Source organism: Bacillus sp. NPDC077027 (genome assembly GCF_050269555.1).
Taxonomy (GTDB): domain Bacteria; phylum Bacillota; class Bacilli; order Bacillales; family Bacillaceae; genus Bacillus.
Genome location: NZ_JBNNIO010000003.1, coordinates 57,555 through 440,696, shown reverse-complemented (window position 1 = coordinate 440,696; position 383,142 = coordinate 57,555). Strand labels below are relative to the sequence as shown.

At 38.7% G+C, this 383,142-nt stretch carries 386 protein-coding genes, 1 tRNA gene, 7 pseudogenes, 10 riboswitches and 2 other annotated features; of the genes and pseudogenes, 127 read left to right on the top strand and 267 right to left on the bottom strand.

Annotated features, from left to right (window positions below):
- A pseudogene (locus tag ACQKEZ_RS12695) lies at positions 1–555 on the bottom strand (exosporium glycoprotein BclB-related protein); the annotation flags it as partial.
- 821 nt (positions 556–1,376) lie between these two features.
- Between ACQKEZ_RS12695 and ACQKEZ_RS12690 the strand changes: the two are divergent.
- Positions 1,377–1,838 carry a YkyB family protein gene (locus ACQKEZ_RS12690; RefSeq protein WP_427301278.1) on the top strand — a complete coding sequence of 154 codons (462 nt, stop codon included), beginning with the start codon at positions 1,377–1,379 and terminating at the stop codon, positions 1,836–1,838.
- 46 nt (positions 1,839–1,884) lie between these two features.
- Here the strand turns inward: ACQKEZ_RS12690 and ACQKEZ_RS12685 are convergent, their stop codons facing one another.
- From ACQKEZ_RS12685 to ACQKEZ_RS12675, 3 genes are all read right to left on the bottom strand, one after another.
- Positions 1,885–2,793 (bottom strand): chemotaxis protein, encoded by a 909-nt coding sequence (locus ACQKEZ_RS12685; RefSeq protein WP_427301276.1) that lies wholly within the window; start codon positions 2,791–2,793, stop codon positions 1,885–1,887.
- Positions 2,794–2,866: 73 nt separating this feature from the next.
- Entirely contained in the window at positions 2,867–4,177 is a 1,311-nt protein-coding gene (locus ACQKEZ_RS12680; RefSeq protein WP_427301274.1) for an MFS transporter, read from the bottom strand.
- A 126-nt stretch (positions 4,178–4,303) separates the two neighbouring features.
- Positions 4,304–4,837, bottom strand: coding sequence for an RDD family protein (locus tag ACQKEZ_RS12675; protein ID WP_427301272.1), 534 nt, complete (start codon positions 4,835–4,837; stop codon positions 4,304–4,306).
- 298 nt (positions 4,838–5,135) lie between these two features.
- Between ACQKEZ_RS12675 and ACQKEZ_RS12670 the strand changes: the two genes are divergently transcribed.
- Positions 5,136–5,291: a hypothetical protein gene (locus ACQKEZ_RS12670; protein WP_427301270.1), complete on the top strand. Its 156-nt coding sequence runs from the start codon at positions 5,136–5,138 to the stop codon at positions 5,289–5,291.
- 39 nt (positions 5,292–5,330) lie between these two features.
- Here the strand turns inward: ACQKEZ_RS12670 and ACQKEZ_RS12665 are convergent, their stop codons facing one another.
- Positions 5,331–6,224 carry a cation diffusion facilitator family transporter gene (locus tag ACQKEZ_RS12665; protein WP_427301268.1) on the bottom strand — a complete coding sequence of 298 codons (894 nt, stop codon included), beginning with the start codon at positions 6,222–6,224 and terminating at the stop codon, positions 5,331–5,333.
- Positions 6,225–6,516: 292 nt separating this feature from the next.
- Here ACQKEZ_RS12665 and ACQKEZ_RS12660 point away from each other — a divergent pair, with 292 nt between their 5' ends.
- Positions 6,517–7,683, top strand: a complete 1,167-nt coding sequence (locus ACQKEZ_RS12660; RefSeq protein WP_427301266.1) for an aminotransferase A — start codon at positions 6,517–6,519, stop codon at positions 7,681–7,683.
- Between the two features lie 31 nt (positions 7,684–7,714).
- Here the strand turns inward: ACQKEZ_RS12660 and ACQKEZ_RS12655 are convergent, their stop codons facing one another.
- Both ACQKEZ_RS12655 and ACQKEZ_RS12650 read right to left on the bottom strand, forming a co-directional pair.
- Entirely contained in the window at positions 7,715–9,541 is a 1,827-nt protein-coding gene (locus tag ACQKEZ_RS12655; RefSeq protein WP_427301265.1) for a PAS domain S-box protein, read from the bottom strand.
- Between the two features lie 154 nt (positions 9,542–9,695).
- Positions 9,696–11,825 carry a peptidoglycan D,D-transpeptidase FtsI family protein gene (locus tag ACQKEZ_RS12650; protein ID WP_427301263.1) on the bottom strand — a complete coding sequence of 710 codons (2,130 nt, stop codon included), beginning with the start codon at positions 11,823–11,825 and terminating at the stop codon, positions 9,696–9,698.
- Between the two features lie 335 nt (positions 11,826–12,160).
- Between ACQKEZ_RS12650 and ACQKEZ_RS12645 the strand changes: the two genes are divergently transcribed.
- Positions 12,161–12,943 carry a CAP domain-containing protein gene (locus tag ACQKEZ_RS12645; RefSeq protein ID WP_427301261.1) on the top strand — a complete coding sequence of 261 codons (783 nt, stop codon included), beginning with the start codon at positions 12,161–12,163 and terminating at the stop codon, positions 12,941–12,943.
- Positions 12,944–13,063: 120 nt separating this feature from the next.
- Positions 13,064–14,181 (top strand): IS3 family transposase gene (locus tag ACQKEZ_RS12640; RefSeq protein ID WP_427301259.1). Its coding sequence is split into 2 segments (ribosomal slippage): positions 13,064–13,337 and positions 13,337–14,181, totalling 1,119 coding nucleotides; the frame shifts between segments, so codons are not numbered across the junction.
- A gap of 88 nt (positions 14,182–14,269) precedes the next feature.
- Here the strand turns inward: ACQKEZ_RS12640 and ACQKEZ_RS12635 are convergent.
- The 11 genes and pseudogenes from ACQKEZ_RS12635 to ACQKEZ_RS12585 form a co-directional block, all read right to left on the bottom strand.
- Entirely contained in the window at positions 14,270–15,142 is an 873-nt protein-coding gene (locus tag ACQKEZ_RS12635; protein ID WP_427301257.1) for an NAD(P)-dependent oxidoreductase, read from the bottom strand.
- A 13-nt stretch (positions 15,143–15,155) separates the two neighbouring features.
- Complete coding sequence (locus ACQKEZ_RS12630; RefSeq protein ID WP_427301255.1) at positions 15,156–15,941, bottom strand: SDR family oxidoreductase; 786 nt, start codon at positions 15,939–15,941, stop codon at positions 15,156–15,158.
- A 73-nt stretch (positions 15,942–16,014) separates the two neighbouring features.
- Positions 16,015–16,962: a methyl-accepting chemotaxis protein gene (locus ACQKEZ_RS12625; protein ID WP_427301938.1), complete on the bottom strand. Its 948-nt coding sequence runs from the start codon at positions 16,960–16,962 to the stop codon at positions 16,015–16,017.
- A pseudogene (locus tag ACQKEZ_RS12620) lies at positions 16,957–17,976 on the bottom strand (HAMP domain-containing protein); the annotation flags it as partial. The pseudogene ACQKEZ_RS12620 and the gene ACQKEZ_RS12625, both read right to left, overlap by 6 nt.
- Positions 17,977–18,088: 112 nt before the next feature.
- Positions 18,089–19,117: a spore photoproduct lyase gene (gene splB, locus ACQKEZ_RS12615; RefSeq protein WP_427301254.1), complete on the bottom strand. Its 1,029-nt coding sequence runs from the start codon at positions 19,115–19,117 to the stop codon at positions 18,089–18,091.
- Positions 19,118–19,197: 80 nt separating this feature from the next.
- On the bottom strand, positions 19,198–19,425 hold the full coding sequence (locus tag ACQKEZ_RS12610; RefSeq protein ID WP_427301252.1) for a transcriptional regulator SplA domain-containing protein: 228 nt from the start codon (positions 19,423–19,425) through the stop codon (positions 19,198–19,200).
- Between the two features lie 114 nt (positions 19,426–19,539).
- On the bottom strand, positions 19,540–21,258 hold the full coding sequence (gene ptsP / locus ACQKEZ_RS12605) for a phosphoenolpyruvate--protein phosphotransferase (protein WP_427301250.1): 1,719 nt from the start codon (positions 21,256–21,258) through the stop codon (positions 19,540–19,542).
- A complete protein-coding gene (locus ACQKEZ_RS12600) occupies positions 21,258–21,524 on the bottom strand; it encodes a phosphocarrier protein HPr (RefSeq protein ID WP_427301248.1) in 267 nt (88 codons plus the stop codon). Before ACQKEZ_RS12600 ends, ptsP begins: the two co-directional genes overlap by 1 nt.
- Before the next feature lie 93 nt (positions 21,525–21,617).
- Complete coding sequence (gene ptsG / locus ACQKEZ_RS12595; RefSeq protein WP_427301246.1) at positions 21,618–23,717, bottom strand: glucose-specific PTS transporter subunit IIBC; 2,100 nt, start codon at positions 23,715–23,717, stop codon at positions 21,618–21,620.
- 197 nt (positions 23,718–23,914) lie between these two features.
- Entirely contained in the window at positions 23,915–24,763 is an 849-nt protein-coding gene (glcT, locus tag ACQKEZ_RS12590) for a glucose PTS transporter transcription antiterminator GlcT (RefSeq protein ID WP_427301245.1), read from the bottom strand.
- 63 nt (positions 24,764–24,826) lie between these two features.
- Positions 24,827–25,816, bottom strand: coding sequence for a LacI family DNA-binding transcriptional regulator (locus tag ACQKEZ_RS12585; protein WP_427301243.1), 990 nt, complete (start codon positions 25,814–25,816; stop codon positions 24,827–24,829).
- Between the two features lie 90 nt (positions 25,817–25,906).
- Here ACQKEZ_RS12585 and ACQKEZ_RS12580 point away from each other — a divergent pair, with 90 nt between their 5' ends.
- Positions 25,907–26,047, top strand: coding sequence for a hypothetical protein (locus tag ACQKEZ_RS12580; protein ID WP_427301241.1), 141 nt, complete (start codon positions 25,907–25,909; stop codon positions 26,045–26,047).
- 73 nt (positions 26,048–26,120) lie between these two features.
- On the opposite strand, the gene ACQKEZ_RS12575 is transcribed toward ACQKEZ_RS12580, so the two are convergent.
- The 6 genes from ACQKEZ_RS12575 to ACQKEZ_RS12550 form a co-directional block, all read right to left on the bottom strand.
- Complete coding sequence (locus ACQKEZ_RS12575; RefSeq protein WP_427301239.1) at positions 26,121–27,215, bottom strand: M24 family metallopeptidase; 1,095 nt, start codon at positions 27,213–27,215, stop codon at positions 26,121–26,123.
- A gap of 101 nt (positions 27,216–27,316) precedes the next feature.
- Positions 27,317–29,236: a heavy metal translocating P-type ATPase gene (locus ACQKEZ_RS12570; protein WP_427301237.1), complete on the bottom strand. Its 1,920-nt coding sequence runs from the start codon at positions 29,234–29,236 to the stop codon at positions 27,317–27,319.
- A gap of 294 nt (positions 29,237–29,530) precedes the next feature.
- A complete protein-coding gene (gene stoA / locus ACQKEZ_RS12565) occupies positions 29,531–30,019 on the bottom strand; it encodes an endospore biogenesis thiol-disulfide oxidoreductase StoA (RefSeq protein WP_427301235.1) in 489 nt (162 codons plus the stop codon).
- A 53-nt stretch (positions 30,020–30,072) separates the two neighbouring features.
- Entirely contained in the window at positions 30,073–31,389 is a 1,317-nt protein-coding gene (locus ACQKEZ_RS12560) for a polysaccharide biosynthesis protein (protein ID WP_427301234.1), read from the bottom strand.
- A gap of 119 nt (positions 31,390–31,508) precedes the next feature.
- The gene (locus ACQKEZ_RS12555; protein WP_427301233.1) at positions 31,509–32,162 is read right to left on the bottom strand and encodes a cell wall hydrolase; all 654 of its coding nucleotides are present in this window, start codon (positions 32,160–32,162) and stop codon (positions 31,509–31,511) included.
- A gap of 307 nt (positions 32,163–32,469) precedes the next feature.
- Positions 32,470–32,664: a hypothetical protein gene (locus ACQKEZ_RS12550; RefSeq protein WP_427301231.1), complete on the bottom strand. Its 195-nt coding sequence runs from the start codon at positions 32,662–32,664 to the stop codon at positions 32,470–32,472.
- Between the two features lie 167 nt (positions 32,665–32,831).
- Here ACQKEZ_RS12550 and ACQKEZ_RS12545 point away from each other — a divergent pair, with 167 nt between their 5' ends.
- Positions 32,832–33,020, top strand: a complete 189-nt coding sequence (locus ACQKEZ_RS12545) for a YkvS family protein (RefSeq protein ID WP_427301229.1) — start codon at positions 32,832–32,834, stop codon at positions 33,018–33,020.
- A gap of 140 nt (positions 33,021–33,160) precedes the next feature.
- Here the strand turns inward: ACQKEZ_RS12545 and ACQKEZ_RS12540 are convergent, their stop codons facing one another.
- From ACQKEZ_RS12540 to ACQKEZ_RS12515, 6 genes are all read right to left on the bottom strand, one after another.
- Positions 33,161–33,367, bottom strand: coding sequence for a hypothetical protein (locus ACQKEZ_RS12540; RefSeq protein ID WP_427301227.1), 207 nt, complete (start codon positions 33,365–33,367; stop codon positions 33,161–33,163).
- Positions 33,368–33,713: 346 nt separating this feature from the next.
- Positions 33,714–34,211: a preQ(1) synthase gene (gene queF, locus ACQKEZ_RS12535; RefSeq protein ID WP_427301225.1), complete on the bottom strand. Its 498-nt coding sequence runs from the start codon at positions 34,209–34,211 to the stop codon at positions 33,714–33,716.
- Between the two features lie 17 nt (positions 34,212–34,228).
- On the bottom strand, positions 34,229–34,960 hold the full coding sequence (gene queE / locus ACQKEZ_RS12530) for a 7-carboxy-7-deazaguanine synthase QueE (protein WP_427301223.1): 732 nt from the start codon (positions 34,958–34,960) through the stop codon (positions 34,229–34,231).
- Complete coding sequence (gene queD, locus ACQKEZ_RS12525; RefSeq protein ID WP_427301221.1) at positions 34,953–35,393, bottom strand: 6-carboxytetrahydropterin synthase QueD; 441 nt, start codon at positions 35,391–35,393, stop codon at positions 34,953–34,955. Before queD ends, queE begins: the two co-directional genes overlap by 8 nt.
- A 1-nt stretch (position 35,394) precedes the next feature.
- Positions 35,395–36,072, bottom strand: a complete 678-nt coding sequence (queC, locus tag ACQKEZ_RS12520) for a 7-cyano-7-deazaguanine synthase QueC (RefSeq protein WP_427301936.1) — start codon at positions 36,070–36,072, stop codon at positions 35,395–35,397.
- Positions 36,073–36,211: 139 nt separating this feature from the next.
- A riboswitch (PreQ1 riboswitch) is annotated at positions 36,212–36,256 on the bottom strand.
- A gap of 83 nt (positions 36,257–36,339) precedes the next feature.
- Positions 36,340–37,380 carry a YkvI family membrane protein gene (locus ACQKEZ_RS12515; RefSeq protein WP_427301219.1) on the bottom strand — a complete coding sequence of 347 codons (1,041 nt, stop codon included), beginning with the start codon at positions 37,378–37,380 and terminating at the stop codon, positions 36,340–36,342.
- A 242-nt stretch (positions 37,381–37,622) separates the two neighbouring features.
- On the opposite strand from ACQKEZ_RS12515, the gene ACQKEZ_RS12510 reads away from it, so the two are divergent.
- From ACQKEZ_RS12510 to motB, 3 genes are all read left to right on the top strand, one after another.
- Entirely contained in the window at positions 37,623–39,725 is a 2,103-nt protein-coding gene (locus tag ACQKEZ_RS12510; RefSeq protein WP_427301217.1) for an AAA family ATPase, read from the top strand.
- 378 nt (positions 39,726–40,103) lie between these two features.
- Positions 40,104–40,898, top strand: coding sequence for a flagellar motor stator protein MotA (gene motA, locus ACQKEZ_RS12505; RefSeq protein ID WP_427301216.1), 795 nt, complete (start codon positions 40,104–40,106; stop codon positions 40,896–40,898).
- A complete protein-coding gene (gene motB, locus ACQKEZ_RS12500) occupies positions 40,891–41,658 on the top strand; it encodes a flagellar motor protein MotB (protein ID WP_427301215.1) in 768 nt (255 codons plus the stop codon). The genes motA and motB overlap by 8 nt, the downstream gene beginning before the upstream one ends.
- A 33-nt stretch (positions 41,659–41,691) precedes the next feature.
- Here motB and ACQKEZ_RS12495 read toward each other — a convergent pair whose 3' ends face one another.
- Entirely contained in the window at positions 41,692–42,147 is a 456-nt protein-coding gene (locus ACQKEZ_RS12495; RefSeq protein WP_427301213.1) for a MarR family winged helix-turn-helix transcriptional regulator, read from the bottom strand.
- A gap of 206 nt (positions 42,148–42,353) precedes the next feature.
- On the opposite strand from ACQKEZ_RS12495, the gene ACQKEZ_RS12490 reads away from it, so the two are divergent.
- Positions 42,354–43,859, top strand: coding sequence for an ATP-binding protein (locus ACQKEZ_RS12490; RefSeq protein ID WP_427301934.1), 1,506 nt, complete (start codon positions 42,354–42,356; stop codon positions 43,857–43,859).
- 51 nt (positions 43,860–43,910) lie between these two features.
- Here the strand turns inward: ACQKEZ_RS12490 and ACQKEZ_RS12485 are convergent, their stop codons facing one another.
- The 6 genes from ACQKEZ_RS12485 to ACQKEZ_RS12460 form a co-directional block, all read right to left on the bottom strand.
- Positions 43,911–44,153, bottom strand: a complete 243-nt coding sequence (locus tag ACQKEZ_RS12485) for an aspartyl-phosphate phosphatase Spo0E family protein (protein ID WP_427301211.1) — start codon at positions 44,151–44,153, stop codon at positions 43,911–43,913.
- Between the two features lie 299 nt (positions 44,154–44,452).
- Positions 44,453–44,983 carry a 1,2-dihydroxy-3-keto-5-methylthiopentene dioxygenase gene (locus ACQKEZ_RS12480; RefSeq protein ID WP_427301209.1) on the bottom strand — a complete coding sequence of 177 codons (531 nt, stop codon included), beginning with the start codon at positions 44,981–44,983 and terminating at the stop codon, positions 44,453–44,455.
- Positions 44,984–44,999: 16 nt separating this feature from the next.
- Entirely contained in the window at positions 45,000–45,638 is a 639-nt protein-coding gene (locus ACQKEZ_RS12475) for a methylthioribulose 1-phosphate dehydratase (protein WP_427301207.1), read from the bottom strand.
- A complete protein-coding gene (locus ACQKEZ_RS12470; RefSeq protein WP_427301205.1) occupies positions 45,602–46,297 on the bottom strand; it encodes a 2-hydroxy-3-keto-5-methylthiopentenyl-1-phosphate phosphatase in 696 nt (231 codons plus the stop codon). Before ACQKEZ_RS12470 ends, ACQKEZ_RS12475 begins: the two co-directional genes overlap by 37 nt.
- On the bottom strand, positions 46,298–47,518 hold the full coding sequence (mtnW, locus tag ACQKEZ_RS12465) for a 2,3-diketo-5-methylthiopentyl-1-phosphate enolase (protein WP_427301203.1): 1,221 nt from the start codon (positions 47,516–47,518) through the stop codon (positions 46,298–46,300).
- Between the two features lie 100 nt (positions 47,519–47,618).
- A riboswitch (SAM riboswitch) is annotated at positions 47,619–47,720 on the bottom strand.
- Positions 47,721–47,772: 52 nt separating this feature from the next.
- A complete protein-coding gene (locus ACQKEZ_RS12460; RefSeq protein WP_427301201.1) occupies positions 47,773–48,954 on the bottom strand; it encodes a pyridoxal phosphate-dependent aminotransferase in 1,182 nt (393 codons plus the stop codon).
- Positions 48,955–49,117: 163 nt separating this feature from the next.
- Positions 49,118–49,276: riboswitch (SAM riboswitch) on the top strand.
- A gap of 76 nt (positions 49,277–49,352) precedes the next feature.
- On the opposite strand from ACQKEZ_RS12460, the gene mtnK reads away from it, so the two are divergent.
- Together mtnK and mtnA are read left to right on the top strand one after the other, a co-directional pair.
- On the top strand, positions 49,353–50,546 hold the full coding sequence (gene mtnK, locus ACQKEZ_RS12455) for an S-methyl-5-thioribose kinase (protein ID WP_427301199.1): 1,194 nt from the start codon (positions 49,353–49,355) through the stop codon (positions 50,544–50,546).
- A gap of 6 nt (positions 50,547–50,552) precedes the next feature.
- Positions 50,553–51,614 (top strand): S-methyl-5-thioribose-1-phosphate isomerase, encoded by a 1,062-nt coding sequence (mtnA, locus tag ACQKEZ_RS12450; RefSeq protein WP_427301197.1) that lies wholly within the window; start codon positions 50,553–50,555, stop codon positions 51,612–51,614.
- Between the two features lie 245 nt (positions 51,615–51,859).
- Here mtnA and ACQKEZ_RS12445 read toward each other — a convergent pair whose 3' ends face one another.
- Positions 51,860–52,351, bottom strand: coding sequence for a methylated-DNA--[protein]-cysteine S-methyltransferase (locus ACQKEZ_RS12445; RefSeq protein ID WP_427301195.1), 492 nt, complete (start codon positions 52,349–52,351; stop codon positions 51,860–51,862).
- 1 nt (position 52,352) lies between these two features.
- Entirely contained in the window at positions 52,353–54,563 is a 2,211-nt protein-coding gene (locus ACQKEZ_RS12440) for a PAS domain S-box protein (RefSeq protein ID WP_427301193.1), read from the bottom strand.
- Between the two features lie 290 nt (positions 54,564–54,853).
- Here ACQKEZ_RS12440 and ACQKEZ_RS12435 point away from each other — a divergent pair, with 290 nt between their 5' ends.
- Positions 54,854–55,873, top strand: a complete 1,020-nt coding sequence (locus tag ACQKEZ_RS12435; RefSeq protein ID WP_427301932.1) for an acyltransferase family protein — start codon at positions 54,854–54,856, stop codon at positions 55,871–55,873.
- 28 nt (positions 55,874–55,901) lie between these two features.
- On the opposite strand, the gene ACQKEZ_RS12430 is transcribed toward ACQKEZ_RS12435, so the two are convergent.
- The 5 genes from ACQKEZ_RS12430 to htpX all read right to left on the bottom strand — a co-directional run bounded on the left by ACQKEZ_RS12430 (position 55,902) and on the right by htpX (position 59,251).
- The gene (locus tag ACQKEZ_RS12430; protein WP_427301192.1) at positions 55,902–56,081 is read right to left on the bottom strand and encodes a hypothetical protein; all 180 of its coding nucleotides are present in this window, start codon (positions 56,079–56,081) and stop codon (positions 55,902–55,904) included.
- A complete protein-coding gene (locus ACQKEZ_RS12425) occupies positions 56,074–56,238 on the bottom strand; it encodes a hypothetical protein (protein ID WP_427301190.1) in 165 nt (54 codons plus the stop codon). Before ACQKEZ_RS12425 ends, ACQKEZ_RS12430 begins: the two co-directional genes overlap by 8 nt.
- A 5-nt stretch (positions 56,239–56,243) precedes the next feature.
- Positions 56,244–56,762, bottom strand: coding sequence for a DUF421 domain-containing protein (locus tag ACQKEZ_RS12420; RefSeq protein WP_427301188.1), 519 nt, complete (start codon positions 56,760–56,762; stop codon positions 56,244–56,246).
- Positions 56,763–56,860: 98 nt separating this feature from the next.
- The gene (locus ACQKEZ_RS12415; RefSeq protein ID WP_427301186.1) at positions 56,861–58,207 is read right to left on the bottom strand and encodes a TrkH family potassium uptake protein; all 1,347 of its coding nucleotides are present in this window, start codon (positions 58,205–58,207) and stop codon (positions 56,861–56,863) included.
- Positions 58,208–58,351: 144 nt separating this feature from the next.
- A complete protein-coding gene (gene htpX, locus ACQKEZ_RS12410; protein WP_427301184.1) occupies positions 58,352–59,251 on the bottom strand; it encodes a protease HtpX in 900 nt (299 codons plus the stop codon).
- A 279-nt stretch (positions 59,252–59,530) separates the two neighbouring features.
- On the opposite strand from htpX, the gene ACQKEZ_RS12405 reads away from it, so the two are divergent.
- Both ACQKEZ_RS12405 and ACQKEZ_RS12400 read left to right on the top strand, forming a co-directional pair.
- Positions 59,531–60,247: a DUF1836 domain-containing protein gene (locus tag ACQKEZ_RS12405; protein WP_427301182.1), complete on the top strand. Its 717-nt coding sequence runs from the start codon at positions 59,531–59,533 to the stop codon at positions 60,245–60,247.
- A 123-nt stretch (positions 60,248–60,370) separates the two neighbouring features.
- Positions 60,371–60,565 (top strand): small, acid-soluble spore protein, alpha/beta type, encoded by a 195-nt coding sequence (locus tag ACQKEZ_RS12400; RefSeq protein WP_427301180.1) that lies wholly within the window; start codon positions 60,371–60,373, stop codon positions 60,563–60,565.
- 38 nt (positions 60,566–60,603) lie between these two features.
- On the opposite strand, the gene ACQKEZ_RS12395 is transcribed toward ACQKEZ_RS12400, so the two are convergent.
- From ACQKEZ_RS12395 to ACQKEZ_RS12380, 4 genes are all read right to left on the bottom strand, one after another.
- Positions 60,604–61,758: an anti-sigma-I factor RsgI family protein gene (locus ACQKEZ_RS12395; protein ID WP_427301178.1), complete on the bottom strand. Its 1,155-nt coding sequence runs from the start codon at positions 61,756–61,758 to the stop codon at positions 60,604–60,606.
- The gene (gene sigI, locus ACQKEZ_RS12390; protein WP_427301176.1) at positions 61,755–62,510 is read right to left on the bottom strand and encodes an RNA polymerase sigma factor SigI; all 756 of its coding nucleotides are present in this window, start codon (positions 62,508–62,510) and stop codon (positions 61,755–61,757) included. The genes ACQKEZ_RS12395 and sigI overlap by 4 nt, the downstream gene beginning before the upstream one ends.
- Before the next feature lie 224 nt (positions 62,511–62,734).
- Positions 62,735–63,529, bottom strand: coding sequence for a TerC family protein (locus tag ACQKEZ_RS12385; protein ID WP_427301175.1), 795 nt, complete (start codon positions 63,527–63,529; stop codon positions 62,735–62,737).
- Positions 63,530–63,561: 32 nt separating this feature from the next.
- Positions 63,562–63,730, bottom strand: a riboswitch (yybP-ykoY riboswitch).
- 47 nt (positions 63,731–63,777) lie between these two features.
- Positions 63,778–64,422, bottom strand: coding sequence for a DedA family protein (locus tag ACQKEZ_RS12380; protein ID WP_427301173.1), 645 nt, complete (start codon positions 64,420–64,422; stop codon positions 63,778–63,780).
- 257 nt (positions 64,423–64,679) lie between these two features.
- Between ACQKEZ_RS12380 and ACQKEZ_RS12375 the strand changes: the two genes are divergently transcribed.
- Positions 64,680–67,103 carry a bifunctional diguanylate cyclase/phosphodiesterase gene (locus tag ACQKEZ_RS12375; RefSeq protein ID WP_427301170.1) on the top strand — a complete coding sequence of 808 codons (2,424 nt, stop codon included), beginning with the start codon at positions 64,680–64,682 and terminating at the stop codon, positions 67,101–67,103.
- A gap of 38 nt (positions 67,104–67,141) precedes the next feature.
- Here the strand turns inward: ACQKEZ_RS12375 and ACQKEZ_RS12370 are convergent, their stop codons facing one another.
- Entirely contained in the window at positions 67,142–67,606 is a 465-nt protein-coding gene (locus tag ACQKEZ_RS12370) for a MarR family winged helix-turn-helix transcriptional regulator (protein WP_427301168.1), read from the bottom strand.
- Between the two features lie 363 nt (positions 67,607–67,969).
- Positions 67,970–68,188: a hypothetical protein gene (locus tag ACQKEZ_RS12365; RefSeq protein ID WP_427301166.1), complete on the bottom strand. Its 219-nt coding sequence runs from the start codon at positions 68,186–68,188 to the stop codon at positions 67,970–67,972.
- A gap of 192 nt (positions 68,189–68,380) precedes the next feature.
- On the opposite strand from ACQKEZ_RS12365, the gene ACQKEZ_RS12360 reads away from it, so the two are divergent.
- Entirely contained in the window at positions 68,381–68,710 is a 330-nt protein-coding gene (locus ACQKEZ_RS12360; RefSeq protein ID WP_427301164.1) for a MerR family transcriptional regulator, read from the top strand.
- Positions 68,711–68,750: 40 nt separating this feature from the next.
- Here the strand turns inward: ACQKEZ_RS12360 and ACQKEZ_RS12355 are convergent, their stop codons facing one another.
- The 7 genes from ACQKEZ_RS12355 to ACQKEZ_RS12325 form a co-directional block, all read right to left on the bottom strand.
- Positions 68,751–69,137, bottom strand: coding sequence for a hypothetical protein (locus ACQKEZ_RS12355; protein WP_427301162.1), 387 nt, complete (start codon positions 69,135–69,137; stop codon positions 68,751–68,753).
- A 126-nt stretch (positions 69,138–69,263) separates the two neighbouring features.
- The gene (gene mgtE / locus ACQKEZ_RS12350) at positions 69,264–70,622 is read right to left on the bottom strand and encodes a magnesium transporter (RefSeq protein WP_427301160.1); all 1,359 of its coding nucleotides are present in this window, start codon (positions 70,620–70,622) and stop codon (positions 69,264–69,266) included.
- Positions 70,623–70,831: 209 nt separating this feature from the next.
- Positions 70,832–70,995, bottom strand: a riboswitch (M-box (ykoK) riboswitch).
- 129 nt (positions 70,996–71,124) lie between these two features.
- Positions 71,125–71,262, bottom strand: a complete 138-nt coding sequence (locus ACQKEZ_RS12345; protein WP_427301158.1) for a transcriptional regulator SplA domain-containing protein — start codon at positions 71,260–71,262, stop codon at positions 71,125–71,127.
- Positions 71,263–71,340: 78 nt separating this feature from the next.
- Positions 71,341–71,859 (bottom strand): PepSY domain-containing protein, encoded by a 519-nt coding sequence (locus tag ACQKEZ_RS12340; RefSeq protein WP_427301156.1) that lies wholly within the window; start codon positions 71,857–71,859, stop codon positions 71,341–71,343.
- Positions 71,860–71,953: 94 nt separating this feature from the next.
- Positions 71,954–72,643, bottom strand: coding sequence for a PepSY domain-containing protein (locus ACQKEZ_RS12335; RefSeq protein WP_427301154.1), 690 nt, complete (start codon positions 72,641–72,643; stop codon positions 71,954–71,956).
- Between the two features lie 67 nt (positions 72,644–72,710).
- On the bottom strand, positions 72,711–74,069 hold the full coding sequence (locus tag ACQKEZ_RS12330) for a sensor histidine kinase (protein ID WP_427301153.1): 1,359 nt from the start codon (positions 74,067–74,069) through the stop codon (positions 72,711–72,713).
- Positions 74,070–74,072: 3 nt separating this feature from the next.
- A complete protein-coding gene (locus ACQKEZ_RS12325; RefSeq protein ID WP_427301151.1) occupies positions 74,073–74,762 on the bottom strand; it encodes a response regulator transcription factor in 690 nt (229 codons plus the stop codon).
- Between the two features lie 434 nt (positions 74,763–75,196).
- On the opposite strand from ACQKEZ_RS12325, the gene ACQKEZ_RS12320 reads away from it, so the two are divergent.
- The 3 genes from ACQKEZ_RS12320 to ACQKEZ_RS12310 all read left to right on the top strand — a co-directional run bounded on the left by ACQKEZ_RS12320 (position 75,197) and on the right by ACQKEZ_RS12310 (position 79,507).
- Complete coding sequence (locus ACQKEZ_RS12320; RefSeq protein WP_427301149.1) at positions 75,197–76,156, top strand: S8 family peptidase; 960 nt, start codon at positions 75,197–75,199, stop codon at positions 76,154–76,156.
- Between the two features lie 109 nt (positions 76,157–76,265).
- A riboswitch (cobalamin riboswitch) is annotated at positions 76,266–76,453 on the top strand.
- A gap of 152 nt (positions 76,454–76,605) precedes the next feature.
- A complete protein-coding gene (gene metE / locus ACQKEZ_RS12315; protein ID WP_427301147.1) occupies positions 76,606–78,894 on the top strand; it encodes a 5-methyltetrahydropteroyltriglutamate--homocysteine S-methyltransferase in 2,289 nt (762 codons plus the stop codon).
- Between the two features lie 142 nt (positions 78,895–79,036).
- Positions 79,037–79,507: a nucleoside deaminase gene (locus ACQKEZ_RS12310; RefSeq protein WP_427301145.1), complete on the top strand. Its 471-nt coding sequence runs from the start codon at positions 79,037–79,039 to the stop codon at positions 79,505–79,507.
- Between the two features lie 41 nt (positions 79,508–79,548).
- Here the strand turns inward: ACQKEZ_RS12310 and ACQKEZ_RS12305 are convergent, their stop codons facing one another.
- A complete protein-coding gene (locus ACQKEZ_RS12305; protein ID WP_427301143.1) occupies positions 79,549–79,965 on the bottom strand; it encodes an organic hydroperoxide resistance protein in 417 nt (138 codons plus the stop codon).
- Between the two features lie 168 nt (positions 79,966–80,133).
- Between ACQKEZ_RS12305 and ACQKEZ_RS12300 the strand changes: the two genes are divergently transcribed.
- A complete protein-coding gene (locus tag ACQKEZ_RS12300) occupies positions 80,134–80,571 on the top strand; it encodes a MarR family winged helix-turn-helix transcriptional regulator (protein ID WP_427301141.1) in 438 nt (145 codons plus the stop codon).
- Between the two features lie 37 nt (positions 80,572–80,608).
- Here ACQKEZ_RS12300 and ACQKEZ_RS12295 read toward each other — a convergent pair whose 3' ends face one another.
- The 6 genes from ACQKEZ_RS12295 to purU form a co-directional block, all read right to left on the bottom strand.
- On the bottom strand, positions 80,609–81,037 hold the full coding sequence (locus tag ACQKEZ_RS12295; RefSeq protein WP_427301139.1) for an organic hydroperoxide resistance protein: 429 nt from the start codon (positions 81,035–81,037) through the stop codon (positions 80,609–80,611).
- 263 nt (positions 81,038–81,300) lie between these two features.
- On the bottom strand, positions 81,301–81,432 hold the full coding sequence (locus ACQKEZ_RS12290) for a phosphatase (protein WP_427301137.1): 132 nt from the start codon (positions 81,430–81,432) through the stop codon (positions 81,301–81,303).
- Positions 81,422–82,558 (bottom strand): tetratricopeptide repeat protein, encoded by a 1,137-nt coding sequence (locus ACQKEZ_RS12285; RefSeq protein ID WP_427301135.1) that lies wholly within the window; start codon positions 82,556–82,558, stop codon positions 81,422–81,424. The genes ACQKEZ_RS12290 and ACQKEZ_RS12285 overlap by 11 nt, the downstream gene beginning before the upstream one ends.
- A gap of 124 nt (positions 82,559–82,682) precedes the next feature.
- Positions 82,683–83,933, bottom strand: coding sequence for a glutamate-5-semialdehyde dehydrogenase (locus tag ACQKEZ_RS12280; protein WP_427301133.1), 1,251 nt, complete (start codon positions 83,931–83,933; stop codon positions 82,683–82,685).
- A complete protein-coding gene (gene proB, locus ACQKEZ_RS12275) occupies positions 83,930–85,045 on the bottom strand; it encodes a glutamate 5-kinase (protein ID WP_427301131.1) in 1,116 nt (371 codons plus the stop codon). The genes ACQKEZ_RS12280 and proB overlap by 4 nt, the downstream gene beginning before the upstream one ends.
- Before the next feature lie 54 nt (positions 85,046–85,099).
- Positions 85,100–85,319: a binding site (T-box leader), on the bottom strand.
- Positions 85,320–85,362: 43 nt separating this feature from the next.
- Positions 85,363–86,265 carry a formyltetrahydrofolate deformylase gene (purU, locus tag ACQKEZ_RS12270; RefSeq protein ID WP_427301129.1) on the bottom strand — a complete coding sequence of 301 codons (903 nt, stop codon included), beginning with the start codon at positions 86,263–86,265 and terminating at the stop codon, positions 85,363–85,365.
- Positions 86,266–86,427: 162 nt separating this feature from the next.
- Here purU and ACQKEZ_RS12265 point away from each other — a divergent pair, with 162 nt between their 5' ends.
- Both ACQKEZ_RS12265 and ACQKEZ_RS12260 read left to right on the top strand, forming a co-directional pair.
- Positions 86,428–86,619: a hypothetical protein gene (locus ACQKEZ_RS12265; RefSeq protein ID WP_427301930.1), complete on the top strand. Its 192-nt coding sequence runs from the start codon at positions 86,428–86,430 to the stop codon at positions 86,617–86,619.
- 257 nt (positions 86,620–86,876) lie between these two features.
- On the top strand, positions 86,877–87,926 hold the full coding sequence (locus ACQKEZ_RS12260; protein WP_427301127.1) for an alpha/beta fold hydrolase: 1,050 nt from the start codon (positions 86,877–86,879) through the stop codon (positions 87,924–87,926).
- A gap of 118 nt (positions 87,927–88,044) precedes the next feature.
- Here ACQKEZ_RS12260 and ACQKEZ_RS12255 read toward each other — a convergent pair whose 3' ends face one another.
- From ACQKEZ_RS12255 to ACQKEZ_RS12220, 8 genes are all read right to left on the bottom strand, one after another.
- Positions 88,045–88,359: a DMT family transporter gene (locus ACQKEZ_RS12255; protein WP_427301125.1), complete on the bottom strand. Its 315-nt coding sequence runs from the start codon at positions 88,357–88,359 to the stop codon at positions 88,045–88,047.
- A complete protein-coding gene (locus ACQKEZ_RS12250) occupies positions 88,356–88,685 on the bottom strand; it encodes a DMT family transporter (protein WP_427301123.1) in 330 nt (109 codons plus the stop codon). The genes ACQKEZ_RS12255 and ACQKEZ_RS12250 overlap by 4 nt, the downstream gene beginning before the upstream one ends.
- Positions 88,686–88,753: 68 nt before the next feature.
- Positions 88,754–88,859: riboswitch (guanidine-I (ykkC/yxkD leader) on the bottom strand.
- A 430-nt stretch (positions 88,860–89,289) separates the two neighbouring features.
- Positions 89,290–89,808, bottom strand: a complete 519-nt coding sequence (locus tag ACQKEZ_RS12245) for a GNAT family N-acetyltransferase (RefSeq protein ID WP_427301928.1) — start codon at positions 89,806–89,808, stop codon at positions 89,290–89,292.
- A gap of 28 nt (positions 89,809–89,836) precedes the next feature.
- Positions 89,837–90,325 carry a small multi-drug export protein gene (locus tag ACQKEZ_RS12240; RefSeq protein WP_427301121.1) on the bottom strand — a complete coding sequence of 163 codons (489 nt, stop codon included), beginning with the start codon at positions 90,323–90,325 and terminating at the stop codon, positions 89,837–89,839.
- A gap of 145 nt (positions 90,326–90,470) precedes the next feature.
- Positions 90,471–90,803: a DCC1-like thiol-disulfide oxidoreductase family protein gene (locus ACQKEZ_RS12235; RefSeq protein ID WP_427301119.1), complete on the bottom strand. Its 333-nt coding sequence runs from the start codon at positions 90,801–90,803 to the stop codon at positions 90,471–90,473.
- A 22-nt stretch (positions 90,804–90,825) separates the two neighbouring features.
- On the bottom strand, positions 90,826–91,572 hold the full coding sequence (locus tag ACQKEZ_RS12230) for an HAAS domain-containing protein (RefSeq protein WP_427301117.1): 747 nt from the start codon (positions 91,570–91,572) through the stop codon (positions 90,826–90,828).
- 5 nt (positions 91,573–91,577) lie between these two features.
- A complete protein-coding gene (locus ACQKEZ_RS12225) occupies positions 91,578–91,901 on the bottom strand; it encodes a PadR family transcriptional regulator (protein WP_427301926.1) in 324 nt (107 codons plus the stop codon).
- A 116-nt stretch (positions 91,902–92,017) separates the two neighbouring features.
- On the bottom strand, positions 92,018–92,545 hold the full coding sequence (locus tag ACQKEZ_RS12220; RefSeq protein ID WP_427301115.1) for an acyl-CoA thioesterase: 528 nt from the start codon (positions 92,543–92,545) through the stop codon (positions 92,018–92,020).
- 181 nt (positions 92,546–92,726) lie between these two features.
- On the opposite strand from ACQKEZ_RS12220, the gene ACQKEZ_RS12215 reads away from it, so the two are divergent.
- Positions 92,727–93,587 carry a dimethylarginine dimethylaminohydrolase family protein gene (locus ACQKEZ_RS12215; protein WP_427301114.1) on the top strand — a complete coding sequence of 287 codons (861 nt, stop codon included), beginning with the start codon at positions 92,727–92,729 and terminating at the stop codon, positions 93,585–93,587.
- Positions 93,588–93,686: 99 nt separating this feature from the next.
- Here the strand turns inward: ACQKEZ_RS12215 and ACQKEZ_RS12210 are convergent, their stop codons facing one another.
- The 10 genes from ACQKEZ_RS12210 to proG form a co-directional block, all read right to left on the bottom strand.
- Positions 93,687–94,691, bottom strand: coding sequence for an ABC transporter ATP-binding protein (locus ACQKEZ_RS12210; protein WP_427301113.1), 1,005 nt, complete (start codon positions 94,689–94,691; stop codon positions 93,687–93,689).
- Between the two features lie 14 nt (positions 94,692–94,705).
- Complete coding sequence (locus tag ACQKEZ_RS12205; protein ID WP_427301111.1) at positions 94,706–95,599, bottom strand: NlpC/P60 family protein; 894 nt, start codon at positions 95,597–95,599, stop codon at positions 94,706–94,708.
- Complete coding sequence (locus ACQKEZ_RS12200) at positions 95,596–96,681, bottom strand: dipeptide epimerase (protein WP_427301109.1); 1,086 nt, start codon at positions 96,679–96,681, stop codon at positions 95,596–95,598. The genes ACQKEZ_RS12205 and ACQKEZ_RS12200 overlap by 4 nt, the downstream gene beginning before the upstream one ends.
- A complete protein-coding gene (locus ACQKEZ_RS12195; RefSeq protein ID WP_427301107.1) occupies positions 96,678–97,619 on the bottom strand; it encodes a S66 peptidase family protein in 942 nt (313 codons plus the stop codon). Before ACQKEZ_RS12195 ends, ACQKEZ_RS12200 begins: the two co-directional genes overlap by 4 nt.
- 117 nt (positions 97,620–97,736) lie before the next feature.
- Positions 97,737–99,353 carry a peptide ABC transporter substrate-binding protein gene (locus ACQKEZ_RS12190; RefSeq protein WP_427301106.1) on the bottom strand — a complete coding sequence of 539 codons (1,617 nt, stop codon included), beginning with the start codon at positions 99,351–99,353 and terminating at the stop codon, positions 97,737–97,739.
- An 18-nt stretch (positions 99,354–99,371) separates the two neighbouring features.
- Positions 99,372–100,364: an ABC transporter ATP-binding protein gene (locus ACQKEZ_RS12185; protein WP_427301105.1), complete on the bottom strand. Its 993-nt coding sequence runs from the start codon at positions 100,362–100,364 to the stop codon at positions 99,372–99,374.
- 5 nt (positions 100,365–100,369) lie between these two features.
- A complete protein-coding gene (locus ACQKEZ_RS12180; protein ID WP_427301104.1) occupies positions 100,370–101,326 on the bottom strand; it encodes an ABC transporter permease in 957 nt (318 codons plus the stop codon).
- Positions 101,323–102,258, bottom strand: coding sequence for an ABC transporter permease (locus ACQKEZ_RS12175; protein WP_427301103.1), 936 nt, complete (start codon positions 102,256–102,258; stop codon positions 101,323–101,325). Before ACQKEZ_RS12175 ends, ACQKEZ_RS12180 begins: the two co-directional genes overlap by 4 nt.
- 18 nt (positions 102,259–102,276) lie before the next feature.
- Complete coding sequence (locus ACQKEZ_RS12170) at positions 102,277–103,101, bottom strand: M55 family metallopeptidase (protein WP_427301102.1); 825 nt, start codon at positions 103,099–103,101, stop codon at positions 102,277–102,279.
- A gap of 189 nt (positions 103,102–103,290) precedes the next feature.
- Positions 103,291–104,115 (bottom strand): pyrroline-5-carboxylate reductase ProG, encoded by an 825-nt coding sequence (gene proG, locus ACQKEZ_RS12165; protein WP_427301100.1) that lies wholly within the window; start codon positions 104,113–104,115, stop codon positions 103,291–103,293.
- Between the two features lie 169 nt (positions 104,116–104,284).
- Here proG and ACQKEZ_RS12160 point away from each other — a divergent pair, with 169 nt between their 5' ends.
- The gene (locus tag ACQKEZ_RS12160) at positions 104,285–105,628 is read left to right on the top strand and encodes a S1C family serine protease (protein ID WP_427301099.1); all 1,344 of its coding nucleotides are present in this window, start codon (positions 104,285–104,287) and stop codon (positions 105,626–105,628) included.
- A 48-nt stretch (positions 105,629–105,676) separates the two neighbouring features.
- On the opposite strand, the gene ACQKEZ_RS12155 is transcribed toward ACQKEZ_RS12160, so the two are convergent.
- Complete coding sequence (locus tag ACQKEZ_RS12155) at positions 105,677–106,627, bottom strand: ring-cleaving dioxygenase (RefSeq protein ID WP_427301098.1); 951 nt, start codon at positions 106,625–106,627, stop codon at positions 105,677–105,679.
- Positions 106,628–106,952: 325 nt separating this feature from the next.
- Between ACQKEZ_RS12155 and ACQKEZ_RS12150 the strand changes: the two genes are divergently transcribed.
- Positions 106,953–108,275: an APC family permease gene (locus ACQKEZ_RS12150; RefSeq protein WP_427301096.1), complete on the top strand. Its 1,323-nt coding sequence runs from the start codon at positions 106,953–106,955 to the stop codon at positions 108,273–108,275.
- Between the two features lie 35 nt (positions 108,276–108,310).
- Here the strand turns inward: ACQKEZ_RS12150 and ACQKEZ_RS12145 are convergent, their stop codons facing one another.
- From ACQKEZ_RS12145 to ggt, 18 genes are all read right to left on the bottom strand, one after another.
- Complete coding sequence (locus ACQKEZ_RS12145; protein WP_427301095.1) at positions 108,311–108,640, bottom strand: bh protein; 330 nt, start codon at positions 108,638–108,640, stop codon at positions 108,311–108,313.
- A 64-nt stretch (positions 108,641–108,704) separates the two neighbouring features.
- Entirely contained in the window at positions 108,705–109,661 is a 957-nt protein-coding gene (locus tag ACQKEZ_RS12140) for a sugar-binding transcriptional regulator (RefSeq protein ID WP_427301093.1), read from the bottom strand.
- Between the two features lie 118 nt (positions 109,662–109,779).
- Positions 109,780–110,547 (bottom strand): SDR family NAD(P)-dependent oxidoreductase, encoded by a 768-nt coding sequence (locus ACQKEZ_RS12135; protein ID WP_427301924.1) that lies wholly within the window; start codon positions 110,545–110,547, stop codon positions 109,780–109,782.
- Positions 110,525–111,226, bottom strand: a complete 702-nt coding sequence (locus tag ACQKEZ_RS12130; protein WP_427301092.1) for an SDR family NAD(P)-dependent oxidoreductase — start codon at positions 111,224–111,226, stop codon at positions 110,525–110,527. Before ACQKEZ_RS12130 ends, ACQKEZ_RS12135 begins: the two co-directional genes overlap by 23 nt.
- A gap of 16 nt (positions 111,227–111,242) precedes the next feature.
- Entirely contained in the window at positions 111,243–112,634 is a 1,392-nt protein-coding gene (gene lpdA, locus ACQKEZ_RS12125) for a dihydrolipoyl dehydrogenase (RefSeq protein ID WP_427301090.1), read from the bottom strand.
- A gap of 13 nt (positions 112,635–112,647) precedes the next feature.
- On the bottom strand, positions 112,648–113,982 hold the full coding sequence (locus ACQKEZ_RS12120) for a dihydrolipoamide acetyltransferase family protein (RefSeq protein ID WP_427301088.1): 1,335 nt from the start codon (positions 113,980–113,982) through the stop codon (positions 112,648–112,650).
- Positions 113,983–113,999: 17 nt separating this feature from the next.
- The gene (locus ACQKEZ_RS12115) at positions 114,000–114,995 is read right to left on the bottom strand and encodes an alpha-ketoacid dehydrogenase subunit beta (protein WP_427301086.1); all 996 of its coding nucleotides are present in this window, start codon (positions 114,993–114,995) and stop codon (positions 114,000–114,002) included.
- 17 nt (positions 114,996–115,012) lie between these two features.
- Positions 115,013–115,996, bottom strand: coding sequence for a pyruvate dehydrogenase (acetyl-transferring) E1 component subunit alpha (gene pdhA / locus ACQKEZ_RS12110; protein WP_427301085.1), 984 nt, complete (start codon positions 115,994–115,996; stop codon positions 115,013–115,015).
- Between the two features lie 188 nt (positions 115,997–116,184).
- Complete coding sequence (locus tag ACQKEZ_RS12105; protein WP_427301083.1) at positions 116,185–117,216, bottom strand: zinc-dependent dehydrogenase; 1,032 nt, start codon at positions 117,214–117,216, stop codon at positions 116,185–116,187.
- A complete protein-coding gene (locus ACQKEZ_RS12100) occupies positions 117,216–117,659 on the bottom strand; it encodes a hypothetical protein (protein WP_427301081.1) in 444 nt (147 codons plus the stop codon). Before ACQKEZ_RS12100 ends, ACQKEZ_RS12105 begins: the two co-directional genes overlap by 1 nt.
- Before the next feature lie 62 nt (positions 117,660–117,721).
- The gene (locus ACQKEZ_RS12095) at positions 117,722–118,000 is read right to left on the bottom strand and encodes a PTS sugar transporter subunit IIB (RefSeq protein WP_427301080.1); all 279 of its coding nucleotides are present in this window, start codon (positions 117,998–118,000) and stop codon (positions 117,722–117,724) included.
- Positions 118,001–118,018: 18 nt separating this feature from the next.
- Positions 118,019–119,395, bottom strand: coding sequence for a PTS galactitol transporter subunit IIC (locus tag ACQKEZ_RS12090; protein WP_427301078.1), 1,377 nt, complete (start codon positions 119,393–119,395; stop codon positions 118,019–118,021).
- 56 nt (positions 119,396–119,451) lie between these two features.
- Positions 119,452–119,916: a PTS sugar transporter subunit IIA gene (locus ACQKEZ_RS12085; RefSeq protein WP_427301076.1), complete on the bottom strand. Its 465-nt coding sequence runs from the start codon at positions 119,914–119,916 to the stop codon at positions 119,452–119,454.
- Between the two features lie 234 nt (positions 119,917–120,150).
- Entirely contained in the window at positions 120,151–120,888 is a 738-nt protein-coding gene (locus ACQKEZ_RS12080; RefSeq protein WP_427301075.1) for a sulfate/molybdate ABC transporter ATP-binding protein, read from the bottom strand.
- A gap of 8 nt (positions 120,889–120,896) precedes the next feature.
- Entirely contained in the window at positions 120,897–121,775 is an 879-nt protein-coding gene (gene cysW, locus ACQKEZ_RS12075) for a sulfate ABC transporter permease subunit CysW (protein WP_427301073.1), read from the bottom strand.
- A gap of 5 nt (positions 121,776–121,780) precedes the next feature.
- Positions 121,781–122,626, bottom strand: coding sequence for a sulfate ABC transporter permease subunit CysT (gene cysT / locus ACQKEZ_RS12070; RefSeq protein ID WP_427301071.1), 846 nt, complete (start codon positions 122,624–122,626; stop codon positions 121,781–121,783).
- Positions 122,627–122,637: 11 nt separating this feature from the next.
- Positions 122,638–123,675 (bottom strand): sulfate ABC transporter substrate-binding protein, encoded by a 1,038-nt coding sequence (locus tag ACQKEZ_RS12065; protein ID WP_427301069.1) that lies wholly within the window; start codon positions 123,673–123,675, stop codon positions 122,638–122,640.
- A gap of 326 nt (positions 123,676–124,001) precedes the next feature.
- On the bottom strand, positions 124,002–125,753 hold the full coding sequence (gene ggt / locus ACQKEZ_RS12060; RefSeq protein WP_427301068.1) for a gamma-glutamyltransferase: 1,752 nt from the start codon (positions 125,751–125,753) through the stop codon (positions 124,002–124,004).
- Between the two features lie 228 nt (positions 125,754–125,981).
- Between ggt and ACQKEZ_RS12055 the strand changes: the two genes are divergently transcribed.
- The 5 genes from ACQKEZ_RS12055 to ACQKEZ_RS12035 all read left to right on the top strand — a co-directional run bounded on the left by ACQKEZ_RS12055 (position 125,982) and on the right by ACQKEZ_RS12035 (position 129,301).
- Positions 125,982–126,443 carry an ASCH domain-containing protein gene (locus ACQKEZ_RS12055; protein ID WP_427301066.1) on the top strand — a complete coding sequence of 154 codons (462 nt, stop codon included), beginning with the start codon at positions 125,982–125,984 and terminating at the stop codon, positions 126,441–126,443.
- 202 nt (positions 126,444–126,645) lie between these two features.
- The gene (locus tag ACQKEZ_RS12050) at positions 126,646–127,263 is read left to right on the top strand and encodes a DUF47 domain-containing protein (protein ID WP_427301064.1); all 618 of its coding nucleotides are present in this window, start codon (positions 126,646–126,648) and stop codon (positions 127,261–127,263) included.
- Between the two features lie 15 nt (positions 127,264–127,278).
- On the top strand, positions 127,279–128,277 hold the full coding sequence (locus tag ACQKEZ_RS12045) for an inorganic phosphate transporter (protein WP_427301062.1): 999 nt from the start codon (positions 127,279–127,281) through the stop codon (positions 128,275–128,277).
- Positions 128,278–128,382: 105 nt separating this feature from the next.
- Complete coding sequence (locus ACQKEZ_RS12040) at positions 128,383–129,126, top strand: type II toxin-antitoxin system SpoIISA family toxin (RefSeq protein WP_427301060.1); 744 nt, start codon at positions 128,383–128,385, stop codon at positions 129,124–129,126.
- Position 129,127: 1 nt separating this feature from the next.
- A complete protein-coding gene (locus ACQKEZ_RS12035) occupies positions 129,128–129,301 on the top strand; it encodes a type II toxin-antitoxin system SpoIISB family antitoxin (RefSeq protein ID WP_427301059.1) in 174 nt (57 codons plus the stop codon).
- Between the two features lie 221 nt (positions 129,302–129,522).
- On the opposite strand, the gene ACQKEZ_RS12030 is transcribed toward ACQKEZ_RS12035, so the two are convergent.
- Positions 129,523–130,419: an N-acetylmuramoyl-L-alanine amidase gene (locus ACQKEZ_RS12030; protein WP_427301057.1), complete on the bottom strand. Its 897-nt coding sequence runs from the start codon at positions 130,417–130,419 to the stop codon at positions 129,523–129,525.
- A 408-nt stretch (positions 130,420–130,827) separates the two neighbouring features.
- Here ACQKEZ_RS12030 and ACQKEZ_RS12025 point away from each other — a divergent pair, with 408 nt between their 5' ends.
- Positions 130,828–131,424, top strand: coding sequence for an ImmA/IrrE family metallo-endopeptidase (locus ACQKEZ_RS12025; RefSeq protein WP_427301055.1), 597 nt, complete (start codon positions 130,828–130,830; stop codon positions 131,422–131,424).
- On the opposite strand, the gene ACQKEZ_RS12020 is transcribed toward ACQKEZ_RS12025, so the two are convergent.
- Positions 131,415–132,038, bottom strand: a complete 624-nt coding sequence (locus ACQKEZ_RS12020) for a poly-gamma-glutamate hydrolase family protein (RefSeq protein ID WP_427301054.1) — start codon at positions 132,036–132,038, stop codon at positions 131,415–131,417. The genes ACQKEZ_RS12025 and ACQKEZ_RS12020 overlap by 10 nt on opposite strands.
- A 252-nt stretch (positions 132,039–132,290) precedes the next feature.
- Between ACQKEZ_RS12020 and ACQKEZ_RS12015 the strand changes: the two genes are divergently transcribed.
- A complete protein-coding gene (locus ACQKEZ_RS12015; RefSeq protein ID WP_427301052.1) occupies positions 132,291–132,662 on the top strand; it encodes a DUF5412 domain-containing protein in 372 nt (123 codons plus the stop codon).
- A 302-nt stretch (positions 132,663–132,964) separates the two neighbouring features.
- Positions 132,965–134,440: an FAD-dependent oxidoreductase gene (locus tag ACQKEZ_RS12010; RefSeq protein WP_427301050.1), complete on the top strand. Its 1,476-nt coding sequence runs from the start codon at positions 132,965–132,967 to the stop codon at positions 134,438–134,440.
- 58 nt (positions 134,441–134,498) lie between these two features.
- Here ACQKEZ_RS12010 and hag (ACQKEZ_RS12005) read toward each other — a convergent pair whose 3' ends face one another.
- From hag (ACQKEZ_RS12005) to ACQKEZ_RS11995, 3 genes are all read right to left on the bottom strand, one after another.
- On the bottom strand, positions 134,499–135,320 hold the full coding sequence (gene hag / locus ACQKEZ_RS12005; protein ID WP_427301048.1) for a flagellin Hag: 822 nt from the start codon (positions 135,318–135,320) through the stop codon (positions 134,499–134,501).
- 404 nt (positions 135,321–135,724) lie between these two features.
- Entirely contained in the window at positions 135,725–136,606 is an 882-nt protein-coding gene (hag, locus tag ACQKEZ_RS12000) for a flagellin Hag (RefSeq protein WP_427301046.1), read from the bottom strand.
- Between the two features lie 338 nt (positions 136,607–136,944).
- Positions 136,945–137,559: a TetR/AcrR family transcriptional regulator gene (locus ACQKEZ_RS11995; protein ID WP_427301044.1), complete on the bottom strand. Its 615-nt coding sequence runs from the start codon at positions 137,557–137,559 to the stop codon at positions 136,945–136,947.
- 214 nt (positions 137,560–137,773) lie between these two features.
- Between ACQKEZ_RS11995 and ACQKEZ_RS11990 the strand changes: the two genes are divergently transcribed.
- Positions 137,774–138,886, top strand: a complete 1,113-nt coding sequence (locus ACQKEZ_RS11990; protein ID WP_427301043.1) for an NAD(P)-dependent alcohol dehydrogenase — start codon at positions 137,774–137,776, stop codon at positions 138,884–138,886.
- A gap of 362 nt (positions 138,887–139,248) precedes the next feature.
- Here the strand turns inward: ACQKEZ_RS11990 and alr are convergent, their stop codons facing one another.
- On the bottom strand, positions 139,249–140,430 hold the full coding sequence (gene alr, locus ACQKEZ_RS11985; RefSeq protein ID WP_427301041.1) for an alanine racemase: 1,182 nt from the start codon (positions 140,428–140,430) through the stop codon (positions 139,249–139,251).
- Positions 140,431–140,751: 321 nt separating this feature from the next.
- Here alr and ACQKEZ_RS11980 point away from each other — a divergent pair, with 321 nt between their 5' ends.
- On the top strand, positions 140,752–141,018 hold the full coding sequence (locus ACQKEZ_RS11980; RefSeq protein ID WP_427301039.1) for a LacI family transcriptional regulator: 267 nt from the start codon (positions 140,752–140,754) through the stop codon (positions 141,016–141,018).
- Between the two features lie 139 nt (positions 141,019–141,157).
- Here ACQKEZ_RS11980 and ACQKEZ_RS11975 read toward each other — a convergent pair whose 3' ends face one another.
- The 4 genes from ACQKEZ_RS11975 to ACQKEZ_RS11960 all read right to left on the bottom strand — a co-directional run bounded on the left by ACQKEZ_RS11975 (position 141,158) and on the right by ACQKEZ_RS11960 (position 144,677).
- Positions 141,158–141,853, bottom strand: coding sequence for a hypothetical protein (locus ACQKEZ_RS11975; protein ID WP_427301038.1), 696 nt, complete (start codon positions 141,851–141,853; stop codon positions 141,158–141,160).
- 161 nt (positions 141,854–142,014) lie between these two features.
- On the bottom strand, positions 142,015–142,596 hold the full coding sequence (locus ACQKEZ_RS11970; protein ID WP_427301037.1) for an undecaprenyl-diphosphatase: 582 nt from the start codon (positions 142,594–142,596) through the stop codon (positions 142,015–142,017).
- A 437-nt stretch (positions 142,597–143,033) separates the two neighbouring features.
- The gene (locus ACQKEZ_RS11965) at positions 143,034–143,477 is read right to left on the bottom strand and encodes a GNAT family N-acetyltransferase (protein ID WP_427301035.1); all 444 of its coding nucleotides are present in this window, start codon (positions 143,475–143,477) and stop codon (positions 143,034–143,036) included.
- 801 nt (positions 143,478–144,278) lie between these two features.
- Positions 144,279–144,677 (bottom strand): hypothetical protein, encoded by a 399-nt coding sequence (locus ACQKEZ_RS11960; protein ID WP_427301033.1) that lies wholly within the window; start codon positions 144,675–144,677, stop codon positions 144,279–144,281.
- Between the two features lie 93 nt (positions 144,678–144,770).
- Here ACQKEZ_RS11960 and ACQKEZ_RS11955 point away from each other — a divergent pair, with 93 nt between their 5' ends.
- The 3 genes from ACQKEZ_RS11955 (at position 144,771) to ACQKEZ_RS11945 (ending at position 145,936) form a co-directional block, all read left to right on the top strand.
- Positions 144,771–144,941, top strand: coding sequence for a hypothetical protein (locus tag ACQKEZ_RS11955; RefSeq protein WP_234710333.1), 171 nt, complete (start codon positions 144,771–144,773; stop codon positions 144,939–144,941).
- Between the two features lie 80 nt (positions 144,942–145,021).
- Positions 145,022–145,345: a hypothetical protein gene (locus tag ACQKEZ_RS11950; protein WP_427301031.1), complete on the top strand. Its 324-nt coding sequence runs from the start codon at positions 145,022–145,024 to the stop codon at positions 145,343–145,345.
- A gap of 318 nt (positions 145,346–145,663) precedes the next feature.
- On the top strand, positions 145,664–145,936 hold the full coding sequence (locus ACQKEZ_RS11945; RefSeq protein ID WP_427301029.1) for a tyrosine-type recombinase/integrase: 273 nt from the start codon (positions 145,664–145,666) through the stop codon (positions 145,934–145,936).
- Between the two features lie 451 nt (positions 145,937–146,387).
- On the opposite strand, the gene ACQKEZ_RS11940 is transcribed toward ACQKEZ_RS11945, so the two are convergent.
- The 3 genes from ACQKEZ_RS11940 to ACQKEZ_RS11930 form a co-directional block, all read right to left on the bottom strand.
- Positions 146,388–146,460, bottom strand: a tRNA-Val gene (locus ACQKEZ_RS11940).
- Positions 146,461–146,578: 118 nt separating this feature from the next.
- Positions 146,579–147,760: a cystathionine beta-lyase gene (gene metC, locus ACQKEZ_RS11935; protein ID WP_427301027.1), complete on the bottom strand. Its 1,182-nt coding sequence runs from the start codon at positions 147,758–147,760 to the stop codon at positions 146,579–146,581.
- Positions 147,757–148,875: a methionine biosynthesis PLP-dependent protein gene (locus ACQKEZ_RS11930; protein WP_427301025.1), complete on the bottom strand. Its 1,119-nt coding sequence runs from the start codon at positions 148,873–148,875 to the stop codon at positions 147,757–147,759. Before ACQKEZ_RS11930 ends, metC begins: the two co-directional genes overlap by 4 nt.
- A gap of 76 nt (positions 148,876–148,951) precedes the next feature.
- Positions 148,952–149,071, bottom strand: a riboswitch (SAM riboswitch).
- Positions 149,072–149,300: 229 nt separating this feature from the next.
- On the opposite strand from ACQKEZ_RS11930, the gene ACQKEZ_RS11925 reads away from it, so the two are divergent.
- The 3 genes from ACQKEZ_RS11925 to ACQKEZ_RS11915 are packed head-to-tail and all read left to right on the top strand — an operon-like array spanning position 149,301 to position 151,051.
- Positions 149,301–150,041 carry an esterase family protein gene (locus ACQKEZ_RS11925; RefSeq protein ID WP_427301023.1) on the top strand — a complete coding sequence of 247 codons (741 nt, stop codon included), beginning with the start codon at positions 149,301–149,303 and terminating at the stop codon, positions 150,039–150,041.
- A 52-nt stretch (positions 150,042–150,093) separates the two neighbouring features.
- Positions 150,094–150,609 (top strand): YjcG family protein, encoded by a 516-nt coding sequence (locus ACQKEZ_RS11920; protein ID WP_427301021.1) that lies wholly within the window; start codon positions 150,094–150,096, stop codon positions 150,607–150,609.
- A gap of 7 nt (positions 150,610–150,616) precedes the next feature.
- Positions 150,617–151,051, top strand: coding sequence for a GNAT family N-acetyltransferase (locus ACQKEZ_RS11915; RefSeq protein WP_427301019.1), 435 nt, complete (start codon positions 150,617–150,619; stop codon positions 151,049–151,051).
- A gap of 120 nt (positions 151,052–151,171) precedes the next feature.
- On the opposite strand, the gene ACQKEZ_RS11910 is transcribed toward ACQKEZ_RS11915, so the two are convergent.
- Positions 151,172–151,429 (bottom strand): hypothetical protein, encoded by a 258-nt coding sequence (locus ACQKEZ_RS11910; RefSeq protein WP_427301018.1) that lies wholly within the window; start codon positions 151,427–151,429, stop codon positions 151,172–151,174.
- Positions 151,430–151,556: 127 nt separating this feature from the next.
- Between ACQKEZ_RS11910 and ACQKEZ_RS11905 the strand changes: the two genes are divergently transcribed.
- Positions 151,557–153,848 carry a UvrD-helicase domain-containing protein gene (locus tag ACQKEZ_RS11905; RefSeq protein WP_427301017.1) on the top strand — a complete coding sequence of 764 codons (2,292 nt, stop codon included), beginning with the start codon at positions 151,557–151,559 and terminating at the stop codon, positions 153,846–153,848.
- 27 nt (positions 153,849–153,875) lie between these two features.
- Here ACQKEZ_RS11905 and ACQKEZ_RS11900 read toward each other — a convergent pair whose 3' ends face one another.
- The 5 genes from ACQKEZ_RS11900 to ACQKEZ_RS11880 all read right to left on the bottom strand — a co-directional run bounded on the left by ACQKEZ_RS11900 (position 153,876) and on the right by ACQKEZ_RS11880 (position 155,340).
- Positions 153,876–154,133 carry a stage VI sporulation protein F gene (locus tag ACQKEZ_RS11900; protein WP_427301016.1) on the bottom strand — a complete coding sequence of 86 codons (258 nt, stop codon included), beginning with the start codon at positions 154,131–154,133 and terminating at the stop codon, positions 153,876–153,878.
- 140 nt (positions 154,134–154,273) lie between these two features.
- On the bottom strand, positions 154,274–154,399 hold the full coding sequence (locus ACQKEZ_RS11895; protein ID WP_427301014.1) for a YjcZ family sporulation protein: 126 nt from the start codon (positions 154,397–154,399) through the stop codon (positions 154,274–154,276).
- A gap of 83 nt (positions 154,400–154,482) precedes the next feature.
- Entirely contained in the window at positions 154,483–154,704 is a 222-nt protein-coding gene (locus ACQKEZ_RS11890; protein WP_427301013.1) for a hypothetical protein, read from the bottom strand.
- An 85-nt stretch (positions 154,705–154,789) separates the two neighbouring features.
- Positions 154,790–154,918: a hypothetical protein gene (locus tag ACQKEZ_RS11885; RefSeq protein WP_427301011.1), complete on the bottom strand. Its 129-nt coding sequence runs from the start codon at positions 154,916–154,918 to the stop codon at positions 154,790–154,792.
- A gap of 71 nt (positions 154,919–154,989) precedes the next feature.
- Positions 154,990–155,340: a DUF1360 domain-containing protein gene (locus ACQKEZ_RS11880; protein WP_427301009.1), complete on the bottom strand. Its 351-nt coding sequence runs from the start codon at positions 155,338–155,340 to the stop codon at positions 154,990–154,992.
- A gap of 157 nt (positions 155,341–155,497) precedes the next feature.
- Here ACQKEZ_RS11880 and ACQKEZ_RS11875 point away from each other — a divergent pair, with 157 nt between their 5' ends.
- From ACQKEZ_RS11875 to ACQKEZ_RS11855, 5 genes are all read left to right on the top strand, one after another.
- Positions 155,498–155,893, top strand: a complete 396-nt coding sequence (locus ACQKEZ_RS11875; RefSeq protein ID WP_427301008.1) for a spore coat protein — start codon at positions 155,498–155,500, stop codon at positions 155,891–155,893.
- Positions 155,894–155,938: 45 nt separating this feature from the next.
- Complete coding sequence (locus tag ACQKEZ_RS11870; RefSeq protein ID WP_427301006.1) at positions 155,939–156,274, top strand: spore coat protein; 336 nt, start codon at positions 155,939–155,941, stop codon at positions 156,272–156,274.
- Between the two features lie 100 nt (positions 156,275–156,374).
- Positions 156,375–156,857, top strand: coding sequence for a spore coat protein (locus tag ACQKEZ_RS11865; protein ID WP_427301004.1), 483 nt, complete (start codon positions 156,375–156,377; stop codon positions 156,855–156,857).
- Between the two features lie 135 nt (positions 156,858–156,992).
- Positions 156,993–157,484 (top strand): CotY/CotZ family spore coat protein, encoded by a 492-nt coding sequence (locus ACQKEZ_RS11860; protein ID WP_427301003.1) that lies wholly within the window; start codon positions 156,993–156,995, stop codon positions 157,482–157,484.
- A 235-nt stretch (positions 157,485–157,719) separates the two neighbouring features.
- Positions 157,720–158,163: a CotY/CotZ family spore coat protein gene (locus ACQKEZ_RS11855; protein WP_427301002.1), complete on the top strand. Its 444-nt coding sequence runs from the start codon at positions 157,720–157,722 to the stop codon at positions 158,161–158,163.
- Between the two features lie 42 nt (positions 158,164–158,205).
- Here the strand turns inward: ACQKEZ_RS11855 and ACQKEZ_RS11850 are convergent, their stop codons facing one another.
- The 10 genes from ACQKEZ_RS11850 to ACQKEZ_RS11805 all read right to left on the bottom strand — a co-directional run bounded on the left by ACQKEZ_RS11850 (position 158,206) and on the right by ACQKEZ_RS11805 (position 167,082).
- The gene (locus ACQKEZ_RS11850) at positions 158,206–158,748 is read right to left on the bottom strand and encodes a CotO family spore coat protein (protein WP_427301000.1); all 543 of its coding nucleotides are present in this window, start codon (positions 158,746–158,748) and stop codon (positions 158,206–158,208) included.
- Positions 158,749–158,857: 109 nt separating this feature from the next.
- Positions 158,858–159,634 (bottom strand): enoyl-ACP reductase FabI, encoded by a 777-nt coding sequence (fabI, locus tag ACQKEZ_RS11845; protein WP_427300999.1) that lies wholly within the window; start codon positions 159,632–159,634, stop codon positions 158,858–158,860.
- 151 nt (positions 159,635–159,785) lie between these two features.
- Positions 159,786–160,589: a bifunctional hydroxymethylpyrimidine kinase/phosphomethylpyrimidine kinase gene (gene thiD, locus ACQKEZ_RS11840; protein ID WP_427300997.1), complete on the bottom strand. Its 804-nt coding sequence runs from the start codon at positions 160,587–160,589 to the stop codon at positions 159,786–159,788.
- Positions 160,590–160,609: 20 nt separating this feature from the next.
- The gene (locus ACQKEZ_RS11835) at positions 160,610–161,623 is read right to left on the bottom strand and encodes a thiazole biosynthesis adenylyltransferase ThiF (RefSeq protein ID WP_427300996.1); all 1,014 of its coding nucleotides are present in this window, start codon (positions 161,621–161,623) and stop codon (positions 160,610–160,612) included.
- Positions 161,620–162,387 carry a thiazole synthase gene (locus ACQKEZ_RS11830; protein WP_427300994.1) on the bottom strand — a complete coding sequence of 256 codons (768 nt, stop codon included), beginning with the start codon at positions 162,385–162,387 and terminating at the stop codon, positions 161,620–161,622. The genes ACQKEZ_RS11835 and ACQKEZ_RS11830 overlap by 4 nt, the downstream gene beginning before the upstream one ends.
- Positions 162,388–162,390: 3 nt before the next feature.
- Positions 162,391–162,594, bottom strand: a complete 204-nt coding sequence (gene thiS, locus ACQKEZ_RS11825) for a sulfur carrier protein ThiS (protein ID WP_427300993.1) — start codon at positions 162,592–162,594, stop codon at positions 162,391–162,393.
- Positions 162,591–163,703 carry a glycine oxidase ThiO gene (thiO, locus tag ACQKEZ_RS11820; protein WP_427300992.1) on the bottom strand — a complete coding sequence of 371 codons (1,113 nt, stop codon included), beginning with the start codon at positions 163,701–163,703 and terminating at the stop codon, positions 162,591–162,593. Before thiO ends, thiS begins: the two co-directional genes overlap by 4 nt.
- Positions 163,687–164,304, bottom strand: a complete 618-nt coding sequence (gene tenI, locus ACQKEZ_RS11815) for a thiazole tautomerase TenI (protein ID WP_427300991.1) — start codon at positions 164,302–164,304, stop codon at positions 163,687–163,689. The genes thiO and tenI overlap by 17 nt, the downstream gene beginning before the upstream one ends.
- Complete coding sequence (gene tenA / locus ACQKEZ_RS11810) at positions 164,279–164,989, bottom strand: thiaminase II (RefSeq protein ID WP_427300989.1); 711 nt, start codon at positions 164,987–164,989, stop codon at positions 164,279–164,281. The genes tenI and tenA overlap by 26 nt, the downstream gene beginning before the upstream one ends.
- 80 nt (positions 164,990–165,069) lie before the next feature.
- A riboswitch (TPP riboswitch) is annotated at positions 165,070–165,179 on the bottom strand.
- A 58-nt stretch (positions 165,180–165,237) separates the two neighbouring features.
- Positions 165,238–167,082, bottom strand: coding sequence for a cation:proton antiporter (locus tag ACQKEZ_RS11805; protein ID WP_427300988.1), 1,845 nt, complete (start codon positions 167,080–167,082; stop codon positions 165,238–165,240).
- A 149-nt stretch (positions 167,083–167,231) separates the two neighbouring features.
- On the opposite strand from ACQKEZ_RS11805, the gene prpE reads away from it, so the two are divergent.
- Complete coding sequence (gene prpE / locus ACQKEZ_RS11800; RefSeq protein ID WP_427300986.1) at positions 167,232–167,975, top strand: bis(5'-nucleosyl)-tetraphosphatase PrpE; 744 nt, start codon at positions 167,232–167,234, stop codon at positions 167,973–167,975.
- A gap of 32 nt (positions 167,976–168,007) precedes the next feature.
- On the opposite strand, the gene ACQKEZ_RS11795 is transcribed toward prpE, so the two are convergent.
- From ACQKEZ_RS11795 to ACQKEZ_RS11780, 4 genes are read right to left on the bottom strand one after another with little or no spacing between them, the layout of a single operon-like run.
- A complete protein-coding gene (locus ACQKEZ_RS11795; protein WP_427301923.1) occupies positions 168,008–168,913 on the bottom strand; it encodes an RluA family pseudouridine synthase in 906 nt (301 codons plus the stop codon).
- Between the two features lie 17 nt (positions 168,914–168,930).
- Positions 168,931–169,731: an NAD kinase gene (locus tag ACQKEZ_RS11790; protein WP_427300985.1), complete on the bottom strand. Its 801-nt coding sequence runs from the start codon at positions 169,729–169,731 to the stop codon at positions 168,931–168,933.
- A gap of 55 nt (positions 169,732–169,786) precedes the next feature.
- Positions 169,787–170,422, bottom strand: coding sequence for a GTP pyrophosphokinase (locus ACQKEZ_RS11785; protein ID WP_427300984.1), 636 nt, complete (start codon positions 170,420–170,422; stop codon positions 169,787–169,789).
- 33 nt (positions 170,423–170,455) lie between these two features.
- Positions 170,456–170,827 carry a hypothetical protein gene (locus tag ACQKEZ_RS11780; RefSeq protein ID WP_427301921.1) on the bottom strand — a complete coding sequence of 124 codons (372 nt, stop codon included), beginning with the start codon at positions 170,825–170,827 and terminating at the stop codon, positions 170,456–170,458.
- Positions 170,828–171,127: 300 nt separating this feature from the next.
- Here ACQKEZ_RS11780 and ACQKEZ_RS11775 point away from each other — a divergent pair, with 300 nt between their 5' ends.
- The 5 genes from ACQKEZ_RS11775 (at position 171,128) to ACQKEZ_RS11755 (ending at position 174,539) form a co-directional block, all read left to right on the top strand.
- Complete coding sequence (locus tag ACQKEZ_RS11775) at positions 171,128–171,709, top strand: CYTH domain-containing protein (RefSeq protein WP_427300983.1); 582 nt, start codon at positions 171,128–171,130, stop codon at positions 171,707–171,709.
- Positions 171,710–171,730: 21 nt separating this feature from the next.
- Entirely contained in the window at positions 171,731–172,495 is a 765-nt protein-coding gene (locus tag ACQKEZ_RS11770; RefSeq protein ID WP_427300982.1) for a lytic transglycosylase domain-containing protein, read from the top strand.
- A 275-nt stretch (positions 172,496–172,770) separates the two neighbouring features.
- The gene (locus ACQKEZ_RS11765; RefSeq protein WP_427300980.1) at positions 172,771–173,169 is read left to right on the top strand and encodes a thiol management oxidoreductase; all 399 of its coding nucleotides are present in this window, start codon (positions 172,771–172,773) and stop codon (positions 173,167–173,169) included.
- On the top strand, positions 173,166–174,077 hold the full coding sequence (locus tag ACQKEZ_RS11760) for a ClpXP adapter SpxH family protein (protein WP_427300979.1): 912 nt from the start codon (positions 173,166–173,168) through the stop codon (positions 174,075–174,077). Before ACQKEZ_RS11765 ends, ACQKEZ_RS11760 begins: the two co-directional genes overlap by 4 nt.
- Positions 174,078–174,371: 294 nt before the next feature.
- Positions 174,372–174,539 (top strand): hypothetical protein, encoded by a 168-nt coding sequence (locus ACQKEZ_RS11755; RefSeq protein WP_427300978.1) that lies wholly within the window; start codon positions 174,372–174,374, stop codon positions 174,537–174,539.
- Positions 174,540–174,801: 262 nt separating this feature from the next.
- Here ACQKEZ_RS11755 and pepF read toward each other — a convergent pair whose 3' ends face one another.
- The 5 genes and pseudogenes from pepF to ACQKEZ_RS11730 all read right to left on the bottom strand — a co-directional run.
- On the bottom strand, positions 174,802–176,628 hold the full coding sequence (pepF, locus tag ACQKEZ_RS11750) for an oligoendopeptidase F (RefSeq protein WP_427300976.1): 1,827 nt from the start codon (positions 176,626–176,628) through the stop codon (positions 174,802–174,804).
- A 193-nt stretch (positions 176,629–176,821) separates the two neighbouring features.
- Positions 176,822–178,003 carry a competence protein CoiA gene (locus ACQKEZ_RS11745; RefSeq protein ID WP_427300974.1) on the bottom strand — a complete coding sequence of 394 codons (1,182 nt, stop codon included), beginning with the start codon at positions 178,001–178,003 and terminating at the stop codon, positions 176,822–176,824.
- Positions 178,004–178,164: 161 nt separating this feature from the next.
- A complete protein-coding gene (cls, locus tag ACQKEZ_RS11740) occupies positions 178,165–179,685 on the bottom strand; it encodes a cardiolipin synthase (protein ID WP_427300972.1) in 1,521 nt (506 codons plus the stop codon).
- An 85-nt stretch (positions 179,686–179,770) separates the two neighbouring features.
- Positions 179,771–180,436: an adaptor protein MecA gene (gene mecA / locus ACQKEZ_RS11735; protein WP_427300970.1), complete on the bottom strand. Its 666-nt coding sequence runs from the start codon at positions 180,434–180,436 to the stop codon at positions 179,771–179,773.
- Positions 180,406–180,523, bottom strand: a pseudogene (locus ACQKEZ_RS11730) (hypothetical protein); the annotation flags it as partial. The pseudogene ACQKEZ_RS11730 and the gene mecA, both read right to left, overlap by 31 nt.
- A gap of 173 nt (positions 180,524–180,696) precedes the next feature.
- On the opposite strand from ACQKEZ_RS11730, the gene ACQKEZ_RS11725 reads away from it, so the two are divergent.
- Positions 180,697–181,359 carry a TerC family protein gene (locus tag ACQKEZ_RS11725; protein ID WP_427300968.1) on the top strand — a complete coding sequence of 221 codons (663 nt, stop codon included), beginning with the start codon at positions 180,697–180,699 and terminating at the stop codon, positions 181,357–181,359.
- 36 nt (positions 181,360–181,395) lie between these two features.
- Here the strand turns inward: ACQKEZ_RS11725 and spxA are convergent, their stop codons facing one another.
- From spxA to ACQKEZ_RS11690, 7 genes are all read right to left on the bottom strand, one after another.
- Positions 181,396–181,791 carry a transcriptional regulator SpxA gene (gene spxA, locus ACQKEZ_RS11720; RefSeq protein WP_427300966.1) on the bottom strand — a complete coding sequence of 132 codons (396 nt, stop codon included), beginning with the start codon at positions 181,789–181,791 and terminating at the stop codon, positions 181,396–181,398.
- Between the two features lie 191 nt (positions 181,792–181,982).
- Positions 181,983–182,561: a GNAT family N-acetyltransferase gene (locus ACQKEZ_RS11715; RefSeq protein WP_427300964.1), complete on the bottom strand. Its 579-nt coding sequence runs from the start codon at positions 182,559–182,561 to the stop codon at positions 181,983–181,985.
- 526 nt (positions 182,562–183,087) lie between these two features.
- The gene (locus ACQKEZ_RS11710; protein WP_427300962.1) at positions 183,088–184,005 is read right to left on the bottom strand and encodes an ABC transporter ATP-binding protein; all 918 of its coding nucleotides are present in this window, start codon (positions 184,003–184,005) and stop codon (positions 183,088–183,090) included.
- A 1-nt stretch (position 184,006) separates the two neighbouring features.
- The gene (locus ACQKEZ_RS11705) at positions 184,007–185,086 is read right to left on the bottom strand and encodes an ABC transporter ATP-binding protein (protein WP_427300960.1); all 1,080 of its coding nucleotides are present in this window, start codon (positions 185,084–185,086) and stop codon (positions 184,007–184,009) included.
- Positions 185,087–185,098: 12 nt separating this feature from the next.
- Positions 185,099–186,016 carry an ABC transporter permease gene (locus ACQKEZ_RS11700; RefSeq protein WP_427300958.1) on the bottom strand — a complete coding sequence of 306 codons (918 nt, stop codon included), beginning with the start codon at positions 186,014–186,016 and terminating at the stop codon, positions 185,099–185,101.
- 3 nt (positions 186,017–186,019) lie between these two features.
- Positions 186,020–186,964, bottom strand: a complete 945-nt coding sequence (locus ACQKEZ_RS11695; protein WP_427300956.1) for an ABC transporter permease — start codon at positions 186,962–186,964, stop codon at positions 186,020–186,022.
- A 116-nt stretch (positions 186,965–187,080) separates the two neighbouring features.
- Complete coding sequence (locus ACQKEZ_RS11690; protein ID WP_427300954.1) at positions 187,081–188,718, bottom strand: peptide ABC transporter substrate-binding protein; 1,638 nt, start codon at positions 188,716–188,718, stop codon at positions 187,081–187,083.
- Positions 188,719–189,195: 477 nt separating this feature from the next.
- Positions 189,196–189,414, top strand: a binding site (T-box leader).
- A gap of 53 nt (positions 189,415–189,467) precedes the next feature.
- On the opposite strand from ACQKEZ_RS11690, the gene trpS reads away from it, so the two are divergent.
- Positions 189,468–190,463 (top strand): tryptophan--tRNA ligase, encoded by a 996-nt coding sequence (trpS, locus tag ACQKEZ_RS11685; RefSeq protein WP_427300952.1) that lies wholly within the window; start codon positions 189,468–189,470, stop codon positions 190,461–190,463.
- 37 nt (positions 190,464–190,500) lie between these two features.
- Here the strand turns inward: trpS and ACQKEZ_RS11680 are convergent, their stop codons facing one another.
- The 9 genes from ACQKEZ_RS11680 to ACQKEZ_RS11640 form a co-directional block, all read right to left on the bottom strand.
- Positions 190,501–191,253, bottom strand: a complete 753-nt coding sequence (locus ACQKEZ_RS11680; RefSeq protein WP_427300950.1) for a YjbA family protein — start codon at positions 191,251–191,253, stop codon at positions 190,501–190,503.
- A 195-nt stretch (positions 191,254–191,448) separates the two neighbouring features.
- Entirely contained in the window at positions 191,449–192,288 is an 840-nt protein-coding gene (gene opp4C, locus ACQKEZ_RS11675; protein WP_427301919.1) for an oligopeptide ABC transporter permease, read from the bottom strand.
- Positions 192,289–192,380: 92 nt separating this feature from the next.
- On the bottom strand, positions 192,381–193,331 hold the full coding sequence (locus tag ACQKEZ_RS11670; RefSeq protein ID WP_427300948.1) for an ABC transporter permease: 951 nt from the start codon (positions 193,329–193,331) through the stop codon (positions 192,381–192,383).
- A 78-nt stretch (positions 193,332–193,409) separates the two neighbouring features.
- Positions 193,410–195,044, bottom strand: coding sequence for a peptide-binding protein (locus ACQKEZ_RS11665; RefSeq protein WP_427300946.1), 1,635 nt, complete (start codon positions 195,042–195,044; stop codon positions 193,410–193,412).
- Positions 195,045–195,131: 87 nt separating this feature from the next.
- A complete protein-coding gene (locus ACQKEZ_RS11660) occupies positions 195,132–196,154 on the bottom strand; it encodes an ABC transporter ATP-binding protein (RefSeq protein ID WP_427300944.1) in 1,023 nt (340 codons plus the stop codon).
- On the bottom strand, positions 196,141–197,136 hold the full coding sequence (locus ACQKEZ_RS11655; protein WP_427300942.1) for an ABC transporter ATP-binding protein: 996 nt from the start codon (positions 197,134–197,136) through the stop codon (positions 196,141–196,143). Before ACQKEZ_RS11655 ends, ACQKEZ_RS11660 begins: the two co-directional genes overlap by 14 nt.
- 175 nt (positions 197,137–197,311) lie before the next feature.
- Positions 197,312–198,103 (bottom strand): DUF2268 domain-containing protein, encoded by a 792-nt coding sequence (locus tag ACQKEZ_RS11650; protein WP_427300940.1) that lies wholly within the window; start codon positions 198,101–198,103, stop codon positions 197,312–197,314.
- A 75-nt stretch (positions 198,104–198,178) separates the two neighbouring features.
- The gene (gene fabF, locus ACQKEZ_RS11645; RefSeq protein ID WP_427300938.1) at positions 198,179–199,420 is read right to left on the bottom strand and encodes a beta-ketoacyl-ACP synthase II; all 1,242 of its coding nucleotides are present in this window, start codon (positions 199,418–199,420) and stop codon (positions 198,179–198,181) included.
- Positions 199,421–199,441: 21 nt separating this feature from the next.
- Entirely contained in the window at positions 199,442–200,380 is a 939-nt protein-coding gene (locus tag ACQKEZ_RS11640) for a beta-ketoacyl-ACP synthase III (RefSeq protein ID WP_427300936.1), read from the bottom strand.
- Between the two features lie 169 nt (positions 200,381–200,549).
- Between ACQKEZ_RS11640 and ACQKEZ_RS11635 the strand changes: the two genes are divergently transcribed.
- Positions 200,550–200,780: a hypothetical protein gene (locus ACQKEZ_RS11635; protein WP_427300934.1), complete on the top strand. Its 231-nt coding sequence runs from the start codon at positions 200,550–200,552 to the stop codon at positions 200,778–200,780.
- A gap of 10 nt (positions 200,781–200,790) precedes the next feature.
- Here the strand turns inward: ACQKEZ_RS11635 and ACQKEZ_RS11630 are convergent, their stop codons facing one another.
- The 4 genes from ACQKEZ_RS11630 to ACQKEZ_RS11615 form a co-directional block, all read right to left on the bottom strand.
- A complete protein-coding gene (locus ACQKEZ_RS11630) occupies positions 200,791–200,985 on the bottom strand; it encodes a ComZ family protein (RefSeq protein WP_427300932.1) in 195 nt (64 codons plus the stop codon).
- A 10-nt stretch (positions 200,986–200,995) separates the two neighbouring features.
- Complete coding sequence (locus tag ACQKEZ_RS11625) at positions 200,996–201,958, bottom strand: BMP family ABC transporter substrate-binding protein (protein WP_427300930.1); 963 nt, start codon at positions 201,956–201,958, stop codon at positions 200,996–200,998.
- 82 nt (positions 201,959–202,040) lie between these two features.
- Entirely contained in the window at positions 202,041–202,631 is a 591-nt protein-coding gene (locus ACQKEZ_RS11620; protein ID WP_427300928.1) for a nad binding enzyme, read from the bottom strand.
- Positions 202,632–202,709: 78 nt separating this feature from the next.
- Positions 202,710–203,453, bottom strand: coding sequence for a hypothetical protein (locus ACQKEZ_RS11615; protein WP_427300926.1), 744 nt, complete (start codon positions 203,451–203,453; stop codon positions 202,710–202,712).
- A gap of 211 nt (positions 203,454–203,664) precedes the next feature.
- Here ACQKEZ_RS11615 and ACQKEZ_RS11610 point away from each other — a divergent pair, with 211 nt between their 5' ends.
- Entirely contained in the window at positions 203,665–203,859 is a 195-nt protein-coding gene (locus tag ACQKEZ_RS11610) for a YjzD family protein (protein ID WP_427301917.1), read from the top strand.
- A gap of 43 nt (positions 203,860–203,902) precedes the next feature.
- Here ACQKEZ_RS11610 and ACQKEZ_RS11605 read toward each other — a convergent pair whose 3' ends face one another.
- The 13 genes from ACQKEZ_RS11605 to ACQKEZ_RS11545 all read right to left on the bottom strand — a co-directional run bounded on the left by ACQKEZ_RS11605 (position 203,903) and on the right by ACQKEZ_RS11545 (position 218,376).
- Positions 203,903–205,168 (bottom strand): MFS transporter, encoded by a 1,266-nt coding sequence (locus ACQKEZ_RS11605; RefSeq protein ID WP_427300924.1) that lies wholly within the window; start codon positions 205,166–205,168, stop codon positions 203,903–203,905.
- A 167-nt stretch (positions 205,169–205,335) separates the two neighbouring features.
- The gene (locus ACQKEZ_RS11600; protein ID WP_336493790.1) at positions 205,336–205,515 is read right to left on the bottom strand and encodes a YjzC family protein; all 180 of its coding nucleotides are present in this window, start codon (positions 205,513–205,515) and stop codon (positions 205,336–205,338) included.
- Positions 205,516–205,610: 95 nt separating this feature from the next.
- Positions 205,611–206,558 (bottom strand): ornithine carbamoyltransferase, encoded by a 948-nt coding sequence (gene argF / locus ACQKEZ_RS11595; RefSeq protein ID WP_427300922.1) that lies wholly within the window; start codon positions 206,556–206,558, stop codon positions 205,611–205,613.
- Positions 206,555–209,635, bottom strand: coding sequence for a carbamoyl phosphate synthase large subunit (locus tag ACQKEZ_RS11590; RefSeq protein ID WP_427300920.1), 3,081 nt, complete (start codon positions 209,633–209,635; stop codon positions 206,555–206,557). The genes argF and ACQKEZ_RS11590 overlap by 4 nt, the downstream gene beginning before the upstream one ends.
- Positions 209,628–210,689: a carbamoyl phosphate synthase small subunit gene (locus tag ACQKEZ_RS11585; protein WP_427300919.1), complete on the bottom strand. Its 1,062-nt coding sequence runs from the start codon at positions 210,687–210,689 to the stop codon at positions 209,628–209,630. Before ACQKEZ_RS11585 ends, ACQKEZ_RS11590 begins: the two co-directional genes overlap by 8 nt.
- A gap of 68 nt (positions 210,690–210,757) precedes the next feature.
- The gene (locus ACQKEZ_RS11580) at positions 210,758–211,912 is read right to left on the bottom strand and encodes an acetylornithine transaminase (protein WP_427300918.1); all 1,155 of its coding nucleotides are present in this window, start codon (positions 211,910–211,912) and stop codon (positions 210,758–210,760) included.
- Positions 211,909–212,685, bottom strand: a complete 777-nt coding sequence (argB, locus tag ACQKEZ_RS11575; protein WP_427300917.1) for an acetylglutamate kinase — start codon at positions 212,683–212,685, stop codon at positions 211,909–211,911. The genes ACQKEZ_RS11580 and argB overlap by 4 nt, the downstream gene beginning before the upstream one ends.
- A 14-nt stretch (positions 212,686–212,699) precedes the next feature.
- A complete protein-coding gene (argJ, locus tag ACQKEZ_RS11570) occupies positions 212,700–213,920 on the bottom strand; it encodes a bifunctional ornithine acetyltransferase/N-acetylglutamate synthase (protein ID WP_427300915.1) in 1,221 nt (406 codons plus the stop codon).
- Between the two features lie 20 nt (positions 213,921–213,940).
- Positions 213,941–214,978: an N-acetyl-gamma-glutamyl-phosphate reductase gene (gene argC / locus ACQKEZ_RS11565; protein WP_427300913.1), complete on the bottom strand. Its 1,038-nt coding sequence runs from the start codon at positions 214,976–214,978 to the stop codon at positions 213,941–213,943.
- 137 nt (positions 214,979–215,115) lie between these two features.
- On the bottom strand, positions 215,116–215,664 hold the full coding sequence (locus ACQKEZ_RS11560) for an MFS transporter (RefSeq protein WP_427300912.1): 549 nt from the start codon (positions 215,662–215,664) through the stop codon (positions 215,116–215,118).
- A complete protein-coding gene (locus ACQKEZ_RS11555) occupies positions 215,661–217,106 on the bottom strand; it encodes an FAD-binding oxidoreductase (RefSeq protein ID WP_427300911.1) in 1,446 nt (481 codons plus the stop codon). The genes ACQKEZ_RS11560 and ACQKEZ_RS11555 overlap by 4 nt, the downstream gene beginning before the upstream one ends.
- Positions 217,107–217,235: 129 nt before the next feature.
- On the bottom strand, positions 217,236–217,544 hold the full coding sequence (locus tag ACQKEZ_RS11550; RefSeq protein WP_427300910.1) for a metal-sulfur cluster assembly factor: 309 nt from the start codon (positions 217,542–217,544) through the stop codon (positions 217,236–217,238).
- Positions 217,545–217,590: 46 nt separating this feature from the next.
- Positions 217,591–218,376 (bottom strand): alpha/beta fold hydrolase, encoded by a 786-nt coding sequence (locus ACQKEZ_RS11545; protein WP_427300909.1) that lies wholly within the window; start codon positions 218,374–218,376, stop codon positions 217,591–217,593.
- Between the two features lie 137 nt (positions 218,377–218,513).
- Here ACQKEZ_RS11545 and ACQKEZ_RS11540 point away from each other — a divergent pair, with 137 nt between their 5' ends.
- The 3 genes from ACQKEZ_RS11540 (at position 218,514) to ACQKEZ_RS11530 (ending at position 219,750) form a co-directional block, all read left to right on the top strand.
- Positions 218,514–219,326 carry a Cof-type HAD-IIB family hydrolase gene (locus ACQKEZ_RS11540; RefSeq protein ID WP_427300908.1) on the top strand — a complete coding sequence of 271 codons (813 nt, stop codon included), beginning with the start codon at positions 218,514–218,516 and terminating at the stop codon, positions 219,324–219,326.
- A gap of 89 nt (positions 219,327–219,415) precedes the next feature.
- On the top strand, positions 219,416–219,565 hold the full coding sequence (locus ACQKEZ_RS11535; protein ID WP_427300906.1) for a competence protein: 150 nt from the start codon (positions 219,416–219,418) through the stop codon (positions 219,563–219,565).
- Complete coding sequence (locus tag ACQKEZ_RS11530) at positions 219,562–219,750, top strand: DUF3813 domain-containing protein (protein ID WP_427300905.1); 189 nt, start codon at positions 219,562–219,564, stop codon at positions 219,748–219,750. The genes ACQKEZ_RS11535 and ACQKEZ_RS11530 overlap by 4 nt, the downstream gene beginning before the upstream one ends.
- Positions 219,751–219,913: 163 nt before the next feature.
- Here ACQKEZ_RS11530 and ACQKEZ_RS11525 read toward each other — a convergent pair whose 3' ends face one another.
- Together ACQKEZ_RS11525 and ACQKEZ_RS11520 are read right to left on the bottom strand one after the other, a co-directional pair.
- On the bottom strand, positions 219,914–220,369 hold the full coding sequence (locus ACQKEZ_RS11525; RefSeq protein ID WP_427301915.1) for a BsuPI-related putative proteinase inhibitor: 456 nt from the start codon (positions 220,367–220,369) through the stop codon (positions 219,914–219,916).
- A 17-nt stretch (positions 220,370–220,386) separates the two neighbouring features.
- A complete protein-coding gene (locus ACQKEZ_RS11520; RefSeq protein WP_427300904.1) occupies positions 220,387–221,229 on the bottom strand; it encodes a YitT family protein in 843 nt (280 codons plus the stop codon).
- Positions 221,230–221,371: 142 nt separating this feature from the next.
- On the opposite strand from ACQKEZ_RS11520, the gene ACQKEZ_RS11515 reads away from it, so the two are divergent.
- Positions 221,372–222,226 (top strand): DegV family protein, encoded by an 855-nt coding sequence (locus tag ACQKEZ_RS11515; RefSeq protein ID WP_427300902.1) that lies wholly within the window; start codon positions 221,372–221,374, stop codon positions 222,224–222,226.
- Positions 222,227–222,271: 45 nt separating this feature from the next.
- On the opposite strand, the gene ACQKEZ_RS11510 is transcribed toward ACQKEZ_RS11515, so the two are convergent.
- The 3 genes from ACQKEZ_RS11510 to ACQKEZ_RS11500 all read right to left on the bottom strand — a co-directional run bounded on the left by ACQKEZ_RS11510 (position 222,272) and on the right by ACQKEZ_RS11500 (position 225,930).
- Positions 222,272–223,921, bottom strand: coding sequence for a methyl-accepting chemotaxis protein (locus tag ACQKEZ_RS11510; protein ID WP_427300901.1), 1,650 nt, complete (start codon positions 223,919–223,921; stop codon positions 222,272–222,274).
- Complete coding sequence (locus ACQKEZ_RS11505; RefSeq protein ID WP_427300900.1) at positions 223,918–224,898, bottom strand: BMP family lipoprotein; 981 nt, start codon at positions 224,896–224,898, stop codon at positions 223,918–223,920. Before ACQKEZ_RS11505 ends, ACQKEZ_RS11510 begins: the two co-directional genes overlap by 4 nt.
- Positions 224,899–225,081: 183 nt before the next feature.
- Positions 225,082–225,930, bottom strand: a complete 849-nt coding sequence (locus ACQKEZ_RS11500) for a CvfB family protein (protein WP_427300899.1) — start codon at positions 225,928–225,930, stop codon at positions 225,082–225,084.
- Positions 225,931–226,172: 242 nt separating this feature from the next.
- Here ACQKEZ_RS11500 and ACQKEZ_RS11495 point away from each other — a divergent pair, with 242 nt between their 5' ends.
- The 4 genes from ACQKEZ_RS11495 (at position 226,173) to ACQKEZ_RS11480 (ending at position 233,222) form a co-directional block, all read left to right on the top strand.
- The gene (locus ACQKEZ_RS11495; protein WP_427300898.1) at positions 226,173–226,664 is read left to right on the top strand and encodes a YajQ family cyclic di-GMP-binding protein; all 492 of its coding nucleotides are present in this window, start codon (positions 226,173–226,175) and stop codon (positions 226,662–226,664) included.
- Between the two features lie 80 nt (positions 226,665–226,744).
- A riboswitch (SAM riboswitch) is annotated at positions 226,745–226,860 on the top strand.
- 77 nt (positions 226,861–226,937) lie between these two features.
- On the top strand, positions 226,938–228,776 hold the full coding sequence (locus ACQKEZ_RS11490; RefSeq protein WP_427301913.1) for a bifunctional homocysteine S-methyltransferase/methylenetetrahydrofolate reductase: 1,839 nt from the start codon (positions 226,938–226,940) through the stop codon (positions 228,774–228,776).
- On the top strand, positions 228,760–232,188 hold the full coding sequence (gene metH, locus ACQKEZ_RS11485; RefSeq protein ID WP_427300897.1) for a methionine synthase: 3,429 nt from the start codon (positions 228,760–228,762) through the stop codon (positions 232,186–232,188). Before ACQKEZ_RS11490 ends, metH begins: the two co-directional genes overlap by 17 nt.
- Before the next feature lie 173 nt (positions 232,189–232,361).
- Positions 232,362–233,222: a GNAT family N-acetyltransferase gene (locus ACQKEZ_RS11480; protein ID WP_427300896.1), complete on the top strand. Its 861-nt coding sequence runs from the start codon at positions 232,362–232,364 to the stop codon at positions 233,220–233,222.
- Between the two features lie 65 nt (positions 233,223–233,287).
- Here ACQKEZ_RS11480 and ACQKEZ_RS11475 read toward each other — a convergent pair whose 3' ends face one another.
- Genes ACQKEZ_RS11475 through ACQKEZ_RS11450 form a run of 6 tightly spaced genes read right to left on the bottom strand, consistent with a single transcriptional unit; the run spans position 233,288 to position 241,606 of the window.
- Positions 233,288–235,102 (bottom strand): IucA/IucC family protein, encoded by a 1,815-nt coding sequence (locus ACQKEZ_RS11475; protein WP_427300895.1) that lies wholly within the window; start codon positions 235,100–235,102, stop codon positions 233,288–233,290.
- Between the two features lie 12 nt (positions 235,103–235,114).
- Complete coding sequence (locus ACQKEZ_RS11470; RefSeq protein WP_427300894.1) at positions 235,115–236,464, bottom strand: lysine N(6)-hydroxylase/L-ornithine N(5)-oxygenase family protein; 1,350 nt, start codon at positions 236,462–236,464, stop codon at positions 235,115–235,117.
- Complete coding sequence (locus ACQKEZ_RS11465; RefSeq protein ID WP_427300893.1) at positions 236,439–236,993, bottom strand: GNAT family N-acetyltransferase; 555 nt, start codon at positions 236,991–236,993, stop codon at positions 236,439–236,441. Before ACQKEZ_RS11465 ends, ACQKEZ_RS11470 begins: the two co-directional genes overlap by 26 nt.
- On the bottom strand, positions 236,990–238,771 hold the full coding sequence (locus ACQKEZ_RS11460) for an IucA/IucC family protein (protein WP_427300892.1): 1,782 nt from the start codon (positions 238,769–238,771) through the stop codon (positions 236,990–236,992). Before ACQKEZ_RS11460 ends, ACQKEZ_RS11465 begins: the two co-directional genes overlap by 4 nt.
- The gene (locus ACQKEZ_RS11455; protein WP_427300890.1) at positions 238,768–240,273 is read right to left on the bottom strand and encodes a pyridoxal phosphate-dependent decarboxylase family protein; all 1,506 of its coding nucleotides are present in this window, start codon (positions 240,271–240,273) and stop codon (positions 238,768–238,770) included. Before ACQKEZ_RS11455 ends, ACQKEZ_RS11460 begins: the two co-directional genes overlap by 4 nt.
- On the bottom strand, positions 240,257–241,606 hold the full coding sequence (locus ACQKEZ_RS11450; protein ID WP_427300888.1) for an aspartate aminotransferase family protein: 1,350 nt from the start codon (positions 241,604–241,606) through the stop codon (positions 240,257–240,259). The genes ACQKEZ_RS11455 and ACQKEZ_RS11450 overlap by 17 nt, the downstream gene beginning before the upstream one ends.
- 395 nt (positions 241,607–242,001) lie before the next feature.
- On the opposite strand from ACQKEZ_RS11450, the gene ACQKEZ_RS11445 reads away from it, so the two are divergent.
- Positions 242,002–242,535, top strand: coding sequence for a serine O-acetyltransferase (locus ACQKEZ_RS11445; protein ID WP_427300886.1), 534 nt, complete (start codon positions 242,002–242,004; stop codon positions 242,533–242,535).
- Between the two features lie 5 nt (positions 242,536–242,540).
- Here ACQKEZ_RS11445 and ACQKEZ_RS11440 read toward each other — a convergent pair whose 3' ends face one another.
- From ACQKEZ_RS11440 to ACQKEZ_RS11425, 4 genes are all read right to left on the bottom strand, one after another.
- Positions 242,541–242,807, bottom strand: coding sequence for a hypothetical protein (locus tag ACQKEZ_RS11440; protein WP_427300885.1), 267 nt, complete (start codon positions 242,805–242,807; stop codon positions 242,541–242,543).
- A gap of 130 nt (positions 242,808–242,937) precedes the next feature.
- Positions 242,938–243,204: a hypothetical protein gene (locus ACQKEZ_RS11435; RefSeq protein ID WP_427301912.1), complete on the bottom strand. Its 267-nt coding sequence runs from the start codon at positions 243,202–243,204 to the stop codon at positions 242,938–242,940.
- A gap of 91 nt (positions 243,205–243,295) precedes the next feature.
- On the bottom strand, positions 243,296–243,847 hold the full coding sequence (locus ACQKEZ_RS11430) for a GNAT family N-acetyltransferase (RefSeq protein ID WP_427300883.1): 552 nt from the start codon (positions 243,845–243,847) through the stop codon (positions 243,296–243,298).
- A 15-nt stretch (positions 243,848–243,862) separates the two neighbouring features.
- On the bottom strand, positions 243,863–244,729 hold the full coding sequence (locus ACQKEZ_RS11425) for an AraC family transcriptional regulator (RefSeq protein ID WP_427300881.1): 867 nt from the start codon (positions 244,727–244,729) through the stop codon (positions 243,863–243,865).
- A gap of 114 nt (positions 244,730–244,843) precedes the next feature.
- Between ACQKEZ_RS11425 and ACQKEZ_RS11420 the strand changes: the two genes are divergently transcribed.
- A complete protein-coding gene (locus ACQKEZ_RS11420) occupies positions 244,844–246,220 on the top strand; it encodes an MATE family efflux transporter (RefSeq protein WP_427300879.1) in 1,377 nt (458 codons plus the stop codon).
- Between the two features lie 78 nt (positions 246,221–246,298).
- Here ACQKEZ_RS11420 and ACQKEZ_RS11415 read toward each other — a convergent pair whose 3' ends face one another.
- The 3 genes from ACQKEZ_RS11415 to asnB all read right to left on the bottom strand — a co-directional run bounded on the left by ACQKEZ_RS11415 (position 246,299) and on the right by asnB (position 249,459).
- Positions 246,299–247,138: a phytoene/squalene synthase family protein gene (locus ACQKEZ_RS11415; RefSeq protein ID WP_427300877.1), complete on the bottom strand. Its 840-nt coding sequence runs from the start codon at positions 247,136–247,138 to the stop codon at positions 246,299–246,301.
- Between the two features lie 171 nt (positions 247,139–247,309).
- Positions 247,310–247,534, bottom strand: coding sequence for an NAD(P)-binding protein (locus ACQKEZ_RS11410; protein ID WP_427300875.1), 225 nt, complete (start codon positions 247,532–247,534; stop codon positions 247,310–247,312).
- Between the two features lie 83 nt (positions 247,535–247,617).
- Positions 247,618–249,459: an asparagine synthase (glutamine-hydrolyzing) gene (gene asnB / locus ACQKEZ_RS11405; RefSeq protein WP_427301910.1), complete on the bottom strand. Its 1,842-nt coding sequence runs from the start codon at positions 249,457–249,459 to the stop codon at positions 247,618–247,620.
- A 173-nt stretch (positions 249,460–249,632) separates the two neighbouring features.
- On the opposite strand from asnB, the gene ACQKEZ_RS11400 reads away from it, so the two are divergent.
- Positions 249,633–250,163: a DUF2777 family protein gene (locus tag ACQKEZ_RS11400; RefSeq protein ID WP_427300873.1), complete on the top strand. Its 531-nt coding sequence runs from the start codon at positions 249,633–249,635 to the stop codon at positions 250,161–250,163.
- A gap of 38 nt (positions 250,164–250,201) precedes the next feature.
- Here ACQKEZ_RS11400 and ACQKEZ_RS11395 read toward each other — a convergent pair whose 3' ends face one another.
- From ACQKEZ_RS11395 to ACQKEZ_RS11385, 3 genes are all read right to left on the bottom strand, one after another.
- The gene (locus ACQKEZ_RS11395; RefSeq protein WP_427300871.1) at positions 250,202–250,570 is read right to left on the bottom strand and encodes a YisL family protein; all 369 of its coding nucleotides are present in this window, start codon (positions 250,568–250,570) and stop codon (positions 250,202–250,204) included.
- A gap of 92 nt (positions 250,571–250,662) precedes the next feature.
- Positions 250,663–251,568, bottom strand: a complete 906-nt coding sequence (locus tag ACQKEZ_RS11390) for a fumarylacetoacetate hydrolase family protein (RefSeq protein WP_427300869.1) — start codon at positions 251,566–251,568, stop codon at positions 250,663–250,665.
- Positions 251,569–251,613: 45 nt separating this feature from the next.
- The gene (locus tag ACQKEZ_RS11385; protein ID WP_427300867.1) at positions 251,614–252,222 is read right to left on the bottom strand and encodes a hypothetical protein; all 609 of its coding nucleotides are present in this window, start codon (positions 252,220–252,222) and stop codon (positions 251,614–251,616) included.
- 283 nt (positions 252,223–252,505) lie between these two features.
- On the opposite strand from ACQKEZ_RS11385, the gene ACQKEZ_RS11380 reads away from it, so the two are divergent.
- From ACQKEZ_RS11380 to ACQKEZ_RS11345, 8 genes are all read left to right on the top strand, one after another.
- Positions 252,506–253,594 (top strand): CotH kinase family protein, encoded by a 1,089-nt coding sequence (locus ACQKEZ_RS11380; protein ID WP_427300865.1) that lies wholly within the window; start codon positions 252,506–252,508, stop codon positions 253,592–253,594.
- Positions 253,595–253,722: 128 nt separating this feature from the next.
- Positions 253,723–253,884, top strand: a complete 162-nt coding sequence (locus tag ACQKEZ_RS11375) for an aspartyl-phosphate phosphatase Spo0E family protein (RefSeq protein WP_427300863.1) — start codon at positions 253,723–253,725, stop codon at positions 253,882–253,884.
- A gap of 126 nt (positions 253,885–254,010) precedes the next feature.
- A complete protein-coding gene (locus ACQKEZ_RS11370; RefSeq protein ID WP_427300862.1) occupies positions 254,011–254,232 on the top strand; it encodes a spore germination protein in 222 nt (73 codons plus the stop codon).
- Positions 254,233–254,246: 14 nt separating this feature from the next.
- On the top strand, positions 254,247–254,480 hold the full coding sequence (locus tag ACQKEZ_RS11365; RefSeq protein WP_427300860.1) for a spore germination protein GerPB: 234 nt from the start codon (positions 254,247–254,249) through the stop codon (positions 254,478–254,480).
- A gap of 29 nt (positions 254,481–254,509) precedes the next feature.
- Positions 254,510–255,121 carry a spore germination protein GerPC gene (gene gerPC / locus ACQKEZ_RS11360; protein WP_427300859.1) on the top strand — a complete coding sequence of 204 codons (612 nt, stop codon included), beginning with the start codon at positions 254,510–254,512 and terminating at the stop codon, positions 255,119–255,121.
- Complete coding sequence (locus ACQKEZ_RS11355; protein WP_003210893.1) at positions 255,118–255,294, top strand: germination protein GerPD; 177 nt, start codon at positions 255,118–255,120, stop codon at positions 255,292–255,294. The genes gerPC and ACQKEZ_RS11355 overlap by 4 nt, the downstream gene beginning before the upstream one ends.
- Positions 255,294–255,722: a spore germination protein GerPE gene (locus tag ACQKEZ_RS11350; RefSeq protein ID WP_427300857.1), complete on the top strand. Its 429-nt coding sequence runs from the start codon at positions 255,294–255,296 to the stop codon at positions 255,720–255,722. Before ACQKEZ_RS11355 ends, ACQKEZ_RS11350 begins: the two co-directional genes overlap by 1 nt.
- Before the next feature lie 22 nt (positions 255,723–255,744).
- Positions 255,745–255,963, top strand: a complete 219-nt coding sequence (locus ACQKEZ_RS11345; RefSeq protein ID WP_003211468.1) for a spore germination protein — start codon at positions 255,745–255,747, stop codon at positions 255,961–255,963.
- A gap of 49 nt (positions 255,964–256,012) precedes the next feature.
- On the opposite strand, the gene ACQKEZ_RS11340 is transcribed toward ACQKEZ_RS11345, so the two are convergent.
- From ACQKEZ_RS11340 to addB, 5 genes are read right to left on the bottom strand one after another with little or no spacing between them, the layout of a single operon-like run.
- The gene (locus ACQKEZ_RS11340; RefSeq protein ID WP_427300855.1) at positions 256,013–256,312 is read right to left on the bottom strand and encodes an HNH endonuclease; all 300 of its coding nucleotides are present in this window, start codon (positions 256,310–256,312) and stop codon (positions 256,013–256,015) included.
- A gap of 17 nt (positions 256,313–256,329) precedes the next feature.
- A complete protein-coding gene (sbcC, locus tag ACQKEZ_RS11335) occupies positions 256,330–259,725 on the bottom strand; it encodes an exonuclease subunit SbcC (protein ID WP_427300853.1) in 3,396 nt (1,131 codons plus the stop codon).
- Positions 259,722–260,897, bottom strand: coding sequence for an exonuclease subunit SbcD (sbcD, locus tag ACQKEZ_RS11330; protein WP_427300851.1), 1,176 nt, complete (start codon positions 260,895–260,897; stop codon positions 259,722–259,724). The genes sbcC and sbcD overlap by 4 nt, the downstream gene beginning before the upstream one ends.
- Before the next feature lie 26 nt (positions 260,898–260,923).
- The gene (gene addA, locus ACQKEZ_RS11325; RefSeq protein WP_427300849.1) at positions 260,924–264,637 is read right to left on the bottom strand and encodes a helicase-exonuclease AddAB subunit AddA; all 3,714 of its coding nucleotides are present in this window, start codon (positions 264,635–264,637) and stop codon (positions 260,924–260,926) included.
- Entirely contained in the window at positions 264,615–268,124 is a 3,510-nt protein-coding gene (addB, locus tag ACQKEZ_RS11320; protein ID WP_427300847.1) for a helicase-exonuclease AddAB subunit AddB, read from the bottom strand. The genes addA and addB overlap by 23 nt, the downstream gene beginning before the upstream one ends.
- A gap of 175 nt (positions 268,125–268,299) precedes the next feature.
- Here addB and ACQKEZ_RS11315 point away from each other — a divergent pair, with 175 nt between their 5' ends.
- Positions 268,300–268,743 carry a ferritin family protein gene (locus ACQKEZ_RS11315; protein ID WP_427300845.1) on the top strand — a complete coding sequence of 148 codons (444 nt, stop codon included), beginning with the start codon at positions 268,300–268,302 and terminating at the stop codon, positions 268,741–268,743.
- Positions 268,744–268,874: 131 nt separating this feature from the next.
- On the opposite strand, the gene ACQKEZ_RS11310 is transcribed toward ACQKEZ_RS11315, so the two are convergent.
- From ACQKEZ_RS11310 to ACQKEZ_RS11295, 4 genes are all read right to left on the bottom strand, one after another.
- Positions 268,875–269,285 carry a DoxX family protein gene (locus tag ACQKEZ_RS11310; RefSeq protein ID WP_427300843.1) on the bottom strand — a complete coding sequence of 137 codons (411 nt, stop codon included), beginning with the start codon at positions 269,283–269,285 and terminating at the stop codon, positions 268,875–268,877.
- 57 nt (positions 269,286–269,342) lie between these two features.
- Entirely contained in the window at positions 269,343–270,182 is an 840-nt protein-coding gene (locus tag ACQKEZ_RS11305) for a M56 family metallopeptidase (protein WP_427300842.1), read from the bottom strand.
- Entirely contained in the window at positions 270,175–270,597 is a 423-nt protein-coding gene (locus tag ACQKEZ_RS11300) for a BlaI/MecI/CopY family transcriptional regulator (RefSeq protein WP_427300840.1), read from the bottom strand. Before ACQKEZ_RS11300 ends, ACQKEZ_RS11305 begins: the two co-directional genes overlap by 8 nt.
- Before the next feature lie 130 nt (positions 270,598–270,727).
- Entirely contained in the window at positions 270,728–271,666 is a 939-nt protein-coding gene (locus ACQKEZ_RS11295) for an MBL fold metallo-hydrolase (protein WP_427300838.1), read from the bottom strand.
- A gap of 595 nt (positions 271,667–272,261) precedes the next feature.
- Between ACQKEZ_RS11295 and ACQKEZ_RS11290 the strand changes: the two genes are divergently transcribed.
- Complete coding sequence (locus tag ACQKEZ_RS11290; RefSeq protein WP_427300836.1) at positions 272,262–273,404, top strand: AbrB family transcriptional regulator; 1,143 nt, start codon at positions 272,262–272,264, stop codon at positions 273,402–273,404.
- A 43-nt stretch (positions 273,405–273,447) separates the two neighbouring features.
- On the opposite strand, the gene lepB is transcribed toward ACQKEZ_RS11290, so the two are convergent.
- Together lepB and ACQKEZ_RS11280 are read right to left on the bottom strand one after the other, a co-directional pair.
- On the bottom strand, positions 273,448–273,954 hold the full coding sequence (gene lepB, locus ACQKEZ_RS11285; protein ID WP_427300834.1) for a signal peptidase I: 507 nt from the start codon (positions 273,952–273,954) through the stop codon (positions 273,448–273,450).
- Positions 273,954–274,571 carry a TVP38/TMEM64 family protein gene (locus ACQKEZ_RS11280; protein ID WP_427300832.1) on the bottom strand — a complete coding sequence of 206 codons (618 nt, stop codon included), beginning with the start codon at positions 274,569–274,571 and terminating at the stop codon, positions 273,954–273,956. Before ACQKEZ_RS11280 ends, lepB begins: the two co-directional genes overlap by 1 nt.
- Positions 274,572–274,718: 147 nt before the next feature.
- On the opposite strand from ACQKEZ_RS11280, the gene ACQKEZ_RS11275 reads away from it, so the two are divergent.
- Entirely contained in the window at positions 274,719–275,081 is a 363-nt protein-coding gene (locus ACQKEZ_RS11275; protein ID WP_427300830.1) for a hypothetical protein, read from the top strand.
- A 91-nt stretch (positions 275,082–275,172) separates the two neighbouring features.
- Positions 275,173–275,610: an enoyl-CoA hydratase gene (locus ACQKEZ_RS11270; RefSeq protein ID WP_427300828.1), complete on the top strand. Its 438-nt coding sequence runs from the start codon at positions 275,173–275,175 to the stop codon at positions 275,608–275,610.
- Between the two features lie 43 nt (positions 275,611–275,653).
- Here the strand turns inward: ACQKEZ_RS11270 and ACQKEZ_RS11265 are convergent, their stop codons facing one another.
- The 12 genes and pseudogenes from ACQKEZ_RS11265 to ACQKEZ_RS11210 form a co-directional block, all read right to left on the bottom strand.
- A complete protein-coding gene (locus ACQKEZ_RS11265) occupies positions 275,654–276,607 on the bottom strand; it encodes an LCP family protein (RefSeq protein WP_427300827.1) in 954 nt (317 codons plus the stop codon).
- A 230-nt stretch (positions 276,608–276,837) separates the two neighbouring features.
- On the bottom strand, positions 276,838–277,113 hold the full coding sequence (locus ACQKEZ_RS11260; RefSeq protein ID WP_427301908.1) for a barstar family protein: 276 nt from the start codon (positions 277,111–277,113) through the stop codon (positions 276,838–276,840).
- Between the two features lie 144 nt (positions 277,114–277,257).
- Positions 277,258–277,464, bottom strand: a complete 207-nt coding sequence (locus ACQKEZ_RS11255; protein WP_427300825.1) for a hypothetical protein — start codon at positions 277,462–277,464, stop codon at positions 277,258–277,260.
- Positions 277,465–277,537: 73 nt separating this feature from the next.
- Positions 277,538–278,020, bottom strand: a complete 483-nt coding sequence (locus ACQKEZ_RS11250; protein ID WP_427300824.1) for a hypothetical protein — start codon at positions 278,018–278,020, stop codon at positions 277,538–277,540.
- 330 nt (positions 278,021–278,350) lie between these two features.
- Entirely contained in the window at positions 278,351–278,716 is a 366-nt protein-coding gene (locus ACQKEZ_RS11245; protein WP_427300822.1) for a cupin domain-containing protein, read from the bottom strand.
- A 40-nt stretch (positions 278,717–278,756) separates the two neighbouring features.
- Positions 278,757–279,866 carry a pyridoxal-phosphate dependent enzyme gene (locus ACQKEZ_RS11240; RefSeq protein ID WP_427301906.1) on the bottom strand — a complete coding sequence of 370 codons (1,110 nt, stop codon included), beginning with the start codon at positions 279,864–279,866 and terminating at the stop codon, positions 278,757–278,759.
- A gap of 26 nt (positions 279,867–279,892) precedes the next feature.
- Positions 279,893–280,273, bottom strand: coding sequence for a RidA family protein (locus ACQKEZ_RS11235; protein ID WP_427300820.1), 381 nt, complete (start codon positions 280,271–280,273; stop codon positions 279,893–279,895).
- Positions 280,270–280,950, bottom strand: coding sequence for a helix-turn-helix transcriptional regulator (locus tag ACQKEZ_RS11230; RefSeq protein WP_427301904.1), 681 nt, complete (start codon positions 280,948–280,950; stop codon positions 280,270–280,272). Before ACQKEZ_RS11230 ends, ACQKEZ_RS11235 begins: the two co-directional genes overlap by 4 nt.
- A gap of 80 nt (positions 280,951–281,030) precedes the next feature.
- Positions 281,031–281,476 (bottom strand): annotated as a pseudogene (locus tag ACQKEZ_RS11225) (alanine racemase); the annotation flags it as partial.
- Complete coding sequence (locus ACQKEZ_RS11220; protein WP_427300818.1) at positions 281,477–281,863, bottom strand: RidA family protein; 387 nt, start codon at positions 281,861–281,863, stop codon at positions 281,477–281,479.
- A gap of 607 nt (positions 281,864–282,470) precedes the next feature.
- Positions 282,471–283,118: a type A chloramphenicol O-acetyltransferase gene (catA, locus tag ACQKEZ_RS11215; protein WP_427300817.1), complete on the bottom strand. Its 648-nt coding sequence runs from the start codon at positions 283,116–283,118 to the stop codon at positions 282,471–282,473.
- Positions 283,119–283,668: 550 nt separating this feature from the next.
- Positions 283,669–284,247, bottom strand: a complete 579-nt coding sequence (locus tag ACQKEZ_RS11210; RefSeq protein WP_427300815.1) for a competence protein ComK — start codon at positions 284,245–284,247, stop codon at positions 283,669–283,671.
- A 286-nt stretch (positions 284,248–284,533) separates the two neighbouring features.
- Here ACQKEZ_RS11210 and ACQKEZ_RS11205 point away from each other — a divergent pair, with 286 nt between their 5' ends.
- Complete coding sequence (locus ACQKEZ_RS11205; protein WP_427300813.1) at positions 284,534–284,767, top strand: IDEAL domain-containing protein; 234 nt, start codon at positions 284,534–284,536, stop codon at positions 284,765–284,767.
- Positions 284,768–284,831: 64 nt separating this feature from the next.
- Here ACQKEZ_RS11205 and ACQKEZ_RS11200 read toward each other — a convergent pair whose 3' ends face one another.
- Positions 284,832–285,692: an SDR family oxidoreductase gene (locus tag ACQKEZ_RS11200; RefSeq protein ID WP_427300811.1), complete on the bottom strand. Its 861-nt coding sequence runs from the start codon at positions 285,690–285,692 to the stop codon at positions 284,832–284,834.
- A gap of 145 nt (positions 285,693–285,837) precedes the next feature.
- Between ACQKEZ_RS11200 and ACQKEZ_RS11195 the strand changes: the two genes are divergently transcribed.
- The 4 genes and pseudogenes from ACQKEZ_RS11195 to ACQKEZ_RS11180 all read left to right on the top strand — a co-directional run bounded on the left by ACQKEZ_RS11195 (position 285,838) and on the right by ACQKEZ_RS11180 (position 290,932).
- Positions 285,838–287,370, top strand: coding sequence for an FAD-dependent oxidoreductase (locus ACQKEZ_RS11195; RefSeq protein ID WP_427300810.1), 1,533 nt, complete (start codon positions 285,838–285,840; stop codon positions 287,368–287,370).
- 88 nt (positions 287,371–287,458) lie between these two features.
- Positions 287,459–288,754: pseudogene (locus ACQKEZ_RS11190) on the top strand (globin-coupled sensor protein); the annotation flags it as partial.
- A 60-nt stretch (positions 288,755–288,814) separates the two neighbouring features.
- Positions 288,815–289,384 (top strand): histidine phosphatase family protein, encoded by a 570-nt coding sequence (locus ACQKEZ_RS11185; RefSeq protein WP_427300808.1) that lies wholly within the window; start codon positions 288,815–288,817, stop codon positions 289,382–289,384.
- A gap of 402 nt (positions 289,385–289,786) precedes the next feature.
- Entirely contained in the window at positions 289,787–290,932 is a 1,146-nt protein-coding gene (locus ACQKEZ_RS11180) for a S8 family serine peptidase (protein ID WP_427300807.1), read from the top strand.
- Between the two features lie 49 nt (positions 290,933–290,981).
- Here the strand turns inward: ACQKEZ_RS11180 and ACQKEZ_RS11175 are convergent, their stop codons facing one another.
- Positions 290,982–292,253 (bottom strand): M48 family metallopeptidase, encoded by a 1,272-nt coding sequence (locus ACQKEZ_RS11175; protein ID WP_427300805.1) that lies wholly within the window; start codon positions 292,251–292,253, stop codon positions 290,982–290,984.
- 178 nt (positions 292,254–292,431) lie between these two features.
- Here ACQKEZ_RS11175 and ACQKEZ_RS11170 point away from each other — a divergent pair, with 178 nt between their 5' ends.
- Positions 292,432–292,848, top strand: a complete 417-nt coding sequence (locus ACQKEZ_RS11170) for a sporulation protein (RefSeq protein WP_427300803.1) — start codon at positions 292,432–292,434, stop codon at positions 292,846–292,848.
- A gap of 14 nt (positions 292,849–292,862) precedes the next feature.
- Here the strand turns inward: ACQKEZ_RS11170 and ACQKEZ_RS11165 are convergent, their stop codons facing one another.
- The 3 genes from ACQKEZ_RS11165 to ACQKEZ_RS11155 all read right to left on the bottom strand — a co-directional run bounded on the left by ACQKEZ_RS11165 (position 292,863) and on the right by ACQKEZ_RS11155 (position 296,332).
- Positions 292,863–294,416 carry a fatty acid--CoA ligase family protein gene (locus tag ACQKEZ_RS11165; RefSeq protein ID WP_427300801.1) on the bottom strand — a complete coding sequence of 518 codons (1,554 nt, stop codon included), beginning with the start codon at positions 294,414–294,416 and terminating at the stop codon, positions 292,863–292,865.
- 180 nt (positions 294,417–294,596) lie between these two features.
- On the bottom strand, positions 294,597–295,586 hold the full coding sequence (locus tag ACQKEZ_RS11160) for a lipoate--protein ligase (RefSeq protein WP_427300800.1): 990 nt from the start codon (positions 295,584–295,586) through the stop codon (positions 294,597–294,599).
- A gap of 2 nt (positions 295,587–295,588) precedes the next feature.
- Entirely contained in the window at positions 295,589–296,332 is a 744-nt protein-coding gene (locus ACQKEZ_RS11155) for an MBL fold metallo-hydrolase (RefSeq protein ID WP_427300799.1), read from the bottom strand.
- A 156-nt stretch (positions 296,333–296,488) separates the two neighbouring features.
- Here ACQKEZ_RS11155 and yhfH point away from each other — a divergent pair, with 156 nt between their 5' ends.
- Positions 296,489–296,626 (top strand): protein YhfH, encoded by a 138-nt coding sequence (yhfH, locus tag ACQKEZ_RS11150; protein WP_427300797.1) that lies wholly within the window; start codon positions 296,489–296,491, stop codon positions 296,624–296,626.
- A gap of 338 nt (positions 296,627–296,964) precedes the next feature.
- The gene (locus ACQKEZ_RS11145; RefSeq protein WP_427300796.1) at positions 296,965–298,254 is read left to right on the top strand and encodes a cation:dicarboxylate symporter family transporter; all 1,290 of its coding nucleotides are present in this window, start codon (positions 296,965–296,967) and stop codon (positions 298,252–298,254) included.
- 35 nt (positions 298,255–298,289) lie between these two features.
- On the opposite strand, the gene ACQKEZ_RS11140 is transcribed toward ACQKEZ_RS11145, so the two are convergent.
- The 7 genes from ACQKEZ_RS11140 to ACQKEZ_RS11110 form a co-directional block, all read right to left on the bottom strand.
- Positions 298,290–299,336, bottom strand: coding sequence for a M42 family metallopeptidase (locus ACQKEZ_RS11140; RefSeq protein WP_427300794.1), 1,047 nt, complete (start codon positions 299,334–299,336; stop codon positions 298,290–298,292).
- A gap of 140 nt (positions 299,337–299,476) precedes the next feature.
- Positions 299,477–301,783, bottom strand: coding sequence for a YhgE/Pip family protein (locus ACQKEZ_RS11135; protein ID WP_427300793.1), 2,307 nt, complete (start codon positions 301,781–301,783; stop codon positions 299,477–299,479).
- 62 nt (positions 301,784–301,845) lie between these two features.
- Positions 301,846–302,424: a TetR/AcrR family transcriptional regulator gene (locus ACQKEZ_RS11130; protein ID WP_427301902.1), complete on the bottom strand. Its 579-nt coding sequence runs from the start codon at positions 302,422–302,424 to the stop codon at positions 301,846–301,848.
- A 168-nt stretch (positions 302,425–302,592) separates the two neighbouring features.
- Positions 302,593–304,005, bottom strand: coding sequence for a protoporphyrinogen oxidase (gene hemY / locus ACQKEZ_RS11125; protein WP_427300791.1), 1,413 nt, complete (start codon positions 304,003–304,005; stop codon positions 302,593–302,595).
- A gap of 26 nt (positions 304,006–304,031) precedes the next feature.
- Positions 304,032–304,967 carry a ferrochelatase gene (gene hemH / locus ACQKEZ_RS11120; protein WP_427300789.1) on the bottom strand — a complete coding sequence of 312 codons (936 nt, stop codon included), beginning with the start codon at positions 304,965–304,967 and terminating at the stop codon, positions 304,032–304,034.
- 32 nt (positions 304,968–304,999) lie between these two features.
- Positions 305,000–306,058 (bottom strand): uroporphyrinogen decarboxylase, encoded by a 1,059-nt coding sequence (gene hemE / locus ACQKEZ_RS11115; protein WP_427300787.1) that lies wholly within the window; start codon positions 306,056–306,058, stop codon positions 305,000–305,002.
- A 123-nt stretch (positions 306,059–306,181) separates the two neighbouring features.
- Positions 306,182–308,317, bottom strand: coding sequence for a transglycosylase domain-containing protein (locus ACQKEZ_RS11110; RefSeq protein ID WP_427300785.1), 2,136 nt, complete (start codon positions 308,315–308,317; stop codon positions 306,182–306,184).
- A 127-nt stretch (positions 308,318–308,444) separates the two neighbouring features.
- Between ACQKEZ_RS11110 and ACQKEZ_RS11105 the strand changes: the two genes are divergently transcribed.
- Positions 308,445–308,930, top strand: a complete 486-nt coding sequence (locus ACQKEZ_RS11105) for an antibiotic biosynthesis monooxygenase family protein (protein WP_427300783.1) — start codon at positions 308,445–308,447, stop codon at positions 308,928–308,930.
- Positions 308,931–309,466: 536 nt separating this feature from the next.
- Positions 309,467–310,654 (top strand): M20 family metallopeptidase, encoded by a 1,188-nt coding sequence (locus ACQKEZ_RS11100; protein WP_427300781.1) that lies wholly within the window; start codon positions 309,467–309,469, stop codon positions 310,652–310,654.
- A gap of 18 nt (positions 310,655–310,672) precedes the next feature.
- Here the strand turns inward: ACQKEZ_RS11100 and ACQKEZ_RS11095 are convergent, their stop codons facing one another.
- Genes ACQKEZ_RS11095 through ACQKEZ_RS11085 form a run of 3 tightly spaced genes read right to left on the bottom strand, consistent with a single transcriptional unit; the run spans position 310,673 to position 313,400 of the window.
- Entirely contained in the window at positions 310,673–311,389 is a 717-nt protein-coding gene (locus ACQKEZ_RS11095) for an EcsC family protein (RefSeq protein WP_427300780.1), read from the bottom strand.
- Between the two features lie 60 nt (positions 311,390–311,449).
- Entirely contained in the window at positions 311,450–312,667 is a 1,218-nt protein-coding gene (locus ACQKEZ_RS11090) for an ABC transporter permease (RefSeq protein WP_427300778.1), read from the bottom strand.
- Positions 312,660–313,400: an ABC transporter ATP-binding protein gene (locus ACQKEZ_RS11085; protein WP_427300776.1), complete on the bottom strand. Its 741-nt coding sequence runs from the start codon at positions 313,398–313,400 to the stop codon at positions 312,660–312,662. Before ACQKEZ_RS11085 ends, ACQKEZ_RS11090 begins: the two co-directional genes overlap by 8 nt.
- 486 nt (positions 313,401–313,886) lie before the next feature.
- On the opposite strand from ACQKEZ_RS11085, the gene ACQKEZ_RS11080 reads away from it, so the two are divergent.
- The 3 genes from ACQKEZ_RS11080 to ACQKEZ_RS11070 all read left to right on the top strand — a co-directional run bounded on the left by ACQKEZ_RS11080 (position 313,887) and on the right by ACQKEZ_RS11070 (position 316,235).
- On the top strand, positions 313,887–314,315 hold the full coding sequence (locus tag ACQKEZ_RS11080; protein WP_427300774.1) for an HIT family protein: 429 nt from the start codon (positions 313,887–313,889) through the stop codon (positions 314,313–314,315).
- 193 nt (positions 314,316–314,508) lie between these two features.
- The gene (gene serC, locus ACQKEZ_RS11075; RefSeq protein ID WP_427300772.1) at positions 314,509–315,588 is read left to right on the top strand and encodes a 3-phosphoserine/phosphohydroxythreonine transaminase; all 1,080 of its coding nucleotides are present in this window, start codon (positions 314,509–314,511) and stop codon (positions 315,586–315,588) included.
- A 128-nt stretch (positions 315,589–315,716) separates the two neighbouring features.
- Positions 315,717–316,235, top strand: coding sequence for a tryptophan transporter (locus tag ACQKEZ_RS11070; protein ID WP_427300771.1), 519 nt, complete (start codon positions 315,717–315,719; stop codon positions 316,233–316,235).
- Between the two features lie 46 nt (positions 316,236–316,281).
- On the opposite strand, the gene ACQKEZ_RS11065 is transcribed toward ACQKEZ_RS11070, so the two are convergent.
- Positions 316,282–316,473 carry a hypothetical protein gene (locus ACQKEZ_RS11065; RefSeq protein WP_427300770.1) on the bottom strand — a complete coding sequence of 64 codons (192 nt, stop codon included), beginning with the start codon at positions 316,471–316,473 and terminating at the stop codon, positions 316,282–316,284.
- Positions 316,474–316,602: 129 nt separating this feature from the next.
- On the opposite strand from ACQKEZ_RS11065, the gene ACQKEZ_RS11060 reads away from it, so the two are divergent.
- Positions 316,603–316,959, top strand: a complete 357-nt coding sequence (locus ACQKEZ_RS11060; protein ID WP_427300769.1) for a YtxH domain-containing protein — start codon at positions 316,603–316,605, stop codon at positions 316,957–316,959.
- A gap of 176 nt (positions 316,960–317,135) precedes the next feature.
- Positions 317,136–317,756: an HTH-type transcriptional regulator Hpr gene (locus ACQKEZ_RS11055; protein WP_427300767.1), complete on the top strand. Its 621-nt coding sequence runs from the start codon at positions 317,136–317,138 to the stop codon at positions 317,754–317,756.
- Here ACQKEZ_RS11055 and ACQKEZ_RS11050 read toward each other — a convergent pair.
- A complete protein-coding gene (locus ACQKEZ_RS11050) occupies positions 317,734–318,078 on the bottom strand; it encodes a YhaI family protein (RefSeq protein ID WP_427300765.1) in 345 nt (114 codons plus the stop codon). The genes ACQKEZ_RS11055 and ACQKEZ_RS11050 overlap by 23 nt on opposite strands.
- Before the next feature lie 229 nt (positions 318,079–318,307).
- On the opposite strand from ACQKEZ_RS11050, the gene ACQKEZ_RS11045 reads away from it, so the two are divergent.
- A complete protein-coding gene (locus ACQKEZ_RS11045) occupies positions 318,308–318,823 on the top strand; it encodes a DUF3267 domain-containing protein (RefSeq protein ID WP_427300763.1) in 516 nt (171 codons plus the stop codon).
- 87 nt (positions 318,824–318,910) lie between these two features.
- Positions 318,911–319,093, top strand: coding sequence for a hypothetical protein (locus ACQKEZ_RS11040; protein ID WP_427301901.1), 183 nt, complete (start codon positions 318,911–318,913; stop codon positions 319,091–319,093).
- 50 nt (positions 319,094–319,143) lie between these two features.
- Here the strand turns inward: ACQKEZ_RS11040 and ACQKEZ_RS11035 are convergent, their stop codons facing one another.
- Entirely contained in the window at positions 319,144–319,233 is a 90-nt protein-coding gene (locus ACQKEZ_RS11035; RefSeq protein WP_034647786.1) for a YjcZ family sporulation protein, read from the bottom strand.
- Positions 319,234–319,379: 146 nt separating this feature from the next.
- Positions 319,380–319,466 (bottom strand): YjcZ family sporulation protein, encoded by an 87-nt coding sequence (locus ACQKEZ_RS11030; protein WP_008361129.1) that lies wholly within the window; start codon positions 319,464–319,466, stop codon positions 319,380–319,382.
- A 156-nt stretch (positions 319,467–319,622) separates the two neighbouring features.
- On the opposite strand from ACQKEZ_RS11030, the gene ACQKEZ_RS11025 reads away from it, so the two are divergent.
- Positions 319,623–320,498: a peptidylprolyl isomerase gene (locus ACQKEZ_RS11025; protein ID WP_427300761.1), complete on the top strand. Its 876-nt coding sequence runs from the start codon at positions 319,623–319,625 to the stop codon at positions 320,496–320,498.
- A 105-nt stretch (positions 320,499–320,603) separates the two neighbouring features.
- Here the strand turns inward: ACQKEZ_RS11025 and ACQKEZ_RS11020 are convergent, their stop codons facing one another.
- The 4 genes from ACQKEZ_RS11020 to ACQKEZ_RS11005 form a co-directional block, all read right to left on the bottom strand.
- Positions 320,604–320,831 carry a sporulation YhaL family protein gene (locus ACQKEZ_RS11020; protein WP_427301899.1) on the bottom strand — a complete coding sequence of 76 codons (228 nt, stop codon included), beginning with the start codon at positions 320,829–320,831 and terminating at the stop codon, positions 320,604–320,606.
- 123 nt (positions 320,832–320,954) lie between these two features.
- Positions 320,955–321,899, bottom strand: coding sequence for a 3'-5' exoribonuclease YhaM (gene yhaM, locus ACQKEZ_RS11015; RefSeq protein WP_427300759.1), 945 nt, complete (start codon positions 321,897–321,899; stop codon positions 320,955–320,957).
- 67 nt (positions 321,900–321,966) lie between these two features.
- Entirely contained in the window at positions 321,967–324,762 is a 2,796-nt protein-coding gene (locus tag ACQKEZ_RS11010; protein ID WP_427300758.1) for an AAA family ATPase, read from the bottom strand.
- Positions 324,763–324,778: 16 nt separating this feature from the next.
- Complete coding sequence (locus tag ACQKEZ_RS11005; protein ID WP_427300756.1) at positions 324,779–325,993, bottom strand: metallophosphoesterase family protein; 1,215 nt, start codon at positions 325,991–325,993, stop codon at positions 324,779–324,781.
- A gap of 181 nt (positions 325,994–326,174) precedes the next feature.
- Between ACQKEZ_RS11005 and ACQKEZ_RS11000 the strand changes: the two genes are divergently transcribed.
- Positions 326,175–326,363 carry a YhzD family protein gene (locus ACQKEZ_RS11000; protein ID WP_427300754.1) on the top strand — a complete coding sequence of 63 codons (189 nt, stop codon included), beginning with the start codon at positions 326,175–326,177 and terminating at the stop codon, positions 326,361–326,363.
- 34 nt (positions 326,364–326,397) lie between these two features.
- Here the strand turns inward: ACQKEZ_RS11000 and ACQKEZ_RS10995 are convergent, their stop codons facing one another.
- Positions 326,398–327,171, bottom strand: coding sequence for an enoyl-CoA hydratase (locus tag ACQKEZ_RS10995; protein ID WP_427300752.1), 774 nt, complete (start codon positions 327,169–327,171; stop codon positions 326,398–326,400).
- Between the two features lie 180 nt (positions 327,172–327,351).
- Between ACQKEZ_RS10995 and ACQKEZ_RS10990 the strand changes: the two genes are divergently transcribed.
- From ACQKEZ_RS10990 to ACQKEZ_RS10980, 3 genes are all read left to right on the top strand, one after another.
- Positions 327,352–327,678 carry a potassium:proton antiporter gene (locus ACQKEZ_RS10990; protein WP_427300750.1) on the top strand — a complete coding sequence of 109 codons (327 nt, stop codon included), beginning with the start codon at positions 327,352–327,354 and terminating at the stop codon, positions 327,676–327,678.
- 74 nt (positions 327,679–327,752) lie between these two features.
- Positions 327,753–328,250 (top strand): cation:proton antiporter regulatory subunit, encoded by a 498-nt coding sequence (locus ACQKEZ_RS10985; protein WP_427300749.1) that lies wholly within the window; start codon positions 327,753–327,755, stop codon positions 328,248–328,250.
- Positions 328,251–328,257: 7 nt separating this feature from the next.
- Positions 328,258–329,484: a cation:proton antiporter gene (locus ACQKEZ_RS10980; RefSeq protein ID WP_427300748.1), complete on the top strand. Its 1,227-nt coding sequence runs from the start codon at positions 328,258–328,260 to the stop codon at positions 329,482–329,484.
- A 44-nt stretch (positions 329,485–329,528) separates the two neighbouring features.
- On the opposite strand, the pseudogene ACQKEZ_RS10975 reads toward ACQKEZ_RS10980, so the two are convergent.
- The 5 genes and pseudogenes from ACQKEZ_RS10975 to ACQKEZ_RS10955 form a co-directional block, all read right to left on the bottom strand.
- Positions 329,529–329,782, bottom strand: a pseudogene (locus ACQKEZ_RS10975) (ornithine monooxygenase); the annotation flags it as partial.
- 71 nt (positions 329,783–329,853) lie between these two features.
- Positions 329,854–331,350: a coproporphyrinogen III oxidase gene (locus tag ACQKEZ_RS10970; protein ID WP_427300746.1), complete on the bottom strand. Its 1,497-nt coding sequence runs from the start codon at positions 331,348–331,350 to the stop codon at positions 329,854–329,856.
- Positions 331,351–331,466: 116 nt separating this feature from the next.
- Positions 331,467–332,333: a Cof-type HAD-IIB family hydrolase gene (locus tag ACQKEZ_RS10965; protein WP_427300744.1), complete on the bottom strand. Its 867-nt coding sequence runs from the start codon at positions 332,331–332,333 to the stop codon at positions 331,467–331,469.
- Between the two features lie 664 nt (positions 332,334–332,997).
- Positions 332,998–333,354, bottom strand: coding sequence for a YlbF family regulator (locus ACQKEZ_RS10960; protein ID WP_427300743.1), 357 nt, complete (start codon positions 333,352–333,354; stop codon positions 332,998–333,000).
- 123 nt (positions 333,355–333,477) lie between these two features.
- Positions 333,478–334,611 carry a DUF445 domain-containing protein gene (locus ACQKEZ_RS10955; RefSeq protein WP_427300741.1) on the bottom strand — a complete coding sequence of 378 codons (1,134 nt, stop codon included), beginning with the start codon at positions 334,609–334,611 and terminating at the stop codon, positions 333,478–333,480.
- Between the two features lie 220 nt (positions 334,612–334,831).
- On the opposite strand from ACQKEZ_RS10955, the gene ACQKEZ_RS10950 reads away from it, so the two are divergent.
- The 7 genes from ACQKEZ_RS10950 (at position 334,832) to ACQKEZ_RS10920 (ending at position 341,145) form a co-directional block, all read left to right on the top strand.
- Positions 334,832–335,950, top strand: coding sequence for a YheC/YheD family protein (locus ACQKEZ_RS10950; RefSeq protein WP_427300739.1), 1,119 nt, complete (start codon positions 334,832–334,834; stop codon positions 335,948–335,950).
- Positions 335,907–337,280 carry a YheC/YheD family protein gene (locus ACQKEZ_RS10945; RefSeq protein WP_427300737.1) on the top strand — a complete coding sequence of 458 codons (1,374 nt, stop codon included), beginning with the start codon at positions 335,907–335,909 and terminating at the stop codon, positions 337,278–337,280. Before ACQKEZ_RS10950 ends, ACQKEZ_RS10945 begins: the two co-directional genes overlap by 44 nt.
- 152 nt (positions 337,281–337,432) lie before the next feature.
- Positions 337,433–337,642 (top strand): YheE family protein, encoded by a 210-nt coding sequence (locus tag ACQKEZ_RS10940; RefSeq protein ID WP_427300735.1) that lies wholly within the window; start codon positions 337,433–337,435, stop codon positions 337,640–337,642.
- 20 nt (positions 337,643–337,662) lie between these two features.
- Complete coding sequence (locus ACQKEZ_RS10935) at positions 337,663–338,535, top strand: helix-turn-helix domain-containing protein (protein WP_427300733.1); 873 nt, start codon at positions 337,663–337,665, stop codon at positions 338,533–338,535.
- Between the two features lie 169 nt (positions 338,536–338,704).
- Positions 338,705–339,811 (top strand): ABC transporter ATP-binding protein, encoded by a 1,107-nt coding sequence (locus ACQKEZ_RS10930; RefSeq protein WP_427300731.1) that lies wholly within the window; start codon positions 338,705–338,707, stop codon positions 339,809–339,811.
- A gap of 226 nt (positions 339,812–340,037) precedes the next feature.
- Positions 340,038–340,241 carry a small, acid-soluble spore protein, alpha/beta type gene (locus ACQKEZ_RS10925; RefSeq protein ID WP_427300729.1) on the top strand — a complete coding sequence of 68 codons (204 nt, stop codon included), beginning with the start codon at positions 340,038–340,040 and terminating at the stop codon, positions 340,239–340,241.
- 286 nt (positions 340,242–340,527) lie between these two features.
- Positions 340,528–341,145 (top strand): NAD(P)-dependent oxidoreductase, encoded by a 618-nt coding sequence (locus tag ACQKEZ_RS10920; RefSeq protein ID WP_427300727.1) that lies wholly within the window; start codon positions 340,528–340,530, stop codon positions 341,143–341,145.
- A gap of 67 nt (positions 341,146–341,212) precedes the next feature.
- Here ACQKEZ_RS10920 and ACQKEZ_RS10915 read toward each other — a convergent pair whose 3' ends face one another.
- Complete coding sequence (locus ACQKEZ_RS10915; RefSeq protein WP_427300726.1) at positions 341,213–343,228, bottom strand: ABC transporter ATP-binding protein; 2,016 nt, start codon at positions 343,226–343,228, stop codon at positions 341,213–341,215.
- Positions 343,225–344,982, bottom strand: a complete 1,758-nt coding sequence (locus ACQKEZ_RS10910) for an ABC transporter ATP-binding protein (protein ID WP_427300724.1) — start codon at positions 344,980–344,982, stop codon at positions 343,225–343,227. Before ACQKEZ_RS10910 ends, ACQKEZ_RS10915 begins: the two co-directional genes overlap by 4 nt.
- 589 nt (positions 344,983–345,571) lie before the next feature.
- Here ACQKEZ_RS10910 and ACQKEZ_RS10905 point away from each other — a divergent pair.
- Positions 345,572–345,919: a universal stress protein gene (locus tag ACQKEZ_RS10905; protein ID WP_427300722.1), complete on the top strand. Its 348-nt coding sequence runs from the start codon at positions 345,572–345,574 to the stop codon at positions 345,917–345,919.
- 1,070 nt (positions 345,920–346,989) lie between these two features.
- The gene (locus ACQKEZ_RS10900) at positions 346,990–348,405 is read left to right on the top strand and encodes a type I restriction enzyme HsdR N-terminal domain-containing protein (protein WP_427300720.1); all 1,416 of its coding nucleotides are present in this window, start codon (positions 346,990–346,992) and stop codon (positions 348,403–348,405) included.
- A 271-nt stretch (positions 348,406–348,676) separates the two neighbouring features.
- Here the strand turns inward: ACQKEZ_RS10900 and ACQKEZ_RS10895 are convergent, their stop codons facing one another.
- The gene (locus ACQKEZ_RS10895; RefSeq protein ID WP_427300718.1) at positions 348,677–349,870 is read right to left on the bottom strand and encodes a protein kinase domain-containing protein; all 1,194 of its coding nucleotides are present in this window, start codon (positions 349,868–349,870) and stop codon (positions 348,677–348,679) included.
- A gap of 881 nt (positions 349,871–350,751) precedes the next feature.
- Between ACQKEZ_RS10895 and ACQKEZ_RS10890 the strand changes: the two are divergent.
- Positions 350,752–350,928, top strand: a pseudogene (locus ACQKEZ_RS10890) (universal stress protein); the annotation flags it as partial.
- Between the two features lie 76 nt (positions 350,929–351,004).
- Here ACQKEZ_RS10890 and dat read toward each other — a convergent pair.
- Positions 351,005–351,862, bottom strand: a complete 858-nt coding sequence (gene dat / locus ACQKEZ_RS10885) for a D-amino-acid transaminase (protein WP_427300716.1) — start codon at positions 351,860–351,862, stop codon at positions 351,005–351,007.
- 289 nt (positions 351,863–352,151) lie between these two features.
- Between dat and ACQKEZ_RS10880 the strand changes: the two genes are divergently transcribed.
- Positions 352,152–353,006 carry a polysaccharide deacetylase family protein gene (locus ACQKEZ_RS10880; protein ID WP_427300714.1) on the top strand — a complete coding sequence of 285 codons (855 nt, stop codon included), beginning with the start codon at positions 352,152–352,154 and terminating at the stop codon, positions 353,004–353,006.
- A 43-nt stretch (positions 353,007–353,049) separates the two neighbouring features.
- On the opposite strand, the gene ACQKEZ_RS10875 is transcribed toward ACQKEZ_RS10880, so the two are convergent.
- From ACQKEZ_RS10875 to ACQKEZ_RS10865, 3 genes are all read right to left on the bottom strand, one after another.
- Positions 353,050–353,802: an NAD-dependent protein deacylase gene (locus tag ACQKEZ_RS10875; protein ID WP_427300712.1), complete on the bottom strand. Its 753-nt coding sequence runs from the start codon at positions 353,800–353,802 to the stop codon at positions 353,050–353,052.
- 15 nt (positions 353,803–353,817) lie between these two features.
- Positions 353,818–354,906 carry a mechanosensitive ion channel family protein gene (locus tag ACQKEZ_RS10870; protein WP_427300711.1) on the bottom strand — a complete coding sequence of 363 codons (1,089 nt, stop codon included), beginning with the start codon at positions 354,904–354,906 and terminating at the stop codon, positions 353,818–353,820.
- A gap of 168 nt (positions 354,907–355,074) precedes the next feature.
- A complete protein-coding gene (locus ACQKEZ_RS10865) occupies positions 355,075–355,176 on the bottom strand; it encodes a YhdX family protein (RefSeq protein ID WP_427300709.1) in 102 nt (33 codons plus the stop codon).
- 296 nt (positions 355,177–355,472) lie between these two features.
- Here ACQKEZ_RS10865 and ACQKEZ_RS10860 point away from each other — a divergent pair, with 296 nt between their 5' ends.
- The 3 genes from ACQKEZ_RS10860 to crcB (ACQKEZ_RS10850) are packed head-to-tail and all read left to right on the top strand — an operon-like array spanning position 355,473 to position 356,955.
- Positions 355,473–356,198 (top strand): glycerophosphodiester phosphodiesterase, encoded by a 726-nt coding sequence (locus ACQKEZ_RS10860; protein WP_427300708.1) that lies wholly within the window; start codon positions 355,473–355,475, stop codon positions 356,196–356,198.
- Complete coding sequence (gene crcB, locus ACQKEZ_RS10855; RefSeq protein ID WP_427300707.1) at positions 356,195–356,593, top strand: fluoride efflux transporter CrcB; 399 nt, start codon at positions 356,195–356,197, stop codon at positions 356,591–356,593. The genes ACQKEZ_RS10860 and crcB (ACQKEZ_RS10855) overlap by 4 nt, the downstream gene beginning before the upstream one ends.
- Entirely contained in the window at positions 356,590–356,955 is a 366-nt protein-coding gene (crcB, locus tag ACQKEZ_RS10850) for a fluoride efflux transporter CrcB (protein WP_427300705.1), read from the top strand. Before crcB (ACQKEZ_RS10855) ends, crcB (ACQKEZ_RS10850) begins: the two co-directional genes overlap by 4 nt.
- Positions 356,956–357,043: 88 nt before the next feature.
- On the opposite strand, the gene ACQKEZ_RS10845 is transcribed toward crcB (ACQKEZ_RS10850), so the two are convergent.
- Positions 357,044–358,423, bottom strand: a complete 1,380-nt coding sequence (locus ACQKEZ_RS10845; RefSeq protein ID WP_427300703.1) for a hemolysin family protein — start codon at positions 358,421–358,423, stop codon at positions 357,044–357,046.
- A 334-nt stretch (positions 358,424–358,757) separates the two neighbouring features.
- Between ACQKEZ_RS10845 and ACQKEZ_RS10840 the strand changes: the two genes are divergently transcribed.
- Together ACQKEZ_RS10840 and ACQKEZ_RS10835 are read left to right on the top strand one after the other, a co-directional pair.
- On the top strand, positions 358,758–359,198 hold the full coding sequence (locus ACQKEZ_RS10840; RefSeq protein WP_427300701.1) for a MerR family transcriptional regulator: 441 nt from the start codon (positions 358,758–358,760) through the stop codon (positions 359,196–359,198).
- 60 nt (positions 359,199–359,258) lie between these two features.
- A complete protein-coding gene (locus ACQKEZ_RS10835) occupies positions 359,259–360,590 on the top strand; it encodes a hemolysin family protein (protein ID WP_427300699.1) in 1,332 nt (443 codons plus the stop codon).
- A gap of 48 nt (positions 360,591–360,638) precedes the next feature.
- Here ACQKEZ_RS10835 and ACQKEZ_RS10830 read toward each other — a convergent pair whose 3' ends face one another.
- On the bottom strand, positions 360,639–361,241 hold the full coding sequence (locus ACQKEZ_RS10830) for a lysophospholipid acyltransferase family protein (protein ID WP_427300697.1): 603 nt from the start codon (positions 361,239–361,241) through the stop codon (positions 360,639–360,641).
- Positions 361,242–361,636: 395 nt separating this feature from the next.
- Here ACQKEZ_RS10830 and ACQKEZ_RS10825 point away from each other — a divergent pair, with 395 nt between their 5' ends.
- Genes ACQKEZ_RS10825 through ACQKEZ_RS10815 form a run of 3 tightly spaced genes read left to right on the top strand, consistent with a single transcriptional unit; the run spans position 361,637 to position 363,457 of the window.
- The gene (locus ACQKEZ_RS10825; protein ID WP_427300696.1) at positions 361,637–362,128 is read left to right on the top strand and encodes a sigma-70 family RNA polymerase sigma factor; all 492 of its coding nucleotides are present in this window, start codon (positions 361,637–361,639) and stop codon (positions 362,126–362,128) included.
- A complete protein-coding gene (locus tag ACQKEZ_RS10820) occupies positions 362,121–363,179 on the top strand; it encodes an anti-sigma factor (RefSeq protein WP_427301897.1) in 1,059 nt (352 codons plus the stop codon). The genes ACQKEZ_RS10825 and ACQKEZ_RS10820 overlap by 8 nt, the downstream gene beginning before the upstream one ends.
- On the top strand, positions 363,167–363,457 hold the full coding sequence (locus ACQKEZ_RS10815; protein WP_427300694.1) for an anti-sigma factor: 291 nt from the start codon (positions 363,167–363,169) through the stop codon (positions 363,455–363,457). Before ACQKEZ_RS10820 ends, ACQKEZ_RS10815 begins: the two co-directional genes overlap by 13 nt.
- Positions 363,458–363,545: 88 nt before the next feature.
- Here the strand turns inward: ACQKEZ_RS10815 and ACQKEZ_RS10810 are convergent, their stop codons facing one another.
- Positions 363,546–365,006 carry a CoA-acylating methylmalonate-semialdehyde dehydrogenase gene (locus tag ACQKEZ_RS10810; RefSeq protein WP_427300692.1) on the bottom strand — a complete coding sequence of 487 codons (1,461 nt, stop codon included), beginning with the start codon at positions 365,004–365,006 and terminating at the stop codon, positions 363,546–363,548.
- Between the two features lie 368 nt (positions 365,007–365,374).
- Entirely contained in the window at positions 365,375–366,178 is an 804-nt protein-coding gene (locus ACQKEZ_RS10805; RefSeq protein ID WP_427300690.1) for an NlpC/P60 family protein, read from the bottom strand.
- 365 nt (positions 366,179–366,543) lie between these two features.
- Between ACQKEZ_RS10805 and ACQKEZ_RS10800 the strand changes: the two genes are divergently transcribed.
- Positions 366,544–367,908, top strand: coding sequence for an alkaline phosphatase (locus ACQKEZ_RS10800; protein WP_427300688.1), 1,365 nt, complete (start codon positions 366,544–366,546; stop codon positions 367,906–367,908).
- A 168-nt stretch (positions 367,909–368,076) separates the two neighbouring features.
- Here ACQKEZ_RS10800 and ACQKEZ_RS10795 read toward each other — a convergent pair whose 3' ends face one another.
- A complete protein-coding gene (locus tag ACQKEZ_RS10795; RefSeq protein ID WP_427300687.1) occupies positions 368,077–369,495 on the bottom strand; it encodes a SpoVR family protein in 1,419 nt (472 codons plus the stop codon).
- A 64-nt stretch (positions 369,496–369,559) separates the two neighbouring features.
- Positions 369,560–370,873, bottom strand: coding sequence for an FAD-binding oxidoreductase (locus tag ACQKEZ_RS10790; protein ID WP_427300685.1), 1,314 nt, complete (start codon positions 370,871–370,873; stop codon positions 369,560–369,562).
- 80 nt (positions 370,874–370,953) lie between these two features.
- On the opposite strand from ACQKEZ_RS10790, the gene ACQKEZ_RS10785 reads away from it, so the two are divergent.
- Complete coding sequence (locus tag ACQKEZ_RS10785; RefSeq protein WP_427300683.1) at positions 370,954–371,385, top strand: Rrf2 family transcriptional regulator; 432 nt, start codon at positions 370,954–370,956, stop codon at positions 371,383–371,385.
- A 151-nt stretch (positions 371,386–371,536) separates the two neighbouring features.
- A complete protein-coding gene (locus tag ACQKEZ_RS10780) occupies positions 371,537–373,015 on the top strand; it encodes a catalase (protein ID WP_427300681.1) in 1,479 nt (492 codons plus the stop codon).
- A 50-nt stretch (positions 373,016–373,065) separates the two neighbouring features.
- Here the strand turns inward: ACQKEZ_RS10780 and ACQKEZ_RS10775 are convergent, their stop codons facing one another.
- On the bottom strand, positions 373,066–373,389 hold the full coding sequence (locus ACQKEZ_RS10775; RefSeq protein ID WP_427300679.1) for a YqzG/YhdC family protein: 324 nt from the start codon (positions 373,387–373,389) through the stop codon (positions 373,066–373,068).
- Between the two features lie 189 nt (positions 373,390–373,578).
- Here ACQKEZ_RS10775 and ACQKEZ_RS10770 point away from each other — a divergent pair, with 189 nt between their 5' ends.
- Positions 373,579–373,827, top strand: coding sequence for a YhdB family protein (locus tag ACQKEZ_RS10770; protein ID WP_427300678.1), 249 nt, complete (start codon positions 373,579–373,581; stop codon positions 373,825–373,827).
- An 18-nt stretch (positions 373,828–373,845) separates the two neighbouring features.
- Here ACQKEZ_RS10770 and ACQKEZ_RS10765 read toward each other — a convergent pair whose 3' ends face one another.
- The 8 genes from ACQKEZ_RS10765 to ACQKEZ_RS10730 all read right to left on the bottom strand — a co-directional run bounded on the left by ACQKEZ_RS10765 (position 373,846) and on the right by ACQKEZ_RS10730 (position 383,125).
- Positions 373,846–374,355, bottom strand: a complete 510-nt coding sequence (locus tag ACQKEZ_RS10765) for an NADPH-dependent FMN reductase (protein WP_427300676.1) — start codon at positions 374,353–374,355, stop codon at positions 373,846–373,848.
- 1 nt (position 374,356) lies between these two features.
- Positions 374,357–375,007 (bottom strand): response regulator, encoded by a 651-nt coding sequence (locus ACQKEZ_RS10760; RefSeq protein WP_427300675.1) that lies wholly within the window; start codon positions 375,005–375,007, stop codon positions 374,357–374,359.
- Complete coding sequence (locus ACQKEZ_RS10755; protein ID WP_427301895.1) at positions 375,004–376,149, bottom strand: GAF domain-containing sensor histidine kinase; 1,146 nt, start codon at positions 376,147–376,149, stop codon at positions 375,004–375,006. The genes ACQKEZ_RS10760 and ACQKEZ_RS10755 overlap by 4 nt, the downstream gene beginning before the upstream one ends.
- Positions 376,150–376,300: 151 nt before the next feature.
- Positions 376,301–378,046 (bottom strand): phospho-sugar mutase, encoded by a 1,746-nt coding sequence (locus ACQKEZ_RS10750; protein ID WP_427300673.1) that lies wholly within the window; start codon positions 378,044–378,046, stop codon positions 376,301–376,303.
- 171 nt (positions 378,047–378,217) lie between these two features.
- Positions 378,218–379,885: a glycerol-3-phosphate dehydrogenase gene (gene glpD, locus ACQKEZ_RS10745; protein ID WP_427300672.1), complete on the bottom strand. Its 1,668-nt coding sequence runs from the start codon at positions 379,883–379,885 to the stop codon at positions 378,218–378,220.
- 140 nt (positions 379,886–380,025) lie between these two features.
- The gene (gene glpK, locus ACQKEZ_RS10740; protein WP_427300670.1) at positions 380,026–381,522 is read right to left on the bottom strand and encodes a glycerol kinase GlpK; all 1,497 of its coding nucleotides are present in this window, start codon (positions 381,520–381,522) and stop codon (positions 380,026–380,028) included.
- A 15-nt stretch (positions 381,523–381,537) separates the two neighbouring features.
- Positions 381,538–382,353 carry an MIP/aquaporin family protein gene (locus tag ACQKEZ_RS10735; protein WP_427300668.1) on the bottom strand — a complete coding sequence of 272 codons (816 nt, stop codon included), beginning with the start codon at positions 382,351–382,353 and terminating at the stop codon, positions 381,538–381,540.
- A gap of 211 nt (positions 382,354–382,564) precedes the next feature.
- Positions 382,565–383,125, bottom strand: a complete 561-nt coding sequence (locus ACQKEZ_RS10730; protein ID WP_427300666.1) for a glycerol-3-phosphate responsive antiterminator — start codon at positions 383,123–383,125, stop codon at positions 382,565–382,567.
- Positions 383,126–383,142 lie beyond the last annotated feature (17 nt).

Below are 383,142 nucleotides of genomic sequence, written 5' to 3'. Positions count from 1 at the left end.
TGTAGCTCCCGTATCACCTGTAGCTCCGGTAGCACCCGTGGCTCCGGTGGCTCCCGTATCACCTGTTGCTCCTGTTGCTCCGGTGGCTCCCGTTACACCTGTTGCACCTGTTGAACCTGTTGGACCGGTAGCTCCGATGGCTCCCGTTGAGCCTGTTGGACCTGTGGCTCCTGTAGCTCCCGTATCACCTGTTGCTCCGGTCGCACCTGTTGAACCTGTTGGACCGGTAGCTCCGATGGCTCCCGTTGAGCCTGTTGGACCTGTGGCTCCTGTAGCTCCCGTATCACCTGTGGCTCCGGTTGGACCTGTGGCTCCGGTAGCTCCTGTTAGACCTGTGGCTCCCGTTGCACCTGTTGGACCGGTGGCTCCTGTGGCGCCAGTTCCTGCGCCTGTAGGCCCCGTGGCTCCGGTTGCACCGGTGGTTCCTTGAATTCCTCTTAACCCTCGTAATCCTCGTCGTCCTACGATAACTTTTGTCTTACAGATAATACAACAGTTTGATTTTGATAGTTTTTGTTTGCAATTAGGGCATTTTTTATACTTATCACAACTCATCAGTTGCTCATCTCCTTTATTATTATGAATATGTTAAATCTATAAATAAGTGTCGCTAAATTCGATTTCCTAGAGCATGCTATAAGCCTATTGTTGTAAAATTTGATTGATTCACAAGTAATCACTAGACTTTGAATCTTCTGTACCAACCCTAAAATACAAGTTATCTATTTCTTGATACTTTTATCCTTATTTATCAAGTCTCCATAAGATGGTCTATTTTATCTAAACAGTTCAATCTAGAAATGATATATTCTATTTCTGTGCTTTCATCACTATTTTTTCAGACCTTTCACTTGCTTTGTTAGACGGCAGACTTCAACAACATAGGTAAACGTTCCATCAAGATTTGCAACCATTCCTATTACTTCTCGTTCTACTTGCAAATTGCAATTCAACTACATGACTTAATCGCTGACGGCACGCCACCTGTATATATCTTGCCTCTCCTGTTTGAGCATCATGAATCTAGAATAACCAGGTAAATAAAATCACCTGGTTATCTGATGACACTATTTTTTTAGTAATGGTAACTAACACGATACCTTAACTCCCAATTTCATTAAGCTACACAATACAATTGCAGAAGAAATGAACCTTTAAAGGTCATTGGATTGTTTACTCCGATCATGATTTTGAAATTGACGCTTTAAAAAAGTAATAAATCTATCATTTGAGGAGTTTTTTGGGGAAACTTATAAACATGTCTTTGTTCTTTATATCAATGATTTTTCGTTTGTATTAATAGTATTTGCATTTTACCAATAAAAAAGTATAATTTATACTAAGCACAGGAAGACGAAAGACAAAGGAGAGAAAAAATGGACGATTATGCTCATACTAAAGACATAGAACTAACAGCAGCAAATATCGCAAAAGCCATTTATACTGTTAACCGCCATGCAAAAACCGCACCAAATCCCAAATTTCTTTATCTTTTAAAAAAGCGTGCGCTGCAAAAATTGCTACAAGAAGGTAAAGGAAGAAAAGTGGGCCTACACTTCTCAAACAATCCCAAATACAGTAAACAACAGTCCGATGTGCTGATCGAAATTGGAGATTATTATTTTCACCTGCCACCAACTAAAGAAGACTTCGAACTCTTGCCACACTTAGGAAATTTAAATCAATCGTATCGCAACCCAAAGGCGAATATGTCGCTGAATCGTGCAAAACAACTTCTACAAACATATGTCGGTTTAAAAGAAAAACCTGTCGTCACTAGACAAAAACCACATTATGCCAAACCAGTCTTTAAAAGACTAGGGGAGAGTTATTTTTAAATAATTCAAAAAAGCCACCCTTTTCGTTGAGGAGTGGCTTTTTTGATTAAATTATAAATTGGTCGACCTTTTCAATGAGCTGATGGATTTCTGGTTTGCTAATTTGATCATCGGCTCCAATTGTCTCTCCTTTGTGACGTAGATCCTCAGTGATGAGAGAAGAGAAGATTAAGATTGGGATGGCTTGCGTTAAGGGATTCTCTTTCAGTAATTTTGTTAAGCGATGACCATCCATTTTCGGCATTTCAATATCTGTAATCACCATATCGATTTCTTCTGTCACACTAATGCCTTTGCTAACCAAATCCATGATATGATCATATGCCTGCTTTCCATTTTCAAAAGAGACAATGTTTTTATAGCCTGCTCCTGTTAATTCATTAGTCAAAAGTTGCATGAGCAATGGTGAATCTTCTACAACATAAAGCTTCTTCCCTGTTCGTCTTTCATCAGCTTCACCTTCAAACATATGATACGTCTCTACTCCTGATGCAGACTCAATGTCATAAATGATTTTCTCATAGTCAGGAAGGAACATCATCTTTCCATCGAGCTTGATAATTCCTGTTAAATGACGATCCATCCCTTGGTTCAGAGCAGTCGGTTTTTCAATCTCTTCCCAACTTACTCGGTGAATTTGTGACACAGTCCCAGTATGGAAAACAAATTTCCGTTGGTTGAACTCAGTCACAATATATTTTTCTTGTTCTGACTGATCTGACTCGACATTAAAAAAGGAAAATAGATTAATGACAGGCAAAATTTCGCCTCTTAACGTGATCATCCCTTCCACATCATTGTGAGAGTGCGGTACAGTTGTCACTTCAACAGGTTGAATAATTTCTCTTACCTTCATAACGTTAATGCCAAATTGATTCGGACCAATTTCAAATTTAACAATTTCCAATTCATTTGTACCAGAGTCAAGTAAAATTTCTTGTTTGTTTAAAGCCACGGAAATCCCTCTATTCTTCAATATAAGATTGTACTTTATATATCGGCAGACCCGCTAAAAAGTTGACGTTTCTTTACGCTTTCTCTCGAACGAATTGATGAATCACTAAACCGATCACCGCAAGTACAATTAATGAAGCAAGGGCAAGACGACTGGCAAGGTTTCCATACTGAGAAAAAAAGAGCGTGACCGATCCATAAATGATTGGCCCAACGATAGAAGAGACTTTCCCAGAGAAGGCAAACAATCCAAAAAATTGTCCTCTTTTCTCCTTTGGAGTCAGTTCAATAATCAAAATGCGTGAAGAGCCCCAACTCGCACCAAGCGAGATACCAAACAAACTGCCAGCTACCCAGAACATCCATTCGCTTGAGGCTGTGACAGCCAGAATGAGCGCAACAATTAAAATCAAATAGACGACGGTAATCGATCGTTTTGCCCCAATTCCTTTTGTGATATATCCAAATAAAAACGAACCAATGATGCTGGTTACAGTCGAAACCAAATAAAGCAATATAAACTGTCCTGCGGTGAATCCAACGATGATTTTTGCATAAACAGCCATCATGGCAATCGCCGTTTGCAGTGCGTCATTCATAAAGAAAAATGCAATCATAAACGTAAAAGCCGATTTGTAATGTTTCATCTCTTTAAAGGTTTGTACAATATCGTGATACCCACTAAAAAAAGATTTTCTTACCCTATCATGATTGATCTCCTGAGGATCTTTCACAAACAATAAGAAAGGAATAAAAAAGAGAAAGAATAGAAGAGCGGTTGGAATAAACGCCTCATGAAATTGATCATTCCCGACAAGCAAATAGACGGACAATCCGACAATGGTTCCTACATACCCCACTGCAATACCGAATCCAGAAATCAGTGGGATCTCTTCCTTTGTCCCAAGGTCCGGCAAGATCGTATCGTAAAACACAAGGCTAGAGTGATAGAAAAACTTGGCGATGACAAACATTAGTACAACAAGCATTAAAGAAACCGGCATTCCAAACACTTCACCAGAAAAATCAATACCAGCAAAAATCCCCATGAAAAGCGTACATATAATACAAATAAGAGTGAAAATGGTGATATATTTTTTCTTTTTTCCTGTTCGATCAATGAGAACCCCATAAAGTGGTGTAAACACGACAAGAAAAATGCTGGCAAGCGCATTTGCATAGGAGATAAATGTACTTGCGATCTGATCCATCCTTGCACTATTCCCTATGACTTCCTGCAAATAAAACGGAAAAAAAATCGTGATCATATTTGATGAAAAAATGGTATTTGCAAAATCGTACAATGCCCAAGCAAGAACAGGTGCTGTAAAAAACAACCCGAACCCTGCTCCTTTTTTCCCCAGTGCCTGCCTATCTGAATTCACTCATATGATTCTCCCTTCTATTCATGGATTCTTAACTATCATTCTATTTTATGAACCTTTTTCCTTTTCCATACGGATCTGAATGTAAAAAAGAGCACCTCTTTTTAAACTGAGGTACTCTTTCCATTATTTATTGACAACGATTGTGCTTGCGATTAAATCATGAAGTGCCTGTTTCTTCTCTGTGAAAAACGTAATGATATATCCAATATATAAAATTGGTGACAGGAGCGCTTTCGAGAAATAACGTCCTGATGCTCTGGCAAATGTCAATCTTTCACCTGACACTTTTGTTACCTTGATGCCTACTGCCATTTTCCCAAGCGTTCCTTGACATTTTGACGATTCCATTAAAGCATAGTAAAGCCACATGATGACAATGCTAATCACAAAAATAATCAAATAGAAAAATAGTAAGCCAATGATGGCAGCGACTTCATCTTCTGCCACATATGTCGCAGAATAACTGTCTTCTGCCATCATGATCATCGATTCAGGACTAGCTATAAAAAAGATGGACATGAAGAAAAATCCCATGATACTTAGTGGTATCCCCATGATCATTCCATCAAGGAGATTTGCCAGAAAGCGGTATCCTATTCCTGCTAGCTCAGGTCTTTTTGTTTCTGGAATGTGTGGTTCTGAAATGTTTGTTTCCATCCTATTTCTCCTTTATTATGTATGCCTTCTATAAATTGCTTATAATCATTCGTTATTATATCCCATGAAATATAGGAGATCAATGTTTGTTAAGACTTTTACATATATTTTAGATTAGATTGAATCTTTAATTTACATGAAAAAGTGCTGATCATTTCCATAAAATGAGCATTTTTTAGTACTTTATCGGTCTTTATTTTTGACTATTTTGTGATGAGTTTGTCATTCTATCATTTTTCTGTTGACAATCCATCTTCACATGGTACAATATTCAAGGATTTTTCAAAGAAAGGTGTTCATGATGGGAACTGTTGTACTATTAAAAAACACAGAAATGACTGTTATTGAGGAAATAAGCGAAACAGATTTTCTCGATCTGAAAAAGGGCATGACAGAGGAAGAAGCGCCTTATATTTCTTGGTATGAAGACTACGATATCGCTTATGGATATTGATTTTTACATTGTCTTATAGAAAAGGCGATCAATCCTATTTTAGGGTTGATCGCCTTTTTTATGAATTGTTGTTTTTTCACTTTCTGGTTCAACATGAATAAAAATGTGTGCATGTGGGAATTCTTGCTGAATCTTCGCTTCAATTTTGTCACACAGTTGATGAACGTCCTCAATCGTTGTTTTTCCCTCTACAATCAGGTGGAAATCGATGTACTCTTCTGCACCAGATCGCCGTGTACGAAAGTCATGATACTCAATGAATTCTTTTTCAAATCCTCGGATCATCTGCTGAATGGCCTGCTCTTCATTAGGGATTAGCCTTGCATCGACAAGTGGTGGGAATGCTTCTTTCATCAGCTTGAATGCCTCTATCATAATAAATATGGCGAGTACCATTCCAATAATCGGATCAAGAATATACCAGTCTGTTAAAGCGACAAGCAGTAAACTGAATGCAACCCCAATTGAAGTATACACATCTGTCAGTAGATGAAGTGCGTTTGATTTCATTGCCACAGAGTGAACTTTTTTTGCTTCCTTGCTCACAATTCTAGAAACAAAAAAATTGGTGATGGCACCAACTAGCATGACCGCGATTCCTAGTACCGGCAAATGGACTGGCTCAGGATGCAATAGCTTGTGAACACATTCATATATAATCCAAATACCCGCAACAAAAATGAGGATTGTTTCAATCGTACCAGAGATATTCTCTACCTTACCATGTCCATATGGGTGCTTTGAATCTGCTGGTTTTCTTGAAATTCGAACTGAAATAAACGCAATAAAGGCTGCCATTAAATCTAGAAAGGAATGAATGGCTTCTGATAACACAGCAACTGACCCCGTTAAAATACCTACGATGATTTTTAATGTGACGACAAATGTATTGCTGATCACAGATAAAAATGCAATTTTAGATGTCTTCCCCATGATGCCCTCCTTAAGGAGATTGTATGACCGTACATGCGGTTCAAATGACTTGATCTTCTGTTTTTAAAGTTTGCACCGATTGTATCAATCCTAAACATCGTTTAGAGTAGCCTGTATTTTCCTCGTCGGTTACGCTATAATAAATGATGCTCTCTTGCAACCGATGAGACATGATTGGGTGGGGAAGAGAATAAACTACATATAGTTGTTTTCCATTTGTCTTTTAACAGTGACAATTAAGAAGTGAATGGTAAAATAGGATAAAATCATAATTTTTTTAAGGTGATGAAAAATGGAACATTTGCTGAACTCAAGAGTAAAAGATATTGAAATTTCGGGAATACGAACATTTTCAAATCTTGTATCGTCGTATGAGGATGTTGTTTCTCTGACCATTGGTCAGCCTGATTTTTATACCCCACATCACGTGAAAACAGCTGCTAAAACGGCAATTGATGAAAATTTCACCTCTTATACGCATAATGCAGGATTTTTAGAGCTTAGACAGGCTATCCATCTTTATATGAAGAAAAAAGTCAACCTAAACTATGCGGCGGAAACTGAAATCATTGTGACAACAGGTGCGAGTCAAGCCATTGATGCAGCTTTTCGTACGATTTTAACCGAAGGTGATGAGGTCATTTTACCTGGACCTGTGTATCCTGGCTACGAACCGATTATCCGCATGTGTGGTGCAAAGCCTGTTCACATTGACACAACCAATTTCGGGTTTAAATTATCAGCTAAATTAATTGAAGAAGCTTTAACGGAGAAAACAAAATGTGTCGTTCTACCATATCCATCCAATCCGACAGGTGTTACGCTATCAGAAGAAGAATTGCGTGAGATTGCCCACGTATTGGAAGGAAAAGATGTCTTTATTTTATCCGATGAAATCTATAGTGAACTGACTTTTGATCGGCCTCATCAGTCGATTGCCTCATTCTTAAGGAACCAAACCATTGTCATTAACGGTCTATCAAAATCACATAGTATGACAGGCTGGCGAATTGGCTTTTTATTTGCCCCTGAACCCATAGCTAAACATATATTGAAAGTACATCAATATAACGTCTCTTGTGCCTCTGCTATCTCACAAAAGGCGGCACTCGAAGCTGTGACAAATGGTGTGGATGATGCACTTATTATGCGAGAGCAGTATAAGAAAAGACTCGATTATGTATATGATCGCCTCATTTCAATGGGATTGCCTGTCATTAAACCTTCAGGCGCATTTTATATTTTTCCTTCCATCGAAACATTTGGCATGAGTTCATTTGATTTTTGTATGGAGTTGTTAGAAAAAACGCGTTTAGCTGTCGTGCCTGGCTCCGCTTTCTCAACATATGGGGAAGGCTATGTTAGACTTTCCTATGCCTACTCATTTGATACGCTCAAGGAAGGTCTTGATCGACTCGAACAATTTGTTTTTGAAAAACGTACGGTACAACCTTCATGACTATTGGAACAACGGCGAAATGCCGTTGTTTTTATTTTGCAGGAAAGACGATGTGAAACACAGTTCCCTTCTCAGGCTGACTGTCCACTCTGATCGTGCCATTGTGATTTTCTAAAATATTAAAGGTGACCATCAAGCCAAGACCTGTTCCCTTTTCTTTTGTTGTGAGAAATGGTTCACCAATTCGCTTCATTACAGATTCAGGAATACCTACTCCTTCATCTTTAATCGTGACGATAATTTCATCTTCTTGTTCCCTTGCAGCAATGTCAACCTTGCCACCATTAGGCATTGATTCAACAGCATTTTTGATCAAGTTAATAAAAACTTGTTTTAATTGGTTTTGATCCCCGTTGATCATTAAATTCTCTTCAAAATAGCTTGTATTCATTAAAACACCATTGAGGTTTGCCTGTGTTTCAAGTAATGCGGTCACTTCACCGATCAGTTTTTTCAGATCAAGTATCTGCATTGAAGCAGTTTGTTGCGGTTTAGCGAGCATCAATAGTTCACTTAAAATAATCTCAATTCGACTCAGCTCAGAAAAAACAATGTCAAAGTATTGATCTTTATCGACTGTTTTCGGTTTAATGAGCTGAAGAAAACCTTTGATCGCTGTAAGCGGATTCCGAATTTCATGCGCGATTCCAGCTGCTAGCTGCCCAGCAATGGTTAACTTTTCAGAACGAAGCATGAGCTCTTCTGTTTGTTTTCTTTCTGATATATCTCTTAGGATGATCTGAACGGCTGTTTCTCCAAAAAATGTCGTTGGAATACAGACCATTTCCGTATAAATTAGCCGATGTTTAAAAGTATGACAGCTCATTGTAACAATCTCTGAATCTGATTGTCTCTCAATGACTCGCTGTAAACTCTTCTTTACATTCTGCTGATCACATGAATGGATTTGGTGAAAGATATCTTTTCCAATTAGTTTATCGTAATGTTCTGCCTCGAACAGCTTAATTCCCGACTCATTCATAAATACCCATTTGTTATCATGAATGACTGCGATTGTATCAATTGAATTTTGAATCAAAAGCTGGTAGCGCTCTCTGCTTTTTTGAAGGACGGTTTGAAATTTTTTCCGTGAAGAAATATCAACAAGTAGTAGCAGCTCTGCTCGTTGGTTTTGGTAAAAAGTCGGCGACGATTTCACTTCAATATGGATGTTACTTCCATCTTTTCGTTTCCATATTTGTTCAATCATTCCGACAGGCAAACCTTGCTGAATCCTAGCAATTCGACTTCTGACTATATCATGATAATCTTCCTCAATAAAATCAAAAGCTGATTTCCCAATCATCTCATCTCTGCGACATACACCCATTAAATTCAGCATGGCATCATTGGCATAGACGATCTTTCCTAAAATACTGATGCAAAGCGGATTTGGTAGCATAGCGATGAGCTTTTCAGCTTCATCAAGATTTTGGAAAGCCGGTAGACTCCTTGTTTGATGTAGAGATGACGTGTTTTTTTGACTCATGTGTGATTGTGACTCTGATTCTACTACCCTCATTTTTAAAACCATTTCTCTATCTAAATCCATATCCGTCATATCGCAAGCGACAAAATCAATGGTGGCTTCTACCCAAACAGCAGTCAAATCCTTTCTAAGCAGTCTAAAGTTACAAATCTCTAGCATATGCTGATTGTAAAAATAGCTCTCGACGAGAAATTGATCCTCTGTATGAACAAAGTCTTTTAAGTGACACCCTAGTAAATCCTTTTGTTCATATAGCAAAAGCTGCTTACAATTAGGAGAAATATAGAGAAAGCGGCCATTAGAAGAAAGAACGGCATGTAAATCTGCATTCGAATGCAATTGATCCGAATCTTTCGTTTTTTGTTCCATCGTCGTCCGACCCTCCTTTTATCTTTTTTAGGTTGCCCTTAAACTGATGTATAAGAAGGATTCGCTAGAAAAAGCTTATTTTCCTTCCGATCTCATGCGAAACGTCCATATTTTAAAGAAAAAAGGAGCACGTGATCAAGTGTGCTCCTCCTTTTTATTGTTTATTATATTTCTCTTGTAATTCTACATATTTATCAACAATTCGTCTTGGAATATTGTGAATGACTTTGTCTTTATCCGATACATACGGTGTCACAACACTAAATGCAACTTCTGGATTTGAAGACGGGTAATATCCTGCGAATGTCAAGTTGTAGGTTGCATTGCCCCACCAATTTCGGTTTGCTCCATAATAGAAGGTTTGGGCAGTACCTGTTTTGCCAGCGACATCATGTTTTCCGAAACGACCAGCAGCCGTTCCACCTGTTGATGTGACCATTTTCAGTCCCATTTTCACACGGTCAATATCGGCCGTTGAATTGTTAATTCTATTTAATATCTTTGGTTCATTTTTCTTAATGACGGGGCCGATTTCATCTTTGTTTGTCGGCATATGAATACCTTGAACAACGCGCGGCTGTACACGGTTTCCGCCATTTGCAATCGTGGACATATACTGCGCGACCTGAAGCGGTGTATATGTGTCATACTGACCAATGACTTCATCAAGTAGTAGTCCTCCAACCGTTTTCGGATGTGTCTGCATGCCGCTTGATTCTTGCGGAAGGTCAATGCCTGTTTTAACCCCTAGCCCAAATTGCGCATAATAATTTCTTAACTTTTGCAAATCCTCAGTATCTGCTGGTAAAGAACCGTTCTTTTGATACGTGATATTAGCAATTCTCATAGCGACCTGGAACATATAAACATTTGAGCTTTTTTGAAGTGCTCTTAAATCATTCACCCATCCAAGATCCATATATGATTTTTTCGGCTTTCCATTCCCTGCAAAGTAAAGTGGTGTATCGACATACCCTTGACCATGAGACATACCATCCTGATAACCAGCTAGAACGGTTGCCCCCTTCACAACTGAACCGACCTCATATTGCGTAGTAAACGTACCGATGGCATAGTCTGTTACATCTCTACCTTCCATTTTCTTCCCTGACATGGCCAAAATGTCACCTGTATTTGGATTCATCATGACAACAAAGGCACGATCCATCATATAGTTTCTTGCACTTGCTGCTTTGAGTTCAGATTCAACAATCTCATCTACTTCTTTTTGCAGCTCCATATCAAACGTCAAAGCTAAATCTAACCCTCTTCGTCCTTCAGTGCGCTTGACTTCATCTAACAATTTCCCGCCCATTTGTGTGTATTGCACTGTAGCTTTTTCTGAATTCAAGAAATCTTCATATTGATATTCCAAGTAGCTTTTTCCTACTCTATCGTTTCGTGAATAGCCTCTCGCTAAGTAATAATCTTCCCGCTCCTTGATAATTCCCTGCTCAGGAGTTGTCACCCCACCTAGTACATTGTAGAGCGTATTTTTATACGGATATTTTCTCGTCCAGTCATTAATGACATTGACACCAGGAAGTTCATCAAGATGCTCTGACACGAGCGAAATTTCATCATAGGTTAAGCTGACAGCTGATGTTTGCTTCGATTCTTTCGTCTCATCAAGTAACGCAACCTTGTCGTCACCTTTTTTCTCTTCATTCGGATTCATTGCTTTGACGATTTGCGGTTCAAATGCATAGCCGCCTGTAAATCTTCTATAGATCGCCGCCACTGCTTTTTCCGTTGCATCGTTTTCAATGGCTTTAATTTCTTCATCTGGTACACGTTCTACTTGAAGTGCATAAATTTCACTTGCACCCAATTTCTGATTTTTTATCTCTGTTTTTGTCACTAGCTTATCCGCTTGTTTCGTGTTGTTAGCTAGCCAGTAATCTCGAATATCACGCTCTCTTAAAAAGTCTGTATCCATTTTAATATACGTTGCAAGCTGTCTCGCTACTTTTATCTTATCCTTCGCTTTTACACCACTCTCTGATGTATAGACGATTGCAGGAACACTCTCATTGTCAACAACGACTCTTCCTCGTGAGTCATACATTTTTCCTCTTGGTGACGGATACGAAGCCGTTTTGATTTCTGTTCGGTTCGCTTGTTTTTTATAATCCTCACCATTGACAATTTGCAAAATACCGAGTTTGATAACTAGTCCGGCAAATAAACTAAATACAGCGAAGAAAAAGAGATTAATTCTCCAGGCTCTTCTACGGTTTATTTTCTTCTTTTCTGAAGAGCCTTGATGTTGTTTCTCTCCCACTTACGTATCTCCTCTCATCCTATCAAACTTTTACAATTACCATTCATTATTGTAACATTTTTGTAATAGTTGTTACAGCATAAACGGTAAAAAAAAGCTGTCAATCTCTTTATCAAAAAAAAATATACTAATGCATAAAAATATTGGAACATATATGTCGATTTCATTAAATAACATAATGAGCTACACCTTGAGCTAGAGGGGATTTTTCAGTCACTATAACAAAGATGACAACCTATGTTTGTCAATGGATGATGTTGGAACGTTTTTAACAAAAAAGCCATGTTATGATTTTTGGTGAGAGAAAAAACAAAGATTTTAGGAGGAATTAGACAATGAAGAAGAAATCATTCTTTTTATCTGCGGTAACAGCTGCTGCGCTTATCACATTCACTGGTGGGCATCAAGCAGACGCAAAGGAAGTCAACCTGCAACAAATCATTCAAGTAAAACATCAAGCAATTAATCTGAACGCACTTGCAGCAAAATTACATATCACATCAGATGTAAAACAGCTAAGTGCATCTGATAAGAAAGAAATTGAGGCTATTTTAAACAAATGCTTAAAAAACGGACAACCCGTTACTGGCACTAAAGTAGTCAAAGAAGTAAACAAAGTAAAAAATGAACAAAAACAAAAAACAGCTAAAAAACCAGCTGCATCTAAACCTAGCACATCTACAAACTCAAACAATAAAACAGATCAAAAAGACACAACGGCTACAAACGCTGATTCTAGCCTAAATGCTGTTGAAAAAGAAGTCGTAGATTTAACGAACAAAGAACGTACAAAACAGGGCTTAAAAGCACTTGCAGTTGATTCAAAGTTAAGCAAATCTGCTCGTGCAAAATCTCAAGATATGAAAGATAAAAACTATTTCTCTCATACAAGTCCAACTTACGGTTCTCCATTTGACCAAATGAAGAAATTCGGGATCACTTACAAAACAGCAGGTGAAAACATCGCACAAGGTCAAAGATCAGCTAAAGAAGTAGTCATTGCTTGGATGAACAGCGAAGGTCACAGAGCAAACATCTTAAACAAAAATTATACACACATTGGTGTAGGTTATGTGAAAGACGGTAACTACTGGACACAACAATTCATTGGTAAATAAGTAACCAAAAAAGCTTGTCCCTAAGGGGACTGACCCCATAAGATGAGACAAATAAAAAACACCTTCAAGTTTGAAAACGGATAGTTGTTATCCGAAATAAAACGTGGAGGTGTTTTTTCTATGGGGACAAGAGTGAGTTATCCGGTTGAAGTCAAACGGAAGGCTGTAGAAATGAGATTGGCAGGCGTACCTATGAAAGAGATCATGCAGGAATTGAATATCAAGAATAAGACGCAGGTTCAGACATGGGTGAGGTGGTATAAGGCTGGGGATACACACCGATTCGAACAGCCTGTTGGAAAACAATATACCTACGGAAAGGGTCCCGAGTACTCTTCCGAATTAGAGAAACTACAGGCAGAAAATCGCTATCTGAGACAACAGAATGAAGTTTTAAAAAAGTACAACGAATTGGAAAGGAAGTTGATAAGGAAACGTCAATTGAACTGGTAGAAGAATTGCGCAAAACGATGACGGTACAGGAAATCTGTGTCCCTTTAGGCATCTCACGCACTTCGTATTATAGATGGAAAAAGGATCTGACTCAGAATAATTCTAAGAGACAACTAGAGAAACAAGTCGGCACGTTGTGCCGACAGCACAAGTATCGATATGGATATCGAAAAATCACAGCCATACTAAAAATGAGAATGCGTATTAACCATAAAACTGTTCAACGTATTATGCAGAAAAACCAGTGGCAGTGCCGGGTTAAAATGAAAAAGCGTAAGAAGAATGGGCAGCCTTATGCCGTGGTCGATAATATACTGAATCGGAACTTTCAGTCTGATCGCCCTCTTGAAAAACTAGTAACGGACATCACGTATTTGCCTTATGGACAGAAACAATTGTACCTTTCCAGTATATTGGATTTATATAATGGAGAAGTGATTGCTTTTACAATTGGTGATAAGCAGGACACAGACTTTGTCTTAAACACACTTCATCAGCTCCCAGCACTTCCTGAGAACTGCGTGTTACATAGCGACCAAGGTTCTGTGTATACATCTTATGAGTATCAGAAAGCTGTTCATGTAAAAGGCATTACCATGAGCATGTCCCGCAAAGGGACGCCCGCTGATAATGCCTCCATCGAATCGTTTCATTCTTCACTAAAGTCTGAAACGTTCTATCTTAACAGTATTGATCGAACTACGACCACCATCGTAGAACGCACTGTCAAAGAATACATTCACTATTATAACAACATTCGTATTCAAACGAAACTAAACAACTAATCACCGATAAACTATCGGCAATTGGCTGTATAAAGGTGTTTTGATCCCTGTCTCAAAAACGGGGGTCAGTCCCAAGGGACAGGCTTTTTTATTTAACCCACAGTTTATAAAGACTTTGCGTTCCACTATTTTCTTCCCCTTGCTCTTTTAGCTTTTCATATAATGATTTGGCTAAGGCAAGACCTGGCATCTCTTCGTCCATCAGCGCTGCTTCTTCTAGTGCAATGCCCATGTCTTTGATAAAGTGCTTCACATAAAAACCTGGCTCAAAATCTCCTTTTAACATTCTTGGTGCTAGATTAGAAAGCGACCAACTACCTGCTGCTCCAGTCGTAATACTTTTTAGCACATGCTCCGGATCTAGTCCTGATTTTTCCGCATATGCCATTGCCTCTGCCACACCAATCATGCCAGAAGCTATCGCAATTTGATTACACATTTTCGTATGTTGCCCGCTCCCAGCTGGACCTTGATACTGAATGTTTTCCCCCATTTGTTGAAATAAAGGGAGACAATCCTCATATGCCTCCTTCGCGCCGCCAACCATAATGGCAAGTGTTCCGTTCTTTGCCCCAACATCTCCACCAGATACAGGCGCATCTAATGCAAATAGCCCTCTTTCTTTCGCCTTCTCTTCAATTTCTTTTGCAAGTTTTGGTTTTGATGTGGTCATATCAATTAAACAGGCCCCATCCTTCGCATGTACCACTAGCCCATTTTCCCCTAAGTATATACGCTCGACATCTGATGGATACCCTACCATTGTGATCACGACATCTGCTTCTTCAGCTAACTGTTTCACTGAATCCTTCCAAACGGCTCCTTTTTGCAAAAGTGCCTCTGCTTTCATTTTTGTTCTCGTGTACACAAAAACATCGTACCCTGCATCTAGTAAATGTCCTGCCATACTGTTTCCCATGACACCAATCCCAATAAACCCAACCGTTTTTAGCTGTGTCATACTCTTGTCCTCCTCAAATCGACTTCGTCAATCCACCATCAATGAGCAGTGTTTGACCCGTCATATATGTATTTGCTTCTGATAAAAGAAATGCCGCATACTTGGCAAACTCATCTGGCTGTCCATAACGCCCTAATGGTATATCCTGTTCTGCCTGTGCTTTTACTTTCTCTACTGTCATTTTCTCTGCTCTTGCCCGTTGTTTGTCCAGCTCCATTACTCGATCTGTCGCAATTTTTCCTGGGGCGAGGGTATTCATCAAAATACCGTCTTTTGCAAGTTCTTGAGCGGTAGCTTTGGTCCATCCAGCAATAGCAGGTCTGAATGTGTTTGAGAGCATCAAATTTGGAATAGGTTCTTTAACAGAAATAGAAGCAATATTGAGGACTCTTCCTCCGTTTTTCTTTAAATAAGGGAGTGCTCCTTTTAATAATCGAATGTAACTAAGTAGATGTAACTCAAATGACTCGAGCCAATCTTGATCCGTAAGGGTTTCTAGCGTTCCCGTTTTAGGACCACCTGTATTATTCACAAGGATATCAATCTGCTGTTCGTCGCCAATAGCTGCTTTAATGAGTGCTTTGATCTGATTTGCATCTGATACATCACACACTTGATACGCGATATTTCCTTTTACATGAGGTCTCAATGATCCGACTGTGTCTTTTAATGTGTTTTCATTTCTCCCTGATAGTGTCACATCAGCTCCTTCTTTTGCTAAGGCAAAAGCAATTGCTCTGCCAATCCCTTGACTACTTGCTGTGACTAAGGCCTTTTTATTAAATAGCTTTAAATCCATGTGAACACCTCCATTTTTTATTTTAGCATACAAAAAGAACCTTGCTACGTTTGCAAGGTTCTCCAAATTAATTTTAGATTTTAAATCGATCGATAGCTTGTCTTAGTGCTTGACTTGATTCATTTAGTATCTCAGTTGAAGATTTTGCTCTTTCAAGTGCCTGTACTTGTTCATCAGTTGAAGCATGTACTTCCTCTGCTGAAGCCGCTGATTCTTCTGAAATAGCTGCAATGCTTTGAATGGAGTCGTTCATTTTTTGCTGTTCTTCTGTCATTTGGTTAATCTCTTTGTGAATGCTATCAATTGAACCGACAAGTGCCTGCATTTCCATCGTAATACTGCTAAGCGCTTCGCCTGTCGCATTGATCGCTTCCCCTTGCTCCTCATTCATTTTGCTTGCTGCTGTCATCGCTTCAGCTGCATGTTTCGATTCGTCCTGTATCTGCTTTACCGTCTCACTAATATGTTTTGTTGATTGCGCAGACTGCTCAGCAAGTTTTCTAACCTCTTCCGCTACAACAGCAAAACCGCGTCCGCTTTCTCCAGCTCTTGCTGCCTCAATACTCGCATTGAGTGCAAGTAAATTTGTTTGATCTGAGATATCTGATATAGCAGTAACAACATTTTCAATATTCTTCGTTTTATTCTCAAGGTCAAGCAACATTTGCTCTACCTTTTTTGACTCATCACTTGCCTGTGTTGATTTTTGCACTAACACTCCCAGTGCATCCAGCCCTTTATAGCTTGCATCCTCTGAAGATTTTGAGTTACTTTGCATCTGAGAGGCAATCTCACCCATTTGGCGGACTTTCTCATATAATTGCTCTGATTTTTCATTGATTGATTCTGCTTCCGTTGCTTGTTTAGAAGCACCAGTTGCCACCTCTTGTATAGCTGTTGCAATTTGTTCACTTGATAGCAACGTTTCGTTTGATACTTGCGTCACTTCACCAGTAGATGACACCACTTGGTCTGACGCTGTTTTTACTTTGTCAATTAGATCTTTAATTCCTTCTGTCATCTGATTCAAACTCTTTGTGAGGAAGCCAATTTCGTCTTGTGATTTTGCCTCTAGTGTATCTCTCAAATCACCTTCAGACACTTTTCTCACATGCTCAATGAGCCGTTTGATTGGTGTTGTAACGGTTTTTGCTAGCAGGTAGCTTAAAATAATAGCCACCACAATCGCAATGACTGAAATAATGATACTCGTTTTGTTCATTTGATTTGTAATCCACAATAGCTCATCTTTTTCAAAGCTTATGCCTACTGTCCAGTTTGCTTCCTTCACCTTTGAAGTCACCGTTAATTCTTTATGATTGTCTACACCTGAATTTTCAATGGCTTTTTTCACTGAAGCGACTTTAGAGATATTTTTCCCCTGCTGTGTTGGGTGTGCCAGAATCATACCTGTGCCATCAACCAAAAATGCTGTACCCTTATAAGGTATTTTTTTACCATTAATAAATGATTGAATGGCGGATAGCTTTAAGTCAAGTGCTGCAACACCAATAACTTTTCCCTTATCTGTAATAGCTTTTGTTGCAGATATGACCATATCTCCTGTTGCTTGGTCAATGTAAGGATCTGTCCATAATACTTCATCTTGTTTTTTAGCAGAATTGATATACCAATCCCGTTTTGAAGGGTCATAACCTTTACCAAAATCAGATTTTGGAAAAGCAAACATCTTCCCATCACTTGTTCCTATGTATGCTAATGAAATTAATTCATCCTGTTTTTGTAAAACTTTCAATTGATCATTCTCAAAAGCTGCCGTTTGTTTTGTTTGTTTTTGGGCAAACTCTTTTGCGAGCGAGCTTGTCGCTAGTTTATTGATAGTTTCGCTATATCCCTGAAGTTTAAGCGATATAACCTCTTCCATATTTTCTGCTGTTGCCGTTGTTGTTATCTTTGCGTCTTGTTCTATGAGCGGCTTTAAAACAAGATTTGAACCGACCTGTACTGCGACAACGGTCAAAATTAAAATAATCGAGATAAAAGTAGCTATTTTTATCTGTAGTTTCTTAAACATCTCATCACCCCTACCTACTTTCGTATCATATTCTATTTATCGGTCACTTTGGTAACGTATTCAATAGTTGTGTGAAAATTTAAATAGAAAAACAAGCTAAAATAAGCTTGTCTCAAGTGAAATATTCAATTTTTGCAGACGGAAAGTATTGATCTATATATGATTCTAATGTCTGTCTTAATTCTTTTTCTTCATCCTTTTGATAAATATATTTGCCAATCCCATACCTGCCCCATTTATATCTTCTTTTATCCTCATCTAACTCAAGCTTGGTTTTCGGATAATTTTTTTGAATGACACGCTTTGCAGGTTTCGTAAATCTATGTTGGATCATTTCAAAGGTAATATCACCTCTTACATCCTGGGGAAGAGCAGCATTTAACTTTTCAAACAGCTCTCGATATCCTTCTTGCCAGCCCTCGTGAATATAAATAGGGGCAACAATAAACCCAAGTGGATAGCCAGCTTTTGCTACTTTAACAGCCGCTTCAATCCGTTTATCTAGGGGGGATGTCCCTGGTTCAAAATATTTAATAACATAATCAGCATTAATGCTAAATCGAAATCTTGTCCGACCATTATGCTTTGCGTCTAAAAGGTGATCGACATGATGAAATTTTGTCACAAAGCGTAATTTTCCAAGGTCAGTCTGTCCAAAATATTCAATCGCTCTTTTCAGTGTATGAGTCAAATGGTCTATTCCGACGATATCAGACGTACAGGAAGCTTCAAAGCGAGTTATTTCAGGTGCTCTTTCATTCATGTACTGTTCAGCCTGATCAAGAATTTCTTCCACATTTACATAAGTTCGAATGTATGGTTTGCTCCCCATTGTCGTTTGCAGGTAACAGTAATGACAGTGTCCCATACAGCCTGTTGCAAAAGGGATGGCATATTCTGCTGAAGGTTTTGATGTATCAAATTTCAGTGTTTTTCTTACACCAATGACCAAAGTTGATTTTGCATTTCGATATTTTTGCAAGTCATTTTTACCAGGGATATTACGAACCTGATTATGCGAGGTTGTTTCTCTTATTTCTAATCCCATACCTTCAAATTTCTCTTTTAGTTCTTGACCTAGAGGATATTCTAGCGCCTTTGGCTCAATATAGACAAGTTGCGGGACAAAAGGTTTTATCATAAAAGCACATCCTTACCTGAAAGGTTTACATACGATTACTTTAACCGACCTTTATTGCTTTTATCCTTTGTAATATCTCCCTAATCAAACATCTCTTTATAAAGTGATTCGGCTTCATCATACGTTGAAAAGATAGCATCGTCCTCTGCTAACGTATGGTATGTTTCAAGCAAAAATAAAGCCAGCTCTTGCTCGTTGTATGGATGTGATACAACTTCTGCTTCTTTTATTTGTGCAACATTTGCTGCATGCGGATTGCGATAAATGACATACACTTTATCACCTAGTTGATAATCTGAGTTAGACATAGCATGACCTCCACTTTCCTTTTTCTTTAGATTGCCCCTCCCATCCCATCAATATGACCTTATTTGATAAAATTCGACAAAAAAACCAGACAGTTATCCTGTCTGGTTTTAAAATCAGTTCGTTTTGAATGTTTTCTTCACAAAGTCAACCACTTCTTCTGTTGTGCTAAGTGAAAGAATATGCTCTTTGAATGATTGAGCTTCTTTCTTAGAAAGCTTGCTGATCTGTGTTCTAGCTGGAAGAATGGACGTAGCACTCATAGAGAATTCATCAAGTCCAAGACCTAATAGAATTGGAATTGCAATTTCATCTCCTGCCATCTCACCGCACATTCCTACCCATTTGCCTTCTTTATGAGCCGCTTCAATAACAAGCGTGATCAAACGAAGAATTGCTGGGTTATATGGTTGGTAGAGGTAAGCGACACGTTCATTCATACGGTCAGCAGCCATTGTGTATTGAATTAAATCATTTGTTCCAATACTGAAGAAATCAACTTCTTTTGCGAATTGGTCTGCAATGACAGCCGTTGATGGAATTTCCACCATAATCCCAATTTCAATTGAATCGGAAACAGGCGTCCCATTTGCAACCAATGCTTCTTTTTCTTCAAGTAAAATAGCTTTTGCTTCTCTAAACTCGGTCAACGTAGCGATCATAGGGAACATGATTTTCAAGTTTCCATATGTACTTGCACGAAGTAATGCGCGTAATTGAGTTCTGAAAATCTCCTGCTCTTCGAGGCAAAGGCGAATCGCTCTATAGCCGAGGAACGGGTTCATTTCTTTTGGAAGTTTCAAGTAAGGAAGCTCTTTATCGCCGCCAATATCTAATGTGCGGACAACCACTGACTTGCCTTCCATTTTTTCTAAAACAGCTTTGTAAGCATCGAATTGCTCTTCCTCTGTAGGAAGTTGATCTCTACCCATGTACAAAAATTCTGTGCGGTATAGCCCAACAGCTTCACCACCGTTCTCAAGTACACCTTTTACATCTTCAGGTGTTCCAATGTTTGCTGCAAGCTCTACATGGATCCCATCTTTAGATATAGTAGGTTGATCAACAAGCTTTGCCCATTCAACTTTTTGTGCTAAATAGTCTTCATGCTTTTTTTGATACGCTTTCACTTCATCCTGAGAAGGCTGAATGATCACGTCTCCGCTTATACCATCTACAATAATGAGGTCATCATTTTTGATTGTTTTTGTTGCTTCTTTTGTTCCAACAACAGCCGGAATTTCCATTGATCTTGCCATGATAGCAGAGTGGGATGTACGTCCACCTATATCAGTTGCAAAACCTTTGACATATTGACGGTTTAACTGTGCTGTATCAGACGGTGTCAAGTCTTCTGCAATAATGACAACCTCTTCCGAAATTAAACTCGGATTTGGAATATCAACGCCAAGCAAATGTCCAATAACACGTTTTGTTACATCGCGAATATCAGCTGCGCGTTCTTTCATGTATTCATTGTCCATTGCCTCAAACATTGTAATAAACATAGTCGCTGTTTCTTTTAAAGCAAACTCTGCATTTACTTTATCAGAATTGATTTTATCCTTTACTGGGTTTAACAGCTCAGGATCACTTAGTACAAGAAGGTGAGCAGAAAAAATATCTGCTTTATCCTGTCCAAGTTCTTTTAGCGCATGTTCTTTAATGACTTCAAGTTCTTTTTTCGAAAGGTTAATTGCTTCTTCAAAGCGGCTAACTTCTGTCTCTGGATCAGTGATGTCTTTTTTATTAACTGTTAAATCAGGTTCTTCTAGCCGATAAGCCTTTGCAATTGCAATTCCAGCTGAAGCCCCGATTCCTTTCAGTTGTTGCATTAGTCGCCTAGGCCTTCACTTTTCATTGTATCTTTTAGAGCAGCAAGTGCATCGTTTTCATCAGAACCAGAAGCAGAAATTGTAATTGTAGCACCTTTGGCAATTCCTAGAGACATTACACCCATAATAGATTTAAGGTTCACTGTTTTACCATTATATTCTAAGTTGATATCAGCATCATATTTACTAGCAGTTTGTACAAGTACTGTTGCAGGACGTGCGTGAATTCCAGAATCTGCAGTTACTTTGAATGTTTGTTGAGCCATTTTTATCAATCTCCTTTTTATACAATTAGTACATCCACAATATTATATCATACTGCCGCGCTTGTCATCTAACAAGAACGGCAGAAGTGGAAATTATTTTTTAATGTTGATGATATTTTCTTGCCCTGCTTTGATTTCACCAGTTGCCTCAAGGTTAATTGCTTGCCCTTCGCTTAAGTTTGTAAATATGATCGGCGTCATCAAAGATGGTACTTCAGACTTAATTTTATCAATATCAACCTCTAGTAGCTTTTGACCGAGTTCTACTTTATCTCCCTCTGATACAAATACTTCAAAGCCTTCTCCTTTAAGAGTGACAGTATCAATTCCGAAGTGAATGAGAATTTCTTTTCCACCTTCAGATTGAAGACCAATCGCATGTTTTGTCGGGAAAACATTTAAGATTTTCCCTCTAACTGGCGATATGACAGTGCCATCTTTAGGTAAGATGGCAAATCCGTCACCCATCATTTTACCTGAGAACACTTGGTCAGGAACATCTGTAATTGGATGAATCTCCCCTGTGATCGGTGCAACGAACACTTCTTCTCCTTGTTCGTTTTGCAATGGTTCCGCAATGACTTCTTCCACCTGTTGGCTCACTTCTTCTTTTGCAGAAGGGTCTTGAGCTGGACGTGGTGTTCGTCCTACGATGATATCCTGCATCTGTGTTTTTAAGTTGTCAGAGCGAGGACCAAAAATGGCTTGAATGTTATTCCCCACCTCAAGCACACCTGACGCACCGAGCTTTTTCAAACGGTCTTTATCAACTTTTTTCTGATCATTGACCGTCACACGTAGACGTGTAATACATGCATCAAGGTGTTTAATGTTCTCTTGGTTACCCATTGCTTCTAAAATGTTATACGGCAAATCATCGCCTTTTCCAGCACTTGGGGATTCGGCATCATCTGCCGCCTCATCTTCACGACCTGGTGTTTTCAAATTGAACTTGCGGATCGCAAATCTAAAGCCGAAGTAGTAAATGGCTGCGAGTACAAGACCAACTGGTATCACAAGCCACCATGCTGTTCTATTCGGTAGGATACCAAATAGGAAGAAATCAATTAAACCGCCTGAGAAGGTCATTCCAATTTTCACATTTAGAATATCCATTATCATGAAGGATAATCCGGCAAAAACACAGTGAATAGCAAACAATATTGGTGCTACGAATAAAAATGAGAATTCAAGTGGTTCGGTTATCCCTGTTAAAAATGATGTTAGCGCCGCAGATCCCATAATTCCAGCGACTAGCTTTTTACTCGCTGGTTTTGCTTCGTGATAAATCGCAAGCGCTGCCGCTGGAAGACCAAACATCATAAACGGGTATTTCCCTGTCATGAATGTACCAGCTGTAAGCTGAACACCATCTTTGATTTGTGCCATGAAAATACGCTGATCACCGCGAACAAGCTCTCCTGATAAACTTTTATAACTAAAGAACTCATACCAGAACGGTGAGTAGAAAATATGATGAAGTCCGAATGGAATAAGTGAACGTTCAATCACACCAAAGACAAAAGCAGCAAGCGGTTCATTTGCCGCAAGTAGGCCTGTTGAGAACGAGTTTAGCGCACTTTGAATTGGCGGCCAAATGAGCAGCATCACAAGTCCTAAGATAAGCGCTGAAATGGATGTTACAATCGGAACAAAGCGCTTACCTGCAAAGAAGCCAAGGTATTGTGGCAACTCAATTTTGTAAAATTTGTTATACATGTAAGCGGCAAGTACCCCAACGATGATTCCACCAAATACTCCTGTGGAAAGCGTTGGAATACCAAGCATATTAATATACTCCGGATGGCTTTCTTTAAAGAACTTCGCCAGTTTAACTGAATCTGATGGAATAGAGCCGTTTGCCACTAGGACTGCACTCATCGCAACATTCATCACGAGATAACCGATGATCGCTGCAATTCCTGCGACACCATCTCCGTTGGCAAGGCCGATGGCAACCCCTACAGCAAATAAAAGCGGCAAGTTAGAGAAGACAACATTCCCTGAATTTTCCATAACGCTAGCAACTAACTGAATCGTATCATTGCTTAAAAATTGAGCAACATCAATAAGTTGCGGATTTTGCATTGCATTTCCTAACGCTAGTAATATACCGGCAGCTGGCAAAATAGCAACTGGAAGCATAAGCGCTCGGCCAATTTTTTGCAATACACCAAAAAGTGATTTAAACACTCTTCATGAACCTCCTTTTGTTTTCGCTTACAACACGCAATTACCAATGGCAATTTTTCATAATTAACCGTTTACAATTCACTTTCATACGCAAAAAAAGGCATGGTGATATAAGGTTGCGCAAATAGCAGGATCTTATCCTGTATTCACCTTAAGTCACTCATGCCTGATCGAATCAGTTACACGTATCAAGTAAATTATGAAATTTTATTCGTGAGTCTGTACAAATGAAGTGTCAAGTAGACTGCTTCAGCTTCATGTACAGGTTTTTTTAATGCATGTTGCAAGATTTTAATCATTTTCCAAGCTGTATTGTAGCATAAAGGATATTCATTTTTCAATAGATGAAGTAATTTTTCTGGTTCCTCTAAGGGCTCGTCTCGTTTTATTCGCTCAATTGTAAAAGTGATATGGCGTATGAGCCGCAAATAATGAATACTCTCTCTATCTACTTTCATACGAAAAGCATCCTCAATGACTTGAACCATTTGAGATATAAGCTGAGAATGACGATTGACCTCAGACAAAGGTCGATTCGTCAATGCGGAATGGATATGAAGGGCGATAAATCCAATCTCCCCTTCTGGTAGCTTCGTCTCCATGTCTGGGCGTTTATTAATAAGCTCAACCACTTCTTTTGCCACTTCGTATTCTTTCGGATACAGTGATTTAGTTTCTAGCATAAATGGATTTTTAATATCATAGCCCTGTTGTACTCGTTTAATGCTAAAAGCGATATGGTCTGTAAGTGCAATATGAATGTGTTCATTTAAACCGTGTCCTATTTTCTCACGTATATGATAGATGACATCATTGGCGATCTCGATCATCTTCTCATCAATATGAAGAAGGAGCTGCTTATATTCTGTTTGCTCTTTTGTATCTTTGAGAACAAACATCTTCTCAAATGCGGCTTGATCAAGGACATCACCCGTTTTTTTTCCAAAGCCGATCCCTTTTCCGATTAAAACGACTTCATCGTAAGAAGGATGTGTTGCAATGATGACATTGTTATTTAATGCTTTACTAACGGTGAAGGATTTCATATGAAGCTCCCCACCTCCTTCTTGTTCAATCTATCTTATCGTACATAACAGTTGAAACTTGCGTCAACGATTGTTTTTGAATGATGTTGTCATTCGCTCGATGAGCCGGTAGGGCAATACCTTTTTTTCAGGCAGACTTCCATTCATCGCTTGATTTAGTAACTCAAACGCTTCATGCCCCATTTGTTTGATTGGAATCTCAATTGTTGAAATACCAAGCATTTCACTTATTTGTTGATTATCAAAGCTTAAAACAGCTGGGTACTGACCGACTTTTACACGATGACGGTCTGCTTCTAACACAAAACCAGCAGACACTTGATCGTTCGATACTAGTAATGCACTCGGCTGATTCACCATAGAACGCCATTCAGCAAATAATTTCCTTCCATCAAACAGTGTTAATTTTCCATCAATGATCCATTCATATTTGATTTCCTGTCCGATTGTTTTCATCATTTTTTTGTAGGCTTTCATCCTTACTTGACTGTTGATTCCTTCTTTTCTTGCGAGGACAATTGCTAATTTCTCATGCCCACAAGATACTAAGTGTTCTAGTCCATCTTGAAATGCTTGTTCATGGGCTATACTGACTGAGGAAAAATCATTATCTTGCGTGTCATGGCAAAAAACGATAGGCCCAGCTGCTTTCCATTTAACAAGTTCTTGATCGCTTAATGCTTTTGAACAAAAAATTAAGCCATCGACTTGTCTTTCTTTTAGCTTCATGAGTGCCTCTTCTTCTTTTTTATGGTCGTAATTTGTTTGAAACAGAGCAAAATGGATTCCTTGATTTTGCGCTTTTTCTGCAATTCCATTTACAAGTTCACTGAAATACGAATGATTAATTGTTGGTAAGACAATACCAATCATATTGGAAAAACCTTTTGCCAAATGGACAGCATGAATGTTTCTTGTATATTCAAGCGCTTTGATCGCATCAAGCACACGCTTTCGTTTCTCTTCTTTGACATAAGGATGATGATTCAATACACGCGAGACTGTTGTAATGGACACCCCGGCTCTTTTAGCAATTTCCCTTATGTTTGACATTTTTTCTCCTTCTTTCTCTTGATATGGTAAGCGTTTCATACTTTAAGATGTAAGTGAAGCAGCTCTAATCATAAGAAAGGGGATAACAAAGTGGGATTTGTATTTCTTATTGTTTTATGTATGATTGTGCTTTTATCTGCACACACCGCATTAAAGCCATTAGGAAAAAAGCATAAAGTGAAGTCATTTCAGTCAATTGAGGACTTTTTTATTGATAAGGACAATTCTTAATGTGAAGCAAGAAAAGATCACGATGGGTATTCCTCTTTTAGAGGTTCATCGTGATCCCTTTTAGATCAATTGGTTATTTTATGATTGTTAGTTCCTTTGGATAGTTTGTTAGTGTAATGGCACCATTTTCTGTCACTAATACATCATCCTCTATTCTCACACCGCCGATCCCCGGAACATAAATGCCTGGTTCGATCGTGTAGACCATTCCTACTTTTAAAAGGTCATCATTGGCTTGACTCATTGATGGAAATTCATGTACTGACACACCGAGTCCATGTCCGAGTCGATGTGGGAAGTATTCTCCATATCCTGCTTCTGTAATAAGTCCGCGCGCTTTCAAATCTAAATCACCAATTCTCACACCTGGCTCACTCATCTCAAGCGCAGCTGTTTCAGCCTTCAGTACCGTCTCATAAATTTCTTTTTGTTTCTCACTTGCTTCTTGGAAAATGAATGTTCTCGTAATATCGGAACAATAGCCTTCTACAATGACACCTAGGTCAAATAAAACAAAATCGCCTTTTTTCAATTTTGCCTGTCCAGGATTTCCATGAGGTTCACCCGATTTTTCTCCAAAGAGAACCATTGTTGAAAACGACATACCTTGAATGCCTTTTTTCTTCAGTTCATACTCAATGATAGCTAGTACTTCTGTTTCTGTTATGCCTTCTTTTAATGCATTTACGCCAATCTTTACACCTTCATCGGCAAGCATTGCTGCTTTTTGTAATATCGCAATTTCTGCGTCATCTTTAATAAGACGTAGCTGATTCATCTGCTCTTCTGCTTCAGCAAATTCCTTCGCACCAGTTGTGGCTTTCAGCTGTTCTGCTCTATGTAAGGGAATTTTTTCCTTTTCAACAGCAAGTCGGTTGACCTTTATGTCTCTTTGGTTAAGCGTTGCTTTCATAAAATCAAATGGATTCTCATGATCTTCATAACCAATGACATCATATGTCCACCCTGCATTCTTTGCTTGATCGACCTCCATTTTTGGTAAAATAAAAAACGGTTCGGCATCTTGAAACACAAATAGCCCCATTAACCGTTCATGTGGCTCAGTGAAATAACCTGATAAATAAAAGACATTTTCCTTTGTATGTATAAAAGCACCTTGAATATCCTTTTCCTTCAGCCAAGAAGAAAGCTTATCTAATCGGTTCATTTATATCCTCCTCACACGATCTTCCTTCAACTTATTGTATCAGTTTTTTGTGACTTTGGCACAAAAGCGCACCGAAGGATCGGTGCGCTTTTGACCTCATATTAAGATGCTCTTAGCAAACGCAATCCATTTAAGATGACCAAAATGGTGCTACCTTCATGACCAATGACTCCAAACGGTAAATCAAGCACCTGCAAGAAGTTTGCGCAAATCAATAAACAAATAACAGAAAGAGAGAAAATAATGTTCTGTTTAATGATTCGGTTCATTTTTCTTGATAGTCGAATCATTTTTGTTAAATTATTTAAATTATTCTTCATCAAAATTAAATCAGCTGTTTCTAAAGCAACATCTGTCCCTCCGCCCATAGCTACTCCAACATCAGCAGTCGCAAGTGCAGGTGCATCATTGATGCCATCCCCCACCATAATGATGGAGCCAAAGCGATTCTTCAACCGACTGACTTCATTTACTTTCTGATCAGGCAAACATTCTGCTACTACAGTTTGAATACCAGCTTCTTTTGCAATAATTTCAGCCGTTTTTTGCTGATCACCTGTCAACATAACGGTTTGAATGCCTAATCCATTTAGCTCCTGAATCATCTTTTTCGCTTCAGGTCTTATTTGATCCTTCAGTCCGAGACAACCAACAACTTGATCATCTTTTTGAACATAGACTACTGTATAACCTGCATGCAGTAGCTCTTCACCCTTCTGCGCCATGTCGTGATCAATCGCCGCATGACCTGCAAAGTCTTTTTTACCGATGCGCCATGTTTCACCATTCATTTGTGCCTTCACGCCAAAACCTGAGGCTTCCTCAATCATTACACCAGAAATGAAAGCTGCATCATGCTTTTTAGCAAAATCACTAATCGCCTGTGCTAACGGATGATTCGATTGACTTTCAATTTGATAAAGAGCACTGTAGAATTCCTTCTCATCTTGATTGCTAGATACCATGATTTTTTCTACTGCTGGCTTTCCACTTGTAATCGTACCTGTTTTATCAAATGCAATGATATTGCTTGTGCCTAATTTCTCTAAGAAGATACTCCCTTTGACAAGCATCCCGTTTCTCGCACCATTAGAAATAAGTGAAAGTGCTGCTGGCATGATTGATGCAACTAAAGCACAAGGTGATGCAACTACCATAAATACCATTGCGCGATAAAAGGTTTCATTCATACTCCAGCCGAGAACAAAATAAGGAAGAATCATTAAAATAGCGACTGTTATAAGTACACCTTTGACATACACACCCTCAAATTTTTCAATGAATGCTTGGCTTGGTGAGACACTCTCTTGTGCGGATTCTACTAGCTTCACAATTTTACGAAAGAGTGTTTCTTCATTATGTTTAGACACTTCAACGGTCAATGATCCATTTAAATTAACAGTTCCCGCAAATACGTCTGCTCCTTTAGATTTTTCCTGCGGGATTGATTCACCTGTAAGAGCAGATTCATCAATACTTGTTTTTCCGCTGATAATGACACCATCAGCAGCAATTCGTTCTCCTGCTTTGATCATAATTCGATCACCTGGTGTAAGCTTTGAAGCAGCAATTATCATCGTTGACCCATCATCCTCAATTAATGTAGCTTCATCTGGTGCAATACTCATAAGTGCGGTTAAATCTTTTTTACTCTTATTAGATGTGTATGTTTCAAGAGCACCGCTTAATGAAAAAATGAAGATTAAAATAGCTCCTTCTGCCCAGTAGCCAATGATGGCAGATCCAATTGCTGCAAAAATCATCAAAAGCTCAACATTGAGTGTTTTTGAAGAGATGGTTTCCTCGATTCCTTCTTTTGCTTTAGCGTAGCCCCCAATGATAAAGGCAAGGATAAATAACGGAATGCTCCACATACTATCGTCGTTTAGTATCCATCCAATTAAAATAAGGATACCTGATACACCTGCTGCAATCAGTTCTCCATGGCCCGCCCATTTTTCAAAAAATCGTTTGGACTCTTTTTGATGTGTTGTTTGATATAACGCTGTATTCTCAGCCATTGTTTATTTCCCCCTTCTAATTGATAATGGTTTTCGCATTATCAATACTGGAACTATCTTTTTTTCGATTATAATCATCTATAAATCCAGTGTTTTCTTGATCTGTTACTCATTATAGCATGTTCTGATTAATTTTCAATTAATAATTATTATAATTTCTTTTTGATAATAATTATCATTATTGAAAGTGATTTATTTAGTGTATTCCTGAGTCCTATTAGTGAACACAAAATAACCAGAAGAATCATTCTTCTGGTTATTAAGAAACAGTAGTGGCTATGTCAGCACATCCAATTATGATGCTGCCCACTCTTTTATTTGTTTTTTCGTTAGAGGACCGACATGATTTTTTTCCACCTCTCCTTTTTCATTTATAAGAAAGGTCGTCGGAATGGTGATAATTTGAAAAGTCTTCATTAATTCTCCCCGCTCATCTAGGACAATCGGAAACGTGAATTTACGGTCTTTTATAAATTGACTCACTGCTGATTTACTCTGCTCTGCACTCAATAAGTTGACGGTAATGATCTCGACTTCTTCTGTTTTTTCCTTCGTCATCTGTTGAAAAATGGGCAATTCCATCTTGCAAGAAGGACACCACGTTGTCCAAAAATGAAGAATCGTTCGTTTGCCAGGGATAGGGATCACTTGTTTCCCCCCTGATAATGTGGGCATTTCTGCTCTTTTGACGACTGGTTTCTCATTAGCCATTGCAGGTAAATGAATCAGAGATGACAACAACATCAATACGAGCATGACGGTTGATAGACGCTTTATGTTCATATCATCTTCCTTCCCAGTTTTCTTATAACTTGCCCGTATCTCTTATAAAGCATTCAAGCTTTTTTCAGCTGCAGAAAAACGGAGACACCCAATTCCTTACAGATCGTCACATAATGAAGGGTTGTTAATAGAAGCATCCCTGTGTTCATCCCTAAAATAACCCCCATCATATTTAAGCTCTCGATGGACCCTAAGAAGTACACCATTGAAAATGAAACAACGTGCACCCATATATTATGAAGAAATACGTCTTTAATTAGCCCCATTCCAATTAAACATGCTTGAAAAGGCATCACAAACAGGTGACATAAAAAATAAGGCCAAAGAAGCTGTAAATAAACGGCCGCTTGAGGAGAATCAAAAAATAGCTGAGTGAGAGGATGCGCAAAATAATACATCACCATGACTGCCGGCACGCCATATCCAAATGTAATCAATATAGCCTGTCTAATGCGCTTTTTAACGACTTCATATTGTCCCAATGCGTATGCCTCTGACACAGTTGGGATCATCACAATCATGATAGAATGTGCAATAAAAGCTGGGAAGAAGCCAATCGACATTGCTACCCCAGCAAGCATTCCATAATGATCAACTGCTATTGTTCCCGAGATTCCCGCGGCAATCAGTGCTCCTTTAATTAAAAAAGGTTCTACAGCGTTTGCAATGGCATGAAATATCCGCATGCCTGTCGTGGGAATAGACACAGCAAGGAGACGCTTTCTTACATCGCTCCCTCTTAGTTCAACTGATTTTACATAAACCGCATTTTTTGCCATCACATATTGAGAATATAGATAGATAAACACCACGAGATCGCTGGCAACAATCACACCAATTGAGATAAGCACAGCCATTTCAATATCAAAGGAATACCAATGAAAAAATAAAAACAGGCAAACGAGCTGGATCATTTTTTTGAGCATATTGGCGATTGCGATCCTTCCCATTTGCTGCATGCCCATAAAATAACCACGAGCAATTGAAGTAAAAGCAATAATCGGAATAAGCAATATCACTAGAAATTTAATCAGTGGGTGATATGCTTGAAATACTGGGATAAACGGCAGGATCATGGCTGCAATTGCAGTCGAGATACTCGTCACGATCGCTGTCATCTTAAAGGCGTGACGTAGCATGCTTTGATGAAGACGCTCATGTGACTCTGCAATAAATTTTGAAATGGACACAGGTAGTTCAAGACTAGCAATGACCAGTACAAGCATGATAATGGGTAAAATGCTCATATAAAGGCCCATTCCGTGTTCTCCAAGCTCTCTTGCCAAAATCATATTTACTAAAAATTCAATGCATTCCGCAAAGAAAGCCGCAATCGATAGCAGAATGACTCCTTTTACAAATCGGTTCATGTAGCCTCCCCTTGTCTTAAATCAAATTCTTTTCACATTCTATGAGACAAGTTCAGAAATTATTTTCATAAAAAAGAACATAAAAAAAGCAACGACATTTCATTCGCTGCTTTCTGAGGCTATACGGCAAACACGTGACGACCAATTCGCTCAACAATTTTTCGCGACCTGATCCAATTATCTGTTGCTGTTTTTGGATTGTAAAAATAAATGGCTTTTGTTGTTCTTTTCTGATCGCCTACCACTTGCTTAACTGCTTTAATTGAATCCTGATCTGCTTGATCATGTATACTTCCATTAGATACAGGCTCAAATGCATTTCTTTGATAAATGACCCCTTTAATACTATCAGGGAAAGAACCATGCTCAACACGATTTAACACAACGCTTGCCACTGCTTTTTTTCCAGCAAATGACTCACCTTTTGCTTCAGCATGTACAAGACGGGATAATAGCTCCATTTCCCCTTTTGAATATTTATTTTGCTTAGAAGCAGGCTGCTTTTCTTCTGATTTTACTTTTTTCTCTTTCTTTGGAGAAGCGGGCTTTTCCTGTGTAGTGCTTAGCATTCTCACATTCGGATGATTCTTCTTTTCCGAAAAGTCCGGAATCACCGTGTGATTATTTTCTTTATCTATATATGAAAGCTGCTGCTCTGCAGATGTTGGTGCAATTTGTTTACTTAATGAACCTTGTTTTTGCTGCAAGTTGTCCACCTTTACCACTGAGATGAGCATAAGGATGACAAAAAGAGCTGTATGAATTTTCATCATTCATCTAGTTCCTCCTTTTATACAAGTAGGCCGTAAGATACTTGTCCACTCTAACAAGTCATGTGGACATTTTCACGCACAAACATTTACATGCTTGTCCATTATCCGTCATTAAATGGCATGTCTTAGTCTAAGTTCACAAAAATTAGTAATGTTAGCGCTTCATATCGTTAAAAATTGACCTATATTCATCCTTATGCACCTAATTATGGCTTATTACATTTTCTTTTCGAATATATCATCTGGTTTCAAAGTGTGACAAAAGCACTAAAATAAAAAAGCTTCCTCTCAAAATAGAGAGAAAACTTTAGCTTCTAGCCTCTGTAAGATATTCAAAAATAACATCTCCACCCTGCTTGGCAATGCCACGAAAATGTTTGAAATCATCCTGCTTCACTAAAATTGAGCGAAAAAACAAGAAATCATCTTTTTGAATCGTCACTTGTTTTTCTTCACCAGTACGCAAGCTGTCTAGTACCTTCATGATCTGTTCTTCTGTCACAGAAATCTCTTCCTTTCTGCCATTTTCGAATATTAAATATAACATTTGCTTCACATGCGTACAATGAAAAACAAACAAAAACGTCTTTATGCTTTACATTGGTATGAAAATATTGCAAAATACTTTTTAATAGGGATTGAATTCTGGTTTTAAAGGAGAGGGAGACAGTGAAGATTGCAAAGATTGGGAATGTAATTGAATTTAGAAATGGTTTGACGGGTGTTGTCGAAAAAGTGAATGAGAATTCAGTTATTGTCGACGTAACCATAATGGATAATTATAGAGATTTGGAACTTGACTCACTCACAGTTGTGAATCATAAAAATTATAAAATCATTCGAGACTCCGTTCATTAATTTGCAATCCTCAAGGTTTATTCAATCGATACATACTGAAGCAACACATTCGGAAGCTGTCTTTAAAGACAGCTTTTTCTCCATAACGAGTTGCCTTCCTCTCATCACATATTCGCAAAAAAGACTGATGCTTTCATGAATCAGTCTTTTTGTTGAAATGTTTGAATCTCTGCTTTTTCTTTATAAAACTCCATCTCCTCAGGTGTAATCACTCCTTTATCAATTAATAGCGCTATTAACCCTAATAATGTGGAGGCGCTCCACTTATAACGGTCTCTGTTTTGTTGCTCCGTCATTTGAAGCTCATCTTTTAATTCATTTAATAACTGCGTCAATTTTTCATCCATCTCACACACACCCTTTCCTTTTTTAGCACCTTTATTTGTAGAATCATCTTAATAACAAACCACACACATATTCAAAAATAGAAAATATGTCGTATGACACCATTTACAAACATATGTTCTGTGTTATATAATGAAGATACGAGCTGGCAGCCCCCAGCCGTCCTAGTAAATTCTATTCCTATTTGTATGAGAAGAGTGACATGACTCTTCTCATTTTTTTTAGCCATGATGTGTATTGTCCTTATGAAGGTTTTAGGGAGTAAGATAAGTTCTCTAACAAATCGCAACACTGACGATCTCATACTCAGCCATTCAAAAAAGACATGCCGAAGACATGTCTTTTTTATTATCGATTATCAATCGTTTCAGGGTACATATCGTGGTTCATCATACGATATTCTGCCATTTTCTCATATTTTGTCCCTGGCTTGCCGTAGTTTGTGTAGGGATCAATTGAGATACCGCCTCGTGGCGTAAATTTACCCCAAACTTCAATATAGCGAGGGTCCATGAGAGCAATCAGATCATTCATGATGATATTCATACAATCCTCATGGAAGTCACCGTGGTTACGGAAGCTAAAAAGATACAGCTTTAAAGATTTGCTTTCGACCATGATCTCATGAGGTATATAGCTAATATAAATCGTCGCAAAATCAGGCTGTCCAGTTTGCGGGCAAAGGGATGTAAATTCCGGACAGTTAAATTTCACAAAATAGTCGCGGTTCGTGTGCTTATTAGGAAAAGTTTCTAACACATGTGGTGCGTATTCGAATAAATAATTTGTTCCTTGATTCCCCAATAAAGTGACACCTTCAAGCTCTTCTGGTTTTCTTGTCGTCATCGTTCATCTCTTCCTTTCTATACGCCTCGTTTATTGCCCCATAATAATGTGTGCAACTGCGGTAAAACTCTGACACGATTAAGGGTCGGGTCCTTTGCTACTTGATCAACAAGTGCTTCGTATTTCTTCAATAAATGCGTCAGTAGGTAAGTGTCATCTGTTGTGACAGTATCATCATTTCCAACCTGTAAATAAAACGGTATATCTGGATAGCGAGCATGTACGTCTTTTGCATACGCTAAATCGAGTTCATCAAAAATCACGACCTTCAAACTTGCATGGTGCAGACGGTTATGCTGCCTCAACTCCTCAATGATGCGAGTTAACTTCGTAAAATCTGTTTTCATGTTTGAACTTGGCGGCTTAGGTGAGAGCGTTAAATCATCAATTTTCAAGAACCACTCTTGATACATCGTTCCTTGTGTTTCGAGTGCCGTTTCAATGCCATGATCGTTTAATACTTCAATAAGTGAAACCATTTGTTTTAAAAGGGCAGGATTTCCACCTGAAATGGTCACGTGAGAAAATGCGTCTCCGCCGATTTCTTTTAATTGTTCAAAAATCTCTTCTGCTTGTAACCACTGAATATCGTTCTTTGCTGAGCCATCCCAAGTAAAGGAAGAATCACACCAGCTACATGAATAATCACATCCAGCCGTTCTGACAAACATTGTTTTTTGCCCGATGACCATCCCTTCTCCTTGAATGGTTGGACCGAAAATTTCCAGTACTGGAATACCTTTAGCCATTTGATTCCACTCGTTTCGGACGATAGACACAATAGCTCGTCGGTGTTTCTCTAACAAAAACTTGGACACATGTTGGCTTGTTTTTTAATTTTTTTAAATACGTCTCTACTTTGTCATAAACCGTTTTCGCCACAACCTCTGTTGTCGGTATAGAATAAGAATCCTTCGAAGAAAATTCTTCGTGATCATTTAACAAGGTGTGATCATATTGACCATGTATAAGTTTCTTAATTGTACTAAAGTTCACAAGAAAACCTGACTCATCAAGTTGATCTCCAGCAATGGTTACATTGATTGTATATGTGTGACCGTGAACACGGCTGCATGCGCCCGCATCCTCTCTCGGTATAAAATGAGCCGCAGACATGTGCATATCTTTGTTTAACTCGAATGCATAAGGATGCTGGGTTTGTGGATAAATTTGAGACAGCATGTTAGTTTGCCTCCTTCATTTTCATGTACGTATCATATCCGTTTTGCCGTAATTTACATGCAGGACATTCACCGCATCCATCAGAAATGATACCGTTATAGCAAGTAAGTGTTTCATTTTTAACAAAATCAAGTGCACCTAAATCATCAGCCATTTTCCATGTCTCTGCTTTATTCAGCCACATCAGAGGCGTATGAATGACAAACGGTTTCTCCATTGCCAAATTGACAGTGACATTGCAGGACTTTACAAATTCATCTCTGCAATCAGGATATCCACTAAAATCTGTTTCACAAACACCTGTAATAATGTGTCGTGCGCCTATTTGGTATGCAAGGATAGACGCAAACGATAAAAAAACAAGATTTCTTCCAGGTACAAAGGTCGAAGGAAGCTCTCCCTCTTTTTCTTCTATTTGAATGTCATCTCTTGTTAATGCGTTCGGTGCAAGCTGGTTGAGTAATGACATATCTAACAGGTGGTTTTTCACCCCAAGCTGTTCAGCAATACGTTTTGCCACATCAATCTCTTCTTGGTGACGCTGATTATAATGAAAGGTGACTGTTTCTACCTCTTTAAAGTTTTCACGTGCCCATAGTAGACATGTCGTACTATCCTGTCCCCCGCTAAAGACAACAACGGCTTTTTCGTTTTTCATTTTACTTCCTCCTTTTTGCAGGCAAGTGTCAATGCCTTGCTTGCATTTGAAAGGCTCTTCATCCCATTCTTTTTTCATATTCAAAAGAAAAGACACCTTCACTTGTTCATGAGGTGCCCCAGCCATAAAAAATAAAAAATGCCACATCCAAGGATACGGCAAGTCCTTAGTTTTTTATAGAGGGTTTTGCTAGAACCTCTCCCGTTATCTAACGGAATTTTGTTCAATTTTCACAAAGGATAGTGTACCATATTTTTTGATCACAGGCTATCATTTCTTTGTTTCACATTATTTCATTGATCGTGGCACCTTCTTGAGCAATAAAAAGAAGATAAATATGATGCTCATATAACCAAAAATCGGGTAAATGGTTGAAATCAGTGTTCCATAGCCGATTTTACTGATGACATAACAACAAAGAAGAATGCAGGAAATCGTGTACATACTCCTTATCTTCACATACGATCTGATCTGTCTTTCTAAGCCATACAAATTCCCAATGACAGAAGTAAATACCTCACCAAAAATCACAAATAAGTAAACACGATGAATGGAGTTTGCTACCTGATAAACAACCTGAGCCATAGGGATGTCAAACGTCACCAACTCTTTTAATGAAGAAAGTGATAAAAAGGAGGCTGCTAAAATCAAAGTGAGCATTACACCGCCAATCATCGCCCCTTTTTTAATGAGCAGTTCAGATTCCATTTCATTTGCAAGAGGCACAAGTACTGCTTGTGAGAGTGCTAAGTTAAAAGCACCATAAGCTACAGCCGATAAAATCCATTCCCCTTCTCCAAACCTAAAAGCAGGCATTGGGCTTTCTTGCACACTAAACACAAAGGAATCAACAAATACAATAAAAGAAAACAATATTAACATTGGGACGACTAAAACATTAACACTAAACAACCCTTTCGTGCCTTTATAAAGAACGACTAGGCTTAAAACGATTGTCAGCAAGATTCCATAATGCTTAGAAATCCCAAGCTGTTCTTCAAAAAGTGCTCCAGCTCCTGACAGCATGACAGATGTGACACCAAGCAAAATGAAAAACATGACGATATTAATATATCTACTCACCGTTACTCCAAATAAAAATCGGTTCATTTCCTGATAAGACTCCGCGTCAATCCGCTTGGATATTAGCATCATTTTCGCTCCAAGAAATGTAAAGATACAGCCACTTATTAAAATGCCCGCTAACCCAATCCAGCCAAAGCGCACAAAAAATTCAACTATCTCTTTACCAGTGGCAAATCCAGCCCCAACCACTGTTCCTACATATACAAACGCTAGCTGAAAAGCGGATTCATTCGCATGTTTCATATGTCCCCTCCGCACACCATCACTTTCGATTGTTCTTCTCTTTTATCCTATGAGACAAGTTTCTTGAAAAGAAGAACAAAGCATGTTTTAATGCCAAAAAGGTCCTTTAAGGGCTCCTAAGCAAAACAGTTGAAAGTCAAAAAAGGTCAGAGTATACTATAGTCAAAGATGGTCAAATAAAGTGACCATTTTATAAAATCTCATTGGTCAAAGAAGATCAAACTTTAAAGGAGGTATGGCAAATGCATTGTCAACATTGCCAAGAAAATGAAGCAACTATTCGCCTGAATTTGCAAGTCAATTCATCCCGTAGCCAAATGGTTTTATGTGAAGACTGCTACACCTCTTTAATGGAGCAGTCAAAAATGAAAATGGGACCAAATCTATTCGGAGGAAACTCATTCTTTTCAAATCAAGCTGAAAAAGCCCCATTCCAGGAGCGGCCACAGCAAAAAGGTTTATTAGATGAGCTTGGACGAAATGTAACAGATGGAGCAAACGCAGGACTCATTGATCCTGTCATCGGCCGAGTTGAAGAAGTTGCAAGAGTCATTGAAATTTTAAATAGAAGAAATAAAAACAATCCTGTTCTCATTGGTGAGCCAGGTGTTGGGAAAACAGCGATTGCTGAAGGACTCGCACTGAAAATTGCCAATGGTGATGTACCAAATAAATTGAAAAACAAACAAATATATTTATTAGATGTCTCCTCACTTGTTGCAAATACGGGAGTGCGCGGACAATTTGAAGAACGTATGAAACAACTCATAAAAGAACTTCAAAGTCGCAAAAATGTTATTTTATTTGTTGACGAAATCCACCTGCTTGTCGGCGCTGGATCAGCAGAAGGTTCAATGGATGCCGGCAACATATTAAAACCGGCATTAGCAAGAGGTGAACTTCAATTAGTTGGTGCAACTACCTTAAAAGAATATCGTCAAATCGAAAAAGATGCAGCGCTTGAACGACGCTTCCAACCAGTGATGGTTCATGAACCAACTGCCGATCAGGCCGTTGATATCTTAAAAGGCATTCAAGATAAATATGAAGCTTATCACGGTATCACTTATTCTGATGAAGCGATTCGTGCTTGTGTCAGCTTATCAGCACGCTATATACAAGACCGCCACTTACCAGATAAAGCGATTGATCTGATGGATGAAGCCGGTTCAAGAGCGAACTTAACCCTTGATGCTGCAAGTAAAGATGAATTAACTCATCGCCTAGCAGAAATCGCAGCAGAAAAACAAGCCGCATTAAAAGAAGAACAGTATGAAAAAGCGGCAAAACTGCGTGATGAGGAAGAAGCCATTGAAGCTCGTCTCGACAAACAAATTGAAGAAAAAACAGTCACTGTGACAGCCGAAGACATTCAAGAAATCGTCGAACAAAAAACTGGCATCCCAGTTGGTAAACTTCAAAAAGACGAGCAAAGCAAAATGAAGGAAATTGAACTACGCCTAAAAGCACGAGTGATTGGGCAAGAACAGGCAGTTCAAAAGGTGGCGAAATCTGTTAAACGAAGCAGAGCTGGGTTGAAATCAAAAAATAGACCAACTGGGTCATTCCTTTTTGTTGGTCCAACAGGTGTCGGCAAAACAGAGCTTTCAAAGACGTTAGCTGAAGAATTATTCGGCTCAAGAGACGCCATGATTCGTCTTGATATGAGTGAATACATGGAAAAACACGCTGTATCTAAAATTATCGGTTCACCTCCTGGTTATATTGGACATGAAGAGGCAGGACAGTTAACGGAAAAAGTTCGCAGAAAACCATACAGCATTATTTTACTTGATGAAATTGAAAAAGCACATCCAGATGTGCAACACATGTTCCTGCAAATCATGGAAGATGGCCGTTTAACGGATAGCCAAGGTAGAACCGTTAACTTCAAAGATACAGTTCTGATCATGACAAGCAACGCTGGAAGTACAGATAAAACGGTCAAAGTCGGTTTTCAATCTGATCAATCAGAAGCCATTGAAGAGCAATCACTCATTGATTCTCTCAGTGCTTACTTTAAACCAGAATTTCTAAACCGTTTTGACAGCATCATTCAGTTTGCATCTTTAACCAAAGAAGACCTTGTGCAAATTGTTGATCTTCTGATAGCAGAACTTGGCGAAACGCTAAAAGAGCAAGAATTAACTGTTCAGGTTACAAATGAAGCAAAAGAAAAAATAGCTAATCTTGGCTATCACCCTGCATTTGGTGCCCGTCCATTAAGAAGAACAATCCAAGAACATGTCGAGGACCAAATGACAGAGCTTCTTCTTGAAGAGCAAAACATCTCTGGTTTTACAGTTGATGTCAAAGATGATCAGCTTATTGTCAACAAAATATAACTCATCCATCAGTTTGATAAAAAAATCCATCTTCATATAGGATAACTCTCCGACTCTTCGCTGATGTGGTCGACTCTTTTTTCTTTTACCATAAAAGAAAAAGAGGTGGATATCATGATGGAATGGAACGAAGATTTGCTGAAGTTATTATATGAAGAAAAACTGAAGGAACTGCTTGAAACAAATTCAACAAACTGCACGGACGACGATTAATTCCCTTCCTTTTTGGAGGGGATTTTCTTTTTTCACCTTATTCGCAACCACTTTCGACAAAATTTATTCACAGAATATACGTTAATTTTACATTCTGACTAAAAGACTTACTGATCAAACCGATATTAACTATAGAAAAAGATAGTTAAAGGATTTGGTGAGAAAATGGACAAAACATCATTAATTGGTATGATTTTAGCATTTATTGCACTTGGCGTTGGAATGGTAATGAAGGGTGTCAGTCTAACCGCTCTTGCCAACCCAGCAGCTATTTTAATTATTATTGTTGGAACTTTGGCAGCCGTTGTGATTGCTTTTCCATCAAGTGAAATTAAAAAAGCACCCAAATTGTTTGTTAAGCTTTTTCAAGACAACAATCTGCTCTCGATTGAAGAATTGATTCCCCTTTTCTCGAACTGGGCACAAGTCGCTCGCCGTGAAGGTCTTTTAGCACTTGAAGCAAGCCTTGAGGAAGTCGATGATGAATTCTTAAAGAACGGATTAAGCATGGCAGTTGATGGTCAAAGCGCTGAATTCATTCGCGATATCCTAACTGAGGAAGTTGACGCAATGGAAGAACGTCACCAGTCTGGAGCTTTAATTTTCACACAAGCTGGTACATACGCTCCAACTCTTGGGGTATTAGGTGCCGTCGTCGGCTTGATTGCGGCTCTTGCGAATATGGGTGACATTGATAAGCTAGGACATGCTATCAGTGCAGCATTCGTGGCAACACTTCTAGGAATCTTTACGGGCTATGTTTTATGGCATCCAATTGCAAACAAATTAAAGCGTAAATCAAAAGAAGAAGTGAAACTTCGTTTAATCATGATTGAAGGAATCCTTTCTGTTCTTGAAGGACAATCACCTAAAGTGATTGAGCAAAAGCTACTCATGTACTTACCTGCAAAAGAGCGTGCTAACATCGTCATTGAAGAAGGAGAAAAACAGAATGGCTAGGAAACGTAAAAAACATGATCACGACGAACATGTAGATGAGTCTTGGCTAATTCCTTACGCTGATCTCCTCACTCTTCTTCTTGCCCTCTTTATCGTTTTGTTTGCGTCAAGTTCGGTTGATGCAGCAAAATACGAACAAATGGCTAAATCGTTTAATGTTGTTTTTACTGGAGGTACTGGTGTCTTGGATAATACAAGTTTACAAAGTACGGAAGAGACAGAAAACAGTAACCAAACAAAAAAATCCACTGAAGACAAAGATGATGAAGAAGCTGCAAAAGCGAAAGATCATGCTGTTCTGACAAAGGTAAAACAGCAGGTCGATTCCTTTATTGAAAAGAAAAACCTTGGATCCAAACTGCAGACAAAACTGACAGACGAGGGCTTATTGATTACAATTGAAGACAGTATTTTCTTTGATTCTGGAAAAGCCATTATCAGATCACAGGATGTTTCACTAGCAAAAGAAATATCCAAGCTCCTTGTCATCAATCCTGCACGTGATATTGTGATTAGTGGTCATACAGATAATGTACCGATCCGAAATTCCGAATTTGAATCCAACTGGTATTTGAGTGCTATCCGTGCGGTTAACTTTTTAAATATTCTTCTTGAGAACAACAAACTCAATCAAGAGAATTTCAGTACAAAGGGATTTGGAGAATTTAAACCAATTGCTTCAAATGATACAGCTAAAGGAAGAAGTCAGAATAGACGTGTCGAATTACTAATATTACCGATTGAAAAAAAATCCAAATAAAAAAGGAGGCCGAATCGGCTTCCTTTTTATGTTTTATTCTTTGTGATCATATAAATGCTTCGCGCGGAGACCCACATTTTTCAACATATCAATACAAACATCCTTCTCTTCTTCACCTAACACGCTAATCATTTCATGAATTTCTTTTGCATGGTCAGGAAAGATGTCATCAAGTAATGCCTTACCTTTGTCTGTAATATGAGCAAATGTCACCCTGCGATCCTCTGCGCAACCTTTACGCGATAGCAGTTCTTTTTTCTCCAATTTATCCACCACATATGTAATGCTTCCACTTGCAAGAAGGATTTTATCACCAATTTGCTGAAGCGGTTGATCTCCTTTGTGATAAAGAAGTTCTAGCACTGCAAATTCAGTTGGATTGAGCCCATGCTTAATAATATGTTTATTCATGTGGTGATTAATTGAGCGATATGCGCGAGATAATACAATAAATAATTTCAAAGATTTCTCAACATTGTTATTCGTCATTTTTTATCATCCTTTATGAAATGCAACCCACTAATGTGACATTAATAAACAATAAGTAAAATGTCAACATCCTATTCAATAAACAGCATGAAAAAAAGACCATAACGAATCACCCAATTTTTCTTAAATTTCAATAACTATACGTAATGAAGATAGGTTCAATGCTATAATAAGTCTATTAGGTAATATGTTGGAGCGATGAAATGATGAGTACACTTAATGGGATATGGAAGAAGATCAGGCTATACCTTATTTTGGTTTTGATTCCAACCCTAATCATTAGTTATTTTATCTATGATAAAGAAACAGAAAAAATTGATCTAAAAAACAAACAAACGGCTTCACTTATGTTAAATATTCACAAAAATCAAATGAACTATTTAATCAGTGAGACAGAAGCTAGGCTTACTTCTCTAGCAATGGGATTCGATCAGCCCCTTGATACAGAGAGAGTGCAAACCATTTTAGAGAAGATTTTCAAGAAAGAACCGCGATTTTCAGGTCTGTATTTATTGGATAAAGACGGGGATGTCACAGCGAGTACAACACCCTTAAAAGAAAAAATCAATCTATCCCACCGAGACTATTTTAAACGTATCAAGGTGTCCAAACAGACAATGATTACAGACAACTACATTAGCAAAATTACAAAGCAGCGTATTCTTTCTATTTGTGTACCTGTATTAGACAAGAATGAGAATGTCACCAATGTACTTGTAGCGGCCATTCAGATTGATTATTTAAAAAACATTATGAATGTCTTAAACCCAGAACTTCATTTTAAAATCTTAAACCAACATGGCAACGTTGTGTTTACAAGCGGTCCACCATTAGTATCAAAGGACGCGGAATCTGTTGTGACATATTTAGATGAAAACAGTTGGAAACTTGAGGTATATCCACAGCGTGCGACAACAAGTGATGTTTTATCTGTGATGCTCTTTCCTTTATCAAGTGTATTCATTTTATTAAATATTTTATTCACACTCGTTCAATATACGATCTTGAGAAGGCAAACACAGCTAGAACGTCATCAGAATGAAGCACAAAAGCTTGAATTAATCGGTACACTTGCAGCAAGTACAGCACATGAAATTCGTAATCCTCTGACAGGTATTAGCGGCTTTATACAACTCTTGCAAAAGAAATATCATTCAGAGGAAGATCAGCTTTATTTTTCTGTGATCGAAGAAGAGATTAAACGAATCAATCAAATTGTCAGTGAATTTCTTGTATTGGGTAAACCTACAGCGGAGAAATGGCAATTAAACTCGGTTAAAGAGATTGTCGGAGAAATCATGCCCATCGTTTTTTCAGAAGCGAACTTATATAATGTAGAGGTTGACTTACAAATCAATACGATCCAAGATGTCGGGGTCTATTGTACAAAAGATCATATTAAACAAGTTGTCCTCAATGTTGCCAAAAACTCTTTAGAAGCGATGCCAAATGGCGGGAAGTTAACGATCATGATTGAAGCTGAAAAAGAAAATGTTGTCATTAAGGTGAAAGATACAGGCGAAGGAATTACCGAAGAAATGCTCAAACATATTTTTCTACCTTTTATAACATCGAAGGAAAAAGGCACAGGTCTTGGGCTTGTGGTGTGCAAACGCATCATTTCCATGTATGGTGGTACGATTGATATTGACAGCCATCTAAATAAAGGGACCACTGTTACCATCATGCTCCCGTCTGCCCATTCTATTTAATGGCTTCTCACCAGCCGGTTTTGCATACGCAAGACCGGTTTTTAAATTAAGCTAATAAGATGGACGATTAACAGATAGAAGCCTCACTTGATATACAATCTCATGAAAGGACGCAACAGACTGATCTTCATGGAAGAGGAGATGCTGATACTCATTCATTAGGTTGTCCAGTTCTTGACTGTACTTAATCGTTGTTTTACCTGTATATCCTTCTACTTGAGCAGCTTCTACCATCTGCTTTCTCTTCTCATCAATTGACACCATTAGTTGTTCTTTTATTAGGTGAATATTCATGACCTCAGCTCCCGCATTGAATTCGTCTGTATACGCTCAAAATGAACCGACATCAAAATTATACTTTATTTGTAAATTAAATAAAATAAGCTTATTTTATTTAATTTTTTACAGTCTAAAGGCCTTTTCCCCACTCATTTCTGGTGGCAAACTTCAAATTTAAACAGGACTGTCTATTGCGTTAAACAGAATTTTATCCTATCTAGAATGACAAAATCAACTAAAATCTCTCTTTTTCCACATCTTTTCACCCACAAAAAAACTAGTCATCCGTCATGACGGATTGACCAGCTCTATGTTTATACCGTTTCCTTTTCGTAAATCGGTACCCAACCTTCAGTTGTGACAAAAATACGAACTGCAACCACCTTACGATCTTCTTGTAAAGTAAAGTAGTGACGAATATTTGGTGGGACAGAAATTAAATCACCTGGGTTCAGTCTTACATCAAAAAATACATCGTCTTTTCCTTGAATCGCAAAAATACCATGACCACTAACGATAAAACGAACTTCATCATCTGTATGGTGGTGCTCACGCTTGAAATTTTGCAAAAGTTCATCTAGGTTTGGTGTGGAATCAGATAATGAAATCACATCTTGTGCTTTGTAGCCTCTTCGTTCTGAAATGCTCTGAATTTCATCTTTAAACGTTGTCAGAATATCTTCTTTTTCTTCAACAGTCAGATCGAATTTTTCAGATAGATGGCTTGGCAATTTCTCAATATTCCAATGCTCGTAAATGACACCTTGCTCCTCAAGATACGCTGCAACCTCTTGTTCATTCTCTATTACCGTTTTTTTATTATCATGAATTAAAATAGTGGCCATGTGCCTCTCCTCCTTTTTATCTCACAAGCTGTGCTTGGTAAAACTTTAGTTTCAAATGATAGCTAAACAAAAATTCATAAGCCTCTAAAACACGTTTTGCTTCAAACGCAGTTTTTCCCCATGCTGTGATGCCATGATTTCGAATGAGGACAGCACCTGAAGTGGATTGTTCCGTTAAGTGATGCGCAAACAGAGCGGCAAGATCCGGGATATGTGCAGGATTCTCAATAATAGGAATCGTGACCTCTGCATCCTCATCCCAAAACCCTAGTGCTTTAATGAGCTCATTTCCTTTAAAGCGAAGCCCACCTTGGTCACCGTACAACTCAGAAATGACGTTATTATCTACTGTATGAACATGAAGACAGCAGCCAGCTTGCGTCTGGTTGTATAGATAGGTGTGAAGCAATGTTTCTGCTGAAGGCTTTAAATGTTGATTTTGTTCTGCTGGGCGACCGTTTGCATCAACTAAGAGAAAATCTTCATCTGTCTCTTTTCTCTTATCCTTTCCGCTTGCCGTCACCAAAAAAGTCATTGGATCATCCGACACCTTAATTGATAAATTACCACTTGTGCCAAAAAACCAATCTCGGGCTGCCAGCTCACGTTTGACATCGGCTAACTCCTGCCAGCGTTTGCTTTTTGCGTCATCCATTCCTTCACCTCCTCGATTTGAACAAACTGTTCTTTGATATCATCAAACGTCTCGTACTCATGATAAGAAAGCTTCAGTTCCTTGCATTCGTTTAGTAAGTAGTCACGGGCAAATGTCACATCTGCGCACTTTGCCGCTTCAATATCTGTGACCGAATCACCAATCATCACTAAGAAGTCATTCTCATGTGAGAGCTTTCGAATGATGGACGGCTTGCAGCAGCCGCAATCATTTTTACACCATTTGTCACAGGTATGCGGCCATTCAATGATGATCTGCTCTTCGAGAAACGAGGCATGATTACAATAAATTTGCTCCCTTTCCACAATACCTTCGAGCACAGGATAAACGAAAAAGTCCATCCCACCACTTAGCACGTAAAATGGCACATCTTCTTTCTTTAAAAACTGAACAAAACGTTCAAAGCCATCTCGAATTTCAGTATCGTTTAAGATGAATGATTGGATCGCTTCTTTCTGTTCAGTCTTTAATAAACGAAACATACGACCAACGCCTTCTTTAATACCGATCTCCTTAGACAACACACCGTCTTTCAGCTTCGTCCATTCACTTGGTGCAAACTCTTTCATAATGCTGATAATGTTATCATTTTTGGTGATCGTACCATCAAAATCACATAAAACTATTGGTCTACTCATTTAAAACGCTACCCTTCCCCATTTTTCAAGTGCGGCTTTTAAATCTTGACAAGCTGCGGCTCTTTCTTCAATCGGTTCACCGTTCATCACAGCATCAATGATTGAGCGAAATGCCTTTCCTCCACCAATTGCCCCACGTGGGTGGCCATGAATTCCTCCGCCAGCATTTATGATATGGTCAAGCCCAAAATCTCTTAATAACAATGGTACCATGCCTGGGTGTATACCTGCGGATGGGACAGGGAATGTTTTGTGAAAGTCGTCATCTGTTGTACAAGCTTCAAAGATCCCTAGTGCATCCTCTTTTGGAAGTGCAACAGAGCCGTATGGCGAAGGAAATAAACTAAAGTCTGCACCGGCATAACGGTTTAATTTCCCTAAAATGAGCGCGTGAGAAAAGCCATAATCAGGGGATGATGTAAACGCACCACTTACAGCTGGATGAGCCATTATTGGCAAACGAATCTCTTGATCTTCTGCAAGGCTTTGCATCACATCAAGTCCGTACGCAAAAACATTGAACAGAAGTACATCTGCGCCAAGCTCTGCTGCCTTTCGTGCCTTGTCCTTCAATTGATCTGTTCTTCCAGTTAAGTTCACTGCATATAACGTTCGATGACCTGTCTCTTCATAGGTTTCTTTTAAAATTTGTTTTCCTGCTTTGATCCTCTCGTCAAAAGGGGCAAGCGCTGTTTCAAACAAAATTTCGTCATCTTTAATCAAGTCAACGCCACCTAACGCCTGCGCTCGAAGCTGTTCTTTTAGATCAGCCATATCTCTTCCAATAACTCCTTTGAAAATACTCATCAACAAAGGACGCTCAAATTCCCCAAGCCTCTTGCGAATGCCTTCAATCCCAAAAGCAGGACCTGGCAGGTTGCGCTTAAACGCCGATGAGAACGATAGGTCAACGAGCTTGACCTTGCCATCCAGTGAAAGCTTACCAAAAACGGTCGTTAAAACAGCTGGTAAATCGGCTGAAAAGTTCGCTTCAGGATAACCAATGGTCACCTCTGATTGCACAAGACCATCGCGAGGCATTGTCTTCTTTTCCTTCGTGCATATCACTCTGCCTTTATGTTGTTGAAGCTGCTTCTGCTTTAACTGAGGTAAGTCCGTCCACGAGCCAACTGTAAGCCCGAGTGCAATTTGTTCTGCTTTTTTTTCAATCTGTTCACCCTCTGGGTGTGTGATGACATAAGTCGCCTGTAATTCACTCACTGGTAAACCCCTTTCTATATCCAGTTAAGTTCATAAACCATATAAAAAAACCTCTCCAAATGCTTTTCGCGCCTTGAAGAGGTTTCGTCTGTTCATCCGAATCTTATCTCTCAGCGCTTGCTGCAAGAATTAGCACCGTGCTTCATTGAAGTCGGTTGCCGGGCTTCATCGGGCTAGTCCCTCTGCCTACTCTTGATAAGAATATTCACTTTTCTGAAATGATGCCTGAATTATCCCACCGTTTTTTTACGTTGTCAATGGCTTTTTGAAAAAAGATGCAATGAGCCAATTCGTTCTGCTGCTTCTTTCAAGCGATCTTCGCTTGTCAAAAGACCTACTCTGACATAGCCTTCCCCGTATGATCCAAAGCCGCTTCCTGGTGCAACAACGACACTTGCCTTTTCTAATAGCAAATCTGAAAAAGCTACAGACGTATACCCTTCTGGCACTTTCAGCCAAGCAAAAAATGATCCTTTTGGAGCTGTTACTTCCCAGCCAATCTCACGGCATGCCTTAATCCAAGCATTCCTTCTTTTTTCATAGCGGTCATTTTGCGTTCTAACACACTCTTGACTACCTAAAAGAGCTACTGCCGCTGCATCTTGAGTTGCTTTAAACAGAGAAACAAACATATGATCCTGATACAGTTGAATGGCTTCAATCACAGATGCGTTTCCAGCTGCAAAGCCGACTCTCCAGCCTGCCATATTGTATGTTTTGGACAATGTATAAATTTCAATTCCGGTCTCCTTTGCGCCTTCCGTTTGCAAAAAGCTTACTGGCTTCTCTCCATCAAATCCGATGCCTCCATAAGCAAAATCATGCACTACACAAATACCGTTTTCTTTGGCAAGCGTAATTGTTTTTTCAAAAAAATCAGCTGTTGCCACTGCTCCCGTCGGATTATTCGGATAATTTAAGTACATGAGCTTCGCCTTTTCTTTCAGTTCAACTGAGAGCTTATCATAGTCTGGTAGAAAAGCATTCTCTTCAAGAAGTGGCATAAATGCCATGTCAGCCCCGGCTAATACAACACCTGACCAGTAATCAGGATAACCTGGATCTGGAACAAGCACCGTATCGCCTGGATTCAGAAGGCATTGTGGCAATTCAACTAACCCTGCTTTGCCTCCAAATAATATGGCGATCTCTTCTACTGGGTCAAGCTGAACCCCATATTCTCTATGATAAAACTCAGCAGCAGCAGCTTTTAGCTTAGCCGTTCCTCTAAAAGAAGAATATTGATGGTTTTCTGGTTTTTCGACTGCTTCCTGCATAGCACTTACAATATGTGCCGGTGTCGGCTGATCAGGATTTCCTTGTCCTAAATTGATCACATCATGGCCTGCCTTCACCTTTGCCTGTACTTTTTGAACCAATGACGCAAAAAATTGTTCTGGTAATTTTTTTAATATGTCTGATTGTTGAAATTCCATTTATTCACCTTCTATTCAAGTTACATCATGATACATTCACTGTAATGGATTCATTGATTCATTGTAAAGGTATTTTGAAAAATGATTGACAGCAGAAGATATGCTCTGATAATATCATGTATTAAGAAATGCGTTTATTTTTTGAAAACTTCATTTGATTTTTCTCTTATCGAGAGTTGGGCGAGGGAATTGGCCTTTTGACCCCAACAGCAACCGACCATTAATACCACTGCAAAGTGGGGCGCAGCTATATCAGCGCCAAGACAACAGTCTTGTAAGGCACGGTGCTAATTCCATCAGATTCATATCTGAGAGATAGGAGAGGCTTAAGCATACACATAAAAGCCTCTTTCTCTCAGGAGAAAGAGGCTTTTTTATATGATTTGGAGGGAAAACAATTGGCAACACTAACAGCATCCTATGAAGAATTAACTGAAAGCTCGGCGGTTGCTCTCGCCATAAAACTTGGATTACTGCAGGGTAGCAGCAAGCTTACATGTACTGAAATTGGAGACGGAAACTTAAACTATGTCTTTCATCTTTATGATCATGATCACCAAAAAGGATTAATCATTAAACAAGCTTTACCATATGCAAAAGTCGTTGGAGAAAGCTGGCCTCTAGCACTGGATCGGGCGCGAATTGAAAGTTCAGCTTTAATCAAACAATCTGAATATGTAGCACACCTCGTTCCAGAAGTATATTACTCTGATACAACACTTGCGGTGACAGCGATGGAAGATCTATCACACCTTGAAATCGTCAGAAAAGGGCTAATTGTCGGAAAAAATTATCCGAAACTTTCTGATCATATTGGCGAATTTTTAGGAAAAACCCTGTTTTACTCATCGGATTTTGCTACTGATCCTAAATTAAAAAAACAGTTTGTCAAACAATTCACCAACCCTGATCTTTGTGATATCACAGAAAAGCTTGTCTTTACAGATCCTTTTTTTGATAGTAACACAAATGATTTTGAAGAAGAACTAAGAGAAGAAGCAGAAAAACTGTGGGCTGATTTAGAGCTACTGGCAAAGGCTGCTGAGCTCAAGCGAATTTTCCTCACATCTGCCGAAACACTCGTTCATGGTGATCTCCATACAGGTAGTATTTTTGCAAATGAACATGAAACAAAAGTAATTGATCCAGAATTTGCGTTTTATGGTCCTTTTGGATTTGATATCGGGCACTTTATTGCAAACTTATTCATTAGTGCTTTATCACGCGAGAACGAGGATGAGCAAAAGCCACTTTTGGATCACGTCGAAAATGTGTGGACAACGTTTATAGAAGTATTTACGAAAGCTTGGAAAGAGGATAGCATTGAAGCCTTTAGCATCTCAGACAGCTTTTTACAAAAAACATTTGACCGCATTTTGAAAGAAGCGACAGGTTTTGCTGGCTGTGAATTGGTTCGCCGCACAATCGGCCTTGCCCATGCTGCCGATCTTGATACCATCGAGCCGCAAAATAAGCGCATTGCACAAAAGAAAGTAGCTCTCTCATTAGGAAAAACATTTATCAAACAATACGAAACAGTGGAAAGAGCGTCTGACCTCGTCGCATTATTCCAACAATCTGTAAAGGAGTGACGGGTTTTGTCTGAATCATTTGAAGTCCCCCGTTCAGTAGAGTGGGAAGAAAACGCCATTAAAATATTAAATCAACAAAAATTACCTAAGGTAACAGAGTATGAGTATTTAAACACAAAAGAGGATGTATATGACGCCATCGTGACATTGAAGGTTCGCGGGGCTCCAGCCATTGGAATCACAGCCGCTTTTGGGCTGGCACTCAGTGCACAACAGATTGACACAGAAGATATGGATGTATTCAAAAATGAGGTTTTGCACATCAAAAAATACTTAAATAGCTCTCGTCCAACAGCAGTGAATCTAGCCTGGGCGTTAGAACGTCTTGCACAGCGCATTACACGCGCTGCTTCAGTGAATGCTGCCAAAACAGACCTTGTGCACGAAGCCATTCAAATCCAAATTGAAGATGAGGAGACATGCCGTCAAATTGGGCAAAATGCTCTCCAGCTATTTAAATCTGGTGATAGGATCATGACCATTTGCAATGCAGGTTCTATTGCAACAAGTCGTTATGGGACAGCACTTGCTCCGTTTTATTTAGCAAAGAAGAAAAATCTCGACCTCCACATTTATGCTTGCGAAACACGTCCTGTCCTGCAAGGTGCTCGCCTCACAGCTTGGGAGCTAATGCAAGGCGGAGTGGATGTCACATTAATTACAGATAACATGGCATCTCATACGATGAAAGAAAAACAAATATCAGCAGTGATCGTTGGGGCAGATCGCATTGCCAAAAATGGTGATACCGCTAATAAAATCGGAACATTAGGACTTGCTATTTTAGCGAAACATTTCAATATTCCATTTTTTGTAGCTGCACCCTTATCAACGTTTGATGTCTCAATCGAAAATGGAGATGAAATTCCAATTGAAGAAAGGGATCCTGAAGAGGTCAGACAATTAAACGGTATACAAATCGCACCGGAAAATGTGCAGGTGTTTAACCCAGCCTTCGATGTCACGCCACATCATCTCATTTCAGGTATTATTACGGAAAAAGGCATTATCACATCAAATTACACGGAAGAAATTGATGGGCTCTTCTCAAAGACACTTACACATTAAACAAAAAGCGCCGTTCTCTTAAGGTTTAAGAGCACCGCGCTTTTTTGCATTCTCAGAAGCTATGAATATTTCGTTCTTTTGTTCTTCCGTCATCACATGAATTTTGACAAAGAAAGAGGTAAAAGCAAAGATTTTTTCTTTCTGTCCCCAGAACATCAAAACGACCTCCTTTTTTCCTTCAACCAACTTTTTTTACTTAATAAAAGGATATGTCGCATGTGAAAATTTGGAACAGGTCAATCGGTTTATTTTTTGACAAAGGGTATTCCTTCTAAATCAAGCAGAATGGCTTTTGTGTCTGTTCTCGTCCCAGCATATCCTGTCAGTGACCGATCTTTTCCAATGACACGATGACAAGGAATAAAGACGGGCAGTGCATTGCGACGATTGGCTTGTCCGATTGCTCTTACTGCTTTCGGGTTACCAATTGCACGTGCGATATCTACATAGCTTCTTGATTGTCCATAAGGAATCGATGCGAGCGCCTCCCACACTTGTTCTTGAAAGATTGTACCTGACTGTTTAAGCGGTAAAGAAAAGGTCTTACGCTGACCTGCAAAGTATTCTTTCAGCTGTTTTTTCGCCTCTATTAAAAGGGGTGTTTCTTCTGCGATCATCTCCGCTTGAGACAATTGCTGTGAAAAGTGATCATCATCAAGAAAGACGTGCGTGATATTTCCCTCGTGCTCTACTATGTATAAATCTCCAATCGGTGCATTAAAAACGGTATAGTACAAGTTAATGATCTCCCTCTTGTTTTTGTTGTCTCAAAGGCAAGGTTAAGTGAAAAATGGTGCCAATTCCTTCCTCACTCTCAACTTCTATCGTACCTTGATGCTCTTCAATAATTTTATAGCTAACCATTAGCCCAAGTCCAGTTCCTCTTTCTTTTGTTGTATAAAAAGGCTCACCTAAACGCCTTAACTTATCCTCTGTCATCCCGCAGCCTTCATCTCGAAGAGAAATGATAATATGTTCCTTCCCCTTTCGTCTAATGTTGACGTATACATTTCCTTTCCTTGGCATCACTTCAATCGCATTTTTTAAAATGTTGATGAATACTTGTTTTAATTGATTCGGTTCACAGTAAATAGGCGGGATCGCATCCATGACGGTTAAATGCATTTGCACATTACCAAGATTTGCCTGAGCATGTAATAAATCCATCGTATCTTTCATAATCTGGACTACATTTTTCTCCTCGTAAACAATCGCTTGTGGCTTGGCCAAGATCAAAAATTCTGTAATAATCGACTCAATTCTTTTCAATTCAGATGTAATGACATTAAAGTAGAGAGAATATTCTCCTTCTACACTTCCTTTTAAAAGCTGAATGAAACCTTTTAAAGCAGTCATCGGATTTCTAATCTCATGTGCGATTCCTGCCGCAAGCTCACCAACAACATGAAGCGTATCAGATTTCCTGACTCGTTCCTCTAATTCTTTTCTTTCAGTGACATCTCTAAATATGGCAAGATTCATATTGTGGATAATGTTTCGTTTAAACGAAAACTCTAAAATGCGCTGGTCTGGGTGATTAAGGACAAAAGGAACTTCGTTATCCATTTCATCTAATGTCATTTCTTGTGCAGGCTGAGCCATGTTTTCAATCTGAAATGGGGATAGAATATGAAGAAGGTTGGTTTCGGTTAGATCATCCTGTGTAAGCCCAAGCAACTCTCCTGCTGAAGGGTTCACATCTATGATATTGTATTGATTATTAAAAAGGACGATTCCATCCATTGAGCCATTAAATACTTTTCGAAATTTGAGTTCACTTTCACGCAATTCCTGCTCCATGCGCTTTCGATCACTCACATTACGTAATATAGTCAAATGCTGACCTTCTAAAACCGCATGCTTTGATGTAAATTCAAGCTCTTTAAACTGACCATTTGCCATTCTGAATAGTAATTCTTCACGTATTTCATGATGTCTCGCATATCTTTTTCTAGTGGGTCTATACCGTTTATCTGATTGAACGAGAAAATCCGTGAGCTTACGACCGATCAGTTTGTCCATCGAAAGCTCAAAAATCCGACAAGCTGATTCATTTGCCCTCACAATCTCGCCATGATCAGTCCAAATAATAATCGCATCCATCGCATTTTCAAAAATTTCTCGAAAACGCTCTTCACTTTTTAAAAGCTTTTCTTCCATTGACCTTTTCTCTGTAATGTCTCGCATGATCGACATAAAAAAACCATTCATCACGTTAGACGTAATCGTCAGCTCAAATAATTTGTGCTTACCAGATTGGAGTGCAACAGGGAGTTCACCTTTTGCTTTTCCTGTCTCCTTTAATGAACAGAGTAATTGATGTAAAGCAGGCTGGTTTTTATCTTCAACAAATTCATGCAAATAGCGTTCAGCAAGATGATCCTTATCGAGTTCAAAGCTTTGACAAAAAGAATGGTTGGCATCTATTATACAGCCATCTTGATCAAATATGACGATTCCATCGAGTGCTCGATCGAACAGCTCTTTCAATAATTGCTCATTCTTAGAGCGTTCTCGCTCTAAGATTTTTTTTGAAGACACATCCCTCATCACCACAATACACTGATCATTCACTTTATCATGCTCTGCGAAAAACTCAATATATTTGGTCTCTCCACTCTCAAGTTGGATTGAAATTTCTTTTTTCAGTCTCCCTTTTTTGAAAAATGTATCTAACGAACATTCGATTCTATTTTTAGGAATGCCATAAAGGAAATCAAGAACGGATTTATTGAGGAGGTTTTCTTTCGATGTTTCAACAAGCCTGCATGTTGCTTCGTTGGCTTGGATGATCTTGAGTTGCTTATCAAATATAAAAATGGCATCTAATGTCTTATTAAAGATCATATTCTGCTGCATTAATTCATTCCGCAAATGCTCATTTTCTTTTTCTAATTTTCTGAATTCTTTAGTGGTCACGATTTGATTTGTATCGAGCGTTTCAGCCATTCACTTACACTCCTTTTCCCAACCTGATTCCTCTACAGTATTTCTACAATATTTTCATTGTTCCTTCATTTGACTCATAAAAAAAGAGCACTTTTTCAGATACTACATTTTAAATATTTCAATCAGATGACAGGAATGTTGAAGCATTCTCTTTTCTTACCCTTTTTTCACAACCATTCTACAATTTCAAATCAAATCACCAATTGACCAAAAAAGTATTTTAGAATGGGGAAAATGAGGGAATGTTGCTCATAGTTTATGAATTGAAATCAAGTGAAAAAGGTGATGTTATGACAGTTTCACGAGATAGTTATTTTGACAACGCAAAATTTCTTCTGATTTTTCTAGTCGTTTTCGGGCATTTGCTTCGGTCTTTTATTCATGATAATGATTGGATACTTTATTTGTACAAGTTTATTTATACATTTCATATGCCTGCTTTTATTTTAGTATCTGGTTTTTTTGCAAAAGGCTTTAGAAAGCCTGGTTTTATTAAAAAAGTCGCTGTAAAGTTGATCATACCTTATCTCATTTTTCAAGGTATTTACTCAGTGTATTATTACTTTCTTCAGGATGAGAGCATGTCGAATCTAAATCCTATCGATCCCCAGTGGTCACTATGGTTTTTAATCAGTTTGTTTTTTTGGAATGTGCTTTTATTTCCTTTCTCAAAACTTCCTTTCAAATGGGCGATGGTGGTCAGTTTATCGATTGCCTTACTCGTCGGGTATGTTGATATCATTAGTGATACACTTAGCTTATCACGTACATTTGTCTTTCTACCGATGTTCCTTGCCGGCTTCTATTTAAAAAAGGAGCATTTTGATTTCATTCGTTCACATGTAGGAAGAGTAACAGCGCTCATCATATTAGCAGGGGTGTTCTTATTCTGTTTCTTCTACGAGTTTGATTATTCTTTCCTGTTCGGTTCTCAGCCATATTCTTCTCTTGGTGATGAAGGGATCATCGCCGCTTTAAAACGGATGTGCTGGTACTTACTTGCTTTTACAGCGTCATTTAGCTTTTTAGCACTTGTCCCGAAGCGTCGTTTTTTCTTTACGAAATGGGGAACACGAACATTCTACGTGTATTTACTGCATGGGTTTATTATCAAATTTTTAAGGTTTACATGGTTTGATGATTGGATAATAAATACAGCAAGTCTGATCATCCTTCTATTGCTGACGATTATTTTAACCTTTACGCTTTCTAGCACATTTGTGAAGACAGTTGCTCAGCCTTTTATAGAATTAAAAATGACCAATCTGATGCGTATGGTTACAGGAAGACAGAGTAGTTACATTAAATAAAAAACGATCCATTTGGATCGTTTTTTATTTAATGGTCTTGCGATTCTTTTTTACACGAATGGTCTTTTTTTGGTTTCATCAGGGTTTCAATCCATTTACTACTATTGACGTCACCGAATTCACTGCCAAATTCCTCTTCTAAAATGTCCGGATTCATCGGTTTTTTATGTTGTTCACTGTCTTTGCTTTTCACATGTTTTTTAGTCATGTTTAGGCGCTCCATGTATGCCGTGTTTTGAATTTCGGTTCGCTGCACGATCTACCTTTTGGTCATCAAGCTGCGATCGTCCGCTTTCCTTTGACATACTCTCAGTCGGCGTCATATTATTTGTCGTTGCTTCGAGTTTTGCCGCTTTTCGTTTCAATAGAATCAGTCCTTTTTTAATATATTTAGTTCATCCTTAAATTCATTGAGCATTTCTTTCATCTGTCTGACTGTCACTGGTTTTTCTTCTTCTTTGAATTCAAAACCGATTTGACCATTGGCTTCAAGTGTTGCATTTTTAAGGCTACTGAGTTCAGATATTCCTTGCTGCTTTAATCGCATTTTAAATTGATCTCTCGTCAGTCTTGTTTTTTTTAGTTCTTTTTCAAGCATTTCACCATCCTGTAAAATCACAACAGATTTCCCTGAAACAAGCTTTTCAAAAAAATCAAATTCAATTGAGAGCTTTTCCATAATGACAAGTGCAATGATGAAAATACTTGCTGCATAGATCGTTTCAAGCAAGTTATGTTCAATAAATGGCTGGATGATGATCGACCCAATCGAAATCATAATGACCGTTTGCTGTACAGTTAATTGACCAATGGATTTAGGTCCCGCTATTCTTAGTAGCAAAGTTCCGACTAACAGCATGACAATGGCTTTCCATAATACATCAAGCACGTCTCGCTCACCTCTTATGTATAGATTGTGAACTTCATGATCAAATTAGACAGTTATATAATGGAAATAAAAAAAGTGGCACTCATTTAAAGTGCCACTTATCCAATGATTACACGCTCTTTTGGATAATGATAATTCGCTTCAATTTCTCGACGTCCAATCAAATAAAGGAAACTAGGAAGCCCAATTCTTCCGATAAACATGACGACCATGATGACACATTTTCCAAAGATAGATAAATCTGCTGTGATACCTAATGATAACCCTGTTGTTCCGAACGCAGAGCATACTTCAAATAAATTTTCTAGCAGCGTGTTATGCTCTGACAACGATAATAGGAATGTGGACCCAAACACTAAAATAAATGCCATCATTGTCACCACAAGAGACTTTGTCACATCTGCTTGATGAAGCTCTCTTCTGAAAATTTTGATCGACTTATTCCCTCTTGCAAAATGAAAAAGGGCGAGTAAGTTAAGGGCAAAAGTGGTTGTCCGAATTCCGCCCCCTACTGAACTTGGAGACGCCCCTATAAACATAAGCAGACACATAAATAATAGCGTTGGCTCTGTCAGCTGAGTAATATCAAGCGTTGCCAAGCCCCCACTTCTTGTAGCAGTAGATTGAAATAACGAATAAAACAAGACTTCATGCCAGCTTTTCCCTAAAAAAGTAAAGCGAGCTTCAAGGGCAAAAATCCCGAGAGCACCTACAACAACGAGTGCACCAAACGTGATGGTCGTGATTTTAGTAAACAATGAAAATGAGGCATGTTCTCTATCCTTGTTAAATAAGTAGTCCTTTACCTCCACTAAAACAGGGAACCCGATTGCTCCAAAGATAATCAGCAGCATCGTAATAAATTGGACGAAATAGTCGTCTTTATATGGAATAAGTGAGTTTCCTGTTATATCAAATCCACCATTTGTTGTTGCACTAACACTGGAGAAAAAGCCGTGTAAAAAGGCTTCTTGCACACCATAATATTTTAAGAAATAAATACTTAAGATCAAACCGCCTAAAAATTCAATGAACAAGATTAAAAATAGTACTTGCTTCATCAATTTGACAATTCCTGATAAACTACTTTGGTTTTGATCAGCCATGATAAGCTTTCTTTCTTTAATACCAATTCTTTTTCGCATCACAAGCCAAACAAATGTCCCAAGCGTCATAATACCAATTCCACCTATTTGTAAAACAAATGCTAGAATCCACATACCTGCCACACTAAACGTTTGCGACGTATCAACGACAGTGAGTCCAGTGACACTCACTGCGCTTACAGCTGTAAAAAGGGCATCGATAAATGACCATTTCACTCCAGCTTGATGAGCAACAGGAAGACTGAGCAAGATAAGAGAAACCGTGACAGCAAGAAAATAATATAGCGCAAGCAGTTGGAATGCCGAGAGCCGGTCGATCAGTTTTTTTATTGGATTCATTGTCATTCCTTCTTTAATCTTTCTTTTTAAATACCCTTATCATTTTAATGAAAAGAGAAAGGATTTTAAAGCTATTTTGCGCTTTATTTTTCATTTCATCAAAAAGAAAAAGACATTCCTTCGCAGAATGTCTTTTCACTTTCATTATTTTGCTTCAAGTCTTCTAATTCTTTCATTTAAATCAGGATGTGTAGAGAAAAGAGACGCTTTGCGTTTCCCGCTAATTTTCAGTGTGGCAACCGCCGTTTGATCATCATTTTTAATTCTTGACGTGTAAGCCTCCAGCGAGCGTAATGCATGCACCATTTTATCTTTACCAGCAAGATCAGCACCACCACGATCTGCATGGTACTCACGATGTCTAGAATATGCAAAGACGACAAGGCTTCCAAGAATCGAGAAGATAATTTGGAAGACAATGACTGCGATAAAATGAACAATTGGGACAAGCTCTTCACGTGAAACAAAGCGACTTGCAATCCATGCAGCAATCCTTGAAAGGAACACAACGAATGTGTTGACAATTCCTTGTAATAGCGTCATTGTCACCATATCACCGTTCGCAATGTGTGCAACCTCATGTGCTAATACGCCTTCTACAGCTGCATCGTCCATTTCTTGAATTAAACCTGTTGAAACAGCAACAAGAGATCTTCTTTTAGAAGGACCCGTTGCAAACGCATTGACTTCATTCGATTGATAAATACCGACTTCTGGCATTTTTGAAAGTCCTGCAGCTCTGGATAATCTGTGTACACGATCCACCAACTGTTGCTCATCATAAGACAGATTGTCTTTATCAGGATTAAGGACACGGACACCCATCATCATTTTAGCCATCCAGCGTGACATAGCAAGTGACATAAAGGAACCAACAAAACCAACTACAGCACTGAATACAAGTAGTGCTCCAAAACTAATTCCGCCATCCGCTTGTATATAAGAACCAACGCCAGTCGCTGTACTGATAATCGAGAGCACAATTCCAATTGTGGTGATGACCAGAACGTTCGTTAATATAAATAGAAAAATTCTTTTACCCATACATAACCTCCACTATCATATTAAGTTCAAGTGAACTTATTAATAAAATTATAAAAATAAACTGATGAAATTGCAAGAAGAAAGGAATCGTTTTCCTTTCTTTATCATAACGGCTTAATCCCTGTTGTTTCAACGTATTCACCTGCACCTATCAATAAAAAGTGAACAATGTGTGACATCCATTCCATTTCAAAGTATATTTTGCTTTTTAAGCGGAAAGAGATTATGATGTTGAGTTAGATTTATAAAGCATTTTTTGACTTTCAAATGAGGTGGAACATGGATACTTTTAAATTAACGAGAATGGATATGACAAAACTTCTTTATTCTCTAAAAGGAGAGGGAGAGCTGTCCCCGCTTCAGTTAATAAACCAGTCAGTCAAAATTGACCATGATAACCAAAATGAATCAATTAATATCCCTACTTTTTTTGAAAAATTAGAACGAAAAAAACAAAAATCGATACATGGTCTCTCAACGAATGAAATTGTTGAACTAGGCAACTTATGTGAGCTCACTTCTCTTAAATCAACTGCAATTCAAAACTGGATTAAGCGTGATATTAAAGACATGATTGGACATCCTGAACTTGGTAAAAAATACTCCATTGATCAAGTCGTTATTTTACTCATTGTGAGAGATTTAAAATCTGTTTTTGACTTTGATGCGATTCGAATGATTTTAGCAGCATTGTTTAATACGATCACTGATCGCTCTGATGACATCATTAGTCCAATTCGTTTTTATGAAGCATATGCGCACGTGCTTGATTTTATTTATCACCATACAAATTTCCCGCTCAGAGAAACAAATTTGCGGGCAATGACAGAAGAACAATCAGACAAATTACATGAACAATTTACGGAACTTTCAAAAGATCAATGGAAAACAGTAAAAGGTATCATCAGCTCTACTGTATTTTCTGTTTTCACCTCACACTTGCAAAGCACAGCACAGGAAATGATGTTTAATACCCTACAATGTAAAAAAGCGTAGCGTCCCGATGGTTTTAAAGCCTTCCGGGGCTTTTTTGTGTACAGCAATTGCCAGCATAAATAAAGGCTGAAATTTTCAAACTAAGGAGGCGAATCAATAATGAATGAAAGGAGGTACATCACAATGTCAAACAGAAATAAACTTCTTGTTCCTGGAGTGGAGCAAGCATTAGATCAATTTAAGTACGAGATCGCTCAAGAATTTGGCGTAACTCTCGGTTCAGATACAGTCGCACGTTCTAACGGCTCAGTTGGTGGTGAGATAACAAAAAGGCTCGTTCAGCAAGCTCAATCACAAATGGGAAATCAATCAAAATAAAGACATGGTTAAATACGCCGGAGTCCTTCTGGCGTTTTTCACTTTTCATATGAATGATTTGAACGATCTGAGCGTTTCGGTGATTCCTTCTTATAACCATGCTTTTTTTGACGTTCATCCTGTCGTTTTAGGTCAGAATCGTTTTTTTTTGCTTGTTTTTCGGCATGTTCTCTCGCTTTATCCACTTTTTCTTTTCCTGGTGCTGAATAAGGGGACTTATCTTTTTGGTCATCACCTTTTTTAGATTCCTTTGTTTCTCCTTTTGGTTTCGTTTGATCACTATCCGTTATTTTTTGTTTTGATTGTGGTTCTTCCTTCGTTAATTCTTTCTGCTCTTTTTCTCCATTCTTTGACTCTGGCAGCTCTTTGTCCTGATCTGTTTGAGGTTCACTCGTCTTTTCTTCCTTTTGATCCTCTCCGTCTACACGGTCCTCTTTGTTTTCATCTTGATCAGACTTCTCTTCTGTTAATGCATCATCATTTACTGTTTCTTCATCCTGCATGATATCTTCTTTTTCATGACTTTGTTTATTTCGAAGATAAGTTCCTGTAGACATGCCTTCTTTTTGCGCTTTTTCTCTTGTTTCAAGGTCGCTCTCGACGGTTTCAAGATCGTAATTCCGCTCTTTATATTCAACGGAAATATTGTCTAATTTACTTTTCACTTCTGTTTTATATGTATGATCTTGTTTGTTTTCATAAACTGTTGAAATCAAGATGTTTTTAGAGCTTTTTATGTATCCTTTTTGATCACAATCTTCAATGATCTCATGGACAACGTTTGTCACGTCGCTTTTTTTCCAATCCTTTATACTGGCGAGAACTTTTTTTGCATCTTCATTAAGCGGTGTCACACCAATCACCTGATAGCGATGATCAAGCTTTAATTCAAAGCTTGGGTTAATGTCAATTGTCATATAAGCATACGCCTTATGATCTGAGAAGGACGGCATAATAGTAAAAATAACGACAATAATCGCTGCTATGGATAAAATCCCCGCTTTCAGCGGGCGCAAACGAAGCAGATCAAAAAAACCGGCTCTTTTTCTTCCCATGCGCGTTTCGTTTGGAAATGCAACTTCTTGACCGATTTTATAATCTTGCTGTTCATACTTCGTTTTTAGAAATTGTCCATCAGGGGTCAGCAGTGTGACATATTTTTTGTTTTTTTCTACTATAATGCCTCTTCTCATGAATTAAGCACCCCTTTAAGGTAATCTTTCAAATACACATAATCACCAGTAATGATAATTGCCATTGCGATAATGTATTTTCTATTTCTTTCAATCGTTTTTCGGCTGACCTCAACAAGTTTTTCTAGCTGTTTGACTGGTAATTGTTTTTTCTGAAAAAGGATATTTCTCAGGTCATCGTGTTGTACGAGTGTATAAGCCACCTTGATCGCGTTTTGCCTGGCATCTGCATGTTTAGGTGAATGCTCAAGCAATTCATTAAAGGTCAGGCCATATACCTTGAGTCTTTCTTTAAAATGCTGTATTTCTTCTCTTCGTTGTTCTTGTTCAATTAGCAGACGATATTCATCTACAGAAAGCTCTGCTTCAATCATGCTTTGAGAGTACTCTCCATTTTCACTCTCCTGCAAATCCATATTAATCGTTTGTGCATTTCTTGCTTCTTTTCGGATATAATCAATCACTTTTCTTTTAATAATCAGTTCAGCAAAGGCAAGCAGTGAATTTCCCTTTTCGGAAGAATATTTTTCTATCGCTTCATTAAAGGCAATTAAGCCTATGCTGAATTCATCGTCTTTTTCATCTATATATCGTTTACAAACGGATGAAACCGTCTTAGCGACAAATGGTTTGTATTGCTCTATTAATGCATTTTGCAGTTCTGTGTTGCCTTGTTGAATGCTTTCAACAGACTGCTCAAGTGTTTGCTTTTTCTTTCCTTTTTTAAACAAAAGGCTAAGCAATGGTTTCACCTCAGTTCTCCCTATATTACTCATTTATGATAGCTAATTTACGAGAGAAGCGCAAAGGAAGAAAAGAGGAATTGATTCCCTGTTTCTCAAATATGACAGGTGTTTTATCATCTTCTTTACAAATTTTCGTTTAAAAGCAAAGAAATAAGGGGGTATCTCCCCCTTTTTTGTAATATACGTGTTATGAAAATGAAATGATATTTCTTTCATAGGAAATTTTGCGTCTATTCTTCCGCAGGACTTTTTGACTCTTCTAGTTGGTCCTTTTTGGCTCGATTCCTTGATGGATTGGATAGAAACCAGCCTGCAGCGGCAATACCAATCAGAACGGTCCAAAAGATGATTTTCCATGTTGTTGAATGTATAAAATGTGAAGAGACAACCCCGATTGCAGGATGTGAAAGTGTGTAAAGTGTTAGCTTCACTCCAACCCAGCCAACGATAACAAATGCTGCTGTTTCTAGGCTCGGTCTAGTTTGTAGCAACTTGACAAAAACAGTGGCTGCAAATCGCATAATCACAAGACCAATTAAACCTCCTAATAAAATGACAATAAACTGTCCACCATCAAGGCCCCCAATTGATGGAAGTGTCGTTTTTGGAAGGGTCACAGCAAGTGCTACAGCCGCCAAAATCGAATCAACTGCAAAGGCAATATCTGCAAGCTCTACTTTGACAACTGTCGCCCAAAAACCACTTTGCTTCAAATTTGTTTCATTTTTATTCTTTTTAAAAAAGTGAGATTTTAAAATATGATGAATCGAAATATAGAGAAGATAAATTGCGCCAATCGCCTGAACTTGCCATACATCGACTAAAAACGAAATGAGGAATAACGAACCAAACCTCATAATAAAAGCGCCCGCAAGCCCATAAAACAGTGCTCTCTTTCTTTGCTGTTCTGGAAGGTGTTTCACCATGACAGCCATGACAAGTGCATTATCAGCCGCTAAAATCCCTTCGAGTCCAATCAATACGAGAAGAACCCACCCGTATTCTAAAATTATTGTTGCATCCATCAATCATTCCTCCTTATGTGTCTTTATTCTCCCACAACAGACAAAGGCTTATGAATGCAAAAAAGACCTTTGCCCGTTAGTGGCAAAGGTCTTGCTAGACATGTGATATGTAAATCATGCCAACAAAGCCGATGGATCAAGTCCATGTAATGACGACTTTGTTTCCGGTTAAACCGGACGCTACTCCCCTTTGATGGGATATGAGAATATTTAGATTAATTATATCTTAATAAACAGACAAAAGATTGTCAACGTTTATCTTTACTCATAAAAGAAGAAATACTTTCAGTTGATATCGTCTTTTTCTTTCTTTTTTTCAGCAATAAATAGAGAACAAATAAAACAACGATCCCTATTCCAACCGGAAGTAAATATGGTTCTAATATGGAGCCAACCTCTTTCCAATTCTTTCCGAGCATGACACCTAGATACACATAAACGAACGTAATAGGTGTAATCGCTAAAAATGTGTATAAGCTAAATATCCATACATTCATTTTTGCAACACCACATGGAATGGAAATGAGCGTACGAACACCTGGGATAAAACGCCCACTAAAGGCAACAAATCCGCCATGTTTCTTAAAAAAATCGTCCGACTTATCGAGTGACTCTGGTTTAATGAAAAAGTATTTCCCATATTTATTTAAAAATGGTCTCCCTCCATAGCGGCCTAGCCAATACAACGTAAGTGGTCCAGCAACACCACCAAGTGAACCGGCTACTACGACACCAATTAAACCCATATCTCCTTCAGAAACCCAGTACCCCGCTAGAGGCAATACCACTTCAGCAGGAACAAATTCAATGCAAAGCGCTAAAAATATGCCGAAATACGACAAACTTTTAAAAGCGTCTGCTAAAGAAATAATTAAATCCTCGATCTCTATCAATCCCTTTCAAACATAATGAAATTTGGCGATAATACACATTTGCATGCCACATACATATTAAACGAAGCAGCACCTTAAAATGATTCGCACAAACACCACTTTTTCACACTAATTTTGATTCTACTATAAAAAACTTGTCTTTGTCCGCTTTTTCATCGTGTATGAAAAATGAAATCAAGTCATTCAATCTGTTCAAACTGTTTTTTTCAAGCCGATATAAATGGTGTATGAACAGTATGACACAGGAGGTTTTAAACATGACACTATTAACAGGAAGTTACAATGGATGGCTTGTCTTTCTGTCCGTCACTGTTGCCGTTGTCGCCTCCTATTCAGCACTTAATTTAGCTAGTCGAGTTATCATGTCAAGCGGTGCGAAAAAAATAGCGTGGCTTTTGATCGGCGCAATGATGATGGCAATTGGCATTTGGTCTATGCATTTCATAGGCATGATGTCACTTCATTTACATATAGCAGTCTCCTATGAACCGTTTCTTTTAGCATTATCTTTCATAGCTGCTTTTATCGGTTCATTCATCGCATTTTCAATTTGCACAAGAAGTACAATCTCTACAAGACGTTTACTTCTCAGTTCTATTACAATGGGAACGGCAATCTGTAGTATGCATTATCTCGGAATGGAATCAATGGAAAAGATCACGATCCATTACAATCTCCCTTTATTTTTGTTATCTTTTTTCATTGCCGTCATTGCATCCTTTATTTCTATGAAGTTCTTTTTCCAGCTACATCATTCAAATAAGAAAATCCATCGTCAATTATCGAAAACTCTCGGTTCTCTCATTATGGGTGGAGCGATTGCTGGCATACATTACACAGTAATATCTGCCTCCAACATGTATCACAATACAGATGGCACAAACAAGTTTGACAGTCCTTTCGAGATGACCTCATTTAGCCTATCAATCTTTATTGGTATCATGACATTAATTGTGCAATTGCTCATGATCTTTGGTTCCTTTATTGATCATAGAATCAATAAACAAGCGGAAAAGATGCGCGAAAATGAGCAACGTTTTCAATCATTGATTAAGCACAATATTGACGGTATTATCGTCTTATCTGTGGATCGAAAAATCCTTTCAACCAATGATGCAGGTAAACGGATTTTAAATATTTGTCAATTATCGCTGGGTGATACCTTATCTAATCATTTAATGTCAGATGATGAGTGGCATCATTTCCTTCATTATTCGAAAAAAGCAATCACACACGATGCAGAGATTAAAGCGGCTGACCGATTTTATTATTTCCATGTGACTTACATTCCTATCCATGTCAACAAGCATCTCGATAGCATTTATCTCATCTGTAAGAACCTAACGAAACAACGCATTGCTGAAAAGGAAATTCATGTTATGGCTCATTACGATGAATTAACAGAGTTACCGAATAGGCGTCATGGGATCAACCATTTAAAGGATGTACTCACGCATCAACAAGAGACAGGCAAATCAACTGCAGTGCTTTTCCTCGATTTAAATCGTTTTAAGGTGATTAACGACGCACTAGGACACAACATTGGGGATTTATTGCTAAAAGCTGCCGCAAATCGACTGACACAATGCTTACCAGATAACGGCTTTATCGCTAGACTTGGCGGAGATGAATTTTTAATGATTTTTTCTGATATTGGTTCAAATTTAGAAGAGATAAATCGAATTTCCAAAAAAATCATTCGACATTTTGAACGACCATTTCTTATTCAACATCATCAGCTCAATACGTCTATCAGTATTGGGATCGCCATCTCTCCTCATAATGGGGTTGATGGTATGGAGCTGATGAGGAAAGCAGATATGGCGATGTATTTATCGAAAAAATATAAACAAAGTCGCTTTGAATTCTTCACAGAATCAATGGAAAAACAAAGTGAAGACCGTTTAAATAAAGAACTTGAGCTACGGGATGCCATCCAAAGAGAGCAATTTGTTCTTCATTATCAGCCTCAAGTCAGTGCAAAAACAAGGAAAATGACAGGAACGGAAGCCCTTCTAAGAATGAAAGCACCTGATGGTTCCTTAAAATCCCCAGATGAGTTCATTGACCTTGCGGAAGAGTCAGGGCTGATCATTGATATAGGCAAGTGGGTCATTGATACAGCTTGTCGACAAGCAAAAATATGGCAAGATAAAGGGCTTTTGATCCCAGTCGCAGTCAATTTATCGGCAAAGCAATTTCATTCGGAAGATTTGATTGATTTAATTAAGGGCACGTTAAAAAAATATGATCTAAAACCGCATTTACTCGAACTGGAAGTCACTGAAAGTATGACGATGGATAACATTAAACAATCTAAACAAATTCTGACATCCCTTAAGCATATCGGTGTTCGTATTAGTATCGATGATTTTGGTACAGGTCACAGCTCTCTTAGCTATTTAAAGGACCTACCCCTTCACAGACTGAAAATTGATAAATCATTTATTGAAGATATTCAACACGATTCAAAATCAGAACGGATTACTGGAGCGATTATCGCAATGGGACATCAGCTATCCTTAGAAGTCATTGCTGAAGGTGTTGAAACCTTTGAACAAGCTCAGCTTCTATCGGCACAGGGATGTGACGATCTGCAAGGTTTTTATTACTCAAGACCAATTCCCTCTGAAGAGGTGGAAAAGTTTATTGCTTATCCACTTGAACAGATTGAAACGTAAAAAAAGGTGCCTGTTTGGCACCTTTCTGTTTAAAAACTTTATCTAAATAATAAATGCTGGCTGTGAATGCCTGCTTTTTTCAACAAGCTAATCAACTGCTCCTGTTCTTCTCTTGTCAAACCAGAAAAAGCTCTTGCAATTCGGAGAGAATGGATGGGATAAATTTTATCAAGATAGCTACGCCCTTTTTCGGTTAAATGCGCATAAACAGAGCGCTTATCCTTCGGATCTTGCTCCCTTTCAATAAAGCCATTTCGTTCTAACTTGTCAATGACATACGTCACATTGCCACTTACAAGTAAGAGACGTGACCCGATTTGTTGCAATTTTTGAGCGCCTCTTGTGTAAAGCAATTCAAGAACCGCAAACTCAGTAGGGTTAAACCCATGCTCCTTGCTATCTCTAATACTGTGTTCTGAAACGCTTTTAAAAGCTCTTGCAAAAACCTTGTACAACGACATTGAACGCTCAACTTCTTCTTCATTAAACGATAGTCTCATCACATATCTACCTCTTATAAGATTTTTTTAACTTCAAGGCTATCTTGCGGTGCAGTTGGAGCCTTTCGTAAAAAATAGAAGTACGTCTTTTGAAAACCCTTTCATCCAACTGAGTGACTCCATTCGTGTTATGTATAGTTTTCGCTATAAACTTTTAAAATCCTTCTTATTTTTCATATCCACCCTGAAAAAATACTTTTCCAGCAAACCTTCATAATACGACATTTTTTAACATAATCTGTAAAGACTCTATACTTTACTACAATTATTTCGTCACCATTCTACAATTTCTAATATTACTATAATATTGTGGACGACAAAAAAAGAAACCCTTATGTGATTTTTTCTTGAAGTCACATAGGATTCTCAGACTTGTGGCGTGATTTGTTGAAAAAGGACAAATACTCTTTTTTTAATTCCGGCACCGTCATGAACACATCTTTTGAGGACTTCATTTTGTACAGCTCTGAGAAGAACATACGCCTCTTTGCCCGCAGCTTTCATGAAATGCTCCATCATCTCCTCTCTCTTCACATCCAATGCAGTTATTTCTTTTGCCATACGTATGATCTGTGCTTGATCCATCACTTGGTCCCCCCTCACGATTGATATAGTTAAAGCATAATCGTCATTGTTTTTAAATGCATCTCATTTGTTAAGTTTTCTCTCATATAACTTCATTTCCTTTCATAAGTATGTTATATTTTCTAACAAACGTTAGGTTTTTTCACTTTGTATTCTATATAATATGAAGAAAAGACCTGCAGGGGTGAGAACATGACGCAAGAAGATCTATCTTATAAAGACAAAAAAGTCATTTCTATAGGGATTGTCAGTGAGTTGACAGGACTCTCTGTCAGACAAATCCGTTATTATGAGGAACGTAAACTCATCTACCCCCAGCGATCAACAAGAGGCACAAGGAAATATTCCTTTTCTGATGTAGAGCGATTGATGGATATCGCCAATAAACGGGAAGATGGTGTACAAACAGCAGAAATTTTAAAGGACATGAGAAAGAAAGAACAAGCATTAAAAAGTGGACAGTATAAGAAAAAAATGCTGGAAGGTCAGATTAATGCACATTTCCGATATAAAAACCGATAAAGCATCAAAAAAAGAATCGTTCTTTCATGAACGATTCTTTTTACTTTGAACCCCTATCGACGACTCCGACAAAATCAATCAAAGATCCCCTGTTTGGATCTTCTTTGATTCGAAAAGCGAGCGCTTTTTCCTGTTCTTTTTTTTCATCTATATAGATAGCATGGAACACATGTATACTTGCCTCTTCTAATCGAAAATCGTCATATGAAAGCGAACTGATCCCCCACTCCGCTTTCAGTTTTAATAGATCTTTTGGTGTTGGCTTAGCCCCTTCTACATATACTTGTTTCATTTTTCTTATATTTCCTTCTGTAATTGCCTCCAACATATGTTCCGCTGCAACAAGTCGCCTATCCTTCCCCGCATCTTCATTTTGGCATGCACTTAAAATGAGGACACAAACAAATAACAATAATAGCCTTTTCATTCTATCTCCCACCTTCTCCTTAAAATGTAAAGGATGAAAGCGCTATATGCAATCATTACGAATGAAAGACACAAAAAAGACTGTAAACTTGTTCTATATGAGAACAGTTTACAGCTTTTCGTCTCTTTACATTAACGTATGAAGAAATGCAGTTGCGATACCAAAATAAATGAGTAACGATAAGATATCGTTTAACGTCGTGATTAGTGGACCAGATGCAATGGCTGGATCGACATTACATCTGTGCAAAATAATCGGAACAACTGTACCAGCCATCGTTCCAATAATCAATGTCGCAAGCAGTGAAGATCCAACAACAAAGCCTAAAATCACATTTCCCTGCCACACCATCGCAACGACAGTAATAATGATGGAGCAAACGATCCCAATATAAATACTCGTTTGCAGTTCTCTAAAGATCAAGCGCATGATCGTTTTTTTCGTTAATTCCTCTTTTGACAAACCTCTGATCACAACCGCTAATGATTGTGTCCCAGTATTTCCTGTCATCCCTGCGATCATTGGCATGAAAAAGGCAAGTGCTACGACTTGTTGCAGTGTATCTTCGAAAAAGTTCAGAATACTGCCCGAAATCAATCCAATAAATAGAAGCAAAATGAGCCACGGGAGCCGACGGTATGCGGCAACAAAAGCTGGTGTTTCAAAAGTGATGTCTTTACCAGAAGCCGCAAACTTTTCATAGTCTTCTCCTGCCTCTTGAATGACAACGTCGATGATATCGTCAACGGTCACGATTCCAACGAGCACATTGTTCTCTTCCACAACAGGAATGGCAAGAAAGTCGTAACGCTCAATCAGCTTTGCAATCTCTTCCTGATCTTGAAATGCACCAACTGCAATGACCCTTGTAAACATCAGATCTTGCACTTTCTCATCTGGTTCTCCTAAAATTAAATCCCGATAAGAAAGGACCCCAACAAGCTGTTTTTGATCATTGATGACATATAAATAGTTGATGGATTCAGCAATTTCAGCAAAGCTTTTCAGCTTTACAACCGCATCTTGAACTGTATAATGCTGTGGAATCCACACGAAGCGGTTTGTCATAATCCGTCCCGCTGTTTCAGCTGGGTAATTCATGAGAAGTTGAACCGCTTTAGATTCTTCTACTTCCATACTTGATAGCAATTGATCTTTTAGTTCATCATCTATCTCGTCGAATAAGTTTGCTAAGTCATCATTGTCCATCTTATTTGTGATTAAGGCCGCTTTTTCTTTTCCAACCTTTTCGAGCACAATCTCTTGGAATTCGCGTTCAAGCTCTCCCATCAGCTCTGTGATGTCGTCTACTGTGATAAAGGTGAGAAAACGACTTCGATGTTTTTCTGGAAGCTCTTTGAACAAATATGCCATATCATATGGCTGGAGCTCCTCCATAATTGCTTTAAATTCTTTTCGTTTTCCGTCTCTTAATAAAATGATGATTCGTAGAATAAGTTCATCATATGTGATGTTTTGTATCATAAGTTGTTACCTCCCCAAAATCAGGAGATGCCTGAAACCCTTAGAATGTGCGGGGGTCAGGATCTCCCCTTTCTGATGTCTCTACCTGCTCTTTTGATCTACTTTCAAATCGTCTCGAATCGGGATGATCCATCCCCACACCTCCTTTTCTAATAAAAAAGCACCCTCAGACAAATGAAGGCGCTTTGTAAGCATGACAAAATAAACCCTTGCTCCTTCAATCGTAGAGCTTTAGCACTGTATGGCATAGGATCATACCAGCTGCGTTAAAAATCACCTTATGTCGATGATTTCTGTTGACCCATTGGCGTCTTTGGACATTTTTGGGCAGCAGCGTATCTCCATACAGGAGCCTCACCTAACGAAGTCTCATATTTGTTAACACACTGAGATTACAGAAAAAGCTGGATGATGTCAATATGTAAGATGCATGTTGATAGTTGAATTCGCTTACTTTTTTAAAAAAGAAGCGACAGCACAAAAACTTTCGCTTCTTCTCTTTTTATTCTTCTTCTGGCTGGAGGGCATCTTCTTGGGAAAGAAGATGAAATGAGTCATGTAAGAAAAGCGCATAGCCTTCCCCATCTGGATGAGGTACATATTCTGCTTGGTCCATACTTTGTTCTTCTTTCTTCTTCATGTTATTCTCGCCTCCTTTTTTGTAGTTTGTCCCATAATAAAAACCTTACACATAAATGTGTAAGGTTCAGCATTTCTCTTAGTCATCCCATTCCTGCTTTAAGATTTTTCCTGTTTTTGCAGAAATCTCAAAGTCAACCTCGTCACCACTTGGAGTCACGATTTCTATTTCATAAATGTAGACACCATTCTCTTTATCTAAATCTGAGTCTGTAACAGTTCCTTTCACTTTCTTCAAGGCAATCTGTTCAGCTTGTTTTTTTGTGATTTTGACATTCTTTTTCTTTTCTTTCACAGGATCATTTAATGCTTTTCCTGTTTTAGCATCTACATATACTTTATATTCAAAGCCGCCTTTTTTAATTTCAACTTCATATACCCATTTGCCTTTTTTGCGTTCTAAATCCACGTCATCAACATAGCCTTTGACAACCTTAAGTGCTGCCTTTTCAGCTTGTTTTTTTGAAACAAACGATGATTTCTTTTGAACCGTCTGCTCTGCATTTGCTGTATTCTCAGGTGTTTGTGACTGAAGCGTAAAACCTCCTGCAACAAGAACACCGGTTAACACTGTAGTTACTAGTACTTTTTTCATCATTTTTGAATTCCTCCTCTTTGTGATTTCTCCTTTATCTTATAGAAGCAAGATGAGAAAGGAAGGAAAAGAAAATGAGAAAAGCATGAGAATTAGATTAGTTTTCATAAGTAATGCCCTCGATTTCCCCTGTATAAGCATTGACAAGTACTTCTGCCTCTCGTCCATCAGGTAAATCGAGCTCGACTTCAAAAACAAGCATCCCACTGAAGGTTTCAAGATCGGCATCATCCACGGCGCCTCCGACTTCATTTACAGCAATTTTTATTGCCTGCTCTACTGTGATTTTTGTCAACTTCTTTTCAGCAGATGAGGTCTTTTTCTTTTCAGCCTTAATCACTTTTAGCGTTTGTTTATCAACTTCTACTCGGTACAGTTCTTTTTGAAATTGAATGGTGAATACGTAACGATTTGACTTCTCTTTTTTCTGGACAACAGTTCCTTTCACCTCATTTGTCGCCGCTTCTTCCGCCTTAAGCTCTTCATTTTTTTCGTTTGGCTTTTGATAGCTTTTTAATTGTTTCATCTCAATCATCTTGCCACTTGTGGCAGAAGCAATCACTTGATAGATCCCATTCGAATTTTCAAGAGTCAGTGTATATTCTTTTTTATTATTCATTAAAGATACATTTGACAGTTCTCCATTGTAGTCTTTTGAAATGATCTTTTTAATGTCAGATTCACTTAATATTTTTTGATCAATGGTTTGGATGATAAGCATCGTCAGAACGACAGCAACTGCCAGAAAACTGACGATTGCTACGATCATTTTCATTTTTCTAGACATGAAGCGCCTCCTTCCTATTTCCTATTTTATAAGGAAGAAATGAGAAATTGATGAGAAAGACCTATTTTTAATTCATTTTTCGAAAAAGAATTGTCATAGTGGTTCCTTCTCCAACTTGGCTTTCCACCTTCAGTTCCGCCTCATGTTCATCTGCAATTTGCTTCGCTATAGAAAGACCTAAACCTGTTCCACCAGTTTCGCTATTTCTCGCTTCATCCACTCTGAAAAAGCGATCGAAAATTTTCGGCTGATCCACTTGTCCAATCCCGATTCCTTTATCACTGACTGAAATAAATGGTCTGTCCTCATCTAGCCCACATGTCACATCAACCGGCTGATCACTATATTTTACGGCATTATCGATTAAAATCGTAATGAGCTGCTTAATTTTTTCCTCGTCGCCAATTGTAAATAACTCCCGATCTGTTCCTTGATGATGAATACGTATTGTGCGATTTGTCGCTACTTCAAGCGTATTGATCACCTGTTTACAGACCTCAGTTAACATGACTTTCTGAATATCTAAATAAATTGGTTGACCGTTTTTAGCTAACGTCAGAAGCTGATCGGTGAGCCTTTTCATTTTTTTGGCTTCTTCATGAATCGCCTGAGAGGATTCCTCAAGTACTTCTGGACGCTTTTGTCCCCATCGTCTAAGTAAATTGCTGTAGCTCATAATGACTGTAATCGGTGTTTTCAATTCATGAGAAGCATCATGTAAAAACTGCTGTTCTTTTTCATAGTGCTTTTCCAGAATTTCTGCCATTTGGTTAAATGTCTGTCCCATTTGATACAGTTCATCCTTTGAATCACTCTTTAATTCAATTCGTTTAAAGGCTTTTTCGTTCATACTATCTTTCATTGTATTTGTCATTCTGCTGATCGGACGGACAATTTGCTTTGTTAAAAAATGGCCCGCAAAATACGAGAGCACAATAAACGATAATCCGGCTGAAATTAAAATAATCTTTAACAGTGCCAGATTTTCTTCGGTGTTTTCGATCTCTTCATATACTTGTAGAGAAACAATATCACCGTTTGTCCAAATGACCGGAATCGCCGCATACGCAACCATATGCTGCTGGTACTCCTTAATATCAACAATTTGACCTGATTCATATGTGAACGGCAACGAACTGAAAGAAGAATCCTTTGTTATCGTCAGGCTTGATTTATTCTCCACTGTCACAATCCGAATCATGCCATTTTGCGGAAGATATGCTCTAAGTAGCTCTGATGATGGCAATCCTTCTTCTTCAGATTTTTTTAATGCAATGGCAATATTTTCTGCCACCTCAGACAAACGTGACATATCCTTTTGGGTCAACGTAAATGAAAATATAAAATAAATCGCTGTATGAATGAACAAAATCATCAAAAACAAAGACAATGAGGTATACAGTTGGATCTTATTTTTTAATCTCATTCTCTATCCTTTCATGACATAACCCACACCTCTGACTGTGTGAATGAATTGTTTTTCAAATGGGTAATCGACCTTTTTTCTTAAATAACGTATATAAACATCCACAACATTTGTATCACCATAGTAATCAAATCCCCACACTGCGGTTAACAGTTGATCACGTGTTAATACTTGCTGCTGATGCTTGAGGAGATGAACAAGTAAATCATATTCCCGAGGCGTTAGCTCTAGACTTTGACCCGCTCTTACGATTTCTCTCGTTTTCTCATTGACGGTCAAATCTTCCAGACTTAGTTCTTCATTTTCATCCTCTTGTTTTTTACCAATGTTTAAACGAAGCTGTGCTCTGATTCTGGCTAATAACTCCTCTATATCAAACGGTTTTGTAATATAATCATTTGCGCCAAGGTCAAGACCGCTCACCTTATCTGGCACACTATCTCGAGCTGTAATTAAAATAATGGGCGTATCTGTATTCGTCTTTCTCACTCGTCTCAGTACTTCAAGACCGCTCAGTTCAGGCATCATCACATCTAGAAGAACAAGATCATATACCTGTTCTTCGAGGGCTTTAAGCCCTTCCATCCCTGTTTCTTTGACTGTGACATCATATCCTTCATATTCTAGTTCAAGTGAAAGTACCCTTGCAATTTTCTTTTCATCTTCAACAACAAGTATCTTCCCTTTTATCACATCTATCTCTCCTATCTCTTCAGCCACGTCTCTTCATTTATTATATGTTGCCTTCCACGTTTGGAACAGTCAACAATTTGCATCTCTTATTTTATCTCTAATTGTTTAAAATATTTTTTAACAAAAACTTTGAACGCCACTATTATGATCTTGTTTTGAAAAAGAGACATAAACAACTTAGTTCTTTAAGCCTATTTCATTATTTGAATAAGCAAAATCACTACGCAATTCTTCTTCTGTTTTCATATGATATCAAGAGTTTTCCTCAAATTATGACCACTTTCGTCACCTGCTGAGAAAAACTGCATAATTAATAATAGTTTGATTATTTGAAAAATTATTACAATTTACCCTTTCTGTTCAAAAGGTTTTTTTATACAATAATATTTAGCAACCTGAATCTACTTTGAAAACAAAATAAGGAGGGCTTTCTTATGAAAGGTGAAATTCGCTTAATCCCGTACGAAGTAAAAGCCAATGTGATGGAAGCGAAAGAAACGCCTAAAAGTATTCAGGAGATTAAGGCACCCGAACTTTGGTCAAATGGATTCAAAGGAAAAGGCATCACTATCGCTGTCCTTGATACAGGTTGTGACGCTCAACATCCCGATTTGAAAGATCAAATTATCGGTGGTAAAAATTTTACCGATGATGACAACGGGGATGACGATGTTTTCAAAGATTATAATGGCCACGGAACTCATGTTGCCGGTACCATTGCCGCTACTGATCAAAATGGAGGTATTTTAGGCGTAGCACCCGAAGCAAAGTTGTTGATTGTGAAAGTGCTTGGTGGTGAAAACGGCAGCGGAAAGTACGAATGGATCATTGATGGCATCAACTATGCAGTTGAACAAAAAGTAGATATTATTTCAATGTCTCTCGGTGGTCCAAGCAATGAGCCTGCACTGGAAAAGGCCATTCAAGAAGCGGTAAAAAGCGGTGTGCTCGTCGTATGTGCTGCTGGTAACGAAGGAGATGGCGATGAGCGTACAGAAGAGTTCTCCTATCCTGCTGCCTATAATGAAGTCATTGCAGTTGGCTCCGTCTCACTTGCAAGAGAATCCTCTAAATTCTCCAATGCCAATAAAGAAATCGATCTTGTTGCCCCAGGAGAAGACATTTTATCCACACTCCCTAATAACAAATACGGCAGATTAACTGGAACATCAATGGCTGCACCTCACGTTAGTGGTGCTTTAGCGATCATTAAAAATGCCGAAGAAGATGCTTTCCAAAGAAAACTAACTGAACCAGAAGTATATGCCCAGCTTGTCAGAAGAACACTTCCACTCAAACAAGCAAAAACGTTGGTTGGTAATGGATTCTTATATTTAACAGCACCAGATGTGCTTTTAGAAAAAACAGAAGAAGCAGATCTTTTATCGATCTAGCTTGTGAACGGTCCTGAGAAGATAGAATTTTCTCAGGATTATTTTAATTAAAATAATTCAAAATTTACTTTGACGAAATGAAGTGGACGTTATATAATCGAACACAATAAATTCATAGTTTGAGAGTCGGTAATTCGACTGAGTCGAATTTTAATTGGGAAGATCGGTGAAAATCCGACGCGGTCCCGCCACTGTATATGAGGAGAGTTTTTCAGCATGTCCACTGTCTTTTGATGGGAAGGACGAAGAACTCAACGATCCACAAGCCAGGATACCAGCCACTCTAACACATTAAACACCTACGGTTGATAGGGAATGTCGGAAAAGCGTTAGCAAGCCTTACGCTTCATTTCGCACACACATTTTGTCTTTTTAAACCAGACATTTGCCCTCATCAATATTCAACACGAGAGCAGATGTCTTTTTTATTTTTAGAGGAGGAATTGGAATTGACAATTGTTAAAACAAGTAATTTAGGTTTTCCGAGAATTGGTTTAAACAGAGAATGGAAAAAGGCGCTTGAAGCTTATTGGAAAGGTCAGACTGATCGCGAAACTCTTTTAAGCACACTTGACGAACAATTTTTAACAGCAGTCAAAACACAGATTGATCAAAAGATTGATGTTGTCCCTGTTGCTGACTTCACATTCTACGATCACGTACTGGATACAGCTGCCATGTTCAATTGGATTCCAGAACGTTTCCATAGCCTCAACGATCCGCTAGATACATATTTTGCGATGGCAAGAGGAACTAAAGACGCTGTCTCTAGCGAAATGACAAAATGGTTTAACACGAACTATCATTACATCGTACCTGAATATGAAAAGAGCACAGAATTCCGTCTGACACACAACAAACCACTTGAAGCCTATCAAAAAGTGAAAAAAGCGTTCGGTGTAGAAACAAAGCCTGTCGTTCTTGGCCTATTCACATTCGTTTCACTGTCTAAAGGCTATGAAGCAAGTGAAGTGAAAGACATTCAGGAACGTTTAATCCCTCTATATACACAATTGCTAAAAGAACTTGATGAAGCTGGCGTAAAGTGGGTTCAAATCGATGAACCATCGCTTGTCACAGCTTCAAGTGAAGAAGTAATAGCGGTTAAGAATATCTACAAAACCATTAAGCAAGCTGTCCCTAACTTAAACATTTTGCTACAAACTTATTTTGATTCTGTTGACGCTTATGAAGAACTTATCTCGTATCCAGTCGAAGCCATTGGTCTTGATTTTGTACATGATAAAGGACGCAATCTCGAACAAGTGAAAAAACACGGCTTCCCGAAAGATAAAATTTTGGCTGCTGGTATTATAGACGGACGTAACATTTGGAGAGCTGACCTTGGGGAACGCCTTGATTTTGTTTCAGAACTAATCAGTGAATTGCAGCTTGAAGAGGTTTGGGTACAACCATCGAGCAGTCTTCTTCATGTCCCTGTTGCAAAACATCCAAATGAACAGTTAGAAGACAAATTGTTAAATGGCCTATCATACGCAGGTGAAAAGCTTTCTGAACTAACGTTTCTAAAAGAAGGCTTAGCAAACGGCAAAGCAGCCATTGAAGCAGAAATCAATCAAGCGGCTGATGCGCTTAGCACATTAAAAGAATTTGCTAAAGGTACAAACGCAGATTTAACAGCAGAGCGTAACAGCCTATCTTCTAAAGACTTTAAACGTCCTGTTCCATTTGAAGAGCGTCTAAAAATTCAAAATGATTCATTGAAGCTGCCGTTACTTCCTACAACAACCATCGGAAGTTTCCCGCAGTCTTCTGAAGTACGTAGCGCCCGTCAAAAATGGCGTAAAAACGAGTGGACAGACAGTCAATATGATGCATTTATAGAAGAAGAAACGAAAAGATGGATTGATATCCAAGAAGAAATTGGCTTAGACGTTCTTGTGCATGGCGAGTTTGAACGTACAGACATGGTAGAATACTTTGGTGAGAAACTTGCGGGCTTTGCCTTTACAAAATATGCTTGGGTTCAATCTTACGGCTCTCGTTGCGTAAAGCCACCAATCATTTATGGAGATGTTGAATTTACTGGCGCAATGACTGTAAAAGAAACAGTATATGCGCAAAGCTTAACTGAGAAAAAAGTGAAAGGAATGCTCACTGGTCCAGTTACGATCTTAAACTGGTCATTCCCAAGAACAGATATTTCTCGTAAAGAGATCGCCTTCCAAATTGCATTCGCACTTCGCAAAGAGGTAGAAGCGCTAGAAGAAGCCGGCATTCAAGTCATTCAAGTGGATGAGCCTGCTTTAAGAGAAGGGTTACCTCTAAAAGAAAGCGATTGGAGTGAATATTTGAACTGGGCAGCTGAATCATTCCGACTATCTACATCTTCTGTTCAAAACGAAACGCAAATTCATACACATATGTGTTACAGTAACTTTGAAGATATTGTGGATACGATCGAGGATCTTGATGCAGATGTCATTACAATTGAACATTCACGAAGCCACGGCGAGTTCCTTGATTATCTTGAAAAACATCCATATCTTAAAGGTCTTGGACTTGGCGTTTATGACATCCACAGCCCACGTGTACCGTCTGTTGATGAGATGAGCGAAATTATCGATGATGCATTGAAGGTATGTCCTACCGATCGTTTCTGGGTAAACCCAGACTGTGGTCTGAAAACAAGACAAGAGCCTGAAACAGTGGCAGCATTGAAAAACATGGTCACAGCTACTCAAGTAGCACGTAAAAAACGATCACAACATGCATAATTAATTTCCCTCCCCTGCTTTCATCGCAGGGTTTTTTTCTTATATCAGCATTTTCTCCTGTTCGAATTTATACATATGTAATTTATTTTCTATCATGATTCGTATATACTAGAGAAGTCAGTCGAACAAAGGGAGGATAACGATGAATCACGAAGCTTTTTTACAGCGTGCAATTGATCTTGCCGTAGATGGTGTAAACAATGGTACTGGTGGTCCTTTTGGTGCAGTCATTGTTAAAGACGGTAGCATCATTGCAGAGGGGAAAAATAATGTCACAACAAGCAACGATCCGACAGCACATGCTGAGGTAACCGCTATTCGAAATGCGTGTCAGCTACTAGGTACATATCAATTAGAGGGCTGTATTTTATATACGAGCTGCGAACCATGCCCAATGTGTCTTGGTGCAATCTATTGGGCAAGACCCAAAGCCGTGTATTTTGCAGCCGGACATGAGGATGCTGCTACTTCTGGCTTTGACGATTCATTTATATATGAGGAAATCAATAAAGAATACGAAAGAAGAAATATACCGTTTTATCAGCTTACACTAAAAAAACCCCTCGCTCCTTTTGAAGCATGGGATGCATACGAAGAAAAAAAAGAATATTAAGTTTAGAAGACACCTGTATTTTGGGACAGGTGTCTTTTTCATCAGGTTGTTACGTCAAGTTCTACATCAATATTCCCTCTTGTTGCTTTTGAATATGGACAGAACTCATGTGCCGCGTCGACGAGCTCTTTTGCTTGTTGATGATCGAGTCCTTGAGCAGAAACAATGAGTTTTACCCCTATTTTAAATCCACCATCACTCTCGTCTTTTAAAAGACTAACATGTCCTTCTACTTCTGAATTCATTTCAATTCCTTGTTTTTTTGCAACATGTTCAAGTGCTCCACCAAAACAAGATGCATATCCGGCCGCAAATAATTGTTCTGGGTTTGTTCCTGTTTCTTCCTCTTTTTTTACGTTTGGCATGACAATGTCATAATCAATGACACCATCTGCTGATTTTACATGGCCTGCTCTGCCACCTTTTGCCGTTACTTTTGCGGTAAATATTGGTTTCATGTAAATTCCCTCCTTGCATGCTATATGTATTTCTTTCACTTTTGATAGAGATTTCAAACATTTCTAGCACATCGAAGAAAGATTTTTCTTTTTCATGATGTATTTATTTTAAAAATAGAGAAAATCTTATACAATGTTAAGTATGACAAAATATAGTTGGTGACTTAGATGACAAATGAATTTGAACATATGAAGCTTGAGAATCAGCTTTGCTTCTTACTTTATGCAAGCTCAAGGGAAATGACAAAGCAATATAAGCCTTTGTTAGATGAACTTCAAATAACGTATCCACAGTACCTAACATTACTTTTACTTTGGGAACACGGTACATTAAATGTGAAAAAAATAGGTGAGCTTCTCTATTTAGATTCAGGTACACTTACACCGATGCTGAAGCGAATGGAACAAAACGGAATCATTAGTCGAGAGCGGTCTAAAGAGGATGAACGTTCAGTACAAGTCAAGTTAACTGAATATGGTGCCGAGCTCAAAGAAAAAGCAACATCCATTCCATTTAAAATGTTATCTGGAACTGGAAAATCAGAAGAGGAATTAAAAGAATTACGATCCACCTTGCACCAACTATTACAAAATCTCACAAAATAAAAAGCTGAGGGAATGATCCCTCAGCTTTTTAAGCATGCTATTCAGCTACTGCGACAAGCTCTACTTCAATATTGCCATTCGTTGCTTTTGAATAAGGACAAACACCATGCGCTTTATGAACAAGCTCTTCTAATAACGACTGGTCAATTCCTGTCCCCTTCACTTCTAATTTCACACCTAATTTAAATCCACCATCTGCACTATCTTTTAACAAACTAACATTTGCAGTGACTTCACTATCAAAACGAATACGTTCTTGTCTTGCAACCATTTGAAGGGCGGAGTCAAAACAGGCAGAATACCCTGCTGCAAATAATTGTTCTGGGTTTGTCGCCGCTTCGAGTTTCTTTGCTCTTGGTGTACCTGGCATTGCTACATCATGTTCAAGAACACCATCTGCTGAAACAACCTTACCTTCTCTTCCTCCTACAGCTGAAACCGTTGCAGTAAATAATACATCTGACATCTATGATACCCTCTTCCTTATTTATATTTATCACAATTAAATTGTACACAATCTATATGTTCCTGTCAATTTAAACACTCTTTTTAGGATAATCCTGTTGACGATTTTTAAACAGGTTGTTTCATTTTGAACTAAAAATTCACGGTAGCTCAATACTTTCATTTATGAAGGACTTTGACAATGTGTGATTGTCATCACTTTTTCATGAAAAAAGACCGTAAATAAATCCTCCTTCTTCAGAGTTTATTTACGGTCCCATGCGTTTAAATGGCTTCTATTTGATGTGGTTTTTCTAACGTATGGTTTCTATTGTCAGGAGCTAAACTTGCTGTAAACATAAATGCGGCAAGTACATAAGTGGCTAAACATACGACTGTCCATTTTTTAAAATTCATATAAACAATCCCCTCTCTGAATATAGATACGCGCATGCTCTGCTTCTTGATAGAACATGGAAGATTTTTCATAATCTTCTATTTCATTATAATACTTCGCTGTATCTAATGCCAGCTCCTCTATATCAGGATAGGAATAGGCTGATTCTAAAAAGTGGAAGATGCGTTTCATTTGTTCAGCATCTTGCCTGTCGTAAAGCGCCTCTAAGAACAGACACTTTTGCATGTTGATTTCATCTTGTAGAATTTCGGCTCTTTTCATACATTCTTGCTGATAAGCTGAGGCTTCTTCATTCTTACCTCGCTTATATAAGATTTGTGCGGCAGTATAAAGAGGGTCAATGGAGCGCCTAAGATGATCAGACTTATTTTGATCGAATAATGATATCGATTCTTTCATTAAATCAAGCGCACGATCTAAGTCTCCCATTTTGTAATAGCTGTTTCCCATATTAAATAAGGAAGAGGCGATAAAGCGGGCATTATCAAAGTTTTTTGATCTTGCCAGTGCTCGTTCAAGATGTGGTAGTGCCTTTTCGTGCCTTCGCATATCATCATAATTTCCCGCTACAATAAACTCACACTGGATGGTGCGTAATCCATATAGTTCATGCTGAACATATACATCGAGAGCTAATTTAGCGTGATGCATGGAGATATGCGTTTGTTTCATGTGGTAATATATTTCTGACATTTTAAAATGATATTCCGCTCTTTCAATATCATCAGATACAAATGACAGCTTATGCTCTGCCTTTTGATAAGACGAAATGGCTGCGATATATTGTCTGCGGCCAAATTCGTGCATTCCACGAAAGAAATGATAATAGTATTCGAGCATTCCAGTCACATGCGTTTGGTGCTCATCTATTTCTTTTGAAAGCTCAGAAAAGTTGGCGCGAAGCTTTCCTTCCTTTAATGGTTTTAAATAGTCCAACATCACTTCATGTCTAAATTCCATCAAAGAAAAATAGAGAAGCAAGTTCTGGTCTTCTTCCATTGAATCAAGGGAGCTACGGATTTCTTGTTTGAGCTGTTCTGCTTTATCTGAGTCAAATCTGCGGATCAGTTCATACCATTGATTGATTTTCACTCCTATGTCGGAAGAGGGGATGATTTTCGCCATGCGTGCCTTCTCCAATCTACTCAAAATATGAAACATTACCATATTTTATCATACATGTTGTAAGAAATACAAAATTACGATACAAAAAGAGAGTCTTCTGATGATAGACTCTCTTTTTAGGAAATTATGATTCACGTATTTGGCCATTGCCACGAATGACAAATTTTTCAGATGTTAAAGCTGGAAGACCCATTGGACCTCGGACATGAAGCTTTTGTGTACTAATTCCGATTTCAGCACCATAACCAAACTCAAAACCATCTGTAAAACGAGTCGATGCATTATGATAGACAGCCGCTGCATCCACAGCTGTTAAAAAGAAGGTTGCGTGCTGATCAGTTTCAGTAATGATTGCTTCAGAATGTTTTGAACCAAATCGATGAATATGATCGACCGCTTCCTGCACGTTTTGAACCATTTTGATACTGACAATCGGCGCAAGAAATTCTGTTTCAAAATCGGCCTCTGTTGCCATTTTCGCATTTGAATCAAGAGCACACACCGCTTCATCCCCTCTAATTTCTACACCCGCATCTGTTAATGCGTGAAATAGGGAAGCACCATAATTGTTTGCCCATTGCTCATGGATCAGAATGTTTTCAATTGCATTACATACGGATGGGCGTTGCGTTTTCGCATTTAACACAATCGTTTCTGCCATATCCTTTTTGGCAGTCTCATCAATAAAGATGTGACAGTTCCCGGCACCTGTTTCTAATACTGGAACTGTTGATTCTTTTACAACAAGATCAATTAAACTTTTTCCACCACGTGGAATTAACACATCCAAATACTCATTTAATGTGAAAAGTATTTTTGCTGTTTCTCTTCCCGTATCCTCGATCAATTGTACACTGTCTTTTGGAAGGTCTGATGTTTCAAGCGCTTGGTGAATGACCTTTACAAGTGCTTTATTACTATGGATGGCAGATGAGCTCCCCCGTAAAATAACGGCATTCCCTGTTTTTAAACAAAGTGTCACCGCATCCACCGTGACGTTTGGTCTTGCTTCGTAGATCATCCCTACTGTCCCAAGTGGCACACGTACTTTTTCAATCAAAAGACCATTGTCCTTTTGAATGGTTTCAAGCGTTTCGCCTATTGGATCATTTAGGTGAACCAGTTCAAGTGTCGCATCTGCAATCGCATCAATTCGGTCTTTTGTTAACGTAATTCGGTCAATAACAGATGATGTGAATTGCTTTTCTTTAGCGTGTTGAACGTCTTTGGCATTTTCCTCAATTAAAAATGCTGCCTCTTCTTTTAAAGCTTTAGCAATCGCTTGAAGTGCTTGATTTTTTTGCTCCGTTGTCTTTAACAACAATTGATCTTTCGCAACACTTGCTTTTTTTGCTTTATCAAGAACTTCATTCATTTCTTTTCCCTCCTATGTTCATTCATATTTTGAACCCAATGATCACGATGAATGACTTCAGTCTTCTCCATGTTGAGCTCGTCACTGCGCATACCTTTGACTTGATGAAGCTCATCGGCTGTGTATAACGTCTGTCCTTTGCCGACTAGGCCATTCGGACCTACAACCTCAACTACTTCTCCTTTTGAAAAATTGCCTGCTACATCAATGACTCCAGCGGGGAGAAGACTCCGTCCTTTGTGTAAGATTGCTGCCTCTGCCCCTGCATCAATCATAATCTTTCCAGATACAGGAGAGTGAAATTTAATCCACTGCCGACGGTTATTCACTGATGATAGCTCATTTTCACCAATATACGTGCCATCGCCTGTTCCAGCCAGAATATCAGTCAGCTTGTCTTCTCCAGCTCCTGTTCCAATAAAAACTTTCACCCCGAGAGAAAGTGCAGTCTGTGCGGCGGAGAGCTTTGATTTCATTCCGCCTGTTCCCACTTTAGAGCCAGTGCTTTCTGCATAGGAGAATAGTTCATCTGTAATATGTGTTAATGTATCAAATCGTTTGGCATCTGGATGATCGTTTGGATTTGCATCATAGATTCCGTTAATATCCGTTAAAATAATCAATTGGTCTGCATGAATTAAGCCGCTGACTAACGCTGAAAGCATGTCATTATCGCCAAAAGTCAGCTCTTCAACAGATACTGAATCGTTTTCATTAATGATCGGCAGAATTCGTCTTTCTAGTAATTCCATCATTGTTGCATACGCATTTCGATATCTTGTGCGATCAGAAAAGTCGTTTCTCGTTAAAAGCATTTGTGCAGGTATCATGTCAAATTGTGAAAACAGCTCCGTATATTTTTGCATCAATAACCCTTGTCCTACAGCTGCAGCTGCTTGTTTCCCCTTTAAAGTAACCGGTCTTGATGGGTAACCAAGACTGCCAAAGCCTGCAGCAACAGCACCAGATGAAATTAAAATGATCTCATGTCCAGCCTCTTTCAACTTTGCAATCGCTCTAACATGATCGAACATTTTTTGTTCATCAATTGCGCCTTTTAGCTCGGTTAGTGAGCTGCTTCCAATTTTGATGACGATCCTTTGTTTTTTCATGTTTATTCCCTCCACTATGCCTTTCACCATAAAAAAATCCCTTCTCCTCCTTATGTAAAGGACGAAAAGGGATTTCCGTGGTACCACCTTCATTGAATAAGCACAAACCAATCTGCTTATTCCACTCAAGTCCTGTAACGCCAGGATTGCGCTTAGATTTTCCCTCTAAGACTCCGAGGTAGGTTCAGCAGCTATTTGCGACGAATGTTTCAGCTTTTCATTCGCTCTCTATACGCAACAGTTCCTGCTTACTATTCCTCTTCAACGCTCACTAATTTTTTTATATTATGACCAATCAGCTTCATATTGTCAAGCCATCAATTGAACACAATCGTTTTATTTTCATGGACGATGATTCGATCCTCTAAATGCCATTTCACTGCTCTTGCAAGCACACTTCGTTCAATCGTACGACCTATATTTTTTAATGCTTCTGCATCATCTCTGTGATCCACACGCTCGATGTCTTGTTCAATGATTGGGCCTTCATCAAGATCATTTGTGACATAGTGTGATGTCGCACCAATTAATTTTACGCCACGCTCATAAGCTCGTTTGTATGGATTGGCGCCAATAAACGCTGGCAAAAAGGAATGATGGATATTAATGATTTTGTGTGGATGTTGGGCGATGAATGTCGGCGTTAGAATCTGCATGTAACGTGCCAATACAATCACATCAACATCATATTTTTTTAAAAGGGCTAGCTGTTTTTCTTCAGCTTCTTGTCTGATATCTTTGTTTGCTTTGACATATTGGAATGGAATACCAAGTGCTTCTACCGTTTCCTTTGCCGTTTCATGGTTACTAACAACAACAGCTATTTCTGCCATGAGATTGCCACTTTGCCATTCCCAAATGAGCTCATACAAGCAGTGAAGCTCCTTTGAAACAAAAATCGCTAGCTTCTTCAATTCACTCGCTCTAGCCATACTCCAAGTCATATTGAATTGGTCGGCTATTGGTTGAAAATCGCTTTTAAGCTTATCAATATTCGTTAAAATATCTGTTAATTCAAATTCAATTCTTAAAAAGAAGCGCCCACCTTCAGGGTCTGTTGTATATTGGCTCGATTCAATAATGTTTGCGCCACTCTCAAAAAGACATGAGGATACCGCAGCAACAATTCCCGGTTGATCGGGACAGCTCACAAGTAACCTTGCTTTTTGCTCATTTTTTTGACGGTGTAATTCGAGTTTTTCTGTAATAAATGTTCTCATTCATATTACCTCTTTTTCGAATTCATTCTAATGAGTCATTATACTTGATGTAAAAGAGAAAAAGCAATTGGAAGTCTATTTTTCTTGGTGCTTCATTAAGTATCACTCTTTTGATGATATAATACAGATACACCTTACAAGGGAGTGATTCGAGTGAAGAACATGACTTGGTTTGGAAAACTAACCTTTTGGCTTGGGATCGTTTTTCTTGTCATTGGCACCTATTTGTTTATCATTGGAGAACGACTCATTCCGCTGCTCACTATAGGGGTGTGCTTCCTACTTGCCTGTCAGCTATACCGCAAAAATGAAAACGATCCCAATCATTTTTCGGACTGTTCAAAGAAACCATGACCAATTTTAAAAATAGTGAGTTAGATAATTTTAGAGAAAAAGATGTGACGAAATGTAAGACCGTACAAGAAGCAAAACAATACTTCAGAAAACGTTACGTCAACAGTTATCTTGAAGGAGATCATGAACAATTAGGCGAAAATCATTTTTATTCATTTGATAGATTTATTAAGATACAAAAGATACTTGAGATGATTTTTCACAAAGTGTTCGGCAAACGTGCCATCTAATGAAAAAATGCAGGGATAAAAAATTATATGAAGCATAAAAAGAAAACAATAAAATACATTTTTTACATAGTCCTCGTTGTTTTAGCATTACTTGCAATAGCACTCTTATTTCCCACATGGACATCTAATATAAAAGGTGATAATAGTATTAGTACATTAGAACAAGTAAAGATCAATGGTACTAATCATGAAATTATGATACGCGGAGCTAATAGAAATAACCCTATCATAATTGTTGTACATGGAGGGCCAGGATCTCCGGAAACACCGTACGCTGCTAAATACCAAGATTTATTGGAATCCAATTTTACGGTTGTTAATTACGATCAAAGAGCTAGTGGGAAGTCATATCACTTTTTTGAAGAATATTCTAATCTATCAACGAATTTATTGGTCGATGACTTATTGGCGTTGACAGACTATATATCCGAACGTCTTGGGAAAGAAAAGGTTATTCTTATGGCTCATTCATCAGGTACATACATTGGCATGCAAGCGGCTAATAAATCCCCTGAGAAGTATGAGGCGTATGTGGGGATTGGACAGATGAGCGATACAATAGAAAGTGAGAAAGAAAGTTTAAATTACTGCATTATCCAAGCTGAAAAGGCAGGTAATACTGAGGATATAGACTATTTAAAAGGATTAACTGAACAGGTTGGAAACGGTGATATAGTTACCCCGAGGGAATACGTGATGAAATACGGCGGATCTACTAGAAGCATCGATAACCCCGATGGTGATATCATAGGGACTCTATTTAGCAACGAGTATAATTTGTTAGATGTCATTCGCTATAACTATGGGATGGGATACTCGCAAGAGAAGCTGGTAAATCATATACTAGAAAATCCATTGCCAGAAATTGTATCAAATCTTGACATTCCTTTATATTTTGTTATGGGTAAATACGATTTTATGACTTCATCTTTTACAGCAAAAAAATATTTCGATACGATTGCAGCTGAAGATAAGCACTTTATTACTTTCGAGAAGTCAGCTCATTATCCGCAATTTGAAGAGAAAGAAAAATTTAATGAATGGATGTCTGATACATTTATTAATGAAAGTAAATAAGATGGGCTATTCAGTTAACGGACGCGAATGTTAAATTCGTGAGCACCAGTGTGCAGTCGTGACAACGAATGTGGGGTTTGTCTACACGCTGAAAGGCTGGCAAAAGCGCCAGCCTTTTTTATTCCATAAATTTTAGACCAACAGCCGCAGATAGGATGAGTGCAATGAAGAAAATACGTTTTGCATCCTTCGACTCTTCGTAAAATAGCATGCCAATCAAAGCTCCACCTGCCGCGCCAATTCCTGTCCATATAGCATAAGCAGTTCCCATTGGAAGTGTGTTCATTGAAATGGACAGCATGAAAAAGGAGAGCGAAAAACCGATGGTAATCAAGACAATCCATTTTATTTGATGATCTTTTTGAAATTGATTCATCATGGTCACGCACAGCATCTCTAAAATACCAGCACCTATTAGTAATAGCCAAATCACGATTCAGTCGCTCCTTTCTCGTCACCTGTTGTGAGTTTTAATCCAAGTACACCACATAATAAAAGTGCAATTAGCACAATTTTCGATAGATGCAGTGGTTCTCCAAGTAGCATGCCAACAATGACAGTCCCAGCTGTTCCAAGCCCAGTAAATACGGCATAGGCAGATCCGACCGGAAGCAGACTTGTCGCTCTAATAAGCAAATAAAAACTTACGACGATACAAACAATCGTGGCTCCCCACTCTGTGTAAGAGTTTGCATATTTTAGCCCCATCACCCAACCAATTTCAAAGACGGCCGCCATTAGAACAATTCCCCATTTCATTTATCATCTTTCCTCTCTTTGTTGGTTCTAGGCAAACAAAAAAGCCTGGAAATCGATCAATAGATCAAATCTCCCGGGCTTTTATCCCTCCGTGTACATATGGAAGACCACATGTGTTTCCTCTCGGACCAGACTACATAGCGGCACATGTACGGAACCCTAGAAAACCATTTATGTTATTTTAGTTTATTTTAAGACCTGTTCTTTGTATATTTTGGGGCACTTTTATGCTAACAAGAGCTTTTACTTATATCTATCTTTTTCATTACAAAAAATATTTCGTATCCCCAATTTTCAATAGAACAATTCCGTTACAAAAAAATTGTACCATAATACCACTCTAGTGACCTGGATTTTGTCTCGAGTTGAACAAAACATCAGAAAACAGTTATTTAATATACATGAAAATACTTGTTCGAGCAACGAACATTAGCAAAAAACGAGAGCAACAAATCACTTTATATTTCTCAAAATCTAAACAGATGGAACGCCGTCCCAAATGCAAGAGGAGTTGAACGACAACAATATTTATTGAACCTAGAAAAAACGACATGAAAATATAGAAAAACGGTTTACTTATGGAAGCAGACCGCTCTTTTATTGATCAACATAATGAATTGATGCTATATACATCTATTGTTTGATTCCATTTAGAAATCGTCTTTTCTTTTTTCATTCCAAGCTTTGCCGCCACCTGAATAGAACGTTCATTTGCTGGATTGATCAGACTAATCAATCGTCTTACTTTCATGTATTCAAAACCGTATGATATACAGCCTTTGGCCGCTTCGAATGCATAACCTCGTCCCCATGCATCTCTTTTCAACATGTAGCCAATTTCAAGTTCCGTTTTCTCTTCAACTTTTTGTAAGATGATGCCACTTTGCCCTAATGCTTCACCTGTACGTTTATCTTCTATGATCCAAAGAGATGTATCGAACCTCTGATCATTTTTTTGATTCCACTTGATCCATTCCTCGGTCTGTTCTTCATCTTTTAACGAAGGATAATACTTCATCACCTCTTCATTTTGAAACATCGAGAATAAAAATTCTTTATCACCCTCATCCATTGTTCTTAGCTTAAGCCGATCTGTTTCAAGTACGTTCCGTCTCTGTCTCATGTTCACCTTAAGCCCTTCTTTCTTCCATTTAATTCTTAAAGAAATCACCGAACAAACCGTTTGAATCTGGCGCAAAATATTGAAAGCCGGCACTCGTTAATCCAGCAGCGAGAGCTGTCCACATGATCAGGCTGACAGTCATCCAGCTTGCCACAAGTTTCTTTTTTGTCCCGAAGCCCATACACATGAGTGCCGCTAAGTGGCTGCCAATGATAAAAGGACCGATAAGAGCAAGTCCTGGAAGCCCATATTTCCCCCATATTTTTTTCGCTCTTTCTTGCTTCTTATTCTCCCCACTATCATCCATTTGCTGTCTTCGTTTCTGACGCCACGCTTTGATTCGATCAACCAGTACAATAAGCAAAATGATTGTAAGAAAGTTACCGAGAAAACCTATAATGGCTGATGTCACTGGATGTAGTCCACTAATAATCGCAAGTGGCACCACTCCAATCACTTCAAATAACGGCAGCGCCGCTAACACAAAAACAAGTACATATCCCCATAGCATATCCATCACGTTAATCCCCTTTTTCTTTATGACCTCTTACCATTGTAATGAACCTTTCTTTCCTTTTTCCACATTTTTTAGAAAAAAGAAAAAAACACATCATTGACATGATGTGCAGTTATACCGTTTCAGACAACCGACCGAACCATTCTTAGCGATGCTTTGATAGATAAGAATAGACAGGCTGAACAATTGATTCGATAAACGGCAAGTAAAACAAATAACCTAGAGGTTTTTTCACAGGAAGTATCGTTAAAATCTTTCTAATCGTTTGAAAGCCGGAAAGCAACTCAGTTTGTGTTGTGAACATATGTATTTGCTCATCAACATCACGATAGTCGAGCACTCTGCTATAAAGGGATTGATGGATTTCTTGAACTGGATACCACTCAATTCGATTCATCCAATCAAGATGACCTACGATTTTCTTCACCCTTTTATATAAAAGACACTTGGCATCATAAAATACGATATGCCGAAACATACAAAGCGGCTCAACTTTTGGCTTATGAGGCTTTCTCTTTGTTTGATTGTCGCGTTTTAAAAAACATGAAAAGCACAATGATTAAACAAGAAATGACATTTTGACTAAGCAGAACAACAGGAGTTGTCCAACCAAACCATTCTAAAAGTAATTGTGGACCAAAAAAGATGATAGGTAACAATGAGATAAAATGAGCCTTCATGATCGTATTTATCACAACAATGAATAAAAACATGAGGATGATTGCTGCCCACCTTTGATCAGGCGTTAAAATAAGGACAGGTATACCTAGTTTGTTATTCAATAAGCTGACAGTAAAAATTGCCGTAAACTGAAAAGTACCGATGAGACAACAATAAAGTAACGAATTGGCCTTTGATTGAAATGCGGTAGCTCTAAACATAACAACAGTTGTGATCAAATTTACTAGTAGGATCAACGGATAACCAATGAGTGCATACCAAGAATATGCTAAGCTTTGATTGATTGCATCTGCTAAAATGATATAAAAAAGCGAACCGAGCAAAAAGGTACTGACTAATTGGAATGTTTCTCTTCGATTGCCAGCTAACTCACTGGCAAGTTCATCAGCAAATGCTTTCGGATCCTCACCAAAAATATCTTTTCCTAACTTCCCTTCTTTTTCTGCCTCTACGGCGTGTGTTGCTAATTCATCCAGCAATTCATTTACTTCTTTTTCATCTTTTCCTTTTGCAAGTAAATATCCGTTTAAATCTATGAGGATATCTTTTGTTTCTCTCGATAACACACAGATCACTTCCTTTTGGTCAATAGATTTTGTACATTTGTTGATAATGTTATCCAGCGTTCGGTAAATTCAGTGAGTGCTTGTTCTCCTTTGGGGGTAAGCGTGTAGTACTTTCGTTTTGGTCCGCTCACAGATACTTTCATTTCTGTTTGGACAAGCTGATCCTTCTGCATTCTTAAAAGAATAGGATAAATGCTCCCCTCGCTGATTTGTTCAAAACCGTAGGTATCTAGTTTCTTTGTCATTTCGTATCCATAAATCTGCCCTTCTGAAATAATCGAGAGCAAACATCCTTCTAAAATACCTTTTAACATCTGTGTAGATGGTATCATCGTTTTTCCCTCCACCTCCAGTATCTTGTCATGCAAGATACTGTCATCTTATCATTCACTAACTTGTTATGCAATATAGTGACACAAAAAAAATCACCGCATATTCGGTGATTTTATGCCCATGGCTTATCTGTGCCAAGTGCATCAGCAAGCGCTTTACTATGTTCTCTACGGCTTTTTCTTTCTTCAGCCCGATGCTTCGCTGTGTGATGAAGCATGATTTCTTCTTCGGTTTCAGGGACTACTTGAGGGACACGTTTAGGTTTTCCGTTTTCATCTAGTGAAACAAACGTTAAAAATGAAGTAGCTGCTAGTCTGCGTTCCCCTGACATTAAATTTTCTTTAATAACTTTGACGAATACTTCCATTGATGAAGTCCCCACCCATGTCACATAAGATTCTAAACAAACGGACTCTTTTTGACCGATAGGCTCCAAAAAGTCGACTGAATCCATTGATGCGGTAACAGTTTCACTTCGGCTATGTCTTGCTGCAGAAATCGAGGCAATGTCATCTATATAGCTCATTAATTTCCCGCCAAATAGCGTTTGGTGATTGTTTATATCCAGTGGAAATACCCTGCTCGTTTTCACGACCTTCGATTCTTTGCAGTATTTAAAGTTATTTTCATTTTCGCCCATGGTAATAGCTCCTTCTAGCTGTTTTCTATGATGCAGAACGTCTTTTATTAAACACTATTCTTTTAGGTTTGTCTAAATTTTTCGCTTTAGTCTGATTTGAGAGATTTTCTCACTAAAATGTTTCAACTTTTACTAGAAGGAGGAATAATATAATCATTGATCACCCGAGGGAGGTCCTTATATGGATTCTATTAGATCATCTGAACAGCACTTCGCCCCATTATGTATGAGTGAATTTGGCAAACTGCATGACGTCATCTTATGCAGCCCACTTCATATGGAAATTAAACATATCATTAATGAAACACAAAAGCATTTTGCAAAGGATAACATTTCACAAATCAAAGCAATTGCCCAACATACACAGTTTGTTCAAGCATTAATAGACCACAAGGTTCAGCCTATTTTACTTCCATCAATTGAACACTTTCCAGAACAAGTCTTTACAAGAGATATTGGATTTACGATTGGGCGTACCGTCTTTATTTCAAACATGGCCGCCTCTATTCGCCAAGGGGAAGAACAGCTATTGAAGGAATGGATCAAAAGTAAAGGATGGGGCTACACTGAGCTGAAAGACACCTCTATTGAAGGCGGAGATGTTCTAATTGATCAACATCGGGTGTATGTTGGTATTAGCAGTAGAACGAGTCGTGCCGCTTTGATCCAGCTGAAACAAGCACTCCCGCAATATGAAATGATTCCTCTTCTGCTAAATCCATCTATACTACATCTTGATTGTGTATTTAATATTATCTCAGGAGACGAGGCACTCATTTATTCACCAGCATTCTTAAAAGAAGATCTACACATGCTAAGCCAGCAGTACAATTTAATTGAGGTCACAGAACAGGAACAATTTACACTTGGTACCAATGTTCTATCCATTGGTCAGAAGAACATTTTTACTCTACCTATAAATAAGAAAGTAAATAAAGCACTCTCAAAAAGAGGGTACAATGTCATTGAAGTTGATTTCTCGGAAATCATTAAATCAGGCGGCTCTTTTAGGTGTTGTACGATGCCTATTAGCCGCACATAAAAAAGAACCTGCTTCTAAAAGCAGGTAGATGCCGTTGTAATGGGTTACCCTTATTCCAACGGCTTTTTTCATTTGAATCGAGGATTTTCCGATCACCATTTAATTGTGCAACAATTGTTGACCTTCTTGATCTTGTAGCCGAAGCTCATAAAGATGACATGCGACTTCATGCCCTTCTTCCACTACTTGTAGCTCTGGCCTTTTATGTGCACAAATCTCCATAGCTGCTGGACACCTTGTCCGAAACACACAGCCGCTTGGAGGATCAATTGGACTTGGAATCTCTCCTTTTAAAATAAAACGTTTTCGTTTATCTTCTATATCTGGATCAGGTATAGGTATAGCTGATAATAGTGCTTGCGTGTATGGATGAAGCGGCTTTTCATATAAGGTATCACTACTTGTCATTTCGACCATATGCCCAAGATACATCACACCAATTCTATCACTAATATGCTTGACCATAGATAAATCATGGGCAATAAACAAAAATGTCAATCCTTCTTCCTTCTGTAATCTCTTCATCAGATTGACGACTTGGGCTTGAACAGATACATCAAGAGCTGAAATCGGCTCATCAGCGACGATGAATTCTGGCTCTAATGCCAGCGCACGTGCAATCCCAATTCGTTGCCTTTGTCCCCCGCTAAATTCATGCGGATACCTACTTGCAAAATCATTGCTCAGTCCAACAGCTTCCAGTAATTCCTTGACGCGCTGAATTCTTTTTTCATGACTGCCATGCATTCGATGAATCTCCATTGGCTCAAGAATAATATCTCTTACTGACAGCCGGGGATTTAACGAAGAATAAGGATCTTGAAAAACCATTTGAATCTGCCTGTTCAATATGAACTCTTCTTCCTTTAATAATTGATGAATATTTGATCCGCGGTAATTGACCTGTCCCTCCGTTGGATCATAAAGCCTCATCAATACTCTGCCAAGTGTCGATTTTCCGCATCCAGATTCACCTACAAGACCAAACGTTTCTCCTTGTTTTAGCTGAAATGAAATGCCGTCAAGTGCTTTTAACGTCTTTCCTTTGGAAACATGAAAATACTTTTTTAGTCCTTTTACCTCTAAAAGCGGATCATGTGACATGAAAAGTTCCCCCTTTATGCATGTAAGTAGCGGCGGGCTCCTGTGAATTCTTCTTCATAGGATGTACCGGCAAATGAAATAAGTTCAATCTCTTTCCCCGTTTTTGGTGAATGTAGCATCATCCCCTCGCCTGCATAAATCCCAACATGACGAACGGCTCCTTGTCCCTTTTGATCAGCAAAAAACATTAAATCTCCTGGCTCCATCTCTTGAAAGAGAATGTTTTTCCCTACTTGTGCTTGATCACTTGCATCCCTTGGCAAAAGGTGTCCACATGCTTTGTACATGTTGTATGCAAAACCTGAACAATCATATCCGAAACCACTCATTCCTCCCCACAAATAGGCAAGGCCAAGAAATTGCATCCCTGTATTCACTACTTTCATACCACAAGCAGAAGCGGATAATGTAGATTCATAGATGACACCTTCTTTTTTGATCTCTCTTTGTCCAATCGGTGTGTCTACAATGAGCAAATCTGTTTCCTCTTTTATCAGAGCAAGTTTTGTTAAAAAACTAATCTCTACATCTGCTACACCATTTTTGAACAGTGTTGTCGTTCGCTTTGAAACAATGACTCTCTTTTTCCTGCCAGTCGCTTGATAACGCTTCAATTGACTGGATGGAATATACCCTGGGTAGCCTCTGTCATTTTTTCGGCTCGGTTGCTCTGGAAGAACCACTTTCATCCAGTCGTTTTTTTCTTCTAATACGATCACTCGCTCTCCTAATAACACTTGTGTTTGAACAAGGTTTTGTTCACATAATGCTAATTTTTGTTCATAGGTTTGCAAGTCTATCCATTTTTGAAGATCAAAGTCTTTGCCAAGGATATTGTGATCCAGTTTTCTTGGTGATGTCTCTAGTGTCCAGATATTTGCCACAGGCACAATGGTTTCATAGATCATACACGAACTCCTTTCACACGATTTATCCCTAAGCCGTTTTGAGGAGAAAAGGTGATGTCTTTGCCGTTATAAATAATTCCGCCATCTATCAAATCCTCTGTTAACATGAGCGGAGCATCAAAATCATAACGAGTGATGTTGGGCTGACTTGCCGCAAAGTGAGCTGCCGCTGAGATTCCGAGCTTTGTTTCAATCATACTGCCGACCATGCACTGTATCCCAAACGCTTCTGCAAGGCTATTGATTCTCAGCGCTTCTTTCATCCCTCCTGATTTCATTAATTTAATATTGATTAAATCACAGCTTCTTGATTGAAGTACCTTGATCGCATCGTTTGCTCGAAAAACACTTTCATCCGCCATGATAAGCGTGTCTGTTGCATCCGTTACCCGCTTTAACCCTTCAATATCTTCCTTAGGTACAGGCTGTTCGACTAGCTCAATATCAAGACCCTCTGCTTCCATTTTGCGAATGGCATAGATTGCTTCCTTCGAAGACCAACCTTGGTTCGCATCCAGCCTAATCTTAATGTCAGAGCCAATTTTTTCTCTTATTCTTTTGATTCGGTTGATATCCGTTTCAACATCTTTTCCTACTTTGATTTTCAATATACGAAAACCTTCTGATACATATTGCTTTGCATCTTCTGCCATTTCCAGTGGACGGTTCACACTTACCGTAAAATCTGTCTCAAGTTGAGCTCGATACCCGCCAAGAAATTGATAAAGTGGAAGCCTCGCTTGCTTCGCTAATCCATCATATATCGCCATATCAACTGCTGCTTTCGCACTTGTATTGCCAACAAGCACACGTTCCATATGCATAAAAAGCTGTTCATACTGCGAGAGATCGGCACCTAAAAGAACTGGTTTTAGCACACCATTGACCGCTTGTTCGATGCTCTCTAATGTTTCGCCCGTAATGACAGTCGTTGGTACTGCCTCCCCATAGCTTTTCTCACCTTGATCATATTGCAAGACTACGATCACCGATTCTGCTTCATACACGGTACGTAGTGCTGTTTTAAATGGCTTCTTTAATGGAACCGACGTACGGAAAGTGTGAACATCTATGATTTTCATTTTATCGCCTCTTTCGCTGTCACCCCAGGTGAAATATGCAGTTGTTTTCCCGTTGCATCAAGGACTGCATTCGTTCCAATCGGGATGCCGATGTTTGGAGAAGAATGACCTATTTGAAAGCCACTAAGCGCCGGTTTTTTCTCTGAAAGGATGTAGGATTCCCACAATTGTTCAAGCGTCAATGAGTGCTCTCTTTTTTTAGGCTCACATTGATGAAAATCACCTATCATAAACCCAGCAGCATCCTGAAGCTTCCCAGACGATTTTAGATGCTGCAACATTCGGTCGATTTTATATGGCTCTTCATCAATGTCTTCAATCAGTAGTAATTTCCCCTTCGTATCAATTTCAAAAGGCGTGCCAAGTGTGGTGACAATCAGAGCAAGATTACCTCCAATGATTTCACCAGATGCAGTTCCATCATGAACAGTTGTTAGCTCTGATAGTTGCTCTGTATATGTGAAGGAATCAGGTGAAAAAAGCTGTAAAAATGTTTCCTTCGTAATTGAGTGAACATCTTTTTTTCCAACATCTGATGAGAGCATTGGCCCATGAAAGGTGATCAGTCCCGTTTGTTGATGAATGGCTGTATGTAAAAATGTAATATCACTATATCCCCAAAAAATTTTAGGGTGCTGACGAATGATGTCATAATTTATTTTTTCAGCAAGCCGCCCTGTCCCATATCCTCCACAGGCACAAAGGATGGCTTTCACTTCATGATCTTGGAACATCGTATGCAAATCTTCTAATCTTTCATGATCTCGCCCTGCTAAATATCCATAGCGACTGTCTACATATTTCCCCTTTTTCACCTTTAATCCTAGACTTTCAATGAAATCAACGCCTCTTGCTAACTTCTCTTCATCAGGCGGGCTCGCTGGTGCAATCACCCCTACCGTGTCTCCTTTTTGAAGTGCCGCTGGCTTATGGTTCATGTCGATCCCTTCCTTTTCTGTTTTGTTTCTTTCAATCTATGGGAATCCTAGACATAACATGAACGAATAAATGAACAGACGCTTCCTTCAAAAGCGTCCGCTCCATGACTTTTCGTCTTATTTGACTTCTGCCCATTTCAATTCGATATAGCCAACTGGATGACGAACGATACCTTTCACGCCTTCTTTTTGCATGTGAACTTGGTTATAAAAATGAATTGGGATGATAGGCGCTTCATCCATCAGCAATTGTTCAGCTTCATGTAAAATGTCATTTCGTTTCTGTTCATCTGCTTCTTGACTTGCCTTTTTGATCATCTGATCATACGATTTGTTTGACCATCCTGTTCTGTTCATCGCATTGCCTGTTTGGAAGCTCTCTAGGAAGTTGATTGGGTCCGCATAATCTGCTAAAAACGAACTTTGCGAGAATTGGAACTTGAGCGCCTTTTGATCTTCGGCAAACACATTCGCTTCCATGTTCGCTAGCTTTACATCAACACCAAGTGTTTCTTTTAGTTTTTGCTGAATTGCCTCTGCTTTTTTCTTATTTTCAGGCTTTGTACTGTATGTTAATGTGACGGGTGGCAGCTTTGAATAGTTTTCTTCCTTTAGTCCTTTTTCTAACAGCTTGGCTGCTTCATCTGGCGCATACGAAACGAGGTCGCCCCCTTCTTCTCTAAAGTCCTTGCCGCTTGAATCAAAAATGCCTGGTGAGACAAAAGCTTTTGCGGGCTTTTCACCATTTTTGGTAACATAATCGACGATGTCTTGCTGATTAATTGCCATTTGAAATGCTTTGCGAATGTTTTGATTTTGAAAAGGCTCCATATTGACATTTAACCGGTAAAAGAACAAGCCAGCTTGATCCTCTACTTGAACGTCCTCTTTTTTGAGCAGTTCTTCACTTAGCTCAGCAGGAACAAACGCTGTATCCAATTCTCCAGATTGGAACATTTGATAGTCCGTGTTTCTGTCACTGACCATCGCCCATGTGACCTTGTCGAGCTTGACATTTTTCCTATCCCAATACGTATCGCTTTTCTCCATCGTAAAGCTCTCATCATGCTTCCACTCCGTTAGCTTAAATGGCCCATTCCCAACAAACGTTTTTGCATTTTTTGCCCAGTTCGGATCTTTTTCAACGACCTTTTGGTTGACTGGGAAAAAGGCAGGGTTTGCTACAATATTTAAAAAGGATTTTTGCGGTGCTACCAATTGAACTTCCAGTGTTTGATCATTGACCGCTTTGACTGCAACATCCGCTTCCTTCCCTTTGCCGCTATTGTAATCCTCTCCACCTTCAATCATATAAGCCAAAAAGGAGGCTGATGATCCTGTTTTTGGATTCAGGAGACGTTTCCAAGCATATTCAAAATCACTGGCAAGCACAGGATCACCATTTGACCACTTGATCCCGTCTCTTAAATGAAATGTATAGGTTTTCCCATCATCAGAGATATCCCACTTCTCTGCCATAGCACCCGAAGGCTCATGCTTGTCATTAAGCCTTGTTAACCCCTCCATCAGATTGTTTAATCCTTGCCAAGATACATTATTAAATCCAATGGGTGGGTCAAACGATGTTGGTTCACTTTCATTATTTAACCGCAGTACCTTTTCTTTTGCAGAACTACTTGAAGAACCTTTACCCGTCTGTTCATTTGCTGTACAGCCAAATAATAGAAACACTAACATTAGTAATACACCAAATAACCAACCTTTTTTCAACATGATAAAATCCCCCTTTGTTTATGATGAAAAGACGACTTGATTTGCCCGTTCATCTTGAAGCCAACAATGGACAAGATGTGTGGCGGAGCGCTCGGTCACATGAGGCATGATTCGATCGCAGACATTCATGGCATATGGACACCTGTCTGTATAGGGACACCCTTTAGGTGGAGAAAATAAATCTGGAGGACTTCCCTCAATTGGCATAAGCTCATCTTTCATATCAAGTCTTGGCACAGATTGTAAAAGCCCCTTTGTATAAGGATGCTGTGGTCTGTAGAAAATGTCTTGCCTTGTCCCAATCTCAGCCATTTTCCCTCCATACATCACCGCAACTCTATCCGCCACTTGCGCAACGACGCCTAAGTCGTGCGTAATTAAAATGATCGTGACACCTGTTTTTTCCTGAATCTCTTTAAATAGCTCGAGAATCTGTGCTTGGATGGTGACATCAAGTGCTGTTGTCGGCTCATCTGCAATCAATACCTTCGGCTCACATATCAAAGCCATGGCAATCATCAGCCTTTGTCGCATTCCACCACTGAATTGATGCGGATACTGCTTTAATCGCTCCTTCGGGTGAGGAATACCGACTAAGTTAAGCATATGTACAGCAGCTTGTTCCACTTCTTTTTTCGTCATCCGCTTATGCTGCCTAGCTGCCTCCATTAACTGGTCACCAATCGTAAGAGTAGGATTTAATGCTGTCATCGGGTCTTGAAATATCATAGAGATATCAACACCTCGAATAGACCTCATTTGCTTTTCTGACAGAGTCAGTAAGTTTCTTTCCTCAAACCATATTTCTCCTTTATCGATTGTCGCAGAGTAGTTTGGCAATAGGCGCATGATACTCTGGGATGTCACACTTTTTCCGCAGCCAGACTCGCCTACAATGGCAAGCGTCTCTTTTTCATACACATCAAAACTCACACCACGCACGGCTTGTACAGACCCTCCATATGTACGAAAGGATACGGTTAAATCTAAGACTTGAAGAACTTTCTTCATTGTGTTTACCTCCTCATCTTCGGATCAAGTGCGTCTTGCAAGCCATCCCCTAAATTATTAAAACAAAACATGGTCAAAGAGATAAAAAAGGCTGGAAAGAACAGCCGCCACCAATGGCCTGACAATATTGTCGGCAATGCATCATTTGCCATTACACCCCAGCTCGCAAACGGCGCCTGAATACCGAGTCCGAGAAAGCTAAGGAAGGCTTCGGCAAAAATAGCGGTCGGTACAGTTAACGTCATTTGGACGATAATAGGTCCCATCGTATTTGGCAGCAAACCCTTGCGAATAATATGCAGACTGCTTGCTCCAAATGTTTTGGACGCTAACACATATTCTTGTTCTTTTAGCTGAAGAACCTGTCCCCTTACAATCCTCGCCATCCCAATCCATCCTGTTACAGTTAAAGCAACGATGATTGTTAATAGTCCTGGTCCCATGAGAACCATTAGTAATATGACAACAAGCAAGTAAGGCAAACCATATAACACCTCAATGATTCGCATCATCACATGATCGTATTTGCCACCTTTATAACCAGCAACACCGCCATAAATCACTCCAATAGCAAAGTCGATAAAAGCTGCCATCACACCAACAAAAAGAGAAATACGCGCCCCATACCAAGTACGTGTAAACACATCTCGTCCAAGCTCATCCGTTCCAAACCAATGCATAGCTGACGGCGGTAAGTTTTGCATGGATAAATGCTGTGCTGTCACACTATTCGGCGCAAGTAGTGGGCCGATAAGAGCCATAAAAAAAAGAAAGATTAATACAGATAGGCTGAACATGGCCAATTTATTTTTCTTGAGCCTTCTCCAAGCGTCTGCCCAATAAGATAGTGAAGGTCTTTTGATGACATGTGTTTCATGCTTTCTCTTCTCTTTCTGAGCGAACCATTCATCAGGAACATGAGAGGATCTGCTTGTTTCATCACGCCGAACGTATAAACTCATGCCCTCCCTCCTTTTTTATGAAGCTGAATACGTGGATCAAGCAAGCTGTAAGCTACATCAACAATGAAGAGTAAAACAATTAATATAAGACTATAAAAAACGGTCGTACCCATAATGACAGGATAATCCCGATTATTAATACTTTCGACAAAGTACTTCCCCATGCCCGGAATGGCAAATATCTTTTCAATGACAAAGCTCCCAGTTAAAATACTGGCAACGAGCGTGCCAAGAATCGTAATGACTGGTAAAAGGGCATTTCTTAATGCGTGTTTCACAATAATTTTAAATGGCGCAAGTCCCTTCGCCTTTGCGGTTCGAATATAATCCTGCGTGAGCACCTCAATCATGCTTGATCTAGTCAGCCTCGCAATGATCGCCATTGGGCCAACTGCAAGAGCAACGGTTGGAAGTACCATATGCAAAGGGCTTGTCCAAGTAGCAGTCGGAAACATGTGTAGATTCACAGCAAATTGTTGAATCAGTAAGGTTGCAAAAATAAAGTTTGGAATGGATATACCGAAGACAGCAATGGTCATGGCGATGTAATCTATAAAACCATTATGGCGAAGAGCAGCGACCACCCCTAAAATAATGCCGGAAAGGACTGCGATCGTAATAGAAATAAGACCAAGTTCTAATGAGACAGGAAATCCTCTGGCAAGCAAGTCATTGACGCTCTCAGAGGGTTTTTTGATAGAAGGACCAAAATCAAACGTCACAATCGATTTTAAATAGATCATATATTGAACGAATAGTGGTTCGTCTAAGTGATAGTAGCTTTCGAGGTTTTGTTGGACGGTTTCATTTGTATTTCTCTCTTCATTGAAAGGTGATCCGGGGATGACCTTCATTAAGATAAAGGTTAATGTTGTGATTGTTAAAATGGTGGCAAGCATGGCAATGAAGCGTTTGAGCAAAAAGCTAGTCATCTCTTGTCTCCCCCTTATTTAACTAAATGTCGTTCGTTGGGCAAGCTCCGTCATGACGAGCATCGCTTGATAGGCTTCTAATATATGTTTCGCTTCAAACCTGACGATGGTCGATCCATTTTCGATCTCTGTACCTGGCATCAAATTTGCCCATTCCGCTTGTCCATAGTTGGCAAATTCAATACGGAGGATTGGTTTATCAGGGGGTGTTAAAGGTTTTATTTTGGCCATATCCGCTATTGCCCTTTCGGTTGCTTCCGCAATTCGCTTTTGTGCTTTTGTGGGAGTCAAGCACTTCACCGCTGACCTTGAGATGGTCTCCTTTACAACAGCCGTTTTCACTCCATCAATGAGTCCCTCAGCTTCAAGTGCTGCTTGATCATCGCCAGCTACAAGAATCACCGGAACTCCGTAATATCCAGCGACATACGCATTAAATCCCATCTCACCAATCGGATGATCATTTATGTAAAAATGTCTCACACCAAATATCATGCTGTGCGACATGACCCCTCTCATAGATGCTCTCGCATGATACCCTAAAAACACAGCCGCATCGTACGATTGATCAAGGCTCTGTACCATTGAAAAGGGTTTAACATCTCCGGAAATGAGTGTGGCTTCTTCATGAAGCTCCTCAATGAGTAGATTATTCATTTTTGAATGACTATCATTGACTAGAATATCTTCCGCCCCGTTTTTCACCATAGCCTCCACACAAGCATTTACTTCCCCAGTCATGATTTTTCTGCCACGTTCATAGTTGTGCTTACTCGAATCTACAAATGTATGATCAGCAAGACCAGTAATTCCTTCCATATCAACGGATAAATAGAGCTTCATCCTCATCCCCCTCAAATTAAATTTAAAATTTGTTTTTATTTTTCTGAATTTTCTAAGAAATTATATGAGAACTTGATCGATTTTTCAATACAATTTGCGAAAATAAGGAGTTTAGTCTCATGTAATATAGGAAAAAAGAGGTTAAAAAAGAGGATATTTTTGACAAATAAAACACCACTAACTATGTCTTTAGTGGTGTTCATGTGGATCATTTATTTGTGATTTCAACTGTTCATACTTCCGCAATGTTTGCTTGAATAACTCATCAAACATCGCTGGGGCTTGTTGTTGGATGACTGCTGCACCTTCACCGGTAATGCCTCCCTTTGTTGCGACCCTTTCAACGGTTTCAGCGAACGTCATTCCTCTTTCAATGAGCACTTGTCCTGTTCCAAGTAAAGCATATGTAAGAAACTCATACGCTTCTTCAAGTGAAAGACTGCTGTTTCTTGCGGCGGCTTGTGACATCTCCTCAAAAATCGCTGCAATAAAACCTGGAGAGGAGCTTGTTAAGTTACTTGCTGCATCAAACTTGTCCTCACTCATCTCTCGAACGATACTAAACACAGAAAGCAACAGGTGCATCGACTCCTTTTCTTCTCGTTGCACCCCTTCACCATGAGCCACAAGTGACACGCCAGTTCCAACTGCCGAGGTAAGTGTAGGAATATAGCGAGATACTGGCTGATCCGTCCACTTCTCAAGGTTTTCTAATGTAACAGCCGCTGCAATTGAAACGAAATGAATTCGTTTATCTGAACGACGCGTTTGACCTAGCACCTGTTGGACAGTCAGTGGCGGTACACAAATAAAAATAAGATCACAATTTGTCACCAGATCCGTTATCGAACAGACGGATACTTCCTGATAGATATTCCTTAGCTTTTCTAATCGTTCATTTTCACTTCTTGTATGGATCATCAGCTGTTTTGCATCTAAAGTGCCGGCTTCAAGCCATTTTTGCACCATCATATCAGCCATACTACCATAACCTATGATTCCGATTGTATTCACAACAAAACTCCTCTGTCTTCTATTCATTCTCCTGTTCATTTTAACAATTTCCCACAATGTTTTCATTTTTATCCCACATTTTTTCTTTACGATAACACCAAGCGAAACAAACATGACATCTTCATTCAACATAGATACTTAAAATTTGATTTGAAAGAGAGTGATCTTAATGACAAACAACTACAATGATGACCACCAACAAACAGGCGAATTACAAAAAACCGAAACACCTGCTACACAAACTGTAGAGAAGCTCCAACCAAAAAGACGGAAAAACTTCGGCTGGTTTAAACCTATTATAAGCGGTGTTGCCGGCGGTACACTAGCGCTTGGCGTTTATATTTTAACGCCCTATGCGCAAAGCGCAAGCGAATCCACGCAGAACAGCACGACTGCCAAAACAGAAGCCGTATCGACCAGTAACTCTGACTCAAATACAACTAAAACAACATCAACAGTTCAAACTGGGACTTCTTCTTCAGATATATCGAATATGGTAGAAGACGTATCTCCTTCTATTGTAGGAATCACAAACTATCAAAAGCAATCACAGTCTACGAATTTTGACGATTCAAGTATACCAAATGATCAATCCAGCCAGGATCAAAGCAGTAGCAGTCAAGAAGAAGAAAGCGGTACTGGATCAGGTGTTATTTTTAAAAAATCAGGAAATAAAGCATATATTATCACAAATAATCACGTCATCGAGGGAGCAAATAAACTGACTGTCTCCTTACATGACGGTTCTACCATAGAAGGAACTATTGTTGGTTCTGATCCTCTTACTGACTTGGCTGTCGTTGAAATCAGTAGTGCAAAGGTTACAAAGGTTGCTTCACTAGGCGATTCTTCTTCACTTCGTGCTGGTGAAACAGTCATTGCCATCGGAAATCCGCTTGGTGAAGATTTATCAAGAACTGTCACACAAGGGATTGTCAGTGGCGTTGATCGAACTGTATCCATGACGACCTCTGCTGGAGAAAGCAGCATCAATGTCATTCAAACAGACGCAGCCATTAATCCCGGAAATAGTGGCGGGCCTCTTTTAACGACAGATGGAAAGGTGGTTGGCATCACAAGCATGAAAATTTCTGAAACAGGTGTTGAAGGAATTGGCTTTGCACTCCCGATGAATGATGTAAAACCAATTGCTGAACAACTATTATCTAAAGGGAAAATTGAACGTCCTTATATTGGAATCAGCATGCTTGATCTTGAACAAGTTCCAGATGCCTACCAAAAGGATACACTCGGGCTTTCTAATAATCAGCTTGATCAAGGTGTCTATGTGAAGGAAGTGGCTTCTGGCTCACCAGCATCTCAAGCAGGCTTAAAAGCAGAAGATATCATTGTTGCCATCAATGGTAAAAAAGTGGAAACAGGAAGTGGATTACGCAACGCTCTTTACACAAACGCTAAAATTGGTGAAACTGTCAAAATCACTTTAGTAAGGAATGGAAAAGAAATGACGAAAACAGTGGCATTAACAAAATCTCAGCAAGTCACTTCATAAATAAAAAAAAGAGCAGTTCAAGTTTTACTGAGCTGCTCTTTTTGTCAATTAGTGAAGCGGTACAAGGCGCTTTTCGATCTCCTCACGCTTGTGCTCTAAAAACGGCGGGAGTGCCAGCGTTTTCCCTAGGTGCTCTACTTCTTCATCCACAGTAAAACCAGGACCATCTGTCGAAATTTCAAATAAGATTCCATTTGGCTCTCTAAAGTAGAGAGCTTTGAAGTAATAACGTTCCACTACTCCTGAATTGGTAAAACCAGCATTTGTTATTTTTTGATGCCATTTCGCTAACTCATCTGCATTCTCTACTCGAAATGCAACGTGATGAACGCTTCCTCTGCCAGATCTTTCATTAGGCCCTTCAGCTTGTTCAATTAAGTGAACCTCGGTTCCCGCTCCTCCATCACCTGATTCCAATATATAAAGAGACATATTCCCTTTCATCTTCTCACTTGTTTTTTCCTGAAAACCAAGTATTTCCGTTAACACTTGATGTGTCCTCTCTAGGCGAGATACAGTCAATTCAATTGGCCCAAGTCCTTTAATTGCAAATTCAGCCGGAATCTCATGATGATGAGGTGATTCACTTTGTGTTTCATGATGCGCCTCTACTGTAAGAAATAGCTGTTGCCCTTCGTGATCTTCAAAACGCAAGGTTGGTCTTCCACCTCTGATCGTCTGCTCACCGCTCGTTACACCTTTCTCTTCAAAACGCGCTTTCCAAAAAGCTAACGCGTCACTTGACGAAACGATAAGTCCTGTTGCTGATATTGCGTTCGTCCCGTTCAAACGGCGTGCCAGCATAGGAATTTCAAAAAAGGTTAATTCCGTACCAGGTGAAGCCACCTCATCTCCATAAAATAAATGATACATTGAAGGGTCATCCTGATTCACTGTTTTTTTCACTAATTTTAAGCCGAGCACTTGACGATAAAAATTCAGATTCTTTTGCGCATCTGCTGTAAGTGCAGACACATGATGGATTCCATTAATTCTCATGTTTATCACTCCCGTTTTGATTATCTCGAATTCAAGATAATATCTTTATGAATAAAATAGGTTATTTTTCAAAAAAAGTCAACCTTTCTGGCTCGTTCTATGGTTGTTCGGCTTTCACCATTTATATTAATGTTTAATGTCTATAAAACGTTTAATGTTCGTTTATTAGTAGATTATCATATGTGAAAATGGACTAAATGATCACTTTCATTGGAAAAATAAGAAAATCAGAAAATTTTTTTAATTCTTGTTTTCCTAAAATCGTATTACAATGATGAAAATACATTCAATTAACGTGTTATTGTGGTGCAGGAGGCGTGTGAAAATGAACAATGAACAACCAGCATTAAAAAAAGAAATCGGCTTATTCTTTGCCCTCTCTCTCGTCATCGGAACGATCATTGGCTCAGGTGTATTTATGAAACCAGGCAATGTTCTCTCTTATTCAGGTAGCTCTGACATCGCACTATTTGCTTGGCTCCTAGGAGGGATATTAACACTTGCTGGTGGTTTAACAGTCGCTGAGATCGGCACACAAATCCCTAGAACTGGTGGGCTTTATGCATACCTTGAAGAAGTATATGGCGAGTTCTGGGGCTACTTATGTGGCTGGGTACAGATTATCATTTATGGTCCTGCTATCATTGGAGCACTTGGCCTATATTTTGGTTCTTTATTAGCAAATTTATTTTCGTTTTCTCAACATTGGTCTGTTGCCATTGGTATCATAGCTGTGATCTTTTTATGTCTCATTAATATTATCGGAACAAAATACGGTGGGTTCGTACAAGCAGTGACGACAATCGGAAAGCTTGTCCCAATTGCCGCCATCATTGTGTTTGGGCTTTGGAAAGGCAATGAGCACATTTTCACCGCGGTCAACGAAAGTATTTCTCAGATGAATTTTGGCGCGGCAATCCTTGCGACTCTTTTTGCTTATGATGGCTGGATTTTACTCGCAGCACTCGGTGGAGAAATGAAGAATCCTGAAAAACTGCTACCGCGAGCAATGGCGGGTGGAATTCTCATCGTTACCGCAAGCTACTTATTTATTAATTTAGCATTGCTTCATGTACTGCCAGCAAATCAAATTGTTCAGCTTGGCGAGAATGCGACAAGCACTGCTGCTACTATGCTGTTCGGTCCAATTGGTGGGAAGTTAATTAGTATCGGCATTATCATTAGTATCTTTGGGTGTTTAAATGGAAAAATCTTATCATTCCCACGCGTCATTTTTGCAATGGCTGAGAGAAATCAAATTCCATTCGCTCATATGATTTCACGTATTCATCCTACATTTAAGACACCTTGGATGGCTGTGACGGTCCAAATCTTCATTGCCATTGTTTTCATGATTGTAAGCAATCCAGAAAAGCTGTCTGAAATCTCTATTTTCATGATTTATATTTTCTATGTTATGGCGTTTTTCGCTGTTTTCAAATTAAGAAAGCAAAACAAAGGAATAGAACGCACTTACAGTGTACCTCTCTATCCTTTTACACCGATTTTAGCGATTATCGGCTCACTGTTTGTTTTAATTAGTACAATGATGACGGATTTTCTTAGCTGTCTATTATCCATGCTCATCGGCATTGCCGGACTTCCCGTTTACTATTTCTTGAAACGAAGCCAAAATCAAAAAGCATAATCAAAAAGCAGAGACCACAACAAAGGGGCTCTGCTTTATTTTTTGTATTGTTTAATGACTTTATAGGATTCGTTGAGATATCTCATCAGCCTGTATGGCTTGCTAAGGACTCTGATCGGCAGTCTTGAGATAAATCCATTTAAGTTCGCCTTATATTCCTGCGTAATTCGCTTTGGTTTTGTAGAAATTTTTTCATATACTTCCTTGTAAAATTCTTTCATGACATCTACTTGAATGTTGATCTTTTGCTGACATTCCGTACACTCTACACTTTTCATTTTGTCATTTACATAAACGATGGTGTGGAGGGTCTCTTCTTGGCACCGAGTACAGTGAAGATTTGCTTCCATTTCGGTCTGCTTCAAGATACACAACTCCTTTCTCGTTTGATGTTGTTCTCCCTTTATTATACTACAAGCAAATCAATTTTTATTTCAGTGATGCTTCTTTTAAAATGGCCGACGCTGTCAATTCATCTGTCACAAGTACATTGATGAATCCACCATTTAATGCACCAAGGGTACTTTCAGCTTTATGAGTTCCTTCGACAACCGCTATCACTTTGTTGACTTTTTTTAACTGATCTAAGGAGAGACCGATGACTTTTTGATTCAGCTCTTCTTGAACCGGATTCCCTTCTCCATCAAAAAACCTAAAGCCAATATCGCCAACCGCTCCTGATTGACGAAGACCAGATAGATCCTCATCCTTTAAATAGCCAACCGTTTTTAATGTAGAGCCTTTGTGGGGATTTCCGATTCCAATGAGGGCAATATCGACATTTTTGCCTTCTTCTAAAACAGCTTCAATATCCTGCATTGCCATGAGTCGTTCTTTCAATTCTTCTGTTTCCAAAATCGCTGGTGCGTATAAATAAGAGCACGTACCATTCATTTTCTTCGCTAGCTCATACGCCAACTGGTTCGCATGAATATCCACAGCCTGTCTACCCATCCCACCTTCAAGAGGAATGACTTTCACATTGCTTCTTCGTTCAAATGGATATTCCTTCACTAGTTCTGCAAGTGTTGTGCCCCAAGAGATGCCAATTTGATCTGCATCTTTCATATTTTTTGAGAGATAATAAGCGCCTGCTTGACCGACAGCTCGCTTGACCATTTCAGACATTGTACCTACACTTGGCACAACGACCGCATCAGTCAATTGAAAAGTCTTTTCAAGCTGTTGTTCCAGTTCAACTGTATGGATACTTTCGTCTTTAATATACACTTCGACAATCCCTACATCTTTCGCTTTTTGCAAAAGTTTTGAAATGACTGGTCGAGAAACACTTAACTTTTTCGCAATCTGTTGCTGTGTCCAGCCGTCTGTATAATATAGATGAGCAACCTTGACGAGCTGTCTTCTTTCTTCCCAATTCAACATTGTGACATCATCCTTTTAATATACTATGATTCCCAGTATACCAAACATTCGTTTCCAATTGGAACAATTGTTATAGAAATAACAAGAAAAGAGCGATCATTTCTTCGCTCTTTTTCCTTTAATGCTCATATTTCGGCTGATATGTTCTCCCGCCGTCTAATAAAAGAATCTGCCCATGAATATAGCTAGCTGCATCACTACTTAAAAATGTCGTCAGTTCGGAAATATCCTCTGGCTTTCCTAGCCTTCCAATTGGGATCAAATCCATCAGCTTCTCTTTATCCTGTTTCGTTGGATATAGAACATCGAGCATTTGAGATTCAATCACACGTGGAGCGATGACATTCATACGAATCTGATGTCTTCCAAGTTCTTTGACGAGTGATCGCATCAGTCCAAAGGCGCCAGCTTTCGAGGCGTAATATTGAATTCCGCCCCCTGATCCTGTGATCGCAGAGCCTGATCCAATGATGATCATACTGCCTTCCTTGCGTTTAAACAGATAAGGTGTCAGTGCTTTGATTGAATAAAAAAGACCGTGCAAATTCACAGCCAGCGTTTTTTTCCAAAGAGAGAAATCGACATCCAAAAAAGGTAAGGATCTTGTCATTCCCGCAGAATAGACAAGTGTATGAATACCACCTGATTCGAGCTCTGCAGACGCGATCATCTGACTGACACTTTCCCATGATGAGACATCCACTTGAAAGGTGAGAAGACTCGGGTGTTTTTCTTTAAAAGAAGAAAGCCCCTTTTCATCAATATCTGCCACTGCAACACAGTGACCATCTCTTAGAAAACGCTCGGCAATTTCTCTGCCTATCCCTTGAGCGCCGCCAACAATGAGGACTGGTTTTTTTAAATTACCCAGCACTTTCACCCCCATCAAGCATAATCGTTTCTCCGTCAGTAAACGCACCATATGCTGAGCTTAAAAAGACTGTCATATGGGCGACACTTCCTAAAATTTGCTTGTTATTATTCTGAAGATGAAGAGGCGGTGGAGCAAGCCCTAGAACCCGAATTCCTTGTCCTTTAAGCTCACGCGACAGCCCTTTCGTCATTGCATTCAACATACTTTTCGATGTTGCGTATGCAATCCCACCATCTCCTGTTACACTTGCAGATGAGGACACGTTAATCACACAGCCTTCTTTTTGTTCTAGCATGTGCCTAGCTGCTGCCTGACATGAAAGGAAGGCTGAATTCACTGTCGCTTCAACAGCATCTATCCATGTCAAATCACTCAATTCTTCAAGGCTAGCATCACTTGCTTTTTCTGCTTGATTCACTAATATGTGTAGTGCACCACATGTATCAATCACTTGTTTGACCATTACATTTGCATCATTCGGCATCGTTAACGGACTCACAATCACACTTGCCTTTCCGCCTTCTTTCCGCACAGCATCACAGATTGCCTCAGCCTTTACTTGATCATCAAATGTGTGTGCAAAAACATGTGCACCTGCTCGGCCAAGTGCCAAGCAGATGTCTTCTCCAAATCCATCGGTGCTACCTGTTACAAGTGCCACTTTCTGATGAAGCTGGACATGCACATGCATCTCCTCCCATTCCTTTTTATCCCTGTTGTTTTCTTAATTTGCTGACGATATTGAGTGCACCTTCATAAAATCCTTCTGAGATTGTCGGGTGCGGGTGAATCATTTTCGCCATTTCTTCTGCTGTACCTTCCAAATACATAAAGGACGACGCTTCTGTAATCATTTCAGTCACATGCGGACCGACCATGGTTGCCCCAATGATTTCACCATATTGCTGATCATATACAATTTTGATAAAGCCTGATGTCTCGCCAGCTGCCAATGCTTTACCGCTTGCTGCAAGGTCAAACCGCTCCGTTTTGACTGAAAGTCCTTGTGATTCAGCATCTTTTGCAGTCATCCCTACACTCGCAACCTCGGGCAATGTATAAATACAACGTGGAACGACTTTTGAATTCATTTTTTCATGGCCACCATTTACATTTTCTGCTGCAACTGTTGCTTCTGCCATCGCTGCATGTGCTAGCTGATATCCACCTGCAACATCACCTACTGCATATACACCTTTTACGCTGGTTTCCATCCGTTCATCTACTTTAATAAAAGGTCCGTCCTTCTCAAGTGCAAGTTCACTCACAGCTGATAGATTCGGCTTACGTCCTACGCAAACTAGCAATCTTTCAGCGGTGAAAATCTGAGCTTCTCCTTTATCATCTGAAGCGTGAACCGCTTTTACACCTTCACTTTCTGTCACTTCTGTTACAGTTGTTTTTTTCGCAATATGAATTCCCTTTTTCTTCAGTTCTTTTTCTAGCAGCTTAGATGCTTCTTCATCTTCTTGTGGAATAATGGAAGGAGCTGCCTCTATAATCGTGACCTTTGACTTTAAACTGTTAAATATACAGGCAAGTTCCAGTCCGATTACACCGCCCCCAATAATGACAACAGATGCCGGGATATCAGCGATGTCAAAAATGGTATCACTTGTATCAAAATTGACATCCTTTAAACCTTGAATCGGCGGGATGGCAGGTGATGAGCCCGTCGCGATGAGTAAATGCTTCGTTTCGATTGATTCAGTACCATCTGCTTTCACGATATCTATCCGGTGTTTCGATACAGCTGTGCCTCTGCCTTCGTACACATCAATTTTTCCTTGCTTTAGTAGAAAAGCAACGCCAGCCCTTAGCTTCTCGATGACATCGTCTTTTCGTTTTTTCATTTTTTCAAAAGAGAAAGCAAGCTCACCCGTTTCAATTCCCCAGCTTTTTGCCTTTTCAATTGATTCAATGACTTCTGCATGCTTTAATAATGTCTTTGAAGGAATACAGCCTCTATTCAGGCACGTACCGCCTAAAAAGCTCTCTTCAATCAGTGCTACCTTTTGTCCAAGCTCAGCCGCATGGAGCGCAGCGGTATATCCGCCTGGCCCCCCACCGATTACAGCAAGATCATAGTTTTTTGTCATGCCTATTCATCTCCTACATTAGCAATTCAAATGGCTGTTCTAGCACATTTTTTAAATCGGTTAAAAATGCAGCTGCTGGCGCACCATCGACAGCTCGGTGATCAAAGGATAAACTCACGCCCATCATCGGTCTGACATGAATCTCTCCACCTACAACAACTGGTTTTTCTTGAATTCTACCAACACCTAAAATGGCCACCTCTGGTTGATTGATAATTGGTGTAAAAGTATCAATGGCATACATTCCTAAATTACTAATGGTAAAAGTTGAGCCCTTCAACTGATCTGGTAATAGTTTTTGTTCACGTGCATTTTTCCCGATCTCTTTTGCTTCTACAGTCAGTTGTTTCAAGCCTTTTTTATTAGCATGAGGGATTACTGGTACCATCAGTCCATCTGGAACGGCGACTGCCAAGCCAATATGAACCGCTTCGTGGAAAGTAAGCTCATTCTTTTCAAATGTCATGTTCATGTGCGGGTGACGTGAAAGCACTTTACTTACTGCATGAATGATGATTTCTGTAAATGACAATCTGTATCCGGTCTCTTTTTCAATCGAAGGTAATAATTGAGCACGAATCTCTTTTGCTTTTGTCATATCAATTTCACTTGTTAAGGTCACGTGAGGAGCTGTAAATGCACTTTGTGACATACGATCTGCGATCACTTTTCTCATGCCGGCAAGCTTACGTTTTTCCAGTGGTGCTTCTTGATTCGTCACTTTTTGTTTGCCTGCTGATGCTTGTAAATCATCCTTCATGATCTTGCCATGCGCGCCCGTTCCTGTCACATTTGCTAAATCAATTCCTTCACTTTTTGCCATTTTTTCAGCAAGTGGTGAAATACGCTGACCTTCTGGGACTTCGATGACGAATGCTTGCACATCTCGTTTTTGTACCCTGCCCTTAGGTCCAGTACCAGACACTTCTTGAAGAACGACTTCATGATCCTTTGCTGTCTTTCTAGCAGCAGGTGTTGCACGAACTTTCTCACTCTCTGATCTCTGATCTGTGCTAGTCTCTAATGCAGCACTACCTGTTCCAGTTGCTTCAGCATCTGTCTCTGTGGTTTCATCAGATGAGGCTGGCGCTACATCTGGCACCTTTTCTCCAGCTTCTCCAATGTAACCAATCACAGCGTTTACCGGTATTTCATCGTCAGCTTCATAATACTTTTTAATCAAAATACCGTCATCATAAGCTTCAACCTCAATATTGATCTTATCTGTCATAATTTCAAAAAGAGGCTCACCAACTTCAACCGAATCTCCTTCTTCTTTCAACCATTGAAGTAAGGTACCAACTTCCATCGTACTACTTAGCTTCGGCATAAAAATCTCATTTGGCATGGTATTCCCCCCTTTATTTAAGAGCGTACGAGCTCTTTTGCTGCTTCAATAATATCCGGCACTTGTGGAATCACGGCTTTTTCAAGTGTTGGGTTATAAGGGACTGGCACTGGTAGTCCGCCAAGTCGTTTAATCGGTGCATCTAAGTAGTCAAAGGCTTCGCTCTCAGCAATCATACTAGCAATCTCTCCGCCATAGCCTCCACGTTTGACAGCCTCATGGACAACAATGAGTTTTCCTGTCTTTTTCACCGATTCCACAATTGTTTCCTCATCAAGTGGGACTAGCGTTCTTGGATCAATAATTTCTACGTCAATTCCTTCTGCCTCTAATTCCTTTGCTGCTTCTAAAGCTTTATGCACCATGATCGCTGTTGCCACAATCGTGACATCTTTACCGCTTCGCTTCACATCTGCTTTTCCAAGAGGGATAGAGTAAGACTCTTCAGGTACTTCACCAGATGTTTTATAAAGAAGCTTGTGCTCATAAAAAATGACGGGGTTGTCATCATCTATTGCAGCTTTTAAAAGCCCTTTCGCATCATAAGCAGTTGAAGGTTGAACGACTTTCAATCCTGGAATATGAGCCATCCATGCTTCAAGACTTTGGGAATGCTGAGCAGCCGCTCCTGTACCAGATCCAGCAGGTGTTCTTACGACTAATGGCACCTTTCCTTTTCCACCAAACATGTAACGCGTTTTTGCCGCTTGGTTCACAAGCTGATCCATTGCGATTGTGATAAAATCAGAGAACTGTAACTCTAGGATTGGGCGCATTCCCGTAAGAGCTGCTCCAACAGCTCCACCAGCAATTGCCGCTTCAGAAATCGGTGTATTCCGAACTCGTTCTGGTCCAAACTCTTCAATCATCCCACGAGTGACACCAAACGCTCCTCCATACACACCAATGTCTTCGCCTAAAATAAACACATCCTGATTTGCACGCATTTCTTGACTCATTGCTTCTCTTACCGCTTCTAAATAAGAAATTTCTCTAGTCGTTGTTTTTGTCACGTGAATTCCCTCCCGAATTAGGCGTATACATCCTCTAATAACGTATCAATTGATGGTTCTTTACTGTTTTTTGCAAATTCAACGGAATCTTCAATTTCTTTCTTTGCCTCTTCTTGAAGCTGATTTGCCTCATCTTCTGTTAAAACGTTCATATCGATCAACAAAGCTTTAAAACGTTTTATGCAATCTCTTTGTCTCCACTCAGTTTCTTCTTCACGTGTACGATATTTTTTCGCATCACTCTTTGAGTGCCCTTTCCAGCGATACGTTTTCATTTCAATTAATGAAGGACCTTCTCCAGCTCTCGCCCGTACAACTGCTTCATCTACAGTATTCATAATGTCGATCATGTCATTCCCATCAACTGTTTTACCAGGAATTCCGTAGCTTTGCGCTCTCTCAGCAATATGTTCAATCTTCATCATTTCTTTGACTGATCCAGACATTCCGTATTGGTTATTTTCACAAATAAACACAACTGGTAAATCCCAAATGGATGCAAGGTTGATTGCCTCATGAAAACTACCTTCATTTGTAGCACCGTCTCCGAAGAAGCAAAGAACAACGTAGCCTTCTTTTTTCATCTTAGAAGTAAGAGCGGCACCAGTTGCAAGCGGGATACCGCCTCCAACAATTCCGTTAGCTCCTAGATTTCCTTTTTCTAAGTCGGCAATGTGCATTGATCCACCCTTCCCTTTACAATATCCGGTTTCACGACCGAATAGCTCGGCCATCATTTTATTGACCTCGGCTCCTTTAGCAATACAATGTCCATGACCACGGTGGGTACTGATAATCTTATCTTCTTCCTTTAATACTGCAATTGAACCGACTGCTGTTGCTTCCTGTCCAACACAAAGGTGTGTTGTACCATGAATCAATCCTTTTGCAAAAAACTGATCTACTTTTTCATCAAAATATCTAACTAACCACATTTGTTTGTATAGTTCTGACAACTTCTCATGACTAATCTGTCCAGGCAGAGTTAATTGTTTTTGCATCTTTTTTCTCCCCTTTACATTTGTTCTCAATAGTTACATTTGTAATAATCATACGTTTATCTCCTTTTGAAGTCAAGCATTTCACAACATTTTTTAAGCGGTTTCATATAGAACGAAAAAAAGAGAAAGGCAAAGCCCTTTTTCTGTAAAGAACTTCTCTTTCTCTTTTCTACATACACACTCACCCGTTACTCATCAGGGGACATCATGATTTTTACACTCTGACCCTTCGGATGCTTAGCACACTCAATTGCCCCAAGAAGTTTACTTAAAGGAAAGCGATGTGTTACCATTTGCTCCGTATTCACAACTTCTTGTTTTAATAATTGAAGCGCTTCTTCATAATGATAAGGATGTGAAGAATAAGCGCCAACGACTTTTACTTCATCATTGAAAAAGCGATCCGCTGGAATCGGCACATCTCCCTTCGGGAAGTGCGCAAAGACTAAAATTGTTCCACCTCTAGAAACTACTTGAAATGCTTCTTTTAACAGAGCGCTACTCCCAACAGAAATAATGACCAGGTCCGCTCCCTTTCCATTTGTTTCATCTAATACTCTGCTGACGATTTGCTCAGAAGATGGATTTAAGACAGCATCTGCTCCTAATTCTTTCGCTTTTAATAACCGATTTTCATTCACGTCCGTTATCATCACTTTTTTAGCTAAATAATGTTTGGCAAGCTGTAGCTGAATACAGCCGATTTGACCTGCTCCCATAATGAGAACCACATCCCCTGGGTGTACAGGGGCTCTTTCAAAACCATGAAGACAACAAGCAACTGGTTCAACCATCGCTCCCTGCTCATAGGACACATCATTTGGAAGTTTGCCCATCGTATGCTTCACATGAAGTGCGGGAACGCGAATGTATTCTGAAAAACCGCCAGGCTCTACATTTGTCGCTGAGAACTGCGAACACATTGTGTAAAATCCCCTTTGACAAAAGTCACATGTAAAGCAAGGAACATGGTGAGCAACATAAACGCGGTCCCCTTTTTGAAAGCCAGTTACCTTGTCGCCTACTTCTACAATATCCCCAGATATTTCATGCCCTAATACAGTGCCAGATGGAACGGTTTGGTGTGTCGCTTTATAAATATCAGTTCCACATAATCCACATGCACGCAGGCGAAGGAGCACTTCCTCCTCGCCAATCTGCGGAACAGTGCGCTCTTCATAACGAATATCTTCCGGCGTATAATATACGGCTGCTTTCACTAAGCGTCAGCCTCCTTTTCATCACCTAAAGCCAATTCATAAAGTGTTTGAACAAGCACTTTGTAATCACTCATTTCACTCGAAATCCAATACCTTCCGCCAAAAATACGAGTAGGTCCTACTCTGACATATAGTTTTCCGATATGAGGATATGCTTTAAGAAACAATTTCCCTTTTATATCCTTTAGTGCGTAATTATGTTCTCTACCAAAGGCACCAATTTTCAACTCATGCTGAGTGATGGTGATAGAAGTCGGTTGATTAAGACCAGATATGCTGGATAGGATTAGAATTGGCAATGTATAAACCCCTAACACTGCTATAGGCTGCGGACCAGCAGTGAGTAACATATAAATCGACCAAAAAAAGAATATAAAAATCAAACAGGCTGGAAGAAAAATTGAGAACATGGCAGAAGTTCGGCTATAAGCATGTTGCTGCATGATATCCCTCCTTTTCTGACATCTGAAGGAGCAAATGATCTAGCTCCCTCAGATGTACAAGTTCAACTAATATGTTGAATAATTTTTTCTATATCTTCCTCAATACCAAAACCAGTTAAAAAGGATAACGTTTGTATAACAGGTGTTCCACCAGTATCACTCACAGGTGTTGTTGTTACAATTAAGTCCGCACCTTCTGCTTTTCGAGGAACTTCTGAAGCCTTACATTGCTCAACCACAACATCGTATCCCATTTCTTTTAATGTTTCTTCTACTTTTTTGGCCACTACAGTTGATGTTGCAACAGCCGTTCCGCATGATACTAAAATTTTTTTCGCCATTCTAATCCCCTCCGTCAATTATGATTGGTTTTTCTGATCTAGACCCATCTCTTTTGCATATTGCTTTTTAATATCGTTTCGCACCCAGTACCAAAGAAGGCCGTATAGAACTGCACAGGCAATTGCTGCGATAAAATAAGGATTGCTAGGATCAAGCAGTCTTACAATAATCCAAGGAATCACATGGGAACCAAGGTCAATTCCAGAAATCATCGTAGCGCCCTCTGGGAAGTCAAATCCAACTGCTTTCCCCATAGTCGTTGCAAGCGGTGCAAGGTTTGTCGCAATAAAGAACACGATCATTAATGTAAAAACACTGTTGATAAGTCCACGAATAATATTTCCACGCGCAGCAGCTACTGCCCAGACGACAGTGAACGGAAGAACAGATAGATCAGCAAATGGCAGCATACCATTATAAGGAAGAACCACTGCTAACAAAATGGTGATCGGCACCATCAGTAAAGCAACAGCCATATTTGCTGGGTGACCGATGACGATTGCTGTATCAAGTCCAATATAAACTTCTTTTCCTGGGAAACGCTTTTGAATAAAAGAGCGTGCTCCCTCCGAAATAGGAATGAGTCCCTCCATTAATAGGGCAACCATTCTTGGCATCAATATAAGAACTGCTGCCATTTGAATCCCAAGTGTCATGACACCTTTTGCATCGTAACCACCAAGTAATCCAATAATGATACCAAGAATCAAGCCCATCATTAGTGGTTCACCAAAGATACCAAAACGCTTTTTCAATGTCTCAGGATCTGCATGAATTTTGTTCAGACCAGGAATTTTGTCAATTACTCTGTTTGATGCGTACATGATTGGTGCAAAGTTAACAGTTTCAGCGTGTGCCATTGACACCCCTTTTAAACCAAAGTGGTGTTCAATCGTTGGTGCTGTCCAGTCTGCCAGTTTGAGTGTAATCGCAGAGACAATCAGTCCAACAGCAAGTGCTAAAAACATATTATTGTAAGCATAGTAAGTAACTGAGGCAGCAAAAATCAAATGCCAGAAATTCCAAATATCCACGTTTAACGTTTTCGTAAAGTTAACTGAGAGCAAGATGACATTTAGTAAAAGGACAAGAGGAATCATCAATGGAGCAACAGGTGTACCAAAGGAAATAGCAGCACCAATTGGCCAGCCAACATCCAAAATATCTAGCTTTAATCCAAGGGAGTTCACCATTGCTTGTGCAGCAGGTCCAAGCCCACTAACAAGTAAGTTAATGACGAGATTGACTCCGACAAATCCGATACCGATCGTTATACCCGCACGAAACGATTTTTTAAAACCCTGTCGTAAAATCATTCCGAAAAGCGTCATAATGATCGGTAGCATAATCGTTGGTCCAAGGTCTAATATAAAATCAACTGCTTGCTTGATCATAGATCCACCTCCTAATTTCCCAAAAGTAAAACGCTTACATTGATTGGATAATCATATTATTTCAATTCACGATTTATTAAATTTGCTGCTTCGGATGGAGAAGTCATATTGGCTAATTGGAGCATAACCTCTTCTTTTCTAAAGAGCTGCATCAATCTCTCTAGCATCACAAGCTGTTTATCAGGCTCAGAGATCGCTAGTACAAAAACAACCTTTGCTTGAACCATTTCATTTGGATTACCCATCATGCGAAATATCACTGGCTCTTTTAATGTCGCAACACCAATCGCTGGTTGATTCACATGCTCTGGGTCAGTGTGCGGAATGGCAACCCCAAATGAAGCGAGTGGTAAACCAGTTGGATATGTTTTTTCCCTTTCCAGCACTGCTGGTAAAAAAGATGACTTAATGTATCCATTTAACTTCAATTGATCTGCTACGTACGTTGTCACCTCCTCACTTGAAGATTTCTCAAGCTGTAGTGCAACAAGCTTCTCATCTAATTCAAACAAATCGTTCAAATAACCACCCCTTTCATTAGATATAATTCAGAACAGATGTCAAAAAAAGCAAAGAATCTCATAATCTCCTCCTTTTTCGAAGCGCTTTCAAAAGGATGTTGTTAAAAATGTTCAACACTGTTACCTTTGTAATGATATTATAATATTCGAAATTATAAGTCAATATCCCTAGTAAACTTTTTTAAATAAAAAAGATGTAGCCATAGGCTACATGAGAAGTCCATTTCATCTTTGTTAAATACCACTACCCATTTCTAAAAATTCAGAAATAAAGTGGTTGTCTTTTTCCTCATACATTTCTTGTTTTGTCCCGATTTTCTCAATTTTCCCTTCATTCATCACAACGACTCGGTCCGAAATCTCAAAAGCTTCATCTTGGTCATGTGTCACAAAGATTGTCGTCATTTGAAACTCTTGATGAATTTTTCTAAGCCAATGGCGCAATTCCTTTCTTACTTTAGCATCTAAAGCACCAAAAGGTTCATCAAGTAAAAGTGCCTTCGGCTTCACTGCAAGTGCTCGTGCTAAAGCCACACGCTGTTTTTGGCCACCTGATAACTGCTCTGGATAACGATCTTTATAATTTTCAAGTTGTATGACTTCAAGTAACTCATGAACTCGTGTCTCTATCTCCTGTTTTGAAGGTCTTTCGGTTCTTGGTTTTACTTTGAGTCCATAGGCAATATTATCGAACACCGTCATATTCTGAAAGAGTGCATATTGTTGAAACACAAAACCGATTTGGCGCTTCCTAACTGGAATGTCCGTGTAATCCTTGTCTTCAAACAATATACGACCCTCATTGGCATACTCAAGTCCTGCAATTATGCGAAGCAAGGTGGTTTTCCCAGACCCAGAAGGACCAAGCAAGGAAATGAGTTCTCCATTTCTTATTGTCAAGTCAACATGATCTAATACGTTCGTTTGACCAAAACGCTTCGAAATGTTTTTTGCTGTAATACCCAAGTTCATTCCTCCTTTCAGCCATTCCGTGTGCCAAGCCGCTTATCAAAGCGCTGTATGACTGCCTTTAAAATCAATGTGATGACAGCAACAAACGCCATGAGTGATGCAACAGCAAAAGCAGCTTGAAATTGATACTCGTTATATAAAATTTCTATGTGAAGTGGCATCGTGTTTGTCACTCCACGAATGTGTCCTGACACAACAGATACCGCACCAAATTCTCCTATAGTTCTGGCTCCCGCTAAAATGATCCCATAAAAGAGTGCCCACTTGATGTTCGGAAGCGTCACAAGAAAAAATGTTTTCCAACCGCTTGCCCCAAGGGTAAGAGATGCTTCTTCCTCATGAGTTCCCTCATTTTGCATAAACGGAATAAGTTCTCTTACGATAAAGGGAAACGTCACAAATAATGTTGCCAGCACCATCCCTGGCAAGGAATAGATGATCTTAAACCCATGCGCCATCAACCACGATCCGAAAAGACCTGTTGAGCCAAATAATAAGACAAAGACCAATCCGGCAATTACAGGTGATACGGCAAAGGGAATATCAATCAATGTCGTCAATAGACTTTTTCCACGAAATTCGAACTTTGTGATCAACCATGCCGCACTCATACCAAATATCGCATTAACAGGGATTGTGATCATCAGGATCAGTAAGGTTAGTTTAATTGCTGACAAGGTGTCAGGCTGTGCAATCGCTTGAAAATACGAATATAGCCCTTTTTCAAAAGCTTTAGCAAACACCGCAATCAATGGAATAAGTAAAAAGAAAGTCAAAAACAAATAAACGATGGTAACGAGTATGACTTTTACACTCTTTGACTCTGTAACCGGACTTTCAAAGACTGCTTCCCTCTCGTTATATGATTCTCTGATGATACCAGACATTGATCTCACCCCTCTCTAGAACGCTTCTTTTGCTGAACATACCACTGAAACAAATGGATGATCAATAAGATTAAAAACGAGAGCAGCAGCATCATGCAAGCAACTGCTGACGCTCCTTTATAATCATATTGCTCCAGTTTTGTCATGATAATGAGTGGCGTAATCTCCGTTTTAAAAGGAATATTCCCAGCAATAAACACAACAGATCCGTATTCCCCAAGAGACCTAGCAAAGGCAAGTGAAAAACCTGTCATCGTTGCTGGAAACAAGGTGGGCAAAAGCACCTTAAAGAACGTTTGCCCTCTTGTTGCGCCTAAAACAGCCGATGCCTCCTCCACCTCTCGCTCAAGACCTTCAATCACTGGCTGTACAGTTCTAATAACAAACGGGATACCAATAAAAACAAGGGCTAGCACAATACCGATTGGTGTATATGCCACTTTAAAATAAAGAAATTGACCAATCCAACCATTTGGTGAATACAACGTTGTTAATGCAATCCCCGCAACAGCTGTTGGCAATGCAAAAGGTAGATCAATGAGCGCATCTACAACCCTTTGACCAGGAAAAGCATATCGGACCAGCACCCATGCAATTAAAACACCAAACACCACATTCGTTATAGCGGCAAAAAAGGAAGTACTAATGGTCAGTTGTAATGATTTGACTACTCTTGGATCTGAAAAGACATTCCATATCCCCTCTCCGCCAAGGGAAGCCGTCCATATGAATACCATCGATAATGGAATGATGACAATCGCACTTAAATAAACAAGTGTGATCCCTAGACTCATACCAAAACCTGGAATAAATCGTGTTTTCTTATTGGCAGCTACATGTCCTTTCTTCATGTTCTTGCCTCCTATTTTTGACCACTGTAAATTTGATCAAATAAACCACCGTCATCAAAAAATCTTTTTTGTGCTTTACGCCAGCCGCCAAAGGGATCATCTATTGTGACCATATCAATATCCTCGAATTGGTCTTTGTATTTGTTCAGCACTTCCTTGTTTCTTGGTCTATAGTAGTTTTCAGCAGCAATTTCCTGTCCTTTTTCAGAATACAGATAGTCTAAATATGCTTTTGCGACCTTCTCTGTCCCCTTCCGTTTCGTATTTTGGTCAACAACTGCTACTGGCGGCTCTGCTAAAATACTAATGGAAGGAGATACAATCTCAAATTTGTCTTTACCTAATTCATTCAATGTTAAGTATGCTTCATTTTCCCAAGCAATTAGAACATCCCCTATACCACGTTCTACAAATGTTGTCGTTGCACCACGTGCACCAGAATCAAGGACCTCTACATTTTCATAAAGCTTTTTCACAAAATGTTTTGTTCTTTCTTCATTACCGTGATATTTTTTATCTGCATATGCCCATGCCGCAAGATAATTCCATCTCGCACCACCAGACGTTTTTGGATTTGGCGTAATAATGGATACATCTGATTTCAACAAATCATCCCAATCCTGTATGTTCTTCGGATTTCCTTTTTTCACAAGAAAAACAATTGTCGATGTATATGGTGTTGATTGATCTGGGAATTCTTTTTGCCACTCTTTCGCCAAGAGTCCACTATCAGCAATCGCATCAATATCATAGCCAAGTGCAAGCGTGGCAACATCTGCTTCTAAACCATCAATAATGGAACGCCCTTGCTTTCCTGATCCTCCATGAGATTGTTTAATCGTCACATCTTCTCCTGTTTTACCTTTCCAATATTGTTGAAATTTCTTGTTATATTCTTGATAAAGTTCACGTGTTGGATCGTAAGAAACGTTTAATAATTCAACCTTACCCTTTTCACTTGACGTATTATTCGCATTTGAGCATGCCACTCCCGTTAAGACAATCGTTGATATGGCCGATGCCACCATTGCCCATTTCCATTTTTTCATGATTATCTCCCCGCTCCCCTTTCTCACAACATGTAGTGTGCAGCTTTTTCAAACAAAAAACATTCTCCGCAGGTAAAGGCAGAGTACAGATGAAATGTGTACTTCCGTGCCAAGAGCCATCGGTTGTCCGATCAGCTACATATGATTGATGATAGCCTCTATAATATTTCAAAGTATTCTTAGGTGTCAACTATGTTTTAAAAAATTCCACTTCTTTTCTTTCTATTGAAAGAACTATACTCTAGATCGAAAGCTTGTTAAGGCGAGCCTGTTTAAATGTAAAAGAAGCGCCCTGAATTGAGCGCTTCTTTCCCGGGAAATTTTCTTTAGTTCGCTGACACTTTTAAATTTATACCGACAGCGGTTCCGTTTCTAGTTGAGTCAGCCACACCAGTAAAAGTTCCTGTTTCTCGATCAATGAGCAGCGCTTGAACATTCCCAATGTTAATTGGTGAGGCGCCAAATTGATGACCAAGATCATTTAATTTTGTTCTTACATCGAGCGGTACACCTACCTCATATCGGTAGGAAGTCAGACTATTCGTGTATATTCTCGGCTCCTCAACTGCATCCTGAAGTTCCATTTCATATTCAAATAAATTTAAAATGGTTTGGAAAACAGAAGCAATAATTGTTGTCCCACCAGGAGAACCAACTGTCATAATTGGTTTATCATCTTTAAAAATAATGGTCGGAGTCATACTTGATAGTGGACGTTTATTCGGCTGTACTTCATTAGCACCACCAGGAATCGCATCAAAATCCGTCAATTCATTATTTAAGAAGAATCCGTATTCAGGTACAAGAATCCCTGTGCCAAATAACTGCTCAATGGTTGTGGTATATGAGACAACATTGCCCCATTGGTCTGCTACTGTAAAATGGGTCGTTTCGCCAATGGTTTTATCGTCTCGCTGTGGGACAATAGGTGATTGATTATTTTCATCCTCATATTGCCATGGATCACCTGCTTGAGGGTTTCGATTTACTCGATCTAATTGAATGAGTGAGGCTCTTTCAGAAATGTAATCTTCATTTAATAGGCCTTTAAGTGGAACATCTACAAATTCGGGGTCGCCGGCATATGCGGCTCTATCTGCATAGGAGAGATGCATCGTTTCTGCGAGTAAATGATATTTCTCGAATGATTTGGCATCGTATTGTGATAGATTAAAGTGGTCAAGCGTTTTGAGTATTTGAAGCATGAATACACCGCCAGAGCTAGGAGGAGGCATACTTGCAAGTTGATATCCTTTATAATCGCCCCAGATCGGCTTGTCAGTCGTCACTTCGTAGTTCTTTATGTCTTGGCTAGTCATGGAACCACCAAAATCTTGTACAGTATCCGCAAGTGCTTTTGCTACCTTTCCTTCATAAAATGCCTTGCTACCTTTTTCAGCAATTAACTTAAACATTTTTGCAAGATCTGGCTGAACGAGAAGTTCTCCCTCTAGTAGTGGTTTATCGTCTGGAAGGAAAATAGAAGCGGCAGCAGTTCTTTTCAGTTTATCCTGATGATCATCAATCGCTTCGGCAAGAACTGAATCAATCGGAAAACCTTCTTTCGCTAGCTTAATGGAAGGTTTGATCAGTTCCTTCATGGAACGTGTACCCCATTTGTCTAAAGCAGCCTCAAGACCTTTGACCGTTCCAGGTACACCAACTGCATTTCCATGAGTCGACCTTTCTGCAAATGGAATGACCTTTCCCGCATCTGTTAAGAACATATCAGGCGTTGCCCCAAGCGGTGCTCGTTCTCTACTATTGATGATAGATGTCTCTTTTGTCTTACCATCATAGACCATCATAAAACCGCCCCCACCGATTCCAGACATCATCGGTTCTGTCACATTCAGTGCATATTGAATGGCTACAGCGGCATCAATTGCATTTCCGCCCTTTTTTAATACTTCAGCCCCAATGTCAGACGCTAATGGATGAGCAGTAGCGACCATTCCATCTCTACCAACAGAGACTTTGTTACCTGTACTTTCTTTCGCTTTTGTTTGACTGATTGGTAAGAAAAAAGAGGAAACAAACAGACATGTGATCAAAACAGCTAGAGAAATGCGTTTCATCAACAACACCCCTTCCATATTCTTACTTTCACCTTACTTACTTCCTAACCAGATATCAATAGATTATTCAAAAATTTCAAATTTTTTAATCCTATCATCCTATTTATCACTACCAAAAATACCTTTTTGGGTTCATATGACTCATTCTTAAATGAGGATTAAAGTCACGTCATTCCCTTAATTTCTTTTTAAAGGTATAATGAAAGAATGAATAGGAGGACGTGCGACATGAATGAAAAAAGCAGAGCATATTGGCAGGCTTTTTGGGGAGAAAAGAAAGCACCAAATCAGGTGACTGCCTGGCAATTTGGAGCAAATCCAGATCACTTGCTTCACCTTGTCCAAATGGGAATTAAAACAGCGACATGTTCTGGCCATGTTTTTTATGAAATAGAGAAAGAACCGCTTCCACAGGTAGGCGATTATAGTATCATTCTGAATAGTAAGGATGAACCTAAAGCCATCATCCAAACGACACATATTGACATTGTGCCGATGAACGAAGTCCCTGAATCCTTTGCACGTGCTGAAGGTGAAGGAGATTTATCATATGAATATTGGCGAAGAGAACATATAAACTTTTTTACTAAAGCATTAAAAGAATTTCACCGAGAATTTCAGGAAAATATGTTGGTCGTTTGTGAGCGCTTTCAATTAGTTCACTCACTTTCCGAAGACGTAGTGGAGTAGGATTACTCCTCTTTTTTTATGTTTTCTATGCCTTTTTGAAAAAGGTGTTTTATATTTTGTCTTTAGGTCAAAATAAGATTGGAATATGAGATATCGTGAAAATTGAAGAATTTTTTTCGACTACACCTGTTTTTTTTCGACAAAAGAATATATAATTATTTGATGTGTGCATTGTCTCATTTATACAATGGAGGGTTTTTACATGTTAAAAAGAAAAAAAGACAAGTTTTCCGTATTATTAATGGAAATTGCTAAAAATTTAGATGAAACTGCTGAGTATTTTGTTAGCTATAAAGTAACAAATCAAACCACTCTAAAAGAATTTTCTGACACATTGAAGGAATATGAGACAAAAGGTGACAATCATGTTCATACAATGATTAAAGAGCTGAACAAAGCCTTTATTACACCGATTGAACGCGAGGACATTCTTCAACTGACGAATAGTCTTGATGATGTTTTAGATGGGATCGAACAATTTTCAGCAACAATGGAGATCTACTCCATTACAACTTCTGATGAACATATTGATAAATTCAGTCATTATATCAGAGAATGTGCAAAAGAAATTTTAACAACAATTGAATTACTTGCTGATAATCGCTTAAAAGATATTCATCCGCACGCAATTAAGATTAAGGAAATTGAGCATAACTGTGATAATCTTCACCGTAAATCACTTAAAAACTTGTTCGCCAAAGAAACAGATCCGATCAAGGTCATTCAATACAAAGAAATTTATGAAACACTTGAAGAAATCGCTGATTCCTGTCAAAGTGTTGCCAACAATTTAGAAACAATTATTATGAAGAATGCGTAACGGGGTTAGTATAAAATGGACACATTAGTTATCCTTACCATACTCATTGTAGTTTGTGCACTGGCTTTTGATTTCATTAACGGATTTCACGATACAGCAAATGCAATTGCGACATCAGTTTCAACAAAAGCGTTGAAACCAAGACATGCCATCATTATGGCTGCCCTTATGAACTTTGTAGGGGCGATGACATTCACGGGTGTGGCAAAATCAATTACAAAAGACATTGCTGATCCCTTTACACTTCAAAATGGTTCTGTCGTCATTTTAGCGGCGCTTCTCGCAGCAATTTTTTGGAACTTGCTTACTTGGTATTACGGGATTCCGAGCAGTTCATCCCATGCATTGATTGGTTCTATTGCTGGATCAGTAGTTGCATCTGCCGGGTTTGGCGCTTTGAACTATTCGGGGTTCATTAAAATCATTCAAGCACTATTGATTTCACCTGTCCTTGCATTTGTTGTCGGTTATATTGTATATACGATTATTAAAATTATTTTCAGAGACAACAATCTCGCAAAAACGAACAAACAGTTCCGCCGTGTTCAAATTTTGACAGCGGCTCTACAATCATATACTCATGGTACAAACGATGCTCAAAAAGCCATGGGGATTATTACGATGGCACTCATCGCAGGGAACTTGCACACAACAGATGATATTCCATTTTGGGTACAATTCTCTTGTGCATTAGCGATGGGACTTGGAACATCTGTTGGTGGTTGGAAAATCATCAAAACTGTCGGTGGAAAAATTATGAAAATCCGCCCGGTAAATGGGGTTTCTGCCGACTTAACAGGTGCTGCAATTATTTTCGGTGCCACGTTTATTCACCTACCAGTTAGTACAACTCACGTGATCTCTTCTTCTATCCTTGGAGTAGGTTCAGCTCATAGAGTAAAAGGTGTTAACTGGGGAACAGCAAAACGTATGTTAGTGACATGGGTTATCACGTTACCGATTTCTGGGACGCTAGGTGCTCTTATCTACCTCGTTTTAAATACATTTCTTTAATCCAAACTGCCTGATTCGCTCAGGCAGTTTTTTTCATGCAGCAGGGTTTCCAAACATATCCATAGAAGTAAAGAGTTATTCACTTGTCTATGGGAGAGAGCGTTCATGCTATTATTTTTTCAATTCACCGTCTGGTTTTTATTATTTGCACTTGCTGTATATGTTTATGCCGTTTGGCGTTTTGAGCAAAAGGTGAAAGAAAAGATGTTTGCGATTCGCAAAACGTGGTATCTGATTTATGTAGTAGGTGCCGTCGTTTATTGGACTCAGTATCCAGAATCTATTTTTACAGACTGGATGCATTACTTGATTATCGCCATCTTTTTTGCACTGACCGATGCCTTTATTTTTCTTAGTTCTTATATTAAAAAGCTTGGTCACCACGAATTAGAAACCGATACACATGAACTTCTTGAAGAAAACAACGATTTATTACATTCCTACCTAAATAAATTAAAAACGTATCAGTACCTATTGAAAAATGAACCGATTCATGTATATTATGGAAGTATAGAAGCTTATGTAGAAGGCATTGAGAGGTTAATCCGTACATTTGCTGAGAAGATGAACATTCAGGCTGTGCTTTGTCAATACGGAACTCAGGAACAAAAAGACGACCTGCTCCGGACACTTGAACAACCATTTTCTATTCAGGCAAAACTTGAACGGCAAGAAGTGTTTTATGATGATTTTGGCAAGCTTGTCCTCATTCCTTTTTCAGTTTCAGATGTACACTTTGTCATTAAACTCACATCAGATGACATTGTCACAGAGTTTGACTACCTGCTGATCACTTCATTAACTAGTATTTATGACCTAATCTTGCCTGACGAAGAGGAAGGTGAATGAGATGGAGCACGCACTCCAAGGAGATAAAAATAATAGCTCACGTAAAAATCCATTTAAAATTTTAAAGAAACAAACACACATTAGCATGGCAGATTATAAAGTAAGTCCACATACAGAACGTCTCTTCAAAAAAAATGAACAGCTAATAGATGTGTATAAAAATAAAAAAGCATGATCACACTAAAGGACGCGGAACGAATCCGCGTCCTTATTCCATTTTTTCATATGACTGCATATCATATCACAACATGTTGCAAAAAAAATTAGGGTGATGACGTGAAAAAGAAAATCAAAAAAATAAAATATGTGAACTTTGCTGCGTTTCAGTTTTCCCCCTATTTTCTTAAAATGAATGAAAAAAGCGAGCAAGTCATGAAACAATATAAACAAAAAAACTCACTTATTTAACTGTTCTAAAAGCTTTACCTTCGTTTGCGGACCATAAATACCATCACTGACAAGTCCATTCATTAGCTGAAAACGTGAGACAGCATTCGCCGTTTTTTCTCCGTAAACCCCGTCTACTCCAAAATTTTCAGCTGCTTTATCTGGATAGAAATAAACAGCAACGAGTGCTTTTTGTACCATACGTACATGGTCCCCTTTTGTCAAAGGGTTCGTTACCTTCAAGATGCCGTCTGGTAAAAGGATGGTTTCTTTTATATTTTGGTAAATTTTCAACACTTGTCCTACTTGAATGAAATCTTGATTGGTAATATTGTTCCATTTTTGCAAGTCGCTAACCGTCACGTTATAAGCTTTAGCTATACTTGTCAATGTATCGCCTTTTTTCACCACATAAGTCACTACTGTCCCTGGATTTTCATCAGATCCAATACCCGCTTTAAATTCAGCCCAGCTCGCTAGTAACTTACGAGGACAGTCTTTCCCAGACCAATGTTGATGTGTAACCACATTTGAAAGCGGAATATTATGCTCTATCATCAACTTTTGAATCAACCACTGTGCATTTTTCACCGCCTGTTTGAAGTCCCCATCCTCATTTTCGCAAATCTCTATTCCAATCGATTTACGGTTACCATCCCCATGACCATCTCCCGCATGCCAACCATTCTCATTTAAAGGCAAATGTTGAAAAATTTCATGGTCATCCACTGTAAAATGCCAGCTAACCGCTGTATTTGCGCGCTTAACATAAGCGGCATGATTCTTAGCATCAGCCCCCTTTGAGGTATTCGCCGTATTGTGAACGGTCAAGTAAATTGGTGTCATTCTATACCCCGGTCTATTTCCATTTCCGACAGGGATAAAATCTTGATAAATTTGGACCATGTCCTCCACTCCCCTATTTCCGATTTCCGATACATTTTGTATCTATCATTTTCACTTATAGGTGGCAAGTGTAAGACAAGGAATTTACTGAAACAAATTGTATCAATATTGCTTTTGTGATACAATTTGTTGCACTAGATCCAATCTGTTCCTTCAATAAAGAAGACATAGATTCAGATAACGGAGAGATTAAAGATGCTTGTTAACCGTCTTATCGTGTAAACGAGTTTTCTCAGAATAGACTAAAAAAAACAGGAACTAATTCCAAAATTACTCTGTTTTTATGTTAAAATTGTAAAAAATATACCGATATACATATTATGAGATTGATTTATTTAACCACGTAGTCCAGTTCGGACTTTTCTTTTAGAATAAAAATAGAACATACGTTTGCTTGGAGGTTTTAAAATGACTAGATTTTTAACCCATTTAGAAGAGGACATCAAGCGGCTTTACACACGACTTCAATTAGACGGCCCAGCATATATGAATATGCATAAGATCGCTACCGAATTAAACATTTGGATTCACTACGAGGAAACAGGGAGCATGATGATTAAACATCAAGGTGTGTATAGCATTGTCTTGAATAGATATGCTTCTTCAGAGGAACAATGGGAGGATTTTGCACATGAGCTTTGTCATGTACTAAAACATACAGGCAATCATTTTGAAATGAACAAGCAATTTCGAGATTTACAGGAATTTCAAGCGAAGCAGTTTATGTATCATTTTTGTGTACCTACGTATCAGTTACTTCAAATGAAACTCCCGTACCTTCGGCAACAAGCCGTCCAGAATATTGCTCAAAGATTTCATGTCACACTAGCATTTGCTGAAAAACGACTGACATTATTCGAACAACGAAAAATTGGCATTCAATTTCAACAAAAGCTTGCCTTATATTTTTCACGCAAGCAGTGTAAAACAGCTGATAAAGTAGCAGAAAAAGAAGCGGTCTATCAGACAATGAGAGAAGAACGAGAAGCTGATACTTATTCATAAAGTGTAAATATCTGCTTTAACACACCTGTATAACGATAGAATAAGTCATTTTGTGTGTTACGTCTGTAGCTTCGTCTAAAATCATCAAAAAATGCCCTTCTTTGTGCTTGGCTAATTTCTAATTGTACACTTAGACCGGTGAGACATTTGTTATTAATATTGTTTGGATGTGTGCCCGAATAACGATCAGACTCCAATAATAGCAGTGCTTGGAATCCATTCTCAGTAAGCAATCGCGCTGTCTCTGCTGCCTTTTGGCGGTCTGTTCCTCCAACTAGCGTTTGTCTAACACTTGTTTCTCCATAACCATGAAGAGCAAACGTATATTGGTGTGATTGCACCATACTTAAACAGGTCGGCTCATTAAAATTTGTGCTCGTAATATGTAGCACATGATTTCCCGTTACCTTTATTCCTTCAAACAAATACATAGAATGCAGCTCAGCTAATTCAATCACCAGCTCACTTACACCGGACTCAATACCTCCAGCATGAGGTGATAATATGAGCAACTGATTATTTTTGCATTCATGAAGAATTTGATAATCAATCCCTTCTACTTCATGAACGGAAAGCTCTTCAAAATTTCGATACGTATCAACCAATTGCTCCATTTCACCCGCTCCTTTTCTCATATGAGCATTAGTCTACTTGATATCAATTTGATTTGTAAAGATTTATTTAAAAACCATGTTTTTCTTCCATTTTTTGATTCATTTATATAAGAACATGTTAAAATATAATATGTATTTAATTCCTGAAAAAGTCATCCGACCCATCATATAATTGGAACTTTTTTACCATATGAATCTTTTTAATTGCACTTTCATATGATAAGAGAATGCAAGGTAGAATCGGAGGAATCCATGATTAAAAAGAAAACCATGATCACACTTTTCATTTTACTGATTAGCTTCACTGGCATTATTTATTGGAAATGCTTTTCCCTTCAAGGTGTTTCAAACGGCACATATATTCGCTCCGTTTCCTCGCCCGACGGAGCATACATTGTGAATACTTACAAACATAATGGAGGCAAATTAAAAGACAACGCAGTACGAGCAGAAATTGAAAACCAAAAAACCCACAAAAAGAAAACCATTTATTGGAATTATCCTGATTTAGATCCTCATATTAGATGGTCAAATGATGATACAGTACGGATTGGCAATCAGGCGCTTAATATTGAAAAAGGGGAAACTTATGATTATCGTTTCGATAAAAAGCGAAAGGACTAATCTTATGAAAAACGGATCATATAGTTGATTCGTTTTTTCTCTTTTCTCTCATAACATGTTTTTTTGTACAAAGTCTTTCGTTTCTTTGACTGACAAAGGTGTTCATTTCTCAATGACTTCACACGTTCCAGAAAGCTTTTAAGAATGAGTTGCTATAATATAGACCTTCTCCTTTACGGTATTTATTCAAAAAGCAAAAAATTTTTCATTTATTTGATTGATTTGATATAATAAGCGAATCAATACATGATGAAATGACCATATAAACATGTGAGTGATACTTATAAATGGAGGAACATGTCATGACAAACATGATGAAAAGACACAGAGCAATTGTCATCGGCGCTGGAATTGCAGGAATGTTTACTGCAAAAGTATTATCAAATTTTTATCAAGAAATTTACATCATTGAACGAGATGAACTACCTGCTCATCCAAGTAATCGAGCGGGGACACCTCAAGCCTTTCACCCTCATCGGGTTCTACCACTTGGGAAAAAAATAATAGAACAACTTTTCCCTGGTTATACTGAGGAACTTCTTAAGATGGGTGGATTTAACACGAAGCACCAAACATCTCGGTTCATTACAAAAGATGGCGAGCTTCATATGACCGACACTGAGGAAACAGCTGTAACAAGACGTGCATTACTGGAATGGGTCATCTCACAGCGACTTCTTGCACTACCTCATGTTCAATTTCTCACAAAACACGAGGCTGTATCACTTCTTTTTGGAGAAGATGACTTGAGAGTAAATGGACTGCTAGTCAAAGACCGTCACCATCAACCAGCAAAACTCAAAACATTAAAAGCCGATCTTGTCGTTGATACAAGTGGGCGTATGTCAAAATTACAAAAGTGGTTATTAGAAAGAGGGCTGGAGCTACCCAAACCTGAAATACTAAAGGTTTCTCTTGGCTATAGTACCCGCTACTATCAAATCCCACCTAATGCGCGAAAAACACAAGCAATGGTTGTATTGGGACAGCCTGATAAACAAATTCCAACTGGACTCTTTGAATTGATTGATCACAATATGGCAGTTGTTCTCCTCTCTGCTGCCGGCGGCACACACTATCCAACGACAGAGGATGACAAATTCGAACAAGAAATAGCAACACTTTCCCATCCAGCTATCGCAGAAGCTATTTCACACTTGATTCCTTGTACACCACCTAAAGGATTTCGAGTGCAGTTTTGCATGAGACAGCATTATGAGCAAATGCCAAAATGGCCGAGTGGACTGTTAGTCATGGGTGACGCCTTTTGTACGCTTGATCCGATTCATGGTCAGGGCATGACAAAAGCGGCACTCGAAGCCCATACACTTGAACAAATGTTAAAAAAATCACTAAAAGAACCAATTGAAAACTTTGAACCAACCGTCATGCGGCACATGCAAAAAGCCATTGAACCTGGCTGGTGGCTTTGTGCTATTGCAGACCTTCAATGGAATGGAGTTGAATTAACAGCCCATCACCCTATTCCACATATAGAGTTCGTACAAGAATATTTAAATCGGTATGTACAGCACGCCATTCTAACAAACCAACCGAAGCTGCTTGAAGCCTATCACAGTATGCACTCTTTCTTAAAAGAACCGAAGGAAATCATCAACCTTGAACATTTGCATGACATGATTAAAAGAGATGAGACTGGAGATACAAAGCAATGGTGGGAAGCGTGGAAACAAAAAAGCAAAAAAACAGAAGAAGAGCTCATAGACGAGGCTGTTCCTGACTTTCAACTTAAAAAAATCATCAAAACGTACACTTGATTTGTGTACGTTTTTTTTGTATGAACATAAAAAAGCCCCATAAAAGGGGCCTCCTGAATTAACGTAGCAATTGAAGTACGTTTTGTGGCTGTTGGTTCGCTTGAGCAAGCATCGCTTGAGAAGCTTGAGAAAGAATGTTGTTCTTCGTGAACTCACTCATTTCTTTCGCCATGTCAACATCACGGATACGAGATTCAGCAGCTGTCAAGTTCTCAGCAGAAGCGCCAAGGTTGTTGATTGTGTGCTCTAAACGGTTTTGGACCGCACCAAGTGCTGAACGTTGTGTAGATACTTCACCGATTGCTGCATCAATTTTTGCTACTTCAGTATCGAAGTTGAATGCATCATCATCTACTTTAATGTCTCTTACTGTTAAAGTTTCTGCATCCATTTTCCCAATTTTAACATTAATATTTTGATCAATGTTCGCACCAATTTGGAATTGGAAACCATCTTCAACACTTCCATCTAAAAGGTTCTTACCGTTAAATGCAGTACGATTAGAGATACCATCAATTTCATCTAGAAGTGCTGTAATTTCTTCTTGAATCGCTGACAAATCCTCTGTTTGCTGAGTTCCAACGTTACCAGCTTGAACAGTCAATTCACGCATACGTTGAAGAATTGCATGCGTTTCAGTTAATGCACCTTCTGCTGTTTGAATAAGAGAAATACCATCTTGTGCGTTTTTAGAAGCCATTTCTAATCCGCGGATTTGTCCTCTCATTTTTTCAGAGATCGCAAGTCCTGCTGCGTCATCTCCTGCACGGTTGATACGAAGACCAGAAGAAAGTTTCTCCATGTTCTTTTGACTTGCGCCGTTGTTTGCAGACAAACGGTTCAATGTGTTAAGTGCTGCGATATTGTGGTTAATTCTCATTTCCTATTACCTCCATGTGTTTGAACCTAATAGACATCCTTGTCCAAAAGTTCTAAATTAGAATTTTTTTGTAAGCCTTACAATCTATTTATCGAACCATCATGGAATTTGTTTAACAAAAAAGGAATAAATAAGGAAATATACTTATTTTATATGGTCGTTTCGCTAGAGTATGGAAAACTTAAGAGTCTTTATTCATCCATTAGAAAGAGTCTTTTAGAATCATAAAAATTGGAAATAGCATTTTATGAATGACATAGCATGTTGTGGAATATTGCGTTACATACGTGAATTTTTGTTTTAGTAGGAGCATGATTGATTAAATATGAGAGGAAGAACAATTTATTCAGTAGAAACACTATTTCATTGCATAAAAAAAAGCCCCATAAAAGGGGCCTCCTGAATTAACGTAGCAATTGAAGTACGTTTTGTGGCTGTTGGTTCGCTTGAGCAAGCATTGCTTGAGAAGCTTGAGAAAGAATGTTGTTCTTCGTGAACTCACTCATTTCTTTCGCCATGTCAACGTCACGGATACGAGACTCAGCAGCTGTTAAGTTTTCAGAAGAAGCACTTAAGTTGTTGATTGTGTGCTCTAGACGGTTTTGAACTGCACCAAGTTTAGCACGTTGAGAAGATACTTGATTGATTGCATCGTCAACAATTTTTAATTGAGCATCATAGCCAACAGCTGCGGTATCAGGTGCATTAGTAGCAAATTCAGTTACATCTAATGTTTTAACATTTAAAGCAGCGCTTGTTCCAAGTGCAGTAGATGACATTTCTTCGATGTTTACTTTAATTTGCTGCGTAGCATTTGCACCAATTTGGAATATTAGATCCGTTGCAGGAGTAGCACCAGCTTTAAAGTCACCAGTAAGTAATTTCTTACCATTAAACTCAGTACGGTTAGAGATACCATCGATCTCTTCGATTAACGCATCCATCTCATCTTTAATTGCTGTTAAATCTTCCGTTTGCTGTGTTCCAGTATTACCTGCTTGAACAGTTAGTTCACGCATACGTTGAAGGATTGAGTGAGTTTCAGTCAATGCGCCTTCAGCTGTTTGAATAAGAGAGATACCATCTTGTGAGTTTTTAGAAGCCATTTCTAAACCACGGATTTGTCCTCTCATTTTTTCAGAGATAGCAAGACCTGCTGCGTCATCCCCTGCACGGTTGATTCGTAGACCTGAAGAAAGTTTCTCCATGTTCTTTTGGCTTGCACCGTTGTTAGAAGAAAGACGGTTCAATGTGTTAAGTGCTGCGATATTGTGGTTAATTCTCATTTCCTATTACCTCCATGTGTTTGGGACCTAACAGACATCCTTGTCTGAAAATAGTCCTTCCTTCTAGGGCTTATCAACCCTGACAATTATATTATCGGAGGCATTTATCGAAAGTTTAGCACTTAAATGCAAAATTATGATTTTTTTCACATACTTTTTTAAGGTAATTTAAGGGGAATCATTCTTATTCACAACTAAAAGATCAAATAACTCAACAACTTAAGTCTCTGATTAAATAATCTAAATGAGCTCTACTATCAATTGCATGACTTTCAAACATCTTATAAAAATTTTCATCACGTTTTACAGATGTCTGTTTGCAATCTATGAAATAAGGATTAGGTTTTCATGATGGTTCTCTCGTCTTTTAACTGAATCATGAGTGAGGATTGAATATATAATAAATTAATAATGCGACGTGCCATTTCAGAAGGTGAAGCATTGTACTCATTTCTGATCCATTCAAGAATCAATCCAAAGATGCCATATGAACGATATTGAATAAAATAACTGTCGTTGATTTCTTCATATTGATCACTGACAAACGACATTCTATTCTGGAAAATGTATTGCAACTTCTCCAGTAAAATTTCTTGAATTTGAGGTACACGGTCTTTCATCACTAATAAATCATAATAGTCACGATTTCCGACGATATATTGAAATACATTAGTGCCTTCTGGTTTCATTCTAGTTAAATCCAAAAGTGGATTTTCACGAGTTGGCTTGCAAAATTCATATTCAAAATCAACCATTTCACGATGGATAAAATCCGTTGCAAGTTCATCTTTACTGTCGTAATGCACATAAAACGTCGTGCGATTGTAGTTCGCTTTTTCAACAATATCTTTCACTTTTACATGAGAGTACCCTTTTTCTTTCACAAGCAGTTTGAAAGTTTGACGCAGTGTTTCTTTTGTTCGCTCAACACGTCGATCCTCTTTTTTAATCATTTGCACCCTCCTTTTAGACACTTTTAAAAAAATGTTGAATAGAGATACAAAAATTCTATTGTGTTGAAAACCCATACATAAATGTTTTTTTGCTGATTGATATGAACAACCTTTCATCTTACAATCAACTTAAGTCACATACAAATGAAAATTATGTGACATTTTAACTATCTTTAATAGAATACCATAATATACGAAAAGTGAGGCACATGATATGGAATTTCAAGCAATGGTCACAACAAATGAAAAAGATTTCGAGAAACAAACTTTATTACTAGATGACCCAAAAGCAGATGAAGTGCTTGTCAAAGTAGTTGCATCCGGCGTCTGTCATACTGATGCCACAGTATTAGATGGCACGCTCCCTGTACCACGTCCAGCTTTATTAGGACATGAAGGCTCTGGCATTGTAGTAAAAGTAGGTTCTAATGTAACCACCGTTCAAGAAGGAGACCACGTTGTATTGGGATTCGCTTATTGCGGTCACTGCCATAACTGCTTAGATGGGAACGCAGGCGCATGTGAGAACATGATTCCATTAAATTTCTCAGGTCGAAATAAGCATAATGAAACGCCTATTCATACACATGATCATCAAGATGTATCTCAATTTTTTGGACAATCATCATTTGGCACATATTCAACAGTTGATGAGAAAAACGTTGTAAAAGTAGACAAAGATATTGATTTACGTTACTTAGGTCCATTCGGTTGTGGCTTAATGACGGGAAGCGGTACTGTCTTAAATTCTCTCGCTCCAGCACCAGGTACAAGTTTAGTTGTATTCGGTACAGGTGCTGTTGGTTTAAGCGGATTAATGGCAGCAAAAATCGCAGGCTGTGATCCAATTATTGCAGTTGATATCCATGATAGCCGGCTTGAACTAGCAAAAGAATTAGGTGCAACACATGTCATCAACAGTAAACATGAGAATCCAGCTGAAAAAATCAAGGAAATAACAGAAGGCAAAGGTGCACATTTCTCATTTGAAACAACTGGTGTACCAGAAGTAACACTAGCTGCACTCCACTGCCTACGTGTCAAAGGGACTTGTGCAACAGTAGCGGTAGGTAAACGTGATTTAACATTTAACGTGACTAATGATTTAATGCTGAACGCTCTCACATTAAAAGGTGTGATTGAAGGGGATGCCGTTCCACAATTATTCATTCCTAAACTAGTGAAGTTCTTTAAAAACGGACAATTCCCAGTTGAGAAACTAGCAAAATTCTACGAATTAGAGAACATTGAACAAGCTTTTGAAGATTCTAAAAACGGCTCAACGATTAAGCCAATCCTTATTTTAGATAAAGAGTATCAAGCATAAACAAGTATCCTAATTGATTAAAGTCCTTATCTTGAAAACACTTAATATACAAGTTTTGTGGTTTAGGTGAGGAAAATATCAAAGGTATTTTAGGATTTTTAAGCAGTTTTTAACCCCCTTGCTATGCAAGGGGGTTAAGGTCCATGAACACGTTGAAGAATTGACTGATTTTCAGTCAATTCACCTTCAGCGATTTGGATAAGAGAGATACCACACTGTGTGTTTTCAGAAGCCGTTTCTAAAGCATGGATTTATCCACTCGTTTTTCAAAAATGGAAATATATTCCGAACGATTGATGCGAAATCTTTAAGAAAACTTATGTTATTTTGGCTTTAACTGTTGTTATTTGCTCTTAATCCCTTTACACATACAGCACCGGACTTGATACCTTAAATATCTCACCATCTCTTCTATAATAACGAGGGACTCGCCTGCTTAATGTGGATATGACTTCATAATTAATCGTATTTAGCATCGCAGCCACTTCATCCACGGTTATCTCAGCTCCCTTTTGCTGTCCGTAAATCACAACTTCTTCTCCTTGTTTCCCTTCACTTTCACCTAAGCTGACCATGAACATATCCATTGTGACTCTTCCTACCACAGAGACTCGCCTTCCGCGATAAAGAACATACCCGCGATTGGATAAAGCACGAGAATAACCATCCGCATAGCCGATCGGAAGTGTCGCAATTATTTCCCCAGGTTTTGCGATGTATGTCGCACCATAGCTTATGGTTCGGGGTTCTGTTACCATCGTTTTTACATATGCGATTCGGGCCTTTAAACTTAATGCTGGTTCAAGCTGTACTAGGTTCAATTGTTTGATATATGCTGAAGGGTATAATCCATACATACCAATACCTAAACGAATCATATCCGCACTAAATTCTGGGAAGGCGATCGCTGCAGCCGTGTTGTTCATATGTACAGTTGGTAATGAAATGTCTTGTTTTTTCAGAAAGCGGAGAAAGCTCAAAAATTTATCGTGCTGCAATATCGTTAGCTCAGTATCTTGTTCATCCGCTGTTGAAAAATGTGTAAATATCCCATCCCACCTTAAATATTCGCTTTCCTCTAATGCATGTACTACGTCTAAAAGCTCTTCTTTTGTGCGTAAGCCTAACCGGCCCATTCCAGTATCTACATTAATATGGATTCCCAGTCGCTTCGAGCTTTCTTCCTTTGCTAAAATGTGATTCGCTTTTTTTATCCAATCTGTTTGAAAGCCCGATAAATCAATGTTCCAGACAGCCGCCTTCTCGACACATGTAAGCGGTGTAAAACCAAGCACAAGAATCGGTGCCTTTATCTTTGCTTTACGTAACACGATTCCTTCCTCCAAGCTTGCAACAGCTAGCTCACTTGCCCCGTTCTCAAGTGCATGTCGCGCCACTTCTACAGATCCATGACCATAGGCATTTGCTTTAACAACAGCCATAATTTTACTCTTGCGCGGAATGTGCTGGCGAATCGCTCGCAAATTATGTTTAATTGCATCAAGGTCAACCTCAATCCATACTTCCCGGCACAGTTTTTTCATTCATACTCCCTTCCTCCTAATGAAATCATTAATTCATTCCGCTTTACAGCGGTCGTCTATCTTTATTCATATTTAATGGAAAACATTCAACAACATATATTGAAATACTAGGATGTGCCTGGAAACTGGACCTTATTTCAGGCTTTCCAAAAGAGTTTTTAAGCCCAATCCCACTATTAATCAACTAAATATGGATATATTTTGAATTTTTAAATAATAAGACATTTTATGACATTTTTTTCACATTTGAAGTGTTATCATCTAATTATCTATTAAACATTGATTTAATAGAAAAACAAAATAGAAAGAGGAGATGTTTTTATGATGAAGGGAAAAATCAAAAAAATAGTGGGAGCAGTTGTATTCACTGGAGCTTTATTATTTTCTTCTGGATTACCTGCAGATGCAGCACCGAATTTAATTCCTATTAGGGACAAGCATAAAACAGGCTATCAATTTGATTGGAATGGATATGAAAATGGTGTGGGTAAAGTAACTGTTTGGTTTAGAGATTCAAATGGTAAATCTTACCACGAAGTATATTATTGTGTCACTGTCATAAATAGTACTTGCTACGTTTACGAATAATTAAAAAGATATTTTTGATTCTGCCTCAATTGAATTTTGGGGCAGAATTTTCATTTCTGCTTCGATTGACCAATTACACAAGAAAAACAGAAAGAAGAATCACATAAATCTGTGACTCTTCATTTATATGACTCCAATGTTAAAAGTCCTCCTTACTGGCTAGCGTAACGAGATCGTCGGTCTGTCCTCTTTCTTCTATATGATGAATCTTTAAAAATTCTTCAATATAATCGTAAGCTTCTTGAACTCTTTCCCTTATGACTAGATATTCATCATTGTCTTTACTTACAGGTGATTCAAATTGTATAAAGGTTAATGTAAGACTTGATTTATGTTTGTCATCCACTACCACTCTTAGTTGAAGCTTTGAAACCTTATTTGTAGATTCACCGTCATAAGCTAAACTGTCCTCAGATGACTTTCTAATGGGTACATCGTCTTCTAATACTTCGACTTGAAGGATGTCTTTGAATAGGCGATCCGTTATTTGAAATGTATATTTGCGAAATAAGTTACCTCGATCTCCAGATTGATTTTCCAAAAAGCGTATTTTCTTTGATTCTTCGTCAATCGCAAATGCTTTGTCAAAAGTTTGTGTAATAAAATACTGAGATGACTCAAATCCATCTTGATTCAAAATTGTCATTATCTTGTTTAACCTTTCATTTGAATCGTTCTGTTCTCTCTTTCTTTGTAATCGTCCAGTTATCACTAAAGTTGCAATTCCAGCAATGATACAGAGGACAGGCCCCCAACCATTACCTACATCTATAAAAACAATGAACCCTAAGAAAGCAATGAAAAAAGCTATCACCAGTCCTAAAACCATAAACACGACAATCCCCCTATCAGCCATTATAATCCGGTTGCATTTTGATCTATTCAAAGTATAGCATGAGGAATTTTTATTCATTTAAAAAACGGCAGGAGTGTCGATAAATCAACATCTTCCTACCGTGTGATGATCCGGTTCGAACCAGTGCGCCCAAGAATCATTCATTTATATCTCTGACCTAAACATTTCTTTTCAATGAATTCATAAAAGGATAAAATTTTTATGACACAATTTTTAAACAGTGGGAACTTGAACACAACGATTGCAGTGATGGAAGCAATCGCCGCACCAGCTAGAACATCAAAAGGATAATGTACACCTACCCAAATTCTTGACACTCCCACCGCACTGGCAATGACTAGCCAAAACAAGTTTCGTTTATTATTTAACCAAAACATAACACAAATAGAAAAAATGAATATCGTATGATCACTCGGAAAGGAATTATTGACTTCTTTTTCAATTAAAAGATTCACGTTACTCATTTCTGCGAAAGGTTGCTGATTTGCATATAGCATTCCAACCATTTTCCCGAGTAATTCCGCAATGATAAATGTTACCCCAGCTGAAATGATCATGACTCGATTTTCATAGCTCCTGTTTTTAAACCACATAAAAAGAAGGATGATTGCTAAAATTTGAACTGTCCATTCAGCTAGTCCTATCAATATAAAATTAATCCCTTCATAGTTTATACTGAGGTTGTTGATGATTCTAAAGACCCTTTCGTTAAATTCCTGCATTCGTTTAACTCCTTTTTTTGCTTTTATTAAAGAAGTATAAATGAGCAAATAGTTTCCCAAAATCGATTAAACGAACAAATCTTATGTGTATGGTGACATTGTTGTCACCACTTTGTCATATCACAAACAAACTAAATTGTTTCAATCTGAAAAAAATTTCACAACATCAAGATTAAATCATTCTTTAAAAAAGAAAAAAACCCTTGCTACGAAAGGGTTTCAGTGATGATACCAACTGAGTGCGAGCTAAAAAGTGGTTCCTTTTTAGCTATATAAAATCCCAAACTTCCCCATTGGTAATATACTTTACTAACACTATTACTCCTTACATACAAAGCGCAGCAATTAAACCATTTACCGAACCAGAACTCCCGACAACAATAATCATAGCCATTTTAAATATGCCTTTGCTCTTCATGAACATATCATACTGAACATTAAGTTAAATTTAATTCATAATGATAAAACTGTGTATCTTGTTCATATCCATTTTTTTTATACAGTCTTTGTGCAGAAAAATTATCTGGTGCTGTGCTCAGACTTATGCTCTTGGCACCTGTTTCAATAGCATAATCTTTCGCCTTATGTAAAAGCATTTCTCCTATTCCTTTTTTTCTGGCTTCTGGATCGACAAACAAATCATTTAATATCCATGCTTTTTTCATCGAGATTGATGAAAAAGTAGGATAAAGTTGTGTAAATCCTACGTACCTTTGATTGTTTTTAACAACAAATATGACAGAGTCTTCGTTTTCTAAACGTTCTTTTATGTAATCCTTCGCACCTTCTAAATCTGATGTTTGTTCATAAAACATGCGATATAAATTAAATAATTTTGATACCCCTTCTAAATCTTCATTGGTCGCTTGATATATTTCCATTTGAAATCCCTCCCTGTTAGATTTTAATTATACATCAAACAAAGTTAATGTTCTTACAGCATCTGTGATTTTCCCCCTCTTTCTATCGTCAATAGTTAGACTGTCGAAATTTAACGATGATTGCTGGATATGAGTCAGCAAATCCGTACCGACATCTATTTGCGAAATATTACAGGGAAAAGAAAAAGAGGCGTCACATTAAATAGTGTCTCCTCTTTTTTGTAACTTCTATGTGACTCCGATAGTCAAGTCACATCTCACAAATAGAAGCTCTTTTATGAAAGCAGTTTTAATTTTGTCTTTACGTTATTAATGTCTTCTTTTTCTCCACAAACGTTGTTTTTCGGTCGATCATCGTGTGTTTTAACCAGTTTTTTGTGGTACTACCGTTGTATGACGATCAGTTGCTACTTTTGAGAAATTAATTGAGTTCATTGAAACAATACCTATTAATAAAGCAGAATGAGGGCTTTGAAACTGTCAATAAACGCTTAGACAAGATTGTGGAATCTTTAGCACGAATTGAAGAGAAAACAAAATAAAAACAAGCGAGTTATTTCTCGCTTGTTTGAGCATACTTTACAGATAAATTTCTTTAAAAACAGTTTGCGACAATACCTGTCAAACTAAAGAAGTCTAAAAAGGCAGCCTTAACATCTTTATTCAAACCTTTTGATGCATCATTTAAAGCCTTATCCATAACTTTATATCTTGAAAAACCACCATAGCGATACTCATCATAGTGTTTTTTTATCTTTTTTACAGCTTTAGCAGTCCCACCAAGTACCTTAAGAGCAGACTTTATTTTAGTAATTTTAGTGAATGAACATTGTTTACCAATGCAATGCCAACTGCTGTAACACAACCTGCAACATTAGAAGTTCTAATGTTATTAGGGTCCAGTCCCCCAAACTTTAAAAAACCTTCTCCATCCTCATAATAAATAGACACAAACAAATCTGTTTCTTTCTTAAACCATTCAGCGCTTGCTTCTATTCCTTTATCTAATACTTCATTAGGAACATTCTCAATTGCTTTAAGAACTTTTTCGGATTGATCAAACATCTCAACGTCAGCTAAACGTTCATTTTTTGTGGGAGGTGAAACACCAGTATCAATGGCACTTGCAAAACTTGGCGCAAGAACTGAAAATAAAAAAACGGACACTATTATGTAGACGCAATTTCTTAGTTTTTTCATTCTATTCCTCCTATTAAATTAAGAATGATATAGTTTTACCATTCATGTAAATATATCTCTATAATATAATAGGTTCTAGAAAGGAGAATTTTTATGAAGAATAATTTATCCTTATTAGGCGCATTAGCCATTTTAATCATTACTATTGTAAACTTCGCTACAAAAGATGAAGTAATCACAGGTATAATTGGAGGCATATTGTTTATATTATTGCTTGTTTTAAACATCGTTTCTAGAAAACGAGCAAACAATGACTCTACTTAATGGGATTGAAGTGAATACTTTTAGGTAGTTTCACAAATGACCACTTACATTAATGTGAGACAAAAGGATGGTGACTACATATGTCACAAAATCAATTCATTCAGTTCCAAAAAGCCAATGGTTTAGACGATGAAGACGTTCAATTCCTAATCACTCTCTCAGGAGCATTTTGCACCTGTGAAGAAGAAAACAAAAAGGCATATGACATAACAAGGACAGCGTTCATTAGACATTTTGGCGAAGAATTAAACCTTTCAGATATTGAAGGAAACACTAGAGAAGAATATGAAAATATCATCAATCAATTTCTAAGCAAGAAGGATAAGAAAATCAATGTAGATGAGCTTTTACAATCCTTTTATGCTGCGGATATGATGGATGGATTAAAGAAGAAATTTAATTAATGGCCTTCATTTGAAGGTCTTTTTTATTACCATCATTTACATATATACACCTCTCCCCTTTCTGGACATACTTGTTTATTGTGAATGAAAGAAAAAAGAAATTGGAATTTTCTAAAGCATTATTAGCCCCTTTTTCATCAGCGACCATTTTATCGATGTGCATATTCACTAGGGAAAATAGGTTATGCCCCAGAAACGATAGACAAAGCTTTTGATGTTATTAGCGGATGTTTTAATTATGCAATTGATCATGAATTAATTAAAAAGAACCCATGTGACAAAGCAACACTCCCGAAGATGAAAAAAGGTGAGACAAATGTGCGGACTGAAGCTGAAGCCAAAACATTCTTGGATGGCGATAAAGATCATCGACTATACTGTTTGTTTTATATAGCTTTACACACTAGAATGAGACAAGGAGAGCTTTTAGGACTGCGCTGGAAGGATATAGACTTTAAGCACAAACACTTATCAGTTAAACAAGTGATGTCCCATGATGCTAAAGAGATGTTTCTTGGAGCTAAAACCGAAGCTGGTAATAGAAGTATCGATCTAGGGGATAAAGCTCTTAAAATATTAAAAGAGCACTAAGCTAAATTAGACGAAGAAAAAGAAAAATACGCTGACATATATAAAGATTAGGATTTGGTCTTCTGTACACAATACGGAACACCAGTGAACCCATCAAATATCCGAAACAGGATAATGAACCCTGCAATATAGGAAACAAGCGTTTCCAAAATACGATTCCATGATCTAAGACACACATGTGCAACGATTTTATTGTTAATTGGCGCACCTGTCAAAGCAGTTAGCGAAAGGTGAGGACATAGAAATAAAAAAGTAACACTTCAAACATATGCTCATGTACTACCTTCAACAAGCCAACAGATAGCTGATCAAATGGATGGCATCTTAAATTGACCACACTGTATTTTTTCAGTGTGGTTTTTAATTTGCTTATGTTACCTTTTTGTTTTTAGAAATACAAAAGCCACTCTCGATTATCTCAAGAATGGCTCTGTATCAACGTCTTTTTATATGATTCCGACTGGGCTCGAACCAGCGACCTCTACCCTGTCAAGGTAGCGCTCTCCCAGCTGAGCTACGGAATCTTGTTATGTATCAGTGCTGGGCTTTCTCTTACTGACATCTTCTATTATATAAATTAACTGCACAGTCGTCAATACTTTTCATATAAAAAAGAAGCCGACGATTTTGCCGGCTTCTTTGCTAGATGGATTCACTGACAAGTGCGGGCTCCAGTTGGTCTAGTGCTTGTTTGAAGTCACGCTTTAAGTCTTCTGCATTTTCGACACCGACGCTTAAGCGTAGTAAGCCATCTGTGATGCCGCGCTTTGCTCTTTCTTCTTTTGGCATGGCGGCGTGTGACATTTTTGCAGGGTAGGATAGAATGGATTCAACTGCACCAAGGCTCACTGCAAAAACAGGCAATGTGACTTGATCGACCAGTTGTTTCACTGCTTCTTGGTGTTCTAGTTCAAATGATAGGACCGCGCCTGCACCGTTTGCCTGCTCTCTTTGAATATGTGCACCTGGGTGATCTTCTAATCCAGGGTAATACACTTTTTTCACAGCAGGGTGCTCTTTTAAGAAATGTGCTAGTTCTAGTGCGGTTTGACTTGCTTTGTCTAAACGAACTTGGAGTGTTTTTAATCCGCGTAGGACAAGCCAGCAATCCTGCACACCTAGCACAGCTCCAAATGAATTTTGTAATTTGTATAATTCATTTCCAAGCGTTTCATCTTTGACAACCGCAAGTCCAGAAAGGACATCACTATGGCCGCTTAGAAATTTTGTTGCACTGTGTAGAACAATATCTACCCCAAGATCGAGCGGACGTTGAAGTGCAGGTGTTAAGAACGTATTGTCTAAGAACGTTAAACAGTCATGTTTTTTTGCTAGTTTCACGACACCTTTAATATCCGTTATACCGAGCGTAGGGTTTGATGGTGTTTCCATGTAAATGACCTTTGTATTAGACTGAATGCTTTTTTCCACTTCATTCAAATTCGTCATATCGACAAAGGTATGTTCAATCCCAAATCGGCTGAGCACCTCTGTAATCATCCGAAATGTACCGCCATATACATCTTTTGTGATTAACACATGATCACCTTGAGACAGTAAGAGAAAAGCCGTTGAAATAGCTGCCATGCCTGAAGCAAATGCGAAGCCTCTTGTTCCTCCTTCAAGAGAGGCGATCGTGTCCTCTAGTGCCTGTCTTGTTGGTGTGCCCGATCTAGAATAATCATATTTGCCAAAATCGTCAAAGTCACTTTGATGAAATGTCGATGCATGTTGAATTGGCACGCTCACGGCTCCTGTTGTGCCATCTGTTTTAAACGGATTGTGTACGAGCTGTGTTTCTAACGTCCATTCGTGCTTTGTCATTTTACTTTCGCCTCCTCTTGCACTTGTGATAATGCCTGTTTGAGATCCTTTTTTAAATCTTCAACGTGTTCAATTCCTACAGAAAAACGTAGTAATTTATTACAGACACCATTTGCAATCCGAATTTCTTCTGGAATGTCCATGTGGGTTTGTGTTGCTGGATAGGTAATGAAGCTTTCAACCCCGCCAAGGCTTTCTGCAAAACAGATCGTTTGCAATTGCTTTAAGAATGGATTAACCCATTCTTCCTTCGCCAACCTGAACGATAACATTCCGCCTTTTTTAGGATAAAGAACATCTTGAATTTCTGGCTGATCCTTTAAAAATACGGCAAGCTCCTTCGCATTTGCTTCATGTTGCCGCATTCTCAGTGCAAGTGTTTTCATCCCTCTCATAAGTAGCCAAGAATCAAATGGGGATAAAACGGCACCGATTGCATTTTGATGTTGAAACATAGCTTCCGATAATTCTTCTCCCTTTGTCACCACTAGTCCAGAGAGAACATCGTTGTGACCTCCTAAATACTTGGTCGCACTATGAATGACAATGTCGGCACCAAGTGTGATCGGCTTTTGCAAGACGGGTGTGTAGAACGTATTATCTACAATAACAAGAATGCCGTATTCTTTTGCAATTGTAGCGACTTTTTGAATATCTGCTTCTTGCATAAGTGGGTTTGTTGGCGTTTCAATAAAGATGGCTTTGGTCTCTTTATTTATTTTTGAGCGGAAACAGGCTTCGTCTGTAAAATCATCGTAAAGGAAACGAAGGCCGTATTTTTTCCATTCGTTTTCAAATAGGCGATATGTACCGCCATATAAATCAGACGATACAATTAATTCATCTCCGCTTTGAAAAAGAGCCATAATGGTTTGAATTGCTGCCATTCCAGAGCTAAAGGCAAAACCAGCTGTGCCTTCTTCGAGCGTCGCTATGGCATCTTCTACAAGCTGTCTTGTCGGATTTTTCGTTCGAATGTAATCAAAACCTGTTGATTCTCCAATTCCTCTATGTCTATATGCAGTCGAAAAATAAACGGGCGGATTCACAGTTCCAGTTACTACTTCACTACGGTTTCCAATTTGAGCTAATTTCGTTTCTACATGTTCCGTCATTTGACACCATCCTAATGTAAAAATCTTTTAAAAACAGAAAACCCTTCTTCATAAGAAGAAGGGTTTTAGTCGCTTCTTCTTATCTTCCAAGCAAAAAAAATGCTTGCTGGATTTAGCACCTTGGTACACCGCACGGCGGTGCATACCGGTTGCTGAGGTTTCAAAGGGCCAGTCCCTCCACCTCTCACGATAAGAATGTTTTTGTAAGTTTGTTCTAATTCTTAATACTGTAACGCATACAACAACATTTTTCAAGGGTAAATCGGTGCTTTTCCAGACGATTATTTAAATTTTCTGCATTTTTAAAAAGGGCGAGATGACTGCCATTGGATTGTACGTTTCAAATAGAAAGATCCTCGTTTTTCATGATACAATGGATGGAAACGCTTCACATGTTTTAACTTGGATAGTTGGAGGAATGGATTGTGGTGAAGAAAACAGGAATGATACAAGAAGAAATGTTACATTCAACTGAACTTGGGGAAGATATGACTGTACTCATCTATTTACCAGTCAATTATTCACCCTTGTATAAATATCATGTCATTATTGCACAAGATGGACATGATTACTTTCGATTAGGAAAAATCGGCAGACAAGCAGAGGAATTGATGCAAAACAAAAAAATGGAACGTTCCATCATTATTGGAATTCCATATAAAAACGTCACAGAAAGAAGAAATACGTACCACCCTGAAGGGAGTAAATTCGAAGCCTATAAACGATTCTTGGCAAATGAACTTGTTCCATATATTGACGACCATTTTCCAACCTATCAAATTGGAGCGGGTCGCACATTCATTGGTGATTCATTGGGCGCAACGATTTCGCTTATGACAGCAATTGACTATCCTTATTTATTTGGGGGTCTTGTCCTTCAGTCTCCGTATGTTGATCACGCAGTCCTTCAAGCCGTAAAAGAAGCAAGTACACTGACTCATTATGCGATCATTCACCAGATCGGCTTACAAGAAACTGCCGTTAAAACAACAGATGGACAAATACTTGATTTTATCGAGCCAAATCAAAAGCTCAAAGAATTACTTGAAACATCAGGTGCTGATTATATATTTGAAACATTTGAAGGAGATCATAAATGGACGTATTGGCAGCCGCTCATCTCTCCTTCGCTAAAAAGAATTTTGCCCCATTCGTTAATCGACTGAATTTTGTTATAATAACTTGTAGCACACATTTTCTTTATCAGGAGGGAAAACTATGAAATACGGAGTTGTTTTATTTCCATCAAAAAAATTGCAAGATATTGCGAACTCTTATCGGAAACGTTATGATCCGAACTACGCACTGATCCCGCCTCACCTGACACTCAGAACACCGTTTGAATTAACGGATCATGAAGCAGCTGAGGTTGTGACAACACTGCGTGAGTATGCAAAGCATGCATCTCCTATCACACTAAGAATTAAAAAATTCAGTTCATTCGCTCCTGTAAACAATGTTATTTATATGAAAGTAGAACAAAATGAGGAATTAACTGCCCTCAATGAAAGGCTTTATGCTGATCCTATAGACGGTACACCAGAATATGCTTTTGTACCACATGTGACTGTGGCTCAAAAATTATCAGATGATGAACTTTCTGATGTACTAGGTTCATTAAAACTAAGAAGTATTGATCACGAAGAAACCGTTGATCGATTTCACCTTTTATATCAATTGGAAAACGGTTCTTGGACAGTATACGAAACATTTCTATTAGGAGAAGGGGTTTAATCACAGTTTGGAGACAGTCATTGTAAGAACAAAACAACAACTAGAAGATGCATATCATGTTAGAAAAGAAGTTTTTGTTAAAGAACAGCAAGTGCCTATTGAAATAGAAATTGATGAATTAGAAGATGTCGCTACTCATATTGTCATATACAATGACGATCATGCACCACAAGCGGCTGCAAGGTTGCGAATCCTCGACGCTCAAAAAGCGAAACTTGAACGGATTTGCGTGTTGAAAGAAGCTCGTTCATTCGGGCTTGGGTACAAGCTTTTGGAAGCACTAGAAGAAGAAGCGCTTAAAAACGGGGCAAAAGAAGCCATTATGCATGCTCAGGTTCAAGCTTTGCCCTTCTATGAAAAAAAAGGCTATCGAGTGATTTCAGAGCCATTTGAAGAAGCAGACATTCTACACGTTAAAATGTCAAAGCCTCTTTCCGCTTAATATACAGTTATTCTACCATGTTTCCTTTTAAAAAAAGATCAGTATGTCAGATGATATACTGATCTTTTTTTAATGAGAAAAACCCTTCAATCACGAAGGGTTTTTAGAAAGCGTATCCATTTAAACATACACATTAATGTTTAATCCTTTGCCTTCCTCCATAAACATGTCTCTCACAAAACGTTCTCTCTTTTTTTGTTGCACTTTTGTTTCTGCTTCTGTGAGAAAGTCTTCTTTTTTCTCTATCTCTTGATATACTTTGTCATGAAAAGTGCGCGCGACCTTTGTCACTTTTGCATAATCTTCTTTATCCTGAGGAGCAGGACGATTCATATATTGAAAATACAGATCCGGCTGAATCGGTGCTATATATCCCATCAAGAACGCCTCCTTCGCTACTCTTATATTCTATTATTCCCTAATAAAGACTGTTTGAAACACGATACATTTGATATGATTAGTTTTGTTTCTTTTTTCGATTTTCACATATACTGGAGGACTAGCTTTGAAATGCGCACGACTCAATGATCGAACGATTTCATTACATACATATTCGAGAGAACACTATCAATTCCTTCATGAGGAAGGGAAAAAAGGACATTTATTTTGTCCACATTGCGGAAACCCCATATTTTTCAGATTAACGATTCATGAAGCTCCTGCCTTCGTTCACAAACAAGCATCACATCTAAATGATGAATGTGAGAAGGCTTGTGAACATGCCGAAAGCTTACAAAAGGAACAAACACCTTCTTATCAAGAACATGGAGGATTTCGTTTTCCTACAGGAAAGCAAATCATTACACAATCAAATCAAGTGCAAGAATGGCAAATGCCGAAGCCTATTAAAACAAATGAAGAATTTCGTGCGCTAGCGGAACAAACACATTCAATCGAACCCTTTACACACGTGTCATTCAGTACACCTCAGTTAGAGGCAGTCACACATACAGATGGACCAATGCTTGTGTTAGCAGGTGCCGGAAGCGGCAAAACACGCGTTCTTACTGCGAGAGCCGCGTATATGATCTCGGGGCAAAACATTCCTGCTCATCACATTTTACTTGTGACGTTTACAACAAAAGCAAGTGCTGAGATGAAAGAACGATTAAGAACCCAATATGGGCTAAAACCATCACAAGCAAGTCAAGTCATCACCGGAACCTTCCATAGTCTTTTTTATAAAATGCTACTACATGACAATTCAAAGAGATGGCACGGACAACAATTAATCAAGTTCGATTGGCAAAAGGAACAGTACATTCGAAAAGCTTTAATTGAGGAAGGACTTGATGAAAAGGAATACCCGATGGATCAGATTCTTCAGCTCATTGGTTATTGGAAAAATGCTTTTTTACCGAATGAAACACCAGATTTAGAAGATACAAAAGAAAAACAGATGTGGTCAATTTATCGGCATTATGAGCGTCAAAAGCAAGAAAATAACCAATTTGATTTTGACGATATGGCCATCTCCTGTCTACATATGCTAATGGCAAAACCCGCACTCTTAAAAAGCTATCAAGACAGGTTTCAATATATCTTAGTTGATGAATTTCAAGACATTAATCCTGTCCAATATCGGATTATCCAGCTTTTAGCTGCTGAATCTAAGCAGCTCTTCTGTGTCGGTGATGATGATCAAGCGATTTATGCGTTTAGAGGGAGTAATCCATCATTTATTCTTGATTTTCCAAAGGATTATCCATCAGCAAAAATTGTCCATCTCCATGCCAACTATCGTTCTCATCATACAATTGTCGCTAGTGCTGATGCAATTATTCAAAAAAACCAACATCGTTTCAAAAAAACATTACGAGCCGTTCGAATTGAACAAACAAGTCCCATCCTCTTTTATCCACATGATGAAGAAGAGGAAGCGACAATGATTGTATCAGATATTCAAGATAAAATTGCAAATGGTGCAAATCCGAATGATTTTTGTGTTTTGTTTCGTACAAATACTGGCGGTAGAGCTATTTATGAGCGACTACATCAATCAGCCATCCCTTATCAGGCAGATACTGGCGTGAAATCTTTCTACAGTCGTAGGATTGTCCGGATGATTCTTGCATTTCTTTCACTGAGCCAGAATGAAGATGATGTCACGGCGATGAAGCTATTATTGCCTGTCTTCTTTTTAAAACAGCAGGCACTCAACACATTAAAAGCTTTGACCATTACAGAAGACTGTTCTATGGTTGAAGCACTTGCGAAACTGACAGACATTAAACCTTTTCAACAAAAGAAATTAAGATCCATTGCACCTCTATTTCAAACACTTCGGAAACTAAAGCCAACTGAAGCCATTTCATTTATTGAACAAAAATTGGGTCTTGGTGATTATTTAAAAAAGCGTGGAAATGATTTGAGCATCCTTGAAAAAGGGGCAGATGATGTGCGTGATGTGAAAACAGCCGCTAAACGCTTTGAAACAATCGAGGAATTCCTAGCACACGCTGATCATATGAAATCAGCAGAAAAGGAAAAAACGGATCATTCAGGTGTACAACTCATGACGATGCACCGAGCTAAGGGGCTTGAATTTAAAACAGTCTATATTACCTGTGCCGTAGATGGTGCTCTCCCACATGACTTTGCACTTGATGAACTGAGAAACGGAAATGAAGAAGCAATTGAAGAAGAACGACGCCTGCTCTATGTGGCAATGACAAGAGCCGAGGAATCACTTTACTTGTCCATTCCATCCTTTCGAAGAGGGAAAACAGCACATCGTTCAAGGTTTTTGTATCCTGTTCTTGCTCAAAAGCGTGAAGAGGTGCACATAAAACAGTAGGCCCTCCTTAAATGGAGAGCCTACTGTTTATTTTTTATTGTTCATCATTTTCGAAATTGTATTAAAGTCAAGCTTCTCTTTTCCGCTAGTAATCGACTGAACAATTTTATCTTCTAGCTCTTTTGGTACGCGTTTATTCGCCATCTGCGCCACTTTTTTAATCACACCACGAACAGTTGCTTCATCTTTAAAGTTAGCGTTTTGCAATGATCCAGCTAATTTAAACACGTCATTCATATTGACACCTGTTTTGTTTTCTACGCTTTTAAAAAATTTATTATCCATTCATTTGCCTCCTTTTTGTGGAGTAATCACCTTACTATATGAAAATAGGCGGGATATGTGCCTATCCTAAAGCCACTTTTGACCAAATAGAAAGGAAAGCAAGGGTCATTATCCCATTGCTCCCCTCACTTCTTGCCTGATTAGTTGAAGAAAGAAGCACCAACAATGATTAGAAGAATGAACAACACGACGACAAGAACAAATGTTGAACCATATCCACCGCCGTAACCGCCGCCGTAGCCGCCACCGTAACCGCAACAACTCATATTTAAGCACCTCCTCTACTCAATTACAAAATATGAAAAAAATCCTTTTTTGTTTGGACGATCACCTTAAAAAGTGCGGAAATTTATTTCGGTTGTTTAAAAAGATAAGCTACATCCCCATATTTACTAAAAGTATCTTCTGTCTCTTTAGCAAATACATCCATTTTTTCACCGAAATCTTTTAAGTATTGTTCAAGGTCTTTTGCTTTTTCTGTTATTTCCTTTTCTTTCTTCTCATGCCCTTGTTCATTTTCATCATGAGGCTGGCTAAATAAAGAACCGATTAATTGTTCGAATGCATCCATTTTGGTCACCCCTTCTCTTTTTCATATGCAAAGATGGGAAAAAGGGCAACAAAAAAACCGGATCAATCCGGCTTTTGTTATCCTTCTATTGAATTTTCTTTTTCTTCCCGCATCCGCAGCCAGATTTTTTGATTTTCTTCGTATAAATTGATTGTTGATTTGACTGCGCTGGATAACCTTGGAGCAAATGAGCCGGCGTTTCATTCGGTTTCATCGCAACCCTTCCTTTCCTTTTCTTTGTTAGTATATGCTCATTTTTAATGTGTGTCTGATCAGAATGCCTGTTTATTTCACAAGCTTCGACACAACTGCTTCAATGATACCCGCTGCTGCCGCAATGGCTAACAGTAAATTAAGCCACATGCTGACGCTTGGGGAAAGTATGTAAATTCCGATTAAAGCGGCGGTACACCATACACCTGTGCACCAATAACAGCTAATTAATTCACCTATCCACGCTCTCAGACCCTTTCCCTTTATAACGATATACGTTTCTATTTCACCTTGTGCATTGGTTTCTTCATGCTCTTCATGAAAGTTTCGCCGAAAAGGGGCAGTGATCGTATCAAACACAATGAGTCTCGTCAGCCTAAATGCCGCGAGTGAAAATACAATAAAAGAAAGAAAGCCGCTCATCACATGCACCTCCCCGCTTCCCGTACATTTACTTATATGCCGAAACCGAAGCAAGCATGATAAAAGGGAAGAAAATAAAATTGGGTTGTATTTTTCGCATTTTATGATTCCGTCCTGCGCCATAGCTGCATTAAATAATGTATAGATTAAGAAAGGAGTGAAAGTATTGTCTATTGAAGAAAGTGCCGATCTATTATATACACAATTGCTCAACGAATTAATCAGTAACTATGATGCTTACATCGAAATTAAGGATTCAGAAAACATCATCATTAACAAATCAGATATAACAGCTGCACTCTCCCTTCAAGCGTCTGTTACGACAATCATTACTCTTTTGATTCAATTCGCTTTCACAGCTGATGAAGTGGCTGATGAGATCTTACAACAATTATTCTCTTTTCACCAATCTGTTGTTCAAAAAAACACAGTGATCCAAATCATTCATTGTCATAACATCACCATAACACTATCTCATACATCCATACTCAGCTCTGTCCAACTCTTATTCCAAGCACTTAATACGTTACTAGTTGCAACTGACATTCTTTAACCCTTTCTTTTTCTAAAACTTATTTGCCAAAAGAGGTGAGATGATATGACTGAAGAAAATGAAAGAAATCCAAAATTTAAGATTGATACAAACGTAGACCCGCTGACAAACTTACTTGTCAATGACATTATGACCAAATACAACGTCACTGATGATAAAAAACGAAAGCTGACAGAAGAACAAAAAGAGATGATATTAAAGTTGGTTGAAGATGTGCAAAAAAAAGCCAATGATTTCGTTGAAGAACAAAAAGAAAAAAAACGCTTAGAAGAAACCGCAATGACAGAAGATGTCAAACCAGAAGCAGATACAAAAACGAGACGTATAAGACGGAACGGTTCACTTAGAGACCGTATTCAACAGAGAAAAGAAGGACAATGAACTACCCAAACTGAAAAATGGGAGTTTGCCTCAGGTTATCTGCCTCAGACAAAACATGAGATGTACGCATTTAATAAAGTAAACGGAAGGAGGAAAAAATATGGAATCCAAACCTTATTCTTGGGTAGCCCTTGATCGCAACTCTCATCACCAAAGCGAGTACGGTCATTACGAAAGACACTCAGTTTGTAATGATTACTGTGACGAAGATGAAAATATTCTCCAAGCAGGCGACCAAATTTCATTGACAAAACAAGTATCCGAAGAAGTGATTATTGTAAGAGATTCTTGTGATATTGATATAACTTCTATCGATGCTCAAGTAGCCGTTTCTGTACAAACAGCCATCCAACTTGCATTAGTAGCAATTGTCAACATTTCCATCGCTGATGGTGACCTAGCTGACCAAGTTGCACAAGATCTTGTTCAATTAACAGCCACTAAGCAAGCAAATCGTCAAAAACTGGTGATCGAAAATTCTAGAGATGTAAAAGTTTCCACGATTGATGCAGATGTCACTGTTGCTGTTCAAACATTAATACAAATTCTAGCTGCTTTAATTATTGCAATCGGTATCCTCTAATCTCTAAAAGCAGAGCCAAAAGCTCTGCTTTTCCTTTTATCGAAAATAATAGACATTTACCCACACCAACTAGAGGGCGCATACATATGTTGTTAAGGACTAAAGTCAAATACCTTGTTAAAGGAGCTGAAATCCATGAGCTGCGGAAAACACCATGGCCGATATGATGAAAACTGTGTATGCGATGCGGTTGATAAGATTTTAGCAGAGCAGGAAGCTGTAGAAGATAAATGTCCAACTAGCTGCTACAGCAATTTATTAAGCCCAACAGTTTCTGGAAAAGATACAATTCCGTTTTTACTTTTTGATAAGAAAGGCGGATTGTTTTCCACATTCGGAAACATCGGAGGATTTGTAGATGATTGCCAGTGCTTTGAATCTATTTTCTTCCGGGTTGAAAAATTAACTGACTGCTGTGCAACCTTATCTGTACTAAGACCTGTTGATGTACATGGACATACGCTAAGTGTATGTCACCCTTGTGACCCAGACTTCTTCGGTTTAGAAAAAACAGATTTTTGTATTGAAGTTGATTTGAACTGCTTCTGTGCTATTCAATGTTTGAATCCAGAACTTGTAGACAGAGTACTGCCAAAAAAAGATAAAAAACATCATCACCACGGCTAAACCCGATCACATGTTGACCTGAGTCGTCATTAGCAAAAGAGCATTCCCTTCCTAGCTGATGACAATGAGATCATTTGGAGCAGCCTTCTTCCGAAGTGGCTAGCTCCATATTGATTTCAAAAGGAAGAGGCTAATATCGACATTTACCTCTCTCCCCTAATTGAACCAGGATAACATCTATAAGATGATCACAGTGCTCAAGTCAGACAAAATTCCTTGTATAGGAGGGTTGAATATGAGCCGCAAACATTCATGGAACTGTGTAGCAGAGGCTGTTGAAAATATTAACGACTTGCAAAATGCTGTTGAAGAAGAATGCCCAACAAGTTGTTACAGCAATCTCCTTTCTCCTTCACACTCATTAGGTGATACTGTCCCGTTTGTCTTATTCACTTCAAAATCAAAACCATTCGTCGCATTTGGCAATGTCGGAGAAGTAGATGAAGGTCCTTGCTTCAGCACTGCATTTTTCAGAGTCGAACATATCTCTGATCACTGCGCAACACTCAGCTTGCTTATTGCATTTGACAAAGATCGTCATATTTTAGATTTTACAGATAAAGATACTGTCTGTGATGTGTTCCGTTTAGAGAAATCAAAGTATTGCATTGAAGTCGATCTCCATTGCTTCTGTGCGATCGAGTGCTTAAACCCACGACTCCTCAACCGCAACTGCTAATAAAAAAAGTCCCGCCTTGGGACTTTTTTTATGTGACTGCTATTAGAATCCAAGCGGATGAATCGAGGTGATGGTTTCGATTGGAAGCTCAACTGGATTTCCTCCACCTGTTGTTCGAACGATCACTATACCTTCTTTTCTTTCTACTACAATCCCGCGATATGTTTTCTCTTCAGCTTCAATAAGACAAAGAGCCCTTGGCATATTAAGTGGTAATCGTGTTAAAAAATCGACCTTCTCTTCAATCGTCATCTGACTTAATGGTTTTTTCACTCTTTTTCTATTTGGCTCTTCTTTTTTTGCATTTAATACAGCTTCTGGATATTTCTCTATTTTTCGCTCAACGTCCGGTTGGTTGCTTAATTGAGGTGAAGTCTCTTGCTGTTTATGCTCATCTACAACTTGAGAAGCAGGTTCTTCTTTCATTGCCTCAGCGCCTACTCCGTTGCTTGGAGAATGACTGGAGGTTTTCTCAGATTTCTTTCGTTTTCTCACAATATTTTGCATGGCCGGCTGTGTATCTTCATAGCTTGGCTGAACAATGTACATGAGCGGTTTTTGATTCTCATCATCTTTCTTTGGCATGCTGATCCCTCCCGAATGATTCATTCCTTATATATATGACAGCATGAATCAAATCAGAAGAAAAATAAAAAAACAGCATATCCTTTTACAGATATGCTGAAAATGTTCTTTATCGAGCAATGATATGGAAGCCGGAATCAACATGCAGGTTTTCACCAGTCATGCCTCTTGATAGATCACTGAATAAGAATAAAGCAGTGTCACCAACTTCTTCTGGCGTTGTTGTACGACGAAGAGGTGCGCGATCTTCAATATCCTTTAAAATGGTATTAAATCCGCTAATTCCCTTTGCAGACAATGTACGAATTGGCCCAGCAGAAATGCTGTTCACACGAATTCCTTCCGCTCCTAAATCAGCAGCTAAATATTTGACGCTTGCTTCAAGTGACGCTTTCGCTACACCCATAACATTGTAGTTAGATACAACACGTTCCCCGCCTAAGTAAGTCAAGGTCACTATGCTTCCACCCTCTGTCATTAAAGGACGGGCTACTTTGGCTACAGCTGTCAAAGAGTATGCGCTAATATTATGTGCTAAAAGGAAACCTTCACGATTCGTATTTAAGTATTCACCGACAAGCTCCTCTTTATTTGCAAAGGCGATCGCATGTGCCACACCGTGAATGACTTGTACTTTTTCTTTAATCGTTGCAAAGCATTTTTCGATTTCTTCATCACTTGTCACATCACATGGAAGGATGATTGAATCATCACGCTCTAATGTACCTGCAAGTTCTTTTACAGATTCAGCAAGGCGGTCTCCTACATAAGTAAAGATTAAACGTGCACCCGCTTCGTGAAGCGAACGAGCAATCCCCCAAGCAATGCTACGCTTATTGGCAACGCCCATTACAACAATATTGCGGCCTTCTAAAGAAAATTTCATATGTATTAAAGCCTCCTATTTTTTAAAGACATAGTATTAGTACCTGATCATAATATTATCACATAAGTCGAGTTATTGACACTTTTCCTTGAAATAAAGTTTCTTTTGACATAGAAAAAACTACCTCGCCTAAAGACGGGGCAGCTTTGATTTACGTTCTCCGATTTTGTTGATAGGCAAAATGATTGGTTGGACCATGACCTCCGCCAATATTCAAATGATTTTTAATGGCTTCATGTACAAAGGTTTCTGCTGTCTCAAACGCTTCTCTCATATGAATGCCCTTCGCTATTTCCGCAGTGAGTGCCGCAGCAAACGTACAGCCTGTTCCATGTGTATGCTTCGTTTTAATGTGTTCATTTGTCACCTCGATGAACACATTCCCATCAAACAGTAAATCTGTAATTAAACCGTTTTTCGGATCATGCCCTCCTTTGATGACCACATGCTGTACACCAAGTTGATGAAGAATTTCAGCTGCTTTTTTCCGATCATCCTGTGAACCTATGGACATACCAGTTAGCGCTTCAGCTTCTGGTAAATTGGGTGTTACCACATAACTGAGCGGAAGTAAGAATTTTTTCATAGCAAGCATTGCATCTTCATTCAGTAAAGAAGCACCGCCTTTTGCAATCATTACTGGATCTACGATGATTTTCAAGCGATGTTGTGCCGTTTTTTCGGCGACTGCTTCAATCATTTCCGCACTCCATAACATGCCTGTTTTCACAGCATCAGGAGGTAAGTCATCCACTACTGCATCAATTTGAGCTGTCAATGCCTCAACTGTTAATGGGTAAATTCCATGAACCCCAAGTGTGTTCTGAGCAGTAATCGCTGTAATGGCTGACATGCCAAAAACACCGAGCTCTTGAAAGGTTTTCAAATCTGCCTGAATGCCAGCACCGCCACCCGAATCTGAACCTGCTATAGTTAACGCTTTATGAATTGTCATCTCATCACATCCTTTCGTTCCTACCCAATCCACTTATGATAGATCGTTCGGGCTCTGACGATATCATTTGTTCCATGCACCAATGCTCTACCATCCTTAAATAAAACAAGCTTCACCTCATCATGTTGACAAGAAAGAAGATACGGATTTTCAAGAACATCCATCCCTGCCTCTTTGAGTTGCTTTGCGACCTTTTTTAAACTAGGTGGTGTTTGCAATGCGCTCCGAATCTGCACAGTGTTGCGACCACACAAAACATCCGCTTTTGCTTGCTGATCAAATGAAAGGAATGGATATGTCTTTAAGCCACAGCTTGGACATTGTTCTTTTTTTAAAGAAGAAACAGCCCTAATGTCTGACCGTTCATTTGTCCATAAATCGAATGACCTTAAAATAGGGGTCACTTCATGCCCAGTTAACCATTTGAGTGCATCTGCAACTTGATATGAAGCGACCTGCTGTACAACAGGACTAATGATTCCAGCAGTATCACAAGTCATCCCTTGTGCTGGTAAATGCTCAAGTAAGCAATGCAGGCACGGCGTTTGACCCGGCAGGACGGAAAAGCTAATGCCGTAACTCGCGACACATGCACCATAAAAAAAGGGAATGTTTTTTTTCAATGCCGCATCGTTTCCAATCATTCGAACCTCAAAATTATCGGCTGCATCAATGACGATGGAGGCATTTTTGATGAGCTCCTCTACGTTTTGAGCCGTCACATCCATGACAATTCCTTTTATATCAATCTGACTATTTACTTGCTTTAATCTTGCTTCAGCTGCAACCGCCTTTGGAAGCTTATCCATCACATCCTGCTCTGTATACAACTGCTGGCGCTGAAGGTTGCTCCATTCAATATAGTCCCTGTCCGCAATGATCACAGAGCCTACTCCAGCACGCACAAGCATTTCAGCACTTGCTGTTCCAAGCGCTCCAGCTCCAATAATAACTGCTTGTGCAGACAAAAGGCGTTTCTGACCTTCTTTTCCAATCGGAGCAAAGAGCTCTTGTCTTGAGTAGCGTGTACTCAAAATGCAGGCATTCCTTCCACTGGACTGCTTGTGGTTCCATAATTTTTCACAGGAATACGCCCTGACTCAAAGCCAAGCCTTCCTGCTTCAATGGCTAGCTTCATTGCCTGTGCCATCTTCACTGGATCGGCTGCTCCTGATACGGCTGTATTTAAAAGCACTGCGTCTGCCCCTAATTCCATCGCAAATGCCGCATCCTTCGGTGAACCTACCCCCGCATCAATGATGACTGGGACTTTTGACTGTTCAATAATAAATGAGAGATTCAGTGGATTTAATAATCCTTGACCTGATCCAATAGGAGATGCTCCCGGCATAATGGCGTGAACACCAAGCTCTTCTAATCTTCTAGCTAATACCACATCATCTGAAGTGTATGGCAGGACGATAAACCCTTCTTCAAGTAGCATTTCTGATGCTTTCAACGTTTCCACTGGGTCAGGGAGCAAGGACCGTGAACAACCAATAACCTCTACTTTGATCATATCGCAAAGGCCAGATGCTTTTGCTAAACGGGCAATGCGTACTGCTTCCTCAGCGGTACTTGCTCCAGCTGTATTTGGAAGCAACGTATATTTTGACAGATCAAGCTGTTCTAAAAAGTTCGGCTGTGATTCCTCAAAAATATTCATACGTCTTACAGCGAATGTCAAAATCTCCGCTTCCGACACTGCTACTGCTTCCTTTTGAATATCAAATGACGGATATTTCCCAGTTCCAAGTAACAGTCTTGAAGTAAATGATTTCTCTCCGATGTGTAACATGTTTCATCCTCCTCCAACAAAATGAACAATTTCAATGATGTCATTCGGCTTTATTTCTGTTGCTCGAAAGGCTTGCTTATCAATTATCTCGTGGTTTTTTTCAACGATGACCACCCGATCCTCTAACTTATAAGTTGCAAGAAGGTCATAGATTGTCCCATTTTCCTGTTCAAAATCAATCATGCGACCATTCAATTGTATTTTCATACGAGTGATGCCTCCTTACGATCAATGCGAAATGCATCAATCCATTCCTTTTTCACCTGCCGTCCAAGGATCAAGTCCCGAACGATTTCTCCTGTGATAGGAGCGAGCAAAATGCCATTTCGATAATGACCGGCTGCAAAAATAATCCGCTCATCACCTGGATGCTTCCCAATGTACGGATGTCCGTCATGAGTAGCGGGTCTCAGCCCTGCCCAAAAACGGTCAACTTTCATCTGTTTAATCGTCGGCATCAGTTGAGCCGCTTTTTGGATAACGGCTTCTATTCCGCCAAGAGTAGGAGATGTACTCCAATCATGTGGCTTCATGGTGGCGCCAATAACCAGTCTACCGCTATCTCTTTGAACGATATAGCAGTGATCATGATATAACGTGTGGTCAAGCTTTGGTCCATCGTTCCACACCGACACACATTCTCCTTTTACTGGATATAGAGAATGAGATAATCCGAGCTCTTCAAAAAAACGTCCTGTCCATACGCCACTTGCAATGGATAATTGATCACATGTGTAAGTTTCTTGAGATGTTTTCACTGTAAGCCGATCTCTTTCACGCTTTACCTCTAATACAGTCGTATGCTCTAATACATCTACTCCATAGTGCACGGCAGCCTGATAAAAGCCGCGACAAACTGAATACGGTTCAACATGAACATCATCCTCAATCAGTCCAGCACCAACAATATCGTCAGACACTTGTGGCATGAGCTGCTTTGTTGCACGCACATTTAGCCATTTAAATGAGGTCAAATGCTTCATACGACAAAGCATTTCTTTTTCTTTTTCACTGAATGCAAGCTTGGCAATTCCACCATCTGATCTACGAATATCAATACCTGATTCCTTTTTTAAATCAATGTTTAACCGTTCATAGGATGCTTGACTTGCTCTACCAACCTCAAAGAATATATCCTGTCTTCCTTCCCCTTCGGCATGAGCACCGAGCATCCCTGCCGCAGCACTTGTTGTACTTTTCCCAATTTCGTTTGCCTCTATAACAAGCACACTTTTTCCTGCTTTTACAAGGTGGTAAGCAATCGACATTCCTATAATACCGCCACCAATAACGGCTGTATCATAATGCTTTTTCATAAGGATGCTCCTTTAGCTTTTTTGAGAATGCATGCGCTGCAGCTTTTGAATTGGTTTGCCCAAATAAGCCTGACATGACAGCAATACCACTTACTCCAACCGCTTTCAGCTCACTCACTCGCTCAGGAGTCATCCCACCAATCGCTAGGACTGGAATTGATAAAGTTGACACCATTTCAGATAGAACTTGAATCCCTCTAGGCTTTAGGTTTGGTTTACATGATGTATCATACACATGACCAAATATCACATATTCCGCCCCTTCCTTTTCAGCCTGGCAGGCTTCTTCTAACGAATGAACAGACACACCTGCATGAAGATGAGGAAACTTTTGTCTTAGTTCTTTCGGTGAAAAGCTATGTCCTGGTAAATGAACACGATGAATGTTTGTTAAAAGTGCAACATCCACTCGGTCATTGATGACGATTTTCTCCTTCGTAACACCAATCGCTAGTAGCTGCTCTATGAGATAGACAAGTTCTTTTGCCTTTTTCGAACGCTCACGAATATGAATAAAATCGACTTCTTGTTCAATGTCCTTGATTTTACCGATTAATTGATCGACTGGAAGTGTATCACTTGTAATTGCGTGGAGTTCCACTTGAATCAACTCCATCTAATAAAGCTGTCTGCCATTTTTCCTTTTCATATGCCATGTTCCAAAAGTGGTATTCATAATAGCTAGAAATCACAAAATTTTCTTTCATATTTGCTCGAACTTGTTCTGTCGCCTGCTCTGCAAGTTCATCAAATCGATTGACTTGTTCAAAGACTAGCTCTTTAAACCAATCTCCTCCATATGTTAAAATCCATTCTTGATAGATTGGATGATCAGGTGTTGTCTTCTTCAGTTGTTCGCCAACATCGTAATATAGCCAGTAACAAGGCAAAAGTGCAGCTAGGATCTCTTCAAAACGTCCACTTTTCACAGAACGATACATATGAGATGTATATGCATACGCAGTGGGCGAAGGCTTAAAGCTTGCCTGCTCTTCCTCAGAAATTTCTAGTAATGTCGTAAACTTTCGATGAAGGGATAGCTCCGCTTCGTAAGTCCCTTGCGCATGAGAAGCCATTCTGCCAGTTGTATGTAAATCCTCAACAATGGCAGCACCAAACGATTGTACTTTTGCAAAATGGGTTAAATAATAGGAATCTTGCATCACATAATATTTAAAACGATCAAGTGAAAGCGTCCCATCACCAATTCCTTTCACAAATGGGTGCTCAAAGCTTCCATTCCACCATGTTGAAGCCGCCTGTTTACATTCTTCAGAAAATGTCATTTGTCTTCTCCTCCTGTCAATGTACATAAAAAAGCCACTTTCCGGATGGGAAAGTGGCTTGGAATTTGTCGAAAACACATTCAAATACCGCACCACTTCCCTACGCAGGTTTGAACCTGTTCAGGTGATGAGGGTCTAAAAGTCAGTACTTTTATCTCAGCCCTTATAAAGGACTCCCCTAGTGGATCATTCTTATGATGTTATGTACATCTATCTTAATCATGATTCAGTCATTGGTCAAGCGTTCATTACGATTCTAATCGTTTTCTGAGTCCTGCGACATATTCACGCGAACCAGAAACTAGTATCCGATCCCCTGTCTTTAGCGTTGTATCGCCATGTGGAACAAGACTGTCTATTCCTCTAAAAATACGTACGAACACCAAATCTCCCGTAAATGGAAATTCTCTAAGCATCACTTTGTGGTATCGGTTATTTTTCATTTGTATTTGATAAAGAGACGAATCTTCATTTGTTAAAAGACGAATCGCATCTGGCGCTTCAATTAAAGCGCGCAGAACCGTTTTGGACGAAAGAAATGTGGAGAATGTATCTATACCAGCTTCTTTTAATGTCATTTCTGCTTCTGCTTTGTTCACACTTGCAATGACTTGTTTCGTCCCTTCTTCTTTCGCAAATAAGGCAATTTGCTTGTTTCTTTTTTCATTTCCGGTTGCAACCACAAGCACGTCTTCTTGTCCAATTCCTACCATTCTTAATGTCTCTTCTTGATAATTATCAATTGCCTCGACTTCAAATAACGAATCGGATAAAAGCTCCTCTTGATTCTCTTGAAACACATGGAGAATACGTACTTTATATTCATCCTGATGGAGATCCAGTGTTACAGGTAATGTCAGTTGATTTGCTCCAATGAAGGTGACCTGTTTTTTATTTGTTGCTTCATTTTCTCTTTTAAACAACGCTTTAAACCATACAGGGGTCAATATACTTGTTAAAACAGCGACGAGTATGAGTGCACCAGACATTTTATGGTCAATTACACCTAACCTTTCACCAATGGTCGCAGCGGCAATAACAAGTGAAAGCGTTGAGGTTAACAAAAATCCCGAACCGAGCACTTTTTTCATGTCATACCACTTTTTTAAATACAGGATCGGAATCAGCTTACTTAACAATAAAGCCAAAAATAATAATGGAATCATGATTATGATATTCATATCTTTAAAAAGCGACCAAATATCAAGATCAACGCCAACCATCACAAAGAAAATAGGGATTAAAAACCCGTAACCAAATGAATCTAACTGCTGAACCAATTCCTTGTTTGGCGAAAGTAGCGATACAAGAACCCCTGCCAAAAAAGCACCAAGAATTTTTTCTGCTCCCAATGATTCAGATAACGCAACTAAGACAATAATGAGAGTAAAGATTGCCCTTGTCCCAATTTGCACCGTGCCTTTTGACATGACTTGAAAAATTGATCTAGTCTTAAACATTCGCCCAAAGAAATAAAGAAGAATACCTGCGGCAAATAATATGAGCAGTAGCCACATATTCCCTGTTCCATCTCCATAGATAGAGGAAAATACCGCAAGTAAAATCATCGTGACCAAATCCGCAATGACAGCTACTAAAAGAATGATCTGTCCGATATTGGTTTGCATCAATTTTTCCTCTTTTAAAGTAGGCACAACGACACCCAATGAGATGGTAGAAATAATAAGTGTCATCAAAAAGGCATTCTGAATAAAACCCGCCAGCACAAAGGCATATGACAGGATAAAAGAGAGTAAGAAAACACCAACAAAAATCACAAAAGCAGCACCAAATGTATTCGGTTCTTTTAACCCATTCGGCAATAATTTTACTTTTTTCTTTGATTCAAAAGAAGAAAAATCTATTTCAAGACCACTTAAAAACATGAGAAAAATAAATCCAAGCATTGATAGTGTATCGAGCCACGCATCATGTTCTACGACAAGCTGAAGCCCACTTTTGCCAATGATAAGCCCCATGATGATTTCAGCTACTACGACTGGAATAGTGAGCTTAAATCTATGCAATAATATAGGTGTAAAAAAGGCAATCATAATAACAACGACTAGTGATGAAATGGATGTATGTCCCACTGGCTGAAGCCTCCTAACTTTTTCATTTCATGGTATGATTCTTTCGTTAAAGCATTGATTCTAACAACTCGGCGAATGAAATGAAAGTAATTCATCATATTTCTAAAATTCAATTTTCTTTTACAATGATTTCGTTAGGAGGATGTGAAATGAAATTTGACATCATTGGTGATATACACGGCTGTTATGAAGAGCTAATAGATCTGCTGACAAAACTCGGATATGAACTTAAAAACGGTTTGCCTATCCATCCTGAAGGGAGAACCGTAGCTTTAGTAGGTGATTTGACTGATCGCGGACCACAATCAGTTGAAGTGATGCGCTTTGTCATTCATGCTTGGAGGAATAAAGCAATCCGGTATGTACCAGGCAATCATTGCTTTAAGTTATATCGTTATTTAAAAGGAAATCCAGTCAAATTACTGCATGGCATTGAAACGACTGTAAATGAAATCAAGCAACTCCAACCACAGGAACAACATACATTGTCGGCTGATTTTAAAAATCTTTTTGAACAGGCTCCTCTCTATGAGCTACTAGATGATGGGAAACTCATTATCACACATGCTGCAATGAAAGAAAAAGACATTGGGAAAACACCAAATAAAGAAATGCGTTCATATATACTGTTTGGGGATGTGACCGGAGAAATATTGCCTAATGGCAGGCCAGTTCGTAAAGATTGGGCAAAAAATTACAAAGGGAACCCATGGATTGTATATGGTCATACCCCTGTCAAAACACCGAGAATTGTCGGGCGAACTGTCAACATTGATACTGGCTGTGTCTTTGGAAATCAGCTCTCTGCTTTACGTTATCCTGAGTTTCATATTGTTTCCGTGCCTTCTTCAATGCCTTATGATGAATCTCGATTTCAATATTTCACACAATAAAACCCGGACCTGTCTAAACAGGATACCGGGTTTTAATTTGATGTGAAAGGAAGCAACGATTGCATATCTACAGGCAAAGGAGCTGTAAATGTCATGTATTCATCTGTCATCGGATGGCGAAATACGAGTGTTTCACTATGTAGCGCTTGTCTGTCGATCAACTCTCTTGTTCCCCCATACAATGTATCTCCAATGAGAGGATGTCCTGCAAATTGCATATGGACACGAATTTGATGAGTTCTTCCGGTTTCAAGTATTAAAGAAACATCCGATATTTCATTCGCAATGTCGACCGATTGAACTTCATAATGAGTAATTGCACGTTGACCATCCTTTGCCACCATCCGCTCGATGATACTATCACTTTTTCTCGCAATAGGTGCGTCAATTGTTCCTTTCTCATCCAAAAAGATTCCGTGAGTGAACGCTCTATATGATCGTTTAACCTCACCTTTTTTTTGTGCTTTCGAAAGTAAACTGTGAGCAAAACGGTGCTTGGCTACAAGCATCACACCTGAGGTATCTCGATCTAATCGATTGACTAAATGAACAGTCGCTTGCAAAGATTGCTGTTCATAATGAAACAACAAGCCATTGGCGATGCTAACATGTGGATGTTCACGAGATGGAATGGATGAAATATTTGGCTGTTTATTGAGCACCAATACGTGCTCATCCTCGTATAAAATACGAAGAGGGACAGGCGTAGCCTTTAAGCCTTCACTCACTTTTTCCTCTGGAAATAAAACAGTGAGCGTGTCCCCTTCCTTCAACTCATATCGAACAGTCACATGGTCACCATTGATGAGGAGATCACCACCACGAAACTTGATATCTGTCAGCATTCTTTTCGATATCCCAAGCTCCGTCAAATAGTCTTTTAACAACAAGCCACTCTCTTTTTTTGAAGCCGTTTTTTTTAATTTAAAATATTCCAGGGAGAACAACCTCTTTCTTATTCACCTTTTCCGATAAAGGAGTCCTGCACCCTTTTCCAAAACGGAAACGGTCTAAAACGAGCAAAACGGACATTCTCATCAGCCACTCGACATTGAATAGATTTGACGTCTTTATGAAGCAGTGTCAAATGATCAATCGTCACTTGGAAATCTACATCATTGATCGGTTTGATCACACATGTGTGATGATCCGGTAAAATGAGCGGCGAACCAACTGTGCGAAATACTCTGTTATTGATAGATGCCATCTCAGCTAATTGAATCGCACGGATCGAAGGATGGATAATCGCTCCCCCAAGCGCCTTATTATAAGCGGTACTACCAGATGGTGTTGATAAGCAAAGACCATCTCCTCTAAAGGTTTCAAAAAGCTGACCTCTAATTTCAACATCTGCCACAAGAGTGCCTTCAATGCTTTTAATCGTACACTCATTCATGGCTAAATATTTCGCCTCACGTCCGCCGTCATTGTAACGGACAATCACTTCAAGAATCGGGTATTCCACGATATGATAAGGCGTTTTTGCAATCGCAAGCACAAGCTTTTCAATTTCACTAGGGACCCAATCGGCATAAAAACCAAGATGCCCTGTGTGTACACCAACAAATGCCGTTTCATTCAAACGACTACTATAACGATGGAACGCATATAACAGCGTACCATCACCACCAACAGAGATGACAATATCCGGTTCATCTTCGTCTAATTCCATGCCAAAATCTAATAAATATGTCTGAATTTTATTTTTGAGTGCGTCAGATACAGAATCCCCTTTTGAAGATATCGCAAATTTCATGAATTCTTCTCCTTTTAGCTTTGCCGCTTCAGCAGCTTCATATTTTGATCAAGCATCAGCTAAGCCCATCTGTTTTCTTTTTTCGAGAGAACGCAACCTGAGCCTCTTGAATTTCTTCTCTAATTTCAGACATTTCATCATCAAGAAGAGAAGCAGCTTCTGAGGCTCTTTGCAATCTAAGCTTGACCTTTTCAGGGATATTACCACTGTATTTATAATTGAGAGAATGTTCGATTGTTGCCCAAAAATTCATTGCGAGCGTACGAATTTGAATCTCAACGAGAAGCTGTTTCTCCCCATTTATCGTCTGAAGCGGATAAAGAACGACGAGATGGTAAGAACGGTATCCGCTTTCTTTATGTTCTGCAATATAGTCACGTTTATCAACGACCACAAAATCTTTGCGTGCCTGGAGCATCTTTTTGACAACTTGAATATCTTCAACAAATTGACACATGATGCGGAGGCCAGCAATATCCTGCATCGTTTCAATCTCATGCATGGGAATGTTTTTCCGTTTTGCTTTTTCCAATATACTAGCAACTGGCTTTACTCTGCCTGTTACAAATTCAACAGGTGAATGGTCATCCTCAAATTCATAAAGCTTCCGAATGCCCTTTAGCTTCACCTTCAATTCATCGACTGCTTGTTTGTATGGTGCGAGGAATTGATCCCATTGTTTTTCTTCCATGAAACTTCCCCCAATTCCAAATACCTAATTATTTCAGAGGAATGCTCTTTTCACTTTCTCTTCCATATCTCCGTAATTGGCATTGTCTTTTATATTGTCAACTAAATAGCTTAATTCTAGATGAATATCTACGAGCTCGAGCTCAATTTCTTCATCTTTCGTTGTCACATAGACAGGAATTTCCTTGCTCATTGCTTCTTTCATTTGAGCCCAAATGGTCTCTCCTAAAATAAGATATGTAAACGACTCATCTGTCTCAAGTATGTAAACGAACGCAAAGTGATCAGAATCAACGAGCATTTGCCCTGTTGCCTTCGCCTTTTCAATATGCTCTCCCGACAGTACAGTGAGGATTAGCTTATTTTCTTTTAAGGTTGCTTCTTTGATTTCAATTCTGTTTTGCATCATGATCTCCTTTACAAAAAAGTACAACTTTATTTTATCATATCAAGTTCAATATTGATAAACCGAACTTTCAAAGAAACAGCAAGTATTTATACAAAAGAACAAATTGATCCTCTACAATCCTATATAACCAACTTAAAACAATTAAAACGATGTTGGATATGACTTTTAAAAGTGATATTTTATCTTTTTAAGCCATTTACGTCTATTTAATTGAAATGATCTCATAAACACCTCATGATGACAGGATACATCATGTACAATATACTTATTTAATCAAAATGAAAGGTTTGATGAAACATGTCACAAGAAATCGAAATTGAATTTAAACAACTGCTCAATCTAAATGAATTTGAGCGATTGAAACAGCACTTTCATCTAAAAGGTGAGGATTTTCACACTCAGACAAATTATTATTTTGATACCCCTCATTTTGATATAAAAGAACGTTTTGCTGCACTTAGAATTAGAGAGAAAAATGGCAAGTGGGTGCTAACCTTAAAAGAACCGAATGATGTTGGGCTCATTGAAACGCATCAAACATTAAGCAGCGTCAGTCATATAGAGTGCTTTACTCTTCCAGAAGGGGAAGTAGCTGAGCGACTGAAGCAATGGAATATAGACACCACACAGATTGTATTTTTCGGTACACTTGTGACATCAAGAGCAGAAAAAAAGATCGCTGAAGGCTTAATAGTTCTAGATCATAGCCGATATTTAAAAGTAGAAGACTATGAATTGGAATTTGAAGTCAGTGATGCTCAAAAAGGCCAGCAGGCTTTTGAACAACTGCTCAAACAATTCCATATCCCTGCCCGACAAACGAAAAACAAAGTCGTCCGTTTTTATGAAGAAAAAATGCGCCAAAACACAAATAGATGAATTCCTTTAAGGAGGAACACGATGAACGTCAATCAATTGCAATCGTTTGTACAGCTGCAAGCGCTAAAATCATTACAGACTGAAAATAGCCAAGAAACAGCTCAAAATGAAACAAGTGCACAAACATCTTTTCAAGCAGTACTCAGTGAATTTTTAGGTGGGACAGATTTCACACGACTCCCCCTTTCGATTTCCGCGCTGACTGGACAGGCATCATCATCATTAACAAACACAAATTATGCGAGAATGAATCCTTATTTAGCGGCAACTGAGAGTAGCAGTCCGCTTGCAACAGACTCTTTATACGGTAACGCTAGTGTCTCAAATTTAAATACGGCTAATGGCATCGGTAATGTCGTGAATACAACATATACTTCACCACTTAGCCAAAAGGTCTCTAGCGCTTCTACAAAAGAAATCAACAGTATCGTGACACAGATGGCACAGAAATATGGTGTAGAAGAAAAATTAATCCACGCAGTCATTCAGCAAGAATCTGGTTATCGTACAAGTGCAGTAAGTCATGCTGGTGCTTTAGGTTTAATGCAACTTATGCCTTCTACTGCTCAATCACTCGGTGTCAAAAACGCCCTCGATCCCGCCCAAAATATTGAAGGTGGGACAAAGTATTTAAAACAAATGCTCAATAAATATAATGGAAATGTATCTCTTGCACTAGCTGCATACAACGCAGGTTCGGGAAATGTAGATAAGTACGGAGGAATACCACCATTTAAAGAAACGCAAAACTACGTGAAAAAAATAACAGCACAATATTTCGCATAAACCGAAGAGAATAACCTCTTCGGTTTTTTGTATGTCTCGTTTCACCCTTTTTTGATTGAATGTGTTATGATATGGACAATTGATTAGCGCATCAAAAATCTCACTCTTTTGTAAGGTACAAAGCGGTTTGTTTGTGGAATTGAGTAGAGGTTGTTAAAATAAGTATACAAGATCAGAAATAGCAAAAAAGAACTAAGCTTAAACCATTCGTTTAAATAAATGATGACCCGCAATAGGAGTGATCCTATTAGCTATTATTAAAAGGAGTAGTCAACATGGTACAATCGTTTAACGCACCTTACGAAGCGGTTGGAGAGGAACTTCTATCGCAACTTGTTGATACTTTTTATGAACGTGTAAAGTGTCATCCTTTGCTGCATCCTATCTTTCCGGATGACTTAAAAGAAACAGCAAGAAAACAAAAACAATTTTTAACTCAATATTTAGGCGGCCCACCACTTTATACAGAGGAGCATGGACACCCGATGTTAAGGGCAAGACATCTTCCCTTTCCGATTACTGAGGAAAGGGCTGACGCATGGCTTGAATGCATGGAGGATGCAATGGATCACGTTGGTTTAAATGGTGATATTCGTGACTTTTTATTTGAACGACTTTCTTTAACAGCACGCCATATGGTGAATCAAACAGCTGAAAAGGATGGACGATCTTGAGCTGCAATCAGCATGATCTGTATTTTTCACATTGTCACGGACATCCTCAAAAACCAATTGAAATTTATGTATTCATCGATCCTCTCAGCCCAGATTGCTGGTTATTAGAGCCGGCAATTAAAAAGTTAAAGATTAAGTATGGTCGTTTTTTTACATTACGTATCATTACGAGTTCAAGTATTAATGCACTCAATCGTAAACGAAAGAAGCATCTTCTGACAGAAGCTTGGGGCAAATTCTCCAATAAACAGCAAGACAAAAAAGAACAAATGCTTTCAGAACAAATTGTGGCTTCACCGTATTTGGCATCACTTGCGCTAAAGGCAGCAGAATTGCAAGGTAGAAAGTGTGGCATGAAATTTTTACGCTTAATTCAAGAAGCATTGTTTTGCCATCAGCAGGATGTGACAAATGAACATGTGTTACTAGAGAATGCCAAAAATGCTGGACTAGATGTTGAAGAATTTCAAAAAGATGTTCATTCACAAAGTGCTGTAAAAGCCCTTAAATGTGATATGAAAATTGCAGCGGAAATGGACGTGTCTGAACTCCCTACTTTCGCCTTTTTTAATACGTTAGAAGGTGATGAAGGGTTAAAGATTTCGGGTGCACATTCATACGATGTATATGAAGAAGTCCTTTTTGAAATGATTGGTGAAAAACCAACACCTTCGGAACATCCGCCACTTGAATGGTTCATTGCTTACTTCCAGTTTGTCGCAGCAAAAGAAATTGCCGTTGTGTATGACCTCACACTGGATCAAGTCGAACGAGAAATGAAAAAGCTTGTGTTCGCTAGAAAAGCAGAGCGTGTGCAAGTACATCAAGAAATGTTCTGGCGATATAAAGAAAATAACGATCAACATCATACAAATTTATATTGTTGTGAAAATGAACATGGGTCCTAACCCATGTTTTTTCACATCCAAAAAGGAACATTTGTTCTATTTCAAGATACGAAGAAACCGCGCCGGGATAAGCGCGGTTTCACTATGTCTTAACGACAACAAAGGGGATGGGAGAAATTTTTCACGGTCAAACAAAGGGGTAATGTTTGTATGTGATTAATTTCACATCTGTAGTATATCAAATTTTGTCGACTTATGACAACCAATATCCTATATGTTCATATTTTTGTCACAAAACATAAGAGGAGTCATTCGTACATATGCTAATAGTAGTGAAGAAATGGAGGTCTATTTATGCGTAGTACATACATTGGACTTACGGCGATAATCTTTTGCTTCTTTCTAAATATACTCGGTTTAATGAAAATGGTTCCGCTCTACCTCACTGCTCCACTATTGTTTGCATCCATTCTGTTCACAGTATATCGGCTGAATCATCGAAAGACCTTCAAAGGTTTTTAAATAGGAGTTGAGTAACAGGAGTTTTCAGTATTGATAAGTAACATCACAAACTGCCTCAGCTCGTCTCATCGGACACCATATGGCTTTCTATTTAAACAGGACTTCTCTTATAGGAGACGTTTTTTTGAATTGAGCTTCAATTGAAGAAAAAACGTTGCACACATCCCTACCCCTAGTCATTCTGAACCATTAAAAAAACAGAAAAACTTCTGCACCTGCATTGAGATCGAAATTATTTGCAGGGCAGAAGTTTACATGACATTTATTCATTCGTTTTGGAAATCAGTTCTTCCATTTCATTGAGCTTTTCTTCAAACAATTTGCAAGCAGCTTCAATCGGTTCTTTGGATGCCATATCGACACCTGCTTTTTTCAGCACATTGATTGGATAGTCAGAGCTACCTGCTTTTAAGAAATCAGTATATCTTTCAACAGCAGGCTTTCCTTCTTCTAATATTTGTTTACTGAGCGCTTGAGCTGCACTATAGCCTGTCGCATATTGGTAAACATAATAATTGTAATAGAAATGAGGAATACGAGACCATTCTAAGCCGATTTCCTTATCAACCACCATACCATCGCCAAAATACTTTTTGTTCAAATCATAGTAAAGGTTAGACATAAATTCTGGGGTTAATGCCTCACCCTCCTGTGCTTTTACATGGATTAAGTGTTCAAATTCAGCAAACATGGTTTGTCTAAACACTGTACCTCTAAAGCCCTCAAGTAAATGATTGAGTACATATAGGCGTTGTTTTTTATCCTCTAGATTGTTTAATAAGTATTCCCCAAGTAAAGCTTCATTTGTTGTAGAAGCTACCTCAGCGACAAAAATACTATAGTTCCCATATGGATATGGTTGATGCTTCCTCGTATAGTAGCTGTGAACTGAGTGCCCAAACTCATGAACAAGTGTAAATAAATTATCAATATTATTCTGCCAGTTCATTAAGATATAAGGATTCGTACCATAACTCCCAGATGAATATGCACCACTTCGTTTTCCTTTATTTTCATACACATCTACCCAGCGGTTTTCTAAACCTTCTTGAAGAATCGATACATATTCCTCTCCTAAAGGAGCCAGCCCTTTTAACATATATTCCTTTGCTTCATCGTACGTTAATTTCATACCAGCATCTTTTACAAGCGGTGTGTACAGATCATAACTGTGAACTTCATCAAGCTGTAAAACCTTTTTACGTAGCTCAATATAGCGATGTAATAAAGGCAAGTATTGATGAACTGTATCAATGAGATTGTCATACACTTCTTCTGGAATACTGTTTCTAGAAAGTGCTGATTCTCTTGCTGATTGATATTTACGTACTTTTGCATAGAAGTTGTCTTTCTTAATTGAACCACTTAACGTAGAAGCAAGCGTATTTTTGTATTGATCGTACGTTTGATAGACAGCTTTGAATGCATGCTTTCTCACATCACGATCATCACTATTTAAAAATGTGATGAAATTGCCATGCGTGATTTTCTTTTCTTCACCATTTTCATCTTTTACAGTAGGGAAAGAAATATCTGCATTGTTAAACATACTAAACGTTGTTGATGCAGATGAGAGCGGTTCAGAAGCTTCTGCTAATAATGCCTCTTGCTCTTCACTTAAGATATGGGGGCGCTCTTTGTTTATTTCTTCAAGAGCATGAGAGTATAGTTTTAACTCTTCTTTCTCAAGAATGAATTGCTGTAGCTTATCCTCTTGAATGGAAAGGATTTCGGGAACAATATAAGCTGACGCACTAGAAAGCTGTGTGAACAAATTTGATGCTTTGTCATTTAGTGCCTGGAATGATGAGTTTGTCGTGTCTTCATCATATTTCATATGGGCATATGTATAAAGCTTACCCAGCTTTTCGGATAATTGATCCTGATATTTTAGGGCTTCATACAATACATCTGCCGAGTGAGCTAACCTGCCTTTGTATTGAGCAAGCTTTGGAATTTGCTTTCTCACGTCCTCAAATTCCTGATTCCATGTCTCGATGCTTTCAAAGATATCTTCAAGACGCCATTTGTTTTCCTCTTTTACTTCATTTCTGTCAGGTAAATGGTTGTTTTTGTTTTGTGAAGTCATATGAATCCCCCTTGCTCTAGATATTTTGGGCCAATCTTTAGGAAAGTGAAATAAATTGGCGTTGTACTTATCTTCTTTGTTTTGAACTATATTTGTCAAATCATATGCAGAAATAATGACCATACAGACTAAAAAAATAAGAAAAAGACGTTTATTTCTTTTCAACAACATCACCACCTTTTTCTTATGATGATCAAAGGGGCGCTGAATCATGCTTGTTAAATAAGAAAGAATCCAATTTCATCACTTCATCTAATGTCAGAATGGGCTTTGTTTTCATTTGTAATCTATACTTACCCGCTTCAGAACACGCTAAAAACCCTTGTTGCACTAATAATGAGACATATACATACAACACTTCCTCAATTTGCTCAGAAGTGATGCATGCATATCGCAGCTTGATTTCACGGTTCATGATACGTTTTTTTATCTCTGTTGTAAGCATTTTGATCGTGAACGAAGAATGCGCCATCTTTCTGACGATAAAATCATATATAAATCCCTGCCACACATAAACAGGACTTGCAAAGATATAGGAGGACGTGATTGGAACAAATACTTCTGGTGGTAAAAAAGAAAATGCAGTGTGGTGATGTGTATAGAAAAGCTGCTGAAGTTTTTTACTTTCATTTGTCAAAATACGAGGTGGTTTGCGCCTAAATTGGCGAACACAAAGGCTCCAATGTTTATGTGTCTGTTTTGGTTTAGGGAGCTGTAGCAAGTCAATGATGCCCTTAAAATGCCGAAGTGAAACAACCCGAATATCGGCACATGTTTTGGTGGACTGAAAAGGAATGATGTGATCAAGATAAATAACAGCTTGAGTGACTGGACAAAAAAACAGTAAGCGCTGCTCTTTAGACAGACGTAACATATGCCAATGAAGCGCAGAAAAAGAAAATAACTGTGATGTCTTTCTTTTTAGACGATTGGCACCAATGAGCCACACTGGAATTGTCTTCTCTTTATGTAACCCAGCAGTTCTTTTTTTAAGCACTTGATAAGATAAGTTTGCGCATTGAAATTCAATCGCATACCTTTTCCCCTGCTCTGTGACTATAACATCCGGTCTTTGTTTAATTGATTGGAAATAAGGCTCAAGTTGAGGCAATTTCCCATTCGTTTTAAGCCAATCATATAATGTCTTTTTGCCTAAATGGTGATAATCTGTTTCGCCTTCACTAGCATGTGGGCATTGATGTTGCTGAATATGCGAGAAATGGTACATTCGATGATCGCCTAATTTCAATCGCACCTCTTTTTTGCACACAGGACAGTAAAATTTGCATGTTCTTCTTGCACGTTCTAGACTTCTCTTAGAATAACGACTTGATAAGTGGATGATCTCCCCATTTTCCGTTAATGCAGTGTACACGAGGCCTCTCTCCTGTCTCTTTGATGACTGCATTATATATTGTTTCATCATCGCTGGCGAACAGTGAAAAAGCCACTTTGTCTTTTGAAAATCAGAAATCAGACCTCGAGTTATGTATAAAAACAGAAAATCCCCCTCCTATTGAGGGGGAAAACAACATGTTATAGAAGTGGTGACAATAGCCTCGCTGTTGATTCAAAAAGCCGAATTCTTAGAGGTCTCTTTGCAAAGTCATCAGGCACAATTTCATGTGAGTGCTCTAAATCTTCTAAGAAATCATTCACTAATTTTTCCGTGCTTTTTGTTTTATATAGAAATGCATTAACTTCGAAATTCAAATGGAAGCTTCTCATATCCATGTTTGCTGTTCCAATTGAGGCAAGTTGATTATCAACAATAATAAATTTGCTATGCATAAACCCTTGATCATATTCATAAATTTTCACATCTGCTTCAAGCAGCTCTGGAAAATACGAGCGCGAAGCATGAAACACAATTCGTTTATCTGGATTTTTTGGTGCAATAATTCTCACATCAACACCACTTAAAGATGCGTTTTTTAACGCTGACAAAATATCGTCATCAGGAACGAAATAAGGTGAGGCAATCCAGATTGACTTCTTCGCAGATATAATCATTGAGAAAAATAGATTTTTAATGACTTCCCACTGTTTGTCCGGACCGCCAGCAATCATTTGTACTCCCTCTGTTGTACTTTCAAGGCTACTGAAATCCTTGAAATACTCAGGACCCGAACATGTTTCATTGGTCATGTAATACCAATCCTGCATAAAAATTTGCTGCAAGTCTCTTACAGCCTCTCCTTTTATCATAAGATGCGTATCACGCCAGAAGCCGTACTGTCTGCTCCTTCCCATGTATTCATCACCAATGTTGAGTCCGCCCACAAAACCAACTTCACCATCAATGACGACAATTTTTCGATGATTACGGAAATTGATTTTATTATTTAGAAGCGGTAGTCTAACAGGTAGGAATGGTACAATTTGCACGCCAGCCTTTTGCAGATCTGCTACATACTGGCGCGAAAGCTTTAAACTACCTACATCATCATACAGAAATCGAACAATAACGCCTTTTTTTGCTTTTTCAATTAAGATATCCTTTAATTCATTGCCAAGCTGATCATGACGCAGGATATAATATTCTAAGTGAATATGGTGTTTTGCCTTTTTGATTTCTTCAAAGATATGAGAAAAAGTTTCCTCTCCATTCGTTAAGACCTTGGAAGAAGTTCGGTACGTGATCGGCGTATGACCAAGGCGGTGAGCCAGTTTAAATAAAAGCTGTTGATGGTCACCCATATGTGTCATTTTTTCAATTGCTTCTCTATGCACATGTTCATCTTCTTGGACAAGTTGTTCATCAAGTATCGCTTTCTTTTCAAATAGTCTGCGTTTTTTAATATTGCGTCCAAAAAAGATATAGAAAAGGAATCCGAATAACGGGAAACTTCCGAGAAGGACAAGCCAAGTAAGCGTTTGAGAGGGATTTCGATTCTCTAGGAAGATGACAAACCCGATAAAAATAATTGATAATGTGAACAGAATACTGATCAAGCTTAAAGCACTTACTGCCAAATCGCCAGCAAATAGCTGAACAATAAAGTAGGCGCCAATCGTAATGATAAGAAAGAATAGAACTTTGACTAAATTTCTCATTTGGTTTCTCCTTGCCGATCTCTTTATATGGCTTTATTGCCGGATGAAAAAAGCCGATTCCTCTATAGAAATCGACTTTTGTTGTTTACGAGAAATGCTGTTGAATCGTTTCAAGGGCATTGTCATTAACAATCAGATGACCATACTCTTGCAGTCTGTGAATGCTGACCACTGATTCTTGTGCATATTCAAGCAGAATACTGAGCTTATTCTCAACTTGCTCATCCGACAAATCCTCGTGAAAGTCAACATATAGATAATAACGGTTTTCAAACGAATATAAACTTGTGGTATATTCCTGCATATTTAATTGAGAAAGGGCAATTAAATCTTCAAAATCATCCAATTTTAATACAAATTGAAGCTGAAGTTTTTTATCCTTCTCATTCATTTCCGCTTCATCCTGCTCTTCTTTATGAAAATCATCGAGCAGTGCGTCCAGACTTTCTTCGTCTGATTGTTGCTTTTTATCTTCTGGTATCGGCAATTCGAGCTTCTGTCCATCTTTAGAAAGTTGGGCTTTTGTCACGACAATCTCCAGACCTTTATCAAGTGCCTGCACTTGAATCCAAAGCGGTCCCTCTACTGCAAATTCTTCTTCTTCGTGCACTTCGTCCATTACTTCCCAGAACAGTTCTTCACTGCGCTCACGATTATACCAAATCTCTTCTCGGTCAAAACCGCGATCTTCGATATCACCGTAGGAAATATAAAATTTAACTGTATGTTCATTAATTCTTTCGATTTCCATTTTGCCAACCTTCCCTTCTATATAAGATGTTGAAGGGACATATAAGCTCCCAATTAATAGTACTTTACTACACTTTACCCGTTCCGTCTATATGTTAACCACCTAAAAGACTGAAGGTATTGCTCTGTACTGTCTATTTTATGATAAAACAGAAATAAAAGAAATAAAAACGCATTTTTTGCAGAGGAAAGTTCAATAAACATATATTTGAATTGTCTTCATATATTGGTTGTACAAGCTTTATATGTGAGGTGAATTGGGTGGCAACTGAGTGGATCGTTTCCTTTTTAATGATTATTGGCATTGATCTAATTTTAGGTGGAGATAACGCTCTTATTATCGCCATGGCGAGTAGACACCTGCCGGATGCAAAGCGAAACAAAGCTATATGGATTGGTACATTTTTAGCAATAGTGATGAGAATCACACTGACTGGTGCTGCTGTTTATTTATTAACCATTCCCTATTTACAATTTATCGGTGGTCTTTTCCTTCTTTATATAGGGTATAACTTGCTCATTGAACAAAAAAAAGAATCTCTCCGTATGAAAAGTAGTAACTCACTGTGGCGAGCTGTTCAAACCATCATCATTGCAGATCTCTTCATGTCATTGGATAATGTGATCGCTGTAGCTGGTGCCGCAAAAGGAAATATGATTCTCACTGCTTGCGGTTTAGCCATATCAGTCCCTATTATTATTTGGGGAAGTAAACTGATTCATACAGCATTGACAAGATTTCCAATTCTTTTATATGGAGGAAGTGCACTACTTGCCTATACAGGAGGAGAAATGATTGTGCGCGATGTAAAATTGAATTCTTTCATGGCACAGCACTCAACTCTAGAGCTTCTTCTTCCTTTTTTAACTGTGGCAACTGTAATTCTTGCGAGTTTGTTTTATGAACAGACAGCTGAAAAGTAAAAAAAGCTACCGAATGATCGGCAGCTTTTCATAATATTAGTTAGCAAGTCTCTGTGCTTCTCTAAGCTGGAATGTACGAACTGTTCTTGGAAGGAAACGTCTAATTTCATCTTCGTTATAGCCAACTTGTAGACGTTTTTCATCTAAGATAATCGGACGTCTTAGAAGACCCGGATGTTCGTTAATCAACTGATACAATTGCTGAAGCGGCATTGACTCAACATTCACATTCAGCTTTTGGAATACTTTAGAACGAGTTGAAATAATTTCATCTGTTCCATCTTCCGTCATACGAAGAATTTCTTTAATTTCATCGATTGAAAGCGGCTCAGAGAAAATATTTCTTTCTTGATAAGGGATATTATGCTCTTCTAACCACGCTCTTGCTTTTCTGCATGATGTACAGCTAGGTGATGTGTATAATGTTACCATAAATCTTCACTCCTCAATTGTTGTAGAATGAAATGATCTGTATTCTCAATTTAAAATTGTTCTAAATAAGTAATCTTTATAGTGATTATACTATAAAAAAGTAAGTGTGAACAGTTTTTCTTGCATTTTTTGTGACAAAAACGAAACAATTTCATTCACATTGATCATTTTTGGTTCTTCGTCATTCTCATTTAGTCCAAATGATCGAAAATGTTTTTCTGTTTTTTGTGTTCGATAACCTCTAACACGTCATCTACATCTTCATACGATGTACCATACCATTTTTCATCTTTATAGGTATGAATTCGTTCGTATGTCTTTCTCATCGCTTCCATCATCTCCGATTCATCATTAGAAGTCGGTGACCAAAAGAGAATTTCCATTTTATTCACTTCGTTTGTTGCGAGTGATCTTCGCTTATATCCAATGGACTCCGCATGTTTAAAATGTTCTCTTTGATAAAACTTTAGGCGTTTTGCAGTATCTTGATTGTCTTCATCAACAGGCTCGACCTCAAGCAAAATCGGTTTGTTTTTCTTTTTTAATTTATGAATGAGCTTTGAGCCGAGACCTTGGCCTCTTGCATCTTTGGAAACAAATAAATAATCAATAAAGATGAAGGAATCAAATTCGGCAAACATCAACACATGATGCGAACCTTCCTCCTTGTGATATATTTCACTTCTTTCCTTTAACAAAGCTTCCATATGCTCTTTTGACTTCATTTCTTCTATCGGGAAATATTCACTGAGCTTTTCATACCAATTCATGGATCTGCTCCTTTTGATAAATTCAAGAAACCACTTCCTTAGATATTCCCGATTTCCTGCTATTTAAACGCCTGTACTAGTAAGACGTGAGAAAAGTCGATGTGGTTTCACTTTTTTTAAAACATCTCTAAAAAAAGGGACTTCACCTTTCTTAAGAAAGCATATTAAATTGTAAAAACCAAAATCATCAATGCTATAAACACTTGAAACATAACAAAAGAAGATCCCTTCTGTTCCTGATTTTTTTTGTGCTGAACGAGAGAATCCCTAGAAAACATGTCTTTATGAAAAATGTATCTCACTGCGGTAGCCGGTCTACATAGCTAATTTCTCCAATTGATTTCCACTAAAAAATACTTGTTTATTTTTCGAAAGAAAGTATTTTAAAGCAGCAGCATACTAAGTCTTAACACATCAGAAAAGAGGGACACATTTTTTGTTTATTTTATAGAACATAAATGCGTTAAACATAAAAAAGCTTGTAGAAAAACATGAGTTTCTCTACAAGCTGATCTTGTCAGACTATTTATTGACCTGCTTTAAGTGCCGCAAATTCTTCATCTGTACAGCTCACAAAGTGTCCTGGTTTGATTTCACGGAACTCTGTGTTCTGACCTTTATGCATAGCTGGATCATATTTAATCCGTTTGCGGGTACGCTCATAATCTGGATCTGGAAGTGGAATCGCAGAAAGCAGCGATTTTGTATACGGATGAAGCGGATTCTCATATAATTCGTTTGCAGGTGCTAGTTCAACTAATTTCCCAAAATACATAACGCCGATACGATCGCTAATATATTTCACCATTGACAAGTCATGTGCAATGAATAAATACGTTAATCCTTTTTCCTTTTGCAAGTCCTTCATTAAGTTAACAACCTGTGCTTGAATTGATACATCAAGGGCTGAAATCGGTTCATCTGCAATGATGAAATCCGGTTCAACCGCTAATGCACGCGCGATTCCAATCCGTTGTCTTTGACCACCAGAAAACTCGTGCGGGTATCTGTTCGCATGCTCTTTGTTTAGACCTACTGTCTCAAGCAATTCGAACACGCGCTGTTTACGTGCCTGTTTTGATTTAGCTAGTGCATGGATATCAATACCTTCAGCAATTATATCAAGCACTGTCATTCTTGGGTTTAATGAAGCATATGGATCTTGGAAGATCATTTGCATTTGGCGATTGAATTCTAGCAGTTTCTGTCTTGACTTCTTGCCATGGACATTCTCTCCCTTATACAAGACTTCACCGTCTGTCGCATCGTATAGCCTGATGATGGAACGTCCTGTAGTAGACTTACCACAACCAGATTCACCTACTAAACCAAGTGTTTCACCTTTATAAATATCAAACGATATTCCGTCCACAGCTTTTACAGTTCCTCTCGCTGTTGGGAAGTGCTGTTTTAAGTTTTTAATTTCTAAAAGTTTCTCTGCCATGCTATTCACCCTCTTTTACTAATACAGGTTTTTCATAGCTACCTTCGAGTTCACGCATTCTCGCCTTGACTGAAGCCGGCGGTTCAACTTTAGGTGCATTTGGATGAAGTAGCCATGATTTTACATAATGCGTATCTGATACTTTAAACATTGGCGGTTCTTGTTCAAAGTCTATTTTCATTGCATATTCGCTTCGGAGTGCAAATGCATCTCCTTTCGGCGGGTTTGTCAAATCTGGAGGTGTACCTGGGATAGCTGTCAGCTTCCCTTCAGCTCCGCCATCTGTATCTAAACTCGGCATTGATGCTAAAAGTCCCCATGTATATGGATGTTTCGGATTGTAGAAAATTTCATCGACAGTACCTGTTTCAACAATTTGCCCTGCATACATGACGGCTACACGATCAGCAACATTGGCGACAACACCTAGATCGTGGGTAATAAAGATAATCGATGTTTCAATCTTTTGCTGAATTTCTTTCATTAATTCTAATATTTGTGCCTGGATCGTTACATCAAGTGCAGTTGTTGGTTCATCAGCAATCAACAGCTTTGGATCTGCCGCTAGTGCCATAGCGATGACAACTCTCTGTCTCATCCCACCACTAAATTCGTGAGGATATTGCTTAATTCTTTTTTCAGGCATTGGAATCCCAACAAGCTCTAATAATTCAATGGCTCTTTTTTCAGCCGCTTCTTTTGAAATTTGTTCGTGCTTAAATAGTACTTCTGTAATTTGCTTCCCGACCTTCATGGTTGGGTTCAGAGAAGTCATTGGATCCTGGAAGATCATAGCAATGTCTTTTCCTCGAATGGTTTGCATTTGTTTTTCCGTTTTCTTGACAATATCTTGTCCATTAAACAGGATCTCTCCGCGCTTGAAATAACCTGGCGGCATCGGAATTAATCTCATGATAGCCTGTGATGTGACACTTTTACCAGAGCCAGACTCACCTACAATAGCAAGTGTCTCGCCTTTATTTAAGTGGAAGTTCACACCACGAATGGCTTGAACCTCTCCACCATATGTTTTAAATGAGATTGCAAGGTCTTTCACCTCAAGAATACGTTCACGTTCCATCCTAATCACTCCTTATTTACGCAATTTCGGATCTAAAGCGTCTCTTAGTCCGTCTCCAACCACGTTAAAACCAAACATTGTTATACAAATAAATGCGGCTGGGAACCATAATCTCCACGGATAGTACGTCATGGCCGGAATCCCGTCAGACGCCATTGTTCCCCAACTTGCTAAAGGCTGAGGTACACCAAGCCCTAGATAGCTTAAGAATGCCTCTGTGAAAATGGCAGAAGGAATCGTTAGCGTCATCGTCACAAGAATTGGCCCCATTGAGTTTGGAATCAAGTGTTTAAATAAAAGTCTAGATGTTTTCGCACCTAATGTTTGTGCTGCAAGAACGTATTCTTGGCTTTTCAATTGCAAAACTTGTCCCCGTACAATACGTGCCATGTTAATCCAACCTACGACTGTCATGGCGAGGATAATCGTTAATAATCCTTTTGGCAGAACAACCATCATTAAGATGACCATTAGTAATGTTGGAATTGCCCATAAAACGTCTGCGATACGCATCATTACTTCATCAGTACGACCGCCTTTGAATGCAGCAATACTTCCCCAGATAATCCCGATGATCACATCCAAAATGGCTGCAGCAAGACCGATGAAGATCGAAATTCTTGCACCTACCCATGTACGAACAAACATGTCTCGACCTAAATCATCCGTACCGAACCAGTGCTCTTTTGATGGTGGCTGGTCTGCATTAAGCAAATTTGTAGTAGAGTAATCATATTTAGAAAACATCGGAACGAAAATCGCCAGCATCACAACAATGAAAATAATTGTAAGCCCAACCATTGCAAGTTTATTTGCACGGAAGCGAAGCATGGCATCTTTCCATAAAGATAGACTAGGTTTAGAAATTTTTTCAGATTCTGCTGCGTCAGCCGTCGCCGGCACAAATAAGTCTTTTCTCATCTCTTCCATGTGTTAGACCCCTTTCTTCGCCTTCGTCAGTTTAATTCTTGGATCGATGATGCCGTATAGGACGTCAACGACTAGAATACTGATTAATAGAATAATACTATAGAAGACTGTGACACCCATGATGACGGTGTAATCACGGTTTGTAATGCTTGTGACAAAGTGAGAGCCTAATCCAGGAATACCAAAAATCTTCTCAACGACAAAACTACCTGTTAAAACCGAAGCTGCCATTGGTCCCATGTATGTAATAACTGGTAACAATGCGTTTCGAATCGCGTGTTTGATCGTAACAGCTGATTTTGTTAATCCTTTCGCCCTAGCCGTTCTAATGTAGTCACTGTTTAGTACTTCAAGCATACTTGACCGTGCAAGTCTAGCGATAAATGCCATTGGCATGAAGGAAAGTGCAATAGAAGGTAGTACGGTGCTTGCCCAAGACTCCCATCCTGCAACTGGGAAAATCGCTAAAAAGCTTGCCTCAGATGCAAATACATATTGTAGTAGCGCCGCTAAAATGAAACTCGGAATCGAGATTCCAAAGATCGTTAAAATGGCAATCGTATAATCTTGCCACTTATTATGATAGAGCGCTGCAAGGACCCCAAACAATACACCAAATGCTAATGCGAGGAGAATTGCCTCAATTCCGAGGGTAAAGGAAACGGGGAATCCAGAACTGATTAAGTCATTTACGGTTTGTCCTTTATATTTAAATGAGGGACCAAAATCTAATTTTGCAACAGAACCTAAGTAGCTTAAATATTGAACAAATAAGGGCTTGTCCAACCCGTAGTGCTCGTTTAGGTTTGCTTCAATTTCAGCAGGAAGTTTCTTCTCTCCAGAGAATGGGCCACCAGGTGCTGCCTGCATGAGAAAGAAAGTTGCAGTTACAATAACAAACAGTGTGATTAAAATATATATTAATCGCTTACCGATATATTTAAGCAACGGAATTGCACCTCCATGATTTTACAACAATTTCTCTAATCAGCAAGAAAGGTATATGGAGAGACATCCTCCATATACCTTAAGATCCTTGCCATAGATCTCTTACATTATGATGCTTACTTTTCGAAATATGCCCATTTATATTGAGCATCACCAAGACCAGATACAACTACACCTTTTAGTTTTGGATCTTTAACCCAAAGTTCAGTATAAAAGTAAATTGGTGCGATTGGCATATCATTTATCAGAATTTTTTCTGCTTTCTTAAGCATTTCTTCACGCTTCGAAGCATCTGTTTCTTTTGCAGAATCATTCAATAATGTTTGATACTCTTTGTTTTCCCATCCAGTATCATTGTTTCCACCGTCTTTATCTTTGTAAAGCTCAAGGAAGTTGACTGGATCGTTAAAATCACCTAACCAGCCCATACGTCCGATTTGGTAATCTCCACTGTGTAGTTTATCAATGTAAACGTTCCACTCAGAGTTATCAAGTTCAACTTTAACACCTAGATTTTTCTTCCACATTTCTTGGACTGCTTGTGCAATCTTCTGATGTGCTTCATCTGTGTTATAGGACAATTTTAATGCTGGAAGATCAGCTGCAGACTTATAACCTAATTCTTTTGCACCTTTTTCAAGAAGTTCTTTAGCAGTTTTTACATCATTATCTTTAAAGTAACCAGTTTTGTTATCAGTAAATCCTTTCATTGTTGGAGGAACGATTGCCATTGCTGGAACCTGTTCACCTTGCGTAATTTTGTCAACAATCGCTTGACGATTGATTGAGTATGCAAGTGCCTTACGGATGTTGGCATTGTTTAAAGGCTTTACTTCTGTGTTGAATTTGTAGTTATAGACACCAGCGATTGTTTGAATTATAAGATCGCCATCTTTTTTCAATGTTTGTAAAGATTCAGTTGGAAGGTTTCCAGTTGGAGAACCCGCCCAATCAAGTTCACCTTTTTTGAACATGCTAAGCTCAGTGTTTGTATCTTTGATCATAGACATGTTAATCTTTTTCAGTTTTACAGTGTCTTTATCCCAGTAATTATCATTCTTTTCAAGCGTGATAGAACCACCATGTTTCCATTTAGAAAGAACGAACGGTCCGTTAGATACGTAGTTTTCACCAGCATTTGTGTACCAGTTTTTGTTCTTTTCAGCCACTTTTTGATTGACTGGCATATAAGTGTAGAATGCAGTAAGTTCAGTAAAGTATGGTGTTGGGTTCTCAAGCTCAACAACAAGCGTTTTATCGTCTTTCGCTTTCACACCAACATCAGCAACTTTTGCTTCACCCTTATTTGCTGCTTCAGCGCCTTTGATATAGTAGAGCTGATAAGCATATTGAGATTCATTTTTAGGATCTAATGCCCATTTCCAAGCATATTCAAAATCTTTCGCTGTAACGGCATCACCATTAGACCATTTTGAATCACGAATTGTAAATGTATATGTTTTACCGTCTTTACTCACTTTAATATCAGAAGCCATTGCATTTTCAGGCTTACCTTCAGCATTGATTCTTGTTAACCCTTCAAAAGTCTGACGAATTACGCCTCCTGAAGTTGAATCATTTGCTAATCCCGGATGTAGAGAAAAAGGCTCGGTTGAGATATTGACATTGAATGTTGTCTTAGCCTTTCCAGAATTGCTCGAGCTGTCGCCTGATTTGTTTCCATTGAAACCACAAGCACTTAATACAAGTGTGAAAATAAGCATTAAACTTATAACAGACCAACGCTTTTTCAACTGTATTCCCCCTTATAATATTATTTTTAGTCCAAAGGTCTCGATAGAAGGTTGGATTCAGAAATAAGAAATAGTATAAAAAAGTCCTAAATTGATTTACTTTCTATTTCTTTTGTTTTTTCTGAATTTTCACTATGTAAGGAGCCTAGCACAAACGTGTGAACAAATTAATTATAATGAATAGAATAATTTATTGCAATATCATTTTCATATATTTTAAAAAAACGTAAATGGGAATAAAGATTGATTTTTATAAACTAAAGTCTCGATTACTTCAACAAATTAAAGCGTAAATACGTTAATATGAATATCCTTCTAATGGGCAAATAATGTTTTATACATATAATTAATCCTTCTTATTTAAAAAAATCTGACAAAAAATTAAAATTTTATATGAAATTTTAATTTCTCACAACATGATGAGAAGGTCACGGCTTCGTGACTTTGCTGCCAAAATCCTTTATAATAGGATAGAATATATTTGCGATGAAGAAGAAGAGTACATATTCTGACCATTTTTCAAGAGAGTCTGCGGTTGGTGTGAGCAGATAGTGGCTAATATGGAATGGGCTTTGGAGCAGCTGACCGAACGCAAACAGTTAGTAGGCTTAGACGGAGCAGACTCCGATATCAACGTCAATGAGTGATTTCTATGTGAAATAACGAGGGTGGTACCACGGTTCATTCGTCCCTTTTCTGATGAAAAGAGACGAGTGGGCCTTTTTATATTGAAGAAAAGAGGTTTTAACATGACGAAGAAAACAATTTTTTCAGGTATTCAGCCTAGTGGTTCCATAACATTAGGAAATTATATTGGTGCCATGAAGCAATTTGTCGACTTACAGCATGATTATAATGGATACTTTTGTGTCGTCGATCAGCATGCAATCACTGTTAATCAGGATCGATTAACGCTTCGTAAAAATATTCGGAGTCTCGCTGCTCTTTACCTGGCAGTTGGTCTTGATCCGGAGAAAGCCACATTATTTATTCAATCAGAAGTTCCTGCCCATGCCCAAGCAGGATGGATGCTGCAATGTGTTGCTTATATTGGTGAACTTGAGAGAATGACACAATTTAAGGATAAGTCTGCTGGGAAAGAAGCTGTGGTGTCAGGCCTATTGACCTATCCTCCTTTGATGGCTGGAGATATCCTACTTTACAGCACTGATTTGGTCCCTGTCGGTGAGGATCAAAAACAGCATCTCGAGTTAACAAGAACGTTGGCTGAACGTTTTAATAAAAAGTATAATGACATCTTTACCGTTCCTGAGGTAAAAATACCGAAGGAAGGTGCTCGGATTATGTCTCTGGCAGATCCAACGAAAAAAATGAGTAAATCTGATCCAAATCTAAAATCATTTATTACATTATTAGATGAACCAAAACTGCTTGAGAAAAAAATTAAAAGTGCCGTCACTGATTCTGAAGGGATCGTCAAATACGATAAAGAAAACAAACCAGGTGTTTCTAATCTCTTAACGATCTATTCTGTCTTAAGTAACACATCCATTGAAAGCCTTGAACAAAAATATGAAGGTAAAGGCTACGGAGAATTTAAAGGCGATTTAGCACAGGTTGTCATTGATGCTTTAAAGCCTCTTCAAGATCGTTATGATGAGCTTATTGAATCAGAAGAGCTAGACCATATTCTAGACGAAGGTGCTGAGAAAGCAAACCATGTAGCGAGTAAAATGCTAAAGAAAATGGAAAATGCAATGGGTCTCGGTCGAAAACGCAAATAAAACAAGCTTGCAGCATTTGCTGCAAGCTCTTCTTATATTAATTAACCTTCGATTCATTTTCCAGTTCCCATAGCTTTTCAAAGAATGGCTGTCCCTTGATCATTTTTTCGCAAAATGCCAAATGATTCTCTGACCAACCATCAAGTGTTTCGTTATAAAGCATATCCCATATTTCTTCAAATGACATCCGCTTGATTTGCTTATACATACGTGGATTCCATTCTGTGTACCAATAAGCAATTTCCGCACGGTTTTTCAGCCCCTTTAATTGATCTAGGGCCATAAACATCAGTTGTTTTAGCTGTCTTTCTTTTCTCGTTAAACCACTAATATGTTTTGGTGATAAAGATAAAATGTGATATTCCTTAGAAGACGCTAATTCCTCTGGTGTAAAATCAAACTCTTCTGCTTTCACATCTTTCACCATCTCATACACAAGCTGCTCCTGCCTCGGAATGAGGCGACTCTTTCTTACAGGTATCGAGTAACCGATCGTATCAATGGCTATAATACGCATTCCATCAGTAACGACAAAACAATATTCTAACTTTTTTCTTTCATGATTTTTACGAATATATGCCTTTTCAAAAACTGCTTCCAAAAGCGCCTTCGGTAGCTCTGATAAATCATTTTCTATGTACTCAAATAGAGTGTTCTGTATTTTCAACAGTGGAACCTGATCTAATAACTCAACACTATCCTCTTTGCGCCATTCATGAAAATGACAAACATTGTACCCGTTCTCTTCCCCTTCAAACCAATTCACCCATACGTCATGAAGAAATAACATAACCAATCCCTCACTTTTTAAAAACTGTTGTCCACAGTATGGGCAAGGGATAGAGAAATTATTCCAACTTTATTAAACTTCAAGCTGAGTGGCTGACGGTTTGCTTTTATTTTTTTTCGTCACAGTTAATAGTGCGGAAAAACCTTTCATCCGTATTGACAATAAACTGATCTATTGTTACTTAAGCAATGCAGATTACTTTAACTTTTTAGGATCAAGAGCATCTCTTAGCCCATCTCCTAGAAAATTGAAGCATAATACGGTTAGCAGGATCAATAGGCCTGGGAACAGTGGATACCACCATGCCTGCACCATAATTGAAAAATTTTGCGCATCTTGTAGCATATTTCCCCAGCTTGGTGTCGGAGGTTGGATACCAAACCCTAAATAGCTTAACGTAGACTCAGCAAGAATGACTGTACCTATTTTAAGCGTTGCCGATACAATGATCGGTCCAAGACAATTAGGTAAGATATGCGAAAAGATAATGACATGGTTTTTTGTACCTATCGTTCGTGCTGCTAATACAAACTCTCTTGTTCTGAGTGATAAAAATTCACTTCGAATTAGACGTGCTGTTGTTGTCCATCCTGTTAGTGCAAAGATCAGAATAAGCTTATCAACCCCTGGTCTAAAAATGGTGACAAGTGTAATCAATAGAAAGATATCAGGAATGGATAACACGACATCGACTAATCGCATGAGTATAGAATCGACCCATCCTTTAAAATACCCTGCGATTGCCCCAACTACTGTTCCAATCGTTATCGCACCAAGGACAGATACAAAACCGACTAAAAGAGAAATTCTTGCCCCATATAACACTCTTGAGTAAATATCTCTGCCAAATTTATCTGTTCCCATTAAATGTTCTGAACTTGGGGGCATCAATTTTTTAAGCAAATCCTGTTGCTCCGGAGAATATGGTGCGATAACCGGTGCGAAGATGGCAGAAAAAATAATCACGAACAGGATAAATGTCCCTACAACGGCAAGTTTATTTTTAAAAAACTTCTCACAAAATAGACGTAGCATCGTTTCCGGTTTGCTAGGCAGGCTTTCCTTTAATTTGATGTCAGCAGGAGGTGGTCCGATATTTGGTTGCGCCAAGTCCGTTCAGCTCCTTTCTAATACTCGATTCGTGGATCAACCATTGCATATAAAACATCCGCTATTAGATTTCCGACCACAACGAGCACCGCAGAGATAACGGTCATGGCCATGATGACAGGATAGTCTCTCGAAAAGGCTGAATCAATAAACAATTTTCCAAGGCCAGGCCATGTGAAAATTTGCTCAACAACAACCGCACCGCCAATAAAAGAGGGAATCATCAGACCAAAGATTGTAATAACTGGCATAAGTCCATTTCTTAATCCATGCTTATAGATGACCCTATTTTCTCTAAAGCCCTTCGCTCTTGCTGTACGGATATAATCCTGTTGCATCACATCTAACATGCTTGATCTCGTATATCTCGTTAACCCCGCCATATCAGCTGTGGCAAGCACAAATGCTGGCAAAATCAAATGGTGGATTCGATCAAACAGGCTAAAATCTGTGTTGAGCGTCGCAACCCCGCCTGTTGGAAACCAGCCTAAGTTGACAGAAAGAATCATAATGAGAATAAGACCAAACCAAAAATTCGGAATAGCCAGTCCAAGGAAGGATGTAAAGGTAATTCCGTAGTCGAGCTTTGTATACGGACGTTTCGCAGAAAGAACACCAAATGGAATCGCAATAATGAGCGCAACAATTGTGGAAAAAATCATGAGGATGAGGGTATTAGGTAGCCTTGAAAAAATTAAATCGGCCACTGGGGTTCCCTTTTTGACGATGGATGTACCAAAATCGCCTTGCAACATATTGCCAAGCCACTTCATGTACTGCACGTATTCAGGATCATTCAGACCATATTTTTCAATAAATGCTTCACGATCTGCCGCACTAATGGTTGGGTCCATCATGAGTGACATCGGATCACCTGGTGCTGCCTTCATAATCGCAAAGGATAAAATGGTGATACCAAAAAGGATCGGTATTGAGAGCAAAGTCCTTCTGATGATATATGTAATCATTTGCACGACTCCTTTTTTCAACGTATTGCCAACCTCGTGTTAAAAAAGGGGAGAGAACTCCCCTTCTTCACTGCATTTCTACTTTTCAATCCACCATTTTTCAATTTTGTAATACTCATCTTTCGGGTGGTAAGAGTAGCCTTGGAGATTAGTAGGCATCGCACGATGAGAGTTCGCATAGTAAAGGAACGTGTATGGCTGATCTTCAGCAATCAGCTCATAGATTTTTTCATAAGCTTTTGAATACTCCTTACGATCACTAATTGATTTTGCTTCGACTAGCAATTTATCAACCTCTTCGTTTTTATACCAAACATTGTTCAAACCTTTTTCAGACTGACTTGAGTGAAAGATCGTATTTTGATCAGGGAAAGTGGCTAGGCTCCATCCTAGAAGCAATGCGTCAAAGTCCCACTTCGGAGGTGTTGTTTGTTCAATAAGTGCACTAAATTCAACAATTTGCGGCTTTGCTTCTACTCCTATTTCTTTTAGCTGTTGCTGAACAACAACCGCGATGTCCTCACGTACTTTGTTTCCTTGATTTGTTTTGATCACGAAGGAGAATTTTTTTCCGTCTTTATCAAGGTAACCATCTCCGTCAGTATCTTCCCAGCCCTCTTCTTTTAAAATCTTTTTTGCTTTTTCTTTGTCATATTCAAACACTGGTACATTTTCATTTTTAGGGTAGTTCCAAGAAAGTGGACTTTCCGGAATATTCGCTACTTTTCCGTCTCCATTTAATACTTGGTCTACAATGGTTTGGCGGTCAATTGCATGCGTAAGTGCTTGGCGCACTTTTTTACTTTTAAATAATTCATTCTTTTGGTTCCAGCCAATATAAGAATAGTTCAAACCAAGATCAGATTCGATCTTCACTTGACTATTTTTTTCAGCAGTTGCTAGTTCAGCACCCGGTACTGCAAAGAAATCAATATCACCTGCTGATAGCTGTGCAATGGCAGCATTTTGATCAGGGATCGTTTTAATCGTGACGGTATCAATGTATGGGCGACCATCCCAATAGTCATCAAATGCTTCAAGCTTTACATAATCGCCCTCTTTCCACTCTGCAAACTTGAAAGGACCTGATCCGATAGGATTCTTTCGGTTAAATTCATTCTCACCTAAATCCTTAATCGGGACCTCACCTAAAATATGCTTAGGCAAAATACCGTAGCTTCCGAGTGTTACATTATAAAAATAGGGATCTTGTTTATTTAATTTGAATTGAACTGAATAATCGCCAGTCTTTTTTACTGATTCTAACACTTCAAAGCCTGAACCGCGTTCACCATTGTAATTTTTATCAATTGGAATGCTGTATGTAAACACAACATCATCTGCGGTCAATTCTTTACCATCGTGGAATTTGACTCCTTTTCGAATGGTCACATCATACTGCTTGCCATCATCAGATTCCTTAATATCCTCTGCTAAGGCAAACTGCGGGTTTAATTTCCCATCCGTTTCAAGCAAAAAGCTGTAGAGCCTATTTTCTATATCTGCACTTGCTACATCAGTAGAGTATAAAGAGTTAAATAAAGTGGGTTCACTAATTGATCCGATAACAAGATCACCGCCTTGGACTGGCTTTCCAGTCGATTCTTTGGCATTGTCTCCCGATGTTTTATTTCCCCCTGAGCAAGCTGCTAGTATCAGTGTAAAGATCAGCAATAGACTGACCAAAAATGTGTGCTGATTTGAAACTTTCATTTGAATTCCCCCTCATCGTTCATTTTTTAATAAAATCTGTTTCACTAGTCGCTTGCATCCCCCCTCTCACATTGAGGTTATCCGTCATTATGCGTTGTAGAGGTGGCAGGCAACAAAGTGATTCGTTTTCAATTCTTGAAACGTTGGTACGCTTTCTTTACATATGCTTTTCGCTTGTGGGCATCTTGTATGGAAGACACATCCTTTAGGCGGATTTGCTGGACTCGGTAAATCCCCTTGCAAGATAATGCGTTCTCTTTTGACTTGGCCCTTTTTCCTTGTGACTGGAACTGAAGAAAGAAGTGCTTTTGTATATGGATGGAGAGGGTCATCATAGAGACTATGTTTATCTGCAAGCTCCATCATCTTGCCTAAATACATGACACCTACTCGGTCACTAATATGCCGAACAACACTTAAGTCATGAGAAATAAATAAATATGTGAGCTGAAATTCATTCTGAAGCTCTTGCATGAGATTGATGACTTGAGCTTGAATCGACACATCCAATGCAGATACTGGCTCATCTGCAATGATCATCTCTGGATTCATCGCAAGTGCTCGGGCAATACCGATTCGTTGTCTCTGCCCTCCAGAAAATTCATGTGGATAGCGGTTTGCATAGCTTGGATGAAGACCCACTTTTGCTAGTAAGTGTTCTACTTTTTCATTTCGTTCTTTGAAAGTATATAGGTTGTGAGTTTTGTAGGGTTCTTTGATGATACTGCGAAGTGTTTTTCTAGGATTGAGTGAAGCATAGGGATCTTGAAAGACCATTTGAATGTTTTTTCTTGTGGATTGTCTTAATTTCGACTCAGATAGTTCGGAAATATCTTGCCCTTTAAATAAAATTTGTCCATCTGTTGGTTTGTACAAGCGGATCATCGTTCGGCCTAAAGTAGATTTTCCACAGCCTGATTCGCCGACAATTCCCAGTGTCTCACCCCTATGGATCTTGAGGTCAATTCCATCAACTGCTTTGACAGCACCTACTGTGCGCTGGAGAATGCCTGCTTTGATTGGAAAGTGCTTTTTCACATTTTTGATTTCCAGAATGATCTCTTTTGGAACTGGCTCAATGAGATTGTGTTGATTCTCAGCTAGCGTCATCTTGACTTACACCCTCCTCCTCATGTAAAAAACATCTGACCGCTCTTCCATTTTCAAATGTTTTCAGCTTGGGCAAATCGTTCATGCATTTTTCCATAGCCTTTGGACATCTTGGGGCAAAGCGGCACCCTGGTGGAAGCTGATCGGGAGCAGGTACATTTCCTTCTATCGCCATTAATTGATGAATTTCACCGTCTATGACAGGAATCGAATTGAGCAGCCCTTCGGTATACGGGTGAAGCGGATGGTCAAATAGTTCTTCCACTGTACCGTTTTCAACGACCTGCCCAGAGTACATGACAATGACACGATCACACACTTCAGAAACAACACCTAAATCATGTGTAATTAATAAGATAGACGTACCTAGCTTGGTGCATAAATCTTTCATAAGAGCGAGCACTTGAGCCTGTATGGTTACATCAAGTGCAGTCGTTGGCTCATCTGCAATGAGAAGCTTCGAATCACAGCTTAGAGCAATCGCAATCATCACACGCTGACGCATCCCACCAGATAGTCGATGTGGATAATCCTTCATCAATTGTTCTGCTCGTGAAAAACCAACAAGCTTTAACAATTCAACTGCTTTTCGATTTGCTTCTTTTTTTGAAAGGTTTTTATGATAAATGAGGATTTCAGTCATTTGTTCGCCTATGGTTAACACTGGATTTAATGAGGTCATCGGCTCTTGGAAGATCATCGATACTTCATTCCCACGGATTTTGCATAATTCTTTTTCAGCATATGTAACAAGATCTCTGCCCTCAAGTTTAATCGATCCATCTATAATTTTGCCTCCTGAGCCTTTAATCAGGCCCATAATTGACAAGGATGTAATACTTTTTCCCGATCCAGACTCACCGACAAGTGCTACCGTTTCTCCTTTTTTTATCGTAAAATCTACACCATCAACAGCGGGTATAGGTTCTTTTTTTCTGAAGAAATATGTTTTTAAGTTCTGCACTTCAAGTAGCGTGCTCATTCATTCGCTCCTTTCTCATTAGATAAAAAGAACTGAATAAAAAATTCCATCTTTTTAGAATAAAGTGAATTATCATAAAATTTTATATTTGTATATTATTACATTGTCATTACAAAATCAAGAAGTATTTAGTAAAATTGTAATATGGATCTTTTTATGTTATTTATTAACTACTCTAAAGCACTACCTCTAAAAAGGACTCAGATGGCTCTGAAATAAAGGCTTTTTCTGTTGCTCGGTGCTGCTCGAAATATTTTTTCACAATATTGAAGCCAACCGTATACCCCAGCATTTTTGGATAATTCCCTTTTCCATAAAGCAAGTTCTGTATCAGCCTTTCGTCCGTATGGACCTTTGTGTGCAAATGACCGTATACCCATTTTTTGTACATGCGTTTAATCTGACTTTCATCATACAGTGTTGTCCATTTAGCGGTATAGTCTTCTCCATACCTATGATAAACAGCATATTCGGCCAAACCTTCCATGATGATTGTATCAAGGAATGTAAAATCTTTTTCTTCTTTCGTTAGAAAATGCAACCGGCAAACATGGTGATACTCATGTGTTAGTAATGCGCCTACTCGTTTTTTCGGTGTGTTTGGAGATAAAAACAAAAACGTTTTATCCTTAAATGCGAGACCTGACTGATAAAAAAATTGTTCTCTTATCTCTTTACTTTTTTCATCAACAGGTAGGATGAATATAGGAATATTTGGACCATACCAGCGTTTTTGTAGGATCTTATATTCCTTTAACACCAAATGAAAAAAGCCTTTTTCTTTTAGTTCATCCATCATGCGTTTTGAACTTGCCCATGATTTTGTCATACCATGTCCTTGTAGATGTGACAGGAGAGATGACCAATCTTTTTCTTCCATCCCTTCAAAATATGGCACCATTTGTGTCATCAGCTCTTGAAACGAAGCTGACTTTTTCACGAGATGTTGTGTATTGATGAGCCCCATTCTATCTGCACCTCCTTTTCTAACATATGCAAAAAAGCGGCTATCCGTTTATGGATAACCGCCTTGTCTTTTCGTTTATGCTTCATATTTTTTAAAGATGATCGTTGCGTTGTGCCCTCCAAAGCCTAAGGAGTTGCTAAGGGCAACTTGCACTTCTTGCTCACGTGATTCATTTGCCACATAATCAAGATCACATTCTTCATCAGGTGTTTCAAGGTTAATCGTTGGTGGAATAAGCCCCTCTTTAATAGCAAGAACAGAGAAGATCGCCTCCACTCCACCAGCAGCACCTAGTAAGTGACCTGTCATGGATTTAGTTGAGCTAATTGCCAGTTTATTTGCATGCTCACCAAACACTTCTTTAATAGCGATCGTTTCGAATTTATCATTATACGGCGTGCTTGTACCATGTGCGTTAATATAATCGATCTCTTCTGGTGTTAGACCAGCATCTCTAATCGCTTCTCTCATTGCACGTACACCACCCTCTCCATTTGGAGCTGGAGCTGTAATGTGGTATGCATCTCCTGTCGAGCCATAACCAACGATTTCAGCATAAATCGTCGCGCCACGTTTTAGGGCATGCTCTAACTCTTCTAGTACAACAATCCCTGCACCTTCACCCATGACAAAGCCATCCCGATTTTTATCAAACGGGCGACTTGCTGTTTTTGGATCTGGGTTCGTTGAAAGTGCTTTGTTTGCACAGAAACCTGCAAAAGACATTTTTGTAAGTGGTGCTTCTGTTCCCCCTGTAACCATCGCGTCAGCATCACCACGTTGAATGACTTTAAATGCATCTCCAATTGAGTTTGTCCCTGTTGCACACGCAGTCACTGTACAAGAGTTCACCCCTTTTGCACCAAGTGCAATCGAGATTTGTCCAGTTGCCATATCAGGAATCATCATTGGAACGAAGAATGGACTGACACGTCTTGCACCTTTGTTTGAATACACTTCAAATTGCTCTTCGAACGTTTCAAGTCCGCCAATTCCAGAACCAACCCATACACCAACACGTGGTGCGATTTCCTCTGTAATTTCAAGACCTGAATGTTCCAAAGCCTTTTGAGCTGCAACAACTGCATATTGTGTGAAGCGAGCCATTTTTCTCGCCTCTTTTTTATCCAAATAATCTTCAATGTTAAAGTCTTTGAGCTCTGCAGCTACTTTTGCTGTGTATTGACTAGAATCCACGCGTGTAATCGGCCCAACACCCGATACACCTGCTAAAGCATTTTTCCATGTTGTTTCTACATCGTTGCCAAGAGGTGTCAAAGCACCTAATCCTGTAACAACTACTCGTTTTTTACTCATCTATTTGTGCACCCCTCTTTTTTATCGGCCCCATCGCATAGCGATTGCGCCCCACGTTAAGCCGCCGCCGAATCCAACCATCACGATGACATCGCCATCTTTAATTTTACCAGCTTCGATTTCTTCACATAAGGAAATTGGAATAGACGCTGCTGATGTGTTTCCATACTTATGAACAGTCTTAGACATTTTTTCAACTGGAAGCTCCAGGCGCTCGCGAGCCGCTTCCATAATACGAATGTTTGCTTGGTGTGGAATCAAGAAATCGACGTCTTCTTTTGAAAGCCCTGCTTTTTCAATTACATTGACACTTGATTCACCCATTTGTCTGACAGCAAATTTAAACACTTCTCGTCCATTCATGATTGTATGATCTTTTTCATCTAAGTACAAGTGCTTACCGCCTCTTCCGTCAGCTCCAAGTTCAAATGAAAGAATTCCTTTGCCTTCACTTACAGGTCCAACAACCGCAGCTCCAGCCCCATCTCCGAAAAGAACGGCTGTATTACGGTCATCCCAATCTGTGATACGTGAAAGCTTCTCAACACCTACAACTAGCACATGTTTATACGTCCCTGCTTCAATAAATTGTTTTCCAGTCACAAGACCATACATAAAACCAGCACAAGCAGCACTAATATCCATTGCACATGCATTGTGTGCCCCAAGCTGTTCTTGAATCATGCAAGAAACTGTTGGAAATGCTTGATCAGGGGTAACTGTCGCGACAAGAATCATGTCAAGCTCCTCTGCAGAAACATTCGCATCAGCAAGGGCTTTCTTCGCTGCAGCGAGTGCCATGTCGGAGGTATTGACATCATCAGATGCAATCCTTCTTTCTTCTATACCTGTTCTAGTACGAATCCATTCGTCAGAAGTTTCAACCATTTTTTCTAAATCAAGATTTGTTAATATGTTTTCAGGTATATAGCGGCCAAGGCCAATAATTCCAGCATTCATTGAATAAGACTCCTTTTACTCATAAGAGCATGTGATATTGTGATCTTATATTAGTATCTGGTACTAATCCTACCTTATTTTTTTCACCTTGGCAATACAAACGTCTAACCTTTCATCTCACTTTTTTCATAGAGTAATCATATATTGTAAGAAGAAAGGAAGATGAGAGATGGCACAAAAAGATTTTTTTTCAACGATGATGTTTGGAAAACCAAGTGAACCAGAAAAGAAAAAGAAAGAGGCAAAAAGTGATGATGAGTCGTCGTCTAATGAAGAATCTATTGATTATATGCATGTGATGAATCAAATCGGTACTATCATGAATTCAATTGATGAATTAAAGCCAGTATTCAAAGATGTGGGCCCATTGATCAGTGCATTTAAGAAAAAAATATCATGAAAAAAAGCCACTATTTTGTGGCTTTTTCTAATGCATCTGCTTTTCCGAGTTCATATGCTTCTTGCATGACTGATGTAAATAAAGTAAGCAGTGGCTGAAGGGCTTCAGGATCAAGCTGAATGCCTGCTTTATCAAGCTCTTCTTTTGCTTGTGGAAAGTACTTCATGGCAATTTGCAAAAACTCCATAGATTTTTCATGTTGCACGTTTAACACCTCACTTTTCATTTGGTAGTTTTCCAGTCTTTTTATAGGTCGCAATATCGTGCTCAACTTTCTTGACGAATGAAGCATCGACTGTGGAGCTGAATTTCCCCATTTCAATGACCCCTTCTTTAAAATCAAAGGAGTATTCGCTCTTTTCTTTTAACGTTCCGTCATTAAATTCCTTTGCAATAATACCGTATGCTTTATCGACATGCTGGACAGTACTTGTTAAGACGGTATGGCTACCAAGATTCGATTGATCAGTAACATATCCGATCGCTGACAAGTTATCAGATTTGATTTGTTCAATAACAGGAATATTATAACCATCCCCGGCCGGGTAGACAACATCTGCTCCTTGTTTTTTAAGCTTTTTATATAACTTGACCGCTCTATTGGTATCATCCCAATTTTCGACAAATTCCGCAAGTACCTGAACGTGTGCATCCTGATATTTTGCCCCTTTGATAAATCCATCTACTTCTCCTTGCCAGTCATAGGTAGCAAGTATGCCTATCTTGTGTGTTTTAGACATATGTGCCGCAGTCATTCCTCCAAAGAAGCCCATAGCCTCCCCTTTAAATGTCACGTTCGTTACATTGTCCGCTTGAGGCTTTTCTCCATTGACCGTGATAAATTGAATATCTGGATAATCTTCGCTAATGATATTAAAAATATCGCTGTATTCACTACCATGCCCAATCATAAGGTTGACTCCTTTATTGTGGAATTCCTCAATGGCATCAACAATTTCGCTCTTGTCAATCATTCCTTCCTTATAATAAACGTCTACGTTGTATTTTGATTGAATGTTTAACAAGCCTTTATAACCTTTCGTTCCCCAGACTTGATCATTAATCGTATCGGGGACGAGTAAACCCACCTTCTCAATATGCCCTTTTAAGGGTGCCTGCGAACAGGCAGTTAATATAAGAAGGAACGAAAAGATCATGACAAGCCGCTGGTACTTCATGCCATGTCAACTCCCTTTGCAGTATAGAACCTGTATGTTAAATATAGGTTTATTTTATACTGAATAAAGATAAGATGGAAGATCATTCTTGATTTTTGTCGAAAATTGTTGAGTTTTGTCTTTCCCAACTCAGAATTTTTTCTTTTGCTTCGGCTGGTTCCGTTTTTCTCTGTGGCATTAACATATGAATCCCCTCCTGCCTGTGATTATCAGTCAAGGACCATTGAAAAAGAGCTTCGGCAACATCTTCTACATAATACGCCCCGTCATTGACATACCGCTTATCCTCTTCAAGCGTCCATGGACCATACATTGCAGGAAGAAGAATTGATTGTCCTTTTCGTTGATTCTCCTGTTTACTCGTACTCGTATGGTCGGATGGATAGAGCAAACGAAACATGCCTATATTCGCCTTTATCCCCTCTTGTATCTCGTTATCTTTCTCTTTTTGAATATAAATGAGATCATATACATCTTCTCTCATCGTTGGATTGACCACTCGAACTAAATCGTTTCGTCCGAGCCACATCATCCGCTCTTCCCTTAGTTGCTTCTTTTGCTCAGTGTCATCCTCCATAAATGTCAAATCCACTTGTAAGCCTTCTTTTATCATATATTCACAAAGCGCGAGGCCAAAAAATTCATCTGCACCCATAATCAATACACTTTCCATCACCATTTCCCCTTTTTCATCAGTTCGAATATAAAAAGAAGAGCCCTTTCAATTGAAGGGCTGATATCATTCTATTCACTACAATTCTCTTTCATGCGATTTATAAAATTTGCGAACGGATTGAAAAATTCTGCTTGGGTGATCAAACATATGCATGGTTAGGTCTACGTTTTGTTTAGAATCTATATTTAGATTTTGCTGCTTTATAAAAGGCTTGGCATGTAGTTCAAATGAGTAAGGTGCTCCACTTATTCGTTGCCATATATGAATTGGTACCTCTACAGAAGCAGTAGGAAGTGGTAATAGTGTGTGAGCTTCTGCTTCTTTTTCGGACAAATCGTAGCTTTGAGATAGCTCTTTTATGAATTGTTTATAAAAAAATTTATGCTCCTTTTCTCTATTTCGATGTGCTTCGAGGTTTAGGCATGGATTAAGCATCGCAATCGACCTTAGCACGTCTGGCATTTCTGCTGCAAGCTTCATGGCAATGAGAGCACCCATTCCATCTGCAAGTACGTGGATTTCTCTGTTTAAAATTTCTTGTTTTAAGGTGTAATGAATGAGTTGTTTTGCATCAAAAACAGCTTTTTCACACCCCCAATGGTTGCCATGGAGATGGCTGTTAAACAATGTATACCCATCATCCCTCAAACCAGTTAAAAGTTGGCTTCTTCCATAATGCTGAAGCCAGAATGAAGTGTCTTCCCGCACGAAGTGATTTCGGTCACCGAGTATAAGAATGCCAAAGCCATTTGGTTTTTGAGGAAGGTGAATGACGTTCCACTGGGAACCTAATTGTAAAAATCGTTCGTTGATACCCATATGGCCAGCCCCCTTTCAGTGATTCTGCTTTCTATGATATGAATGATCACTCTTCTAGGAATAAGGAAATCCCCTAATTATCAAAGAAATCTTTTTCTTTTAGTAGCAGAAGGTCGAAAAATGGTCACATAAGGGCTGAAAACAGTCTTTCCCCGAGAACATGATATATGGTATGATAATCACTAGATTGTACATAAAGGACGGTGGAATGATGCGCTTTATTATCACCCTCATTTGGATATTTTTATTAACTCATATGGCAGGATACATCGTTGCTTCCATGAATAAAGCAGCCTATGACTTTACTTTTACCTCCATACTTGCAGTAGTGTTTACGGTTATCTTATTCATTTTTGCAGAAGTAAGTCCATTAAAAGATGCTGAAGGTACAAGTAAACATTCTTAACAGACATCAAACCCCCTGTGTAAAAACAGGGGGTTTCTTGTGATTATACTTGGACTGTTTTTGAATTTTGTTTATCTGTATCCAGATGGCTTTTTGCAAGCCCTGTGAATAAGAAGATAGCGACTCCAGATAGGATTTCAAGTAATCCCCCACCTGCAATGACTGGTCCTGCACCAAATTTCTCAGCAAGTACACCTGATATGACCGCAGCAAGCGGCAGAAAGAAATTTGATGTGGAGTTAATGACCGCATATACTTGCGGCTGATCCTCCTGTTCTACTGATGTTTGAATAATGACCATTTCTGGCACATTGATTGCACTAACAGCAGCACCAAAAACAAAGGAAGCAAGCAATACAATTGGTAACCATGTACTCATTCCTGTCATAAAGAAGGCGAACCCTTCAATCATACCTGCGACGATAAAAAACAAACCAAATCTTTTGATTTTCACCTTTGCCAGTGCAAAGCCCATGATAAACGCACCCACTGCAGCGACTCCTCTTAAAATGGAATAGACCATTGAATCACTTTGTAGCGCTTCTGCTACATATACAGCAGATAATGCTTGCCACGGTGCAGCAGCAACATTCATACAAATACAATAAATCGTCAGCGCAAATAAAATATGATGATTTTTGACAATAAGAAAGCCACGCTTCAAGTTATATATGTATCTACTTCTCGCTTGTTTAATGCCAGTTACTCCGCTTTCTTCCGTTTTCTTTAGTTTAACTCCTACAATAAAAAGTCCTGAGATGATAAATAGAGCCGTTGTAATGAACAGTGTATCTGCCGGTCCAATCAATTTAACGAGTAGCCCTGCTACCATGACAGCAGCCAGTGCCACGATTTCAAAAGAAGATTGCAAAATCGCATTTGCTTTTTGGATCAAATGTCTCGGTACGATTTGAGGTAAAATTGCGACAGAAGCAGGATTGTACGCTGCACCAGTTGCCGATTGAATCACCATTAACGAGATCAATAACCATAGTGGCAATACATGCGAAAAATGTAAAAGTGGAATGATGAGTACAATAGTTGCGCGAACAACGTCCGAACCGAACATCCATCTAGACAAATGATGTTTTTTCATTAGAGGTCCAAGAATTGGGGCTAACAATGATGAAGGAAGCACTGTCACTGCAAGAAGAAGTCCTGTACCTAACGCACCGTCACCTCTTAAAATGAGTAGCCAAAGGACAGATGTAAAGGCAAAGCTTTCTCCCGTATTTTTTATTAATCTTGAAATGAATAAAGACGTAAAGCGTTTGTTCCAAACACTTTCAGTGAGATTCATATTTTCCATAACACAAATCCTTTCGCAAAATATGTCCAATTACATATTTTACCTTATATTTCCTCATTTTCATACGGTTGTTAGAAAATTAAAACTTAATTGTATTTTATTATAAAGAAAAAAGAGGCACGATACATGCCTCTAAAGACTTATTCATCGTACCTGTAGTCAATTGATTAAGGCTTTCTTTGATACGTCCAAACGCGATTATGGTTTGAATTATCAGGAAAGACATCGCCCGCTTTCAACTTGATTTTCAAAGGATCTTTTACCATGCTACCTGTTTCACCAATTTCAACGTAAACACCGTTATTAGGTGCTTTATTCCCTGATTTGAATTGATGCTGTTGACCCATTTTATCCCTCCTTTCTCGAATGATGTTATTATGTCCCACCTCCACTCGCACATGCAAAAAGTCCCTACTCAAAGAAAGTAGGGACTTACAGTTGATTATTTTTTTACATAAAGCAATTCTTTCAGTAGTGCTTTTTGAACATGCAGACGATTTTCTGCCTGCTGAAAAACTTTTGAGTGTGGACCATCAATAATGTCAGTTGTCACTTCTTCCTCCCGATGAGCGGGTAAACAATGAAGAAAAATATAATCATCGGCTGCATGGCTGACAAGCTCTGCATTTACTTGATATCCTTTGAATTCTGCAAGTCGTTTTTCTGTTTCAGTTTCTTGGCCCATGCTTGTAAAAACATCTGAGTAAATGACATCCGCATCTTTTACTGCCGCGACTGGATCTGTTGTCACAAGTACAGTTGAACCAGACTCTTTTGCAAATTTGTTTGCTGTGTCAACCACTTCTTGAAGTGGTTCGTAGCCTTTTGGAGATGCAACAGCAATCTCACAGCCAAGCTGTGCCGCGCCTACCATTAAGGAGTGGGCCACATTGTTTCCATCTCCGATATAAGCGATTTTGATGCCTTTCAATGTTCCCTTTGTTTCTTTAATCGTTAACAAATCAGCAAGAGCCTGACATGGATGTGAGTAATCGGTTAAACCATTAATGACTGGAATGGATGCATATTTTGCTAGCTCTTCTACCTTTTCGTGTTCAAAAGTACGAATCATGATGCCATCTACATATCCAGATAATACTTGCGCTGTATCACTGATCGATTCACCTCTACCAATTTGTAAATCATTTGAGCTTAAAAACAGTGCGTGACCGCCTAGCTGTGTCATCCCCGCTTCAAACGAAACCCGCGTTCTCGTTGATGATTTTTCAAAGATCATCGCAAGTGTTCTTCCTTTGAATAGATCTTGGTATGGGTTTTTCTTCATTTCTTCTGCTTTTTCAATTAAATAAGCAATGTCTTCTTTTGTGAAATCTTTTAAAGACAAAAAGTCTTTTCCGTATAATGTTGTTTGCACGTCCACTTGGCTCATGCTGTCACTTCCTTTTTATATAATTCACTTAGAGATACTGGCCCAATATCTCCCTCTTTTCCTTTCAGGAATGCCTGAACAGTTTCATATTCTGTTAATACTTGAACACCATGAGTTAAGGCCTTAAATCGTTGTTCTTTGGCAATTTCATCATGTCCAAGGTGAATATGAAGGGCTTTATTTTCTTCTTTTAACCAGCTATCAAAGCTTCCAGACCATACTTCAAAACCTGCTTGTTTTGCCTCGTCAATTAATTGCTCGCTTCCCTGAATAAATAGACTTCCGTCCCTTTTCCAAATCGATGAGAACACCTTTTTCAAGGCACTTTCTACATTCTTGCCTACACACATTCCCTCACCGGTCGCCTTCATTTCAGGTGTTAGTTTTAAATCAATATCCTGAATTGCATGTGAAGAAAACACAGGGAATTTAACGGCTGTTCCACCTTTGTTTTTGGTCGAAGGTTTCAGCTCATCTATCGTTGCACCCGCAAGTAGTTTCGTTGCCATTGGAATCATGTCAATACCCATGACCTTGCTCACGACCGGCACTGTCCGACTTGCTCTTGGATTTACCTCTAACACTAGCGCTTCATCATTTTTAATCACAAATTGAATGTTCATAATGCCTTTAAATTGTAATTTCTTCGCAATCTGTTCAGCCGCTAAGTACACCTGTTGCTTCACCTTTTCACTGACGGTCACACTAGGTAAAATTGCAAAGCTATCACCTGAGTGAACACCTGCTTTTTCAATATGTTCAATAATGGTTGGAATGAAGACTTTTTCTCCGTCTGCTATTAAATCTACTTCTACTTCTTTCCCAGTCACGTATTCGTCAATTAAAATGGGATAAGGTAGATGATCTGGCTGATCAAGCAGGTCAGTCAATTGCTCTTCGGATTGGACAATCATCATGCCCATTCCACCAATCACGTATGACGGACGGATCAACACCGGATATCCAATCTTTGTCGCATGCCCGATCGCCTCTTCTTTTGAATGTGCGATTTCCCCTTTAGCATGAGAAATCTTAAGCTCATCAAGAAGTTGATAGAAAAGATCGCGATCCTCCAGTGCATCTAGCGTTTCAAACGAAGTACCAAGAAGTGGTATCCCTGCTTTTTCAAGACCTTCTGCGACATTAATGGCTGTCTGCCCTCCAAATTGAACAATTACAAAGTCAATGTGTTCAGCCTCAACAACATTTAGAATATGTTCAAGCGTAATTGGTTCAAAATATAAGCGATCAGCAATTTCATAATCTGTGCTGACCGTTTCTGGGTTGTTATTCATCATAATTGTCTCAAAGCCGAGTTTTTGTAGTGTAAGTACACCATGTACAGCACTATAATCAAACTCTACACCTTGCCCAATTCTGATAGGACCAGATCCAATGATGAGTGCACGCTGCTTTGTTTTTTGCGCATGATCGCCGTCGCTCTTTCCGAAATAAGTAGAATAAAAGTAATTCGTTTTTGCATCGAATTCAGCCGCACATGTGTCCACAATTTTAAACGAGGCTTTCAAACCATATTGCTTGCGGAGCTGTCTGATGGCTTTCTCACTATTTCCTGTAAGAAATGCGATTGTTTCATCAAGAAACCCTTTTTCCTTCACTTTTTGCAGTAGTTCTTTAGAGAGTGTGCCTTCATGAGCCAACAGTTCATTTTCAAGCGAAATCATATGAGCGAATAAATGCAGGAAGAACGGGTCAATCTTTGTTGCTCTATGAAGGTCTGCAATCGTTTCGTTTCTAGATAAAAGCTCCATGACTGCGAAGAAGCGTCGATCATCAGGATTTTGAATCAGCTGATATAAATCATTCGTTGAGGCATCACCGAACTCTGGTAAATGTGTGCCATTTATTTTGATTTCAAGAGATGCAACAGCCTTGTGAATAGCCGCCTCAAGGTTACGGTCGATGGCCATCACTTCGCCTGTTGCTTTCATTTTTGTGCCTAGTTTACGATCTGCTAGCTTAAATTTATCAAACGGCCAGCGTGGAAACTTGACCACAACATAATCAAGAGCAGGTTCGAAGCTTGCATATGTCGTACCTGTGAGCGGATTTTTCAATTCATCTAATGTGTAACCAACCGCTAGCTTCGCTGCCATTTTCGCAATTGGGTAGCCTGTTGCTTTAGATGCTAAGGCTGATGATCGGCTCACTCGCGGATTCACCTCAATGACGAAGTATTCTTTGCTTAATGGGTCAAGTGCAAACTGAATGTTACATCCCCCAACTACGTCAAGTGCAGAGATGATCTTTAAGCTTGCTGAACGCAACATTTGGTAATCCTGATCTGTTAAGGTTTGTGACGGAGCAACGACAATCGAATCACCTGTGTGAACACCAACCGGATCAATATTTTCCATATTACACACGGTAATACATGTATTTTGACGATCACGCATGACCTCATATTCAATTTCTTTAAATCCGGCAATGCTTCTTTCAATCAAACATTGATGGATTGGGCTTGCTAAAAGTGCGCCTTCAATTAATGGCTTAAATTCTTCCTCTGTTGAGGCAATGCCGCCTCCCTTTCCACCTAGTGTATAGGCAGGTCGTATAATGACTGGAAAGCCGACTATTCTTGCAAAATCAAGCGCATCTTTGGCATTATCAACAATTTCACTTTCTGGGACTGGTTCGTTTAAATGATTCATTAAAGTACGAAATTTTTCTCGATCCTCACCATTTTCAATCGTCTCAACAGAAGTGCCGAGCAATTTGACTCCATGCTTTTTTAATACCCCAGCTTTTTCTAGCTCTACCGCAAGATTCAGTGCAGTCTGTCCTCCTAGATTGGCAAGCAGTCCATCTGGCTTTTCTTTTTCAATGATGTTTGCAATGGAATCTACTGATAGCGGTTCAAAGTAGATTTCATCAGCAAATGACTCGTCTGTCATAATGGTGGCAGGGTTGTTATTCACAAGTATGACTTTATATCCTTCTTCCTTTAATGCCATACAGCCTTGTGTTCCTGAATAATCAAATTCCGCTGCCTGACCTATGATGATTGGACCAGAGCCGATGACAAGAATGGTTTGGATGCTTTGATCTTTAGGCATGTGCTACTTCTCTCCTTGCTTGTTTCACTTTCTCAATAAAATCGTCAAATACCCATTCACTTTCAGCAGGTCCAGGGTGTGCTTCAGGATGAAATTGAACAGACATGATTAATTTCTCTTTATGCATGAGTCCTTCGACAGAACCATCATTTACATGTAAGAATTTCACATCAACTTCATCATAGTTGATACTTTGCTCATTTACGACGTAGCTATGGTTTTGACTTGTCATAAATACTCGTTTTGAATCAGTATCTTGAACAGGGTGGTTTGCGCCTCGATGACCAAAAGGTAGTTTATACGTATCACCGCCAAGTGCAAGTGCAATTAATTGATGGCCAAGACAAATGCCAAGTGTCGGAAAGCTCGTCATGATTTCATGGATTGTATCAAGATAAGGTTTCATCGCTTTGGGGTCACCAGGTCCGTTCGATAACAGCACGGCATCTGGATGTAGCTCGAACACTTCTTTCATTTGCTTAAAAGGAATAACCGTTACCTTACAACCTCTTGCGACTAACGAATCAGCGATTGATTTTTTATATCCGAAATCAATTAATGCCACATGTTCTTTACCGTCACCGTGTATATCAATCATATCCCCTACAACTTGTTCAATGACGTTTACTTTCTCGATTGTAGAGGGAGGCTCGTTTTCTTTTGCGCTTAAGATCGCATTCATTGTCCCGCTTGCCCTAATTTTCTGCACAATGGCACGCGTATCCGTATGGGAAAGAAGTGGAATTTCCCATTTTTCTAAATAATCCTTCAAGCTGACAGTTGCTTGGTGATGTGAATAATGTTCAGTTGCTTCATATACCACAACAGCTTTGACTTGTGGTTTCTTACTTTCAAAGTCCTCACGGTTGATTCCGTAATTCCCGATAAGCGGGTATGTGAATACAATGATCTGCCCTTTGTAAGAAGGATCTGTGAGGACCTCTTGGTACCCTGTCATTCCCGTGAAAAATACAACCTCTCCAGTTATACCAGCTTCTCCCGTTAGATCTCCTTCAAAAGAGGCTCCATCTTCTAAATTCAAATAACCTTTCATGCTTGTGTCACCTCTGATTGAATAATTAATAATAAAATTGTATTTTTATACGTTTTATTGTAAGAAAATTAATGTGTGACGATCGTTTCGTTCGATAAGACATGATGAATTTTTTCGACTGCTTGATCGATCTCCTGTTTTTCAACATTTAATGGCGGTAATAATCGGATGACATGAGGTCCAGCTGGCAGGACAAGTAAGCCATTTTCTCTTAGTAGTGTAATGAACGCTGCTACTGGCTGATCACATTCAATTCCAGCCATTAACCCTTTGCCACGAACTTCCTTCACGATAGGGAGCTGTTTCATTTCTTGTAACTTTTGCAGTAAATAATCGCCTTTTTCTTGTACTTCAGCTAAAAAGTCATCCTGAAAAATGAGATCAAGTGTGGCATTTGCTGCTGCCATTGCCAGCATATTTCCACCAAAAGTTGTTCCATGTGAACCCGGTGAGAAAGCTTCTGACAACGATTTTTTCCCGATGACTGCACCGACTGGAAAACCACTTCCGAGTGCCTTTGCTACGGAAATAATATCAGGATCTAATTCTGCATGCTCGTAAGCAAATGCTTTTCCTGTGCGCCCAATCCCCGTTTGAATTTCATCGACTATGAGTAATGCATTGTGCTGCTTACAAAACTGTTCAACAGCTTTTAGGAAGTTATCTGTTGCAGGATTCACACCGCCTTCACCTTGAACAACTTCAAGCATAACGGCTGCTACATCGTTTACTTCACATGAAGAAATGGCTTCTGCGTCATTAAAAGGCAAATAGTGAAAACCTTCTAGCATTGGACCAAATCCTGTTTTAATTTTGTCTTGACCAGTTGCCGCCATACCAGCATAAGTACGGCCATGAAAAGAGTGTAAAAATGTGATGATATTCGTTTTACCCGTAGCTTTACGTGCTAGTTTAATAGCCCCTTCATTTGCCTCTGCACCACTATTGCAGAAGAACACGAGATCTCCTGAACTGTGTGAAGCTAATGTCTCTGCTGCTTTTTCTTGCAGGCTATTTTCAAATAAGTTAGACACATGCCAGACTTGATCTAGTTGAGTCTTAATGGCTTGATTCACCTGTGGATGATTATGACCAAGGTTCGTGACGGCAATTCCTTGAATAAAGTCTAAGTATTTTTTACCATTTGCATCTGTCGCCCATGTGCCTTTTGCTTCTTTGATTTCCACATTCCAACGACCGTATGTTTGAAAAAGATGACTCATATTATTGCCTCCTTCTGCTTTACAATCCGCGTTCCTTTAAAGGATTCTCCTGTAAAAATAGTACCCTTTCCATTCACGATCATGACTTCATCAACATCACCTGATAATGCGGTTAAAGCTGATTGTACTTTTGGAATCATTCCCCCGGAAATAATGCCTTGATCAATCAAAGAAAGCGCCTCTTCTTCCGTTACGACATCAAGAAGTTCTCCATCTTTTAAGATGCCTTCTACATCTGTTACAAACATTAATTTCTCAGCCTTCATTGCACCTGCAACAGCTGATGCGGCCAAATCTGCATTGACGTTTAATGTTTGACATTCCTTTGTCATTGAAAGTGGGGCAATAACAGGTATGAATTGTTTTTCCATTAAGGCTTCTGCCATTTCTGGGTTCACTTGCTTGATTTCTCCTACAAATCCATATACATCTTGATTAAGAAAATCAGCGACTAGTAGCTCCCCATCTTTTCCTGATACACCTACCGAACGAATATCATGCTTCGCTAATTCAGATACGAAAAATTTATTCACCGTACCAGACAAGACCATTTCAGCCACTTCTAAAACAGGTTGGGTTGTTTTTCGCTGTCCATTCACAAACTCAGTTTCTACTTTTAGCTTTTGAAGCATATTTGTGATTTCTGGACCTCCGCCATGCACAATAGCGAGTTTAAAGCCTGCGTCTTGAAGTGTGCGTACATTTTCGAAAAACGTATCTGAAAGCTCTCTGATGACACTACCTCCACATTTGAACACAATGGTTTTATTCATTTAAATCCCCTTCATTATGTGCGATAGCTCGCGTTAATTTTGACATAATCATAGGTTAAATCACAACCCCATGCTGTCCCTTTCCCTTCACCTTCATTCATTTGAATAGAGATCGTGATTTCATCCTGCTCTAAGTATTCTTTCGCTTTTTCCTCTGAAAACGGCTGAGGTTCATTGTTTTTGAAGAGACATTGTCCTCCAAGAATAACTTCGACTCCTTCTGGTGTAACCGACGCAGCACTATGACCAATTGCACCAATAATCCGTCCCCAGTTGGCATCCGTACCGTAAACAGCAGTTTTCACAAGACTTGAACCAACAATTTTTTTCGCAATAACTCCTGCTTCAAGATTGTTTTTGGCACCCGATACTTTCGCTTCTATGAGTTTCGTAGCACCCTCTCCATCTCTAGCAATATCTTTTGCTAAATCTTCACAGGCAAGCTGTAATCCTTTTTTAAACAATGGCCATTCTGGATGGTTCTCATTGAGGACATTGTTTTCTGCCATTCCATTTGCCATGACAAGTACCATATCGTTCGTTGATGTTTCGCCGTCAACTGTAATTTGATTAAACGTAATATCTGTGATTTCCCGAAGTGCCTGTTGCAAAGACTCTTGTTCGACTTTCGCATCTGTTGTCACAAAACCAAGCATCGTTGCCATGTTTGGGTGAATCATTCCGGAGCCTTTTGCTGCTCCAGAGATGATGACTTCTTTATCATTTATCGTAAAGGTGTATGTTGTATTTTTAATGACTGTATCTGTTGTAAGGATGGCTTCTTCAAAGTGACCGTTCTCTGCTTTGGCTTCTTTCAGCTGTTCAATTCCTTTTTTCATTTTGTCCATATCCAGGCATTCTCCAATCACACCTGTGGACGATACTGCAATATATTCTGGGGCTATACCGAGCATGTCAGCACACGCTACTTGTGTGTCATAGGCATCTTTTAGCCCTTGTTCCCCCGTACAAGCATTGGCAATTGCGCTGTTGACAATCACACCTTTTAACAGTCCTGACTTCTTCAGGCTTTCTTGTGTGACTTTAAGCGGTGCAGCTTGGAAGTGGCTTTGGGTATAGACTGCCGCACTTACTGCTGGTACCTCACTTATGATGAGTCCTAAATCTTTTTTCGCATAGCGCAGCCCGATATGGATACCTTTCGCTTCAAAGCCTTTTGGTGATGAAATATCACCATCTATTTTGACAATGCTTTTTTGACCCAATTCAATCATGTTTATTTTCTCCCCTGTTCTTATGGATAAAGAGGTGTCATCGTAAGTCCCGCCTCTTCTTTTAAACCTTTCAATATATTAAAGTTTTGAACCGCTTGACCGGCTGCACCTTTCATTAAGTTATCAATGACTGAAACGATGGTCAGTCTGCCTGTTCGTTCGTCTACATGGAAGCCAATATCGCAGAAATTGCTGCCATAGACCTCTTTTGTTTGTGGGAAAACGCCAGCTTCTCTTACTCTGACAAAATAAGAATCTTCATAAAAAGCTTTAACCTTTTGGCTTAACATCTCAGGTGATAGATCTGTTTTGAGATTCGTATAGATGGTTGCCATAATTCCCCTTGTCATTGGAGCCTGATGTGTGGAAAACGTAATATTTGCAGTATTTGGATTCCACTGACGTAATATTTGCTCTATTTCAGGTGTATGCTGGTGCTCATTTACTTTATAAATTTTAAAATTATCGTTTAGTTCTGAATAATGAGTGCCCAATGATGCCGATCTTCCCGCACCAGAAACGCCCGTTTTCGCATCAACAATAATCATTGATTCGTCGATGAGATCTTGTTTGAAAAATGGCGCTAGGCCAAGTAGCACAGCTGTAGGAAAACAGCCTGGATTTGCAATGAGTTCTGCCTTTTTAATCTCTTCCTCATTTAACTCTGATAATCCGTAGACCGCACCTTGAACGGTGTCTTTCGTAGCAGCACTTCGTTTATACCACTGTTCGTATACTGCTGTGTCTTGAATACGTAAGTCCCCAGATAAATCAATAACGGGTACCCCTTGATTCATCAGCTTTGGTGTTAATTCACTTGATACTCCTGCTGGCGTAGCTAGAAAAATAGCGTCCGTCTCTTCTACAATTGCAGCAGGATCAATGGCTTTTAATTTTTGATCTGCGATGTTTGTTAGGTGTGGATAAGAGTGACTGTAGGATTGACCATTACCACTCGATGAATACAATATACATTCTTCTACATGCGGATGATGATTTAATATACGAACTAACTCCGCACCTCCGTACCCTGTAGCACCTAGAATACCTATTTTCAACGTCAATACACCCTCTTGATCTTTGTGAAATTATTTAACATTATAACATGTATAAAAATTAATTCAATTGTATAATTAATATTAATTTGTGGTTTTTTTCATAAAAAAAGCCGTATTTTATGAATAAACATACGACTCTAGTGCATATTTGATAATTTTAATACGATGAGTCCACTGCATAAATACAAAAATGAACTTGCATAAAAAATCAAATGAACTGTAAAGAAATCAGCAAAAAATCCACCAAGCATAATGGCTATTGAAGAGAATAGAGCTGTCCAAAAATGATAGCGCCCCACTTCTTTTCCACGCATTTTTTCATTTGTGAGGTCTGTAATCAATAACTTCTCACCATGTTTCTGAAAACCACCAAGTATACCAAGCACTAGTTGAATCACATATACCTGCTCCACCTGCGTGATATGTGGAAATAACAATAAAAGAAAGGCCATTCCAATTGAATGAATCATTAAAAAACTTCGCCTATCCGTTTTTTCAGGTAATTTGCCTAAGATGATATGAATAAAAGCACCGCTCAAACCAAACAGCCCATATGCAAGACCGAACTCAGAATAGTTTGACCCTACATTTTTAATAAATAGAATATAGAATGGGAAAATTAGACTGCTTGCAAAAAACAACATACTTTGTGAGTAAACGAACCAATTGAGTTTTGAAGTGTTCATTGCTTGTACCTCTCATAAAAATAGTTCACAAAACGCTCAGCAGGATCAGCTTGTCTCTTCTTCTCCAAAAACAAATCTGTTTTTGGATATGCTCTTCTCATTTGCCCTTTTGTTTGATACGGCATATAAGGCAGATAATAACTCCCATCATGTTCAAGCGTCACATCTGTCATTTGTCGAATGATTTTCTCCGCTTTTACTTGTTCCTCTTTTTGAAAACCGAAGTTGATTAAAAGAACGAGGGCAAACATATCATCCTTGGCGTATGAAAGATCTGCCTTCTCATTTTTTTGAACATAACGGATCGTAATGTTCATTAAATTCAGGTTTTCTTTTTCAAGAAGATTTCTCAGATCATCAATGTAATCATTAAATTTCTTAACAGGAACAAAGTATTCTTGTAGCACATCTGTATCTGACTCACTTTTGTATTCTAAAAAGGCTGATTCAGAGCGCATCACATTGTTTCTTGTAATGAGTTCTTGATTTTGGCTGTTGAAATATTGTTTTTGAAGACTCCAAAGCATTTCTTTTCCTACTTCAAAACGTCTTGATAACCCTAGCATAAATTTCATTGGCCCAGCCATTTCATCTTTCTTCAATTGATTGTATTCATTAATACGTTCATCTGCTGAGACAAGATAATTCGTGACATACATGTCCCTTAAAAAATGACTTTTCGCTGTTGAAATACGTGCTAGGTGCATCCGAACTTGATCGTTATATTTCACGTGATTGTTAAAATAAGTAGCGTATTCTTGATAGTCTAGTTCTTTTGTTTCCATTTGATATAGCTCATCATTTGTTAAACTAAGTTCGACATCTAATATGACACCAAATAGCCCGTATCCACCAATAACAGCAGAGAATAAATCGTCATTTGGCTTCACAGTTACGACCTCACCATTCGCTTTCAATAACCGAAAGGAACGAACAGTATCAATTAAAGAACCGTAGCGGATGTCACGTCCATGAGCATTTGCACTCAATGATCCGCCAATTGTAAATATATTTTGGGATTGCATGACCTTGACAGCAAGACCATGAGGATTGACATATTTCTGCACATCATCCCATGTGGCACCACTCTCTACCCGAATGATCTTCTTTTTTTCATCAAATGACAAAATGCGTCGATACTGCGTCATATCGAGGACAATGCCATTCTCGTAATATGTATGTCCACCCATGCTATGCTGCATCCCTGCTATTGAAACAGGCATTTGCTTCTCCTCTGCTTCTTTTAAAACAGACTTCAGCGTATCAATTTTTTTCCCTTGGACAACCTTTTTTATTTTTACTGGCATGAGTTTACTTACATCTGTAAATTGAGCCAAGTCTTTCTCTATCGGTTTGTTTTTTTGACCAAAATCAAGTGAGAGAATAAGAAACACGGTATAAAGTATGATCAACAAACCAAAAATTAACCATTTCTGTTTCATCACACGACTCCTATCCTCTTTGTTTGATCCATTATACCAATCAACAGACTCAGTTTCCTTTAACTTTGCATTAAAAAAAAGCCTATAGAGAAGTACACTTCACTTCAATACAGGCTCTTTTTTAATATTTTATTGAATACCTAGTGCGATTTTTGCATATCTTGACATTTTATCACGAGTCCACGGTGGATTCCAAACGATGTGAACCTCTGTCTCTTTTACGTCAGGCAGATCACTTAATGCCTTTTTGACTTCATCAACGATAACCGGTGCAAGCGGACAACCCATTGATGTTAATGTCATCGTAATATCAGCTTTTCCATTCTCATCAAGATCGACATCATAGACAAGTCCAAGATTGACGATATCTACATTCAATTCAGGGTCAATCACCTGTTCCAACGCGCCATAAATATTTTCTTTCATTGCTTCATCCATGATAGACACTCCTTTTTTAACTAGTATAACGTACTTTCTCTCTGTACTAAACGTTTGTGCTTTTCAGATGTGTAACAAACCAATCAATCGTTTCAAACATTGCTTGTCTTGTCACTTTATGTCCTGCCTTTTGATCGGTAATAAACTTGACTAAGCTGGGTTCATCACAGTAATGTGTTGCCGCAATCTCATCAAAAAATTCTTTCGCATGACGATACGGAACCACCGGATCATTCTCCGCATGCCAAAACAGAAGTGGTCTATTGTTCAAGCGATCTGTTCGGAGTGTTAAATCATACGGTCTTAATGCGTCTAACTGCTTGTCCATCACCTCGTCTGTGATGTCCTTCATCAATCCTTTTTTACGCAATTCCACCATTTGTGCTTCTAAAAATGTCGTATATTTTGGACTGCCCATTAAGCTGACAGCTGCTTTAATCCAATCATATTGAGCTAAGGCACCAAAGGTTGTAATACCTCCCATTGATGTACCAGCTAGACCAATGTTGTCTCCTTCAATCAATTGCTGTTCTTGAAAATGCGATTTTAGAATGTCTAACTCGCGAATTTCATTTATGACAATTTCCCAAAATTTAGATGCTAGTGTCTCTAGGCTTATATTCTTAGCCCTTACACCATGATAAGCACAGTCAGGTAGGATGACTCGCATCCCTTTTTCGGCTAGATGGAATGCAAAATGCAGATTATGTTCGCGTGCACTTGTAAAGCCATGAATAAAAAATACGAGCGGTAGCGGTTCCTCTTTATGTTCATTTTTTACGATATGTAAAAATGGAATATCGTGTTCAATTTGCTCTTCAATGGTGATCACAGACTATAAATCCTCCTTTATCATTCCCCTCTTTGTTTATTTTAACATGTAGACAATGAAGATGTGATAAAGATACACTATGTGTAGAGGCGTTTAACAATCAAGCCTCATATCACTTACAGATCAAAGGAGATTTTATGGAGACGAAACCTTATTTAATCGCACTTGACCTGGATGGCACATTATTGAAAGATGATAAAACCATTTCCACGCACACACTAGACGTCATTCAAAAAGTGAGAGACGCAGGACATCATGTTTGTATTTCTACTGGTCGTCCTTATCGATCCAGCTCTCCTTATTATCAACAAATGCGGCTCGATTCACCCATTGTGAACTTTAATGGCGCTTTTGTTCATCATCCTCTTGATGAAAAATGGGGCAGATTTCATACATCGCTTGATCTTCAAGTTGTCAAACAGCTTGTCGACATAAGCGAACAATATGACGTGCACAATGTACTAGCAGAGGTACTAGATGATTTATACTTCCATTATCATGATGAAAAACTGATTGATGTCTTCAATTTGAACGCGAATAAAGTTACAGTCGGAGATCTTAGAGACAAGCTTGGAGAAAATGTCACCAGTGTTTTGATCCATGCAAAAGAAGAAAGTGTCGATGAGATTCGCTCTTATTTATCTGATGTTCATGCAGAAGTCATTGATCATAGAAGATGGGCTGCTCCTTGGCATGTGATTGAAATCATTAAAACTGGTATGAACAAGGCAGTCGGATTACAAAAAATTAGTGATTATTACGGTGTTCCTTCAGAGCGAATCATTGCTTTTGGAGACGAGGACAATGATCTTGAAATGCTAAAATTTGCAGGCTGTGGTGTAGCAATGGGAAATGGTATTGACGCTGTGAAACAAGTATCAAACGAAATCACAGGCACGAACGAAGAAGATGGAATTGCACGCTTTTTAACTCGTTATTTTGCACTTTAATTTTTTCCACTCATACATAGACGAGCAGGACGGGTATACTACCGTTAGACAGGGTGACCTGTCAGCTTGTTTGGAAGGGGCGGATCCGAATGGGTAAGAGAAGCAAATCGAAACGCTTTATACAGCAGGGGAAAGATTCAGTCAGTCTTCATGATGAACGTTTTCCTTATCGTTCAACTCTTGAAGAAGCATCGGAAAGAGAAAACATGAAGACCGATGCTTCTGGAGGTTCATTGTGAGAAACGAACTTTTTGATCAAGCCAAATCTTTTACAGAAGAGGCACTTACTTCATCACTAAATGGATTAGAGCATCAAAAAGCTGTGGATAAAGCGAAAAATGCGGTTTCATCTGCATTTGCAAATTCAACAGATGCAGAAAGAAAACAGCTTCGCACATTCCAAAATCAGCTTGATCAATTTTAATCCAGCAAAAGCTGTCTGTTTGTAGGACAGCTTTTTTAATATCCTCTCTGATCCATCTTCTCTTCGAGTGAACACCTTCTTGTATAAATGCCTAAAAATGAGTTGCGAAAGATAAATACAAATAAAAAAGCCCGCAGAAAATATCTGCAAGCCACACGACTACTTATTTTATTTGAAAGGTTTTTTTCTCTGTAATCTGTTTTAACCCTTCCGCTTTTCCTTTAAATGTGACAACAACTTCGTACGTCCCGGGTCTTACATCATTGGACCAAGTGTCTTGAAAATCATAAGCTTCCCCGGCTTTTAATACAAAGGATTGTATCGCTTGTGTAAACATACGATCTTTTGAGTATCGGTATTTTTCAGTACCATTTTCATCGTATACGCTTAACTCAAACTTCTGACTCGTATTAAAAGTAAATTCGATATCACGATCAGAATCATTTTTAAGAGACATATCAAATTGGACGGAACGGTCTTTTTGGACTGGTTTAATTGTTAATTGTACAGTTTTTTCTCCCATGCCAAGGGATACCTCCTTGTCAGGTATATCGTCTTTTTTTGTTCCACAAGCTGCTAAAATCAAAGGAACTAAAAGAAGTACCAAAAGTTTCTTCATCATTCATTCCCACCTTTTTAATCTCGTCTGAAAAATCCAAGGATATTGGTTGTTTGGACAATATTCGTGAAGGCTTTCGGGTCCACTTCGTTTATTATTTGTTCAAGATCATACAGCTCATACCTTGTAATGACAATCACCATCATTTCTTTATTTTCATTCGTGAATGCCCCTTTGGCAGGAACGGTGGTAATTCCTCTGACCATTCTTCCATAAATGGCTTCTTTGATCTCGTCAGCTTTTTTCGTGACAATCATAGCAGTTAATTTTTCATGCCTTGTATGGATGGCATCAATTACCCTTGTTGTGACATATAACGTAACGAGGGTATATAATGCCTTCTCCCAACCTTGTAATAATCCTGCCGTAAAGATGATGATCCCATTTAAGATAAAGAAATATGTACCTACAGGCTTATCCTTCCATTTTGCCAAAATCATGGCGATAATATCAAGTCCACCTGTGGATGCACCGTATTTCAATGTCATCCCAATTCCAAGTGCAGAAATGACACCACCGAAGACTGCATTCAGTAATATATCCTCTGACAATCTCATCTCAGGCAAAATACCGAGGAAAATCGTTGTTAGTGCCACACTGATAATACTGTACAGCGTAAACGAGCGTCCGACTTTCATCCAGCCTAAAATACCAACCGGAATGTTTAAAATAAACAGGAGTGTCCCTGTTGATAAATAAAATGGGGCGTACTGATCGATTAAACTGGATAATAGCTGAGCAACGCCAGTAAATCCACTTGCGTATACATCTGCTGGTATTAAAAATAAATTTAGACCGATGGCATTCAGCAACGCACCTAAGATGACGACGATTATTTTTTTTGCTTCTCCAATGAACATGATGTCATTCCTCCACTTACCGTTCTCTCTATGGTTTTCCCTAAAATTTAGAATTTGAACACGAAAAGATGATTTCTGTGATATAGTTGACCTAAAAAGATGTAAAAATTTGCTGATTTACTTGCAGAAAGAAGGGATACTTATGACTGTTCACATTTTAGCAGACAGTGCTGCTGATCTGCCTCAATCATATTTTGATCATGAAAACATTACACTCATCCCGCTTCGCGTTTTGCTTGGCGATAAGGAACATGAAGACTTAATCACAATTAACCCAAAGCAAGTATTTGATGCGATGAGACAAGGAGAAATCCCTAAGACCTCTCAGGCTTCACCAAATCGAATCAAGGAAGCTTTTGTTTCTGTTGCTAAAAAACATGATTCTGCCATCTATGTTGCCTTTTCTTCAGAGCTATCCGGGACTTGCCAAACAGCTATGATGATGGCAAATGAAGTAAAAGAGGAGTATCCAGATTTCGATTTAAGAGTGATCGACTCCAAATGTGCTTCACTCGGCTGTGGACTGGCAGTAAAACACGCACAGACACTTGCCATTAACGGGAATACAATACAAGAAATCGAAACGTCTGTAAAGCATTTTTGTGAATCTTTAGAGCATATTTTTACTGTAGACGATTTAACGTACTTGGCAAGAGGCGGAAGAATCAGTAAAGCCTCTGCTTTTGTCGGAGGACTTTTAAGTATTAAGCCTATTTTACATGTAGAAGACGGAAAACTCATCCCCCTTGAAAAAATACGTGGTCGCAAAAAATTGCTTAAACGTATTATTGAGCTAATGAAAGAACGCGGAACCGATTGGGAAAATCAAATCGTCGGTATAAGCCATGGTGATGACCTTGCGTTTGCTGAAGAGATGAAACAGCTGATCGAGGATGAATTCCACCCTCAAGAAGTCATCATCAATATGATTGGGGCTGCTGTTGGCTCTCATTCAGGCCCAGGTACGCTTGCGATCTTTTTTCTCGGCAAATCTTAATCAAAAAACTCCTTCCCCAGCCTAGCAAGCGGGAAAGGAGTTTTTTTATGTGAGTTTAAAACGATTGACCGTTTCATTTAATCTTGCTGTCATGTTCATTAACTCTTCCACCTGATCGCTCATGTGATTGAACGATGTCAGCTGTTCGTTGGCTGATGCGGAAATTTCCTGGCTGCCAGCTGCCGTTTCCTCAACAACTGCACTAATGTTTTCAATGCTGTGTAATACCTGGCCACCAAGTGCCGTAGATTGCACAATTTGCTCATTAAGCAGTGCCATTTCATCTTTAATATACTTTGCTTTCTCTTCGATATCTTCAAAGGAGTTGGATGTGTTGTCCATTGCTTCTTGTTGATATATGGACAGCTTTACACCTTCTTGTACTGTTTGGCTAATGGACTGAATGCCCTTTTCAATATGTGCGACCATATCAAAAATTTGTCTAGTGGCACGTGATGACTCATCTGCAAGTTTGCGAATTTCGTCTGCTACGACAGCAAATCCTTTGCCTGCTTCCCCTGCTCTTGCTGCTTCAATTGCTGCATTTAATGATAGGAGGTTTGTTTGATCTGCAATGTCAGATACGGTTTTTGCCATCGTGGTAATTTGATTGGCATACTGCGCAAATTCACCTGCTGATTGTTCAATCTGTCTAGTGGCTCTTGTATTTTTTTCAATGGCTTCTTTTGTTTCTGTTAACGTGTGCTTTCCACGATTAACAGCTTCTATTGTTTGCTCTGTGTTACCAATGACCGTTTTTGAACGCTCAGAATTTCTTTGTCCATGTTGATCCATTTTCTCAATGAGGCTAACGCCTTGTTGAAGATCTTCTGAAATCGCTTGTGATCCATTTGCCATTTCATCCGTTGACACAGAAACTTGATTCGCCGATTCCATCAATTTTTTATTCTCATCATCCAGTTCTTTAGAGAACCCTTCCACCCGACCAGATACTTGACTAATTTCTTGAATGAGATTAATGAGTTGGTCTGTCATTTGGTTAAATGAGTCATTTAACCCACCAATTTCATCACTTCCTTTATAGCTCATACGCTCAACAGCAAGGTTTCCTTCTGCAATTTGTTTTGCTCGATTTGATAAGGTTTTAATCGGTGTCACAATTGATTTGGTTAGACCGATATTTAAAATGACCGAAATAATGATAAGTGTGAGAGCGGCTACAACAGCGCTTGTGATAATCCAGTTCAGGCTATTCGCAGCATCCTCTTGATTGCGCTCATATGCTTCTTTTGCCCTTAAATTCATTGTATGTACATCATTTAATATCCCAACAATTCGGGCAGCCACACGTCTTGTATCTGACGCATTTTTCTCTGCAATGGCACTATTTGCTTCTTTTGTCCATGTTTCATACTTTGAATTCAGTCTAGCAAGGGCTTCTTTGTTCATTTTTCCCGCGTTTTTGTTTAACGTTTGCAATTCCTTTTTTGCAGTAGCCATCTTGCTTTGCACAGTTTCAAGCTGCTCATCTGCAAGTGTCACGGAATAGTTGGTCATTGATTGCTCAATGGATTCTAAACTTGCCTTTGTTGTCTGGACACTTAGTAATGTCTGAACTTCTGTTTCGCTTGAAGACTGGACTTTTGTCATACTGATAATGATATAGGCAATCACACCGACTGCTAAAAGAAGTGAGACAATTGAGTTCAGAAGAATTTTGACCTTTAGGCTCATGATGCAGCAGCCTCCTCTTCTTTTATTAGCATTTGTTTCATCTTTTCAAGCTTTTCCGTCAGTTTTTCTGAATTCTTTAAAATTCGAATCCTTGACAGATCAAGCCCGTTGTTCGATAGATCATACACCACTTGATCGCTTTTAATTTTGTTGTTTTTTACTAGCTGTTCACTAAATTGATAAACGACTTCATCTACTTTTTTGACCATTGATGAAATAACCGCTTTTTCCGCTGTATAGTATTGATCACTATCAACACCAATTGCGTATTTCCCTTCTGTTTGTGCCTGCTTTAATACACCCACGCCTGTGTAACCAGCCGCAGCATATAATACGTCTGCTTTCTTTTTCATCATATCTTTGGCAATGCTACTTCCACGTGCTGCATCGCTAAATGTGCCCGCATTTTTCGTTAAGACCTTGATATTCGGATTGACGGATTTCGCTCCTTCTTTAAATCCTTTTTCAAAGCGATGGATGACTTCAGCATCCATTCCTCCAATAAAACCAAGGACATCACTTTTTGTTGTCATGGCCGCAAGTGCGCCAGCTAAATAGCTTCCCTGCTCTTCTTTAAAGGTGACAGATGTGACGTTGTTTAACTCAGATGTTGCATCTATAAGCAAAAATTGCTTTTTTGGATATTTTTTAGCTACTTTTTCCAAATCCTCTTGTACACTAAAACCAAGTCCGATAATGAGATCATTGCCATCTTTCACAAGTTCAGTAAGCCCTTTTTCATAGGTTTCTGTTTCAGCAATTTCTCTATAATCAAATTCAATGCCAAGACCATCACGCGCTCTCTGTAATCCTTTAAATGAAGAATCATTAAACGATTGATCGCCAAGTCCATCATCTGTCAACATGACACCAATCCGTTTGACAGTTGATTTGGGCGGCCCTGCCTGTTCATTACTACATGAGGCAAGTACAATAAGCATTGCTGCCATCAGAAGAAATGAGATCTTCACTTTCATCCAAAAACACTCCTTTTATCATTACTATCACTCACTCCTTTTTTATCGGTTTTGATAGACTGAGTTTCAATGACAAAAGGAAGTATTTTCAGCTTTTTCATGACTTTTTCATCTTAAAAATCCCATTAATTTTCAAACAATTCTTTTAATAGGTATTTTGAAACTAAAAAAAGTGAGCTCAGCTCACTTTTTCTCATATGTCCAACCTTCTTCTTGGTAAACTTTATCATTTTTCAACAAATGACCAAGTGCACGTTTAAAGGCGGCTTTGCTCATTTGAAATCTTTCTTTAATATCGTCTGGATCACTTTTATCACCATATGGCATTGCACCATTACGGTTTTTCAGATATGTCAAAATTTGTTCTGCATCTACTGACAGTGCATCTTGTTTTCTAGGTAATAGAGATAGATTGACGGTACCATCTTCTTTAACTGCAATCACACGTCCTGTCACAGTTGAACCTAGTCGTGGTTCTTCTTTTCGTTCCGTATGATGAATAAATGCTCTCACGCCTGCATCCGTGATCATAAATGAACCTGTTGCAATCAATCTGTAAATGGTTCCTGTCAATTCCTTGTTCATTAATGTTTGCGGCGCTTCTGTAAATAGTTCGCTTATCACATCTTCTGTTGCTGGCTTTGCAAACATTCTGCCATAACTCGTTACTTTCAGCATACAGTAAAGAATATCTCCTTTTTGAGGCCAAACCTCTTCATAAGGCGGGAGATGTTCAGTTGCAACAAGTGCATCCTTGGACAATCCAACATCAACAAACACACCCATATCTTGCACCGAATCTACGACCTCAACCCAGCCATATGTATGTGCGTTAATCACAGGCTTTTTCATGGTTGCAGCAAGTCGTTCTTCATGGTCTACATAAAGGTAAACCTCTACTTCATCTTTGTCTTCAATCTCTTCCGTAATCTCACTATGATGCAAAAGAACGGATTCTTCACCATCTGTTAAGAAATAACCATACTCCATCTGCTTATCTATTTGTAAGGTCAACTGCTCACCTGGTCTCATGTTCTCTTCCTTCCTATCTGCCCTTTACTTCCACGGGCGTTCGTTCAACTTTTGGATACACTTTATTTTACTATACTTCGTCAAACATGAACATCACTGTTTCCTTCAATAAAATGAACAAACAACAACCTATTTATGCAGAGGGTTCCCACTTCCTTCTCATACATGACGTTATAAGGTTTCTTCCAGACCCATTGCATGTTAAGATAGACGCAATATCTGATTGATGGAGGTCATATGCCATGGCAAAAGAAAGTTCTTTTGATATCGTATCTAAGGTCGAACTACCAGAGGTACAAAACGCCATTCAAGCGGCATTAAAAGAAATTAAAACCCGCTATGATTTTAAAGGAAGTAAAAGTGATATCTCATTAGAGAAAGAAGAGCTCGTTCTCGTATCTGACGACGATTTTAAGATGGAACAGTTGAAGGATGTACTCGTCTCGAAGCTGATTAAACGAAATGTGCCAACAAAAAATATCGACTACGGAAAAAAGGAACATGCATTAGGCGGAACTGTTCGCCAACGCGGAAAGCTGATCAGTGGCATAGACAAAGACAATGCAAAAAAGATCAATTTGTTAATTAAACAATCAGGGATTAAAGTGAAATCCCAGGTTCAAGATGATCAAGTACGAGTAATAGGCAAAAACAAAGATGATCTTCAAGAAATCATCTCACTCATTCGCAAAGCTGATTTGCCTATAGATGTCCAATTTATAAATTTTCGATAAATTTCAAATTTCCCATTGATTAATCCCCATTTTTCCGATAAAGTAGATGAAAGTTCACTATTTGAAAATCCAATATTACTTTCTTATCAAGAGAGGCAGAGGGACTGGCCCTGTGAAGCCTCAGCAACCGGTGAAGTAGAACAAATTCTATGACCAAGGTGCTAAATCCAGCAAGCGACTGCTTGGAAGATAAGAAGAAGAGCTACGATAATAACAAAGTCTTCTTCTTATAAGAAGGCTTTTTTTGTTACATAGAAATAAAGGAGGAATATGATGGGGCTGTTAGATGATTTGCAGAAAAAAGTGTTGATTGCAGATGGTGCAATGGGAACACTCCTATATTCTTATGGCATTGACCGATGTTTTGAAGAATTAAATTTGTCAAAAGAAGAGGATGTGAAACGTGTCCACGAAGCGTATGTGCAAGCAGGTGCTGATATTATTCAAACCAACACATATGGAGCCAACTTTATTAAACTATCTCGTTATGGTTTAGAAGAAGAAACGAAGCGTATTAATGCGAAGGCTGTTCAAATTGCTCGTGAAGCGGCAGGCTCTGCATATGTCCTAGGAACAATCGGCGGTATTCGGACATTTAACAAAAATGCGTATTCACTTGATGAAATTAAAAGAAATTTTAGAGAGCAGCTATATCTCTTATTAAATGAAAAACCGGACGGACTTCTGCTTGAAACCTACTATGACCTTGAAGAAGCAAAGGCAGTCCTAGAAATTGCACGAAAGGAAACGAACTTGCCACTAGTAATGAACGTTTCCATGCATGAGCAAGGCGTGCTTCAGGATGGAACCCCGCTAAGTGATGGACTTGAAGCTCTTTCTTCCCTTGGAGCGGATGTGGTTGGCATCAACTGTAGGCTTGGCCCATATCATATGATCGAAGCGCTTGAAAGTGTCCCACTTTTAAAAGACACTCATTTATCAGTCTATCCAAATAGCAGTCTTCCTTCACTTGAAGAAGGACGCCTTGTCTATGATACAGATAATGATTACTTTAGAAAGAGTGCGCTTGAATTTAGAAATCAAGGGGCTAGAATTATTGGTGGTTGTTGCGGTACAACACCACAGCATATTCGAGCAATGGCAGAAGCGGTCAAAGATCTAGCACCGATCACTGAAAAAGAGGTAAAAGTCTTAAAAGAGGAAATCATCACTGTGCAGGATCAGCGTACAGAGCCAGGACTTGATGAGCTCGCAACTCAAAGGCGTTCGATTATTGTAGAGCTTGATCCACCTAAAAAACTGAATTTTGACAAATTTCTTGTCGCTGCAAAAGAGTTGAAAAATGCAGGAATTGATGCACTGACACTTGCTGATAATTCACTAGCTACACCACGGATTAGTAATGTTGCCTGCGGTGCGTTACTTAAACAACAATTAGATATGAGATCACTTGTCCATATTACATGTCGAGATCGGAATTTAATTGGGCTTCAGTCTCATTTAATGGGGCTAGATACACTTGGATTAACGGATATTCTAGCAATTACAGGTGATCCATCAAAAATTGGCGACTTCCCTGGGGCAACATCTGTCTATGATTTAACTTCCTTTGACTTAATCCGCTTAATTAAACAATTCAATGAAGGGCTTTCGTTCTCAGGAAAACCGTTAGGGAAAAAGACCAATTTTTCAGTTGCTGGCGCTTTTAACCCAAACATTCGTCACGTGGACAAAGCAGTTAAACGACTAGAACGAAAAATTGAGTATGGGGCAGATTATTTCATTTCACAGCCTGTTTATTCAGAGGAGCAGCTTGTGAAGATTCATGAAGAAACGCGTCATCTCACCAAACCAATTTATATCGGCATCATGCCACTTACGAGCAGCCGTAATGCTGAATTTATCCACCATGAAATTCCAGGTATTAAGCTATCTGATTCGATTCGCGAAATTATGGCTCAGGCTGGTGACGACAAAGTCAAACAGCGAGAAGAAGGGCTTGCGATCGCTCGTTCCTTACTTGATACAGCGTGCGAACTGTTTCACGGTATTTACTTAATTACACCATTCCTTCGTTCAGATTTGACGGCTGAACTGACAACTTATATTCACCAGAAAGAAAAGGAGCAACCACATGTCAACTATCACTGAACAACTGCAGAAGCGAATCCTTATACTTGATGGTGCAATGGGAACGATGATCCAAAGTGCTCATCTGACAGCAGACGACTTCGGCGGAGAAGAATATGACGGCTGTAATGAGTACCTGACCATGACAGCCCCTCACGTCATTACAAACATTCACCGAGATTATTTAGAAGCACATGCCGACCTCATTGAAACGAATACATTCGGCGCGACTAAACTCGTCCTTGATGAATACGGTCTTGGTCACCTTGCCTATGAGCTCAATTATCAATCCGCACAGCTAGCAAAGGCTGAGGCGGATCGCTTTTCTACACCAGAATGGCCACGTTTTGTTGTCGGTGCAATGGGACCAACAACAAAAACGTTATCTGTGACAGGTGGAACAACCTTTGAAGAGCTTGTTGCCAATTACGAAGAGCAAGCACGCGCGCTCATTGACGGCAAATGTGACCTCCTTCTTCTTGAAACAAGCCAAGACATGCTGAACGTTAAGGCTGGCTTTAAAGGGATTCAAGAAGCATTTGAAGCGACAGGAATCGAATTACCGCTCATGGTTTCTGGCACAATTGAACCGATGGGTACAACACTTGCAGGGCAAGATATTGAGGCCTTTTATATCTCTCTTGAGCATATGAAGCCGATTAGTGTGGGATTGAACTGTGCGACAGGTCCAGAATTTATGACAGACCATATCCGTACACTGTCATCTCTTGCGAAATCGGCTGTTAGCTGTTATCCGAATGCAGGGCTTCCCGATGAAGAAGGGCAATATCATGAATCCCCTTCTTCCCTAGCGAGAAAAATAGGTGCATTTGCAGAGCAGGGCTGGCTGAATATTGTTGGTGGCTGTTGCGGTACAACCCCTGCACATATCAAGGCACTATATGACGAAGTTCAAACGCTGAAACCAAGAAGCCTTTCAAACGAACCCGCTCCTCATACTGTATCTGGAATTGATGCACTCATCTATGAAGATTCGATGCGCCCGCTTTTTGTTGGTGAGCGAACCAATGTCATTGGATCTAAAAAATTCAAGCGACTCATTGCAGAGCAAAAATTTGAAGAAGCCTCAGAAATTGCGCGTGCTCAAGTTAAAAATGGAGCACATGTCGTAGATATTTGTTTAGCAGACCCTGACCGTGATGAAATTTCCGATATGGAAGGCTTTTTAAAGGAAGCGATGAAAAAGGTAAAAGCACCTTTTGTCATTGATTCAACTGATAAAGATGTGATTGAAAAAGCGCTCACCTATTCACAGGGCAAAGCCATTATTAACTCCATTAACCTAGAGGATGGCGAGGAGCGTTTTGAAGAAATTCTACCTCTTGTTAAATTATACGGCGGCGCAGTCGTCGTTGGGACAATTGATGAAATAGGTATGGCTGTATCAGCAGAGCGAAAACTCGAAATCGCAATCCGCTCACATGATCTTTTAACGAAGAAATATGGTATTCCTGCAAGTGATATCATCTTTGATCCACTCGTCTTCCCAGTAGGTACAGGAGATGAACAATATATCGGCTCTGCTGAGGAAACAATGAAGGGAATCCGTCTTATTAAAGAAAGACTGCCTGCGTGTTTAACCATTCTCGGCGTTAGTAATGTCTCCTTTGGCTTGCCTCCTGTTGGACGTGAAATATTAAATGCCGTCTTTCTATACCACTGCGTCCAGGCGGGTCTTGATTACGCTATTGTGAACACAGAGAAACTAGAACGATTCGCATTGATTCCTAAGGAAGAGATCACGCTCGCAGAAGAACTGCTATATGATACAAATGACCAGACTCTTGCGACATTCACACAATTTTATCGTGGCAAAAAGAAAACAGAGAAGAAACCAAAGGTATCATTATCTCTTGAAGAACGTTTATCAGCGTATGTCATTGAAGGTACAAAAGAAGGCTTGATTGATGATCTCTCACTTGCTCTTCAGAAGTTTGATACACCTCTCGAAATCATTAACGGGCCTCTTATGGCAGGCATGGCTGAGGTTGGTAGACTTTTTAATCACAATGAATTAATCGTAGCTGAAGTTCTTCAATCAGCAGAGGTCATGAAGGCATCCGTCACCTACTTAGAACAATATATGGAGAAGAAGAATGCAAGCGGTAAGGGGAAAATCATTTTAGCCACTGTAAAAGGCGATGTGCACGATATTGGTAAAAATCTTGTTGATATTATTTTAAGTAATAACGGCTATCAAGTGGTTGATCTCGGGATCAAAGTAACACCTCAAACCTTAATTGAAGCTGTACGCAAAGAAAAACCTGATATGATCGGTTTATCCGGGCTACTTGTTAAATCTGCACAACAAATGGTCATCACTGCACAGGATTTACAGGAAGCAAACATATCTGTTCCAATGATGGTTGGTGGCGCAGCACTCTCCCGTAAGTTTACTAACACAAAGATCTCGCCTAACTATAAAGGCCCCGTTCTTTATGCAAAGGATGCAATGGACGGTCTCGCACTTGCAAATGAATTAAGAACTGCCCCCGAACAATTTCAAGTAAAAAAACAAGAGGAGCAGCATACATCAGTCATTGTGAAGGAGAAAAAACAACATCAAGCGGTCATCGAGTTACTTGAAAAGCGAGCTAATTTAGTACAAGCACCTATTTTCACTCCTGAAAATACAAAACGACATTACGTGCGAAATATTGATTTAAACAATATTTCTCCCTATGTGAATGAGCAAATGCTCATCGGCCATCACCTCGGCTTAAAAGGGAAAGTAAAGAAATTGTTGGCTGAGAAACACCCAAAAGCATTAGAGCTAAAACAGCTTGTGACTAATTTATTGAAGGAAGGAAGAGAAAAAGGCTGGTTTGAGCCATCACTTGTCTATCAATTTTTCCCTGCTTCTGCAAATGGCAATGATCTTCATATTTATCACCCTGAAGTGCCTGAGACAATTCTCGAAACGTTTCATTTCCCAAGACAAGAAAAACTTCCTTATCGCTGTATTTCAGATTATGTACGTAGGGATGATCAAAAGGAAAAAGACTATGTGGCCTTTTTTGCCGTAACGGCCGGAGCCCGTATTAGAGAGGTGGCCCATCAGTTTAAGCTTGAGGGTGATTATTTAAAAATGCATGCTGTACAAGCATTGGCACTTGAGCTTGCTGAAGGATTAGCTGAGCAGACTCATCAAATGATTCGTGATAAATGGGGCTTCCCCGATCCAGTTGATTTTACAATGGAACAACGATTTCAAGCGAAATACCAAGGTCAGCGCTACTCCTTTGGATATCCTGCCTGTCCAGACCTTGAAGATCAGGAAAAACTCTTTCGACTCCTTCAGCCTGAGAACATTGGCATCCATTTAACGGATGGGTGGATGATGGAACCCGAAGCCTCCGTCTCTGCTATCGTCGTTTCACACCCTGAAGCTCGTTATTTTAATGTTCATTAAGTGCTAGGACCTCCGTGTGAACGGAGGTCCTTGTTTTTCGTATGACTTGTCTATTAGTTAAAAGCAACTTTTTTCATTCTAAACTGAATAAGACAACCTCATCTTCTCCATCTTACTTATGTTACGATGAGGATAGGTCCATTTCAATGACACATCTGCTAAGGAGTTGCTCCATGATGACGAACGTAATGCAAACGACATTAACACTCGACGATATTCCCGATTTGTTGACATTGTCCAAAGAGGTACAATGGCCAGACTACAGTACTGCCGAACTAACTTTTCTCTTATCTAATGGGCAATTTACTGGCTTCAAAACTGCAAAAGGACAGGTCATTGCATGTGCAGGGCTTTTTCAATATGATCAGATGGCATCCATCGGTGCCGTGATTGTTTCTGAAACGTATCGAGGTCTTGGATTAGCTAGAAAAATGATTGAAACCTTGCTTGAGCAAAGTGATCAACACTGCCCAGTTGTCCTGACTGCCACAGCATTAGGACAGCCTGTCTATGAAAAGCTCGGTTTTCAAACAGTAAGCCATATTCATACATATCAATCACAGCAACCAATCCCCTCAGCGATAGAACAAGCTGAACGGATTCATGTATCTCCTTATCATGAAAACGAGTTCTCAGCGATTGTTGCCATCGATCAACAAAGCGTCGGTGCAAACCGTTCTTCTTTTTTAAAAAGTCGAATAGACAGGGCAACCTTTGCAAAGATCGCCAAAGAAAACACTCAGGAAACTATAGGCTTCGGTCTTGGCATTGAGACACCTGCTAATTTAATCATCGGTCCGCTTACTGCGAAAAACAAACAGACAGCTCTGGCACTCGTCCACACGATGATTTCTTCATTTTCTGGCGCTGTTCGTCTTGATATGCATGAGCATACTGCCAATCTATTGCATGATACACTTTTAGCAGCAGGCTTTGTGAAAACAAGTATCTCGCACTTTATGATGCTAAGAGGAAATGAAAAACGAAACAACGAAAATCTACTTTATTTCCTTGCATCACAGGCCTTTGCCTAAAGAACTCAAACAGACTGTAGACACATGTTGTCTACAGTCTGTTCTTTCTATAATGGTGGGTGCTTTTACCTTTCATTCACCGACGACAAGACCTGTGCAAGCGCATTTGTCACCTTTCCATATTCTGAAGCATGTGGTCTATCATCTCCATCACCATAACCATAATCTATCATTCGGTTACGATTTAAACAGAGTTTTGTCAGTTCAGGTTTGAAAAGATCGAACAAATCAAAACGCTCCTTTAGTTCAGGAAATTGCTGTTGATAGTGTTGAATCTCTTCTGCGAGCAGGCGCCACAATTTCGTTTCATTTAATAATTTATGATTTTCTAAAACATTTGAAACATACCGCAAGTTACAAATGAAAAGACCTGTGAATATAAATTGAACAAGCCCTTCAGGCGGTTCACTTCGAAGGACTAACTTTAAATCCTCATCAAGTGATGAAAGCTCTGGAAACGGCTGATCACTAATATTCACATCATCTACAAAATCCTTTATTGCCAAACGATGTGGTTTGTGATCCTTTAAAACAAGTATCGTATTTTGTCCATGCGGAGAAAAAACGGTTCCGTACTGGTACATAAAATGTAACAATGGTGGCATGACAACACGGAAGAACGTTTTCATCCATTCCTCAGGTGTTAGACCTGATTTCTCAATCAGCTTCTTTACATACGGTTCCCCACCTTGATCTTCATACGTAAGTGCGGCTAGTGTGACAGGTGCCTCCCCTTCATCTAAATACGTATAAATGCTCTCTCTAAAAATAACACCAAGCATTTCAAGGTACTGATAAGGTGCACCTGTGAGCTTGCTATAGTATGGGTGGTCTACATTTAAACTAGCATTCTCACCAGGTAAAATGACGCGACATACCTCCGATAAAAATGGGTCGCGATCAGCAATACCTTTAATATGCTCTGTAATTCGCGGTGCAATGACCGTCCGTTCAGAAGGAAGCCCTCTATAAACAAGTGTGTTTAAGATACTCATTGGTAATTTAATATGATGCTTGCCTTTATTTGAGATATTTGTAAAGGTTCTAATCGACTGTTGCGGCACATATTGATCTAGCCCTGTGCCAAGGAACACAATACGGCGCATCGCAAGCTCTTCTGGAAAATGTTGAATAATCATGTGTGTCCATTGCCATTGATGAACAGGCATCATGTAATAACCCTCTAGATTCAAGTCTTCATCCTTTAATACACGCTGAAACTGACGGATGGTTACTTCATCTAGCTCTTTTTGAATGATCGCCTCATAGCTTTCATGCGGAACCGTATGGAATGTGGCAAGGTCTCTATGAACAGCGATCCATAAGAGTTGAACACTTTCCTGCCTTTCAGGTGCAAAGGCGAGATAATCATCATAGCTAAAACCAATTCGACCTTTGTTATAGACAATCCAAGGATGCCCAGTCATTTCCCCTTCAATCCAAGCGTAGTCAGTATCTGTTAGCTCTTCTGACGTAAGTGCTTTTTTTGATAGCAAATGAACATCTGCTAAAAGTGTATGATGAAGCTCCTTGATTAAATGTCCTGTCGTTTCAGAAGACATTGGAATAAGTGGTTGGATATCAAGTAGAAAAACAATTGCACTTACATCCTTTTTCCACTCTCCATTATCAAAGTATTCAATGGATTCAACCACAGTATCATAGCTATCAAACAAACGCGGTTTGGTAAGATAGCGGTATTTTTTTTCGTCATTGATGATCAATTCATATTGTTCAATGCCAGATCCGCTGTCTAATTTTATTGGATGAAGCATGTCCTCGTACATATACTCGGACAGCATTTTTGCCACCATTTTCTGATTGGCTTTTTTCCAAGCGGATGGATTCACCGCTTTTTTTAGTTCCTCTTGAACAATCATCGCTCATCCTCCTTAACCTTTGATTTTCTCAAATGTGTGTGCCTTCTTGCGAGTGCCAAATGTTTGGAAGACGTGCTTATCATAAAGTGGGTAGATTGTTTTTCCAGTCAGTTCATTGATAATCACAGAGCTTCGATATGCGCCGAGTCCTAAGTCTGGTGCACCAACACCATGTGTATGAAGCTCACCATTTTGAACAAACACATCATTTTCACCAATTGTAGTGGTTTTTAATCGATATTCGCGTTCAATTTGGAACCGACCTTTATCATCCCATTGAATATGGTGAGAGATTGGATCAATAAATGACGGCAAAACAGATTGATAGCCGGTCGCTAAAATAACAATATCCGTTTCATGTGTAAAAGGCTCGTCTTTGACCCATTGTGAGCAGGCAAGCACAAGACCTTCTTTTGTTTCTTCAATGACATTTACCTCTGTCATTGCTTGTAGCTCAGTATTCAAATCCGCCCCACATGCAGAACGTTCATAAAGCAAATGATAAATATCTTGAATCATCGCTGTACTAATTCCCTTGTACAGCAGATCCTGTTGCTTTAATAGCTCATCCTTTTTCCCTTGTGGCAGTCCGTAAAAGAAGTCAATATAATCTGGAGAAAAGTATTCTAGGCCAAGGTTCGAATATTCCATCGGAAAGAAGCCTTTCGAACGAGTAAACCAGTGAATGTCCTGCGCTTCGTCATCAGATAAAATATCGTAAAAAACCTCTGCTGCACTTTGTCCAGATCCAATGACTGTCACTGATTTCCCTTTAAAGAATCCTGCCTCTTTTCGTTTTAAATAGTCTGAGGAATGAAACACGCGCTCCCCTAATGCCGGTTGAAGAGATGCTGGTACCGCAGGCTGTGTACCGATTCCTAGGACCAAGTGTTTACTGTAATACAGCTCAAGTGATTGATCCTGGACATTTCTTACCTGCACCTCATATACCTTCTGATCTCCCTCTTCCAATAAGGATACAGATTCAACATTCTTGCCAAAGCGGCATGAATCTAATTGCTCGGCTACCCAGCGGCAATAATGACTGTATTCCTTACGAGGGATATGGAAATTTTCGAGAAAGTAAAAGGAGTACAATCGATTTTGCTCCTGTAAATAGTTCAAAAAACTATATTTACTCTTCACATCTGCCATGCTAACAAGGTCAGCTAAAAAAGGCACTTGAAGTGTGGTTCCCTCGATTAGCATTCCTGGATGCCAATGAAAGGCCTCGCTTCTTTCAAAAAATAAGGCCTCTATTTCATCCACTTCCTCTGATAAAGCGGCTAATCCAAGATTAAACGGGCCGATCCCGATGCCAATTACGTCCACTACTTCATTTTGCTTGTTCAACCGTGTCATGGTTATACTTCCTTTCAAAACGTTCTCGATCACAAAACATCAATAGACCTGTTTTATCTGGTAGCTTCACTGATTTGACTCGCTCAAAGCCACAAGTTTCAAACACATGAATCATTTTTTCATTGCGAATATCAGGCTCAGCGACAATTTTTTTAGTTTGTTTATTTTGTTGAAATTGGAAATTTGTCATCTCGCGAAGCAAAGGTCCCGCAAGACCTTTCCCTACATAAGTAGGCTCTCCAATTAATAAATGAATGCCTTGATCATGCGGAGCTGATTCATAATACTTTTCGATGACATCGCCTTTGACATTGTAAGCCTCAAAGTAGCTCATCGGCTTCCCATCAATCGTACCTAAATAAAGGGTTTGATGAGGGTCATGAATAGCCTTATAAAAATGCTTTTCAAATTGCGAAAAAGGGATATTCAAGTTCCAAAACGGATGAACATAATCCTCCTGCATCCACTTGTGGACAAGCCGAACGTCTCTATCGTATTCAGCGCGAATGAATTCAATACGATGCCTCACCCGATAAGCGCCTCCTTATGCAAAAATAACGGATTGAGAACAGATGTATAGCGTGACTGTGTTTCAAGAGACCCTGTGAGCTCGTCCATGTCTTCAAACCTTGTTAATAAATTGGCTTTAGACGGAAGTTCTTTTGAACGGAGCAGGCTATCAGTCAGCTCAGATCTACCATATTGTTTCTCATGCTCAAGCAGTGTGTCTCTCATCAGTTCAAGCAGCACCTCTTCTTCTACTAATCTAGCTGTACCAAAGCCATTCACCAAACCGAAAAGATGATTGAAAAAGAAATAGTAACGAAGTCTTTCAACAGCCACGTCATCTGAACAGATCGTTTCACTTCTGACACTTAGATTTTGAACAAGGGCTGCAAGCTTTTCTTTTTTAGATTCACTGTAATAGTAGCCTTGATTATCTCTGTAATAAAATGTCTCTGGATATCCGTCTTTTAACTGTACAACGGCATTTTGCTGATGTGCTTCAAGGGCGAGACCATACGTTTCAAACAGCCATAACATTGGCTTTAAAGAAATATCCAAATATTGCTTAAACCAATCTCTGCTGACAACTTTCGTTGATCTGCCTTCTTTTTCAGAAATGGCATGAATGATCCCAGAAAGTCGGGATTTTTCCCCAAACGCATGATCTTGACATAGTCCAGCAATTAAACTAGCACCTTTTTCATTGTGTAAGAATGGATTTTGACGAATCACCACTTCAAAGCCTGATTCAGCCTCTTCTCCTTGAATCGAAAGATATGCTGGATCTTCAATAACTTTGAAACTAGGAAACCTTTCGTTTAAAGAAAGACCTAACTCACTTTGCAAAATCCGTGACATCTCCACACCACGATCGAGTTCCTTTTGCTTATTCACTCTCAGTGAATTTGTGATTTTGACAGGCACTGAAAACTTCAGCATGTATGCTGCCTCTTTTTGGTAAATGGTTCTAAATGAAGAAGTTGCGGTGTAATGTGTTCCGAGTTCACCAAGATATGTCAACTTGCCATTTTTGATATGTTCTTTGACAAAATCCTTCTCCATCACGACTTTCACTTGAAGAGGATGAATGGGAATAAGGACAAATTCTCCCCCCTCCGTTAACTGTTGAAGCTGTGCTTCCTTTTCTGGCATTTGTCGTTTTAATTCTTCCAACATAATGTTGGAAGCTGACTTTGTTTCCGAAGAATCCTGTAAAACGATAGAGTGATGTGCCTTAAAGTAATGAAGCTTGAATTCTCCTTTTAGCTCCGGAGAATAATCAGCTTCCTCCTTCTCTGACATTCCTTGTCTGCTTTTTGGCGTAGGGTGAGTTAAGTGACCTAGTAAAAGGGACTGCTCTGCCTCAATATAGTCGAAATCAGCACTCGATAGTGCTTCGCTATCCGCCCTTCTTTCTCTAATAAAACGTTCAATGTTACGGCAGCTTAAAATGATGCGTAGCATAAATTCATCCTCAGCATCCGTACGGCCATATTCAATAAGAAGCTCCTTCGCGCAAAGGGCCACAAGCGTTGTATAATCTAGTATTGTCCCTTCTGTACTACTGTTTTGTGGGCGAAACAAAACTGGAAATGCAAAGATGTGACGACCTGTTACTGACCAGTAGCGAATCGGAATCACAAGCTCAAGTCCCTGATGCTTTAACGCCGCGATGAATACAAATGTCCCATCTGCTCCTTTTTCTCTTTTTGCTTCTTTATCAGCGCCCGTTTCACGCAAATAGCAGTTTAAGAAACTTTGCATTGTTGCATTTTCAGCCATTTGTTTAAATTGACTCAACTTAGTACCCTCCCGGATTGAATATGAGCGATCCCGATATCAACTATGTCAGAAAGGATTTCTTCAATATGTGCCATCGTTGTTCTCGGATTCAAGATTGTAAATTTCAAACATGTTTTCCCACTTACGACCGTTTTGGCGATCACCGCTGAGCCTGTCTGGAACAATGTACGATGAATATGCTTATTCACTTCATTCCCATGCTCTGTACCATCAATACCCGCAAACCGAAATACAACTGCATTGATCTCTGGATCTCTATTGATGATTTCTAAGTGTGTGTTCTGTTCAATCACTGCTGCGACTTCTTTAGCAAAACGAATGGTATGATCAATGATTTCACTAAATCCTTGTTCACCTATGACTCGTAAGGATAATAGCAATTTCAACGCATCAAACCTTCGAGTCGTTTGCACTGACTTATTGACAAGGTGGAGAATGCCATCCAATTCGTCTTCCTTTGGATTTAAATAATCGGCATGATAGTTTATAAAACGGAAATGTCTCTTGTCTTTCAATAAAAATGCACCACAGCTAATTGGCTGATAAAACTGTTTGTGAAAATCAACTGTCATCGAATCAGCTAGTTCTATGCCATCAAGTTTATGACGATAGGCATTACTTAGTACAAGCGCCCCACCATATGCTGCATCTGCATGAACCCATATATCGTGCTTATGTGCAATCGCATAAATCTCTTTGACTGGATCAATACTGCCAAAATCAGTCGTTCCACAGGTGGCAACGATTGCAAATGGCAATAATCCTGCTTCCTTTAGCTCATCTACTTTTCGCTTTAATCCATTTGTATTCATACGCTGATTCTGATCTGTTTCTACCAAAACAACTGCATCTTCACCTAATCCAAGCTGAGAAGCAGATTTTTTCACAGTAAAGTGGGCATTCTCTGAGCATAAAATACGCATCCGATTTGCCTCAGGAGGAAGACCCTGTTTTTGCACGTTCCAATTCCATATTTGTTCACAAAAATAATCTCTAGCAAGTAGAAGCCCCATATAGTTTGATTGAGTTCCTCCACTCGTAAAGGTGCCGTCAGCCATTTCTTCATAACCGAATTTCTCACATAACCATTTAAGGATTCGCTCCTCGATCAAAGAAGCAATGCCACTTTGATCGAATGAATCCATTGATTGGTTAAATGAACTGATGATCACCTCACCCGCAAGCGCTGGTATAAGTGGTGGACAATGGAGATGCGCCAAACATTTAGGATGAGAGACATGGATTAGGTTCGGTAAAAGATGCTCTTTCACATCATCAAATACATCCTCAATAGGCTCTCCCTTTAGTTGAAATTGAAACAATGCATCAGTTGCATCAGCTAATTTCCCAGGCAATATTCCACTGTACGGCCCTTTTTCTTGCGCCCATTCATCTAGCAAACTTTTAGCAGATGCTTGAATTGCTACTTGAAAGGCTTCTATCCCTTGTTTACTTTGATTCATGAACAATGAATCTGCCAAATTATTGTTTGATTGCATCGTGTACCGCCTCTTTAAATATCGCAATAACTTGTTCAAGCTGCTTTTCTGTCATAATAAGTGGTGGCAAGAAACGAACTACACTGCCGAAGCGGCCTCCTGTTTCAACAATTAGGCCTTTATCAAAGCAGTTTTTCTGGATGCGGCTTGCAAGTTCCGGATATGCGGGATAACTTCCATCAACATCCTGTCTTTCCTGAGGGTTAACGATTTCAACACCAATCATCAATCCTCTGCCACGTACGTCACCTAATTCAGGTACATCTTTCTGAATTTCTTTTAGACTGTTTTGCATGCTCGTTCCTAGCTTCTCGACTTGATCAAGCAGGTTTGTTTCTTTGATATATTTTAAAGTGGCTGTGCCAGCTGCCATTGCCATTTGATTCCCTCTGAATGTCCCGATGTGCGCGCCTGGATTCCATTTATCTAAATCCTTGTCATAAATCACAACTGAGAGTGGCAGACTGCCACCAATTGCTTTAGATAAAACAATGACATCTGGAACAATTCCAGCATGTTCAAAGGCAAACATTTTTCCAGTACGTCCGATACCCGATTGCACCTCATCTATGATTAATGGAATGCCTTTTTCTTTCGTAATTCTTCTCATTTCACGAATCCAATCGACAGATGCTGGGATTGAGCCCCCCTCACCTTGAACAGCCTCAAATATCATAGCTGCCGGTGGAAGAATTCCACTTTCTGGATCATTTAAGATTCTCTCAATATATGAACTTGAAATGCGGTGCGAATCTTTCCCACCAATCCCAAATGGGCAACGATATTCATATGGATATGGAAGAAAATGTACGTCTGGAATAAGCCCTTGTACATGCTCTTTCGGAGATAAATTCCCACTAAGAGCCATTGTGCCATGAGTGGCTCCATGATATGCACCATGGAATGAGAGAATGGATCGTTTGCCCGTTGCTGTTTTGACTAATTTGATCGCTGCTTCTATCGCATCTCCACCAGTTGGGCCGCAAAATTGAATTTTTGCTCTTTTTGCAAACTCTTCTGGCAAGCTAGAAAAAATCTCATTTACAAATTCTTCTTTTATTTCTGAGGTAATGTCCAATGTATGTAAAGGTCTCTTCTCATGAAGCATCTGTTCAATTGCTTCAATGACAACAGGATGATTATGACCTAGTGCAAGCGTTCCAGCTCCAGCAAGGCAGTCATAAAATTCTCTACCATCTGCATCCGTCACAATCATTCCTTCTGCTTTTTGCATCGCTAATGGGAACCGTCTCGGATAAGACCGTGCGTTAGACTCTCTTTGGTTTTGCTGCTCTAAAAACTGCTGATTTTTAGAAACGGTTTTGATGGACATATAAAACACTCCTCCAATTGATAAAGATTATCATTTTCAATTATAAGCCTATTGGATTTAAGGTATTTAAGTCAATTGATTTCAAAAAGATGATTCTAATAGCTCAATTAAACAAATAGTCTTTTTTATGAGGAAGATTGATAAGTTTCGAGGTTTTTCTGTTTAAACAGAGGGAATTCGCTCTGTTCTGTCTTGTGAGAACAAAATTTCATAAATAGAATTTCCTGGATCTTTTGTTCTAAAGAAGTGTTTTTCACAACATATACAATTAAAATGCAATGTTTTAAAGTATAAATTTCAAATAGAAATACAAAAGACTAAGCATAAAATCACCTTGATATAAGAAGTAAAAATGGTATAATTTAACTAAAAATTGAGAAAAAGCAGGTGAAGGGATGATTAGAACGAAAGATGATTTGCATGACTATTTAAAACAGGATAAAAAAGCACTAGGAATCTCACATAAGCGCCCTAAATTTTTTGGTGACGACATTTGGAAGTACCAAATTTGTCTGCGAAAGTATGAATATTATGCCAACATAAACTCGACCTTACTTAAGTTTTACTATCAATTTTTACATAAAAAGAAAGGACTGAAGCTTGGATTTGATATTCCTATCCGAGTGTTTGGCCCAGGATTGAGAATCAACCATTATGGACTACTTGTCGTGAATAGAAATGCTAGAGTTGGAGCAAATTGTGATATTCACCAAGGTGTGAACATTGGCCAAAATCACGGTCCTGATGATGTACCGCTCATTGGAGATGATGTGTGGATTGGACCAGGAGCCAAACTCTTCGGAAAAATTGAGATTGCAAATGGCATTTCTATTGGTGCCAATGCGGTTGTGAATCAATCATTTACAGAGGAGAATATTGTGATTGCTGGGATTCCTGCGAGGAAAATAAAAAACAAGCCCTTCATATGAAGGACTTATGTACGTGTGGACACATAAAAAGTAGCAATGCCAACGAGAATCAATAATATTAAAATGACATAAACAATAGTTGAAAAGATGATGATTAACCATCCTATACCTTTTCTATTTGTCTTAATGAGGTAAACACCTAATGCGAGCAATCCAAAAATCAATCCAAGAATTGCCCAGAGCCATTTTTCCTTTTTATGTTTAGGTGCATCAATATATAAGAATATCGCCACTGTGATGGAGACAAACCATCCACCACCAAAATACTCCATACCTCCACTTCCTTCCTCATATTATCAGTAATAGTACTTAATACCTTTATTTTTGTCAACACTTGTAGAAAGTCTATCTTTACACCTAGTTCGAGAGAGGAAATGACCTCATCCTCTCTTTCAACCGCTATTATTGATTTGAATAGCCCCACACCAATAACAGAAAATATAAAATAAAAATCGTAATGAGGACTAAATAAATAAGAATAGATATAACCAACACCGTCCAACCAAACCCTTTACGCCCTGTTTTGATTAAGTAAATCCCTAATGTAAATAGTCCAAACAGTAAACCAAGTATTGCCCACAGCCACTTGTTCTTTTGATGTTTTGGTGCATCGACAAAAACATAAACAGCTACTAATATTGAAACAAACCAACCTGTGATCAATTTCACAATGGCACTTCCTCTCTCATTCCCTATCACAATACATAATGTCTGATCACCCGTCAATACTGCTTTCACCAAGTCATAACACTAATTCTAGTCATACTTTCTGTTTGATGGATACCCATTCTTCTCTTAATATCCCATAGCGCATAGAGTCATAATATTTCTCTTGGTAGTAGCGCACCTTTCGCAATCTACCTTCTAATGTAAATCCACACTTTTCGGCACAGCGCATCATTCTTTTGTTGCCTGACCAAGTGGTAAGACCGATACGAGGGATGTCAATCTGATGAAATAAATAATCAACCCATAGTGATAAGGCTTCTGTACCAAAACCACCACTCCAAAAGCTAGAATCATAGATAATAATCCCACATTCAAGCCAGTGTGTTCGTTCATTCTCCCAATAACAAGAGACGGTTCCTTTTACTTCACCTTGAATCTCAATGGCGGCAAGCTTAGGCGGTACAGATACGTCTTCCATGTATCTTTTTTTAAACGGGGCAAGTGGGATTTCATGTTCATGGAAATAAGGCGCATTCCATTTCCTATAGGATTGATCGTCAGCTTTAAATTTCATATGCCACACATTCTCAATATCTTGTTCATCCAATGATCGAACGACCACTCGATTTCCTTTCAATATCAATTGGTTCACACTCCTTCATCTTGATGTTCTCCTTGCGAGATTGCGATATTGAATGGGGGTCATTCCTTCTGTTTGTTTAAATAGCTTTGAAAAATATGTTGGATCGTCTATTCCGATTTGTTCAGATATGGTGGCCATTTTTTCATTTGTTGAGGTAAGAAGACGTTTGGCCTTTTCTATTTTTAATCTGTTGGCATATTGATTTGGCGTCAATCCATACACCGTCTGCATGCAACGTGTGATGTAATCAGGATGATAATGCAAGACTTCTGATAGTTGTTCCATCTGAAGCTTGTCAGTAAAATGGTGCTCTATCCACCGGACGACTTCCGAAGCAACAGCTTCCTTCGCACTCGGAATATGAAATGCTTCCTTTTGCAACTGGATGAGTAGCTCTTCAAACTGTAGCTGCTTTCTGAGTGGCAGTTCTGATGTATCATCAGATAGTGCTCTCATGACGGAAAGTTGTTTTTCAATAATGGATCTACTTTTCACCCTTCCTTTTCGTGGCAGACTGAATTCATATCGTGCTGGCTTTTCAAAAGTGGCTTGATTTTGTTTTAGATCAAACCAATGATCCCTTGCTCGGTCTGTCCAATCAAATGTCTCAATCATAAAATGAAGCCATTCGTAATGCGCCTTTTCACTTGAGGCACGGTGGCCATAATGAGGTAAACCCGGTGAAAGAATAACGTACTCTCCTTCTTTCACATGATATGGCACATCATTCTCTGTAATAAATAGCTCCCCCTTTTGTACATATAGAAAGTCAAATACAGTGAATGTTCGAGATATGTGCCTATCCCCTTGACGAAACATGCCTTCTCCAGATGCGATATAGATCGGAAACGGTGGTACAGTAAACGTAATATATTGACTCATATTCGTCCCCTTATGAAGTCGTATTTTTCCAATAAGTTTCGTGTTCATCTCTTCTTATTATAGTCGATGCAAGGTACACTATAAATCGGATTTATGCTAAAAGGGGGCTGTTCTATGAAACAACATTCACTTAATTTAAAGAAGGTACAACCGAAAAAACAAAGCAAACACCCCTCATTGTTCGCTTTGACTTGGCCCATTTTTATTGAAATTTCTCTCTATATGTTGATGGGGAGCGCAGATACACTTATGCTGAGCCAATACTCCGACAATAGTGTTGCCGCAGTCGGTGTCAGCAATCAACTATTGAATTTACTGATTGTGATGTTTAGTTTTATTACAACTGGTACGACCATCGTCATTGCACAGTTCCTTGGTGCCAATCGACAAAAAGAAGCTGTTGAAGTCGCTTATGTTTCTCTAGGAACGAATTTCTTGATCAGTTTTGTTATTAGTATCCTGATGTTTCTGTTTGCTGTTCCTATCTTACATATGATGGGGCTATCCTCTGAACTGATGCCTGATGCTACCGTCTTTTTACAAATAGTTGGACTGCTCTCATTTATCCAAGCACTCATTATGACGTATAGTGCGATTTTAAAAAGTTACGGTTATACGAAAGAAACAATGTATGTCACTATTGGTATGAATGTTTTAAATGTGATAGGCAATTATTTTGTCATTTTTGGCCCATTTGGATTTCCTGTATTGGGCGTTACAGGGGTGGCCCTGTCGACATCATTTGCACGTCTAATAGGGCTAATTGCGATGATCTTCATTGTCAGGAAAAGAATCGGACTTACGTTGTCTCTAAAACGAATGTTTCATATCCAAAAAGCACATTTGCAAAAGCTATTAAAAATTGGCATTCCTTCAGCTGGTGAGCAGTTATCCTACAATGGGGCTCAAATGATCATTACGTACTTGATCACATTTATGGGAACGCAGGCACTTGCGGCGAAAGTGTACACACAAAATATCATGATGTTCATTATGCTGTTTGGCGCTGCGATCAGTCAGGGTACACAAATTTTAATCGGTCGTCATATTGGTGCGAAAGAATTCGACGATGCGTATCGTAGATGTATGAACAGCTTATATTGGGCAATCGCCATCTCGCTTCTCTCATCATGTGCATTATCTTTATCATCGACACATATTCTTGCTCTTTTTACAAGTAATGCAGAGATTATTCAAATAGCCAGTGTTTTATTACTCTTGACCATTATCTTAGAACCTGGTCGCTCGTTTAATATGGTTATTATCAATTCTTTAAGAGCTGCTGGTGATGCGAAGTTTCCTGTCTATATGGCAATCATTTCTATGTGGGGCATCGGGCTTCCGATTGCTTATATACTTGGCGTTCAATATGAGCTAGGGTTAATCGGCGTCTGGATTTCCTTTATCGTTGATGAATGGGTCAGAGGCGTTTTTATGTACAGACGTTGGCGTTCAAGAGTTTGGGTTACAAACCGGCTTACTTCTTCCTAAAAGAACAAAAAAGACTGTAGACGAACCTTTAATTTTAGCGGTTTGTCTACAGTCTTTTCATGTCATAACATACAATGATTACTTCATTTCCTCTAAAATAAGTGCTTCCTCTTTTTTTGTTATCAATTGTCTTTCTTTAAATACGTCATATCCGTTTGTTCTTACTTTATCTAAAATGGCTTTATAAAAATGAGCGACTGCTTTGACAGAGGTACGTGAATAAAGTGGAAACTCATGTACATGATCAAAAAATTCCTCATAGTACGCCTCTGCCTCAAACGCCATATACTCCCATACATGTATAAAAGCCTGATTGATTTTCGCTTCATACAGATCTTGTTCTGTATAACCAAATTGATTGAGAACCTGTTTTGGCAAATAAATGCGACCTCTTTTGGCGGCATCCTCTCCAACATCACGCAAAATATTTGTCAGTTGTATCGCAATGCCAAGAGACATCGTTGCCTCTCTTAAACGTTCGATTTTTCGAGGTGCTATGATCGGTAACAGCATCAATCCAACTGTGCTCGCCACATGATATGAATACATCAATAGCTCGTCTAGCGTTTCATATCGCTTATGTTCTAAATCCATTTCTTGTCCTTTCAAAAACTCACGAAATGGCGTCTCATTCATCTTGAATTCTTGAAATGTATGTTCAAGTGCCACCCACATCGGATCATGGCAATCCACCTCACCTTTTAAAAAGCGTTCAAATGCATCCGATAAGGATGCCAACTCTTCCTTTGAAGTGGCGATTTCATCTACAATATCATCCGCTCTTCTGCAAAAAGAATATACTGCCCAAACAGCCTGCCTTTTCTTTTTCGGTAGCATGAAAAACGCACGATAAAATGTTTTTGAATGATCCTTAATTATATCCTCACATGCTATGAACGCGGTTTGTACATCAATCACTCATCTTCACTTCCTTTCGTTCACTCAAAGAAATGTCATGTCATTCATGAATTTCAAAATACCCCTCATCTTCTTTTGGAAACACTCGCCTGATTTCCTGAAGCTGACGATCAAGATCCGTATACTTTGTATATATGGAGTATAGCGGGTCTAGTTTCAGAAGGTTCAGCCTCATATATCAATTCCGACGTCATGTAAAACGCCCTTTAGCATATCAGGAAGTAGGAGAATCGTCGATCCTTCATCTATTTTATAGCCTTTCTCCCTAACAAAAGCAAGTCTTTCCCCCAGCTTGTTGCTCTTCTCCATCAATGTCACATCATGACCCGCTTTTTTTAAATAGAGTGCGGAAATCATACCACCAAATCCTTCGCCAACAAGCCAGCAATCCTTCAATTCATTATTGCTGTTGCAAGTCCTGTCATCTTAAGTATTAAAAAAGTCGGTTTTCCAATCTACTTAAGAAAACCGACCCTTTGCTACACTTCTATATCAATCCGATATGTTTCAAACCAATGATGAATTTGTGCCAAATGGGCAATTAGCTGTGGGCCTTTCATTAATTGTCCGTACCAAGGTACTTGAAAAGAAGCACCTTCAGAATCAATCAGTTGCTGAAGTTGGCTTGGGTCAAGGAATTCATGAAGCACTGAATCTTTTTTGTAAAGACATTCAGTGAGCATTTGCTTCACCACCTGTGTATATGCTGGGTGATGTGTTTTTGGATATGGGCTTTTCTTACGATAAAGCACTTCTTCCGGTAAAATTCCCTCTAATGCTTTTCGTAAAACCCCTTTTTCCCGATTACCATACATTTTCATTTCCCACGGTATGTTCCAAACATATTCAACTAACCGATGATCAGCAAATGGGACACGAACCTCAAGACTCGCCCCCATACTCATTCTATCCTTACGATCAAGCAATGTTGTCATAAACCAAATTATATTTAAGTAAAAAAGCTCTCTTCGGGCTTTATCTACACCCGTTTCTCCATCTAAAAGAGGTGTTTCTGCCACCGTTTCCTCATATTTGGATTGAACGTACTCCTTGAGTTTTAGCTTTTTTTGCCAAGTATCTTGTAGGAGCCCAATGCGCTCCTCGGTTGACCTCATCCATGGAAACCCATTTGTTTCATTTGCCGTATGAAACCAAGGATATCCACCAAATATTTCATCCGCACATTCTCCCGATAAGCCGACGACAAATTCCCTTTTAATTTCACGGCAGAACCATAATAAAGAAGAATCTATATCAGCCATCCCCGGCAAATCTCGAACTTCTACAGCTTCTTTTAAATAAGCAGCAAGCTCCTCCTGACCAATCACACATCTGTGATGATGAGTGCCAAATGCATTTGTCATTTTTTCAATCCAAGGTCCATCACTATTCGGTTGAAAATGGCTCGCCTCAAAGAATTGGTCATTTTCTTCATAATCAATGGAATACGTATGAAGTGGTGCTTTACCAATTTGCTCAAAATGCTTGGCACTAATCGCAGTAATGGCACTAGAATCTACCCCACCTGATAAAAACGTACAAACAGGCACATCAGACACAAGTTGACGTGTGACCGCATCCGTAAATAAATGCCTAACATTGTGAACTGTGTCCTCTAGAGAATCAGAGTGCTCTTTGCTTTGCACATTCCAATATCTCCATACACGTAACCCCGATTTAGAAAAGGTAAGTGCATGGGCAGGTCTTAGTTCTTTGACTCCTTTAAATACCCCTTGGCCTGGCGTTCTTGAAGGTCCTAAACCGAAAATTTCTGACAGTCCCTCCCCATCAACCTTTGCCTTTATGTCTGGATGGGCAAGCAATGCTTTGATTTCTGAACCAAATAAAAAGGAACTATTCCGCTCAGTATAAAAAAATGGTTTGACACCTAATCGGTCTCTTCCTGCAAACAATAAGTCGCGCTCACCGTCCCAAATCACAAACGCAAAAATACCGTTAAAATGGGTGACACATTCTTCCTTCCACTCCGCATATGCGTGAAGGAGAACCTCTGTATCTGAGTGCCCCAAAAAACGGTGACCTCTTGTCAGCAGTTCCTTCCGTATATCCTCTGTATTGTAAAGTTCACCATTGTATACAACTGTGTAGGAATGGTTTTTATGTGTATACGTCATTGGCTGCTTGCCGCCTACTAAATCAACGACAGACAACCGCTTATGTCCAAACAGGACATGTTCACTTTTCCATATATTCGTATCATCCGGCCCTCTTTTAGATAATGTATCTGTCATTTGGTTTATCACATGATCCTGTTGGATGAGCTGCTTTTTAAAGTCTGCCCAGCCTGTAATTCCACACATCATCATCAGCTCCCATCCGTTTTTCATCAGGTGTTCTCATTCAGCCTTTCTTAGTTTATGCATCGCAAGCGCGATAGTTGATTTGTCCTTTTTTGACTTGGTATAGGACAAGCTTTTTTTGGAAAGAAAAATGAAGAAACGAAAGGAGAAGTGTATAGCAAATGGAGAACAGGATGAAGCAACTGGAAGATGGGAAACGAAAATGGAGTCTTGGATATTTGCTGCTTGAAGATGGACATTGTCTCATTGAGGATCAGACAGGCGATGTGATGATGATAGAAAGTTTGCCAAACCAGATGATTTATTTACAAGAGGAAGATGGATGGACAAAAGGTGAGTTAAATGGCACCACAATTTTGCAAGAAAATGGTCGTTTCATAGATGTTCAAGGTGGAGAGACCATTCAATATGCCCGCTCGGTTCCTAAAGGCTTACTCGACTTGCTTTTAACTTTAAATGAGGATGTATTCAATGAAGTGATCATTCAATTAGAGAGCTTTGGCTTTTCGGTTTATGATTGCATCTTTTCTTATTTTAACCAAATGCAAAATGTGAATAAAGGCGTATCTTTTTTTCAGTTTTCAACAGATGAGGCAAATGGTGCGCTTCAATATCATATTGATCGCTCATCAGGCACTGCACGCTTTGAATGGACAACAGCAGATGGAAAACGCCATGTCTCTATTTTTCAGGAAAAATCATAAAGAAAAGGCATCGCACAATGAAGCGATGCCTTTTCTTTTTAAAAAATATGAAACCCGATCGGTAAGCGCAGTCCGAGAAGAATGGTCACAACAGCGACCACAACAAAACCAATCAAGACGCCGACAATTGATTTCCCTTTCTTCTTACGAACGAGCACCATTTCCATCAATCCGATGACAATAATACCTAGTAGCATTTTGCCCATATATTCGCCTTGAAAGCCTGGAATCTTCATTCCAGTTCGAACATACAGCTCAGCACCAGTTGCAATGATAAGCAAGTAAAAAAGGCGAACGATCATATGTACAATTTTCGCACCTTTTTCATTTTTACCCGTCAGTGCAAGGGCAACAAAAAACAAAATAAGACCTAGAACCCATGCTGTAATATGTAAATGTGTACCCATCAGTCATTTCCCCCTTTATCAGAACAAGTACCTACATCATCGTACCACGAAATAAGTCGAACACAAAGCAACAATCCTGTGTCAAAAATGCTTTATTTCACTCGATTGGATAACGTACCAATTGGCTCGATGGTTACATCAATTTGATCCCCAGATTTTAAAAACTTAGGTGGTTCAAAGCCTTTGCCAACCCCAGATGGCGTTCCAGTTGCAATGATATCCCCTGCCTCTAATGTCATCCCTTTAGACAGGGTAGACACAATTTCTTCAATGGAAAAGATCATCAAATCCGTTCCAGCAGATTGTCGAATTTCTCCATTTATTTTCGTCTCAACATGCAGAGCATCATGATTTTCAATTTGGGATTTATGAACAAGATAAGGCCCCATCGGACACGATGTATCTAAGCTTTTCGCAATAAAAAATTGTTTATGTTTTTTCTGTAAATCCCTCGCCGTGATATCATTTATAATGGTGTACCCAAAGAGGTGATCCTTTACTTCTTCAGGCTGAATATTTTTTGCTGTCTTGCCAATAACGACTGCAAGCTCTCCTTCATAATCAAGTTCATTCGTCACACCTGCATGCAATTCAATATCAGCCTCATGACCAATCACAGAAGTCGGTGCTTTAGTAAAGATCATGACATTTTCAGGAATATCAGCTGCACTTCCCATCTCCATGACATGGTCTTTGTAGTTCTTTCCGACACACATCACATTTTTAATAGGTTTTGGAATAGGCGCATGGAGCTTGACATCTGACAATGGATAAATGTAAAAACCACGATCCTCTTCCTTTTTTTCAGCCCAATCTAAAAGCTGCTTCACATGATCAACAAACTTGTCCCCTATTTTGACACAGTCAGACAAAGAATCTGGCAGGGTTTCTAGTTCAAATAATTTAGCCTCTGCTCTTTTTAAGTCCATGACTCTTTCATCATCAATAACAACCCCTGTAAAAAGACGATTATTAATCTCACCAGTAAAAAACTTCATGTCTTCCCCTCACAATCTCAGTTTTACAACATAACAGATGTCACTTCATAACTTCTCTACACAATAAAAAAACCCTTTTTTATCATACTCTCTTTTAAAAAGGGTTTCAAAAATCGACAACCTGCAGATGTGATTTTTATTATTTGTAGCGACGGTATTCCCACATGTTACCTTGATCCCACTTACGATGCACATTTCTTTTGCTTCTTGGATGGTGCTTTCTTTTTCCACAGCCTTTACATGGATAACTTCTTTTGCGGCGATGAGATCGTTTAGATTTGTAGCTTTTTCGTGATCGTTTAGATTTGTAGCTCTTTGGTGATCGCTTGGATTTGTAGCTTTTTCGTGATCGCTTGGATTTGTAGCTCTTTGGTGATCGTTTAGATTTGTAGCTTTTTCGTGATCGTTTAGATTTGTAGCTTTTTTTGTGATCTTTCGAGCGCTTACTCTTATATGGCTTTTTACTGTGAACACTTTTCTTTGAGCGACGACTCTTTTTTGAACGGTGGGTTCTGTAACTCTTTCTACTTTTACGAGATTGATGACAGCGGCCTCCACCAAAGAACCAATGACGGCGCTGGTAAGATCGCTTAGAACGATGAGATCGTTCTGAACGCTTAGTTGACTTGTGTGAACGTTTAGATATTGGTTCACGATCCAGATGTTGATCGCGTCCTTCGCTTCTCAACGATTGAACCGCATGATTAATATGTGCATGATCAAATGTTCCCACGTATAAATCCCTCCCCTATCTGTACTTGGACAAAACAAACAGAATAGCTGTTTATCTTCTCTACTTCATGGTACGAGATTGGAGAGACAAGTGTTCTTGGCGAATGACCATATCTAGTAAAACTCCACATACACCCACCTTTTTGGTACAGGACATTCCCTATGTGTCATATGCTGTTGTAGTAAATAGGAGGCTGATGAAAAGATGACCCCTGAAGCGTTACCCATCCTCGATTTATGGATTCATCCGAAGGATTTCATCGATTTAAAAAAGGACATTTGGAATGATGAGCCGGTGGATGCCGTTATAAAAATAGGCAAAATGAAGTCTCATGTCTACATTTCGTTTCGTGGATCACATATACGGAAACTCAAGAAGAAATCGTATCAAATTGAATATAGAAAACCAAAAATGAGAGGTGGCGAAGCTTTATTCCACCTAAACGCTGAATTCAATGACCCTTCATTGATTCGAAACAGACTATCGTTTTATTTTTTTGAACAAATAGGTGTATTAAGCCCGTCTGCTTCACATGTATTTTTGACAATCAACGGAAAAAAAGAAGGCATTTATTTAAAAATCGAATCAGTGGATCAGCATTTTTTAAAAAAACGTCATCGCACAGAGGGTGCCATCTATTATGCAGTAGATGATGATGCCAACTTTTCACTGCTTAGTTCCTTTGATAAACAACCAAAAAAACATTTATTGCTTGGTTATGAAAAAATGTTAGGTTCCGTTCATCATGATCAACGTCTCAGTGAATTTATTTATTTTGTGAATACCGCAACAGACGACGCTTTTGCAAAGGACATCGACAAATACCTTGATGTAAAACAATACTTCTTATGGTTAATCGGTGTCGTCTGTACCCAAAACTTTGATGGGTTTGTTCATAACTATGCGCTGTATGTAAACAACACTGGGCATTTCCACGTGTTACCTTGGGATTATGATGCGACTTGGGGGCGAGATATACACGGTGAAGAGATGGAACACGACTACATCCCAGCAAGCGGCTTTAACACACTAACTGCAAGATTACTTGACATTCCCTCATTCAAAACAAGCTATTACACCCTTTTAAACAATGTACTCAACACGCATTTTACGGTTGAGAGGCTTTATCCCGTCATCACTTTATGGCATGAATCTTTCGAAAAATTCATCGAAAAAGACCCTTACTTAAAAGAGAAAAAGAATGTTTTGCAAGCAGAACGAGATTTAATTAAAAAATATATCAACAAAAGACGACGTTATTTACAGAATGAAATAAAAAAAGAAACAGAGTGAGTAAGAGAATACCTTCGAATTTTGTCACTTTATTTCTCATATTGACGAAACAGCTTTTCTCATAGAAAAATAGGGTATACTAACCATATCCTTCTATTTGATAAAAAATGTGAGAGTTGGCGTCCGTTATGATCAATCATGAAATTGAAGAGAAAAGACTGCATTTGATTGAGACTGCGAAAAAATTTGGAATGAATGCTGAAGAAACTATACGCTGTAGTCAAGAGCTAGACACACTATTAAATAAAGGCATCAAACACACCTCTAAGAAAAGTTCAAAAAAAGGGTAACAACTGAACTTACTCCTCTATTGAAAAGCTTTCAGAAAAGATAATCACACATTTAGGTGCACATCATAAGCTATGGTGAAACGCCCAAAACCAAACGCCCGAAATTCATAAAGGATGTGCACCGCGATGCCGGCTATTGTTGGAGCCTTCAAAGTAAACGCCGTCGGAACGAGCGGAGTCGTTCATGTTGGAGATTGCATCACAATTTCTCCGACCAGCCAGGTTAAGACGTTTGCCGGAGCAGGCAGCTTTAACACAGGTGATCAATTACGAATTAACAATTATAAAAGCGTCACGAACACGTACGATAGTGATGTGATTGATCAGCCGCTTGTTGGTAACTTGTAAGGAGTGAAGTGACATTGAACTTCTATATTAATCAGGCGATCCAAATCAATTATTTACGCGTGGAAGCTGTGAGTAACTCGTCTGTTTTACAAATTGGAAGTGCCGGATCGATCAAAGCGCTTTCGAACTTGTACAATACAGGAAGCTACGTAGAATCTGCCCCTGCGGCGGCTGGAACACAAGGAATCGAAGAATCTCAAGGGTCGAGCACGACACCATTTGTCCCGCTTCAATCACCGACAGCTTAATTCATGTGCAAACCCGGAGGTGTATCAAGATGTATGATTATCAAGCAAATGCTTCCCAAATGTATGGCATTATCCAAAAACAAACACAGCAAATCATGATGCTTGAAAAAAGGCTCAACGATCTTCAACAGGAAATGCAAATGATAAGAGACAAACCAACAACAAACATCGAACGGATCGATTATAAGTTTGATCAACTAAAAATTGAGCGGCTTGAAGGTACATTAAATATCGGCCTTAATCCTTCTGATCCAAATAGCGTGCAAAATTTTGAAGTGAGCCAAACCGCACCGGGAGTTGGAATGATGCAACAGGAAATAGCTGATCAATTTTTAGACCAGACGAGACAGCTTGTCGATGCTTTCTTAAATGATGAAGCACCAGAGCTATTAGAAGAATTAGAACAGCGCTATGAAGGAAGCCTTGATGATAGCAATAAACACCATATTATAGAAGATATCCGTAAACAAATTGATAGCAGAATCAAATATTATGCTGCACAATTGCCTAAAAATGAAGACATGACACCTAAGCAACGTGCTGAACAAATAGCTGAATACGTCAAACATGATATAAAAAGAGCGATAGAGCACTTTTTAGCACATATTCCACCTGAAACGAAAGGAGAGGAAAACGGATGAATTTCACAGTCGTGAATCGAAACATTGAGACAGGTAGCATTAAAGTGGTAGGGGTCTCGTCCTCCTCGTTATTTATCATCGGTGACACAGATCATGTTCAATTATCCTCTATATTTGATACGCCGCCTGAATCACTTATTATTGGACCGTTTGTTCCTCTAGCGCCAAGATAATGATTAAGCGAACATCTCAGGTCAAATTTGCAAAAGTAAATTCTGTTGGTATATCAAGCATCGTTCAAATTGGTGATACACAAGAAATGCGACCAGAAGTAAAGGTGCTTGCCGTCCAAAGAACGATTAGCTTATTTTACGGATATGAAGGAAATTTTACGGCAAAAGAAAATGAAGTATACTTTGAACCCATCCCATTAATGCTTCCTGAAAGATCAGTAAGAACCGCATTCTTTCATGAAACACCAGTCATTAAGGCATCTTCTATTCATGTAGAAGGGGTCTCTTCATCATCTATCATGCAAATTGGCTCAACATGTTCATTTAATGCTACAGCCCGAGTAAAACACATTCGTGAACTGTTCAGCGAAACCAAAAATCCGCCAAACTCACAAATGAATCCACAAGCGCATATGATGGTGATATGACTTCGGATAAAGGGTGTCGATTATGCCAGCAATTGTCGGACCAATTTACATTAATTCTATTTCTGGAGGCGTCGTGAACGTCGGCGATTCATTTTATCTTTCACCAAAAAGTTCGTCGAAATCTGCTCTAGGATCTGGAGCGGGGAATACCGGAGATTTTTTAATATTGAATAATGGCATTAGTGCAACTAACTATGTGGACCCAGACTTAAATGATCAGAACATGGTAGGCAATGCATAAGGCATCTCCTCTAAGAGCTTCAGTCAGCCTAGAGGAGTGCTTTTTGTGTTTATTTCCCCCTGCGTTCTCTCGTTTTTCTTGTTTTCACCAGCTTACTTGCTGGCTGTCTTCTGATCCATTTGATATATGGAACAAGTTTTTCATCTTGCCTTAATGCCTCTATTGTATTGAGACGAGCAGCAAGCTCTTGGTTCGTGTATAGAGCATGAATTTGTTTATGACATGGAAGACAAAGAAATGCGGTTGGAAGAAATGTCCCTCCTTCCTCCCTTGGTGTTAAATGATGCTCTGTGCGCCGTACATTTGATCTTCCGCACAATTCACATTGTCCAATGGATTTTTTCGCCATTCAAACACCTCGTTTTCTTACATCAGTTCCAGCGATACTGTCGTTCCCTTTCCACTCGGTTCTGCTGGATGTACAATCAATTTTTTCGGCAATCTCATTTTTAACTCTTCGACATGACTAATCACGCCAACAGCTAGATTTTGTGATTGTAGTTTTTCTAATGCCGTAATCACAGTATCTAATAAATCTTGGTCAAGCGTCCCAAATCCTTCATCAAGGAAGAAGAACTGAAGCGGATATTGTCCTCTAAGCTGAATTTGTGCCGAAAGTGCAAGCGCAAGTGCTAGTGAAGTTAAGAAAGTTTCGCCACCTGACAAACTTGAAACCGGACGTCTTACACCACCGTTTGCATCATCACGCATAACAAAACCGCCCTCTGAATCAACTTCGATTGCATATCTTTGTCTTGTTAAAATACCAAGACGAGATGATGCATCACGACTCACACTCTCCAGCTGCTCCTCTGCCAAGAATTCAACAAAGGTGTTGCCTTTAAATACAGTTTGTAACTTATCAAGTCGATCAATCTCTTGTTGTAGCTCACTTAACTGTTCATGAATATTTGAGAATCGCTGATGATTCGCTTCAGTGACACGCAGATGCTCATTCGCCGAACCACTAACAATGGTTGCTTCTTCTAATGCTTTCTCTGCATGTTCTTTATTTGCCTGAATGTCTAGCCATTTTTCCTCACTAAGGGATTGATGATTTAATTGCTCAGAAAGTCGCTTTAAGTTTGCTGCACATTGTTTGCTTTTATCCACAAAATTTTCTATTTCCTCTTTCATTTTGTTGAATGTTGTCCGATCCAAAAGGACAAGTTGAATGTCTTGTGGATGTTTAAAAGCTGATTGAGCAGACGCCTCTTTCCAGGCAAGTTCAGCTTCTACTTTTCGAAGCTCTGCTTCTTTTTGCTGGCGTTCACTGCTTGTAAAACCACTTTGCGCCTCATTAAAGAATTGTTGCATTTGTTTCAACTTTTGATAATGCTGCTGTTCTTTTTCATTCAAATCGCTTAGCTCTTGTTCAACTGCTAATAACTCCTCTGAAATAGAATCCGCTTTTATTTCATAAGTGGACAATTCAGACTCATATTGCTGAATGGATTGACTAGTACTCTCAAGCTGATGCTCCAACTTATTCAGCTCTTTTTCTAAATCAAAAACCTCAGTTTGTAGTTTTTCTTTTAAGCGTTGCTTATCCTCAAGAAACTCAATACTTTTCTGGATACGCTCTTGATACCCTTCAGATTGTTGGTCTTTATCCTCAATACTTTTTTGAGCATCATGGACTTGATCAAGAGGAAAATCAGCGAATTTCTGCTTGAATTGGTCTTTTTTTTCTACTAACTCAGACTGCTGTTCTTTTAACGAGATGTCCACTTCATTTTTTTGCTTCTGCTCAAAATTCATTTGTTCTTCCATTTTTCTTAGCTCTTTTTCTGTCTCATGGCATGAATCAATCGTATGGAAAGTTTGGGTTTCTATCCCTTGAATATCTTGTTTGATTCCCTTCCATTCATGAGTAATATCTGATAAGGAATACGTGCTATGAGATATATCAATAGATGCAGCAACCTCAGCACCCAGTTCTTTTTTTGTTAAAAAGGGGAATTCTTTCACTAGATGATCAGATAGTTTTTCTAAGCTCTGTTTTGTTGAATAAATGTCTCTAGCATGTGCTTCGGCTTCCTTCAGAGCTTGATCAATCGTTTGAATGTCTAAATCGATTGCAGTAACAGAAAGATCATGATCATATGACGATACAAGCTGTTGCTCATGATGTGTTGATCCACAAACCGGACATGGCTCTCCTTCAATTAAATCTGCCGCTAACTCTTTTCTTAATTCATCCGCTCTCGCTTTGTCACGTTGCTTTAACTTTTCTGTTTTATGATCGGCTTCTTTTTGCGTGAATAACATGAGTGCACGCTCTGTTTCACAGACATAATAATAAACTTGCGCAACAGATTGGAATGATTGTTCCAACTTTGCATGTTGATCGACTTGATGTTTTTGAAGTCTTTCATATACCTCGGCTGAACGAGTGAACTTTTTCTCCCATTCAGTAAGCTTTTTTTCTTCCTTTTGGATGTTCATTTTGATTCTATTGACATCCTCACTGAAGCGAAACGCATCCTGTACACTCTTTCGTTCTTTTGCTGAAACATATAAATGCTCAAGCTCTTGTTTAAGTTGGGTTTGTTTTGCAAGCGCTCGATCAAGCAAAGAAATTACGTCCTCTGCTTCTGTCTTTTTTTGCTTCATAAGTTGTTCTTTTTCTATTCTCCGCTTAACTAGCACTTCTTTATCTTGCTGGGTCTCTTTTTGCTTTCGTTCAACATCCTTTAAACGAATGAGCTGTTCCTTTTGTATGAGAAGCTGTGGTTCATGCACTAATTTCAGCTTTCTATGATGCTCATACTGTCTATTGATTTGTTCATACACAGACTGTGCTTCTTGAAGTTTTTTCTCCGCTTGTTGAACCTCTCGGACAGCTTGATTTAGTTGAATGTCCGCACGAGTTAAGGCATCTGCATATGGCTTTAACGTTTCTGCATGTTGAGCTTGCTCTAGCTTCTTTTTTTTCTCTTCAATTGAAGGTGCTAACGTATCAAGATGATTTTGCTCATTTTCATATTTCGCCTTTTCTACTTGCCATTGCCAAATCGTTTGTGCTTCAGTAAAACTGCGCACTGCTTCATCTTTCGCCTGCTTCTTTTGGTTAAATTCCGCTTGAGCTAATGCAGCAGCTTCCTTGGCATTTGCTAAAGCCTCAGGTCCTGCTTCACCTAACCCTGTAAGTTCGGCAAGCAGTTCATTTTTCCGTCCATATTCATGCTGTGCTTTTGTACGAAGTCGTTTGACAAACTGATCTCCATATCTTTCTAAATTAAACAAACGTTGAAGCATTTGTCGCCTTTCCGTACCTTTTAACGAGAGAAACTCGGCAAATTTCCCTTGTGGCAATACGACTGCCCTTGTGAAATCATCGATTGTTAGACCTAACAATTCCTCTATCTTCCGATTAACCTCATTCGCCTTATCGGCAAGTACAGTTTGTGAATCTTTCATTTCAATTAATCGACATAGAGTCGTTCTGACTTTCATTTCATCTGCACGTTTAAACGACCGTTCCACTTTATAAGAAACTTCATGATGTTTTTGAAGAGCAAATGTAAACGAGACTGTCAGCTTGTCCTCTGCTTGATTAAGAATGCCATGTGTATTATTCAGCGCCCGTTCTACTTTTCCGTATAACGCCAGTGTCATCGCATCTAAAATAGATGACTTTCCACTACCTGTCGGCCCAAATATGCCAAACACGCCCGCATCACATAATGAATTTAAATCAATTGTTTGTTCTTCTCTGAAGCTATGAAGACCTTTAATCGTTAACGCTATCGGCTTCATTTCGCTTCCTCCTCTTGAGTTTCATTTGCAAGTTCTAAAAACAGTTTGACTGTTTGTTCATCAGGTAGTCCTCCGCCAGTTTGCCGTTCGTAAAACTTCACAAATTGCTCTTCTATTGAGAGTTTACTTTGCATTTTTTGCTCTTCGATTTGCACAGACTCTAGAAATTTAGGCCGTATATGTACAAAACCGCTATGTTCTTTTCTGAGTTGATGGATTTCTTCTATAGAAAGCTGATCTGTTAAGTGAATCTCCAGATCTATCCATGCGTTCTGATCTCGTTTTTCGTCGATCCATTCATGTACTTGACTGAGCCCTTCTGTTGCTTTCCATTTCACAAGAGGTTTCCCGCTGGACAAGAAAATTTCATGCCAATTTGCCTTAGCACCAGGATGCGCATCAACAATTGTCACTGACTTTGCGTATCCTGATTCTGAAAAACTATAGGCAAGTGGTGAACCTGAATATCGGGCAATGGTTTTTGCCCTTTTAATGGTTTGCGGCCGATGCAGATGTCCAAGTGCCACATAACACGCAGCTTGAGGGAGGCTCTCTGCTGCTACTGTATAGGCTCCCCCAACTTCAATTGGTCGCTCCGAATCCGTTTGGCTTCCGCCTGCAACATAAATATGGCTTGTTGCAATATTGACCGTGTCCTTTTGAAATTGATGGCTTAAATGCTCAAAAGTCTGTCGTATTTTCAAATCATAATGATCACGTAACAGCTTTTCATCAAAAGTTTCTGCCAGCACTTCATTTAATCTTGCCTCCGATGGATAAGCAAGTGCTGCAATGGATAGACGTTCGCTTGCTGAAGGAACATCTACGCGAATGATATCATTCGTTGGATAACCAATTAAATGGATGCCCCGTTCATTTGTTAAAGGCGAAGCAGCTGATAGTCGATCAGGGTTGTCATGATTCCCTGAAATAACAACGACCTGCCTTCTGCCTTTATCTGATAAAGCAGACAGACTTTCATAAAAAAGCTGTTCGGCTCTAGCTGGTGGATTCACTGTATCAAAAGCATCCCCTGCCATGACAACAACATCAATTTTTTCATCTTTGACGATACGATATAATTCATCTAAAAATTCAGCCTGCTCCTCTAAACGACTTCTTCCTTCTAAAGTTTTACCTAAATGCCAATCAGCTGTATGCAGAATTCTCATTTCGCTCACCTCTCATTCCGATAAAATTAAAGAGACACTTCTAAGTTCCCATCAAAAAAATAAAGAATTCTCTCATCAAGTGATCTCTTTGTTAAACGCTCTACCGCTGTTGCATAAAGTTCTATTTGTGTCTCATAACGCTTCCGCAAAATAGGTTCTGCCGATTCAATCCCATCTGGAAACCTTCCGTGAACCCTATCTGTTTTATAATCTAGTAAATAAAGCTTGCCTTCTGTCTCAAATAAGCAGTCAATCATCCCTTGAATAAGCACTGGTTCACCTTCTGCTTGAATGTTACTGTACACTTCCTTAACAGGCAGGACCATACTAAAAGAAACCTCTCGCTTGATCCAATCAGCTTTTTGTAGCTTTTGACCAATTGTTGATGAAAAGAAATCAATTATTCCTTGACGATCAATCGTTCGAATCTGCTCTTCCGTCAATATCTCCCGATCCCTTAAACGTTCTAATAGCTTTTCAATGCTGTTATCATTTAACGGCTCAACAACAGGGAGGAGGATATGTTGCATAACGGTATGCATCGCAGTTCCTTGCTCTGCGGCAGTAAGTGTCTTTTTTTTCATAAATGCAGGACGATCATATATGGCAGACCGTTCTTTTCGTATCGATGATGGACGACTATATTGATCTTCTACCTCTTTCATTCTTTTGATCTCTGTTACAGACTGCTTTGTTCCAACTTGTGAAGCATCCAAATAAGGATAACGCCATGTCAACCTCTCCATGACCTCTTTTTCAAAGGCATAACTACCTTCTATTGGTTGACCTTCCTGTAACGCTTCCATGATGGCGTCCTGTTCTTCTTTTTCTTCGACGAATTCTTCCATCTGAAGCGCTGTTGCTTGAGTAAATGAAATTTGAAACGTAGACGGATGGGACAAAAATAAATCATCATGTGTATCGTTTTCTTCTAAATGATGTTTCATGTTGCGATGACGAATAAGTGCAGGCCCAATGAAATCCAAGTACGTTTTTGCCTGATACCTTTCAAAATCAGGTAGCAACCAATCTTGAACATCTGCAACATTCCGCCATTTAGCAAGTGCCTTCTCTTGATTCTTTAATGATCCAACTAAATATAGCTTTTCTTTTGCCCGAGTGAGTGCAACATACAGCACTCTTAGCTCTTCGGATAGTAGCTCTTTTTTCATCTTTTTCTTCATCGCAACAAGTGGTAGCGTCGAGTAACTTATTCTAAGTTCAGGATGAATATACTTTGAGCCGAAGCCTAGTTCTTTATCAAGTAAATATGTTTGATTTAAATCCATCATATTAAAGTTCCTACCTAGACCTGCTGTAAAAACAATCGGGAACTCAAGTCCTTTACTGCTATGAATGGTCATCATCCGGACGACATCTTCTGTCTCACTTAGTGTTTTGGCTGCACCAAGATCATCTCCACGATCCTGCATTCTTTCAATAAAACGTAAGAACCTAAAGAGCCCACGAAATGTTGCTCTTTCATATTGTTTCGCTCGATCATAAAACACCCTTAAGTTGGCTTGTCTCTGCTTGCCTCCAGGCATTCCGCCAACATAATCCATATATTGCGTATCCCGATAAACCTCCCAAATGAGTTCTGCAACTGAATGATTCATCGAGAAATCACGCCATTTACGTAAGAGCTGGAAGAAGCGTTCTAGCTTTCTGCATGTTGGATGATCAGAGCTTGTCATACTCATATATTTCTTTACAGCTTCATAAAAAGGACTTTTCTTATCACTTGTTCTCACAAGAGCTAGCTCGTTTTCATTCAAACGGACAATTGGTGACCTTAGGACAGCGGCTAATGGAATATCTTGATATGGGTTATCTATCACTTTTAATAATGACAATACAACGGATACTTCTGTCGCTTCGAAATATCCGGAAGATAAATTCGCATAAACAGGAATCCCTTGTTTTTTTAATTCCTCCATCATCTGTGGTGCCCATGGCATAGATCGAAGCAGGATCACAATATCGCGATATTGCAGATTTCTATTCATTTGTTGCTTTGCATCATATACTTGAAATGGCTTTGCAATAAGCTCTTTTATTTTCCGTGCTATGACTCTAGCTTCTAATTGTACAGTCTCTAGCTCCTCCTGCTCCTCATCCGTCTCTAAATCTTTTTGATCAAGGTGTACAAGAACCATTTCTGTTGTTGTCTCTTCACTTTCTGGATAGATTGCACCGAGCTTTAATTCTGCTTGCTCATCGTAATCAATTTCTCCAACATTCTCACCCATTAGCTGTTTGAATAAAAAATTGGTGCTATTCAATATATCAGCACGACTTCTAAAATTTTTATTTAAATCGATCCTTTTTCCTGTATCGATTCCTTCCTTAGTAAAGTTTTTATACTTGGTTAAAAACAACATCGGTTCAGCAAGTCGAAAACGATAGATCGATTGCTTCACATCACCCACCATAAAGAGATTTCCTTCATGAGGGCTTTTACTTTTAGAAACAAGCTTTAATATCGTCTCTTGCACAAGGTTCGTATCCTGATACTCATCAACTAACACTTCTTCAAACTGGTTTTGATAATATTCCGCAGCCTCACTCTCAACGAAATCTCCCTGTTCATCTTGATTTGCTAAGATTCGAAGACAATAATGTTCAAGGTCTGAGAAATCGACAATAGATTTCTCCTGTTTCGCTTTTTCAAAACGCTCACCAAACTTAATCACAAGTGAAACAAGGGTCTCCACTATTGATTTCATTTCAGCAAGACTTTTTAAATGCTGCTTCGGGCTTCGCATAAAATATTCGTCTTTCAGCTTTTCTAGTTGTTTTTTTACACTATTGCGATCCTCTGTTGCTTTTTCCACCAGACTTGGATCATATTCATCACCTTTGCACGTCTTTAATCTTTTAAAATTCACGTTCGGTAGCAATTGAGATAGAGCTTTGAAATCACTTTGGTGTGCAATCAACTCTTCTACTTGTGCTAAATCATCTAAGAAGTTTTCTGCTCTAGGAGCTGGTCCACCCGGCTCTTTTGTTAAAGCTAGCGCTCTTTCAAGCTGTTGTCGACAGCTATTAAGTACTAGTGAAATGTCCTCTTTTATATAAGGATAAAATAAAAGATTCTCTACTTTCGTATTTTCATTCACATCATAAAGCGACACAAATGCTCTCATCCATTGCTCTGGAGAAGGATGTGATCTTGAAAATTCATAAATTCTTTTGACAAGCCATTGCAAATCAAGATCATGACGATCAGAAGTGTATCTATCTACCAATTCAAAAAACGCTTTGTTTCCCTCTTTATACTCATCTTCAAATAAATCATCCAACACTTCATCGCTTAACAGCTCTCCTTCGGTTTGATCTGCCAGACGGAATCCCGGATCAAGGTCGATCAAATAGTAAAATGTACGAAGAACCTGAAGACAGAATGAATGCAAGGTTGAGATATTGGCACGATTCATTAACGATAACTGCCTTCTAATATGCAAAGAGCCTGGATGATTTGTTAATGCCTTCTCAAGAGCTTCGGCAATCCGATGCTTCATTTCCGCTGCAGATGCATTTGTAAATGTCACGACAAGAAGTCTGTCGACATCAACTGGATTTTCTGCCTGTATCATTTTTCTGATAAGCCGTTCAACCAAAACAGCTGTTTTCCCCGATCCAGCTGCTGCTGCTACAAGTATGTCTTGTCCATGTGAGACAATGGCTTCCCATTGATCATCCGTCCACGTACTGTTATTCGGTTTTGGAATTTGCATACTGATCCCCTTCTTTTTTTATCCGATCGATCATGATATCGTCCTTTTCAGGTTTTAGCATCCTGTATTCGTTATCTTCAATTGATTCATCAAATTGACAAAATGATTTAAAGGAACAGAAACGACACGGTGTTTGATCTTTTAATTTATATGGATTAATGGATACTTCGCCTTCAGTAATTTTTTCACCAGCCTTTTGAAACATTCGACGGACATGTTGTGTGAGGATATGGAAACTCTCTTCATTAAGAACAGCAGAATCCGATCGGAAAGAACCATCCTTTTTAAAGCCCGCTTGAATGATTTGTGATCTGCCCGATTCAAGGCTTTGATCCATTAGTTGGACAGCTTCTACGTCTTCTAATAGTAGACCCTTCATTTTAAATTTCTTAAAGATTTCCTGCTCAATCTCATCTTCTGCTAATGGTATAGGTGCTTGGATCAACGGATCATGAATATGAAAATATAAAATCCCTGCCGGTGTTGCCTTGATGCCAAGCCAGTCTGTAGAATGTGTGATCGCTAAATCTAAATAGGTCAACATTTGCAGAGCCAATCCATAATAAACTTCCGCCAAATCAAGTCCTCTTTCACTTGATTTATAATCGACAATTCTAAGCAATAATCCTTTGGAGCTTTCAGCTTTATCCACTCGGTCAATTCGTCCTACAAGTTCCATCGTACAACCATTTTTGAGCTTAAAAGTAAATGGTGGAAGCGGTCCTTGACCTCCGAATCCAAGTTCAAGCCCAACAGGAGAAAATCCGCTGATTTTCGCATGCTCACTTAAAATAGATGACACTCGGATTAAGATTTTTTGCAGCTTTTCTTTCATATAAGCATGACGATTGGAACTTAATAAAATCTCTTTTTGTAGACGGGGAGCAAGCTGTTCTATCGCACTTCTTGAATAGCTGACACACTCTTCTTTAGTTAAGTTCTTCCAATCTTTTCTCTGTTCTATGAGTGTATCTGAAATATGCTTTAACGCAGCATGAAAAAGCTGGCCAATATCAGGTGCTTCTAACTTATAAAATTGTCTATCCTTTAGTTTCAATCCGTGCGATGCAAAGTGAGAAAAAGCACAAGCATTAAATTTTTCCATTCTTGATACACTACCTTGAATATGGTCACCATAAAGCTGTTTCGTGACATCCTTTGTTAGAGGCTTTGCTTTATTTGTAAAAAACAAACTGGAGATGACACCTCTTGAAATGTCATGTGTAGGCTGTTTCATTAGGTAGTTGTATACATTCCACCACACATCACTCATCCTGTATTGATTCAACCATTGCTGGAGTTGTGTAACAGTATAAGATAATGCAACATGCTCATTAACTACAAACTTTAGCTGCTCATCATCATGAAGTTGCTCAGGATCAAGTACATATAATGCTTCCTGATGATTTGGCAGGAGCTCATGACAATTTTTTATTAAAGGAGAAGGCAAAAGCGATCGCCCTTCAGTATCTGCACTAGAATATGAAAGGAACAATTTATGAGTCGGACTTGATAAAGCTTGATAAATAAGAAATTGTTCATCAAGTAACCGTTCTTTTCCTGTCTCAGCAAGTTCTGCCCCAGCTCGTTTTAACCACTCTCTATCATCATCAGACAACACACTTTCATCAACTGGTCTAGCTGGTATGACACCATCATTTACTCCAATCATAAATGTGCACTTCACTTGATATATTCTTGATAAATCCATACTTCCAATAAACACCTGATCGAGTGAAGGTGGGATAAGGGCAAATTTCAAAGATTCAAGACCGGTATCTACCATCTGTTGAAATAAATTGAAGCTCAACTCTTCTTCCCCTAGCATTTCAACAAATTCATCCATTAATTGGATGACCGCATCCCATACTTGCCCATGCTGCATCGCTTCAGATAACCTACCACCCTGTTCGGCTTCTAAACGTGCCTTTTCCAGCTTCTCTGGTACTTTCGTTTCCTCTAATAATAAATAGACTGCCTCTATCATATCTTTCACACGTTTTGACTTTGTTAGTCTGTTTTGAAGCTGTACTAAAGGGGGGACAATCCAATTCTTTACTCCGTTTAACATATTTTCAGTTTCAATTTCCTGATCTGTTTGTCCAAATTCTTCATCTAAAGATTGAAATCTTCGATATTGAAAACGACTGCCATTCGTCCAGCGATCTCCTTTTACTCCATATGCAATACAGTAGTTCTCAAGCTGATCAGCCTGCTCTCTCGCTTGTGTTTTTGGAAGATCAAGCGGAAATAAGAACTCTGTTTTCACACACCTGAACACTGCTTCATAGCGCCAATTCCCTTTGATGACATCTAAACTAGATCGTATAAATTCAATCAGTGGATGATACTGCATCGCTTCATTTCCATCAATGAAAAAAGGAACTTCATAATCTTTGAATACTTCTTTTAATGTCTCCTTATAATCCTCTAGATTTCTAGCAACAATCGCAATATCTCTTAATCTCAGCCCTTCTGTTCTAGCCAAGTCAAGAATGTCTCTCGCTACACCTTCAATTTCAGCGCGCTTATTAGACGCTTGAGAAATTGTGAAATGACGCGTCTCTTCTTGATATGGAATCAGCGGTCTTTGTTCATATTGTGCTTCTAAATAGGCAAGGTCATCCCTATGCTGATGTCGTTTATTCTGATCCAATACTCTTTCAAAAACATTTGCACCAAGCTCTTTTGCGAGCTGATATAACTGAAAATACGTTTTACCTGTCATCCGAAACAAATCAAGTTCATCTGGCTGCATGTTGCTATAGGAACGATCGACTGTAAAGGCAGCAGTTATTTTCGTTGTACGTAACATGAGCTGTTCGATTACTTGAAGCTGCTGTGGTGTGAACTGATAAAATCCATCTATATAAATATGTGCATTCTTAAGCTCGTCAGAAAAGGGAATTTGCTGTGCCAATAAAGTCAAATAATCTTCAGAATGTACATATTCACCTTGCAAATGGTGTTCCATCTGTTTGTAAAGCAAATGCAGATCGTAAAGTTTTTCAGCAGCCCGACGCTCTTCAACATATTCAGAGTAGATGGCAGATTGCGCAATGCGTTCGATCTCTTCTGGCAACATACAGTATCTCTTGAATTCTGACATCGTCTTCTCAATTTGCTCGACAAAACCTGGTTTATCGCTCGCCTTTTTAAAAACTTTAAAGTTCTCCTTATTTTCTTCAACAATTTTTCTAAGTAGCATTTGAATCCCGGTGCTTGTGACGAATTGCCTGTTGATCCCACCTGTCTGCTGTAAGATATACCAAGCAAGTCTTGTAAAGCTAAATACTTTTGCCCGAATCATGCCACCAGCTTCGGATGTTTTTGCAAGCTCATACTCCATTAAGAAGGTCATTTGATCCGGGACTAAAAAAATGATTGGATGACCTAATGGATTAAGTCTCAATTCTTCTTTTATTTCTTCTAATATAGCAGTCGTTTTTCCACTCCCCGATCTGCCTGCTAAAAACTCAATCTCCACGTTTTACAACACCTTTCTATATGTACTCATATTCTAGCGAAAATGAAGACAAATAGCTATTTTCCTATAGCGAATTCACCTTTCCTTTTCATTCAGTTACAACACAGAATAGGCACATTTACTACACCTTTTCATATAATAAACCATCATGAAGAAAAAGGAGGCTGGCAATATCATGTATTACGGTTATTATTACAACGCCCCATATGATGTCCGTCAAAATACCCAATTAATTCCTGATCTTGAAAAAGCCATTAATGGCGAATATTCTGCCATACAATGCTATGAAAAACTTGCTCAAAAAGCTCAGAACCCTGAAGTAAAAAAAACAATCCAAGAAATTAGACAGGATGAGGTTCGACATTATCATAACTTCACAAAATTATACTATGCACTTACTGGAAAAAGCCCCAAGCCGAAGATAACCGATCCTTGTCCAGATGACTTTAAACAAGGATTAACTCATGCATTTAAAGATGAACAAAACACGGTCGATTTTTACTTATCTGTATCTGACTATGTTCAAGACGCAGGAACAAAAGAGCTTTTTAAAAGAACAGCACAAGATGAACAAAATCATGCAGTATGGTTTTTATACTTTTTAACACACCATTCGTAGTATCTAGTATCATTTTAATAGGAGACCGTATGTTCCGTCAAAATCCGAAAATTGTTTTTTCAATAATAAAAAAGCCAAAAAAAGAGTCCCTGCCCAATCAAAACGCAGGAACTCTTTTTTATTTATACTGATTAATTAAAATTGGTTTCTTTTTGTTGCTGTTGTTGTTTGATTAAACCATCAATTGAAAATAGCTTACTTCCACTTAATGCAAGAAAAATGGACATGACCAATAAAGAAAGCTCAAATTCAAATCCACCAATAAATCCTTTTGAGAAACCTACAGTGATAATCGCTACCACCATAATAGGTACAAATAGTGTAGCAAAAATACGTGTACCAAGTCCTAAAATAAGCGCAATTCCACCAACAAGCTCAATTGTTTTCACAACATACGCCATGAATTCAGGAATCCCCATTTGTCCAAAAAAGGCTGCTATGCCGCCAATTCCTTCTTGGAATGATTGAAGACCATGAAAAAAGAAAATTGCCCCTAAAATCACTCGGATAAAAATAGCACCTATTTCTTGATTTGTTTTCATATCGTTATTTCCTCCTGTATTTACACTACACAATGTAATGTTTATGTTTAAAAAAATTTAAAAATTAAGATTTAGCATAATGATGAGTGCTCCCATTAAAAATGTTGAAGCAATCATCGGAACAAATGGTACATTAAGGGGTACATTATACGTTGGATTTAAGATCTTTTGTATTCTTAGGTTAAGTGCTCGATCTCCAAAGGAGACTGCAAAATTTGTTTGTTTTTGAAACTGCGCTTCTTTTTTTATCAGTTTCAAAAGCGCCTGTCCCACTCCAAGCTCTGTGCCAGTCTGTTTTATTGCATATTGATCAGCAATAATTTCTCTAAAAACTGAATAGCTTTGTCTCATATGTTTAAGCACAGGGATATACCAAATGACCTTTGTGAAAAATGAGAATATGAAGGTTTTTAATGGATCAAAGTTATATTTATGGTGTAATTCGTGGTGAACTACGGCATCAATTTCTTCTTTTTCAAGTATATCAATCAATGTCGTTGATAGATAAATCTTAGGATTGAGCATGCCCATTGCAAAGGCAAGTGGTTCGTGGCAATGAAAAACAATGATTTCACTTTGATATTCCTTTGATAACTTAGCTGATGTGTCTCGATCAGTAACAGCCATAATGATTCTTTTTAATTGTACGTATTTTTTCATCTCCGTTGTAATAAAAAGGACCGAAAAGAGTAGCGTATAGACGACCAAGGCATCTAAGAAATATTTCAGTGGAGTAAAACCATAAAAATCGAATACAGACTGGCATACATGTATAATATTGGAGCCCTTGTCCCAGTCAAAATAACTAGAAAGCACATAGTAAGCCATTTGATAAAAAATCGTTACTCCAATGCAAATACCACCTAAAAACAGCATGATTGATTTTGCTTTAATCATTTTTTTTGCCCTCTTTTTTAGAAGCAAGTCTAGCCTCAAGAACTTTGAGTAGTTCTGGATCCGCACTTTCAATCGCATCAACCATATGGTTGAGAGCAAGTGGTCCAAAATCAGCCATTAAACCTTGGGTGATACATTTTGTTTGCTCATTTAAAAATTCCTCTTTTGTTAAGATTGGATTATAAATAGATGAGCGGCCTTTTGTTCTTTTTTCCACAATACCTTTGTCAGTCAGCCTATTTAGTACAGTCATGACTGTATTAAAATTAATAGGCTTTTCATCAGAAAGCTTCTGTTGTACCTCTTTGATTAGCATATCTTCACCTTGATACAAGATCTCCATAATTCTTCCTTCTAAAGGACCGAAAAATCGATTTAACCCTTTTTCATTGTATTTAAAAGAAGGAATTTTCATGTTACCACCTCACACTAGCCATTGTAGTGTTACTAGGTAAAATAATCAAGTCAAAATATTTCATCTAATCATTCGTGTGCTCCCATATCTAAAATGGGAGCACACTGAATGGTCAATAATATTCATGACATCACGGCCACTGTTGTTCACCTTTCATGACTTTAGCACTCAATTCTAAGTCTCCAGTGTTCGTAAAGTTCGGATACTCTTTCTTCATTTCAGCAATCAATTGAGCTGAATTGTCTGCCTTCTTAGCTGTTGCTTCAAATTTTGTAATATAATCACGGGTAAACACAACTGCTGATGTATCTTCAGCACTCTTACCTAGATAATGACCTGGAATTACACGATCTGGCTTCAGGTCAAGAATATTATTAAGAATCTCACGCCATTGATTACGACTTTTTTGAGTTTGATTGTCTGCTGTCCAAACATATTCATTCTCATAAACAGTTACTCCACCTAGAACTGTCTTTTTCGATGGAACCCAAAGAAAAGTGTGAGACGGGTCTGGTCCGTCAAGTCCAATGATGTTGATGGTTTTTCCATCAACTGTTAATTTATCTCCCTTTAAAACATCTGGAATAATCTGTGCTGTTGGCGCATTTTTCTTCAATATTGGATTCCAGTAATCATTTTTGGCCTGAATCGTTTCTTTAATCCCCTTAACAGTTTCAGGCGTTGCCACAATTTTCACATCAGGGAACGCTTCACGAATGGCAGAGAGACCAAAGTAATAATCCGGGTCTTTATGACTAACATAAACAGTCGTCAATTTCTTTCCTGTATCGCGAATCATTTTTACTAACTTTTCTGCATTATCCTTTTCAAACTGGGCATCGACAAGAATGACTTCTTTCGGTCCTTCAATCAAGCTAGAAGTGACAGCAAAAACTCCTTTATCACCTGGGTTGAACGCTGTGATTTTAAGATTTACAGCTTGTTTGTCCGCTGTGTTTTTGTTATTGGTGGCTGTATTTTTTGTATCCGTATTACTACCACATGCGCTTAGCAATAACACGAAACAAATGCCCAAAGTAAATCCTATGACTGATTTTAATTTAAACATGAAATGATTCTCCTTTTACATTTTTTTAATAAGACCCTATATCTTATTTATTGTTTAAATACACAAGTCTTATGTATGAGTGTAGCCAATACATGAAATAAATATTGGATATTTATCTCTTCTTTAGCAAATTAATATGATATTGTTCAATCACCAACCTCCCCGAAACAAAGTAAATAGTTGCTCAAAGCTGTATAAACTTATCTACTGACGAGATGTAACTACTAAAGTTACACCCGAATGTGATGTAACCATTATAGTTACATCTTTTAGTAGATGTCAATAGGAAATGGTCACTATTTTATAAAAATGTCTTTTCTGTTTCATTTATAAGTCTTTGACACAGCTGAAACATGGTTATAAATTTGAGATTTTCAACAAATTTCACTTTTGATTATCCTAATATGTCTTTTTAACAATTCATTTTTAAGAAAGAATTGTATGACATGAAAGAAACACCATTTGAAGTTCAATAAGTTTTGTTTATTAAAAAGATAAAATAATTCGTATTTTATTTATCAAGGAACTTATATTATAGTGAACATATCATCATTTCACTTACTGAACAATTGTATAGGAAGAAGGTTTAAATTTTATGAAGCAAGAAAACAGCCTTCGAACCGATGTTACTTTCATTTTCATTAGTGGTCTAGGCGGGTTCCTTTTATCTTTAACGGGGATGTCAATCGGCTGGATGATTGGAACACTCGTTACTGCTGGTTCGATTGCGCTATTTCGTCCCAACTGGTTTCAGAGTGAAGGAAAGCCAATTCATATTCATAACGGCTGGCTCCTTCTTGGTCAATTAATTCTTGGCATTGAACTAGGTCAAAAAATGAATATGAAAGTACTTCATATTTTTGCAGAAAATTGGCTTGCAGTCAGCTTTATGCTTATTTTCTCTATTTTATTAGCCATGTTATCTGGATTTATTCTATGGAAGCTAAGCAAAACAGATATGCTGACTAGCTTTGTTAGTACAGCTCCTGGTGGTCTATCAGCAATGCCAGGAATTGCTCAGGAAGTTGGCGCAAATACAGCTGTTGTCAGTTTAGTTCAAACCATTCGTGTTTTAATGGTCGTTCTCACCATTCCATTTATGGTTTTGTATTTAAATGAAAAAAGTAGTTCAGAAGTAGCGACTGTTGCAAAGGTCAATGCTTTTTCATCAGGTGTATTTACATGGTCAAACGTTTTATGGGCACTCTTTCTCATCGTGACTGCTTGGATCGTTTCACGAATTGCCGATCGTCTCCATTTTCCTGCACCTTGGTTGATTGGGAGTATGCTTGGTGTTGCAACGCTCCAGATCGCAGCAGGGGCAATAACTGGACTTGATTTTGTCCCTTATTGGCCAGCACAAGCCAATATTGCCTCACAAATATTCCTCGGTGCTACTATTGGTTCAAAAATGAATAAACACATGTTTATTGGCTTGAAAAATACATTGATTGTTGCAGTCATTAGCTCCGCTGGTTTGATAGCAGCAACTGTACTAAGTGCGGTCGCGGTCGCAGAAATCACCGGAATCTCAGTCATTACAGCGATTCTTGCCTTCTCGCCTGGCGGTATTGCTGAGATGGCAACAACAGCGGTAACTCTTCATGAGGATTCTACCTTTGTTGTCGCTGTACAAGTTGTTAGAGTTATCCTCGTCATTGCGATGTTGCCACCATTTTTTAGGTTCTTACACCACTTTTGGTTAAAAAAACAGACAACTTATAAAGAAGCAAAATAAAAGGAGCTACTCAATGTATGCTCCTTTCGCTTTATCAGTTTTATTACTCACTTCTTTTTACACCAACAATTCTATCTTTTGAAATTGTCCCAAAATGACGACTGTCATAGCTGTGAATTCGGTTGTCACCGATGACAAAGTAATGATATTTCTCTATTTTTTTAAGCCCTGTTATCGATTTCAATTGAAAATCCCCTGTTAATACATTGCCCATCTTGTTTTGTTTTTGTTCCTTCAAATATGGCTCTTTCATTTTCATATCATTGATAAATAGTTGATCATTTTCGTATCTTAATGATTCACCTGGTAGTCCAATGACTCGTTTAATAAACACTTGTTGATTTGGTCCTTTAAAAAGCACATAATCAAAGCGATCAATCTTTGTGAACTTAGGTGAGAATTTGTTGATTAACAGCTCTGTTCCATCAGTAAATGTAGGGTCCATACTTGTACCTTCTACTTTATACGTGACGAAAATGAAATTTTTCACTTGGAACAATAACACGATGCAAGCAATAATTGTCATCCATAAAAATGGCTTCTTCTTCATTACAAGCCCCCTTTGTCCTCACGCTGACTCATCCGAATATTCAATCTGTTTTCTACTCTTTTACCAACATACCATAATAAAGCAATGACTAGAACAGCAAAAACACTTCTTAACGGATTCTTTACTAATGCTGAAAGATCATATCCGATAAAGCTAATAATAAACAGCATCACACACTTGCCAGCAAACACTGCAAGTGAAAATTGCCAAATGCTGATTCTCGAAAGCCCTGCTACGACGTTTACTGCTGCCGAGGGTGTAAATGGAAAACAAAGCAAAATAAACAAAGGTCCAAAGCCTCGTCTTTCGACCCATAACATCAGCTTTTTTATGGAAGGATGTCTGCTAATAAAATGGAACATCCGCATCTGTCCAAATTTTCTGATCAATAAAAAGACAAGTATTGACCCTGTGCAAGCCCCAATCCAAGTTAATAAAAAGCCTTCCCAAAGTCCGAACGCATTTGCATTCGCAACAGCAAAAGCCACTAGTGGTAAAAACGGCAGAAACGCTTCAATTAACGGGAACAATATAGCAATGAAAGGTCCAAAAGCTTTATAGCTTTCAAAGAATGCCGAGATATTTTCTTGAGTGAAATATGAAAGAAATTGCTGCAAATCGTTTACTCCTTCATTGTTTGTCTACATCTCATTTTACATAGAAACCAAGAAAATACAAATGATTGTAGCTTGAGATTCCTCGAAAAACCATATATAATAAAACAGAACAAACGTTCTTATTTTTGAATGAAGGTAGGAATAGCAATGACTAGGTTATCAAAGGGGCAACTTCATATGATGGAACAGGCTATTTTCCTTCCTATGGTCATCTCAATTCTCAATCGAGATCTGGAGCATTTCAAACAGAACCATTCATTGAAGCTAAATGAACCATATATTAAACTTGTGACTTCCGCTTTAAAAACTGCACAAAAATCACTATATCAGCTCAAACAAGACTTGAGAAGTGAGCAGATGAGCGTACACCAAATTCATCATGATGAAGGCTTTACTACTTATTTATTCAAGATAGATGGCTATGAAGAAAAACATAAATACTTTAATCCTCGGATTCGTCATCGTGTGGAGGAACTTCTCTCTCATTATTTTGTCCATCATGAACAGTGAAGTATATGTATATTTTTTACAAAAATAGAAGGATATCTCCCCTTTTTGGTGAAGTGTTTAATTGCACCAAAAATTAGGAGGTATTTTCAAAATGATGAAAAAAATAGCCGCAATTACTTTAGCAACAGGGTTATTAGTACCGGGAGCAGTTTCCGCAGCTGAACAAGCAAACCCGATACCAAAAGCAGAAAATAAAGCAATCACACAATTTACAAGTGTGGCCTACACAGCTGTGTCTATCACTGGAAAAAGAGTCAAATTTGAAGTGAAAGGCCTTGAAAATCCATTTAACACGACACATTACAATCGTATTGCTTGGACAAGTAATGATGAAGAGCCAAGTGTTTTCAATGACAACATTTTATCTGTTATTGTCGCAAAGAAAACTGGACAAGCTTATCAAGTCACTTCATATGAAGCACTTGCTTCCGTAAAAGAGAAAATTGAATCCGGTGAAAAAGTGTATGGGTGGGCTCTTGCTTTAAATGGCGTATGGTATCCAACAATGCCTGCTACACTAAATTACTAACATAGAAAAAAGCCTGCTATGTCGGCAGGCTTTTTCCATTATTTTATAATTCAAGCTGTTGCTTTAGTTCTTCTCTTACTTCTTCCAGTCCTGCTGCATCTAGCTCAAAATAATATACATTTGCTGGCTGATAATCGTGGCCTTTTAACTGGAGTGTCTCGACTGATTTAAGCGAACTAAGCAATGGGAAAAGACCTATGAATTGCTTCATCGACAGATTTGTTGAAACGTTGTCACCGAGTGTGTCAATGATGTTGTCATATGAAGGAATAGATGTGATCGATTTTGATTTTTCAAAAATCGCCTCAAGTGCCTCCATTTGACGCTTTCCTCGCATAAGATCACTGTCGGCTTTTCTTGTTCTAACAAAGGCCAACGCTTCTTTTCCATCTAAGGTATGTGTCCCAGTTTGCAAATGAACCCTTCCTTTTGAATCTTTTTCAATTTGCTGGATGACACTTTCATCATCAATGGTAACCGTAATACCGTTTAACTCATCAACAATGTCCTGAAATGCTTTGAAATTTCCTGAGATCACATAATCTACTGGAATGTTCAGCAATTGTTCAACGGTTTTGACTGACAAATCTGCACTGCCAAAGGCGTGAGCATGGGCAATCTTATCATAGCCTCTCCCTGGTATGTCCACATAGGAATCACGCGGAATACTTAGGAGTTTCATCGTTTTATCTGTTCGATTCACAGTAGCTAACAAGACTGCATCACTTCTCGCTTCATCTACTGATTCACCTGGACGGCTATCAATCCCTAGAAGTAGCACCGAGAAGCTATCCTTTCCGGGGTCAAATGCTTTCACACGTTTTTCAGAGGTTTCCCCTCTTTCTAACGAAACCTGTGCTTTGTTTGATGCCTTATAAATTTTATAATAAGCATAACCCGTTAGAGATACTGTCATGACCATGATAAATGCCATAATGAAAAGCACTACTTTTACCCAAGATCGGAGTTTTCTTCTTTTTTTTCTTGTTTCCTTCATCCTTTCTGAACCCTCACTTTTTTCCAATCTATTTATTTCTAGTCATCACTATATCATATTTCAATTAAAGTTTCCTTCACGCAACATATTTTTATGAAACCACAAAAATAACCACTCTAAAAAAACCGTCCCAAAAAAAACAAAAGGACATGAACCCAGTCATACTGAATTCATGTCCTAGCTGTCGCCTCATTTAGAGCCACAGCCTATCTTTCATAAAAACGGTTTTATTAAGAACGTATCACTTTGATTTGAAATTGTCCGCCAAGCTCTGCTTCAGCTTCTTCAAATAACTGGAGTGTTGCCTTTGCATAATATCCAAGGTATTCCTCACTTTTTGAAAAATCATTCCAAATTAACTTTACTGGAAGCTCAACACCTGCTGTCAAACTGTCCCACAATGCATCAAGGTTTGCCCCGTAATGTTCTGGCAGTCCAAGTGCCGATTTCAATTGTTGATGCATTACCTCCTGTGAGGTGAACTTCGATCCTTCAAGACGAATCATTTTCAAGAAACCTTCTCCTTTCTCTCACCTTTATTTATTGTATCGAAATGGAAGATAAAGAGAAAGAGCCATACACTGTATAACACGACGACCGCTAAAAATAATGTCAGAATGAGAGCACTTCCAGAGCACACCAAGTCCTAGCTAGGCAAATAAGTATCTTGCAACCGAGCGAGCCGCTTCATCGTTTTCCCTCTCTACAATCAACTGTAGACCGCCAAGATAAGTAAAGGCTGTACATGCAAGTATGTCCTTTAAGCCCTTACTGTTTTGAAAGCACAAAGAAGGGTCTATTGCTTGGCTTTGCCAGTACGGATGAAGAAATGGCATCTGTTCTGTCGACTCAAACAAGTATGAGACATATCAAAAAACTCGTAAGAGAAATCCCCCCCTTCTCTTACAAGCCTCTAAATGATGCATCCATTTACCGTTTTTCTTGAACCTTCGCCACTTCTGAAATAAAACTTTTTGTCTTTTTCAGTCCATCTTGTAAGTTGTCCGTGCATGCAATAAACAATTCTTCATCTTCTGGGTGTTTAAGCAGTTGATCAATGTTGTTCTTTACTTTCGCAAATGACTTTAAACCAGATTTCAAATGCTTGTCTGCCTTTGCATAAGCGGCAGGAACATCTTGATGTGAAAGCCCTTCCTGTACTACCTTATCGAAAGTTTCAGCGGTTTTTGCCAATTTTGCATTCTGTAGAATGGCGCCGTTCCCATCTGAAATAAATTGATCTGTCATCTGTTCATATGTGTCGTTTAGCTGATCCATATAATTTGATACCCACTGTTCATACACTAGTTCTTTTGTTTCCTTTTTAGAAGGCGACTGAGATGCACCTTTGCAGGCTGATAGCAACGTAACTGTCAGACATAGAGACAGCACAAGTATCATTCGTTTTTTCATATAGAGCCTCCATTTCTCATTCACACTCGTTCATATCGGTAAAATACTCATATGATTTAACCAAAATCGGTTTGATTTTTTTAAAATGCTTTCTTCTTATTGTAACAGACCGCACCTTCTACTATCGTGCTTTTGATATCAAACCTTTGAAAATGAATCCATCGATGCAGACTTCTATGGCATTGTCCCCCAGAACTACTTTTTCGGCTGAATCTAGCATAATTTTACCCTTTCAATTCACAAGAGATCTTTAGCCATTTTCTTTTAATATAGAAAGTAACAGTTCTTAAAACAAAAAAGACCCTTCGATTGGGTCTTTTTTAACTTCAGTTAAATCCACACGTCAGATTCAGCTGTAAGCTCAGATTCTTTATCTCCAGTATTGACGACACCTTTTGGCTCCACAAGCATTACCTGACATTCAGATTTAGCATAGGGCTTATGTTCCACACCTTTCGGAACGACAAACATTTCACCTTGTTGTAATTCCACTTTTCCATCTCGAAATTCAATCACCATTTGTCCTTCAATGACCATAAATACTTCATCTGTCTCTTCATGCTGATGCCACACAAACTCCCCTTGAATCTTCACTAATTTCAATTGATAATCATTCATTTCAGCAATCACCTTAGGGGACCAGTGTTCCTGGAATTTCGCCAGTTTCTGCTTAATATTAATTGGTTGAACGTCCATTGTATCTCTTTTATCATTCATTGTCGTTTTAGTCGATCAGTTACGTTACAGACTTTAATCCTGCACCACATAGAGGAATGACCACAACTTCATGAGATTGTCGCTGGTATTTGAGATACCCTGCATAATTTGCCGCAGTTGTTAATTCAACATAGAAGCCCTTTGTAGCTAACACTGCTTGTGCTTCTGCTATTTCATCCTCTGTCGTTGTGAGTATTTGTCCATTCGTTCTTTGAACGGCCTCTAATATCTGCCTAGAGCGTGCAGGCGCTGCGATTGCAATTCCTTCTGCCAATGTCCCTTTGTTTTCTACCTGCTTAGCATCCCTTTTTTTCTGTTCATATGCTTTTGCAAGTGGTGCACAATTTTCAGCTTGGATTGCGACTAATTTTGGCATTTGTGTAATAAGACCTTGCTCTAACAGTTCACGAAAGCCATAGTAAACGCCTAACAATAACGTACCATTCCCAACAGGTATGATCAATGTATCAGGTACTTTTTTTAATTGCTCCCAAATTTCATAAGCATACGTTTTTGTTCCCTCATAGAAAAATGGCTGATATACATGGCTTGCATAAAACGTTTTTTCCTTGTGAACTGCAGCTTGTGCAGCAAGAGCTACATCCTCACGAGATCCTTTAATCGCACGAATATTTGCACCATGGGCTTTTACCTGTGCCATTTTTTTCGGTGAAGTATTTTCACTTAAAAAAACATCACAGGAGATTCCGGCACGCTTTGCATAAGCCGCAATAGATGTACCTGCGTTTCCACTGCTATCTGCTATCACTTTACGTACTCCTAATTCCTTTGCCTTCGCAATTAAGACAGCGGCACCTCGATCTTTAAATGATAAGGTGGGCATCATATAGTCTATTTTCACAAACGTATTTGGCTCTTCTTGCGCTAATCTCACAAGAGGTGTATTCCCTTCTCCCATTGTCACCTGCTGCCAAACACTTGAGTCTGCATCAAAAGGCATGGCACTAACATATCTCCACATGCCTGGAAGCTCTCCGCGTATGTGGGAAGCCGTAAATGAGCTCTTATTCTTTTGTACATTCAACATCCCTCCGCATTCACATGTCCAAATGTGTGGCATGATTGGATATGTAGTACCACATGATGCACATTCATATTGTTCTTTCATCATGACTGCCCCCTACTGTGTAAGTTTTATTTAGAAATATACGCAACTGCTTCGATTTCCAATTGAAAGCCGTAGTGTAATTCATTTGTTGTAACAATGGAACAGAGTGGTTGAAGCCCACTAAAAAATTCATTGAAAATGTGCATGATCTGTGATTGTTGGTTTTTATGTGGTGTATAAATAATGACTTGTACTATCTGTTTTTTATTACTGCCAGCCTGACAGACAATCAGCTCAATATTTTGCAGCGTTTGAAGCATCTCTTCTTCAAACGTACCTAACTTCTTTTCTTGTGTCAGAGGATCAATTGAAAACTGTCCAGATACGTAGACGGTATGTTGATGAACCATAGCTAATGAATAATGACCATTTGATTTCAGATTTCCAGCTTCCGTCACACTTCTCATTGAAAATCTCCTTCATGTGAATCTTTTGTTTTCTTTTTGATCTCATCTAAATAGCTATACACCGTTACCTTTGAAATGCCCAATTTTTCTGCTACTTTATCCACCGATCCTTTCATTAAAAAGATCCCTTTTTCATCCATAAAACGAATCAATTCAATTTTTTCATGCCGCTTTGTCAAAGGAGCTTGGTTACTCGAAATGATTTGTTCAATTAGTTGATCCGCAATGTCTACTACACTTTGAATCGGGTCTTTTTTTTCTTTCATGTCTTCTCCAGGCAATTCTGTAGAGAATCCTGGGATCAGTTGATTCATCATTTCTTTGACGTGATGTGCTAGACTCATATCGTAATTAATACAAAACGCACCAACGACCTGATCGTTTTCATCCCTAATAAGTGTAGTTGATGCCTTAATTGTGCGAGCATCAGGTGTTTTAAATTCATAGCCTGCTAAATAATCATCCTGAAATTCCTCTGACAAGAGAACCTGTTTGACAAGATGATCAAATGATTGACCAACTTGCCTGCCTGTTACATGATTATTGATCGTGAATATAACGGACGATTGAGGCTGAGTAAGATCGTGGATGACGACCTCACATGCTGAACCGAACATGTTTGCAACGGTTTTTGCCATTGGAACATAACTCATTAATATTTTTTTTACTTCTGACAACAGTTCCACCTCTATTTTTCGGTTATTGTAATTTTCCTTTACATTCATTCAATAGTCATCCACCACTTCACCATCTGGTGTACATGTTGACTCCTTTTGATAGCTTGTAATAATAAGCTAAAATCGCTTTCTTCAATAATGCCAGACCGCTCTACACCAACTTCAATCTCAATAAGAACCTGTGCTTTTGCCTGACTGAGCCCCTTGAAACACCTCTTCGATTTCATTTAGCTGTTCAATACTATCAATTCCAAAGGAGATATCGACCCTCTCTGATAGATTTCGAATTTGTTTTATATTGGATTTTCCTACGATTTCGTTTGCAATGAAGATGTTTGTTAAGCCATTTGCCGCCATAACCTCAGCCCTTCCTGCAGTTTTGCAAGGTTATGTGTTTTCGTATGGGGGCGCTTAAACTCACTTTGTTCCGATCAGCATATTGTTCAATAGACAAGAGATTCTACAGCATCACTTTTTTGTCAATTAACAGAGCAGGTGTATGTGTATCAAGTTCTCCACATCCCATCTATCCTTTTTCCTTCAATGCAACAATTGCCTCAACTTCAACAAGGCTATTGCTAGATAATTGATTTGTAGGGACAACGACTCTAGCTGGTTGATGACCTTCAAAAAATTGAGCATATACTTCATTAAGTGCAGGCCAATAAGCAACATCTGGTGTATATACTTTACACATGATGACATCATGCTTATGTAAAAAGTTGGTTTGAAGCTCATTTTCTAAATTTCGTAGAGCCTGCTCCGCTTGCTCCCTGATGCCTCCAGCAGGAGCCTTACCCGTAACAGGGTTAATGGCTGATTGAGCTGAAATGCATAAGATTCCAGTATGCTCCAACCTCGGCACAGCTTGCCTTGAACCGCTAGTGAAATCATGAGAATGAATCGGTTTCATAGATGCTTTCCCCCAGTCTATTTTGGTTTCACAAAATATATAATTTTTTATACAAAAAATGATTATCTCACTTAAATTTTATATTTTTTTATATAAAAGTCAATAAATAATTCTCATTTGTATATTTTTTTATATAACAAAAGCTGTTTATCTTGCTGTGCACATTGACAACAAAATAAACAGCTTAAACTAAACGTATCAAAACATGACGCACTCCGATTTAAGAGGTTAATCGGAAAGACTACAAGACGATACTACAATCATCAATGAAAAAAGACCTTTTCACCTTAGAGACTTGATGACGATATATAACATTTTTCAGAGCACCGAAGTTTTCATCTTTTCTCTTTCCTGTCTTTATTTCTCACACCTTCAGAATGACTTACATAAGCTGAAGCACTAGGTACAATAGATAGAATGGAAAGCTAAATTCCTCTTCTAAATCTCTACTTTCATAAAAACCTCTCACTAATATAGCCTTAGCACATTTACATTTTCTTCACACAACAAAAAAAGCAGACTCGTATAAGCCTGCCTTTCACTTTTTTTAAAACTTTCCTTGCAACACTTATTGGGAAATTTCCCCTGGAGTTTAAGATATATACAATTAACCGTTTAACCACTCTTCCCAATGCTCTATAAGCCATCTCAAGTATTGGCTATATTGACCGACATGATAGCCATCACAAACAGCATGATGTACTTGAATCGAAACTGGCAAAATTATTTTTTCTTCTTTCATCTTAAATTTTCCTAATGTGAAAATTGGTAGTAAATAGCTTTCTTCTGTAAATAGGTTAAGATTAAAAGAAGTGAAATCAACCCAAGGAAGACTTGAAATATTAAAGATGTTTTCTGGCATATTAGGTTTCGGAAATAGTTTGCTACTTTTGCTATATGTTTCAATGTCCGCTAAACAACTTTTATAAAACTTAGAAAAGCTTTCTTCATAAGGCGTCCAAATACTTGAAAATGTCTTTGTTTCTTTATTTAAAACAGTATAACTTGTATGAAGGATATCCCAATAACCAAGTTCATCGTTAACTTGATCCATCCGAAATTCCGGTATTTTTTGCACAGCTCTTGCTAACAAATAAATTTGTACAGGATATACTTTCAGGTTTCTTTCTTTCAATATTGAATACAATTTAGTGATGTCTAGATCGATAACTAGGCTATATGAGCATCGTGTTAACGTCATATAATGATTAAAGTGCTCTTTTCGCGGGTAATTTTCATCTATTTTTTTAAACATTTCTTATCTCCTCCTGAATTTATTTCATGTATTCAGGAGGAGATTTTATCTGATTTAACCACCACAATCATCCTTTCAAAGATACCTAATTTATTTGTTCTACCTGTTTTATGGATGGTTTATTATATCTCAAAGTATAGCCGGCTTCCATTTCTTCGTATTGAAATATAAATCACTTGGATTTTGAATAGGAACAAAATATTGTCAATTTCTATTATACTATCACCATACTTGATTATAAAATGTTTAGATGATTCCTAATGACTGCCGTCTTCGTTGTGACTGTATCAGTTTTAGTGACAAAACCATTCCAAAAGATGGAGGCGACAACAGTCTCATCCAATGCTTTCTTGAAAATACATCACCATTCACCGTATCTCTTTTATAGGAATCGAAGATGGCTTTTGACGTTTACATTGGATGTAGACAGATCCAACCACATTACCGGGATCACCTTATCATAGCGTCCGACTGCCCCCCCCTTTTAATTCTATCTATATCTTCTTTCTGCCCCTGCAATCACCCAGCGGCATCATACCACTGGTCCACCTTAATATCTGTTTCGAAGTTCTCTTAAGATAAAATCATAGACGAGGTTTAGCTGTTGTTCCTTCGGATACAGCATGAATTCCTGTTTTTTTGGAAGTCCTCCGTCCAAACGATCCTGAAATTTCGTGCGAAGATACGCCGTTCGGTGCACCTGGCTCTCAAATGATTTATAAGAGACTTCAAGTTCAATCATTTGGTCGTTGGCAAAGGTGACAATTGTGTCACCAAGGGACGTTTCTTGGAAGGTTTCGATATATTTATGGGAGATCCAACCACATTGCGGGCGATTGGATGAAAACGTCGGGAAAAAATAAAGGTGGTTGGATGGGTCTATGACAATCGGAGGCTTGTGTGAAATACCTGTTACTTCATATGTCCCTGCTTTTCTGCCGGCATAGCTTGACCCGAAGAATCTGCAGCTACGTTCAATAATTTGCAGCGGCTTTAATTCGACGAAAAAACGTTTGTCTCTTTCCATTACTTTTGAATAAATTTTCTTTCCTTCCTCTATTGGAAGGATCGCCATTGTACTTTGATTAATGACGTATGAATCTAGTGGTGTTTCGCTTGTTTCTGACACTGAACTTCCTCCTGTGTTAATTTTTGGTTATCGAATACTATTAATCTATCACCAACCTATAAGAAACGACAGGATTTTTTTCAAAATTATTGAAAATATTCTTTTTGTAGAATATTTTAGTTCATTCGATCTAGCTAAAAACATTTTTTATATTGTGTCTTTTTTTGTCGATGGGACAAGGGCTGTCGATATTGATCAAAAATAAATTGTCTAAAAATTATAAATTCTTATTGATTTTTTTGCCGCCAATCCATATACTATAAAAAAGGCATCGGGGGGATTCTTTATGAAAGAGAAAAAAACGTACGCTGAGCTCATGAAGTCCCGTAACACCCAAAGAACCGAAGAAAATGGCGTCACGATTTTAGACATTTATATTCAAATGGTTTTAGATGAGGCGCTTTACAAACAGCGCTTAACCTTCCTTAGAGATGAGATTGATAAGGCGCTGGATCAACGTGATGAAAAATTATTCCTCGACCTATCAGCTCAATATGCAGAACATTGCTTACATCAATAATTTCTAATTTTTCACTTGCGGAGGAGAGACGAAAGCTGTCTCTTTGCCGCAAGTTTTTTGTTGTTTAGCCATTTAAAATCGTTCCTCCATTCACGTGTAAGATCTGTCCATTCATATATGACGCATCCTCGCTTGCTAAAAATAAATAACTAGGTGCAAGCTCGACTGGTTGACCAGGTCGTTCCATTGGGACATCTCCGCCAAATTCAGATACTTCTTTTTCAGTAAACGTCGATGGTATCAGTGGTGTCCAGATCGGTCCCGGTGCTATACCATTTACCCGGATTCCTTGTTTAATCAGGGACAGTGACAACGATCTTGTAAAGGTAACAACCGCTCCTTTTGTCGATGAATAATCAATGAGCGTTTCGTGCCCTTTATAGGCTGTCACTGATGTCGTATTAATAATACTGCTCCCTTTTTTCAAATGTGGTAGCACTGCTTTTGTTAAGTAAAACATCGCAAAAATATTTGTTTGGAACGTACGTAACAGTTGATGTGCGCTAATATGTTCGATGCTTTTTTGCGGATTCTGTTCTGCTGCATTGTTCACCAGTATATCAATGGAACCGAAAGCATCCTTTGCCTTTTTCACAATCTCATGAGAAAAAGCTTCATCCCCTAAATCACCTGCAATCAGTATACAGCGACCCCCGTCTTTTTCAATATATGCTTTTGTTTCTTCCGCATCTTGATGCTCATTCAAATACACAATGACAACATTTGCCCCTTCCTTTGCAAATAAAACGGAAACCGCTCTCCCAATCCCACTATCTCCACCAGTCACAATAGCTGTTTTTCCAGCTAATTTTTTCTCTTGCCTCACTCTATCAAATACCGGTCTAGGATTCATTTTATATTCCAGACCAGGTCGTTCGCTTTGGTGCTGCGGTGGTAACGTTTTTTTCGGTTGTTTTGTAGACATGCATTTCCACTCCTTTCTTCATATCTTGTCTATTTTTATGAGACAACGGTTTTTTTATGTATCAAGTCGCAACTCACTTATTTAAATGTATGATTTTTAGCTTTGTGGAAAAATTATACACAACAAAAGACTGGAGGCGGCAAAAATGGATCACGAACATAAAAGGAAGGATCAAGCGGCATCATTATGGCTAGCTAAACAGATGGACCATTCATTCCCATCTGTGGAAGAGGATTTAACTGCGGATGTCATCATCGTTGGTGGTGGAATCACTGGGATTGCGACTGCATATGAGCTTACAGAACGTGGTCTATCAGTTATTTTGATTGAGACAGAACGCCTTTTACAGGGTACAACTGGGCGCACAACAGCAAAAATCACTTCACAGCACGATGTTTATTACCACGAACTGATTCAGCATATCGGCATGCAAAAAGCCCGTTTATACGTAGAGGCAAACGAAAAAGCGAAAGAACAAATCCACGCTCGTATACTCGATCAACAAATTGAATGCCATTTTGAATGGAAGGATGCGTATTTATACACAACGGAGGACAGTGGCGTAAAGAAGCTCAAGAAAGAGCTAGAGGCCTATCAAAAGCTTGGGATTGATCGCGAATGGCTCACAGAGATTCCTGTCAATCTCAAAGTGAAAGCAGCACTTGCGATGAAGCAACAGGCACAGTTTCATCCACTTCTGTATTTAGACGCACTTGTAAAAAAGCTGATGGAGCGTGGGGTACGTATTTTTGAACAAACAACGGCAACAGATGTCAAAAATGGACATAGACCTTCTGTGATCACAAAAGAAGGTTTTCATTTGACAGGTCGTTTTATTGTTTCATGCTCACATTTTCCTTTCTATGATGGCAAAGGGCTATACTTTACACGCATGCACCCTGAGCAATCATATGTCGTCGCTGCTAAAACAAAACAGCCATTATCAGAAGGAATGTTTCTTGGAATTGATCAGCCAGCTACCTCCCTCAGATCCGCTTATTTAGAAGGGCAAGAAGTTGTGTTAATTGGCGGTGAAGGGCACAAAACAGGGCAAGGAAAAGATGAAGTTGAGCACTACAAGGCGTTAGAATCATTCGGTGACCATGCTCTTGGAATTGAAGATGTACTCTATCGGTGGTCCACACATGATATGGTGACAATGGACAAAATTCCTTACATCGGTCAGCTCACCAAAAGCAAATCGAATATCTTTGTTGCAACTGGATTTAGAAAATGGGGAATGTCAACTAGCCACGTTGCAGCTAATTTAATTAGTGACCTAATTGAAGGAAAACAAAACTCATACGAAACCATATATACACCTTCACGTTTTATTCCAGATCCATTCGTTAAGGAATTCATTAAAGAAAATACCAATGTCGCCTCCGAACTCATTTCCGGTAAGCTGAAACATCCTGAAAAGAACATTGATGATTTAAATCCAGGTGAAGGTGGAGTCATTTCTTTTGAGCACAAGCGCTGTGGTGCCTATAAAGATCAAGATGGCAGCTTGTTTATAGTAGATACAACATGTACCCATCTAGGATGTGAAGTATCTTGGAATCATAGTGATCGTACTTGGGATTGTCCATGTCATGGATCAAGATTTTCTATTACTGGAGAAGTGGTAAAAGGGCCAGCCAAAAAACCACTAAGAAGGTCATATAAAGAACAGTGAAAATTTTAAAAATACCTTTAAAAAAACCATAATTAACCGATAAAAATATAAAGTCCGATATTTGTGATGATTATGGGAGGACATAACATTGTTATTTAAAAAAGAAGCAAAAAGAAAAACCACTGCTTTTTTCACTCAGCAGGAGGATCTAACAAAAAGAATCAATCTTGCGAAGAATACTGACATCGCTAGACAGATCGAAATGATTGATTTGAATCAAAAGGATCTCCATCTGCTACAACAGTTAAATCCGCTTGTACAGGAGGCAATTGAACGCATTGTCGACAAGTTTTATAAAAACTTAGAAATTGAAGAGTCATTAATGCACATTATCCAAGACAACAGTTCCGTCGATCGTTTAAAAAAGACACTTCGCATTCATATCAGTGAAATGTTTGCAGGTATAATTGACGAAACATATATTGCCAAGCGTATTAAAATTGCACAAGTTCACTTGCGTATCGGTCTTCAGCCAAAATGGTACATGGCAGCATTTCAAGACCTCTTGTTATCCATCATGGATTTATTTGCCCAACATATCCATGATTTCAAAGAATATCAGGCAGCCGTACAAGCTACAACCAAAATATTGAATTTAGAACAGCAACTCGTATTAGATACATTTCAAAATGAATATTCTAAAATTCGTGATGTAGCTGAACAACAACAAGAAGAGCTTCACACGAAAATTACTGAAACGTCTAACTCGCTTGCTTCACTGTTTTCTCATACAACAAATGCAGTTGATCAACTTGTCTCAAAGTCTGATGAAATGGCTGAGATGTCACAGGCAGGCACAAAAATCTCTGCACAGGTGGAAGAAAAATCAATTGGCGGAAAAAAAGAGTTAGAGGTTCAACAAACACAAATGAACCAAATTGATGGCAGTATGACGAAAATCGAAACAGAAATCAAGCGACTAGAAGAAATTGCAAAACAAATTGAACAGATTTTTGGTATCGTCACAGGAATTGCCGAGCAAACAAACTTGCTTTCATTAAATGCATCAATTGAATCAGCTAGGGCAGGTGAACATGGAAAGGGATTTGCTGTCGTTGCAAATGAAGTCCGCAAGCTATCAGAAGAAACAAAGAAAACGGTATCAACTGTATCTGAACTTGTAAACAATACAAATTCTCAAATTAGTATTGTCTCACATCATATCGCTGATGTGAATTTGCTTGTAACGGACAGTAAAGAAAAAATGACACAAATCAACTCGTTGTTTGATGAGATTGTGAGCAGTATGAATGTGAGCAAAAATCAAAATGGTAAGATCGAAAATGACCTACAAACGTTCCTTAATGATTTAAAAGATGTGAACGAAACCGTCTCACAAGTAGCAAGTTCTGTGGAATCTTTAACCCAGCTCACAAACCGCTAAATTAGTTTTTCTATTTTTCTTCTAGTATAATAGAAGAAAAATAGAAAAGGTGGGGATTAAGTGACGACCATTTGTCTAGTCAGACACGGTGAAACAGATTGGAATTCAGCCAAACGACTTCAGGGACGGACCGATATTCCTTTAAATGAGACAGGTAAACAACAGGCAGAGCAAACGGGTCTTTACTTAAAGGAATCACACTGGGATGTCATTATATCAAGTCCATTGACACGCGCAAAGCAAACAGCAGAGATCATTCGCCAACATGTTCATGCACCTATAGTGATCATGGATGACTTTATCGAACGTGATTATGGGGATGCAGAAGGAATGTCATTTGAAGAGCGCCAAATACTTTATTTTGATAAACAGTATCCAAACATGGAGAAACTTGAAGCACTCCAGGAAAGATTACAGCAAGGCATTCAAAAAGTGGCAGATACATATCCGAATAAAAAGGTGAGCATTGTTGCACATGGCGCAGCCATACATGCACTGCTTTCATTGCTTTCAAATGAAGATGTCGATCTGAATCATACGAGACTTGTAAACGCATGCTTAAATCATATCGAGTGGAAAGAAGATAAGTGGACTGTCCACGACTACAATGTAAGCAGCCACTTATCTTAGTACTCCCCTTCATAAAAGATCTGCTCTTCCAGAGTGGATCTCTTTTTGTATGAAAAACGTTTATGAAATAATATTTTTTCATCTCGAAATTCGAAATACCCCATAAGTATTTTCTCCTATTTTTGATCATTTCGTGTATCGAATTTTTTCACAAAATCTTCAGTAAGAAAATCGGCACACTCCTTTTTTAACAAGAAAAATCGAATAATCTCCCCTAAACATATTTAACTATATTTTCCAAGGGACTTATTCACCTAATTTCTTCTAGGACTTTCACAAAAAAACGGGTCTACTCTTATTTACCTAGTTCTATTAAACTGAAAATACAGAATAATCCAACCTCTCATCCCGAAGGCTTAAGTGTGATTATTCTGAAATAAGAAAAAAGGATGTGTTGAGTTAGTGAAAAAGAAAAATGTAATGCTGGGTTTATTTTTGGCAGTTCCGCTCGTTTTTTCAGCGGGGTTCGGTGGACCTGTGGCAAATGCGGAGTCACAAGCAAAAACAGATCATGAGAAAAGCTATCTTGTTGGCTTCAAAGCCTCTGCTACTACAAATAGCGCCAAGAAGAGTGCTATTACTCAAAACGGTGGAAAACTAGAAAAGCAATATCGCCTCATTAATGCCGCACAAGTCACGATGACAGATCAAGAAGCAAAAGAATTAAAAAATGATCCTAGCATTGCATACGTGGAAGAAGATCACAAAGCAGAAGCATATGCACAAACTGTCCCTTATGGAATCCCTCAAATTAAAGCTCCAGCTGTTCACGCTCAAGGCTACAAAGGTGGAAATGTAAGAGTAGCCGTTCTTGACACAGGTATCCACGCTGCACATCCTGACTTAAACGTAGCTGGCGGTGTAAGCTTCGTCCCTTCAGAACCAAATGCCACTCAAGATTTTCAATCACATGGAACTCACGTTGCTGGAACAATTGCAGCACTTGATAACACAATTGGTGTTCTCGGTGTTGCGCCAAATGCATCCCTTTATGCTGTAAAAGTTCTTGACCGTTATGGTGACGGACAATATAGCTGGATCATCAGTGGTATAGAATGGGCTGTTGCTAATAACATGCGTGTTATTAACATGAGTCTAGGTGGAGAAATTGGTTCAACAGCACTTAAAAATGCGGTTGATCAAGCCAATGCACGCGGAGTAGTTGTAGTTGCTGCTGCAGGAAACTCAGGTTCCTTTGGCTCTACAAGCACTGTTGGCTACCCTGCAAAGTATGATTCTACCATCGCTGTTGCAAATGTTAACAGTAACAATGTAAGAAACTCTTCATCTAGTGCTGGTCCTGAACTAAATGTATCTGCACCAGGAACGTCTGTATTGAGTACAGTTCCAAGTAGCGGCTACACATCTTACACTGGTACATCTATGGCATCTCCACATGTAGCTGGAGCAGCAGCGCTTATCCTATCAAAATATCCAAACCTTTCGACCACTCAGGTTCGTCAACGTTTAGAAAATACAGCTACACCGCTTGGTAGCTCGTTCTATTATGGCAAGGGATTAATCAATGCTCAAGCAGCATCAAACTAGTTCTTTCTAAAAAAGTCCGGCTCTTGTCAGCCGGACTTTTTATGTGTATTCACTTGTGTTTTTTTTCTTTTTCCGCCGCTTCTTCCATCTGAATGATTCTTTCCATCATTGTTGGGTGTCCGTAGCGGAAAATCTTAACTAAAAGCGGAGGATTCACTTGAGTTAGTCCTGATTTCGCCAACTTTTGAAAAGAAGTCACACCTGCTTCTCCATCTTTTGTGAGCTTAATCGCATACGTATCTGCTGCCTTCTCTTGATGCCTTGATATTGCATTTGTAAACGGTGAAACTCCAAAAGAAAGCACAGAAACGATGATCAACAAAATTGGAAACGCTGCAAAGTCATGGGCTGACTTGAGCTTAAATGCTCTTTTTCCCCTTTCAACAATACGAAAATAGATTTGATTGATCATAAAAAAACCTACAAAGGAGAGCAGTAAATATCCTGCTAGCCCAATATATACATGCTTCATTACATAGTGACCCATTTCATGTGCCATGATAAATAATATTTCACGATCCTTTAGCTTTTGAAGCGTTGTGTCCCATAATACAATTCGCTTGTTTTCACCAATACCAGTGACATAAGCATTCATCGTATTTGTTTTCTCTGACATGTTCACTTCATAAACATGATCTGCTGGTATGTTTGCTTCTTTTGCTAACGTTAATATCTTTTTCTCAAGCGTCTCATTTTTGAGTGGATAAAAATCATTGTATAAAGGATCAATGACAACAGGCTGGATAAAAAACAGAAACAGTGTGACAGGTACTGTCATACACCATGCATAAAACCACCAAGACTTACGTTTCTTTTGAATAAGCCAAAAGAATACAATTGCACTGAGGGCAAGAAGCGGAAAGCTTATCCAAAAATCGAGGGTTTGATCTTTTATCCAGCTTCCCGTACTTTGCGCAGATACCCCGTACTGTAAGGAGATTCTGTAGCCAATCCATTTAATTGGCAAGGTGACAATCAATGTTAAAAGAGACAGAACAAAAACATACACCAGTCCACTAAGCACTCTAAAACGCGCAGCAACTAAACTCCAATCCGCTATTTTACGTGAGAAACCCGTAATTAAAAGAATAAAAAACACATACCAATCAAGCGGAATCCCAATGAAAAATAAAAAATTTCTCATCTTAGAATAATCCTCACTAATCACCAGCTCATGCTGGCTCATAAAGGTGTAAGGATCAGCACTTGTCCCCGCTACACTCTCAGGCACAACTGAATCTCCAGTTAAAAATAAGTAAGAATAAATAGTAAGACCATATAGCACATATGCTAAAGATGCCCCAACAATCCATTTACGCATATTTCTGCCCCTTTCTTACCTGCTATCTATATTGTAATTCAACATTTTTTCATTTAGAACCTGTCTTATATTGCTCCATCATAGCATGACTCATAACAAACGGCTTCACGCAAAAAAATGATTATGTTCGTCAAGTAACGGAGAACCTATTGGTAAAACAGGTAGTTGGAGGATGGATATGAGGAAAATTCTTTTAGGAATTGTAATTTTTGGACTTCTGCTCATTACTTTTTTTTATGTATTCAGTCGAACAGGTGATATTTTTGATGAAAACCGTGCAGAAAAACTACTGCTACAGCAAACCAATCCAACAATATCCTACGAAATTGAAGACAAAGATACTGTAGAAGATTTAGTCGAGCTATTGAATAAAGGAAGACAAACTGGGAGCAACCTTCAAAAAAAGCTCATTCATCCCGATTATGTAACAAAAGTGATGTTTGGCAGAACAAATGGCACTTCATTTCAGCTTTGGACAACCCGTCCACAGGTTGTTTTTTTAGTAGATGGCACCTACTATGAACTAAACAAAGAACATTCTATTTCCTTCAAAAAGCAATTAAAAGATGCCATTCAAAAAGGAGCCTCTTCATGAGACTCCCTTCTCTTTTAAACACTTTTTTCTGTTTGATATTTTTCTTTCAACGCCCTTCTTAAAATTTTACCTGTTGTGTTCTTTGGAATGTCTTCTATGAAATGAATGGTTTGAGGTTGCTTATATTTTGCAAGATAATGCGAACAATGTGTGATGATGTCTTCTTGAGTGATGTGTGCATCTTTTTTAGGGGATATATAGCAAACGACAGCCTCTCCAGTTTGCTGATCTGGAACTCCGATCACTACCGCTTCTGCTACTGCCTCATGCTTGTAAAGGACTTCTTCTACTTCTCTTGGGTACACATTATAGCCGCCGACAAGAATCATATCCTTTTTTCGATCGACGATATAAATATATCCGTCTTCATCTCTTCTTGCCAAGTCTCCGGTATATAGCCAGCCATCTCGAAGTGCTGCTTCTGTATCTTCTGGCAATTTGTAATATCCTTTCATAATGTTCGGGCCTTTCGCAATTAATTCTCCAACTTCATTCGGTCCTACTTCTTCTCCTAGCTCGTTAACAATTTTATTTTTAACATTCATGATATCTGTGCCAACAGAACCTAGTTTTCTTTTTCCATCTAGTGGATTAAATGCAGTTACCGGTGAAGCCTCTGACAAACCATATCCTTCAAGCACGGTAACGCCAAATTTTTGTTCAAATCCATGAAGAAGTGCGACAGGCATAGAAGCGCCACCAGAAATGCAAATTCTTACTGATTTCATCGCTTCATCATGCCCTTCTTGACGATATAGGTAGTTATACATCGTTGGAACTCCTACAAATAAAGTCGGTTTCTCTACTTCCATCATCTTTAAAAGCTCAGATGGACTAAAGTGTGGAATGACATAGACTGTTGCTCCATTGAGAAGTGGGGCATTCATACATACTGTTAGACAAAACACATGAAACATCGGAAGTGCGGCAATGACCTTATCATTCTCATTTATTGATAAATAATCGGCAATATCTCTTGCATTTGAAAAGAGATTTGTATGCGTCAGCATTGCCCCCTTTGGTTTTCCGGTTGTGCCCGATGTAAATAAAATCACAGCCGTATCATCAGCCCTAATGTTGGGATGATCTACTGATGCTACGTTTCCTAATACGAGATGTCCAAAAAACGCAAGCTTCTCCTCCACTTCTTTTATACTAGACCGGCAGCTCTCTTCATTTTCTGAACAAATGACCACACGTTCAATCGCAGGAAGCTTTTCATACACTTGTTCAAAGACTGGCAATAGCTGATCATGCGCAACAATTCCCTTCACATTCCCTGTTTGCAGCATGTAGCCAATTTCACTAGGTGTGTACGTTGGATTAATTGGGACAACAACAAGTCCTGCTCTCAAGGCGCCAAAAAAAGATATCACATAGTGTGGTGAATTTCCTAAAATAAGCGCAATGTGATCACCTTTTTTAAATCCTTCGCTTATCAGCCCATCTGCAAAGTGTTCCACATGGATAAACAGTTCACGATAGGTTATGTTCTTTTCCTCAAACACTAAGGCTATTTTTTCACCACATGTCTTAGCCGTCTGCTTGAGATTCGATATCAAATTCATTCTCCCACCCCTTACTCATTGTAAAATGAATGAATAACCATTCATTCCATGGCCAAACATTCTACTTTTCTATTATACTGGACAAATCGAAAAATTCACAAGGTCAAATGTCATACGCTTTCATTTCTGTGAATCAAAAAAAGCACTGCATCTCTTAACAGTGCTTTTTTCGTAGCCTGATTAATAAATCAAATCAAGGAAATCTTCTTTCGATACATTCCCAAAGTAATGTTTCATCTCGATGTCCTCTAGTGCATCACTGATTGATTTAGGGTCATATTGTAGGCCGATTAGTTTTTGCTCAATATCTGAAATGTCACCTACACCAAAGAAGTCTCCAAAGATTTTACAATCCTGAATCGTCCCCTTCTTCACTTCAAGGCGGAGATCAATAGAGCCTGCTGGATATCGCTTAGAATGCTGGAGGTTAAACTTTGGTGAGCGTCCATAGTTCCACTCCCATTTTTGATAACGTTCATTCGAGATTTCATGTATCTTTTTCCAATCATCCTCGGTTAGCTTATATTGTGGTACGGGTCCTTCTGTATCAAAAATATAGCTTAATAAGACTTGTCTGAACTCTTCTGTTGTCATCTTCTTGTCCATCAGTTCACTTATGTTTGCTACACGGCTTCTGATGGATTTGATTCCTTTTGACTCAATTTTTTCTTTCTTTACATTCAGTGCTGATACAACATGTTCAATTTCCGAATCAAACAAGAGGGTTCCATGGCTAAAAATGCGACCTCGCGTTGCAAATTGTGCATTACCAGAAATTTTACGTCCACTTGCCATAATGTCATTTCTTCCGCTTAATTCTGCTTTTACTCCTAGCTTCTCAAGCGCCTGAATGACTGGCTCTGTGAACTTTTTAAAGTTATGAAAACTATCACCATCATCCTTAGTGATGAAGCTAAAGTTTAAATTTCCTTTGTCGTGGTACACTGCACCACCACCTGACAGGCGACGGACAACCTTAATGCCATTTTCTTCAACATATTTTGTGTTAATTTCTTCAATGGTGTTTTGATTTTTTCCGATAATAATGGATGGTTGATTGATATAGAACAGCAAATACGTTTCTTCTGGGTCTAAATATTTTAAGCAATATTCTTCAATTGCTAGATTAATCATTGGATCATCATTTTGCTCATTATCTATAAACAGCATGTTTATCTTCCTTCCTTGTTCCATCTAAGCCCTGATTGAGCAAGCTGTACATTGCCAGTATATAACGCCTTCGCCTCATTTACTAGGTCTTTATGCCATCCGAAATGTGGCAGGTGTGTGATGATGAGTTCGCCTACTTGCGCTTCTCTTGCAATCGTTGCTACTTCTGTACTATTCATATGTCCAGCGCCTGACCCGTCTTGGCCTGCATAAAAATTACTTTCAGCAATGAGAAGATCAGCATCTTTTGCAAACGGGATAAATGCTTCATGATAACTGGAATCTGCCGTATAGACAATCACATGTTTTCCATCTGTGATACGCATCGCATAGCATTCTGCTGAGTGAACCGTTTTCAAAAATTTAATATGGAATGGACCTATTTGAATCGACTGCGAAGGATCATATGCTTCTGCCTTCGTATGTATGTCATGACTTAATTTTGAGAAAGCCTCCTGATCACCAGCATGACCATAAATGGTGAGCGAACCACTGCTTTTCCCTAAGTGGTAGCCAACTAATTTTGCATATTGAAGCGGGCCAATATCAGCAATATGATCATGGTGATAATGAGAAAGAATGACCGCATTTAATTCTTCAATATCAATGTATTGCTGAAGCTTGGATAATACACCGCTGCCGCAATCTATTAAAAGCCGAAAACCACCTGATTCAAGGAGATATCCTGATGTTGCCTCTCCTGCTGCTGGAAATCCTCCGTAACATCCAATCACTGTCAAATTCATGTGGTTCCATCCTCCTTTTCTTCAAAATCCTCTCCTAACAATATACCCATTTTTCAATAAAAAAGCATTCTTCTTGCTTATTGTTACAAAACAGATTGACATTATATAATCTGTTATAATACAATATGAACAACAAAACGAATTGGGGGATGACAAATGCTAGGGAAAATCACTGAATTTTTTAGAAATTTGCCTTCAAAAAAATGCACCAATTGTGGAAATGATATGGCTGAACAACATGAGTGTTACGGTAATATATGTGAGGATTGCTCACAAGTAAGTTATCTCAAATGAGGAAATAATTAGATATTAATAGCACTTTTGGGTTCCGTCTCTAGATGGAGTCAAAAGTGCTTTTTATTTTTCGTGAAAAATAGGAATAAAGGTAAAGTCACTGATACGAAAGGGTTTTTTAGTGTTTTTATATGATGACTTTTAGTTCTGAAGGCACTTTTTATTGTGTTTAAGTGACGTAAAGAAGTCTAAGTGTCTATTTTTTAAAAAAATTCTGTATTTTCTTAATATAATTTATTGATAGACGAACCTCTTAAAATTTAGTTATACTTTAAATTCGAATATCCAAACTTATATGGTGGGAACATCCCTTTAATGAAAATGTTAGGAGGAACTCTATGAAAAAATTAAAATTTGGATTGGCTACTCAAATCCTAATCGGTCTTATTCTCGGTGTTGTTGTAGGTGCTATCTTCTTTGGTAACCCGGGAGTCGAAACATACTTAAAACCTATTGGCGACTTTTTCTTAAGATTGATTAAAATGATCGTCATTCCGATCGTTGTATCCAGCTTGATTCTTGGTGTAGCTGGTGCCGGAGATGGGAAAAAAGTTGGTAAACTTGGTTTCAGAACCATCCTTTATTTTGAGATCATCACAACATTTGCCATTATTCTCGGTCTAGTGCTTGCAAACTTCTTCCAGCCTGGAACAGGTGTTGATTTCGGAAATACAGAAAAACAAGATATTAGTCAATATGTTGAAACGGAGAAAGAGCAAAGCAGCAAATCAGTTGCTGATACATTCCTTCATATCGTTCCGACGAACTTCTTCCAATCACTGGCGGAGGGTGATTTGCTTGCCATCATTTTCTTTACCGTGTTATTTGCACTAGGGGTATCTGCTATCGGTGAACGCGGGAAGCCTGTACTCGCCTTTTTTGAAGGGGTTTCACATGCTATGTTTCATGTCGTTAATATCGTCATGAAAGCAGCTCCATTCGGGGTATTCGCTCTGATTGGTGTCACTGTGTCTAAGTTTGGTCTAGAATCCCTTATTTCTCTTGGTAAACTTGTAGGTCTTGTTTATTTTGCGCTCTTTTTCTTCCTCATTGTCGTATTTGGCATTATTGGAAAAATCATTGGTGTGAACATATTCAAATTCCTTGCTTATATGAAAGATGAAATGCTTCTAGCCTTCAGTACGTCCAGTTCTGAAACGGTATTGCCTCGTGTAATGGATAAAATGGAGAGAATTGGTTGCCCAAAAGGAATCGTCTCTTTCGTTATTCCGATCGGTTATACGTTTAATTTAGATGGTTCTGTCTTGTATCAGGCCATCGCTGCTCTTTTCCTTGCACAAGTGTATGGCATTGATTTAACAATTGTACAGCAACTGACGCTAGTTCTTGTATTGATGGTTACTTCAAAAGGAATGGCTGCTGTACCAGGTACATCATTTGTAGTCCTTCTTGCCACATTAGGGACAATTGGTGTTCCAGCTGAAGGTCTTGCCTTTATTGCTGGTGTTGATCGAATCATGGACATGGCTAGAACCGTTGTCAATCTGACAGGAAATGCACTTGCCGCTGTCGTGATGTCTAAATGGGAAGGACAATATGATTCTGAAAAAGGTCATCGTGTCATGACTGGACAAGACACATTAGAGCCAACACAGCTTTCAAGCTAATGACAAAAAGAACCCTATTTGGGTTCTTTTTTGCGTTATGAAATCAAATTTGATTTTACATAGTGATAAAGGAGATTTGCGGTATGCTTAAGTGAAAGTTGATGTGTTCTTTCAAAAGCGTGTGATGCATCAATCCCAGGTCCAATCAGTCCATGTATGATGTCATGGCCTGCACGTATGGCAGCTGAAGCATCCGAGCCGTAATAAGGATAAATATCAAGCTGATACTCAATGGCATTATCTTCTGCTAGAGCCGCTAAGTGTTTTCTCAATCCATAATGATAGGGACCACTTGAATCTTTAACACAAATGGACACACTATATTCATCAGTTGATTGACCATCTCCAATTGCCCCCATATCCACCGCTAAATATTCGACAGTCTCTTCAGGAATATTAGAGTTGCCACCATAACCAATTTCTTCATTGTTTGAGATAAGAAAATGTGTGGTGTGCGGCAAAGAGATGTTTTCTGTTTGTATACGATGGATAAGACGGAGTAACAATGCCACACTTGCCTTATCATCTAAATGTCTTGATTTTATAAAACCAGATGGTGTCACCTCGACTCTTGGATCAAATGATATGAAGTCACCAACCTGAATACCAAGTGCCTTTACATCCTCAGCATTGTGGACTTTTTCATCGAGACGAACCTCCATGTTTTCTTGATTTCGTTTTGCTTTCCCCGCATCCTCATACACATGAACAGAAGTTTGATGCATTAAGATCGTTCCACTATATGTACGTCCAGAAACTGTTTCAATTTCACAGTATTCACCTTCAATTGAGTGATATTGAAATCCACCTATTAAAGCAAGGCGGATGCGACCATTTGATTTAATTTCCTTCACCATGGCACCAAGCGTATCAACATGTGCTGTTAGCATACGGTGATTTTTGTCGTTATCCCCTTTGATCGTAGCAATTAAGCCACCCTTTCGATTTCGCTTCGTTTCCACATTCCAATCATTAAAGAGACTCTCTACAAAACCGATCACCTTCTCAGTATTTCCCGAAGGACTTGGGATTGAGACTAGCTTTTTAATGAGTTGAATGGTTTCATTTACTTCAGTTGCCACAAGGTTCATCCTCCTTCGTCAAAAGCTCATTTGAGCTGATTCTTTAATCAGAATCTATTCTTAAAATATATCTCTTCCAGTAAAACATGTCCAATTTGGCGAAAAAAACCTTTCTCTACACGAGAGAAAGGATTTCGTTTTTACGCTTCGTCTTGATTCATTTTTTTCATATTCCAAGCGAAATACAAAGTTGTAGCTGCCATCATGACAATTGCAACGATACCAAGTACGGTCGCTTGATGCCATAAATAGCTGTCATCTCCACTTGCAATAATGTTTCTAAATCCATTGATTGTATATGTCATCGGAAGTAGGTTGTGTATGATTTGGAAAAACTTCGGTACAAGCTCAAGCGGGAATGTTCCTGCACTAGCCGCAAGCTGAAGTACCAAAATAATCACTGCAATAAAGCGTCCGGGATTGCCCATCGTGGTAGCAAGAAGCTGAATGATAGAAAGGAATGTCAAGCTTACAATGATGGCAAATAGATAGAAACGCCATATGCTTTCAACTTCCAGTCCAAGTCCATAGATGAGCACAGAACTAGCAATCACAGCTTGTAGAATGCCAACAAACATGAGAACACTAAATTTGCTGACAAACCATTCAAATGCATTTCTAGGCTGTCCAGATGGGTCTTTCAATGGGAAGACTACTGTCAGCATTAATGCTCCTACAAATAGGCCCATCGATAAGATATATGGTGTTAAACCAGTTCCATAATTGTCGATTTTCTTCGCTGTATCATTTTCAGTTTTGACAGGGCTGGCAATCATGTTGTAGTTCTCCTGTCCAGGGTCGATTTCTCCTGTTTCATCTGCGGCGCTTTTCAATTTATTCGAAAGTTTACCTGTACCGCTCTTTAAATCTCCTAAGCCTTCGTCAAGTGATTTTGAACCTTCTGCAAGCTTAGAAGTATTGCTTTGAATATTAGCTGATCCGCTTTCTAGCTTGTTTAATGCAGCACTTAGCTGACTAGATCCACTCGCTAGCTTATCTGCACCGCTTTTCGCTGTTTCCAGCTTTCCATTTGCAGTCTGTAAACCTTCCTGTAGCTTACTTTGACCAGTTTGAACCTGAAGGGCGCCTTGATAAAGCTTACTTGTTCCCTCAGTCATTTGATCAATTGCATTTTGGATGGCGACAGTAGATGTATAAAGCTGCTCTGTTTTCTGCGGCAACTGTTTCAACTGTTGCAACTGCGCTTTAGCTGAAGCGACAGCCGAACTGATATCACTCGCATCAGGTAGTTGATCAAGAGCACTTAAACTTTGTTGGAGGCCTGATAAGTCAGGAAGCTCAATTTTTGGTAAGCTATCCATTTGCTCGATCGCTGCTTGTTTTTCCTCATCCGTCATAGCGCTATTTTGAATGATGCTTTTCACTTTTTCATCACGATTTGAAATCGATTGTTGCAATGAGGCGAGCTTCGTATTGAGTGCTTTTGCATCATTTTTCACTTGGTCGATCTTTGTGCCAAATTTCTCAAGGTTAGCAAATTCCTCAGAGGATAATGCACTCTCCACTTGGGCTAATTTTTCAGAGAACGATTGTGCCTTGTTGTTTAGCTGTTCCACACCTGCTGTAAATGCAGGCATTTTTTCTGCAAGTTTTTGATGGCCTTGCAGGCTTGTGTTTAGTCCTGAAGTTAATGTATCAATTCCAGTACCAAGCTCACTAAATTTAGCATCTATTGTTTGATAACCTGTCAGAAGCTGCCCAAGTCCACTATCAAGTGTTTGAACACCTGTGTTTAATTGGCTCATTTTCCCTGAAAATTGATGAACGCCCTCACTATAAGTTAATGTACCTTCTGCAAGTTTGGCGAGATTGTCTTTTAGCTTCTTACTTCCGTCTTTTGCATTCTTTGTGCCATTGTCAATTTTTTTGGCACCATCACTTGCTTGATCAAGTCCTTTGGCGACCTTTTTAAAATTGTCAAAGATCACTTCTGCATAATTTTTTGTGACTTCTTTTGAAACTGAATCTTTTAATTTGATAATGGCATTATTCGCAATTTGTGATCCAGCGTAGTTTGCGCCAGGATTCGTATAATATTTTAGATTTGATTTTTTCGGATGTTGATCTAAGACTGTACTGGCATTTTTCGAAAAGTCTTTTGGAATCTCTACGACAAGGTAATATTTTTCGTTATTTAGACCCGTTATCGCTTTCTTCTCATCGACAAAGTGCCATTGGAAGCTATCCTTTTTCTTCAGTTCATTGACTAAATCATCTCCGACTTGAAGGGTCTTGCCATCGTAATTACTGCCCTCATCCAAATTAACAACTGCTACAGGCAATTGATCCACTGTACCATATGGATCCCAATATGCCTTTAAAAATACGCCACTATAGATCAGTGGAATAAATAATACAGCGAAAATCGGGATCAGCAGTTTTTTATTTGTGGCGATGTCTTTCCATTGATTCCGAAGTAAGTTCATTGCTGTTTCCTCCTATTGATGAATGACTAAATATGGAATTTAGTCACTTGACCTTAAAAAAATTAATTTGTTGCAGAAAGTCCTTTTAATACATAAAGCTCAAGAGATTCAGCCACTGTTTCTTTTGATAAAGGTTCGTATCTCTTTTCCCAATCAAATATTAAAGCAATGTATAGTTTCACCATCACAAACGCCGTTAATTCAGGGTCACACTGTTTAATGTCGCCTTTGTCCATCGCTTCTTTCACTTTTGTGTGAATATAGTGAATGATCATTTGCTCCATTTTTTCGATCATTTCTTTTACAGCGGACGTGCCCAGCTCGGTATTTTCCTGAAAAATTTTGATTGTTAGCTGGTGGTTTTTTCTAAATTCTAAAATCGCAAATAAGGCTTGGTGAAGATTTTCAGAAAAACTCTTCTCCTCATCTATTGCCTCATCAGCTATTTGTCTCATCTCTTTTAATAAAGAGGTAAAGATTTCATCAAACAGCTCTTCTTTGTTTTTGAAAAAGGTGTAAATCGTTCCCTTCCCCACGTTCGCAAGTTTTGCCACAAGGTCCATCGTTGTTGCTTTATAACCAAATTGGGTAAAAGCTTTGGTTGCCCCATCTAGAATCATTTGTCTTCTATCAACACTCATCATTCTCACTCCTGAAATGACTATTTGAACGTTTCGGTCATTAAGTACAGGGAGTAATATAACACATCCTTTTTTTTTATGCAACGGTTTTGTTTTATTTTTCTCTTCAATGCTTACATATACAGTGCAAAAAAACTCCCTCCTCGCGATGAGAAGGGAGTTTTCACTTTAGCTTGACAGGTACGATAACGCATCCTTGATGGCTTTTTTCCCTTGATCAATACAATCAGGGATGCCAACTCCTTCAAAGGAAGCACCTGTGATATAAATGCCAGGGTATGATTGCATAAACGCATTTTTCATTTTTATCATTGTTTGTTGATGCCCAACGTGATATTGAGGCATACTTGTTTTCCATCGAGTAACTGTCGTGAATTCTGGGTCTGCTTTAATATCCATCATTTTCTTCAAATCATCCAGTACGATCTTTACAATTTCGCTATCTGATTGCTCAACAATTGATTCATCCCCAGATTTGCCAACGTAAGCTCGTAGCAGAGTTTTACCTTTTGGAGCGGTATGTGGCCATTTCTTATCGGTCCATGTACACGCCGTAATAGAAAAGTCGCTATTTCTTGAAATGACAAATCCTGTTCCCTCTTTATCAATATGAACGTCTTCGTCTTGAAAGCCAAGAGCGACCGTTGCCACAGAAGTTGAAGTCATTTCACGTAAATAGTCGAGACCTGCTTCTTTAGGAAACATAGAATAAATGGATTGATGCGGTGTTGTCACGATTGCTGAATCAGCGTAAAGTGTTCCACCGTTATCAAGCTGAATGTCATAGCCCTGCTCAGATCTTTCAATTTGAGTGACCTTTGTTCCTTTATAAATCTTTGTCAGCTTCAGCTTTTTTTCTATTGCTTCTACAAGTGCTTGCAAGCCTTGATTAATGGTTTGGAACTGCCCTTGCTTTTTCGCTGTTATTTGCTGCGCTTTTGCAGTTTGTTGGGATTTTTTCATTCCGAGAATCAAGCTACGATGCTTTTGCTCTGTTTGGTAGAATTGTGGAAAAGTAGACATTAAGCTAAGCCGATCAATATCTCCCGCATAGATGCCAGATAAAAGCGGTTCAATCAAATTTTCCACAACCTCATCACCAACACGTCTTCTGAAAAATTCACCGAGTGATTGATCTTCGACTTGCTTACTTCTCGGCATCACAAAGTCCATAGCTGCTCTTGCCTTTCCTGCGAATGAAAAAAGACCTGTTGTCACAAATGGCGTAATTTGTGTCGGAATGCCCATGACCGCTCCCTTTGGCATCGGATGAAGTGTTTCTTTGACTAGCACATAAGCCTGACCTGCCTTATTGTTGACAAGCTGATCTGACAGTCCTACATCCCTTGCTAGCTGCGGGCCACTTGCTTTTCTTTCTAAAAAAGAGTCTGGACCACGTTCTATGATGTAACCATCTTTATATAATGTTTGTATTTTTCCACCTAACCGTGGACTTGCTTCAACAAGAGTTATGTTTAAAGAAAGCCCTTTGTCTTCAATTTCTTTTTCCAAATAGAAGGCGGCGGCTAAACCAGTAATGCCACCGCCAATGATGACAAGGTGTTTTTGTTTGTCATGCATATGATCGCCTTCTTTTATATGATTACTTATTTTTCTTGAAACTTCTTTAAAACAACAGTTGCGAGTGCATCAATGAATGCTGGCTTTGCATTTGGCATTTCAGGACGATAATAGGTTGCACCGATTTCATCTGTCACGACCTTACATTCATAGTCATTGTCATAAAGGACCTCAAGATGATCCGCTACAAAACCAACTGGAACATAGACAAATGTCTGATAGCCTTTTTGTTCAAATAAAGCTCGTGTTAAATCTTGTACGTCTGGGCCAAGCCATGGGTCAGGTGTATTACCTTCACTTTGCCAGCCGATTTCGTAATTCTTAATAGCTGCTCCTTCTGCAATAAGTTTCGCAGATTCAGCAAGCTGATCAGGATATGGATCACCTACTGCAATAATTTTTTCAGGTAAGCTGTGAGCAGAAACAATGAGCACTGCTTTTTCTCTTTCTTCATCACTCATGGATGCATAAGTGTTTTTGACTTGCTTTACCCAATAGTCCACAAACTTCGGTTCATCGTACCAGCTTTCAACCGATGTGATGTGCAAGCCCCCAAGCTTGTCTGCCTCTTCTTGAGCCCTTTTATTATAAGATTTCACACTAAACGTGGAGAAATGAGGTGCTAACACAATGCTCACTGCCTCTGTCATCCCGTCTTTGTGCATCTGGGCTACCGCATCTTCAATAAATGGCTCAATATGCTTTAGACCGATGTATACCTTAAACTCTACATCATTCTGTATTTCATTTAAACGGTCACATAAGCCATGTGCTTGTTCCTCTGTGATTTTTGACAGAGGAGAAATACCGCCAATTGCTTTGTAACGATCTTTTAAATCTTGGAGCATTTCAGGCTCTGGCTTCCTGCCTCTACGAATATGTGTATAGTAACGCTCAATATCGTCTTCTGTATATGGCGTTCCGTATGCCATGACAAGTAATCCAATTTTCTTTTTCACCACAAGTAACACTCCTTCAGATCTTTAGAGATTGTTTAGATGGACAGCTTTTTTTTAGTGGCTGAATAGTCATGAATAAAATCAGTCAGCTTTTTCAGTGTATCTGGTGATACCTCTGGAAAAACACCATGACCTAAATTAAATAAGAAGTGATCTGACTTCATGCCTTGGTCCAAGATGTCCTTCGCTCTTGCTTCGATGATCTCCCATGGAGCAAGCAAAATCGACGGATCTAAGTTTCCTTGTAGTGTTTTCGTTAGTCCTTCCGCTCTTGCTTCATCAACACTCATACGCCAATCAAGTCCAACTACATCAATCGGTAGGTCATGCCAATCCTTTGCAAGATGACGTGCTCCTACACCATACATGATCATTGGCACATTCTCTGACTTCAGCTCTGTGAAAATTCGTTGCATGACGGGCTTAATAAATGTACGATAATCCGCTGCATTAAGAGCGCCAACCCACGAGTCAAAGATTTGAATCGCGCGAACGCCTGCTTTAATTTGTGATCGAATATACGTAATCGTCATATCAGCAAGCTTATCCATAAGTACCGTCCAAGTAGCTGTATCACTATACATAAGCGCTTTTGTTTTATGGTAGTTCTTCGATGGTCCACCTTCGATCATATAGCTTGCCATCGTAAATGGTGCACCTGCAAAACCGATCAGTGGCACATTTAACTGCTCTGTCGTTAAGAGCTTGATTGTTTCAAGCACATACGGAATATGCTCTTCTGGATTCAGCTCACCTAAACGCTCAATATCTCCCTTTGTTCTAATCGGCTGATCTATCACTGGGCCAATGCCGTTTTTAATTTCGACATTCACTCCGATAGCTGGAAGAGGAGTCATAATATCTTTATATAAAATGGCCGCATCTACACCATACTGTTCAACTGGAAGCCTAGTGACATAGGCACACAGTTCTGGCTGATGCGTAATTTCAAATAAACCGTACTTTTCCTTTAATGCACGATATTCAGGCTGTGAACGTCCAGCCTGCCTCATATACCATACAGGCACATGATCTGTTTTTTCCCCTTTGCATGCTTTTATGAATGTATCATTAAAAGTTGCAGATTTTCCCATAACCTGTCATTCCACCTTTCACCTTACGCTCTTTTGCACAAGGCTCAAACACTGATTTTACTATACCGTTTTTTTATGGAGTGGTATACCAAAGTAGCTCATTGTTCAAAAAATCGCCGAATATTATTGCGAAAAAACCTCTGGCTTGACATAAGAACTGCCTTCTCCCTCTTCTTTCGTCTGTGTATTATAAGGAACGACCCTGTATTGAACATCCGAAAAAATATTGGCATAGGGCAAGCTATAGCTGTTTGTACCTGTTACTGTGTCTATGAGCGTTTCGTTGTCATTCCTCTTCTCGTAGATTCGATACTCAGTTCGTTTATCCTCTTGCTCATCCCAAGAAAGCTCTAATGTAAAAAGCCCTTTCATCTTAAACACATAGCTGGCTTTAAAGCCGGTTAATGGTGACAAGCGAATTGGAGACTGTAATTCCTTAATGCCAGCAGGCTTCTCAAACGTCTCTTGAGTAATCTGTGCCTTTGTTAAGATATCTTTGAAAAGTCTCACTGGATATTGACTACCACCTGTTAAGTAGTGACTGTTGTCTGTTTTGTCATATCCCATCCAAATCGTCCCTGTGGTACTTGGTGTGTATCCTGCAAACCATGCATCCTTTGTAGCACCTTTCACGCCAGAATAAGTTGTTGTACCAGTTTTCCCCGCCAAGTCTCCAGCATAAGAACCGCTTTGAGCCGTTCCACCTTTTACAACCTGTTCAAGCATTCTTGTCATATTCCAAGCATTTTGCACACTATACACACGTTCATTTTTGGCTTTGTTTTTTTCAATGGTGTCCCCGTCTTCGTTTGAAATTTTCGTAATGAAAAATGGTTTTTTATATTCACCTTCATTCGCAAAAGTATGGAAAGAACCTGCTATCTGCAAGGGAGACACTCCTTTTTCCAATCCACCAAGTGCCAATGCAAGCCCGTCATCCGGAATATCAATGCCTACCTTTCCCAAATAAGACTTAGATGTATCAATTCCAATTTGATTGAGCGTCCAAACAGCAGACGTATTTTTGCTTTTCATTAATGCATCTACCATGGTCACTTGCCCTTCATATTGTCCATCGTAATTTTTCGGGGTATAGCCGTTATAGCTTTCTTCTTTATCTTCGAGCAATGAGTAAGGCTTAAATTTTTTCTCTTGCATCGCTGGACCGTAAACAGCAATCGGCTTAAAAACTGATCCTGGCTGTCTAACAGCCGTTACCCTGTTATAGCCCCTTGCTTGATAATTCCGACCACCAATGGCAGCTTTTACACCACCTGTCTCATTGTTAATGAAGACTGCACTCCCCTCTGGTTCACCGCTTTTTCCCGGGAAATAACGGCTGTCTTTCATTAAATCATAAGTAGCTTTTTGCAGTTTCATATCAATTGGTACCGTAATTGTATAACCACCTTGTAAGAGCTGTTCATGCGAGATGGAGTAATCAGCTTCTGCTTCTTTAATGATGAGATCGACATAGCTGTCAAACCAAGGAGTCGCCGATTTTTTTTTGATATGAAGACCAAGAGTTCTCCCTTTGGCTTCAACCGTTTCTGTAGAGTTTAAATAGCCTTGATCATTCATTAAATTTAAGATCGTATCACGTCTTTGTTTATTTTTATCTGGATGAAATACAGGAGAGTAATTCGATGGTGCTTTTGGAATTGCAGCGAGTGTTGCTCCTTCACTTACTGTCAAATCCTGTACATCCTTATCAAAATAATAGTTGGCTGCCGCTTGAATGCCATATAATCCATGACCGAAATAAAGCTGATTGAGATACATTTCGAGCAGTTTGTCCTTTGTATAATCTCGTTCCAAATTAATCGCAATGATCACTTCTTTTGTTTTACGAAGAAACGTTTTATCATTCGTTAAGAAAATATTTTTTGCGAGCTGTTGTGTAATCGTACTACCGCCTTCTACCTTACCACCAGCTAAAATATCTCTATAAATAGCCCTGCTGACTGCTTGTGCATCAATGCCGTGATGTTCGTAAAAACGTTTATCTTCCACTGCTACAAATGCTTTTGCCACCTTATCAGGAACTTCTTTTAATGAAATAGGGTCACGATTCTCTGAATACATGCTCGTTAATTCTTTACCATTCCGATCAATAATCTTTGATGAAGCATGAAACACTAACTTCTTTTCATCTATGACATAATGTCCTAAAAATAAAATGGTCAGGTAGCCAATAAATGAAAGCAAGAGAGTACTTACTACAATGACTAATGGAATGATTATCTTCTTTTTCTTCAAATTAGGTCACCTCATTCCTTTATACGGATAGTATGGGATGTATTGCTTCATAATATGTTTTATGGATTGACTACAAAAGAATTATATATCATTCTTTTGTTATACTATCAAGCAGGAGGCGGTTTAAATGAATTTCTTTATTACATATGGAACGTCAGATTTCCTTCAAAAAATCGCAAAAAAACACCATCTCGAAAACATGCTTTATATGATTGGAAAAGACCAAGCTGCCCTTTTCCATGAAACAGAAGGTGATACCGTATTTAAGGCTCCACATGCGTATGATGTAATTTATGCAAAAGGAGAGCTTGTTCAATCTGGCTTTGTTACTTTAAATCATATCCCCGTCAAACTTGAAAGCAGACCTCTGTTTGAATCTACCTATCAGAAAAAAACAAACGCCTCTGAACATCAACCTGGCTTTCAGGCATTACGTGTGCTGAAACCTCAAAAAAATGAAGAAGTGTACCTTATTTTAACCCTTTGGGCATCAGAAGAACTGTTTAACGACTTTCAAGAGTCGGAAGCATTCTTCAAACCACACGAGGATACAGGCTCGATCTTCTCACGCCCCGCCTATTTAACGTCCTATCATGCCGTTGAAAGTGACTAAAAGCTGTTCGCCCGTCTCTGACGGGTTTTTCTTTTCTAACAAAAAAAGCCCCCACTCTGGGCTTCATGAAAAGATCTTATCTCAACTTTTATTTCTCGTTTCATAGCGATAAATCATTGGCTGTATGATATAGAAGCTAAATAGAATCCATACAAACAAAATAGGCCACTTCACGAATGGTGTAGCACCTTTCATTTGGATTAAAATCAAAAGAAGCGGTACCACACAAATAAAAAGAAAGCTGATTTTTGAGATAAACGTCTCCTTGATTTCATGTTTACACGCTGGACAAAGCGTGACTCTCACATGAGATAGGTGCAACTTTTGTACAAAAGAAAACGATTCTGAGCAATTCGGACATGTCCCCATACGCATCTCCTTACCATCCTTTCAATCATGACTTGTAAAATGCTGTCTTTTTATCTTCTCGCCCGAAAGCAGATGCCCTTTTTTTGTTCAATTTCAGCCCTCATCTGTTGAAAGATTCTAACAATTCCCATACAATCAGAAAAAGAAGATGAGAGGGGATTGACAAAGTGGCGCTTCCGACTTTACAAAAAAGCATTTTTGAACGACTTGATGAACATTATGAGGAAATGGTGGAAATTAGACGACATCTTCATATGCACCCTGAACTTTCTTTTCAAGAAATTGAAACAGCAGCCTTCATTGCTAGCTATTATGAAAAATTAAATATTCCGACTCGTACGAATGTTGGTGGTCAAGGCGTTTTAGCATATATTGATGGAGCTGAATCAGGACCTACAATTGCTCTACGTGCAGACTTCGATGCCTTGCCGATTCAAGATGAAAAAGATGTTCCATATCGGTCTACTAAGCCTGGTGTCATGCATGCGTGTGGACACGATGGACATACAGCAACGCTACTTGTTCTTGCAAAAATTTTAAACGATCATCGTGAGCACCTAAAAGGAAGGATTGTATTGATTCACCAGCATGCTGAAGAATATGCTCCAGGTGGAGCGAAGCCTATGATTGAAGATGGTTGCTTAGATGGAGTAGACGTCATTTTCGGTACACACCTATGGTCAGCCGACCCATATGGCACAGTACTTTACAAAAGCGGGAATTTCATGGCGGCCGCTGATCGTTTCTCGATTACGGTTCAAGGTAAAGGCGGGCACGGTGCAATGCCTCACCTGACAAAAGACGCTGTCTTGATTGGTTCACAGATTGTGGCAAACCTTCAACAAGTCGTCGCCCGAAAGGTAAACCCAATTGACTCGGCTGTTGTATCTGTCGGGGGATTCGTTGCAGAGAATGCATTTAATGTGATCGCCGATTCAGCCGTTCTCACTGGAACCGCCCGTTCCTTTGATGAAAATGCTAGAAATGTCATTGAACATGAAATAGAACAAGTCGTCAAAGGGGTTTGCCAAATGCACGATGCCACGTATGCCTATGAATATGTGAGGGGCTATCCTGCAGTCCAAAATCATCCTGAGCCAACAAAATATATTGCAGACATCGCTAAGAAAACAGATGGTGTAGAGATTGTAAAAGAAGCAGATACACAAATGGGTGGAGAAGATTTTGCCTACTACTTGCAGCATGTAAAGGGAACGTTCTTTTACACTGGTGCCAAACCTGAAAAGGACGAAGATGCTTTCCCCCATCATCATCCGAAATTCGATATAAATGAAAAAGCCATGCCTATTGCCGCTAAAGTATTAGCAAATGCTGTTCTTTCATATAATTCATAAAAAAAGGAAAAGCCGCTGTTATTCATGAGCGGCTTTTCCTTTTAATAATCTCAGATGAAAAACATAGCGGGCTACGTCTCCAAGTTGACCTGTTAACTGATGATTTGCCACACCACCAATGGCTGCGCCTAATACAGGCATTAATTGGAATAGCTTCACAAGGTCAATATAATCTCGATACTCTTGTTGAAAGTTATGCCAATCAATTTCATGCCGACTCGTGTCCCACTCTTCAATAACCTTTAGAATATCTCTTCGATGTGAGTTGCTTGAGAAAGCAAGCTGAAAAATGCAGAGGAGAAATAGACGTTCATCTTTTTTTGATAAATCAAAGCCATAAATACTGGCAAGCTCATAAAGACATTTCATTTTAATACTAAGTAAAAGAGGAAAGTCTGCAATTCCTAGCAAGACTCCACCGGCTCCTGTTCCAATCCCTTCGACAGCTGCTGTCTTTTGATAATAGTTTATTTTCTCTTTCGCTAACTCATTCCGTTCAGGAATAGATAAATGTTCATCATAAACTGTAAATGATGTCAAATGTGTGCCTGAAACAGTTGCTTCAACCATTGCTTTCACGCTATTTGTGATCACTTGATGAAAACGGGCAGGAATACGGCTATTCACTTGCTGTTGAACACCTTTGGAAAAACGCTCCATTTTGGATGCCTTCCTCAAAAACTTCGTTTGAAATAACACAGCCTCTTCATACAATAGCCGTTCAGCTTCATCCATTCCCTTCCCCCCTTTTTGACTCTTTCTCATCTTACGAATATGCATTTGGCTGAGTGCATATTAACGCAACTTTTTTAATCTTCCTTGTACGTATGGCTTGAAAAGCACAAACACAAAGAAGAAAGAGACTGCGAGTGCAAGGGCACTATTTGTGATTCCTCCTGCTGGGAGCAAAGTCAGGCTAAGCAGGACGGCCTGAATGATGAGAACATTTCGAACAAGAACAAAAAAGCTAAGGTTCTTTTCCTTTTGAGGCACAGGATAAAGCTCCTGCAAGGAAAGATGTGCAAAGTGTTTGGTTAACGGAACAAGCTGTACCCCTGTTATAAATACTGTGAAAAGAACCAGTACCGAACCAATCCAGCCTGTCACGCCGGTGTATAGGACAATCAATGCGAAAACAATGGTTAATCTGATGACAAGTCCAAAATAATCATTCGAGCGAATAAATGCTCTTGTATACATGTAAGAAAATGTTTTTCGCTGATCATATGGAACAAATTGCAATAGCCAATCCATATACACGCGCCTTTTCACTTGTTTTTTTAAGTGCGGGACATCAGTAAATAAATTAGCAAGTCGATAAAAACGCTGTTTACGCTTTAATTCATCTGATATATGAAGCTCCCATTGAAACGGCTGCTTTTTCACCACAGAAGTTAAATAAATCAGGTATACCGCATACAAAATATAGATGACAATAGCGTAGATGTAATCTGCATGTAAAACGGTATAAACAAGGACTGTATTCACGATAAATCTCACGCAGACATCAAACCATCTCGCATGTTTGCCTTGAAAATAAGTCACTCTCCACTGAATCGCTAGGTTTAATCCTTTCAAAATCAACAATTGGAATAAGATAAATAAATAAACCGAAATATCTCCTACAGATACAGCCGAGTAAAGCGGTAAAGCAATAATGGCTACGGCAATAAGTGGAAACAGTTGAGATACATAACTAAAACGGAAGGCTTGTTTAACATATGGCTCCATCTTTACCTCTAGTGGCAATAAAAATACAAGGTCTGCTTCCTTAATGAGTGTACGAACATAAGAGCTCGTCAAGACAAAAGAAAAAACGATGGCCATCACCCAAAATGCCGGAAAACCGGTTGGAATGGCTTTGAGCCATTTGCTGTACCAACTTGCACCACCTGCTAAAAAGAAAATAAGAACAAGCACAAGATGGTCGTTGAACATGTATTTTAAATATTTTCTCGTTTCTTGAATATGTTCTTCTAATCGAGATTTCCAAATAGATAACGTATTACTCATAATTTTCTTCCTTTGTCAGCTCTAAATACAAATCATCAAGGGTTGCATCCCTCATGCCAAATTGTTCCCTTAGCTCAGCCAGTGTGCCCTTTGCTCTTATTTCTCCTTCATGCAAAATAATGAATGAGTCACAATATCGTTCTGCCGTCGCTAAAATGTGCGTAGACATGAGGACACTTGATCCCTTTTTCTTCGCTGCATTCATGCGTTCAAGAAGGGCATTAATGGCCAGTGGATCAAGACCCAAAAATGGCTCATCAATAATATATAATTCTGGCTCTACTAAAAACGCACACATAATCATGACCTTCTGCTTCATTCCCTTTGAGAAATGGGCAGGAAACCATTTAAGTCGCTTCTCCATTCTAAATTCCTTTAATAAAGAGGGTAATCGTTCCTCTAATGTTTCCTTTGATAAGCCATATGCCATTGCCGTCAGCTCTAAATGCTCTTTTAAAGTTAATTCTTCATACAACACAGGCGTTTCAGGAATAAACGTAAATTGTGAACGATATGCTTCTTGATCTTCTTGGAGTGTTTGACCATTTAGTTGAATTTCACCTTTATGTGGTTTCATTAAACCAATGATATGGCGGATCGTTGTACTTTTTCCCGCTCCATTTAAACCAATAAGGCCGACAATTTGATTTCTTTCTAATTCAAATGAAATATTTTTTAGTACCGGGTTCTTTGTATATCCACCCGTTAGACCTTTAACTGTTAGAAGGGACATTTGTTCGTTCCTTTCTTTCTTTTTTCCTTTATAGTATCAAAAACGAATGGTAATTTGAAATGATTACCTGTAAGAGATAGGTGAATACAATCCACAGAGAAGGGCATCCTAATGGTTGTAGAAGGATGTAGCTGATCACCAATACGTAAATGAGGTGTTTGTTAAAGGCACAGAACCGCATGACAAGTTGGTTTTTCATCAGAAACCTACGCTTAGTTTTTCGCTTCACTGATTATTGATTTTTGTGTCGTATACATATGTATACGACAAACCAAAACGTCAAATGAGGTGTTTACGGCAGAAACTTTAGGCACATGATTATTTTATTTCCACAAATAAAGTAATCAAAAGGCATAGACGATTGAAAAATATCAGCAAACCTTCTACATTAGCAGGATGAGCGACTTTTCAGAGTTCGCTTGTCCTGTTTTCTTTTTTGGCACTTTTTATGATACGATAATGAAAAAGATATAGGAGTGAAATAGTGTGAGCGACTGCATATTTTGCAAAATTATCGATGGAGAGATTCCATGTGCAAAAGTTTACGAAGACGAGCATGTCCTTGCTTTTCTTGATATTAGTCAAGTGACAAAAGGTCATACCCTTGTCATTCCGAAAGTACATAAAGAAAACATTTATGAAATGACACCTGATGTATCAAAGCATTACTTTGAAGCAATCCCGAAGATTTCGAGAGCCATTAAACATGAATTTGAACCGATTGGCTTGAATCTGCTTAACAATAACGGTGAAAAAGCGGGACAATCTGTTTTCCATTATCATATGCATATCATCCCTCGCTACGGGAAAGGCGACGGCTTTGGCGCTGTGTGGAAATCACATCAAAATGAGTACTCCTCAGAGGATTTGAAAGACATCTCTTCAGCTATTAGCGAACGACTTGCCTCATCATGATGATGAGGTTTTTTCAATTTAAACATGAAGAAAATCATCGCTGACGCAGTCAAAAAAAAAGCATTTCACTTCCTTCTATCAGAAAAATTGAGATTTTTATGACGATTCAATTTTTTCATGCCATTCATTCAAATTTGTGATAGGATGGTTTTATCTTTTGATACATTAACGCGAGAAATAGGGAGAGATAGTGATGAAGCGAACAACGAACTTTAATGCTGGACCTGCGGCATTGCCGCTTGAAGTGCTCCAAAAAGCACAAGAAGAACTTGTTGATTTTAAGGGCACTGGAATGTCTGTCATGGAGCTTTCTCACCGTAGCGGTGAATATGAAGAAGTACATGACAAAGCCAAAGCGCTTTTAATTGAGCTAATGAATATTCCAGAGGATTATGAAATTCTCTTCCTTCAAGGTGGAGCAAGTCTTCAGTTTGCCATGATTCCAATGAACTTCTTACATGAAGGTGAGACAGCACACTTTATTCAAACAGGTGCTTGGTCTGAAAAAGCATTATCAGAAGCAACATTGTTTGGTAACACGTCTATTTTGGCATCAAGTAAAGAAGACAATTACACCTACATCCCTGATGTTGATGCATCTACCTTAAAAGATGGTGCTTATTTGCACATTACATCCAACAATACGATTTTCGGCACACAGTGGAAAACTTTCCCGAACACGTCTTTACCACTGATTGCTGACATGTCCAGCGACATTCTAAGCAAAAAAATCGACGTCTCTTCATTTGACTTCATTTATGCAGGGGCACAAAAGAACTTAGGTCCTTCAGGAATTACCATCGTGATCGCACGCAAAAGTTTACTTGAAAAAGAAAAAAGTGACACACCGAAAATCTTAACATATTCAACACATGTGAAAACAAATTCTCTTTACAATACACCTCCAACATTTGCAATTTACATGCTGTCTCTTGTACTTGAGCATGTGAAGAAAATGGGCGGGGTAGAAGCTGCTGAAGAACGCAATGAGAAAAAAGCAGCGTTATTATACGATACAATTGACCAAAGCGCTGGATTCTACAAAGGACATGCACGAAAAGATAGCCGCTCTCATATGAATGTTACATTCACACTTCGTGATGACTCTTTAACAAAATCGTTTGTTGCACAAGCAAAACAAGAAAACATGGTTGGTTTGAGCGGACACCGTTCAGTCGGTGGATGCAGAGCATCTATTTATAACGCTGTATCCCTCGAAAACTGCCAAAAGCTTGCTGACTTCATGAAAAAATTCCAGCAGGAAAATGAGTAAAAAGACTTTTCTAATATGAAATGAATTTGTTATAATAATGAGATATATAGATAAACGACTCTTGCAATAAATGATCAGACATATTATTGGAGAGTCTATACTAGAGCTTAGCAGAGGAGAGCATAGAAATGAAAACAAAAGAATTAGTTATTATGGCATTACTTGCAGCAATGGGAGCCGTTCTGCATACCATCTTTCCGCCGATCTTTTTCGGTATGAAACCTGATATGATGCTGGTTATGATGTTTTTAAGCATTATATTATTCCCTAAGGTACAGCATGTGATCGTCATTGCCCTTGTAACTGGAGCCATTTCTGCCTTAACGACAGGATTTCCAGGTGGGCAAATCCCAAATATGATCGACAAACCGGTCACAGCATTCATTTTCTTAGCACTTTTCTTATCTTGCCAAAAGATTAAAAATAAAGTTGTTCTCTCGGCTGTGTTGACAGCCATTGGAACAATCGTATCTGGCGTGATTTTTCTTTCAGCCGCTTTAGTGATTACTGGATTACCAGTAGCATTTCCTGCACTACTTGCAGGGGTTGTCTTACCTGCTACTGTCATTAATACAATTGCCATGCTATTTGTATTCCCGATTGCCCAATCGATCTTAAAGCGTGCAAGAATAATTGAAATTGCCTAACCTTCGAACCTCTTCATTTTTGATGAAGAGGTTTTTTTATCTGTTCCTATATGAGAAAAGCAGTGAGTAGCAGAATGGTTAAAGTAACCCCCGCACCTGCTGCACAAACAAGCGCTTTTTGCCTTAAAACATGTTTCGGTGGATATGATGCCGCATAGCCAAGTTGCCTTAAATAATGGATAGAGCCTCCAGCGAATATAACTCCTATACAGGTAAATACAAACAGAACGACAGACAACCTTCTCCCCTCCCTTTTCTTCAAAAGTATGCTAAAATAAAGCAAGCTATGTATGGAAGTTCATTCAAGCTGACAACGTGATGAATGAGAACCATGTGAAAACGCAAAATTTGACTAGAGGTGATGACAATGGCTAGTGGACGTTCTTTACTTACAGGATTATTCGTAGGCGGTATTGTTGGAACTGTAACAATACTACTCACAACACCTTCATCTGGAAAAGACCTGCGCGGAAAAGTGAAAAATAGTTATGACAAATTAGAAGATACGTTAACGAAATTAAAAAATGATGGTCAAGCTTTAATAGACCAAATTATTGAAAGTGCAAAAGATAGTGCAGATGTCATTAAAGAGGTTAGCTCTGAACTACAAACATCTATTAAACAGTGGCGTGAAGAGATTAAACCTCATCAGCAAGATCTGCAAAAAGAAATCCAAGAAATTGAAGAAAAATTGAAACAATTGGAGAAAACCTTACAAAACTAATATACTCACAAAGAAATATTCGTTTAAAAAAGTGTGCGGGATGCGTATTCCGCACTTTTTTTGTAATCAAAGACCTGTTTTTCAAGACTTTTTAAAAATCTTGAATTTTCAGCTTTATTAATCTTTATTTTATTGGCATAATAGAATTACAAGAAAAAGAGAAGTAGGTGAAATGGATGAATCATTCGGAACAGCCTTTCGATGTAAAAGAAGCACTTTTATTCAGTCAAAGAATGGCACAATTGAGCAAAGCTCTTTGGAAATCCATTGAAAAAGACTGGCAGCAGTGGATCAAACCGTATAACCTAAATATCAATGAACATCATATTTTGTGGATTGCATATCAGTTAAAAGGAGCTTCAATATCAGAAATTGCGAAGTTTGGCGTCATGCATGTATCAACAGCGTTTAATTTCTCCAAGAAATTGGAGGAACGAGGATTTTTAAAATTTTCCAAAAAATTAAATGATAAACGCAATACGTATATTGAGCTAACGCCAAAGGGCGAAGAGACATTCCATAAACTACTTGAAGACTTTGACCCGGCAAGAACTGGCATCGTTAAAGGTGCACAACCATTACATGACATTTACGGAAAGTTCCCTGAAATTTTAGAAATGATGTGTATTATCCGAAACGTATATGGTGGAGACTTCATGGAGATTTTTGAGAAATCGTTTTCAAACATCGAGAAGGACTTTTTAAATGAACGCGGAAAAATCACAAAAAAACCCGAAGAACTTGAGGACTCAAGCGAAGCAGAAGAAAAAGCGGCTAAAACAAATCAAATTGTTTAATGATCTTTATAAATTCATTCATTAATGGCCCATAAAGACCTTGATCATGAAGAGCAAAAATAGTTTCATGAACATCAAGCTTCTCAATGAGTTGTCCTGCAAAAAGCGCAAGGAGATCGTCAAACATGACATAGCCTTGTGCTTTTTGCTTGTCCATTTCTTCTGTAAGCTCAGCACAAATACGCGCGATAACCTCCGCTTCATCTTTTGTCACACGTTGCCTGATCAGCAGCGCATAGTACGGATAACGGCTCATATCTGTCGTTTCAAGTAAAAGCTCCATTTGATATTCGAGCTGCCTCATTCGTTCCTCAATACTCATGTACGTTCCCTCTTTCTCTTGGTTCTTCTATTTTAGCCCAAAATGCTCATTGAAGATAGAGACGAACCTCCTCATCCCTTCAATTTCTTGAAAAATACAAAGTTTCCTCTCTATTTCTATCTCCTACACATCAATTTATTTTTTTTTATAAAAACCATTGATTTTTCTTCGTAGGAGGAGTAAATTATCTTGAGATATTCAATTAGAATGAAGATTGGAAGGATGAAAAATGAATTGTTGGAAGACCATTAATCTAGAAAAGGATTATGGTTACACTAGAATGATCATTTCAGCAATATGTCTTACTGTACTCTTTTTTATATTGGCTTTTTTATGTTTTCAATTGACTCATCCTGACACGAAGCTAAGCAGTCACAACGCTCCATTATTTGTTATGCTCATGTTTGCTACACTGCTTGCTCATCGGGTCATTCACATCATTCCAGTCATGAAAAAAAATAAAAAAATTGATTTCGTAAAACTAAGATGCTGGCAACGTGTACCAAAAAATATGATGCTCATCTCACTTCTGAGCCCGTTTTGTTTATTATCACCCGTCTATTTTGGCTTAGGAATTGCATTGCCCATGTATGCTCATTATTTCATCATGATCGCAAGTATTCATGCAGGCTATTGTTTGCCTGACTTTTTATTTGCTTGGAAACTACTGAAAGCACCTAGAGCATGTGTGATCGACCAAGCCCAAGACGAATTTGATATTTTAATTGACCAAACACCTTCATAATCATGTTTTTAAATCCAACTTCTATCTTTTTCATAGAAAATTTGGTAATGTAGTATGGAATAGCATAGAGAGGGGGGATCTCCGATAATTTTATTTTACTTTATCGTATTTGCCGCGTTTATTGTCTATTCAATAAACAGGCTTACTAATACATTATGCCTTGTCAGAGAGATTCCTGAAGAAAGGCAAGATAAGGTGTTTCGCTTTATCAATGTATCGATTTTAATTTTACTCATATCGTCTTTTGTTGAAATTACAATTGCCGTTTAAGGCACAAAGCAAAAGCTGCCCAGTATGGCAGCTTTTTGTTTTCATTTATATTAGTAAATCCAAGATGCACCGATGATGATCAATAAGATGAATAACACGACGACTAGTGCAAAACCGCCAGCAAATACTTCTCCACCCATGTAAAAACACCTCCTGCTACTTCTACTCCCGTTCTAACCTCAGTGTATGCAGAGAAAACAAAAACGTTTAGGCACCTGTCATCGTTTTAAAAAAGAACCGTCCCCTCTAAGCAGGACGGCTCCCTTTTTTTTGTAACAGCGATTAATTAATAAAGATATGCTGCACCAACGATGATCAGCAAAATGAATAGCACGACCAATAAAGCAAATCCATTAGAATATCCTGCTCCCATATATTTCAGCCTCCTTTTTGTGATCACTATATGTGTATGTTGCCTGAAAATTTTTGACTAGACGAATGCCCTTCCATTTGCATTTCTTTTTACAGCGTGTCACAATATGTTATGATACAAGTTAAATAAATTGGAAAGATTAGGAGTGTTTCTTGAATGAAAAAAATGGCTTTAGCAGCTGTCACAGCTGTAAGTGTTTTAACTCTCGGAGCTTGCAGTAGCGGTGATAAAGAAGTAATAGCAACAACTAAATCAGGAGATGTCACAAAAGGAGAACTATATACAACATTGAAAAAACAAGCTGGTGGAGATGCTTTAAACCTACTTGTTCAACAAAAAGTCCTTGCTGACAAATATAAAGTATCAGATAAAGAAATCGATAAAAAAATGGATGAATACAAAAAATCACTTGGAGAAGATAGATTAAAACAACTTCAAGATGAATTCGGAAAAGACTATATCAGAGATCAAGTCAAATATGAACTACTTACACAAAAGGCTGCCAAAGCAAATATCAAAGTAACTGATAAAGACGTAAAAGCTTACTACGATGATCTAAAAGGAAAAATTCGTGCTAGCCACATTTTAGTTGCTGATAAAAAGACAGCAGAAGAAGTTGAAAAGAAATTGGATAAAGGTGACAAGTGGGATGACCTTGTCACAGAATATTCAACTGATACAGCATCAGCAGCTCAAGGTGGAGATGTAGGTTGGTTTGCGAAAGAAGGTCAAATGGATGAGAACTTCAGTAAAGCTGCATTTAAACTAAAAGTAAATGAAATCAGTAGCCCTGTTAAATCTCAATTTGGTTACCACATCATCAAAAAGACAGAAGAACGTGGAAAATACGATGACATGAAAGCAGACTTGAAAAAAGAACTCATTGAGCAAAAACAAGCTGATACAACTGAAGTCCAAACAGTATTAAACAAGCTTGTGAAAGAAGCCGATGTCAAAGTAAAAGATAAAGAACTTAAAGATACGTTCAAAGAGAAATCAGAAAGCACAACACCAACAGACACAAATCAATAATCATGACGAAAACACCTTTACAACATGTAGAGGTGTTTTTTTAGCTGTGATCCTCATGAATAGAAAAAGAGAAATAGCCAGCGCACCAGCTACTGGCTGTTTCTCTTATGCAATCGAATGATCCTCACTAGCTGTCTCATGGACTTGTAATGCTTTTTCGTTTGCTCGCCTGCGTTCCTTTTCTTGCTCCATACGCTCGATAAAAATTTCTCCCTCTTTTTCGATAAAGGATTGATCAATCGCCTGTTCTTCTTTTGCCGTTGTCATTAGCTTATAAGCACTGAAGATAATCCCGATGATACACAAATACACCCACCATGGAAAAAATAGCATCAAGTAGTCGCCTCCCTTGTTTTGTCTATATCATCCACTATCATTTGTCATACTATGCTTATGCAATATAGAGACAAGTTATGCAAAAAAACGCCCCACCATAACGGCGGGACGTTTCCTACATTAGCGATGAAATGTTGGTTTGTAAAACGAACGGTTTTCAAGTGCAAAAATCCGCTCTGTATATTCTCCTGGTTTTACATGTTCAAGTGCTCGGTCCATCATATTCATTTTAGCATCAAGGTTATCAATGTAATGAAGGATTTCAGCCTCTTTCACCATTGGCGGTTTAGGACTGCCCCACTCACCTTTTCCATGATGACTAAGCACCAAATGTTGAAGAATTAAGATTTCTTCTGCTTCAATGCCTAGCTCTTCCGCTGCTTTAGAAATCTCAGTCACCATAATCGAAATATGCCCGATTAAATTTCCTTCGACTGTATATGAAGTAGATACAGGACCAGAAAGTTCTTTTACTTTTCCTAAGTCATGTAGAATAATGCCAGCATATAATAGATCGCGATCCAATGATGGATACAAATCAACAACGGACTTAGCGAGATGGAGCATGGAAACAACGTGATACGCAAGGCCAGACACAAATTCATGATGATTTTTAGTTGCCGCTGGATAATCGGCAAACTCTGTTCCGTATTTTTTTAATAAATGCCTTGTCACTCGTTGAATGTTTGGATTCTTCATATCAAATATATATTGCATAATCGTATCCATCATGTCATGTTTTGGAATAGGAGCTGTCTCAAGGAAGTCATCAATACGAATTTGTTCATTTTCAGCAACAGGGCGAATGTTTCTAAGCTTTAGCTGATTTCTTCCACGGTAATGATGGATATCACCAACAACCTTCACAATTGTTTGTGGTGCATATGTTTGTTCATCATTTTGCTTCGCATCCCACAGCTTCGCCTCAATGTCTCCGCTTTGATCCTGAAGAATTAAAGTTAAGAATGGTTTACCGTTACTTGCAATGCCCTTTGTAGATGATTTAATTAATAAGTGCATGTCAACTTGTTCGCCGACATCATAGGTCATAATCCTTTTAGCCATTCAATAAAAGCTCCTTCCATGTTTCTGCTTCATTTCAGTATAACATAAGTCATTATTTGTAAAATATTCAAACCGTTAAACTCGTAATCTGCTCTTTTAAAGTAGTTTGTTTCATCGACTCGTGACAGGTGAAATAAAATAGTTGTGTTTCAGATTTGGTCAACTCGCTGATTAGGCCCATTACTCGTTTGAGCCGACGGTGATCAAAATGGACAAAGCTGTCATCCATCATAAATGGCAAATGACATTCATTTTGATGTGACAAGGCTAACGAAAATCGTATGGACAGATAAAGCTGTTCACATGTCGCTTGTGACAACTCCTCCGCACGAAAGGACTGATCATCACACCTTTCCACGATTAAACGATCATCTTCTTTTGAGAAATAAATAGCTGTGTAGCGGTCATCAGTCAATGGTTTTAAAAAGCTGGAGGCGGTCTTTAAGAGAGCTGGTAATCTCGTTTCTTTGTGCTCACTTAACTTAGAATGGATAACAGTACGTACAAGCTGAATAGCTGCCCATTTCTTCGTCAGATGTCTAACACGTTCCTGATCTACGCCAAGCTGATGTGTTAAATCAGATACTGTTCCTGAAGCCTCAAGCTGCCTGATTTCAACAGACAGCTCCGCAAGTTCCTCCTGTTTCTTCTCAACATCTTCATGAATGTCCTTTAAGCGCTCTTTTGCCCGAACATTTTTTTGTTTTAGCTGTTCAATTCCATTTGATAAAAGAGATTCATCAATCAAGCAGTCACTTCGATTCAATTCTCCATTTACTTGTTGCAATTGATGGAGCTGAACACGATATTCCTTTGACAATTGAGATAGTTTTAAGAAATCTTCTTTTGAATCGGCTTGAACATGGGCAAATAGCTGATTCATTTCTCTTTCATAATACTGTGCTTCCCCTTCCAGCTCTGCTAATTGTTCTTTCGTATGCTGAATTGAGACATTCAATTCTTGGCACGTCTTCTGCCGATTGTTTTCATCATTCAATAGCTGCTGAAAGTGTGAAATAACTGGTGATATTTCTTTTGCATCCATCTGTAGGTGATGAAGTAAAGCAGTCACCCTTTCCAGATAGAGATTCTTTTTTTTCTCCATATCTACTATTTCTTCTTTTATCTGTTGATATGTAACAGTGTCCTTTTTGAGCTTCTTTAACAATTGAAATGCCTCGTCTAAGTATGAAAGTTCCGTCTGTAGCCCTAACTCCATTCTCATTTGCTCTAGCTTCTGCTGAGTCGGTTCTAGTTCTTTTTCCCACTCTTCGTACTGACGTATGATCTTTTCATAGAAAAGTTCTTTTTGCTTCACAAGCATCTGTGAAGAACTGAACTGTCTTCTCAGCTCTTCTGATCCTTCAGAGACATCATTTGCCCTCGTTTGCACAAGTTTAACAGATTGGTAAACAATAAATAACACGAGAAAAGAAAAACCTGTGAATAAGACGGTTAACCACCACTGCTGTAGGAACAATAAGACAAGCAGAATTGCGATATCTAATGCAAACACTACCTGAAACATCCACTTTTGATATACACTGTGCTTCCTACCTTTTCTACTTCCTTTTGCTGTTCTTACTCCCGATTGTCCTTCTTCAAGATAAGGTATCATTTGCTCTTTCAGACCACTCAACATGGCTTCGGCTTCTTCAAGCTCATGGCGGGCATGATCAAATCGTTCATCGAGCTGAACCTTCTTATCTAGTAACCTGAGATATTGTCCTACAGCTTGTTTTAGTTCCCACTCAAAATCAAGTGAATCATCCAATTCTACACTATCTCGATGATCACCAAGCTTCAATTTCAAAAAAACAGCTTCTATCTTTTCCGCCATTGGATCTGCTTGCAAGCTCAATACTGATAATCTTTTTTCTGTTTGTTCAAAGTCTGGATAAGCTTCAATCAATCTTCTCATTTCTACAAAAATATTTTCATCATATAATGGTTTCAATTTATCGAAGGATGTTTGCAAATGCTGTAATTTTTGTTTTAATGCGGTCAATTGCGCTTTTTGCGGATGTACATGTGATTCTAATTTATCAAGCTCATATACCGTCTCTTGTTTAAATTGTTTGACTCGCCCAGTGTACGCTGCCAGTTCTTTTTTTAGATTCACTTTTTGTTGCATGAGTGGATACAAACGAATCTGCTCCGTCACCTTGTCAATCTTTGCTTCTACATGCGCTGCTTCTTCCTGAAGATCTTTCACCTGCTCAATTAATTTTACTTGCTCATCCCATTTTTCGGTATAACGTCCTTCTTTTGTTTTTGCCTGTTTCAAATTTGTTGCAATGTCTTTTAGGCGATCTAGCTCTTGATTTAGTTCGGGCTTTCTCCCATTCGGTTTAAATAATGCCTCTTGCTGCTTTAATAAACGACTATCCATTTTAGAGGCAGCATCTGAGCCAAACAGGCTTGAAAAAAGCAAAAACTCACCTATTTGATCTTGATTTAACTCATGTGCATTTTGCAAGCCAAATACATCAAATGAATATATCGATTGATACAGCCTTCGATCAGTCCCTTTTAATACTGTGTGAAGATAGGATTCATCCTTTATCTCACCATCTGCTAAAATAACTTTTGCCTTTCCATTATTTTCAGCCGTCCGCTCTATTTTTAACACACCTTCTTGGTGGTCAACGAATGTCAATGATCCTCCATAAAACGCAGAGTTTTTCGGCTTATAAACGCTATTTTTAGGGAAGCCAAATAGCATCGCTTCGATAAATGCTTTTAATGTCGTTTTCCCTGATTCATTTAATCCGTAAACTAGCTGAAAATCAGCATCAGAAAAATGAAAGGTTCGATTAGAAAATTTCCCGAAATGAGCAATGTGCAGTGAAATAATTTTCATGAAACCTCTCCTTTTCTTACAACTGCCTTAGCTGTTCATTTAATAGTCTTTGCGCTTCTTCTTGGATGTCCTTTTCATCTTCTTTTGTTAAGATTGGACCCGCTTTCCTAAATATCGGATGACGCCTCACTGGCTCAAGCAATTGATCATACTCGTTAAATTGTTCAATTTCTTTCGTGAGCTCTTTTAAAAAGGAATCATCTGGTAATATGACCTGTGTATTTGTAAGGTTCTCTAGGGCTGTCACCCAAACAAAACACTCCTCTTCTTCCTCCTGTTCGCGAAATACAGTTAGGAGCTCTTCCATGACATCGAGGGATGCTTCCTCAAAGTATGCAGGTGCATCGCCGTTCAAGTTCACCCTCACGCAGTATGCAAGATTGTTTTGCTTGAGCTCATCTATTTTTGCATCAATGAGGGACACAAGCTGTGTTATATGTTTAGTATCGGATACATCAATGTACAGCGTATCAAAGATCACATCTGAGCAAGGAATAAATGCAATCTCTGATTCATCCTTTTTTAACTGCACAAGGTAACAGCCTTTCTCACCAGTCTCTTTTACATGCCTTGATTGTGTATTTCCAGGATACACAATCAAAGGATCGTGGTGTATAATCTGGCGTTTATGTATGTGTCCGAGCGCCCAATAATCAACATCTTTTTGAAGAAGCTGATGCACCTGAAATGGCGAGTAATCATCATGCCCTTCAATGCCAGATAGTGTGCCATGAAGCATTGCAATGTGAAATAAAGCATCTGTCGTTTTCTCATAATGAAGCGCCATATTTTCAGTGACAGCCCTTTGCTCATAGCTAAACCCATAAATGCTTGCTGCATGAACACCATCCTTGTAAAAGGAGCGTTCACTTGGCATACCACCTGGAAACACATACACATTCTCAGGCCATTCGACTTTCGTCCATTCACCGCCCAAATGATCATGGTTTCCATAACTCAGAAATACTTTCACTCCGTGTTGCTGTAGCTTGAGAAATTGATTTCTTAAAAAAAACTGTGCCTTCAAGCTTCGATTTGCCTCATCAAATACATCTCCGCTTAATAAAACAAAGTCAACCTGCTTCTCAATTGCTAGAGCAAATATTTTTTTTGCACTTTGAAACGTACTTTCTTTTAAACGTTTAAAGATTTGACTCGGCACATGGGACATGCCGACGAACGGGCTATCTAAATGAAGATCAGCAGCATGAATAAAATTTAGCTTAGTCAACCGTATATCTCCTTGTACTTTTCTTTGTTGTCCATATTTTATCATGCCATTTTTACGAATGCACGTTCTATCTCTTTATTTTAGAAAACTACATTTTGGAACGATTTTTCTCTAAAAAGAAGGTTTTGATAAAGAAATTGCCTAATACATGAGGATAGGAACGAGGAAGGGGAATAAATTCATGGCAAATACGTATTTTTTAACAGTGTTTGATTCATCAGGCAACACCTTGATGAACGATAAAGTGCTTGCTGAAAATGATGACAAGGCGAAAGAAATTGGACTGGATTTGCTAAAAGAACATCACTATGAAAAGCACTCTCATCGACTTGTCAATGACGCTGGGAAGCTCATTTTATTTGAACGATAAAAAGCCGGCTCCGACCGGCTCTTTGGGTTCATTTTTAGGATCTCTGGAAAATGGGCTGTCTTTTTTCAATAAATGCCTGAATTCCTTCATGATGATCCTTACTTTGTCTGAGCCTCCCCTGTGCATCACGTTCATGACGCAAAATCGCTTGTAGCTGAGCCTCGGTTTGCTGATAGTAGAGCATTTTTGTTTCTAAAAAAGCGTGTATAGGCATTTGTAAAAATGGTTTGATACATTCTTCTTGATAGGCTTCTGTCTCTTGTTCAAATACCCCATCTGCTAGTTGTAACTCGAGTGCTTCTTTAGCGGATACCTTTCTCCCGCTCCAAATAAGTTGCTTTGCAACCTGTTCGCTTACTCTTTTTGTGAGGAAAAAGTGACCACCACCATCGGGAATTAGACCAATCCCATTAAAATTCATCGCCAGCTTTGCATCCTTATGCAAAAACAAATAGTCACAGCTTAGCGCAAAACTAAAAGCGAGACCTGCTGCTGCACCATGTACAAGAGAGATGGTCAATTTTTTCATCCCTGCAAGTTTAAGTGTAATCCCCTCTATTAAATCCATCACTCTATGAAAATCCTCTTCGCTTTGTTGCCTAAGCATCATCCCAATATCTCCGCCAGCTGAGAAGCCCTTTCCGTTTCCTCGTAAAATGACGATGGTCGCAGCACTGTCAGACGCCAATTCGCATGCCTCTCTAAACTCAGCAAACATCTCCTCATGAAAGGCATTGTACGCATCAGATCTGTTCAATACGATCTCAAATACGTACCCTTTTTCCCTAATTTGTATATACTTCATCATCCATCCCCCTCTATTATGCGAGTTAATGACTACTTCCCTCTTTAATGACCTGATTCCTTGTCTCCTGACAATAAAAATTTCAAGATCAGTTGATACTAAAAAAGCATAAATGTTGAAACAAGAAATATATTTTTATATAGTAAATGAAGAAATATAAAATATTTGAAAGGAGGAGGATTTTTGACAAGATGGTTCATTGGCTTGTTGATTAGTTTCATCGTCATGTTTTCTCCCTTTTCAAATGTCGTTTTTGCTTCTCAGGCTGAAACGATTATGACGAATATGATCTCTCTATCGACTTACGATGAAGAGATTGACTCTGTCAAAACACCTCCATTTCCAAAGCAATACACCTCTTCAATTTTGCAAAACTACGGATTATCTTTTATCGCCTCTAAGGCTATCTCATTACAAGCCGATCAATCAAAGGCGTTATCCAACGATCTTTGCTTTTTGGAAATGAAGTGTGCGATCCCAATAAAATACCAATCTAATTACCTCGACTAATTCATTTTATTCCGCTTTTACATCCGGATACACAATAAGAATGACGCTAAATCTATATTCTTCGGAGGGATAAAATGAATATTAAAGAAAATGATTTACCAGGGATCGGAAAGAAATTTGAAATTGAAACGAGAAACAAAGAAAAGATGACGATCGTTATTCACGATGATGGCAGAAGAGAAATTTATCGTTTTGACGATGATGATCCGGAAGAAGTGTTGTCTACGATTTCACTCGATGATTCTGAGTCTCGTCAAATTGCTGCTATTATAGGTGGAATGGTTTACAAGCCTCAAGCATTAGAAAGCATTGAAATGGCATTCAATGACCTTGTCATTAAATGGTTTAAAGTCGAAAAAGAAGCAAAGGCTGTTGGTCATACTCTTGGTGATTTAGATGTCAGACAAAACTATGAAGTAACAGTCATTGCGATTATTAAACATACAAATGAAAAATTGCTAAACCCTGGTGCCGACTCCATCATCCAAGCAAATGATACGATGGTTATTTCAGGCGAAAGAAAACACTTGAAACGGTTAATTCGTGATTTTCTTTCTAGAGGGGGAGAGTGATTAGAGAATGGATCATTTAGTCTTAGAGGTTGGCACTGCGCTTATTCTGATTGCCATTGCCAGCTTAATCGCCAATAAAATTAAATTCTCGATCATTCCGTTTCTCATTGTTCTCGGAATGATCGTTGGTCCTCACGCTCCCACCATCGGTATGATTGATTTGAAATTTATTGAAAGTACAGAGATCATTTCTTTCTTTGGCAGAATGGGTGTGCTCTTCCTTCTTTTCTATCTTGGACTTGAATTTTCTGTTGGTAAATTAATAAAATCAGGCAGGTCGATCGCTGTCGGTGGATCCATCTATATTTTGATCAACTTTAGTTTAGGTCTTCTGTATGGATTTATCACAGGCTTTGGTTTCCTCGAGATACTTATCATGGCGGGTGTCATCACCATTTCTTCAAGCGCAATCGTTGCAAAAGTGCTTGTGGATTTAAAACGTACAGCCAATCCTGAAACTGAATTAATCCTTGGGATTATTATGTTCGAGGATATTTTCCTCGCTGTTTATTTATCCGTTGTGTCAGGACTTGTACTTGGAGACGCGACGTCTGTCGGCGGGGCGTTACTGTCTATTCTGATTGCGTTTGGTTACATGATGCTCTTCTTCATCATTGCAAGAAAGCTGCCAAAATTATTAAATAAAATTTTCGATATTCGATCAAATGAGGTTTTCATTATCGTGATTTTCGCAGCGTTATTCTTTGTGGCTGGATTTTCAGAAACGATCCATGTAGCTGAAGCCATCGGTGCACTTTTGCTTGGTCTTGTTTTCTCTGAAACCGAGCACTCAGATCGAATTGAACACCTTGTTGTACCATTTAGAGATTTCTTCGGTGCAATGTTCTTCTTCAGCTTTGGACTGAGCATCGACCCGTTCACGTTAGGCGATGCTTTCTGGCTAGCCATTGGTGCTGTAGTGCTTACCTTAGTCGGAAACTTCACAGCCGGAATGTTTGCTGGCAGAAGAGCCGGTTTTTCTCATAAAGCTTCCTCAAATATTGGACTAACAATCGTCTCGAGAGGTGAGTTTTCAATCATTGTCGCAGAGTTAGGAATTGCAGGTGGACTTGCTGCAACATTAAAGCCATTTGCCGCTTTATATGTACTCATATTAGCCATTTTAGGACCGTTCGTCACAAAAGAATCGAAGAGCATCTACAATGTGTTGAACAAAATATTCAAATGGAAACCAGACGTAAAACCAAAAGCCAAAAAGGAAAGCACAAGCTAATTATAAAAAAGGGGCCCATATTCGCAGGGTCCCTTTTATTTTCTTTAGAAAAATTGCTGAAACGCTGTTTGTTTTTTCTATAGGTGCTTTTAATGATCCAAGAATTATTTGATTTTGGTAAGACGATAATTTTAAATTCGTAGCACCTGTTCCATGTGCATGATCAAGGTTTGTTAAAGTAAAAAATGGTGCTCATGTTGATCTTTAAAAACACGTCTGAAATCATTTGTTACTTTGAAATATTGTTCGCTCTCTCCCACTCAATGAATGATTCATAGTGCTTAAACCATGAAGGTATTTGGTTGAAATGCTTTATGACACCTGCTAGACCCCTTTTGCCAATAAAAAAACACTGCGTCATCGCAGTGTTTACACTTTAGATACATATAATGATTCGAGGAAACTAATTTTCTCTTCTGTGTAATGCTTGAAACGTTCATTATATGATTTTGGGTCCTTCGGATTGGCATATTGTGTGATTTTCCCCGATTGAGGATCAATAAATTTACTTGCTGCTCCGCACCCAAGTCCAATAATCGTCTGCACTTCTTCCATAATCATGATATTGTACAGGCTTTCCTTTCCTTCTAGAGAATACCCGACATTTTCTAAGTTACCGAGAATGTTTTTCTGTCTATATAAATAGTAAGGATAATATTGATGTTCTTTTGTCCAATGAACCGCCTCATCCATCATACGCGTGATTTCATCTCGATTCGCAACCTGGTACTTGTCCTTATTTCTCGTCATCTCAGATGCTCTTTTAAATGACAGTGTGTGTACAGTTAAGGACTCTGGGTTCAGCTCCTCCGTTTTATTCAAAGAATGCTGAAATTCCTTTAACCCTTCACCTGGTAATCCAATGATTAAATCCATGTTGATGTTGTGCATGCCATATTGTCTTGATAAATGGTATTTCTCAATGGTTTCTTCCACTGAATGATGCCGCCCGATCGCTTTTAACGTCTCATTTTCATAAGATTGTGGGTTAATACTAATTCGGTCAATATTGTAGCGATTCAGCACCTCTAATTTTTTCGGGGTAATTGTATCTGGTCTTCCCGCTTCGACTGTGATTTCACGAATGTTTTTAACATCTGGAAAAGAACGATATAATTCTTCATATAATAAGTCCATCTCTTCCGCCGTAATACTCGTTGGAGTCCCTCCACCGAAATAAACAGTCGTCACCTTAATCCCATGTTCTTTTAGCCACGAACCGATGTGCTGCATCTCATAATGCAACCCCCACAAAAAAGTACCTACTCGGCCAGCCTGTCCCTGTATCGCATAGGCTGGAAATGTACAGTATGCACACTTGGTAGGGCAAAATGGGATGCCGATGTAAATGCTGACTTCTTTCTGAAGATCATACAGATCAGGTATGGCATTTAATTGACGATCCACAATCTCCTGCATCAACTCAATTTTCTCATCATGAATTAAATAATCACGTTTTAATTCTGTATGCGCCTCTTCTTTGCTCATACCTTCTCTTAGCTTTTTATGAAGCAGCTTCGTTGGACGTATCCCTGTGAGAATCCCCCACTTCTGAATCATCCCAGAATGATCTTGAAGAAGATTTAAATACACATATGACACAATATGTTTCGTTTGTTTCAATCGTTCTTTTTCATTAAGAACGGCAGGAATTTCCTTTGAGAAATGACTTTTGATCTCAGAATGAGGAATATGTCCAGAAGCTTCGACAACTCCCCCAATATCCTTCCAGTTTAAATGAATGACGATATCTGCTTCAGATGATGTATCAAACACAACCTCACTGTCCTCATAAAACAGGTTGGCAATATTGACAAGCGGTCGATGAAATCGATCATCTGAAAGCCCTTCTATTAAAATTCGCATATAAACTCACCTTTATCTTCAAACTTGTTTCATTTTACAAAATTCATACATGAAAAGCAATGAAGCACATAGACAAAGACCCTGACAACCAAGAGATTGCAAGGGTCTTTATCCATCTATCTTTTGATGTCAAATTGGTGCAGAAACCCTTCTCGCTGCTGCATTCTGAAATACTCTTTGATCATGTATGCAACGCCTAACTCATCATTTGATCTTGTCACCCAATCGGCTTTTTGTTTTACTTCGTTAGGTGCATTACCCATGGCAACACCTAGACCAGCTAGTTCAAGCATAGGGATGTCATCTATTCCATGTCCGATAACGACCGTATCCTCCAATGTTAAACCTAACTCTGCCGCTAAAAAAGATAGCCCTGCTTCCTTTGAAACACCTTTACTAACGATATTCATCTTTTCGTTATTAATTTTTATCAGTTCTATTGTAGGAAAAGCCTGTTTAATGGTTTGATAAATGTCAGATTGAAGTTCTGCGGAAGAATAAACTTCAATCACCGGTGTACTAATTGGTTCATCCATCAGCATATCACTTAGTGATTCCACAAATTGAACAGGATAAAAAATCGGGTCAGATGGATGAATAAGTGTTTTTCCTACTAATTGTGATTCTGTTTTCTTACGATTGCCTATTGAAAATTTCTCGTGTAGCAATCGCACATTACAATCATAGCTTTCAAGAATTTGAACGATATTAAATGTTTTCTCTTCGGTGAGTTTCTTTACATAAAAAGGCTTGTCGAGTTTATCCGCAATAAATGCACCACTATGGGTCACAAGCGTTGAAGAAGAAATTTTTAATGCCTTTGCAATTTTTTGTGCTGATCGAAAATGTCGATTTGTCACGATGGTGACATACACACCTTTTTTCTTTACATATTCTATAGCTTCCTTTGTAGCTGTATGAATTTTCCCGTTGGAACGAAGCAACGTTCCATCTATATTGAGTGCAAGTAATCGTTTTGACACTGAGGCATCTCCCTTCTTGATGACTGTACTTAAGATGAGGATATGCCCTTTCTCCATCCTTTAGAACATGCAGTTCAAGCTCTAAATGTAAAAAAGAAATCAAATAAAAAAAGCCTACCCCAAGGCTTTTTTCTCTTATGTATTCTTTGGATGCGCATCAATGGAGTGTCTTGTTCCCTTTTTTCCCCTTAAACTTAAGTATCATGAAACTTAAGTTTATCAAAGCACTACTTTATCAAGATCCCCTTATGCTTTGTTTTTCTCCCAGAAACGCTTCTCTCCTGTTCGGCTCCAAAAGCCGTAACCCCCACCTTGAACGCACCCAACATTACATCGTAAGCACTTATTGAAAGCACTTTCAATAAATATTATCGCAGAATTTCTCATCTCCGACAAGTCTTTTTCTTATGATTTTTTTGTTGATTAGTCAAGAAAAAAAGGACGAGTGATCTCGCCCTTTCAGCGTGCAGACAAACCCTCGCATTCGTTGTCAGGTCTGCGCGCTTGTGCTCACGAATCTCACATTCGCTCCGCTCCAGTGCTCGTCCTTCCTAGACTTCAAGGGTTTTCAGGTCACGCTGAAAAGAAGACAAAGGGCTAAAATAAACATCATTTTAGCCCTTTGTCGATAATCTGAAAGGACGAGTGATCTCGCCTTTTTGTTTTAGTTTTCTTCAATATTTCCATAAAGCTCTTCAAGAGGCTTCATGATGATTTTATTCATTTCGCCAATGAGGACACTCACACGTTGCTCAGCTTCCATTAGCTTAGAGATCTTTTCATGTTGTTGGACAAGTGCTACTGTTTTTTGTGCTTGTTCTATTTCTTCTTGTGTAATTTCCTGTCCAGTCATCTGTTTTTGTTGAAGATTCACTTGAACGTCTCTGAAGTTTTCAAACATTCGTTTGGATGATTCATCCGCATTAACCTCATCATAAAGATTTCTTAAAGTTGAATATTCTTCGCTATGACGTAGTGCTTTTTCAAGGTCATATGCGACATCATAAAGATTTACAGACATGTTATGTCTCCTTTCTATCCGTTCGTTATCACCGATATGATCGGCGGACACCACTCCACTATAACAAACTATGGCTACTGTTTCACATATATACAAAGAATAAATACAATTTTCCTTTGTTTTTTAAAACAAAGTGACGAAAATGGCTTGAATGGCTCCAATCATTCCGCCCAATAATCCACCTAAAAAAGTAATCATCTTTAATTCTTTGTTCGAGATGCTCACAACAAGCTCCTCCATTTTTTCTAGTGGAAAATGTTCTATTTGTTCCTTAATGATTTCTTCAAATTGAAGCTTCGCTAATAAACCATCTAATACATGCGCAAGAGCTTCAATTCCTTTATCAATCAATACCGGAGCATATTTGTTTTTTAAATCATCAGAAACAACCTTCACGTAATAACCCGCAGTTTGATCAAAGAATGGTTTAGTAGAAAAATGTACAAGAACCTCTCTTTTTAAACTGAACAACAGTTCCTTTGCATTCCACTTTTCATCAAGCTCGTGTAAGGAATACTTTTTTGCCTTGTCCCATTCATTCCTAAGTAAATCTGTTAGAAAATGCTTTGTTTCTTCATTTTTTAAAAATTTTATAAGTTCTGGATGTACGCGATCAATTAAACTCGAATTCCCAAGAAACATTTGAATCATACTGCCAAACATTCCTCGTTCTTTTAAGAAATCATCGATCATATTACCGAGACGCGTTTTCCCCTCTGCACTTTCAAAATACCCTATACCTCTCACCAAAATATAATCGGCAACATCAGGAATTTTATTTGTCAATTTTTCTTCTAATTCAACAGGTAGCAGCTCTGCTAATGTTTTATGGTCATATTTCATTAAAAAATGCTGTAACTTCTCGTCCGTCCATTGCTTCACCCATTTATCAGCTTTTGTTGCTCCATCGGTTACGCCGAATCTGTCCAATAAAGCTGTCACAGATAACTCCATTTCGGAGCCTTTATCGATATATCGGTGAGCTGACTTTAATAATTGTTCTCTCGCTTCTCTTGAGTCAAAACGTTTTATAATTCCTTCAGGTGTAAGCAAATGCTCCATTACCATAACGCCAACTTGTTTTGCTACTTCATTTCTTCTTTTTGGAATCAGCCCAGGTGTAAAGGGTAGTTGTTTTCCAAATAAATAGTATGGCTTGTACGGACGAAAAAGCATTTTTATTGCTAAGTGATTGGTTGCCGCTCCTATTACTGCACCAATCACAATCATAAAAATAAAAGTTGTGAGTATATCCAAAATTGTCATCTACCTTTCAATCAGTCGTCACTCTAAAATGTGCTTTTTCCTATTCGTATTATAGATGTTGTCAAAGGAGCAAGCAAATCGAAACAGATACACATGACATATGGCTAAGCTATCTGTCGTAATGATAAATGAGTACATGATTTATGTAAAATAGACAAAATGTCTTTTTGATGTGTTAAAACAAGTAATTTAAAGAAGGTGGTTTTACACCATGTCAACTTTAGGTTTTGTTTCCATTTCTCCTAAGCATGAAGAGGCTTTTGCAGTGAAACTCGCCAAAAGCGCAGCCTCTTTTGGCATAGAAGTTGTGCGTTTCACTCCTCTCGATCTTCAGCCAGGTTCAAATGTCATTCAAGGCCGGCAATATTCTGCTGAGAAAGGCGACTTTGAGCATGCAAAATTTTCAATCCCAAACCTTATTTATGACCGCTGTCTATATCAACAAAACTCTGTCTCTAAAAAAGCAAAACCAATAATGGATTGGTTAAAAAAGTACCCAAAAACACAATTTTTAAGTCTTGGGTTTCCAGCAAATAAGTGGTTATTATATCAACACCTTCACACAAATGATTCTTTACGTCCTTATTTACCTACGTGTTCAATATTAAAAGATTCTGCCGTGATCGTCGCTTATTTAAAAGAATATTCGGCATGTATGCTTAAACCGCTCTCTCACGAACTAGGAACCAAGCCAATTTATATATACATGAATGATCAGCAAAAACTGACTACTTGCTTCTATCAAAAAAAACAAAAGCAGGAAATGACCTTCTCGAATCAATCTTTATTTGAGAGCTGGAGCAAAAAGTATTTGAACCGCTATATGATTCAATCTATAAACTCATCTCAAACAAATGATCTTTTGTCTGTTGAAATTCGTATTTTTCTTATGAAAAATAAGCAAAATCAATGGGACATCATCGGAAAATGCATAAAAAAAGAGAATCAAATGAACTTTTTAATGATTTCACAGATAACTGAACATATGCTAGGCTTTGATGACTACTTAAAATCGTTAAAACCTGAATTGAAGCAACTTCTTCTCGATGATATTTCAACCATCTGTTCCGCATTTTTAGACTTATTCAATACTCAATTTCCACTGCTCTTTGAGGTCGCCTTAGACATTTGCCACACAAACGAAGGGCAGCTCTACATTTCAAATGTGATATCAAAGCCAGGACGTTCCTCACTTTTAGAAGCCTTTCCAGAGAAAGAAAATGATATTGTGAACGCAATCCTGCATCGTTGTCTCAACACTATAAATGAAAACAAGGTGGTTCAACATGATCAAAAGGCGATACTCGATCGGCATTCATCAAAAAAGTGAACAAACAATTCACCTACCCGTCGGCTTTAAAAAACAAATAGCAGAAGTATGTTATGTAGCTTTAGGCTCTCGAACTGCGAAATGCAACACTTTTTTAGATGATCAGTTACGTCATTCAATTCTTTTATCTAAAGATTTATATCTTCAACTTCTCATCCCTCATCAAACAAAAGTAGATGTGTTTATTCATGATGAGACTCTTTATTTTGGTCCGCTCATTGGCATTTTTTCAGCAGGGTTTCATGCATCTACTGATCCATTAGGAAAACGAACTGACTTTTTTAACAATCTTCTAGCGGAATGCCAAAAGCATTTTGGCTTTACTTATATATTTGGTTCTCATTCAATTGATTGGGAATTAGGGGTCGTCGAAGGATTGTTTTTACAAGATCAGCAGTGGACTTATAAGGAAGTGCCACTCCCCACCGTTGTATATGACAGACTTCCAAGTCGAAAAACCGAACAATCTGCACGAGTGCAGGAAACAAAGCGGCGTCTGATGTTCGATTATGATATCCCATGGTTCAATCCTGATTTCTTTAATAAATGGAATATTCATGAACAACTATTAACAGATGAACGTACACTTCCATTTCTACCACATTCCTTTCAATTGCATTACTTAGATGCTCTTAGTAAAATCGGAGCTCTTCTTCACTTACATGATGTAATTTATTTAAAACCGATGAATGGAAGTTTTGGAAATGGCATTTACCAATTAAAAAAAGAGGATGTAGGCTTTTCTCTTGAAAGTGCTACAGAAAGCCGCTCTGCTATGTGCTCTCATTATCAATCAATTGAAGAATTTTTTACTGATTTTCAAAGAAACAACAACATTCATGAATATATAGCCCAGCAAGGAATTGAGTTGATACAACTCAATCATCGGTCATTAGATTTCCGTGTTCATACAAACAAAAATACCAAAGGTAAGTGGACCATCACAGCAGTGGCTGCAAAAGTTTCAGGTGATAACTGCATTACAACACATGTTTTATCCGGAGGGATTGTAAAAACATTAGCTGAAGTGTACACTGACCCTCAAAAACGTTTGGAAATATATCATAATCTAGCGAGTACGGCTCTATTACTCAGTCAAGTTATTGATGAAAAAGCATCTGGACTTATTGGAGAAATAGGCTTTGACCTTGGAATCGATCGCACAGGAGCGATTTGGATGTTTGAAGCCAATTCACGACCTGGAAGAGGCATTTTTGAACATGTTTCTTTAAAGAATGCCAAATGGCTCTCCACTAAAAGAACAGTCGAATATGCTGCATTCTTATCGAAAGAAGCCATTTTAACGTTAGATAATTTAAATTTAAAATAGGTGACTTCTTCACATTTTTTCACTTTAAACCATTTATGTCCTACTATGCTCTTTCATCAAGATAAGATACAATAAGACCAAGTCAACATTTGCTCTCAAACTTTAGATTTTCTTTATTGTTTAATGAATAAAATCAAGGAGGCAGTGACTGCATGATTACTCATTTCCAATGGAAACCGCTTTTTAAGAAAGCTCAATTGCCGGGTTGGAGAATTTCATTTTTTCATAATGGTGCTCACTATGAGGGCGTCTACCACAAAACTGGTGATATTGAATGGGGATCGGTTCTCCCCCCTCATGATATAGAACCATCGCTTAAAGAAGAAATCCACGAATTAATGCTATTTCATGTCTATGATTAAATTGCCTAAGGAGTCCAATCATGCTAGAAAAGTTAAAACTTGTTTACGGTCAACACATCATTACAAAGCCTTCAAGTGATGAAAATATTCTCTGGTATCAAACAGATCAGGGTGAAGTATTTGGTGTTGATCCCTCACAACTAACACATAGAGAAACACTCCTTTTGAATTCATTTTTGAAGCCAATTGATCCATTCAATACGCTGGCAACTGATTGTGAAAAAAGTTGGTATAGCTACCTTTTTGAAGACAAATCGCTTCCGATCATTGATTCTGTTCAAGTACATTATTTTAAAATGGAGCATCAGCCTGAGCAAAGACAGCAAATTAAAGAGGCTGTGAACGGAGTATTTGAAGGTACACAGATTGTTTGGACAGGTGCAGAATCTGCCATGATGATTCAAACAAATGTTTCGTCAGATTATGGGCAGCAAGATATTTTATTAGAGCTTTCCCACGCTTTTACAAGTGACTTTTTAACAGACTCTATCTTTTTCCAAGGTCAATTACATGTCCCGAATGATCATTTAAGAACTCGTCTGCTAAAAGAAAATCAACTATTTTTGCGCCTAATAGAACGAGGAAAATTACGTTCAGGTGTCTCTTCCTTTTATCTCAGCCTCCCGTATCTTGCTTGTTACGATAGTCATGAACTCACAGAAGCAATTTCAGATGCGTTTAGAGAGGCGATTTCAGATCGGGATATTGTCAATACACTCAGCACATATATGCGCTGTAATTTAAATGCTTCTCAAGCAGCAAAAGCGTTATATGTTCATCGGAATAGCCTCCAATATCGAATTGACAAGTTTATTGAGCGAACAGGGATCGACATTCGACATTTTTCTGAGGCTTCTGCTGCTTATTTCATGATGAATCTTTTAAATGTGTAAAAATGAGCGAATCCCTTAACAGCAAACTATCACAAACAAAATCAAAAGCACCTTGCCTAAAAAACTTCAACAGATGTTGTGCATGTTGTCTATTTACATCGCCCTCTTAATTTTTATACACTTTACCTATAAATAAAGCGCTTTCACTTAAAGATTGGGAGGCAATACTATGGCAGAAATTATGCTCGACCACATTTATAAGGTGTACGACAATAAAGTAACGGCTGTTGATAATTTTAATCTGCACATCCATGATCAAGAGTTTATCGTATTTGTTGGTCCATCAGGTTGTGGGAAATCAACAACTCTTCGAATGATTGCAGGTTTGGAAGAAATTTCACAAGGTGATTTCCTTCTTGATGGCAAGCGTATGAATGATGTGGCGCCAAAGGATCGCGATATTGCAATGGTTTTCCAAAACTATGCCTTATATCCTCATATGAATGTATATGATAATATGGCATTTGGCTTAAAACTAAGAAAGTTTCCTAAAACTGAAATTGATGAGCGTGTTCGTAATGCTGCCAGAATTTTAGGATTGGAACAATATTTAGATCGTAAGCCAAAAGCTTTATCAGGCGGACAAAGACAGCGTGTCGCTCTTGGAAGGGCAATTGTACGCGATGCGAAAGTATTCCTTTTAGATGAACCGCTTTCTAACCTTGATGCTAAATTACGCGTACAGATGCGTGCTGAGATTTCTAAGCTACATCAGCGTCTAAAAACGACATTTATTTATGTGACACATGATCAGACCGAAGCAATGACGATGGCAACAAGACTTGTTGTGATGAAAGATGGCTTTATTCAGCAGGTCGGTGCTCCAAAAGACGTGTATGAAAATCCGGAAAATGTATTTGTTGGTGGATTTATTGGTTCACCTGCGATGAACTTCTTTACAGGTAAACTCTCCGATGGAACAATTGCCGTTGGTGAAACTCACATTCGTATTCCTGAAGGAAAGATGAAGATTTTACGAAGCAAAGGATATATTGGAAAGGAAGTGATTCTCGGCATACGCCCTGAAGACATTCATGATGAGCCTATTTTCATTAATACATCTGAAGGTACTAAAATTGAAGCTACAATCGAAGTTGCTGAGCTAATGGGTGCTGAGACGATGCTCTATTCCACTATTGCCGGCCAAACTTTTATTGCACGGGTTGATTCACGCACAGATATACAAGCAGGACAATCACTCCCACTTGCTATTGATATGAATAAAGCACATTTCTTTGATATTGAAACAGAAGAGCGCATTCGCTCCGCAGAATAATCGCAAAACATCACTCACATGAGTGATGTTTTTTTGTTGAAACAATAAAAGCTACACAACATTTACCATGTTCTTTTTTTGTATGTTTTTTTCATGAATCAACCATAATACTTAGTACAAAGCGGATACAGCATTGGGTTTCGCCAAGTGGCAATGATGCAACATCATTTGCTGGTGCGACTCCAGCAAACCCAACCATATCATATACAAAAAGGAGAATATTATCATGGCTAATTCTAGAAGTTCAAACCAATTAGTTGTTCCTGGTGCACAACAAGCAATCGATCAAATGAAATACGAAATCGCTTCTGAGTTCGGTGTCAACCTCGGACCTGAAACGACTTCTCGTGCTAACGGATCCGTTGGTGGAGAAATCACAAAACGTCTTGTATCTTATGCACAGCAAAATCTTGGCGGTACAAAAGCTTAATTTCATATGATGGATCATAGAAGGTACCTCTTAAGGTGCCTTCTTTTTCGTTTTCCGCCCACACTCATTTGACGCATTTTACATATCATGTGAATAAAAGGAGGCGGATCTTCGTGGACATTTTATCTGGTATGAGTTTTGAGCTTTTGCAATTTGTCGGGGTATCTTTATTATGTGAATATGGTCATAACATCCGATCCTTTCAGCTTTACAAGAAAAGCTTAATATAAAGTTGTACCATTTCGAGTTATTTTCACTTATAGTATGTAGTGGAGGGATCGAACTGATGAAAATAGCTCTTTTCGGTGGTCATGGACGTGTAGGACAAGCATTTCTTCGTTTTGTTAAATTAGATGAACGATATTTGGTTCGTTCACTCATTCGTACAAAACGTGAAGGAATGCTTGCGGGTTCGTTTCAAGTCACCGGTAATTCAAGAATGAAAGAGGATGTGCTCGCTACGATCAAAGGGGCTGATATTGTGGTTAGTTGCCTGTCAACTGATGGAGATGACACTTTATCTGTTTCTATGGAGCACATTGTACAAGCCATGCAGTCATCTGGCACGAAACGCATCATTACGATTGGGACAGCAGGAATTCTACAAGCGAGACAGTCGCCAGAGCGTTTCCGCTATGAGACCAATGAATCAAGGCGGAGCACTACCCGTGCCGCGAAGGAACATGCGAAAACCTATCAAATGCTGAAATCATCAGACCTTGATTGGACTATCATTTGTCCAACCTACTTGCCTGATGGAGAAGTTACTCGATCTTATCGTTATGAGAAAGATTTTCTCCCAATGGATGGGAAGCAGATTTCTGTTGGAGATACCGCTCATTTTTTATATCAGCAATTGAATTCAAAGGAGTTCCTACATCAACGAGTCGGCATTGCTTACTAATGACGCACTTATTATTTTACTCTTTATACAAAAAGCTTGCGGAGATGAATCCCGCAAGCCTTTCTACTTATCCTGTCATGGCTGTGCCTTTTTGCAGTTCATACATTTGGGCATATACGCCATCTGTTTTCATTAATTCTTCATGATCGCCCCGTTCAATGATTTCTCCTTTCTCAAGAACGAGAATTTGATCTGCCTTCTTAATCGTTGATAAACGGTGGGCGATGACAAATGTTGTTCTTCCTTCCTTCACGATGTCGAGCGCCCGCTGAATAATGGCTTCTGTTTCTGTATCAATATTGGCTGTTGCTTCATCAAGAATCAAAATCGCTGGATCATAAGCTAGGGCCCTTGCAAAAGAAATCAACTGACGCTCACCAGAAGATAACGTACTCCCCTTTTCCACAACTGGTTCATCAAAGCCCTCAGGTAAATGTTGAAGTAGCTCTGTTGCACCTACTTGTTTCAAAGAAGATTCAATCGTCTCACGACTAATCTCATCATTGCCTAAGCTGACATTAGATGCAATCGTTCCTGAAAATAAATAGGGATCTTGCAACACAATGCCCATTTGTTTGCGAAGTGTTTGACGCGATTGATGATAAATACTTTCTCCATCAATCATAATGTCTCCTTTATGAATGTCATAAAAGCGAAGAAGCAAATTCATAATCGAACTTTTCCCTGATCCTGTGTGACCAACAAGAGCGATTGTTTGCCCTTTTCTGGCTTCAAATGTGATGTTTTTCAGCACATCTTTTCCTTCACTATAAGCAAATGTCACATCTCGAAAGGCTACATCGCCTTTAATCTTTGTCTGCTTCGGTTCTTCTACTTCTATTCCTGGTTCGTCTAATAATTGAAAGACCCGCTCAGATGAAACCCTTGCAAGCTCCAATCTTGAAAACTGATTCACAATACCTGTAATTGGCTGGAATAGTCTGTTCAAGTAATCAACAAATGCATAAAGAACTCCGATTGATACGATACCTGTTGCACTTAGTGATGCACCCCCAAAATACCAAATGAGTGCGACATATGCTAAGTTACGTAGCAGGTTCACCAAGTTATGTGAGAGCAAAGAGTTCAAATGTAGCATTTTTCGTTGATATTTAAAATGTTCAGCATTCAGTTCCTCAAATTCTTGCTTTGTCTCCTTTTGATAACGGAATGCTTGAATGATCGTCATTCCCTGAATGGCTTCATTCAACTTCGCATTAATGTCACTGATAATTGAACGAATACGGTGATTATAAACGGATGCAAATTTCCGATAGGTAAACGACCAAATGAAAATAACCGGTACTGTGATCATGCAAATCAGTGCCAATTTTACATTCAGCAAAAACATGGCGATAAATATACCTATCATATATATAGCACTCGTCACAAAGTTAGCCAAAACGGTGACATATAAATCGCGAATCGTTTCCGTATCATTCGTTACCCTTGCGACGACATTTCCAGCTGGCAAGGTGTCAAAGTAACGAATCGGCAATCGTTGAATATGCTCAAATATGTCGACTCTCATCTTTTGAATAATCCGATTGGCCGTCCGTTGTAATAAATAATGCTGACCATACTGGAAGAAAATTGCGAATATGAGCAAGCCCAAATAGAGCAGCACCAGCTTGATTAAGCCTTCAATTTCTGGCTGATAGAAGGTGAAAATCTCATCTTTGGATAAACGCTCCACTTCATATGTTTTCTTATTGTTTCCATTTTTAATCGTTAATTGATCTCCATTGACTGTTCGGCTTCCATCAAAGCGTATTGGCTCATTTAAAAAATAATAGCCGAATCCAACCTGTACGATATTGACCTCTTTGCCAGTTTCAATGGTGTTATCAATACGATCTTCACGTAAATACTCATTTCCTTTAAAGGTGACTGAGCTTTTTGTTTTCTCATTTACTTGGAAGTACGGCTTTTCAACCCCTAGAATGTGATCATCAATCATTTTCTTCCCGATAAATGGTCCTGTCAGCTCTGCCCCAACCGCAGCAATGAGAAATAGTAGCGCAATCACCAAGATTTTTTTATATTGGAGTGCATAGGCAAGCAATCTTCGTCCTGTTGTCATGCCTCATCCCCTCCTTCCAGCTTATTTGTCAGCTGCTGGCGTTTAAATTGTTCCTTGTACCAGCCTTCTTCCTTCACAAGCTGTTGATGAGTCCCGCGCTGGACGATGCGTCCATGCTCCATCACGAGGATCAAATCAGCATGTTCAACTGCTGACAAACGATGTGTAGTGATAAACGTCGTCTTTCCTTGACGATTTTCTCGAAGGTTTTCTAAAATGGCTGTTTCTGTTTTTGCATCAACCGCTGATAGTGAATCATCCAGTATTAAAATGTCTGGATCGACTAAAAGAGCACGTGTAATTGAAATCCTCTGTTTTTGACCACCAGAGAGTGCGACTCCTTTTTCACCAACCATTGTTTCTAGTCCTTCAGGTAAAAGTGGTAAATCTTTTTCAAAATAAGCATCTTTTATCGCTTGCTTTAATTCATCATTTGAGGCATCAATATGTCCAAAGCGCATATTCTCTTCGACACTTTTAGAAAACAAAATATGATCCTGCGGCACATAACCAATCCAGCTAAATAGCTGATCCATGTCAACATCCTGAATTGGAATGCCAGATAGGAGAACATCACCTTTACCTGGTGGATATTGACGTAATAGCTGTTTAATTAATGTCGTCTTTCCGCTGCCTGTTTTGCCAGTGATGCCAATCGTTTGCCCTTGGCGAACCGTAAATGTGACATCAATGAGATTGTCTTTAGATGCACTCGGGTATCTAAACGTGAGGTGGTGAAATTCTATATCTCCTGGTCGATTGAGTTTTTTCGGCTTCTCTGCTTCTTTTACGTCAGGCTTATAGTTTAAAGTATGGTTTAAACGATCTAAAGACGCATTTCCTCGCTGCATGATATTAATCAGTTCACCAATGGCAAACATCGGCCAAATCATCATCCCAAGGTATACGTTGAAGGATACAAGCTCACCAAGAGTCAGCTCACTGCGAAAGACGAGATACGCCCCATAGCCAATCCCAATCAAGTAACTAACACCTACAAGCAACTTCACAGTCGGCTCAAATAATGAATCAATGACGGCAACACGCATATTTTTTTCAAATACATCTTCGGTCATCTCACGAAAGCGCTGGACATCCTTTTTTTCTTGCACGAATGAACGGATGACCCGAACGCCAGACACTGATTCCAAGACACGATCATTCATATCTCCAAAAGCATCTTGGGCCACAGTGAAGCGCTGGTGAATTTTACTCCCATAAAAGGCGATTAAAAGTGCCATCAGTGGCATTGGTAAGATCGCCATTAATGTTAATTCCCAACTGATTGTAAAGCCCATTGTAAAAAAGATCATGAGCATAAATGCAGTGGAGTCAACTAATGTCAGCACACCAAATCCCGTCGTTAGGGCAATCGCATTTAAGTCATTGGTTCCAAGCGCCATTAAATTACCCGTTTTTTTCTTTTCATAAAAGGTCGGTGTCATCTTAAGCAAATGACGCATGAGTTTTCCACGTAGCACTCGTTCCATCACATTGGCCCCGCCAAATAGCTGATACATCCAAAAATAAGTGAGTATATATACGATGACACCCAGTAAACAAAAGATGGAAATATAAAATGCAATGCTGGAAGTCGTAAACTGTCCTGAACGAATGTCATCAACCGCTTGACCGAGATATTTAGGCGGAAGCATTTCAAGTACGTTGACAATCAAAAGCAAGGAGATCGCAATGGTATATCTTCTCCACTCTTGTTTGAAAAACCAACCTAGTTTTGCAAATACTGAAAACATGTTTGTCTCTCCTTTAAAAGCTAGCCGCTTTCTGGTTTTTCCTTGCTGTCAGCTTTTTCTGTTTTTACTACTTTAGTCATTTTTCTTGCTTTTATCTTGTTCACATGCTTTCACTCCTGTTCTTTTTTTGATTGATGATGAACCTATCTTGCGTATGATTTTGACACCCTAAATGTGATCAACAAAAAAAGAGGCAGACCAGTTGACCTAGCATGCCTCTTTAATCAATATAAAAAAGGCGTATGTTGGCACAAGAACGCAACATACGCCTTAATCGATAAATTTAACCTGGAACAAAATCGTCCCGTTATACGATCGATAAAGGAGTAAATGTCACGTGAACAAACCATTGATTGCTGATCGGCATTCTTCGTGTGTTAAGCATGACATTTCCTCCTTTCGGCTCTTTCATCTTTTTTTATCTTATAGTAGCTTTCGATATTTTGTCAATAAAATTTTTCAATAAATGAAATTTTCTAACAAAATTAAGGCGATATTGATCCTATCTTTTACTTGTTATGATGTGTATAAAGAGTCCATATCGGGTATACGTTAATTGTAGTGACTCCTTTTGAAAGGAATGAGGATATTGTTTCATGCAGATCGGATGGTCGTTGCCTTTGATGGACATGAGGATAGTAAGAAAGCTTTAAAGAAAGCGGTTGCTCTAGCTAAAACCTTACAGGCCAAATTGACGGTTGTCTATGCACATGATGGCAAAACGCAAAGGCAGGTGTTTGATGCACCTCGTCCAATGACTGGTGGAGCGTATATTGGTGGCGGTATGGCAGACCTTCAAGTTCCTCCTGTTTATGTCCCTCATGATGAAAAGAATCCCATCATTTTTGAAGATCATACGGAGGAAGTGATCGCCGAGGCCCAGATGCTTCTTAATGAAGAACAGTTTGAAGGAACAATTGAGGTGGTTAGAGGATAGTCCATCCTATTATCTCTTGATTTTAAACATTAAGAAACTAGAGTAAATGGTTAACACATAAAGATCTCTTTCTCTTCTTTTTATATTGATACAGTTGGTGATTATGTTATAAAATAGAAATAGAAAATAAGCTAAAAGAAGAGATTATCAGTTGGGAGAAAAGTGATCAGCAATCAGGAGTTAGAGGAAATAATCATCGAAACCATTCTTCACATAAAATTCCAATTAATGAGGGGATTTTTATATTCTTAAAGATTTTAAACTTTTAATTGATATGTATTGTTTAAATTGTAACAAAACATCCACCTTTAAATCACAACCATCAGGTAGAGATGCACTTACAAATAAAAACCTTAATAAGTATGAGAGCATAGATGTCATTGCAACAATGAAATTTAATGATAAACATGAGGAAAAAGTAGAGTTTTTGATGAATAGGTTTTGAAATAGCACTCATTCATTTAAAGTTTACTTTGATTGCCAAAGGTACACTAAACATATGGTTTATGGAATCTTTCATATTAAGGAATATTTAACATTGAACAGTATCCATCAACAGCCTCTATTGACCAAGAGGATTTATAAAAGTACAGAACAATACTTGGCAGAGAAAAATATAAAGAGTTTAATACTGGTGTTGGTATAGGCTCATTTGTGTATTTAAGAAGGATTTTTGAAGGTTTAATTGAGGTATGTCATATAAAGGAAAAGAAGAGATACCAGACTGGGATGAAGAAAAATACAAGAAAGCAAGGATGGATAATAAAACTCAAATGCTTGAGGGGTTTTTTACCTACATACATTAGTTGAAAACAGGTTTCTCTATGGAATACTGAGTAAAGGTATTCATGAGCTAGAAGAAGATGTATGTTTGGAAATGTTCCCACTAGTTAAGAATACAATTGAAAATACTTGATGAAAAAATTTTTTAAATGGAAATAGAAAATAAGATAAAAGGAATTTCCAAAAAGTTGCAACCTCCCTCCCGATTACTACAACAATGAGGAAATTAAAGCAACCTTTGAGTATTAAGCTAATTAACTATTGTTTAAGATTCAGGGGGATTGAGTATGATTGAGGTTCAGCAAGATTTATTATTTATTAAAAAGATGTACAACAAGTTTAAAGATACAAATGAGGAAAACATTAAAATACATGTTGTTACTAACTTTTTGAAAATGTTAGGTTATGACTCTACAGAGTTTGATTATGAACAACAAAAATATTTTAAAGATGGAAGAGCTGATATAGCAGTAAAGGTCAACAATACCAAGAGTTTGTATATTGAGGTGAAATCCTCTCAAAGTAAATTAACAGATAAAGAACAATCACAATTAGCTGATTATCTTTTTAGTAACAGTTATGAATGGGGAATACTGACCAACGGGAGAGAGTACATATTATTTAATGTGAAAATAGAAAGTATCCCTAACTCAAACAGACCAGGCAATTTAGATCGGGTTATCTTTAATGTTGATATCTTTAACAAAAGACAGTCAAAATTCATTAAGTATTATAGTAAAGAGAACATCTTTGATAAAGAAATTACAAATTACTTTAAGTATATTTCCCAATTCAAGGCTTATAGGTTTCCTGATGGGGGAAGTAGCTGGAATGTTTACAAAAGTACATTGTATAACTTTTTCATTTATTACTCAGATAATTTAAAGAGGTACAGGGATTTAAATCAAATTAGATTAGAGGAATTTGAGGATTTTTTACTACATGAAAATGAACAGAGTAATAATAAAGAACAAGCAAAAAAAATAAGCTCAAGTGATACTTTTAATAATAAATATTCTCATATCAGGTCTTTTTTTCAGACATTAAAGATAAAGCTACATAGCTTCGATGAAAATAGAACTGAATTAGTAAAAAGGATGAATTTATTAGAAGAAAAAACAATTAAGGATGACATGCTAAATCAAAAAAATATCCAAATTATTCTTGATTATTTTGATAGCAGAAAAGAAGCTTTGAGAAATAAAGTGATTTTTCTTTTATGTATTTGTTTTGGATTTGAAAGGTCAACATTATACCAACTAAAAACAGATAATATTGTTAAAGGTAAAATAATAATTGACCAAAGAGAACTTGTGATTCCTCCAAAGTTAATCAGTCTTATAGAGGAACTATTAGAACAAAACAAAAATAATAAAGTTAAAGGTACATCTCTGCTTTACACCAAATACAACAATCAATTTAGACAGATGTCAGAGAGTACAATAAACTATGTATTTGACACTCTTAAAGGAATAGATACTGAAAATAAGAATTGGAAAATACTAAATCCTGCCTATATTAGAACACATCTTATTAAGAATCTTTTCACAATGGATTATTCAATTGAAGAAATAGTGTATATGACAGGAGCAGATTTAAATAGTTTGTCAGCTCTAATTGAATATGACCATATAATTAATAAAGTAAAGGCTAGAGGTAGAAAGGTGAATAAAGTTCATCCATACCATAGCTTTTTATATTAAGTCATCTCAGAAATTAAGATTAATTTAGTGGGGGCTTTTTAATGTGATTTATAACAAGGGAGAACAGTTACCAAGAAAGAACATATTGAGTTATCAATTAGAATACAAACAGGATAAAAAGATACAGAGGCATTATGTTTTAAAAGATGAGGAAGTACACAAGTACATTAGGCATCTTACTAATAAGCAACAGTTACAGTTGAAATAGGAATGGAAGTATGGGGGTAATCCATTAGAGGATTACCCTTTTTAAATAAAGAAAAGTACACACTTAGGGTGAAGTATATACTATCTTGTTAAAAGCTATTTGTAATTCTTCTACATTTTGATATCTTTCTTTATAGTCATCGGCAATACCTTTTTCAATGAATTTCTTAAATTCACTATTGTTATATGATTCTAATTTGATTTTCCCAGTCATGACAAAATACACAATTCTGGTCAGAGCAAATGTTTCATGTACAATATTGTATTTATTAAAACCAACATATTCTAGTTTTGGGTCATTAAAATATCCTTTTATTGCTGTACCTTTATTAGTTAATATACTGTCTTCCAATTTGACTAGTCCAAAATCAGAAACCTTTATTACATTTAACCCATCATATTTCTTAATCAGGATATTCTTTGTGCTTATATCTCTATGCAGAACCCCTTTACTATTAATGTAAATAAAGGCTCTCAATATCTGTTTAACTAAACTAACTCTTTCTGGTACTGTCATTGTTCCATTCCTTTTTAAGATATGGTCATCTAATGTTTCATCAGCATACTCCATAACATACTCATGCTTTTTATCATCAAAATTATATACCTCAATTACATAAGGGGAATTTAACTTTTTCATTTCTTCAAATTCTCTTTTAAACCTTTCAAGCTCACTTTCTGTTAAACCTTTTTTTGCCTTCTTTATAACAAAGTGCCTGTTGTAGTAATCATCCTTATATTTATGAACAGTAGCATAAGAACCAGTGCCAATTGATTTAGTAGGGAATGATACCTTTCTGTCCATTCTTGATATTGAAACCTCTGTATCAAAGACAAATATAGGCTGAGCATCAATTATATCTATTAATGGAAAATCATCTGGTATTTGGCTGCCTCTACTATCAACAAGGAATTTATCACATTGGTTTAAAATCTCCTTGTAATATGGAATCAAATCAAAATAATATTTAGTACCTTTAAGGTTTGATTGAGTAGATTGTAATTCCTCAACCAGGTACATTAATTCTCTACTTTGATGAGCATTATAGTGTTTGTTGTTTTTTGATTTACCATTTAGGAATTTAAACAGCCTATTTAAGTTGTAATGGTATGAGGAAAAAAATTCTTTGAATTCTGGAACACTTATATCTTCATAAAAATCAATATATCTGTTTACATTTTCATATGAGAATTTTGCAAAATGGTCATCTATTTTGTTGTTGATATATATTAAAAGATTTCCCATTATTGTAGGCATAATATTACTCCTTTAGTCATTTATAGAATTTTGATGATACTAGAATTATATCACATGCCTTAAAGGTTAAATTAGCTATTTAACCTTGTTAATCTGTCCAAAAACATCAGTATTAATTACTTTTTGTTCTCTGTGGAATGGTATTTATAATCTTCATGATACTAGTTTTTCTAAACTGTAGCATTAAACTAATTTGTATATTTTGAGTTTATGTATTGAGTTTTACTACATGGAATTAGAGTTATTATGTTAGTAAGTTATTTAGTAATAGTGCAATCACTGGACTTCTAAGTTGAATAGCCTAGTGGAGGTCTACTGCCAATCCATAACTACATTGATGATTTTACACTCAGTAGTCTATGTCTGATTCTCTTGTATTCAAAGGAGGAGAGTACCTGAGTAAAACCCATATAAGTTCTTGGTTACTATCTGTTAGGTCAATGACATTGTTAGGTGTTTCAATCAGTACACCATGTTCAATAAAGAGTTCATTGAGTTCTGCTGAATCTCTTTCATCTCTTGATAACCTATCAGAGTGGGAGACCAGAATCCTTTTAAATGGCTCCTTTGAGCATATTAACAAGCTGAGGGCTTTCCCAGTTGATTGAGGACTCAACCTCATGAAATACCTCAAACTGAATCCCCATTCCTTTCAGCTAATCTCGTCAATGTCTCTCTGATTTAAAAGAACATCTTCTTTTCCTTTTTCATCTCTGGACTTAAACTAACATAAATAGCTACTAGTTCCTTTACCTTTGTTGCTGTTGTCATATTAAGTCCTCTATTATTCTGCTTAACTGTTTCTCACTACTTGTTTAGAAAGTAATTTGAAACTGTGACAGGTTAAGCAGATTTTATAGAGGATGCACTATCCATGTATCATTGAAATTGTGGAAGGACATCCTGCAGAAGCGATTGTACAATTTGCCGAAAACATCTCAGCCGATCTTATTGTGATGGGCGCACGTGATCAAAGCAGATTGAAGAAAATGCTGTTTGGCAGTGTTAGTGAGAGGCTTTCAGCAAAATCTGATATTCCTGTTCTTATTGTGAAATAGATCGGATAAAAAGGGCTGGAAACAAATGTTGGTTTGTCTACAGCCCTATTGCAGCAGAAGTTGATTCTGCTGTTTTTTATGATGAAATGGATTGTTCCGTTTCTTGTTTAATTTTATTTTGGAAACCTAGTTGCACCCGCTTCGTTAATTCACCTGGAACACCTACACCCACTGGCTTTCCATCAAGCTCGACAATTGGTACAACCTCTGCTGTTGTGGAGCTAATAAAAATCTCGTCAGCACTCAAAAGTTCCTCTTTACTCACATGTGTTTCTTCAAAAGCTAAGCCCTGTTCAGCAAACACTTCAATTAACTTTCTGCGTGTAATTCCATTTAAAATAAGATTGGTTGCTGGATGAGTTCGAATCACACCGCTCTTCACAACATACACATTCGAAGATGTCCCCTCTGTGACAAAACCATCTCTCAAGAGAATCGCTTCAAACGCACCTGCTTCAGATGCTTTTTGCTTTTCCATCACATTATATAAGAGGTTTAAACTTTTAATATCACATCGAAGCCACCTGAGATCATCTGAAATGAGCGCTTTTGCTCCGTTCGTTTGCTCTTGTACTGGCTTTTTCACTTGGAAAGTGTATGCTGTTATTTGCGGAACGAGAGAATCTGCATATTGATGCTTACGAGGTGCAACTCCTCTTGTCACTTGAACATACACTCCGCCTTCTGCTACTTGGTTATCAGCCACTAGTTGCTTTAATTTTTCTTCAAATGCTGAAACCGTTCCAGAAAGTTGAATACCAATCTCTTTTGCACTTTTGAAAAGACGCTCTGTATGCTCTTTTAGCGTAAACAATACACCATTGTACACCCGAATCACTTCGTATACACCATCTCCGAATTGATAGCCTCTGTCTTCAATATCAACATGCGCCTCTTCTTTATCAATAAAATCCCCATTATACAATACTTTCATACGATTCTCCCCTTTGCTTTAATGGTTGATTCTGATGCTATCTTAGCGGATAAACTCTTACGTTTCAATGATAAATCAGAAATATTTCAAGCAATTTAGATACATAATCTTTTATTGTAAGAAATATAGATTCATAACCAAAAAGATTCCAATTTTTTAGATTTATCTATATTCAGAGGCTCTTTTTTCCTGTATACTTACAAAATGAGATAATGACAAAATATAGCCAAAAAAGACAGATTCATATACCCAATTCGACACAAATTTAGTTCAACTGGAGAGATTTGATATGCAACGGGTTACGAAAAAGCAAGCACCTTCCAATGTGCTGCTTATCTCTAAGGCAATCGGATTAGTGGTTCTCACCCTTATCCTTTTTTTTATTTGGGATATGTCCAAGTCAAATATGCGGGCAGCGGATAAAACCATTCGTCTTTCTGCCAGCAGTCAATTGCGTGATACACAAACAAGTTTGAAAGCGAAAGATGCTTCATCTCAAACACTGTTTACACATTTTAAGATGAAGCCGAATAAGAACATCACAGACAAAACGATCTTTCTTACATTCGACGATGGCCCTTCAGCCACATCGAATCAGCTTTTGGATGTATTAAAGGCCCAGAATGTAAAAGCGACTTTCTTTATGCTAGGGCCGCAAATACAAGAACATTCAGCAACAGTCAAAAGACTTCATCAAGAAGGACATCAATTAGGACTTCATGGGATCACGCATGATGTCAAACGTTTTTATCAAAACGATGATTCCCCACTAAAAGAGATGAAAGCTGATCAAAACATATTAGCAGCTATAACAGGAGAGTACACACATCTTGTGCGGACGCCGTATGGCAGTGTACCCCATTTAACAGATAAGCAAAAAGCGCAATTGAAGAAAAATGGGTTTGTTTATTGGGATTGGACCATCGACAGCCTTGACTGGAAGTACAAAAGTGCCAAATATGTACCAGAGGTATTAAACCAATTAGATCTACTAGATAGCAAGCATCCAAAAGAACCCAAAATTATTTTGATGCATGACCAGCCTGCCACCGCAAAGTACTTAGGCAGCCTCATCACTCAACTAAAAAAGAAGGAATATACGTTTGCAGTAATCGATGAAGCCATGAGACCACTTCAACAATAACCCTTCTTAGACAAACAGCCCGCACAATCGTTGCGGGCTGTTTCTATCTCAAACATTTTTTGACAAAGTCGCCGATTCGTTCTTGTATGACAAGATCAAATAAGGGGTCGCTTTCGGTGTCACTTAGGTTGATCATCACTTTTTGTAATGAAGGAATTCGGGAGGCATCTTCTGGAATATACCGAGCTGGTGCTACTTCAAGAGACGTGCCGATGACAAGTAGCACATCTGATTGACGTAGCGCTCGTTCCACCTGATCAAGATGCTTGACCCTATCACCAAAAAGGACAACATCCGTTGCTAGCACCTGCGCGCAGGTTTCACCAGAGGGCTTCGTTTGATTGCAAATCGGCACCTCTTCTTTTAACAAATAAGGGATATGATACTGAGTCTTACATCTTGGACAAGTTGCTGTCTGAATAGAGCCATGAAGCTCATAAACATGCTGGCTACCAGCCTTTTTATGAAGACCATCAATATTTTGTGTGAAAATATCGACCTGCTTCCCTTGCTGTTCCAGTTCTGCCAAATAGAAATGCCCTGCATTTGGTTCATAGCTTCCGCTCATTTTCATTTGAAACAGGTCTTTAAATTTCGGCCAAAACTGATCTGGATGTTGCAAAAAATAGTGACGGCTCATTGCCTCCATACGTGAAGTATCCTCAGTCCACAATCCGCCGGTAGAACGGAAGTCAGGAATACCTGATTCTGTGCTCATTCCTGCCCCTGTAAGCACTGTCACATGTGCTGCCTTCCCAATCATTTGCGTGAATGCAGCTACCTTTCTTTGATCCAAGCGCTCTTCCCCCTTTTATTGACTTAGCTGTTTCTCATTTTTTTGTTTCATATAAATGGTTTGACCTGGGAAGGCAAACTCGACACCTTCATCGTGGAAAATATCCATAATGCGATAATTAATGTCCTGTTTAATATCCAGGCTTTCTGCCCAAGATGTCGTTTTCGTGTAAAAGTTAAAAAATAAATTCAAGTAACTGTCTCCTAGGATGTCTAAGTTCACCATGATGGTTTCTTTATGAACACCATCATGCTCATGTAGCATTTCTTTTAACCGTTTTATACATCTGTCGATATTTTCTTTCGGTGTGTTGTAGGAAACCCGAACAGAAAATGTAATCTGACGCTTGTTCATTCTTGTCCAGTTTGTAATCGGCTCCTTGGAAAGCGTTGAATTCGGTACAGTGACAACGGCCTCAGCAGGTGTTCTAAATTTTGTACTTCTGAATGTAATATCTTCAACCGTTCCTAATACACTGGGCGTTTCTATAAAATCCCCCATAGTAAATGGCTTTTCCGTAATGATGACAATGCCGCCGAAAAAGTTAGCCACTGTGTCTTGTGCTGCAAGTGCAAATGCCAAACCACCTAAACCAAGTCCAGCTACAAGTCCATTCACGTCATAGCTAAACTCTTGAGCGACGACACTAATGCTTAGAGCAATGATCACAAAGCGAAGGACCTTTGATAAGAAAGGTGCTAAAATATCATCCATGTCCAAATCAAACTTTGAATTGACTTTGTGGAATAGGAATGAGGACTTAGCAGTTAAATTACACAGTCCCCATGTCATCATTAAAATGATTGATGACCTGTAAAATTTGACAATGACATCCATATGGTGTTCAAAATACGGAGCCTGTCTTAATGCAAAATATAAACCGAGTGCAACAAAAAACAATCTTGCTGGTTTCTCAAAGGCAACAACAATTTGATTAAAAACCTCTGTCTTCGACTTATTCGTTAGCTTAAAAATGATATTAAACAAATACTTCGTAAATACCTTTCGAAGCAATAAAAAAATAAATAAAATACAAAGACTTATGCCAATTTGAATGACTGTATCCATTGTAAAATACGTATCCATCAATTTTTGTGTAAACATGTATGTCTCTCTCCTTTAATGCAATACTCTCTATTCTATAATATATCATTCGTTTATGTCCTCTAATAAATGTCTGACCTCTACACAAAAAACCCCGGGGTATATCCCCCGGGGCATCATTTTCATTTTATTTAATTGTTGGCTAGAGACTTATCGACGGGCAGCACACTACTTCTTCTTTTGAGCCTGATCAAGGAGAGTCGCTTTAAACATTTCAGCATCCGTTTCGACCTTAATACGTTCTTCCACTTTAATTCTCCCTTTACCCAATCATCTCGCCTCCTTTTCATCATTATAAAACATCAGAATTTTCAGTCAACATGACGAAAGCACTAATATTTTGACGAATGTTGGCGATTCATAACTGATTATTCTGAAGAAAAATTGATGTTATTCAGATTTACTCAAATATAGCATGGCCTATTCCGATTTCACCTAAAAAGTGAACATTTTCATATTGTACCAGGGCGACACCTCATAGAGTGAAGTCATCATCAATATAGTATAGGGTAAAAGAAGGTCTCATTTGATATGATAAAAAGAACTTATTCAAGGAGCTGGATCACGTGTATATCATTGCACACAGAGGATCGTCAAGCCTTGCTCCAGAAAATACAATCGCCGCATTCGATTTAGCGGTTCAGCAGGGCGCTGATTATATTGAGTTAGACGTACAATTCACAAAGGACAAAAATGTAGTCGTTATTCACGATGATACAGTAGATCGAACGACAAATGGAAGTGGACCTGTCTCAAGCTATACACTCTCAGAAATCAAAGAGCTGGATGCTGGTAGTTGGTTTGATGAAAAATACTCAAATGAGCGAATTGCCACCCTCCAAGAGATTCTTGACAGATACCATCAAAAAGTCGGCATATTAATTGAACTGAAGCATCCAAAAAGAAATGTCGGGATTGAAAGGGTTGTTTGTGATTGGGTCAATCGCTTTCCTTATTCAAGAAATATCATGATCCAGTCTTTCAACCAAGAAGTGCTCGAGAAAGTAAAACAACAATTCCCTTCCCTTCAAACAGCATTTATTATCAAACCAAGCATTGGTCAGCTTGTAAAAAAGCGACTTTCTTTTTATCGAACCTTTGCTGATTGCTTAAATATGAAAAAAACAATGTTGAATCGCTTTCGGATTCGAAGCGTTCAATCAAGCGGAATGAAAGTATTTGTTTGGACGATAAAAGATCAAAAAACAGCCAATCGGATAAAGGCATATCCGGTCGACGGTGTCGTGACAGATCATCCACTATTTTTCCAAAAGGAGAAATCATTAAAATGAAGCCATATTTAGCCGTTTTTATCGGTGGAACCCTAGGCACACTTTGTAGATACGCGCTTAGCCTTACCATTTTAAACCACCCATTTCCTTTTGCAACACTGATAGAAAATGTCCTTGGCAGTCTGTTGCTCGGTTTTGCTACAGGGTATTTGATGTTTCATAAAAGAAAGGCCTTTTTATTTCCACTCATTGGGACAGGATTTTGTGGAGGCTTCACCACGATGTCTACTTTTTCAAAAGAAACTGTTCTACTTCTTCAATCTGGACAACCCTCAGAGAGTAGCTTGTACATGTTACTGTCTGTAGCAGGAGGTGTCCTTGCAGCGATGATTGGATTACTAATAAGCAGTCGTTTCTTTGATAAGAACAAAAGAAAGGTAGCAGATAAAAGATGATCGTTATATACATGGCAATCGCTGGAGGCGCAGGCAGCGTCTTGCGTTTATTTCTTAGTCGTCTCTTTCAAAGCAAAATGGCATCTGACAGTTTCCCATACGGCATTATACTCGTCAATTTGATCGGTGCAATTGGACTTGGTGTTTTAACCGGTGCGCTAGACATTCACAGTCAGCTTGTTGTCATTATAGGTACAGGGTTCTTTGGGGGATTTACAACTTTCTCTACATTTAGTGTGGAAACAGCTACCTTGCTATCGGAACGAAAAATAGCAGCAGCCACCGCTTACCTTCTAATGACCGTCTTAGGCTCTATTATTTTATTTGTTGCTGGCTTTCAATTGGGACGTTTATTTCATTAAATGTCGATCAAGTTGGCAAGACTGACAAGTAGTTTATCCATCAATTTCTGTTTAAATAAAGAGTTTATTACATAAAAAAACCTTGAGCCTATTTTTCGCTCAAGGTCATTTCGTTCACTAGCAGTGGCTCCTTCATATCTAGTTCTGCTAATGATCCTTTATCTACTCGGCTAATGCCTTTTTCTAGGTCGATCTGTTTGATATAACGGCCGTCCATTTCGAGAACTTTCATCCGAACGTCACCTATAAATATTGATTGTCCTTCTTGGATATCAATATTCTCTTTTAATATCAAACCACCAATTGTATCAATCTCTTCATCATCATATGAAAGATCAATCAATTCATTGATTTCTGTCAATCTAACCTTGCCATCCAAAACGTAATGATTTTCTGCCCGTTTTTGGATGATCGGCTGTTCATCTTCGTCGAATTCGTCACGTATATCACCGACGATTTCCTCTAAAATATCTTCTGTGGTGACCAGCCCTGAAGTTCCGCCATATTCATCTGTTAAAATCGCCAAATGCATTCTGTCACGTTGCATTTTGACAAGCAATTCTTGAATTGGAATTGTATCAATGACCTCAATGACTGGATGAATATAATCTTTTATATTGATACGGTCCTTTTCGTCTTGATAGACAATATCTGCAAAGAGATGTTTTTTGTTCAGCATTCCAATAACTGTATCTTTATCTCCTGAAAATACTGGGAAACGTGTGTATTTCTCACTCGTCATAATAGCCAGAATATCAGATAGCGGCATGTCATCTGGAATCGCACAAATTTCTCTGCGCGGAATCATAATCTCCCTTGCAATTCGGTTATCAAAATCGAAAATTTTATTCATATAATTGTATTCAGATGGGTTGATCTCCCCATTTTTTAAGCTTTCAGATAAAAGGATTTTCAATTCTTCTTCAGAATGGGAAGAATCTTTTTCAGAGTTCATATCAAGTCCGATCATTTTAGTTAAAATGCGTGCTGAACCATTTAATATATAAATGAAAGGATACATGATGATATAAAAAGCATGCAGTGGGCCTGACAGCCAAAGCGTCATTCGCTCAGCTTTTTGAATGGCAAGCGTCTTTGGAGCAAGCTCGCCGACAACCACATGCAAAAAGGTAATAATAGCGAACGCAAGTGTTGCTGAGATCAGGCTGATTGCTGAATCAGGAATGTTTGTCAATCCAAAGAAACGCACTAATATCTCCTTTACAGCTGGTTTACCTATCCACCCTAAACCAAGTGATGTCACTGTAATTCCCAACTGACAGGCTGACAAATATTCATCTAGCCTTGCTGTCACCTTCTTTGCCATTATCGCTTTTTTTGACCCTTCGGCAATAAGCTGATCAATTTTTGAGCTTCTCACCTTCACGATGGCAAATTCAGATGCAACAAAAAAAGCTGTTAAAGCAATCAAAACCCCGACTATACTCAGATTAACAATATCGTCCATTTAACCTTGCTCTTTCTTAGAAGAACAAGGAGTCACCTCCTGATTGATGATGTTGTCATGTTCTAAAACGGTAGACTGATTAAATAAGACTAAAGAGAGGCCCCACTTAATCACTTCCGACTCACATAAACTTCGCCTCATATCATGTATATGAAACTTATTCATTTTATTTTACCATAAATAATCTGAAAATTCCTGATCAGATCGCTTTTTTTGGGAAAGCAAGCAAAAACGAGTGAGCATTTCCACATCTTCATCAAATTGCCAGTCATTTTGAACAATTAACTTGTATTTCAGTCTCTAAGTATATTAAAATATTTTCATAAACTATAACGTGACGGTTAGGAGGAGATGTTCAGATGGGGCTGAGAAAAAGTATCGAATTGGCGAACTAGCACAGATTGCACAGGTGACAAAGAGAACTGTTGATTATTACACAAATTTAGGTCTGCTTGCACCTGTAAGATCGTGTTCGAATTATCGTTATTACGATGAAAATGCTTTAAAACGATTACAATTAATCGTTTGTTGCAAACAGCAGAGATTAGCTCTTTCTGACATCAAATCCAGATTAGATGAACAATTTCCTTCTCATACAGAAGAACTAGATGAACTTGTCCATTTAACCTCTGACATTGATTCAATGAATGAGCATATGGACCACATTTTAAAACGTTGTAAGCAGCTTCGGCCAGAACAACGTGAAAAACTGAAAGAACAGCTTACACCTGAAAAAATGACGGCTGTCCAATCGTTTCTACTGCTGTTAAGTTAAAATCTTTTACTAAACAGGAGGTGTTACCTTCGTTCTCAAAAATCAGAACGAAGGCCTTAATTGGACATAGTTAATTTACTCATAGTTGCTTTATTAATAGCTTTAACCGCATTTTTCGTGGCGTCAGAGTTTGCGATCATTCGATTAAGAAGCTCGCGCGTCGATCAATTAATTGCAGAAGGCAATAAAACGGCTGTTGCCGTTAAGCATGTTACTACTCACCTTGATGAATACTTATCGGCATGCCAACTTGGGATTACGATTACAGCACTCGGTATCGGTTGGTTAGGGGAAGAAACAATCGCTCATATGCTTGCACCCGTTCTTGCAGATCTGTCAATCCCTGCATCAGCCACTCATATTGTGACATTTATCATTGCGTTTAGTATTATGACATTTTTGCACGTTGTGGTTGGAGAGCTAGCGCCTAAGACACTTGCGATTCAAAAAGCAGAACAGGTATCCCTTCTCTTTGCTAGACCGCTTATGGCGTTTTACAAAGTGATGTTCCCATTTATCTGGATTCTAAATGGTTCTGCCCGTATGTTGACAAAAGCATTTGGTCTTCAGCAAGTATCAGAGAACGACATGGCGCACTCTGAGGAAGAATTGCGGATTATCTTATCTGAGAGCTATAAAAGCGGCGAAATTAACCAGTCTGAATTCAAATACGTTAACAAAATTTTTGAATTTGACGATCGTCTGGCGAAAGAAATTATGGTTCCTCGTACTGAAGTCGTTAGCTTCCCGCATGATATTACAATTAGCGAAATGCTAAAAGTGACAAAGGTCGAGAAATATACACGCTACCCGATTGAAGATGGCGATAAAGATAACATTGTTGGTGTTGTGAACATTAAAGAAGTACTCACTGCTTGCATTAGTGGTGAATGCTCAACAGATGACACCATTGAAAAATTCGTGAATCCAATCATTCATGTCATTGAGACTGTACCAGTTCATGAGCTTTTACTCAAAATGCAACGTGAACGTGTACACATGTCGATCTTATCTGACGAATATGGTGGAACAGCTGGTCTTGTGACAGTTGAGGACATCCTGGAAGAAATCGTTGGTGAAATTCGCGATGAATTTGACATTGATGAAATTAACGAAGTTCGTAAACTTGGTGAAGATCATTATATCTTCGAAGGAAAAGTTCTAATCGATCAAGTGAACCTGCTTCTTGGCACATCACTTAATAACGAAGAAGTCGATACAATCGGCGGCTGGTTCCTTACACAAAAATATGAAGTTGAGAAAAACGACTCAATTCAAGAAGAAGGCTATGAGTTTATCATTAATGAAGTAGATGGACACCATGTCGAGTATATCGAAGTAAAAAAGTTAAATGAACAGCTGTTAGAAGCTGCTGAAGAAGGCGCTTCTTAAACGTTAAACGCAGAACGACCCCTTGCCCTAAGCAAGAGGTCGTTTTTTTTATTCTTTCTCAGTTAACTGATTTTCAAGATCTTTGATTCTTTGGTTTAATACTTCTGTCATCGCGCCTAGTCTTTCTTTAGCTGGGAGATGATCGAACTCTTCAAGCATGATGGGTTCACCGATGATCAATTGCATTTTCCCTTTCTTAAAAAGACTTTTTCCATTTGAAGGGCCCCTATATGCTGCGGGTACAATTGGTGCTTTTCCCATTTGAGCAATTGTCACTGCACCTCTTTTGAGCGGTACATCCTCAGATGTCCGTGTACCACTAGGGAAAATACCGACAATTTTCCCTTCCTTCAACAATTTAATTGGCGTCTTGATGCTACTAGGTCCCGGATTTTCGCGATCAACCGGAAACGCATGAATTCTTTTCAAAAAGCCACCAATCAATTTATTTGAAAACAGCTCTTTTTTCGCCATGTAATGGATTTCAAGCGGGAGAATCCCTGTACCTAATGCAAGAACATCCACAAAGCCCTCATGCGTACACGCAATAACAAAACCTCTATCCGTTGGCAGGTTTTCTTTTTGATAAACTTTTACTCCGCCTCGGAGAGCAAAAAATGCTTTGATGGTATAGCCTGAAAATTTATACATATTGCACTTCCTTTGTCTGAATAATGAAGGTTTTGTCTCTATTATAACAAAAAATTTATTACCTGGTACTAATTTTTTTTGAACGCTTTCCATTAAGGAACGTTCGATTGCAGCTGCAATCTTTTAAATGAACGCTTTATGCCCTTTATAACTATCGTTCCTGTGATGGTTTTGGTGAGAATCTAAGAGATTTCTGTCCTTATTTGTCGTTTTTTGCTCTTTTTTCCTTATTTGTTATGATGAAAATACTTTATAAATGTTCCAAATTTCGCTATGATAAGGAGAAATGATTTTGATTCGGTGAAAGCGACTTAAAGAATGATGTACGGTCTTCAATGTTTCGTGCAACTTTATGCCTTTCTTATGCGTGTATAACATAGAGGGGAGAAAAATCAGTGACGATCGATGAAATTTATCAAATGTATATGAACGATGTTTACAGGTTTCTACTCTCCATGACAAAAGACAAACATCTAGCAGAAGACTTGTTGCAAGAAACCTTTATGCGTGCTTATATACATATTCATTCCTACGACCACAGCAAAGTGAAGCCTTGGTTATTCCAGGTGGCACGAAATGCTTTTATTGATTATGTCAGGAAACATAAAAAAGAAGTGACCATATCGGATGATTTGATTGGCGGACTCTTGCAAACATCTGTGCAAAGTCCTGCTGAACAGGTTGAAATTAAAGAAGTTCTGTCAATGTATTTGTCTCAGCTCCCAGAGAATTATAAGGAAGCACTGACACTCTATTATTTAAAAGAACTGAATTACAAAGAAGCGTCCAAGGTCATGCAAATTACTGAAGCAAATTTTAAAAGTGTTTTATTTCGTGCAAGGCAGCGCCTAAAAGCACTTTACAATAGAGGTGTTAATGATGAATGAAGAGTTTAACAAGCGATGGGAAAAATATAATAACGGCGAAATGACAGAGGAAGATATGATTGCTTTTGAGGAAGAGCTTGAGGAAAACGAAAAACGTTTAAGCCAAGAGCTACACGAATCTGATTGGACAGATTTTTCAATTAGTCCCGAGAAGCAAAAAGCCATCTTACAATATGGAAAAAGAAAATCTTATTTACGTATTTCTGTACTTGCTGTCATTTCCACATTAATCATTTTACCGCTCTGCACACTTGGGAGTTACCTTTACTATGGAGTTGGCGGTGCAGATAGCAAAGGAAATCATTTCATGGAAACAGCAGCTGTCACAATTGCACTGACAAAGCCAAACGTAGCAATTGATATGAAGGACTTAAAGGGACAAGTCAAACTCTTTGGAATGAATACAGAATTGAAACTTCAAAAGCAAATTGGCAATAAAACAGAAGCAATTGGCAACGAGCAAATTGAAATGTTTTTTGACAAGTTAAAACAGCCAGTCATCTCTTTTTACGGAGACAGTGTAAGAGATACAGAACATTTCTTTAGCCATCCTTCTCTTCAAGCAGATGATTCCAAAAAACAAGCACTAGCTACATTAAACAAATTGCCTGAAGGAACAGTAAGTGAAGTATATGTTTCCTATGACAGAGCCTATGCGCCAAAAGATGTTTATACTTTTTCAAACAAATATGATGTCAAAGTGCTTTGGAACGCGATTAAAACAGAGGATTCGTTGGGCGGAAAACAACAAGCCATTGGTTTCCCTGGTAAAGACTCTGAATTCTTAAAGGAATTACAGCACACTTCAAAAAATGAAGTAGATAAATTTAAGGATGCACTTGCTTATGTGAATCAGCATCCTAATTGGACAAAAACCATCTCTGGTAGACCTGATCTAGATCTTTCTAACCGAATCCGTTACATCAATCAAAATGGTGTTTATATTTACGGTTCAGTGATTACAGGACCATCTAAGGAAATTCAAAAATTGGTCAAAAACAAACGAGTCAAAGCGGCTAATGTGAGTGAGGTGGAATTATGGAACTGGTAAGAATTTTTAAAGAGCATAATGTATTTGGCTGGATCTCTGTAGGCACTGCAATTTTGTCATTGCTCATGCTGAATCTTGCCATTATCAGTAATGTCACTTTCTATTCATTCCAAATGCTTCCTTTTGCGATGGCAGCAGTTCCATTTGGCATCATTGAATTGATCATAAAAAAAGGACGCACTGGCCCAGGTTTCCTTGGCGTCGTCCTAAATATCTTTGTGATTATCTGCGTATATGCGATTATTTCAATTGATGTCGATCTACAATTAGGTTTTTAATGAATGACGAAAAGCCAGTGTCAACTTGTGTAAAACAAGTAACACTGGCTTTTCCAATGGATGTAAAAGTTATTTCTAAGTCATAGCATTACATATATCGGGCTGTAACCATTTTCTTTCTCGTGTAAAATTCAACGCCATCTGTCCCGTTTGCATGAAGATCACCATAGAATGAATCCTTCCACCCTGAAAACGGAAAAAATGCCATTGGTGCAGGAACACCCACATTAATACCAAGCATACCCGCTTCGATATTTTCACGGAATTCACGTATACTTGATGCCCGATCTGTATACAAACACGCACCATTTGCAAACTTTGATTGATTGGCAAGGGTAATCGCATCAGCAAGTGATTTCACACGAACGACCGATAGCACTGGTGCAAAAATTTCATCCTGCCAAATTTTCATTTCCTCTGTCACATGATCAAAGATGGTTGGACCGACAAAATAACCGTCTCCCTCTGTTTCGCTATCCTTTCGTCCATCACGAATGAGGGTTGCTCCTTCTTCAATGCCTGATTGAATGTATTGAAGCGTCCGTTCTTTATGACCTTCTCGAATGACCGGACCAAGGAAAACATGCTCGTCAGCCCCATTTCCAATCACAATCTTATTTGATTCTTCAACTAATTTTTGAATAAATTGATCAGCAATGTCTTCTTGAACTGCAACAACAGCTGCCGCCATACACCTTTCCCCTGCTGATCCGAAGGCTGCCCCAATGATTTGTTTTGTTGTCATATCTAAATCTGCATCCTTCAGTACAATCGAATGGTTTTTTGCTCCAGCTAATGCCTGTACTCTCTTTCCATGTTCTGTCCCTTTTTTATATACATACTCTGCTACTGGTTGAGAGCCAACAAATGAGATCGCTTTAACCTGACGGTGTTCGAGCAATCCATTCACAACATCGTGCGCTCCGTTTACAATATTTAACACACCCTTTGGAAGACCCGCTTCCTCAAAAAGCTCAACTAATCTTGTAGCCAGGATTGGCGTTCGTTCCGATGGCTTTAAAACGAAAGTATTTCCACAAGCGATGGCAAGCGGGAACATCCAACAAGGAACCATCATTGGAAAGTTAAAAGGTGTAATCCCACCAATGACCCCGACCGGATACCGATACATACCTGATTCTATTCCTGTTGCAATATCAGGAAGTTGTTTGCCCATCATTAACGAAGGAACACCTGCTGCAAATTCTACACATTCGATTCCACGTTGGACTTCTCCCCGTGCCTCCGTTAAGCTCTTTCCATTTTCAAGTGTGACAAGTTCGGCCAGCTCTTCCCATTTCTCTACGAGTAATTGTTGATATTTAAAGAGAATCCGCGCACGCCTCGGTACAGCTATTTTTGACCATTCCTTAAAAGCCTTACTTGCAGCTTGAACAGCGAGATCAACATCCTTTTTTGTCGATAGTGGGACCTCAGCAATGACTTCTCCGGTTGCCGGATTGAAGACAGATTCCTTTTGACTTGTTTCAGCCTCTACCCATTCACCGCCAATATAATTTTTCACTGTTTTTATGATTGTTTTTGCCATCTTTTTCTCTCCCCTGCTTTGGTTATGCTTAACACCATTGATGAGTTAGACTTAGAATTGACAATTAAAGTAGGCATTCAAGTATTCTCATTGAAATGGCCTATGATACAAACAATATACAATCAAAATATGCTCAAATATTTATCAAAAAATGATAATCTTTTGGTCAACTTCATATTCATGATATTATGTAAATTGTTTAAGGTCAATTAACATTTCTGAATATTTTATCTTTTGAAACATGTATTCAAATAGACAATTAGTCCAATCATAAGCCGAATGATAAATAGAATCGCACCTAACTTGTAAATCAGCAAAAATCTGACACTAAAAAAGAGACTGCCTCATACGCAGTCTCTTTGATATCATTACTTTACAAATGTTTTCGCTCCAAGATAAATCGGTTTCCAATAGCTTGACGTCATATCACTCGTTGTGACTCCGTCTGAACCAGCATGAATAAACTTATTGTTGCCAATATACACACCCATATGTGATGGACCCGCTTTATATGTTGAGAAGAAAACAAAGTCGCCCACCTTAGGACTCGAAACACTCTTCATTGTATTCCAGAAACCTTCCGATGTTTGTCTTGAAATTTTCGTTTGTTTATTGATGATGTACCACATAAATCCACTGCAATCAAAGCCTTTTGGTGTTGTTCCACCCCATTTATAAGGTGTACCATTTTGTGCTTTTGCATCAGAAATTAATTTTGAAGTGTTTAAAGATGACGAAGTCACTGTCTTTTCTTTTAATTGTGGTGCACTCACTTTAGACGTTTTTTTTACTTTTAGTACTTGTCCAATTTTAATCAAGTCTGTTTTGAGGTTATTCAAAGATTTCAGCTCTTTTACAGTCATGCTGAATTTCTTACTAACTTTTGATAAAGTGTCACCTTTCACAACTTTGTAGGTAGTAGAGGATGAGGTCGCTTTGACTTTTGCCGAAGTTGAAGCACCTTGAATGGTTAAGGTTTGTCCCACATAAATAATATTTGATTTCAACTTATTTTCTGATTTGATTTTACTGACTGTTGTTTTATATTTTTTCGCTAAGACAGAAAGAGAATCACCTTTTTGAACCTTTACAGTTTGTGCTGACGCAGCGCCTGCAAATAAAGTCGTTCCTAACAGAAATGCGCTTGCAGCTGTGATCATTTGTTTTTTCATTTGTTCCTCCTGTATGTATGTATCTATCAATATGTGAAATAGTATAATGAGCTTCTTTTCTATTATAAGGTTAAAATACCATAAGAAATAGTCTTGACTTCCTAAGACAAATTGCTTATTAATACGACAAATTCTGATTTTTTTAAGGGGTATTTATATTTCAATTACATTACATGATCGTAACAAAGAATACGGATCTTTGTCATAAAGAATGGATACATTCAATTCGTTTTTTTGTCCATTCTATGTAAAGATGCACTTTACAATTTTCAAGTGATCTTTACGACGGTGTAAAAGAGAATCCACACTTTTGCTCTACCATTGTAGTCGAAGTGAAGATACATAACGAATGAGGAGGCAAATGAATGAACATGCTGAAAAGCTCAAAAACAAAAGTGGTGGCAGTTGCTACTGCATCCGTGCTAGCAATTGGTCTTTTTTCAGGACTTGAATTCGGACAACCAGACAAAGCCGAAGCAAAAAAGAAGAAAAAAAATGAGGTCCAAAACGTGATTGTACTGATTGGTGATGGCATGGGAACACCTTATCTTTCAACATACCGAGCGTTTAAACATAATGGAGATCTTTCAGGGGCTACTGCATTTGATCCTTACCTCACTGGCATGCATAAAACTTATCCTAACGATTCCAAAAGCAACATTACGGACTCAGCCGCAGCTGGAACAGCCATGGCAACTGGCAAAAAAACATACAATAATGCCATCAGTGTAGAAAAAAATGGTAGGAAACTAAAGACGGTTCTGGAAGAAGCAAAAAACAGTGGTAAGTCTACAGGACTTATTGTTACATCAGAATTGACAAATGCTACTCCAGCAGCTTATGCAGCACATGATGTTTCAAGAAAGAATACAGCAGCGATTGCAGATGATTTTTTTGATGAAACCATTCGTAAGCAGCATAAAGTAGATATCATGCTTGGTGGAGGACTTGTTGACTTTGTTCGTAAAGATCGTGATCTCACGAAAGAATTCCAACAAGCAGGCTATAACTATGTGACAAATAAACAAGCGATGGAAAACAACAAAAAACAAAAAATGCTTGGGATTTTTGCAGACGGAGGTTTAGACAAAGCCATTGACAGAAACAAAAACACCCCTTCGCTTAAAGAAATGACATCCTCCGCGATTAAGCAATTATCGAAAAACAAAAAAGGCTTCTTCTTAATGGTAGAAGGCAGTCAAATTGATTGGGCAGGACATGATCATGATATTGTCAGTGCGATGAGTGAAGTGGCTGACTTTGAAAAAGCATATGAAGAAGCGATTCGCTTTGCGAAAAAGGATCAAAACACACTCGTTATTGCAACTGCGGATCATTCTACAGGTGGACTATCTTTCGGTGCAAATGGCTCTGGGAACTGGGATTTCAAACCCGTTAAAGCAGTAAAGAAAACACCTGATTACATTGCCCAAAAAATCGTTGCTGGCATGTCTGCCGAAGCAGCACTCAACAAATATATTGATCTAACGTTCACAAAAGAAGAATTGAATTCTGTTGAAAAAGCGGCTGAAACAAAGGATACTGTTAAAATTGATGACGCAATTGAACAAATCATCAACGCACGTTCAAATACTGGCTGGACAACTTCTGGACATACGGGTGATGAGGTACCGTTTTATGCATATGGACCAACAAGTGACAGGTTTCGTGGACTGCTCGAAAATACAAATCAAGCAAAACTTATTTTCAAATTGCTCCAAAATAAATAAACATTGTCATAGACAAAAGTGAAGAGTGGATGCATTTTCATCCACTCTTTTTGTGCTGTTTTTATTTCATTTAGTTCCAATTCCATAAAAAAAGATGTCCCTTTTTCAGGGCATCTTTTTGAAATTAATGTGAAAGACATTCCTCGTTAGCTGATAACGCTCGCTTATTTATAAGTATTTACGGTGCACTCCTTTGCCGTCATAAGAGAACATCACTTCTTTCCCTTCAAGTAAGGTCTCCAAATGAACACTTCTTCCCCATAGCTGATGCAAATAAGGGAGCACCTTCTCTAAGTATTTGAGATCAAGTTCAATGCCCTCAAACCAATGCTTGATATAGAGCTCATTGTTTTTTAAATAGTCACCGTCAAGGACTGTTAAGTATGGGAACCCGCCATTAACTCTCATGCTGACAAGCTGATCACGTACGGATTCCCATTTTTTGTCGATGATTTTATAGTCTCTCCCCTGCTTTTGAAACAAATATAAATCTTCTCTCATGACAAGGTCTTTCGTTAAATAATTACGAATAAAGGAGATATCGGATTCAATCTCACGGACCTCAAACATTTTGCTGCGACCAGAGCCCTCTTTAACTCCAGCTTTTTTCAGTTCATCATTGGGCTGATTATAACGTTCTTCAATATCCTCAAATATTTTCAGCCCCAGATAATAAGGATTAATACCCGTTTTTGATGGCTGGACAACACCGGCATTTAATTTGGCAAATTCAATCGACTCACTTGAATCAAGGTCAAGTTCTCTCATGATTTGCTGATGCCAATAAGATGCCCAACCTTCATTCATAATCTTTGTTTCCAGTTGTGGCCAAAAATAAAGCATTTCCTCGCGCATCATCGTTAGCACATCTCGCTGCCATGGCTCAAGCTCACGTGAATGTTCTTGAATAAATAACAAGATATCTTTTTCAGGACTCGGCGGAAATTGTTTGATTGGTTTCTTTTTTTCGACTGGCTTTGTTTCATCCATATTCCATAGATCATCATATGGCGTTTTGTTTTTTTTCTTTCCTTGTACCTCTTCCCCCTCATCAACCGCCCAACTTAAATTTGGACGAACGAGTGATGGGTCGATATGCTCTTGGACTGCCAGTACTGCATCTAAAAAGGATTCTACCTCTTTTGTTCCATGGACATGTTCATAATGTTTAATGCGCTCAGCTGCGGCCGACATACTCTCTACCATATCTCGTTTTGTATTTTGAAAACGGCAATTATTTTTGAAAAAATCACAATGTGCCAGTACATGAGCGACAATCAATTTATTTTGAACAAGTGAATTGTTATCGAGCAAAAAAGCGTAGCATGGGTTTGAGTTAATGACTAACTCATAAATTTTACTTAAACCTAAGTCATAATGCAGTTTCATTTTGTGAAATTGTTTCCCAAAGCTCCAATGGCTAAAACGTGTCGGCATACCGTAGGCACCAAATGTATAGATGATTTCCGCGGGACAGATTTCATATCTCATCGGATAAAAATCAAGACCAAATCCTTCTGCAATCTCTGTAATTTCTTTAATGGCTCTTTGTAAAAGACGTTTTTCATCTACGCTCAAGGATACCATCCCTCCTCATCGGACTTAACCCTACTATATGAGCGCAAATAGAAAAACATGATGTGGTGAACGTTTATGAGACAACTTCTGTTTCTATTTGTGTTTGCCCGCCAAATGCTTCAAAATGAATTCTATTTTCTCTAATACCGATGGATTTAAGTACTTGATCAATCTCCTTCGTAAATGCCGGGGAACCACAAAGATAAAATTGCCCATTTTTATCTGAAATGTGCTCTTTCAATAACTTTTTATTGATGCGAGATGATACTTTTATCACCTCTTGATTTTTGTCGTCACTCTCAAATTGTTCGTTGCAGAAAATGACTTTACCAGTTGTTTTTGCATCTTTGACAACACTCGTTAACTCCTCTTCAAAAGCAGTCACATCAGCTAGGTGGTCAGCATGAATCATTGTAAAGGGCTGAGCTTTGGCAGCAACCGTTTTAACTAATCCAATCATTGGTGTAATACCAGAGCCCGCACTTATGAAATACGTTGGATCTGGCTCTGTTGCCTGATTATCTAAGCAAAACATCCCTTGAGGCATACTCAAACGCAGCATACACCCTGTCTGTACTTGGTCATGTAAATAAGTTGATACGATGCCATCACGTTTGACTGTGATCCGGTAATGAGATGAATGAAATACATCAGATAAGCTGTATTGTCTGCTGCATGAAAAATCTTCTCCGGGTATATCCACTTGAATGGTCACATATTGTCCAACTGAATATGACGGGAGTGTCGTTCCATCTGCTGGTTTTAAATAAAATGACATCAGTGACGGTGATTCTTGTTTTTTTCTCATGACGATAAACGGCTTAAATTGTGACCAACTATTCTCTCTCTGTTCATTTTCCTTCATCATTTCTGACTCGACAGTCACAAAGATATTGGCAATAATTTCATACGCATCCTTCCAAGCTAAAAGGGTCTCATTGTCTTCAGCTAGCCCGAATAATTCCTGCATCGCCAAAAGTAAATGATATCCTACAATCGGGTATTGCTCCGCTTTGACTTGTGTACTGACATGTTTATGAGCAATTAATTTTACTGCAGGCAACAATTCTTCTAACCTGTCGATATGTAAAGCGGCTTGATAAAGTGTGACGGCAAGAGCTTGAGGCTGACTGCCATTCATTAAATTCGTTTTGTTGAATTGATTCAATAACTCTGGATGATGACTGATCATGTTCTCATAAAAAATGGTAACGAGCTCCATTCCTCGTTCTTTTAGTAAAGGGGCAGTCTTCTTAATGAGTGTCATTTGCTGATCAGTTAACATATCAATTCCTTCTTCCAAAAGATATATTTTAAATGCATCTTTATCGTAAAATAAGAACACCCAAAAAGCAATATTATAAATACATGTTTTAAATGTTGTCACAAATAGAACTTTCTCGACCAGTTCTTGACTAAAATGTGTTACGATGATACAAAATTCTCTTATGTTTAGAGGTCATAAAAATGAAACTTACCAATTACACTGATTTTTCATTAAGGGTGTTAATTTACTTAGCATCAAGAGAAACCAATGAACTGTCTAATATACAACAGATCGCAGATATTTATGGCATTTCAAAAAACCATCTAACGAAGGTCATTTATCACCTTGGGAAGCGTGGATATGTTGAAACGATTCGTGGAAGAAATGGAGGCATTAGGCTAGGAAAAAGTCCAGAGAGCATCAACATTGGAGAAGTCGTCCGCTATACTGAAGATGATCTCGTGATGGTTGAGTGCTTTGATCCGAAAAAAAACAACTGTATCATCTCCCCGATTTGCTCATTAAAGCACGTTCTTCATGAAGCTCTCTCTGCGTATTTAAACGTCCTTGACCAATACACATTAAACGATTTAACGAAAAACAAAGATGCTTTAAGAGAGCTCTTACTGTAGACGAAAGAAAGATTTATTTTCTTTCGTCTTTTTTGTAATAATAATCTATTTAAAATAATTATAAATAAATATTGACTATTATGTTTGATTAACTATAATTAGGGTAGATAGATAACTAGATAGAACTTTTGTTTACAGGAGGAGAAAATGAATGAATAATCCAAACCATAAAGATTTGACAACAAATCAAGGCGTGCCCGTTGGCGATAATCAAAACTCAAGAACAGCAGGTCATCGTGGACCTTCATTTCTTGATGACTATCATTTGATTGAAAAACTTGCACATTTTGACCGGGAACGAATCCCTGAACGTGTAGTACATGCAAGAGGTGCAGGTGCATATGGGATATTCGAGGTAGAAAACAGCATGGAAAAGCATACAAGAGCAGCTTTCTTAGGTGAAGAAGGAAAGAAAACGGATGTTTTTGTTCGCTTCTCAACCGTTATTCACCCGAAAGGATCACCCGAAACACTCCGTGACCCACGTGGATTTGCTGTCAAATTTTACACGGAAGAAGGAAACTACGATTTAGTCGGAAATAACTTTCCAATTTTCTTCATTCGTGATGCGATGAAATTCCCGGATATGGTTCACTCTCTAAAACCAGATCCTGTAACAAACATTCAAGACCCCGATCGTTATTGGGATTTTATGACATTAACTCCTGAATCTACTCATATGCTGACATGGTTATTCTCTGATGAAGGAATTCCAGCCAATTTTGCTGAAATGCGTGGATCTGGTGTTCATACATTTAGATGGGTCAATAAATATGGAGAGACAAAATATGTGAAGTACCACTGGAAACCAGTACAAGGCATTCGCAACTTGTCTAGTGAAGAGGCTGCTGAAATTCAAGCGAAGGATTTCCAGCACGCGACAAGAGATTTATTTGATCGAATTGAAAAAGGGAACTATCCAGCATGGGACTTATATATACAGCTTATGCCGTTAAGTGATTATGATGACCTTGATTATGATCCGTGTGATCCAACTAAAACGTGGAGCGAGGAAGATTATCCACTTCAAAAGGTTGGAAAGATGACCTTAAATCGCAATCCTGAAAACTTCTTTGCTGAAACAGAGCAGTCTGCTTTCACGCCAAGTGCTTTCGTTCCAGGGATTGAAGCATCTGAAGATAAACTACTGCAAGGTCGCCTTTTCTCATATCCTGATACACAGCGTCATCGTCTTGGAGCAAACTACTTACGAATTCCGGTTAACTGTCCTTATGCACCGGTTCACAACAACCAGCAAGATGGCTTCATGACAACGACACGTCCAAGCGGCTCAATTAATTATGAGCCAAACCGCTATGAGGATCAGCCAAAGGAAAACTCCCATTACAAAGAAAGCGAACCAGTCCTACAAGGTGACCGCATCGTCAGACAAAAAATTGAGAAACCAAATGACTTCAAACAAGCTGGCGAAAAATATAGAAGCTACACAGAAGAAGAGAAACAAGCATTAATTAAAAACCTTACAGATGATTTGATGAACGTAAATGAAAAAACAAAGCTACTCGCCATCTGTAACTTCTATCGAGCTGACGAAGATTACGGTCAACGATTAGCTGATTCACTAGGTGTAGACATCCAAGCATACCTTAAAGGAGCACCAAATAAATAAAGCAAAACCTGACACCTCCATTTACGGAGGTGCTTTTTTATGGTCAATATTTATAATCGGAATACATTAATGCTAATGAGATGGCCTGTCACTGGATGAAAATAGATCTCTGCATGTGCAGCAAACGGTTTTGATCCCCGATCAATTGTGACACGAAATACATCCTTTGTTTGTTCCTCGTTCACCTTAGTCCGTCCAATATAATGATAATCCTTTAACTTTGCTCCTTCATATTCATCTTGAAATGCTGTATATGCAATCCTTCCCCATTTTTCAACTGGCTGTTCAGCAGTGGCATTTGTTGTTTGATGAAACCATAAACCACAGAAAAAGCTACATATCAGTAGGAAAGGCATCCACAATTTTGATTGCATCGTTAAACTCACTTTCTTGTCTTGTTTTCATTTATTTTTTGCCCACATGTTCTGTTTCATACATCCTTTTTTTATGCAGCCTATAATTGCCGACAGCTTTCATACGCCATCGCCAACTTTTCCCCTGTCAAAGAATGAACAGCCAGTACAAACTAATGAAGACTTCTCAAAAGGAAAGGAGAAGGTTTGATGAATTATGCGGATTATGATAAAGCACTCTATTACACACATCGTTCACAGTGGGATAACTTACTTATTCTCATGGTGCGAACACAGGATGATTTGCTTTCAAAACGAATTGAGCACTTCCTTCACGCATACCAATTTAACCGAAACGATGCTGATGTTGAAAAATGTTTATACGGTCTTTTGCAATATATTGATCATGCTTCAGAATTAGCTGCCTCCGACCGATATGCAGAACCTGTTTACACATAAAAAAAGGCTGAATACATTTCAGCCTTTTACATAACGAACAAGATCATCTATCAGTTCTTTCGCGCGAATTTGTGCTTGTTCAGATAACGTTTGATGTTCCATATCAATGTCTACCGGATCTAAAACAAGCTGTCTTGGAATGACATTTCCGTATAAACTGCGTATGACGGTACGCATATTATTAAGGGCATTGATGCCACCTTTCCCCCCACCCGCAGCGGCAATGATCGCACAAGGTTTTTGATTAAAGTGTGTACTGTTTAAGAAATCAAACGCGTTCTTCAGTGCGCCGCTCATTGCACCATGATATTCAGGTGAGAGTATCACAATTGCGTCACAATGAGCAACCTCTTTTCGAAGTGACACAATTTTTGGTAACATGGCTTGTTCTTCCTCGCCGTTATAAATAGGTAGAACCGTTTTACTTAGGTCAAAAAATATCCCTTCATACGTATTTGCAATATAACGAGCGGCAACTCTTGTTCTTCCCGTTTTTCTTGGTGTACCATTGATAACAAGTAAATTCATTTTACAACAGCTCCTTTTTATTATTTTTTTGGTAATCAAAGGCCAATAAGGCTGCTTGTGTTCGATCTGCTAGCTCTAGTTTTGACAGCACATGTGACACATGCGTTTTCACTGTTTTTTCAGAAATAAATAACGATGAGCCAATTTCTTTATTGCTTTTGCCTTTGGCAATTTCAAACAGCACTTCTCTCTCTCGATTGGTCAGCTCGTCAATGAGATCCCACTTTTGTTCCTTCGGCTTTTTAATATGCTGGATAAGATAGTTCATGATTTTCCCATCTAATTGGTAGCTACCGTTTTGCACGTCAATCATAGTTTTGAGCAACTTTTCGGGATCGACATCCTTTAACTGATAGGCTTTAGCTCCTGCTTGAATGGCTGGGATGACATAATCTTGGTCTGCATAGCTTGTCAGGACAATAATACGCGCAGTTGGTACCGCAACTGTCAATTGTTTCGTTGCTTCTAGCCCATTCATGACCGGCATTGATAAATCCATCAGCACAATATCAGGCTTTGTTTGTTTGACAATATCTACAGCTTCTTGACCGTTTGATGCTTCTCCCACAATTTCCATATGAGGTAGTGTTTGAAGAAAAAACACGAGCCCTTTTCTCACAATATGATGATCGTCTGCAATCACAACTTTCATAACGAACCCTTCCTTTCCTGGAAAAACGGTATGCGAACTGTAACAGTCGTCCCTTTTTTAAGCTGAGAATGGATGTTTAATGTTCCACCTGCTTTTTCTGCTCTCTCCTTCATTCCCTTTAGCCCAAGTGAAGGAAGATTCGAACGCTCATCATATTGAAAACCATTTCCATGATCAATGATCTGCATTTCAAAGATATCCCCAATTTGATAAAGACCGACTTCTACTTCATGAACTCCAGCATGTTTTTGACAATTGTTTAAGGCTTCTTGGCAAATACGAAATAAGCTCTCATTTTGCGTATGATTGATTTCCATGCATCCACTAAGCGAAAGTGTACATGCTAAACCTAAAAGCTGTGCATACTCTTCAATAGCTGCTGTTAAACCTTTTTCGAGTCCTCTTGGCCTTAGTTGCCAAATAAGTGAGCGCATTTCGATTAAAGCATCCTGAGACAAATGTTGGATAAAATCAATCATTTCTCCTAGCTTTTGATCATTTGTCATTTTTCGAGCGGCTTTCGCTGTGAGACTGACAGAGAAAAGCATTTGATTCACAGAGTCATGTAAATCCTGTGCGAGACGATTTCGTTCAGTTAACAGCGCATGCTGCTGTTCGCTTTGGACGAGCTCTATTCGCTGAATGGCTGTTCCGATTTGTAAGGCAATACTTTCAAGTAAACTGAGTTCTTCTGGAGTGAATGTCACCTTGCCTTTTGCCGCCACATTTAATAGGCCAAATGTTCGTTTACCAGCCTTTAGCGGCACTGTAGCATGATGTGTAATTCCTTCTGTGTCACCTGTTTTCTTTTCGATTGCTGTTTCAATTCGTTTACAATTGATGATATTAATGGCTGCATTCAATGAACCGTTTGCATAACGGGTTAAACAGTAACATTGATCCTCGCACATCAATATTTTTTGATGACGGGCGAGTGCATCTGGTAATGAAACATCCGCAATAAGCTCATAGGTACCATCCTCTTCAATCAAATAAATCCATGCTGTCTGAAAGCCTGTTAGATTTAATAGCTCATGAAGCACATCATCCAGTGTCTCTCTCAGCTCATTTCCCTCATTTAGTTTTTCTGCAATCTCTTTTAACGTTCTTAAGGTTTTCACTTTTTTCTCTTGTTCACTCATCATCCCCAGCAAATGCCGCCTCCTGTTAGTTGTTACAATGATTATAACATGTGTACTTTTGATCTTGCTTTCACGAAAAGAATGATTTTCCCCTCAGCCTTTTGGATGACAAAAAGCCATCTAAACACATGATGGCTTTTCCATTTTCGCGTTATTTCGTTGTTTTTTGGACTATCTGGTCAACAATGTTCATCACTTCTACTGATAAACGCTCTAGCTTTTCTTCACTCTCTTTGAGTGATGATCCTTTCACAGCAATATAGAATTTCACTTTAGGCTCTGTTCCGGATGGACGAAGGCAAAACCATGAACCGTCTGCTAGGAAATATTTCAACACATTCGATGATGGAAGTTGAATTTTCTCTTCCTTGTTTTCTTCTATAAGCTGTCTTGTACTTGATTGATAATCCTCGATGACAACAACCTTTTCACCAGCAACAGCTAAAGGAGGATTTGCTCTAAAGGTGTGGAGAATCGCAGCGATTTGTTCTGCACCTTCTTTTCCTTTGAGTGTCAATGACTCTAATCCCTCTCGATAAAAGCCAAATTCCTTAAAGATATCTAACAGCGCATCATACAATGATTTCCCTTGCTTTTTATAAAAAGCTGCCACTTCAACCGCAAGCAAAGCAGCCTGAATAGCATCTTTATCACGAGCAAAATCGCCAATTAAATAACCGTAACTCTCTTCATAACCGAACTGGAAAGTATACTCTCCAGATTGCTCGAACTGTTTTATCTTTTCACCAATAAATTTAAAGCCTGTCAGTGTATCAATTGTTGTTGCACCAAATGCCATAGCAACAGCCCGGCCAAGCTCACTTGTGACGATGGTTTTCATTACAACAGGATTTTTCGGTAATTTTCCGATTTTTTGCTTTTCTGACAGCAAATAATGCAGTAAAAGTGCGCCTGTTTGGTTGCCTGTTAAAACGGTAAAATCCCCTTCGCTATTTCTTACTGCAATTCCGAGTCTATCTGCATCGGGATCTGTTGCAATTAAAATGTCAGCATTTTGGCTTTCGCCTAGTTTTATCGCATATTCAAAAGCTGCATGCTCCTCTGGGTTTGGAGATGAGACAGTTGAGAATTGTGGGTCCGGCTTTTCTTGCTCAGGCACGACTGTGACATGCTTATAGCCAAATGCCTCAAGTCCCTTTCGAACAGGTTTATTCGCTGTTCCGTGAAGCGGTGTAAACACTACCTTCACATCTACTTCATCTGCTAGCTCTGGGTGCACAGAAATGGTCTTTAATTTCTCAATATATGCTTGATCAATTTCTTCTCCAATGATGCGAATGAGCCCTTTTTCCTTTAAAGCTGCTTCACTATCTACTGGGATGGCGAGCTCATTTTCAATGGCATTTACCTTTGCAATGACTTGATCTGCTTCATGTGGTGGAAGCTGTCCTCCGTCTTCACCATATACTTTGTATCCATTGTATTCTGGCGGATTATGGCTCGCTGTGACAACAATTCCTGCAAATGCATTGAGCTTTCGAACAGCAAATGACAGCTCTGGTGTTGGGCGCAGTTCATCAAACACATAAGTTTGAATGCCATTTGAAGCGAGTGTTTTTGCTGCTTCCATCGCAAACTCAGGAGACTTATGACGAGAATCATATGCAATGGCGACACCTCTTCTTTGCGCATCTTCTCCATTTTGAGCAATATATGCGGCAAGACCTGCTGATGCTTTTCGAACCGTATAAATGTTCATGCGATTCGTACCAGCACCTATTTCACCACGCATTCCCCCAGTTCCAAACTCAAGGTTTTTATAAAAGCTATCTTCAAGAGATTTCTCATCTCCCTTTTGCGCTTCTAACAATCCTTTTAGTTCAGTATCTAGTTGCTGTTCATTGATCCATCGCTCATAATTCTTATTCCAACTCATGGTCGTCCCCCCAGCTCTTTTCATCAGTTATTTAATATCTACTGTTATTTTATATTGAAATAGACATGATGTCATGCTATATCTATTTCGAGGAGAATTGAAGGGCGATTTGACTCAGTTGATGAATTAAGAAAAGCCGATTCTGTTCGAATCGGCTCGACTGCTTCCATGTTATTCAGACTCAAGCGGAACAACCGCTTCATGGAATAATTGATTTAAATTCTTTTGGTGCATCTGTTTTGTCTCTTCATCCCACTCAAAACATTCTGCCATGTAATCAATAACAGCCTGTGCATATGTTTTTGCCCAATTGATATGAAACAGAAGGCTTCCTGTTCTTCTTAGGAAAAAGTCCACTGGTGTGACAGCAAGCTCTTCCTCAATCGCATACACGAGTTCAGCCAGAACATATGCAGGAATATCTCGTTTTTTCGCTTCTTCCTTCAGAAGCTCTGCTCGTTTAAAGAGACTGCTCACGTTTGAGCCATACTTTTCTGCTAATTTTTTCGCAATAGGTTCTGTTAAACCAACGGATGCTCCTTCTGCCGTTTTCGCTTGAACAAAGGACGTCATATTTTTAGAACCGCCTACATGCCCACCTGAAATTGGCATATGTTTGGTTTTACATGGTCCGTAATCTTTGCCAGTCTCTTCTTTGAGTCCATCACGTACAAGGTTCACAATGTGCTCAGCCATTTTACGGTAGCCTGTTAATTTACCACCAGCAATTGTGATCAAGCCTGAAGATGATGTCCATACCTCATCCTTACGAGAAATTTCTGAAGGATCTTTGCCTTCTTCATGAATGAGCGGACGAAGACCAGCCCAGTTGGATTCAACATCTTTTTCCGTAATGTTGAGATCTGGGAACATGTATTGAATCGCTTGAATGACGTAATCACGATCTGCTTTTGTCATACGTGGATGTTCCAGCTGTTTTTTATACACAGTGTCTGTCGTCCCCACATATGTTTTGCCTTCTCTTGGAATAGCAAAGACCATTCGTTTATCCGGTGTATCAAAGTAAATCGCTTGCTTTAACGGAAATACAGATTGATCAAATACTAAATGAATCCCTTTTGTATGCTGAAGGTGTTTCCCTTCTTTTGAATGATCTTTTTCTCTTAATTGATCCACCCAAGGACCTGTCGCATTGACAATCTTCTTCGCATACACATCATACGTTTTTTTCGTAAAGACATCCTCAATGACGACACCAACGACTTTCCCTTTATCATAAATAAATTCTTTCACCTTCGCATAATTGACTGCCTCAGCGCCAAATTTAACAGCCTCTTTCATGACTTCAATCGTTAATCTTGCGTCATCTGTACGGTATTCAACATAGTAACCGCCGCCTTTTAAACCATCTTTTTTGACGAGCGGTTCTTTTTCAAGTGTTTCCTTTGCACTAAGCATACTTCTGCGTTCATTATGCTTAACCCCTGCTAAAAAGTCATACACACGAAGACCGATAGACGTTGAAAACTTACCAAATGTCCCGCCCTTATGCATCGGCAGAAGCATCCATTCTGGTGTTGTCACATGTGGGCCATTTTCATATACAATGGCGCGTTCTTTACCGACTTCTGCCACCATTTTCACTTCAAACTGTTTTAAGTAACGCAATCCTCCATGCACCAATTTCGTTGAACGGCTAGACGTTCCAGCAGCAAAATCCTGCATTTCCGCTAAACCGACACTCATACCGCGTGATGCTGCATCAAGTGCCGTTCCTGCGCCTGTAATACCCCCACCGATGATGAAAACATCAAACGGTTTTTTTGTCATCTGCTTTAGCATATTTTCTCTTTCAAAACTTGAAAAAAGGTGTGTCATCTCTTGTTCCTCCCCAGTTGTACGGTAAAGAAAAAGAGACCGCAAACACCCAAAGCGTATTTCTACAACTTCAGTGCCTGCGGTCTCTCCAGTTCTCCAACCGTTCTATTAACTTAATTATAGTATATCATACTGTTTGATCACTTGAAAGCTTGAGCTGCTTTTACTGCCTTTTTCCAACCACTATAAAGGGCGGCTCTGTTTTCTTCTTCCATTTTAGGCTCAAAGCGCTTTTCAAGATTCCATTGTTTCGCAATGTCTGAACGGTCATTCCAGAAGCCAACTGCTATTCCCGCAAGGTAGGCTGCACCAAGTGCCGTCGTTTCATTCACTTCTGGACGTTCAACTGGCACATCCAGTAAATCACTTTGGAAGCCCATTAAGAAATCATTCTTCACGGCTCCTCCATCAACACGTAATGTTTTTAATGAAATTTCTGAGTCTTTTTCCATTGCGTCTAAAACATCTTTCGTCTGATAAGCAAGTGATTCTAACGTTGCACGGACGAAGTGTTCTTTTGATGTACCACGAGTCAATCCAAAGACTGCTCCTCGAACATCACTATCCCAATAAGGTGTTCCAAGTCCTACAAACGCTGGGACAACATAGACACCATCTGTAGATTCAACTCTCTCTGCATATGCTTCGCTATCTTTTGAATCTTTAAACATTCTTAATCCATCACGTAGCCATTGAATGGCAGATCCGGCAACAAAAATACTTCCTTCTAAAGCATATTCAACTTTGCCGTCAATGCCCCATGCAATTGTTGTTAATAAACCATGATCAGACTTAATGGCTTTTTCCCCTGTATTCATCAACATGAAACATCCTGTACCATACGTATTCTTTGCCATACCAGCTTCAAAACATGCCTGGCCGAATAAGGCTGCCTGTTGATCGCCCGCTGCTCCAGCAATCGGAATGTTTTTTCCAAAGAAATGATAATCTACTGTTTCTCCATAAATGTGTGAAGAAGGCTTGACTTCAGGTAGCATCAATGCTGGAATACCAAGGATATTTAACAGCTCTTCATCCCACTTCAGATCATAGATGTTGAACATCAGTGTTCTCGATGCATTTGAATAATCCGTCACATGTGATTTGCCTCCGGTCATTTTCCAGATGAGCCATGTATCAATCGTACCGAACAGCAAATCACCTTTTTCAGCTTTTTCACGTGCCCCTTCGACATTGTCTAAAATCCATTTTACTTTTGTACCTGAGAAGTAAGCATCAATGAGTAAACCTGTTTTATTTCTAAAAGTGTCTTCATGCCCCTGCTGCTTTAATTCATCACAAATGCCTGATGTTTGTCTGGACTGCCAAACAATTGCATGATAGATAGGTATACCTGTATTTTTATCCCAAACAACAGTCGTCTCACGTTGGTTCGTAATACCAATGCCAGCAATTTGATCAGAATCAAATCCTGATTCGATCAAAGCTGTAGAAATAACGGATAAAACTGAACTCCAAATTTCATTGGCATTGTGCTCTACCCAGCCTGGATTCGGAAAATATTGCTTAAATTCCTTTTGCGCGATGTGAACAATCTTTCCTTCTTTATCAAATAAAATCGCTCTTGAACTTGTTGTCCCTTGATCTAATGCGAGAATATACTTTTCTTTTTCCATGATTGTTTCCTCCCCTTACATCATTTTGCTAGCATGTTGTATTTGGTTTTTCGTAGAGAAATAGAGTCCTAACAATACCACAACTAAAATTACGCTTACAATCCAAAAGGCTGGTGTTACATTTGCTTTAAACGCTGCGTTGTAAAAAACGCCACCAAATGCACCGCCTAATATCGGACCAACTACTGGAACCCAAGCGTATTTCCAATTAGATGGACCCTTGCCTGGAATCGGTAAGAATGCATGGGCAATTCTTGGACCTAAGTCACGGGCTGGGTTAATTGCATAACCGGTTGTTCCACCTAATGAAAGACCAATAGCAACGATTAAGAAACCAACAATTAACGGGTTTACACCATCTGCAAACTTATTTGCACCAATTGCCAAAATTCCTAAAACTAACACGAATGTACCAATGACTTCACTAAGTACGTTGGCAAATGTATGCGGAATCGCTGGGCCTGTTGAGAATACCCCTAGTTTTGCACCTGGATCATCTGTTACTTTCCAATGAGGTAAGTAATGTAAAAAGACAATAATAGCTCCTAAAATCGCACCAAGCATTTGACCAACAATATACATTGGAACGTCAGTCCAAGGAAAACTTCCTTCAAGTGCCAACCCAATCGTTAGTGCAGGATTTAAATGAGCACCGCTTATGCCTCCAGTTGCATAGGCTGCAATAGCGACCGCAAACCCCCAACCGAAAGCGATTACAATCCATCCGGACTGGTACGCGAGCGATTTTTTTAAGTTAACTGCTGCACACACACCGCCTCCAAAAATAATGAGTAGCATTGTACCTACGACTTCACCCCAAAATGGTGTCATGAAAAATTCCTCCTCTTGGTTCAGTTTCCATCCCCTGTATACTTCCAAAAAAGATAAAGAAAAAAGATCCGCAACAAACAGACTTTACACAAGGACAAAGATATACCTTGTAAAGTGTTGTTGTGGATCTCCGTTTCTCCATCACATGATATTAACTTAGTGCTATAGTATCAGAGGATGAAAACGTTGTCAATCAATTATCACATTTCATTTATTCATGTTGAAATGCTTTCCATAGATCAGTATTAGAGGTTGTGACAGCTGTGGCTCCTGCTCGTAAGGCTCTTTCTACATCTTCTTTTGTGCGAATAAAGCCACCGGCAAATATAGGTATTCCTGCCTTTTCACGTACTTCTTTTATTAAATCAGGGACAACACCAGGTAATACTTCAATAAAGTCAGGGCGATGTTTTCCAACAAACTCCATACTTTTATCCATCGCACTTGTATCTAATAGAAACATTCTCTGAATGGCGTATACTTTTTTTTGTTTCGCTTTCACTATGACTGAAGACCTGGTAGAAATAATACCTGCTGGCTTCATTTCCTGACAAATAAACTCGGTTCCATATTCATCATGCTTGATGCCATGAATTAAATCCACGTGGATGAACATCTTTTTTCCATTTGCTTCTGCCTCTTTCATCATGCCTTTTAGTCTGCCAAGATGAACATCTAGAAGGACTCCATACGTAAATGGACTTCGTAAAAATTCTTCAAATTGCTTCATATTCCGAACAGCAGGTAGTATTGGTTGATCGTGAAAACTCATATGCCGTCTCCTTCTAA

What these genes read in the sequence shown, in the direction of transcription:
- ACQKEZ_RS12690 (WP_427301278.1), top strand. Translation starts at nt 1,377, where the DNA reads ATGGACGATTATGCTCATACTAAAGACATAGAACTAACAGCAGCAAAT.
- ACQKEZ_RS12675 (WP_427301272.1), bottom strand. Translation starts at nt 4,837, where the DNA reads ATGGAAACAAACATTTCAGAACCACACATTCCAGAAACAAAAAGACCT.
- ACQKEZ_RS12670 (WP_427301270.1), top strand. Translation starts at nt 5,136, where the DNA reads ATGATGGGAACTGTTGTACTATTAAAAAACACAGAAATGACTGTTATT.
- ACQKEZ_RS12665 (WP_427301268.1), bottom strand. Translation starts at nt 6,224, where the DNA reads ATGGGGAAGACATCTAAAATTGCATTTTTATCTGTGATCAGCAATACA.
- ACQKEZ_RS12660 (WP_427301266.1), top strand. Translation starts at nt 6,517, where the DNA reads ATGGAACATTTGCTGAACTCAAGAGTAAAAGATATTGAAATTTCGGGA.
- ACQKEZ_RS12655 (WP_427301265.1), bottom strand. Translation starts at nt 9,541, where the DNA reads ATGGAACAAAAAACGAAAGATTCGGATCAATTGCATTCGAATGCAGAT.
- ACQKEZ_RS12645 (WP_427301261.1), top strand. Translation starts at nt 12,161, where the DNA reads ATGAAGAAGAAATCATTCTTTTTATCTGCGGTAACAGCTGCTGCGCTT.
- ACQKEZ_RS12635 (WP_427301257.1), bottom strand. Translation starts at nt 15,142, where the DNA reads ATGACACAGCTAAAAACGGTTGGGTTTATTGGGATTGGTGTCATGGGA.
- ACQKEZ_RS12630 (WP_427301255.1), bottom strand. Translation starts at nt 15,941, where the DNA reads ATGGATTTAAAGCTATTTAATAAAAAGGCCTTAGTCACAGCAAGTAGT.
- ACQKEZ_RS12625 (WP_427301938.1), bottom strand. Translation starts at nt 16,962, where the DNA reads ATGACAGAAGGAATTAAAGATCTAATTGACAAAGTAAAAACAGCGTCA.
- splB (WP_427301254.1), bottom strand. Translation starts at nt 19,117, where the DNA reads ATGATAAAACCTTTTGTCCCGCAACTTGTCTATATTGAGCCAAAGGCG.
- ACQKEZ_RS12610 (WP_427301252.1), bottom strand. Translation starts at nt 19,425, where the DNA reads ATGTCTAACTCAGATTATCAACTAGGTGATAAAGTGTATGTCATTTAT.
- ptsP (WP_427301250.1), bottom strand. Translation starts at nt 21,258, where the DNA reads ATGCAACAACTGAAAGGAATCGGGGCTTCAGCTGGAATTGCAATTGCA.
- ACQKEZ_RS12600 (WP_427301248.1), bottom strand. Translation starts at nt 21,524, where the DNA reads ATGGCTCAACAAACATTCAAAGTAACTGCAGATTCTGGAATTCACGCA.
- glcT (WP_427301245.1), bottom strand. Translation starts at nt 24,763, where the DNA reads ATGAAATCCTTCACCGTTAGTAAAGCATTAAATAACAATGTCATCATT.
- ACQKEZ_RS12585 (WP_427301243.1), bottom strand. Translation starts at nt 25,816, where the DNA reads ATGTCAAACATAAGGGAAATTGCTAAAAGAGCCGGGGTGTCCATTACA.
- ACQKEZ_RS12575 (WP_427301239.1), bottom strand. Translation starts at nt 27,215, where the DNA reads ATGAACCGATTAGATAAGCTTTCTTCTTGGCTGAAGGAAAAGGATATT.
- ACQKEZ_RS12570 (WP_427301237.1), bottom strand. Translation starts at nt 29,236, where the DNA reads ATGGCTGAGAATACAGCGTTATATCAAACAACACATCAAAAAGAGTCC.
- stoA (WP_427301235.1), bottom strand. Translation starts at nt 30,019, where the DNA reads ATGAACATAAAGCGTCTATCAACCGTCATGCTCGTATTGATGTTGTTG.
- ACQKEZ_RS12560 (WP_427301234.1), bottom strand. Translation starts at nt 31,389, where the DNA reads ATGAACCGATTTGTAAAAGGAGTCATTCTGCTATCGATTGCGGCTTTC.
- ACQKEZ_RS12555 (WP_427301233.1), bottom strand. Translation starts at nt 32,162, where the DNA reads ATGATGAAAATTCATACAGCTCTTTTTGTCATCCTTATGCTCATCTCA.
- ACQKEZ_RS12540 (WP_427301227.1), bottom strand. Translation starts at nt 33,367, where the DNA reads ATGGATGAAAAATTGACGCAGTTATTAAATGAATTAAAAGATGAGCTT.
- queF (WP_427301225.1), bottom strand. Translation starts at nt 34,211, where the DNA reads ATGACGACAAGAAAACCAGAAGAGCTTGAAGGTGTCACTTTATTGGGG.
- queE (WP_427301223.1), bottom strand. Translation starts at nt 34,960, where the DNA reads ATGGCTAAAGGTATTCCAGTACTGGAAATTTTCGGTCCAACCATTCAA.
- queD (WP_427301221.1), bottom strand. Translation starts at nt 35,393, where the DNA reads ATGCTGTCTCAAATTTATCCACAAACCCAGCATCCTTATGCATTCGAG.
- ACQKEZ_RS12515 (WP_427301219.1), bottom strand. Translation starts at nt 37,380, where the DNA reads ATGAAACATGCGAATGAATCCGCTTTTCAGCTAGCGTTTGTATATGTA.
- ACQKEZ_RS12510 (WP_427301217.1), top strand. Translation starts at nt 37,623, where the DNA reads ATGCATTGTCAACATTGCCAAGAAAATGAAGCAACTATTCGCCTGAAT.
- motA (WP_427301216.1), top strand. Translation starts at nt 40,104, where the DNA reads ATGGACAAAACATCATTAATTGGTATGATTTTAGCATTTATTGCACTT.
- motB (WP_427301215.1), top strand. Translation starts at nt 40,891, where the DNA reads ATGGCTAGGAAACGTAAAAAACATGATCACGACGAACATGTAGATGAG.
- ACQKEZ_RS12495 (WP_427301213.1), bottom strand. Translation starts at nt 42,147, where the DNA reads ATGACGAATAACAATGTTGAGAAATCTTTGAAATTATTTATTGTATTA.
- ACQKEZ_RS12490 (WP_427301934.1), top strand. Translation starts at nt 42,354, where the DNA reads ATGAGTACACTTAATGGGATATGGAAGAAGATCAGGCTATACCTTATT.
- ACQKEZ_RS12485 (WP_427301211.1), bottom strand. Translation starts at nt 44,153, where the DNA reads ATGAATATTCACCTAATAAAAGAACAACTAATGGTGTCAATTGATGAG.
- ACQKEZ_RS12480 (WP_427301209.1), bottom strand. Translation starts at nt 44,983, where the DNA reads ATGGCCACTATTTTAATTCATGATAATAAAAAAACGGTAATAGAGAAT.
- ACQKEZ_RS12475 (WP_427301207.1), bottom strand. Translation starts at nt 45,638, where the DNA reads ATGGATGACGCAAAAAGCAAACGCTGGCAGGAGTTAGCCGATGTCAAA.
- ACQKEZ_RS12470 (WP_427301205.1), bottom strand. Translation starts at nt 46,297, where the DNA reads ATGAGTAGACCAATAGTTTTATGTGATTTTGATGGTACGATCACCAAA.
- ACQKEZ_RS12460 (WP_427301201.1), bottom strand. Translation starts at nt 48,954, where the DNA reads ATGGAATTTCAACAATCAGACATATTAAAAAAATTACCAGAACAATTT.
- ACQKEZ_RS12440 (WP_427301193.1), bottom strand. Translation starts at nt 54,563, where the DNA reads ATGGCTGAAACGCTCGATACAAATCAAATCGTGACCACTAAAGAATTC.
- ACQKEZ_RS12435 (WP_427301932.1), top strand. Translation starts at nt 54,854, where the DNA reads ATGACAGTTTCACGAGATAGTTATTTTGACAACGCAAAATTTCTTCTG.
- ACQKEZ_RS12430 (WP_427301192.1), bottom strand. Translation starts at nt 56,081, where the DNA reads ATGACTAAAAAACATGTGAAAAGCAAAGACAGTGAACAACATAAAAAA.
- ACQKEZ_RS12415 (WP_427301186.1), bottom strand. Translation starts at nt 58,207, where the DNA reads ATGAATCCAATAAAAAAACTGATCGACCGGCTCTCGGCATTCCAACTG.
- htpX (WP_427301184.1), bottom strand. Translation starts at nt 59,251, where the DNA reads ATGGGTAAAAGAATTTTTCTATTTATATTAACGAACGTTCTGGTCATC.
- ACQKEZ_RS12405 (WP_427301182.1), top strand. Translation starts at nt 59,531, where the DNA reads ATGGATACTTTTAAATTAACGAGAATGGATATGACAAAACTTCTTTAT.
- ACQKEZ_RS12400 (WP_427301180.1), top strand. Translation starts at nt 60,371, where the DNA reads ATGTCAAACAGAAATAAACTTCTTGTTCCTGGAGTGGAGCAAGCATTA.
- ACQKEZ_RS12395 (WP_427301178.1), bottom strand. Translation starts at nt 61,758, where the DNA reads ATGAGAAGAGGCATTATAGTAGAAAAAAACAAAAAATATGTCACACTG.
- ACQKEZ_RS12385 (WP_427301175.1), bottom strand. Translation starts at nt 63,529, where the DNA reads ATGGATGCAACAATAATTTTAGAATACGGGTGGGTTCTTCTCGTATTG.
- ACQKEZ_RS12375 (WP_427301170.1), top strand. Translation starts at nt 64,680, where the DNA reads ATGACACTATTAACAGGAAGTTACAATGGATGGCTTGTCTTTCTGTCC.
- ACQKEZ_RS12365 (WP_427301166.1), bottom strand. Translation starts at nt 68,188, where the DNA reads ATGGATCAAGCACAGATCATACGTATGGCAAAAGAAATAACTGCATTG.
- ACQKEZ_RS12360 (WP_427301164.1), top strand. Translation starts at nt 68,381, where the DNA reads ATGACGCAAGAAGATCTATCTTATAAAGACAAAAAAGTCATTTCTATA.
- ACQKEZ_RS12355 (WP_427301162.1), bottom strand. Translation starts at nt 69,137, where the DNA reads ATGAAAAGGCTATTATTGTTATTTGTTTGTGTCCTCATTTTAAGTGCA.
- mgtE (WP_427301160.1), bottom strand. Translation starts at nt 70,622, where the DNA reads ATGATACAAAACATCACATATGATGAACTTATTCTACGAATCATCATT.
- ACQKEZ_RS12345 (WP_427301158.1), bottom strand. Translation starts at nt 71,262, where the DNA reads ATGAAGAAGAAAGAAGAACAAAGTATGGACCAAGCAGAATATGTACCT.
- ACQKEZ_RS12340 (WP_427301156.1), bottom strand. Translation starts at nt 71,859, where the DNA reads ATGATGAAAAAAGTACTAGTAACTACAGTGTTAACCGGTGTTCTTGTT.
- ACQKEZ_RS12335 (WP_427301154.1), bottom strand. Translation starts at nt 72,643, where the DNA reads ATGTCTAGAAAAATGAAAATGATCGTAGCAATCGTCAGTTTTCTGGCA.
- ACQKEZ_RS12330 (WP_427301153.1), bottom strand. Translation starts at nt 74,069, where the DNA reads ATGAGATTAAAAAATAAGATCCAACTGTATACCTCATTGTCTTTGTTT.
- ACQKEZ_RS12320 (WP_427301149.1), top strand. Translation starts at nt 75,197, where the DNA reads ATGAAAGGTGAAATTCGCTTAATCCCGTACGAAGTAAAAGCCAATGTG.
- ACQKEZ_RS12310 (WP_427301145.1), top strand. Translation starts at nt 79,037, where the DNA reads ATGAATCACGAAGCTTTTTTACAGCGTGCAATTGATCTTGCCGTAGAT.
- ACQKEZ_RS12305 (WP_427301143.1), bottom strand. Translation starts at nt 79,965, where the DNA reads ATGAAACCAATATTTACCGCAAAAGTAACGGCAAAAGGTGGCAGAGCA.
- ACQKEZ_RS12300 (WP_427301141.1), top strand. Translation starts at nt 80,134, where the DNA reads ATGACAAATGAATTTGAACATATGAAGCTTGAGAATCAGCTTTGCTTC.
- ACQKEZ_RS12295 (WP_427301139.1), bottom strand. Translation starts at nt 81,037, where the DNA reads ATGTCAGATGTATTATTTACTGCAACGGTTTCAGCTGTAGGAGGAAGA.
- ACQKEZ_RS12290 (WP_427301137.1), bottom strand. Translation starts at nt 81,432, where the DNA reads ATGAATTTTAAAAAATGGACAGTCGTATGTTTAGCCACTTATGTACTT.
- ACQKEZ_RS12285 (WP_427301135.1), bottom strand. Translation starts at nt 82,558, where the DNA reads ATGGCGAAAATCATCCCCTCTTCCGACATAGGAGTGAAAATCAATCAA.
- ACQKEZ_RS12280 (WP_427301133.1), bottom strand. Translation starts at nt 83,933, where the DNA reads ATGAATGAAGTTCTTGATAAAGCAAAAAAAGCAAGTGTTGCGAAAGAT.
- proB (WP_427301131.1), bottom strand. Translation starts at nt 85,045, where the DNA reads ATGAAAAAACAAAGGATCGTCATCAAAATTGGAAGCAGCTCACTAACC.
- purU (WP_427301129.1), bottom strand. Translation starts at nt 86,265, where the DNA reads ATGAGAACATTTATTACAGAAAAACTCGAATTACACCGTCAAAAAAAT.
- ACQKEZ_RS12265 (WP_427301930.1), top strand. Translation starts at nt 86,428, where the DNA reads ATGACTTGGTTTGGAAAACTAACCTTTTGGCTTGGGATCGTTTTTCTT.
- ACQKEZ_RS12260 (WP_427301127.1), top strand. Translation starts at nt 86,877, where the DNA reads ATGAAGCATAAAAAGAAAACAATAAAATACATTTTTTACATAGTCCTC.
- ACQKEZ_RS12250 (WP_427301123.1), bottom strand. Translation starts at nt 88,685, where the DNA reads ATGAAATGGGGAATTGTTCTAATGGCGGCCGTCTTTGAAATTGGTTGG.
- ACQKEZ_RS12245 (WP_427301928.1), bottom strand. Translation starts at nt 89,808, where the DNA reads ATGAGACAGAGACGGAACGTACTTGAAACAGATCGGCTTAAGCTAAGA.
- ACQKEZ_RS12240 (WP_427301121.1), bottom strand. Translation starts at nt 90,325, where the DNA reads ATGGATATGCTATGGGGATATGTACTTGTTTTTGTGTTAGCGGCGCTG.
- ACQKEZ_RS12235 (WP_427301119.1), bottom strand. Translation starts at nt 90,803, where the DNA reads ATGTTTCGGCATATCGTATTTTATGATGCCAAGTGTCTTTTATATAAA.
- ACQKEZ_RS12220 (WP_427301115.1), bottom strand. Translation starts at nt 92,545, where the DNA reads ATGGGCGAAAATGAAAATAACTTTAAATACTGCAAAGAATCGAAGGTC.
- ACQKEZ_RS12215 (WP_427301114.1), top strand. Translation starts at nt 92,727, where the DNA reads ATGGATTCTATTAGATCATCTGAACAGCACTTCGCCCCATTATGTATG.
- ACQKEZ_RS12210 (WP_427301113.1), bottom strand. Translation starts at nt 94,691, where the DNA reads ATGTCACATGATCCGCTTTTAGAGGTAAAAGGACTAAAAAAGTATTTT.
- ACQKEZ_RS12205 (WP_427301111.1), bottom strand. Translation starts at nt 95,599, where the DNA reads ATGATCTATGAAACCATTGTGCCTGTGGCAAATATCTGGACACTAGAG.
- ACQKEZ_RS12200 (WP_427301109.1), bottom strand. Translation starts at nt 96,681, where the DNA reads ATGAAAATCATAGATGTTCACACTTTCCGTACGTCGGTTCCATTAAAG.
- ACQKEZ_RS12195 (WP_427301107.1), bottom strand. Translation starts at nt 97,619, where the DNA reads ATGAACCATAAGCCAGCGGCACTTCAAAAAGGAGACACGGTAGGGGTG.
- ACQKEZ_RS12190 (WP_427301106.1), bottom strand. Translation starts at nt 99,353, where the DNA reads ATGTTGAAAAAAGGTTGGTTATTTGGTGTATTACTAATGTTAGTGTTT.
- ACQKEZ_RS12185 (WP_427301105.1), bottom strand. Translation starts at nt 100,364, where the DNA reads ATGAAGAAAGTTCTTCAAGTCTTAGATTTAACCGTATCCTTTCGTACA.
- ACQKEZ_RS12180 (WP_427301104.1), bottom strand. Translation starts at nt 101,326, where the DNA reads ATGAGTTTATACGTTCGGCGTGATGAAACAAGCAGATCCTCTCATGTT.
- ACQKEZ_RS12175 (WP_427301103.1), bottom strand. Translation starts at nt 102,258, where the DNA reads ATGACTAGCTTTTTGCTCAAACGCTTCATTGCCATGCTTGCCACCATT.
- ACQKEZ_RS12170 (WP_427301102.1), bottom strand. Translation starts at nt 103,101, where the DNA reads ATGAAGCTCTATTTATCCGTTGATATGGAAGGAATTACTGGTCTTGCT.
- ACQKEZ_RS12160 (WP_427301099.1), top strand. Translation starts at nt 104,285, where the DNA reads ATGACAAACAACTACAATGATGACCACCAACAAACAGGCGAATTACAA.
- ACQKEZ_RS12155 (WP_427301098.1), bottom strand. Translation starts at nt 106,627, where the DNA reads ATGAGAATTAATGGAATCCATCATGTGTCTGCACTTACAGCAGATGCG.
- ACQKEZ_RS12150 (WP_427301096.1), top strand. Translation starts at nt 106,953, where the DNA reads ATGAACAATGAACAACCAGCATTAAAAAAAGAAATCGGCTTATTCTTT.
- ACQKEZ_RS12140 (WP_427301093.1), bottom strand. Translation starts at nt 109,661, where the DNA reads ATGTTGAATTGGGAAGAAAGAAGACAGCTCGTCAAGGTTGCTCATCTA.
- ACQKEZ_RS12135 (WP_427301924.1), bottom strand. Translation starts at nt 110,547, where the DNA reads ATGGGGGTGAAAGTGCTGGGTAATTTAAAAAAACCAGTCCTCATTGTT.
- ACQKEZ_RS12130 (WP_427301092.1), bottom strand. Translation starts at nt 111,226, where the DNA reads ATGCATGTGCATGTCCAGCTTCATCAGAAAGTGGCACTTGTAACAGGT.
- lpdA (WP_427301090.1), bottom strand. Translation starts at nt 112,634, where the DNA reads ATGACAAAAAACTATGATCTTGCTGTAATCGGTGGGGGGCCAGGCGGA.
- ACQKEZ_RS12120 (WP_427301088.1), bottom strand. Translation starts at nt 113,982, where the DNA reads ATGCCAAATGAGATTTTTATGCCGAAGCTAAGTAGTACGATGGAAGTT.
- pdhA (WP_427301085.1), bottom strand. Translation starts at nt 115,996, where the DNA reads ATGCAAAAACAATTAACTCTGCCTGGACAGATTAGTCATGAGAAGTTG.
- ACQKEZ_RS12100 (WP_427301081.1), bottom strand. Translation starts at nt 117,659, where the DNA reads ATGCAGCAACATGCTTATAGCCGAACTTCTGCCATGTTCTCAATTTTT.
- ACQKEZ_RS12095 (WP_427301080.1), bottom strand. Translation starts at nt 118,000, where the DNA reads ATGGCGAAAAAAATTTTAGTATCATGCGGAACGGCTGTTGCAACATCA.
- ACQKEZ_RS12090 (WP_427301078.1), bottom strand. Translation starts at nt 119,395, where the DNA reads ATGATCAAGCAAGCAGTTGATTTTATATTAGACCTTGGACCAACGATT.
- ACQKEZ_RS12080 (WP_427301075.1), bottom strand. Translation starts at nt 120,888, where the DNA reads ATGAACTTGGGTATTACAGCAAAAAACATTTCGAAGCGTTTTGGTCAA.
- cysW (WP_427301073.1), bottom strand. Translation starts at nt 121,775, where the DNA reads ATGTCTGGTATCATCAGAGAATCATATAACGAGAGGGAAGCAGTCTTT.
- cysT (WP_427301071.1), bottom strand. Translation starts at nt 122,626, where the DNA reads ATGAAGAAAGGACATGTAGCTGCCAATAAGAAAACACGATTTATTCCA.
- ACQKEZ_RS12065 (WP_427301069.1), bottom strand. Translation starts at nt 123,675, where the DNA reads ATGAAAAAATGGAAATGGGCAATGGTGGCATCGGCCATATCAACGATT.
- ggt (WP_427301068.1), bottom strand. Translation starts at nt 125,753, where the DNA reads ATGAAACGCATTTCTCTAGCTGTTTTGATCACATGTCTGTTTGTTTCC.
- ACQKEZ_RS12055 (WP_427301066.1), top strand. Translation starts at nt 125,982, where the DNA reads ATGAATGAAAAAAGCAGAGCATATTGGCAGGCTTTTTGGGGAGAAAAG.
- ACQKEZ_RS12050 (WP_427301064.1), top strand. Translation starts at nt 126,646, where the DNA reads ATGTTAAAAAGAAAAAAAGACAAGTTTTCCGTATTATTAATGGAAATT.
- ACQKEZ_RS12045 (WP_427301062.1), top strand. Translation starts at nt 127,279, where the DNA reads ATGGACACATTAGTTATCCTTACCATACTCATTGTAGTTTGTGCACTG.
- ACQKEZ_RS12040 (WP_427301060.1), top strand. Translation starts at nt 128,383, where the DNA reads ATGCTATTATTTTTTCAATTCACCGTCTGGTTTTTATTATTTGCACTT.
- ACQKEZ_RS12035 (WP_427301059.1), top strand. Translation starts at nt 129,128, where the DNA reads ATGGAGCACGCACTCCAAGGAGATAAAAATAATAGCTCACGTAAAAAT.
- ACQKEZ_RS12030 (WP_427301057.1), bottom strand. Translation starts at nt 130,419, where the DNA reads ATGGTCCAAATTTATCAAGATTTTATCCCTGTCGGAAATGGAAATAGA.
- ACQKEZ_RS12025 (WP_427301055.1), top strand. Translation starts at nt 130,828, where the DNA reads ATGACTAGATTTTTAACCCATTTAGAAGAGGACATCAAGCGGCTTTAC.
- ACQKEZ_RS12020 (WP_427301054.1), bottom strand. Translation starts at nt 132,038, where the DNA reads ATGGAGCAATTGGTTGATACGTATCGAAATTTTGAAGAGCTTTCCGTT.
- ACQKEZ_RS12015 (WP_427301052.1), top strand. Translation starts at nt 132,291, where the DNA reads ATGATTAAAAAGAAAACCATGATCACACTTTTCATTTTACTGATTAGC.
- ACQKEZ_RS12010 (WP_427301050.1), top strand. Translation starts at nt 132,965, where the DNA reads ATGACAAACATGATGAAAAGACACAGAGCAATTGTCATCGGCGCTGGA.
- hag (WP_427301048.1), bottom strand. Translation starts at nt 135,320, where the DNA reads ATGAGAATTAACCACAATATCGCAGCACTTAACACATTGAACCGTTTG.
- hag (WP_427301046.1), bottom strand. Translation starts at nt 136,606, where the DNA reads ATGAGAATTAACCACAATATCGCAGCACTTAACACATTGAACCGTCTT.
- ACQKEZ_RS11995 (WP_427301044.1), bottom strand. Translation starts at nt 137,559, where the DNA reads ATGATTAAAAAAGAGGATCGACGTGTTGAGCGAACAAAAGAAACACTG.
- ACQKEZ_RS11990 (WP_427301043.1), top strand. Translation starts at nt 137,774, where the DNA reads ATGGAATTTCAAGCAATGGTCACAACAAATGAAAAAGATTTCGAGAAA.
- alr (WP_427301041.1), bottom strand. Translation starts at nt 140,430, where the DNA reads ATGAAAAAACTGTGCCGGGAAGTATGGATTGAGGTTGACCTTGATGCA.
- ACQKEZ_RS11980 (WP_427301039.1), top strand. Translation starts at nt 140,752, where the DNA reads ATGATGAAGGGAAAAATCAAAAAAATAGTGGGAGCAGTTGTATTCACT.
- ACQKEZ_RS11970 (WP_427301037.1), bottom strand. Translation starts at nt 142,596, where the DNA reads ATGCAGGAATTTAACGAAAGGGTCTTTAGAATCATCAACAACCTCAGT.
- ACQKEZ_RS11965 (WP_427301035.1), bottom strand. Translation starts at nt 143,477, where the DNA reads ATGGAAATATATCAAGCGACCAATGAAGATTTAGAAGGGGTATCAAAA.
- ACQKEZ_RS11960 (WP_427301033.1), bottom strand. Translation starts at nt 144,677, where the DNA reads ATGAAAAAACTAAGAAATTGCGTCTACATAATAGTGTCCGTTTTTTTA.
- ACQKEZ_RS11955 (WP_234710333.1), top strand. Translation starts at nt 144,771, where the DNA reads ATGAAGAATAATTTATCCTTATTAGGCGCATTAGCCATTTTAATCATT.
- ACQKEZ_RS11950 (WP_427301031.1), top strand. Translation starts at nt 145,022, where the DNA reads ATGTCACAAAATCAATTCATTCAGTTCCAAAAAGCCAATGGTTTAGAC.
- metC (WP_427301027.1), bottom strand. Translation starts at nt 147,760, where the DNA reads ATGACAAAGCACGAATGGACGTTAGAAACACAGCTCGTACACAATCCG.
- ACQKEZ_RS11930 (WP_427301025.1), bottom strand. Translation starts at nt 148,875, where the DNA reads ATGACGGAACATGTAGAAACGAAATTAGCTCAAATTGGAAACCGTAGT.
- ACQKEZ_RS11920 (WP_427301021.1), top strand. Translation starts at nt 150,094, where the DNA reads ATGAAATACGGAGTTGTTTTATTTCCATCAAAAAAATTGCAAGATATT.
- ACQKEZ_RS11910 (WP_427301018.1), bottom strand. Translation starts at nt 151,429, where the DNA reads ATGGGATATATAGCACCGATTCAGCCGGATCTGTATTTTCAATATATG.
- ACQKEZ_RS11900 (WP_427301016.1), bottom strand. Translation starts at nt 154,133, where the DNA reads ATGGATAATAAATTTTTTAAAAGCGTAGAAAACAAAACAGGTGTCAAT.
- ACQKEZ_RS11895 (WP_427301014.1), bottom strand. Translation starts at nt 154,399, where the DNA reads ATGAGTTGTTGCGGTTACGGTGGCGGCTACGGCGGCGGTTACGGCGGT.
- ACQKEZ_RS11890 (WP_427301013.1), bottom strand. Translation starts at nt 154,704, where the DNA reads ATGGATGCATTCGAACAATTAATCGGTTCTTTATTTAGCCAGCCTCAT.
- ACQKEZ_RS11885 (WP_427301011.1), bottom strand. Translation starts at nt 154,918, where the DNA reads ATGAAACCGAATGAAACGCCGGCTCATTTGCTCCAAGGTTATCCAGCG.
- ACQKEZ_RS11880 (WP_427301009.1), bottom strand. Translation starts at nt 155,340, where the DNA reads ATGAGCGGCTTTCTTTCTTTTATTGTATTTTCACTCGCGGCATTTAGG.
- ACQKEZ_RS11870 (WP_427301006.1), top strand. Translation starts at nt 155,939, where the DNA reads ATGACTGAAGAAAATGAAAGAAATCCAAAATTTAAGATTGATACAAAC.
- ACQKEZ_RS11865 (WP_427301004.1), top strand. Translation starts at nt 156,375, where the DNA reads ATGGAATCCAAACCTTATTCTTGGGTAGCCCTTGATCGCAACTCTCAT.
- ACQKEZ_RS11860 (WP_427301003.1), top strand. Translation starts at nt 156,993, where the DNA reads ATGAGCTGCGGAAAACACCATGGCCGATATGATGAAAACTGTGTATGC.
- ACQKEZ_RS11855 (WP_427301002.1), top strand. Translation starts at nt 157,720, where the DNA reads ATGAGCCGCAAACATTCATGGAACTGTGTAGCAGAGGCTGTTGAAAAT.
- ACQKEZ_RS11850 (WP_427301000.1), bottom strand. Translation starts at nt 158,748, where the DNA reads ATGCCAAAGAAAGATGATGAGAATCAAAAACCGCTCATGTACATTGTT.
- fabI (WP_427300999.1), bottom strand. Translation starts at nt 159,634, where the DNA reads ATGAAATTTTCTTTAGAAGGCCGCAATATTGTTGTAATGGGCGTTGCC.
- thiD (WP_427300997.1), bottom strand. Translation starts at nt 160,589, where the DNA reads ATGACAATTCATAAAGCGTTAACTATAGCAGGTTCAGATTCGGGTGGC.
- ACQKEZ_RS11830 (WP_427300994.1), bottom strand. Translation starts at nt 162,387, where the DNA reads ATGTTACACATCGGAGAGAAATCATTTACTTCAAGACTGTTACTTGGA.
- thiS (WP_427300993.1), bottom strand. Translation starts at nt 162,594, where the DNA reads ATGAAAATACAATTGAATGGTCGCATGATTGATTTTGAACAGGAAAAT.
- thiO (WP_427300992.1), bottom strand. Translation starts at nt 163,703, where the DNA reads ATGAAAAAGCATTATGATACAGCCGTTATTGGTGGCGGTATTATAGGA.
- tenA (WP_427300989.1), bottom strand. Translation starts at nt 164,989, where the DNA reads ATGACATTTTCTGAAGAATGTAAACAGGCGGCTTCAACATGGTGGAAT.
- prpE (WP_427300986.1), top strand. Translation starts at nt 167,232, where the DNA reads ATGAAATTTGACATCATTGGTGATATACACGGCTGTTATGAAGAGCTA.
- ACQKEZ_RS11790 (WP_427300985.1), bottom strand. Translation starts at nt 169,731, where the DNA reads ATGAAATTTGCGATATCTTCAAAAGGGGATTCTGTATCTGACGCACTC.
- ACQKEZ_RS11785 (WP_427300984.1), bottom strand. Translation starts at nt 170,422, where the DNA reads ATGGAAGAAAAACAATGGGATCAATTCCTCGCACCATACAAACAAGCA.
- ACQKEZ_RS11780 (WP_427301921.1), bottom strand. Translation starts at nt 170,827, where the DNA reads ATGCAAAACAGAATTGAAATCAAAGAAGCAACCTTAAAAGAAAATAAG.
- ACQKEZ_RS11775 (WP_427300983.1), top strand. Translation starts at nt 171,128, where the DNA reads ATGTCACAAGAAATCGAAATTGAATTTAAACAACTGCTCAATCTAAAT.
- ACQKEZ_RS11770 (WP_427300982.1), top strand. Translation starts at nt 171,731, where the DNA reads ATGAACGTCAATCAATTGCAATCGTTTGTACAGCTGCAAGCGCTAAAA.
- ACQKEZ_RS11765 (WP_427300980.1), top strand. Translation starts at nt 172,771, where the DNA reads ATGGTACAATCGTTTAACGCACCTTACGAAGCGGTTGGAGAGGAACTT.
- ACQKEZ_RS11755 (WP_427300978.1), top strand. Translation starts at nt 174,372, where the DNA reads ATGCGTAGTACATACATTGGACTTACGGCGATAATCTTTTGCTTCTTT.
- pepF (WP_427300976.1), bottom strand. Translation starts at nt 176,628, where the DNA reads ATGACTTCACAAAACAAAAACAACCATTTACCTGACAGAAATGAAGTA.
- cls (WP_427300972.1), bottom strand. Translation starts at nt 179,685, where the DNA reads ATGAGAAATTTAGTCAAAGTTCTATTCTTTCTTATCATTACGATTGGC.
- mecA (WP_427300970.1), bottom strand. Translation starts at nt 180,436, where the DNA reads ATGGAAATCGAAAGAATTAATGAACATACAGTTAAATTTTATATTTCC.
- spxA (WP_427300966.1), bottom strand. Translation starts at nt 181,791, where the DNA reads ATGGTAACATTATACACATCACCTAGCTGTACATCATGCAGAAAAGCA.
- ACQKEZ_RS11715 (WP_427300964.1), bottom strand. Translation starts at nt 182,561, where the DNA reads ATGAATTGGTATGAAAAGCTCAGTGAATATTTCCCGATAGAAGAAATG.
- ACQKEZ_RS11710 (WP_427300962.1), bottom strand. Translation starts at nt 184,005, where the DNA reads ATGGCAGAGAAACTTTTAGAAATTAAAAACTTAAAACAGCACTTCCCA.
- ACQKEZ_RS11705 (WP_427300960.1), bottom strand. Translation starts at nt 185,086, where the DNA reads ATGGAACGTGAACGTATTCTTGAGGTGAAAGACCTTGCAATCTCATTT.
- ACQKEZ_RS11700 (WP_427300958.1), bottom strand. Translation starts at nt 186,016, where the DNA reads ATGGAAGAGATGAGAAAAGACTTATTTGTGCCGGCGACGGCTGACGCA.
- trpS (WP_427300952.1), top strand. Translation starts at nt 189,468, where the DNA reads ATGACGAAGAAAACAATTTTTTCAGGTATTCAGCCTAGTGGTTCCATA.
- ACQKEZ_RS11680 (WP_427300950.1), bottom strand. Translation starts at nt 191,253, where the DNA reads ATGTTATTTCTTCATGACGTATGGGTGAATTGGTTTGAAGGGGAAGAG.
- opp4C (WP_427301919.1), bottom strand. Translation starts at nt 192,288, where the DNA reads ATGCTACGTCTATTTTGTGAGAAGTTTTTTAAAAATAAACTTGCCGTT.
- ACQKEZ_RS11670 (WP_427300948.1), bottom strand. Translation starts at nt 193,331, where the DNA reads ATGATTACATATATCATCAGAAGGACTTTGCTCTCAATACCGATCCTT.
- ACQKEZ_RS11665 (WP_427300946.1), bottom strand. Translation starts at nt 195,044, where the DNA reads ATGAAAGTTTCAAATCAGCACACATTTTTGGTCAGTCTATTGCTGATC.
- ACQKEZ_RS11660 (WP_427300944.1), bottom strand. Translation starts at nt 196,154, where the DNA reads ATGACGCTAGCTGAGAATCAACACAATCTCATTGAGCCAGTTCCAAAA.
- ACQKEZ_RS11655 (WP_427300942.1), bottom strand. Translation starts at nt 197,136, where the DNA reads ATGAGCACGCTACTTGAAGTGCAGAACTTAAAAACATATTTCTTCAGA.
- ACQKEZ_RS11650 (WP_427300940.1), bottom strand. Translation starts at nt 198,103, where the DNA reads ATGGGGCTCATCAATACACAACATCTCGTGAAAAAGTCAGCTTCGTTT.
- fabF (WP_427300938.1), bottom strand. Translation starts at nt 199,420, where the DNA reads ATGAGTAAAAAACGAGTAGTTGTTACAGGATTAGGTGCTTTGACACCT.
- ACQKEZ_RS11640 (WP_427300936.1), bottom strand. Translation starts at nt 200,380, where the DNA reads ATGAATGCTGGAATTATTGGCCTTGGCCGCTATATACCTGAAAACATA.
- ACQKEZ_RS11635 (WP_427300934.1), top strand. Translation starts at nt 200,550, where the DNA reads ATGGCACAAAAAGATTTTTTTTCAACGATGATGTTTGGAAAACCAAGT.
- ACQKEZ_RS11625 (WP_427300930.1), bottom strand. Translation starts at nt 201,958, where the DNA reads ATGAAGTACCAGCGGCTTGTCATGATCTTTTCGTTCCTTCTTATATTA.
- ACQKEZ_RS11620 (WP_427300928.1), bottom strand. Translation starts at nt 202,631, where the DNA reads ATGGAAAGTGTATTGATTATGGGTGCAGATGAATTTTTTGGCCTCGCG.
- ACQKEZ_RS11615 (WP_427300926.1), bottom strand. Translation starts at nt 203,453, where the DNA reads ATGGGTATCAACGAACGATTTTTACAATTAGGTTCCCAGTGGAACGTC.
- ACQKEZ_RS11610 (WP_427301917.1), top strand. Translation starts at nt 203,665, where the DNA reads ATGCGCTTTATTATCACCCTCATTTGGATATTTTTATTAACTCATATG.
- ACQKEZ_RS11605 (WP_427300924.1), bottom strand. Translation starts at nt 205,168, where the DNA reads ATGGAAAATATGAATCTCACTGAAAGTGTTTGGAACAAACGCTTTACG.
- ACQKEZ_RS11600 (WP_336493790.1), bottom strand. Translation starts at nt 205,515, where the DNA reads ATGGGTCAACAGCATCAATTCAAATCAGGGAATAAAGCACCTAATAAC.
- argF (WP_427300922.1), bottom strand. Translation starts at nt 206,558, where the DNA reads ATGAGCCAAGTGGACGTGCAAACAACATTATACGGAAAAGACTTTTTG.
- ACQKEZ_RS11590 (WP_427300920.1), bottom strand. Translation starts at nt 209,635, where the DNA reads ATGCCTAAAGATCAAAGCATCCAAACCATTCTTGTCATCGGCTCTGGT.
- ACQKEZ_RS11585 (WP_427300919.1), bottom strand. Translation starts at nt 210,689, where the DNA reads ATGAAAGGTTATTTGAATTTAGAAGATGGAGCCTCTTTTGAAGGAGAT.
- ACQKEZ_RS11580 (WP_427300918.1), bottom strand. Translation starts at nt 211,912, where the DNA reads ATGAGTCATCTTTTTCAAACATACGGTCGTTGGAATGTGGAAATCAAA.
- argB (WP_427300917.1), bottom strand. Translation starts at nt 212,685, where the DNA reads ATGAATAAAACCATTGTGTTCAAATGTGGAGGTAGTGTCATCAGAGAG.
- argJ (WP_427300915.1), bottom strand. Translation starts at nt 213,920, where the DNA reads ATGATTGAATTGGGTCAAAAAAGCATTGTCAAAATAGATGGTGATATT.
- ACQKEZ_RS11560 (WP_427300912.1), bottom strand. Translation starts at nt 215,664, where the DNA reads ATGAACACTTCAAAACTCAATTGGTTCGTTTACTCACAAAGTATGTTG.
- ACQKEZ_RS11555 (WP_427300911.1), bottom strand. Translation starts at nt 217,106, where the DNA reads ATGAAACAGAAATGGTTAATTTTTGGTTTGTTGATCATACTTTATACC.
- ACQKEZ_RS11550 (WP_427300910.1), bottom strand. Translation starts at nt 217,544, where the DNA reads ATGGATGAAGCAATGAAAGAAAATATTTATGGCGCGTTGGAACAGGTG.
- ACQKEZ_RS11540 (WP_427300908.1), top strand. Translation starts at nt 218,514, where the DNA reads ATGGAGACGAAACCTTATTTAATCGCACTTGACCTGGATGGCACATTA.
- ACQKEZ_RS11535 (WP_427300906.1), top strand. Translation starts at nt 219,416, where the DNA reads ATGGGTAAGAGAAGCAAATCGAAACGCTTTATACAGCAGGGGAAAGAT.
- ACQKEZ_RS11525 (WP_427301915.1), bottom strand. Translation starts at nt 220,369, where the DNA reads ATGAAGAAACTTTTGGTACTTCTTTTAGTTCCTTTGATTTTAGCAGCT.
- ACQKEZ_RS11520 (WP_427300904.1), bottom strand. Translation starts at nt 221,229, where the DNA reads ATGTTCATTGGAGAAGCAAAAAAAATAATCGTCGTCATCTTAGGTGCG.
- ACQKEZ_RS11515 (WP_427300902.1), top strand. Translation starts at nt 221,372, where the DNA reads ATGACTGTTCACATTTTAGCAGACAGTGCTGCTGATCTGCCTCAATCA.
- ACQKEZ_RS11510 (WP_427300901.1), bottom strand. Translation starts at nt 223,921, where the DNA reads ATGAGCCTAAAGGTCAAAATTCTTCTGAACTCAATTGTCTCACTTCTT.
- ACQKEZ_RS11505 (WP_427300900.1), bottom strand. Translation starts at nt 224,898, where the DNA reads ATGAAAGTGAAGATCTCATTTCTTCTGATGGCAGCAATGCTTATTGTA.
- ACQKEZ_RS11500 (WP_427300899.1), bottom strand. Translation starts at nt 225,930, where the DNA reads ATGAGACCAGGTGAGCAGTTGACCTTACAAATAGATAAGCAGATGGAG.
- ACQKEZ_RS11495 (WP_427300898.1), top strand. Translation starts at nt 226,173, where the DNA reads ATGGCAAAAGAAAGTTCTTTTGATATCGTATCTAAGGTCGAACTACCA.
- ACQKEZ_RS11490 (WP_427301913.1), top strand. Translation starts at nt 226,938, where the DNA reads ATGGGGCTGTTAGATGATTTGCAGAAAAAAGTGTTGATTGCAGATGGT.
- metH (WP_427300897.1), top strand. Translation starts at nt 228,760, where the DNA reads ATGTCAACTATCACTGAACAACTGCAGAAGCGAATCCTTATACTTGAT.
- ACQKEZ_RS11480 (WP_427300896.1), top strand. Translation starts at nt 232,362, where the DNA reads ATGATGACGAACGTAATGCAAACGACATTAACACTCGACGATATTCCC.
- ACQKEZ_RS11475 (WP_427300895.1), bottom strand. Translation starts at nt 235,102, where the DNA reads ATGATTGTTCAAGAGGAACTAAAAAAAGCGGTGAATCCATCCGCTTGG.
- ACQKEZ_RS11470 (WP_427300894.1), bottom strand. Translation starts at nt 236,464, where the DNA reads ATGACACGGTTGAACAAGCAAAATGAAGTAGTGGACGTAATTGGCATC.
- ACQKEZ_RS11455 (WP_427300890.1), bottom strand. Translation starts at nt 240,273, where the DNA reads ATGCAATCAAACAATAATTTGGCAGATTCATTGTTCATGAATCAAAGT.
- ACQKEZ_RS11450 (WP_427300888.1), bottom strand. Translation starts at nt 241,606, where the DNA reads ATGTCCATCAAAACCGTTTCTAAAAATCAGCAGTTTTTAGAGCAGCAA.
- ACQKEZ_RS11445 (WP_427300886.1), top strand. Translation starts at nt 242,002, where the DNA reads ATGATTAGAACGAAAGATGATTTGCATGACTATTTAAAACAGGATAAA.
- ACQKEZ_RS11440 (WP_427300885.1), bottom strand. Translation starts at nt 242,807, where the DNA reads ATGGAGTATTTTGGTGGTGGATGGTTTGTCTCCATCACAGTGGCGATA.
- ACQKEZ_RS11425 (WP_427300881.1), bottom strand. Translation starts at nt 244,729, where the DNA reads ATGAGTCAATATATTACGTTTACTGTACCACCGTTTCCGATCTATATC.
- ACQKEZ_RS11420 (WP_427300879.1), top strand. Translation starts at nt 244,844, where the DNA reads ATGAAACAACATTCACTTAATTTAAAGAAGGTACAACCGAAAAAACAA.
- asnB (WP_427301910.1), bottom strand. Translation starts at nt 249,459, where the DNA reads ATGTGTGGAATTACAGGCTGGGCAGACTTTAAAAAGCAGCTCATCCAA.
- ACQKEZ_RS11400 (WP_427300873.1), top strand. Translation starts at nt 249,633, where the DNA reads ATGAAGCAACTGGAAGATGGGAAACGAAAATGGAGTCTTGGATATTTG.
- ACQKEZ_RS11395 (WP_427300871.1), bottom strand. Translation starts at nt 250,570, where the DNA reads ATGGGTACACATTTACATATTACAGCATGGGTTCTAGGTCTTATTTTG.
- ACQKEZ_RS11390 (WP_427300869.1), bottom strand. Translation starts at nt 251,568, where the DNA reads ATGAAGTTTTTTACTGGTGAGATTAATAATCGTCTTTTTACAGGGGTT.
- ACQKEZ_RS11380 (WP_427300865.1), top strand. Translation starts at nt 252,506, where the DNA reads ATGACCCCTGAAGCGTTACCCATCCTCGATTTATGGATTCATCCGAAG.
- ACQKEZ_RS11375 (WP_427300863.1), top strand. Translation starts at nt 253,723, where the DNA reads ATGATCAATCATGAAATTGAAGAGAAAAGACTGCATTTGATTGAGACT.
- ACQKEZ_RS11370 (WP_427300862.1), top strand. Translation starts at nt 254,011, where the DNA reads ATGCCGGCTATTGTTGGAGCCTTCAAAGTAAACGCCGTCGGAACGAGC.
- gerPC (WP_427300859.1), top strand. Translation starts at nt 254,510, where the DNA reads ATGTATGATTATCAAGCAAATGCTTCCCAAATGTATGGCATTATCCAA.
- ACQKEZ_RS11355 (WP_003210893.1), top strand. Translation starts at nt 255,118, where the DNA reads ATGAATTTCACAGTCGTGAATCGAAACATTGAGACAGGTAGCATTAAA.
- ACQKEZ_RS11350 (WP_427300857.1), top strand. Translation starts at nt 255,294, where the DNA reads ATGATTAAGCGAACATCTCAGGTCAAATTTGCAAAAGTAAATTCTGTT.
- ACQKEZ_RS11345 (WP_003211468.1), top strand. Translation starts at nt 255,745, where the DNA reads ATGCCAGCAATTGTCGGACCAATTTACATTAATTCTATTTCTGGAGGC.
- ACQKEZ_RS11340 (WP_427300855.1), bottom strand. Translation starts at nt 256,312, where the DNA reads ATGGCGAAAAAATCCATTGGACAATGTGAATTGTGCGGAAGATCAAAT.
- sbcC (WP_427300853.1), bottom strand. Translation starts at nt 259,725, where the DNA reads ATGAAGCCGATAGCGTTAACGATTAAAGGTCTTCATAGCTTCAGAGAA.
- sbcD (WP_427300851.1), bottom strand. Translation starts at nt 260,897, where the DNA reads ATGAGAATTCTGCATACAGCTGATTGGCATTTAGGTAAAACTTTAGAA.
- addA (WP_427300849.1), bottom strand. Translation starts at nt 264,637, where the DNA reads ATGCAAATTCCAAAACCGAATAACAGTACGTGGACGGATGATCAATGG.
- ACQKEZ_RS11315 (WP_427300845.1), top strand. Translation starts at nt 268,300, where the DNA reads ATGTATTACGGTTATTATTACAACGCCCCATATGATGTCCGTCAAAAT.
- ACQKEZ_RS11310 (WP_427300843.1), bottom strand. Translation starts at nt 269,285, where the DNA reads ATGAAAACAAATCAAGAAATAGGTGCTATTTTTATCCGAGTGATTTTA.
- ACQKEZ_RS11305 (WP_427300842.1), bottom strand. Translation starts at nt 270,182, where the DNA reads ATGATTAAAGCAAAATCAATCATGCTGTTTTTAGGTGGTATTTGCATT.
- ACQKEZ_RS11300 (WP_427300840.1), bottom strand. Translation starts at nt 270,597, where the DNA reads ATGAAAATTCCTTCTTTTAAATACAATGAAAAAGGGTTAAATCGATTT.
- ACQKEZ_RS11295 (WP_427300838.1), bottom strand. Translation starts at nt 271,666, where the DNA reads ATGTTTAAATTAAAATCAGTCATAGGATTTACTTTGGGCATTTGTTTC.
- ACQKEZ_RS11290 (WP_427300836.1), top strand. Translation starts at nt 272,262, where the DNA reads ATGAAGCAAGAAAACAGCCTTCGAACCGATGTTACTTTCATTTTCATT.
- lepB (WP_427300834.1), bottom strand. Translation starts at nt 273,954, where the DNA reads ATGAAGAAGAAGCCATTTTTATGGATGACAATTATTGCTTGCATCGTG.
- ACQKEZ_RS11275 (WP_427300830.1), top strand. Translation starts at nt 274,719, where the DNA reads ATGACTAGGTTATCAAAGGGGCAACTTCATATGATGGAACAGGCTATT.
- ACQKEZ_RS11270 (WP_427300828.1), top strand. Translation starts at nt 275,173, where the DNA reads ATGATGAAAAAAATAGCCGCAATTACTTTAGCAACAGGGTTATTAGTA.
- ACQKEZ_RS11265 (WP_427300827.1), bottom strand. Translation starts at nt 276,607, where the DNA reads ATGAAGGAAACAAGAAAAAAAAGAAGAAAACTCCGATCTTGGGTAAAA.
- ACQKEZ_RS11260 (WP_427301908.1), bottom strand. Translation starts at nt 277,113, where the DNA reads ATGATTCGTCTTGAAGGATCGAAGTTCACCTCACAGGAGGTAATGCAT.
- ACQKEZ_RS11250 (WP_427300824.1), bottom strand. Translation starts at nt 278,020, where the DNA reads ATGAAAAAACGAATGATACTTGTGCTGTCTCTATGTCTGACAGTTACG.
- ACQKEZ_RS11245 (WP_427300822.1), bottom strand. Translation starts at nt 278,716, where the DNA reads ATGGACGTTCAACCAATTAATATTAAGCAGAAACTGGCGAAATTCCAG.
- ACQKEZ_RS11240 (WP_427301906.1), bottom strand. Translation starts at nt 279,866, where the DNA reads ATGAAAGAACAATATGAATGTGCATCATGTGGTACTACATATCCAATC.
- ACQKEZ_RS11235 (WP_427300820.1), bottom strand. Translation starts at nt 280,273, where the DNA reads ATGAGAAGTGTGACGGAAGCTGGAAATCTGAAATCAAATGGTCATTAT.
- ACQKEZ_RS11220 (WP_427300818.1), bottom strand. Translation starts at nt 281,863, where the DNA reads ATGAAACCGATTCATTCTCATGATTTCACTAGCGGTTCAAGGCAAGCT.
- catA (WP_427300817.1), bottom strand. Translation starts at nt 283,118, where the DNA reads ATGTTTAAAAAAATAGATGAAAATTACCCGCGAAAAGAGCACTTTAAT.
- ACQKEZ_RS11205 (WP_427300813.1), top strand. Translation starts at nt 284,534, where the DNA reads ATGAAAGAGAAAAAAACGTACGCTGAGCTCATGAAGTCCCGTAACACC.
- ACQKEZ_RS11200 (WP_427300811.1), bottom strand. Translation starts at nt 285,692, where the DNA reads ATGTCTACAAAACAACCGAAAAAAACGTTACCACCGCAGCACCAAAGC.
- ACQKEZ_RS11195 (WP_427300810.1), top strand. Translation starts at nt 285,838, where the DNA reads ATGGATCACGAACATAAAAGGAAGGATCAAGCGGCATCATTATGGCTA.
- ACQKEZ_RS11175 (WP_427300805.1), bottom strand. Translation starts at nt 292,253, where the DNA reads ATGCGTAAATGGATTGTTGGGGCATCTTTAGCATATGTGCTATATGGT.
- ACQKEZ_RS11170 (WP_427300803.1), top strand. Translation starts at nt 292,432, where the DNA reads ATGAGGAAAATTCTTTTAGGAATTGTAATTTTTGGACTTCTGCTCATT.
- ACQKEZ_RS11165 (WP_427300801.1), bottom strand. Translation starts at nt 294,416, where the DNA reads ATGAATTTGATATCGAATCTCAAGCAGACGGCTAAGACATGTGGTGAA.
- ACQKEZ_RS11160 (WP_427300800.1), bottom strand. Translation starts at nt 295,586, where the DNA reads ATGCTGTTTATAGATAATGAGCAAAATGATGATCCAATGATTAATCTA.
- ACQKEZ_RS11155 (WP_427300799.1), bottom strand. Translation starts at nt 296,332, where the DNA reads ATGAATTTGACAGTGATTGGATGTTACGGAGGATTTCCAGCAGCAGGA.
- yhfH (WP_427300797.1), top strand. Translation starts at nt 296,489, where the DNA reads ATGCTAGGGAAAATCACTGAATTTTTTAGAAATTTGCCTTCAAAAAAA.
- ACQKEZ_RS11145 (WP_427300796.1), top strand. Translation starts at nt 296,965, where the DNA reads ATGAAAAAATTAAAATTTGGATTGGCTACTCAAATCCTAATCGGTCTT.
- ACQKEZ_RS11135 (WP_427300793.1), bottom strand. Translation starts at nt 301,783, where the DNA reads ATGAACTTACTTCGGAATCAATGGAAAGACATCGCCACAAATAAAAAA.
- ACQKEZ_RS11130 (WP_427301902.1), bottom strand. Translation starts at nt 302,424, where the DNA reads ATGAGTGTTGATAGAAGACAAATGATTCTAGATGGGGCAACCAAAGCT.
- hemY (WP_427300791.1), bottom strand. Translation starts at nt 304,005, where the DNA reads ATGCATGACAAACAAAAACACCTTGTCATCATTGGCGGTGGCATTACT.
- hemE (WP_427300787.1), bottom strand. Translation starts at nt 306,058, where the DNA reads ATGGGAAAATCTGCAACTTTTAATGATACATTCATAAAAGCATGCAAA.
- ACQKEZ_RS11105 (WP_427300783.1), top strand. Translation starts at nt 308,445, where the DNA reads ATGAATTTCTTTATTACATATGGAACGTCAGATTTCCTTCAAAAAATC.
- ACQKEZ_RS11095 (WP_427300780.1), bottom strand. Translation starts at nt 311,389, where the DNA reads ATGGATGAAGCTGAACGGCTATTGTATGAAGAGGCTGTGTTATTTCAA.
- ACQKEZ_RS11090 (WP_427300778.1), bottom strand. Translation starts at nt 312,667, where the DNA reads ATGAGTAATACGTTATCTATTTGGAAATCTCGATTAGAAGAACATATT.
- ACQKEZ_RS11085 (WP_427300776.1), bottom strand. Translation starts at nt 313,400, where the DNA reads ATGTCCCTTCTAACAGTTAAAGGTCTAACGGGTGGATATACAAAGAAC.
- serC (WP_427300772.1), top strand. Translation starts at nt 314,509, where the DNA reads ATGAAGCGAACAACGAACTTTAATGCTGGACCTGCGGCATTGCCGCTT.
- ACQKEZ_RS11070 (WP_427300771.1), top strand. Translation starts at nt 315,717, where the DNA reads ATGAAAACAAAAGAATTAGTTATTATGGCATTACTTGCAGCAATGGGA.
- ACQKEZ_RS11060 (WP_427300769.1), top strand. Translation starts at nt 316,603, where the DNA reads ATGGCTAGTGGACGTTCTTTACTTACAGGATTATTCGTAGGCGGTATT.
- ACQKEZ_RS11055 (WP_427300767.1), top strand. Translation starts at nt 317,136, where the DNA reads ATGAATCATTCGGAACAGCCTTTCGATGTAAAAGAAGCACTTTTATTC.
- ACQKEZ_RS11050 (WP_427300765.1), bottom strand. Translation starts at nt 318,078, where the DNA reads ATGAGTATTGAGGAACGAATGAGGCAGCTCGAATATCAAATGGAGCTT.
- ACQKEZ_RS11045 (WP_427300763.1), top strand. Translation starts at nt 318,308, where the DNA reads ATGAATTGTTGGAAGACCATTAATCTAGAAAAGGATTATGGTTACACT.
- ACQKEZ_RS11035 (WP_034647786.1), bottom strand. Translation starts at nt 319,233, where the DNA reads ATGGGTGGAGAAGTATTTGCTGGCGGTTTTGCACTAGTCGTCGTGTTA.
- ACQKEZ_RS11030 (WP_008361129.1), bottom strand. Translation starts at nt 319,466, where the DNA reads ATGGGAGCAGGATATTCTAATGGATTTGCTTTATTGGTCGTGCTATTC.
- ACQKEZ_RS11025 (WP_427300761.1), top strand. Translation starts at nt 319,623, where the DNA reads ATGAAAAAAATGGCTTTAGCAGCTGTCACAGCTGTAAGTGTTTTAACT.
- ACQKEZ_RS11020 (WP_427301899.1), bottom strand. Translation starts at nt 320,831, where the DNA reads ATGCTATTTTTTCCATGGTGGGTGTATTTGTGTATCATCGGGATTATC.
- yhaM (WP_427300759.1), bottom strand. Translation starts at nt 321,899, where the DNA reads ATGGCTAAAAGGATTATGACCTATGATGTCGGCGAACAAGTTGACATG.
- ACQKEZ_RS11010 (WP_427300758.1), bottom strand. Translation starts at nt 324,762, where the DNA reads ATGAAAATTATTTCACTGCACATTGCTCATTTCGGGAAATTTTCTAAT.
- ACQKEZ_RS11000 (WP_427300754.1), top strand. Translation starts at nt 326,175, where the DNA reads ATGGCAAATACGTATTTTTTAACAGTGTTTGATTCATCAGGCAACACC.
- ACQKEZ_RS10995 (WP_427300752.1), bottom strand. Translation starts at nt 327,171, where the DNA reads ATGATGAAGTATATACAAATTAGGGAAAAAGGGTACGTATTTGAGATC.
- ACQKEZ_RS10985 (WP_427300749.1), top strand. Translation starts at nt 327,753, where the DNA reads ATGAATATTAAAGAAAATGATTTACCAGGGATCGGAAAGAAATTTGAA.
- ACQKEZ_RS10980 (WP_427300748.1), top strand. Translation starts at nt 328,258, where the DNA reads ATGGATCATTTAGTCTTAGAGGTTGGCACTGCGCTTATTCTGATTGCC.
- ACQKEZ_RS10970 (WP_427300746.1), bottom strand. Translation starts at nt 331,350, where the DNA reads ATGCGAATTTTAATAGAAGGGCTTTCAGATGATCGATTTCATCGACCG.
- ACQKEZ_RS10960 (WP_427300743.1), bottom strand. Translation starts at nt 333,354, where the DNA reads ATGTCTGTAAATCTTTATGATGTCGCATATGACCTTGAAAAAGCACTA.
- ACQKEZ_RS10950 (WP_427300739.1), top strand. Translation starts at nt 334,832, where the DNA reads ATGTCAACTTTAGGTTTTGTTTCCATTTCTCCTAAGCATGAAGAGGCT.
- ACQKEZ_RS10945 (WP_427300737.1), top strand. Translation starts at nt 335,907, where the DNA reads ATGATCAAAAGGCGATACTCGATCGGCATTCATCAAAAAAGTGAACAA.
- ACQKEZ_RS10940 (WP_427300735.1), top strand. Translation starts at nt 337,433, where the DNA reads ATGATTACTCATTTCCAATGGAAACCGCTTTTTAAGAAAGCTCAATTG.
- ACQKEZ_RS10935 (WP_427300733.1), top strand. Translation starts at nt 337,663, where the DNA reads ATGCTAGAAAAGTTAAAACTTGTTTACGGTCAACACATCATTACAAAG.
- ACQKEZ_RS10930 (WP_427300731.1), top strand. Translation starts at nt 338,705, where the DNA reads ATGGCAGAAATTATGCTCGACCACATTTATAAGGTGTACGACAATAAA.
- ACQKEZ_RS10925 (WP_427300729.1), top strand. Translation starts at nt 340,038, where the DNA reads ATGGCTAATTCTAGAAGTTCAAACCAATTAGTTGTTCCTGGTGCACAA.
- ACQKEZ_RS10920 (WP_427300727.1), top strand. Translation starts at nt 340,528, where the DNA reads ATGAAAATAGCTCTTTTCGGTGGTCATGGACGTGTAGGACAAGCATTT.
- ACQKEZ_RS10915 (WP_427300726.1), bottom strand. Translation starts at nt 343,228, where the DNA reads ATGACAACAGGACGAAGATTGCTTGCCTATGCACTCCAATATAAAAAA.
- ACQKEZ_RS10910 (WP_427300724.1), bottom strand. Translation starts at nt 344,982, where the DNA reads ATGTTTTCAGTATTTGCAAAACTAGGTTGGTTTTTCAAACAAGAGTGG.
- ACQKEZ_RS10900 (WP_427300720.1), top strand. Translation starts at nt 346,990, where the DNA reads ATGATTGAGGTTCAGCAAGATTTATTATTTATTAAAAAGATGTACAAC.
- ACQKEZ_RS10895 (WP_427300718.1), bottom strand. Translation starts at nt 349,870, where the DNA reads ATGCCTACAATAATGGGAAATCTTTTAATATATATCAACAACAAAATA.
- dat (WP_427300716.1), bottom strand. Translation starts at nt 351,862, where the DNA reads ATGAAAGTATTGTATAATGGGGATTTTATTGATAAAGAAGAGGCGCAT.
- ACQKEZ_RS10880 (WP_427300714.1), top strand. Translation starts at nt 352,152, where the DNA reads ATGCAACGGGTTACGAAAAAGCAAGCACCTTCCAATGTGCTGCTTATC.
- ACQKEZ_RS10870 (WP_427300711.1), bottom strand. Translation starts at nt 354,906, where the DNA reads ATGTTTACACAAAAATTGATGGATACGTATTTTACAATGGATACAGTC.
- crcB (WP_427300707.1), top strand. Translation starts at nt 356,195, where the DNA reads ATGAAGCCATATTTAGCCGTTTTTATCGGTGGAACCCTAGGCACACTT.
- crcB (WP_427300705.1), top strand. Translation starts at nt 356,590, where the DNA reads ATGATCGTTATATACATGGCAATCGCTGGAGGCGCAGGCAGCGTCTTG.
- ACQKEZ_RS10845 (WP_427300703.1), bottom strand. Translation starts at nt 358,423, where the DNA reads ATGGACGATATTGTTAATCTGAGTATAGTCGGGGTTTTGATTGCTTTA.
- ACQKEZ_RS10830 (WP_427300697.1), bottom strand. Translation starts at nt 361,241, where the DNA reads ATGTATAAATTTTCAGGCTATACCATCAAAGCATTTTTTGCTCTCCGA.
- ACQKEZ_RS10820 (WP_427301897.1), top strand. Translation starts at nt 362,121, where the DNA reads ATGAATGAAGAGTTTAACAAGCGATGGGAAAAATATAATAACGGCGAA.
- ACQKEZ_RS10815 (WP_427300694.1), top strand. Translation starts at nt 363,167, where the DNA reads ATGGAACTGGTAAGAATTTTTAAAGAGCATAATGTATTTGGCTGGATC.
- ACQKEZ_RS10810 (WP_427300692.1), bottom strand. Translation starts at nt 365,006, where the DNA reads ATGGCAAAAACAATCATAAAAACAGTGAAAAATTATATTGGCGGTGAA.
- ACQKEZ_RS10805 (WP_427300690.1), bottom strand. Translation starts at nt 366,178, where the DNA reads ATGAAAAAACAAATGATCACAGCTGCAAGCGCATTTCTGTTAGGAACG.
- ACQKEZ_RS10800 (WP_427300688.1), top strand. Translation starts at nt 366,544, where the DNA reads ATGAACATGCTGAAAAGCTCAAAAACAAAAGTGGTGGCAGTTGCTACT.
- ACQKEZ_RS10795 (WP_427300687.1), bottom strand. Translation starts at nt 369,495, where the DNA reads ATGGTATCCTTGAGCGTAGATGAAAAACGTCTTTTACAAAGAGCCATT.
- ACQKEZ_RS10785 (WP_427300683.1), top strand. Translation starts at nt 370,954, where the DNA reads ATGAAACTTACCAATTACACTGATTTTTCATTAAGGGTGTTAATTTAC.
- ACQKEZ_RS10780 (WP_427300681.1), top strand. Translation starts at nt 371,537, where the DNA reads ATGAATAATCCAAACCATAAAGATTTGACAACAAATCAAGGCGTGCCC.
- ACQKEZ_RS10775 (WP_427300679.1), bottom strand. Translation starts at nt 373,389, where the DNA reads ATGCAATCAAAATTGTGGATGCCTTTCCTACTGATATGTAGCTTTTTC.
- ACQKEZ_RS10770 (WP_427300678.1), top strand. Translation starts at nt 373,579, where the DNA reads ATGAATTATGCGGATTATGATAAAGCACTCTATTACACACATCGTTCA.
- ACQKEZ_RS10765 (WP_427300676.1), bottom strand. Translation starts at nt 374,355, where the DNA reads ATGAATTTACTTGTTATCAATGGTACACCAAGAAAAACGGGAAGAACA.
- ACQKEZ_RS10760 (WP_427300675.1), bottom strand. Translation starts at nt 375,007, where the DNA reads ATGAAAGTTGTGATTGCAGACGATCATCATATTGTGAGAAAAGGGCTC.
- ACQKEZ_RS10755 (WP_427301895.1), bottom strand. Translation starts at nt 376,149, where the DNA reads ATGAGTGAACAAGAGAAAAAAGTGAAAACCTTAAGAACGTTAAAAGAG.
- ACQKEZ_RS10750 (WP_427300673.1), bottom strand. Translation starts at nt 378,046, where the DNA reads ATGAGTTGGAATAAGAATTATGAGCGATGGATCAATGAACAGCAACTA.
- glpD (WP_427300672.1), bottom strand. Translation starts at nt 379,885, where the DNA reads ATGACACACCTTTTTTCAAGTTTTGAAAGAGAAAATATGCTAAAGCAG.
- glpK (WP_427300670.1), bottom strand. Translation starts at nt 381,522, where the DNA reads ATGGAAAAAGAAAAGTATATTCTCGCATTAGATCAAGGGACAACAAGT.
- ACQKEZ_RS10735 (WP_427300668.1), bottom strand. Translation starts at nt 382,353, where the DNA reads ATGACACCATTTTGGGGTGAAGTCGTAGGTACAATGCTACTCATTATT.
- ACQKEZ_RS10730 (WP_427300666.1), bottom strand. Translation starts at nt 383,125, where the DNA reads ATGAGTTTTCACGATCAACCAATACTACCTGCTGTTCGGAATATGAAG.